Source organism: Mycobacterium bourgelatii (genome assembly GCF_010723575.1).
In the GTDB taxonomy this organism is placed as follows: Bacteria; Actinomycetota; Actinomycetes; order Mycobacteriales; family Mycobacteriaceae; genus Mycobacterium; species Mycobacterium bourgelatii.
This window is the reverse complement of sequence record NZ_BLKZ01000001.1, coordinates 230686-692058: the sequence shown is the minus strand read 5'-3', so window position 1 is coordinate 692058 and position 461373 is coordinate 230686. Positions and strand designations below refer to the sequence as shown.

Here is a 461373-nt window from a genome sequence, read left to right as displayed (position 1 = left end):
CCAGCTCGTCGACACCGACGGTGCCGCCCTCCGGGAACAGCCGGTTGATGTCACCGACGTTGACGACCTCGTACTCGGTGCGGAAGCGGTTACGGAAACCCTTGAGCTTCGGCAGCCGCATGTGGATGGGCATCTGCCCACCCTCGAAGGTCACCGGCACATTCTTGCGGGCCCGGGTCCCCTTGGTACCGCGGCCCGCGGTCTTGCCCTTGGAGCCCTCACCGCGACCGACGCGGGTGCGCGGGGTCTTCGACCCGCGTGCGGGCTTCAGGTCGTGCAGCTTGATAGTCACTTGGCCTCCTCCACCTCGACGAGGTGGCTAACCACCGCGATGAGCCCGCGGGTCTGTGCGTTGTCCTCGCGGATCACCGAGTGCCGGATCTTTCGCAGACCCAGTGTGCGCAGGGTCTCGCGCTGCTTCCAGCGCGCACCGATGGTGCTGCGCACCTGGGTGATCTTCAGGTCTGCCATGGTTATGCCGTACCCTCCCGGGCAGCGCCCGAACTGTGAGCCGCAGCCAGCGCGTCACTTTCCCGTCGCGCCTTCAGCATGCCGGCGGGGGCAACATCCTCGATGGGCAGACCGCGGCGGGCGGCCACCTCCTCGGGACGCTGCAGCATCTTGAGGGCGGCGACGGTGGCGTGCACCACGTTGATGGCATTGTCGCTGCCCAGTGACTTCGCCAGGATGTCGTGCACCCCAGCGCATTCCAGCACCGCACGGGCCGCGCCGCCGGCGATCACACCGGTACCCGGGCTGGCCGGGCGCAGCAGCACCACGCCGGCCGCCGCCTCGCCCTGCACCGGGTGGGTGATGGTGCCGCCGATCAGGGGCACCCGGAAGAAGCCCTTGCGAGCCTCCTCGACGCCCTTGGCGATCGCCGCGGGAACTTCCTTGGCCTTGCCGTAGCCGACACCGACCATCCCCGCGCCGTCACCAACGATGACCAACGCGGTGAAGCTGAACCGTCGACCACCCTTGACCACCTTGGAGACGCGGTTGATGGCGACGACCCGTTCGAGGTAGTTGCTCTTGTCCCCGTCCCGGTCCCGGCCGCCACGGCCACCACCGTCGCGGCGGCCACGGCCGTCCCGCGAGTCGCGGCTGTCACGGCTGTCTTGGCCACGGCTGTCTGTCGGGCCGCCAGCCGATTGCTCCGCCATTATGCGGTCCTTCCGTTCATCAGAAACTCAATCCGTTCTCGCGGGCGGCGTCGGCCAGAGCCGCGATCCGTCCGCCGTAGGTGTACCCGCCGCGGTCGAAGACCACGGTGTCGATGCCGGCGGCCTTGGCGCGCTCGGCGATCAATTGCCCGACCCGCACGCTGCGGGCTTTTTTGTCTCCGTCCAGGCCGCGCACGTCGGCCTCGATCGACGATGCGGCGGCCACGGTGGTGCCGTTCTGGTCGTTCACGAGCTGCACGTGAATGTGCCGCGAAGAGCGGTGCACTACCAACCGGGGGCGTTGCCCGGTGCCGGCGACCTTCTTGCGCAGCCGCGCGTGCCGACGCAGCCGGGAAACCCGTCGTGTTGCCGAAACAGATTGCGCCATAACTACTTACCTGTCTTTCCGACCTTGCGGCGGATCTGCTCGCCTTCGTAGCGCACGCCCTTGCCCTTGTAGGGGTCGGGACGGCGCAGGCGACGGATATTCGCCGAGATCTGACCGACCTTCTGCTTGTCGATCCCCGAGACCGTGAACTTCGTCGGTGCTTGCACCGCGAACGTGATGCCTTCGGGGGCCTCGATCACCACCGGGTGGCTGTATCCGAGCGCGAACTCCAGATTGCTGCCCTTTTGCTGGACGCGGTAGCCGACGCCGTGGATCTCCATCTTGGTGGTGTAACCCTCCGTCACACCGGTGACCAGGTTGGCCAGCAGGGTGCGGGACAGCCCGTGCAGCGAACGGCTGCGCCGGTCGTCGTCGGGACGGGTGACCACGATCGCGCCATCCTCGTTGCGCGCGACCTTGATCGGCTCGGCCACGGTCAGCTCCAGGGTGCCCTTGGGTCCCTTCACCGAGACATTCTGACCATCGATCGTTACGTCGACCCCGGCGGGAACCGGGACCGGTTGCTTACCAATGCGAGACATGGTTATTCCCTCTCACCAAACGTATGCGAGGACTTCGCCGCCCACGCCCTGTCTGGCTGCCTGACGGTCAGTGAGGAGACCCGAGGACGTCGAAATGATTGCGACGCCAAGGCCGCCGAGCACTCGCGGCAGGTTGGTGGATTTCGCGTACACCCGCAGGCCAGGCTTGGACACCCGCTTCAAGCCGGCGATGCTGCGCTCGCGGCTGGGCCCGTACTTGAGCTGCACCACCAGCGACTTGCCCACCCGAGCATCCTCGGTGCGGAAGTCGGTGATGTAGCCCTCGTTCTTCAGGATCTGGGCGATGTTGGCCTTCAGCTTGGAGTGCGGCAAGCGCACCTCGTCGTGGTACGCCGAGTTGGCGTTGCGCAGACGGGTCAAGAAGTCTGCGATTGGATCCGTCATAGTCATCGAGCGCTGCTCCTCTTCATCGCTACGCTCTGCATCGTCGTCATCGCGGTCATGGTTAGTCCCTGTGTCCTGTCACCAGCTGCTCTTCTGCACGCCGGGCAATTCGCCCGCATGCGCCATCTCGCGCAGGCAGATCCGGCACAGCCCGAACTTGCGGAATACCGCGCGCGGGCGACCGCACTTGCTGCAGCGGGTGTAGCCGCGCACCGCAAACTTCGGCTTGCGTTGCGCCTTGTTGACCAGTGCTTTCTTTGCCATCTGCTCAGTTCTCCTTGAAGGGAAAGCCGAGGGCCCGCAACAGCGCTCGTCCTTCGTCGTCGTTCGTCGCCGAGGTGACTACGTTGATGTCCATGCCGCGGACTCGGTCGATCTTGTCCACATCGATCTCGTGGAACACCGATTGCTCGGCCAGCCCGAAGGTGTAGTTGCCGACCCCGTCGAACTGCTTGGGCGACAAGCCGCGGAAGTCGCGGATACGAGGCAGCGCGATCGAGGTCAGTCGGTCGAGGAACTCCCACATCCGGTCGCCGCGCAGCGTCACGCGCACACCCACCGGCATGCCCTCGCGCAACTTGAACTGTGCGATCGACTTGCGCGCGCGGCGAATCTCCGGCCGCTGCCCGGTGATCAGCGCCAGGTCGTTGACCGCGCCGTTGATCAGCTTGGCATCGCGGGCGGCCTCGCCGACGCCCATGTTGACCACAACCTTCGTCACCGTCGGGACCTGCATGACGTTGGCGTAGTTGAACTGCTGTTGCAGCGCGTCCCGGATCTCGTTGCGGTAGCGCAGCTTCAGGCGCGGCTGAACTTTCTCTGCAGTAGTCATCAGATGTCCTTGCCGTTGCGCTTCGAGATGCGAACCCGCTTACCGGTTTCCTCGTCGACGCGGTAACCGATCCGGGTGGGCTTGCCGTCGGAGTCGACGACCATCACGTTCGACACGTGAATCGGCGCCTCCTGGGTGACGATGCCGCCGGACTGCGCGCCGCGCTGGTTGGCCGAAACCGCGGTGTGCTTCTTGATCCGGTTGACACCTTCGACGAGCACCCGGTTGCGGCTTGGGTAAGCCTGCAGCACTTTGCCTTTGGCGCCCTTGTCCTTACCCGCGATGACCAGCACGGTGTCGCCTTTGTGGACCTTCATCTACAACACCTCCGGGGCGAGCGAGATGATCTTCATGAACCGCTTCTCGCGCAGTTCACGCCCGACCGGCCCAAAGATGCGCGTCCCGCGCGGGTCGTTGTCGGGCTTGATGATCACTGCCGCGTTCTCATCGAACTTGATGTAACTGCCATCGGGCCGGCGGCGCTCCTTGACCGTGCGCACCACGACCGCCTTGACGACGTCCCCACGCTTGACGTTGCCGCCGGGGATGGCGTCTTTGACGGTGGCGACGATGACGTCACCGATGCCGGCGTAGCGTCGCGACGAGCCGCCGAGCACACGGATGCACAAGATCTCCTTGGCGCCGGTGTTATCGGCGACCTTCAGCCGCGATTCCTGCTGAATCACTAGATCTCCTGACCTGTTTTCTGACGTGTGCACGGCAGGAAAAACTCACCTGACGTGCGCGGTCTGTTTGTCGTCGAAGGGCACGCAGGGCCAGCGAACCGGCCGAGGTCTGCCCAAGGCAACCCCTAGAGTCTAGGGGAAGGCCAGCCCAGCGCCAAATTCGGCCGATCTTCAATTCGACCGTCGAGACGTTGCCCGCTCCCCGGCGAGGCACAGCTGTGCGACCGAGGCGGCACGGTCCATTATCCGTCAGCGCATTTATGTTTCGCGTCACCGTGTTTCTATGAAATACCGCGGTGCTTTCACGGCGCTTCTTGCGCCTGGAAAATACGCGGCCCGAAACTCGGGACGGGCGCGAAATCCACCGAGTCCAGCATTGCTGTCGGCGCTCTAACCGCAGCTAGAACGCATAAGCAAGCGTTACCGGAATCGTTGCGGCGGGGGCGCGACCGCACCGGTGGTCCGCCCACTTGGTTTTACCCCACAAAACCTCTGGCGTTGCCCGTCAATCGAATTCGGCAACGAAATGCACCGGCCCGACCGTGGCACTGTGACCGCAGCTACGTAGCCAGTCTTTCGACGTCGTGTCCTATGCCGATGAGCGGAGCCCCATGTCGACCTTTGTGACTGCAGTACCCGAGACGTTCGCGACGGCCACCCAGGAGTTGAGCCGAATCGGATCTACGCTCGCTGCAGCCAACGCGGCGGCGGCCGGTTCCACCACCCAAGTGCTGGCTGCGGGGGCCGACGAGGTGTCAGTGGCCATCTCCGCGCTGTTCGGCGGCTTCGCTCACGATTACCAGGCGCTCACCAGGGATGTTGCGCTGTTCCACGATCAGTTTGTGCGGACCTTGGCCTCGGGCGGGTCGGCGTACGGCCTCGCCGAGGCCGCCAACGCCGCGCCCCTGCAGGCACTCGAACGGTCCGTCCTCGGCGTGATCAATGCGCCCACCGAATTCCTGCTCGGGCGTCCACTCATCGGAGACGGCGCCGCCGGCACCGCGGCAAGCCCCAACGGGCAACCCGGCGGCCTGTTGTGGGGTAACGGAGGCAACGGTTACGACGGCCGCGGCGGCCACGGCGGGGCGGCCGGGCTGATCGGAAATGGCGGGACCGGAGGTGCGGGTGCGGTCGGCGCCATCGGCGGAACGGGCGGCACCGGCGGATTGTTGTTCGGCAATGGCGGTGCCGGTGGCGTCGGCGGGGCCGGCGCGGCGGGAGGCGCCGGGGGCTCCGCGGTCCTGTTCGGCAGCGGCGGTGTTGGCGGCACCGGAGCGCCCGGGTTCGCCGGCGGATCCGGCGGCACGGGCGGTCTGCTGGTGGGCAACGGGGGTGCCGGCGGTGCTGGGGGTGCCGGCTTCGGCACCGGCGGGTCCGGCGGCACGGGTGGCGCCGGGGGTGCCAGCGGCTACCTGCTCGGCAACGGTGGCGCGGGCGGTGTCGGCGGTGACGGCGCCGCCGGGGCGCCCGGCCAGACCGGGGGGTCCGGCGGGGTGGGCGGCGCCGGGGGCGTCAGCAGGGCCCTCGCCTTCTCTGCCGGTGGCACCGGCGGGGCCGGCGGCACCGGCGGTGTCGGCGGATTTGGCGCCACGGGGGCCGCTGGTGGTTGGGCCGGTGGTGACGGCTTCGCCGGCGGCGTCGGCGGCGCGGGCGGCGTCGGCGGTGCCGCTCACGGCCTGTTCAGCCGCGGCGGGGTCGGCGGCCTGGGCGGCAACGGCGGTGCCGGCGGTGATGGCGGGACGGGCGGCGTCGGCCTGGGCTACGGCACGGTCGGCGGAAACGGCGGTCACGGAGCCACCGGCGGCGACGCCGGCGTCGGCGGCGCGGGGGGCGCCGGCGGGCTGTTGGGATTTGGCGGCAACGCCGGCAACGCCGGCGTGGGCGGAAACGGCGGGACCGGCGGATCGGGTGGCGCGGGCGATGTCGGCGCTTCGCGCGGGCCGGGCGGCGGCCTCGCGGCCGACGGCTATCGCGGCGGAACCGGCGGCAATGGCGGCGCCGGGGGCAACTCGAGTGCCGGCGGTTTCAACGGCTCCGGTGGCACCGGTGGAGCAGGCGGCGCGGGCGGTACCGGCGGTGTCGGCGGTGCGGACATCGGGACTGGTGCCGGTGGCGGTGGCCAGGGCGGCGCCGGTGGTGACGGAGGTACCGGCGGCGTGGCGGGTACCGGCGGAGGCGGCGGCGCGGTCGGCGCCGGTGGCCGGGCGGGTAGCGGCGGCGACGGCGGAGCGGGCGGCAGCGGATCCGCGGCGGCCTCGGCGGGCGACCTCGGTGGCGACGGCGGCTTCGGCGGTAAGGGCGGCCAGGGCGGCCAGGGTGGCAGCGCCGGGGGCGCAAACGGCATCAACGGATCTGGTGGCGCGGGCGGTTTCGGCGGTCAAGGCGGGGTCGGCGGGGCGGGCTACCACGGCGACGGCGTCAACGACACCACCGCGGGCGGCAGCGGTGGCCGGGGCGGCAGTGGCGGCGCCGGGGGTGCGGCCGGGGCGGTCGGCACCGGCGGCACGGTGGGCGCGGGCGGTCACGGGGGTAACGGGGGTGCAGGTGGAGCGGGTGGCACCGGAGCCGCCGCCGCTGACGCGGGCGACCTGGGCGGCAACGGGGCGGCCGGCGGCAAGGGCGGTCAGGGCGGCCAAGGCGGCAGCGCCGGAGGCACGACCGGCACCAGCGGGTCCGGCGGCGCCGGTGGTCTCGGCGGTCACGGCGGCGACGGTGGGACGGGCTACCACGACGACGGCAAAAACAACGCCACCGCCGGTGGCAACGGTGGCCGCGGCGGCAATGGCGGTACTGGCGGCGAGGCCGGTGGCGTCGGCACCGGCGGCGTGAAGGGACTCGACGGTACGGGCGGCGACGGCGGGCTCGGAGGTACCGGCGGCAGCGGCGCGACCGGAAAGGCCGGCTACGACGGCGGCCTCGGAGCAGCCGGCGGCCGGGGCGGCGACGGAGGTTCCGGCGGCACCACGGGCACCGGCGGCAACGGCGGTGCCGGCGGGCAAGGGGGTCAAGGCGGCAAGGGCGGCACCGACCTGGGCCAAGGCGGGGCCATAGCCCCGGCGGGCAGCCAAGGCGGCGCCGGTGGCCGGGGCGGCGACGGTGGGGACGGCGCCATCTGGGGCAATGGCGGCGCGGGCGAGCGCGGCGGCAACGGTGGCGCGGGCGCCAACGGGGCGGACTCGATCTACGTCGGCGGGCTCCCCGGCGCCGGTGACGCCGGCGGCCGCGGTGGCAACGGGGGCGTCGGCGGCGATGGCGGCAATTCCGGCTACGGCGGAGTCAACGGCGCCAGCGGCGCCGGCGGCGACGGCGGCGCCGGCGGCACCGGCGGTGCCGGTGTGCGAGCCGCGGCGCCCGCCGGTGGCGTCGGCGGGAACGGCGGCGACGGCGGGGCGGGCGGCAAGGCCGGGACAGGCGGCGCGTTCAGCGAAGTGGGCGGTGCCGGCGGCGACGGTGGCAAGGGCGGGACCGGCGGCGCCGCCATGCCGAACTACATCGACAGCGGTACATACGTCGGCGTACAGGGCGGCGCGGGCGGTAAGGGCGGGACCGGCGGCGCCGCCGGTACGGGCGACCTGTATGCGGCGGGCGGCAACGGTGGCCAAGGCGGTGACGGCGGCCGCGGCAGCGACATCACCCAGTCGAGTACCTCGGGCAGCGTGACCGGAGGCTACGGCGGGGTGGGCGGCGTCGGGGGGACCGGAGGTGCCAGCTCTGGCGGCATTCTGCAAAACGTCGCCGGTGCCGGCGGAACGGGCGGCACGGGCGGGGCCGGTGGGTCGGGCTCGCCTGGAAACGGAATCTTCAGCGGCGGGGGCGGCGGCAAGGGCGGCGTCGCCGGGACGGGTGGTGTAGGCGGCGCCGCGACCGGTCCGGGCGCGGTCGGTGGCGCGGGCGGGCAGGGCGGTGTCGGTGGCGTCGGCGGGGTTGGCGGCAACGCAATGCCGAGCACCGGCCTGCGTGGTGGCAACGGCGGTGCCGGTGGCGCCGGCGGCGTCGGCGGGGTGGGCGGCACCGGCACGACAAAAGGTCTGGCCGGCGACGGCGGGTTCGGCGGCTCCGGCGGTCACGGCGGAACCGGGGACGGAACCGTCGGCGCCGTGGGCAAGGTCGGCACGTCCGGCGACCCGGCTACGGGTGCTGCCGGTGGCAACGGCGGCACCGGCGGCACGGGCGGCCTGGGCGGCGGTAGGTAGGTCTTAGGCCGTCGATCCGCCGGGCTATTTCATCGCCCGATCTTTGTCCCGATACCACGCCACGATGTAGATCACCATGGCCGCGGCCAGGCCCAGCAACACCCAGATCACCAGGGCCTGGTCGATCCACGCGCCCGTCGGCGGCGAACCGGGAAGGAAGTTGCGCAACGGCACCACCGCGAACAGCATCGCGGCGTACCAGGTGCCGAAGGGCGGCACGAATGCCCGCCGCTGCGTGACCATCTGGATGGCGACGAACAACGCCAGCGCCGGCAGCGTGAGCAGGACCAGGCAGATTCCGATGTCGAAGAACAAGGGGCCGTTTGCCCGCTTCAAGGTGATGACCACGGCGTCGGGTCGGTGCGAGTTCGGATCGTCCTCGCCGACCCGGTCGAGAAAGATGTCGAATCCGTCTACCACGCCGTCCACTTCGACGCGGGCGTTCTCGTAGTGGGCGCTGTCGCCGGCCCCGGCCAGCCACTCGGCCTGGATGGGGTCGGTGGTGTAGGTATCGAAGGGCCAGTGCAGCGCGTCGCCGCGCGCGTCGATGGTCGCCTCGACCGGGTGCGGCGCTTTCCCCCTCTCGTACTCCAACTCGCCGAGGTCGCTCTGGGACACGAACCGCACGGCGGTATCGGCGGTCAGGCGGTGCAGCCGCGGATCCAAGATCGAGGCATCGGGCTTGAGCAACACCTTGACCCCGAGGCGCTGGTCCTTCGTGTCCAGTTTCTCTACGTGGATGACCACCAGGGTGTCGTCGGTGGTGCCCGCATTCACCTTCGGCAGCGGAGGCTGGGCCAGCCAGGTATAGCTGAGTATCAACACAATCCAGGCGACGGCGACACCGATGATGATGGAGGTATCGAGCACCAGGTGCTGACGCACCGTCATGTGTTTGGGCTCGGGGTGCTGCCCCGGCGTGGCCGGTGCCGGTTCGGGGTCGGCAGTCGACTCGCCGGGCGGCCGCGCATCTACCGACACGAGGTCAGATCGTAGCAACCGGGGGTGTTGCGGACAGCCGTCTCGTCACACCGTCGCTACCGGTGTTCGGCTTCGCTGGGATCCGCCACGCAGCGGAATCCGATGTGGGTGGTCGCGCTGTCTTGCGACTGCGGTGAACGCGCGGCCGGCCGGTAGCGGTGGCAGTACTCCGGCGCGCACAGGTGGGAGCCCCCCTTGAGGGTCTGGTTGATGGTCGGATCGGGCCGTCCCGATGGCGTGCAGCAGCCCTTCGGGGGTTGGTCTAGCCGGTGATGTCCGAAGTACTCGGTCGTCGTCCATTCCCACACGTTTCCGATCATGTCGGTCAGCCCAAAAGCGTTTCGCGGGAACGTGTCGACGGGCGAAGTCCCCACCCAGCCCAGCGCACCGTCATTGCGGTACGGAAACTTGCCCTGCCAAGTGTTGGCCATCAGCCGGCCATTGGGCTGAGGGTCGTCACCCCAGGCGTAAACCGTGGTGCTGCCGGCACGCGCCGCAAACTCCCACTCGGCCTCGGTCGGCAACCGCCTCCCGGCCCACCGGGCATAGGCCGCGGCGTCGGTATACGCCACCTGCACCACGGGGTGGTCGGCTTTGTCGGCAATATCGCTGTCCGGCCCAAAGGGCTGACGCCAGTGAGCACCCGGCACCCACTCCCACCATTGCCGCCAGTTGCGTAGGTCGACCGGCCCCGTCGTCGGCCGGAAGACCAGACCCCCTGGAACCAGGTCGGCGGGATCGGCACCGGGGTAAAGCGCCGGGTCGATCTGTTGCTCCGCGACCGTGACATAGCCTGTGGCAGCGACGAATTCAGCGAATTGTGCGTTGGTCACCGGGTGTCGCTCTATCGCGAAAGGGGCCACCGTCACGGTGTGGATCGGGGCCTCTTCCGGATAAAAGCTCGTCGATCCCATCCGGAACGTTCCGCCCGGGAGGTCAACCAGTTCAGTCAGCACCTAGTCAGATTGCCGGTACCAGCTGAACATGTACAAACCCATCGCCCCGACCAGACCGAGCAGCACCCAGAGCACCAGGGCCTGGTCCACCCACGCGCCCGGCTGCGGTGCGCCGGGCAAGAACGTGCGGATGGGTATGACCGCGAACAGCATCGCGGCGAACCAGGTGACGAACGGCGGCGCGAATTTCCGCTTGCCCAACGCGATCTGGATGGCCACCGCGAGCGCCAAGGTGGGCATTGCGAAAAGGACCAGCAGGAGGCCGAGGTCGAAGATCAGCGGGGCCTTCGACCTGTGCAGGGTGATGATGACGTCGTCGCGGGAGTCCGGGTTCTCGGTATCTGAGGGATCGTGGACGCGGGTGATCGTCGCGTCCCAATTCTCCAATTTTCCGGTCACTTCGACACGCGCCGGGATGTACTTGCGGGCATCGCCTTCCCCCACCAGCACATCGGCGGAGATGGGGTCGGTGCGGTAGGAATCGAACGGCCAGGTGGCGGGATTACCGTGCGCCTCGAGTGTGGTGGGCATTTGCGCCGGCGATTTGCCCGCCGGATACAGCAGGTCGCCCAGGTCGTTCTCCGGGTAGAAGCGGACGGCGGTGTCGGTCTTGAGCACTTGGAGGCGACTGTCGTACATGTCGTCTTCGGGGATCACCAGCACCTTCACCGAAAGACGCGGATTCGGAGTGGGCTTCATCTCCTCCAATCGGACCACCACCACGGTGTCCTCGGTGGTGCCCAAATCCGGCGGCGGAAGCGGGTCCCCGGCCTTGGCCAGGACGTGGAAGCCGAACAACGAAAGGGCGTAGACGGTAAGGAAGCCCAGCACCATCGCCAAGACGATCAGGACGCGACGTGTATCGCGGCGCGGTGGTGAAGATGTGGCGGGCGGAGAAGGAGGAGCACTAGTGGCCATCGGTCAACCAGCCCATCGCTTGTGAAGTCTGTTGGTAGATGAAAATGCCCGATGCGATGGTAGCGGACCCCTACCCACCGCGCGAGGGTGCGATCAATTCCAGCCCGATTCACGCGTTGGAACGATCAGCCCGCCGGCCCGTCAATGTCTCGGCCGAGAAGCGACGAATCTCTGTTTGCGAAAATATATTTCGGGCCTCGGGCCGCAACGCTCAGGTCTTCTTCTTTCGATCCCGGTGCCAGGCGAGGACATAAAGGAACATCGCAACAACGAGCGCGATCAACACCCACAACACCAGCGCCTGGTCGATCCACGAGCCCTGCGGCGGCGAGCCCGGAAGAAAGTTGCGCAGCGGGACGATGGCGAACAGCATCGCGGCGAACCACGTTGCAAACGGCGGCAGGAACGCGGCTCTACCCGACACCATCGGAATGGCCACCCACAACGCAAGTGCGGGCAAGGCGACCAGCACCAGGCATATGCCGGCATCGAAGATCAGCGTGCCCTTGGCCCGGTGCAGGGTGATGACGACGTTGTCCCTGCTGTCTGGGTCCGGATTGTCCGGGTCGTGAACGCGGGTGACGGTGGCGTCCCAACCGTCCAATGCCCCCACCACCTCGACGCGAGCGGTATCGACTCGGCGATCCGCGCCCTGACCGGTGAACACGTCAGCCGAAATGACATCCGTTGCGTAAGAGTCGAATGGCCAATTGGCCGGAGTGCCACGGGCTTCGATGCTTGTTGCAACCTGTCCGGGGACTTTTCCCACCGGGTACTGCAGGTCACCCAGGTCATTGGCCGGGTACAGACGCACCACGGCATCGGTGGTCAGATCGCCAAAGTTCTTGTCGTACAACGATTCCTTGGGATATACGAGAACGCTCACCGACAGGCGGTCGGCGACGGGCTTCAGCTCGCCGAGGCGCAACTGCACGATCGTGTCGTCTGCCGCGTACTTGCTGATGTCGACCGGAGGCAACGGAAGGCCGGATCTGCCCAGCAGGTGGACGCCAACCAGTGACAACGCATAGACCACCAGGAAGGTCAGCAGAAGCCCGGCGGTGACCAGTACGCGGCGTCGGCGCGACTGCGGCTGCGACTGCGGCGTGGGCGCTGATTCCGGTGGCGGGGGTGGCGCCTGGGGCACATCGGTGGTCACGGGGAGTTATCGCCTTTCACGGTATGACGACGCCGAAATCTTGCAGCAGTACCGACTTTGCCGCCCCGAATTCGGCTGTGTCGCCCGGCGCCTCGACGTGGATGGTCACCAGGAAGTAGCTGGTGTTGGTCCGGATATGGGTGATGCGGTCGGCGAAATCGATTCTGGCCGAATCACCACGCAGGGTCCCGCTCAATATCTCGCTGCTGTAGCCGCAGAACTGCGCGCCGGTGACGACGAACTTCAGGCGCTGCATCGCACCGCCCAACGCCGCGGTGTAACGCAGGAACGCGCTTTCCGGCGTCGGGTCAGTCGGTGCAATACGTACCGTCGCAGACATGGAGTGCGGACCCGACATCGCCAGCGCGATATCGCCCGTTCCCTCTTCGGCTGTCCAACCGTCGGGGACCCTGATCGTGATCCTCGGCGCGGTGGGATCGGCGACGGCAGCGACGATCTCCTCCCCGTCATCCCCTGGCGTGACGACGCAGCGGGTCGCATTGGGCGGTATGTGCTGGGAAGTGGTCACCGCGATGCCCGGCGCGGGCTCTATCGGATCAGGACGCGATTGAGTGTCGTCGGACCCCTCGCCGATGTGCCCGCACCCGACAGCCGACAGCCATACCAGGACGGCCGCCCCGAGCGCCGCATGCGTTCGTCTCGCTGACATTCAGTCGCGCGAAAAAGCTAGCGCCAGTTCAGTTTCGACGTCTTCGTAGGGCCGACCGGATAGATCCATGGTGACGTTGGCGATGGTTCCACCGGTGAACACGAACGGCGCCTTGTAGCGGCTGGACACGCTCGAGCCGCCGTTGCGCCCCACGGTGATTCCCGCACCCGCCAATCCGAACGTTCCCGGGTGTGTCGCCACGTCGGCAAGCGTGCCAACCGGGCTGTGATCGAAGTAGAGCGTGAGATCGCCCAGCGGCGTATGACTGTTGGCCACGGTTCCCGTCCGGTTGTAGCGCACGCCGAGCAGGTGCCTGCCCAACGGGACCGGCCCGTCCGACGAGACCAGCTGCTGACGCTCACCGAGGAAGTTGTAAACGTAGTGCAGGCGCCCGTCCTGGATGAACAGCACGTGCCCACCGTGTGCGCCGCCCTGCTTGAACAACACACCTTCGGCGCCGGTGGTGTCGATGGTCACGTCGGCCACGAGGGCGAAGGACCGCCCGCGAATCTCGGGCGCGGCGCCGATACCGACGTCGGCGCAGTTCGGGTAGTAGATGTAGCTGTCTCGTTCGGTGACCAGGTAGGGCCGCGACCGGGTCATCGTCTCGAAGATGTTCAGATCCGACAGCGGCAGACCGTTGTACTTGGCGGCCTCGGAAAACCACAGCGCCTTGAGTTCTTCTAACTTTTCCGGGTTCTCGGCGGCCAGGTCGTGGGATTGGCTGCGGTCGCGCTCGATGTGGAACAGTTCCCAGCGGTCGGCGTCGAAGTGCTTCCAACCGGACGGCGTGGCCGCGTGGACGGTGTTGGCGAACCAGCCCTCGTGCCAGATCCCGCGGGTACCCAGCATGGTGTAGAACTGTGTCGTCTTCCCGGTGTCGGCGGCCGGATCATCAAGGGCCGCTTTGAAACTCACACCATCGAGCGGCTTCTGCGGGATCCCCTTGACGGTCTCTGGCGGGGACATACCGAGCAGGTCGTAGACGGTCGGGGTGATGTCGCTGACGTTGACATAGTTGTCCCGAACTTCGCCCCGGGCCGCTATTCCGTTGGGCCAGGAGATGATGGCGGGATCGGCGATGCCGCCTTCGTGGGAGGCGTAACGCTTGAACAGCTTGTAGGGCGTGTTGAAGGCCATCGCCCACCCGATCGGATAATGGTTGTAGGTCTGTGGTCCGCCCAGGTGATCGAACAGCTTCATGCTTTCTTCGACGGTGTCGATGTAACCGTTGAAGAACTTGCCTTCGTTGACCGACCCGTTGGGCCCACCCTCGCCGCTGGCCCCGTTGTCGGAGATCACGACGATGATGGTGTTGTCGATCTGACCGGATTCCTCGAGGTAGTCCATGATGCGGCCGATCTGCGCGTCGGTGTAGCTCAGGAAGCCGGCGAATACTTCGGCCATCCGGCTGAACAACTTCTTCTCTTCGTCGTTGAGCGAGTCCCAGGGCCGCACCGTGTCTTGCAGCGGCCACGACTCACCGTTGGGCCCCTTCACGTCGAGGTAGGGGTTGATGGGCGAAAGCTTGGTGTCCGGCGGGACGAGCCCGAGTTCCTTCTGCCTTTCCAGCGCGATTTCGCGGTACTTTTCGTAACCCATGTCGAACTTGCCGGCGTACTTGTCGGCCCATTCTTTGAAGACGTGATGAGGGGCGTGCCCCGCGCCGGGGCACACATAGCTGAACCACGGCTTGTCCGGCGCAATCACCTTGGCGTCACGGATGAACTCGATCGTCTTGTCGGCCAAGTCCTTTGACAGGTGGTAGCCGTCCTCGGGCGTGCCGGGCGGATTGACGGGGTGGTTGTCGTACACCAGGTCCGGGTACCACTGGTCGGTCTCCCCACCCAGGAAGCCGTAGAACCGTTCGAATCCGCGGGAGGTCGGCCAGTGCCGCTTCGTCGACGCCATGCTGGACTCCTCCAGCGGCGTCAGGTGCCACTTGCCGATGCAGTAGGTGTTGTAGCCGCGTTCGTTGAGCACTTCGCTCAACAGCGCGGTGTCGGCCGGAATACGGCCGTGGCAGTTGGGGAATCCGTCGGTGAACTCTTCGATGGTGGCCATGCCGACGGTGGTCGCGTTGCGACCGGTCAGCAGCGATGCCCGGGTCGGTGAACACAGGGCGGTGGTGTGGAATTGCGACAGGCGCACGCCGCGTTCGGCGATACGCGTCATCGCGGGCATCTCCACCAGGCCGCCGAAGCAGTCCCAGGTGGCGATTCCGGTGTCGTCCCAGACCAGGTACAGGACGTTGGGCGAATTCTCCGGCGCGGTCGGCGCGGCGTACGGCCCCCAATCGGGTTCCGAGTCGCGAATATCCAGTTCGATCTTGCCGTGAAACTCCGTCGACCCCGACTTCTCAGCCATCTCCCGCCAGCCTCATTCCCGTGATGGACTTACCGAACGTCCGTGCACATTACACGCGCCGAGGCCGAAAAAGCTGAGGATTTCTATAGTGCCCGCTATGCGCTTGGGGCCGGCTATACCGGAACCGCGGGCGCTCGGTGTGGGGTTGGCGTGTATTGCGCTGCGTCGGTCACGAATTCGGGCTTGCCGTACGCCGCCAGACGCAGCTTGAGCAGCCCGATGACATACGCGTCGACCACATCGGCGAGCACGGGGATACGACTGGCGCGGCTCACCGCGGTGAAGCGCCCGATGATGAAGGGCGCTGTGAGAGCGACGCGGATGAGATCCAATGACCCCAGTGATACGCCCATCGCTTCGGCGATCTGGCGGTCGCCGTTGCAGAAGGTGCGGACGAATGTCAGCTTGCTGAAACTCTTCTCGACCGCGTCTGCGCACCGGTCGAACAGCGAGGTGTTGGGCCGCAGATATGCCGCCATCGTGCCCTGCACGAGTTCCCGACAGATGTCGTCGAACCCGTCGCGCAGCAGTGCCGCGCGCGCATGCATGACATGGATGATGTCGTCGGGTTCCGACGGCAACAGCTCCGGGGGCAGACCCAGCAGAAAGCAGCGGTACCTGGCGAACTCGATGACGGCCCGTTCTTCCTTGGTGAACTTCGTCCGGCCCTGCTGGCGTGCCTGGCGGGCCAGCAGGTACTGACCGATCATTCCGGCGGGCATCTGGTCGACCTGTGGCACCGGCATGCCGTAGACGGAGACGTCCCACTTGTCGGATTTCTTCAGCGCGTTGTAGCGCACCATCGAATGCATCAACCGGACCATGGCGGCGGCCTCAAAGCCGGGGCCATAGCGGTCCAGCGCGCCGGGCAGAGTGGTGACGGCGAAGAAACTGGCCGTCTCGTTCACGCGCCGCGCGGCCCGCTTACCGGTGAGCGCGCCGGTAAGGGCCATCGGTAGCGCGGCGTAGGTATTCATGAACGTCGCGATGAAGGCCCCTCGGATAATGAAGGGCGCCAGCAGCGCCGCCGGGATGCGTTCCTGGCGAGCGCCTTCGCGCACCATGTCAAAGTCGATCCACTCGGGGGTGTCTTCCATCGCGGCGATGAATGACCCGAGTTCCGGCGGCGCGTCCGGCACCGCCTCGATTCCCTCGCGGCACGCGGTCTTGAGCATGCCGATCAATTGCGAGACGCTGTACGTACCCATAAGGGCCGCATAGGGATCCGCGACGACATCGCCGAGCATGGTGGCAGTGCTGATCAATTCCAGGACACGCTCGTCCTCCAGGATGGGAGCGCGGTCGGCGACCCAGGCCGGCAACGAGGATTCGACGTCGGGCTCGATGGCCAGTCGTTCCGGCTGCTGATCGAAATCAAAGTCGCCGTAAAGGTCGGGCTGCAACTCGGACTGGCTTCGGACCCGCTTCGCGAGCTCGGGGTAATACGCAACCATTACGGCCTTTCCAGGTAACTAACACTGAGTGAGTTAATACTCACAACGCGTTAGTTATGCTGTCAAGTGTGACTGTGAGCACGGCGCGGCGGCGCATGACGGCCGAAGCACGGCGCGAGCAGATTCTGGACATCACCCACGCCATCGTCGACGCCGAAGGGTTCCACGCGGCGACGCCGGCGCGCATTGCGCAAGAGGCAGGGATCAATCGGTCGTTGATCTATCAGCTGTTCGGCGACGTGCCGGCGTTGTTGGTCGCGCTGATCGACCGTGAGGCGTCCCGCGCCGGTGCGCAGTTCGCCGAGGCGATCGAGGGATTGGGCGAACCGAGCGCGGAAAATCAACCGCTGGTGCGGGCATTCGACGGGGTGCTGGCCGCCATCGAAGCCCACACGGCGACCTGGCGACTGTTCCTGTTCCCACCCCAGGGCGCTCCCCCGCAATTGCACACCCGGCTGGCCCAATCCAAGGACTTGGTGTGTGAGTTCCTGCGGAGCGAACTGCTGCGCATCTACCCTCAACTCCACGACCCCGACTACACCGCGCGGATTCTGTACGCCTCAGGTCTTGAACTACTACAGCTTCGCTTGAGCGATCCTGATACCGCGACGCTGGAACGGTTGCGTAACTTCGTGCACCGCCTCGGCCCAGAGCTCACCGGGCGGCCCAGTAAAGACCAGTAAAGAAGTGAGCAGACGCATAAGCCCCCGATTTCGGTCCGAAACGGGGGCTCAAGCGTCTGTTCGCGAGAGGCTTACTTGGCCTTCTCGAGAATCTCGACCAACCGCCAGCGCTTGGTCGCCGACAACGGCCGGGTCTCCATCAGCGAGACGCGGTCGCCGATACCGGCGATGCTGTTCTCGTCGTGCGCCTTGACCTTCTTGGTGGTGCGGATGATCTTGCCGTACAACGGGTGCCGCATACGGTCTTCCAACTCGACCACGATGGTCTTCTGCATCTTGTCGCTCACGACGTAGCCGATGCGCGTCTTGCGGCGGCCACGCGGCTTCGGGTTGGCCGGAGTGTGCTTGGGGCCCTTTTCCTTTGCGGGTGCGTCCGCGGCCGCCTTGGTCGCCGCCTTCTTCGGAGCGGCCTTCGCGGGAGTCTTAGCCTCTGCCATTACGAATCCTTACCATCGCCATCGGTACCGTCCGGCCCGGAAGCCAGACCCAGCTCTCGTTCGCGCAGCACAGTGTAGATACGCGCGATTTCGTGACGCACCGTACGGAGCCGGCGGTTGTTGGTGAGCTGGCCGGTGGCCATCTGGAAGCGCAGGTTGAACAGCTCTTCCTTGGACTCGCGCAACCGCTCGATCAGCTCTTCGTCGGTAAGCTCACGCAGTTCGCCAGGGGAAATTCCCACTGCCATCAGAACTGCTCCTCTCGGGTGATGATGCGTGCCTTGATCGGCAGCTTGTGGATCGCGCGGGTGAGCGCGGCCCGTGCGATCGCCTCATTGGGGTAGCTCAACTCGAACAGCACCCGGCCGGGCTTGACGTTGACCACCCACCACTCCGGCGAGCCCTTACCCGAACCCATCCGGGTCTCGGCAGGCTTCTTGGTCAGCGGCCGGTCCGGGAAGATGTTGATCCACACCTTGCCGCCACGCTTGATGTGCCGGTTGATGGCGATACGAGCGGACTCGATCTGCCGGTTGGTGACGTACGCGTGCTCGAGCGCCTGGATCCCGTAGTCGCCGAAGTTCACCGAGGTGCCGCCACTGGCGATACCGCGCTGGCGGGGATGGTGCTGCTTGCGGTGTTTAACCTTGCGGGGAATCAACATGATTCAGCTCTCCGTGCTCTGCGCTTCAACGGCCGACCCTGCGGCTTCGGGAGCGGCGGCGGCTTCGTCACCGCCGGCGGCCCGGCCGGCGTCGGTTCCGGTCGCCGTGGTGCCGGACGCACCGCTGCGACGCGGACGGGTGCCCGACGGACGCTCACGACGCGGACGGTCGGCGCCCGCGGGCGCGGCGGCGGCCAGTTCGCGCTTGCCACCGACGATGTCGCCCTTGTAAATCCACACCTTCACGCCGATGCGGCCGAAGGTGGTCTTGGCCTCGTACAGGCCGTAGTCGATGTCCGCCCGCAGGGTGTGCAGCGGAACGCGACCCTCGCGGTAGAACTCCGACCGGCTCATCTCGGCGCCGCCGAGGCGACCCGAGCACTGCACCCGGATGCCCTTGACGTTCGGCTGACGCATCGCCGACTGGATGGCCTTACGCATCGCACGACGGAACGCCACGCGGTTGCTCAGCTGCTCGGCGACGCCCTGGGCCACCAGTTGTGCTTGCGACTCAGGGTTTTTCACCTCGAGGATGTTGAGCTGCACCTGCTTGCCGGTCAGCTTCTCCAGGTCCGCGCGGATCCGGTCGGCCTCGGTGCCGCGGCGACCGATGACGATGCCGGGACGGGCGGTGTGGATGTCAACGCGCACCCGGTCGCGGGTCCGCTCGATCTCCACGTCGGCGATCCCCGCGCGCTCCAGTCCGGACGACAGCAGTCGGCGGATCGCCACGTCTTCCTTGACGTACTCCGCGTACTGCTTGTCCGCGTACCAGCGGGACTTCCAGTCGGTAGTGATGCCCAGCCGGAAACCGTGCGGATTGATCTTCTGGCCCACTAGTCTGAGCCTCCCTTCGCTTCAGAAGTCTCAGAACTCTTCGCGGGTGCTTTCTTGGCGGGTGCTTTCTTGGCGGGAGCCGTGGACGCAGGCGCCTTCTTGGCGGCGGCCTTGCTCCCCTCGGCGCGGCGTGCCCGTGAGGACTTCGCCGACTTCTCGTTCTTCGGCGGACGGCTCTCCACCACCACGGTGATGTGGCTGGTGCGCCGGCGAATCCGGAATGCGCGCCCCTGGGCACGCGGGCGGATGCGCTTGGCAGTGGGGCCCTCGTCGGCGTAGACGGTCGCCACCACCAGGGTCGCCGGGTCCAGGCCGTTGTTGTTCTGCGCGTTGGCCGCGGCGCTGGCAATCACCTTCGCCACCGGTTCACTGGCCGCCTGCGGCGCCCAACGCAGAATGTCGAGCGCGTCCGCCACCGACTTGCCGCGTACCAGGTCGACGACCCGGCGCGCCTTTCTCGGCGACACCCGCACAAAGCGTGCCTTGGCTGTCGCAGAGGGATATTCAGTAGCCGTACTCATCGCCTCTTGCTCTTCCGGTCGTCCTTGATGTGTCCCTTGAAGGTGCGCGTCGGCGCGAACTCACCCAACTTGTGGCCAACCATCGCCTCGGTGACGAACACCGGGACATGCTTGCGCCCGTCGTGCACAGCAAAGGTGTGGCCGATGAAGTCCGGAATGATTGTCGACCGGCGCGACCAGGTCTTGATGACCTGCTTGGTGTTCTTCTCGTTCTGCACGTCGACCTTCTTGAGCAGATGGTCGTCGACGAACGGGCCCTTCTTCAGGCTGCGTGGCATTGTTGGCTACTCCCTCGACTCACATGCCTGGCGCTAGCGCCCGTGCTTCTTGCCGGTGCGACGGCGACGGACGATGAGCTTGTTGCTCGCTTTGTTCGGCTTGCGGGTACGGCCTTCCGGCTTGCCCCACGGGCTGACCGGGTGACGCCCACCGGATGTCTTACCCTCACCACCACCGTGCGGGTGGTCGACCGGGTTCATCACCACACCACGGACGGACGGGCGCTTGCCCTTCCACCGCATACGACCGGCCTTGCCCCAGTTGATGTTCGACTGCTCGGCGTTGCCGACCTCGCCGACCGTCGCGCGGCAGCGCACGTCGACTCGGCGAATCTCGCCGCTGGGCATCCGCAGCGACGCGTAGCTGCCCTCCTTGCCGAGCAACTGAATGCTCGACCCGGCCGAGCGCGCGAGCTTGGCACCACCGCCCGGACGCAGCTCCACGGCGTGCACCAAGGTACCCGCGGGGATGTTGCGCAACGGCAGGTTGTTGCCGGGCTTGATGTCGGCGTTGGCGCCGCTCTCCACCACGTCACCCTGCGAAAGTCCGTTCGGGGCAATGATGTAGCGCTTCTCCCCGTCCAGGAAGTGGAGCAGCGCGATGCGTGCCGTGCGGTTCGGGTCGTACTCGATGTGCGCGACCTTGGCGTTGACACCGTCTTTGTCGTTGCGACGGAAGTCGATCACCCGGTAGGCGCGCTTGTGACCGCCACCCTTGTGCCGGGTGGTGATGCGACCGTGCGCATTCCGGCCGCCATGACCGTGCAGGGGGCGAACCAGCGACTTCTCCGGATGCGAGCGAGTGATCTCGGAGAAATCGGACACGCTCGCGCCGCGACGACCGGGGGTGGTCGGCTTGTACTTGCGAATTGCCATGTCTAATCAGATCTTTCTCTCGCTCGGCGGCTAGGCCGGTGCTCCGAACAGGTCGATCGGCTTGCTGCCCGGCGCCAGGGTGACGATGGCGCGCTTGGTGCTCTTGCGCTGGCCGTAGCCGGTCCTGGTGCGCTTGCGCTTGCCCTGCCGATTCGCGGTGTTCACCGATGCGACCTTGACGGAGAAGATCTTCTCGACAGCGATCTTGATCTGCGTCTTGTTCGAATCGGGGTGCACCACGAAGGTGTACACGTTGTCGTCCAGCAGCCCGTAGGACTTCTCGGAGATGACCGGGGCCAGGATGATGTCACGAGGGTCAGCGATGGTCGCCATCAGGCCGAAACCTCCTCTGCAGTAGCCGTGTTAGCGGCGATGTAGGCGTTGAGCGCCTCGACGCTGAACACCACATCGTCGGCCCGCAACACGTCGTAAGTGTTGAGCTGGTCGGGTGCCAGGACGTGCACGCCGGGCAGGTTCCGCACGCTCTTGATGCCGGTCTCGTCGCTGCGCCCGATAACCACGAGCACCTGCTTGCGATCGGTCAGCGAGGACAGGAATGTCTTGGCGCTCTTCGTCGAAGGCGTCTGGCCCTCCACCACTTCGGTGACCGCGTGAATGCGCCCGTTGCGCGCCCGGTCCGACAGCGCCCCGCGCAAGGCGGCGGCGATCATCTTCTTCGGGGTGCGCTGGCTGTAGTCGCGCGGCTTGGGACCGTGCACGACGCCACCACCGGTGAACTGGGGAGCGCGCGTCGAGCCCTGCCGGGCGCGACCGGTTCCCTTCTGCCGGTACGGCTTGCGGCCACCGCCGCTGACGTCGCCGCGAGTCTTCGTCGAGTGCGTACCCTGCCGGGCCGCCGCCCGCTGGGCGGTGACCACCTGGTGCATCAACGCGATGTTCGCCGGAACGTCGAACAGCTCGGCCGGCAGCTCGATCGAGCCGTCGGTCTTGCCCGCCGGCGTCTTGACGTCAATCTTTACGGCCATTACTTCTCACCTCGCTTGATCGCGGTGCGAACCACGACGAGTCCGCCGGTGCGGCCGGGGACCGCGCCCTTGATCAGCAGGACGCCGTTCTCGGCGTCGACCTTGTGCACCAGCAGGTTCTGGACGGTGACCCGCTCGTTGCCCATCCGGCCCGCCATCCGGGTGCCTTTGAAGACCCGCGCGGGGGTCGAGCAACCGCCGATGGAACCTGGCCGCCGGTGCACCGCCTGGGCGCCGTGGGCGGCGCCCTGACCGCGGAAGCCGTGCCGCTTCATGGTGCCGGCGAAGCCCTTGCCCTTGGAGGTGCCGGTGACATCGACGTAGGTGCCGTCGGCGAAGATCTCCGCCGTCAGCTCCTGGCCGACCTCGTACTCGGCCGCCGCCTCCGGGTCGTCCAGCCGCAACTCGGCCAGGTGCCGGCGCGGGTTGATGCCCGCCGCCGCGTACTGGCCGGTCACCGGCTTGTTGACCTTGCGCGGACTGATTTCGCCGTAGGCCAACTGCACGGCGCTGTACCCGTCACGCTCCGGGGTCCGGACGCGGGTCACCACGTTCGGCCCAGCCTTGACCACCGTCACCGGCACGACTCGGTTGTTCTCGTCGAATACCTGCGTCATGCCCAGCTTGGTACCCAGAATGCCTTTTCTCGCCATCGCTGCCCAAGCTCCTACTGGATGTTGACGTCGACACTGGCCGGAAGATCGATGCGCATCAACGCGTCAACGGTCTTCGGCGTCGGATCGAGGATGTCGATCAGCCGCTTGTGGGTGCGCATCTCGAAGTGCTCCCGCGAGTCCTTGTACTTATGCGGAGAGCGGATGACGCAATACACGTTCTTCTCGGTCGGCAGCGGCACCGGCCCCACGACGCTGGCTCCTGTGCGTACGACGGTCTCGACGATCTTGCGCGCCGACGCGTCAATAGCCTCATGGTCGTAGGCCTTAAGCCTGATGCGGATCTTTTGTCCCGCCACGCTTCTCCTACCTCATCTCCCACACTTGAAGTCCGTAACCGGACCTGGTGCCCCCCGGCACGCATCGCCCGCCCGATTAACGGGCCGGCCGAGCGTCGCGCCGGATACTGCGCCGCTGTTTACCTGTCGTGGTCCACCCGCTCCCCCGCGCTCGGGTGTGTCACCCGCACGCAGCCTTGTAGGCGACCGAAATTGTCGCGCTCCAAGGATGGGACCGGACGCGCCCCTGGTGGGCGCTGGTCGTATGCCCGTCCAGGAGCAACCTGGCGCAGGGCAACCTGAACAGTATGCCCCAGATCAGCGCCTAGGCCAAATCCCGAGTGGTCGGTGCCGCCGCTCCTGGCCGGCGGGCGGAAACGTCGACCTAAACCTAACTTAAGTCCCACACCAAACCCCACACGAGCTGCGCTAATAGACCATCCTGAGCGGGCGCCCGTAGCCGCGGTTACGCTCCTCCCGTGATTGGGCCGAATCCGGGGGAACCCGACCCCGCGCAGCCGATGATCGACTGGATAAACGCCGCGCCGCCGGCCGAGCTTGCCGCCGAGCTGATGTCCGCCTTCGACCCGGCCATGGCCAGACGGGTGCCGGAGCTCGGATTGTCCGACTTCACCAGTTGGATGTTCCGCGGCTATCCGGAAAGGCCCGGCCTGATAAAGCCTGCGCGACCGGTGCGGGAGCCCATTTTGGAAGCCATTCAGCTGCTGGAGCATTCCGAACTGGTGTACGTGCGCTGGATCGTCAACAACGAATTCAGGTGGAGTGCAACCCGCCGGGGCTTGACGACACTGGGCGCCGGCAAGGAAGCCGTCAGGCAACGGATCAAGGACCGTACCGGCGACTGATTCTCAGCGCCTACCCATCGCATCGCCATCGACCCGTCATCGACTCTCCATCGCCGGATGCGCAGTATGGAAGAAGACCCCAAGACAAGCCCGAGGAGGAGCGCAGAGTGAGCGCCCGGATCGTCGATGCAGCAGCCGAAATTTTCGCCGACCCGACCTCCTATGCCGATGAGGCGCGGCTACACGCAGCGATGACACACCTACGCGCCCACGCGCCGGTGTCGTGGGTCGACCGTCCCCCGTTCCGCCCGTTCTGGGCGATCACCAAGCACGCCGACGTGATGGAGATCGAGCGCGCCAACAATCTGTTCCTCAGTGCCCCGCGCCCGCTGCTGGCGACCGCCGAGGCCGACGACCTGTCGCAGTCGCTCTTGGACGCCGGAATGGGGCTGCGCACGCTGGTCCACATGGACGACCCCCATCACCGGGAGGTTCGGGCGATCGGGGCGGACTGGTTTCGGCCCAAAGCCATGCGGGCGCTGAAGGTCCGCATCGACGAGTTGGCCAAAATCCACGTCGACAAGCTGTTGTCGGTCGGGCCGGAATGCGACTTCGTCACCGAGGTCGCCCAGAACTACCCGCTCTACGTCATCCTGTCCTTGCTGGGCCTGCCCGAATCGGACTTCCCGCTGATGCTGCGCCTGACCCACGAATTGTTCGGCGGTGACGACACCGAGTTTCGGCGCGGCACCACGCCGGAAGAACAACTGAACGTTCTGCTGGAATTCCTCGCCTACTTCAACGACCTCACGGCGGCCCGTCGAGCCAATCCGACCGACGACCTGGCTTCTGCGATCGCCAACGCACGCGTCAACGGCGAACCGCTGTCCGATCTCGACACCGCCTCCTACTACGTCATCATCGCCACCGCCGGACACGACACCACCAGCGCGACGATTGCCGGCGGGTTGCAGGCACTGATTGAGAATCCAGACCAGCTCGAACGGCTCACCAACAACCTCGACCTGATGCCGCTGGCCACTGAGGAGATGGTCCGCTGGGTCACGCCGGTGAAGGAATTCATGCGCACCGCCGCCGAAGACACCACGGTGCGCGGAGTGCCCATCGCCAAAGGCGAGTCCGTTTATTTGTCCTATGTCTCCGCCAACCGTGACGAAGAGGTCTTCGACGATCCGTTCCGCTTCGATGTCGGTCGAAACCCCAACAAACACCTGGGGTTCGGCTATGGGATCCACTTCTGTCTGGGCGCGGCACTGGCCCGTATGGAGATCAGCAGCTTCTTCACCGAACTCCTACCAAGGCTTAAATCCATCGAATTGAGCGGAAAGCCCGAACTCGTGTCCACAACTTTTGTGGGTGGGCTCAAGCACTTACCGATCCGGTATTCGCTGCGTTAGGCAAGGTGCTGTCTGGGGAGATTGCGAAATAGCAGCCGTCAGAAGAGCGCAGCGCCGGGAACGCAGGCTATCCCCTACCGCGTCCGCTACGTCGACCGTCCGGGCGACTAAGCATCCGCCCCAACGACCCGATCTGGGCATTAACGGCCGGTTGATTCCCGGTGCCGGCGTCGACGGGCGAGAGGAAACCGAGCGGAAGCTTGTGCTGGCACCGGACCCAGCGCGGGACGGACTTTGCGTTGAGTTGCACACTGCCGCAATATCATTCGACTTAGTTACATCCAGGCTGGCGAATTCAGGCAGTCGCCGATCCGCTACTCGCCGCGCTGATCCCCTGCACATAGAGGAAGCCGTCCACGGCAGCCCGCGCACATTCGCGATAGTCGAAATTCGGCAATGTGGACAGCCGACCCAGTACCAGCGGGCCGATCAGCAGGGCGATCGCCCGTGAGCGGTCCACGTCTGCCGTCTTAAGCCCTAGCTCCGCAGCGGCTGGGCTGTCGAATATCGCATCGAACGGCGCCGCATACTGCTGGGCGATGCGCTCGCGCAGCGTATTGATCGCGCTGTCGCCGCGGGTGTTCTCGGGCTCTGGCATCGCCGCAAGATCGGGACCCAACGCCAACCACGACATGGCCGTCATCACGGCGGGTGCTTCGGCGATGAATTTGCCCTGAGCCAGGACTACGGCGAGCAGCCGATCCCGCAGCGAACCTTCGTCCGGTGGCATCGGCGCCGGCGGGATCAGGCTGTTGAACGTCGCGGCGAGCAGGTCGTTGCCGCTCGGAAAGTGGCGATACAGAGTGGCCCGTGCGACGTTGGCTGCCCGCGTGACCGCGTCGACGGTCACCGCGCTCGGCCCCCCGGTGGTGAGCAGTGTTGCGGCGGCTTCCAGCAAACGCGCCCTGGACCGCGCCGGGCGGGGATCGACGTTGTTCCCCTCGCTGATTGTGACGCACCTCCCTGTTTGGGAACCAGACTACTGGTCTACCTACGAGACTATTAGTCTCGGAAATTAGTCCGCCCCGGGGAGGAGGCGTACCACCCATGGTCCATACCCTTGATCGGCTTGACCAGCGTACTGAGCCAGCAGACGGACCGGTAGACAGCGGTATTCCAGGCGGTTCTGCCGGCGTCGCTTCTCGAGCCAGAACCTGGACCCTCGCAGTGGCGTGCGCGGGTGTCGGCCTCGTCGTCGCATCGATGACGGCGTTGAACACCGCGTTGGGTGATCTGGCGCTGGCAACCGGGGCCACCCAGACGCAACTGACCTGGATGGTCGACGGATACACCCTGGCGCTGGCGTGTCTGTTGTTGCCGGCCGGTGCAATCGGTGATCGATACGGCCGAAAAGGCGCGCTACTGGCCGGCCTGCTGATCTTCGCGCTTGGTTCGATCGCCCCTGCGATACTCCACGACCCGATGCACATCATCGCCGGCCGGGCCGCAGCCGGGGTAGGCGCCGCATTTGTGATGCCGGCGACGCTGTCCCTGCTGACCGTGGCCTATCCGAAAGAGCAGCGCACCAAGGCCGTCGGCATCTGGGCGGCGGTGTCCGGTTCCGGCGGTGTCTTGGGCATGCTGGGTTCCGGGGCAATGCTGCACTTCTGGAATTGGCAGTCGATTTTCTGGTCCCTGGCCGCCTTTGCGCTGATTGTTTTCGCTCTGGCCTGCACCGTTGCGCCCTCGCGTGATTACGATGCCCCGCCGGTCGACTGGCCGGGTGCGGTGCTGATTGGCACCGCGGTGGCGATTTCGGTCTACGCCATCCTCGAAGCACCCCACCGAGGCTGGAGCAACTCACTCGTTTGGGGCGGAATCGTCGCCGGTGCGGTGATCACGGCGGTCTTCATCGTCGTGCAGCTGCGGCGGCCAAAGCCGCTGTTGGATGTGCGCTTGTTCGGTGACCCCGCCTTCACCACCGGGGTGGCGACGATCGTGCTGATGTTCGGCGGCACGTTCGGGTTCTTCTTCCTCGCCATGCAGTACGTCCAGCAGATCATGGGTTACTCGCCGTTGATGACCGCCGTCGCGCTAGGCCCGTTCATGGTGCCGCTGGGCATTCTTTCGGCGTTGTCGCCGTGGTACGTACCCCGGCTCGGATTGCGCCTCGTACTGTTCCTGGGCACCGCGACCATGGCGGTGGGTTTCTGGTGCATGCAGGGTCTCGGGCAGCACTCCAGCTATCTCGAGTTCGCCTGGCCGTGCTTGATCCTGGCCACGGGCATCGGGCTATGCACCGCGCCCCCCACTGCGGCGATCATGGGCGCGGTTCCGGACGAAAAGCAGGGCGTGGCCTCCGCGGTCAACGACACCGCGCGCGAAATGGGGGGTGCGGTGGGCATCGCCGTAGCCGGATCGATACTGGCCGGGCGCTACACGCAGGAACTAGCGCCCCAACTGGCGCAGTATCCTGCGGCCGTCCGCGGCCCCGCGACAGACTCGCTGGCGAAGGCGGTCGAGATCGCCGGCAAGCTGGGGCCAGAGGGACAGCAACTCGCGGATCTGAGCAAGACGGCATTCCTGACCGCGATGCACTCCTCCACGACCGCGATAGCGCTGCTGGCGGGCGTGGCGGCGGTGTTGATCGGAGCTTGGGGACCAGGACGAGACGGGCGCCAACTACGACCGGTCCGAAACCTCATCGCGCCCTTCCGGTAGCCCGAATACGAAGCATCGGCAAAAACGCCTCGCGCTTACCCGGCGGCAAGCTAATATCCGCTGGGGAGGATTCCGTCAGTGGGGGACCGGCGGAAGCCAGACATCCTTAGCTAGGGGCCAAGATGTCTTATGTTCACGCGCAACCGGAATACGTTGCCGCTGCGGCATCGGATCTGGCGCGGATCGCGTCGGCGTTGAGCGACGCCAACCTGACCGCGGCGGTACCGACCTCTGCCGCGCTGCCAGCTGGCGCCGACGAGGTCTCGGCGTACATCGCGGCGCTATTCTCCGCGCACGCCCAGGCCTACCAGGCGCTCAGCGCCCAGGCCGAAGCCTTTCACGCGCAGTTCGTGCACCTGATGACCATGGGTGGGCAGCAATACGCTCTGGCGGAGACGGCGAACAACGTCGCCGTACAAGCCGCGTCCCAAGCCGGGTTGGCGGTCAGCGCACCCATGCAGGCCGCAATGGGGGTGCTGCCGACGGGTGGCGCCCAGGCGGCGCCCGCGGCCGGCGCGACACTGGCAGCAAACGCCACACCCGTCGCGCCCGCTTCGGCGCAGGCGGTCACGCCGGCCGCCGCGCCGACCGGCGGTATGGCCGCGGCAACGGCAGTCGCCCCACTGGGACGGGTTGCCGCCACCGGGGCGACGGCTGCTACCGGCGCCGCAGCCCCCGCGGGGCCGGCCGCGCAGCCGATCCAAGCACTGGCGGCGACCCAGGCGGCCGAGGCCGAAGTCGCCACGGCGGCGCCGGTGACGCCGCTGCCGGCAGCCGTGGCAGCGAGAGCGGCGACACCGGCGGCCGCCGCCGTACCCACAGCGCGAGTTGTCGGCCCGCAGGGCGAGGCGGCCAACTGATCGGTACGGGGCGCCTAGCACCGCCCCAACGCCGCGACCGGATTCTCGACAAGGTCGGCAAACAATCGCAGGAACCCACCCGCCGTGCCCCCGTCGCAAACGCGGTGATCGAAGCTCACGCAGACTTGGGTCACCTTGCGCACCGCGAGTTCGCCGTCGACGACCCATGGCCGGTCGACGACGCGGCCGACACCCAGGATGGCCACCTCGGGGTGATTGATGATCGGCGTGGAACCGTCGACGCCGAACAACCCGTAGTTGTTCAGCGTGAAGGTGCCCCCGGATAGTTGGGCGGGTGGAAGTTTGCCGTCGCGCGCCGCGTGCACGGTCTGGGCCAGCGCGGTCGACAGCGTCGCGGTGTCCATGGTGTCGGCTTCTTTGATGACGGGAACCAGCAGGCCGCGCCGGGTCTGCACGGCGATCCCGAGGTTGACGTGTCGGTACCGGACGATCTCCGATCGGGCGGTGTCCACCGAGGAGTTGAGCTCGGGAAATTCACGCAAGGCCGCAATCGCGAAGCGGCCCAGCAGCGCCAGCAGACTCACGTCCTGTTTCGTCACCGCTGTGATGCGTCTCTTGGCATCGAGCAACGCGGTGGCGTCGACGTCGACCCAGGTCGTGGCGTCTGGAATCTCCCGACGGCTGATCGACAACTTGGCGCCGATAACCTTGCGCAACCCGGTGATCGGGACGCGCTGATCGCCACGGGCATTCTCGACGTCGGCGCGAACGATCACGTCGCCCGGGCCCGTCGCCGAGAGCTCGGCAAGGTCGACACCGTTGTCGCGCGCCAACTTTCGCACCGCCGGCGAGATCACCTTGACCGCGGTTGCCGTCGCGGTTGCCGTCGCCGGGATCGCCGCGGGTCGAACCGCGGCTTGGCGCCGTCGTGACCGGCTGCGCGCGGTTGTCCCGTAGCCGATCAGCACATTGCCCGACCCAGGGCTAGACCCAGGCCCCGCCGGTTCGACGGTGGTGACGGTGATGACAGGAGCGCCGACGGACAACGTCGCGCCCGGGTCGCCGTGCAACGCGAGCACCGTCCCTGCGAAAGGCACCGGAAGCTCGACGACGGCCTTGGCGGTCTCGACCTCGACGATCACCTGGTCGACAACCACCGGGTCGCCGACCTGCACCTTCCATTCGACGATGTGAGCTTCGGTAAGGCCCTCACCGAGGTCAGGCAACAGAAACGTCTGTTCGGTCATGCGCCGACCGCCCAGCGAGTGTCCACCTGGTCGTCCCACTGCATACGGTCGACGGCATCCAGAATGCGGTCGGAGTCCGGCAGGTGCACGCGTTCGAGTCGGGGCGGCGGATAGGGGATGTCATAGCCGCTGACCCGCAGCACCGGCGCGGCCAGGCTGTGGAAGCAGCGCTCCTGGACACGGGCCGCGATCTCGGCCGCCACCCCGCCGAATCCCTGCGCTTCCTGAACGACGACGCAGCGACCGGTCTTACGCACCGACGCCGCGACAGTGTCGTCGTCGAAGGGCACGATGGACCGCAGATCGATGACTTCGAGGCTGCGGCCCTCCGCCGCGGCGACATCCGCGGCATCCAGCGCCGGGTCAACCGACGGACCGTAGGCGACGATCGTGACATCGCTACCCGACCGGGCCACCCGGGCTCGCCCGATCGGTGCGCCGCGTTGCAGTTCGACGTCGGCACGGGCGAAGTAGAGACGCTTGGTTTCCAGGAACACCACCGGGTCGGGATCGTCGATGGCGTCGCGGAGCAACGCGTACGCGTCCGATACCGTGGCCGGCACAACGACTTTCAGCCCGGGCGTGTGGGCGTAGTACGCCTCGCTGGAATCGCTGTGGTGCTCGACTCCGCCGATACCGCCGGCGAACGGGATGCGGATCACCATCGGCACCGACAACGCACCGCGGGTGCGGTTGCGCAGTTTCGCGACGTGCGAAGCGATCTGCTCGAACGCCGGGTACGCGAACGCGTCGAACTGCAGCTCCACCACCGGGCGAAAGCCCGCCATCGCCATGCCGACAGCAAAGCCGACGATGCCCGATTCGGCCAGCGGGGTGTCGAAACAGCGTTCACTGCCGAATGTTTCGGCCAGGCCATCGGTGACCCGGAAGACCCCGCCAAGTTTCCCGACGTCCTCACCGAACACGACCACCGACTCGTCCTGGCTGAGTGCGTCGCGCAGCGCGGCGTTGAGGGCCTGCGCCATGGTCAGCGCGGTCATTGCGACACTACTTGGGCTAGTTCGAAGGCCAACTCCGCACGGGCTTGGGCGTGCTGCTCGCGCAATGCCGGGGTGGGTTCGGCGAACACGAACCGGAAGAGGTCGTCGGGGTCGACCGGCCGGTCGGCGTTCATGCCGTTACGGACCGCCGCCGCAAGCGTTTCGGCCTCGGCCTTGATGGCGGCGATGTCGGCATCGTCAATCAGACCCACGGCCCGCAGGTAGGCGTCGAGGCGTGCGATCGGGTCCCGCGCACACCAGCGCTGCACTTCGTCGGCGGTGCGGTACCGGGTCGGATCGTCGGCGTTGGTGTGTCCGTCGATGCGGTAAGTGTGCGCCTCGACGATGACCGGCCCGTTTCCGTCGAGAACGTAGCGCCGCGCCTCGTCCAGGACGGCCAGCATGGCCACCGGATCATTGCCGTCGACCTGCTCACTGCCTATGCCGTAGCCAACACCCTTGTGCGCCAACGACGGAGCCGCCGACTGGCGCGCCAACGGCACGCTGATCGCAAAGCCGTTGTTCTGCACCAGGAAGATGACCGGCGCCTTGAGCACCGCGGCGAAGTTGAGGGCCTCATGGAAGTCCCCCTCACTGGTGGCACCGTCGCCGCAAAGAGCCAGCACCACAATCTGGTTGCGGTTGCGGGCGTGCCCGTGCGCCAGGCCGACGGCGTGCAGCAGCTGGGTCGCCAACGGAGTGCACTGCGGGGCCGCTCGGTGTGCGACGGGGTTGTAGCAGCAGTGCCAATCACCGGCGAACATGGCGAGGACTTCCACGGGATCGACACCACGGGCGACCAGCGCCATCGAGTCGCGGTAGGTGGGAAAAATCCAGTCGTGCGAGTGCAGGCACATGCCGGCCGCAATCTGGCACGCCTCCTGCCCGTGCGACGACGGATAGACGGCCAATCTTCCCTGCTTGGTCAAAGCGGTGGCTTGTTCGTCAAAACGGCGGCCCAGCAGCATCTTCCGGTGCATCTCGATCAACCGCGCACCGTCCGGTCGGGGGTAGCGAGCCGTGCTGGGGGTCGGGTGACCGGAGGGGTCGAGGTATTGCACCGCGACATCGGCAGGCAAAAACTTCCGATAGCTCTCGACAACACTCACGATCGCCTCCCGAGACAGCTACTTGTCAATCGATACTCGGGCAGTCCAGTACGTATGACAACACTAGCGCCGCAGAAGCGCACATATTTCTTGCCATTAGGCGATTCAGCGGCATATTGTTCACCTTTTCCGGCGACCGATACGAGGCGGTGGACACATGGCCGACACAGCCCCCTCCCGGGTTCAGCTTGACGAGGTGGACCGGCGGCTGATCCGGGAACTGGTCAAGGACGGACGAATCTCGATGCTGGCCCTCGCGCAGCGGGCGCATGTGTCCCGGACTCACGTCTACGCGCGCGTCGAGCGACTCGAACGGGCAGGCGTCATCGAAGGCTTCACCGCGCGAATCAACTTGGAGAAAGCGGGTTTCGCGACCTCTGCGCTCATCGCATTGTCCATCCAGCAGGACTCCTGGCGCGGGCTCTCGCAGAAACTGAAGACACTGCGTTACGTCGAGCGGTTCGCTTTGGTCGGTGGCGACTTCGACGTCCTTGTCGTGGTACGCACGCCCGATAACGCGACCCTGCGTGATGTGGTGCTCGAGCAGATCCACAGCTTGGCCGGCGTCCGGGCCAGCCGTACCTGGCTGATGTTCGAAGAGTGCGACGGAATGCAGTCCGAGTTGTTCTGAACGCTCAGGCGGGGATGGCGCCTCGCGCCGCTTCGGCTCGCTGTCGAGCAAGGATGCGCGCGGCGGAATCGGTGCTGATTCCGTTGGCCTCGCTGATCGAAAAGACCTGAGCCAGCGTGTCCCCGATGCCCTTGGTGCGCCCTGCGACGGTCTCGTCACTCCAACCCAGCACCTCGTGGCCGACAAGGTGAAACGCACCGCCGGCGTTGGCGACGAAGTCCGGTGCGTACGCGATGCCCCGTTCGCGCAATATCGCCCCAGCGCTCTCGTCGGCCAGGATGTTGTTGGCCGCCCCCACGACCGCGGTTGCGGGGAGTTGGGCCGCGATCGTCCTGTCGATGACGCCACCGAGGGCGCACGGCGAGAAGATGTCGCACGGTGTGCTGACGGCGGCTTCGGGGGGCACCACCGACCAGCCGCACTGGCGCGCCCATTCCAGCCGCTCGGTCACGACGTCGCAAACCACAAGCACCGCACCGGCTTCGGCGGCCAGCGTCGCGACGCGACCCCCGACGGCGCCGAGGCCTTGGACCAGGACTGCCCGTCCCGCCAGGTCGCCGAGGCCACAATGGTGTGCGGTTGTCTTCATCGCCTCGAACACCCCCGCGGCGGTGTTGTCGGCGCTCGATCCGGCCCCGCCCCGCTCGATCGACCGTCCGAAGACGAATTCCGTTGTGCGGTTGAGGATGTCCATATCGGCCGAGGTGGTGTTGACATCCGGACCCGTCCAGTAAGTCCCATTCAGTTTGTCGATGTTCTCGGCGTGCAGCGCCAGGATGCGGTGCCAGGTGGTCTCGTCGAGGGACCGCCGTGGGGCGGGCAACGCGATCACCGACTTACCGCCTCCCATCGGTAGATTGCTCACCGCCATCTTCAATGTCATTGCGGCTGCCAGCCTCCCGGCCTCGTCGACAGCGTCGGCAAACGACTCATACTGGGCGGCTCGGGTACCGCCGGCGGCCTGCCCCAGCTGAAGTGAATCCACTCGGATGACAAACGATGTGCCGGTTAGGGAATCGTGTCGGATCAGCGTCAGTTCACCGTCCCAGCGCAGTACGTCATCCATACCCGCGAAACGTAGTTGCGCATAGCGGGATTGACTCCTAGCGCGCACATTCTCCGGACAAATTGCACCCAGACCGCGCATGTTCGTGGAGTTTGTCCACCGGAGCGTGGCTAGACCGCTGCGGCAGCGGATACCAACCGGCCGCGCTGAATCACGGCGCGGACCCGTTTCCCCAGCTCCGTCACCGCGACGTCGGTACCGTCCAGCAGGACCAGGTCCGCCTGCTTACCCGGCGCCAGTTCACCGATGTCGGCACTGCGGTCGAGCAGTTCGGCCGCATGCGTGGTCGCCGACCGCAGTGCGTCGACCGCGGGCAATCCCTGGTTGCTCAACAGTTCGAGTTCGCGCAGGTTGTCCCCGTGCGGCGCGATGCCGGCATCGGTTCCCATCGCGATGCGCACCCCCGCGTCGTGCGCGAGTCGCACCGAGGCTTCGTGCGCGTCCAGGATCTCGGCGACCTTGCTGCGGGCGGCCTCGGTGATACCGGCACCTGCCTGCGCTTGGCGCAGTATGGCGTGTGGCGCGGAAAGCGTTGGAACCAGCCATGTTTTGTTTGCCAGCATCAGGTCGACGGCCTCGTCGTCCAGGTAGACGCCGTGCTCGATGGAGCGAACACCGGCGCGCACCGCGTTCTTGACGCCGTCGGCACCCTGCGCGTGCGCCATGACGTGTGCCCGCGCGGCGCGGGCCTCGGCCATCATGATGGCGAGTTCGTCGGCGGCGAAGTAGGCGCGACGTGGGTCGCTGCGCGGGCTGATCACGCCGCCGGTGGTGGCCACCTTGATTACGTCGGCTCCGGCTCGAATCAGTTCGCGTACCTTCTGGCGCATCGCCTCGACGCCGTCCACAACAGTCGACGGGGAGCCCGGGTGCGGCGGCCACAGGGCGTGGACGCACTCGCCGGACGGCATCCACTCGTCGCCGTGCCCACCCGTCGGACTGAGAACGCCGATGGCGATCTGCATGTCCGGCCCTTCGATCAAGCCGGTGGCGACGGCCTCCTTTACGCCGAGGTCGGCGCCCGCGGCATCGCGGACGGTGGTCACACCGGCATGCAGGGTCAGCCGAAGATTGCGTACGGCCTGAAAGAAGCGGAGCGAGAACGGGGTTTGGATCAGGCGCATCGTGTCGACGTCGTCGAGCGTGACGTGGACGTGGCAGTCGATGAAGCCCGGCACCACTAGGTGGCCGACGGCGTCGAGTTCGGCGTCACCGTCCAGGCCAGGCCCCACATCGACGATGCGCTCCCCGTCGATCACCACGTCGGCGGGCGCCGCGGTTCCCGACCGCGGGTCGAAGACGTGGCCGCCGCGGACCACCAGACGGTGGCTCACCGCCGCGCGGGTGGCGGGCCGTAAAGGGTGTTGACCCACACCGTGATCAGGGCGGTGGTGGCCGCGGTCGGGTCGCCGAACGGAGGCTGCCCGAAGCGGTCCAGCAGATACCGCTCGTTCATCCACGTCAGGGCGCGGGCGACCTCGTCGGCCTCGGTGACCTGGCTGCGTCCGGCGTCGATGTCGGCTTTGATGCGCCGCGCGGTCGCGGCAGCGAGTCGGTCCGCGAGGGCCTGGTAGAGGGCACCGATCTCCGGGTCGTGGCGAGCGGTGTCGGAGATCGCCTGGATCAACCTGCCGTGTTCGACGAATATCGATGTCAGGTTTTCCAGGCTGCGGCGCAGTTCGGCGACCGGATCATCGGATTCGGCCATCCAGTCGTCGGCGACGTGGTCCAACTCCAGACCGACGTCGTCGAGCATCGCCATCAACAGGTGCTGGCGGTCCTCGAAGTGGCGATAAAAGGCCGTGCGTGCCACCTCGGCGGCGGAGGTGATGTCGTCCAGCGAAATCTCCGCCCACGGCCGCTGCTCGAGCAGGCCATGAGCGGCGTCGAGCAACCGGCGGCGAGCGTCACGCCGATTTGCGCGCCGACGCGCCTGCAGATCGCTCTGTCGGTTGGGCAAGTCGGGCGCCTCTTTCAGCAGATCGAGTCGAACAACGCGATGTTCACCCTAGTGTCACACGGTCGCGACGGAAATTGCGACATAATTGTTGACATCGTGTCACACATATAGTTACGTGAGCTACGCAGCCGCTGGTAGTGCCAGCCCACGACACCGAAGAAGCTCAACAGAAAAGGTCTGTCATCGTGCGACTTAGCTTGTCGTTCACTGGTTTTGGCGGGATTCTGGCCAGCCTGCCGACGGTCCGCGCCGCCGACGAGTGCGGGTTCGACGGCCTCTGGTACGCCGAGCACATCTGCGCGCACGACGCAGTGGTGCCGGCGACGGTGTTCCTGCGCGAAACCGAGCGGCTGGAGGTGGTGCTCATGGGCATCAGCGCGGCGGGCCGTCATCCCGGCCTGACGGCCATGGAGCTCGCCTCGCTGGCCGAGATCGCACCCGGCCGGGTGCGCGCCGCGATCGGCACGGGCGTGCCCGACATGATCGCCAAGCTCGGCAAATCGATTGAGAAGCCGGTCAATTCGACGATCGCGCTGCACCGGGCGCTGTCAACCGCACTGGCCGGCGGCGACCTCACCGCCGACTTCCCAGGGTTTCGCTTCGAGCAGTACAAACTCAACCCACTGGCCGCTCCCCCGCCGCTGGACATCATGGCGGTGCGTCCCCGCATGGTCGAGGCGGCCGCCCGCTACGCCGACGGCGTCTGCCTGAGCGCCGGCTCCTCACGGAAGTATCTGGCCGACACGGTGCAGCGGGTCGAGGCGATCCTCGCCGATGCCGGGCGGCCCCGGGAGAGCTTTCGGATCTCTGCCGTGGTTGCCGCTTTCATCACCGACAACATGGCAAAGGCGTGTACGCAGGTTGCCGCGCTGTTGTCCACTTTTGACGCCGCGACCACGGAATACCTTGCCGCGGGCGCAATTCCGGCCGGTGCATTGGTGGAAGCGATCGAGCGGGGCGGTCCGTTCGAAGCGGTCAAGGTGTTCACTCCCGAGGTCGTCGACGGGGTCGCGATGGTCTGCCCGCCTGATGGGCTCGCCGATGCGCTGCAGGCGTACGCCGAGACCGGCATCGACGAGATCGCCATCGCGCCGTTCGCGCCCCCCGACCAGTTGCCGGCGCTGATCCGGCAGCTGTCCGAGTGTCGTCCACTGCTCGCCGCCAAGTCATAGGTAGGCCATAGCGGCCCTGACCCGAAGGACGGAACCTAGATGACCGACACCGATACCGTGCTGGATCACGACGCCCAGGAGGTCCTGCGGCTGCATCGCGAATTCGTCGATGCCAACGGCCCACTCGACTCGAGTTATCTGCGGGACCATGTGACGGCGGTACCCGACGAGTTGGTCTGGTACAACCTCAACGGCTCGGTGTACATCGGCCAGGATCACATCGCCGCGCTGTGGGACATGCTGTCCGCCGCGATGGGCGGGCAGGCCATGAGCGCGGACCTACGCGACGAGCGTGTCGAGGTGGTCGGTGACGCCGCATGGGTTACCTACCTGAGCCGCTATCAGGCCGACTTCGGAAACCTGGGCAGTTTCAACGCCGGCATGCGCGCCACCGAGATCTGGCGCCGCCGTGCGGGCAAGTGGGAACTCGTGCACGCCCACTTCTCCACTCACGTGCCCAACCAGATGGGTGGCCTATGAGACTCGACGCCCGGGAAGTGGCCGCGATGGAACGCTTTTCGGTGCCTGGTCCGGCCGGTACCGTGTCGGGCCTGCGGCAGGTGCAAGACAGCGAAGCCGAGCCGGTCGTGTTCATCCATCACATCAACGGCGCCGCCCACCAGTGGGTGCCGGTGATGAATCACTTCAACGATCGCACCACAGTCGCCGTCGATCTACGCGGACACGGGAACTCCCAACCCGGCGAGTCCTACGGCGTCGCTGACTATGCCGCCGACGTCGAGGCGGCGATGGACGGGTTGGACATCCACTATGCCCACTTGGTCGGGGCGTCGTTCGGCGCGTCGGTGTGCCTTTCGATAGCCGCCCAGGCCCAGTACCGAATCCGGTCGGTGGCGGTCATCGGCGGCGCGTTGACGGTCGCGGACCTGATCGACCCCGACGGGGTGACCGCCGAACTCCGCGAACTCGGAAGCCTGGCATTCTTTCAAAAAATGGCCGCGGTAAGTTTCGCGCCCGGCACCGACGCGATCTTGCTGGACGAAGCCGCGCGACTGGCCGCGCGAAACGACCCAGCTGTCGCGGAATCAATACTGCGCGAAGCATTTTCTGCCGATATCACCGACACCGCGACGCGGGTGCGCGCGCCCGCCTTGGTGCTGGCGGGCGAACACGACCAGACGTGCCCGCCGGAACGCGCTGCGGTGCTGGCGGACTCGCTCGGCACCCGCTGCCAAGTGCTCGCCGGGCGAGGCCACCTCGCCCATCTCGAGGACCCCGCTCTGATCGCACGCCTGGTCGCCGCGCAGTTACCGGATTGACAATGCACCCGGCCTCATTCGACTATCTGGCGGCCAAGTCCGAAGACGAGGCCTGCGCGGCGCTGGCCCAAGACCCGTCGGGGACACGCATTCTCGCCGGTGGCCAGAGCCTGCTGCCGTTGTTGGTTCGGCGGCTTGACCGGCCGCGGCGCCTGGTCTGCGTCACCGGCATCACCGGCCTGCACGGGTTGTACGCAACGCCGACCGGCCTTCAGGTCGGAGCCGCCGTCACCCAGCGTGGCGCCGAACAGTACACCGGGATACGCGAATTCGGAATCTTGGCGCAAGCGCTCCCCCGGGTCGGCAAGGTGACCACCCGCAATCGGGGCACCATCTGCGGCAGCCTCGCCCATGCCAACCCCGCGGCCGAACTCGGTATCTGCCTGCTCGCTCTCGGCGGCGAGATCGTCGCCGCCTCCTCCCTCGGATTCAGGCGGATCCCCGCCGAAGAGTTCTTTGTCGCTCCGCATCAAACGGCATTGCGCTCCGACGAGTTGTTGCACACGGCAATCTTCCACCGGCCCATGGGCATCGGATTCTTCGACGAGGTCACCCTGCGCGGCGCCGGCGACACCCCGCTGCTCAGTGCCGCGGTCAACGCGCGAATCGCTGACGGCGAAGTCGTCGACATTCGCATCGCCACCGGCGGTGCGGGCCAGGTGCCGGTGTTGGCCGGCCCGTCGATCACTGCCGCCCTTCATGGGCGGCTCGATGACGCCGCAGTGGCGGAGGCCAGCCGCGCCTACGCCGGCGATCTCGAATTTCACAGCGACGCGCACTGTTCCGCGCAGCATCGCCGCCGGCTGGCGACTCGGGTCGTCGCCCGACTGCTGGAACGAGTCCGACGGGAGTTGCCGTGACGAGCGACCTGGACATCGAAATGCGGGTGAACGGGCGGACCGTGCGGGCCTGCGTGCCACCCCGGATGTCGCTGGTCGACTTCCTGCGGGACCGACTCGGCCTTACCGGCACCCACGTCGGCTGCGGCCAGGGGCTGTGCGGCAGCTGCAACGTGCTGATTGATTCCCGCTCCGCGCGAGCATGTTTGACGTTGGCGGTGCAGGCCGCGGACTGCGACGTCGTCACGATCGAGGGTCTGAACCGCGCGCCGGGGCCGTCACCCGTGCAGGCATGCCTGGTGCGGCACCGAGCGTTGCAGTGCGGCTTCTGCACGCCGGGGTTCGTCGTGCTGCTGGAAGAACTGCTCGCCGAGGTCGACGCCGGTGCCCGACCGACCCAGGCCGAACTGCGTGATCGGCTGGCCTCGTCGCTGTGTCGCTGTACGGGTTACACGCCCATTCTGGCCGCAGCGCAGGAACTGGTCGCCGCCGCGATCGTCGAGCAGAGCCGATGAACCAGTCACGCCACGTCGGCCGATCAGCACCCGGGGTGCACCTGCCCCGGCTGGCCGCGGGTGGCGGACGTTATCTTGCCGACGAAAGCCTCTCCGGCGAGCTGTATTTGGTGATCGTTCGATCCCGCGAGCCGCATGCGTTCATCTCGGTGGACACCGCGCGAGCCGCCGCCGCGCCCGGCGTGCGCGCCGTCCTCGTCGGAGCGGAGGTGCGCGCGGCAACCGAGCCGATGGGCATGATGTGGAGTGCGCAGGTCCAACGCGAGGCACCGACCTGGTGCCTGGCCACGGATCGGGTCCGTTACGTCGGCGAGCCGATCGCCGCCGTCATCGCCGACGACGCCTATCTCGCCGAGGACGCCGCCGAGCTCGTCGACGTCCGTTACGAAACGCTGCCACCCGTCGTCGAACCGTCCGCCACCAGTCGGCCGTTGCTGTACGACGATTGGACCGACAACGTCTTCGGGCGCACGCGCTTTGAGGCCGGCGATGTCGCGGCGGCACTGGCCGACGCGGCGGTGGTGGTCAGCGGCCGCTATGTCAACGACCGGGTGGCGGGCCTGTCGCTGGAGACCCGCGGGGTGCGCGCGGCCTGGGGTATCACCCGGGAGTCGGTCACGGTGTGGACCTCGACGCAGTCGCCGCATCAGGTGAAAGCGTCGCTGGCGGCGACCCTGCGGGTTCCCGAAAGTCGGGTCCGGGTGCAGTGTCCCGACATCGGCGGTGCATTCGGCAACAAGGCGTGCGCCTACATCGAGGAGACGTTGGTAGCGTTCGCCGCGCGAGCCGTCGGCCGCCCCGTCCGCTGGGTGGAGAGCCGTGCCGAGGCGTTCACCGCCACCGTGCACGGCCGCGGCACGGTGATCGATCTGGAAGTCGGATTCACCTCCGACGCAACGATATCCGGGCTGCGGGCCACCGTGCTGCTGGACTGCGGCGCCACACCGTACATGGTGGGCCTGGGCACCGGCGTCGTCGCCGCGGCCATGGTCCTGGGCCCCTACCGCGTCGCGGACGCGCTGTCCGAACTGGTGGGCGTGGTGACCAACAAGACACCGATCGGGGCGTATCGCGGCTTCGGTATGCCTGAAGCGACTTTCGCGATCGAGCGGGCGATGGATGAGGGTGCGCGGCTGCTGGGGATCGATCCCCTCGATATCCGCCGGCGCAACCTGCTACGTCCCGACGAGTTGCCGTATTGGACGGCGGCGATGATGTGCCTGGACAGCGGACGTTACGGCGAGTTGCTCGACCTTGTCGCCTCCGAGGTTGATTGGCGGCAATTGCAGGATGACCTGGCCAGCGCCCGCGCTGCCGGGCACCTGGTCGGTGCGGGAGTCGCATGTTATCTGGAGGCCAGCAACTTCGGCCCGTCGCTCACGGCGGCAATGATGGGGATCAACAACGCGGGTCACGATCGGGCCGTAGTACGCATGGACGCTTCGGGATCGGTCACCGTGTTGACCGGCCAGGTGCCGATGGGGCAGGGACTCGAGACGGTGCTCGCCCAGATCACCGCCGACGAACTGGGTGTCGACCTGGCCGCGGTGTCGGTGGTCTACGGAGACACCTTGGCCTGTCCGTACACCGGATACGGCAGCGGAGGTAGCCGGGGCGCCGGCGTGGCCGGATCGTCGGTGATGCTGGCCGCGCGCAAGCTTCGCGAACGGCTGCGGGTACTGGCCGCGCACCTGTTGGAGGTCGATCCCGCGGACCTTGAGGAAGCAACCGGCCTGTTCAGCAACGGATCTGGGACCAGCATCTCCCTCCAGGACGTCGCCGCGGCGGCGTATCACGCCAAGGACCTGCCGCCCGACTTCGAGCCGTACCTGGAAGCGTCGTATACGCACGATCCGCGCGCGTTCGCGTTCTCCTACGGTGCCGTGGCCGCGGTCGTCGAGATCGACCGCGACACCGGGACGGTGAGCATTCGGCGACTCGTCTTCGGGCACGACTGCGGCGTACAGCTCAACCCGGACAACGTCGAGGCCCAGATCGTTGGCGGCGTCGCCCAGGGCATCGGCGCGGCCCTCTACGAGCGACTCCCGTACACCGACGACGGCCGGCCGGTGGTGGAGTCGCTGTGGGACTACTTTCCGCCGCTGCCGGCCAACGTGCCCCCGGTCGAGCTGGTGCACCTCGAGACGCCGACGCCGTTCTCCCCGAACGGCGCCAAAGGCGTCGGGGAAAGCGGAATCATCCCGGTACCCGCCGCGCTGGCCAACGCGATCCGCGACGCACTCACCACCGAAATCGGCGAGGCACACGCATCTTCGGTCGTCGACACGCTGCCGATCACCGCAGAGCGCCTACTCGCCGCCCTGGACCAGATCACCCCGTCGAGCGACCAGAGGAAGGGAAACACACGTGAAGTATGTGTCACAGGAATGGCTGAACCGGCAGTGTGAATTGCAGCAGGCGTTCGCCCCGCGCCCCGGCGCGTCGGCCCGCGTGCAATACCGCCTGACCAAGGCCCCAGACGGCGGTGAGATCCGTTATTACGCCGACGTTCAGGACGGTCGCATGGTCGAGCAGTTGTTGGGCGACGACGCTAAGGCCGACGGCACCATGGCGGCCTCCTACGCCGATTCGATCGCGATGCTGCGCGGGGAGCTCGCGCCGACGACGGCCTTCATGGAGGGCCGGGTCAAGGTCACCGGCAACGTCGCCAAGTTGGCCGCGTTGATGCCACTCACCCAGACGGCCGAGTACAAGAAGCACTACGAACAGCTCTGCGCGGAAACCGAATTCTGAAGCGGTGACCTTTTCGCTGCTGGCTCGCGACGCCGCCACGGGACAGCTCGGCATCGCATCGCAGTCGCACTACCTGGGTGTGGGCTCGGTAGTGACGTGGGCCGAGGCCGGCGTCGGGGTGGCGGCCACGCAGGCGTTCGCGCTGCGCTCCTACGGTCCCCGCGGTTTGGCGCTGATGCGGGCGGGCATTGCGCCGGTCGACGCAGTAGACCAGCTGCTCGACGAGGACACCCACCCGGAAATCCGCCAGGTTGCGTTTCTGGATACGGAGGGGCGCATCGGGTTTCACTGCGGACGCCGCTGCGTCGGAGCCCTCGGGGTCGCCGTAGGCGATCAAGCGATCGCCCTGGGCAACATGCTGGACAACGACGACGTGGTGCCCGCCCTGCTGCGCGGCTTCGAGCAGGCCGACGGCGACCTTGCCCATCGCCTGGTAGCGGGTTTGGCAGCCGCCGAGAACGCCGGCGGCGATATTCGGGGTAGCCAGTCCGCGGCGCTGTTGGTGGTCGCCGGCCGTGGCGGCGGCGCCGGTGCTGAAGCGCCGTGGGACGGCATCATCCGCGACTTGCGGGTGGAGGACCACAGCGATCCCGTGAATGAGCTGTCCCGGCTGGTGAGGTTGAGCGACGGCTTCGATCGGATGTCGCGGGTGGTCTTCGACCCGGACGGCGCCGTGGTCGGTGAACGCCGTTGCGGACCAGATTTCGGTGCGGACGCCCACGAGCTCGCCGACGCCGCCAGTGCGCTGGATTCCAACCCGGAGGCAACGTTCTGGTCCGCGGTGCTGCACGCCCGATGGGGACAGGCCGACGAAGCACGACGGTTGTTTTCCGCAGCGTCGCAACAAAACCCACGCCTGGAACGGTTCGTGGGGTACTTGAGCGAGGCGGCCATCCTGACGCCCGACGAGGTGGCTAGCTTACGGGACGCCGGTCGATAACTCGTTTCGCCTTGCCCGTCGAACGGGCGACCGCGCCCGGTGGTACCACTTCCACGGTGATGCTGACGCCGACGCGGTTCTTGATCTGCCGGGTCAGCGAGTCCGCGGCCCGCTCACACTGCTCGGGGGTGGCCCCGCGGCGGCCCTCCACGCGTACGGTGAGCCGATCGAGCCGTTCCGGACGGTCGACTACGCACTGGAACTGCGGCGCGAGGGCGCGCTGGGTCATGATGTGTTCCTCGATCTGACTGGGGAACAGGTTCACGCCGCGCAGGATGATCATGTCGTCGCTGCGGCCGGTGATCCGGCGCATTCGGCGCATCGAGCGCGCCGTGCCGGGTAGCAGCATGGTCAGGTCGTGGGTGCGGTACCGGATGACGGGAAATGCCTCTTTGGTCAGTGAGGTGAACACCAGTTCTCCCTCCGCGCCGTCCGGCAACACCGCCTGGGTCTCGGGGTCGATGATTTCGGGGTAGAAGTGGTCCTCCCAGATGTGCAGGCCGTCTTTGGTTTCCACGCATTCCTGGGCGACACCCGGACCCATGACCTCCGAGAGGCCGTAGATGTCGACGGCGTCGATGTCGCAGGTTCGTTCCAACTCGGCGCGCATTTCTTCGCTCCACGGTTCCGCACCGAAGATTCCGGTCCGCAACGAGGTGGCGCGTGGGTCGAGTCCGGCCTCGTACATGGCGTCGATGATGGTGAGCATGTAGGACGGCGTGACCATGATCGCGTCAGGGGCAAAGTCCGCGATCAACTGGATCTGGCGCTCGGTCATGCCGCCCGATATCGGTATGACGGTGCAGCCGAGCCGCTCGGCGCCGTAGTGCGCGCCCATGCCGCCGGTGAAAAGTCCGTAACCGTACGCGATGTGCACCTTGTCGCCGGGACGCACCCCGGCGGCCCGCAGGGATCTGGCCACCAGCTTGGCCCAGGTTTCCAGGTCGGCGGCGGTGTAGCCGACGACGGTGGGTCGGCCGGTGGTGCCCGACGAGGCGTGCAGCCGCAACACCTGCGACTGCGGCACCGCGAACATCCCGAACGGGTAGTTGGCCCGCAGATCGGCCTTGCCGGTGAACGGGAACAGCGCGAGGTCGCTGAGGTCCCTCAGATCAGCGGGATGCACACCGACGGCGTCGAAAGCCGACCGGTAGTGCGCCACATTGTCGTAGGCGTGCTGCAGGGACCACCGCAGCCTGGTCAGCTGCAGCGCCTGAATCTCGTCGCGCGAGGCCTTTTCGATGGGTTCTACACCGGGGCAGTCGACCAGTTTGGTCATCAGTGATCCTCAGCTCCCGCTCATGCGTCGAAATCGACGGTGACGGCGTCGCTGGTGGGAAGCGACTGACAAGTCAGCACGAAACCCGCTGCCAATTCCGAGTTTTCGAGCGCATAGTTGCGGCGCATGTCCACCTCGCCGACCGTCACCCTGGCCCGGCAGGTGCCGCATACCCCGCCCTTGCAGGCGAACGGCAGGTCATCCCGATAGCGTTGCGCGGCATCGAGGATCGGGGTGTCGCGCGGTAGGTCGAGCGCGCTCGTGTGGCCGTCGAGCACGATGGTGACCTGACTGCACGGCCCGGCGCGGCCGGGCTCAGTTCGGCTCACCGGCGGCGGGGCAACCTCTTCGACAAAGAAGAGTTCCCGGTGGATGCGGTCCCCCGGTACTCCGTACGCGCCCAGGACTTGCTGGGCGTCGAGCACCATGCCGAGCGGGCCACACAGCCAGAAGTGGTCGACATCGGCCACGGGTACGAACGCATCGAGCAGTCGCCGGATCCGTTCGGCGTCGAGCCGTCCGCTGAACAAATCCGCCACCCGGTGTTCGCGGGACAACACATGGATGAGCTCCAGCCGCGGGCCGTAAAGGTCTTTGAGGTCGGCGAGTTCGTCGGCGAACATGACCGAATCCGCTCGCCGGTTGCCGTAGATCAGCACCAGGTGCGAATCCGGTTGACGCAGCAGCGTAGTGGCGATCGACACGATGGGCGTGATCCCCGACCCCGCCGCGATCAGCACATGGCGACCGCCGGTGCCCGGGGGCGCTACGAAGTTGCCGGACGGAGTTTGCACCTCCACCTCGTCGCCGGGGCGGACGTCGCGGACCAACCATCCCGAGAAGACGCCGCCGGGCAGCTCACGCACGCCGATGCGCAGGGCACCGCCTGCCGGTGAGCAGATGGAGTAGCAGCGCCGCTGCTCCCTGCCGTCGACGCTCTTACGCAGAGTGAGCGATTGCCCAGGGCGAAAGGCGAATTCGGACTTCAGTGCCTCGGGAACCGCGAAGGTGACCGCTGCGGCGTCATCGCAGAGCGGTTGCACGGCGGCCACCCGCAGCCGGTGAAAGGACGGCAATTGCCGCAGCGCGGTCACGTCAGATCTCCTTCACCCGCTCGAACGGCTCGAGACACGACCGGCAACGGTGCAGTGACTTGCACGGCGTCGCACCGAATTCCGATACCTGCTTGGTGTCTGCGGACGTGCACCGCGGGCACGGCACGGCGGGTGGGCGTGTCTTGAGGGTCAGCGGTATCGGCCCCTTGCTGCGGGCGGGCGCCCGCCCCGGCGGGGCGATGCCGTGCCGGGCGAGTTTGCGCCGCCCGGTCGCGGTGATCCAGTCGGAGCTCCAGGCTGGGCTGAGTGCCGTGCGGATCTCGATGTCGGGAAATCCTGCCGCCGACAACGTTTTCGCCACATCCGCACGGATGGCGGACATCGCGGGGCAACCGCTGTAGGTGGGCGTGATGGTGACGACGATCCGGCCCTCATGCAAGGACACCTCCCGTAGCACCCCGAGGTCAGCCAGGGTCAGCATGGGCATCTCGGGATCGCGGACCTCGGCGACGGCTCGCCGGGCCAGCTCCAGGGTGTGGTTGTTCATCTACTCACCACCGCGCTAACGGATGTGCGCGGGCGACGCTCTGCATTTCGGCCAGGAGGGCCACCAAGGCGTCGGTGTGCACGCCATCCCGGCCGGCGGTCACGGCATCGCCGATTGTCGGGACCGGCAATGCCGCGGCATCCAACACCTCCCGCAGCACCGCGTCGAATTCGGGCCGAACCGTGGCCGGGTCCACTCCCGCACCGGCGGCCGAAAGGCGTGCTTCCACTGGGTGGGTCGCGAACAGTTCAGCGACGAACGGCCACACCGTACGCAGCGCTACCTCGGTGCGGCGGCGGGATTCGCTGGTCCCGAGCGACAACGTGATAAGCCAGCGTGCGGCGTAATCCCGATGGTAGGTAACCTCTTTCGCGCCCTTGTCGGCCACTGCGGCCAGCACCGGATCGCTGGACGCCCGCAGCCGTTGCAGCACCGCCAGGCGGTAGGTGGTGAACACCAGCAACCTGCATACGGTCACCGCAAAGTCACCGTTGTCCGCCTCGACCAGGCGTACGTTCCGAAACTCTTGTCCGTCGCGAAAAAATGCCAGCGCGTCCTCGGCAGGCACCGACGCACCTGTTGGCAACACCGGAACGACCCGAGGCCCGGCGGCCGCCGCCCGCGCGAGCAGCAGCCGGGCCTGCCCAAGCAGATCCAGCCCGATGTTGGCCAGCGCGACTTCTTCTTCCAGTTCCGGTGCGTGGCAGGTCCATTCGGTGAGTCGCTGCGCCGCGATCAGGGCGTCATCGCCGAGCATCAGGCAGTAGGTGGCCAGGTCAGGCCCGTCGACGCCGACCGGAAAAGTGGTGTCCACCCCGGCCAGTGGGTCGTCGAAGCCCGTCCCGAAAGCCCACTGGTCGTGGGTGTCGACGTCGACGAGGCCCGCGTATGCCGACTCATGGTCATTCATTACCGACTCCACCTCACATGTGCGGGACGGTGTCGGGAATGGAGTAAGCCGTGGGATGGCGATACACCTTGTCGCGAGACGGGGCGAAGAACGACTCCTTCTCCTCGGCCGTGGAGGCGGTGATCGCTGCCGACGGCACTACCCAGATGCTGACGCCCTCGTTGCGGCGGGTGTACACATCCCGCGCGTGCTGCAACGCCATGGCGCCGTCCGAGGCGTGGATCGAGCCGACGTGGACGTGGTTCAGTCCGCGCTTGGCACGCACGAACACCTCGTAGAGCGGCCACGCGGGATCGACGCTGCCAGTCATCGAGTCTCCTCTGCAGTCCTGCGGGCGTAGGCGACGGCGGCGGCACGCACCCAGCCGCCGTCGTCGTGCGCGGCCTTGCGGGTGGCCAGTCGTTCGGCGTTGCAGGGCCCGTCGCCGGCGATGACGGCGAAGAATTCCGACCAGTCGGGAGCACCGAAGTCGTAGTGGCCGCGCCGCTCGTTCCAGGCCAGGTCCGGGTCGGGGATCTGCACCCCAAGTACCTCGGCCTGCGGTACCGTCATGTCGACAAATCGTTGTCGCAGTTCGTCATTGGTGTGGCGTTTGATCCCCCACGCCATCGATCGCTCGGTATTGGGTGATTGGCCGTCGGGCGGGCCGAACATCATCAGCGTGGGCCACCACCATCGGTCGACGGCGTCTTGCACCATCGCGCGTTGCGCGTGGGTGCCCCGCATCATGGTCAGCAGCAGTTCGAAACCCTGGCGCTGATGAAACGACTCTTCCTTGCACACCCGGATCATGGCGCGGGCATAGGGACCGTAGGAACTGCGGCACAGCGGCACCTGGTTGCAGATCGCCGCGCCGTCGACCAGCCAGCCGATCACCCCGACATCGGCGAAGCTCAGCGTCGGGTAGTTGAAGATCGACGAATACTTCTGCCGGCCCGCTATCAGTTTCGCGGTCAGCTCCGCCCGGTCTACCCCAAGCGTCTCGGCCGCGGAGTATAGGTAGATGCCGTGACCGGCCTCGTCCTGGACCTTGGCCAGCAGGATCGCCTTGCGGCGCAACGACGGGGCCCGGGTCAACCAGGCCCCTTCCGGCTGCATCCCGATGATCTCCGAATGCGCATGCTGGCTGATCTGGCGTATCAGAGTGCTGCGATACCCGTCGGGCATCGGGTCTCGCGGCTCGACACGCTCTGCGACTGCGGTGGGCGCCACGGGGGTCAGCTACCCATAAACGTCGGACGTTGTTTGGCCACAAAGGCCTCCACCGCACCGATGTGATCGGTCGAGGCGCCGAGCAGTCGCTGCGCTTCGGCTTCCCGGGCCAGAACCTCGGGCAATTCGGCGTCGGCGTTGGCCGTGAGGAGTCGTTTGACGGCCTTGAACGCGGCGGTCGGGCCCGCTGCTAGACGGCGTGCCACGGCGACGGTCTCGGCGGCGAGATCGGCGTCCGGTACCACGCGATGCACCAGTCCCCACGCCTGAGCGGTGTCGGCGTCGATGGTGTCGCCGAGCAGGAACAAGCCGGTCGCGCGGCCCTGGCCGACCAGCCGCGCCAACGACGCGCTCAGTCCCGAATCGCTGGCGAGCCCGATGCCGCAGAAGGCGGTGCCGAACTTGGCGCCGCACCCGGCCACCCGGATGTCGGCCGCCAGGGCGATCCCGAGACCGGCACCGACGCAGGCGCCGTTGATGCCCACCACAACCGGTACCTCGATCGCATTCAACGCCAACACGATCGGGTTGTAGTGCTCGGCCACGGTGTCCATGGCGTGTGCCGGGTCAGCCCGCAACGCCGCCACATGTTCGGCCAGGTCTTGGCCGACGCAGAAGTTTCTGCCTGAGGCAGTCAGCGCGACCGCGCGCACCGCAGGATCGGAGCCCGCCCGGGTCAGCGCCTCCAGCAGCCCTTCTTTCAGCACACGGTCCAGGGCGTTGGAGGCTCCGGGACGGTCTAACACGATGGCGGCGACGTTCTCGTCGACCGCGTAGCTGATCGCCGCCGTGGGCACCTCGGTGTCTGTGGTCATGCGCGCTAGATTAACCGACCATTCGTTCGGTAATCAAGGTGCCGCGCCCGGACGGTGCCAGATGCGTGCCGCCGCCCCGGGGCCGTGATGCGATGATGGTGTCCATGGCTGCCCCGCCTTCGCGCCCGACCGGTCGAGTCGGTCGTCCCGGCTACGACCTCGACACGCTGCTGGCAGTCGCGGTGTCGGTGTTCAACCAACGGGGCTACGACGGCACCAGCATGGAACACCTGGCCGCCCGACTGGGCATCAGCAAATCCTCGATCTATCACCACGTGCGAGGCAAATCCGAACTGCTGCAGCTAGCGGTCAACCGCGCGCTGGACGCCTTGTTCGCAGCGACCACAGAGCGCGAAGCCACCACCGGACCGGCGATCGATCGGCTGGAATACCTGGTGCGGCGCAGCATTCACGTCCTCGTGGAGCAATTGCCGTACGTCACACTGTTGCTGAGGATCCGAGGGAACACGCCCGTCGAGCGCCGCGCGCTCGCCCGCCGCCGCGAATTCGACCACATCGTCGGCCAGCTGGTCCAGCAAGCCTGTGACGAAGGCAGCGTGCGCCCAGACATCGACCCACTGCTCACCAGTCGGCTCATCTTCGGCACGGTCAACTCGTTGATTGAGTGGTACCGACCAAGCCGTGAACTCGACGCGGCCCAACTCGCCGACGCCGTCGTCAACGTGCTCTTCGACGGTCTTCGCATCGACCCCTCTTGACGCCGACCGACCGCGGCTGCCAAAGTTGCAGCCGTCAATAACCGAACGAATGGACGGTTGGTAATGCTGCAGAGTTTCGTATCCGGACGGTGGACTTCGGCAGACGACGCCGGCATCCCGCTCACCGATGCCAGCACCGGGGTGGAGGTAGCGCGATACTCCACCGAGGGATTGGACTATGCGGCGGCCGTCGACTACGCCCGCCTGGTCGGCGGACCGGCGCTGCGCGCCCTCACCTTCCCCGAACGCGCGAGCTGCCTCAAGCAACTGGGCAAGCTGTTGATGGCAGGCAAGGACGAGTTCTACCCGCTGTCCTCTGCCACCGGCGCCACTCGGCGCGACTCAGCCGTCGACATCGACGGCGGGATCGGAACCCTGCTCAGCTACGCCGGCAAGGCCGCGCGGGAACTTCCCAATGACACCATCTACCTCGACGGTTCGACCGAAAGCATCGGACGTGCAGGAACTTTCGTCGGCCAGCACATCTACAGCTCGCGCCTCGGCGTCGCGGTCCAGATCAACGCCTTCAATTTCCCGGTCTGGGGCATGCTAGAGAAGCTGGCACCCGCGTTTCTCGCAGGGGTGCCCACGATCGTCAAGCCGGCCCACCAAACGGCCTATCTCACCGAACAGTTGGTGCGGCGCATCATCGAATCCGGCCTGTTGCCCGAAGGCGCGCTGCAACTCGCGTGTGCCAACCCGCACGGTCTGCTGGACGAGCTCGACGAGAACGATCTGGTCGCGTTCACCGGCTCGGCTGCCACCGCGGCCCGGCTTCGGGTGCACCCCAACCTTGTCGAAAGCGGGGTGCGGTTCAACGCCGAGGCCGATTCCCTGAACTGCTCCATCCTGGGGCCCGACACCACGCCCGGCACCCCCGAATTCGAGCTCTACATCAAGCAGCTCGTCACGGAGATGACGGTCAAGGCCGGTCAGAAGTGCACGGCCATCCGCCGGGCATTGGTACCGCAAAACCTCGTCGCCGATGTGGTGGATGCAGCGACTGCACGGCTCTCGGCCGTCGTCGTGGGTCACCCCGAAGCCGAGGGCGTGACCATGGGCGCCTTGGCCAGCATCGCGCAACGTGACGAGGTGCTGCGGGCGCTGAAATTCCTCACCGACGCCGCAACTTTGGTCAGTGGCGACCCGGACAACTTCTCGGTGCGCGGCGCGGACGCGGACCGCGGCGCCTTCCTGCCACCACTGCTGCTACGCGTCGACGACAACTCCGTCGCCGCGCCACACGATGTCGAGGCCTTCGGCCCGGTAAGCACCGTCATCGGATACCACGACCTCGACGAAGCGGTGCGCCTGGCCGTGCGGGGCCGGGGCAGCCTGGTCGGATCCGTGGTCACCCACGACCCCGGGATCGCCCGTCGCCTCGTCCTGGATCTGGCGCCCTATCACGGCCGCATCCTCGTGCTGGACCGTGACGACGCCAAGGAGTCCACCGGGCACGGATCCCCGTTGCCCACCTTGGTGCACGGTGGTCCGGGCCGCGCCGGCGGCGGCGAGGAACTCGGCGGGATTCGCGGCGTGCTGCACCACATGCAGCGCAGCGCAGTGCAGGCGTCACCGGACATGCTGACCGCCATCACGGGACGCTGGACGAAGGGGGCAGCCCGTGACACCGACGACGTGCACCCGTTCCGCAAGCATCTCGAGGAGCTTCGCATCGGCGATACCGTCGTCGGCGGACCCCGCACGGTGACCCTCGACGACATATCGCACTTCGCCGAGTTCACCGGGGACACCTTCTATGCGCACACCGATCCCGTTGCCGCAGCGGGCAACCCGCTATTCGGTGGCATCGTGGCACACGGCTACCTCGTGGTGTCGCTAGCCGCCGGACTTTTCGTCGAACCCAACCCGGGTCCCGTGCTGGCCAACTTCGGTGTCGACGGCCTACGCTTCCTCACCCCGGTGAAGGCCGGTGACGCGCTCACCGTCACCCTCACAGTCAAACAACTCACCCCGCGCCTGTCCGCCGACTACGGCGAAGTCCGCTGGGACGCCGTGGTGACCAACCAGGACGACGCCCCGGTGGCCACCTACGACGTGCTGACGCTGGTTGCCAAACTCCCGGCAAAATCTGGGGGCCGCTGATGTTTCGCATCACCGTGCAATACGGTCAGCCCACCGACCCGGCGGCCTTTGACGAGTACTACCAGAGCACCCACATTCCGCTGACGTTGAAAGTGCCTGGCTTGGTTCGCTTCACCACCGGACGGCCACGGCCGCTCGGCCGGGACGTGCCGGCCCCGCCCTACCTGGTGGCCGACCTGTGGTTCGAGACCGCGGAATCCCTCAAGGTCGCGCTCAAATCCGACGAGATGCGTTCGGCCAGTGCAGATGTCGCGAATTTCGCCACCGGCGGTGCCACGTTGCACAGCCAAGAAGAGGTGCTCGTCCGCGGTCACCAGGACGTGGACCGTAATTGACTCTCGCGTAACAGTTTTCGGATTACCGAAGAACGCCCAAAACGCGCGCTAGACCGCTATACGCTCACACTGGGACGCTTACCGTCCGGTGGGAGATTTATCATGGCATTTCTGATCGCGACGCCAGAGTTCATCGCAACAGCAGCAACCGATTTGGCCGGCATCGGCACCGCCCTGCAGGCGGCCAACGGCGCTGCCGTTCACACGACCACCAGCGTGCTGGCAGCGGGCACCGATGAGGTATCGGTGGCAGTCGCCGCATTGTTCGCGTCGTACGGGCAGCAGTACCAGGCCCTGAGCGCGCAGGTGTCGTCGTTTCACACCCAGTTTGTGCAGGCGCTCGCGGCGGGCGCGGGGTCCTACGCCGGCGCCGAAGCGACCGCCGCGACACCTTTGCAGACCGTGCAGCAGCAGTTGCTGGGGCTGATCAACACACCCAGCGTGCAGCTGACCGGCCGCCCGCTGATCGGAAACGGCGCCAACGGCGCGGCGGGCAGTGGCGCAAACGGGGGCGACGCCGGCTGGTTGATCGGTCACGGCGGGGCCGGCGGGTCGGGCTCGGCCGGCCAAAGCGGCGGCAACGGCGGTGCGGGCGGTTTCTTCGGCGGCAGGGGCGGCGCCGGCGGTGCCGGCGGTTCGACCAACGGGCTTGGCGTGGTCGGAGCGGGCGGCAACGGCGGCGCTGGCGGTCTGCTAGGCGGTGTCGGCGGCGCTGGTGGAGCAGGTGGACTGGGCCCCAACACATTTAGCGCCTCCGCTGGTGCTGGAGGCAATGGCGGCGCAGGTGGCTGGTTCGGCGCCGGCGGCGCCGGCGGCGCCGGCGGATCCGCGGGACTGCAGGGCTTTGGCGGTGCGGGCGGCCGCGGCGGCGATGGCGGAGTGTTCGCCAACGGCGGGGCTGGGGGAGCCGGCGGCAGCGCGTCCCCGAATGGCGGCCAAGGCGGCGCAGGTGGAGCCGGTGGCAACAGTGGCCTACTCGGTGGGAACGGCGGGGACGGCGGCGCGGGCGGCAACGGCATCATCGGCGGAGACGGCGGCACCGGCGGCAAGGGCGGAATCTTCGGCGGAACCGGTGGGCACGGCGGCAGCGGCGGCAACGGTGGGGCCGTCGGAGCCGCGATCGGCGGCAGCGGAGGACTAGGCGGCAAAGGCGGTGCCGGTGGGGCCGGCGGCTTCCTCTTCGGCAATGGTGGCGACGGCGGTGACGGAGGAGCCGGGGGCGGCGGCAACGCGAACCAAGGCACCGGCGGCACTGGCGGTGCCGGCGGAAAAGCCGGCCTGATCGGCGACGGAGGCGCGGGCGGCGCCGGTGGCGCCGGGTACACCGTCGCGGCGACCGGCGGAGCGGGAGGAAGAGGCGGCGACGCCCAGCTGATCGGCAACGGCGGCAACGGCGGCAATGCCGGTTTCGGCCCCATCCGCCTCGCGCCGGGAGCCGGCGGACTCGGCGGATTCCTAGGCCTGGACGGGCTGCCCGGGAACTAAGGCGTCAGACGACGAACTCCGCGGCACGGTGCGCGAGCATCACAATGGTCGCGTGCGGCCCGCGGCTGGTGATCGTCGGCAGGATGGATCCGTCGATGACCCAAAGGTTTTCGATGCCGAGGACTCGACAGCGCGGGTCCACAACGGCTCTCGGGTCACCATCGGCGCCCATCGGGGCGCTACCGCACAGGTGCTGCGAGGTCGACCATACCGGGTGGCCGATATGCGTTACCGCTCCGCACAATTCGCGGGCCAGCTCGCTACCCTGGCGTAGCGCCGCGACGTCGGCAGGCTCACTGTCATAACGATGCTCGATGCGGATCGGCACCGCAGGATCATTGGATGTCAACGTGATCCGTCCCCGTGACTGGGGCCGCATCAGCGCCACACCGATGTGCGGCCAGTCCCGGTGCCCAGCGGTGCCGTCACCCGTCATCGCAATGAAACCACCTGTATACGGCCGGATTTCGACGCCGTCGGCGGTGGTCAGCACCGCTTCCAACACCGGCCGCTCCTCGGCGACCGCCCAGTTGGTGGGCATCACCCACTCCGGGTGGTCACTGCAGGACGTCCCGACTGGCAACGCCGCCAACGGTTTCACGTCCGCCGCGGCCAACACGTCCGCATCGCCGACACCCGAGAGCATCAGTAGATGCGCCGACTCAATCGCGCCGGCACACAACACGATTCGATCAGCGGTGTAGGTGATCTGACCGTCAGGGCCGATAGCGTCGACGCCCACCGCGGCATTGGCGGAGAAGCGGATGCGTAACACCCGGGTTTGGGACGCCAACGTCAGGTTGGGCCGTCGCAGCGCGGGCAACAAGAATCCTGCCCCGGCACCGGTGCGCACACCGTCGATGATGTTCAGCGGTACCGCGCCCACCCCGGACGGCAGGTCCGGCCCCACGTCGTTCAGGTCGTCGATCCACGGAAATCCGGCTCGCTCGGTGGCCCGCACAAAGACTTCGGTTGCCCCGACCATGTCATGCGTTCGTTGCACCCGGATCGGGCCGGTATGGCCGTGGGCGGGGGTGTCGAAATCCAGATCGGTCTCGATGGCCCGGAAGTGGTCGATGACGTCCGACCACGCCCAGCCCGGTATCTGGTTTCGGTCGAAGTCCGCGGGCAACCCGCGGCAGAAATAACCGCCGTTGACCGCGCCGGACCCACCGATCGTTGCTCCGCGGACGATGGGCAGCTTGCGCGCCGGTTGATCGGTGAGCGTGGTCAGATATCGCCGGACCAGGGGGCTGCCCACCCCGATCGGCAGCTGCAGCCCGTTTGCGGCCTGCGCCACCAGTTGCGCGTCGTCGAGTCCGGGGCCGGCCTCCAGCACTGTCACCGCACAACGGGAATCAACTGAAAGACGCTCGGCCACAACCGATCCAGCGCTCCCTGCGCCGATGATCAGCACATCACTGTGCCGGGCAGCCATTATCAACCATTGTCAAAATGGGTCAAGGTGCGCGTTACGTCCGAATCCGCGGCTTGAGCGGGCCCACGTTACGCTCGCGCAGGACGCCGTACCACAAGCCGATACCGTAAGCCAGGTCGTCGACGCGCTTGAGCACCAGAAAGGTCAGCAACCCGATGGGCTCGGCATCGTCGTCGCCGGTGTTGCGGCGGCGCAGCCAGTCCGCCACCCCGTCGACGATCGCCGCGATCAAGAACACCCGTCTACAGTGCCGGGACAGTAGCGCCGCGACCAATGCCACCGGCCAATAGTGCCGACAGATGGCCGACGCCAGCTGAAGTGCGGCCGACCACAAGCCGCGCGTGGCGATGATGACCACGTCCCATAACGAAGTGTGCGGACTGTTGATGGTCTTGGCGATCCGGCGGCCCGTCAACACGGCGATGAGCAACGACGCCAATTGGGCAAGGCCGCTGCCGAAGGACATCAAGATCCAAGCGATGAGCGCCCAGCCGGAGATCACCACCGGCGCCGTCTTGTCGGGGTGGCGCGCCGACAGCGGAGCCGCCGATCCGCCGTAGAACGCCTTCCGCGCCAGCCAGTCCCGCAGTTGGGTGCGATGATCGTGCGCGACCAGCGCTATCGGCTCGTATCGCAGCCGGGCCCCGGCCTCGATGAGTCGCCAGCACAGGTCAACGTCTTCTCCGGACTGCAAGGTTTCGTCGAAGCCACCGATGCCCCGGATGGCCGAGCAGCGGCAGACGATGGCGGCGCTGGGAACATAGGACACCGGGCTGTGCGGCAGCACCGGAGCTTCCCGTCGACCGAGATCGAGTGACGAGTGCACCGCCTCATAACGGGCGACCACATTCTCGCTCTGGTCGAGCCCCACGATGCGCGGAGCGACCAACGCAACGGTTGGATCGCAGAAGTGGCCGAGCAGGACCTCGAGCCAGCCGCGCCGGGGCGCCACGTCGGAGTCCAAGAAGGCCACGAAGTCGGTGGTGCAGGCGGCCAGTCCGGTGTTGCGCGCCGCGGCCGGTCCCCTGCTGCGGGGGTGGTGCAGGATTTCCAGGTCGCAATGCGCGCCGTCGAAGTCCTCCAGTTCGACCGGTCGCGCAGACCCGTCGTCGACGATGATCACGCGCAGGCCACGCAGCGAGGACACCAACCTGCGCAAGCCAGATACATTGTCCCGCACCGGTATAACTACAGTGACGTCACGATATGACGGGCCACCCGCCGGACGGGGATGCGCCACGGTCGCGTCCAGTAAGGCGCGGGCCAACTGGGCACTGCGTTCGTCGCAGACCTTGAGACGACCGCCGGACAGCATGTCCTGGGCAGCAGGTGCGAGCCGCAGCAACCGCATCGGCGAACCCCCGAGCAAGGCCGCGCCGTCGCCCAGCACACGTACCCGACGGTCAACCTGCACAGCGAACCCGTCCGGAAGTCGGGTTGCGGTCATAAGAGCTTCCCGTCGGGCCTCGGCGTCCACCGTTCGATGCGACGCCAACAGTCATCGACCATTTCCGCGAAGATCCGCTCCCCCTCCGCCGACGTCGCCGTCGTCGGATCCCCAAGCACCCCGATCTCACTGACCGCCGCGACACCGCCCCGGCGCATCGACGGCAGCAACTCGGCCAGTGGCGCTTCATTGCCGACCAGCAGCCGGTCGGTACGCACCTCGGCGGGCGAAATATGCAGCAAGATCGACGTTTCCGTGTGCCCGGCGTGGGCGTCGCCACCGGCGCAACTGCACGAGCACCATCCGACGTCGCGGCCTTCCGATCGCAGCAGAGTCGTCGCGCGAGTCACTGCGGAGATGTTGCCGCCATGGCCGTTGACGAAGACCAAGCGCTGCGCCCAGCAACAAGCGGAGCGACCGTACTCGACGAGCAATGACGCGAGCGCTTCGGTCCCGATCGAGATCGTTCCGGGAAAGCTCTGGTGCTCACCGCTGGCGCCGTAGGCGACAGCGGGCGCTACCAGCCAGTCGAAGGGGCCGAGACGTTCGGCCAGCGCCCGGGTAACCGCGGACGCAATGCGCGTGTCGGTATCCAGTGGCAGATGCGGACCATGCTGCTCGGTGGATCCCAACGGAACCAAAATTGACGCAGAGGTGGATATTGACACTTGCTTCGACGTAGCACTCCCCAGTTCGCCGCTTACGGGCACTGGCTGATGGTAGGCCGAATTTACCTGGTGTGCAGCAATTGTTTTCTCATCTATCGAAATTTTTTCCGCACCGGGCAATCGCCGCCCGAAACCTTGCTCCTTCACCACGGCGCGACACCCGTACCACTATCCCTCGGATTGCGGTCCAGCTACACACCCAGCGTGCGGGTGAAACCGTCCGGAACCAAGATGTCGTCGGGACCGAGATCGTGAATCGAGGAACGACCCAGACCCATCAACGCCGAGTCGATACCTCCGTAGAGGATGTCGAGCACGTTTTCGACGCCGGCCTGCCCGGCCGCGGCCAGACCCCACAAGTAGGCGCGGCCGATCATCACCGCGCGCGCACCCAGCGCCACCGCCTTCACGACGTCACTCCCCCGCCGGATGCCGCCGTCGAGCAGCACCTCGACCTGGTCACCCACGGCCGCGGCCACCGCCGGAAGGGCACGGATCGCGGCGGGCGTGCCATCCAGGTTGTTGCCGCCGTGGTTGGACACCGAGATGGCCGAAACACCCGCGTCCACCGCCCTTTTGGCGTCGTCCACCCGCATCACGCCCTTGAGCATCAACGGTCCGCCCCACAGCTCGCGCAGCCAGGCGATGTCCTCCCAGGTCGGCGGCGGTGTGCCCATCCACTCGCCGTACGCGCTGAAGAACGGCGGACCCGGCTCGCCGCGCCGGGCCTGATTCGGCACCCGCAGGTCCGGCGGCCGCATTGTCTTGCCGAACTTCCACAGCCACCGCGGCTTGGTGATCACCTCCGGAGACATCCGCAGCATCGTCTTCAGGTTCATCTCTTCGGGGATCTTGGGGCTGCCCCAGTCGCGCCCGTGAGAGAACGTCCAGTCGGTGGTGACGATCAGCCCGACCGCCCCGGCTTGACGCGCACGCTCGGCGCGCTCGGCGATCGCGTCGCGTCCGCCCAACCAGTAGATCTGAAAGAACAGCTTGGGGTTGGCGGCGATGACCTCCTCGATCGGCTTGCTGGCGAACGAAGACAGTCCCATCGCGGTGCCGCGGGCGGCCGCGGCACGGGCCACCGCCACTTCGCCGTCCGGGTCGACCGCCTGTACCCCGGTCGGCGAGATGATCACCGGAAGCGAAATGTCCTGTCCCATGACAGTGGTGGACAGGTCACGCTTTTCGGGAGCGCCGACGACATGCGGCGCGAAGCCGAGTTCGCCGAAGGCCGCGACGTTATCGGCGACCGTGATTCCCTTTTCGCTCGCCGCGATCAGCGACGAATAAACGGACTTGGGTAACCGTCGCTTGGCGCGCTGCTGGGCGATCGCGACCGTTTCAAACCATTGATCAGCCACGCTAGATCGGACTTTCGTTGCAGAGCCTGGCCGGCGCGTGCGCCGGCGGTCGGACGGACAGGGTCAGCGGGACCGGTGTGCTGAGCTTTCGACCACGGGAGTGGTCGACGCGCGGCCGCGGCGTCTCGCGCTCCCGGGCCAGGGCCGGTGCGCCATAACCCTGGACGCATTCAGGATCCGGACCGTCCAGCGGCAGACCGGTAAAGAACTTGGCCGCCATGCAACCGCCCCGGCAGCTGTCGTAGTGTCCGCAGCTGCCGCACGCGCCCGCGGATTGCGGTTCACGAAGCTCACGAAACAGCGGGGCGTTCTGCCACACATTCGCAAAACCGCCGTTGTGCAAGACATTTCCGGCCAGGAAGCGGTCGTGGATGGCGAACGGGCAGGCGTACACGTCGCCCACCGGGTCGATCAGGCAGACCACCCGCCCGGCTCCGCACATGTTCAGCCCGGCCAGGGCACCGGACTGGCCCAGCGGGGCCAGATGGAAGAACGAGTCGCCGGTGAGCACCCGCTCCCCCTTGGCGACCAGCCAGTCGTAGAGCTGCACCTGCTGATCTGCCGTCGGATGCAACTCGTCCCAGACATCGGCGCCGCGCCCGGAAGGACGCAGCCGGGTGATCCGCAGGGTGGCCCCGTAGCGGTCAGCCAGCGCCGCGAATTCGTCGAGCTGGTCGACATTGTGGCGGGTGACGACGACGGAGATCTTGGCGTCTTTGAAGCCGGCGTCGGCGAGGTTCTGCAGGGCGCGCACGGCCATGTCGAACGACCCGGCGCCGCGGACCGCGTCGTTGATCTCAGCGGTAGCGCCGTCCAGCGAGATCTGCACATCGACGTAGTCGCTGGCCGCCAGCTTTGCGGCCACCGCCGGGGTGATCCGCACGCCGTTGGTGGAGAACTTGACGCCGACATGGTGCTCGGTGGCGTAGTCCACCAGCTCCCAAAAGTCTTGGCGCACAGTTGGTTCACCGCCACCGATGTTCACGTAGAACACCTGCATGCGTTCCAGCTCGTCAATGATGTCCTTGCATTGGCGAGTGGACAGCTCACGCGGATCACGCTTGCCCGACGACGACAGGCAGTGCACGCACGCCAGGTTGCAGGCGTAGGTCAGTTCCCAGGTCAGGCAGATCGGCGCGTCCAGCCCACGCTCGAATTGCTCGATCAGCCGGGGCACTCGTCCGGTCTCGGGTCCGGTTTCGAGCACGGTCATTGGGCCTCCTCGGGCACCAGCATGTTGGATTCGGCCAGCACACCCAGGGCGTGCAGATAGGGGCCCTGGTCGCCATCCTCGACCCCCGCCGCGCGGCAGGCGGAGCGGAGATCGGGATGGTCAGCCAGCGTCTGCACCACCGTGAGGATGGTGCGGTTCTTGAGGAACGACAGCTTGCGCGTCCCGAAGTGGTAGAGCAGCGCACCGAACGGTTCCGGTCGTACCGCTACCTGAGGGTGCAACCGCCAACCACGGTCGGGATCGAACGCGTCAGACCCGCCCTGCGACGGCACGGGCCGTGCAGCCGCCCGAGGCGGCGCCGGGGACATGCTCAGTAGACCCCGCACATGCCGTCGATGGAGACTTCCTCAACCAGGGTCTCGGTGACAAGCTCGGTGGTGGTCTCGTTCTCGTTCTCGCGGTCCATGTGGGTTCGCCTCTCCATAGGGTCTCGACAAGAAGGGGTGGTTGTGATCACAATCGACGACAGAATATGGCATCGAGTGCCGAAATGAAAGGGCGGGGTGCGATGGCGCACGAGTCGCGGGTCGGCCGACGCCGCTCGACGACGCCTCACCACATCTCCAACGTGGCCATCGACTTGTTCGCCGCTCGAGGCTTCGACGACGTCAGCGTCGACGATGTCGCCCAGGCGGCGGGCATCGCACGGCGCACGCTCTTTCGTTACTACGCCTCCAAAAGCGCGCTTCCGTGGGGCGATTTCGATACCCACCTCGCGCACCTGCGGGACCTGCTCGACGCGGATGACAGCGTTCCGCTCCGTGAGGCACTGCGGGCTGCCTTGTTGGCGTTCAACACCTTCGACGAGTGCGAGACCATCCGGCACCGCCAGCGCATGCGGGTGATCCTGCAAACCCCAGAGCTGCAGGCATATTCGATGACCATGTACGCCGGCTGGCGAGAAGTGGTTGCCGAGTTCGTCGCCCGCAGGACCGGTACCAAGACAACTGATCTATTGCCGCAGACCATCGCCTGGACGATGCTCGGGGTCGCGTTGAGCGCCTACGAATACTGGCTGGGCGACGAGAACGTCACGCTTTCCGAGGCGTTGGGAAGTGCGTTCGACGTCGTCGGCGCCGGGCTCGACCTGTGAGCGGCGCGGGCAACGAGCACCTGCTGCACACGCTGCGCGCGCAGGGACGATTCTGCGCTGCAGCGGGGTCGCCGATGTACGGCGAGCTGTTCGAGTTGGTGGCCGCCGACGTCGAGGCCGACGGCGTCTTCGCGGGCATCCTGGCCGGCCGCGAACATGCGTCGTCCGGCCAGGCGGTGCCGCTGCGCCTGCTCGGCGGTCTGCACCGGATGGTGCTCGACGGGCGGGCACCGACATTGCGCGCCTGGTATCCCAGCGCCGGAGGCAGCTGGGACGCCGCGGCCGCCTGGCCGGAAATCCTGCGTACCGCCGCGGCGCACACCGAGCAGTTGCGCGCGGCGCTCGACCAACCGCCACAGACCAACGAGGTGGGCCGGTCCGCCGCGCTGATCGGCGGCTTGCTGCGACTCAACCGCCAATTTGGCTTTCCGGTAAGGCTTTTCGAGATCGGCACCAGCGCCGGGTTGAACCTGCGTGCCGACCACTACCACTACCGCTACGACGGCGACGGGTGGGGCACCCCGGATTCGCCGGTCCGCATAGAAGACGCGTGGCACGGTGAGTTGCCGCCGCCCGACGCGGTGCGGATCGTCGAACGCAACGGCTACGACATCGCGCCGATCGATGTCACTGACGGCGACGGGGCCATGACCGTGCTGAGCTACGTCTGGCCCGACCAGACCGCCCGGTTGGAACGGTTGCGTGGCGCAATCGAGGTGGCCCGCGACGTTCCGGCGCTGTTGGAGCGACAGACGGCGGCCGACGCGGTGGCCGGGTTGACCCTGTCCGAGGGCACGCTGACCGTGCTGTGGCATTCGATCACGTGGCAATACCTGTCGCGCGAGGAGCGCACCGCGGTGCGCGAATCAATCGACCGCCTGACTGAACAAGCCACCGGTCGCCGCCCGTTCGCCCATCTCACGATGGAGCCCAATCGGGCCGGGCCCGGCGCGCCGCTCAAGTTCCTGGTACGTGCGGCGAGTTGGCCGGGCGGTGACATGCGAACCCTGGGCGAATGCCACGCGCACGGGCCACCGGTGCACTGGTTTTGAAAATTCTTCCGATCGCCCCGTCGGAGTTTCGGCCGAAACGGCGACGATAAGAGTGTGAGCGCCCGACCGGACCGCGATCGCCGTGCCGCCAGCGAAGCCGCGCACGCGCTGCTGGCGCTGTACGACGACGCGTTGCCGGTGGTGTACGGCTACTTCGTGCGCCGTTGCGCCGATCGCGGCACGGCCGAGGATCTGACCTCCGAGACCTTCCTGGCCGCGATGGACGCCGCCCGAAAGAACGACCCGCCGCAGATCGCCATTCCGTGGCTGCTCGGTGTGGCCCGGCACAAATTGGCCGACCATTACCGGCGCCGCCACGACCGGTTCACCGACCCCGTGGCCGAAGTGCCGGAGCCTCCCGACGCGCTCGACGACTGGGACGCCGAGCTGGACCGCCTGGTCGCCGAAAGCGTGCTGGCCCGGTTGACCGAGGCACACCGCACCGTGCTGGTGTTGCGCTACATGGACGACTGCAGCGTAGGCGAATGCGCCGAATTGATCGGGCGCACCGTGCATGCCACCGAGGCGCTGCTGGTGCGAGCCCGAAGGGCGTTCAGAGAGCAATATCCGGAAGGAGGCACGTCATGAGCGACCCTCTGCGCGTGCTGCACAACGAAGACCTTCCGGTGCAACCCGATCCGGCCTTCGCGGCGCGCTTGCGACAGCGCCTCGAGGCCGCACTTTCCCTACCGGAAGGAGTTGAGATGAGCGGAACCGCAACAGCCGTTTCCGAACTGACCGAACCTAAGACAGAGACCAGCGAGACCACCGCCGCCGCGCCCCCGCGCTCGGCCGCCCTGCCCTACCTCAGCGTTGCCGATGCGCGAGCTGCCCTCGCCTGGTACACCGACGCTTTGGGCGCAACAGTCATCGGTGAGCCAATCGTGATGGACGACGGACGAATTGGGCATGCCGAGATCGAGATCGCCGGCGGCACATTGTATCTGGCTGACGAATTTCCCGAGCTCGGACTGAAAGCCCCTGCCCCGGAATCGGTTTCGGTCAGCTTGATGCTGCACGTCGCGGACACCGATGCCGCCTTGCGACGGGCCCGCGAGCAGGGCGCCGACGTCGTGCGTGACATCTACGAGGCCCACGGATCGCGCAGCGCGACCATCATCGACCCGTTCGGCCACCGCTGGATGCTCACCGGTCCCGTCGGCGAACCGATCCGGCAGGGCGACATCGGCTACATCTCGGTGTGGGTTCCCGACTCCGATCGGGCGGCGGCGTTCTACGGTCACGTGCTGGGCTGGACCTTCGATCCGGTCTCCCATCAGGTCACCAATACCGACCTGCCCACCGGCATTTTCGCCGTTGCGGGACGACCCACGCTGTTCTGCTGTTACGCCGTAGCGGATCTGGCGGCAGCTCGCACGGCGATCACCGAGGCCGGCGGCGTGGTGGGCGAATCACGCGAGTTCGAGTTCGGGACCGTGCTCGACGCGACCGACTCCCAGGGCATGGCCTTCGCCGTGTTCGAGCCGACCGCTGGCCGGAAACGTCCGCAGCTCAACGGGTCTGGCCCGGGTGAACTGTCCTACGTCACCTTCGAAGTGGCCGACCCCGCGGCCTTCCGCGACTTCTACGGCCAGGTGCTGGGGTGGACATTCGAACCCGGGCGCATCGACGACGGCTGGCAGGTGACCAACGTTCATCCGATGGCCGGAGCCGCCGGGGGCAGCGCGCATCCGAGCACGGTGCCGATGTGGACCGTCGCCGACATCGATGCGGCCGTCGCGCGGGTCCGAGAGGCAGGCGGCACGGTGCTGGCCGAACCGTCGCGCCAGCCATACGGGTTGTCCGCCGAGTGCACCGACGACCAGGGTGGCCGGTTCTACTTGGGCGAGTTCTAGGCGAGTTCTAGGCGAGTTCTAGGGCTTCTAGAGCTTTCGCCTATTCCAGCACTTCGCCGATCGGGGTGGCAGCCGCGATCTTGGCCCGGATCTTCATGACCTTGCCGGGGACGCCGCCTCCGACCACTCCGACGAGCACGCCGTCACGTTCGTAGTACGCCAGGAACTTGCGGCCGTCGTCCTCGACGAGGTGGACGGTGTCGGTGGCTTCCGGCTCACCCAGGCACTGGATCTTGACGTCATACTGGTCGCTCCAGAAGTACGGGACGACCACGTTGGTCGGCAGCTCGTTGCCCAGTATCGCCGGCACGATGACCCGGGCCTGGTCGGCGACGTTGCTCCAATGCTCTACGCGCGCTTGGTGTCCCGTCGCGTCTCGCCAGGAGGCGACGTCACCCAGTGCCCATACGTGCGGCGCGCTGGTGCGGCCGGCCTCGTCGCACACCACGCCGTTGTCGACCTCGATGCCACTGCCCTCCAGCCAGTCCGTGGCCGGGTGCGACCCGATGCCCACCACCACCAGGTCGGCGCTCACCTCCGTGCCGTCGGTCAGCACCACGGTGTCCACGTGGCCCTCGCCACGCACTTCCGCCACACCCAGGCCGGTCCGCACGTCGACGCCCTCGTCGCGGTGCAGGCGCGTCACCAGTTCACCGATCTGGGTGCCCAGGACCGAGGCGAGCGGCGTCGGCTGAGGCTCCACCAGGATCACGTCGACCCCGAGACCGCGCAGGCTCGCCGCCACCTCACAGCCGATGAAGCCCGCCCCGATCACCACCGCCTTCTTGGCCGACGATGCGTGGCTGCGCAGCGCCATGCACTCGTCGAGTGACCGCAGCACCCGGATACCCTCCAGGTCGGGGAAGCTCGGAATGCGCCGCGGGACAAGGCCGGTCGCGATGACGAGGTCGTCGTAGCCGAGCGTCGAGCCATCGGCCAGGGCGATGGTCTTGGCCGCGGTGTCCACGCCGGTGGCCGCCGCTCCCAGACGCAGGGTGATGTTCTTCTCGTCGTACCATTCGCGGGGTTTGAGGGCGGTGTCGTCGATCTCGGCGCGCAGCACTTCCTTGGACAGCGGCGGCCGGTCGTACGGTAGGTGCACCTCGTCACTGACGATGGTGATGGGGCCGGCGTACTCTGCGCGTCGCAGCTGCTCGGCGGTGCGGGCGGCGGCCAACCCGCCGCCGACGATCACGATTCCGTTGCTAGTCGTCACGTGGAGTTCATAGCACGCTCGACAATCAGTACTTCAACGCGCCCTTGTCGACATTGATCTGTTGGCCGGACAGGGTGCCGGACCCGTCGCCGGCGAGCCAGACCACCACGTCGGACACCTCGTCGGCCGTCATAAAGCCTTTGTACTGCATGGGCATTGGCGGGAAGCTGTGCACAAACCGCGGATGCTTGGCAAAGATCTCCATCATTGCATCGGGCTCGATCATCGGGGTGTCCACCGAGTACGGGTGGATGGAGTTGACCCGAATGCCGTATTCGCCGAGCTCGATCGCCAGCGTGTTGGTCAAGCCGGTGAGTCCGTATTTGCTGGCCGCGTAATGGCCGTTACCCGGTGTCGCCTTCAGGCCCGCCGAGGAGCTGACCACCACGATCGAACCCCCGTTGCCGGCCTCGATCATCGCCGGAATCGTGGCCCGCAGCGTCTTGAAAGTGCCGGTGAGGTTGACCCCGATGACGGTGTCCCATTGCTCGTCGGTGAGCTCCCACACCCGTCCCCAACCCAGCACCCCGGCGTTGGCCACCACGATGTCGAGGCGGCCGAACTGCTCGACTCCGTCGGTGACCAGTTGCCGCAGCGCCGCGTCGTCACGGATGTCGACCTCGCGGGCCAGCACCTTGCGCCCCTCGGCCTCCACCGCACGCACCGTCTCGTTGAGGTCTTCGGGCGTGGCCGGTGTGTAGGTGATGCTGTCCGACACCCGAGCACAGATGTCCGACGCGATGATGTCGGCGCCTTCGCGGGCGAGCCGAACCGCGTGCGAGCGCCCCTGGGCTCGGGCGGCCCCGGTGATGAAGGCCACCCGTCCTTGTAGAGATCCCATCCGGCAAGGTTAACAGCGGAACTGAAACGTGTTCTAACTCGGTCCGCCATTACGCCGAACAGTCGCAAACGCCCCCATTTTCGGTCGGAAAAGGGGGCGTTTGCGCGCTCGGCGGACGACGGTGACCGCGCGTCCTCGCCGTCAGATCTCGGAGATGATCTGGGCGCGGCGGCTGGCGTATTCCTGGTCGTTGAGCACGCCGCTGGCGCGCAACGAATCCAGCTCCTGCAGCCGCTCACCGATCGATGCCTGCGGGCCGACCGGGGCGGCCTGCCCCGACTGCTGCTGGGCCGCCCGGCGTACCACCGCGTTGATCTGCTGAGTGAGCACCGGATTCGAACGGACGTCGATCATCCGGTTCAGCGGGATGCCGTTCGCCTTCAGAATTTGCAGAATCTCCAGCAACGGACCGGCCTGCCCACGCAGGTCGTAGGTCTGGTTGTCCGAAGCGACGTGGAACTGCGCAGGCACCAAACCGTTGACCAGAGCGCTGCGCTCCCAGTCGATCAGGTATTGGTTGGTGGCGGGATCAACAAGGACGACGAGCTTGCCTGCGGTGAGGTTGCCGAGTCGCGTCACGCTCGCGATCACCCGGTCTTCGGAGTCGAACGGCGTGATCCCCGGTCCGGAGATGTGCAGCTGCACCTTCACCAGCGGCTGCTCGTTGATCCGGGTCCCCGTCTCCTGCAGGCCGGTGATCTGGGCGAGCGCCAGCACCCCGGTCTGTTCGAGCAACGCCGTCTTAGCCGCGGTCTTCTCGCCCCAGTTGGTCAAGGCCAGCGCGGCGAAAACATCCAGCACGGTGATGATAAGGCCCGCCCAGAGCATCCAGCCCGTGTATTCCTTCAGGCCGAGGGTGAAGTAGACGATCAGAAAGATCGGCCCGACCAAACCCCCACACACCAGTACCAGCAACTGCATCTTGATGTAGCGCGCCAGCATGTCGACCTTCCCTTTACATCGCCCGATTGGTCGTGTCAGATTAGCGCCAACCTGGCCACTACCGATCACAACATCGCGGCGGACCGCGCGGAGAACGCAAAAGCCCCCGAATCACTTCGGGGGCTTTGCGTCTGTTCGCGCTACAAAGTTGCGCGCAGCGTAGTTACTTGATGATCTTGGTAACCCGGCCGGCGCCAACGGTGCGGCCACCCTCGCGGATGGCGAACCGCAGGCCCTCGTCCATGGCCACCGGCTGGATCAGCTTCACCGCGATGTTGGTGTTGTCGCCGGGCATCACCATCTCCGTACCCTCCGGCAGGGTCACCACACCGGTCACGTCGGTGGTGCGGAAGTAGAACTGCGGACGGTAGTTGTTGAAGAACGGCGTGTGCCGGCCGCCCTCGTCCTTGGACAGGATGTAGACCTGGCCCTCGAACTCGGTGTGCGGCGTGGTGGTGCCGGGCTTGATGACAACCTGACCGCGCTCGACGTCCTCACGCTTGACACCACGCAGCAGCAGACCGACGTTGTCACCGGCCTGACCCTGGTCGAGCAGCTTGCGGAACATTTCCACGCCGGTCACGGTGGTCTTGGTGGTGGTCGGACGGATGCCGACGATCTCGACTTCCTCGTTCACGTTGACCACGCCACGCTCCACACGACCGGTGACCACCGTGCCACGGCCGGTGATGGTGAAGACGTCCTCCACCGGCATCAGGAACGGCTTGTCGGTCTCGCGAACCGGGTCCGGGATCGACTCGTCGACCGCGTCCATCAGGTCCTCGACGGACTTGACCCACTGCGGGTCGCCCTCGAGCGCCTTGAGCGCCGAGACCCGAACCACCGGGGCGTCCTCGTCGAATTCCTGGGCGGCCAGCAGTTCGCGGACCTCCATTTCGACGAGCTCGAGCAGCTCCTCGTCGTCGACCGCGTCGGCCTTGTTCAGCGCCACCAGGATGTAGGGGACACCGACCTGACGGGCGAGCAGCACGTGCTCGCGGGTCTGCGGCATCGGGCCGTCCGTAGCGGCGACCACCAGGATCGCGCCGTCCATCTGGGCGGCACCGGTGATCATGTTCTTGATGTAGTCAGCGTGACCAGGCGCGTCGACGTGCGCGTAGTGGCGCTTGTCGGTCTGGTACTCCACGTGCGCGATGTTGATCGTGATACCGCGCTGACGCTCCTCAGGCGCGTTGTCGATCTGGTCGAACGCCTTGGACTCGTTTAGGTCCGGGAACTTGTCGTGCAGGACCTTGGTGATGGCCGCGGTCAGGGTGGTCTTGCCGTGGTCAACGTGACCGATGGTCCCGATGTTGACGTGGGGCTTGGTCCGCTGGAACTTCGCCTTCGCCACTTCTGTGTCCTCCTGGACTGTTGGTGCTTAAAAAAGCAGTGTTGATGTTCTGAAATTATTTGCCGCGGGTGCCAACCGCGTCAGCTTACTCGTAGGGCGTTTACCTCTTGCTCGGCGCCTACTCGCCGGTCGCCTTGGCGATGATTTCCTTCGACACCTGCGCCGGCACTTCGGCATAGCTGTCGAACACCATGGAGTAGTTCGCCCGGCCTTGAGTCTTGGACCGAAGGTCGCCGACGTAGCCGAACATCTCCGACAGCGGCACGTGCGCCTTCACGACGCGCGCACCGGCCCGCTCCTCCATGGCCTGAATTTGACCACGGCGGGAGTTCAGGTCCCCAATCACATCACCCATGTAGGCCTCGGGCGTGGTGACCTCGACGGCCATGATGGGTTCCAGGATCACCGGCTGCGCTTGTGCCGCAGCCTTTTTCAGGGCTTGCGAACCGGCGATCTTGAAGGCCATTTCCGACGAGTCGACCTCGTGGAAAGCGCCGTCCAGCAGGGTGACCTTCAGGTTCACCAGCGGGTAGCCGGCCAGGACGCCGTACTGCATGGCGTCTTGCGCCCCCGCATCCACCGACGGAATGTACTCGCGCGGGATACGCCCACCGGTGACCTTGCTCTCGAACTCGTAGGTGGCACCGTCTTCGCTGGTGAACGGTTCGAGCTTGATGATCACCTTGGCGAACTGGCCCGAGCCACCCGTCTGCTTCTTGTGGGTGTACTCGACGCTGTCCACCACCCGGCGGATCGTCTCCTTGTACGCCACCTGCGGCTTGCCGACGTTGGCCTCGACCTTGAACTCCCGGCGCATGCGGTCCACCAGGATGTCCAAGTGCAATTCGCCCATGCCGCCGATCACGGTCTGGCCGGTCTCCGGGTCCTGGTGGACCTTGAAGGTCGGGTCCTCCTCGGCGAGCTTCTGGATCGACAGGCTCAACTTCTCCTGGTCGCTCTTGGTCTTCGGCTCGATGGCCACCTCGATAACCGGGTCCGGGAAGGTCATCGACTCGAGCACGATCTGGTCGTTCGGATCGCACAGCGTGTCGCCGGTGGTGGTGTCCTTCAGACCGATCACCGCGTAGATGTGCCCGGCGCTGGCCGTCTCCACCGGGTTCTCCTTGTTGGAGTGCATCTGGAACAACTTGCCCAGACGCTCCTTCTTGCCCTTGGTGGCGTTGATGACCTGCGAGCCGGAATCGACCTTGCCCGAGTACACCCGGACGTAGGTCAGCTTCCCGAAGAACGGGTGCGCCGCGACCTTGAACGCCAGCGCCGAGAACGGCTCGTCGACCGACGGGTTGCGGCTGATCTCTTCGTCTTCCTTACCCGGAATGTGGCCGATGGCCGGCGGCACGTCCAGCGGGGACGGGAGGTAGTCGACGACGGCGTCCAGCATGGGCTGCACGCCCTTGTTCTTGAACGCACTGCCGCAGAGCACCGGGTAGGCCTCGGAGCTGATGGTCAGCTTGCGCAAGGCGCCCTTGATCTCGTCGACGGTGAGTTCTTCGCCGCCGAAGTACTTCTCCAGCAGTTCCTCGTCCGTCTCGGCGACGGCCTCGAGCAGCTTGGTGCGGTACTCCTCGGCCTTCTCGGCCAGCTCCGCGGGGATCTCGACGGTGTCGTAGGTCTCGCCCAGCTTCGTCTCGCCACGCCACACCTTGGCGTTCATCTCGACCAGGTCGACGACGCCCTCGAACTCGCTCTCCGAGCCGATCGGCAACTGGATCGGGATCACGTTGGCGCCGAGGCGCTCCTCCATGGTCTTGACCGAGAAGTAGAAGTCGGCGCCGATCTTGTCCATCTTGTTGACGAAGCAGATCCGGGGCACGTCGTACTTGTCGGCCTGGCGCCACACCTGCTCGGACTGCGGCTCGACGCCTTCCTTGCCGTCGAACACCGCGACGGCACCGTCGAGCACCCGCAGGCTGCGCTCCACCTCGACGGTGAAGTCCACGTGGCCGGGTGTGTCGATCAGGTTGATCTGGTGGTTCTTCCAGAACGTGGTAGTCGCAGCCGAGGTGATGGTGATACCCCGCTCCTGCTCCTGCTCCATCCAGTCCATGGTGGCGGCACCGTCGTGCACCTCACCGATCTTGTAGCTGATGCCGGTGTAGTACAGGATCCGCTCGGTGGTCGTGGTCTTGCCGGCATCGATGTGCGCCATGATGCCGATATTGCGGACCTTGCTCAGGTCTGTCAGAACGTCCTTCTGTGCCACAGAAGTCTTCCCACTCTTTCGATTGCTTAGTTAGTTTCGCTGTCGGTTATGCCCGGCGTACCAACGCCGGTTGCATCACCAGCGATAGTGCGCGAAGGCGCGGTTTGCCTCGGCCATCTTGTGGGTGTCCTCGCGCCGCTTCACGGAGGCCCCGAGGCCGTTGCTGGCATCCAGAATTTCGTTTGCCAGACGCTCGACCATCGTCTTCTCCCGGCGCTGCCGCGAGTAGCCGACCAGCCAACGCAACGCCAACGTGGTCGACCGGTCGGGCCGCACCTCCACCGGAACCTGGTAGGTCGCACCACCGACGCGGCGGCTGCGGACCTCCAAGGCCGGCTTGACGTTGTCCAGAGCCCGCTTGAGGGTGATGACCGGGTCGGTGCCGGTCTTCTCGCGGGCGTTTTCGAGCGCACCATAAACAATGCGCTCAGCCAGCGATTTCTTCCCCTTGAGCAGAACCTTGTTCACCAACTGCGTGACCAGCTGCGACCCGTAGACGGGGTCGTTGACCAACGGACGCTTGGGTGCGGGCCCCTTGCGCGGCATTAGCTCTTCTCCTTCTTAGCGCCGTAGCGGCTGCGAGCCTGTTTGCGGTTCTTCACGCCCTGGGTGTCGAGCGAACCGCGGATGATCTTGTACCGCACACCGGGCAAGTCCTTCACACGGCCGCCACGGACCAGCACCATCGAGTGCTCCTGCAGGTTGTGACCTTCGCCCGGGATGTAGGCGGTGACCTCGACCTGGCTCGTCAGCTTCACACGCGCAACCTTCCGAAGCGCCGAATTCGGCTTCTTCGGGGTGGTGGTGTACACGCGGGTGCATACGCCACGGCGTTGCGGGCTGCCCTTGAGCGCCGCGGTCTTGACCTTGCCGATCTTGTCGCGACGACCCTTGCGGACCAGCTGCTGAATGGTTGGCATCTACCGGCTTTCTCTGTTGCTGTTATGACGTGCTGTGTTAAAAGTCCTTGTACTGCAGTTATGCCCCGCCCCAGTACCCCGCGGCCGGGTGTGTCGCATGCGCTCGCCCCGAACTTAATCCGTCGTATCCGTTGGCATCGCGGACATGCGAATTGGCCCGGCATCAACGCCCCTACTTCAGGCGTCGCAAGCCGCCAGGCACGAGGAACCACAATACCCGCCAGCGGTCTTGCAGGTCAAAGTGACCTTATTGGGACGAAGCACCCCCCTTGATGGTGCGCCGCTCCATGCCGGCCGCCAGTCGCAGCACCATGTCGGTGAAGACGGCATCGGTGTCGATGTCGTCCATGACGCCGGTCATTTCCAGCAGCACAAATCCGTGCAGCGCCGACCAGAACTCGAGGGCGGCATAGAAGGCCTCCTCGCCGTCCAGGCCGTACGACGACAACACCGAGATGACCGGCGCCGCCGCGGCCCGGGTGGCCTCGGCATATTCCGGGTCTTCGCCGCCCAGCGGCATCCGGGTGAACGCCGAGTACCGGCCGGGATGGTGGTGGGCGTAGCTGCGGTAGGCACCCGCCATGACCAACACCGCGTCGTCGCGGGCGCGACCCTCGCCGACCCGGTTGAGCATCGTGATGATGTCGTCGATGACCCGGATCCGCACCGCACGGCGCAGGTCCTCGAGGCTGTCGACGTGGTTGTAGAGCGAGGGCCCCTTGGTGCCGAGCTGTGTCGCCAACGCATTGATGGTCAGCGAGTCCCAGCCCTCGCGATCCAAGAACGTCAGCGCACCGTCGACGATGCCCTCGCGGCTCAGCTTGGCGGGTCGGGCCGAGGACTTACCGCCGCGCGCGCGACCACCCGCCGGTGCTGGTTCAGGCTGAGCTGCCATGGGTCTCCCCGGTCGTGGACATCGTGTTCAACTAATGACTCTAGTTTCGACTAATGACTCTAGTTGACCGAGGCGGGCCGACGGTGGCGGCGCTCGGTGCCGCGTCGGGCTTGGGCGGACTTGGGCGGAAAAGTTGCCCGCCCTGCATCGGCGCGCATCGCAACGTGTCGGCTGGCACCGTGATTAGCCCCGCCGCAGCGCGTTGCACCGCGCTCTCGCGCCTATCCCCGGGCGGCTTTGCCTCGCAACGTCTTTCACCCACCCCTTCCAGGTTGACACTGCGAAATTGGCGGTACTTTCTCGCGCTTTGCCGCCCTAGATGCAGCGTCAACGCGGCTCAACGCGACTCAACGCGACGATGTGGAGTGGACCCGCTCAACTTGGGGCTGTCCCAGCACCGGCCGGTACACGTAATCTCAAAACCAGATCTGCAGACCACCCGCCCAACGAAGGGGGGACCGCCATGAAATGGACAACCGTTGCCGGGGCGCTGGCCACCTGCGCCGTGACGATCGCCGTCACCCCCGCCGCGTCGCCGCCGGTCGCCCAGGCCAAGAACGGTGACACCCACATCACCGGTCAGGGCCTGCAAACAACAGTCGACTGCAACGACTCCACCCTCATCGTCAACGGCACCAACAACTACGTGACGGCGAAGGGAACGTGCTGGGCGGTGACGATGATGGGTTCGTCCAATACCGTCGTCGCCGACACCGTCCTCAATGACATCACCGTGTACGGCTACGACGGGACGGTGTACTTCCACAACGGCGATCCAGTCATCTGGGACCGTGGCCGCGAACTGGGCATGACCAACCGGATCCAACGAGTAGGTCCCTGAGACGAATCGAGGAATCATGCGCGTTCATGGCATTGTCCCCACGACACGACGGGTCGCGCCGGCTGTGGCAGCGGCCGCGATCGCCGCTGCGTTCGGTCTGGTGGCCTGCAGTGGGACGGCCAGCCCGCCGGGCGGTGGTACCACCAGCAGCACCACGAAAACGACCGCATCCACGTCGACGAGCGGTGCGACGGAGACGACCACTGGCGGCGGCGGGCCTAGCCTGAGCACCTCGGTATCGGTAGGGGACGAGGTGGTTTACGTACAGACGGGGCAGACCGCCACCATTTCGTGCGAAGAGGGCAAGTCCTTGAATGTGACCGGGTGGGACAACACGCTGACCGTCACCGGCACGTGCGAGACGGTGAACGTCGGCGGCAACAACAACAAGATCACCATCGATAAGGTCAACACCCGGATCAGAGTGCTGGGAATGAGCAACACCATCACCTACAAAGAGGGCGATCCGAAGGTCGACGAGCTTGGCCCCGACAACACCGTGACCAAGGGCGGCTGAACGGGCGCGGGCTAACCCCGCCCGGTTGGAGCGCCATGCCGGCCGGCGCCCGCGGCGAACCGTCCGGCGCCCTCCACCGCTTCACCCGCCGAACGGGACAAACTGGCGAACTCGACGTCGAGTGCGGCCGACTCCGACAGGCCCCACTGCTTGAGCACCGACAGCCGATCCGAGCGCATGCACTGCTGCGGAAGTGCCGCCAGTTCGGCCGCCAATTCCTCGGCCGCTTGCCGCGCTTGGCCTTTGGGCACGACCCGATTGGCCAAGCCCATCGCCAGCGCCTCGTCGGCCTTCACTGGCCGGCCGGTGAGGATCATGTCCATTGCCCGGCTGTGGCCGATCAGGCGAGGCAGGCGCACAGTGCCGCCGTCGATCAGCGGGACGCCCCAGCGCCGGCAGAAGACCCCGAAGACGGCATCCTCCTCGGCCACCCGCAGATCGCACCACAGCGCCAGTTCCAGACCGCCCGCGACGGCGTAGCCGCTCACCGCGGCGATCACGGGCTTCGACAGGATCATTCGCGTCGGGCCCATGGGGCCGGGTCCCGTTCGGTGCGTGGCGTTGGTCTCGGGTGTGCCGATGGCCTTCAAATCGGCTCCCGCACAGAACGTTCCGCCTTCGCCGCACAGCACCGCCACCGAAGCCGCTTCGTCACGGTCGAATTCGCTGAATGCCGCGTACAACGCTGTGGCCGTGGGACCGTTCACCGCGTTGCGCGCCGCCGGCCGGTTGATGATCACGGTGGTCACCGGGCCGTTGCGCTGCACACGCACCAGATCACTCATGGCACCTCCTGGAGTTGGATCGTGTCGGACGTTTCCGTTAAGCCACGCCGTTCCGCCAGTTCAGTGGCGAAGTCGTGGTATGCCTCGCGCAGCCGCGCACCCGGCCAGTCAGCGGGCAGCAGCTCGTCCGGCAGCATCGGGTCGGTCAGCAGGTGACGCACCATCGCGGCGGCCACCACGAATCGCGCGGGAATGTCTGCGCCCTGGGCCATCTCGTCCAGCAACCGGGTGCCGACATCGGCCCACGCGGGTAGATCCCACAGCTGCCCGGCCAGCTCGGCGGGAGCATCGTCGCGCGCCTTCAGCAGCCGGGCCCGAGCAGTAATCTCCGGCCCGAGCTCCAGATCAAGATTATCCGGCCGCATCCATACACCCTCGCGAAGCTCACCGAATCGCTTGGCCTGCATGGTAGTTCGTAATGCCGCGCGGGTGCGGGCGTCGGTGCCGACGCTGGTCACGATGAGGATGTGCCAGGACCCGCGCCAGGCCCGAATCGGCGGGTGCATGGCCTCGTCCTGGCGCCGCTGACGAGCCAGCAGCCGATCCGAAAGCCGATACCCGTCGGCCGACCGAATCAGGTCGCCCGCGCTGACCATGCGGGTGAGAGCGACCCGCAGCGTCGTTTCCTTGATGCCGAAATCCGCTGTCAACCTGATCAATTCGCTCGCGGTGGCCCAGGCCGGATGGGCGCCCAGCAGCACGCTGAGCACCACCGAACGGGCCGTCATGTTCGGCATTACGTCAGACCTGGGAAGCTCGACGTCCGTAGTCGCCGAACGGCTCGTCACGATGCTTGACCGCCTCGCGGAAGCCGTGCTCTACCGCGTCGGCGACAAAGGCATGTCCCTCGGGCGTGTGCCTCGCGATGCCGTCGAAGACGGTGCTGACCATCCTGCTGGTGGCCACACCCTGTTGCAGCAGGGCGGAATTCAGCGCCAGCTTGGTCATGATCAGCTGATTGACCGGCAGTGCCGCGATTCGCCGTACGAGTCGCTCGGTACGCTCGTCGAGGTCTTCGGGATCCGGCGCCTCGACCGCGAGTCCCCACTCGGCGGCCTGGGCGCCGGTGATGCAATCACCGGTGAACAGCAGCCTTTTCGCGCGCTGGTCGCCGAGCCGATGCGCCCAAAGACCCGCGGCGGGCACTCCCCACACTCGGGTAGGCGGATAGCCGATCTTGGCGTCCGCGGCGGCGATCACCTGATCGGCGTGCAGGGCGATGTCGGTGCCGCCGGCCACGCAGTACCCGTGGATCTTGACCACCGTCGGCTTGTCGGCGTGCATCAGGCTGGAGAAGCCGCGCACGAACCGGCTCATCATCTGGTAATCGATCATCGGATCCCAGGGCTGGTTGGGCAGATGGTTGATGCCTTGCGTCTTGCCGTCGAGCACCGTGCCCTGATAAGCGCCCGTGCCGCCCGATGATCCGGTGCCGTCGGCGTAGGCGGACAGATCGAAGCCCGCACAGAAGCCCTCGCCGCGACCGGACACCAGAATGACGTGCACGTTGGGGTCGAGGTCGGCCCGCTCCACCAACGCCGAGAGTTCCAGCGGGGTATCGGCGATGATCGCGTTGCCCTTCTCCGGGCGGTTAAAGGTGATGCGCGCGACCCGATCGGTGACCTCGTAGGTCATCGTCTTCAGGTTGTCGAAATCGACCTTCCTGATCGCGTGGGTCATCCGCGCCGCTCCTTTTCATCGCTTCGCTCTGCATCGTCGGCGGCCATTCTGAGGCTCAGCCCTTGACCAGGGCGCGCTCGAGAATGGGCGCGAGGTCCAACCCCGTTGGCAAGGTGCCGAACGCGCCGCCCCACTGCCCGCCGAGCCGGCTGGCCAGGAACGCCTCGGCGACGGCGGGATGACCGTGACGCACCAGCAGCGATCCCTGCAACGCCAGGCAGATGTCCTCGGCGACCTTGCGCGCCCGGTACTGGATGGTTTCCAGGTCCTCCAGTTGCGGCCGCAGTTGCTCGACGTGTCGGTCCAGGCGAGCGTCCTGGCCGGCACTGCCGGCCAGTTCCTCGAACAACACTTCCACACACTCGGGTCGAGTTGCCATGGCACGCAACGTATCCAGCGCGCTGACGTTGCCCGACCCCTCCCAGATTCCCATCAGCGGTGCCTCGCGATACAGCCGCGGCATTCCCGAGTCTTCGACATACCCGTTGCCGCCCAAGCATTCCAGGGCTTCGGCGGCGTGCGGGGTGGACCGCTTGCACACCCAGTACTTGCTGGCCGCCAGGCCGATACGACGCAGCAGCGCCTCTCGTTGGTCGCCACGCACCGCGCGGTCGGTGGCCCCGGCCATCCGCATGGCGACGATGGTCGCGGCCTCCGCCTCCACCGCCAGGTCCGCGAGCACATTGCGCATCAGGGGCTGGTCAATGAGATAGGCGCCGAATGCCTTTCGATGCTGGGCGTGGTGAATGGCCCGGGTCAGGCCGGTGCGCATACTGGTGGCGCTGCCCAGCGTGCAGTCGAGACGCGTCAGGTTGACCATCTCGATGATGGTCGGCACACCACGACCCTCTTCGCCCACCAACCACGCTGTCGCACCGTCGTATTCGACCTCACTGGACGCATTGGCGTGGTTGCCGAGCTTGTCCTTGAGTCGCTGCAGGAACATGCGGTTACGGGTGCCGTCGGGAAGTATCCGCGGCAACATGAAGCAGGACAAACCATTTGGGGCTTGCGCCAGCACCAGGAAGATGTCACACATGGGTGCGGATGTGAACCACTTGTGGCCCGTGAGGCTGTAGGTGCCGTCGGAGTTCGGGGTGGCCTGGGTGGTGCCGGCACGCACGTCGGAACCACCCTGCTTCTCTGTCATCGACATGCCCGCGGTGATCCCCCGCTTGTTCACCGCAAGCTTGAGCTCCGGGTCGTACTGCCGATTGGTCAGCAAGGGCTCGTAAATCGCGGCAAGCTCGGGGTTGTATCGCAACGCCGGCACCACGGCATACGTCATCGAGATCGGACACACGTGGCCCGGTTCGCAGTTCCAGGCCGACATCTTCGCGGCGCGCACCACGTGGCTGCCCAGGCGGTCGTCGGCCCATGGAGCGGCGTGCAGTCCATGGGTGATTGCCGCGTTCATCAACTCGTGGTACGCGGGGTCGTATTCGACCTCGTCGACACGGTGGCCGTAACGGTCGTGGGTGTGCAGGATGGGCCGGTTGCGATCCGCTAGCTCACTCCACCGGATGGCCTGGGCGGACCCCGAGAGCACCCCTACCTCGTTGACCTCGTCCAGACCCCATTGACCGCCCTCCCGAATCAGCGCCTCGGTGAGCACGGGAAACGACGCGGGGTTGTAGTTCTCTAGCGTTGGGACCTGGTTGACGACGACGTGCGTATCTGGCATACGGTCAATGTTACATTTTTTCGACAACCGAACAAAGAGGTGTAATAGTCGCTCGGCGATCAGCTCGCGGTGTGTTCCCGCAGGAAAGCGATGTCGTCCTTGCGGCCTTCGTCGGCGGTCTCGCAGATGACCGGTGCGTCGGCAGCCTTCACCACGGCCACCAGCAGGTCGGGATCGATGTTGCCGGTGCCGAAATTGGCGTGACGGTCGGCGCCGGAGCCGGCGGCGTCCCGCGAGTCGTTGCAGTGCACGAGGTCAATGCGGCCGGTCAGCGCCTTGATCCTTTCGACGGCGTCAACCAGTTCCTCCCCAGCCGCCCATGCGTGGCAGGTGTCGAGGCAGAAACCGATCCCGGTGCCGCCGATGTGGTCCCACAGTCTGCCGATGGTGTCGAAGTAGCGCGCCATCGCGTGATCGCCACCCGCGGTGTTCTCCAGATACACCTGCACGTCGGTCTCGAGGTACTTCAGCGCCTTGACCCAGCGCTCGAAGCCGGCCTCCATGTCGTTGTCGTCGGCGTGGCCACCGTGCACGATCACCGCGGTGGCGTTGATCTCCGCGGCGGCGTCGCAGGTGTCCTGCAGGATCTTTCGTGACGGGATGCGAATGCGGTTGTTGGCCGATGCCACGTTGATCAGGTACGGCGCGTGGACGTACAGCGGCACGGTCGAGGCGCGCAGCGTGTCAGCGTCCTCCCGCGGCTTGGGCTTCTTCCAGCTCTGGGGGTTGCCAAGGAAGAACTGCACCACGTCGGCGCCGTCGGCCTGGGCTGCGGCCAGAGGGTCATCTGAACGGACGTGGGAACCTATCAGCACGCTGGCCAGTGTAGTGAGTCACCGGATCGGTTGCCGCCGGCCGCGGTCCCAACACCAGAAGCCGACGCCGACCCCACCACCGCGAGCGTCACGCCAGCGTGGCCGTCGCACCCCAACGTCGCGCCAGCGTGACGCTCGGCGCACCCGAAGCCCGCACACGAGAAACCTTCGCCGACGGCGGCCCCACCACCGCGAGCGTCACGCCAGCGTGGCCGTCGCACCCCAACGTCGCGCCAACGTGACGCTCGACGCACCCGAAGCCGACACACCAGAAACCTCGCCGACGCCACCACCGCGAGCGTCACGCCAGCGTGGCCGTCGCACCCCAACGTCGCGCCAGCGTGACGCTCGACGCACCCGAAGCCGACACACGAAGCCGCACGAAAAAGCCCCGGGCGGTCGCCCGGGGCTTTTTCGTCGTGAATCGCGAAGTGACTAGCGGTAGTCGCTGTACCCGTAGTCGTCCAGCGGAACGGCAGCACCGGTGGCCTGGCCGAAGTCCGGGCTGTAGTACTGGTCCTCGTAGGACGGGATGGTGTACGCCGCGGCGCGCGCCTCCTCGGTCGGCTGAACCTGGATATTGCGGTACCGGCTGATACCGGTCCCGGCGGGGATCAGCTTTCCGATGATCACGTTCTCCTTCAGACCGTTGAGCTTGTCGCTGCGGCAGTTGATGGCCGCATCGGTCAGCACTCGCGTGGTCTCCTGGAACGATGCCGCCGACAGCCACGAGTCGGTGGCCAGCGACGCCTTCGTGATACCCATCAGCACCGGACGGCCGGCAGCGGGTTCGCCACCCTCGGCCACCACCCGACGGTTCTCCGCCTCGAACTCCGCACGGTCGATCAGCGAACCGGGCAGGAATTCCGTCGAGCCCGAGTCGATGATGGTGACGCGGCGCAGCATCTGGCGAACGATCACCTCGATGTGCTTGTCGTGGATCGACACACCCTGCGCCCGGTAGACCTCCTGGACCTCGCGGACCAGGTGGATCTGCACCTCGCGCGGGCCCTGCACACGCAGCACCTCGTGCGGGTCGGCCGAGCCTTCCATCAGCTGCTGGCCCACCTCGACGTGGTCGCCGTCGGACAGCACACGCTCGGAACCGTCCTCGTGCTTGAACACCCGCAGCCGCTGACGCTTGGACAGCTTGTCGTAAACGACTTCCTCGCTGCCGTCGTCGGGAATGATGGTGATCTTGTAGAACCGGTCGTTGTCCTCGAGCCGAACCCGGCCGGTGACGTCGGCGATGGGCGCCTTGCCACGCGGAACACGGGCCTCGAACAGCTCCTGGACACGCGGCAGACCGCCGGTGATGTCCTCACCCACACCACCCTGGTGGAAGGTACGCATGGTCAGCTGCGTGCCGGGCTCACCGATGGACTGGGCCGCAACGATACCCACGGCCTCGCCGATGTCGACCAGCTTGCCGGTGGCCATCGAACGCCCGTAGCAGGTGGCGCACACGCCGGTGCCGGTGGTGCAGGTAAGCACCGAGCGCACCTTCACCGAGGTGATGCCGGCCGCCAGCAAGGCGTCGATCTCCGGGTCACCCAGGTCCTCGCCGCGCGCGACGACGACGTTGCCGGCCTCGTCGACCGCGTCGGTGCCCAAAGTCCGCGCGTACGCCGAGGTTTCGATGTACGGGTCACGGATCAGGGTGCCGTCCGGCTGACGCTCGGCCAGTTCGACGACGATGCCGCGCTCGGTCTGGCAGTCGTGCTCGCGGACGATGACGTCCTGCGACACGTCCACCAGACGACGGGTCAGGTAACCCGAGTCGGCGGTACGCAACGCGGTGTCCGCCAAGCCCTTTCGAGCACCGTGGGTGTTGATGAAGTACTCCAACACCGTCAGGCCCTCACGGAACGAGGACTTGACCGGACGCGGGATGAACTCACCCTTCGGGTTGGTCACCAGGCCCTTCATGCCGGCCAGCGTTCGCGTCTGGGTGAAGTTACCCGTGGCACCGGAGTCGACGATGGTGATGATCGGGTTGTCGTCGGGGTAGTGCTCCCGCAACGCCTGGCCCACCTCGTCGGTGGCTTCCTTCCAGATCTCCACCAGTGCCTCGTTGCGCTCGTCGTGGTTCAAAGCGCCGCGCTGGAATTGCTTTTCGACCTTGTCGGCCCGCTCCTCGTAACGGTCGAGGATCTCCTTCTTACGCGGAGGCACCAACACGTCGGCCATGGAGACCGTCACACCGCTGCGGGTCGCCCAGTAGAAACCGGCGTCCTTCAGCTTGTCGACGGTCTGCGCGACCACGATCATCGGGTAGCGCTCGGCCAGGTCGTTGATGATCGAAGCCTGCACCTTCTTGTGCATCTGCTTGTTCACAAACGGGTAGCCCAGCGGCAGCAGCTCGTTGAACAGCACCCGACCCAGTGTGGTTTCGGCGGTCCAGGGATCACCCGGCTGCCAGCCGTTGCGGCCGAACAGCTCGGTCTCGATCTCGGCGGGCGGACGCAGCTGCGTCAGTCGCACCTTGATCTTGGCCCGCACCGACAGCACGCCGCGGTCGGAAGCCATGATCGCCTCGGCCGGCGAGGAGTACACACCCACCTCGGGCTGGTCGGCAGCGGCCGGCTGGTATTCGCCCTTGTCGCCCGGGACCTCGGTGGTCAGGTAGTACAACCCGGTCACCATGTCCAGACGGGGCATGGCCAGCGGACGGCCAGAGGCGGGCGACAGGATGTTGTTCGACGACAGCATCAGGATGCGAGCCTCGGCCTGCGCCTCGGCGCTCAGCGGCAGGTGCACGGCCATCTGGTCACCGTCGAAGTCGGCGTTGAACGCCTCACACACCAACGGGTGCAGCTGAATGGCCTTGCCTTCCACCAACATTGGCTCGAAGGCCTGGATGCCCAGCCGGTGCAGGGTGGGTGCGCGGTTCAGCAGCACGGGGTGCTCGGCAATGACCTCTTCGAGCACGTCCCACACCTGCGGACGCTGGCGCTCCACCATGCGCTTGGCACTCTTGATGTTCTGCGCGTGGTTGAGGTCGACAAGACGCTTCATCACGAACGGCTTGAACAGCTCCAGCGCCATCAGCTTGGGCAGACCACACTGGTGCAGCTTGAGCTGCGGGCCGACCACGATGACCGAACGGCCCGAGTAGTCGACACGCTTACCGAGCAGGTTCTGACGGAACCGACCCTGCTTGCCCTTGAGCAGATCGCTCAGCGACTTCAGCGGACGGTTGCCCGGCCCGGTGACGGGCCGGCCGCGACGGCCGTTGTCGAACAGCGCGTCCACCGACTCCTGCAACATCCGCTTCTCGTTGTTGACGATGATCTCGGGTGCACCGAGGTCGATCAGCCTCTTGAGGCGGTTGTTGCGGTTGATCACGCGGCGGTACAGGTCGTTGAGGTCGGACGTGGCGAAACGACCACCGTCCAGCTGCACCATCGGACGCAGTTCCGGCGGGATCACCGGCACGGCGTCGAGCACCATGCCCATCGGCGAGTTGCCGGACTGCTGGAACGCAGCCACCACCTTCAGCCGCTTGAGGGCACGAAGCTTCTTCTGCCCCTTGCCGCTTCGAATGACCTCGCGCAGCGACTCGGCTTCGGCGTCGATGTCGAAGTTCTCGATCAGCTTCTGGATCGACTCCGCGCCCATGGCGCCGGTGAAGTACTCGCCGTAGCGGTCCTGCAGTTCGCGGTAGAGGTTCTCGTCCACGATCAGCTGCTTGGGAGCCAGCTTGGTGAAGGTGTTCCAGATGTCCTCGAGCCGGTCCAGTTCGCGCTGGGCACGGTCACGGATCTGACGCATCTCACGCTCGCCGCCGTCGCGCACCTTGCGCTTGGCGTCGGCCTTGGCGCCTTCGGCCTCCAGCTCGGCCAGGTCGGCCTCGAGCTTCTGCGCCCGCGCCTCCAGGTCTGCGTCGCGCTGGTCCTCAACGGCCTTGCGCTCCACCAACATTTCGGCCTCGAGCGTGGACAGCTCGTTGTGACGCATCTCCTCGTCCACCGCGGTGATCACGTAGGCGGCGAAGTAGATGATCTTTTCCAGGTCCTTCGGAGCCAGGTCCAACAGGTAGCCCAGACGCGACGGGACGCCCTTGAAGTACCAGATGTGGGTGACGGGTGCGGCCAACTCGATGTGGCCCATCCGCTCACGACGCACCTTGGCGCGGGTGACCTCGACGCCGCAGCGCTCACAGATGATGCCCTTGAAGCGCACGCGCTTGTACTTGCCGCAGTAGCACTCCCAGTCGCGAGTCGGTCCGAAGATCTTCTCGCAGAACAGACCGTCCTTCTCGGGCTTGAGCGTGCGGTAGTTGATGGTCTCCGGCTTCTTGACCTCACCGTAGGACCACTGGCGGATGTCCTCCGCGGTGGCCAGGCCGATGCGGAGTTCATCGAAGAAGTTGACGTCTAGCACGTAACTCCCTTTCCCCTTGCGGGTTTAGTAACTGTCCAGCTAGTTCCAAAGAGGATCAAGCAAGATCCTCGACTGACGCAGATTCGTTGCGCGACAAGTTGATTCCCAGGTTGGCTGCGGCACGTTCGAGGTCCTCGTCCTCGCCTTCGCGCAGCTCGATGGCCGCGCCGTCGGACGAGAGCACCTCGACGTTGAGGCAGAGCGACTGCAGCTCCTTGAGCAACACCTTGAAGGACTCGGGAATACCCGGCTCCGGGATGTTCTCGCCCTTGACGATCGCCTCGTACACCTTGACCCGGCCGACGGTGTCGTCGGACTTGATGGTCAACAACTCCTGCAGGGTGTACGCGGCGCCGTAGGCCTGCATGGCCCAGCACTCCATCTCACCGAACCGCTGACCACCGAACTGCGCCTTACCGCCCAGCGGCTGCTGGGTGATCATCGAGTACGGACCGGTGGAGCGAGCGTGAATCTTGTCGTCCACCAAGTGGTGCAGCTTCATGATGTACATGTAGCCAACCGTCACCGGGTACGGGAACGGCTCACCGCTGCGCCCGTCGAACAGCACGGCCTTGCCGTCGCCGTTCACCATCACCTCGTTGTCCCGGTTGGGCAACGTGCACGACAGCAGCCCCTGCAGCTCGGCCTCCTGGGCACCGTCGAACACCGGGGTCGCCACGATGGCGTCCGGCTCGGAGTGGTGCAGGTCCTCGGGCAGGTTGGCGGCCCAGTCCGGAACCCCGTTGGCGACGTCGATCTTCCAGCCGGACTTGGCCACCCACCCGAGGTGGGTCTCCAAGATCTGGCCGATGTTCATCCGTCGCGGCACACCGTGGGTGTTCAGGATGATGTCGACCGGGGTGCCGTCCGGCAGGAACGGCATGTCCTCGACGGGCAGGATCTTGCCGATGACGCCCTTGTTGCCGTGGCGTCCGGCCAGCTTGTCACCGTCGGAGATCTTGCGCTTCTGAGCGACGTAGACGCGGACCAACTCGTTGACACCGGCCGGCAGCTCGTCGTCGTCCTCGCGGGAGAACACGCGGATGCCGATCACCTTGCCGGATTCGCCGTGCGGCACCTTCAGCGAGGTGTCGCGGACTTCGCGGGCCTTCTCACCGAAGATCGCACGCAGCAGCCGCTCCTCCGGGGTCAGCTCGGTCTCACCCTTCGGTGTGACCTTGCCGACCAGGATGTCGCCGTCGCGAACCTCGGCGCCGATGCGCACGATGCCCCGCTCGTCCAAGTCGGCGAGGACCTCGTCGGAGACGTTCGGGATGTCCCGGGTGATCTCCTCAGCGCCCAGCTTGGTGTCGCGGGCGTCGATCTCGTGCTCCTCGATATGAATGGACGTCAACACATCTTCTTCGACCAGCCGGTTCGAGAGGATGATCGCGTCCTCGTAGTTGTGGCCTTCCCACGGCATGATCGCCACCAGCAGGTTCTTGCCCAGCGCCATCTCACCGTTCTGGGTGCAGGGACCGTCGGCGATGACCTGGCCGGCCTCGACGCGGTCGCCGGCGTCCACGATCGGCGACTGGTTGGCGCACGTCCCGTGGTTGGAGCGGGCGAACTTGCGCATCCGGTAGGTGTGCCGGGTGCCGTCGTCGGCCATCACGGTGATGTAGTCGGCGGAGACCTCCTCGATCACGCCAGACTTGTCCGCCACCACGACGTCGCCGGCGTCGATCGCGGCGCGCAGCTCCATGCCGGTGCCCACCAGCGGTGCCTCACTACGCACCAGCGGAACCGCCTGGCGCTGCATGTTGGCACCCATCAGGGCGCGGTTGGCGTCGTCGTGCTCGAGGAACGGAATCATGGCCGTGGCCACCGACACCATCTGGCGCGGCGAGACGTCCATGTAGTCCACCTCGGACGACGGCACGTACTCGACCTCGCCGGCCTTCCGGCGGACCAACACACGCGGCTCGAGGAACCGGCCGTCTTCGGCGATCGGCGAGTTGGCCTGCGCCACGACGTGGCGGTCCTCCTCGTCGGCCGTCAGGTAGTGGATTTCGTCGGTGACCACACCGTCGACGACCTTGCGGTACGGCGTCTCGATGAAGCCGAACGGGTTCACCCGCGCGTACACCGACAGCGAGCCGATCAGACCGATGTTCGGCCCCTCCGGGGTCTCGATCGGGCACATACGGCCGTAGTGCGACGGGTGCACGTCACGGACTTCCAGGCCGGCACGCTCACGCGACAGACCACCCGGACCCAACGCCGACAGGCGGCGCTTGTGGGTCAGGCCCGACAGCGGGTTGTTCTGGTCCATGAACTGCGAGAGCTGGCTGGTGCCGAAGAACTCCTTGATCGCGGCGACCACCGGCCGGATGTTGATCAAGGTCTGCGGCGTGATCGCCTCGACGTCCTGGGTGGTCATCCGCTCGCGGACAACGCGCTCCATGCGGGACATGCCGACCCGGATCTGGTTCTGGATCAGCTCGCCGACGGTACGCAGCCGACGGTTTCCGAAGTGGTCGATGTCGTCGACCTCGACGGGCACCTCGACCCCACCCGGCACGGTCATCGTCTTGTCGCCCTGGTGCAGCCGCACCAGGTACTCGATGGTGGCGACGACGTCCGCTTCGGTCAGCGTGGTGGATGTGGTCTCAGCCGGGTTCTCGGTGATACCCAGCTTCTTGTTGACCTTGTACCGACCCACACGAGCCAGGTCGTAGCGCTTCTCCTTGAAGAACAGGTTCTCCAACAGGGTCTGCGCCGACTCCTTGGTCGGCGGTTCGCCCGGACGCAGCTTGCGGTAGATGTCGAGCAGCGCCTCGTCGGTGCCGACGGTGTTGTCCTTCTCCAGGGTCGACATCATGATCTCGGAGAAGCCGAAGCGCTGGTGGATCTGCTCGTTGGTCCAACCGAGGGCCTTGAGCAGCACGGTGACCGGCTGGCGGCGCTTGCGGTCGATACGCACGCCGACGGTGTCGCGCTTGTCGACGTCGAACTCCAACCACGCGCCGCGGCTGGGGATGACCTTGACGCTGTGCAGCGTCTTCTCCGTGGATTTGTCGATCGTCTCGTCGAAGTAGACGCCCGGCGAGCGGACCAGCTGGCTGACGACCACACGCTCGGTGCCGTTGATGATGAAGGTGCCCTTCTCCGTCATCATCGGGAAGTCACCCATGAACACCGTCTGGCTCTTGATCTCGCCGGTGTTGTTGTTGATGAACTCGGCAGTGACGAACAGCGGGGCCGCGTACGTCATGTCCTTGTCTTTGCACTCGTCGACCGGCGCCTTGACCTCGTCGAAGCGGGGGTCGGAGAAAGACAGCGACATCGACCCGGAGAAGTCCTCGATCGGCGAGAGCTCGTCGAGCACCTCCTCCAGGCCGCCCTTCGGGCTAACCTCGCCGCGCTCCACGGCGCGCTCGCGCCAACGCTCGGAGCCGATCAGCCACTCGAACGAGTCCGTCTGAACGTCAAGCAGCCCCGGAACCTCGAGCGGTTCACGGAGCTTGGCGAAAGAGACCCGGTTGGGGGCTCCCGGTACGGAGCGATTTGAAGAACTTTGAGAGAGATTCGCGTTACTCTGGCGGAAATCAGCCAAGATGCGTCCTTCCAGCACCTCGTGCGACGACGCGAAGCCCAGGAGGAGCCGGGATAGAGCCGGTGTACCGGTGCCTATCGGGCCTGTTCGCCGCAGAATAATTGTGTCGGTTCGGCTGGCGAACGATCTCCCCAGATCTCACGCACGCGACTAACTAGCTGAGCCGGAAACTGGGCTCAGACTAAGACCACGGTGTCAAGTGGCGGGTGAGGTGGGCAGGAAGCAGCCAGCGCAACGTCCAACAATAGCGGAGACGCGCGCATTCCTCAACTGCCCACCACAAGTAGCCGTGTACGGGGACCGACGCTGGCTGGCTTCTCGATCTTCCCGCCTACACATGCTGCCCAACAGATTGACCCGTTTACGGCTCGTCGTCAAGAGGAACAAGCGGCGAGTTACGCCGAGTTTTCTTGAAAGTTCGCCGGTGAGGGCCCTGCAAGAGGCACGGATCTGCGTGAGCGAGACCACCGGCGCACGCTGACAAGACGCGCAAATCACGCGTCTCGAGGGTGGGCGCTGGACGGGTTTTTAGTAGTCGCTCGACGAGTACTTGTGCGTGCCCTCGAGGTCGTCGAGGATCGCCTTCTGCGCCTTCGGGGGCAGGGTGTGCAGCATGGCGCGAACGCGGGCCTGGCGACGGGCGACGGCCTTGCGCTCGGGCATGCCCGGCGTCGCCTGGATCTGCGGTGGCACGCCCACGATGTCCTCGACACCGCCCGCGTGCTGGCCGGCGTCGATCATGGCCTGCTCCTCGGCCATGGTGGCCTCGTCCTTTTCCTCGGACATACCGATCGGCCCGATACGGCGGCCGTTGAGGAACTGACGCACCACCGGCTCGTCGCTGGTCAGCAGCACTTCACGCGGCCCGAACATGACCAGGTGCTTGCGGAACAACATGCCCATGTTGTCCGGCACGGTGCGGGCGATGTTGATGTTGTGCGTGACGATCAGGATGGTCGCGTCGATCTGCGCGTTGATGTCCATGATCAGCTGGCTCAGGTAGGCCGTACGCACCGGGTCCAGACCGGAGTCCGGCTCGTCGCAGAGGATGATCTGCGGGTCCAGCACCAGCGCACGAGCGAGACCGGCACGCTTGCGCATACCACCGGAGATCTCACCCGGGAACTTCTTCTCGTCGCCGCCCAGACCCACCATCTGCAGCTTCTCCATGACGATGTCACGGATTTCGCTTTCCTTCTTCTTGGTGTGCTCGCGCAGCGGGAACGCCGTGTTGTCGTAGAGGTTCATCGAGCCGAACAGCGCGCCGTCCTGGAACAGCACGCCGAACAGCGTGCGGATCTCGTACAGCTCCTTGGCCGAACATTCGATGATGTCGGTGCCGTCGATGATGATCGAGCCGCGCTCCGGCCGCAGCAAACCGATCAACGACTTCAAGAACACCGACTTGCCAGTACCCGACGGGCCCAGCAACACACTGACCTCCCCGGCGGGGATTTCGAGCGTGACGTCTTCCCAAATCCTCGAGGACCCAAAGGACTTCGTGAGTCCGTTCACCTGGATGCTGACGCCCATGGGAAATCCTTCCGTCGCGCGCGAACCGGCCACCTGCCCCTGTGGCTTGAGTCACTGTAGCGCACCCGCGGGGCGGCGCATCAGGTTGGGAAGGTAACAATCTTCGGACCGCGCCTTGTGGAGTTCCTCAGGCAGTCGGAGCCCAGTTCCCGTGGAAGCCCATCGGCACGCGTTGCGGCAAATGCACGGTCGCTACCGATTCGAGCGTCTGGGCGTCCAGGAGCACCAGTTGCCCCTCGTCGCGACCGCGGTGGTAGCCGAAGCCCATCAGGACGCCGTCGTCTTCGGCGGAGCCTGCCGCGTCCCCGTTTGCCGATGCCGACGGGTTGGGCACGAATGACATCTCGCCGATCAGAAGGTCGGGATCTAGCGCGGCCACCTCGCTCGACCCGGTCTGGTAGTCGTGCTTGTACAAAGTCGTGGTCATGAGGGACTCCCCGGCGGTGAGGTAGCCGCCGTCGAAACCCAGCGCATAGCCGTAGCGGTGTTTGGCACCCAGCAGGCTTTCGTTGATCCGGGGGAATTCCTGCGACCGGTCGTCACGCCGTTCGGTCTTCACCACGCCGGTGGTCAGGTTCACCGTCCAGCGGTCCAGCGCGGGCTTGGTGTCGCCCGGCCCGCGCAGGTCGCGCTGGAACATCCGTGAGTAACGAACGACGTCGAGCACCAGCACTTCACCCTCCTCGCGCACCTCCGAATAGGCGTTCAGCGGGTGGAACACGTAGCAAGGGTCGATGTTGAACCACCGGACGTCTTTGTTGCCGCCGTCGCGCGGCATCACCCCGATGCGCGCCGGGTAGTCGTCGTTCCACAGGTAGGGCATGGTCTGAATGGGCTGCGGATTGCGGTTGACCACGGCGCTGATCGGATTGGGAACCCGGACGCGACCGAGGACGGACTGCAGCACCAGTCGGGCCGGCGCATTCAGCCGGCGCGGCACCTTGACCGGCGAAATCTGAATGGGGTCGAAGGTCACCGGAAGGTCGTAGATCACGACGTACTTGTCGGTCAGGGAGAAGTCGTGCATCATCGGCGACCCGCTCACCGCGATGTCTACGGTCCGCCGCGCCCGCCCCTGCGCGTCGATCACCGAGTACTGCACGGTACGACCGCGCAGGAAGGAGTACGACACCGCGTGTAGCTCGCCGGTCTTCGGGTCACGGTGCGGGTGCGCGGTGAAGCCGCCGAACAACGTGCCGTCGAAGTCACACGGCCCGACAGTGTCCAGTTCGTCGGTCAACTCGTAGTTGGCTCCGCCGCCCTCCACCAGCGCCAGTGTCTTGCCGGCGTGGGTCAGCGCGTTGGTGTTGGGGCCTACCGAAAGCATTCCGGCGCGCGGGTCGAGGCCCCGTGGCGCCGCCTCGCCCAAGGCCTTGCACACGGGTGGGGTGCGCACCCAGCGGTTGCGGTACCAGAGGGCCTTTCCGTCGCGCAGTGCGACGCCGTGCACCATCGCATCACCGCTGAACCAGTGGTAGATGGCCGGGTCCACTTCGGCGGCCGGGTTCGGTCCGTTGCGAAGGTAACGCCCATCGAGGCGTTCCGGGATGCGGCCGGTGACCCGCAGGTCCGTCGCGGTGACTTCGGCCTTGACCGGCGCCAGGAAATCCTCGAGGTACGGATTCCGGGATTCGATCGTTCGCATCGCCGTCATGTCTGAACTCCTATAACATCGTTATTACAGCGTTATTGGAACCGTACGCTCCCGATGAGAAGATGGCAAGGATGACTTCCCCGCAGACCCGAAACAGCGTTCGCGACGAGCTGCTGCACGCCGCGGTGAATTTGCTCAATGCGCACGGACCCGACGCGCTGCAGACCCGCAAGGTCGCCAGCGCCGCGGGAACCTCGACGATGGCCGTGTACACCCATTTCGGCGGGATGCGCGAGCTCATTGCCGAGGTCGCCCAAGAGGGGCTACGGCAGTTCGACGCCGCGTTGGCGGTGCCCCCTTCGGACGATCCGGTCGCAGACCTGATGCAGATCGGCGCCGCCTATCGGCGCTTTGCCATCGAGCGGCTCCACATGTATCGGCTGATGTTCGGCAGTACCAGCGCGCATGGCATCAACGTGCCCACCGAGAATGTTCTGACTCAGACCCTCGCGGAAATCGAGCGGCGTGAGCCCAGCTTCGCCCATGTCGTGCGTGCGGTGCACCGGGCGATGCTCGCGGGCCGGATTTCCGCGCGCTCAGCGGACGACGACGCTGCCGTGGTGGCCACGGCAGCCCAGTTCTGGGCGATGATCCACGGCTTCGTGATGCTCGAACTGGCCGGGTTTTACGGCGCCCCGAGCGTCAGCGACGAGGCCGTCCTGCCGGTGCTGGCGGCCATGACCACCAACCTTCTTGTTGCCCTTGGTGATTCACCCGAGCAGGTGCAACTGTCGCAACAGCGCGCCATCGGCCGCTGAGGACGCGCTGAGCAAGCGCAAACGGCCCCCGATGAGCGGGGGCCGTTGCGTCTGCTTGGGCAGTACTACTTGACGGTGACGGTGGCGCCGGCGGCCTCGAGCTTGGCCTTGGCCTCGTCGGCGGCCTCCTTGGCGACCTTCTCGAGCAGCGGCTTGGGCGCGCTGTCGACCAGGTCCTTGGCCTCCTTCAGGCCCAGGCCGGAGACGATCTCGCGGACCACCTTGATGACGCCGATCTTCTTGTCGCCGGCGGCCTCGAGGATGACGTCGAACTCGGACTGCTCCTCGGCGGCCTCGGCGGGCGCACCCGCGGCGGGGCCGGCGGCGGCAACCGCAACCGGAGCGGCCGCGGTGACCTCGAAGGTCTCCTCGAACTTCTTGACGAAGTCGGAGAGCTCCAACAGGGTCATTTCCTTGAAGGCGTCGAGCAGTTCGTCGCTAGAGAGCTTTGCCATGGTGTGGGTCCTTCCTGGTTCCTACGTTTCTTGACGTTTGTTGACGGGGTGGGGGTTATTCGGCTGCTTCAGCCGGAGCGTCGGCCGGTGCCTCGTCGGCCGGGGCGTCGGCGGCGGCCTCAGCGGCCGGGCTTGCCGGGGCCTCGGAGGCCTTCTTCTCCTGCAGGGCGGCGAACAGCCGGGCCGCCTGCGAAGCCGGCGCGTTGAACAGGCCGGCGGCCTTGGCGAGGTTGCCCTTCATGGCGCCGGCCAGCTTGGCCAGCAGCACCTCGCGGGATTCGAGGTCGGCGATGCGCTCGACTTCGGCGACGGTCAGCGGGTGGCCGTCCATGTAGCCGCCCTTGATGACCAGCGCCTTGTGCTCCTTGGCGAAGGTCTTGAGCGCCTTGGCCGCATCCACCGGCTCACCGGTGACGAACGCGATGGCGGTCGGCCCGGCAAACAGTTCGTCGAGCCCCTCGACACCGGCCTCCGACGCCGCCCGCTTGATCAGCGTGTTCTTGGCGACGGCGTAGGTGGCGGAATCCCCCAGCGACCGGCGCAGCTCGGCCAGGTTGGCCACCGATAGGCCGCGGTACTCGGTGATGACGGTGGCCGTCGAGGCCTTGAAATGCTCCGTGATTTCTGCGACGGCGGTGGCCTTGTCAGCCCTGGCCATGCATGCCTCCTGAAATGAAAAGTCTTGCGACTTGGCGTCGGTGATCTGCCGAAAACGCGAAACGCCCCGGCGCAGGAATCGGCCGGGGCGCGGATATGTGCTGGCGTGCGCCAGCGGTTGCCTCGTCCTCCTGCGTGGGCCGCCGGGATGCTTCCCGGACCTTCAACCGATTGCTCGGTGACCGACGGTCTTCGGTGGATCGGCAACAACAATAGCGTGGCGCCGTCCGATCAGCCAAAACGGCGGCGAGGCGGACGCATGCGCGGATCGCTGAGCCGGTAAACCTGCAGGTCTCCACTCGAACTTCTCCTGCATGGTTACAGGCTCGGTGAAGCGGGCGGCATTGCCGCGTCGCTGCCGCGTGGCCTGGCCCGGGGCTGGCCGCGAGCCTGAAATTTGGCAGGTCGTCACTCGAACTTTTCCTGCACGGATACAGGCTCGGTAAAGCGGCCCGGCCGGGTGCGCTCAGTGCGATCAGATGGCTTCCAGCGCAGCGAGCCGGGCGGCACCGACCAATCCGGCGTCGCCACCCAGCGCGGCGGGGACTACGCGCAGGTCGGCGAGGAAGTCCAGCCCCGTGTAATCGGCCAACGCCGCACACAGCGGATCGAAGAGCACCCTGCCGGACTTGGCCACTCCCCCGCCGATGACCACGAGATCCACGTCGCAGACCGCCCCCACCGAGGCGATCATCGCCGCGAGTGCGGTAGTGCCGCGCTGAAACGCCTTAAGCGCCAGTGGATCCCCGGCCGACGCCGCGTCGGCCAGTTCCTTGGCACCGGCGCCCGCTGGCGCGGACCACCCGTTGGCGCGCGCCCACCGCACCATCGAGGGCCCGGATGCGATGGTCTCGACGCAGCCGCGGCCACCGCACGCGCATCGGTCGCCGTCGCGGTCGACGACCACGTGACCGACGTGACCGGCATTACCGGTGCGCCCGTCGTACGGCTCACCGTCGAGCACCAGTCCGCCCCCCACCCCCGTGGACACCACCATGCCCAGCATGAACTGCGCACCGCGTCCGGCGCCGACCCAATGCTCGCCGAGCGCCATGCACACACCGTCTCCACCGAGGCGCACGGGGACCCCGGGAACGACGGCGGCGACCTGGTCCCGCAGCGGAAACCTGCGCCAGGCCGGGATGTTGATCGGACTTACGGTTCCGGCGCGCACATCGACCGGCCCGGCCGACGCGATGCCCACTGCCGCGACGGCGCCGCCCGCCGCACGCAATGCGTCCGTGATCAGCGCGGCCAGTGCCGCAAAAACTTGTTCGGCCCCAACACCGGACGGAGTGGGACAGGTGGCGTTGTGGACCAGCGTCCCGGCCGAGTCGGCCAGCCCGCACGCGATCTTGGTGCCGCCGATGTCCAGGCAGAGGGTGAGCATCAGTGTCGGTGGGTGTTGTCGGGTTGACGGGGGTCGCCGGGATGCTCGTAGCCGGGCGCCAGTTCGACGAGCGCGGCTCGCCGTTGGTCCAGCCACATCCGGAAGGCACGGCGTCGCGCGGCCGCCAGCAGATGCGCGGCGATCGCGGGCCGTGCGCGCTCCAGCGACGGGGCGCCGGCGGCGGGAGCGCGCCAGCCGCGCTCGTCCGCGTGTGATTCGGCGAACCGCAGCGGGTTGCGGGCGTGGTAGTCGGCCACCTCGGCGTCGGACACGTGCACATCGGCTGTGACGACCGCGAACAACGCACGAGCACGCGGGTCCACCAGCGCCGCCGCCGCGATGCTGCCGATTTCCAGCCGGGCCGTCACGTCGGGCAGGAGTTCGACCTCGCTCGGAGCTTCTCGCCCAGTGAGTCCCCGCTCTGCGGCCTCGGCGGCGACGACCCGTTCGGTCACCATCAATTGGGTGAGCCAGCGCCGCAATTGCCGTCCTTCGCTGGTGCCGCCGGCCGGCAGCGCCGCTGCGCGGGGACCGCTGCGCAGCCGGGCTTCCCGCGCATCGACCTCGGCAACCAGAATCGGCGTGCCGTCCACGGTCGCGGCTGAATGTCCGCTCATGTCACCGTCACCTTCACCGCTGGCGTGTACAACAGTTGGCCCGCGCAACCTACGCGGATCAGCGCCCACCACTGGCCCGGGGGTTGCCAGGCCGGCGGCTTCACCTCGAAGACCAACTCGGTCATGCCGCACGCGGGCAGCGAAGCTCCTACAACTCCCGGCCCGATCCACTCCCAAGTGCCCCACGGGCTGATCAGGTGCGCCTCCAACGAGAGCTCGGCACGGGCATGGCTGCCGATCGTCACCGCCAACCGGGCGGCCTCGCCGGCGGCGACCTCGACGTCGACCGGTTCCTGGGCGACATGGACGAGTTCCACCGAGTCCGTTCCGACCGCCACCACGCACACATCCTCGACCACCTGCCGCCACGCCGCCGGGACTTCCGCGTCTGTGACGCACAGCTGTGCCCGCACCGGATACAGCCCCGGCGGGGCCTCGGCCGGGATGCCAAGGGCCACATCGGCTTCCAGATGCGCGCCGCTGGCCAGCTCAACCGGCAGCTCGCCGGGCGTCCCACACCATCCGTCGGGATAGCGAACTTCGACGGCACCACCCAGCACGGAGTCGGTGCAGTCGCTGGCCGCGGTGAGCCGCAGTCTGACGTCGTCGCCTGGATCCGCGTGCACCAGATGCGGGTGCAGGTGGGCGACGGCGGGCAGACCGCCCATCGGGGCCGGACCACGGTTGTGCAGCCAGTACCGCGCGTAGAGCGGCTGGGCTGCCTCCGTCTCGGGGGCCAGCGCTGGCGCCGGACCGGACACCGCCGGCGGAAAGTCGAAGTGAGCCAGAACCGTGGCGACCTGGAAGCCGTGCAGATCAATTACTCGCTTGCGTTGGCGCGGACGCTCCAGTAGGTCGGCCAGTTGCAGCGAGCGGATCTTGCCGAGCTCGGAGCCGACGGCGACGCGAACATTCGCCCCGGTCGTTTCCACCAGCCGCAGCGCCACCGCGCCTGGTTCCACCGGCTCGGCGTTGCCGGCGGTCAGCGGGTTGCCGGCCGCCTTGAGCGCACCCAGCTGCACGGAGCCGGCCGGCTCGACATGCAACAGCGAACCCACGGGAGGCAACGTGCCCCGGCACCGGTCGGGACTCACCGCTAGCAATGGTTGGGCGAACTGCGCGCTGCGGGTCGGGATCTGAGCCTGCCGCAAGTCGCCGTCGGCGCAGACCAGCGCGTAGTCGAAATCGTGTGTCCAGTGCTGGAGTTGGAAGTTCGAGCCATCCGGCGCGGTGCGACGCGGTTCGTCTATCCAGATGCCGGAGGGCCACCCGGTGCAGGACCGCATCAGCGCCGTGTGCAGGGTTCCTTCGGTGTCGACGGCGAAACTGGGCACCCCGCGGTTGAACAGCGCGACGGTGCGCGCCTCGAAGGGCTCCATGCCCGATCGGGCGCGCTGGCTGACCACAACCTCGGCGTCGGCGAGATCGTCCGCCAGCGATGCGATGGCCGACGCGAGTTTCCGTTCGTCGCTGCCATCGATGACCAGCACCGGCAACGCACTCGCCGCACGCAGGTCAGCGTCGGGCACCCACACCGTCGCCAGGGGTGCCGCGGCCGGAACCCAGACTCGCGCCCGGCCGGTGTCGGCCAGCTGCCGCTCGAGTTCGGCGGTGTAGGCCGGGTCGGCCTCGGCCAGCACGGCCTTGGTGAACCCGTTGCGGTCCGGCCCGCCCAGCGCGATGCGGGCGTCGGGCAGATTCGAGTCGACGTCCAGGTGGCCGTAGCGCGGCTTGTCGGCGCCGCTGCAGGTTGCGGTGACGCCGGCGCGGGCCAGCGCGACCATAAGTTCGCGCGCCATGGATCCCGACACCGCCTCCGACGGAGTCACCACCTCGGCCACCGACACGGCTCGCACTGCTTCGTGGGGCCGTGCGCCGTTGACGCGGACGCGCAGCGTCGAGGACAGCCCGAACCAGCTGTAGGCGGGGTTGTCCAGCGTCCAGAGGTGCTGAGCGGTGTCGACCGATTCGGGCCCGTCATGCAACAAGGCGAAGCCGCGGCCGACGACGGCGTCGCCCACCTCGCTGACGGGCATCGCACCCGGCACCGGACAAGGCCAGCGCAGCCGCAGCAGGCGGTCTTCCCCGGTGAAGTCGTCGATGGTGGTGCGGCAGTCCACTCGGGCCACGCCGCGCCACAGCGTCAGGATCTGGGTGTAGCTCAGCAGGGCGCCGATGCGTCCGCGTACCACCAGCCGCTGCCCCAGCGGCCCTTCGTACGCCTGCACCTCCGCCGGTGATTCCGAAGAGCACACCACCGGGCCCTTCGGCAGCAGATGCCACGGGCCCTCGCCCTGCGTCGGGTGCGACGGGTACTCCTCGTAGACGGCGAGTTCGTTGCCCACCCTGCCGTCGGCGATCAGCTGGGCCCCGTCCTGGATCAGCGAATCCACCGCCCCGCCCCGCGCCGGATCCACGGTCAGCCGGTAGTGCTCGTTGGCGATCTCGCGGCCGGGCCGTGGTTGCCAGCCTGATGTGGTGTCCCCCGGCACCAGCCGGTAGGCCCGCCACCCCAGGGACGGGACGTCGCGGGCCAGCCAGGTGACCGATCGTCCGTCGTGCTCGACGAGCGCGGGCACATCTGCGCCGTCGGAGTCGACGACCCGCACGCCCGCACCAAACGGCCGATCACGCCGGACGGTGACGACGTCGGTGCGCTCATGCGTCAGTGGATTCCAGATGACGACCGAATCGTCGGCGCCCGCCACCGCGCTGGACAGCAGCCGCAATGCGTTGTCCCGCACCGTCCCGCCCAGTTCCCACGCGTCGCGCCAGCCGGTCAACAGATCGAGGTACACCTGGTCGGATTCGGAGCCGGTGATCGCGTCGTGGTGTGCCCCGTACGCCAGTTGCACCCACGCCTTGGCCAGCGCGGCCTGCGGGTACTCGGCGCCGGTGAGCAGCCCGGCGAAGACGGCGAACCGCTCGGCGTCGAGCACGGCATGCTCGGCGGCCCGGTTGGCTTGTTTGGTGTCGATGTACGACACGTCCTTGCCCGTATAGATCGGGTTCATGTCGCGGGTTTGCGGCGAAGCCACGCCCCCTTGTTTCGGACCGCGTTCGGCCAGCTCGGCGCGCACCGCGGCGAAGAATTCCTTGGGCAGCGCGCAGATGAAACGCGGCCAGGTGTACCGCGCGGCCCAGTCCCGGTGGATCTCGGTGACCCACTTGTTCGGCGGCGTGTAGTCGGTGCCGACCGGTAGCAGCACGTTGCGGGTCAGCGCCACCCTTTTGAGTTGGTCGAACAACCCGTAGGCGGCCTCCTCTGCCTCGGCCAGCGAGATCGACTCGTCCATCCACCAGCCCGCCGAATAGTGCGCCGGCATGTAGTGGGTGAGCAGACCGGCACCTGATGGCGAGATCCACTCGAACTCGCTGGAGAACTGCATCCGCTCGAATCCACCGCCCTGGCCCGGGCCCCATTGGTGGTGTGGGCCGCGCGCCCAGGAACTCGACGTCAGCCCCGCCTCGGCCGCCATCCCCGGAAACTGCGGGTCGTGGCCGAACACGTCGAGCTGCCACGCGGTCGACGGGTCGGCCCCCAATACGTGGCGTTGGAAACCTATGCCGTGCACCAGATTTCGGATCGTTGTTTCGGGACTCGTCAGGTTGGTGTTGGGTTCGTTGTAGGTGCCGCCCATCACCTCGACCCGGCCCTCGGCGAAGAAGCGGCGTAGGTCCGCGCGGTCCTCGGGGTGGGTGTCCCAGTAGGGCTTGAGGTAGTCGACCTCGGCCAGCACAAACTTGTACTCCGGTTCGCGACGGGCCAGTTCCAGGTGCGCGTGCACCAGCTCGAAGCTGTTGGTTTGCCGGCATCGTCCGGGCGGATCTTCGGTCCACAGGCTGGTATAGGCGCCCTGGGTGTTCCACCAGACCGGGTCGTAATGGAAGTGGCTGATCATGAACATCGTCCAGCCGGGCTCGGCTATCACGAACTCGAACGGCAGGGCGGAACCACCCGCATGCGCACTTGCCTCCCGCGCCTGGCCGATCACCGGCTGCCGCACCGCGATTGGAACCTCGACGAGATCCCTGCCGGCCTCGACGACCGCCTCACCGGCCAACCCGTCGCCCTCGATGCGCACGCGCGTGGGCTCGGCGACCCCAGCGACGACAACGCGCGCCAGCTGCACCGGCGAATCTGGCGGACCTACGAAGAGGTCGGTGGATTGCGCCGAAATCAGCTGCACTCTCGCACCCTACGGCGAACCAGCCCGTCCCATACAGGGCCACGCGGGGGCCGAATAGCGAACGGCAGCGGCGAGAAGGCCCGGAAAATGGAACCCTCGATGTATGACCAACTTGAGTGCATACCTGGCCGACCAGCTCGACTGGCATTGGCAGGGCCAGCTACGCCCTCGACTGGACGGCCTCACCGATGACGAATACTTCTGGCAACCCGTACCCAACTGTTGGACGGTGCATCGCGACGGGACGGTGGACTTCGCCTTTCCCCCACCCGATCCGGCACCCTTCACCACGATCGCGTGGCGCCTGGCGCATGTCATCGTCGGCGTCTTCGCCATGCGCAACCACAGCCATTTCGGCGCACCCCCGGCCGACTATTCCAACTGGGACTATGCGACCGACGCCGACACCGCGCTGCGACAACTCGACGATGTCTACGCGACGTGGATCAGCGGGGTGCGATCGCTGTCGGAGGCCGATCTGGACCGCCCGTGCGGTCCGGCCGAAGGACCGTACGCCGACCGTGCCTTCATCGAGCTGGTCCTGCACATTAATCGGGAGGCCATTCATCACGGGGCCGAAATCGCTTGCCTGCGAGACCTTTACCTGCATCAGGAGGACTGACGGAAATGCCCGCCCTTGCCGCACCCGTGACCGACGAACGCAGCGCCCTGCGCGAGTTCTTGGCCTACCACCAAAGCGCCTACTTCGCGGTGTCCTACGGCCTCACCGATGAACAAGCCCGGTCGACCCCGTCGGTCAGTGCGCTGTCCATCGGCGGGCTGATCAAGCACGCGACGGGAATGCAGCGCAGTTGGATGGCCCGCGTGGCCGCCGCGCCCGGCTCACCACCTACAGACAAGCGTCCGTTCGAGGAGCGGGCCAGGGCCATGGCCGACGAGCACGTGATGCGTCCGGACGAAACACTGGATTCGCTGTTGCGGGCTTTCGAGATCCAAAACGCGGAGTCGCTGAGGCTGGTGGCGACCGCGGATCTGGACGCGCCGGTGCCGGTCCCCAAGGACGCCCCGTGGTTTCCCAAAAATATCGACGCCTGGTCGGTGCGCTGGGTCATCCTGCACGTGATCAACGAGTTGGCTCGGCATGCCGGGCACGCCGACATCATCCGCGAGTCCATCGACGGCGCCACCATGTATGAGTTGATCGCGGGATTGGAGCACTGGGAACCTCGGCCCTGGATCACGCCGTGGACGCCACCAGTGCAAGCCCAGTAACAATGAAGCGTGCTCATCCGTAGCGGCACGGCGTCGCACGACGCGATAGACATCTACTTCGAGGACCTCGGCGACCCAGAGGCCCCACCCGTGCTTCTCATCATGGGTTTGGGCGCCCAGCTGCCCATGTGGCCCGACGGGTTTTGCGTGCGACTTGTCAACGCCGGCTTCCGCGTCATCCGCTTCGACCATCGCGACACCGGCTTGTCGGCCAAGGTGCACGGGCAGCGTGCCCAAGGTTCGCTCTACCGCCGAATCGGCCGATACATGTTGGGCAAGCCGAGCCCGGTGCCCTACACCCTGATCGACATGACTCAGGACGTGGTCGGGCTGCTGGATCACCTGAGCATCGACCGCGCCCACGTCGTCGGCGCTTCGTTGGGCGGCATGATCGCGCAAATCCTGGCCGGCAGCGAACCCGACCGAGTGGCGTCGCTGGGCATCATCATGTCGTCCACCGGCAAGGCGCTGTCCGCACCGCCGTCCTGGCGAGTACTCAAGCTGAGGTTCGACACACCGCCGCCAGACGCGCCGGTCGAGGACAAACTCGCCTACGAAGTACGCAACATAGCGGTGTTCAACGGGCCGAACTTCTTACCGTCCGAGGAGGAGCTGCGGCAGCGGGTCCGCCAGTTGGCCGAGCGCTGCACCTACCCGCCCGGCGTCTTGCGCCAGTTCGACGCCATGCTGGGCACCGGCAGCCTGCTCCGGTACAGCAAGGCGATCACCGCGCCGACGGTGGTGTTGCACGGTTCGCACGATCCGATGGTGCGGCCACGCAACGGACGTGCGGTTGCCGCGACGATCCCCGGCGCCCGGTTCGTCGTCCTCGACGGCATGGGCCACGACCTCCCCCGACCGGTGTGGCGGCCGATCGTGGAGGTCCTCACCGAGAACTTCGCGCTCGCGGAGTAGTTTTGGCCGATTTTCGCCTTTGCGGCGACCGTTAGTTGCAGGTGAGCGGGCTCACGCAAATTGGGAATTGACTGCCTGGGTTTGGCACACTGCTGAAATGAGCTCTACTAAGCACCGCGAGGTGGCCAAGCTCGACCGGGTGCCATTGCCGGTCGAGGCGGCCCGGGTAGCTGCCACCGGTTGGCAGGTCACCCGCACCGCCGCCCGCGTCGTCGCGAAGTTGCCGAGCAAGGGCCCGTGGCAGCAGAAGGTGATCAAACAGGTCCCACAGACATTTGCTGACCTGGGACCCACCTACGTGAAATTCGGGCAGATCATCGCGTCTAGCCCGGGGGCTTTCGGCGAATCGCTGTCGCGTGAATTCCGCGGCCTGCTCGACCGCGTGCCACCCGCCAACACCGACGAAATACACAAGCTATTCATCGAGGAACTCGGTGACGAGCCCAAAAATCTGTTCGCCAGCTTCGACGACGAGCCGTTCGCTTCGGCCTCGATCGCGCAGGTGCATTACGCGACCCTGAAAACGGGCGAGGAGGTCGTGGTCAAAATCCAGCGGCCGGGTATCCGTCGGCGGGTCGCCGCCGATCTGCAGATCTTGCGGCGCTTCGCCCAGGCCGTGGAACTGGCCAAGCTCGGCCGCCGGCTGTCCGCTCAAGACGTTGTCGCCGACTTCGCCGACAACCTGGCCGAGGAGCTGGATTTCCGCCTCGAAGCCCAGTCCATGGATGCGTGGATCTCCCACCTGCAGGCGTCGCCGCTGGGTAAGAACATCCGGGTACCGCAGGTGCACTGGAATTTCACCACCGAGCGGGTGCTGACGATGGAACGGGTGCAGGGCATCCGCATCGACGACGTCGCCGCCATCCGCAAGGCCGGCTTCGACGGCACCGAGCTGGTGAAGGCGCTGTTGTTCAGCGTGTTCGAAGGCGGCCTGCGGCACGGGTTGTTCCACGGCGATCTGCACGCGGGCAATCTGTACGTCGACGACGAGGGCCGCATCGTGTTCTTCGACTTCGGGATCATGGGCCGCATCGATCCCCGAACGCGTTGGCTGTTGCGCGAGCTGGTGTACGCGCTGCTGGTCAAGAAGGATCACGCGGCGGCGGGCAAGATCGTGGTGCTGATGGGCGCGGTAGGAACCGTCAAGCCCGAAGCGCAGGCGGCCAAGGACTTGGAGAAGTTCGCCACTCCGCTCACCATGCAGTCACTGGGTGATATGTCCTATGCCGACATCGGCCGGCAGCTGTCCGCGCTGGCCGACGCCTACGATGTCAAGCTGCCCCGCGAGCTGGTGCTGATCGGCAAGCAGTTCCTCTATGTCGAGCGGTATATGAAGCTGTTGGCACCCAAGTGGCAGATGATGTCGGACCCGCAGCTGACCGGATACTTCGCCAACTTCATGGTCGAGGTCAGCCGCGAACACCAAGCGGATGTCGAGGTCTAGGAACTAGTGGAAGTTCGCAGCGGCACCGCGGTATCGGGTGATGTCAAGCTCTACTACGAGGACATGGGCGACCCCGACGACCCGCCCGTATTGCTGATCATGGGCTTGGGCGCCCAACTGCTGCTGTGGCGGACCGAGTTTTGCGAGAAGCTCGTCAGCCAGGGCCTGCGCGTCATCAGGTACGACAACCGCGACGTCGGGCTGTCCACCAAGACCGACCCGTACCGTGGCGGACAACCGCTGCCCCTGCGACTAAGCCGGTCCTGGCTCGGCCTACCCAGCGAGGCCGCCTACCGGCTGGAAGACATGGCCGACGACGCCGCTGCACTGCTCGAGCATCTCGGCATCGATCGCGCCCACGTTGTCGGTGCCTCGATGGGCGGCATGATCGCCCAGATATTCGCCGCACAGTTCGCCGAGCGGACGAAGAGCCTGGGCATCATCTTCTCGAGCAACAACCGCCCGTTCCTGCCTCCGCCGGCGCCGCGTGCCCTGCTGTCACTCATCAAGGGGCCGTCGCCGAGTTCGCCGCGGGACGTCATCATCGACAACGCCGTGCGGGTCAGCAGAATCATCGGCAGTCCTGGCTTCCGGACCGACGAAGAGCAGCTGCGGGCCGACGCCATCGAGGCCTACGAGCGCAGTTTCCACCCATGGGGCATCGCCCAACAGTTCGGGGCGATCATGGCCAGCGGCAGCCTGTTGCGGTACAACCGGCGCATCACCGCACCGACCGTCGTCATCCATGGTCGTGCCGACAAGCTGATGCGACCCACGGGTGGCCGCGCAATCGCACGCGCGATCGACGGTGCCCGGCTGGTCTTGGTCGACGGCATGGGCCATGACTTGCCCAGACAGCTCTGGGATCGGGTGATCAGCGAGCTGACAGTCAACTTCGCCCAGACCGCATGACGGGGCGCAGGACTGGGAGCTTTGCATCCCCAACACATTCGACATTGCTACGGTTGGCCCGGGAGGTTGCGACACCATGACGGAACTCAGACCCTTTTACGAAGAATCGCAGGCAACCTACGACATCTCTGACGACTTCTTCGCGTTGTTCCTAGACCCCAACATGGTCTACACCTGCGCGTACTTCAAAGACGAAGACATGACGCTGGAAGAGGCGCAACTCGCGAAACTTGATCTCGCGCTGGACAAGCTGAACCTCGAGCCGGGCATGACGCTGCTCGACGTCGGCTGCGGCTGGGGCGGCGCGGTGGTCCGGGCGTTGGAGAAGTACGACGTCAACGTCATCGGCATCACCTTGAGCCGAAACCACTACGAACGCAGCAAGGCCCGGCTCGCCGCGATCCCGACGACGCGGCGCGCCGAGGCGCGACTGCAGGGCTGGGAAGAGTTCAACGAAAAGGTCGACCGCATCGTCAGCTTTGAGGCTTTCGACGCCTTCAAGAAGGAACGTTGGCCGCTGTTCTTCGATCGCGCCTACGAGCTGCTGCCCGACGACGGCAGCATGCTCTTGCACAGCATCTTCACCCGCAAACAGACGTATTGGCGCGAGCACGGCATCACCGTGACCATGAGCGACTTGCGGTTCTTCCGGTTCCTGGCGACGGAGATCTTCCCCGGCGGCGGGATGTGCGGCGAAGAGGACATCATCGACAACGCCAAGAACAGCGGGTTCTCGGTCGGCGAGATCCAGTACCTGCAAGCGCACTACGCGCGGACGCTGGATATGTGGGCGGCCAATCTGGAAGCCAACCGGGAGAAGGCCATCGCCATCCAGTCGCAAGAGGTGTACGACCGCTTCATGCGCTACCTCACCGGCTGTGCGGGTCTCTTCCGCAAGGGCTTGTCCAACGTCGCTCAGTACACGCTGACGAAGTAGCGGCTTAAGCCGCCCGAAAAGTCGTTTGACCTGGGGAAACGGCTTTCTCGCTAACCGCGCAGTCTAGTGATGGCCTGTCGCGTCGGATAGCATGCGACCAGCATGCGCGGGGGAAATGCAGTTCGCATGCAAGCGTGGGGCCTTGGCGGTCTCAGGAAGGCAACACCATCACATGGCTGAAAAGCTGACACCGCACTTCGACGACGTCCAGGCCCATTACGACCTGTCCGACGACTTCTTCCGGCTGTTTCTGGATCCGACCCAGACCTATAGCTGCGCATACTTCGAACGCGATGACATGACCCTGGAAGAGGCTCAGATCGCCAAGATCGACCTGGCGCTGGGCAAACTCGGCCTGCAGCCCGGCATGACCCTGCTCGACGTCGGATGCGGCTGGGGCGCCACCATGCGCCGCGCCGTCGAGAAGTACGACGTCAACGTCGTCGGGCTGACATTGAGCAAGAACCAGGCGGCCCACGTACAGAAGCAGTTCGACGCGATGGACACGTCCCGGACCAGGCGGGTGCTGCTGAACGGCTGGGAGCAGTTCGACGAGCCCGTCGACAGGATCGTGTCGATCGGCGCATTCGAGCATTTCGGCCACGATCGGTACGACGACTTTTTTGCGTTGGCCAACACGATCCTGCCGGCCGACGGCGTGATGCTGCTGCACACCATCACGGGTTTGACCGGTCCCCAGATCGTTGAGCGCGGTATGCCGTTGACCTTTGAGATGGCTCGCTTCATCAAGTTCATCGTCACCGAGATATTCCCCGGCGGCCGGTTGCCGTCGATCGAGAAGGTCGAGGAGCACTCGGCGAAGGCAGGCTTCACGCTGACCCGACGCCAGTCGCTGCAGGCGCACTACGCGAAGACCTTGGACATCTGGGCCGCTGCGCTGGAGTCCCGCAAGGACGACGCCATTCGTATTCAATCGGAAGAGGTCTACGAGCGGTACATGAAGTACCTGACGGGCTGCGCCAACGCCTTCCGCGTCGGCTACATCGACGTCAACCAGTTCACGCTCGCCAAGCAGTAGGGACGTGTCGAGAAAATCCCGTTTACCCGCCTTCAAATGCACGCGATGCGGCCGGGGGCGTGTAGGGTCCGGGGAAATGACCACCTCGCCGGGGGGGCGGGGTCGCCCTGTCGGGAGGACAGATGTCGGAAGTTTCCACGCGCGCAGGTAGCTTGCGGTCCAACACCGATGACGTCAGGGCACATTACGACCTGTCCGACGAGTTCTTCGGCCTGTTCGTAGACCCGACGCGCACCTACAGCTGCGCGTACTTCGAACACGAGGCCATGAGCCTGCACGAAGCCCAACTCGCCAAGATCGACCTGGCTCTGGGCAAGCTTGGGCTGCAGCCGGGCATGACGCTGCTGGACATCGGTTGTGGCTGGGGCCCGGTCTTGAAACGGGCCATGGAAAAGTTCGACGTCAATGTCATCGGGCTAACCCTGTCGGAAAATCAACACGCGTACTGCCAACGGTTGCTCGATGAAGTCGACACCAACCGCTCACACCGCGTGCTGCTCAGCGACTGGGCCGATTTCAATGAGCCGGTGGACCGAATCGTCACCATCGAAGCCCTAGAGCACTTCGGCTTCCACCGTTACGACGACTTCTTCAAATTTGTCTACGACGCCCTGCCCGCTGACGGGGTCATGCTGCTGCATGTGATCACCGGGTTACACCCGAGGCAGATTATGGAACGCGGCATGCCTTTCACCATCGAGTGGGCGAAGTTCATGAAGTTCATCATCACCGAGATCTTCCCGGGCGGCCGATTGCCAATGATCGAGAAGGTTGAGGATCACGCGACAAAGGTCGGGTTCACAGTGACCCAGATCCAGTCGCTACAGCTTGATTTCGCCAAGACCCTGGATTGTTGGAGCGAGGCGCTGCAGGCCCACCGGGAGGAGGCCATCGAGATCCAGTCGGAAGAGGTCTACGACCGGTACATGAAATACCTGACTGGATGCGCCAAGGCGTTCCGCATTGGCTATATCGACTGCAACCACTTCACCCTGGCGAAGTAGACTTCGTGTCAACGACAGGCTTCGGGTGCACATCTACGCGTTTTGTAAACGGCCTCAAGAATTCATACGGTAGGCACTCCGGCCGGGGCCTCGTGCGCGTGCTGAGCCCGGTGACACCACCCATGAGGAAAAAGAAAGACGATAATGGCCGAGAACCCGCCTAGCCCGACGAAGACGCGAACCAGCTTCCAAGATATTCAGGCTCACTACGACGTCTCGGACGAATTTTTCGGCCTATTCCAGGACGCGACACGCACCTACAGCTGTGCGTACTTCGAGCCGCCAGGCATCTCGCTCGAAGAAGCTCAGATAGCCAAGGTCGATCTGAACCTGGACCAGCTGGACCTCAAGCCGGGTATGACGCTGCTCGACATCGGCTGTGGGTGGGGCACCACGATGAAGCGCGCGGTCGAGAAGTACGACGTCAATGTCGTCGGTTTGACGTTGTCCAACAACCAGCACGCCCGTGCTCAGCAGGTGCTGGAATCACTCGACACCAACCGCTCCCGCCGGGTGCTTTTGCATGGCTGGGAAGACTTCCACGAACCGGTCGACCGGATCGTGTCCATCGAGGCGTTCGAGCACTTCGGCCATGAGAACTATGACGACTTCTTCAAGCGATGTTTCGACATCATGCCCGACGACGGCCGGATGACCGTTCAGAGCAGCGTGAGCTACCACCCGTACAACCTGAACGCACGCGGCAAGAAGCTGACGTTCGAAACGATGCGGTTCATCAAATTCATCATCACCGAAATCTTCCCGGGTGGTCGCCTGCCGACCACCGAGATGATGGTCGAACACGGTGAGAAGGCCGGCTTCGTCGTGCCCGAGCCGGTGTCGCTGCGCCCGCACTACATCAAGACGCTGCGGATTTGGGGCGACAATCTGGAAGCCAACAGGGACGAGGCCATCAGCATCACCTCTGAAGAGGTCTACGACCGCTACATGAAGTACCTGCGTGGCTGCGAGCACTACTTCGATGACGAGATGCTCGACGTCAGCCTGGTCACCTACCTCAAGCCTGCTGCGGCTGCCTGACGCGCCAACCTGACCTACGGATTGGTGTCGGATCGGGGCTGCGTCGTTCGTCGGATAGGTAGAGAGTGAAACAGGGGGTTTCGCTCACTACTCGGAGGTGACGACATGCAGTATTTCGCGTTGTTGATCAGCAGGGAGAGCGACCGCACACCCGAGGACGGCCAGGCAGCAATGGCCGCCTTCCAGGACTTCCATGCCAAAGCGGCCTCGGCGATTCGCGCCGGTGATGCGCTGGCGCCCGCGACGGAGGCGGTGCGCGTCACCGGCGGACCCGATGCGCCCATCGCCACCGACGGGCCGTTCGCCGAGTCCGCCGAGTTGGCCTGCGGCTACTACGTTTTCGAGGCGGAGAACCTCGACGAGGCGCTGGCATTGGCGCGCGCCGTCCCCGTTGCCGATTTCGGGGCTGTCGAGGTCTGGCCGATTTACCATGCCGCCGAACCCGATTGGTCGGGCACCGGCCGGTGGCTGGCTCTGCTGCTGGAACCACCGGCAACCGCATTCGAGCCGGGCACGCGAGAATGGCAGGCCATTGCCGCACGGCATGGAGACTTCGCCGCGACCGCGGGCACTGCCATTGCTGGCGGCGCCGCACTCCATGGCCCGACGTCGGCGACGACGGTACGTGTCCGAAACGGCGAGGTGCTGATCACCGACGGGCCCTATGCGGAAGGTGCCGAGGTAGCCAATGGTTTCTATCTCTTAGACGCCCACGATCAAGACGAGGCCGTCAAGCTGGCCTCGATGATCCCCGCCACCGCTGTCGAGTTGCGCCAACTCGCAGGAGTTTCGGGGCTGTAGCGGCACGCATGACCAATCTGGACGGCGTCTTCCGTCGGGAATGGGGACCCGCCGTCGCTGCGCTTGCGCGGTGGTCCGGCGACCTCACCATCGCGGAGGACGCCGTCCAGGAGGCCTGCGCCGAAGCGCTCCGGACCTGGCCCGCCGACGGACCGCCGGACAATCCCGGCGCCTGGCTGGTCACGGTCGCCCGTAATCGCGCACGGGATCGGCTGCGTCGCGAATCCGCCCGTCCGGGAAAGGAATTGGCGGCTGTGATAGACGATATCCGGGCCCGGACCGAACACAGCGACCCGCAGCCCGTCCGCGACGACGAATTGCGGATGATGTTCACGTGCGCGCACCCCGCCTTGGACCGGCAGTCCCAGCTGGCGCTCACATTGCGACTGGTGTCCGGGTTGACCGTCGCCGAGATCGCTCGCGCGCTACTACAGACCGAGGCGGCGGTCGGTCAGCGAATCACTCGCGCCAAGAACAAGATTCGGCACGCCAACATCCCGCTGCGAGTGCCACCCGCAGAACTGTTGCCAGAGCGCACGCCGCATGTGCTGAGCTGCATTTATTCGGTGTTCACCGAGGGCTATTGGTCAACGGCGGGACCCTCGGCGATCCGCGACGAACTATGCGACGAAGGGGTCAGGTTAGCCGGTGAAATCTGCGCGCTGATGCCGCACGAGCTGGACTCGCATGCCTTGGCAGCCCTTGTGCTGCTTCACGATTCGCGACGGCCGACTCGGGTGGACGACAACGGAGCCCTGGTCCCGCTCGAGGAGCAGCCGCGTTCGCGGTGGGACAGCGCACGCATCGCTCGCGGTTTGGAGCAGTTGCGGCGGGCCGAGGGATCGACCGGCCCATACCTGCCGCAGGCGGTGATCGCCGCGGTGCACGCGACCGCTCCGTCTTTCGAGGAGACGGACTGGACGACGATCTGCGCGGCCTACGATCGGCTGCTGAGCGTGACCAATTCTCCGGTGGTGATGACCAATCGAGCGCTCGCGGTGGGCTTTCGCGACGGCCCCGACGCCGGCCTGGCCGCATTGGAAGAAGTCGCCGGCGATCCGCGGCTGGCCCGCTCGAGTTTGGTTGCGTCGGTGCGCGCCGATCTGCTGCGCCGCGCGGGACGCAGTACCGAAGCGCTCACCTGGTACCGAACTGCGTTGGAATACAACGGCTCTGAACCGGCCCGCGACTTTCTACGGCGCCGCATTGCAGAATGCACCGCCTGAAGTCGGCACATCTGGTGTCGCTTGCGGCGACGACGTCAACACAGCGGCAGGCGCCATGAGCAACGGCGGAATGTCCGGATTCTTCAACTCCGCCAGTGGCGCAAACGGTATGTTTGGCATAAATGGCCAAATCTCGGGCTTCTTCAACCGGGGCGTCCCAGTAGCTGAATATGGGCCCGTTTATGCCGGAATAATCTCTGGCCTATTCAATAGCGGCACCGGGGTACCCGGCTTTTTCAACATCGTTTCGATCTTGAAGAACGTGAGCTGACCGCTCGGGCGGGATTTTGGCTCATCGACGGGCGCTGACGGCTCGTCGACGATCGGCCTGGCACCTACACCTCGAATTAGGCTGTGGGACACTGCAGTTCGGATTGGTCGACTGTTGCTGCGGAGTTGTCGTGCCTGGCCGCGTTTGCTGAGCGGTGGAAGTCTGGGCGGTCGGCATCCGGTCAACGATGCAGCCAACTCGTCCGCGCACGCGGCGCGACCTACGCACAACGTCCTCTGCGGGACGCGGATTGCGCCCAGCCATGTATTTCGTCGGCCCTTCCGGCCCGACATCGGGCCACAAGACACGCGCATGGCGTCGCGATGAGTTTTGCCTTCCGGTGCAGTCTGATCTGCATGGGCAAACTCATCTATGGCTTCAACGTGTCGGTGGACGGGTACATCGCCGACGCTCAAGGCAACATCGACTGGTCCGAGCCAAGCGAAGAACTGCACCAGTACTGAGGGGGACCCGTTTGATGGTCCAGTCGCTATGCGGCTTGCGGTTGGTGGGTCGTGGTCCACTGTAGGGCGAACTCGGCTGGGGTGAGCCCATTGTGGGCGGAGTGAGGCCGGTTGGCGTTGTAGTCGATTCTCCAATCTTCGATGATGATTTGGGCTTCTTGCAGGGAGTCGAAGCGCCAGGAGTTGAGTAGCTCGTCGCGCAGTCGGCCGTTGAATGACTCGATCCAGGCGTTCTGCCAGGGGGATCCGGGATCGATGAATAGCGAGCCGGTGCCGTTGAAGCGGCACCAGTCGTTGACAGCATGGGCGATGAACTCGGGTCCGTTGTCGAACCGCACGTAGGCCGGTGCCCCATGCATCAGGGCCAGACGGTCAAGGACGTCGACCACGCCGTCGGCGTTGATGGCCCGGTCGACTTCGATCGCCAGGGCTTCGCGGGTGAACTCATCGATTACGTTGAGCATCTTCAACGTTCGTCCGTCGGCGGTGGTGTCGAACTGAAAGTCCATCGCCCAGATCGCATTCGGGCGGATCGGGCACATCGCCCCGACCTGCGCACCGATGCCGGTCAAGCGTTTCTTCCTGCGGCGCTGCGGAACCCGCAGGCCTTCCTCGCGCCACAGGCGGCGGATGCGCTTGTTGTTGACCTTCCAGCCAGCTCGCCGTGCCGCGATCGCAGCACGGCGCCATCCCCAGCGGGGCCGCTGGGTGGAGAACGCGCGTAGCCAGGCCCGCAATTGGGCCTCCTCATCGCTGATCGGTGGTGGTTGTAGACGCATGGTGGAACGGTGGATGCCGACCACCGCGCACGCCCGCCGTTCGGAGACCCCGAACCGCTCGCGCAGCATCGCCGCGGCGCTGCGCTTGCGGTTCGGGGTCAGAAGTTTCCCGACGAGATCTCCTTGAGCATGTCGATGTCAAGGGCCTGGTTGGCGACCAGCTTCTTGAGCCTGGCGTTCTCGGCCTCAAGTTCCTTGAGGCGTTTGGCGTCGCTGGCCTTCATCCCGCCGTACTGGGCGACCCAGCGATGCCAGGTCGACTCGGTGATCTCGAGGTGGCGACACACTTCGCTGAGTTGCTGCCCGGTTCCAAGGAGCTTGTTGCCCTCGGCGAGCTTGCGGATGATCTGATCCGGCGTGTGCCGCCGGCGCTTGTTCGTTGCCATGTCGTCGTCGATTCTTCCTGCCCGAACACTCGGGCATCAGAGTCCCACAACGACTGGACCACTACGACGGGCTCACCTCAGTACTGGAACGACTTCGAGCGGGAGACCGCCCTTTCGTTCTACGGGCGGCGCCTCTACGAACTGATGGCCGCGTACTGGCCGACCGCCGACGAGGCCCCGGATGCCACCCCGATGATCGTTGACTACGCGCACATCTGGCGCAGCATGCCCAAGGTCGTGTTCTCGCGCTCCTTGGAATCCGTCGACTGGAACTCCCGCCTGGAGCGTGGCGACCCGGTCGCAGTGGTAACCAAGCTGAAAGCCGAAACCGACGGCAATCTGGAAGTGGCCGGCGCGACGCTGGCTGCACCGATCGTCCAGGCCGGACTGGTCGATGAATACCGGATGGTGGTCGCACCCACCGCCGTGGGCGGCGGCACACCGTTCTTCCCGACGCTGCCGTCCTGGATCTCGCTACGACTGCTCGAGAACCGTACCTTCCCGGGCGGCACGGTCCTGCTGCGCTACGAGGCGAAACAGGGCTGACCGGTCAAGCTGGCGCTCCTCGCTACGCCTCCCTACCAAGGGTCGCTGCGCTCACAGCACCTCCGGCGCCGCTCGCTACGCCTCCGACCCAATGGTCGGCTGCGCTCCCAGCACCTCCGGCGCCGCTCGCTACGCCTCCGACCCAATGGTCGGCTGCGCTCCCAGCACCTCCGGCGCCGCTCGTTACGCCTCCGAAGTGAAGTTGCGAGTGATAGACGGGTCGACCGGAATACCCGGACCCGTCGTCGTCGACACGGTGACCTTCTTAAGGTAGCGGCCCTTGGACGAGGACGGCTTGTGGCGCAGCACCTCTTCCAGCGCGGCCCCGTAGTTCTCCGCCAGCTTCTTCTCGTCGAAGGACGCTTTCCCGATGACGAAGTGCAGGTTGGCCTGCTTGTCCACCCGGAAGTTGATCTTGCCGCCCTTGATGTCGGCGATGGCCTTGGCCACGTCGGGGGTGACGGTGCCGGTCTTGGGGTTGGGCATCAGACCACGCGGACCCAGGATCCGGGCGATGCGGCCAACCTTGGCCATCTGGTCGGGCGTCGCGATCGCCGCATCGAAGTCCAGGAACCCACCCTGGATCTTTTCGATCAGGTCGTCGCTGCCGACGATGTCGGCGCCGGCCGCTTCGGCCTGCTCGGCCTTCTCGCCGACGGCGAACACCGCGACGCGGGCCGTCTTACCAGTGCCGTGCGGCAGGTTGACCGTGCCCCGGACCATCTGGTCTGCCTTGCGGGGGTCGACGCCCAGGCGGATCGCCACCTCGACGGTCGCGTCCTGCTTGGTTGACGAGGTCTCTTTGGCGAGCTTGGCCGCCTGCAGTGGGGTGTAGAGGTTGGTGCGGTCAATCTTTGCGGCCGCGGCCCGGTATGCCTTGCTCGTCTTGCTCATGTGCATATCCAATCTGGTGTTGGGGTCGTGGTTAACGGGCCGAAGCTGGCCCTCCCACGCGTTCGGGTACTACTTTGACTTATTCGACAGTGATGCCCATCGACCGGGCGGTCCCGGCGATGATCTTGGCGGCAGCGTCGATGTCGTTGGCGTTGAGGTCGGCCTTCTTGGTCTCGGCGATCTCGCGCACCTGGTCCCAGCTGACCTTGGCGACCTTGTTCTTGTGCGGCTCCGCCGAACCCTTGGCCACGCCAGCGGCCTTGAGCAGCAGCTTGGCCGCGGGGGGCGTCTTCAGCTGGAAGGTGAAGCTGCGGTCCTCGTAGACGGTGATCTCCACGGGGATGACGTTGCCGCGCTGGTTCTCCGTCGCGGCGTTGTACGCCTTGCAGAACTCCATGATGTTGACGCCGTGCTGACCCAGCGCGGGGCCGACGGGCGGTGCGGGGTTGGCCTGACCCGCCACAATCTGCAGCTTGATCAGCCCAGCGACTTTCTTCTTCTTCGGGGCCATGAGGGGTCGATATTCCTTCCTGGGTTTACAAAAGTTTGGCGCTACGAGCCCGGCGGGCTAGATCTTGGAGACCTGGCTGAAGGTCAATTCCACGGGTGTTTCACGGCCGAAGATGGAGACCAACACCTTGAGCTTCTGCTGTTCGCCGTTGACCTCGCTGATCGTGGCCGGCAACGTGGCGAAGGGTCCGTCCATGACCGTCACCGACTCGCCGACCTCGTAGTCGACCTCGACGACCGGACGTTCCAGCCCGCCAACCTCAGCCGCGGCGGCGGTGCTGGCCGCACCCTTGGCCGCCTTCTTCGCCGAACCCGGCGGCAGCAGAAACTTCACCACGTCATCCAGCGACAGCGCCGACGGGCGTGACGTCGCGCCGACGAAGCCGGTGACCCCGGGCGTATTCCGCACGGCGGCCCACGAGTCGTCGGTCAAGTCCATACGCACCAGGATGTAGCCGGGCAGCACCTTGCGGTTGACCTGCTTACGCTGGCCGTTCTTGATCTCGGTGACCTCTTCGGTCGGCACCTCGACCTGGAAGATGTAGTCGCCGACGTCCAGGTTCTGGACGCGGGTTTCCAGGTTGGCCTTCACCTTGTTCTCGTACCCCGCGTAGGAGTGGATGACATACCACTGGCCAGGCTTGCTGCGCAGCTCAGCCTTGAGCGCGGCGGCAGGGTCCAGCTCTTCGGCCGGGGCCTCAGCGTCCGGGGCGCCAGATGTCTCTTGCAAGTCTTCTTGCAGGTCGACCGCCTCATCCGTGGACGTGTCACCGTTAAAGGTAGTCACGGTCTGCAGTCCTCTCTATCACTCTCACGACCCACCGAACACAAGCAAGACGAGCTTGCTCAGACCCAGATCGGCGCCTGCTACCAGCGCCGTCATGAAGGCCAGAAATACAAGCACCACCGAGGTGTAGGTGAGCATCTGTTTGCGGTTCGGCCAGATGACCTTCCGCATCTCGGCTACGACCTGCTTCAGGTAGTTGTAGACGAATGCGATGGGGTTGGCGGGCCGGGAACCTGGTTTGCCGGCCTTCTTCGCTTTCTTGGTCTTCTGAGCTGCCTTGGCTTTCCCGGATTTCGACGACTCCTTGGCTGAGCTCGACTTGGCGTCCTCAGCCTCGACAGTGTCGTCGGCATCCTCGTCGACCTCCGCAGGACGCTGCCGGGATCGCTTGCCGGTGGGTCGCTGCGGACGCGCCACAGTCTTCGTCACCACCGCCGTGCGACCCCCGTCGTCCTGGGTGTCGTCGCTGTCGGTTGCGGCGTCGTCGGCAACGTCGCGCTCGTCGCTCACCGCGTGCTCCTTTGTTCGCTAACTATCTGCGAGTCGTCCCGTCCCGTTAAGGACACATCCTGCTTCTAGTGTCCACCATGGCACAGTCCTTCTATTGTCCGTCAGCAGGGGCGACAGGACTTGAACCTGCAACCTGCGGTTTTGGAGACCGCTGCTCTGCCAGTTGAGCTACGCCCCTTCATGGCGGGGCTTACATAACTACGCGCGCCCCCCGCTGGTTGGACTCACGGAAAAGCGCGCTGATGTTGGGAAAAGCCCGAGGTCCGAGTGTACTCGATGCACCCTGAACACTGGAAATCCAGTGCTAGCTACGCCGTCCTGACGACCTGCCCGGTTTCCTTGTCCCATTTGAGCTGGATGGAGTTGTCACCCTCGTGTCCCATCAGCGTGGTGTACGCGACGAGGATAACCTCGCCGTGCTGATTGGTGCAGGTGTTCTTGGTGACGACGATGTCGGCGCCAAAACGCTCGTTCACGGATTGGATTTCCATCACACCGAAGAGCTTGTCGCCGACACACATCGGTCGGCCATAGACGAACTTCTGGTCGACCTGGACGATTTGCATCGTCTCGAAGCCCACGTCGACGTTGCGGAAGAAATCATCCTGGACGAGTTTCGCAAAAATCGACACGAAGGTAAGCGGTGCAAGTAAGCCGTCATAGCCCAGCTCGGCGGCCGCCTGCTCATCGAAGCTGGCCGGGTCGCTGCACTTGACCGCACGTGCATATTGGCGCACCTGCTCGCGGCCGACCTCGAAATGATCCGGGTACCGCCAGACCATGCCACGGATGTCGACTTTCAGGGCCATCCGCTACGCCAGCTTCGCGGACGCGGTGGCCCGGCCGAAGATCTTCTTGCCACCGGTTGTCGCGGTCAAAGCGATGGTCACGGACTTGTTCTCGGAGTCGACAGACTTGATCCGGCCGTTGAAAACGATCTCGGCACCCTTGCCGTCGTTGGGCACCGGTACCACTGACGTGAACCGCACGTTGTACTCCGTGACGGCGCCGGGATCCCCGACCCACGACGTGACGTAACCGCCACCGATCCCCATGGTCAGCATGCCGTGGGCGATCACGGTGTCCAGCCCGACGATCTTGGCGATCTCGTCGTCCCAGTGAATCGGATTGAGGTCACCCGACACCCCGGCGTAGTTGACCAGGTCCTGGCGGGTTAGCTGATAGGTCCGTTCTGGAAGCTGGTCTCCCACCTGCACCGAACTGAACTCACGCAGAGGCATCAGTAAATCCTTCTTGTCCGTCCTCGCCGGCACGGCCCGCCAGGGTCGTGTAGGTCTCTTGCACAGTGTCACCTTTTTCGTTGGTGATCACGTTCTTGGTCACGATGATCTGCGTGCCATGGGCTTCCCGGACCGAGTCCACCCAAACGTCACAGTAGAGCTTGTCGCCGGCAACGATCGGCTGGTGCAACTTCAGCACCTGGTCGATCTGAACGATCTTCTCGTCCGCGATTGCGACGTTCGCCCACTCGAAGAACGCAGACTGCGCCATGTATCCGAACCGGGAAGTGAACGTCAGCGGGGCCACTAGCCCTTTGTAGCCCAACTCGGCCGAGGCGTCCTCGTCGAAGAAATAGCGCTCGTCGTTCTGCACGGCGTTCGCGTGTTCACGAATCTTTTCCCGTTCCACCAAGTAATAGTCGGGATAGCGGTAGTGCTTGCCGACGATGTCTGGTGACAGCGGCACGACTCTGACACCTGCCTACTCTGTTGGACCCGGTCGGAAACTCACCTGCTGTCTGGTTACCGCGTTTCGCGGTGCCCCTGGTGCTTGCCGCAGTTCGGGCAGAACTTCTTCAGCTCCAGACGATCGGGGTCGTTGCGCCGATTCTTCTTCGTGATGTAGTTACGGTGCTTGCACACCTCGCATGCCAAAGTGATCTTCGGCCGCACGTCGGTACTGGAAGCCATGTCCGTTCTCTCTCAGTTCTCTTTGCTGTTGTGTTGTAGCGATGGCCGGACTCGAACCGGCGACCTAACGATTATGAGTCGTTCGCTCTAACCGACTGAGCTACATCGCCTCGGTACAAATCCGCCTAACCCCGCCTAGCTTCGGTGTCGCCCGACCGCCCGGCGTCCGTCGAGCCCCCTAACGGAATCGAACCGTTGACCTTTTCCTTACCATGGAAACGCTCTACCGACTGAGCTAAGGGGGCCGTTAACCCGTAGCGACCAGTCGTGCCTCGGGCCTAGAAGAGGGTACAACCTGGCGCACGACGTCACCAAACCACTACGAGCATTGCTGCGATAACGGCTCGATCACCCAGAGTTGCGCTGGCGACTCCGATCCCACGCACTTAGGTCGCTGAACTCGTCATACTCCTCTTGCGCCGGCTCAGCCGAGTCGCCACTCGAGTCCGCGAGCAGCGCGTTCAGGGCCAGATGGACGGCTTCGCGCGCGTCGGCCAAGTGGTAGCGCTCGATAACCTCGTCAAGGAGGTGAGAGTCAACCAGGATCTCTAACCGTCTCAGCATGGACCAACAATACTCATGGTGTTCGGGCTTTGTACCTGCGAACTCTCGGCGATTCGGGGCCCGTGACCCGCGACTTCGATGCTTCAGGGTCCACCGCGGGTCTTATTCGAGTCCTATCCCGGTCTTGTTTGGGTCTTATCCGGGTCCTAACTGGGTCCTATCCGCAAACGGAACCAGTCCCACAGGTCATACGCTGTTGGCGTGTCAGACTCAGACCGGCTCTACTTCCGCCAACTGCTTTCAGGCCGCGATTTCGCCGTCGGCGACGGGATCGCCATGCAAATGCGCAACTTCGCCTACCTGATCGGGGACCGCAAGACCGGCGACTGCGTGGTGGTCGATCCCGCCTACGCCGCCGGAGACTTGGTCGACGCGATCGAAGCCGACGGCATGCACCTGTCCGGGGTGCTCGTCACGCACCACCACCCGGACCACGTGGGCGGTTCGATGATGGGTTTCGAGCTCAAGGGACTCGCCGAGCTCATGGAGCGGGTCACCGTGCCGGTGCATGTGAACACCCATGAGGCCCTGTGGGTTTCGCGCATCACCGGCATACCCCTCAGCGATCTGACCGCTCATGAACACGGCGACAAGGTCAGCGTCGGGGACATCGACATCGAGTTGCTGCACACCCCGGGACACACGCCGGGCAGCCAGTGCTTCCTGCTCGACGGGCGACTGGTGGCCGGTGACACCTTGTTCCTCGAGGGCTGTGGACGCACTGATTTCCCGGGCGGCGATTCCGACGAGATTTACCGCAGCCTGCAGCAGCTTGCGGCGCTGCCTGGGGATCCGACGGTTTATCCCGGTCACTGGTACTCGGCCGAACCAAGCGCCGCGCTGTCAGAGGTGAAGCGCACCAACTACGTCTACCGCGCCAGGAATCTTGACCAGTGGCGAATGCTGATGGGTGGTTGAAACGATTCAACGCCGAGCGCAGCCCGGCCATCTAGGATCAGTTCAGCTAAATTTCGGTGCGAGACCACTGGTGACGTAAGCGAGGGGGTTGGCTTCCATGGGGTGGATCCAAGGTAGCTGGCAGAAAGTCACCGGCTGGCAGGGAGTAACCGACGTCGGGTCCACCACCTGGTTGGCATGGGCCGCGTGGGCAGCCCTGGCGATCGGGGTGATCGCGCTGCTTGTCATCACCCGGCAAATGCAACGCAGCCGCCAACTGGCCTTCGAGCAAAACCGCCCCTACGTGTCCATGCTGATGGAGCCGCACGTCGCGGACTGGCACGTTATCGAGCTCGTCGTCAGGAACTTCGGCCGCACGGCGGCCTACGACATCCGGTTCGAGTTTCCCAACCCGCCGACAGTTGCCCAGTACGAGAACGCCTCGGACGGCTACGCCGACGTCGTCGAACTGCAGCTTCCGCGCGAGTTGCCGACGCTGGCGCCCGGCCAAGAGTGGCGCATGGTGTGGGATTCGGCGCTCGACCGCGCCGAGATCGGGCACGGCATCGAGTCGCGGTTCCCGGGCACGGTGACCTACTACGACCGACCCGGGCGGCCACGCGGGTGGCGGTTCTGGGAGCGCGGTCGACGTCAGCTGGAAACCAAAGTCGTGCTGGACTGGGATGCCCTGCCACCCGTTCAGCGCATCGAACTGATGACGACGCACGACCTGGCGAAGCGCGAGAAGCAGAAGCTGGAACTACTGCGCAGCCTGCTCACCTACTTCCACTACGCGAGCAAGGAAACACGTCCCGACGTGTTCCGCAGCGAGATCGAGCGGATCAACCGCGCTGTGGCCGAAACCCAGGATCGGTGGCGCACCCGGCAGCTCGACGAACCCACCGACGTCAGCCTGCGCTGGGGTGATGCGGAACAAGAACTGGGCAAACATCGCAGTCAGCGAGTTTGATTCAATCGACACACCGCCCGCCTCGAAAGCCCTTACAAAGGAGTAACGCGCATGAGCGGTCCTGTCACGTACACGCATGACGAGCACATCGCGGTGATCCGGATGGACGACGGCAAGGTGAATGCCCTCGGACCGACCATGCAGCAAGCACTTAACGAGGCGATCGACAACGCCGACCGCGACAACGTCAAAGCGCTGGTCATCACCGGTAATCAGCGGGTGTTCAGCGGTGGCTTCGACCTGAAGATCCTGACCTCCGGCAACGAGCTGCAGCCAGCTATCGACATGCTGCGTGGCGGATTCGAGTTGGCGTACCGGCTGTTGTCCTACCCCAAGCCGGTGGTCATGGCCTGCACGGGACCAGCCATCGCCATGGGGGCGTTCCTGTTGGCCTCCGGCGACCACCGGATCGCGGCGCACGCGTACAACATCCAGGCCAACGAAGTTGCCATCGGCATGACCATCCCCTACGCGGCCCTGGAAATCATGAAGCTGCGGCTGACCCCGGCGGCATATCAACAGGCCACCGGACTGTCCAAGACGTTTTTCGGCGAAACGGCACTGGCCGCCGGCTTTGTCGACGAGATCGCGTTGCCCGAGGTGGTGGTGAGCCGAGCCGAGGAAGCGGCCCGTGAGTTCGCCGGGCTGAACCAACAGGCCCATGCGGCCACCAAGTTGCGTGCTCGCGCTGATGCGCTCAAAGGCATTCGGGCCGGAATCGACAACATCGAAAAGGAGTTCGGGCTCTAACCCCGTTACAGGGTTTCAGGGGTCCGGTCCCGGGTACGCCACCGTGCATGGTGGCGGCGGACCGCATTGCCGAGCCATGGGGAGCCAGGACTCCGTACGGAGCAGGCGAGCAATGGCCAGAACGTGCTGACGAATTCCTCGCCGACGGCATTGATCCCGAGTCCGTGGACCGCTGGGCACAGTCAGCGGCGGTGCTGCACTCCAACGGCGACGGTCTCGACATCGCCGTCAAGGACGGCCGCATCGTCGGCGTCCGCGGCCGCCGAGTAGACCGGGTAAACCGAGGGCGGCTGGATCCCAAGGACCTTTTCGGTTGGCAGGCAAACGCATCCACCGACCGGCTCACCACTCCCTTGATCCGTGTCGACGGTGAACTCCGACCAACCGACTGGGATACCGCAATGCACCAAGTGGTGGCCCACAGCAAGCAGCTGCTGCGCGATCACGGGCCCGGCTCGATCGGCTTCTACACCTCGGGCCAACTGTTCCTCGAGGAGTACTACACCCAGGCGGTGATCGCGCACGGAGCGATCGGAACCAACCACGTCGACGGCAACACCAGGTTGTGCACTGCAACAGCGGCCGAGGCGCTCAAGGAATCTTTTGGCTGCGACGGCCAGCCGGGCTCCTACACTGACGTCGATCACGCCGACGTCATCGGGCTGTTCGGGCACAACGTCGCGGAAACGCAGACGGTGTTGTGGGCACGGATGCTGGACCGACTGGCCGGAGGAATTGTCAATAGTTGTGGATCCGCGTGTTTCAGGCGACCTCCGATCCGGCTGATGCGGCCTCGACGGCGGATGGTTCTGGCGGGGTGATGTCGGTTGGTCGTTCGAGGAGTTTGCCTTTGTGGAAGACGGCTCCGGCGCGGACCAGAGCCACCAGATGGGGTGCATTGACGGCCCGCCAGCGGGCCTGTGCGGCGTCGATCAGCTTGTAGGCCATGGCGATTCCGGCGGCGCGCGATCCGGGTCCTTTGGTGACTTTGGTCCTCAAACGCACTGTGGCAAAAGTGCTTTCGATCGGGTTAGTAGTGCGCAGGTGGATCCAGTGCTCGGCGGGGTACTTGTAGAACTCCAGGAGTACATCGGCGTCGTCGACGATCTTGGCGACCGCTTTGGGGTACTTGGCACCGTAGCCGACCTCGAAGGCCTTGATCGCGACCTGAGCCTTATCGATATCCTCGGCGTTGTAGATGTCTTTGATTGCAGCCAACGCGCCCGGGTGCGCCGACTTCGGCAGTGCGGCAAGAACATTCGATTGCTTGTGAAACCAGCATCGCTGTTCTCTGGTAGCCGGAAACACCTCGCGCACCGCCTTCCAGAAGCCCAGTGCCCCATCACCGACGGCCAACACTGGGGCGGTCATCCCGCGGCGACGGCAATCGCGCAGCAGATCAGCCCACGACTCAGTGGACTCCCGGTACCCATCGGCCAAAGCGACGAGTTCCTTGCGGCCGTCAGCGCGCACGCCCAACATCACCAGCAAGCAGAGCTTCTCCTGCTCCAGGCGAACCTTGAGGTGGATGCCATCGACCCACAGGTAGACGTAGTCAGTCCCCGACAAATCGCGTTGCCCGAAAGCCTTGGCTTCGTCCTGCCACTGACCGGTAAGCCGGGTGATCGTGGTGGCCGACAAACCGGCACCTGAGCCCAGGAACTGCTCCAACGCCGGAACGAAATCACCGCTGGACAGCCCATGCAGGTACAGCAACGGCAACACCTCGCTCATCTGCGGTGACTTCCGCGCCCACGCCGGCAGGATCGCCGAGGAAAACCGTTGCCGCTGACCCGAATCAACGTCAATACGCTTGTCATTGACCCGCGGCGCAGTTACAGTCACCGCGCCCGCCGCGGTCAGCACCTCGCGCTCGTGGTGATAGCCATTGCGCACCACCAGTCGGCGCCCGTTCTCATCAACCTCACCGACATGGGCGTCGATGTAGGCGGCAACCTCGGCCCGCAACGCCGCCGCCAGCATCTGCCGAGCACCATCGCGGACGATCTCATCCAACAACGAGCGCCGGCCGGCCTCGCTGCCGTTGGCCTCATCGGCATCGTGAACTACCGTGAGCATGGGCGTACCTTCCCAACCAGCGCGCCAACGCCGGTCTTGATCAGAGCTACTGGACTTTCAGATCATCCTCGGGAAGGTGCGCCCTTTCCTACGCCGCCTCGCCGAGGCTCATCCACAAGTTCTGATCATTGCTCGACTGGCCGGCAACACTCCCCCAGCGATTGTGTGCGTCGATCCGCGTACGACGCCGGTGGCTGAGCGGGCCACCGTACATCTGGCGCCCCTGCCGGGAACGAACGTGGCGTTGATGAATGCGCTGCTGCACGAGATCGTCAGGAATGACTGGGTGGACCACGGGTATGTGGCCGCCAACACGGTCGGCTACGACGAGCTGCAACGACGGGTCGCAGAGTTTCCGCCGGAGCGAGCCGCCGCCATCTGCGGTATCGAAGCGACAGACATCCGCACGGCGGCACGGCTTCTCGGCACCGCCGAGCGGTTGTTGTCGACGGTCCTGCAGGGCTTCTACCAGTCGCACCAGGCAACGGCGGCCAGCGTGCAGGTGAACAACATCCACCTAGTCCGCGGCATGCTTGGCAGACCGGGCTGCGGCGTGCTGCAGATGAACGGGCAACCGACCGCGGAGAACACCCGTGAATGCGGCGCCGACGGCGACCTTTCCGGGTTTCGCAACTGGGCCAACGACAGCCACATCGCGGACCTCGCCCAGTTGTGGAACCTTGAGCCGCAACAGATTCCACACTATGCACCGCCGACGCACGCGATGCAGATGTTCCGATTCGCCCAAGAGGGCAGCTTGAAGATGTTGTGGATCACCGCGACCAATCCGGCGGTATCGCTACCCGAATTGCGGCGAATTCGGGACATTCTGACGCAGGCACGGCTGTTCGTCGTGGTCGAGGATATTTTCTTGACCGAGACCGCGGAATTGGCCGACGTAGTGCTGCCGGCGGCGGCATGGGGCGAGAAAACGGGTACTTTCACCAACGCCGACCGCACCGTGCATCTTTCCGAAAAGGCCGTAGAGCCGCCGGGTTCCGCACGCAGTGACCTCGATATCTTTCTCGACTACGCCCGCCGCATGGACTTTCGCGACAAAGACGACCAGCCACTCCCGGCTTGGACGGACGCGGAATCCGCGTTCGAGGCATGGAAGAAGTGCAGCGCCGGCCGGCCCTGCGACTACACCGGACTCAGCTACGACAAGCTCCGCGGGGGTAGCAGCATCCAATGGCCCTGCAACGCGGACAACCCCAGCGGTACCGAACGGCTCTATGTCGATGGAAAGTTCTGGGCGCACCCCGATTACTGCGAGGCATACGGCAAAGACCTGATCACTGGCGCGCCGTTGGAACCCACCGAGTACCGCGCGATGAATCCTTACGGCAAGGCCATCATCAAAGCGGCCGAATACGTGCCGGCGCACGAAACGCCGTCAAACGACTACCCATTCGCGTTGATCACCGGCCGCACCGTCTATCACTTCCATACTCGGACAAAAACCGCTCGCGCACCGCAACTGCAGCGGGCTGCACCGGAAGTCTGGGTCGAGATTTCCCGCGCCGATGCCGTCCGCCTCGGGATCGAGGACGGCGATCACACACAGGTGTGTACCCCGCGCGGCACCATCACCTGTCCCGTGCGAATCAGCGCAATCCGCGACGGAGTGGTGTTCGTCCCCTTCCACTACGGCTACTGGGATGCTCCCGACCCCCGCAACCATCACCGTGCGGGCAACGAACTCACCCTCACCGATTGGGACCCGGTCTCCAAGCAACCGATTTTCAAGACCGCGGCGGCCCGAGTACTGCCGTCCGCGTCGCCGAAACCGTACCCTCGGGAGGCTTGATGAAACTCAAGCTGGCGATCCGCGAACTCTATCGCTCCGAGCGCAAGCTCGGCCGCGCGCTCAACAGCGTCGCAGCGCGGCACCACCACGACCACGACATTTGTCACGTCGCCCACGACTTGGCGTACTGGTCCTACCACCATCTCGAAGAACTGGCAGATCATGGCACCCACTACGACCTTCGGCTGTCCCCCAACCCGCGAATCGGCACGGTCACCGGCCTCGCTCAGTCGCGAGTCAGCGAATTGCTTCGGCGTCGTCCAGAACCCGCACTGTTGCTGCTCGCCGACCTGCGGCACCTGCATCGGTTGGCCGCCGGAGTGTCGTTGGACTGGGAATTACTGGGCCAAGCCGGGCAGGCCGCCAAAGATTGGGAACTCGTCGACCTCGCCGCGCGGTGCCATCCCCAGACGCTGCGTCAGATGCGCTGGGCTAATGCGATGTTGAAGGAACTATCGCCACAGGTACTTACCAGCTGATCCGAGGGTGAGCGGTTGCCGTAACCAAGTCTCGGCAACCGCGTCACACCGGCGCCTCCTCCTGCTGGAGATTTTGACACGAAACCAGTGGTCACTTCAGTGATATTGGCGGAACCGTTCGAGATATTTCACCCAGTTCCACGTTGAGAGGAACGTCTCGGCGGCCTCGTAGCCCTTCTCGAAGAGCGCCACGGCATCTGTTCGGGAGATGTTGAAGTCGAGGAAGTTGACGGCCGTGGAGTCGACCCGGATGGCGCGCGCACTGACCCACGGCTGGTTCAGATAGGTCTGATCACGTCCGACGAACATGGTGGTGATCAGCTGTTCAAGGAGTACCGACGGCGGCCCCAACAGGCGCAGCGCCCCTATCCCGGGGATCACCTGATCGTTGCCTTCGGGCAGATTGGGCAGCACCGTGACGCCGAAAGTGGGCCAGCGGGGCGGCTTCCCGTCGGGACGGTCGAACGAGTCGATCGGGAAGTTCGACAGCACCCCGCCGTCCACCAAGGTGGAGGTCAGCCCGTCGGCGCTGGTGAGGGTGACCGGACGGAAGTAGAAGGGGATGGACATCGAGGCGCGAATCGCGTCGGCGACTATCTGCTCGTCGGGATCCAAACCGTAGACCCTGCGGTAGTCCCAGGGCAGCCGCACCAACTGCCCGGTCGTGATGTCGGTGACCGTCACCGCCAGCCGGTAGCGACGCTCCTCCGGCATCTGCTTGTCGTTGAGGGCCAAATCACCGAACTTTGTCACCCCCAGGTTCTTCAACTCGCTCCTGATCCATTGGTGCGCGAAGTCGCCGCGATAGATGCCGCTGTCTCGCACCAGCCCCCAGGCCTGACCAACGACGGGCAGATGCCCCGCCGGCCCCGCGTCACGGAATTTCGGGTACGGCAGAGTCAGCGCCATTTCCTTGATCTGCGCGTGGTCAGCTGGTCGCCGTTGGAGGCGGCCGCCAGGATGGACCCGACCAGCGAACCGGCCGAAACGCCAGACACCCGCTTGACGGAATAGCCCGCGTCCATGAGGGCCACCACGGCACCCACCAGCCCGACGCCTTTGACACCCCCACCCGACAACACCAGATCCACCGGCTTCGGCTTGGCTGGACTCTCCGTCGCCATCCGTTACTCCGCCTCTTGCGACGAAACCCATTGGTAGGGGAGGAATTTCCCATCGAAGGTCACCACGACACGATCGCCCGAGGGATGCGACTTCTTCTGTAGGTCGATGCTGAAGTTGATGGCACTCATGATGCCGTCGCCGAACTGTTCGTGGATAACTTCCTTGATGGCGCCGCCGTAGACCTGGAGCGCTTCGTAGAAGCGGTAGATGGTGGGGTCGGTAGGAACCTTGGGCAGGTCGCCTCGTATCGGGGGTGTCGCCAGTATCGGTACCACCGACGAGTCGAGACCGAGCAACTCAGCCAGGACGGTGCCAAGCTCGGCCGGAATGGGGTGCTGACCGAGCAACGCCGACGTGGTCCACAACAGGGGCCTGTCGATGGCGTCGGCCAGCTGCTGCCAACTGAGCCCTTTCGCCAGGCGGTTCACCACGATCTGTTCAGTGATCTCGTGTCTGTTCATAACCACCAGCATTGCCGACGGGCTTGTCAGTGCAGAACCAGCATGGACAAGACGAACACGACGACCAGCCCGAGCAGGCCGCCGATCGGCCATCCGGCCACGACCTTGCCCCGGGTCGACTTGACCACCATGACGATCAGCGTCGTCACCAAGACGGTCGCCACTCCGATCCACATCGTGACCATCGCCGGAAACACCCGATAACTGGCGTTGCACGCCGAATCGTGACAGGCGTCGGTCGCCATCGCGAAGAAGAACGAGACCCAGACGCACAAAGCGCCGGCGGCAACCAGCAGTGCATAAAACAGGTAGCCGATGATGTTCCAGATCACGGTGCTTCGGGTCTGGGCATCCATCGGGGGCGGCACGCGAGTCACCATGCGTCCAACGCAGCTGCCATGCAAGTCACCAATGTCCGAAGTGGACGACCTCGTCAAAGGGTCGGCGGTCAGGCTTGCGTATCGGCGTGAGCGGACGATCCGCCGGATATCCCACGCCGAGCATGAACGCGACCAGATGATCGTCGGGGACACCCAGGATGGACCGGGCCTTGTCCTGATCCCCCACCGACGAATGCCCAGTGCCGATACCCAGATCGGTGGCCGCGATCATCATCGCCATCGTCGCCTGTCCGACGTCGTATTGGTCGGTCAGCCTGCGCCGATCGTCCGGCGGCACCGGCACTACCAAGACAATCGCGGCAGCCGCCGAAGCAATGTGACCCGCACCCCGCCAGACCGTCGAAAGTTCCTGCAGCTGGCCATGCTCGGTGACAACGACAAAATCCCACGGCTGACGGTTGCGTGCCGACGGCGCGCGCCAGCCGGCCTCGACGATACGTTTCAGGTCACCTTCGGGGACCGGCTTCGGCAGGTACTGGCGCACATTGCGCCGGGCGCAGATCGCGTCCCAGGTTTCCATCGCGTTCCTCCCCTACGGGCCGGCATCAGCGGGGCACCTCAACCGCCCCGACCATGTTGCCACCGTTGTCGGACCCGGCGTCTATGGTGACGGCCAATGGCGCTTCATCTCCATCGTGCCGAGCGCACCGATGTCCTTGCCGACGGGCTCGGCGCATTGCTGGCCAGCCCCTTGGCTGACCCGTTCGCCGAAGAGCTCGTGCTGGTGCCTGCCCGGGGCGTGGAACGGTGGCTGAGTCAGCGCCTTTCGCACATCCTCGGGGCCGTGCACGGCGACGGCGTGTGCGCGGGCGTGTCATTCCGCAATCCCGCGTCGCTGATCGCCGAGATCACCGGAACGGTCGACGACGATCCCTGGTCGCCGGAGGCCATGACCTGGCCGCTGTTGGAGGTGATCGACGCCAGCCTCGACGAGCCGTGGTGCCAAACGTTGGCGAAACACCTGGGACACTTCGACACCGACGCGGAAGCGGAGTTGCGCAAGGGGCGCCGCTACGCGGTGGCCCGCCGGCTCGCCGGCTTGTTCGCCTCCTACGCCAGACAACGCCCGGAGCTGCTGTCCGGCTGGTTGGAAGGTGGCTCCGGTGATCTCGACAGCGACTTGGCCTGGCAGAAGTCGCTGTGGCAGTTGCTGGTCGCGCGGGTGCCTGCCGATCCGCCTCATGTCCGCCACCGTAAGACCATCGCCGCATTACGCAGGGCACCCACCGACCTACCTGAACGGCTGTCGCTGTTCGGTCACACCCGTTTGGCTTGCACCGACATCGAGTTGCTCGACGCGCTGTCGACCCACCACGAACTGCATCTGTGGCTGCCGCATCCCAGCGATCAGTTGTGGCGCGGGCTCGCCGGCGTGCACGGCAGGACGCCGCGACCCCAGGACACCAGCCATCGCAAGGTCTTTCATCCGTTGCTGGCGACGCTGGGTCGCGATCTCCGCGAGTTGCAGCGCAGCCTTCCTGCGAATACCACGACCGACGAAGCGCTCGGCGATATCGCCCGGCCGGACACCCTGCTCGGCTGGCTGCAGTCCGATCTGGCCGCCAACGCAGTCCGACCGGCAGGCCGCACGGTCGGAGCGCATGACCGGTCGGTACAGGTGCACAGCTGCCACGGACCGGCCAGGCAGATTGACGTGCTACGCGAAGTGCTGCTCGGCCTGCTCGCGGACGACCCGACGCTCGAACCCCGCGACATTCTGGTGATGTGTCCCGACATCGAGACGTACGCGCCGTTGATTGCCGCGGACTTCGGTCTCGGCGATGTGGTGCGCGGGGTGCATCCCGCGCATCGCCTGCGGGTGCGCCTGGCCGACCGGTCATTGTTGCAAACCAATCCGCTGCTCGGCGTGGCGTCGCAACTGCTGATGCTGGCCGGCAGCAGGGCCACCGCGAGTGAGGTACTCAGCCTGGCCCAGGCCGCACCGGTGCGGGCCAGATTCAGCTTCGCCGATGACGATTTAGAGAGCATCACCGCCTGGGTCCGGCAGGCCAACATCCGCTGGGGCTTCGATCAGGACCATCGCAAGCCCTTCGGCGTCGACTTCGTCCACAACACATGGCGATTCGGCATCGATCGGGTGCTGGCCGGGGTCGCATTGTCCGAGGCGTCGCACGCCTGGATCGACTCCACGCTTCCTCTCGACGACGTCGGCAGCAACCGGGTCGAGTTGGCCGGACGCCTCGCCGAATTTATCGATCGGTTGAAGCGGACGGTCGACTCGCTCACCGGGACCCGGCCGCTGAGGGAATGGTTGGCAGCGATCGTCGACGGCATCACCGCGCTGACCCGCACCGACGAGGATGATGCCTGGCAGACCAATCAGATGCAGCGCGAGTTCGGCGAAGTGCTACGCACAGCGGGTCCACGGGCCGACACCGTGCTGCGGTTGCCCGACATCTGCGCGCTGCTGCAAAGGCACCTCGCGGGACGGCCAACGCGTGCCAACTTCCGCACCGGCACGCTGACGGTCTGCACGATGGTGCCGATGCGTTCAGTCCCGCACCGGGTGGTCTGCTTGGTGGGCCTCGACGACGGCGTGTTCCCCCGCATCGGTCACATGGACGGTGACGATGTGCTGGCCAGACAGCCGATGACCGGAGAACGCGACATCCGCTCTGAGGATCGACAACTGCTGCTGGACGCCATCTGTGCGGCCACCGACACCCTGGTCATCACCTACACCGGCGCCAACGAATACTCGGGTCAGCGCAAACCGCCCGCCGTGCCACTGGCCGAGCTACTCGACGCCTTGAACGCCACCGCCACCACCACGACGGGCCAAGTGCTTTCGCGGGTGCTGGTCGAACATCCGTTGCAGCCGTTCGATGTTCGCAACGTCGAGCGCGCAAGGTTGGTGCCCGACGTGCCGTTCAGCTTCGATCCCACCGTGCTGCGGGCTGCGCGGGCGGCCACCGGCCAACGCGCCGAGCGGCCGAAGTTCATCGCCGGACCACTGCCGGCGCCCCCACCGGACGACATCGTCCTCGACGACTTGATCGCATTCTTCAGAGATCCGGTAAAGGGTTTCTTCCGAGCGCTCGAGTACACCTTGCCGTGGGACGTCGACGGCGTCGAAGACTCGATGCCTGTCGACATCGATGCGCTCGAGGAATGGGCAGTCGGCGAACGCATGTTGAACGACATTCTGGGAGGAATGGCACCGGATGAGGCGCGGCAGGCGGAATGGCGCCGCGGAACATTACCGCCGGGTCAGCTCGGGTGGCGCAAGGTCACCGAGATCCGGGATCAGGCAAAGCTACTGGCTGACGCGGCACGGGAATACCGCCGAGCCGACGGGGTGCCGTACGACGTCGACATTGACATCGGTACCCGGCAACTGACCGGCACGGTACCGAAAGTGTTTGGAGATCGGCTGGTTTCGGTCACGTACTCCAAACTCCATGGCAAGCATCTGCTGGCATCGTGGATCCCGTTGTTGGCGTTGTTGACTCATGCTCCGAACCGGGATTGGTCGGCGATCTGCATTGGTCGGCCGCCAAAGGGAACCTCGCCGCGCCAAGGGCGCCTGGCTCGGCCGCAGGATGATCCGCGAGCCTTGCTTCGGGATCTGGTTGCCATCTACGATGCCGGACGATGTGAACCAATTCCACTGCCTATTAAGACTTCCTACGCGTGGGCGCTAGCCCGGCACTGCGGCGATGACCCGGTGCGGGCCGCGACACTCAAGTGGAGAACCGATCGATACCCCGGCGACGACCAGGAGCATGCCCACGTGCGAGCCTGGGGCCGCGACGCGCGCTTGACGGAGCTGATGCAACCGTTGCGGTCCGGCGAAGAATACCCTGGTGAGGACAACCGGCTGGGCGCCTTCGCCGCTCGCCTCTGGTTGCCACTTTTGCGGGCCGAGCAGGGCGCTGAAGGGGACGCCCGATGATGCAACCATTCGATCTACTCGGCCCGCTGCCCGCGGAGCGCTCCACCACCGTGTTGGAAGCCAGCGCGGGGACCGGCAAGACGTTTGCGTTGGCCGGTCTGGTAACCCGCTACATCGCCGAGGGTCGGGCGACCCTGGACAAGATGTTGCTGATCACATTCGGACGTGCGGCTAGCCAGGAGCTTCGCGAGCGGGTTCGTTGCCAAATGGTTGATGCGGCAGCGGCTTTCGATGACGCATCAGCCGTCGGCGACAACAAGTTGGTGGCCCAACTTCTGGACGGCACCGCGGTCGAGCGCGACGAAAGAAAGCAACGATTGCGCGACGCGCTCGCCACCTTCGACACGGCGACCATCGCCACCACCCACCAGTTCTGTCAGCTGGTACTCAGATCGCTGGGCGTTGCCGGCGACACTGATTCCGGCGTCAGCCTCGTAGAAGACCTTGATGACCTGGTCACCGAAATCGTCGACGACCTGTACCTGGCCCGCTTCGGGCGCCAACGGGACGATCCCGCGCTGAATCACGCTGACGCGCTGCGGATTGCCCGGACGGTGGTCAGGAATCCGTCGACACAGTTGCGGCCACTGGATCCAGAGCCGGGATCCCGTGCCGCCGTGTGCGTCGATTTCGCGAAAGAAGTTCTGGCAGAACTGGAGACGCGAAAGCGCCGCCGGGGCATCCTTGGATACGACGACCTGCTCAGCCGTCTGGCCGATGCGCTGGAAACCGACGACTCCCCAGCCCGGGCGCGGATGCAGCGCCGGTGGCCCATCGTCATGGTCGACGAGTTCCAAGACACCGATCCGGTGCAGTGGCAGGTGATCGACCGCGCCTTCAGTGGGCGCTCCACGCTGATTCTCATCGGCGACCCGAAGCAGGCGATTTATGCGTTTCGCGGCGGCGACATCGTCACCTACCTGCGTGCCGCGCAAACGGCGGGAGACAAACGCACGCTGCCTACCAATTGGCGCAGCGACAGCGTCCTAGTCGATCGATTGCAGGCCCTGTTGCGCGGGGCCGAACTTGGTGACCCTGCGATCGTGGTTCATGCCGTCGATGCGTACCACCAAGGCCACCGGCTGGCCGGAGCACGCCACAACGACCCGTTTCGGCTTCGGGTCGTACGCCGAGAGGCACTCGGCCGCAGAGGAACCCAGAATCTACCGATCGACGAATTGCGCGAACACATCAGCGCAGACCTGGCTGCCGACATCGGTGGGTTGCTGTCCTGCGGAGCGACATTCGACGGTAGGCCCCTTCAGGCTGGTGACATCGCAGTGATCGTCGAGAAGCACAAAGACGCCCGGGTGTGCCACCAGGCGCTGACCCAGGCGGGTATCCCGGCGGTCTACACCGGCGACTCGGATGTATTCAGCTCGGTTGCCGCCGACGACTGGCTGTCGTTGTTGGAGGCGTTCGAGCAGCCACACCGTCCGGGCGTGGTGCGTGCTGCGGCCGCAACGATGTTCTTTGGCGAGACTGCGGAAAGCCTCGCCGCAGGAGGCGATCGGCTGACCGACCGCGTTGCCGAGACGCTACGAGAGTGGGCGGGCCACGCCCGCGAACGCGGAGTGGCCGCTATCTTCGAGGCCGCACAATTGAGCGGGATGAGCGACCGGGTGTTGTCCTGGCAGGACGGCGAGCGACACATGACCGATCTGGCGCATGTGACACAGCTCCTGCAAGACGCCGCGCATCGCGAGCGCTATGCGCTCCCGGCGCTGCGGGACTGGCTCCGCAGCCAACGTGAGGAAGGCGCCGGCGCAGTCGAACGCAACCGGCGAATCGACAGCGACGCGGCGGCCGTGCAGATCATGACCGTATGGGTGAGCAAGGGGCTGCAGTGGCCGGTCGTATATTTGCCATTCGCGTTCGCCCGCAACATCCAGCAGCGCGATCTGGTCCTGTTTCACGACCAGGGCGTGCGCTGTCTGCACATCGGCGGGAAGGACAGTCCCGACTTCCACGTTGTCGAGAAGCTGGGCGCCGCAGAGGCCGCCAACGACGACAGCAGGCTGACCTACGTTGCCATGACGCGCGCCCAGTCACAGGTCGTGGCCTGGTGGTCTCCGGCCTACGACGAACCCAACGGTGGGTTGTCGCGGCTATTGCGGGGTCGGCGCCCCGGCGACTCAGTGGTTCCCGACCGCTGCAGCCCGGCCAAGATCACCGATGACGACGCGTGGGCCCGATTTCAGGAGTGGCAAGCCGTCGGCGGACTGGTAGTGGAGGAGTCGGTGATCGCTGCAGCCCCAGCCGCAGCCGGCCAGACTGCACCGTCCGATCTCGGCATCCGCCATTTCCACCGAGCCATCGACACCTCTTGGCGACGAACCTCCTACTCGGGACTGATCAGGGTCACCGAAGCTCCCAACGTCAGCAGTGAGCCGGAAGTCAGCGAACTCGACGACGAAGTAGGCGATATTCCGTTGGCAACTACCGCGGCCGGTTCTGATCTGCCGTCACCGATGGCTGAGCTACCGATGGGCGCGAGGTTCGGCACGCTGGTGCACGCGGTTCTGGAGACGGCCGATCCGTTCGCTGTCGATCTGGCGGGCGAGATCGAGGAGCAGATCCGGGCGCATTCCAAGTGGAATCCGGTGGACATACCCGCCGCCGAACTGGCCTCGGCGCTGATTCCGATGCACGACACGCCGTTGGGGCCCTTGGCCGGCGGGTTGACCTTGCGACAGATAGGACTGGCGGATCGGTTGCGGGAGTTGGATTTCGAGTTCCCACTGGCTGGCGGTGACCGTCGTGATGGCACACCCGATATCCGACTGGCGGACGTTGGTTTGTTGCTGCGGGAGCACCTGCCAGACTCAGACCCGCTGGCTTCCTACGCCGATCGGCTGATCGGAGATGCCCTCGGGAGTCAGTCGTTGCGCGGCTACCTCACTGGTTCGGTCGACGTGGTGCTGCGGATTCCCGACGGGTCAGACCACCGGTATCTGGTAGTCGACTACAAGACCAATTGGCTGGGCGATCCGGATCGGGCGCTCACAGCTGCCGATTATCACCAGGCACGTCTGGCAGAAGCGATGCTGCACTCGGACTATCCTCTACAGGCGCTGCTGTACAACGTTGTGCTGCACCGCTTTCTGCGATGGCGCCAGCCGGACTACGACCCAGACCGGCATTTGGGCGGCGTGCTGTACCTGTTCGTGCGTGGGATGTGCGGTCCCGATACCCCGGTGGTGGACGGGCATCCGGCGGGGGTGTTCAGTTGGGCGCCACCGGCTGCGCTGGTGACCGCGATGTCGGACCTTCTCGATGCGGGTCGGCGGGCCGCATGACGACCGAAAGCGCGGCGCAGCCGGGCGCATCGGGTCGTCATCAAACAACCATGACGACCGAAAGCGCGGCGCAGCCGGGCGCAGCGATCATTGATCCCGTCGGCTGGCGGCAGGCTGTCGGCGCTACCGGTCTACTACGGACCTTCAACGAAGCTGGTGTGATCGAGTCGGCAGATGTCCATGTTGCACAGCGGCTTACGGAGATGTCCGGCGAGACACAACCATCAGTAGCGCTGGCGGTCGCGCTGGCGGTGCGCGCGCTGCGGGCCGGTTCGGTATGCGTCGACCTGCGGGCCGCGCAGGAGCAGGTCGGTATTTCCGACCTCCCGTGGCCGGCGGCGGACGATTGGCTGGCGGCGGTGCACGCCAGCCCGCTCCTCGGATCGCCCCCGGTGCTGCGGGTGTACGACGACAACCTCGTCTATCTAGACCGTTATTGGCGCGAGGAACAGCAGGTCGCAGACGATCTCCGGGTGCTGCTGGCTGCCCCTGCACCCGCCGCAACCCCGGAAATCGGCCGATTGTTCCCCGAGGGCTACGAGGAACAGCGTGACGCCGCGAGTATCGCGCTTTCGCAGGGCTTTACGGTACTCACCGGAGGCCCCGGGACCGGTAAGACGACGACGGTGGCAAGGCTGTTGGCGCTGTTCGCCGAACAGGCGCAGATGGCCGGCAAGGCGCGCATGCGCATCGCGTTGGCGGCCCCGACGGGGAAGGCCGCTGCCAGGCTGCAGGAAGCGGTGCAAAGTGAGGTCGACAAGCTGGATGCCGTTGATCGGCAGCGGGTCACGGGACTGCGTGCGACCACGTTGCACCGGCTATTGGGCCCGAGGCCGGATACATCCTCACGGTTTCGCCAACATCGCGGCAACCGGCTGCCGCACGACGTAATCGTCGTCGACGAGACGTCGATGGTGTCGCTGACAATGATGGCCCGACTGCTCGAGGCAGTGCGTCCGCAATCACGCCTGTTACTCGTCGGCGACCCAGACCAGCTGGCGTCGGTGGAAGCGGGCGCGGTATTGGCCGATTTGGTCGACGGGCTGGGAGCACAAGACAATTCGCGGGTCGCAGCGCTGCAGACCTCGCATCGGTTCGGCGAATCAATTGGGGAGTTGGCGTCAGCGATCCGCGGCGGTGACGCCGACCGCGCTGTCGAGCTGCTGCGAGCGGGTGACGATCACATCGAGTGGGACAATGCCGAAGACCCTACCCCCCATCTGCGTAGCGTTCTTGTGGCCCAGGCGCTCCGACTACGGCAGGCCGCCGTCCTCGGCGACGCGACGGCAGCACTGGCCACGCTCGACGAGCATCGACTGCTGTGCGCGCATCGGCGCGGACGCTATGGGATCCAGCACTGGAACCGCCAGATCGAGAGGTGGCTGACCGAAGCAACCGGAGAGCCGATTTGGTCGGCATGGTATCCCGGGCGACCGGTGCTGGTGACGGCAAACGACTACGGGCTGGGTGTTTACAACGGCGACACCGGGGTGACGGTCCTGCATGACGGCACGCTGAGAGCCGTCATCGCCGGTGCCGCCGAACCGCTGAATCTCGCTACCAGTCGGCTGTCTGACGTCGAGACGGTGCACGCCATGACGATCCACAAGAGCCAGGGCAGCCAGGCCGACGATGTGACAGTCCTGCTGCCCACAGCCGACTCGCGATTGCTGACGCGGGAGCTGTTCTACACAGCGGTGACGCGGGCCAAGCGCAAGGTGCGAGTTGTCGGGCCGGAGGCTTCGGTGCGTACCGCGATCGCACGTCGGGCGGTACGAGCGAGCGGGCTTCGGTTGCGGCTGCGGGACGTGCTCAGGCCAGGGCCAGCGAGACCGGACTATGACCGTGACTGACGTTGCCCTACGGCCAATTCACGCAATCCCTTGCGGCAGCGGCGACTGTCGCCGACTACGAGGCATCCCAGGGCTGGTGAACATTCAGGTCAGGGACCCGGGATCCACTTTCGCGCGCTCCGGTGAGTTTCCTTTCAAAGATTCCCTCGATCACCCTGGACCTGAAGCTGTTTGGACACCGGTGTGCCCGAATTCGTTGCCCTTCCAGAGCAATGGCTCGCGTCGATCGATGGCCAGCGCGTAGGCGAGGCAATCGCCGAAATTCAAGCCTGCGGGATGGCCGCTACCTTTACCGAAATCCGCATAAGCCAGACGAGCCAGGCGAGCCTGGCGCTCGGTTACCGGCTCGACAATGAACTCGCCTTCCTCGAGGAACTCGTCAAGGCTTCTGCTGATGACTGGGTCACCCTGGGAATCTAGAACAATCCCGCATTCGAGGTAGCTCGCCGCAGACAGTCTGCGCGTATCGGCGGCGGCGATGGCTGCGGCGTAGGCCGAGGCGTCGTCCTCTGCCCGCAAGATCGCGATGACCGCCGACGTATCTACGATCACGTCGGCAACCCTCGCTCGTCATACAGCAGAGCAGCATGGTCGATCCGTTTGGTTTCTGGGGTCATCCGACTCGAGGTCTTGTGGCCAATGGCCAACAGGCGGGCGGCGAGATCGTCACTTCGCAGCCTTGCCAGACGTTCATTCACCGCAGTCGCCACCGCCTGAGCTTGCGATTCGCCGGTAATTTTCGCGATCTCCTTGACTGCCTGATGGACCGACGGATCTTTAATGTTCAACGCCATGAATGGTACCTTTCTACCCTCAGAATGGTACCAGCGCTCAACCAGCTGCGAGTCAGGCTGATCGCACATGGGTCTCGCGCACCGAATTACACGCCGCTACGAAACGGGCCCACTCCCCGGAGCGCGGTCGAACCCCACAATCCGGCACAGCCTCGTCGCTGACCTCCAGGTCGGGTCCAAGAGGTGCCAGCAGCTCGGCGAGTTTGAGGATTTGCCCTGCCGGACTATCAGCGTGGGACTGAAACACCCGGTCGCTGATCCATTTCTGGGCGTTGTCAATGCCGGACAGCAAGTTCAGCTCGGGAAGTCGCAGCGTCCCCTCGCATCGGGTCAATTGTTCCTCGAACCGATCGTCCCAGCACTCGGTCTTCCACCCCTTCCAAATGTCAGGAAGGGCCTGGAATATCCCCATGGTGTCGGCGGTTTGCCAGGCCCCCAACGTCTTTCGCGGCACATCGATATGCACGCCGCCTTCAGGTATCTTGCCCAGGGTCAACCTTGCGACGCCACGCCCCGGAAGCCTGTCCAGCAAAGCAGGCCCCAGCCACGCCTTGCTGAGGTGCCACCATAGCGGCCAAAACCGTAGCCGCCCATCGTCACCCACAACAGAAACCAGGTGGCACAACGAGTTTCGATTACGGGCCAATCGCAGTTTGAACTGCCGATCCCAGCTCTCGGGCCGCAGTTCAGCGCCGACGTATCCGGCCAGTTCGGCAGTTCCGTCGTAGGCCCAGACGACCTCGTAGTCCCGCCACACTTCGGCGAGCACCCTCATCACGGCCCGCCGTTCATTCATGTCCACCATCATTCCGTCACCGAAGAACAGCACCCGGCGACGATCGAGGTCGACCACTCCACCACCGTCGGCCCAGAGGGGGCTGACCCATTCGTTCTTGCCACATGGTCGAAGCGACTGCACATAGCGAAGCGCGAGCTCTGGCCCCGCGATCAGCGCATCCAACATGCGACAGCCCGCCCAATGTGAGTAGTAGAGCTGCCAATCCTGATCTTTGACGACGACGAAGTTCGCCCTGTTTCCCATTTTGCCCTCCTGACGTCAGTTGGCCACAGTCTGCGCCGAGGGTCCGACATCGCGGGCTAACCTACCGGGGACAGTTGCAGTCCCACGAGGAGTTCGGATGGACATTCAAGAGTTGCGGATCTCGAACGTCAACGTCTTCGACAGCGCCGCGGCCCGGATCACCGGGCCGATGGACGTCGTCATCGCCAACGGGGTGATCGAAACCGTCGCTGCCGCCGGCACGACGGAAACCTCGGGTGCCACCATCGACGGGACCGGCAAGACGCTGCTACCCGGATTGATCGACGCGCACTGGCACGCCGTGTTCACCACCATCACGCCGTTGGTGGCGCAGACCGCCGAGGTCGGCTACGTGTTCGCGCGCGCGATCGCCAGCGCCGAGGACACCTTGTTGCGCGGCTTCACCACGGTCCGCGATCTGGGTGGGCCCGTGTTCGGCTTGAAGCACGCAATCGATGAGGGAGTGGTTCCCGGGCCGCGCATCTTCCCGGCGGGCGGATTCATCTCCCAGACCGGCGGACACGGCGATTTCCGGCTGCCCAACGAGATACCCCGCGGCATCTGCGGCCACCTGAGTTATGCCGAGATCATCGGGTCCGCGGTCATTGCCGACGGCGAAGCCGAGGTGCTGCGCGGTGCGCGCGAGATGTTGCGTCGGGGCGCCTCGCAAATCAAGCTGATGGCCGGCGGTGGTGTCGCATCGACCTACGACCCACTCGACGTCTCCCAGTTCACCGAAGCCGAAATGCATGCGGCGGTGGAGGCGGCCGAGAATTGGGGCACCTATGTCACGGTGCACGCATACACGCCGCGCGCCATCCGCACCGCCGTTGCGGCCGGGGTCCGATGTGTCGAGCACGGGCAGCTCATCGATGAAGACACCGTGGCGCTGCTCGCCGAAAAGGACGTCTGGTGGTGTCTGCAACCGTTTCTCGACGACGACGACAGGCCGCCGCTGGCACCGGCGAACGTCGCCAAGCTGAAAGAGATGGTCGCCGGCACCGACACCGCTTACCAGTTGGCCATCAAGCATGGAGTCAAGATCGCGTTCGGCACCGACACATTGTTCGACGCCAAGTTAGCCAGCCGGCAAGGTGCGCAGCTCGCCAAACTCACGCGCTGGTTCACACCCGCAGAAGTGTTGCAGCAGGCGACTTTCCATAACGCCCAACTGCTCGAAATGTGCGGACCGCGGTACCCCTACCCTGGGCGGCTGGGGGTGGTGGCCGAAGGGGCGTTGGCCGACCTGATTCTGGTCGACGGCGACCCGGTTGCCGACATCTCCCTGATCACCAGACCCCACGAGGCGTTCACCGCGATCATCAAGGAGGGTCGCCTGGTCAAGGGCGAGGCCACCTAGCGCGAGCAGATACGGCGACTATCCGGCGATGCCCGGTGTTGAAGTCATCATGATCTGACCTCAACACCGGGCGTTCGGCCGAAAGCGTTCTCGTCAGGCCGATTTCGCGTGGTCTTGCCGCACCAGGTTGCAGCCCGCAACGAAGCGTTCCCACTCGGCCTTGCTCGGCCGGACCCCGCAGTCAGCCACGGCATCACTGGACACCACCATGCCCGGCTTGATGGGATTCAACAGTTCGGCGGTCGAGGTGACGCAGCGCGAGGTCCGGCCCGCCGAGTAGCGCATCGAGCATGCGGCAGCCCGCCCAATGCGAGTAGTAGAGTCGCCAATCCCCGTCTTCGACGATGACGATGTTCGCCCTGTTTCCCATGGTTACCCCTTGGACACCTTGACGCGGTCTGGACTCGCGCGTCGACTACCCAGAATCTCTACCGAGGGTCTGACATGGCTCGGAGGGCCAAGAGGACGAGCAAGCTCACAACGCCGTCGCGCCGGCGGCGGAATGGGTCCGGCGGATGGTCGGTTCGTCGTAACCGGCGTCGGCCGAAGCCCCGCGCACCGTCGCCGAGAGACTTTCCACCCGATCGAGGGGTACCAACGCGATCACCACGCCGCCGAATCCGCCGCCGGTCATCCGGGCACCCAGCGCGCCCGCGCGCACGGCGGTCTCGGCGATCAGATCGACCTGCGGAACGGTGATATTGAAGTCGTCCCGCATCGACTCGTGGGACGCGGTCATTATCCCGCCGGCCGTCGAGTAGTCCGAATCCTTTAGGGCGGCAGCGAAATCCAATACCCGTTGGTTCTCGGTCAACACGTGGCGAGCGCGGCGCAAGTCGACCGGATCGGTGACCGCGCTCAGCGCCGCCAGCCCGCGATCCTGCACGTCACGCAGCGTAGCCGCGCCCATCGCCGCGGCCGCGCGCTCACACGATGCTCGCCGGTCCGCGTACTCCCCGCCCGCATGACTGTGCCGGACCCGGGAGTCGATCAGGACCAGCGTGACACCGGCCGCGTCCGGATCGAATGGCACCGGCCGCACCGTGATATCACGGAAGTCGATCAACAGCGCGGTATCCGGTTCTGCAAAGAGCGCGGACAGCTGGTCAAGCAAACCCGTTGGGGCACCGACGTACTCGTTCTCGGCGCGCTGAGCGATCCGGGCCGCCTCGACACGGTCCAAGCGGGAACCCGTCGCGGTCGCCGTAGCGGTCTCCGTGGCGGTCTTCAAGGCACCCAGCACCGCACAGGTGAGGGCCGCCGAGGACGACAGCCCGGACCCGACCTCGACGTCGCTGGTAATCGACATCGTCCCACCGGGTACCTGATGGCCGACGTCGCGCAATGCCCAGACAACCCCGGCCACGTAAGCTGCCCAACCGGTCACATCGCGCGGCGCGGTGTCCAACCCGATCCGCACCGAGCCGTCGGCGCGGTCGCTACTCGCGGTGATCGCGTCGCTGTCGTCGGGCGTGAACGTGACGACCGTGCGCTGCGGCAACCCAATCGGCAGCGCGAAACCCAGGTTGTAGTCAGTATGTTCACCGATCAGGTTCACCCGGCCGGGCGCGGCATAGCGAACCGTGCTCATGTCGCCTGCTCGCACAGTCGCGCGGCCACCGCTTCCGGGTTGACGTCGCTGATGAACGCATCCATCGCGGATTCGGAAGACGCGAGGTATTTCAACTTCGTGGCGCTGCGCCGGATCGACATCAGCTCGACGTGGAAATAGCCCTCCCGCTGGGCCTCGGTGTCGTTGTATTGGTGCAGTGCTGACAGGTACGGCAGCGGCGAGGAATACAGCCGGTCAAACCTTTGCAACACGTCGCGATACATCAGGGTGAACTCGTCTAATTCGTCAGCGGTTAGTTCAGTGATGTTGTGTACCAGCCGATTCGGGTAGATGTGCACCTCCACGGGCCAGCGGGCGGCAAACGGCACGAACGCGGTGAACTTTTCGCTGTGCGCGATGATGCGGCGGCCGTCGGCGATCTCATCCGCGAGCAGATCACCGAAAAGGTTGCTGCCGTGCTGTTTTCGGTACTGATCGGCCTGGCTCAGCATGATCGCGGTGCGCGGGGTCAGATAGGGGTAGGCATAGATCTGCCCGTGCGGGTGCGCCAGTGTCACCCCGATCTCCTCGCCGCGGTTTTCGAAGCAGAACACCTGGTCAATTCCCGGCAGTTGCAGCAAGTCGGCCGTGCGATGCCGCCACGCCTCGACCACCAGCCGCGCGTGCGTGGGGCCCAGCTCCGCGAACGATCCGGAGTGGTCCGCCGAGAAGCAGATCACCTCGCAGCGTCCGTACCCGGGCACGGCCACGAAGCCCTCAGCAGGTGGGTTCGGGACGGTGCCGGCGCCGGCCAGGCTGGGGAACCGGTTCTCGAAGACGACGACGTCGTAATCGGCGGCGGGTATCTCGCTGGTCAGCCCGGTGGGTCCTGGGCACAGCGGGCATTGATCGGGCGGCGGCTTGTAGGTGCGGTCCTGTCGCTGCGCGGCGATGATCACCCACTGGCCGGTCGTCCGGTCATACCGCAGTTGCGACGGGGTTGGATCGCGCTCAGCCAGTGGCCGACGATCCGGCACCGGCGCCGCGACGTGCCCGGGCAACGTGAAAAAAAGCATGTCACGGCCGTCGGCCAGGGTCCACCGCGTCGGCGCCGTCACGTTGTGGAACCTTACTGCCGCGACTCACGGTTGGTGCAGCGTGACTGCCACCAGTGTCTCGAGTAGTCGTACTACATTTTTGTAGTACGGTGTATGTATGGCCGAAGTGCCCGTGCGCGAGTTGAACCAGGACACTGCAGGGGTTCTCGCGCGGGTCAAACGCGGCGAGCACATCGACATCACCGAACGCGGAACCGTCGTGGCCCGACTGGTCCCCGCGCAAGAGAATCCCCTGGCCGAAATGATCAGTGCCGGAAAGCTACATCCCGCCACCGTAGTGGGACCGACACCGCGGCCGACCGGGCCAGTCAACACCGACAACGAAGCCGGCCAGGTGTTGCGCGAGTTGCGGGACGCCGAGCGTTTCTGATGCTCTACCTGGACACCTCCGTACTCGTGAAGCTGATTAGCCTCGATTTTGCATCGAATTGATGATTGAGCCGTTCTGGCGCTGAATGGTGTTGTTGGGTAGGCATTTTCGGTGTGGTGGCGTGGAGAGTTGTCCCGTGTCGCCGGGCGGGGCGGGCTTTCCTGGGGCCGGTGGTCTTTCGTGGTCGGTTGGGTGGTGGTCGCCGGGGTGTTATCCGAAGGCGGTGCGGATGTGTTGCCAGGCGGTCGCGATGGCTGCGGCCCATCGCCAGGTGGCATCGAGGCGTAGCCGTTGTTGGCGTGCGCCGTGGGTGATGCGGGCGGCGATGTGCAGGATCCGGTAGCGGAATGTGGTGATCTCGATGCGGGCCAGGCCGGGGTGGTCGTGAAAGCCGATCAGCCGGGCCCAGGTGACCAGATCGGTGGCGGCCAGGATGATTTCCAGCCAGGCGGCGTTGGACCAAAACGAGTGGCACGGAAAGTTGCGCAGCCCGGTGGCCTTTAGTTCGCGGATGCGGTCCTCGATGCGGGCGTGCTGGCGGTGCCGCAACTCCAATCCGGCGACTTGACCAGGGATGACCCCGGGTGCGGTGTCGGTGATGAACGCGGTCACGCGCATGCCGTCGGCGTCGGTGAACCGCAGCTGGGCCCCGGGTGGGGCGTTCTTTGCGCAGGATCAGCCGGGTTCCGGCCGGCCATGAGGACAGGTTGACCAGACCGGTGGCCTCGGCGACCCAGGCGCCCTCGCGGATACCGCCGTCGGTGTCGATGGCCGGGTCCCAGACATCGGCGAGGGTCAGGGTGTCCACGGCGTCTTGGACCCGCCAATCGACGGGGTAGCCGAAGGAGAACCCCACCCCCAGCCTGCGGCACGCCTGGGCGAAGCGGTGGGTGGACCCGCCGGTGTCGCAGCGCACCAGCAGCTTCGGGTTGTCGGGATCCTCGGGATGGGCGGGGTCGGGCTGGTATCGCCGCGGCAGGGCGGCCAGCGCCTGCTCGAGGACGATGACGTGATCGGAGGCGGTGTTGGAGCCGGCGTTACCGTTGCGCAGCAGCCCGGCCAGGGCCTCCCCGCCGGCGATGTCCGGGCGGTCCAGAAACGCCAGCAGCGGGTGATGACCATAGGTTTTCTTCCAGGTCGCCGCAGCGCCGGTCTTGTTGTCGGAGTGATCGATCACCAGGGTGGCGTCGATGTCGATGTGCAGCCACCCCTGGGTGGGGCGGCTCCGGCCGCCCAGGCCGCCCCGCGCCCGAGCCCGCGCTGTGCGCACCCCGGCAGGTGTGCGGCATCGATGCGCTGATCGATCAACCGCCACATAGTGGTCGTCGACGCCTTCGCGCCGAACACATGCTCACGATCGCCGCACAGTTGACCAACTGCGTCGATGCAGTCCGCGCCGTCGGCGACCGCGGCCGCCAGATCGGCGAACACGTCCCCGGGCGCATACACCCACGGGCCCCGGTACGTGTCGGCCAACGCGGCGGTGACCTGCGCCGACAACCCCGTGCGGTCCGCGAGCTCGCGCAGCATGCCCATCCCGGCGTGCGACACGACACCATGCCCGTCAGCAGACACTTTCACCCGCGATGCTAGCGCGATATTCTTCACTCGCGAAGTGCCTTCCCTTGGGACCGATTGAACCGTAGACAAGTCCAATTATCCCTTGCAGGACAGGCACTTTCGCTTATCTACACCCCGTTTCTCGAGGCATTTCACGAAAAATCTGGGTTAGGCGCGAACCCGAAAGTGATGAATTAGCAGAGTGGCTCGATGCGCAGGCGCCCGCGCCGTGGGTGTCATCGACGCTGATCGAGGTGGAACTGCCCCGGGCTCTGCGGCGGGTTGATCCCTCATTGCTTGCCCGCGTTCCCGGGATAGTGTCGCGAGTCGCCCGTTACGAGATCGACGAAGTCGTTCGGGCTGCTGCAGGGGCCCTGCCCGACCCCACACTCAGATCCCTCGACGCGATTCATCTCGCAACGGGCCAAACGGTGTTTGGTACCAAGCTGACCGCGTTCGTTTCCTACGACGAACGCTTGCTCGCTGCCGCGGCCTCGGCGGGCCTTCCGACAGTCGCTCCCGGCCGCTAGCGCGCGCCGTAGACGAACACGGTGCGCGGCGTGGTGTCTTCGATTCCGTCCGGGATGCCGCGACCATATCCGGACATAAGTTCTTGAGAGGGCGTCGCTTTCACGTCCCAACCGTGCCGGCGCAGCCAGTCGGCGACGTCTTCACGCTCCTCGAAGTACCACAGCTCGTCGGTTCTCGGTATTTCGCGCTGCGGATCGACATCTGCCATCAAGTTGCGCAGCCGCTCCATCCGCTCGCGGCGGCGGGCGCGAACGTCCGGGTCCATCCAGCCGGGTCCGGGGGCTTCCACTGCGACCCGGCTTCCCGCCGCGCTGAGCTCGTCAATACGGTTGAACAGCAAATCCTGGCCAGCCGCCGGCAAATACGGCAGCAGACCCTCGACCGACCAAGCGCTGGGTTGCGAGGGATCAAAACCGGCCTGCCGCAAAGCCGTCGGCCAATCCTGACGCAGGTCTACCGCCACACCGACCCGGTGACACGTCGGTTCGGCGCCATGCTCGGCCAGAGTGGAAGTCTTGAATTCCAGCACCTTGGGCTGATCGAGCTCATAGACCGTAGCGGTGTCGGGCCACGGCAACCGCCAGGCGCGGGAGTCCAATCCGGCGGCCAGGATGATGTGTTGGCGGACGCCGACCTGGGCGGCTTCGATGAAGAAGTTGTCGAAAAACATTGTGCGCGAGGCCATATAGCCCATCATCGACTGCATCTGGACAGGCAACTGGGGTTCGGCCGCGAGGATTTCGTCCGGCAGTTTGGGTGCGGCGAACCAGTTCCACACCCCGTCACCAGCGGCATTCAGGAACACGCGCGCGAACGGGTCGCGCACCAGTGGAGAGTCGCTTTCCGTTTCCGCCGCGCGCGCGGCCGCCACACCCAGGGCCGTGGCGCCCACGCTTTCGGTGATCTCCCAACTGTCGTCATCGGTCCTTACCACGCCCATGTCCTCCCACTTGGCCGGCATGCCAGTGCCGACCCTACGTGAGACTCGGGAACAATTGCGGACAGCATGGTCGACGAAATCTCACCCGATCCCCCGTCACGGCGGCGCGACATCGCGCGACTCGCGGTGTTCGCCGGCTTTCTGGTGCTGCTGTTTTACCTGGTCGCCGTCGTCCGAGTGATCGACGTCGAGGCGGTGCGGCGCTTCATCGCGGCAACGGGTCCGATGGCGCCGGTGACCTACGTCGTCGCCTCATCAATCCTCGGGGCACTGTTCGTGCCAGGGCCACTCCTGGCCGCGGGCAGTGGCCTGCTGTTCGGCCCCATCCTGGGCACGTTCGTGACGCTGGGCGCGACGGTGGGCTCGGCAACGGCCGCCAGCCTCGCCGGCCGCCGGGCCGGCCGAAAAAGCGCGCGCAACCTGCTGGGCCAGCAGCGCGCCGACCGGGTCGACGCCCTGATCGAACGGCGCGGGCTGTGGGCGGTCGTGGGGCAGCGGTTCGTCCCCGGCATATCCGACGCGCTCGCCTCCTATATGTTCGGAGCATTCGGAGTTCCGTTGTGGCAGATGGCCGTCGGTGCGTTCATCGGGTCGGCGCCGCGCGCCTTCGTCTATACGGCGTTGGGCGCTTCGATCGGGGACTTGTCTGCACCGTTGGCGTTCGTCGCCATAGGAGTGTGGTGCGTGACCGCCGTCATCGGGGCCTTCGCCGCACACCGTGGATTCCGGCATTGGCGCGAGCACAGCGGCTGATTTCTAGTTGGACGGCCCCAGCATTTTCTTCCATCCGTCGTCGCCGACATCACCGGAGTTCTGGACGGAATACACCGCACCATCAGGCCCGACGACTACGCCGCTCTGTACGTCGTAGACCGCGGCAGGGCCCGGACTCGGGACGTAGACACACGGATTCGGTTGCTGCCCGTTGCATCTGACCGTGCCTGAGCCAGGACGCTGCAACGGGTCGCTGACCGGTGGCGGGGTGCCCGGCAAGCGATCGGCGGGCACGGGGTTGAGACCGTTGTTGACCGACGGTGCCGGAATCACCTGACCCGGCTTTACCGGTTGGTCACAGCGCGCGGCCGGGGCGGGACAGGTGAGGATCTGATCCGGGTTCCCGTACCAGGGGTTGGTACCCAGCGGCACGTAGGGCTCGTTGCTGCGGCACTCGCGTGGGGTCGCCGCCCGCTTGCCGGGTACGTCCACGCACGGATAATTGCGCGCTCCGCGAACCACATTCTGTGCATCCATCGGAATCTTGCAGTAGGTGCCACTTGGTAGCGGGGCGGGGCTGGTGTCGGCCGGCGCACGCCACTCCGATGCCGACATGAAGCCGGTAAGACACGGCGGCGGGTAATTGAGCGTCAGCGCGCCGACGCCGAGCGACGCCTGGCCAGGAAATGACGAGGTGACCGACTGAGCGATCGCAGCCGACTGAGGCAGGAACACCAGCGCCTGCTCCACGCCGTTGTGGTAGCGCCTCAGCATGTCCAGCACGACCTCGAGATTGGCCAGCGTCTGCGGCAACGCCTCCCGCACGTCGCCGAACGCACCGTTGATCTCGTCGGCGGTCGGCGCCGCATTGGCCAGGATGTGTTGCACCGCAGGATCCTGCTGGGCCAGTTGCGCGGACAACTCCTTGAGGTTCGCGGCCCACCGAGCGATGTCCTGACCGGAGTTGACCTGGCTGTCGACGATCGGTGCGGAACGCACGATGAGTGCGTCGATCTCGTCCATGTTGGCCCTGAAATCACGGGCGATCGCCTGGGTGGCGTCGAACAGGCGCCTTAGCGCGGGCCCAAGGCCGCCCACCGCCTGCGATGTCTCGCTGAGCAGCATCCCGACCTTGTCCCTGGGCAGCACTTCCAGACCACGATTGGCGGCGTCGAGCGCGGGGCCGATCTGGCTGGGGACGGTGCTGTTGGTGATCGTCTGTCCGTCGCGAAGGTAGGGACCGCCTTTGTGGGTCGACACGAGGTCGATGTACTGCTCGCCGACTGCAGATACCGAATGCACATTGGCTGACGCGTCGACCGGGATCTGGTAACCCGAGTCGACACTCAACGTCGCGCGCACCCCGCGATCATGTGGCTCGACATCGGTGACCGTGCCGATCGTGACGCCCCGGTAGGTGACGTTGGCGGTCCGGTACAAGCCGCCCGATTGGCGCAGTTCCACGTACAGCGTGTAGCGGCCGATGCCGACGAGGCTGGGCACCCGCAGGAAGTACCAGCACAAGACGACCACTGCAGCCAGCGCGAGCACGACGAAGATGACCAGTTGGGTCTTGATCAGGCGAGTCAGCATTCCTTACTCAGCCCTCTCCACCAGGGGGCCGCCCGGCGCGTTGTTCGGGTTCGGCGTGTAGCGCACGTCGGGGATCATCGTTTCCGGGTCCCGTCCCCACGCCTGCTCGAGCGCCCGCAGCATCCCCGACCACCCGGTCCCGCTCAGCGTCGTGTTGTCGATGGTGGACAGCGTGAGATCGAACGCCGCCGAGATGTTGATGAAGTCGCCCCGGATCACCTTGTCCACGCCATCGATGTTGAACGGCGCCGTCAGACCTAACCGCAAGCCGTCGACCACATACGGTGCGGCCCGGCCTAGTTCCCTGAGTGGCCGCTGCAGCGACAGCAGGTTCCGGTAGAGATTCGCCCGGGATTGGGCCAGCGCTTGGTTGGCGACATCGCTGAACCGACCCAAGGATTCGGTGGCGTCGGCGAACAAGGTTCGCGTATCGGCGAAATGCTCGATCAACGGCGGGATCTCGGTCAGCACCTTGTCCAGGGTCTCGTTGCGGTCGGCGATCGCGGCCAGCAGCTGGTTGGTCGAATCGATCGCGCGGGTGATGCCGCCACTTTGGCGGTTCAGCTCTGTGACGAAAGTGTCCAGCCGCGTGAGGAATTCGCGTATGTGGTCGACATGGCCGTCCAGCACGGCGAGGATTTCCCGTTGTATCACTTCAAGGTTCGGGATGCCGCCCCCGTTGAGGATCACCGCCACACTGGCCAATGTCCGTTCGACGGTGGGATAGGCCGACGAGTTCTTCAACGTGATGGTGTCGCCACTCTTCAAGTCTCGCTGGGCCCGATCTTTCGGGACGACGAGTTCGACGTGCTGAGTGCCCAGCAGGCTGGTCTGGCCGATCTTTGCGGCGGTGTTCACCGGAAGCTTGACCGTCGGATCGAGGTCGAGCGTCAGGATAGCCATCCACTTTTTCAGGTTGGGATCGCTCTTCAGGGCGATGTTGCGCACTGTGCCGACCCAGACGTCGGCGACCCGGACCCGGCTGTTGGTGTTCAGCGCCAGCGTGTCGGGCATCTGGACGTAGATCGTCATACGGTCCGCTCCTGTGCCGCGGCCGACGGGCAGCGGAACGTTGGCTATGCCACGCCAGTTGCACGACGTCAGCAGCACCGGAACCAACGAAAAGACGAGCACGAACAGCAATGCGCGACGACCCCGGCTCATCGCGCTTCGCAGCACCGCGCTCACCGTCCTGCTCCTGCCGGTACGGCGGGGCCGGGCGGCGGTGCCGGCTGCGGATACCACGGCGGCGGCAGCGGATTCGTCTCGTCATAGGCGTTCGGCGATCCGGGCATAGTGTTGCCCGGGGGCGGCGGCGCGATGTCGGGACCGCCCATCAACTCGTTGAGCGACTCCGGGGTCAGCATGCTCGCCGTTGCCGCCTGAACCTGCACGCCCTGCATCCCGGGTGCGACCACCCACCCAGGTTCGGAGTTTCGGTGCGAAAACGGTGTGTCTCGCGAGAAGATTCCCGGCACCGTTGTGTCTTTGTACCCGGGCGGCGGGCGCAACCGGTCCTCGGAGTACGCCACCTCCTTGGGCAGGGTCGCCGCCGAAGTGACGAAGTTTGCGCCGAAGGGCAGGTAATTGAACTTGATCGCATCCAGCACCGGCGCCAGATATTGCGCGCACAGCTCGGCAGAGTCCTGATAGCCTTGGCGGCTGCCGGCCTGAATTGCGCTGCAGATGAACTGGATTGGGTTGGCGAAGTTCGGGAACTCGAACACGCCCACCAGCGAGCTGTGCAGCGGGTAGTAGATGTTGTTGAAGTTGGCGGCAAAAGTGGGAAGCACGTGCAGGGCGGTTTCCAGGCCGTCACGAGGCTCAGGCTGCAGCAACTCGGTCGTCGCGCCGGCTACGTTGTTGACGCTGCGGGTCAGCGTGGACCTGTTGTCAGTCACGAACTTTCGCGCGGTATCCAACACCCCGTCGACCCGACTGATCAGTTCGGCGACATCGGTGTCGGATTTGGTGAACCAGTCGGTGAATTCGGCCAGGTCGCCGTTCAGCGCGACGAATTGCTGGTCGTTCTGATAGAGGGCATTGACGAACTGAGCCAGGCTGTGCGTGATCGCGAAGAAGTCCCCCCGGCCTTCGTTCAGTGCGGTCAACGCGTCGGACAAGTTGTTCAACGTGTCGTGGATTTGTTTTCCCTTGCGGTCCAGGTTGTCTCCGGCCGCTTCGATGAGGTCGCCGAACGGACCCCGCGGCTGCTGCGGAGTCGGACCCAGTTGCCGCAGAATGTCGTTGATCGACTGCCGCAGCTCATCCCACTCGACGGGCACCCGAGTGCGGCCGAGCGGTATCTCCGCGCCGTTTTTCAAAACGGGTCCGCCGTCGTACGGCGGCGACAGCTGGACGGTGCGCGAGGCCACCAGGCTGGGATTGAGGATCGACGCGGTGGCATTGGCCGGCACCTTGTACTTGCTGCTGTAGTGCATCGTGACGCGCATCTGGTCGCCCGCCGGCTCGATCTTGTCGACCGCGCCGACCCGCACCCCCATGATCTGCACCTTGTCGCCGGGGTAGAGCGCAAGGGTCTGCGAGAAATACGCGACAATCCATGTGTTGGTGAGCTTTCGGTAGAGCTGAACCCCCACAACCAGTGCGGTCATGGACAGCACCAGCACCAGGACCGCGACGAGAATCATCTTGGCGGAGACTTTCGGCAGTCGGAGACTGCGAATGTCGAAGATGGTGCTCACTGGCCACTACCCCCCGTCCCATCCGGCGTGATGAACGGGGCCGGCAGTTGCGGACCGGGTCCCGGCGGTGCCTGGCCGGGCGCCGGACCGGGCGCCGGACCGGGCCGTGGTCCCGGCGCAAGGCCTGCCGCTGGACCCAGCGGTTCGGTTCGCGCACCCGGAGGCGCGTGGGATGGCAGCGGCACCGGCGTACCCGGCGCATCCGGTGGTGCCTCGCCCGGCCGACCCGCACTCGGGACACCCGGCAACGGCGGTGGCCCATCGGGATTGGGCGGCGATGTCTGGACATCGAGCGGCGCTGGAAACGCGCCGAATATCGGGCCGAAGGGGCCTTGGTCAACCATCGCACAGGGCAACGGGTTTCCGGGTCGGGGCAAGGCATCGGCGGCCGGTGTGTACGAACACGGCGATCCCGGCGGGACAGCCGGCAACGGATGATCCGGTGTGCCCTCCAGCACCCTCGGCGGCGGTGGCGGCGCACCGTTGGGGAACCGGGCGCCATTGGGGTCGGGGAACCGGAATTCCGGCAGTCCGGCGCTGCGCCAGAAGTTCTCGGGGTCGATACCCCGTTTCTTGAACGCCGCATCCACCCACGGCTGCATGATCTGGTGCGGCGCCAGATTGACCGCTATCGCCTTGAAGTACGGGCCGGAAGCAACCGCTTCGGTCAACGATGCGGTGTATCTGCTGAACAGCACCAGCACTTCCCCCAGTTCCTTCTTGCGTTTGACCAGCTCGTCGCTGACCGTGCTGAGGTCCTTGAGAAGCTGAGTCAGATTTGGGTTTTCCGAGATGAGAGCCGACACCTGGTTCGACACCTCGGTCACGTTGCTCAGCAAGATCTTCAACGCTTGGCTGCGTTGTTTGAAGGCCACCAACAGGGTCTCGGCGTTGACCAGCACACCATTGACTTGCTCGCTGCGGTCCCCGAGCACGCGTGCGACTTTGTTGGCACTGGCGAGCAGTTGCTTGATCTGGTCACCCCGATGGCCGATGGCTTCGGAGAACTCCTTGACGCCGTCGAGGGCCGCGCTCAGGTGCGGTGCGGTCTGATCGAGGGTCTCCGACAATATTTTCAGCGAACGCTTCACGGCATCGATGTCCCAACCCGTTGCCGCGTCAGTGACGTCGACGAAGGCGTCGTATACCTGGTACGGCGTCGTGGTTTGTGACAACGGCAGGAAGTCGTTGGGCCGCAACGGCTCCGACCCGCGCGGTTCGATCTCGATGTTCTTGCGGCCGAGAATGGTTTCGGTGCGGATCGCCGCACGACTCTGCGATCCGATCGTCCGTCCCGGCAGGGTGAACCCGACCAGCACCGTCTTGCCGTGGATTTCGGTCGAGCGCACCAATCCGACGTTGACCCCGGCGATTTCCACCTTGTCGCCGGCGCTGATGCCGCCCGTGTCGGTGAACTCCGCGTAATAGACGGGAGTGGCAAACAGCATCGGCACGCTGGTGAAGCTTTGGCCCACACCGATAACGAGCAGGGTGACCAACACACCCATCAGTCCGACGCGGCCCCGGTTGAACTCCTGGAGGGTTCTCACTGCGGCGTGCACCTCCCGGTGGGCTGACCGAAGAGCTTGATGGTGCGCACCGGACCACCCGGCTGTAATCCGTTGACTTTCAGGGAAATGTCACAGATGTAGAAGTTGAAGAAGTCGCCGTAGGTGCCCCCGGCACGGCCGATGATCCGGTACGCACCCGGCAGTTTTTCCAATACATCGTCGAGGGTGGGCAGATCGCGAATTATCGACTGCAGGGTGCCGTCGAGGTAGTCAAACGTGCTGTGCAGCGCTGGCCTGTTTTCGGCGAGCAGGTCGGCCAGGGTGCCCGCGGCGTCACTGATGTGCGCCACCGCCGCGGCCAGCGGATCGGCCCGGTTCTTCAGGCCGGTGATCAGCACGTCCAGTTTGTCGACAGTTCGGTCAAAATCCTTCTCATGCTTGACCGCGGTGGCCAGGACCGTGTTCAGGTTCTCGATGACCTCGCCGATCGCCCGGTCCCGACTGGCCAGAGTCGAACTCAATGACGCGGTCTGGTCGAGGATGTCGTTGATCGTCGCCCCTTGGCCCTGGAACACGGTGATGATCGACTGGGCGATGCGATTGACCTTGTCCGAGTCCAGCGTCCTGAACAGCGGCCGGAATCCGCCCAACAGTGCGTCGAGATCCAAGGCGGGCTGAGTGTGTTCGATCGGGATCGTGCCACCCGCAGGCAGCCGCCGGCCGCTGTCGCCGTGCTTGAGCTCCAAGTAGCGGTCACCGATCAGGTTGAGGTAGCGGATCGATGCGGTCGTCCCCTGATCAAGACTCAGTGAGCTTTCCACTTTGAAGTCCACCAAGACGCGCTTGTCGCCGTCGATCAGAGTCACTTTGGAGACCTTGCCGACCTCCACCCCTGCCGCGCGGACGAACTGTCCGGGCCGGAGCCCGCTGGCATGACTGAACACCGCGGAATACCCGGTGGTGCGGTCGAAGCGCACCTGGCCGAACACGACGATGATCACCACGGTGAATACCGCCAACACCAACCACGCGGCGGCGAGTCGTACCGCTGTACCAGTGCTTCTCATGGGTTGATCGTGTTCTCCCCGAATTGGCGTCCCCAGACGTATTCGATGACCAACGGCTGGCCGAGTTCGAGGTGGTTGTACGGCGCGAGGCTGGCGCCGGTATCCATGACCAGATACGGAGCCGGCCACAAATCCCGGGTGATCGTCTGCCAGCAACCCGGCCGCCCGCCGGGGCCGCCGCGCGCGTTTACCCTCGGCAGGTTGTCCGGGTACACATATGGGTTCGGCGCACCGACGATCGATCCGGCCGCTGACAGCGAATAGCCGTTTCCGCCAGCCGCATTCCCGACCTTCGGGGCGGCATCATGGAAGTTGCGCACCAAGCAGAACAGTTCGGGGCTGTACTCATCGAGCAATTCCGACGTGGGTACCAGGTCGGCGGCCCCGCGTACCAGGTACGGCCCGCCTCGGGCGAAAATGTCTTCACCCGTCTTGCCCACGCCGACCGCCGCCAGCAATGCGGCGTCCAGGTCGTGCTGTTGCTTGGTCAATGTGCGCGCCGTGTTCACGGCGTTGGCCAGGAAGTCCCACAGATCCGGCGATGCACGGGTGTAGATGTCGGCGAGGTCGGCGAACCTGCGTGCGTCGTAGCCGATTTGGGAAACTCGCGGATTCAGCTGCGCGAGAATCTGATTCCCGTTGACCAGTGACTCACCGAACTTGGCGCCCAGACCGTCCATCGATTGTGCGAGCGCCGACAGCGTGGCGTTCAGCTCGATCGGATCCACCTTCTCGGCGAGCGAGGTTACGGTCTCGAAGAGCGTGTTGAACTCGGTGGTCACCGACCCCACCACAATGGTGTCCTGCGACGAAATTCGTCGCGCGTCAGGGTGATCCGGTGAGGTCAGGGAAACGTACTTGTTGCCGAACAGGGTGGCCGCCTCGATGTTGGCCAACACGTTGGCGGGAATGTCTTTGATGTATCTCGGGTCCACATGCAACAGCAGCTTCGCCGCCGGCGTGCCGCTGTCATTCATTTCCGAGATGCTGTCGACCCTGCCGATGGCCACCCCGTTGTAGGTGACCTTCGATCCCGTCTCCATCACCAGACCCGCCCGCGGAGCCACCAGGGTCAGTTCGGTCGTCGGCGTCAAGTCGCCGCGGAACTGCAAGTACACCAAGGTCACAACCAGCGCGCTGAGAAGCAGCAGCACGATGCCCTCCACGTAGACCCACACCCGCCGGGACTTACGCGTCAGGATCGTCGTCATCGCGGTTACACCGTGAGATTGAAGTTCGGATCGACACCGTACAGCGCCAGTTCGGACAGCAGCACGACCACCACCACCGAAACCAGCGAGAAGCGCATGGAGCGTCCTACGGCCAGGCCGACCCCGACCGGACCGCCGCTGGCCGTGTACCCGTAGTAGCAGTGGGTGATCATCACCACCACCGCGATGATCACGACCTCGACGACCGACCACGCCACGTCTTCGGAGCGCAGGAAGGTACGGAAGTAGTGCTCATAGGTGCCGTTGGATTGGCCGTACAGCACCGTGGTGACGAGTTGACCGGACGTGAAAGCCATGTCGAGGGCGAGTGCGTAGAGCGGGCCGATCACCACCAGTCCGCCGATGATGCGGGTGGAGACCAGGAATGAGATCGACTTGATGCCCATGACTTCCAGGGCGTCGATCTCCTCGCTGATCCGCATGGCGCCCAGTTGTGCAGTGGCGCCGGCACCGACCGTCGCGGCCAGCGCGACGCCGGAGACGATGGGGGCGGCGACACGCGTATTGGCCAGGGCGGCAAAGAATCCGGTGAAGGCCTCGACGCCGATGTTGCCCAGCGACGCGAACCCTTGGATGGCGATCAGTGAGCTACCGGACAGCGTCACGAACCCGATGATTGCGACCGTGCCGCCGATGACGGCCATGGCGCCGGTGCCCATGCCGATCTCGGCGATAAGCCGTAGCGTCTCTCTGCGGTAGCGATACAGCGCCCACCAGATCTGCAGGATGCTGATCCGGGTGAACTTCGCGAAAGTGCCTATCCGCTCAAGCCTTCGAGCTGGCGCGCCGCCGTAGCGACTGAGATTCATTACGGTCCGCGGATAGCGCGCCCGCAGGACGGCGCCCGTCCCGGCCACGCTAGCGCCCCGTCCCGAATCGGACGCCGATCGTCGTCAGCACCACGTTCACCGCGAACAGCGCAATGACGGACAAGACCAGCGTCTCGTTGACGGCGGTTCCGACCCCCTTGGGCCCGCCCTTGGTGGTAAGTCCCCGGTAGCAGCCGACCAGTCCGGCGATCATGCCGAAGGTGGCCGACTTGACGACGGAGATGACCACCTCCGGCAGGCCGGTGACCAAGGTGAGCGTGCTGACGTAGGCACCGGCCGAAATGTGTTGGATGAAGACACCGAAGAGGAAACCGCCGACGAGTCCGATGGTGATCACCGCGCCGTTGAGCAGGGAGGCCACGATGGTCGCGGCGACGACGCGCGGCACCACCAGTCGATGGATCGGGTCGATGCCGAGCACCTCCATCGCATCGATCTCCTCGCGGATGGTGCGGGCTCCCAGGTCTGCACAGATCGCTGTCGCGCCGGCCCCGGCGATCACCAGCACGGTGGTCAGCGGACCCAACTGTGTGACCGCCCCCAGCGCGGCACCGGCACCGGAGATATCGGCCGCGCCGAATTCGGCGAGCAGGATGTTGAGCGTGAAAATGATGAGCACGGTCAGCGGTATCGCGACGGCAAGCGTGGGCAACAGCGAGACGCTGGTGATGAACCAGCCCTGCTCAATCGTTTCTCGCCACTGGAAGGGACGCCGGAACAGCGCCTTGCCGGTCAGTACGCACGTGCGATAGAACCCGCCGACCGCGTCGATCGCGGGCTGAATCTGGCTGCGCAGATAGGTGGCGATCTCGGTTTGGGTCGTCATGGGCGATCCCCTGGGTTGTCGAGTTCAGCCATCAACCTCGTGTTGGCAGCCTCGAGGAGGTCTTCGGCGGCCTTCCTCGCTTGACAGGGATCGCCCGAGCAGATCGCATCAGCCACCTCTCGGTAGCCGTCGGGTCTCATGTCCTCGGCGGTCATTCCGGCACCGAGAACGGTCACGGCCGGCTCAAAAGCGGCGCGAAATGCGTTGAACATCAACCGAAATACAATCGATCCGGCACCGTCGACCGTATGTTCCCAAAACGTCAGGGCGTGGCGCTGCCACTCCACCGGATCGGTCTCGATTTCCAGCTTGCGCAACGAATCCTTGAGCAGTTCAACCAACTCGGGTTGTCGGCGCTCGGCCGCCAACTCGGCGACCTTGGTTCCGTTGCGCAGTCGAGCCTCGAGCATGCTGCGGAATACCCAGACGTCGAGCTCGCCGTTGCGAAACAGCACCCGGGGCAGTAGATCCAGGCTGGCGTGCCGTCGAAAGTCGCGCACGGTGGTCACGTCCCCGTGGCGCACCTCGACCAGGCCGGCCGCCGAAAGTCGTTTGAGCGCTTCACGGACCGCCGGCCGGGAAACGCCGAACACTTCGGCCAGTTTGCGCTCACTGGGCAACGCCTCGCCGGGCCGCAATTCACCACTGAGCACATCGGTAGCGATCTGCTCGAAGACCTCTTCGGGCACCGATCGGCGGATCACCGGCTGCAGCGCCATGCGCAACAGTATGGACGGCGATAGGCCAGAGGTCGTGTGGTCAGACCTCTACGGCGTGTCGCTTTCCGAGGCGACGCGTTAAGAAGCTGGAGGCAACTATTCGGATGCCGGGGAGGCATCCGGTTAAGTTGTCTGCGGACCGCTAAACACCCACGGCATGCACGCGGTGCTGACCTGATCCGAAGGATCCGAAGGACATGCGAGTTGACGGACGCGAGATCTTGGTGTCCGGCGACTTGCTGCAACCACTGATGCGGCGGACCAACGACCTGATCCGACTCGGGTTGTCCGCCGCTTTTCTCGTTTTGGTCGTCTTCAGTTCGCTCATCACCCGTCCACGGTGGGAAGCGCTGGAGAAGTCCGTCTCGGAGATTGTCGGGGTCCTCACTCCGACTCAGGCCGACCTGGTCTACCTCATTTACGGCCTGGCGATTCTGGCCTTGCCCTTCATGATTCTGATCGGCCTCGTCGTCGGGCGCCAATGGAAGCTGCTCGCCGCCTACGCGGCAGCGGCGTTCATGGCGTTTCTCCCGTTGTCGATCAGTAGCAACCGCATTGCCGCACCCCGGTGGCACTTCGACGTGTCGGACCGGCTCACCACGGTGCCGGCCCAGTTCGTCGACGACCCGCGGTGGATCGCGATGCTTGCGGCGGTGCTCACCGTGTCAGGCCCTTGGCTGCCCGCTCGGTGGCGACGCTGGTGGTGGGGGCTCTTGCTGGCTTTCGTGCCGATCCATCTGGTGGTCAGCGCCATCGTCCCCGCCCGCTCGTTGTTGGGGCTGTCGGTGGGGTGGTTCGTCGGCGCCTTCGTGGTGCTGGTGGTCGGCACTCCCGCCCTCGAGGTGCCGCTGGACGGGGCGGTCCGCGCGATGGGTAAACGCGGATTCATGGTGTCCCGACTCGTGGTGGTACGTCCGGCCGGACCGGGTCCCTTGGTGTTGGCGGCCGAGGAGACGGACTCGGGCTCCAGGGCCGCGATCGAGTTGTACGGCCCGCACCAACGAAGTGGCGGCGCATTGCGCCAGCTGTGGTGGAAGCTGCGGTTGCGGGGATCCGAGACGGCGCCGTTGCAGACGTCGATGCAACGCGCGGTCGAGCACCGCGCGTTGATGGCGATCGCCATCGGCGACCTTGGTGTGGCCAATACCTCGACAATCGCGGTAGCCGCCCTCGACCGGGGCTGGACGATGTATGCGCACAAACCCGTTCGCGGCACACCACTCGACGAGGTGGCGAGCGATACGCCTGTTGGCAACGTGTGGAAATCCTTGCGAGTCCTCAACGAGAACCAGATCTCACACGGCGACCTGCGCAGTCACGAGATCACCGTAAGCGACGGCACCGTGCTGTTCGGCGGTTTCGGTGCTGCCGAATACGGGGCCACGGACGCTCAGCTGCAATCCGACATCGCCCAATTACTGGTCACCACAACGGCTTTGTACGGCGCAGAGGCCGCAGTGGCCGCCGCGATCGAGGTGTTCGGCAAGGACGACATCCTGACGGCATCCCGCCGACTCACCAAATCCGCGGTGCCCAAACGGATCCGGGAATCGGTCCCCAACCCTAAAGACGTCATCGCCAGCGCCCGGGCGGAGGTGAAGCACCAAACGGGTGCGGACGAGATCGAGACCGAGACCATCACCCGGTTCAGCCGCGGCCAGTTCATCCAGCTGGTACTCATCGGCGCGCTGGTCTATGTCGCCTATCCCTTCATCAGTACCGTCCCCACGTTCTTCTCCGAATTGCGAACCGCCAACTGGTGGTGGGCGTTGCTGGGTCTGACGGTGTCGGCGTTGACCTATGTCGGTGCGGCCGCTGCCCTGTGGGCCTGCGCCGACGGACTGGTCAGCTTCTGGAAGCTGTCGATCATGCAGGTGGCCAACACGTTTGCGGCGACGACCACGCCGGCCGGTGTCGGCGGCCTGGCACTCAGCACCCGGTTCCTGCAAAAGGGCGGCCTGAGCGCGTTGCGGGCCACGGCGGCGGTGGCGCTACAACAGTCGGTTCAGGTGATCGTCCACGTCGTGCTGCTCATCATCTTCAGTGCCGCGGCGGGCACCTCTGCCGACCTCTCGCATTTCGTCCCGAGCGCCACCCTGCTGTATCTGATCGGCGGTGTGGCACTGGGCATTGTCGGCACCTTCTTGTTGGTCCCCAACCTGCGGCGCTGGCTGGCGACGGCGGTGCGGCCCAGGCTCAAGGAGGTTTGGGGGGATCTCACCGAACTTGCCCGCGAGCCAAGGCGGCTCGCGCTGATCGTGGCCGGTAGTGGTGGGACGACCCTGGGTGCGGCGTTGGCGTTGTGGGCGAGTGTCGAAGCCTTCGGCGGCGGCACCAACTTCGTCACGGTCACGGTCGTGACGATGGTCGGCGGGACCCTGGCATCTGCGGCCCCCACCCCGGGTGGCGTCGGCGCCGTCGAGGCGGCCCTGATCGGTGGGCTGGCCGCGTTCGGTGTGCCGACCGCCATCGGTGTGCCGTCGGTGCTGTTGTATCGGGTACTCACCTGCTGGCTGCCGGTGTTCGTCGGATGGCCGGTGATGCGCTGGCTCACTCGCAACGACATGATCTGAGGCGCAGTCCGGCTGCGCGGTGGATCAGGCGGCAACCGTGACGAGGACGTACAAGGTCCTACTGCTCTCGCCGACCGTGGCGTTCAGCGCCGTCCAGTAGTACCCCGCGGGCACTGCCGGTGCCACCGAGATGGCGACGTCCGCCGCGGCGGATCCGTCGCCGGCGAACCGCCCCGATGTGGCGGCGACGGTGATCCCGTGGATCGGTGACACGCCGGTGATCGCGTAGTCGCCGGGACCGTCGATCATCCGCTGGATGTCGACTTGCACGTTCTCCGAGGCGCCCGGTGCGATCGTGACGACGGGTTGAGCGATGTTGGCTGTCAGGGCCGAACTGCCCGCACCGAATGACGGCGGCGCTGCGGATTGGTCAGTGGCCCAAGACTTGTCCGGGAAACCCGATAGCGTGAATCTGATCTCGCCCCCGATACGGATGATTGATTCCGGGAGGTACGTCTTGTCGGCTCGCTGGCCGTTGACGTCGAGGCCGCTGATGTACTTCATGCGGCTCGGCGCGGAAGCGCCGGGCGCGGAGATCTGGATGGTGCGGCCCGTCGGGAGGGTGATGACGGCCCGGTCGAACAGCGGTGTGTTGACGGTAAGTATTGGGGTGCCCGGAATGCTCGGGTACAGGCCTAAAGCGGCCCACACGTACCAACTCGACAGCGCGCCCAGGTCATCGTTGCCCGGGGCACCGTTGGGCGTGGGGGCGAACAACCCGCGCACGCGGTCCACCGTTCGTTGCGTCTTCCACGGCTGCCCGATGTAGTTGTACAGCCACGGCACCCCGAAGCCCGGCTCGTTGCCGATCCACAGATAGGGTTCGTTGGGTCCGACGTTGAGGTGCTTGGTGAAGCGATCGAGTCGTTCGGCCACCGCCTTGCGACCGCCGAGTGCCGTCACCAGTCCGGCGACGTTGTGCGGCACCCACCAGACGTACTGCTCGGCATTGCCCTCATCGAATCCGTCCTGGCCGAATCCGCCCGGGATGTCCTCGAACCCGTGGCCGTCCGCGAAGAATCCGGTCGGGCCGCGTGGCGAGATGAAGCGGGTGCTGGGGTTGAACAGGTTCTGCCAGTACTGGGCCCGCTTCTGGAATTCGGCTGCGGTCTCGGTGTCCCCGAGTGACTCGGCGAAACGGGAGATCGTGAAGTCGTCGACCGACCACTCCAGGGTGATCGATGCACCCGCGATGCGACCGTTGGCGAAGAAATCGTGAATCTGAGGTGCGTAGCCGAGTTGCAGATAGGTCGCGATGCCGGGCCGTTGCACGTAGCCGTTGAGCCCGACGCCGCCCTGGGTCGCGCCGTCGACCATGTAGCGTAGGGCTGTTTGGAGGTCAAAGTTGTTGGCCCCAAACGTATATAGGTTCACAATCAGCGGTACCACGCTATCCCCGGTCATCATTCCGGTCGCGTAATTCGCAAGCGCCCAGCGAGGCAGCGATCCGCTCTGCTCGGCATCATTCACCAGCGATTGGGCCATGTCGCCGGCCCGCTCTGGAAACAGCAGTCCCTGCAGCGCAGCCAGACTCCGGTAGGTGTCCCAGTCGGAGAAATTGGCGTACTGAGTGCGGCCGTCGGCCACCGTGTGGATCGCGCTGTCGAATCCGATGTAGCGTCCGTCGACGTCGTTAAAAGCGTTGGGGTGCAACAGCGACCGATACAGACACGTGTAGAAGGTCTTTACGTGATCGGGATCCCGCCCGGCCACGGCGATGCGTGACAGCACAGCATTCCACTCGGTCTTGGCGGCCGCACGAACGTCGTCAAAGCCGGCTGCACCCTCGGCAGCCAAATTGGCGCGGGCACCGTCGATGCCGACGTAAGAGATGGCGGTTCGCACTTCCAACGCCGAGCCGGACGGGAATTCCACATACCCGCCGCTGTATCGCGCATGGGCACTCCGCACACCGGGGTATACGGCCTGTCCGTCCCAGGCGCCGTAGGACGTGAACGGCTGGTTGAACGTCATGGCGAAGTACACGGTGTAAGCACTGCCGGTTCCGCAGAAGTCGCCGCTGGTCGCCCATCCGGTGATCGTGGTGTTGTCCTGGTCAATCTGAATGGTCGACCGTGAGTTACCCCCAAGCGACGCGCCGGAACGCACCCGGAGCAGTGCGGGACGGCCATCCTTGGGATAGGTGAACCGGCCAAAGCCGGTGCGGGTACTCGCGGTGAGTTCCGCGGTCACACCGGTCTCCGGGAACCGGACCGTGTAATAACCGGGCACCCCCACCTCGGTGTCGTCATGCGCAATCCGCTCCCAGGCGCGCCAGGGTTCAGTGGAGATCGCGGTCGTGCTCGGCAGCATCGAGATGTCCCCGAAGGCGGGGCAGCCCACCGACGCGTGGGTCATGCTGAAGCCTGTCGCGTGGGCGTTTTGGTAGTCGTAGCCGGCGTAGTTGTCGGTGGTGTCGGGCGAGTACTGCACCATCCCGAATGGCACCGAGGCGCCGGGGAAATTGTTGATCTCTCCGACGATCGATCCGCCGGTCCCGGTTCCGATGAGCGTGTCGACGTGGTCGACCGGACTGACGACGAAAGACGGCGGCCCGTCGTAAGCGGTCGGCCCGCCCGCCATCAACGGCAGCACGGGTGCGACCACCACGAGGAGTGCGGCAAGTATCCGCCACGCCCTTCGTGATCGCATAGCTGTCTATTACTGCATACGGCCCTATTTCGTGGACTTTCGAGGTGAATCGGCGCCAGTCTGCCGCGCCGACTCCGCTAGTCTCAGTGCGACCCGGCGAATGCCGGCCAAATCTGCGGGAGATGCAATTGACTAGGCACTTGGCGACGGCATGCGCGACAGTGGCGCTGGCACTGACGGTGGTTGCTTGCGGGTCTGAGACCACGACCGAATCCAAAACCGAATCCACGACTTCGACCTCAACGTCTACGGCGACGTCGACATCCACTGCGACGGTGACATCGACGGCGACGAGCCCGACCCCGGGTGCGCACGCCATGACCGTCGCCGAATACATCAGCCAGAACAACATCAAGGAAACGCCCGTCCGCCCCGGCGACCCAGGCTCCCCGACCATCAACCTTCCGGTGCCTCCGAACTGGCATCGACTTCCCGAAACCGCCGCGCCCTATTACGGCATCGCGAGCGACCAGGCCGCCGACCCCAATGACCCGCCGACCGTCTCGGCCATCGTCGCCAAGCTCGAGGGCAACGTCGACCCGGCCAAGATCCTCGAGTACGCCCCGAACGACTTGAAGACCCTGCCGGGGTTCGAGGGCGGCTCTGCAAACGGAAAAGAATCCACCCTGGGTGGGTTCCAGGCGTGGCAGTTCGGCGGTACCTACGACAAGAACGGCAAGCGGCGCATGGCCGCGCAAAAAACGGTGGTCATCAACAGTCCGAACGGACTCTATGTGCTGGAACTCGACGCCGACGCCGTCGAATCCGAAACGGACAAGCTGATGGACGCCACCAGCGCGATCGACGAGCAGACCACCATCACCCCCTAGTCCAGCAATTCGGGTGTGGGCCGATCACGCGATTGGCCTTACGGTGTTGACATGACAGAACAGTCGTATGCGGTAGACATCGGCCATCCACCTGAGCCCCTCCTGCGCGCAATCAATCCGATGCTGCGGTTCCTGCTGGGGACTCCGCTGGCGGGCCCGTTGGGCAAGCAGCTGATGGTATTGAGCTTCAAAGGACGAAAGACGGGGCGGCAGTTCTCGATTCCGGTGAGCGCGCACGTGATTGACAACGATCTCTATGCGTTGGCCAACGCGGGTTGGAAGCACAACTTCAGTGGCGGCGCGCCCGCCGAGGTCGTCTACGCCGGAAAGACCCGGTCCATGCGCGGCGAACTGTTGCGCGACCGCGACCTGGTGTCCGATCTTTACCAGCGCTGTGCGCAGTCCTACGGCGTCAAGCGCGCGCAACGGATGATGGGATTGAAGTTCCGCGACAACCGCATACCAACGCGCGAGGAGTTCGCCGAAGCGATCGACCGGTTGAAGCTGGTAGCCATCAGGTTTACGCCGGCCACGTAAACGTCTTGCGCACAGGCAGGTTCGTTTTCGAGCGTTGTTCCACGGCGACTGCCTGCCTGCTTGCCGCGGCCGCAAGTCTGGACGACCCGCACCTCGGCTGTCCGGAAATTGATGAATTCACCGCCCGCGCAGTTGATTTGGTCCTGCAGACCGGTCCGTCGGCGCAAGGAGAGGCGGTCCCGGGTGTCCGGTCGGTACGGCGTGCGTGAGCGCCGCGAACGCCACCTACCCGATGGGTCGACGCGTCCTCCGACCTGGCTGGCAGACCTCTACCAGCGCGCGCAGATCTGGACGATCGGCTCCGATCCGGGGCTGTTGCGGCTACGCCTAGCCATCCGGACAACAGCCGCGTTGGGGTGTTCCCTGCTGGTGATGTCCCTGGTCACCCGGGCCGAGGGTCAGCCGCTCACCGTGGCACTGCTGGGCGCCCTCATCACGATGATCGCGGCGCGATCGGTGAACGAGCCGGATCCGCGACAACAACGCATCACGATGGCGCTGCTGCCGCTACCCGCGGCGCTGTCGATCGCCGCCGCGGCCCTGCTCACCCCGTATCGCTTGGCCAGCGACTTCGTGTTCGTGGTCATCGTTTTCGCGGCGGTGTATATCCGGCGCTTCGGGCCCCGCGGACGCGCCTTCGGCATGGTCGCGTTCATGGCCTACTTCTTCACCCTGTACCTGCGGGCAGGGGTTCGTGAGCTGCCCTGGATGGTCGCCGCGGTCGTCGTCGGCACGGTCTGCACCTTCGTCATGACCGCATATGTGCTGCCCGACCGACCGGAGCGTGTGCTGCGTGCCACCATCCGCTCGCTGCGGGCGCGGATGGCCATCGTGGTGGACACCACCGCCGAAGCGCTTCGAGCGGGCCGCTTGGACGAGCGGCGGCGGCGACGCATTCGCGCCCGCATCGCCCGCCTCAACGACACCGCGCTCATGGTGCAAAGCCAAATCGAGGACGAAGCGAACCCGGCCAGACTGGGACCCGGGATTGGCGACGAGGCGCTGACTCCGTGGCTGTTCGACGCCGAACTGGCCGTGGAATGGGTCGCGATCGCCGGTCAGCGCGCCACTCTCGTCGCAGCGGAGATACCTGCCGCCACCCGGGCCGAACTAGCCGCCACGTTGACCCAACTGGCCAGGGCGATCCGGCTCCCCCGATCCGGCGCACTGCACGACGTGGCGAGCCACGCCCAGCAGGTGCTGGATGCACAGCCCCCGATTGAGCCCGGGTCCGAGGAATCGGGCGTCAACATGGTGCGGCGGCTCGCTTCGGCGATCATCGCCGCCGCGACAGCGACTTCGGAGGTGCGGGCCCTGCTCGAACACCCCGACAGCCAACCTGCGTCGCCTCCCGAGCGAGATGTCCTAGAGGCACCTCCGGCCGATGTGGACACCGACCATTCCCGCAGGGGTCTGTTGCCCACGACGCGGCAGGCCATTCAGGCCTCCGTCGCGGGGTCTCTGGCGATCGTGCTGGGCGACCGGATCTCGCCGGAGCGCTGGTATTGGGCGGTGATCGCGGCGTTCCTGGTCTTCGCCGGCACCACCACTTGGGCCGAAAGCCTGACCAAGGGCTGGCAACGGTTGCTGGGTACCGTCCTCGGGGTGCCCTGCGGCATGGCAGTCGCCACGTTGGTCGCAGGAAACAGCACCGCGTCGCTCGTCATGATCTTCGTGTGCCTGTTCTGCGCGTTCTATTTCATGCAGGTAGCCCAAAGTCTGATGGCGTTCTGGATCACCACGGTATTGGCACTGCTGTACGGACTGCTCGGACAATTCAGCGTCGAAGTGCTCGTGCTGCGAATCGAAGAGACCGCCGTCGGTGCGGCCATCGGTGTCGCCGTGGCAATACTCCTGCTGCCCACCACACTCAGCACCACCATCCGTAAGGACACCCGAGAGTTCCTGAGCTCGTTGTCTCTGGTGATCGAGACATCCATCGCGCGAATGTTCGGTCAGCAGGGGGCGAACAGTCCTACCGAGGAAGCGCGCGAACTCGACCGGAAGCTGCAACAGTTCCGGATCACCGCCAAGCCGCTGCTGGCCGGTGTGACCGGACTGGCGGGCCGGCACAACATCCAGCACAGCCTAAGGCTGTTCACGATCTGCGACCGCTACGGACGAAACCTGGCACGCAACGGCGAACGCTATGTAGACCCCTCATGTCCAGCGGAGCTCGCCGAGGCCGTCAGAACCGCCGCGCGACAGATCCAACACAACATCGACGCGCTGGTGGCAGCACTGGACGGTAGGCACGCGGCTCCCCTCATCGCCGCATCCGATGCCCTCGAAACCGCTGAAACTCTTGCCGCACAACGGGATGGATCGGGCCGGCAAGAGGAATTGTTGCGCATTCTGCGCTCTCTGCGACGAATCGAACGTGCCGTCGTCGCCACCACCACCCATCTGGACGCGGATGCCGGCCTCAAATTATCGAAGTCCTGAATCTCCCTGTTCTACAACGCAATTAGCCACCGCGACAATGGATGCGTTGACACCTCCCGTCAATGACCATACATTGTGTGAAAGTTGTCCGCCCGCTAGCGGGAAGGCAGGTGAGTGTGAGTCTCATCGTCGTCAACAACCCTGCTCAACTGCCCTGGCAGACCAATCTGTTCGACCTGCTGATGCTGGCCATGTTCGCCACCGCGACCGCCTACAGCGTCGTGCAGTTCCGGCGCGGCAGACGAATCTACGCGGCGGTGTTGGCGACCGCGACCATCTATGGCTTGGTCCTGGAGTTGGCGGGCATGGCCACGCTCAACATGTATGCCCAGGGCGAGTTTCTGCTGATGATCAACTGGACCGCCCTTCCCCTGTGGGAGGGCACCACGATGATGCCCTTCTATGTGGTGATCTTCTATCCCGCCATTCTGTTCACCGGATTCAAGGTGGTCGAGGCGCTGGGGATTCAGAAGCGTTGGCAGGCTGCCACCACCGGTGGGTTGTTCATGATCACCCTGGACGCGCCGTACATCGTCGAGGGAAACCTTCGCCACATCGTCTGGTGGACTTGGGATCCCGATTTCAAGATGTTCCAGTACTGGGTCGGTTGGCCATTGGCCGACCTGTGCTGGCAGGGCCTCTGGGACGCGCTCTTCATCTACCTGATGTTGTGGGCACTGCCGCGCATCGACGGCGCCCAGACAAGCTGGTCCAACGCAAGGAGCTTCGGCGTCTTCGTGCCGCTTAGCGCCCTAGCAGTACTGGTCGGCGGCACGATCCTGTTGTCACCGCTGACCGTCGTCACCCTGCTGGGGGCTCCACAGTGGCCGCTGGTGCTGTTGCTGGTGTCGGCCTACGCCGCGATCGCGGTGTCGGCACTGCGCACGGCACGGCCGGCCCGTCGGATCAGCAAGTGCACCGCGGCGGTCGTGTCGATGTACGTCGTCAGCTTTGCGGCAATGGTGCTGGCGAACGCCGTGTACGAACGAGGTATCACTCAGTACATAGCGGTGCAGGCCGCCGGTCTGCTGCTGATGAGCGCGTTCACCGCGTTCCCCGCCGTCGCCCGTCGCCGGGCTGCTCGGGCGCAACCCGAGGACCAAAGGGACCACATCGCGGCGTAGCGCAACCGGAAGGAGACCGTCATCACGGTCGGTGCCGCCACCATAAGCGTCTTCGACGCCGATCTTCCGACGCTGACGTACGAGGCCACCGAAACTCCCGCCGCCGTGTATCCGCGTATTCAGGCAGCACAACGGCAAGCTCCGATCGCGTTGGGGCCGTTCGGGCCCGAAGTGCTCTCGTACCAACTTGTTCGCTCGGTGCTGCGCGATGCCCGATTCCAGATCCCGCCGGGCCTGAATCTCGTTGTGCAGGGCATCACTTCGGGACCGTTATGGGACAAAGTGATGAACAGCCTGCTGTGCCTGGAAGGCGCCGCGCACCAGCGTTTGCGTAGCCTGACGTCCAAGGCATTCACCCCACGAGCAACCTTCCGCCTGCACGACACGATGACTGCAGTGATGAACGAACTGGTCGACCGTATCGTCGAAACCGGCCCGGGAACCAACACATGTGATGTCGTCACCGACCTGGCGCGCCCGTACCCCGTCCCCATCATCTGCGCGTTGTTGGGCGCGCCTCGCGAGGATTGGCAACAGTTTTCGGTGTGGGCGGACGAAATCTTCAAAGCGTTCAGTTTCATTGCGGGCGTCAGCGAAATCGAGCCCGCCGTCATGCGCGCCTGGGGACAACTCGACGACTATGTGGACGCGATGGTGGAACGGCGGCGGCGCAGCCTGACCGACGACCTGCTTTCCGACCTGATTCGCGCTGAGGACGGCGGCGATCGCCTCGACGCAGCTGAGCTACGCATGCTCGCCGGTGGCTTGTTGTTGGCGGGCACGGACACCACCCGCAATCAGCTGGCGGCGTCGATGCACGTACTGTGCGAGCGCCCCGACCAGTGGGAGTTGCTCACGGAGCGGCCCGAATTGGCGATGCACGCGGTCGAGGAGACCATGCGCCACTCCCCCATCGCCTGCGGGACACTTCGCCTTGTTTCCGAAGATGCCGAGATCGGTGGTTACCTATTCCCGGCCGGCACAATGATTTTGGTGAACACAGCCGCTGCCAATCGGGATCCGACGGTGTACGACGACCCCGCTCGGGTGGACATCACCCGCCAAGGGGTGCCGGCGATACTGACCTTCGGCGGCGGCATTCACTACTGTCTGGGAGCCAACCTGGCCAGACGCGAACTCGCCGAGGCGCTGACCGTGCTCACTCGTCGCATGCGCAATTTGCGAATTGTCGGGCCCGCGCCGTGGAAGCCGATGGTGAGCCTGGGCGGGCCGTTCAGCCTGCCCATCGAATTCGAGACCGTCTAGGCGCTAGCGAAAGTTCCAGTGCCGCAACCTAGTTGCACATCGTGCAACCGAATCTGAGCACGGGCGACTCTCATGCTATCCTGTCACAGGATGCTGTTCGTGCATCCATTCATATGAAAGAAGTTGGAAAAAGTATGACACAGGGAACTGTGAAGTGGTTCAACAGCGACAAGGGCTTCGGTTTTATCGCTCCTGATGGTGACGCTCAAGATGTGTTCGTCCACTACTCAGAAATCCAGGGAACTGGATATCGCTCTCTCGAGGAGAACCAGCGGGTTCAATTCGACATCGGACAGGGCGCCAAGGGGCCTCAGGCAATTGGCGTGACTCTCGTTTAGCAGTCGTTTCGTAGCAGTGAGCTGGCAGGCATGTTCCTGCCAGCTCATTTCCAATTTTCTAGCAGCACAATAGATTTCACGCGGCTATGGCCGCCTGCCAGCGATGAGCGCGCAGTGTGTCGCTGCTGCAAGCTAAATCCGGATTTTGCAGTGCTGTGCACTGCTCAGCTCCAACGGTAGCGGCGCGGCGAGCTAGAGCGGGTTGCTACGGACTGGGGTGATACGAAGCCCAGGGATGGGCAGATTCCAGTTGCGCCGCAACACGGATGAGAACATCCTCCCGCCCATAAGCGGCGGCGAGCTGCACGCCAATGGGTAGGCCGTCAGCGTTGCGGTACAAGGGCAGACTGATCGCGGGTTGTCCGCTCATGTTGAACGGCGGCGTGAACGCAGCGAACTGCCCGCCGCGGCGGTTCAGTGCGTTGGGGTTTTCGGGGTCGCTCTCGAACTCCGACAGCGGCAGCGGCGGTTCGGACACCGTCGGCGTCAGGAGCAAGTCCCACCCGTCCGCCCACCACTGCTGCAGCGCCCGCCTGAACGTGTAGATCGCCGACTGCGCTGCCGCGTAGTCGACCGCGCTGAACCGCTGCGCATGCTGAGCCAGGGTCCAGTTCACAGGTTCGACGTCCGCTGCGGTGACCTCGCGTCCGATCGTCTCGCTGATCGCGCGTATCGCCAGAGCCATCTGCGTACACCACAGCGCCATGAACTTCTTGGTCAATGTGGTGTCGGCAAGGCAGGCCGGCCACGCCGGCGCCACGATGTGCCCGAGACCTTCCAGCATCGAACCGGCGGCCCGCACCGCCGCGACGCAGTCTTGATGCAGGAAGTCACCGCGCGGATGCACATCGAGCACACCGATGCGCAGCCGGCCAGGATCGGCGCCGACCTCCTCGACGTACGGACGCTGTGGCGCGGGGGCGATCACCGAGTCACCGATGCCTGGGCCGCGAACCGCGTCGAGCAACCCCGCCGTGTCCCGCACCGTGCGGCTCACACACAGTTCGACACCCAGACCCACCTCGGCCCGCGCGGGCCCGACCGTGATCCGCCCCTGGCTCGTCTTCAGGCCAACCAGCCCGCAGCACGACGCCGGGATGCGGATGCTGCCGCCTCCGTCCGAGGCGTGGGCAAACGGAACCATCCCGGCGGCCACCGCCGCCGCGGCGCCGCCGCTGGATCCTCCCGGAGTGCGTTCCAATGCCCACGGGTTGCGCGTTGGCCCCCAGGCGATCGGTTGCGTGGTCGGCAGGCTCCCGAATTCGCAGGTATTGGTCCGTCCGGCGATGACGAGCCCGGCTTTTTTGAATCGGGACACCAGCGTGGTGTCGGACGTGTCGATCTGGCCCGCTTCCTTCAGCGCAACATTGCCGTTGGACATCGTCTGACCGGCGAAGTTGGTGTAGAGATCCTTGAGCAAGAACGGCACGCCGCGAAACGGGCCGGCGGGTAGGGCCGGATCAGCGGCGATGGACCGGGCGTGCTCGAACCACTCGATCACCACCGCGTTCAACTGCGGATTGAACCGCTCGATCCGCTCGACCGCCGCTTCCAGCAGCTCGCTCGGACTGATGTCACCCTTGGCCACGAGGGCCGCCTGCTCTGTGGCGTCCATCCACCGCGTCTCGTCGGCAAGCCCAGTCATGGTATGGGTCTACCACGGAGCGTTGTAGCGTTCTTCAAAAGGGGAAGGACGAGATGAGCGAAGAAGTATTGCGCGGCGTGATGGACCAATGGAAGGCCGGGATCGACGCGCACGAACCGCAGCAAGTGGCCGCGCTTTTTACCGAAGACGCCATTTTTCAGGGGCTGCGTCCGTATAGCGTTGGCAGGCAAGCCGTTCACGACTATTACGACTCGCAGCCGCGCGGCATGACGGTCGCCTACCGCATTCTGCAATCGCGCCAAATCGCCGAAGACACAGTGCTCGGTTACCTCAACGCGGACTTCACTTTTCCCGATCCACCCAATCTCAGCGTGCGCATCGGCGTGCTGATGACACGTGACGACGACGGCTGGCAGATCAGGTACTACCAGGCGTCGGTGTTCGGCTGACTCTCTGGCAGTCGCTCAGTCCGACGAAGGGTCGAGGTCCACGACGAAGCCCCGATTATCCTGCAGGCGTTTCGCGACCGCGAACGCAACGCGAACGTCGGCGGGCGGCTTTTCTTTGTCACCCGCCGACGCGGTGAGTCCGAGTGCGATCATCACGTCGGCATAGGTGATGAAGAGTCCAAACCAGTACGCCCACTTCATATTCGGGTCAGGTTGCGACGCGAAGAAGATGATCAGGAAGATCGGCCCGATAATCCCGAAGACGAAGATCATCGCCTGGATGCCCAGGTACCGCTTGAACGTGGACACTTCACACTCTCCCCTCACCCTGCTGGGCGAAAGGCAGCATATCGCGCGTCGGCGCTACTCGTTGACCTCGTCGGCCGTGGTCGACCCCTGGTCGACCCGTCGGGCCCGCGCGCGACGCTTTCCTTCATGCATGGCCGCCACCCGCGCGACCGGGATTGTGCGTCCATGTTCGATGAGGTCGCTCGGCAGGGTCTGCGGTGCGGGCATCGACTCCAACCACGGTTTGCGCTCGGACATGGCCGCCAACGCCGTATGCACCGTGAAATCGGCCGGGCTGACCCGGTCAAGATCCGACCAGTCCAGCGGGAACGAAACCGGGGTGCCCGGGCGCAGACGAGGACTGTAGGCGGCGGCAACCGTGGCGCCCCCGGCGCGGGTCGAGTCGATGAATACCTTGCCGCCGCGGTCCTCGACGATGAAAACCGTTGTCGCCAGTGCGGGATCGATCGCTTCGGCGCGCGCGGCGAGTGCGCGGGTGGCCGCCGCGACGTCGTCGACCTGAGCGCTGTCATCGATCGGCACGAACACGTGTAAGCCCTTTGCACCACTGGTCTTGACCGCACCGGACAACCCGCAATCCGCCAGCGCCTGACGCACCAGGTACGCGGCCTTGACCACCGCGGCGAAGCCATCGTCGACCGGCGGGTCAAGATCGAGCACCAGATGGGTGGGCCGATAGATGTTGTCGGCCATACCTAACGTCGGGTGGTACTCGACCGCACGCTGATTGGCCAGCCATAACAGGGTGCGCCTGTCGTTGCAGAGCGCGTAGTGCACTTCCCGGTGCGACGCCTCCGCCCAAATGGACACGGTTCGCACCCAGTCGGGGGTGTATTTCGGGACGTTCTTCTGCATGAACGGCGCGCGGCCGCGCAGCACCCGCAGCACCGTGAGCGGCCTGTCGACCAGTCCCGGCAACATCCGGTCGGCCACCGCATCCAGGTAATCCACCAAGTCGCGCTTGGTTGCTCCGGCATCGGGCGTCAACGGCTGATCCAGGTTGGTCAGGTCCACCCCCGCGCGCTGTTCCCCGGCGCTCATTTGCTCAGCCTACGTGTTGACCGGGTATTGCCTCAGCCGTCAATCCAGCTCTAGAACTGTGTACGCGCCGTCGACCTTTCCGCCGCGACACGGTAGCGCTACCATCGCGAAAAGCGTTCGAGGGAGCACGCTATGGCCGCGCCGCATCTACCGCCAGACTTCGATTTCACCGACCCGGACATCTACGCGGATCGGTTGCCGGTGAAGGAGTTGGCCGAGTTGCGGCGAGCGGCGCCCATCTGGTGGAACGCGCAGCCTCCCGACAAAGGCGGTTTCGGTGACGGCGGCTTCTGGGTGGTGAGCAAGCACCGCGACGTGCGCGAGGTCTCGCTGCGCAGCGACGTGTTCTCGTCAGCCGCGAAGTCGGTGGTGCCCCGCTATAAGGTGACCGGCGGCGGTGGCCAGATCGAAGCGGGCCGGGCGTCGATGATCATGATGGATGATCCAGAGCACAGTCGGCTGCGAAAGATCGTCTCACGTGGCTTCACGCCCCGCGCCGTGGAGCGGCTGCGTGGCGAACTCGACGAGCGCGCACGAAGGATAGCCGCGCGGGCTGCGGCGGCGAATTGCGGCGATTTCGTGCTCCAAGTGGCTCGCGAGTTGCCCTTGCAGGCAATCGCCGGACTGCTAGGGGTGCCGGAGGAAGACCGCGAGAAGCTTTTCGACTGGTCCAACCGGATGATCGGCGACGACGACCCCGAGTTCGCCGAGTACGATGCGCTGGGCTCTGCGGGTGAAATGATGTGGTATGCAATGCAATTGGCAGCGAGCAAGGCCGGAGGAGAAAGTTGCGGGCCACAGCACGGCGATCAAGATATCGTCACCACGCTGATGGATGCCGACGCGGACGGTCAACTCACCGAGGCCGAATTCGGCATGTTCGTCGTTACCCTTGCCATCGCGGGCAACGAGACCTCGCGCAATTCGATCACCCAGGGCATGATGGCGTTCACCGAATTCCCCGACCAATGGGAACTGTTCAAGGCGCAACGCCCGAAGACTGCCGCAGACGAGATCATTCGCTGGGCCTCGCCGATCACGGCGTTTCAACGCACCGCGCTTGCCGACACTGAGCTCGGCGGCGTGCAGATCAAGAAGGGGCAACGGGTGGTGTTGTTCTACCGCTCGGCGAACTTCGACGAAGATGTCTTTGACGACCCTTTCACCTTCAACATTCTGCGAAGCCCCAATCCGCACTTGGCCTTTGGCGGTACCGGTGCGCATTACTGCATCGGCGCCAACCTCGCTCGGATGACGATCGACCTGATGTTCAACGCGATTGCCGACCACTTACCTGATCTGACGCCCGTCGGGAAACCCGAACGGCTGCGGTCAAGCTTCATCAACGGCATCAAACACTGGCAGGTCGAGTATCACTAGCCTCGTTCGGCGGCAGGCGAAGTGCCCAAGCTCCCAGCGACAACCCCTAGACCTGCAGCAATGCAACATGACTGCCGCCGGAGGGGCGCGCTCTCATTTGCCGTCCTAACCCGGATTTTTCGTGAAACGTTGTGAGTTTCGGGGTGTAGATATGCGAAAGTGCCTGTCCTGCAAGGAATAATTGGACTTCTCTAGGGTTCAGTCGTTCCAGCGGGAAGGCACCTCGCAGGTGAAGAATATCGCGGTCGGGTCGCGGGTGAAAGTTTCCGCCGACGGTTATGGTGTCGTGTCGCATGCCGGGATGGCCATGGTGCGTGAGCTCGCGGACCGCAGCGGGTTATCGGCGCAGGTCACCGCCGCGTTGGCAGATACCTACCGGGGCCCGTGGGTGTATGCGCCCGGGGAGGTGTTCGCTGATCTGGCTGCCGCGGTCGCCGATGGGGCGGACTGCATCGACGCGGTCGGACAACTGTGCGGCGACCGTGAGCATGTCCTGGGTGCCAAAGCCTCCACGACCACGATGTGGCGGCTAATCGATGAGCGCATCGATGCTTCGCACCTACCGCGGGTGCGTGCCGCCCGGGCTGCGGCCCGCGCAGCGGCCTGGGCCGCCGGCGCCGCCCCGCACCGGGTGGCTGGTTGCACATCGACATCGACGCCACCCTGGTCCTCGATCATTCCGATAACAAGGAGAAGGCAGGGGCGACCTGGAAAAAGACCTACGGTCACCACCCGCTGCTGGCCTTCGTGGACCGCCCCGAGATCGCCGGCGGGGAAGCGCTGGCCGGCCTACTGCGCCCCGGTGGCGCGGGCTCCAACACCGCAGCTGACCACGTCAGTGTCCTAGCGCAGGCACTGGCCGGCCTGCCGGCGCGATGGCGGCCGGACCCCGATCATCGCGACGACCCCGACAAGCCGGCGGTGCTGGTGCGCTGCGACACCGCCGGGGCCACCCACGACTTCGCCGACGCCTGCCGCGCCGCGGCGTGGGTTCTCCTTCGGCTACCCGTGGATTGGCGGGTGCAGGACGCTGTGGACACTCTCAACATCGGGCAGTGCTGGTATCCGACGATCGACACCGACGGTGGTATCCGCGAGGGCGCCTGGGTCGCCGAGGCCACCAACCTGGTCAACCTGTCATCGTGGCGGCGGGGACCCGGCTGATCCTGCGCAAGGAAAGGCCCCATCCGGGTGCGCAGTTGCGGTTCACCGACGCCGACGGGATGCGGGTCACCGCGTTCATCACCGACACACCGCCCGGTGTGGTCGCCGGCCAGGTGGCAGGTCTGGAACTACGCCACCGCCAACACGCCCGCGTCGAAGACCGCATCCGCGAACTCAAAGCCACCGGCCTGCGCAACCTGCCGTGTCAGGCATTCGACGCCAACGCCGCCTGGCTGGAAATCGTCTTGGCCGCAGCCGATCTGGTCACCTGGTGCCAGCTCATCGGATTCACCGGCCACCCCGGCCTGACCCGTGCCGAGATCGCTACCTTCCGCTACCGAGTCCTGCACGTCGCAGCCCGCATCACCCGCGGCGCCCGCCGAACCCGACTACGCATCGACGCCACCTGGCGATGGGCCGCAGCCATCGCCACCGCATGGCAACACATCCGCACCGCCTTCGGTTGACCGACAACCCAGCTGACCAACCGAGCACGAAAGACCACCGGCCCTGGGAAAGCCCGCCAACCCGGCGACACGGGACAACCCCAACACGCCCTAAACCACACAAACCCCAGACACCACGCACCCCATCGCCAAGTCCGACCGAAATCACCCTCGACGAAAAATCGAGGCTAACGTGCTACAACGCCGCTGTCGGTAGGAGACGGGCAAAGCCCCTCATCGCCCGGCCGCGGCTTTACCCCCCCGGACCCCTCCGGACCCCACCGGGCCCCGACTCGAAATACTCGCGCCCCCGCTCAGCCCTCTCCCACAGCACGCCGTCGCCACCGATGATGCCCTCCCTGATGAGCGCGCGCTTGAGGATCTTGTTGGTCGCGGTCCGCGGCAGCACGGTATTGATGCGCACATACCTCGGCCACGCCTTGGGCGAGAGGGAGGGCTGGGCGGCCAGGAAGTCCTGAAAACGCTGCGGGGTCAAGGCGGCATCGTCGTTCAATACCACGGCGGCCATCACCTGGTCGCCGACATGCTCGTCGGGAACGGCGTAGACAACGCAGTGGTTGATTTCGGGAAGGCGCTGCAGGATTCGCTCAATCGGCCCGGCCGCCAAGTTCTCGCCGTCGACACGCATCCAGTCAGCGGTGCGGCCCGCGAGGTAGATCCATCCGTCCGCATCGCGGTACGCCAGGTCGCCCGACCAGTACATGCCGTCGCGCATCCGCTCATTGGTTGCCGCGGTGTCGTTGTAGTAGCCGGTGAAACCGCCCGCGCCATAGGTGTTGACCAGTTCACCGACCGCCTCGTCGATGTTGGTCAACGCACCGTGATCGTCGAAAATTGCCGGCGCGCACTCGGTTTTGGTACCAGGATGGTAAACGCTCACACCCGGATAGCCTTTACCGATCGATCCGGGCGGCATTCCGTCTTCCCGCATCACTACCACGGCAAACTCGCTGGATCCGAAGCTGTCGACGACCTGGCATCCGAATCGTCTTGCGAATTCCGCGATATCACGTTCGGTGGCCTCGTTGCCGAACGCCGCGTGCAGCGTGTTGTCGGCATCATCGGGCCTTTCCGGCGTACCCAGCACGAGCGCCAACGGTTTGCCGACATAGTTCATGTACGTGATGCCATACCTGCGGATGTCCGACAGGAACCCCGTCGGCGAAAATCGCGCCGGCACCATGGTGGCGCCGGCGCTGATCGCCACCGTCCAGCCCGCCGCCACGCCGTTGGAATGGAACAGCGGCATCGACAAGTAGCAGACATCGTCGGCGGTGAGCCCGAATCGATCAACCAGGCTCGCACCGCACATCACCCCCATCGCATGGGCAAAGCGCACGGCCTTCGGGTCACCGCTGGTGCCGGAGGTGAAGATCATCATGAATGTGTCGGCGCCGCCGACTTCGCGGTGCGGCACCAGGGCTCCCGCCGAAGCGACAACGTGGCGGTACCGGTCGCCGCCCACGTCGACGACGGACACGCCAGCCAGGTCGAGTCCGTCAAGCAGCGGTAGATACTCGGCGGCAGCCAGCACAATCTGGCAGTCGGACCGTTTGATGTCGGCCGCCAGGCCCGCGCCGCGCCGCGTGGTGTTGATCCCGCACAAGACGTAGCCACCGAGCGCTGCGGCCGCCATGGACCGCAGCATCTCCAGCGAATTCCCCAGCAGTGCACCGACATGTAGCGGCCGACCCGGATCGCCCAGCGCGATCAGCGCAGATGCCTCCGCCGCCGCCTCGGCCAAGTGCTCGCGCCAAGTCCACGTCCGCGAACCGTGCACCAACGCAGTCGTGTCGTCGCTCATCCGCGACCGCAGCAACTGCTGCACCGTCTCAAACATCGGCCGGCCGATACCTCAGCAGCGTGATGTCCGTGTCGGGAACGTCATAGAACACCGGGGTCACCCGCATGCCGATAGCAATATCGTCCGGCACTACATCGACCAACTCCGTACTTACCCGCGGACCCACGTCCCATTGGACGACGGCGAGCAACTGTGGCACCTTGTCGGCCCACGGCGGCCCGGTCGGTCGACGCGCAACCGTATAGGTATAGAGCGATCCGAAGCCGTCGATCTCCCGCCACTCCAGGTCGTCGGCCAATGTCCCGGGAGCCAGCGTGCGTGGGTAGAAGACGTAACGTCCCGAGGACGGCGAGTACTGGATGCGAATCACATGCTGGCGCAGCGCATCCCAGTACGGCTGCGATACCGGCGTCGGTTCGGGCAACGGTTCGGTCATCTCAGTCGCCCGCCAGGATCAGAGCAACTTGTTCGCTCATGATTCCGCCATTGCCGGTGACGAACGCGACATTGCAGTCCGGCACCTGCGCCTCACCCGCCCTGCCCATGACCTGCCGGGCGCCGTCGACGACATGGTGCATGCCACCGGCCATCCCGGCCTGGCCGTAGGACAATTGGCCACCGGCGGTGTTGATCGGAAAATCGCCACGGAACGTCAGGTCGTGCTCGCTCACCCACCGCATGCCCTCCCCCTTGCCGCAGAACCCCGCGTCTTCCAACGTCATGAGCACGGTGATGGTGTAGCAGTCGTAGATCGACGCGACATCGACGTCGGCCCGGGTTGCCCCTGCCATGGTGAACGCCCGCTCGGCAGCCCGCGCTATAGGAGTGTTCAAGAGGTCCTCGGCATAGGTTGGTGTCTTGAAGCGGATGTGCTCGCCGAAACCCTTGATCCACACCGGCCTTCGTCGAGAGCGGCGGGCAACGTCCGCATTGGCGATCAACACGCCCGCACCGCCGTGCACCCCCATCACGGTCTCCAGCATGTGGATCGGGTCGGCGATGACCGGACTATCCAGCACATCCTGGACCGTTATGGGCTGGCCGTGAAAGACGGCACCGGGGTGGGCGCAGGCGTTGACGCGTTGGTGCACCGCGATTCGCGCCAAAGCCTCGGCGTCGTAGCCGAATTCGGCGGCATAGCGCTGTGCGATCTGAGCGTACGGACCGTTCTGCCCGACATTGCCGTACGGGATCTCGAATTCGGCCTGCGGCGAACCGTAGTTGTTGCTCGACGCCCCGTACCACCCAAGGGTCCGTCCGGGTCGTCGTTCTGAGCGAGGCAGATTCGGCGAACCGGGCACCACGGCCAAAACGGCCTCGCAGATACCCAATTCCACTGCGGCCGCGGCACGCCACACCATGCCCGCCGACGTCGCACCGCCCAAGTCCACGCGGTCACCGAAATCCAGTGCAAGACCGAGATACTCGGACAACGTGGCCGGCGCGAACATGTCCGACTCGGCGATGCCGTGACACGACAAACCGTTGACCACCCCCGGATCGACACCGGCGTCCTCGATCACCGACTTAGCCAGCCGCGCATACTGATCCAATGTGAAAGACGGCGGCCCGCTCGGGCGGCGTTCGGCGGGCAGCTCCACGATGCCGATGATCGCCGCCTCACCGCGCAGTCCGGTCATTGCACACTCCGGCGCGGCAACGCGACCGTCGCGGTCCCCGGCATCAGCACGTCGTCGCCGCGTCGGCAGAAGATCTCCAGATCAACCAGGCCGTGCTCGTCGGTCACGCGTTTGCCGGTAATGACACCCCCGAACGTCAAAGCCTGACCGGGATAAGCGATCGCGCGGTTCTGCACGGAAAACGTGACCAGGCGCCCGCTTCCGCCGATCCAGTCGGTCAGTGCGCGTGACAGCAACGCCGCCTGCAGCGGGCCGTGGACCAGCACGTCGTCGTATCCCTCGACGTCCCTGGCCCACTTCTTGTCGTAGTGGATGCGATGTCCGTTGTAAGTCGCGGCACTGAAGAAGAACAGCTGGGCTTCGTCGACGGTGACCGTCAACTCCGGTATCGCATCGCCGTCAGCGACGTCCTCGTAGTACAGCTGCTCGGTCATCGCGGCATCACGGCCTGGCGATCATCGATGTGGTCGCTTCCGCTACCAGGGCACGATTCTGGTTGCGGTACTCGCTGCGCCAGGTCACCAACACGAATTTGCCGCTCCTTCCTTCCTTTTCGACGATCGCATCGACCCGTCGCACCATTTCGATCTCGTCGCGGTGGTAAGCGGGCAGATGAAATGTGGTGCTCTCACCACCGGCCATCCGTCGCGGTGCCCGGGGAAACGCCATGCTGCCGGTCACCGCCCCCGAGGATCCGTCCGGCCGCAGATCGCCCAGAGCCACCACACCGAGCACCGCGTATTGCACATACAACGGTGGACAAATGACATCGCGATAGCCGTGTTCGCGGGCGAAATGTGGGTCGAACCACAGCGGGTTGTGGTCACCGACCGCCGCTGCCCAGCGCTGCCAGTCGCGGCGGTTGACCTCACCGGAGGCGGTGGCGACGACGCTGCCGATCTTCGCCGCGGCTTCCGGGTCTATCAGGCTCTCCCCCACGCTCAATCCTTCCGATCTCGCACGGTGTCAAGCCATTTCGCTGCGATATCGGCACCGCCTCCCCAAGTAGACAGCACGCGGGCGCGTTCGGAGAACAGATGAAGATCCGTGTCGACGACGTATCCCATGCCACCGTGCAGTTGGTGGGCGTCGAGCGTGACCTGCTTGACCGCAGCGGCGCGCATCCGCGCGATCGCGGTCTCCCGGGTGGCAACCCGTCCGCGCCCAATCCAGAACGCCGCTGACTGGGCGGCCAGCCGGGCCGCAGACACGGCGATGTGCATGTCGGCCACCAAGTGTTGGGCCGCCTGGAACGACGCGATCGGCCGGCCGAATTGTTCGCGCACCTTCGTATGGTCCACCGTGCGCTGGATGACCGCCTCGCCCACCCCGACCAGATCGAGGCAGTGCAGCGCCACCGCCGCGTTGGCCACCCGGCGCAGATCCCGCGAACCCGCGGCGAACACGGCGCCCGGGTCCGCGACGGTCACCTCGTCGAAGCGCACGGTGAAGGCCGGGTGTCCGCCCATCAGCTGCAGTGGTTCGATGCTGACTCCCTGCGCGCCCGTCTCGACCACGAACCCGAGCGTGCCGCCGGCCGCGTCGTCGGTCCCGGCCGTGATGACGATCAGGTCGGCCAAGTCTGCATCGGCGACGAAATCCGCGCTGCCGTCCAGACGCCACAAGCCTTCGTCGTTGTGCGCGTGCAACACCGGAGTGACGACGGCCGCGTCGCGGGTGTTGAACAACGCCGACGTCCCGCGTACAGATCCGGACGCCAGCTCCGGCAGCCACCTGGCGCGCGCACCCGGGCCGCCCAGCCAATCGATGGCCAATGCCGCGATCACCGTGCTGTGAACGACGTTGGGACACAAGGCTCGTCCGGCCTCGACACTGAAGACGCCCAGGTCCGACAGGTATCCGCCGGAGCCGCCATGACTTTCGTCGATTGCCAGCCCGAGCAACCCCGCGCCGGCCAGCGCCTTCCACAACCGCTCCGGCATGCGGTCGGCCTGGGGGCCGCGCGCCAACGTCGTCGGACACTCGGCGGCCAGCAGACTGCGGCACATCGCGGCCAAATCGCGTTCGTGCGGCGAGGGAATCAACTTCATGCGTCCGTCACCGCCCGTAGGAAGGCATACCGTGACCGCGCTGCGCGATCACATCCCGCAGCACCTCGTTGGTGCCGCCACCGAAGCGCATCAACGGCGACACCCGATAGAGCCGCTCGAAGAATCCGTCGAACGGCGCACCCCGGGCGTGGTGAGCGAGCAACCCGTCCGGGCCGAGCAGATCGATCGCCAGATCGGCGATGCGTTGGCGCAACTCGCTGGTGAAAATCTTCTCGACACTGACCTCAACGGACGGGATGCTTCCGCCGTCAAGCAGAGAAGCGGCCTCATAGCCCATCAACGTCGCGACTTCGACGTCCGCGTCGGCCTGCGCCAGGCGCCGGCGAAACACCGGATCAGCACCCGGCACGGTGCCGTCGCGCAACGGCACCGACGCCAATGCAACCAGATCGTTGAGCGCCCGACGCAGGTCGCCGGCATTGGTCAGCGCGCCGCGCTCCAGATCGAGAGCTCCGGTGATATAGGTCCAGCCCTTGTTGACCTCGCCGATCAAATTGGTGACGGGCACTCGGACGTCGTTGAAAAAGGTTTCGTTGGTCCGATACCCGGACCACGCGTAGAGGGGCCGGATCTCGATGCCGGGACTGTCGATCGGGACCATGATCACCGAGATCCCCCGGTGCCGACGCGCCTCGGGATCGGTGCGCACGCAAAGCCATTCGTGCGTGCAGCGCTGAGCGCCGCTGTTCCAGATTTTGGATCCGTTGATCACCCACTCGTCGCCGTCACGCACGGCACGGGTACGCAAGCTGGCCAGGTCGGTACCCGCGTTGGGCTCCGAATAGCCCACCGCGCAAACCAATTCGCCCCTGGCGATGGGCGGCAGGAACTCCCTCTTGTTCTGCTCGGTGCCGTGGCGCATGATCATCGGCGCCACCGACGTCACGGTGAGATCGGGGCCAGGCACACCGGCATAGTCGAACTCGCTCATCAGCAGGTGCTGATGCATGGCCGTCAGCCCCAAGCCGCCGTATTCGGTCGGCCAGTTCAGACCGAACCAGCCACGCTCCCCGATCTTGCGCCGGAACGCCGACACCTCGCCGTCCGGGTACTCGAGACCGTGCGCGGCGATCTCAGCCTTGAGCGCAGGGGTCACATTCTGTCGAAGAAACTCCCGCACCTCCGACAGCCACTCCCGCTGCCCGGTGTCGAGTTCAAAGTCCATACCTGCCCCTTTGCAGGTCAGCTGACCGCTCGATTCGCGCTAACCACCTACCGCCTCTAGGCTCAATATTCACAGAACATAGCGGGGGGAATCGCTGATGGGTCTGAACACGGGGGCTAAGGGAAGATCTGCGTCCCGATGCGGAGTCGCAACGCTGGCGACGGCCGCGTCCTTGGGCATTGCCGCATGTTCGTCGACGGTGGCGCCACCTGCGGCCGCCCCGAATTCGTCGGCGAATTCGCCATCTAAAGCAGCCCCGGCCCCCGTTGTGCCGGTGACCCCGACGGCTACCAGGACCAATCCACTGGCAAAAGATTGGAAGGTCTACGGCGAAACCGTCTATTACGGGTGTCCCGGGCGATTCACACTCGGCGGCTCGGCACTCGACACAATTCGCCCCAAAGTATTCGACACCAAGTCGGGCGAATTGGTGTCACCGGCGGTGCCCGTGGCTCCCGCCGGCGTCCAAATCACCGGCGCCGCGTGCGCGCTGACCGGCACCGCTGACAACACCAAGGTGGCGTATCTGGTCACCACGCTCACCCAGGCGCAACCGGACGTCACCAAGACGATCGCGTACGTGTTTGATCTCAACTCGACCCAGCCGCTGGTGACCAAGGAACTCCAACCGCCGAACCCCGACGTCAGACTGGCGGCACCCAAAAACTGGGGTTTCGCCGGAACGGCATCCGGCGTGCTGTGGACGAATGGCTTCGCCGACGCCGCCCCCGGGCACAGCGCGAAACCGCTGAAACCGCCAAGGACCATTGTCCTTTCCAATACCGACTTGGCATCCGTGTGGGACGACCCGCAGGCCGGGCACGCCTGGCAAGACGTCATTTCCTTCCAGCGCAACACCGAAGGGCGGACAGCCGGCGCGGAATTGCGACTGCCGTCGGGCGACGCGATTCATCAGGACAACGACATCTGGACCGTTGACGAGGAACTGTCCGACGGGCCCGACCGACTGGTCAAGATCACCCGCCGGGACGGGTCAAATCCCCCGGTGATCTCCACCGTGTTCTACGACCTCAACTCCAGGTCGATAATCAGGTTCGGCGATGCCGATCGGATTTCCGGCGGGGGTTTGACGGCGACATTGGTTGACGGACAGCTATTCATCGACGGCCACAATTCCGGAACATCCGATTTTGGCTTCGGGGTGTGGAATCTGCGCACGCAGCATTGGGATTTCCAGATGAATCGCGACGAAGCCAAGCAATTGGCTATCACCAAGGTGGCGCATTTCGCTGGGCACCTCTACCTGACCAGCGAGGGCGGCAAGTACTCGACGATCGTGCTGCCGGACACCACGCCGGTCGTAACGTCCTGGGCGGTGCGACCCTTCGGACGGGTTTCCGACTGGACGCTGGTATGCCAAGGCGAGACGGCAGAGCCCGCGAAGGGCGAGTGCCAGCAAATCGTCCTGGTGAAAGACCAGGACGGTCACTACCCAGGTCCGTGGACGTGATCACCGCCCGCGTAGCGGGAGATGGTTTCACGGCGCGTCGAACCCTTTGACCGTTGCACCGTGTCCGATACAAACGTTCTCACTGGTGAGCGGCGGGTCTGGTAGTAGCTTTCGCGTTCCTCTTCGGTCTAGGATGTGATCTAGCTCACGACAAGGGCGTCGAGGAGGCGGTACTGGTGCTCGGCCTCAAGATGCTGATCGCGGCCATGACGGCAGCGGCCGCGGTGACGGTGGCAAACGTACCGGCCGCGCAGGCCAACCCGACGCCTCCTGGCCAGCCGTACGAGGAAGAGACTCCCCAGTTGCCGCAGCAAGCGGCTCCGGCGCCACCTCGCGGCGTCCTGGGATGCGTGCGAGGTGCCTGCATCCCCAGACAGGCGCCTCCTCGTCGCCCCTAGCACTTGCGTCAAAAGCCGTTTACCGCAGCTATTTTCGCAGGTGGGGGCAAGCCGGAAGGCCCAGCAGCCGAGGCTGCTAACGTGACCGTCCATGGGTGCCTTGGATGGACGGGTTGCGTTAATCACTGGCGGAGCCCGCGGGCAGGGGCGCGCACACGCGTTGGCGCTGGCCGCGGAGGGTGCCGACATCGTTGCGGCCGACGCGCCCGGCCCCATGGCGGGCCTCACCTACCCGCTGGCCACCGAGGACGACCTGCATGAGACGGCGAAGCTCGTCGAAGAACTCGGCCGGCGCTGCTTGCCGATATCCGTTGACGTGCGTGACTCGGCGCAGGTTGACGCCGCCGTCCAGCAAACCGTGACCGATCTGGGCAGCCTCGACATCCTGGTGGCCAACGCCGGCATCGTCAGCACCGGGCCCCTGCACGAAGTCAGCGACGAGATGTGGCGACAGCTTCTCGACACGAACCTGACCGGCGTTTTTCACACCCTGCGGGCGGCCATACCGGTGATGCGGCGCCAGCAGTTCGGCCGGATCGTCGTCACCTCGTCCATGGGCGGCCGCATGGGCATCCCGGATCTCGCCGCGTACAACGCCACCAAATGGGGGATCATCGGACTGGCCAAGTCCGTCGCCCTGGAAGTCGCCAAGGAAGGCGTCACCGTCAACGTCGTGTGCCCAACCACCACGCAAACGCCGATGGTGCAGCCCGCTGGAGGTGACGACGTACCCGACGATTTGGTGCGTCGGATGATGAAGGCCAACCCGATACCGCAGCCCTGGCTGCAACCCGAGGACGTCAGTCGTGGGGTGGTGTATCTGGTCACCGATCCCGGGGTCATCACCGGCAGCGTCCTCGAGATCGGCCTTGGCGGCAGCGCCCGAATCCACTGAGGCACTGGTCGACACGCGTCGGACATGGAAGGCTAGCGGCATGCCTGACCTCGCTGAACCTCGCTTTCTCGACGACCGTCTGGCCCACTGGGCTGCCACCACGCCCGATAACGAGGCGGTCGACTACCTTGACCGCAATTGGACCTGGGCACAGTGGCACGACAGGGTGCGCCGACTGGCCGGTGCGTTGACCGAACTCGGTATCAAGCGCGGCGATGCCGTGGCATTCCTGGACAAGAATCATCCGGCGTGTGTCGAGCTGACGTTCGCGGCCGCGTCGCTGGGTGCCGCCAACGCAATCATCAACTTCCGTCTGGCTGCCAACGAACTCGACTACGTGCTCAACGACTCGGGCGCCAAGGTGCTCGTCGTCGGTTCGGAGCTCAAGCCGAACATCGAGAAGATCCGCGACTCGCTCACCAATGTCGAGCACGTCATCGAGGTGACGCCCGACGGCGCCGAGGGCGACGAGTATGAGGCTCTGTTGGCCAAGTCGACACCCGTCGGCCGTTCGCCCAGCGTCGAACCCGACGACGTGTGCATCATCATGTATTCGTCCGGCACCACCGGCCACCCCAAGGGCGTCATGCTGACGCAGGCCAACCTGATCGCGCACACGGTCAACGCCGGCCAGGGCTTCAATGTCCAACCGGGCGACAAGAACATGGTGTCGATGCCGCTGTTCCATGTCGGCGGCTCGTCGTACGCACAGATCGGTATCCACAACGGCGTACCGAGCGTGATGACCCGTGACGTCGATGGGATGACGCTTGCCGGCGCGATCCTGAAGGGCGCCAACAGAACATTCTTGGTCCCAGCGGTGCTCGCGAAAGTGTTGGACTCGGGTGAAGACGCGGTGAAGTTGTTCAGCGCGCTGAAAACGTATGCCTACGGTGCGTCGCCGATGCCGCTGCCGCTGCTGCGCTCGGCCCTGAAGGCTTGGCCGGAAACCGAATTTTTGCAGGTGTACGGCCTGACCGAACTCTGCGGCGCCATCAGTCAACTGCTCCCCGAGGCACACCGCGCCGAGGACCACCCGGAGCGGCTGACAAGTGCGGGCACGGTGGTGCCCAACGCGGAAGTGCGGGTTGTCGATCCGTACACGCTCAAGGACGTGGCACCCGGCGAGCAGGGCGAATTGTGGTTCCGCTCACCGCAATTGATGAAGGGGTACCACAACAAACCCGAGGCGACGGCCGAGGCGATCACCGAAGACGGGTGGTTCCGCACCGGCGACATCGGCCGCGTCGACGACGGTGGCTACATCTTCGTCGAGGACCGACTCAAGGACATGATCATCTCGGGCGGGGAGAACATCTACTCGATCGAGGTTGAGCGGGCGCTTGCCGAACACCCGGCAGTCACCGAGGTCGCCGTCATCGGGGTGCCCCACCCAAAGTGGGGCGAGGTGGTGAAGGCCGTCGTCGCACTGGAAGGCGAGGCCACCGAGGAGGAGCTCATCGCCTTCACCCGTGAGCGCCTGGCGGCCTACAAATGCCCGAAGTCGATCGACATCACCGACGCGCTGCCGCGCAACCCGACCGGGAAGATCCTCAAGAAGGAATTGCGCAAGCCCTATTGGGAAGGCCGCGACCGCGCGACCGTGTAGTTGGGTAGCACCGGCTTGGGTTAGCGAGCCGGTGCGACCTCCGAAGCCATCACGTCGATGGCCCGCTCCCAAACCCGATGCAACCCAACGGCGCTCGCCAGGGCGGTGACGAATTTCTTGTCCGCTTTGGCGGCCACGAGCACACCCGGCGCGTCCAACTCGATGCCGGCGGCGGTGAGCGCCGCGGTACCGTCGCCCCACGCGGCGATCGGCTTGCAGTGGCGAAATGCCTCCTGCAGCAACACAACCAGCTTGAGGTCAGCCGTCGGCTTGGTTCCGGCGGCCACGACCACCGCGTCGAACTCGACGGACCTCGCGGTCAGCAGGGTCCGCTCGATGATCACACTGCGGCGTCCGGCTTTCAGCACTCCGCCGATGGGGGCCGTCACCAACGGCGTGGCGTTAAGGCCCAACACAGCGTCGATCAACTTGTTGACCCCGGCCAGATCGGAATCCGGGCCGGCGATGATGCCGATCTTGCGCCCATCGATCGGGCCGGGGGTTTCCACCACCTGCGACAGTGCCGGTGACAGCAGAACATCCTTGGGCGGCTTGCCCTTGGGTGCGGGCAGACCCAGGCCGATGGCCACCTGCTTGCACAGGTCGGCGTCGACATTGGCCAGTACCTGGAGTTCGCGCTCTTTGATCGCCTGCTCGTAGCATTTGCCGAGTTCGAACGTGAACGCCTCGACGATGTGCGCCTTTTCGACCTCGGTGAGGCTGCGGTAGAACATGGCCGCCTGGGTGAAGTGGTCCTCGAACGACGACGGATTTTCCCGGATGGCGGGTCCCTCGACCTGACGCGGGGTGTGCACATACCCGCCCTCGTCGGCAGCGGCGACCAGCGGCTCACCGTTGTCGATGGAATTCTTCAGGTATGGCGCCTGGCCGGTGTGAATTGCGGTCTGGTGCATGCCGTCCCGGAACATGTCGTTGACCGGGCAGTGCGGCCGGTTGATGGGCAACTGCGTGAAATTGGGCCCGCCCAATCTGGTGAGCTGCGTATCCAGGTAGGAGAAGAGCCGCGCCTGCATCAGCGGGTCGTTGGTCGGTTCGATGCCCGGCACCAGGTGGCCGGTGTGGAAGGCAACCTGCTCGGTTTCGGCGAAGAAGTTGGTGGGATTGCGGTTGAGCGTCAGCTTTCCGATCAGCTTCACCGGGCACAGTTCTTCGGGCACGATCTTGGTCGGGTCGAGCAGGTCTATTCCCTCGAAGGTGTGCGTTCCGTCGTCCGGCATCACCTGGATGCCCAGTTCGTACTCGAAGAAGGCGCCAGCCTCGATGCTGTCGGCCATGTCGCGGCGGTGGAAGTCGGGATCGCAGCCGGCGGTGATCTGCGCTTCTTCCCAGACCTGGGAGTGCACACCGGCGACCGGCTTCCAATGGAATTTGGCCAGCGTGGTCTTGCCCTTCTTGTCCACCAGACGGAACGTGTGAACCCCGAAGCCCTCCATGGTCCGGTACGAGCGGGGGATGCCACGGTCGCTCATGTTCCAGAACACGTGGTGAGTGGCTTCGGTGTGCAATGACACGAAGTCCCAGAAGGTGTCATGGGCGGATTGCGCCTGCGGAATCTCTCGGTCGGGATGCGGCTTGGCGGCGTGGACTACGTCAGGAAACTTGATGCCGTCCTGAATGAAGAACACCGGCATGTTGTTGCCGACCAGGTCGAAATTGCCTTCGTCGGTGTAGAACTTGACCGCAAAACCCCGGGTGTCACGCACCGTGTCGGCCGATCCGCGTGATCCCAACACGGTCGAAAAGCGGCAGAATACCTCGGTTTTCTTACCCTTTCGCGCCAGGAATCCGGCCTTGGTCACCGACGCAGCCGTGCCGTAGGACTCGAAGATGCCGTGTGCGGCCGCCCCCCGTGCGTGGACGACGCGCTCGGGGATGCGCTCATGGTCGAAGTGCGTGATCTTCTCGCGAAGATGGAAGTCTTCGAGAAGCGAGGGGCCACGATTACCGGCCTTCAACGAGTGGTCGGTGTCGGGCAATCGCACGCCCTGTGCGGTGGTCAGGTACCGCCCCGACTGGGCACGCGCATCGAGGCTGCCGGCCTCGCCGTTGGTGTTTCCGGTAGGGCTGGCGGGCCTGGGCGCGCCTTGGTCGCGCTGGCGGCGTGGAGGCATGAGGGTACTCCTGGGTTTCTTCGTTGGCTACGGACGCCCGAGTACCCGAATCCTGTTGCGCTAAGCAACCAGCGCGTCGCCAGACCTCAGCGAGCGCCGACGAAGTCGCGGAAGTCCGGCGGTACCTCCGAGATGTCGACCTTCTTGATGAAGTCAGGTGTCGCCACGGCGTTGTAGGTTTCCTCGCCGAGAATGAAGCCGTCTGCATCGAACGGCCAGACGACCAGCATGCGCAGCGTGACCAGGTAGAACCCCTCCTGATCGTCAACCGGAAAGCCCCGCCGCGCCGCGTCGGTGCCGTGGTAGATCGAACGGATAAAGCCTTCGGTGACAATGGTGTCGTCATCGACGACGATCCGGTCCATCTCCATCTCGAGGCACCACAGGCCGCCTTCGACGATCGTCGTTTCGTAGAAGTCCCGGACCGCTTGCCGTCCGACCGGGCTCAGATCCGGGGGTGCTCCCCAGGCGGTGTAGCGCGGGTCGGGGCTCAGCGTCGACATCACGAGATCAAGGTCCCGAGTCCGCTCACCGATGGTGTGGTCCAACAGTCGCCTGAGCCCGGATTTTTCGTGAAACGTTGTGAGTTTCGGGGTGTAGATATGCGAAAGTGCCTGTCCTGCAAGGAATAATTGGACTTCTCTACGGGTTCAGTCGTTCCAGCGGGAAGGCACCTCGCAGGTGAAGAATATCGCGGTCGGGTCGCGGGTGAAAGTTTCCGCCGACGGTTATGGTGTCGTGTCGCATGCCGGGATGGCCATGGTGCGTGAGCTCGCGGACCGCAGCGGGTTATCGGCGCAGGTCACCGCCGCGTTGGCAGATACCTACCGGGGCCCGTGGGTGTATGCGCCCGGGAGGTGTTCGCTGATCTGGCTGCCGCGGTCGCCGATGGGGCGGACTGCATCGACGCGGTCGGACAACTGTGCGGCGACCGTGAGCATGTCCTGGGTGCCAAAGCCTCCACGACCACGATGTGGCGGCTAATCGATGAGCGCATCGATGCTTCGCACCTACCGCGGGTGCGTGCCGCCCGGGCTGCGGCCCGCGCAGCGGCCTGGGCCGCCGGCGCCGCCCCCGCACCGGGTGGCTGGTTGCACATCGACATCGACGCCACCCTGGTCCTCGATCATTCCGATAACAAGGAGAAGGCAGGGGCGACCTGGAAAAAGACCTACGGTCACCACCCGCTGCTGGCCTTCGTGGACCGCCCCGAGATCGCCGGCGGGGAAGCGCTGGCCGGCCTACTGCGCCCCGGTGGCGCGGGCTCCAACACCGCAGCTGACCACGTCAGTGTCCTAGCGCAGGCACTGGCCGGCCTGCCGGCGCGATGGCGGCCGGACCCCGATCATCGCGACGACCCCGACAAGCCGGCGGTGCTGGTGCGCTGCGACACCGCCGGGGCCACCCACGACTTCGCCGACGCCTGCCGCGCCGCGCGGGGTTCTCCTTCGGCTACCCGTGGATTGGCGGGTGCAGGACGCTGTGGACACTCTCAACATCGGGCAGTGCTGGTATCCGGCGATCGACACCGACGGTGGTATCCGCGAGGGCGCCTGGGTCGCCGAGGCCACCAACCTGGTCAACCTGTCATCGTGGCGGCGGGGACCCGGCTGATCCTGCGCAAGGAAAGGCCCCATCCGGGTGCGCAGTTGCGGTTCACCGACGCCGACGGGATGCGGGTCACCGCGTTCATCACCGACACACCGCCCGGTGTGGTCGCCGGCCAGGTGGCAGGTCTGGAACTACGCCACCGCCAACACGCCCGCGTCGAAGACCGCATCCGCGAACTCAAAGCCACCGGCCTGCGCAACCTGCCGTGTCAGGCATTCGACGCCAACGCCGCCTGGCTGGAAATCGTCTTGGCCGCAGCCGATCTGGTCACCTGGTGCCAGCTCATCGGATTCACCGGCCACCCCGGCCTGACCCGTGCCGAGATCGCTACCTTCCGCTACCGAGTCCTGCACGTCGCAGCCCGCATCACCCGCGGCGCCCGCCGAACCCGACTACGCATCGACGCCACCTGGCGATGGGCCGCAGCCATCGCCACCGCATGGCAACACATCCGCACCGCCTTCGGTTGACCGACAACCCAGCTGACCAACCGAGCACGAAAGACCACCGGCCCTGGGAAAGCCCGCCAACCCGGCGACACGGGACAACCCCAACACGCCCTAAACCACACAAACCCCAGACACCACGCACCCCATCGCCAAGTCCGACCGAAATCACCCTCGACGAAAAATCGAGGTGAGCATGAGCAGATGCCGTGGATTGGTTGTCTTTGCGATCCGCTCTTCGATGAGGCGGGACGTCTTGGTCGGGTCGATGATGGCGGTCATCTAGTTCCTTCCCTTGCAAAGCAGCTGATATCGAACACCCTTCGGAGCCAACGGAATTCGCGATTCAGCAAAAGCAGCCGTCGTATCCGCCGCACGGCGTCACAGCACCTGACGGACCTGTCGGATCAGCGGACACTCACGCAGCATGACATGGCGCGCAACGGGGGTCGAGTGTCTGTTTATTGTCCTTCGGCGCGCCGGTCGCCGTCGCACACGGCAAGGACGGGCCAGGTTTCGGGAACGCCCTTCAGGCGGTGGTGGCCGCGGTCGGCGAACGCGATGCGGGAGCCGAGCACCAGCGGCGGGATCACGCCCGAGACGAGCACCTCGCCAGGTACCGCGAGCGCCATGATGCGCGCGGCGATATGCACGGCGATCCCGTGCACGTCGGTGTCGGCCATCTCCACTTCGCCGGTGTGTAGCCCGGCGCGGATGGTTAGGCCGAGTTCTTCCACTGCGTCGCGGATCGCCTGCGCACAGTTGATCGCGCGTACGGGTCCGTCGAAGGTCGCGAGTGCGCCGTCACCGGTGAATTTGACGACGTTTCCGCGCGCGGCGACCACCTGCCGCTCGACAATCCGGTTGTGGACGGCGAGTTTTGCGGTCCAGGCGTCGTCGCCCAACCGGGAGGCCAGTTCGGTGGAGCCGACGATGTCGGTGAACAACACCGTGGAGAGCACACGGTTCGACAGTGTCGCGCTACGACCGCCGGTGAGGAACGATTCGATCTCGTCGAGCACGCGGTCGGCATCGCCGGTGAACCACACGTTTTCGTCGCCGTCGAGCTCCACGAGCCGCGCGGTCGGGATGCGCTCGGCGAGATCCTGCACGTGCTCGCGACGCACATGATGATCGCCACGCCGCCGCAGCAGCAGCGTCGGCGCTTGGATGCTTTCGACTACGGGACGAATATCAGTGTGCAGGAATAGATTCAAGATCTCTTTGAAGTAGCCGGGGCCGCCGGAAAGGCGTTCGCCGCGCGCCCACCAGCGCCGCTTTGCGCTGTCATTCGACCAGCTCGGCGCCAGGACGTCGACCACCCCACCAGCACCCACAGTCTGCTCGAACACCTCGATGTAGCGCGCCAGCGTCGGCTCCGGCATCCCGAACGGGTGGTCGGGGGCGCGAACGTAACACGCAAAGGGGCTGAAGAGGATGAGCGAATTGACGCGGTGCGGGTGAGTCGCGGTGAGCACCATGGCGGGGAGCCCGGACTCCGACATTGCGAACACCGATGCCCGCTCGCTTCCGGCGGCGTCGAGCACCGCAATGAGGCCGTCCGTCCAGGACTGCATCGCGGGACGGTCGGCGATCGCCACCGCGTCGGAGCTTCCGACGCCGAGCAGGTCGGTCAGGATCAACCGACTGAACGACGCCAGCCTGTGCAGATGTCCGGCGACGACGGGTTCGTCCCACAGCAGGTCGATCGGAAACGTCGCGGTCAGGACGAAAAGGACGTCGGGCCGCCCGTCTCCGCCATCACCGACGACCTGGTAGGCCACGTGATTTTCGCCGTCCCGCGCATACCGCGTTTCGGGAGTCGCCACCATGTGATGAGCATTTCATGATCAGGTTTGTTGCGGGTCATGCGCCGCTGTTCCGAGTGCACGACCCGAACTTCACCCGCGGTTGAGCCGCCACGAATGGGGGTATGACCTGGGCAACCCTTCGGAGGGGCGACAGCTTCGGTGTGAATGAAGTGAGCGGCGATGGTCGGCTGGCTGGACAGGCTGCAACAACGCAATCGCGCCGTGGGACTGACCGTGGCCGTCATCTACAAATACCTCGATGACCAGGGCGGCTACCTCGCCGCGCTGATCACCTACTACGCGTTCGTCTCGCTGTTCCCGCTGCTGTTGCTGTTGACCACCGGCCCGGGAGTGCTGCTCGCCGGCCGTCCTGACCTGCAGGCACAAGTCATGCACGGCACGTTGAGCCAGTTCCCGGTCATCGGTAGCCAACTGCAGCAACCCGAAGGCCTCAGCGGCGGTACCGTGGCCGTCGTCGTCGGAGTCCTGGGCGCGCTGTACGGCGGTCTCGGCGTCGGGCAGGCGGTGCAGAACGCGATGGACTCGGTGTGGGCGGTGCCGCGGAACAAGCGCCGTGATCCGCTCCGGTCACGCACGCGCAGCCTGCTGCTGCTGTTGGTGCTCGGTTCGGCGGCCATCGCGTCGACTCTCATTTCCGGCATCGCCCACGCGACCGGGTCGCTCGGCGTGTTCGGCAGGATCGGCGTCGCTTTCGTGGCGGTGGCGATCAATGCGGTGATCTGCTTGGTCGCGTTCCGCCTCACGACGGCCCGCGAACTCAGCTATCGCCAGGTGTTGCCCGGAGCGATCGCGGCGGCATTCATCTGGCAGATGCTGCAATGGTTCGGCGCCGGCTACGTGGGGCATGTGGTGAAGTCCGCGAGCGCGACCAACAGCGTCTTCGCGCTGGTCCTCGGATTACTGGCTTTCCTGTTTCTGATCTCGTCCACGCTGGTGCTCTGCGCCGAGATCAACGTCGTGGTGGTGGAGCGCCTCTATCCGCGTGCGTTGCTCACCCCGTTCACCGACGACGTGGACCTGACGACTGCTGACCGCAAGACGTACACCAAGAAGGCCAAAGCGGAACGCGTCAAAGGTTTCCAGCGCGTCAGCGTCAAGTTCGACGACCCGAACCGCAAGCCCACCGGCGTGTAATGATCTTGTAGTGCACGCAAATACAGAAGGACCCATCGAGTTTCGTGTTTTTGTCGAGCCGCAACAAGGTGCCACCTACGCTGAGCAGCTCGCCGTCGCTCAGACTGCGGAGCGACTAGGCTTTGGCGCCTTCTTTCGGTCGGATCACTACTTGGCGATGAGCGGCGACGGACTACCCGGGCCGACTGATTCGTGGGTGACACTGGGCGCCATAGCGCGCGAGACGTCGAGCATTCGGCTGGGCACGCTGGTGACCTCCGCAACCTTCCGTCACCCCGGACCGCTGGCCATCACGGTGGCGCAAGTCGATGAAATGAGCGGTGGCCGGGTCGAATTCGGCTTGGGTAGCGGCTGGTTCGAAGCCGAACACCGGGCCTATGGGATTCCGTTTCCCTCGGTGCGGGAGCGCTTCGACCGGCTCAGCGAACAGCTGGCGATTGTCACCGGGTTGTGGACGACCCCGTCGGGCGAGACGTTCGACTACAGCGGCGAGCACTACACGCTCACCGGCTCACCCGCCCTACCCAAGCCGGTGCAATCGCCACATCCGCCGATCGTGATCGGCGGCACCGGCGCCAAACGCACGCCCGAACTGGCCGCGAAGTACGCAGCCGAATTCAACGTCCCCTTCGTGCCGAAGGACGTCGCCGAGAAGCAGTTCCGGCGGGTGGCCGACGCGGTCGAGGCCGCAGGCAGACCCGCGGACTCGATGGTCTACTCGGCCGCCTTCGTGCTCTGCGCAGGTCGCGACGAAGCCGAGGTGGCGCGGCGCGCCGGGGTGATCGGTCGCGAGGTCGACGAGATGCGTTCCAACAGCCCGCTGGTGGGTACACCTGCCGAGATCCTCGAGAAGCTCGGCCCGTGGCGGGAATTGGGTGTGCAACGGATCTATGTCCAGACGCTCGACCTCTCCGATCTGGAACATCTCGAGCTGTTGGCCGAAGAGGTGCTGTCACAACTGCGCTAACGTCCCCTGCGTGGCCTACAAGTTCGATCCGGAAACACTGGCGAGCATTTGCGGTGAGGTCCTCGACGCCCCGTTGGAGACGGGCGAACGCTTTGACGCGCTGATCGAGAAACTCTCCGCGACGTACCCGGACCTCATCGAGAACCGGCGCCGGCGTTGGATTGCCACGAAAGCCGGTGGGATTCTTGGGAAAATCTCGTTCCTCTACATGGGTCTGTCCGAGTATCTCCTGATCTTCGGATCTCCCGCGGCCACGGACGGATACACCGGCCGATACAACTTCGTTGACGTGTACAAGGTGGTCCTCGCCGGGCGGTACCTCACCTACGACCTGGAGACCGACCAGATCGCTCCCACCATCTACGAGCCCGGCGATCTGAGTTGGATGAAGCGGGGTCATGCCCGCGGCTTACAGATCGAGGCAGGTTCCTGGCACTTGGAATACGGCCGAGGCATCACGATCACGGCCATTCCGTTCGGGACGCTCGACACGATCATGTCATTGGCTTTTCGCCCGCTCCTGATGGCCACCGGTGAGTTCGCCGCGTTGATCCGCGGCAACCTGCGCCGACGTCGCGCGAGGCGGGGACTGCGTTGATACGCCACGCGGCTCAGGCCTGAGCGCCGCCCAGAAAGGCCTTCAGCGGTTGCGCATGTCCGCGCAGATTCAGCGCGCGCCGCGGGCTCCCGGCCAGGAGCTCGTCGGCGACTCCGGCGGCGACGAGCAGTTCCCCGCCGGCGGCGTGTTGCTGCATCCGCGCCGCAACGTTGACCGGGTCACCGAGGGCGGTGAAGTCGACCACGCCATGGCCGACGTTCCCGACGTAAGCGATCCCAGCGTTGACGGCGACACCCACCTCGATCCACGGCTCTTTGCCGCTGCCGTACCCGACGGCCCTGAGCAACTCCCGGCCCGCTTCGACCGCGCGGCGCCGGTAGTCGGGCCCACTGATGCCTTTGACGAAAAACGCCATCACCTCGTCGCCGATCAGCTTGTCGATCACGGCGTCGTGGCGCAGCAGCGCCTGCGTGGCGGCACGGTAGAAGCGGTTCAGTAGGTCTGCGAAATCGCTTGCCTCACAGCCCTGTCCGAGCGATGTGGACCCCCGGACGTCGGCGAAGAGCACCGCAATGTCGACCTCGGCCCCGCCGGGCGGAAGGGCATCGCAACATCGACTGCACAGGTTCGGGTTCTTGCGTGACGGACGGAACCCGGCAACAGCGAAAACACGCCCGGCCGGGCCGCCGAAGGGATTGCTGCAAACCTTGCATCGCGGTGCAGAGGGCAGGTAGCGAAACACGTGGCGCGCCTTGACCAAGCTGGCGTGACCGTCCGTCAGCACCGTGTCCCAGAGGGACGGGACCGCCGGAACGATGGGAGGTTCGATGTCGGCGATAACCATGCAGACATCGTTGACCGGATGGGGGCGCCACCGCATGGGGCATCCGCCTCAACAACCGCATCTTCGGCGGCGGACATCACGGGAACGCTGTTGAGCCTGTCCGCCGGTGTCGAGCCGATGACCGAGGTGATGCCGCTCGATCAGGCATCGGCCACCTACGAACGGATGATGGCGGGCGAGTCACGTCTGCGCGAATTGTGCTGACAAACAATTGAAATCGCCATCTATGCGAGTGGCACCCGGGGCACCGCCGCGAACGACCCTCGGGCTAACGCGCCGGCGAGGGTCGCAGCTTGCTGCATCGTCGAACTTCATTGCAACGGATGAAAATTGCTCACATCCCCATCCTGGCTTGTAGCGCGATGATTAATTAGTTCCATTGAACTATCACGCGGTACTTGTTACCTGTAACTTGACGGGAAGGAGCGCGATAACTAGGAGTCCGACGTGCCGATATTCATGATCGAGCGCAACTACGCAGAGGTGCTGGAACCCAGCTTAGAAGCTGTGGACGGTATCAATCGCATCAATGCGGAGGAGAACGTTCGCTGGCTGTACTCGTTTCTGTCGGCGGACAAGCGAAAGACGTACTGCCTCTACGAGGCACCCTCGCCGGAGGCCATCAGCACCGCTGCCGCGCGTGCCGGCCTTCCCGCCGATGCCATCGTCCAGGTAACCGACCGCATCATGCCGGACGGCGCATTCTCCGATATCTGAGTCTCAGCCGAGCAATTCGTGCTCGGTGGCGTACATGGCCGCTTGCGTGCGGTTCGCGGCACCGGTCTTGGTGAGGATGCTGCGCACATGGTTGGCGGCGGTGTTGGTGCTGATGTAGAGGCGCTCGCCGATCGCGCGATTACTCAGCCCCTCGGCCAATAGCTTCAGGACTTCAATCTCCCGTTCGCTCAAGTTATCGAGGCCCTTTGGCGCCCCTGGGCGGGCGGTGAGCAATGGATCCACCAAATCCAGGACGCGGGATTGGCCGATCGGCGCGGCGATCGCGCGAGCTTGGTCGGCAAGGCTCCGCGCCTCGTCGGCGCGACCTACAGACGCCCAAAAGAGCGCGTGCCGGGCCAGCGTTTCGGCGACATGAACCGTCGCGCCCATCCGCCGGTCCATCTCCAGCGCCGCGGCGAAGAGACGCTCGGCGGCGTCGTTTTGTCCGGCAAGTGCCGCGATCCGGGCGAGATATCGGTCGGCACTACCGAACAGTGCAACGAACTGTCCCGCCGCCAGATTCCTGCCGGCAAAGCGCGCCATGAACGGGCGCAGCACGTGCACCGCCTCCCGATTCCCCAGTTCCAGGGCCGCTTCCAGCATGAAAACCAGCTCCATCGGCCACTGCGCCTGATCGGTGTAATCATTGAGATTGCGGTTCATGAGGTGATTGAGTGCGCGGGTCATGCCACGCTCGCAGCCGAGCTCGGTATACAGCGCGAGCAACCCCGGCACCCATCGTCCGGCGAAAGTCTCGCTGCCGTCGACGAACCCAGCGAATCGCTTCAGGTCCCCGGTTTCTCGGCGAATGATGAACATTTGAGCCCCGTACGAGCCTTCGGTCTCGTCTGCGGCGAATTGTTTGCCCGTGCGTAACGCGATGTCCACCCACTGTTCGGCGCCCTCGAAGTCGCCCCGCAAGTACGTCAGTGCCTGCTTGCCACACGCGTTGATGAAGCTGAAGAAGGGCTGCTCGCACGCTTGCACCGCGCGCTGCAATTCGGCCGACGCGGCGGCCAGGTCGTCCGGCCGACCGACCACATAGGTGACCACCGCGCGGAAGTGCGACACCGAGCCAAGGGTGTCGTAGTCGCGAATCGATTGCGCCCCACGCATGAGCTCGGCCGTCCGCTCCAGTTGGATGTCACACAACTCCGGGCTCAGGCTCTGCCACAGGCTGGCGTGCAGAGCATGCACGAGGACCGCCGGATCAGCGATGTCTCGTGCGAGTTGGATGGCGCGACTACCTATTTCGCGAGCACGCACCACCTCGCCGGCAAACGGCAACGCCCGTCCGAAACTGGCGAGTGCCACCACATATCGGGAGTCGCTGATGTCCAAGCCACACGCCTCCAGCGCCGACGCCAGCAGATCGGCTGCTTTCGAACCCGCCAGCCCGGGACGCCAACAAGCGTTCTCATACCCTACGGCCGCCTCTAGCCGGATGAGTGGATCGTCCATTGCGCTGAGCCGCTCGTAGATTTCGCGGGCACGCGCGAAATCGCCTGCGCGAACGTGGTTTTTGGCTGCTCCGAAATTCAGTCGGGCCCGGTCCGTGGGACTCAGTTCGGGAAGCGACGCTGCGCGCTCGTACCATTTCGCCGCGTCCTCGTAAGCCAGGCTCTGCTCCGCTAGTCGAGCCGCTTTCTGTGAAAAGTGATATGCCTGATCGTGGTAGCCCAGCACGTGCGCAAGCAGGTAGTGGTTGGCCACGCGGGGGACAATCGCGGGGTCGGCGCGACCCTGCAGCGCTTCGGCGGCCCGAGCGTGCATGATCCGTTGCCGCGAGGCCACCATCCCGTCGAGCACAGTCTCGCGGGTCAGCGCGTGCACAAACGCGAACTCACCATCGGATCCCGGGACTGCCCGGATCAGCCCCACGGCTTCGGCCGAATCGATCGCGGCCAGCGTCGCCGCAAGATCGGCCTCGCTGGTGGCGATCAAGGCCGCCAGATCAAATCCTTCACCCAATACCGCCGCCTGTTCGATGACGTTGCGGACGCTGGCCCCGAGGCCGCGGACCCGCCGTGCGATCACATCACCGATCGACGCCGGAACGGTCCGCTGTGAACTCAGCGTGCCTAACCCATCCCACCCGCCGCGCATTGCCAGGTGATTGCAAAGTTCGGTCAGAAAGAATGGATTGCCGCCGGTTCGATCCCGCAGCAACGCCGCGGCCGTGCGCGCCGACGGCACGCCCAGTTGCTGAACCTGGCCGACATACTCGGCGATCGCCTCGGTGTCCAGACCCCCGAGATCGATACGCCGAACACCGTCGAAGCGGTGCAGATCGGCCATCCGCGTGGCGAGCTCTTCGGAGCGGTCCGGTTCGGTAGTGCGGAAGGTGGACACCACCAGCATGCGCACATCGGCGCAGCCGATGAGCACGTGCTCGAGCATCGCCAGGGTCGGGACTTGCGCCCAATGCATATCTTCGAGGACCAACGCGATGGGGCGATCGATTGCCAGCCGCCGCAGAAAGCCCGTCACCGCGTCGAAGAGGGCACGCCGCGGCGCATCGACGTCGTCGGCGGGTTCTAGCGGGGCGGGGTCGGGCAGGTGCCGATCCACCTGGGTTGTCAGCCGCCGCAGTTGTGGTCCCGCATCCGCCAACGCTTCCGCCAGCGAACCCGGCGCGTTCGCGAGCAGCAGGCGGTCCAGCGCCTCTGCGAACGGTGCGTAAGGCATGTTGGCATCGGCCGTCGAACTGCCGACGAGCACCGCGACCTCGTGGTCGAACAAACGCCCGGCCACCTCCGCGGACAGGCGTGTCTTACCCGCTCCGGGCTCACCGCCGACGAACACCGCCTGGCGCTTGCCCTGTTCCACTCGATCCCAGGCCTGCTCGAACGCTGCGAGCTCGGCGGCGCGCCCAACGAGGGGGCCACCGCGGCGGGCAGCAAGCTCGGCAGGAAGTGGCGGCGGTACCCACTGCACCATGACCCACAAGGTAGCCGTCGCTCGGCCAGCTGGTCGATAGTCAGATCTGACTATCGCCGAGGGCGGCGAAAGATGCCTAGTTGTGGTCATGACTGGCGACTACCTAGCGCCATAGCGTCGAGGCATGATGACCAACATGGCGATAGATGAGGTGCGGGGCCGGCTCAGCGGAGACGTGATCCTGCCCGATGACCCGGGTTACGACGAAGCCCGGGCTCTGCACAACGCAATGATCGACAAGCGGCCCGCGGTGATCGCGCGTTGCAGCTCCGCCGAAGATGTCGCGAACGCTTTGGAATTCGCACGGAACGCGAACCTCGCGGTGGCCGTGCGCGGAGGTGGCCACAACGGCCCCGGTTTCGGATCGGTCGAGGGCGGCATCGTCATCGATCTGTCGCCGATGAACCGAATTGAGGTGGACCCGGACCGACGTGTTGCCCGCGTCCAAGGCGGTGCGACATGGGGCCAGGTGGACGCCGCCACCCACGCATACGGTCTGGCAACACCCAGCGGGATCATTTCCAGCACCGGTGTCGGTGGCCTCACCCTGGGGGGTGGTCACGGGTACCTGTCCCGCAAGCACGGCCTGACCATCGACAACCTCTTGGAGGCCAGGGTCGTGTTGGCCGACGGCCGCGAGGTGACCGCGTCCGAGTCCGAACATGCCGACCTGTTCTGGGCGTTACGCGGCGGCGGCGGCAACTTCGGTGTGGTCACCTCGTTTACGTTCCGCCTGCATCCCATGCAGAACGTGATCTGTGGCCCCACGGCGTGGCCGATTTCGGCTACCACCGACATACTCAGCTGGTACCGGGATTTCCTCCCGGCACAAGACGAAGATCTGTACGGGTTCTTCGCAACCATGACCGTGCCGCCGGGGCCGCCCTTCCCCGAGGCTTTCCACCTGCACAAGGCGTGCGCGGTGGTCTGGTGCTACACGGGTGATCCCGCACGAGCCGACGAAGCGTTCACACCGGTACGGCAGATGGAGCCGGCCTGGAACGGTATTCATGCGGCCCCTTATCCCGCGCTACAAAGTGTCTTTGACACGCTGTATCCCAAAGGGCTGCAATGGTATTGGCGCGGCGACTTCTTCCGGACCATTGCCGACGACGCGGTGGACGCGCACGCGCGCTTCAGCGAAGAACTGCCGAGCATGCACTCCACGATGCATCTGTATCCGATCGACGGCGCGGTTCACCGGGTCGGGCAGACCGACACCGCGTTCGCCCACCGAGACGTCAACTTCTCCCAGGTCATCGCGGGTGTCGACCCGGACCCGGCCAACGCGGCGACGCTGAAGCGCTGGTCTGGGGATTACTGGAACGCGACCCACCCGTATTCGGCCGGCGCTTCCTACGTCAACTTCATGATGGACGAAGGGCAGGAGCGAGTCCGAGCCAGCTACGGCCCCAACTACGACCGACTCAGCCAAATCAAAGCGGAATACGACCCGCACAACGTATTCCACATCAACCAGAACATTCGGCCGGCTTAGTCAGCTAGTCGGCGTAGTCAAACCCCGAGGCGGTTCACGCCGGAGGGGCCCAACACCCAAATTTCCAAAGCTCACCAGATCGACGGCGGTCTGGCGATGAAGCCATGACTCAGAGAGAGGCCCCCTGACATGTCCTTTTTGACCGCGATGCCGGAGTTAATAGCCACGGCAGCAACAGATTTGGCCAATATCAGCACGACGCTGGAGTCGGCCAATGCTGCGGCGGCGATCCATACGACGGGTGTGCTGGCGGCGGCGCAGGATGAGGTGTCGCTGGCGATCGCGGAACTCTTCGGGACGTTCGGGCAGCAGTACCAGAGCGTGAGTGGGCAGGCGGCGTCATTTCATGCCCAGTTCGTGCAGGCGATGACCGGCAGTGGGAATTCCTATGCGCTGGCCGAATCGGCTGCGGCGCAGCCGCTGCAGAGCCTGCTGGATGTCGTCAATGGTCAGTTTGTGGCCCAGACCGGTCGTCCGCTGATCGGCAACGGCGCCAACGGCGCCCCGGGGACGGGCCAAAACGGCGGTGCCGGTGGATGGTTGATCGGCAACGGTGGGGCCGGCGGGTCGGGCAGCTCGAACGCGGGCGCGGACGGCGGGGCTGGCGGGGCTGGCGGGGCTAGCGGGTTGTTCGGCAGTGGTGGCGCCGGCGGGGCCGGGGGCGTGTCGACCACGGCGGGCAAGGCCGGTGGCGCCGGCGGAGCGGGCGGCAACGCGATGCTGTGGGGCTCCGGCGGTGCCGGTGGCGTGGGCGGCGCCGCGGCGGACGGCGCCGCGCTCGGCGGAGCCGGCGGCCGCGGTGGCAACGCCGGCATGCTGTTCGGCGCTGCCGGGAATGGCGGCGCGGGCGGAATCAGCTTCCTTGGCGGCGGCACCGGCGGGGCCGGCGGCGACGGCGGAACCGGCGGGCTATTCACCGACGGTGGAGTCGGCGGAAACGGCGGGACCGGCTCCAACGGCGGGGCCGGCGGGGCCGGCGGCACCGGTGGGCTATTCGGCACTGGCGGCACGGGCGGCGCCGGCGGCACCGGTGCTTCCACCACGCTGGGCACCACCGGCGGGGCCGGCGGAGCGGGCGGCGCCGGAGGCATGTTCGGCGCCGGCGGCACCGGCGGCAGTGGTGGCGGCAGCCTGGGCAGCGCCGGCGGGGCCGGTGGCGCGGGCGGTAATGCCGGCATGTTCAGCTTCGGCGATGGCGGTGCCGGCGGCTCTGGCGGCGAAGGGTTCAACAACGGCCAGACCGCCGGCGGGGCCGGGGGGGCCGGTGGTAACGCCGGGCTGCTGTTCGGCAACGGCGGCGCCGGCGGGGCCGGCGGCTTGGGCCGCACCACCGGTGGCACTGGCGGGGCCGGCGGCCAAGCCGGCCAGCTGATCGGCTCGGGCGGCACCGGCGGCACCGGTGGGGCAGCACTGACCACCGGCGGCGCCGGTGGGACCGGCGGGGCCTCCGGAGTGTTCGGCAACGGCGGTAACGGCGGCAATGGTGGAGCCGGGATCACCACCGGCGGCGCCGGCGGCACCGGCGGCAATGGGCTACTGATCGGCAACGGCGGCAACGCCGGCAGCGGCGGCACCGGCGCGACCGCCGGCAAGGCCGGCTTGGGTGGGATCAGCGGGCTGCTGTTGGGCGCCGATGGGATCGGGGCTCCGATCAGCACCAACCCGATCCACGTGCTGCAGCAAGACGCGCTCAACATCATCAACCAGCCCGTGCAAGCCCTCACCGGGCGTCCTCTGATCGGCAACGGCATCAACGGAACGCCGGGCACCGGAGGCGCCGGCGGCGACGGCGGCTGGCTGTTTGGTAACGGCGGCAACGGCGCGCACGGGGCGACCAACACCAACGCTAATGGCGCCGGCGGCAATGGCGGGGCCGGCGGGGCCGGTGGTGGCTTGTTCGGCAACGGCGGTACCGGCGGTGCCGGCGGCCTGGCCAACGGCCTCAACGGAGTCGGCGGCGCCGGCGGCGCGGGCGGCTCGGCGTTGCTGAACGGTGCCGGCGGCACCGGCGGTGCCGGGGGGCAAGGCATAGGCACCGGCGGCAAAGGCGGGGCCGGAGGGGGCGGCGGCAACGCCGGGGCGCTGTTTGGGGCCGCCGGCAACGGCGGAAACGGCGCCGCCCAAGGCGCGACGGGCGCCGGCGGGGCCGGCGGCAACGGCGGACTGTTCAGCAACGGCGGGGTCGGCGGCGCCGGCGGGCCCGGGGCCGCGGGCGGGGCCGGCGGCAATGGCGGGTTGTTCGGTGATGGCGGCACCGGCGGGACCGGCGGCAGCGGCGGCAAAGGCGGGGCAGGAGGCAACGGCGGTCTGTTCGGCGCCGGCGGCACTGGCGGAGCGGGCGGGTCCTTTAACGGCGGTAACGGCGGAGCGGGGGGCAACGGCGGTAACGCCGGGGCGCTGTCCTTCGGCGCCGGCGGGGCCGGCGGCTCCGGCGGCGCCAGCAGCGCGACTGGCGGGGCCGGTGGAGCCGGCGGTAATGCCAGCCTGCTGTTCGGCTCCGGCGGGGCGGGCGGCACCGGCGGACACGGCGGCACCGGCGGGAGCACCACCTTCCAGGGCGGCGCCGGCGGGGCCGGGGGCAACGCCGGACTGCTGGCCGGCTCGGGCGGCGCCGGCGGCGCCGGCGGATCCGGTGCCAACGCCAACGGCCAAGGCAACGGCGGCGCCGGCGGCAACGGCGGCAAATCTGGCATCACCGGCAGCGGCGGCGACGGCGGCGCCGGCGGCTTCGGTCCCACCACCGGCGGCAAGGGCGGCAACGGCGGCGACGCTGTCGCCGTCGGCGACGGTGGCAACGGTGGCAACGCCGGCAAAGCCGGGGCCACCGCAGGCACCGGCGGCATTGGCGGAATCCTGTTGGGCAACAACGGAAACAACGGCAAGGCTTGATGCACAGGCCGGCGAACGGCCGGCACCCCGCGAACTGGGCGACGTTCCCCACAACGTCGCCCAGTTCGTGGTTTCGAACGTGGTGGGCATGACGGCCCGATCCCCAATCAGCGGCTGGCAGCGCGGGGCAAGGCAACCGTCAAGAGCGCCCGTCGATTTATATAATTTTTACAAGTGGTTATTGGAGTAATATACGGGTATGACCTATGTAATCGGACAACCCTGCGTCGACATCAAAGACCGAGCCTGCGTGGAAGAATGCCCCGTCGACTGCATCTACGAAGGTGCCCGGATGCTCTACATCCACCCCGACGAATGCGTCGACTGCGGGGCCTGCGAACCGGTGTGCCCGGTCGAAGCGATCTATTACGAAGACGACCTGCCCGCGGAACTGCAGCCCTACGCCGAGGAGAACGCCAAGTTCTTCACCGAGACCCTGCCGGGCCAGGCCAACCCCCTGGGATCGCCCGGAGGTGCGGCGAAACTCGGTGCAATTGACGCGGATACCCCGCTGGTAGCCGATCTGCCCCCGCAGGGACACTGATGCGCACCGCGGCGCCGAAGCGCGCGCCGGGAGTGCCGGGACGGCGGGACGTCATCCTGCAGCTGCTGCGCGATTCGAGCCAACCGCGCAGCATCGCCGAAATCGCCGACGAGTTGGCCGTGCATCCCAACACCGTCCGTTTCCATCTCGACGCCCTGATAAGTGCCCAGCGCGTTGAGCAACTCATCGGCGACACCGCCGGTCCCGGACGACCACCGGTGCTGTTCCGGGCCGCACGCCGGATGGACCCGGCCGGCCCGACCAATTACCGGCTGGTCGCCAACATTCTCACGAATCATTTCGCCAGCAGTACGGATGACCCCGTCGCAGCCGCAGCCGAGCTTGGTCGCTCGTGGGGGCCCTCACTCGTCGAACCAAGTCCCGGCCGCGCACTTTCCAAGACACAGGCCGTCATCCAACTGGTGGATGTTCTCGATGACCTCGGATTCAAACCCGAACCGCCCCCGGCCCGGGGTGCCAAAGCGATCCGGCTGCGCCACTGCCCATTTCACGACTTGGTCGATACACACGGCACCATGATCTGCGCGCTACACCTCGGCCTGATGCAAGGCGCACTGACCGGGATGCGGGGGCCGGTGACGGTCGACCGACTGGACCCGTTGGTTGAACCCGACCTGTGCGTGGCCCACCTCGCGTCGGCAACCAGCGGCTCCGGCAAGCAGACGCCTCGCAACGTTGGGACGGCACGGGACTTGGCTACAACTCACGAAAGGAGTTCCGGACATGAACGATAACCAGGCGGGCATCGAAGCTCTCGGCGATCACGAGTACCTCATCCGCGTCGCCCAGGACGACGACCTCGTCACCATCGAGATGCGAGCCAACCCCGAGGTCGTCGACCGCATTGCGGGACCCGATGCCGACGAAGCACGCGTCGTCGCCACGACGGTGGACTATCTGATCGCGCGCCAGCGACCCGATGAATTGCCCGGACAACTCGACCTCGACGATGTCATGGCCGCCTACGACGACTACCTCAGCGAGCTACAGAACGAATTTGCCAACGCCCGGTGAGCGCGAGTGCAGCGCGGCTACAGCCTGATCACGTCGGCACGCAGCCGAACTGCCCGCGTCCGCGACGTTCATCTGCGCGATCGCGCCACCTGCGGCAACGGCGCTGGGATGAGCGCCGGCCGCTTTCGCGGCCCAGACTCTCGCAGGGGTGGGTACACCTTTGAAGTTTGGTGGCAGGTACAGGATTCGAACCTGTGTAGGCGTTAGCCGACGGATTTACAGTCCGCTCCCATTGGCCGCTCGGGCAACCTGCCGCCTAGCAGGGTACAACGAACGGGTAGACAGTTCACAAACGGCTAGCACCACAGGAGGAAGAGGCATCGAATGGCGGACTCATCGTTCGACATCGTCAGCAAGATCGACCGGCAGGAAGTCGACAACGCGCTCAACCAAGCCGCCAAGGAACTGTCCACCCGATTCGACTTCCGCGGCACCGACACCAAGATCGCCTGGAAGGGCGACGAAGCCATCGAATTGACCTCCTCCACCGAGGAGCGGGTCAAGGCAGCCGTCGACGTGTTCAAGGAAAAGTTGATCCGCCGCGACATCTCCCTGAAGGCCTTTGACGCCGGCGAGCCGCAGGCCTCGGGCAAGACGTACAAAGTCGTCGGCACCCTCAAGCAGGGCATCAGCAGCGAGAACGCCAAGAAGATCACCAAGCTGATCCGCGACGAGGGACCCAAGAGCGTCAAGACCCAGATCCAGGGCGACGAGGTCCGCGTCACCAGCAAGAAGCGTGACGACCTGCAGGCCGTCCAGGCGTTGCTGAAGAACGCCGACCTCGACGTGGCGCTGCAGTTCGTCAATTACCGCTGAGCCCAGCGGCCTCGCGAGCAGACGCAAACTCGCACGTTTTCGCGCGATTTTGTACAAGTTTATGTCTGCTCGCGGGCCGAATTGACGTTCAGTTCGTGCGGTAGAATTGAGTGCACGATCTGAACGTAGGAGATGACCATGGCCCCGACGGTCGCCGAGCTGGATGCCGCGAACCGGCGCCTGCGGGAAAGCGCACAGGCCGTGGGCGCCGCCCTGGCATCGGTCACGGTGTACACCGAACCCGCCGTCGCCCGGGCCGTGCAGGCCGAACAGAACCTGTACGGCCGCATTGAGGCCGAATTCGGGATGCTGACCAGCACCGAAGCGGGCAAGCGGATGGGCTCGCGCTCCAGCGCACCGCGCAACCTGGCCACCACCGCACGGCGCAACAACGCGCTGCTCGCCGTCCGTCAGGGTAGCTACCTCGCCTACCCCGGGTTCCAGTTCGGCCCGGACGGGAAGCCGCTGCCCGTCATCGCCCGGCTGCGTGAGGTTGCCGATTCCAACGGCTGGTCGGAGGCCGGGCTGGTGCAGTGGCTCTGCTCACCTACCACCTACTTCGATGGCGACCGCCCGGTGGACCATCTCGCCACTGACCCGGACCGGGTCGTCGCGGTGGCCTCGGAGGCCATGGCGGTGTCTTGGTAAGAAAGCCTCCGGACCCTTTCGACCCGGCCACCGCGACCCTGCCCGTCGGTCATCTGCTCTACCGCGTGCTGTCGGCCACCCGCACCGCCACCGACTTCAATCCGGGCATCGGCGCGCGCACCAGGTTCGGTTTCTTCGGCGATCCGGTGGTCCCGATCCTCTACGCCGCCGAAACCGAGGACGCCGCCATCGCCGAGACGCTGCTGCACGACATCCCCGTCGAAGGCGGCGTCCTCCCCTATGACCAGTACGCGACCAAAGTGCTCGTCCGTTTGGAGGTGACCAAGAAGGTGCGGGTGGCGGTGCTGCACGGCACTGGACTACGACGCCTCAAGGCGACCGCCGGCGACGTCACGTCCAGTCCGGCATCGAGCTATCGGGACACGGTCAAGTGGGCGGAAGCGGCTCATCACGCGGGCCTGGACGGGCTGGTCTGGATGTCGCGCATGTGCAACGACGCCAAGGCGTACGTGTTCTTCGGCGACCGGTGCGCGGACGCGTTCGCTCAGGACCCCAGCCACGCGCGGATATTCGCCAGCCCCGCCGACCAGCTCTGGCTGATCGACCGATGCGCACCCCTGCACGTCGACGTATTTATGGAGCCTGCCTAATCTGGTGGCGGTTGCCATTTTCAAGCGAGGTTCCGCAATGACATTGACCCCCCAGGCTGGTCCGGAAGCCGATTTCGTCGACGTCGTCATCGTCGGCGCCGGAATTTCCGGCATCGGTGCGGCGTACCGGCTCACCGAGCGCAACCCGAACCTGACCTACACGATCCTTGAGCGGCGGGCGCAGATCGGCGGTACCTGGGACCTGTTCCGCTACCCCGGCGTGCGCTCCGACAGCAGCATCTTCACGCTGTCCTTTCCCTTTGAGCCGTGGACGCGCAAGGAAGGCGTCGCCGACGGCGAACACATCCGCGAGTATCTGACCACCACCGCCCACAAGTACGGCATCGACCGTCACATCCGCTTCAACAGCTACGTGCGCTCGGCGAACTGGGATTCGTCCACCGACACCTGGACGATCACCTGTGAGGAGGACGGCAGCACAAAGCTTTACCGCAGCCGCTTCGTGTTCTTCGGGAGCGGCTACTACAACTACGACGAGGGCTACACCCCCGAGTTTCCCGGCATCGACGAGTTCGGCGGCACCGTCATTCACCCGCAGCACTGGCCGGAGGACCTGGACTACACCGGCAAGAAGGTCGTGGTGATCGGCAGCGGCGCCACGGCGGTCACGCTCATTCCAGCGATGGCCGATCGCGCGGCGAAAGTCACCATGCTGCAGCGGTCGCCGACCTACATGATTTCGGCGTCGAAATACAGCAAGGTCGCCGCCGTTGCCCGAACATTATTGCCCCGCAAGGCTTCTCATCTGGTTATCCGGACCTACAACGCGTTGGGCGAAGCGGTTCTGTGGTTCTTGTCCCGCAAGATCCCACTCTTCATAAAGTGGTTACTGCGACGCGTGGCGATCAAGAACCTGCCCGCGGGCTACGACATCGACACCCACTTCAAACCGCGCTACAACCCTTGGGACCAGCGGATGTGTCTGATCCCCGACGCCGACCTGTACACCGTGGTCGCCGAGGGCCGCGCCGACGTCGTCACCGACCACATCGACCATTTCGACGAAACCGGCATCGCGCTCAAGTCCGGGAAGCACCTCGACGCGGACATCATCGTCACCGCGACCGGCCTGCAATTGCAGGCGCTGGGCGGGGTCAAGGTCAGCCTGGACGGCGTAGAGATCGATACGCGCGATCGCTTCGTCTACAAGGCGCACATGCTCGAAGACGTGCCCAACCTGTTCTGGTGCGTGGGTTACACCAACGCCTCTTGGACGTTGCGGGCCGACATCACCGCGCGCGCGACGGCGAAGTTGTTGGCCCACATGGCCGCTCACGGCTACACCCACGCCTACCCGCACCTCGGCGATGAGCCGATGGCCGAAAAGCCATCCTGGGACATCCAGGCCGGATACGTGTTGCGTAATTTGCACGCGCTGCCCAAGTCGGGCACCAAGAGGCCCTGGAACGTGCGGCAGAACTACTTCGCCGATGCGATCGACTATCGATTCGACCGCGTCGATGAGGCCATGGTGTTTGGTCGCGTCAGCGAACGGGCCGCCCTGGCCGGGTAGTCCGCGGGGTCTCTGGGGTTAGGCTGAACCGCATGGCAGTTGCGAAACGCGAACCCGTGGTCGTTGTGCTTGGCGGCGGTTCCTGGGGCACCACCGTCGCGTCGATTTGCGCTCGCCGAGGACCGACCTTGCAGTGGGTGCGTTCCCAAGAGACGGCCGACGACATCAACAACAACCACCGCAACAGCCGTTACCTCGGCGAGGACGTCGTACTCAGCGAAAGCCTGCGCGCCACTACGGACTTCGCCGAGGCGGCCAACTGCGCCGACGTTGTCGTCATGGGGGTGCCTTCCCACGGCTTTCGGGGAGTGCTCACCGAGTTGAGCGCGGAACTGCGGCCGTGGGTGCCGGTGGTGTCTCTGGTCAAGGGACTCGAGCAGGGCACCAACATGCGGATGTCGCAGATCGTCGAGGAGATCCTGCCCGGGCATCCCGCCGGGATCCTGGCCGGGCCGAACATCGCTCGCGAGGTCGCGGAGGGTTACGCCGCCGCCGCGGTGTTGGCGATGCCCGACCAGCATCTGTCGACCCGGTTGGCGACGCTGTTCCGCACGCGCAGGTTCCGTGTGTACACCACCGACGACGTCATTGGCGTCGAGATGGCTGGCGCTCTAAAGAACGTGTTCGCCATCGCCGTCGGGATGGGCTACTCGTTGGGCATCGGCGAGAACACCCGTGCACTCGTGATCGCGCGGGCGTTGCGCGAGATGACCAAGCTGGGCGTGGCGGTGGGCGGCAAGGCCGAAACCTTCCCCGGCCTGGCGGGCCTGGGCGACCTCATCGTGACCTGCACCAGCCAACGCAGCCGTAACCGCCATGTCGGCGAACAGTTGGGCGCCGGCAAACCGATCGACGAGATCATCGCGTCGATGAACCAGGTTGCCGAGGGCGTGAAGGCCGCCAGCGTGATCATGGAGTTCGCCAACGAGTTCGGCCTGCACATGCCGATCGCGCGCGAGGTCGATGCGGTGGTCAATCACGGCTCGACGGTGGAGGAGGCTTACAAGGGCCTGATCGCCGAGGTGCCCGGACACGAAATCCACGGAGCGGGTTTCTAGGGGCCGGTCTCCCGGGGCGCGGCGTTGGCTGGCTAGTCAAAGGGGAACGCCCTGAAGCCGCCGTCTAACTGACGGGTGGCCAGCTTCTGAACTATCCACTGGTTCATGGAGATTCGCTGCTCTTCGGCTTCAAGAGCCAGGCGGGCGTGCAGTTCGCGTGATGTCCTGACGACGATTTTTCCGCTGAAGTTGCGCTCGCATAGGGACGGGGGGACCTGCTCACCGGTCAGCTGCATACCTTCGACGTTCTCGTCGACCGCTTCGACGAGAGCGGCGATGGCTTCAGGCGCGGTCTTGGCCCGGCGGACCATGTAGGGCATCTCGACACAGCCTGCGATGTATTCCTCGTGCACGTTGCACCACTCGGCGCGATAGGTGTAGCGGTTCACGTCGGCGTTGATAGCGGATGCGACGGCAACTTCGAAAGCCACCCATGGGCTCGGCCTGGGGATCGACCGGCCGGCCGCTCACGAATCCTCGCTCCAGGGATATAGACAGACTCCAGATCCGCTAGCACATGCGCCATCACCAGCGGCTCACACCGGCAGTGATAGCGCATCCGCCATCAAAAGCGAGAGCAACACATGTCCCCCGACAGAAGATCAAACACGGCCCCCCGCTCCGGGGATACAGACAGACTCCAGATCCGCTAGCACATGCGCCATCACCAGCGGCTCACTCCGGCAGTGATAGCGCATGCGCCGTCAAAAACGAGAGCAACCCATATGCTCCGGCTGGGGTCGACCGCTAGTGCCGCCGCTGGCAACCGCCCAGCACTAGCCCCGCGCCATTGCCTCGAGTCGACGGATGCGGTCTTCGATCGGCGGGTGCGTCGAGAACATCGCACCGATGCGTTCTCCCGAGCGGAACGGGTTGGCGATCATCAGATGCGCCTGATTGGCCAACTGCGGCTCGGGCGGCAACGGCGCCATCTCCACGCCACCGGAGATCTTCCGCAACGCCGACGCCAAGGCCAGCGGGTCACCGGTCAACACCGCACCCGACTCGTCAGCCTGGTACTCGCGGGACCGCGACACGGCTAACCGCACCACCGTCGCGGCGATCGGGCCGAGCAGTGAAACAAGCAGCATTGCAAATGGATTCGCGCCGCCTTCACGGTTACCGAACGCGCCGAAGAAAAACGCCATGTTTGCCAGCGCGGTGATCACCGAGGCCAGCGCCCCTGCCACGCATGAGATCAGGATGTCGCGGTTATAGACGTGGGACAACTCGTGCCCCAGCACGGCACGCAGTTCCCGCTCGTTGAGAAGGCGCAGGATGCCCGTGGTGCAACACACCGCGGCGTTGCGCGGGTTACGGCCAGTGGCAAACGCATTGGGCGCGTTCGTGTCGCTGATGTACAGCCGGGGCATGGGTTGGTGCGCGCTGTTAGCCAATTCACGCACGATCCGGTACATGGCCGGCGCCTGCAACTCGATAACCGGCTGGGCGTGCATCGCTCGCAGGGCCAGCTTGTCGCTGTTGAAGTACGTGTAGGCGTTGATTCCGATAGCGAACAAGCACGCCAAGATCAGCGCCGTCTTGCCGAACAAGGCACCGACGAACACGATCATCGCGGACATTCCGACCAACAGCACGAAGGTCTTCAGCCTGTTGGCATGGGGATGCCAGGTCATTTTGCGCTGCTCCTACCAAGCTCCTACGACACGGTTTGCTGACTTTCGCTTACACAACGCCCGTAGTAGCCCCGCAAGTTCCAGGGCGCCCCATACGACGCTTATCCGTGCCGGCTCACCGTGTAGTCGACCAGGGCCCCAAGTGCGTCCCGTCCAGGAACGTCGGGCAGCAAATCCAGCTCGTGACGCGCCTGCGCCGCATACCCGGCCAGCACGTCTTTTGCCTTGGCCATGCCCTCCGAGGCCCGCAACAGCGTCAACGCCTCTCGCACCTCGGCATCGTCGTGGACGGGTCCGGCCAGCAATTCGCGCAGCCGATCACCGTCGGGCCCCGTATCGCGCAATGCGTAGAGCATCGGCAGCGTGCGCACCCCTTCACGGATGTCGGTGCCCGGCAGCTTTCCCGACTTCTCGGATTCGCTGTCGATGTCGATGATGTCGTCGGCGATCTGAAACGCCGTGCCCACGATGGCGCCGAGTCGGCTCAGCCGTTCGATCTGCTCCTCGTCGGCCCCGGAGAACATGGCGCCAAACCGCCCCGCGGCCCCGATCAGGCTGCCCGTCTTCTCGTGGACCACCTTCAGGTACTGCTCGATCGGATCGACACCATCCGGAAGCCCGCGCGTCTCGCGCATTTGTCCCGTCACCAGCTCGGCAAACGTGTCGGCGACGATTCGCACCGCCACCGGGCCCAGCCGCGACACCAGGCGCGACGCCGTCGCCAACAGGTAATCGCCGGCCAGAATCGCGACGTTGTTGCCCCAGCGCGCGTTGGCGCTCGGCGCTCCCCGACGCACCTCCGCCTCGTCCATCACGTCGTCGTGATACAGCGTCGCCAGATGAATCATCTCGACCACCGCGCCGGCGATCACCACGTCACCCGAGTCCGGGTTGGGGCCGATGTGTGCGGACAGCACCGTGAACAACGGGCGAAACCGCTTACCGCCGGCCATGAACAAGTGCAACAACGAGTCGGTCATCACGGCGTCGGCGCTGCGTAGCTCCGTGTCCATCAGGCGCTCGATCTGGGCGACACCGCCGCGCACGGACTCAGCGAACGCAGCGTTGCCGAAGTCAACGCCTGCCACCACGGTCGCCGGAGTTTTCATTCGACCAACATACTGGTGGGCGTGGAGAAACAAGCGCTCAGCGCCGACGTCGTAGTCGTGGGCGCCGGCCCAGCCGGGTCGGCCGCAGCCGCGTGGGCAGCCCGCGCGGGCCGGGACGTGCTGGTCGTCGACTCGGCCGGCTTCCCCCGCGACAAGGCTTGCGGCGACGGGCTGACGCCGCGCGCGATCGCGGAGATGGAACGGTTAGGACTGGGCGACTGGCTGGCCGGCCGCATCCGGCACCGGGGCCTGAGGATGAGCGGGTTCGGCGGCGAGGTCGAGATCGAATGGCCGGGCCCGTCGTTTCCGGCATACAGCAGCGCGGTGGCCCGCCTCGAGTTGGACGACAGGATTCGCAAGGTCGCCGAGGACTCCGGCGCCCGCATGCTACTCGGAACCAAAGCCGTTGGTGTTCATCATGATTCGTCGAGGCGAGTGGTATCGCTGGTGCTGGCCGACGGCACCGAGGTGAGCTTGCGGCAGCTGATCGTCGCCGACGGTGCCCGCTCCTCGCTGGGCCGCAAGCTGGGCCGGCGCTGGCACCAGGAGACGGTGTACGGCGTCGCTGCACGCGGATACCTGACCACCACCCACGGCGACGACCCCTGGCTGACATCACACCTGGAACTGCGTTCTCCCGACGGCGCCGTGCTGCCCGGCTACGGCTGGATTTTCCCGCTGGGCGACGGCGAGGTGAACATCGGTGTCGGCGCGCTGTCGACCACCAAGCGACCTGCCGACCTGGCGCTAAAACCGCTGATCAACTACTACACCGACCTGCGCCGCGACGAATGGGGCTTCACCGGCCAACCGAGGGCGGTGGCGTCGGCATTGCTGCCGATGGGCGGCGCCGTTTCCGGGGTGGCCGGCCCGAACTGGATGCTCATCGGGGACGCGGCGGCCTGCGTCAATCCGCTCAACGGCGAGGGCATCGACTACGGGCTGGAGACGGGGCGGCTGGCCGCGGAGCTGCTCGACGCGGGTGATCTTTCGCACATTTGGCCGTCACTGCTACAGGACCACTACGCCCGCGGGTTCTCGGTTGCGCGCCGACTGGCGCTGCTGCTGACCTTCCAGCGCTTCCTGCCCACTACCGGCCCGATCGCCATGCGCTCGACAAAGCTGATGACGATCGCGGTGCGCGTGATGGCCAACCTGGTGACCGACGAGGACGCCGACTGGGTGGCCCGCGTCTGGCGCAGCGGCGGCCGGGCCTCGCGCCTGATCGACCGGAGGCCGCCCTTCAGCTGACCGCGGCCACCACATATCAAGTTCGTTGACATATATCAGGCTGGTTGATATACCTGAAGGCATGACTTCATCAACAGATTTCGACTTCGAATCCGTGTACCGCGGCGAATCCGAGCTGGGCGAGGGTGTCCGACCTCCGTGGAGCCTCGGCGAACCGCAGCCGGAGCTCGCCGCCCTCATCGAGCAGGGCAAGTTCACCGGCGATGTACTGGACGCCGGCTGCGGCGAGGGCGCCATTTCGCTGGCCCTGGCCGACCGCGGCCACAGCACAGTTGGCCTGGACGCCTCCCCCACCGCCATCAAGCTGGCCCAACGCGAGGCGGCGAAGCGGGGCATCACCAACGCCGGCTTCGCGGTGGCCGACATCAGCGACTTCAACACCTACCCCGACGGATCGGCCGGCCGATTCAACACCATCGTCGACTCGACGCTGTTCCACTCGATGCCCGTCGAGCTGCGCGAGGGCTACCAGCAGTCGATCGTGCGGGCCGCGGCACCGGGCGCCAGCTACTACGTGCTGGTCTTCGACAGGGCGTCGACAACGGGCACTCCGCCCTTCGCGGTCACCGAGGAGGAACTGCGCGAGGTGGTAGCCAAGTACTGGGTGATCGACGAAATCCGGCCCGCCCGCATCCACGCGCAGATCCCGGCGGAATTGGCGGAAATGACTGAGGCGCCGGCCAACATGCCCTTCATTACGCGTGACGAGCCCGGTGGCCGTAAGTCGGTCGGCGCATGGCTGCTCTCGGCCCACCTGGGCTGAACGCCCGCCCCAACCCTCGTTCCCGACGCTGCTACCGAGGTGCGGCTAGGTGTATAGTCTGGCTAATGAAGGGAACTAGGCTGGCTGCGTTCGCCGCTATGGCGGTCGCCGCGATCGGCCTGGCCGCGCCCGCTCAGGCTGACGACTACGACCAGGTCTTCAACAACACGTTGCACGGTTTCGGCATCTACGGCCCACAGGACTACAACGCCTGGCTGGCCAAGATCAGTTGCCAGCGGATCGAAAAGGGCGTGGACACCGACGCGTACAAGTCCGCCACGTTCCTGCAGCGAAACCTCCCACTGGGCACCACCCAGGGACAGGCGTTCCAGTTCCTCGGCGCGGGCATCGATCACTACTGCCCCGAGAACGTCGGCTTCGTACAGCGCGCGGGAGTCTAGCCCCGCGCTGCCCGGGATGCTGCCCGGGTTACCGGCCGCGGCTTGTACCCCGCGTGCAAGGCCACTATGCCGCCGGTGAGGTTGCGCCACCGCACGGCTGACCAGCCGGCACGCGAGATCTGGTGCGCCAGCGCCTCCTGGTCGGGCCAGGCCCTGATCGACTCCGCCAGATACACGTAGGCCTCGGGATTGCTGGACACCGCGCGCGCCACTGCCGGCAGCCCCCGCATCAGGTACTCCTTGTAGACGGTCGCAAACAATCCGTTTGTGGGCGTGGAGAATTCGCACACCACCAGCCGACCGCCGGGACGGGTCACCCGCGCCATTTCGCGCAGCGCCGCGTCGGTGTCGACGACGTTGCGCAGCCCGAAACTGATGGTGACCGCGTCGAAGACCTCGTCGGCAAACGGCAGTCGGGTGGCGTCACCGGCGACCTTGGGCACCTTGCGCGCGCCGCCGGCGGCGAGCATGCCGACCGAGAAATCGGCCGCCACGCACCACGCCCCGGACTTCGCCAGTTCGACCGTCGACACCGCGGTGCCTGCCGCCAAATCCAGCACCTTGTGGCTTGGCGCGAGCTGCAGCGCCGAGCGGGTGGCTCGCCGCCAATAACGGTCCTGGCCCAGCGACAGCACGGTGTTGGTGATGTCATAGCGGCGGGCGACGCCGTCGAACATTGACGCGACGTCTTTGGGGTTCTTGTCCAGTGCCGCGCGATTCACCTCGACGACGCTACCGAACGGGCGCTCCCGAATGGGAATGAGGCGTCGGCCCCTGCGTTGCACCAATGCGTGACTGAAAAAGTTTGGTTTATCACCGGCACATCCCGCGGCTTCGGACGCGAGTGGACGAAAGCGGCGCTCGAACGCGGTGACAAGGTCGCCGCCACCGCACGCAACACCGCCACACTCGATGACCTGGCTGACCGCTACGGCGACAACCTGTTGCCCATCACGTTGGACGTCACCGATCGCGAGGCGGACTTCGCGGCCGTCAAGCAGGCCCATGACCACTTCGGACGGTTGGACATCGTCGTCAACAACGCCGGCTACGGGCAGTTCGGGTTCATCGAGGAACTGTCGGAGCAGGACGCGCGCGACCAGATCGAGACGAACGTCTTTGGGGCGCTGTGGATCACGCAGGCGGCCCTGCCGTATCTGCGCGAGCAGCGCAGCGGACACATCATTCAGGTGTCCTCGATCGGCGGTATCACCGCGTTCCCCGACGTCGGCATCTACCACGCCTCCAAGTGGGCGCTGGAGGGTTTCTCGCAGGCGCTGGCGCAAGAGGTCACGTCATTCGGCGTGCATGTCACGTTGATCGAGCCGGGCGGATTCGACACCGACTGGGGCGGTTCGTCGTCCCGACGCGCCGAGCGCCTGCCCGCGTACGCAGAAGTGCATGCCAATCAGGACGAATGGCGCCGCCAACGGTGGGCCAGCCCAGGCAACCCGGTGGCGTCGGCAGCGGCGCTGCTGAAGGTCGTCGACGCCGAAGAACCGCCGTTGCGGGTCTTCTTCGGCGCTGCTCCACTTGGGATCGCCAAGGCTGACTACGAGAGTCGGTTAGCCACCTGGGAGCAGTGGCAGTCGGTTGCCGAACTAGCGCAGGGGTAGGCGCTTACGCGTATCGCCTGAACATCCCGGCTCGCCCGGGACGCGACAGCACCGCCTCGTAGTGGCCGAGCAGCTCGTCGCAAATGACCGGCCAACCGCGGCCGAGCACGCTCTTGCGCGCGGCCGGCGAGTAGCGGTTGCGCTCGTCGATCAAGTGGTCGACGGCGGCGGGCAGTCTCGCTTCGAATTCGCCAACCGGCAACAGCAGTCCGGTGCGCCGCGGGGTGACCAGATCGCGCGGGCCGCCGGCGTCGGGGGCGATGACCGGCAGCCCCGACGCCAGCGCTTCCTGCACGGCCTGACAGAACGTTTCGTGTTCGCCGGGATGCACGAAAACGTCCATGCTGGCGTACGCCCTGGCGAGCTCGTCGCCATACAGTGCGCCCGCGAAAAGCGCTGTGGGCATTGCCGATTGCAGCTTGCGCCGGTCGACCCCGTCGCCGACGATGACCAGCCGCACCGCGCCGCGGTCCGCCAGCACGGCGAGCCGCTCGACGTGCTTTTCCGGCGCCAGCCGGCCGACGAAACCGACGATCGGTTTGCCGTCCGGGGACCACTGCCGCCGCAGCGCCTCGTCGCGCGCCGAGGGTGCGTACCGCACCAGATCGACGCCACGCGCCCATCGGTACAGCCGTGGAAAGCCCTGTGCGGCTAGCGCTTCCATTGTCGCCGTTGAGGGCACCAGGGTGCGGTCGGCGCGGCTGTGCAAGCGGCGAAACCAGCCCCACGCGGCCCGCGTGGCCATGGGAACGCCGTAGCTGGCCGCGAAACCCGGTACGTCGGTTTGGTACACGGCAACGGTCGGTACGCCGAGACGACGCGCGGCCAGCAACCCGCCGAATCCGAGCAGCGCCGGGGAGGCCAGGTGCACGACGTCGGGATCGAACCCGCGCATCACCCGGACGAGTCCGGGGGTGGGCACGCCCAACGGAAGGGTGGTCACCTTCGGCAACATCCGCGACGGCGTGCGGTGCACGCGACGACCGTCATACAGGTGCTCGGCCCGTGGTTGCCCGGGCGGGTTATCCGGGGCGATGACGAGCGCTTCGTGGCCGGTACGGCGCAGGTGCTCGAGCACCCGAATCACCGAGTTGCTCACACCATTGACGTTCGGCAGGAACGACTCGGCGACGATGACAACGCGCACAAGACCACCGTGTCAGGACGGACTGTCCCTAAGGTTGCCGGTGGACGTACGGGGGCGTACGGGTCGCGAAAATCTAGTGCTCGTGCGGCTGGTCCGCGGTTTTTCCCAGCCGACGATCGAGCAGCGCCAGGCCGATCAGAACGATCCCGCCGATCAGCCAGGCCACCACGGCAATCGAGCCCGCTGGAATGATCGCCAGACCGGCGTTTCGGTGCTGCACCCGGACCAGGTTGGGGTCCCGCTTGTTGTATTCGACGTAGATTCGCATGCCGGTGGCCAGCTCGGACGGGTACAGCACGCCGAGCTCCGGGCGATAGGTCACCCGCTCCGGCGTGACGAACTCGATGGTCGAGCGCCGCGGCCCAGCGCTGAGGACCTCGGCCTGCGCGACGCCCATGTTGCGGCTGATGGCCAGGTCGTTGCGCCACGCTCCGGCCACCAGCAGCACCGACTGCAAGGTGACCACGGTGACCACGACCAGCACGCCGATCCGCACCCAGCGCACCACGGTCCTGGCCCGGGTCTGCGGAAGCTGCTCACTGGTGCCGTGAATCAAGATGCGCAGCAGCCGCTTTGGCCACTTCACCGCGCTGGGAACCCTCACAGGGCAGCCTTGATGGCGGCGTGCAGCTGTCGCAGCGAAGACCGGTCCGCCTTGACCTCCAACACGCGCAGGCCGGCGGCCGGTTCGTCCAGGGCGGCGTGCAGGTCGTCGACTTCGATCTGCCGGCTTTCCACGTGGTAGGCGCGACACAGCGCCCCCACGTCGACGTCGTGTGGGGTGCCGAAGACCCGCGACGATACGTCCGAGAACCGGGGGTCGCCCTGCTCGAGCAGTTCGAAGATGCCACCGCCGTTGTCGTTGGACACCACGATCGTCAAGTCTCGCGGTGTCGGTTCGGTGGGCCCGATCAGCAACCCCGAACTGTCGTGGACGAACGTCAGGTCGCCGATCAGCGCAATGGTGCGGCCACCCTCCTCGCCCGCACGTTCGTGAGCCAGCGCCGCTCCGATCGCGGTCGACACGGTGCCGTCGATACCGGCGACCCCGCGATTCGACCGCACCTTTATGCCGTGCGCGTCGAGGCCGACCAGCGCAGCGTCCCGGACCGGGTTGGAGGCCCCTAGAACCAGCTGGTCACCGGGCCGCAGCGCGGCGGCGACGGCCGCGGCAACGTGCAGCCCCGTGGTCAACGGATGCGCGGCGAGCTGCTCGTGTACGGCAGCCAGCGCGTGGCGATTCACCTCCGCGCATCGGCGCAGCCACGCGGGGCTGGGCGAGCCGGTGGTGACGGCCCGGGTGCCGGTGGCCTGCGAGTTGCCCGAGACGTCCGGCCAGCGCGGCCCGGTCGTCAACGCGTAGACCGGCACGTTGGGATCGGCCAGCAGCGCCGAAACCGGCCGGTGCAGGGTCGGACGGCCCAGCATGATCACCTGTTGGGGACGCAGCAGCGGCAGCGCCAGCGGGTGCAGCGGATTGTTCGAGTAGGCCGGTGCCGTGGGTTCGGCGACGGTGGGCAAGTCCGCCAGGTTGGGGTGCACGCCCGCGCCGTGCCCGGCGATGACGACGGTGTCGGGCGACAGGTCGATCTCCAGCGGCTGGTCAAAGGTCACCGGTGGGGTGTACGTCCAGGGCCTGCCGTCCGGCCGTCCCTGCGGAATGGCGGCACCGAGCGGCTCCGTGTCGGGTACCAGCGGTTCCCGCAACGGGATGTCGAAATGTACCGGACCCGCGTTCGCGGTGCGAGAACCCGTGGCGGCCACCAAGACTCGGCAGGTGGCCGAACGCCAGGTCGCGTTGAAACCGGCCAGCTTCTCGGGCGCGTCCTCGGCCAAGCCCAGGCTGATCGTGGCCCGGACTTGCGACCCGAAATAGCCCAGTTGCTCCATGGTCTGGTTGGCGCCGGTGCCCAGCAATTCGTACGGCCGGTTGGCCGACAACACGATCAGCGGCACCCGCGCGTAGTTGGCCTCCACCACCGCGGGACCCAAGTTGGCCACCGCGGTGCCCGACGTCATCGCCACACACACCGGCGCGTGGGCAGCGATCGCCAGTCCGATGGCCAGATAGCCCGCGGTGCGCTCGTCGATGCGAACGTGCAACCGGATGCGGCCCGCCCGGTCGGCGTCTTGCAGCGCAAACGCGAGCGGCGCGTTACGCGAACCGGGGCACAGCACCACGTCCCGGACGCCACCACGAATCAGTTCGTCAACAACGACGCGGGCCTGTGTCGTCGACGGGTTCACTACTACAGGGTGTCACAATCGCCGGCCAGGCCGGTTAGTGAGTAACCCTGAGCAACACCGGCCCCATGGGCCCCAGCAGTTGAGTCAGACCTTGACGCTGGCAAAGAACTTCAACGCCGCGGCGTTGACGGCGTCGGGCCGCTCGAAGAATCCGAGATGGCCCGCATCGGGGATCTGCAGATAGCGTCCGTGGGGCAACGCGTCGGCGACCTCGCGGCCCAGGTACGGCGGCGTGACGACGTCGTCGGAGAAGCCCAGCACCAGCACCGGCGCCGCGATGTTGCGATAGGCCGGCAAGCGGTTGGTCTGCGGTGCGACATCAAGCTGGCAGCGCAACCCTGGGGTCTGTTTGATCGGCCACATGCTGAACATCGCGATCCAGTCCGCGATGGCCGCGTCGTCGTTCAGGGTCTTGCGCGAAAAGTTCTCCAACAGACGGTTTTTCGCGACATACGAGGCGGGCAGTTCGATCTTCGCGGCATCGAGGTCCGCCTCGGCCTCTTGGAAGAACTGGCGAGCTCGGTCCAGCCGGCCCCGGGTGGCCATCAATACCGCGGAGCTGACCAGCTCGGGCCGCACCACCATGAGTTCCTGGGCGATGAACGACCCCATCGACACCGAGACGATGCGCACCGGCGCGATGCCGAGCGATTCGATCAGCGCGGCGGTGTCGGCCACCATGGTTTGCGTCGTGAAACCCTCGGCGTTCTCGGTCGCGCCGATGCCCCGGTTGTCGAACGTGATGCATCGGTAGCCGGCCGCCAGGAAAGCCGGAACCTGATGGGGGTGCCAGGTGCGTCCGGCGCCGCCACGACCGGCAATGAAAAGGACCGGGTCACCGGTCCCTTTGTCGTCGTAAGCCAGATTGATCACCCGTTCGACGGTACAGCAGCGGGTAGCACGCCTTTACCCGTTCGATCCACCACTGCCTTCGGTCCGCGGGCGCGCTCAGCGTCCGCAATCGCTCCGGATCCGGGGTAATCGGCCGCACCCGAAGGTAGCCGTCGACGGGTGGCGAGGGCTCCGCCACGTCCTCGACGAACAGGCCGCCGGTGCCCAGCCCGCAGGCATGGCGCAGCTCGGGTAGAGCCGCCGCGGCGGCGAGCCCGGTGCCGATCCCGACCGCCGAATCCAGCGCGCTGGACACCACGATCGGGATGTCGATCTGCTCTGCGATCTTGAGCAGGGCCGAAATGCCACCCAGCGGAGCAACTTTGAGCACCGCGATGTCCGCGGCACCGGCACGCACCACGGCCAACGGGTCCTGCGCCTTGCGAATGCTCTCGTCGGCGGCAATCGCAACGCTGGTCCGACGGCGCAGCTCGGCGAGTTCGGCGACGGTGGCGCAGGGCTGTTCGAGGTACTCGAGTGGACCGTCGGCCGTCAGCGCGTCGGCCGCCCGCGTAGCCTCGTCGACGGTCCATCCGCCGTTGGCGTCCACCCGCACGGTGTCGACCAGTTCACGTACGGCGTTGACCCGGTCGACGTCGTCGTCCAGGCTCTGCCCCGACTCGGCGACCTTCACCTTGGCGGTGCGGGCACCGGGAAACCTCGCCAGTACTTCGGGCACGTCGGCGGCGGGGACGGCCGGCACCGTCGCGTTGATGGGGACGCGGTCACGCCGCACCGGCGGCGGCTCACCGTAGGCGGCCTGTATTCCCGAAGCCAGCCAGTGCGCGGCCTCGGGTGGCTCGTACTCGACGAACGCACCGAACTCACCCCAGCCGGCGGGACCCTCGATCAGGGCCAGCTCCCGGATGGTGATGCCGCGGAACCGGACCCGCATGGGCAGCGCCACGACGTGCAGGCTGTCCAGCAGGTCCGCCAGCGTGGGGGCGGTTGCCGACGTCACTGCCTGGTCACCGCCCGTAGACCTGGCGGCCCGCCAGATACGTGGCGCGCACCTCGAGGTCTGCGATCTCCTCCGGCGGGACCGTCCGCGGATCCGCCGAGAGCACCACCAGGTCGGCGTACTTGCCGACCTCCAGCGAGCCGACGATGTCGTCGCTGAACAGCTGCCAGGCGGCGTCGATGGTTTGCGCACGGATGGCCTGTTCGACCGTCAACCGCTCCTCGGGTGCGAGCACCCTGCCGCTCGGTGCCACCCGGGTGGCGGCGACGCTGATATTGCGCAGCGGCTCTTCCGGCGTCACCGGCGGGTCGTTGTGCAGCGAGATGCGCATGCCGGCCGCGACCGCGGAGCCGGCGGGCATCCAGCGTGAGCCGCGCTCCGGGCCGAACAGGCCGTCCACGATGATGTCGCCCCAGTAGTGAATCTGGTCGACGAAGATGCTGCAGGTGACGCCGAGTTCGACGGCTCGCCGCAGTTGCTCGGGACGGATGGCGCCCACGTGTTCCAGCCTGAGCCGGTGGTCGTCACGCGGATGTTGTTGCAGCACTTCGTCATACACGTCGAGGATGGTGTCGACGCCCGCGTCGCCCTGGACGTGGCAGGCGATCGGCCAGCCCTTCGGGAAGTAGGCGCCCACGATTTCGGTCAACTGCTCGCGGGTGTAGTTGGCACAGCCGCAGGAGCCGGGCTGGATGCCGGCGCTGCGGGTGGCGGGTGTGTCCAGGTACGGAAACGACAGCGCGATGTTGCCGATCCACGGCGAACCGTCCACCCAGATCTTGATGCCGACCTGGCGCAGCATGTCGTCGCCCTCGCCCGGGCTGGCGTCGGTGGCCATGCGGGCATTGGAGATCTCGTAGGTGCGCAACCGGACGGTGAGCTCGTCGTGCAATCCCGCTACCAGCGGCTTGAAGTTGGGATCGAACGCCATCTCCGAACAGGTAGTCAGGCCGGCGCGGTTGAGCCGAGCGCATTCGGCGCGCAGCATGTCCGGGTAGTCGGCCGGCGTGATGGCACCGGCCAGCAGCGGGAACACCGCGCCGATCTCTTCGGCGGTTCCGTCGAGTTCGCCGTTGACGTCGCGACCGTACTTGGCACCTTTGGGATCGGGGGTGTCTCGGTTCAGGCCGCCGCGCGCTGCGGCCGCCGAATTGAAGTAGGCCTTGTGTCCGGAGTTGTGGATGATCACCAACGGGCCGTCCGGCGCGATGTCGTCGAGCCAGCTCAGCGTCGGTTCCGGCAGACCGGGCTGCAGCAGCGCGTCCCAGCCGTTGAGGTATGCGCCGGTCGGTCCGCGACGTGCGACCTCGCGGCGGATTGCGTCCACCACGTCGTCCGGGTTGCGCACGGTGACCGGCCGGATATCCACCAGCCGGTCGGACAGCGCGATCGCCTCCATCAGCGGATGTCCGTGTGCCTCAACGAAACCCGGCATGACACAGCCGTCGCCGATGTCGACGGACTCGGTTTTCGGGCCTACATGCTGGGCGATGTCGGACCGGTCGCCGACGGCGATGACCCGGCCGCCGGCGACCGCGAGCGCCTCGGCCGTGGGCCTCGTTTCATCGACGGTCAGGACGGTTCCGGTGATGACGAGGTCCGCGGCGGCCATGTGCAGTAACACTAATCGCGTGGGTGATGCAGGCGGATCGAAACGGGCCCCGTCACTGCGATCAGGTCTAGCGGTGATCGCGCGGGCGGTGAAGCCACACGAGGGGGGTCGCCGCAGTTAGGCGTATTGCCGAGGGCGTACGCAAGGGCGCGGCTGACCAGAATTGCAACACGTTCTAGTCTGACCATATGAGTGTCGATCTGCTGCGCAATCCCACCCACAACGGCCACCTGCTGGCGGGCGCGCTCAAGCGCCACAAGAACCGGCCGGTGCTGCACCTCGGCGACACCACGCTGACCGGCGGACAGCTGGCCGAGCGGATCAGCCAGTACGTGCAGGCCTTCGAGGCATTGAACGCCGGCACCGGCGCCACGGTCGGGCTGTTGTCGTTGAACCGCCCCGAGGTGTTGATGATCTTGGGCGCCAGCCAGACCCAAGGCTATCGGCGTACGGCCCTGCACCCGCTGGGCTCGCTGGACGACCACGCCTACGTGCTCTCCGACGCCGGTGCCAGCGCGCTGATCATCGACCCCAACCCGATGTTCGTCGAGCGGGCGCTGGGGTTGCTGGAGAAGGTGGACTCGCTCAAGCAGATCCTGACCATCGGGCCGGTCCCCGAGGCGTTGCGCGGCGTTGCGGTCGATTTGTCCGCCGAGGCGGCCAAGTACGAGCCGACGCCGCTGGTGGTCGCCGATCTGCCGCCGGACCACATTGGCGGCCTGACGTACACCGGCGGCACGACGGGCAAGCCCAAGGGCGTGATCGGCACCACCGGGAACATCGCCACCATGACCCAGATCCAGCTCGCCGAGTGGGAATGGCCGGAGAACCCGCGGTTCCTGATGATCACGCCGCTGTCCCACGCCGGCGCCGCCTACTTCACGCCCACCCTGGTCAAGGGCGGCGAAATGTATGTGCTGCCCAAGTTCGACCCGGCCGAAGTCCTGAAAACCATTGAGGAGAAGCGCATTACGGCCACTTTTGTGGTGCCGTCGATTCTCTACGCGTTGCTGGACCACCCGGACTCGCACACCCGCGACTTGTCGTCGCTGGAGACCGTCTACTACGGGGCGTCCGCGATAAACCCGGTGCGGCTGGCCGAGGCGATCCGGCGGTTCGGCCCGATCTTCGCCCAGTGCTACGGACAGTCCGAGGCGCCGATGGCGATCACCTACCTTGCCAAGAAGGACCACGACGAGAAGCGGCTGACCTCGTGCGGCCGCCCGACGCTGTTCGCAAAGGTCGCGCTGCTGGGCGAGGACGGTCAACCGGTGCCGTTGGGCGAGCCGGGTGAGATCTGTGTCAGCGGGCCGCTTTTGGCCGGCGGGTATTGGAACCTGCCCGAGGAGACCGCTAAGACGTTCCGGGACGGCTGGCTGCACACCGGCGACATGGCTCGCGAGGACGAGGACGGCTTTTACTACATCGTCGACCGGGTCAAAGACATGATCGTGACCGGCGGCTTCAACGTATTCCCCCGCGAAGTCGAGGACGTCATCGCCGAGCACCCGGCCGTCGCGCAGGTCTGCGTCGTCGGCACACCCGACGACAAATGGGGCGAGGCGGTCACCGCCGTGGTGGTGCTGCGCGCCGACGCGGCCCGTGACGAGGCGGCGATCGCGACCATGACGTCGGAGATCCAGGCGGCGGTCAAGGAACGCAAGGGCTCGGTGCAATCACCCAAGCAGGTGGTGGTGGTTGACTCGCTGCCGCTGACCGGGTTGGGCAAGCCGGACAAGAAGGCCGTGCGCGCCCGCTTCTGGGAGGGCGTCGGCCGCGCGGTCGGCTAGGTTGCGCCGCCGAGCGTCACGCCAGCGTGGCGCTCGCAGCCGACAGCCACTCTGGCGTGACGTTCGGCAGTCACCGGGGCCGCGGCGCGGCCGCGAAGGCCCACTACTGTGGCAAGCATGGCTGAACGCGTCAAACCGCCATGGTGGCTGAAGCCGGCGAACAAGATCTTCATCCAGATGTCGAAGCTGGGTTTGCGCTTCGGCGGCGAGAGCCCGGTCGTGCTGACCGTGCCCGGCCGCAAATCCGGAGTGCCGCGCTCGACCCCGATAACCCCGATGACGGTCGATGGCCAGCGCTACGTGGTGGGCGGCTTCCCCGGCGCGGACTGGGTGAAAAACGTAAGAGCCGCAGGCGAAGTCACGCTGCAGCGGGGGCGTACGCAGGAACGGGTTCGGATGGTGGAGTTGTCGCCCGAAGAGGCCAAGCCACTACTGCGGGCCTTCCCCACCGAGGTACCTACCGGTGTCGGGTTCATGAAACGTTCCGGACTCGTCAAAGAGGGGCGACCCGAGGAATTCGAGGCCCTAGCCGGACGTTGCGCCGTGTTCCGCTTCGACCCGGTGTAATTCAGACAGCCAACGGAGTGTGAGGATCCTTGAGCGACAACCCATTTGACGCAAAGCAGTGGAAGCTCGTCGACGGCTTCGACGACCTTACCGACATCACCTACCACCGGCACGTCACCGACGACACGGTGCGGGTGGCGTTCGACCGCCCCGAGGTGCGTAACGCGTTTCGGCCCCACACCGTGGACGAGTTGTACCGGGTGCTCGATCACGCGCGGATGTCGTCGGACGTGGGTGTGGTCCTGCTGACCGGCAACGGGCCGTCGCCGAAGGACGGCGGGTGGGCGTTCTGCTCCGGCGGCGACCAACGCATCCGTGGGCGCAGCGGGTACCAGTACGCCAGCGGCGAAACGGCGGACACCGTCGACGTTGCCCGCGCCGGGCGACTGCACATCCTCGAGGTGCAGCGGCTGATTCGGTTCATGCCCAAGGTGGTCATCTGCCTGGTCAACGGCTGGGCGGCCGGGGGCGGGCACAGCCTGCACGTGGTGTGCGACCTCACCCTGGCCAGCCGTGAGCACGCCCGGTTCAAGCAGACCGACGCCGACGTCGGCAGCTTCGACGGCGGTTATGGCAGCGCGTACCTGGCCCGCCAGGTCGGCCAGAAGTTCGCCCGCGAGATCTTCTTCCTGGGTCGCCCGTACACCGCCGAACAGATGCACCAGATGGGCGCGGTCAACGAAGTTGTCGACCACGCCGAATTGGAAGCGGTGGGCATCCAGTGGGCGGCCGAAATCAACGCCAAATCACCTCAGGCGCAACGGATGCTGAAGTTCGCCTTCAACCTGCTTGACGACGGGCTGGTGGGCCAGCAGCTGTTCGCCGGCGAGGCCACCCGGCTGGCCTACATGACCGACGAGGCCGTCGAGGGCCGGGACGCCTTCCTGCAGAAGCGCCCCCCGGACTGGAGCCCGTTCCCGCGCTACTTCTAAAGCGGGCCGGGGACAGCGTGACGCCGGGCACAAGACGGCCGCTCCTAGACTCCGGTCGTGAGTAAGAACGCGAGCAAGAGCCCGTTTCGCCGGCTGAGCGAACAGATCACGCTGGCCAGCATGCGGCCCCCGGCTTACCCTCAGCTGCTGATCAACCGGCCCCTGATCAAGCCCATCGACCTCGAGGGAAAGCGCATCCTGCTGACCGGAGCCTCGACCGGTATCGGCGCGGCCGGGGCGGAACTGTTGGCCCGCGAGGGCGCCACGGTGGTCGCGGTCGCCCGTCGCAAGGATCTGCTGGACGAGCTCGCCGACCGCATCACCACCTCGGGCGGCACGGCGATGTCGCTCCCCTGCGACCTCTCGGACATGGACGCCATCGATGCGCTGGTCGCCGACGTCGAGGAACGCATCGGCGGGGTGGACATCCTGATCAACAACGCCGGTCGGTCCATCCGCCGACCCCTGGCCGAGTCGCTGGAACGCTGGCACGACGTCGAGCGGACGATGACGCTGAACTACTACGCGCCGCTGCGGCTGATCCGCGGGCTGGCGCCGGGGATGATCGAACGCGGCGACGGCCACATCATCAACGTGTCGACCTGGGGCGTCTTGTCGGAGGCGTCGCCGTTGTTCTCGGTGTACAACGCCTCGAAGGCCGCCCTGACCGCGGTGAGCCGGATCATCGAAACCGAGTGGGGCCGCAAGGGCGTGCACTCGACGACGCTGTACTACCCATTGGTGGCCACGCCGATGATCGCGCCGACCAAGGCCTACGAGGGATTGCCGGCGCTGACGTCGGAAGAAGCCGGCGAGTGGATGGTGACGGCCGCCCGCACCCGACCGGTTCGGATCGCACCGAGGATCGCGCTGGCGGCCAAGGCGCTGAACACCCTGGGCCCGCGTTGGGTCGACGCACTGATGGGCAGGCGCGGCGACGACACCGGCCAATCGTGATAGACACGTTGGATGGAGATCCTGGCCAGCCGAATGCTCCTTCGGCCGGCGAATTATCAGCGGTCGTTGAGCTTCTACCGCGACGAGATCGGGCTGGCGATCGCCCGGGACTACGGCGCCGGCACCGTGTTCTTCGCCGGCCAGTCGCTGCTTGAACTCGCCGGATACGGCGAACCTGACCATTCTCGAGGGCCCTTCCCCGGCGCGCTGTGGCTGCAGGTGCGCGACATCAACGCCACGGAGGCCGAGTTGCGCAGCCGCGGGGTACCGATCGCCCGCGAGGCACGACGCGAACCGTGGGGTCTGCACGAGATGCACGTCATCGACCCGGACGGCATCACCCTGATTTTCGTCGAGGTTCCCCCCGATCACCCGCTACGCCGCGACACCAGGAATCCGGCCCGACAAACCGAAGGTTAACGGTTAGCTAACATCAGGCGACCACTCGAAATATTCCTGCACTTCCCGTATTTCGTCATTCGACAAGGGAATGCGACGACCGCAAGAATCAGGGCCTGTGAGCATCGAGCTGTTCCTCTTGATCATCGTCGTGATCACGGCGCTCGCTTTTGACTTCACCAACGGTTTCCACGACACCGGTAACGCCATGGCGACCTCCATTGCCAGCGGCGCGCTCGCACCGAAGGCGGCCGTCACTTTGTCCGCGGTCTTGAACCTGATCGGCGCGTTTTTGTCCACCGCCGTGGCCGCCACCATCGCCAAGGGTCTGATCGACGCCGACCTGGTGACGCTGGAGTTGGTGTTCGCCGGGTTGGTCGGCGGCATCGTCTGGAACCTGCTCACCTGGCTGCTGGGAATCCCGTCCAGTTCCTCGCATGCGCTGATCGGTGGCATCGTCGGAGCGACGATCGCCGCCGTCGGTGTGCGCGGGGTGATCTGGCACGGCGTGGTATCCAAGGTGATCATCCCGGCCGTCATCGCCGCATTCCTGGCCGTCCTCGTCGGCGCGGCGGCCACCTGGCTGGTCTATCGGATCACGCGCGGCGTTCCAGAGGGGCGTACCTCGGCCGGCTTCCGGCGCGGCCAAATTGGCTCCGCCTCGCTGGTATCCCTGGCGCACGGGACCAATGACGCCCAGAAGACGATGGGCGTCATTTTTTTGGCGCTCATGTCCTACGGCGCGGTCAGCCGCTCCTCCAGCATGCCGCCGCTCTGGGTCGTCGTGAGCTGCGCCGTCGCCATGGCCGCCGGCACCTATCTGGGCGGCTGGCGCATCATCCGCACCCTGGGCAAAGGGCTGGTGGAGATCCACCCACCCCAGGGCATGGCAGCCGAGTCCTCCTCGGCCGCGGTCATTCTGCTGTCCGCCCATTTCGGTTACGCGCTGTCGACCACACAGGTCTGCACTGGCTCGGTCCTGGGCAGCGGCGTGGGCAAGCCCGGGGCGGAGGTGCGCTGGGGTGTGGCCGGCCGGATGGCCACCGCATGGCTGGTCACGCTTCCGCTGTCCGGGTTGGTCGGCGCCGTCACCTACTGGACCGTGCACCTCATCGGCGGCTACCCGGGAGCGATCGTCGGCTTCTCGTCGCTGATCGCCGTATCCGCAGCCATCTACCTGCGGTCCCGCAAGATCAAGGTCGACCACAACAACGTCAACGCAGCTTGGGAAGGCAACCTGACGGCCGGGCTCGACAGTTCCAACGGCTCGGGACCGCCCCCGTCGGCCCCGCCCCCGCCCCTGCCGCCGCGCCCGCCCATGGTGAGCAACGAAGACCCCATTCTCAGCGCGGGGAACCCCTCATGAGCGACTGGTTCAACTATGCAGCGACGGTCAAGATCCTCATCTTCAGCCTGCTGGCCGGGGCAGCGTTACCGGGACTGTTCGCGCTGGGGGTGCGGTTGCAAGCCGCCGGTGCCGGCGACATCAGGTCCAACGGCGCGGCACCCCAGAAGAACCCCGCGCTCACCGCGCTCGCCTGGCTGATCTATGCGCTGGTGCTCACCGTGATCATCGTCGGCGTGCTCTACATCGCCCGCGACTTCATCGCGCACCACACCGGCTGGGCTTTCCTCGGAGCCAAACCCAAGTAGTGTCGTTGATGTCCGTTGCCTGACGTTCGCCCATGCCTCAGGTTTGCCGACGCCGCCCAAGGGAAGTTGTAGCCGCGTGAACAATTTTCTCTCCGCGATCGTGTCGTGGTTGCGCGCGGGCTACCCCGAAGGTGTGCCCCCGACAGACTCTTTCGCGGTGCTGGCGCTGCTGGCCCGGCGGCTGTCCAACGACGAAGTCGTCGCCGTCGCCAACGAATTGATGCGTCGCGGAGAGTTCGACCAAATCGACATCGGTGTGGCGATCACCCAGCTCACCGACGACCTGCCCAGCCCGCAAGACGTCGAGCGAGTGCGAGAGCGGTTGGCCGCCAAGGGATGGCCGTTCAACGATGTCCGTGACAACGAGGAGCGGGCATAGCCGTCTTGCGCGCGCTGCGCGTTCCCACCGGTGCTGCCACCAGCCTGTTGTTGCCTGCGCTGCAACGGGTTCTAGAAGGCCGCGATCCCGCGCTGGTCGCGGTGCCTGCACGCGACGAGCCGGCAACCACGCTGCGCGACTTGCGAGTTGGCGAGCCGATCGACGACGACGTGGCCCTGGTGGTGACGACATCGGGCACCACCGGCCCGCCCAAGGGCGCCTTGCTGACCGCCGCCGCGCTGACGGCCAGTGCGACGGCCACCCATCGCCGTCTCGGCGGTCCGGGCAGGTGGCTGCTGGCCGTCCCGCCCTACCACATCGCCGGTCTGCAGGTCCTGATACGCAGCCTGATCGCCGGGTCCACACCCGTCGAGCTGGATGTCTCGGCGGGATTCGATGTAAATCAATTGCCCTGTGCGGTAAGTCAATTGGGCTCAGGACGACGGTATACGTCGCTGGTCGCCGCTCAGCTTGCCAAGGCACTCGCCCGGCCCGATGCGGTGGCCGCGCTTGCCGAACTCGATGCCGTCCTCCTCGGCGGCGGCCCGGCACCACGGCCGGTCCTCGAGGCCGCGGAGGCCGCCGGCATCACCGTGGTGCGCACGTACGGGATGAGCGAGACAGCGGGTGGCTGCGTGTACGACGGGGTTCCGCTCGACGGGGTTCGGATGCGCGTGCTGGACGACGGCCGCGTCGCTCTCGGCGGGGCGACACTGGCCAAGGGCTACCGCAACCCGGTGTATCCCGACCCGTTCGCCGAACCGGGCTGGTTCTACACCGACGACCTCGGCGCCATCGATGACGCGGGTGTGCTGAGCGTGCTTGGGCGCGTGGACGATGCGATCAGCACCGGCGGACTGACGGTGCTCCCCCAGCCGGTGGAGGCCGCGTTGTGCACTCATCCGGCAGTCAGCGACTGCGCGGTTTTCGGCCTCGCCGACGACCGACTGGGACAACGGGTGGCCGCCGCCATCGTGGTCAAGGGCGGCTGCCCAACACCGACGCTGGATGCGCTGCGCGCACATGTCGCTACCACCCTGGACGGCACGGCCGCTCCCCGCGAACTGCACATCGTCGACGAGCTGCCGCGTCGTGGTATCGGCAAGGTCGACCGGGCCGCCTTGGTGCGCCAGTACGGAGGCGCAGGCTGATGGGCGACCAACCCGCACTCGCTCGCCGACTTGGCACCGCCGATGCGGTGGTGATCGGGCTGGGGTCGATGATCGGCGCCGGTGTGTTCGCGGCATTCGGGCCGGCGGCGCGCGCCGCGGGTGTCGGCCTGCTAATCGGTCTGGTGCTCGCGGCCGCGATCGCCTACTGCAACGCAACCTCTTCGGCTCAGCTCGCGGCGGTGTACCCGACGTCGGGCGGCACGTACATCTACGGCCGGGAGCGACTCGGCCCGTGGTGGGGTTTCCTGGCCGGCTGGGGATTCGTCATCGGCAAGACCGCCTCGTGCGCGGCGATGGCGTTGACCGTCGCCTCCTACACCGTCGGCAGTCTGGGCGCGCCCGCGTATGCGCAGCGCGCCGTCGCCGTGGCAGTGGTGGTGGCGCTGGCCGCGCTGAATTACCGCGGCGTCACCAAGACCGCGGCGCTCGCCCGAATATTGTTGGCCTGCACGGTAATTGCGCTCGCGATAGTGGTGGTCGGCATCCTGATCGGCACTGCCGGAGCGGATGACACTTCTGAGACGACGCACTCGCTGACCGCCGGCTGGGCCGGTGTCACGGCCTATGGCGTGCTGCAGTCGGCTGGGCTGCTGTTCTTCGCCTTCGCGGGTTATGCACGCATCGCGACGATGGGTGAAGAGGTACGCGACCCCGCCCACACCATTCCCAAAGCGATAACCCTGGCTCTGGCAATCGCCGTGCTGATCTATCTGGTCGTCGGGGTGGCGGCGCTGTTGGCCGCCGGCCCGGACCGCCTTGCCAACGCGGTGGCGCCGCTGGCCGAGGCACTGCGCGCCGCCGGCGTTGGGGGGCTGGTGCCGGTCGCTTCCGTTGGTGCGGCGGTGGCCAGCGCTGGCGCGTTGCTGGCTCTCATCGCCGGGCTGGGGCGCACGTCGTTGGCGATGGCCCGCCATCGCGATCTCCCGCGCTGGCTGGCCGCGGTGCACCCGCGCTACCAGGTGCCCCACCATGCCGAGATTGCGATCGCCGTGGTGGTGTGTGTGCTGGTGGTGACCGCGGATTTGCGCGGCGTCATTGGGTTTTCGTCGTTCGGGGTGCTGATCTACTACGCGATCGCCAATGCTGCCGCCTACACGCTGCCGCGCCGCGCCTGGCGCCGCGCGGTCAACGTCGTCGGATTGCTCGGTTGCGTGGTGCTCGTCGCGACGCTGCCGTGGCAGTCGGTCGCCGTGGGGCTGGTCGTGTTCGCGATCGGGGTGGTTGGCCGCGTCATCGTGCGGCGTGCCAGCCCAGCGGCGGATTAACTCCCGCCACTCCCGCCGGTTGAGCCCCCGGAACGGCCGCTGCCTCCGCTGCTGCCGCCGCCACCGAAGAGCCCCCCACCGGTCCCGCCGCCGGTGCCACCGCCGGTCGGCGGCTTCGGGGCGACGGTCGGGACCTGTACCGGCGGCTTCGGGGCGACGGTCGGGACCTGTACCGGTGGCTGCGGGGCGACGGTCGGCACCTGTGCCGGCGGCTGCGGGGCGACGGTCGGCACTTGGACCGGCGGCGGCGCAACGGTCTGCTGCGTCGGCGGCGGCGCAACGGTCTGCTGCGTCGGCGGCGGCGCCACCGTTGTCGGTGGCGGCGCGACGGTGGTCGGCTCCGGCGCGACCGTCGTCGTCGGCTTCGGCGCCGTAGTCGTCGGCGCCGCCGTTGTGGTCGGCGCCGCTGTCGTGGTCGGCACCGTCGTCGTCGGCGCGGTGGTCGTCGTCGGCGCCGTCGTGGTCGGCTGGGTAGTGGTCGTCGGCGGCGTCGTGGTCGTGGTCGGCGGTGTGGTGGTGGTTGTCGGCGGCGTCGTCACCGTCGTCGTCGTTGTGATCGGCGTCGGCGAAACGGTCGGCATGCCGGGCTGCCAGCCCGGCCACGGAATGAAGACCGGGACCGGAAGCGGCACCGGTGCGGGCACCACGGCGGGCGGTGCCGGCGCCGGCACCGGGGCGGCCGGGGGCGGCGCCACGCCGCCGCCGTACTGCGGAGCGTTCTGGAGGGGCGCGAGGTTGCCGCCCTGGAACCCGAGAGTCGGAGCGTCGGCCGGGGGCGGCGGTATGGGCGCCTGCTGCTCGGTGGGCAACAGCGGCATGAACTTTCCGGGCTGGGCGTTCTGGTGTCCCTCGACCGGCAGCGACGAAGCCGTCGGCCGCACGGTGACCGCCACGGCGACTGCCAGGGACGCGAATCCCAGGACCGCGAAGGCGATGACGCCGTTGGTGATCAGCAGCGACCGCAGGTTGAGCTTGTTCGGTTCGCCCGACTCCGGGTCGTTGACGGCTTCGGCGTCTTCAACGAATTCGTCCTCGTATAAGGGGTTCCCGTATTCGTCGTATTCGTCCACCATTGGGAGCACGTCGTAGTCGCTGGCCTGGGAGTACGCCAGCTGTTCGTCCTGCGCGCTCGGCGCCCCGGCGTCGGGCGAAGGCACGAACGCGGTCGCGTCACCGGGTATCGGGGCGGCCGTCGTCGCGTCCAGCGGCACACCTGTGGGCCCCGAAGATGGCAGAGCCGTTGTCGCTCCGGGAGCCAGTCCCGGGTGCGCCATCGTTGCGCTGGATGCGCTCGCCGGATCGGCCGAAATGGCGGCGCCACGGGCCAACGCGAAGGTGGGGTCCTCCGGGATCTGCACATCCATGGTGGAGGCGGATCGCAGCTGGTCGGCAAACATCGCGGTTTGCTCGGAAGACGAGCCCACCACCAACACCTCGTCAGGGCTGCTGGTCTGATTGGGTATCTGCGACAGCAACGTGTCGAACGTCGATGTGGGGTCGGATTCGACGGGCGCGGCGGCCATCATGGTCGGCGGCGCGTCCGGGGAATCCATCGTCGACAGGCTCGCCGTCTGGTCGCCCACCAGCAGCACGGCTGCACCGGGACCCCGCGTGTTCAGCAGGGCCGTGGCCGCGTCGGTTTCGGACAGCACCTCGACGTTGGCGACGCCGGACTGCAGCAGGGTGTTGCGCAGCCGATCCGCCAGGCCCCAATCGGACCAGCACAAACGGGTGGCGCCAAGCCGGTGACCCTCGTCGGCCAGCAACCGGTTCGTTCCCACGATGGTTTCGGCCAGCACCCCGATCGGGTTCGGGCCGGTGTCGACGGAGTACTGGTCGATGACCGGGTTGCCCTCAGCCGCGGAGCCGACGAGCGCCAAGCGCGCGACCCGGCCCGTGACCGCCACCCCCAACACTAAGTCCACTTCCGGCTCTCCTTCGGCTGGCTACCCCACAACCAGCAGTCCATCGGCACTAGAATGCGTACCGTCGGCAATATTCGTCATCCGCGACGAGGTTCCCCTGTGAGCGCAGCGTAACTGGATTCCCAAACCAGTGGCGACGGTCAAAGCAGATACCGTTCATGTTCATAACCTGCTCACAGCCACTGCCGCAACGTTCGAATGGAGAATATGTTCGCAGTCGAACAACGCAGCGGTGATGGAGGGGGTTCCCCTGTTGCACTATCAACGTTGCGCCAGCAGCAACCGACCTTGATCCCTGGGGGGCATCGTGACCGTGAGCAGTGACGACACTCCGACCGGCCCCGTCTATGCGGCCACCGGCCCCGACTCGGGTGCGCGGGGGCAGCTGGCGGGCCCCCCTCCTGCGGCACCGGACTCGATACGCAAACGGAACCTCATCCGTGACCTGACGGCGGCGACATTATTGATCGCCGCCGCGTTGTTCCCGTGGAACCTTTACTTCGGCCTCGGGGTCCCCGACAGCAAACAGCTGGTGTTTGTGGTGCTGGGTGTGGTCACCCTGCTCTCGCTGATCTCTCTCGCCGTGTCCTACGTGGGGCCCTGGAAACTGTCCGGCGCCGGCGTCAACTCGGCGACCGCGGGCCGCGTCCGGTTGGCGCTCAACGTCCCCTATCTGCTGCTGGTCCTGGGGTTCATCGTCTTCGACGCGTTCGAATCGGTCCGATTCGGCGGCACCGTGCACGTGCCGGGCGGTGTCGGCCCGGGGGCGTGGCTGGGGGTCGCCGGCGCGCTGTTGAGCGCCCAACCACCCATGACCCGTCCCGTCGAAGGCGACGACGGGCACTACGGCAAATGGCTACGGACCGCGCGGCTCATCGGCTACGCGTCGATCTTCGGCGCGGCGCTGAGTTCGGGTTTCAACCTGAGCTGGCGGATCCGGTACGCGTTGCGAGGGTCGGAGTTCGGCACGCAGAACATCACGGTCATCGTCACGGCGGTGGTGTACGGCGCGGTGGCGTTCGTCGCGGTCGTGGTCGCGTCGCGCTGTCTCCTCAAAGGCACCAAGGACGCCCGGCTGACCACCCTGGCATTCGGCGTGTCGTCGCTGGTCGCCGGGATAATCGTGTGGCTGCTGCCCGTCGGCCGGGAGATCGACGCGTTCCACAGCATCGCGCAAAACACCTCGACGGCCGGCGTCGGATACGAGGGCTATCTGGCCTGGGCGGCCGCGGCGGCGATCTTCGCGCCGCTGGCCCTGTTCAGGTCGGGCAAGCGGATCGAGAAGGATGTCTGGCGCGCGGCGCTGCGCAACGGCTTGCTGCTCATCGCGGTATGGGCCCTGGGTTCGATGCTGATGCGGCTCACCAGCCTCATCGTCGACGCGATTCTGAAGTATCCGCGGTCGATCTACGACAGCACCACGCTGGCCGTGTTCGACCTGATCACCGCGGCGCTGGCGCTGTCGCTGTTCCTCAGCCTCAGGGTCAGCGGGCCGCTGCGTCGGCGCCTGGTCACGTTGTTGGCCGGGTTCGTGTTCGGGCTGACCCTCGTTCGGATCATCCTCGGTGTGCTGCTGGCGCCTCGCTTCGACCAATCCAGCGTCGCGGTCAACCCGGTCTACGGAAACAACCTGGCAGTGCAGATCACCAGCACCTTCGACGTGGCGCTGTGCGGGCTGGCCCTGTGCATCTTCCTGGCCATCATCCTTCGGGGTCGTTCGCGTCGAGCGCCGCGTCCACCGCAACACCCGCGTCGGCCACGGGCTAACGCGCCCGCCCCTCGCCCCGCACCCGGGCCGGCGCCCGGATCACCACCCCCGCCCACGCGCGGACCAGTGGGCGCCGCCCTGCCATCGGAGGCCAGGACCACCCAGTTCCAAATCCCGCCGAGGGGCGACGATGCGGCCACGCGCGTGCTGTCCGTGCCCGGTGGGGCACCCCGGATTTTCCGGCCCGGGCCGCCCCGCCAGCAACAGCAGCAACCACAACAACCGCGCCCGAAGATCTTCCGGCCGCCGCCCCCGCCCCCGCCCCCGCGCAACCCGTCCTAACGCCTCACGGCAGTTCGAACGGCAGCGGGACACCCGCGTGGTGCCGGCACAGCTCGCAGCTGCGCTCGCTGTCCACCCGACCGATGGCGGCCCGCACCAGGGCCTTGAGCGCCGCGACATTCTCGCCGAAGCCGGCGAACACGTCGGCGCCCTTCACCCCCTCGCCCACCGCCACACCGGCATCCACGTCGGTGACCAAAGCGACTGCGGCATAACATAATTCAAGCTCACGAGCCAGGATCGCCTCGGGATAACCGGTCATGTTGACCAGACTGAACCCTGCCGCGGCGAACCACTGACTCTCGGCCCGGGTGGAAAACCGCGGCCCCTGGATGACCACCATGGTGCCGCCGTCGACCACATCGTGCGTGGGCACCCCGGTGACGGCGCTGCGCAGCGTCGGGCAGTACGGGTCGGCGAAGCTGGCGTGCACCCCACCGACGTCGAAGTAGGTGTCGGCCCGGCCCCAGGTGCGATCCACCAACTGATCGGGCACCACGAATGCCCCTGGGCCGACTTCGGGGTTCAGACTGCCGACCGCGCAGGGCGCAAACACCCGCCGCACCCCCAGGGCTCGCAACGCCCACATGTTGGCGCGGTAGGGCACGGTGTGCGCCGAGTATTCATGCTTGGCCCCGTGTCGGGGTAGGAATGCGACCTCATGGTCGCCGACGACGCCGATCGTGATCGGGGCACTCGGCTCGCCGTAGGGGGTCTGCGGGTTGACCGTGCGCACCTGGGACTCCAGGAACGTGTAGAAACCGCTACCGCCGATGACTCCGAGCATCCGCCCATTGTTGTGCACGCGCGCCAAGAACTGGTCGCTTGCCTGTCAGTTATTCGCCTGCCCGCCAGGGCAACTCTGCGGATCTCGACAACTCCAGGGAAATCCCTGTATCGGCGGCCCGCCACCCGCTCTAGGCTCTGCGGCAGCACGAGCCGGAACCACAACGGGAGGGGGGTTGTATGTCTTATTTGCTGGTGGCGCCACCCGTGGTCGAGTCCGCAGCAGATCAGCTGGCCCAGATAGAGGTGTCGTTAGGTGAGGCCCGCGCGGCCGCCGCCGCCCCGATCAGCGGAATTCTGGTTGCCGCCGGCGACGAAGTTTCGGCGGCGATCGCGGCGCTGTTTTCCGATCATGGCCGCCAGTTTCAGGCGCTCAGCACGCAGGCGGCGGCGCTTCACGACGACTTTCTGCTGGCGCTACGGAGCGCAGCGGCCGCCTACGGGGCGGCCGAAGCGGCCAACGCCAACCCACTGGCTGTTGTCACCGACGCCGTGCTGGGCGTGATCAACGCACCCACCAATCTGTTGTTGGGCCGCCCATTGCTGGGCAACGGGGTTGACGGGGCACCCGGTAGCGGGCAGGCCGGCGGGGCGGGGGGCCTGTTGTGGGGCAACGGCGGCAACGGCGGGTCGGGGGCGGTCGGCCAACCCGGCGGCCCCGGAGGTGCCGCGGGGCTGTTTGGTTCCGGAGGTGTGGGAGGTGCCGGCGGAGCCGGGGCGCCCGGCGGGGCGGGCGGCGACGGCGGCTGGCTTTTCGGTAACGGTGGCGCGGGAGGAGTCGGCGGTAGGCGGAAGGGCGGAAGGGTGGCAATGTTCGGCGGCACTGGGCGGCACTGGCGGAGGGGGCCGGACACCGGCGGCCGGCACCTCGATGGTCGCGGGCGGTGTGGGCGGCGACGGTCAAGAGGACCGGTGGCCGGCGGCAACGGTGGTTCGGCGGTGCCCGGGCCGGGGTGGGTGGTTCCGGCGGGGCCGGCGGGATGGGCTTTGATGCCACCGCGGCCGGCGGTACAGGCGGCACCGGCGGCGACGGTGGGGGCGGCGGGCAGGGCGGTCAAGGCGGTGGGGCCGGTCGATCGTTGATAGGCCAGGCCGGCGCTCACGGCAACGGCGGTGCCGGCGGGGCGGGCGGTAACAGCGGAGCGGGTGGCCAGGGCGGCACCGGCGGGGCTGGTGTGGGCGGCTCCCCCAATGGCGGGGCCGGTGGTCAAGGTGGGAACTCGAGCAATCATCATCGGTGACGGCAGGGGCCGGGTTCAACGCCTGGCGACACCGGGAAGGAAGGGCCGGCGGGAACGGAAGGGCACGGAAGGAACCACGGCAAGGCAACGGGTGGTGGACGGGCAGCGGCGGCAACAGCGGCACGGCAAAGGCGGCAACGGCGGCGCCGGCGGCAGCATTAACAGCAACGGGATCGGCGACGTCAAAGGCGGCAAAGGCGGCAACGGGGGCGACGCCACTGGCGGAACAGGTGGCACCGGTGGAGTCGGCGGCACCGCGGTCATTATGAACAGCACGTCGGCGGCGACCGCACTCGGCGGTACGGGTGGCGAGGGCGGGGACGGCGCAAGCGGCGGTCGCGGCGGAGACGGCGGCCTGTCTGGCACCTTCGGAACCGGGCAAGCCGTCGGCGGTACTGCCGGAAACGGGGGCACCGCCACCAGCGGCACCGGCGGCAACGGCGGCAACGGCGGTCTCGCAGCTATCACGCTTGAGACATCGACGGCCACCGCGCATGGCGGGGACGGCGGGGCGGGTGGGACCGGCCCCACCGGCGGCAACGGCGGGCACGGCGGCTCGGCTTCCACAGGCGGAACCGGAGATGTCACGCCCGGCGTCGGCGGTCAGGGGGGCACCGGCACAGCAGGTCGCGGCGGCAACGGCGGCGACGGCGGCTCGGCCATTGTCGGCAATGATTCCTCGACGGTGGATGCCGTCGGCGCCAACGGCGCCGCTGGGGGCTTAGGAGTCACCGGCGGTGGAAACGGCGGCAACGGCGGCGCCGCGTTCACCTACGGGGTGGGAACCGCCATCGGCGGAAATGGCGCCGCCGGCACCAGCGGCGGGTCGACCGGCGTCGGCGGAAATGGCGGAAACGGCGGCAACGCGACGATATACAACACCTCCTCGGCTGCTACCCCAATCTCCGGATCCGGCGGGGCCGGCGGGGACGGCACCACCGGCGGAGACGGCGGCAACGGCGGTGAGGCTCGCTCCGACGGAACCGGGAACGTTACGCCCGGCGCCGGCGGACAGGGAGGCACCGGCACAACCGGCCGCGGCGGAAACGGCGGCACGGGAGGTAGCGCCTACATCCACAACGAGTTATCTGCGGTGGACGCCGTCGGCGCCGACGGCGGCGCGGGCGGCGCGGGCGCGACGGGCGGCGGGAACGGCGGAAACGGCGGAGACGCACGCACCAGTGGGATTGGCAACGCCAGCGGCGGAAACGGCGCGGCCGGCACCAGTGGCGGGGCCACCGGCGTCGGTGGAAACGGCGGAAACGGCGGTAACGCATACACCGACAACATCTCGTCGGCCACTTCGTTCGGCGGCACTGGCGGCGTTGGCGGAGACGGCGCCACCGGCGGAAACGGCGGTAACGGCGGCGATGCGTCCACCATCGGACTAACCGGAACTGTTACGCCCGGTACCGGAGGACAGGGCGGCACGGGTACAACAGGTCGCGGCGGCGACGGGGGCGACGGCGGCAGCGCCCACATCGACAACGATTCCGCAACGCTCGAGGCCGTCGGCGCGAACGGCGGAGTCGGTGGCACAGGAGTCACCAGCGGCGGAAACGGCGGCAACGGCGGTGATGCGTACAACAACGGGCTTGGCAACGCCACCGGTGGAGACGGCGCCGTCGGCGGCCAGGGCGGGGCCACCGGCGCCGGCGGAAACGGTGGCAACGGCGGGGCCGCGTACATCGACAACCCCGACTCAATGGCTATTGCCACCGGCGGAATCGGCGGAACAGGTGGTTACGGACTCAGCGGCGGACACGGCGGAAACGGCGGCGACGCGGAAATCCGCGATGCCGCCTCACCGGCCACTGCGCTCGGCGGTCGTGGAGGTGCCGGAGGCATCGGAATCACTGGCGTCGGCGACGGCGGCATTGGGGGCGTGGCGCGCAACTACGGGTTGGGAACCGCGGTCGGCGGAAACGGCGCCGCCGGCACCAGCGGCGGGCCCACCGGCCCAGGTGGAAACGGAGGGTACGGCGGGGCCGCGTACATCGAGAACGCGTTCTCGACTGCCACCGCAGTTGGCGGGGTGGGCGGCACGGGTGGGGACGGCACGACCGGCGGTAACGGCGGTGGCGGGGGCACGGCCGCGACCTTTGGGACCGGGGATGTCATCCCCGGTGCCGGGGGGCAGGGCGGTATCGGCACAGTGGGCCGCGGCGGCGACGGCGGCACGGGGGGCAGCGCGTACATCCAGAACGCGTTATCCGCAGTGGACGCCGTCGGCGCGGATGGCGCCTCAGGCGGCGCGGGAGTCACCGGCGGCGGCAACGGCGGCAACGGCGGCGACGCATCCACCTCCGGGCTAGGAAATGCCGTCGGCGGCAACGGCGCCGCCGGCACCAGCGGCGGGCCCACCGGCACCGGTGGCAACGGCGGCGAAGGCGGCAAAGCAACCACCAGCAACCCCACCTCGACAGCCACTTCGCTCGCAGGGGCGGGCGGTGCCGGTGGGGACGGCGCCATCGGCGGCAACGGCGGAGTCGGCGGCTCTGCTACCACCACCGGACAAACCACGCACGTCACAGCCGGCATCGGTGGGCAGGGCGGCACTGGCACAGCCGGCAACGGCGGCAACGGCGGCGACGGCGGCTGGGCGCGCATCGCCAATAGTTTCTCGACGATCGACGCAGTCGGCGCCGACGGCGGCGCCGGCGGCACGGGAACCACCGGCGGCGGCAACGGCGGCGCTGGCGGCGGGGCCAGCACCTTGGGGCTAGGAAACGCGATCGGCGGCAACGGCGGCGCTGGCGGCGTGGCCACCGGCACCGGCAGCGGCGGCAACGGCGGCAAAGGCGGCGAGGGGCGAATTGCCACGGGAACAGCCTTCGGCGGCAACGGCGGGGACGGCGGGGACGCCACCACCGGCGCTGGCGGTAACGGCGGCGACGGCGGCGACGGTCGCAACTACAGCGATGAGCCTTCCGGCTTTGGCGGTAAGGGTGGATCGGGTGGCGCGGGCACACCCCCCGGCTCACCCGGCGCCAAGGGCACACCGTAGCGAGTTTGATCGCGTGCACCCTGCACCGGCAGGATGCCCTGGTGGCCAGTTTCGCGCAGTGGATCGCCGGCGCCCGCCCACGCACCCTGCCGAACGCGGTCGCGCCCGTGGTCGCCGGCACCGGCGCGGCGGCCTGGCTGCACGCCGCCGTGTGGTGGAAGGCGCTGCTGGCGCTGGTCGTCGCGCTGGCGATGATCATCGGGGTCAACTACGCCAACGACTACTCCGACGGCATCCGCGGCACCGACGATGACCGGGCCGGCCCGGTCAGGTTGGTGGGATCACGGTTGGCGACACCGCGCGCCGTGCTCACCGCCGCGGTGGTGTTTCTCCTCGTAGGCGCGGCGGCCGGGCTGGCGCTGTCGCTGGTCAGCGCGCCGTGGCTGATCGCGGTCGGCGGCATCTGCATCGCCGGGGCCTGGCTGTACACGGGAGGCTCCAAGCCGTACGGCTATTCCGGTTTCGGCGAGGTCGCGGTGTTCGTCTTCTTCGGCCTGGTCGCCGTGCTCGGCACCCAGTACACGCAGGCGTTACGGGTCGACTGGGTGGGTCTGGTGCTCGCGGTGGCGATCGGTGCGCTGTCGTCGTCGGTGTTGGTGGCCAACAATCTGCGCGACATCCCGACCGACGCGGTGTCGGGGAAGATCACCCTGGCGGTACGACTGGGAGACGCCCGCACCCGACTGCTGTACCAGGCGCTGCTGGCTACCGCGGGGGTCTTGACGTTGGTGTTGATGTTGGCGACGCCGTGGTGCGCGGCGGGGCTGATAGCCACGCCGCTTGCCGTGCGGGCGGCGGCACCGGTGCGAGCCGGGCGCGGTGGGCGGGAGTTGATCCCGGTGCTGCGCGACACCGGGCTGGCGATGATCGTGTGGGCCATCGCGGTGGCGATCGCTCTGGCATTAGGAAGCTGAGCTAGCTTCTAATGGGTTTTCGGGCGTAGCCGTCGGCAGGTCGGCGCCAAGGGTGCACACTCGACGGAAAGAGATGGGACGAGGATGACTGAGATCGCGACGACCAGCGGCACCAAGAACGTCGGATTGCTCAGTGTCGGGGCCTACCGTCCCGAGCGGATCGTCACCAACGAAGAGATCTGCGAGAAGATCGACTCGTCCGATGAATGGATCTACACCCGTACCGGCATCAAGACCCGACGCTTCGCCGCCGACGACGAATCCGCCGCTTCGATGGCGACCGAGGCTTGTCGACGCGCGCTGGGCAACGCGGACCTGGATCCGTCCGACATCGACGGCGTGATCCTGACGACCAACACCCATTTCCTGCAAACTCCGCCGGCCGCTCCGATGGTCGCGGCGGCGCTGGGCGCCAACGGCATCTTCGGATTCGATCTCTCGGCGGGCTGCGCCGGGTTCGGCTACGCCCTGGGCGTGGCGGCCGACATGATCCGCGGCGGCGGCGCCCGGAGGATGCTGGTGGTAGGAACCGAAAAGCTTTCTCCCACAATGGATATGTACGACCGCGGCAACTGCTTCATCTTCGCCGACGGTGCGGCCGCCGTGGTGGTGGGCGAGACCCCGTTCCAGGGCATCGGACCCACCGTCGCCGGCAGCGACGGCCAACAGGCGCACGCCATCCGTCAGGACATCGACTGGATCACGTTTGCGCAGAACCCGAGTGGGCCTAGGCCATACGTGCGCCTCGAAGGACCATCGGTATTCCGTTGGGCGGCATTCCAGATGGGTGACGTCGGCCGGCGCGCCTTGGAAGCCGCCGAGGTAAAACCCGACGAAATCGACGTGTTCGTCCCGCATCAGGCCAATACCCGCATCAACGACCTGCTGACCAAAAACCTGCAACTGCGACCCGACACCGTCGTCGCCAACGACATCGAGCACGCCGGCAACACGTCGGCGGCTTCCATCCCGTTGGCGATCGCCCAGTTGATGGACACGGGCGCGGCCAAGCCGGGCGACCTGGCGTTGCTGATCGGCTACGGCGCGGGGCTCACCTATGCGGCGCAGGTCGTCCGGATGCCGCTACACAGTGACAACTAGCGGACTGTTGCCGACGGGATAACGCCTCGCTCACGCCTCTTCGTCGCCGTCGGGGAGCGCCTCACCGCGCAAGCGGGCCCGCAACTTCTCACGCTCCTTGCGCCGGCGTTCACCGGCCACCGCCAATGCCGCCGTCGCCCGTCTCCGCAACGGCGTGAAAACCCAGATCCCCAGCGGCATCGCGATGATCAGACCGAACAACGCGGCGACCACCAGCGGGAATTCGGACACCCCGAGTAATCGCGCCACCCCATAGATAGCGGCACTGACCACGATCGCCAGCAGGAACCGGGCCACCGCGTAAAGCACGACGTAGAGGGTCCCGCGAGTCCCAGTGATGTTGTCCTCGGGCGCTTCCGACACATCTAGAGCCTAGTGGCAGCCCTGTCACGGGTATATTCGCTAGCAGGAGGTGTCGAGTGCTTTACCTGCTCGTCGTCCTGGTGTTGGGGACGCTTATCTATCTAGGCTGGCGCGCTGCGCGAGCGCAGCCGAGCCGGCCGACCACGCGCGTGATCGGCCCCGACGACGATCCAGAGTTCCTGCGCCGGTTGGGTCAGGGCGGACAAGACCCCCGCTAACCCGCACTCGGTCCCCCACTAGGTGAAGTTCGGGTTGGCCCTCCGCTGATCGCCTGGAAACCCGTCGGCCACCACCGCCGCCAATTCGGTGAGGGCCTCGCGGGTGTGCCGCTTCAAACGCTCCAGCGAGATCTCCGCGCCTTCCTCGAGGTGCGGGTCGAAGGGCACCAGGTGCACGGCGCGGGAGCGCCGGGCGAAATGGTCGATCACCTTTTGCATGTCGACCTTGCCCGAACGGGGCCGCACCCCGTTGATCACCGTGATCGAATTGCGCACCAAATCCTCGTGGCCGTGCGCTTCCAGCCAGTCCAGCGTTGCCGACGCACTGCGGGCGCCGTCGATGGACCCCGACGCCACCACGATCAGCACGTCGGACTTCTCCAAGATCGCCGACATCGCCGAATGCAGCAGTCCGGTGCCGCAGTCGGTGAGCACCAGGCCGTAGAAACGCTCCAGGATTTCCAGCGTGCGGGAGTAGTCCTCGGCGCTGAACGCCTCCGACACCGCCGGATCGCTGGCCGAGGCCAACACTTCCAGGCCGCTGGGGCCTTGCGAGGTGTAGCCGCGGACGTCGCTGTAGCGCTCGATGCTGGCGGCGTCGCACAGCAGGTGGCGCACCGTGGCCGGCGTCTCGAGCGGGACCTTCTGGCTCAACGTGCCGCGATCAGGGTTGGCGTCCACCGCGATCACCCGGTCACCGCGCACGTGCGCGAAGGTGGCTCCCAGCGTCGCGGTGATCGTCGTCTTGCCCACGCCGCCCTTCAGCGACAGCAGCGCAATCCGGTAGCAGCCGCGCAAGGGCCGGTTGACCTGCGCGACCAGGTCGTTGTACCGGGTCGCTCGGGGCCCTTCGCCGAGGTTGATCAGCTGACCCGACAACACGTAGACCAGCCGGCGCCAGCCTTCCGACGGCGGCGGTTTGACCGGCCGCAGCAACGTGGTGGTGGCCAGTTCGGGGTACGGCGTGTGCGGCAACGGTTCCGGGCGAAACTGGGGCCGTTCGGCCGGCGTTTCGGGTTCGTCTACCAGCCGGTGGGGCTCGGAGTAGTAGGCCCCGTAGGCGGTCGGATCGACCCGTGGCAGGCCGGTGACGGGAGTGGAGTCCCAGGCGGGTGGGCCGGGCGCGGGCCCAGGGCCGGCAGCGGGACTAGGGCCGGGCGCGGGCCCAGGACCGGGCGCGGGCCCGGCTGCGGTGGGCGGCCCGGACGGTGCGGGCGGCGCCGGCGGCCGCCGTTCGGTGCGGAACCCGGCGAAGGCGCGCGTCGGCGACTCGGCTACGGGATCGTAGCCGGACTCGGTGGGCGGGTCGCCGGCATGCGGTTGGGTAGAAAACTGTCTGGTCGCACCGTCTGGGTCGCCGTTACCGGCTCCGCCGTCTTGGGTGCGGGGCGCCCCCACGCCCGTCGTTGGCTGCTCGGACACGTAGGCCCTCCCCCTGGTTGCAGATCTCGGGTCGGTTGCTTGACCGTCAGCCCACGCCCGCGTAGGAATGCAGGCCAACTGTCACCAGGTTAACGAAGAACAAGTTGAAGACCATGGCGACGAACCCTGCGACGTTGATCCAGGCCGCCTTGCGGTCCCGCCAACCCGCCGTTGACCTGGCATGCAGGTATGCGGCGTAGACCACCCAGGCGATGAACGAAACGGTTTCCTTCGGGTCCCAGCCCCAGTAACGGCCCCATGCTTCCTCGGCCCAGATGGCGCCGAAGATCACGCCGAAACCGAACACGGGAAAGGCGAAGATCGTGGTTCGGTAGGCGATCCGGTCCAGGGTCTGCGCATCCGGGAGTCGCTGCACCACGCGGGCCAACCGGCCCTCGGCCTCCGGGTCGGACAGGGAAGAGGTGCGCAGCAGGAACAGGATGCTGGCGATGCCGGCGACCAGAAAGACCCCGGAGCCGAGGCTGACCACCGAGACGTGGATGGGCAGCCAGTAGGACTGCAGTGCGGGCATCACCGGCGCGGCGTTGGTGTAGAGCCAGCGTCCGGACACCGTGAGCAGCACCAGCACCGGAACCAGCAGGAAAACCCACAGCGGACGGTACTGCGGACGCCGCAGCACTATTGCGCCCGCGACCAGTCCGGACATGCAGGTCAGGTTGATGAACTCGTACATGTTGCCCCACGGGACCCGCATGGTGGCCAGGCCGCGCAGCACGATGCACGCCAGCAGCAGGCCGATGCCGAGGTAGAGCACGGCCAGGCCGGCCCGCCCCACGCGTTCGTCGAGGCGCCGTTGCGGGGCGTCGACCACGATCCCCGGGGTGGCATCGTCCTTAGACACCGTTCCGGCGGACACCAGTTCGCGCTCCTCGACCTTGCGGCCGCGGACATAGGCCAGCTCGATGGCCAACAGCAGCAGGGCGACCACCAACGCGACCACGGCCGAGGTGAACGCCCAGTCCGAGTACCTGGCCAGGCCGATGTCGATGTTCGGGGTATTCACGTGACGTCCACCTCAGAGGTCGTTCTGGTGGCTTTCTCGGGAGCTGAAGCCGATTCGCCGAGCCCCGCCACTATCTGCTCAGTCAGCCGCTCGAACTCGTCGCCCCACCCGGAGTTGTCGGTGCGCGCCAAGCCGCCCAGCTCGATGCTCACCGTACCTGCAGCGTCAGCGGCGGGCATAAGCCGAACCCAGACCCGCCGTCGGCGCACCAGCAGGGATACCAGCAGGCCGGCCATCATTGTGATGGCGAACACCAGCACCCAGCCCTGGCCAGGGTCGTGGGAAACCTGCAGATTCACGAACGGCACGGCGCCGTCGAATCGGACGATGGTGCCCGCGCCCGGGCCCTGGTCGATGCGGACCTGCTCCCCGACGCGCAGGTTGACCCGCTTCTCCTTGACCAACCGGCCCTGCTCGATCAGCCGGTGATCCAGAGTGAACAGCGACTGCGGACGCCCACTGTCCAGGCCGGTGTCACCGCGGTAGATGTCGACGGCCACCGCGGGAGCGTCGAGCGCCGGAAAGCGCGACGACAGCAGGGTGCCCTCGAGCTGTTCGGTCGGTGCCAGCAGGCCCTGGATGGCGATGGTGTGTTTGCGACGTTCGTCGCCGGTCGGGTAGCTGCCCGCCGGCGGGTCGATGCGCGCCACCCCCGAGGACAGCAGGGTCTGCGGGTTGTCGGGTCGCCACTGCACGGTCGAGGTGCGGCTTTGGCCGTTCGGGAACGTGACGGTGAAGGTGGGGGCGTAGCCGTGGCCCTGCAGGTAAACCCGGTCGCCGCCGATGCGCAGCGGGCGGTTGACCTCGAGCCGGTAGGGGCGCCAGGTGTTGGACGCCAGATCGTTTCCGGCCTGGTAGTCGATGTCCGACGCGAAGTAGGTGGCCTGGCCGGATGGCAAGTAGTGCGCCTGAAAGTCGTTGACCCGGATGCAGATCGGATGCAGGGAGGTGCCGTCGACGGTGTTGCCGGCGCGGAACGAGTCGAACGCCGCCGGCGACGCCGAGCAGAACCCGGGGCCGCCGTCGGCGATGACGATCACGTTGCCCTCATAGCCGAACAACTTCCCGACGGCCACCGCGACCAGCAGGCCGAGCAGGGAGAAGTGGAAGACGATATTGCCGAACTCGCGCAGGTAACCCTTTTCCGCGGAGACCTCTACGGTTTCGGGGACGGTTTCGGGGACGGTTTCGGGGCCGGCTTCTGAGCCGTGCTGATGCCGGATCGCCGTGCGCCAGCCACGTAGCCGACGGACGATCTTGTTTGCCAGGGCGTTCAGCTCGTGCGGATCGGCGGGCAGCTCGGCGCGGGCGTGCTTGGGCAGCCGGGACAGATTGCGCGGCGCGGCCACCGGCGTGGCGCGCAGGCTGCGCGCGTGCTCGATCATCCGCGGGGTCAGGCAGCCGACGAGCGAGACGAACAGCAGCACGTAGATGGCGGTGAACCAGAAGCTGGAGAACACGTCGAAGGCCTGCAACTCGTCGAGCCACGGGCCGATGGTCGGATGCGAACTCAGGTATTCGTCGACCTTGCCGGCGTTGAGGCTGCGCTGCGGCAGCAGCGCCCCGGGTATCGCTGCCAGCGCGAGGAGAAACAGCAGCACCAGCGCCGTCCCCATCGAGGTCAACGACCGCCACAGGTTGCGCGCTTTCCCCGCGAGCAGACGCAAACTTGCACGAAAACGCCCGTTTTCGTGCAAGTTTGCGTCTGCTCGCGCCACCTCTTGCCGGGTCAAATCGGGAGCCTCACGTCCGAGACGAAGGCGTCGCGCAGCCAGGAAACGAAGTCGTTCCACACCCCGGTGACCAGAGCCATGCCGACGAGGATCAACAACACGCCACCGAAGATCTGGATGGCCCTGGTGTGTCGGCGCAGCCAACCCAGGCCAGCCACCGCCCACGCCGAACCGAACGCCAGCAGCACGAACGGGATCCCCAGCCCCAGGCAGTAGGCGATCACCAGCAGCACTCCGCGCACCACGTTGGAACCGTCGGTGGCCGAGGCGACCGTTACCACTCCGGCCAACGTCGGCCCCAGACACGGCGTCCAGCCCAGGGCGAACACGGCGCCGAGTAACGGTGCCCCAGCGACCGTCGTCAACTGCCGCGGGCTGAACCGCGCTTGCCGCTGCAGCACGGGAAACAGCCCGACGAACACCAGCCCCATCACGATGGTCAGCACCCCGCCCACCCGTTGCAGCACCATCTGGTTGGTTATCAACGTGTTGGTCATGCCCAACACCACGACGGTGCCCAGCACGAACACCGTGGTGAACCCCGCCACGAACAGCGCCGCCGAGCCGGCCACCCGCCACCGCGCGGCGGGCGGCGCCTTCACGGTGCCAGCGTTACCGGCCGAGCCGGCGTTACCGGCCTGGCCGGCCACAGCCTGCCCGTCTTCGACGCCGACGACGGCGGCCAGATACGACAGGTAGCCCGGCACCAGCGGCACCACACACGGCGAGGCGAACGACACCAACCCCGCCAGCATGCACACCGCGAGCGCCACCAATAGCGGCCCCGCTGCAGCGATTTCAGTGAACCCGGTCATTGTGGTCCGGGTGGGGCCGCGTCCTCGGCGGCTACCCGCTGGACCACTGGCTGCAGGTCCTCGGCCAGCAATTCACGCAGGAACACCGCGGCGACCCGGTGCTGGCGGTCGAGCACCAGCGTCGACGGAATGACGGTGGTGGGGTACTTGCCGCCGAACGCGATGAGGGTACGCATGGCCGGGTCGTAGATGGACGGGAACGTCACGTGCCGGTCGGCGACGAAGTCCTGGGCGGCTGCGCGGTTGTTGTCGCGCACGTCGATCCCCAGGAGGGAGACCCCGGCGTCCCGGGTGGCGTCGTACACGCGCTGCAGTTGGCTGACCTCCGCCCGGCAGGGACCGCACCACTGACCCCACACATTGATGACGACGACGCGCCCTGCGAACTCGTCCAGCGACAGGGTGCGCGCCGGATCCGCCAAGTCGGGCCCGGACAGCGGGGCGGGACGGCCCCGGTTGGCGGGCGGGTCGTAGAAGATGTCGGTTTTGCCGCCCGGTGAGACGAATTCGAACGTGCCGCCCTGGGCGACGGCGTCGCGTCCCGAACAGCCGGTGAGCGATCCCGTGAGCAGGAAAGCCACCACCGCTGTCGCGATCACCAAACGCCGCATGATCAAGCGCCGAAGGGTTCGAAATACTCGACATCTACCAGCCGATCACCGTCGTAGATCAGCGATGTCACCGAAGCCAGGTTGCATTCCCGGCGCCGCGGGTCGTGCCAGAGCCTCCGGCCGGTCAGATGCAGCCGCAGCGTCCAGACCGGCAACTGGTGGCTGACGCACACCACCTCGTGACCGGCGCCGCGGACCCGCGCCTTCTCGGCCGCCGTCGCCATCCGCGCGGCGATTTCGGCGTAGGGCTCACCCCACGACGGGGTGAACGGGTTGCGCAGTTGCCACCAGAACCGCGGGTCGCGCCAAGCCCCGTCGCCCGGGCCAACTCGCCGCCCCTCGAAGAAGTTGGTCGACTCGATCAGGTCGGGGTCGGTGTCCACGGGCAGGTCGTGCTTGGCGGCGATGGGCGCGGCGGTTTCCTGGGCGCGCTGCAGCGGGGAGGCGATAACCGCGACAATGTCGCGTCCGGCCAGCGCGTCGGCGACCGCCGCGGCCTGGGCCTGGCCGCGCTCGGACAGGCGGAAGCCGGGCAGCCGACCGTAGAGGACCCCGGTGGGGTTGTGCACCTCGCCGTGGCGCACCACATGAACTCGGGTTTCTTCGGCCATCAGGGTCTTTCCTCCTGGGCCGCGGCGCGCGCCGCGGCAGGTAGCGCGTCGGCGATCCGCTCGAACGCGTCGTCGTCCAGTGCCGCCGAGACGAACCATGCCTCGAAGGCGCTGCACGGCGGGTAGACGCCGGCGTTGAGCAGGGCGTGGAAGAACGCCGGATAGCGCCAGGTCTCGGTGGCGCGGGCGGAGGCGAAATCGGTCACCGGGGTATCGGTGAAGAACACGCTCAACATGTTGCCGGCCCGCGGAATCTGATGTGGCACACCGGCTTCGGTCAGGGCCTGCGCGAACAGCCCGGCCAGGCGGTCGGCATTGGCGTCCAGCGCGGTGTAGACCGCGGCGTCGGCTGCCCGCAGCGTAGCCAGTCCCGCGGCCATCGCCACCGGGTTACCCGACAGCGTGCCCGCCTGATACACCGGGCCCAGTGGCGCCAGGCGTTCCATCACCTCGACGCGCCCGCCGAACGCGGCCGCCGGCAGCCCACCACTCATTACCTTGCCGAACGTGAACAGGTCGGCGTCCACGGGATCGATTCCGTACCAACCACTTCGGCTGACCCGAAAGCCGGTCATGACCTCGTCCACGATCAACAGGGCGCCGTTTTCCGCCGTGACGGCGCGCAGCGCGGCGTTGTAGCCGGGCGCGGGCGGGACGACGCCCATGTTGCCCGGGCTGGCCTCGGTGATCACCGCGGCGATCTGGTCGCCGAAGCGTTCGAACGTCTCCCGTACCGCGTCGATGTCGTTGTAGGGCAACACGATCGTGTCGGCCGCGGCGGCGCCGGTGACTCCGGGCGACGATGGCAGGCCCTGTGACGATCGCGAGCGCGGCGAAGCCGGGCGCTGCGGGTCGTCACACAAACCCAGCGTGGCCACCCCCGAACCCGCGTCGGCGAGCAACGAATCCACGTGCCCGTGGTAGCAGCCGGAGAACTTGACGATCTTGGCCCGTCCGGTGAACCCGCGGGCCAGCCGCACCGCGCTCATGGTGGCCTCGGTGCCGGAGTTCACCAGCCGTAGCCGCTCGACCGGACCCACCCGCTCGATGATCTCGGCGGCCAGCTCGGACTCGGCCGGCGTCGGGGCCCCGAAGGACAGGCCGTTGGCGGCAGCCTTGGCGACGGCGTCGACCACGGCCGGGTGCGCGTGACCCAGGATCATCGGACCCCACGAGCAGACCAGGTCGACGTAGCGGTTGCCGTCGGCGTCGGTCAGCCAGCAGCCGTGCGCTTCGGTGATGAACCGCGGCGTGCCGCCGACCGCGGAAAACGCGCGCACCGGCGAGTTCACCCCACCGGGGATGCGCGTGCAGGCGTCCTCGAACAGCTGCGCCGATACCGCTACGGCGTTCGCCTGATCAGTCCTGCTCATGCCGACCAGTGTCCCAGCCCGCGCGCCCCGTTCAACTACAGGGTGTAAGAGGGAGGTTGTGGTACCCCGGTCAGCCAGCGAAATCGCGCAGGCCAGGGTGGCCGCGGTGCGCGACGACCCGAACGCGCGACTGGCGCTGATGCGGGCCTCCTACCGCGTCCCGTCCCAACTGGACCGCGGATATCTGCCCTACCGGGGGGCCGCGACGGCGTTCATGAAATGGCAACTGCGCAGGAAGCTGCTCAACCCGAGCGAGTCGTCCAGCCCGGGCAGCCCCTGGTGGCGGGCGATGAACGAACGCATCCTCTACGACGGTTCCGAAGCCCGCGCGCTTGCCTTCGGCAGTCCCGGCGCCCCGAGTACCCCCTCCGTCGCCGCCTGGTGCGAGTACATCAGCAAGCCCTCGGCCGTGAGCTGGTATCGGGCGCACAACATGAGCGTCGCCAGCGCTTACCTGGACCATGAACACCTCGCGACCAAGGAAAGTCGGGTGGAGCGCTTCTTCCTCAACCTGGTGTTGATGCGGGTTCTGTACGCCCACGCGCTGGTGGCCGCACCCCGCCTGGCGCTGGGCCGGCTGGCGCCGGTGGGCCGACCATTAGGCGATCCGCGGCTGGGCATGACCGGCATCTTCATGTCGCTGTCGCGGGTGCTGCCCGACCGCTACCCGTTGGGCGACGACCTGGACCCCTACATCGAGGCCGAACACCGGTTGGCGCATGTGCTCGATGTGGGTGTGATCGTGCCGCGCGTGCAAGCCCTGTACGACTGGTCGGCCGCCGAACTTGCGCTCCCCGGCCTGCGGCGGCTGCTCAGCGATCAAACCCCTTGCTACGCATGGCCGCCCGAAGACACACTGCCATGGCACCCACCGCCGTCGCGCGCCGCTCGGCTCGCGATGAAACTACTGCCCACAGGATAGAAACATGCGACTCCCCCAATGGCTGGCCCGGTTCAACAAGTACGTCACCAACCCCGTGCAGCGCCTGTGGGCGGGGTGGATCCCATTGCACGGCATCCTGTTGCATGTCGGTCGCCGCTCAGGCAAGCCCTACCGCACGCCGCTCATAGTGTTCAACGCCCAAATCGACGGACAACCCGCGCTGGCGATCATGCTGACCTACGGCCCCAACCGCGACTGGCTGAAAAACCTCAAGGCGGCGGGCGGGGCAGACATGCAGCGCCACGGGAAGACCTTCGGCGTCGCCAACCCTCAAGTGATGACCAAGGCGCGGGCGGCGCAGTTCGTGACGGGCCCGGTTCGCCGGGTGTTCTCCGTTCTTCCGTTTGAGGAAGCGGTGCTGCTGACGCGAACCTCCTGAGATGCAAGAGTGAACGCATGCAATTTCCGCAACGACTCGCCAGATTCAACCGTCACGTCACCAACCCCATTCAGCGGATGTGGGCAGGTTGGCTACCGCCGTTTGCGATCGTCGAGCATGTCGGACGGCGTTCGGGCAAGAAGTACCGGACCCCGGTCAATGCCTTCTACACCACCGTGGACGGCCGCGTGGGAATCGCGATCCCGCTGGCCTACGGTCCCGACCGGGACTGGCTGAAGAACATCAAGGCTGCCGGCGGCGGGCAGGTGCAACGCAACACGAAGACCTTCGGCATTGCCGACCCGCGCATAGTCACCAAAACCGAAGCGTCGCAGTACGTGCACGGCATCTGGGGACCCATTTTCAAGAACCTGCCGTTCGAGGAAGTGGTGCTGTTTACCAAGACGTCCTGAGACCGTGCGCATTTCTGCGATCGTCGAGCGCACGGTCGGACTTGATCACGGCGGAAAAGGCCCGGCCAACGCGCTGGTCAACTTCAGCAGCCATACGGTCTCGCTGGTTGCCCTGATCACCGATGAGCACCGAAACGGCAAGCCCGTCGTCGGGGTTGCGTTCGACTCCATCGGTCGGTTCGCCCAAAGCGGGATCCTGCGCGACCGGATGATCCCCCGCGTGCTGAACGCGGCCCCGGACACGCTGCTCGACGAGTCCGGTGGCATTGACCCGGCCGCGGTGCTGGCGTGCGCCCTGCGCGACGAGAAGCCAGGCGGACACGGTGACCGGGCCGCGGCCGCCGCGGCCTTGGAACTGGCCTGCTGGGATCTCGCGGCCAAGCTCGCCGACGAACCCGCGTACGCGACCATCGCTCGTCGTTTCGGACGGGAACCTGCGTCGCGCGTCCCGGTCTATGCCGCCGGTGGCTACTACTACTACGGCGGGAGCGGTGTCAGTGCCGTGGACGCCCTGCGCGACGAGATGCGCGGCTACCTCGACCTCGGCTATGACGCGGTGAAGATGAAGATCGGCGGCGCGCCGATGCGCGATGACTTGGCCCGCGTCGAGGCCGTCATCGATATCGTCGGCGGCGGGCCTCGGGTCGCCGTCGACGCCAACGGCAGGTTCGACCGTGCCGCCGCGACGCAGTGGGCGTCGGCGTTGGCGCCCTATGGGTTGCGTTGGTACGAAGAGCCCGGAGATCCACTGGATTTCGAGTGCAACCGGGCGGTGACGGCGTGCTACGACGGCGCCGTTGCCACCGGTGAAAACCTGTTCTCGGTGCCCGACGTGACCAATCTGGTCAGGTACGGCGGCATGCGGCCGGGACGCGACATCTTCCAGATGGACGCGGGCCTGAGCTATGGACTGAGTGAGTACGTACGGATGCTCGATGTGCTCGAGACACACGGCTTCGATCGACGGTTCGCCTTCCCGCACGGCGGCCATCTGATCAATCTGCACATCGCCGCCGGGCTGGGTCTGGGTGGATGCGAGTCTTATCCGGGCGTTTTCCAGCCGTTCGGCGGCTACTCCGCCGGCTGCGCCCTGCACGAGGGCAGGATCTCCCCGACGGACGCCCCGGGCTTCGGCCTGGAGCAGAAGGCGGGGCTCGCCGAGCTGATCACGGACCTGACGAGCTAGGAGCACAACATGAAGATCGCGATAATCGGTTGTGGCGCAATGGGTTCGGTGTATGCGGCCAAGCTCGCCGCCGCGGGTAACGACGTGCTGGCCATCGACCGCTACCAGCCCAGCATCGACCAGATCGCCGCACACGGGCTACGGGTCACCGGACCCGACTACGACCAGACGGTGTCGTTGCGGGCCAGCACCACCGCCCCCACCGAGGCGATGGACCTGGTGGTGATCGCGGTCAAGGCCGCCGACGTGACAGCCGGTGCGCAACAAGCGCTTCCGCTGTTGGGCGCGGATACGTCGGTGCTGACCATCCAGAACGGCCTGGGGTCGGCCGAGACGGTTGCGAGCATCGTCGGTGACGCACGGCTCGCGGTCGGGATCGCCAGCGGATTCGGCGCCGCCCAGGTCGCTCCGGGGCACGTGCGCCACAACGCCATGCGCGCCATGCGTTTTGGCGCATACTCATCGCTGCCGTACGCGACGGTCGAATCGATCGCGCGGGTGTGGGCCGATGCCGGTTTCGACGCCGCCGCGGTCACCGATATCGCCGCCATGCAGTGGGAGAAGCTGATCTGCAACGTCGCCTACAGCGCGCCATGTGCATTGACGGGGATGACCGTGGGACAGGTGATGGACGACCCGGACGTTGGGCCGGTCAGTCGGGCCGCGGCGACGGAGGCGTGGACGGTGGCCCAGGCGTCCGGAATCGCGGTTGCCGTCACCGATCCCGTCGCGCACGTCCGCGCCTTCGGCGCCGGCATGCCCAAGGCGAAGCCTTCTGCGCTGCTCGACCACGAGGCGCGCCGGGTCAGCGAGATCGACGTGATCAACGGGGCCATTCCACGGCAGGGCGCGCGCGTGGGGGTCGAAGCGCCGGTGAACGCGACCCTGACCGGGCTGGTCAAGGCGGTCGAAAGGCAGTGGCACGACGGCGCATAACTGCCCGCGTCGATTCACCCGGGTCGCAACGACTTACGCTCGGCGGCTTTGGTGACGAAGTACACCACGAGAACCACCAGCCACGACAACAGGCTCAGCCACAACTGGCTGCGCGCCTCGAGGTCGAACGCCATCTGCACCAGTACGGCGACGATGCCCAGCACGGTGGCGATGGACAACATGGGAAAGAACCACATTTTCACCCGAAGCTTTTCCGCTGGCGTCCGGCGACGCAACACGATCTGCGACAGCGCGATGAGCAGATAGACGAACAAGATGACTGCGCCCGACGAATTGAGCAGGAAGAGAAACACGGTGCGGGGTGACAGCCAGGCCATCAGCACGCACAGAAAGCCCACCACCGACGAGAACAGGATCGCGGTTGCCGGCACCCCGCGCCGACTGAGCTTCACCAACCGGCCCGGCGCCTCCTGCCGAGCGGCCAGCACGAACAACATGCGGGACGCGGTATACAGGCCCGAGTTCAAACACGACAACACCGCGGTGAGCACCACCGCGTTCATGATCTGATCCGCGCCAGGCAAACCCAAGCGCTTGAGGGCGGCCACGTAGGGAGATGCCCCGAGTTCCACTGAGTTCCAGGGCATGAGCACGACGAGCAAGAAGACCGATCCGACGAAGAAGATCACGATGCGGACGACCACCGACCTCGTCGCCCGCGCGATGGCACGTTCGGGGTCGCGACTTTCCGCGGCGGCGATGGTGACAACTTCGGCACCGACCATGGAGAAGATCACCACCACGATGGCCGCGAAGACGGCACCGATGCCGTGCGGAAAAAACCCGCCGTGCGAGTACAGGTTGGAGAAATCCCGGCGGTGGCCGGACACCAGCCCAAGTGCGAACGCCGTACCCACGCCCAGAAAGATGATGATGACGGCGACTTTGATTCCGGCGAACCAGAATTCAAACTCGCCGAACGAGGACACCGAAAACAGGTTGGTCGCCGTCATCAACACCATCAGGCACAGCGACAGCAACCATAGCGGCGCATTGAACCAGTAGTTGAGAACTTTCGCGCCGGCGACCGCTTCGAAGCCGACCACGATCACCCAGAAGTACCAATACAACCAACCGACCGAAAACCCGGCCCAGGGTCCCAATGCGTTGGTCGCGTAGTCGGCGAAGGATCCGGTCGACGGATTCGCGGTCGCCATCTCGCCCAGCATCCGCATCACCAACACGATGAGCAGCCCGCAGATCGCGTAGGTGAGGAATGCGGCCGGCCCGGTCGTCTGTATCACCACGCCCGATCCGACGAACAGTCCCGCGCCGATGACCCCGCCGATGGCGATCATGCTCAGTTGCCGTTGCGAAAGTCCCGGGCGCAGTTGGTCGGGGGCACCCAGGTCGTCCGTTTGCCCACCGTCGGTCCGCATGACCGGACGCTAGCAGCTTCAACCGCCCCGCTCGCCGCACCGAACCAGCCGGAAATCACGCGGGCATTACGGGAATCTTCCGATCCGGCGTGGCTCGACGCGAAAATGCCTGTCGGGACGGCAAAATGCTCTTCGTGGCTGAGCTGAATCGCCGTTCTGTGCTGCGCATGGCCGCCGGCGCCAGCGCAGGAGCGGCAGGCGTGTTCGCACTCAGCGCACTGATCGATCCGCTGAAGCCCTTGGCGGCACCGCAGGCACCCGTACCGTTCGAACCGCCGAGCGCTGGCAGCACGCTGCCCACCAAGATGACCGGCTCGTTCGTCTCCGCGGCCCGCGGCGGTGTCAAGACCAACTGGGTAATCGTCATGCCGCCGGGCCAGACCAAGATGCTGCGCCCGGTGATCGCCCTGCACGGCAAGGACGGCGACGCGAACATGATGCTCGACGTCGGCGTCGAAGAGGCGCTTGCCCAACTGGTCCACTCCGGCAAGCCGCCGTTCGCCGTGGTCGGCGTCGACGGCGGCGCCAGCTCGTACTGGCACCGACGCGCGGACGGAACAGATTCCGGCACCATGGTTCTCGAAGAACTGCTGCCGATGCTCGCCTCGATGGGCATGGATACCTCGCGCGTCGGCTTCATGGGCTGGTCGATGGGGGGCTACGGCGCCCTGCTGCTGGGCGCGCGGCTCGGTGTGGAACGCACGGCCGGGATCTGCGCGATCAGCCCGGCGCTCTACATGTCCTACCTCGGCAGCGCGCCCGGTGCGTTCGACAGTGTCGAAGACTGGAGCCGCAACACCGTCTTCGGGTTGCCGGTGCTCAACCAGATCCCCATTCGGGTCGACTGTGGCCTGGCCGACCGCTTCTTCTTCTCCTCATCCCAGTTCGTCAGCCAGCTGAAGAAGAAGCCGGCGGGCAGCTTTGCCCCCGGCGGACACGACGTGGACTACTGGAGACAGCAGCTGCCCGGCGAACTCGCCTGGATGGCGTCTTGACGGACGTGGACACCCCTCGCCAGCCCCGCGCAGCGGAGCGGCGCATCCCTCGCCTTTCGTTTCGGCCCGACATCGAGGGCTTGCGCGCCATCGCCGTCATCGCCGTCGTCGCGTACCACGCGGGCATACCGGGTGTCGGCGGCGGCTACATCGGCGTGGACGTCTTCTTCGTCATCTCGGGCTTCCTCATCACCGGGTTGCTGTGGCGTGAGGTCAGCACCACCAACACCGTTGCCCTGGGCCGCTTTTACGGCGCCCGGGCCCGCCGCCTGTTGCCCGCGGCGGCCACCGTCGCCGTCGTCACCGCGATCGCGGCGGCCGTGGCGCTGCCGCCGCTGCAGGCACGACGGGTGTTCGTCGACGGCATCGCCAGCGCCCTGTACGTCGGCAACTACCGGTTCGCCATGCAGGGCACCGATTACATGGTCTCCGATCTCCCGCCGTCCCCGTTCCAGCACTACTGGTCGCTGGGCGTGGAGGAGCAGTTCTATCTGTTGTGGCCGGCGCTGATCATCGGCACCGCATGGCTGGTGCGACGCGCCGGCAGGGATTCCGGAAGGGCTGCCCCTTACGCCGTCCTGCTGTCGATCGTGACGGCCGCGTCGCTGGGTGCCGCCATGGTGTGGACCCGCACGTCGCCATCCTGGGCGTTCTTCTCGCTACCCACCCGAGCCTGGGAACTGGCCGTCGGCGGCCTGGTGGCCGTCTCGATCCGCCAATGGCGCCGATTGCCGCTCCTGCCCGCGACGATCGTGGGGTGGGGCGGCCTGGCGCTGATCCTGCTGACCTGCACTCAACTGGGACCCCACACGCCGTATCCGGGTACGTCGGCGCTGCTGCCCGTGCTCGGCACGGCCCTGGTGATCGGCGGCGGGTCGGTCACCGGCAGCCTGGGGGTGGGGCGGGTGCTGTGCCAGCCGGTGATGCGCGCGATCGGGCGGGTGTCCTATTCGTGGTACCTCTGGCACTGGCCGGTGCTGCTGCTGATGCCACCGCTCATCGGCGACCCCGACGGTCTGCCGGGACGGTTGGCCGCGACGACGGTGTCCGCGGGACTCGCGGTGATCACCATGTATGTCGTGGAGAACCCGGGTCGGTTCGCCGCCGCCCTGCGGCAGTCAGCCAGGGCCAGCCTGGCCATGGCGGGCGCCGTCACGGGCGTTGCCGCATGCGCATGCGCGGTGTTGCTGACGGCAGTGCCCGCCCCGGTAGGACATGGCGCCGCCGCGCCGGAGGCCAGGATCATCCCGCTGCCACCAACGCCCGACACGGAAGCCGTCAGCCCCCAGGAAGCCGCGGTGCGCCAAGCCTTCGCGCAGGTGCGGGCCGCGCTCGCGGCGGCCGCGACGCTGCGCGCCGTCCCGTCCAATCTGAACCCGCCGCTGGCCAGCGCGCCGGGTGACAAGGCTCCGGTGTTCGTCAACGGCTGCCTGCGGTCCTGGCGTGACGTCGGCCAGAGCGAATGCGCTTCCGTGCCCGGGGACGCGGGCAACGCGTCGACGACCGTGGCCCTGATCGGCGACTCACACGCGGCCATGTGGGACCCGGCCATGCAACAGGTCGCCGAGCAGCGCCACTGGCGGCTGGAGACGATGGCAAAAGTGACCTGCCCCCTGCTCGATCTCCCCATCGTCAGCCCCTACCTGGGGCGTAAGTACACCGAGTGCGAACAGTGGCGCGGGCAGATCGTGGCTCGGCTGGAGGCCGAGCGGCCACGGTTGGTGATCCTGAGCATGAGCCGGCGTTACCAAGCAGACTTCAGCTTCGCCTCCTACGACCCCGCCTGGATCGCCGCGCTGACCAGTGCCGTTTCACTGCTGCGCGGGATGGGTTCGACGGTGCTGGTGCTGGGGCCCGTCCCGGATCCGCAGTCGTCGGTGCCGACCTGCCTGTCGGCGCACCTGGACGATGCCGGCGCCTGCGCACCGTCTCGGTCGGTCGCCGTCAATGGCGACGGGATTGCCGCGGAGCGGGCGGCGACGGAGGCCGGCGGGGGGCAGTATGCGGACCTGACCGACCTGTTCTGCACCCCGGAGCGCTGCCCGGTGATCGTCGGTAACTCGCTGGTGTTCCGCGACGACAACCACGTGACGACGGGATACTCCCGGCTGCTGGCACCCGCCATCGGCGCACTGGTCGACCGTGCCTTACAGAAGGCCTAGCGAAGGCCTAGCGAAGGCCTAGAACGGGCCCAGGGGCCTGAACCGTGCCTGGAAGGGCACGAAGTGGCGTGAAATGGCGCCTCCGACGGGGCTTTAGCCTGGATCCACTGACGAATGAGCTGTCTGTCGGGGTGTCGGTATAAGGAAGTGCCCTCTGAGCTGGGATGATTGGTGTTCTTCAGGCAACAATCGGTCCAGTTCGAGAAAGGCACTTCCAGTGCGAGTGTCCCACACCTTCACCCCGCAGTCCGCCGTATTCGATGAGGACAATCTCGTGTCGTGCGCGGGCCTGGTGCCGGTGATGGTCTTGGCTGAGCAGGCTGGCCTGTCGGAGTTGTTGGCCAACAAGATTCACATCACGGCACCTCGGATCAAGTCCGGGTCGGCCAACCCCGCCCCGAAACTGGCCACCCTGATCGCGAGCATGCGCGGGCGCGGACTACATCGACGATGTCGACCTGGTCCGCGCCGGCGGGATGAAGACCCTTTTTCACCGGGTGTATGCGCCCTCAACGGTGGGAACTCTGTTGCGGGAGTTCACCTTCGGCCATGCCCGCCAGTTGGATTCGGTGCTGGCCGAGCATCTGGCCGGTCTATGCAAACGGACCGATCTGCTGCCCGGCGCGCAGGTGCGTGCCTTCATCGATATCGATTCGTTGGTGCGCCCAGTCTATGGACACGCCAAGCAGGGCGCCTCTTACGGGCACACCAAGATCGCCGGCAAGCAGGTCCTGCGCAAAGGCCTCTCGCCTCTGGTCACCACCGTCAGTACCGACACCGCGCCCCCAGTGGTGACCGGGATCCGGCTCCGCGCCGGCAAAGCCAACTCCGGCAAAGGTGCGGCCCGTATGGTCGCCCAGGCGATCACCACTGCCCGCGCAGCCGGGGTGAGCGGGCTGATCACCGTGCGCGGTGACAGTGCCTACGGCAACCGTGCGGTGATCCGGACCTGCCGCCGCTACGGTGCGGTGTTCTCGCTGGTGCTGACCCGCAACACCGCAGTGCAACGCGCCATCGACGCGATTCCCGAGGGCGCGTGGACCCCGGTGAAATACCCCGGCGCCGTACTCGATCCCGATACCGGAGCATGGATCTCTGACGCCGAAGTCGCCGAGACCACCTACACCATGGCCGAATCCGATACCGAGGCGATCACCGCCCGCCTGATCGTGCGCCGTGTCAAAGACGCCACCCAACCCGACGGACTGTTCCCGATCTGGCGGTATCACCCGTTCTTCACCAACTCCACCGAGCCCGCCACCGACGCTGACATCACTCACCGCCGCCACGCCATCATCGAAACCACCTTCGCAGATCTCATCGACGGACCCCTGGCTCACATACCTTCTGGACGCTTCGGCGCCAATTGCGCATGGGCGATCTGCGCGGCCATCGCACATAACCTGTTGCGTGCGGCCGCGACCCTGGCCGGCACCCGCCACCGCAACACCCGCGGCACCACCCTGCGCCGACACCTGGTCAACATCCCCGCACGCCTGGCCCGACCCCAGCGCAAACCGATCCTGCACCTACCCACCCACTGGCCCTGGGAACCCGCCTGGATCACCCTGTGGCACAACATCATCGGCCACCCACAACGAACCTGAACATCATCACACGACCCGACAACCAGGACCCCACAGGAAAAGCTGGGCAGACCAGCAGCTACCCCGCGTCCACCGTCACCAGAATCAAGATCAAAGGCTCAACCAATCACCACGACGGCCCATCGGTGGTTTGAGGTTTAGGGCTCGCAGAAAACTTATCGATCACAAAGTGAGCGAAATTCGGCCAAATGAACCACGTATACGGACGAAACGTGTTACGAATGAAGAGGTTTTGGAGGTTGGAGAGATGAGTCCGATGGTGTACCTGTTGCTCACGGCAGCTGCGCCGATCGCCGGGCTTGGTCTGCTGCAATTGCAAGCGCGCCTTGAGCGTTGGGACTACGAGCGCCACGCAGAAGACTGAGTCATAAGCCAAACGGCTTGTGCGACAGGCGGTTTCGCGGTAGACCTCGGTACCACCTCCGCTTATCGGTATATCTGTGCGCGAATTAGCGGCGCGATCTTGCTTGCCATGTACTCATGCCCCGCGTCGTTGGGGTGGACACCATCGGAAGCGATCAACTCGGGCTTGTCGAAGAACCAGCGTTCGACGATCGGATCGACGAAGACCGCGCCCGCCATGAGCGCGGCATTCCTGACCGCATCGCGGACCCGCAACACCGATTCGGGCACGTCGGGAGTTGGCCAGGGCGGCCCGATCACCAGAAATTTCGCCGACGGGGCGAAGCGACGCGCCAGCGCATAAGTGTCGTGCGCCCGGGCGAACACGTGCACCGGGTCGACGTCCTGGTCGTTGCGGGAGCCGAAGAACACCACCAGGGCGTCGTCGGGTTTGACCACCCTGGCCGTCAGATCCTCGAACACGCTGCCGTGGTCACCGACCACGCCGTAGCCTGCTCTGCCCTCCGCCGCCACGTCGGCCACAACGCGAACGCCATTCGACGCGAGGGCCTTCCAAGCCAGTCCGGTCCAGGTTTTCGAGCCGAGCCCGCCCAGGTCGGTGCCGGTGGTGTAGGAGTCGCCGATCACGGCCAGCTGGGTCACCCGGAAATCCGTGCTCAGCGGCCGGTAGGACCGGGGCGACGCGGGGGGTGCAACGACCAACACGCCGACCAGGAGCCCAAGACTGAGGACCAGTGTCACCAGCCGACTCACGAACTACCTCCATGGTGGACGGCACCAGGTCAACTGGTCGGTGCCGCAGACGAACTCAACGAAATAGTACGAGGAACCGTCTGAATACGCCGCTAACGCGCGCGGCCTATGCGCGCGGTGCGGACCGGCGAACGTTCCCGCCCACCCTCGATCTGGTGCAGTTTGGGCAGTACCACCTCGCCCGCCTCGACCGTTGCATCCGGAGGTTTGACGTCCACCATCCTGCGCATCCAGCGCCGGGCGGGTTCTTCGACGAAGTGGTACATCAGGGCCGAAAGACCGACCGCGATGGCGAACAGGCCGAGGACGTTCCATTTCCACGGGTTGTCCTGCTCCCATGGCCGCAGCTGGAAGTTGACCACAGCCCATCGCCAGACGGTGTGCACCAGCTCATGCACCATGTAGAGGCAGAACGAGATCTGTCCGGCGTACACCATCACCCGGGTGGACAGCAGCCGCGGCAGGCTGCCCACGCCGACCGCGAGGGTAAGCACCAGCGGGACGAACAAGATGTCGACCACGCCGCTGCTGTCCGTCACCCCCTTGATCGGATGCGCGTCGAACCAGTACAGGATGCCGACGATGGCAGCAATGATGACGACGGACAGGTACCCGGCGACCTGCCTGGTGCGCTCGGTCGGCTGCAGCCGGCGCACGGCCGCCGCAGCCAGCGCCCCGGCGGTGAACTGCGTGACGATCCGCGGCAGCCAACTCCACGGCGTGTAGAACTGGCCCGTGGCCAGCAACATCATCAGCGGCGGCAGTGACGCCGCGAAAGCCAGCCACATCAGTCCGCGCGCACGCGTGGCATGCCTCATCCGGTAAATCACCAGCACCAGCCCGCCGAACATCAGGTAGGCCAACCATTCCGCGCTGATCGACCAGGCCGGTCCGTCCCAACTCGAGTCGTCGAAGAACGGCTGGTACCACAGCTGCACCATGAGGACCTGGCGCACGTAGCTGATCGCGGTGAGCCTGCTCGCCTCGGGCAGCGGGGTGTGGCCGACGTGCAGGCTGAAGATGACCAAGACGGCGGCCAGGTGCAGGGTCACCAGGTACACCGGCCACACCCGGGCCAACCGCAGCCACAGGAAGTGCAGGTGGGCGCGCAACGACCAGGTCGGACCCATCCGCTCGAGGTAATTCCAGGTCAGCACGAAGCCACTGAGGATGAAGAAGAGGTCGACGCCTTGGGCGCCGCAGTCGAGCAACGGTGCGAAGTTCTCCCGGAAGTCCGGCGAGATGTCGCTCAGCATCGGCCGGAAGTGGAACATCACCACCCACACCGCGGCGATGATGCGCAGCCCCGTCAGGGCCTTGATGTCTCCCCTGATTTCTGCAGTGCGCACTCGTGCTCTATTCCGTCCGGAGTCTGCTGGCAGCATGCTCGCCATCTGGTCCGGCTGACCGGGCGACCGCTCCATCCACAAGCCATAATCACCAGCCCCCACTGGCAACCGGCGGCCTTCGGAGCCTAACAGCGATCATCAGGGGTCGTGTATTTGGCGCGCGGCAGCCGGCGATGGGACCTGCCGAATTGCTTCTTAGCAAGAAGTTAGACGCGGCTTTCGGTCCCCTTAGTTTTATCCGGCAGCGTTGACCTCAGACAACGCCACGGGGGAAGTGGGTAGGTACAGCATGACTGTCGCAATCGCAAGCCGACGGGGGAACGGGACGTTCGAGTGTTGCGGCGCCCAAGTGCGCGCCTACAGCCGTCACCTGGCCACGGTGGTGACGGTCCGAGGCGAGATCGACGCCGTGAACGTCGACCCGATCAGCGAGTACGTTCGCCACTTCGTCGTTGCGCAATACCCCGTCGTGCTCGACCTGAGCGGTGTGACCTACTTCTCCACCGCCGGGTTCTCGCTGCTCTGCGCCTTGGACGAGGAATGCTACGCCGCCGGCGTGCAGTGGACATTGGTCACGGGCGCGGCGGTCAGCGAGGTGCTGGGCGAGGGTCGCGACGACGAGGCCGCCTTCCCCACCGCACGCTCGGTGCACGCGGCGCTGGGTGGGCTGGCGGATGCCATCACGAGCCGGCGTGAGCTGGTCTTGCCTCTGCTCAAGAAGACGGCTTAAGACGCCTTCGAGCGGGCGAGCCGGGTCATCCCGACCACGGTGAAGATGCCCGCGATGGTGGCGAACAACAACGTCAGCACCAGCTGCGCAGGGTGAAAAACCACTGACGTCGTGGTGGGCTGTCCTTCGAGTACGGGTGCCACCGCAACCGTTGTACGCGTGTGTACCCAGCTGAGCCCCGCCGCCACCAGCGCGGCGCACGCGCAGGCCAGTTCGACGAAGGCCCGGTACCGGGCGATCACAACTCCGAATCCTTCTCGGTTTCTTCGTCTTCGGCTTCCGGGACGAACGGACCCATCCGCTGCTCAACCAGCGGCGTCAGCGCGTCCCGCAGGTGACGATGCCGACGCGCCCAGGCTTGTGCGGTGCGCCCGCCGGTGAGCTTGAGACCGATGCCTCGCCGACCGCGCGGCACCCCGACCAATTCGCCGAGGGCGCGCGCCGTCTGCCACTTGGCCAACGGCTTGTCGGACTTGACCGAATTCTCGGCTTCGGGGAACACCTTGACGATCTCGGACAGCAGGATTGTCTCGGTGCCCTGGCGCAGCGAATCCTCGTGCAGTTCCACCGAGGTGTGAATGCGTGCGGCCTTGACCTGTATTGACACGAACAAAGACACCAGCACCAGGAAGATCCCTGGCACCAGCAGCGAGACCGGCACGTGGCTGGTCACCTGGATCAGGATCAGCGACGCCGCCGCGGCCGGCCCCGACAGCACCCAGTACCAACTGGCGCCGGGTTCGTAGAACAGCGGCTTGGCGGCGGTTTCGGCCGCGGACCGCTCCCCAGGTCTCATGGATGCCTCCGTCATGAGAGCCAGCTTGCCGCATCGGCGGCCCAATAGGTCAGCACGATATCCGCTCCGGCGCGCCGGATGCTGGTCAGCGATTCCAGCGCGGCGGCTCGCTCGTCGATCCAGTTGTTGGCCGCCGCGGCACATATCATCGCGTACTCCCCCGAGACCTGATACGCCGCCACCGGAACCGGAGACGTCGCGGCCGCAGCTGCCACGATGTCGAGGTATCCAAGCGCGGGTTTGACCATCACGATGTCGGCGCCCTCGTCGAGATCCAGTTCGATCTCGCGCAGTGCCTCCCGGGCGTTGCCCGGCTCCTGCTGGTAGGTGCGCCGGTCCCCGGACAAGCTGGAACTCACCGCCTCGCGGAAAGGGCCGTAGAAGGCCGAAGCGAACTTCGCGGCATACGCCAGGATCACCACGTCGGTGAACCCGGCGGCGTCCAGACCGTCCCGGATCGCGCCCACCTGACCGTCCATCATTCCGCTGGGCCCGACCACGTGTGCGCCGGATTCTGCTTGCGCGACAGCAAGTTTCACATATGCGGCGACGGTGGCGTCGTTGTCGACCCGGCCGCGGTCATCGAGTACGCCGCAGTGCCCGTGGTCGGTGAATTCGTCCAGACAGGTGTCGGCCATCAACACGGTGGCATCGCCGAGGTCTTTGGCCAGGTCCCGTAGCGCGACGTTGAGGATGCCGTCCGGGTGGACACCCGCCGAACCGGAGGCGTCCTTGTCCTGTTCGCGGGGAACGCCGAACAGCATCAATCCGCCCACCCCGGCAGCGACGGCATCCGCCGCCGCGCTGCGCAGCGAATCCCGGGTGTGCTGCAGCACGCCGGGCATCGAGGCGATCGGGCGCGGTTCGTCGATCCCGTCGGCGACGAACATCGGCAACACCAAATGCCTCGGCTCCAAGGATGTTTGCGCCACCAGTCGGCGCAGCGCGGGCGTACCCCGCAACCTCCGCGGTCGCTGCCGGGGGTACTCGCCCATCCTCACTCCTAGCCGCGCGCGGTGACTCTGCGTTGAGGGTGGAAGTTACTCGCACTCCTGCGCCCTGGACGCAGAGTCAACGCACGAAACGTCATCTAGCGCCTGCGGCTCTTCTTGCGCGGCGGCGGCAGCGCGCCCTCGGCACGCAACCGGGCCGCGTGTTCGGCCAGTGCGTCCACCAGCGGACCCACCGCCGCGGTCTCGGGCTGAACATCCACCCGCAGACCGAACTCGGCGGCCGTCTCGGCGGTCTTGGGGCCGATGCACGCGATGATGGTCCGCGCGTGCGGCTTGCCCGCGATGCCGACCAGGTTGCGCACCGTCGAACTCGATGTGAAGCAGACCGCGTCGAAGCCACCTGTCTTGATCATCTCGCGCGTGGACGCCGGCGGCGGGGCGGCCCGGACGGTCCGGTAGGCGGTGACGTCCTCGATCTCCCAGCCGCGCTCGCGCAGCCCCTCGGCCAGCGTTTCGGTGGCAATGTCGGCGCGCGGCAGCAGCACCCGGTTCACCGGGTCGAAAATGCTGTCGTAGGGCGGGAATTCGTCCAGTAGACCCATCGAGGACTGCTCGCCGGACGGCACCAGCTCGGGGCTGATTCCGAAGGCCCGCACCCGGTCCGCCGTCGACTCACCGACGCAGGCGATCTTCACGCCGGAGAACGCGCGGGCGTCCAGGCCGAATTCGCCGAACTTCTCCCATACCGCACGCACCGCGTTGGTGGAGGTGAACACCACCCACTGGAACCGGCCGTCGACCAAGCCCTTGACCGCGCGCTCCATCTGCGCGGGGCTGCGCGGCGGCTCGACGGCGATGGTCGGCACCTCCATGGGCAGCGCGCCGTAGGACGTCAGCCGCTCGCTCATCTCGCCGGCCTGGTCCTTGGTGCGCGGCACCAGCACCGTCCAGCCGTACAGCGCCCGACTCTCCCACCAATTCAGCTTCGCCCGACTGGCCACCGTCTTGCCGATGGTCACCACGAGCGGGCCGGTCAACGGGCTGGCGGCAGGGTCGGTGCCGTTCAGGATGGCGGGGTCCGTCAGTCCGAGCAGCGTGGTCTCGACCGAACGCTGCTGACAGGTGGTGCCCTGCGCGGTCACCACGCACGGCGTCGCGTCCGCCAGCTCGTGCTCGATGAGCGTGCGGGCGGCATCGGCCAGGTGCGAGCCGGTCGCCTGCAGAATCAGCGGCCCGGGCGCGGCGGCCAACGCCTCCCAGTCCACGTCGCCACGGACGTCCGCCACGGTGTGCGACGAGCCAAGCGGCAGCCCGGCATACGTCGGCACCGCGCTGCTGGGGGCCAGGCCCGGCACGATCTCGATGTGCATGTGCGTGCGTGCGACGGCATTCACTTCGGTGATCACGGCGTCCACGGTGAGCGGGTCCCCCGCCACCAGTCGCACCACATCGACGCCCGTTCGGGCCTCGGCGGTCAGCATCTTCGCGACGTCGGCCGGGTCACCGAGCGCCGGGCGAATGTCGGGTCCGCCCGACACCACCGCGGGCGCATTGGAATCCGCGTCGGCGGTGCCGCCCGTGTCGCCGCTGTCGGAGGCAGGAGCGGCGGGCGCTGGGCCGGAGATGGGTGGCAGATCCTTGCCGATCAGCGCCAGCACCGGCTCGGGTACGTCGGGATCGGTGAAAACCAGTGCGGCGTTCGCCAGCACCGTCGCAGCTCGGGTGGTCAGTAGGCCGGGGTCGCCAGGACCAGCCCCCACGAAAATGATGTGGCCGGGCCTCGGCTTACGCCCTCGCGTCATCGTTGTCGCTCCCACGTTTGATACTCAACTTCCTGGCGCGGGGTCATGCCGCGCCCCCCTCATCAACTCCGCGGCGCCCAGTTCGAACAGCTCCGCAGCAACCGAGAGCCCCAGCTCCCGTGCCCGATCGGAAGTGCCGATTCCGGACGCACGGATCACGTCCGATCCGTCGAGTGCCGCCACGCAGCCACGCAGCGACAGCTCTTCGAAGACCCGCCCCTCCTCGTCGATCGACTCGACCACTTCAGCGATCGCGCCCACCGGTGCGGAGCAACCGGCCTCCAGTTCGGCGAGCAGGGCCCGCTCCGCAGTGACCGCCGCCCGAGTGTCGGCATCGTCCAACTCCGCCAGCACCGCCGCCATGCGGCTGTCATCGGCGCGACACTCGACCGCGAGTGCGCCCTGAGCAGGCGCTGGCAACATCTGCACCGGCTCGAGCGTCTCGGTGACATCATCAAGGCGACCCAAGCGGGCTAGACCTGCCCGGGCCACCACGATGGCGTCAAGATCACCACTGCTTACCCTGTTCAACCTGGTATCTAGGTTGCCTCTTAGGGGGCGGATTTCCAAACCGAGACCCAATGCTCTAAGCTGTGCCGCCCGTCGCGGCGATGACGTCCCCACCAGCGAACCGACCGGCAACTCCCCCAAGACCAATCCGTCGCGGGCCACAACCGCGTCACGCGGGTCATTGCGCGGCGGTATGGCCGCCACGAGGAAGCGGGGATCGGGGGCCGTCGGCAAATCTTTGTGGGAGTGCACAGCAATGTCCACGCGGCCGTCGTCCATGGCCTCCCGAAGCGCCGTTGTGAACACACCCACACCCAGCGTGTCGATCGGCGCCGACGACCGGTCCCCCACTGTGCTGATCGTCACCAACTCCGCGGGGTGCCCGTTGGCGATGAGCGCGTCTCTGACCGTCGCAGCCTGAGTGGTGGCCAGCAGGCTGCCCCGGGTGCCTATCCGGATCACATGCACCAATCAGCTACTCGGCGATTGGTTATGCGTGTCGAATCCGCTTGATACAACCGGCAATTCACCCGCGGCGACCGCATCGACAGCGGTCTGGTCCAGTTCGAAGAGCTCGCGCAGTGCCTCCGCGTAGCTGTCGCCGCCTGGGGCACTGGCCAGCTGTTTGATCCGCACGGTAGGCGCGTGCAGCAGCTTGTCCACCACCCGCCGCACGGTGCGCGCCACCTCTTCGCGCTCGGCGCTCTGCAGGCCGGGCAGTCGGTTGTCCAGTCGCAGCAACTCCGCCTCGACCACGTCGGCGGCACGCTGGCGCAGCGCCGTCACGGTCGGGGTCACCTCGGCCATCCGCTGTCCGGCCAGGTAGGTGGCAACTTCGGTGGCGACGATGCGACGGGCGGCGTCGACGTCGGACGCCGCGGCGTGGGCGGACGGTTCGTGTTGCACGCGGTCCACGTCCACCACGAACACGCCGGGCAGGCCGGCCACCGCCGGATCGACATCACGCGGCATGCCGAGGTCGCAGATCACCAACGGTTTCGTCGTTTCGTCACGCTGGCTGGCGGCCAGCGCGTGGTGCACATCGGCGAGCGACACGACCGGACGCACCGCGCCGGTGCAGCTGACGACCACGTCGGCGTCAGCGAGCGCCTCGGCCAGGTCTTCCAGCGGCGCCGCCGAGCTCTGGACGCCGGACTGGCGGATCTTGGCGGCCAGGCGCTGCGCCCGCGACGACGACCGGTTCAGCACGCGGATTTGCCCAATCCCGTTGCGGGTCAGATGCGCCGCCGCCAAGGCCCCCATCGCGCCGGCACCGACCACCACCGCCGTCTTGCCCGCGAGCCCGCCCAATCTGCGATCGGCCAGGTCGAGGGCTACCGAGACCACCGAGGCGCCGGCGGCGTCGATGGCGGTTTCGGAATGCACCCGCTTGCCCACCGACAACGCCCGCTGCGCCAACTCGTGCAGCACGCGGCCCACGGTCCTGTTGGCCTCGGCGGTCGCATACGCGCGGCGCACCTGGCCAAGTACCTGCTGTTCGCCGACAACCGCCGAATCCAGGCCGCTGGCGACGGCGAACAGATGCTCGACGGCGGCCTCGCTGTACCGCACGTACGCGTGCTGGGTCAGCTCCCCCATAGGCATGCCGGAGTGCTCGGACAGCAGCTGTCCGATGACGGCCAAGCCACCGTGAAAGGCCTCGACCACGGCATAGACCTCGACCCGGTTGCACGTCGACAGCACCATCGCCTCGGTGACCAGGGGCGATTGCAGCAAACGATCGACGATCTTGACCTGATCGGACTCGTCGAGGCTGAGCTGTTCCAAGACGGGAACCGGCGCGCTGCGGTGCGAAATCCCGAAGAGCAGAATGCTCACAGCATCACCTGGCCAGCTCCCTTGCGTGAAAAGTGACTGCTCTACGGTAACCGCTAGTCAGCTGGGCTACCAAATATTGGACGGGCCAGATCGGCGCGCAGACGGGGCTCGTCCACCTCCCAATAACTGTGCTCCTCGCCGTCCAAGAGAATGACGGGCAAACGATCGCCGAACTCGGCGCGCAAAGCCGTGTCGCCCGCCGCAGCCGCAACGTCCACGTCCGTCGTTGACAGATCAAAACCCAGCTCGACGGCCAGGTCAGCCAGCTGGGCCTGCACTCGCAGGCAGATGGTGCAGCCGGCGCGGGTCAACAGCTGCACCTGTCGGCGGGTTGGCTCTGCTAGGGACTCAGACATACGCATCAGTGTGGCAGTTCTGACACCGAGCGCCGACGGCCGACCGTCCCTGCCCAAGTAGGGTTATAACGGCCTTACCAACGGCCTAGAAGCGGCCACGAACACCAGCGATTGGGAGGTTTCTCGTGACTTCCTCCGGCCCGGGCAATGCGGACTACACGCGCCGCATCGACCTGCAGTCGCTGGCCGCCAACGCCAGCGCCGAACGTGCGTTGTTCGACCTGCACACCGGTGAAGACGAACTCCGTCCGCAACCGCCCGTCGACCTCACCGCCGCGGCGTTTTTCGACGTGGACAACACCCTGGTCCAGGGGTCTTCGGCGGTGCACTTCGGTCGCGGGTTGGCGGCGCGGGAGTACTTCACCTATCGCGACGTCCTGGGCTTTATCTACGCGCAGGCCAAGTTCCAACTGCTGGGCCGGGAGAACAGCGAAGATGTCGCCGCCGGCCGACGCAAGGCGCTGGCCTTCATCGAAGGCCGCTCGGTGGAGGAACTGGTCCGCCTCGGTGAGGAGATCTACGACGAGTACATCGCCGACAAGATTTGGCCGGGTACCCGCGCGCTGACGCAGATGCACCTCGATGCCGGTCAGCAGGTGTGGTTGATCACCGCCACTCCGTACGAGCTGGCCTGCACCATCGCGCGGCGACTCGGTCTGACGGGCGCTCTGGGCACCGTCGCCGAGTCGGTCGACGGGATATTCACCGGCAGGCTGGTCGGCGAGATCCTGCACGGCTCGGGTAAGGCGCACGCGGTGCGCTCACTGGCCATTCGCGAGGGCCTCAACCTGAAACGCTGCACCGCATATTCCGACAGCTTCAACGACGTTCCCATGTTGTCGCTGGTCGGCACAGCGGTTGCGATCAATCCGGACGCCCGTTTGCGCAGCCTGGCCCGGGAACGGGGATGGGAGATCCGCGATTTCCGCACGGCGCGCAAGGCTGCCCGAATCGGTGTGCCGTCGGCTCTGGCGCTGGGTGCCGCCGGAGGCGCGTTGGCGGCGCTGGCCTCGCGACGCCAACCCCGCTGATAGGCTGCGCCGCTAGCAGCTATTTCGATCGGAGAGCCCTCGCATGTCAGTAGTTCCCGAATCGACCAAAGCAATCATCGGCAGCCACTACCGCGGCGAGGATTACTTCGAGGTCGGACGCGAGAAGATTCGTGAGTTCGCGGAAGCGATTCAGGATGACCACCCCTACCACTTCGACGAGGCGGCGGCCGCTGAGGCCGGCTACTCCGGACTGGTGGCCCCGCTGACGTTCCTGGCGGTCGCGGGCCGCCGGGTGCAGCTAGAGATCTTCACCAAGTTCAACGTCCCGATCAACATCGCTCGGGTGATCCACCGCGATCAGAAGTTCAAGTTTCACCGGCCGATTGTGGCCGACGACAGGCTGCACTTCGACACCTATCTAGACTCGGTGATCGAGTCCCACGGCACGGTACTCGCCGAGATCCGCAGCGAGGTCACTGATGCCGAGGGCAATCCGGTTGCTACCGGCGTCGTCACGATGCTGGGGGAAGCCGCGAAACAGGAAGCGGACGCTGAAGAAACCGTCGCCGCGATTGCATCGATATCTGCTGGAAAGTAGGGTCGCGTTAATGTCAGAAGCTACAAATGGCAGCAGCACCAGGCTGAAGCCGCCGGTCGAAGACGTCCAGTCCCACTACGATCGATCCAACGAATTCTTCAAGCTGTGGCTCGACCCGTCGATGACCTACAGCTGCGCCTACTTCGATGAAAACCCCAATATCGATGAGCCGCAGACTAAAACACTCGAAGAGGCGCAGTTCGCCAAGCGCAAGCTGGCGCTGGACAAGCTCAACCTCGAACCCGGCATGACCCTGCTGGACATCGGCTCCGGTTGGGGCTCCACGATGCGGCACGCCGTTGAGCACTACGACGTCAACGTCATCGGCCTGACACTCAGCGAAAACCAGCTCGCGCACTGCGAGCAAAAGTTTGCTGAGATGGACAGCCCGCGGCGCAAAGAGGTGCGCCTGCAGGGCTGGGAGGAGTTCGACGAGCCCGTCGACCGCATCGTCTCGCTGGGCGCATTCGAGCACTTCGCCGACGGCGCCGGCGACGCCGGATACGAGCGCTACGCCGCCTTCTTCAAGAAGTACTACAGCTTGCTGCCCGACGACGGCCGGTTCCTGCTGCACTCCATCGTGGTTCCCACCGCCGAAGAGGGTAAGGCGATGGGCCTCAAGACCACGATGAGCCTGCTGCGCTTCATCAGCTTCATCCTCAGGGAGATCTACCCCGGCGGTAAGTTGCCCCAGGTCGAGCAGGTCGACCGCTACTCCACCGAGGCGGGCTTCAAGATCGAGCGCCACCACTTCATCGGCAAGAACTACGTCCCCACCTTGAACGCCTGGGCCGACGCCCTGGAAGCCAACAAGGAAAGGGCAGTCGAGCTCAAGGGCGAGCAGGAGTACGAGACGTTCATCAAGTACCTGCGGGGCTGCTCGGACCTGTTCCGCGACGGCTACACCAACGTCTGCCAGTTCACCCTGGTCAAGTAGGACTAAAAGAGACCCACAAAGCTCCCCCGACGCCTTCGCGGCCTCGGGGGAGTTTTGCGTCTCGCGCCGCCCCTAAAAAGGGCCTGGAAGGGCCGGGAAGGGCTAGCCCAGGAAGTTAGCCCAAGAAGATGTTGCGACGCCCGGCCAGCAGCCGGTACAGCGTCTGCTGGATCGTCTCGCGCACCTGATCGGTCAACTCGAAGGTGACCATCGGGTCCTCGGCGTCGGAGGGTGCGTAGTCGGCGGTGTCGATGGGCTCACCGAAGGCGATGCGCCACTTGGACGGCAGCGGCACCACCCCGAGCGGGCCGGCCAACGGGAACAGCGGCGTGACCGGGAAATAGGGCAAGCCGAGAAGTCGTGCCAACAGCTTGACGTCGGTCAACATCGGATAGATCTCTTCGGACCCGATGATCGAGCACGGCACGATGGGCGCCTTGGTGCGCAGCGCGGCCGATACGAAACCGCCCCGACCGAACCGCTGCAACCGGTAGCGGTCCTCGAAGCGCTTGCCCAGACCCTTGTACCCCTCCGGGAACACCGCGGTGACTTCACCCTTGGCGAGCAACCGATGCGCGTCCGCCGTACACGCCATGGTGTGACCGGCCTTGCGGGCTGCGGAACCCACCACCGGCAGGTCGAACACCATGTCGGCGGCGAGGAGCCGCAAATCCCGTTCCGCCGGATGCTCGTCATGAACCGCGACCGACAGCATCAAGCCATCGAACGGCAGCACCCCGGCGTGGTTGGCCACCACCAGCGCGGCGCCCTCGTCAGGAATGTTCTCGACACCGCTGACTTCAACGCGGAACCACGACCTGAAGAAAAATCTCAGCAAAGGCCGAACAATCGCATTATTGAAATGCGGATCGAACCCGAATTCGTCGACGCTGTAGTCGCCGGTCAGTCTTTGCCGCAAGAACTCAGCTACCGCGGCAACGCGCTGCGCCAGATCGTTGAGCGGTTCGTCGGCCGACGAAGCGGCACCCGCCGCACGCCGGTGCTCGTCGATCTCGCGAACGACGGCGGCAATCTGGTCGGCCGATGCGCGGCCGGTGGGATCGGACAACAGCGAGGGATGTTGGCGAGATGCCTCGGCCCGCTGTCCGGCGCGCTTCCGTGCCGCTACTCGACCCCGATTGCTGTGCAGGGGAATGACTTTGGCTCTGGAATCACCCGCCACTGGAACTATCCAAATCTATCTACCCCGCCCCATGGAATTGGATTTCGGCTACCCCAGCGCTGTGCTAACGCTATGACGCGACCCTCCAAGGAGCGTACCCGATTCGGGTCGATTATGGGAGTCAAGCCGCGGCCGCGGACGTAGTCGTCGAACGCCTCCGCCGTCGTCCATTTCGGCTGAAACCCAAGCTCGGTACGCATTCTGGTGGTGTCCATGACGCGGCCGTAACTTAAATAGGCGTATTGGTCCCTGCTGATCTCGGCGTATTTATTAGCTCGCCTCAGCGAATCCAGAGCCCACACTCCAGATCCCGGTACTGGCAACGGAATTCGTCCCGCACGCCGAATCGCTTGCGACAGCATTATGATCCCGTCGGCCCCGATATTGAACGTTCCGGCCTTGCCGGCCATGGCTGCCCGCTCCAGCGCCCCGAGGGCATCCTGCTCGTGCAGCAACTGCAAGCGGGCATCGCGCCCGAGCATCGTCGGCACCAACGGTCCGGCCAGATAGCGAGACAGCAACGTATCCATCGCTGGGCCAATCATGTTGGCCAAGCGCAGGATTGTCACCGCGATATCGGGGCGCCGCCGTGCCAGCGCACGCACATACCCCTCGATGTCGAGGCTGTCCTTGGCGAAGCCCTCGCGGAAGGGGCGTCGACTGCTGCTGTCCTCGGTGAACATCACGGGGTCGTGCGCGCTCGATCCGTAGACCTCCGACGTCGACTTCAGCACGACGCGACGCACCGACGGCGCCTTCTGGCAGGCGGCGAAGAGTTGCATCGCCCCCATCACGTTCAACTCTTTCAGGGCCGCACTGCCGCCGGACCGGGGCGCGTAGGACGCCGCAGCGGCGTGCACCACCGTGTCGACATCGCCGTTTCGAATCACCTTCGCAATGAAGGGATTCCGAATGTCGGCGCGGACGAACTCGGCGCGGCCCATGCGGCGCAGCATGTCCTTGCTGGGCGCGATGGCATCTACCGCGATGACGGTGTCGATCAGCGGGTTCTGCGCCAGGCGCGCCGTCAGATAGCCGCCCAGGAATCGACAAGCGCCAGTGACCAGCACGACTTTCGGGTAGTGAACCTTGTCATCGTTGCCGGTGTTGCCGGTGTTGCCGCCGTCCCGGTCGTTCGATGGAACCACCACGACAGCCTAGCCGGGAGCAGCGACGGACGCGTTACGGCTGGGTGACAGCGGACACAGTGGACGCAGTAAGGGCTTACTTGCCAAGTTTTCTGCGCTGCACCCGGGTGCGGCGCAGCAGTTTGCGGTGCTTCTTCTTCGACATGCGCTTGCGCCGCTTCTTGATTACTGAACCCATAACTCCGCTATCTACCTGTGACCGCTTTCTACAATGACCCGGTCACTTTACCCAACCGGCCGCACCCAATACCAAACCGGCAGCCGCTTCAGCCGCCAGCGGGCTCGCCGCCGCCGGCCTCGGTGCTGAAATAGCCCAGCTAACCGGCGAAGTACGAGGTCTGCAGCATGTCGTTGACGGCCTTGGCGTGCACCCGGAAAGAACGGCCGACCCTAACGGCGGGGAGTTCGCCGTTGTGCACCAGCCGGTACACCGTCATTTTGGAAACCCGCATCAGCGAAGCAACCTCGGCCACGGTCAGAAACTGAGATCCGGCCTGCTGACCTTCACCGGTGTCCCGTCCTTTACCAGCAGAATCGCGTGCCGATGGCCCGTTCGTAGACGTCATCGCAACCCAATCGTGTCAGGCCCGCGCAATGCCAGCGGCTTCCCCTCCGCTGGCCCCACACGTGCTTACACCAAGGAGAATAGCGGGACTGATGGGGTTACTGGTACTGGTGTGGGGGAATCAGTTCAAATTTATCGAATTATTCCGATGTAATTCTCAGCTGCTCAGAGCGGGTTTTTGCGGCCTGTACCGCCGCGTCGACGGTGATGCGGAAACCGCCCCGTTCGAGCTCACGCAACGCCGCGGCGGTGGTGCCGCCTGGGGAGGTCACCGAAGCCCGCAGTTGCGCCGGAGAGGTGTCGACCCGCGTCCCCACCGGCTCCCGATCGGCCGCCGTTCGATCTTCCTCCATGCGCTCCAGCAGCATCGCCGCGGCGCCGCCCATGGTCTGGGCGGCCAGATCGGTGGCCACTTGACGGCTCAGGCCGGCGGCGACACCGGCATCGACCAGCGCTTCCACCAGTAACAAGAAGTACGCAGGCCCCGAGCCCGACAGGGCCGTCACCACGTCCATCTGCTGCTCGGGAACACTCAGCACGCCCCCGACCGCAGCGAATAACGCGGAGACCTCCTCAAGTTGCTCGGCACTGACGAACCGGCCCTTGGCCAATGCGGTGACGCCCGCCCCCACCAGCGCGGCGGCGTTGGGCATGGCCCGGACCACGGGCGTACCGGCCGGCAGCTTGGACTCGAAGTAGGAGATCGTCACGCCCGCTGCGACGGTGACGAACACCTGCTCGGCGCTGTCGTGCTCGGCTGCGGCGGCCGCGGCGGCCAGGTCGCCGATCACCGTTTCGACGTCGGCGGGCTTCACCGCGACGACGATGAAGTGGGCATTTTCCACCGCGTCTTTGACCGACGCGGTCACCAGCACCCCGTACGTGTTGGACAGGTACTTGGCTCGACCTGTCAAGCGTTCGGCCACCACCAGGTTTTTCACCTGGCGCCCCGCCCGCAACAGACCCGACAGCAATGCCTCGCCGATGCTGCCGCCGCCGATGATCGCGATTCTCGCCATGCCGCAAAGCATTGCAGACGGCCGGGCTGACCTGCGCTAGTGGGCTGGCGGCAGTGGGGGCGGCACGAGTGCCAACTGGCGCGACTGCGCCACGATCCGGCCGGTGCGGTCCACCACGAGGTGGTCCTCGTCGAACCAGTCCTGACCGATCTCGATGCAGGTGCAGATCACCCGCAACCATCCATCGGCGGGCACGGCGCGCAGAAACGCGGTGAGCTGCACCGTGGGCGCCCACCCGGTGCGATCCACCGCGAAGGTCACCGGTGCCGACAAATCCCCGCACAGCAGGGCGAACAGCGGGTCCGGTGCGACGCCGCGCGGCCGCACCCACATCTGAAATACCGGCGGCTTTCCGTCGGTAACCCGCCCCTGGGTGGACAGCAGCGGCCGGATATCGCAGCCCTCGCCCAGATGCACCACGTCCGCCGACGGGTGTCCCGGTCCGATCGGCGCGACGTCATCGGGCGGTTCGGGGGCCATGAGATCGACGACGGGATTCGCCGACAGCAGCGGCGCGGCCTCGTGCTCCGGTTCGCCCAGGGTGACGACGGCATGCACCGCGGTCCGGTCGCCCTGGTTGAGTTCGACGTCCACCACGCTGATCCGACGGCCTCGTTTGCGGATCGACGTGACGAGCCGCATCTCACCCGGATCGGGTGCCCACAGGAAGTTCGCCGAGACGGCCACCGGTTGCAGGCCGGATCTCAAGGCCGGTTGCAAGTCAGATTGCGGCCCCTCTAGCAGCTCGCCGCCACCGTGCGCCGTGCGTGCGGCGTTGGCGCACAACGCCACCATCGCCCCGCCGTGCACCTTGTTACCGATGGTCCAGTGCTTGTTCAGTTCGGCGTCAAAGACCGCGCCACCCTGGCCGACGTCGATCTCGTCGACCTGGCGCAGCGTCATCGCCTCGGTGAACGACGCTTCCATCAGCGCAGCAGGTGGGTACGGGCGAACTGCAGCGATTCGGCCAGCATGGCCTCGCGCTCGTTCGCCGAACGGGCGTTGGAAGTGGACACTTCCAGCACGACGTGGCCGGCAAAGCTGCTGGCGGCCAGCATCTGGCACACCTCGGCGGTGGGCTGGGTTCCGCGGCCCGGCACCAGATGCTCGTCCGCGGGCAGCCCGTTGCCGTCGCACAGGTGCAGGTGCACCAACCCGCGGCCCATGCGCCGCGCCATCTCAATCGCGTCGGTGCCCGCGGTGGCGGTGTGCGAGAGGTCGAGCGTGTAGTGCGCGTGGCCGCCGTCCAGCGGGTCGTACGACGGCGCGAAGGCCGAAATCGCCGGGCCCGGGCCCCCACCGCGGCGCCGCATCCGCTCCAGGGACTGACCTGCCCCGAAGAACCGGTCCGCCCGGAACGGAAACATGTTTTCCACCGCCACCATCACGTTGCTCGATGCCTCCAATGACGCAACTTGCTCGCTGAACCCTTCGGCGTAGCGCCGTTGCCACCGGAACGGCGGATGCACGACGACGGTCGGCGCGCCCAGTTGCTCGGCGGCGCGGACGGTGCGGTCCAACTTCAGGATCGGGTTGGCCCCCCACACCCGCTGCGAGATCAGCAGGCAGGGCGCGTGTACCGACAGTACCGGCACCCGATAGCGCTCTGAGAGCTTCTGCACGGCGTCGATGTCCTGGCTGACCGACTCACTCCAGACCATCAGCTCGACGCCGTCGTAGCCGAGTCTGGCCGCATACTCGAATGCGGCCTCGGCCCGCAGCGGGTAGACCGAGGCCGTCGATAGGCCGACTTTGATGGCTGGGCGCACTGTCTGTTGGCGATACCTATCCCGAATGCAACAACGCCAACGGCCCCAGGGTGATCAGCGCCCCCACGGCAACCGCAATCAACGTACTGGCGATGTCCTCGGTCTTGCGGACGACATGCACGCCGACCACCAGACCAAGGATGACCAGGACCGACAGCACCAACGCGACGATGCTGCTCCATCGCCACAGTTGGTCGAAGGCGAGGAACAGGCCGGCGCCGAAAACCACGGCGAGCATCGACTGGAACACCGTCACGACCACGCGCCACAGCGTCGCGAGCTTTCCCTCCGAGGGCCGGACGGCCGTGTCGGCCTCGGCATCGTCGAGGAGCTCCAGTTGCCGCTCCCGGCCACGGCGTCGGGCGACCTCGTCGGCGATGGATTGGCCCCCGAACAAGGTGTGCTCGGACGCGTCGTCCGTCGCGTTTGAGTCCGCGTACTCGGCGTCGTCCAGTGCGACCTCTGGGGGCTCGGGCACCTCGGAATCCATCACATCGACGGAGGTGTCCGTGTAGTGGCCCACCGGATCGGGATTCATGTGCTCGGCGCCGGACTGCACGGCGGCGGCCTCGGACGCCTCGGTGTGGTGCAAGGGCCGCGGGTACTCGCTGCGTTCCGGTCCCTGGGACCGACGAGCCCTCGGATCGGATTTGGGCCAGCGCGGCTCGGGTTCGGACCAGTAGACGGCCTTCGGCTTGGCCTCTTCCGCTTCTTTCGGTGTTGCTTCCGGGGCCGCTTCGGCGGGAGCTTCGGCCGCCAGGCCGTTGCCGGGGCTGGCCTTGGGCTGCGGCGCCGGTGGCGGCGCGGGGGGTGCCGGCGGTGCAGGCGGTGCTTTCGGCGGCTCGCGGTGCTCCTCGCGGTAGTCGGCGTGGTCGTCGCGAATGATCGGAATCTCGCCGGTCAGTTCCGCGACCGTGACCGCATCGCTGTCACCGCGACGCCGACGCCGGCGTTTGGTCGGGGCGGCGACCGTGCCGTTTCTGGCCAGCAACTCCGCCACCGAGATTTGCCGGGTGTCTCCGGTGTCCTCCGCTTCGGAGTGTGGTCCGCTCATGACTTGTTGCCTCTCGATCGGTTAGCTGCATTCCGACCAACTAACTGACCTCCAGCATCCCGCACAGAAGTCTCCACGAGAGCAGTTCCATCGGCTTCGCTGTCAAGTTTGCGCAAGATGAGACCCTCCCGTAGCGCCCACGGGCAGATGTCGACGGTCTCGATTGCCAGCGCTCGCATGCTTGCCTCCGCCACCAGAGCACCCGCCACGATCTGCGGCGCTCGCTCGGCACTCACCCCTTCTAGTTCTGCACGGTCAGCGGTGGTCATCCTAGATATGAAAGATATGAGTTGTCTGAGGCCGTTAGCTGTAAGCGTCCTCTTCACGCGGGGTCCGGCGGCCGACGGCGCCGCACCGGTAAGGCGCGCCAACGACCGAAACGTCTTCGAGGTCGCGACGGCGAGGTCGGCTTCGCCGGCCTCGAGCACATTCGCGGCGGCTTCCGACAATTCAGCGTCCAACCAATCCCGCAGCATCCCGATCCGCCGTCGGCTCGGTGGGTCGTCGGGAAGCCACTCGCGGGTCAGTCGTCCGGCGCCGAGCGGCAGCGACAACGCCACGTCGGGCTCCTCGTCCACGCCGCTGGAGATCTCCAGCGAGCCGCCGCCGATGTCCAGGTTGATGATCCGTCCCGCGCTCCACCCGTACCAACGGCGCACCGCCAGGAAGGTCAGCCGCGACTCGTCGACCCCGCGCAGCACCTCCAACGCAACGCCGGTCTCTTTGCGGACCCGCGCGAGCACTTCCTCGGAATTCTCGGCGTCGCGCACCGCGGATGTGGCGAACGCCATCAGTTCGGCGCAGCCGGAGCTCACCGCGATCTTGGCGAACTCGTCGATGGTGGAAACCAGCTTGTCCGCTCCGCGCTTGGTGATCTTGCCCGAGCTGTCGGTCGCCTCGGACAGCCGAAGGGTGGACTTGGTCGAGCTCATCGGCGTGGGATGACCGCCACGGTGAGCATCCACCACCAGCAGATGCACCGTGTTGCTACCCACGTCCAGCACGCCCAATCGCACAAACACAAGGTAGCCGGGCGAACAAGGTCGCTCGCCAGGACCCGCCTGCGGCGCGCACCGCCGCTAGCCACGGCAAGGCGACAAAACGTGGACTAACGTTGCATCCGTGGCAAACTCGCGCCCAACCCAGGTGAGCCCGGGGCAAGAAGTCGAATTGGATTTTGCCCGTGAATGGGTGGAGTTCTACGACCCGGACAACCCTGAGCACCTGATCGCGGCCGACCTGACCTGGTTGCTGTCGCATTGGACATGTGTGTTCGGCACCCCTGCGTGCCAGGGCACCGTGGCCGGTCGCCCGGACGACGGCTGTTGCTCGCACGGTGCGTTCCTGTCCGATGACGACGACCGGGCACGGCTGGACGACGCGGTGCAGAAATTGACCGCCGAGGACTGGCAGTTCCGCGACAAAGGCTTGGGCCGCAAGGGCTACCTGGAGCTCGACGAGCACGACGGCGAGTCGGCGTACCGCACCCGCAAACACAAGAACGCCTGCATCTTCTTGAACCGGCCTGGGTTCCCCGCCGGGCCCGGCTGTGCGTTGCACAGCAAAGCCCTCAAGCTGGGCGTGCCGCCGCTGACGATGAAGCCCGACGTCTGCTGGCAGTTGCCCATCAGGCGCAGCCAGGAGTGGCTGACCCGCCCCGACGGCACGGAGATCCTCAAAACCACGCTCACCGAATACGATCGCCGCGGCTGGGGCTCCGGCGGAGCCGATCTGCACTGGTATTGCACCGGTGACCCGGCCGCGCACGTGGGTAGGAAACAGGTCTGGGAGAGCCTTGCCGACGAGCTGACCGAGCTGCTCGGCGAAAAGGCTTATGCGGAGTTGGCGGCGATGTGTAAGCGCCGCAGCCAGTTGGGGCTCATTGCCGTGCATCCCGCGACGCGAGCGGCCGAGTAACTCCGCCGAGCAGCCGCAAATTCGTACAAAATCATCGATTTTCGTGCAAGTTTGCGTCTGCTCGCCGTGAGTAGGCCGCCACCATGCGCAGCGCGCTGGCGTGCAGATAGCCCTCGACCGCCGCTGCCGCCCTGGTCGCATCGCGCGCCAGCACGGCCTCGGTGATCGCGCGCAAGTCGGCGACGACGGCGTCGGCGTCGGCGTAGGCGACGGTGAGCTCGTGCTCGCGGCCGCCGAACGCGTGCTCGACCCAGCGATACAGCAAGCCCAGGGCTCGGTTTCGGGTGCTGTGAATGAGCACCCCGAAGAAGGCCAGGTCGGCGGCCTGTCGCGCTGCGGCCGAATCCGCTTCCCACACCGCTGAAAGCGCGGCCTGCAGCGCCTCGGCATCGTCGGGACTGCGGCGTTCGGCCGCCAGACGGCCGATCATCGGTCCCAGCCCAGCCCGGATCTCCAGCAATTCGACCAGAAAATCCGGGCCGAGTTTGCGCACCAACGCTTCGACCACGGCCGGATGGGTCAACCCCTCGGGGTCGCAGACCACGCTGCCGCTGCCGTGCCGGACCTCGATCATGCCCATCTGCTGCAGCCGGGCCAATCCCTGGCGCAACGAGGTGCGATTCACGCCGAGCTGTTCCGCGAGTTCCCGCTCGGGCGGCAGCGTCGAACCGGGCGGAAACACGCCATCGAGGATCGCGTCAGCTATCGACGTGGCGATCTGCTCGTCCACGCGCTGGCGATCCGGCGGCTGGATCGGGGCGGCTCGAAGGTCCCGCTGAGATGATTGGTTCATTGGCTCAACCAATATTGTAGACTAGTTCGCACCGGCTGCACATTCGACACGGAGTCAGGCCGGGAGGAGGTCGCAATGGACGAAGAGACGCGATTGGCGGTGGCCCCGCGCTGGCGCGGTAAAGCCGGGCGACTGGAGGTCTGGTATGCCACCCTGTCGGACCCGGTGACGCGAGCCGGCCTGTGGGTGCACTACGAGACCGTCGCGCCCACCGAAGGCGCTCCCTACGCGCACGGCTGGGCCACCTATTTCCCGGCCGACGGCCCCCCGCGCACCGAGCGATTCGGCCCCGAACCCACCCAACCCGCCACCGGTACCGCCTGGTTCGACAACGCGGGTGGCCGGGTTGGCCAAGAAGAGATGACCGGGCGGGCGCGGTCCCTGGCGTGGAACCTGTCCTGGAAGGACACCGGGGCACCGCTGTGGACGTTCCCCCGCGTGGCATGGGAACGGGAATTGCTGCCGGGCGCCCAGGTGGTGCTGGCCCCCACCGCCGACTTCGCCGGCTCGCTGACCGTCGACGACACCACCCACTCCGTGGACGGCTGGCGCGGCGCCGTCGCGCACATCTACGGGCACGGTAACGCCAAGCGCTGGGGCTGGATTCACGCCGACCTGGGCAACGGCGACGTGGTGGAGGCCGTCACCGCGGTATCCCACAAGCCAGGACTCAACCGGTTGGCCCCACTGGCCTTCGTGCGATTCCGCATCGACGGAAGAGACTGGCCCGCAAGCCCGTTACCGTCGCTGCGGATGCGGACCACCCTCGGCGTCCGGCACTGGCAACTGGAGGGGCGCATCGGCCGGCGCCAGGTGCTGATCCGGGTCGACCAGCCACCCGAGCGATGCGTCAGCCTGCAGTACACCGACCCCGACGGCGGCACCGTGGTGTGCACCAACACCGAACAGGCCGACATCCATGTCGAGATCGACGACCGGCAGTGGTCGGTCCTGGGCACCGGCCATGCCGAGGTCGGTCTGCGCGGCCCCGAGGCACCCCCCGTCAATGAAAGGACTCTCAATGAAGATGTCAAGCCGCCGACTGTGTGATTGGGGGTGAGTCGGGTTGCCAGGTGCGGTTGTCACGGATGAGCGCGTAGAGGACGTTGGTGCGGCGTCGCGCCAGGCAGATGGTGGCCGCGATCGGTCGTTTTCCTTCGTTCCGTTTGCGCTGGTAATAGGCCTTGGAAAGCGGGTCGCAGCGGATGGCGGTGAGCGCGGACATGTACATGACCCGGCGCAGTCGTCGGCTGTAGCGCTTCGGAGTGTGCAGGCGTCCAGTGCGTTTCCCGAGTCGCGAGACCGGGGCCAGCCCGGCCCACGCCGCGAGTTGGTCAGCCGACTCGATCAGGGCGGGTCACCAACAGCGGCCAGGAATTCGGCGCCGAGCCGAAATCCCATGCCGGGCATGCTGGTGATTACTTCAGCAAGTGGATGGCGGCGAAATCGGCCCTCGATGTCGGCGTCGGTGGTCTTGATGCGTTCATCGAGGGAGATCACCTCCTGGGCCAGTTGTGCGACCAGCCCAGCGGCGACTTCTTCGCCCGGCAGGCGCACCGTCTGGTCTTCGCCGCAGCCACGGCCGCCGCTGCGATTGCAGCGGCGTTACGCACCCCGGCATCGGCCAGCACCCGCGTCAGCCGCGAAAGGCCGCTCTGCCGAATGGCTTTCGGACGCTGGTAGCGCGCAGCAGCACCACCCAACCACGATCCTGGGTCAGCTGAGCTGCTCGCTCCAGGGCCGGGCAGACCGCTACCAGCTGTTGACGCAGCCGGTTGATGGTGCGGGTGCGATCAGCCACCAGATCAGTCCGATGGGCGGTCAGCATCCGCAGTTCGGTGATCACGTCATCGCCGGGGTGCAGCACCGGCAGATCGGCACCGCGCATCCGGGATTGATCGGCGATCACCCGCGCGTCCTTGGCGTCGGTCTTGGCCTCCCCGCCGCGGTAGGTCGCCGAGGCCTGCCACACCTGGCGGCCCGCCAGATAGCGCACCGACTTGCCGGCATCGGCGAGCACCGTCAACAACAGGGTGGCGTAGACGGTGGTCAGATCCACTGTCCAAGACACCTGCCCACCGAGCTTGTCCACATCGGAAACAAGTCCACGGATCTGTTGCTCGTCGTTGACGAACTTTCGGGAAAGCACCACCGCACCGTGGTCATCGACCACGCACACCCAGTGATGCTCCTTGCCGACGTCCACACCAGCCCACAACTGGACCGCAGTCATCTCGCCTCTATTCGCTTGTCTGCCAATATGTTCCCCACGGACCACCCCGCCAGCATTTCCTTAAACAAGCGATCACATCGCAGATCTCAATCAGCGGCCAGAGAAGTCCAAGCGGGTCGGGCGGCCAGTCCTCTCAAGCCGCACCATCAAGCCGGCAACACACCAACAACCTCACCCGACCCGCCCGGGTCACAGCACAACGTAACAACACGAAGTAACTGCACCTACGAACTTAAGGACCCCCCAATGAGTTTCGCCCTGGACCCACCACTGCTGGTCATCGCCGGTGCGCTCATCGAACGCCGGGTGCCGCCAGACCGCCGCGAGGTCGCCGAAGCAGCAACCCTTGGTGTCTTCTTCGCCGGCTCGTTCGGGCTCTACAACAACGTGCCCGGGCTGGGGTTCCTGTGGCGCCCGTTCCGCTCCCGCAACGGCCGCGACTTCATGTGGAACAGCGGCGTTTTCAACGTGAACACCGATGAGATCGACTGGCCCGCACACGCTGCGGCCGGGGGCATATTCGCCACCTACCCGTTCTTCCTCAAACTTGGCCGCGCGCTTGGACGGCGAAAATGAGTCGGCTCGCGCACCGAGCCGCGGCGTCGTTCGGTACGGCGCTGCTACCCGAGGAGCACGGCGGCCCCTCCTCCGCCGAACTCGTGCAGTGCGTCGACCGCTACCTCAAGCGGGTGCCGACGACGTCCCGGTTGGCCATCCAAGCGGGGCTGGCCTCGCTGTCGGCGGCGAGCTATCTGACCACCGGCCGGTCACTGACGCGGCTAACCCCGAGCCAGCGCGCGCAGGTGCTGCACCGCGTCGCCGCACTCAACCCGGAGGCCGGGACGGCGTTGGAGAGCCTGAAGGTGGTAATGCTGCTCGCCCACGGCGCCGACACCTTCGCCGACGAACTGCTGACTCGCGCCCAGAACGACGAACTCGCCCGCCCGGACGCGGTATTGGACGTCACGCCGTCGTCCGAGAGCCCATCGGTCGTTACCGCCGACGCGGTGATCGTCGGCTCCGGGGCCGGCGGGGCGATGGCCGCGCGGACCCTGGCCCAGTCCGGCCTGAGCGTGATCGTGCTCGAGGAGGGACGACGCTGGACGGTCGAGGAGTTCCGGACCACCCATCCGATCGAGCGCTACGCCGGCTTGTACCGCGGCGGCGGCACGACCGTCGCGTTGGGTCGTCCACCGGTGGTGTTGCCGATGGGTCGCGCCGTCGGTGGCACCACCGTCGTCAACTCAGGCACCTGCTTCCGGCCGCCGGTCGCCGTGCAAAAACGCTGGCGCGACGAGTTCGGCCTCGACCTGGCCGACCCCGCGGGCTTCGGCGCGCACCTTGACGACGTTGAGCGCACCCTGCAAGTGGCGCCGGTGCCGCTGAACATCATGGGACGCAACGGAAATCTGCTGCTGCAGGCCGCCGACAAGCTGGGCTGGGAGGCGGCGCCCATCCCCCGCAACGCGCCGGGCTGCGGCGCCTGCTGTCAGTGCGCGCTTGGCTGCCCGCGCAACGCGAAGTTCGGCGTGCACCTCAACGCCCTGCCGCAGGCGTGTGCGGCTGGGGCACGGATCATTTCCCAAGCGCGCGCTGAACGGTTGTTGCACCAGCACGGGCGCGCCCGCGGGGTGCGGGCACGTCGTCCCGACGGCACCGCGATCGACATCCTCGCCGCCACCGTCATCGTTGCCGCCGGGGCCACCGAAACGCCGATGTTGCTGCGGCGCAGCGGCCTTGGCGGCCACCCACGGCTCGGCCGCAACCTCGCGCTGCACCCCGCCACGGCCCTGGCCGGGCGCTTCGAGGAAGACGTCTACTCGTGGCGCGGCGTGCTGCAAAGCGCCGCCGTCCACGAATTCCACGAGTCCAACGGGGTGCTCATCGAAGCCACCTCCACGCCTCCGGGCATGGGGTCGATCATCTTCCCCGGGTATGGGGCCGAGTTGCTGGGCTGGCTGGACCGGGCGCACCACATCGCGACGTTCGGCGCGATGGTGGCCGACAAGGGGGTCGGCTCGGTGCTGTCGGTGGGCGGCGAGGCCGTGGTGCGCTACAACATCACGCAGGACGATGTTGCCAAACTACGGGTCGCGCTGGCCGCAATTGGCAAGCTGCTGTTCGCCGCCGGCGCGGTCGAGGTGCTCACCGGGTTGCCCGGTGCGCCGACGGTGAAGTCCGAGACGGAGCTGCGGGAAGTGTTGGCGCGCACCAATCCACGGAGCTTGCACCTGTCCGCTTTCCACCCCACCGGGACGGCAGCGGCGGGTTCGGACACCCAGGTGTGTCCCGTCGACGAGCGCGGCCGGTTGCGGGGCGTCGACGGGGTGTGGGTTGCCGATGCGTCGATTCTGCCCAGCTGCCCCGAGGTCAACCCGCAGGTCTCGATCATGGCGATGGCGCTGGCCGTCGCCGATCAGGTCGTCGGCGATCGGTCCAGGTGACCGCTTCGCAGCAATGGATACTCGACGCGATACGGAATTTTGAGTACGACGTCGCGTCTTGTGTCCCACCGGTTTTCGAGGCCTACGCGCGGATATTTCATCCGGCATACCGCGTGAACACGCCCGAGCCGCAGCAACCAGTCACGTGGCAGGCGGTGGCGCAGGCCAACGGTCGGATTGCGCACCCGGCCATGGAGTGGGGCTCCCTGGTCGGGTCGTGGGACGCACAAAGTCAGCCGGGACTGTGGGCCCGTCGGCCGGATACCGGCCGGCTTCCGGTGCCCACCACCGCTGCGCTCGCCGACGTGTTGAAGCGATGCTCGACGGCCGACCGCGTGATGTATGCGGTGTGGAGCGGTTACGGCGACGTGCAGATCCCGAATGCCGACCTGATCGAACTGCCGAACCGTCCGATGTATCTGGTCGCCGGGTCCATCGATGACGCCAGCGAGCCTTTCGCGATACCCGGCCGCACGGCCAACTTATGGTGGGCAAGCGATCGACAGTGGTGTGTCGCCACCGACATCGACCTGATGAGCACATATGTCGGCGCAAGCCGACACTGCATACAGGCGATCCTCGCCGACGACGCGCTGGAAGCGCTTCCGGTGACTCCCGATCAGCGGATCACCTGGGACGCGGACACCCTGAACCCGCGGCCACAGCCTCCGCACTGATGGCAGACGGTGAGGCCCGCGAGCCGATCAGCCCTCGAGCTTGTAACCCAACCCCCGCACCGTCACCAGGTGCACCGGATTGGCCGGGTCGGCCTCGATCTTGGACCGCAGCCGTTTGACGTGGACGTCGAGAGTCTTGGTGTCGCCGACGTAGTCCGCGCCCCAGACCCGGTCGATCAGCTGGCCGCGGGTCAACACCCGCCCGCTGTTTCGCATCAGGTACTCGAGCAAGTCGAATTCCTTGAGCGGCAACGTTATCGGGTCGCCATTGACCGAGACGACGTGTCGTTCCACATCCATCCGGACCGGTCCGGATTCCAGGATGCCGTCGCTCACTTCGGACTCGTCGTCGCCGCCGCGGCGCAGCACCGCTCGGATTCGCGCGATCAACTCGCGCGCCGAATATGGCTTGGTCACATAGTCGTCGGCGCCTAGCTCCAGGCCGAGCACCTTGTCGATCTCGCTGTCGCGCGCGGTGACCATGATGACCGGCACGCCGGACCGGGCACGCAACTGCTTGCACACGTCGGTTCCCGACATGCCCGGCAGCATCAGGTCGAGCAGCACGATGTCGGCTCCGGACCGGTCGAACTCGGCAAGCGCCGAGGGACCGTCGTTCACCACCGTGGCCTCGAAGCCCTCTTTGCGCAGCAAGAACGCCAGCGGATCGGCCAAGGACTCCTCGTCCTCCACGATCAGCACGTTCGTCATTTGCGCCACTCCTTTTCCTCGCCTAGCTTGACGTCGTTAGCGCGGGTCATCGACTCAGCTCTTCCTCTCGTTGTGACCTGCTTGGCCACGATTCAGGACCCTTCGATTGCTCAGCTTTCTCTGCGCTGTCCGCCTGCAGCGGCGTGGCCGGCCCCGACTCCGCCACCGGAATGGACAACGTGAACGTCGACCCTGTCCCCGGCTTGCTCCACACGCCGATGCTGCCGTTGTGGTTGGCCGCGACGTGTTTGACGATGGCCAGCCCCAACCCGCTCCCGCCGGTTGCCCGAGACCGGGCCTTGTCCCCGCGGAAGAACCGCTCGAACACCCGCTCCTGGTCTTCCAGCGCGATGCCGATGCCGCGGTCGGTGACGGCGATTTCGACGTTGTCGCCCCGCCTGCGCCGGCTGATCGACACCGAGGACCCGGACGGCGAGTAAGCGATCGCGTTGGACACCAGATTGGCCAACGCGGTGACCAACAGGGTTTGGTCGCCCAGCACCCGCAATCCGCTGGGGGCGTCGGTGCGAACGTGGATGTCGGCGTTTTCGGCGGCCACCTTGTGCCGTGAAATCGCTTCGGCCACAACGGTGTCGACGTCCACTTCGACGACGTTGGGTAACCGCTCGGCGCCCTGCAGCCGGGACAGCTCGATGAGTTCGGTGACCATGTCGCCCAGGCGAGTGGCCTCGACGAGCGCCTTCTCGGCGAATCGGCGGACGGTTTCGGGGTCGTCCGCCGAGGCCAGCATTGCCTCGGCCAACAGCGCCATCGCGCCGACCGGGGTCTTGAGTTCGTGGCTGACGTTGGCGACGAAATCCCGCCTGGTCGCTTCCATGCGGGCGTAGTCCGACTGGTCATGGACGAAGACCACCGCGAACCGGCGGTCTTCTTCGCTCAGCAGCCGGGCGTACCCATGCACCTGCAACCCCGACCGGCCACCCGTCCGCTTGGGCGGCAGCAGGTCGAACTCGACGTCCTCACCGCGCAGGGCTTGCTTCGCCGCGTCCCAGGCTTCGTCGTCGAGTTGCCGGTCGCGCACCAGGCCGAGCTCCTTGGCCCGGTCGTTGAGGTAGACGACGTCGCGGTGGATGTCGACCACTGCGGTGCCCAGCGGCATCAGCGCCACGATTTGTTGCAGCATCTGCGCGACGGTGATTCCGGTCCACTCGGTGGCCACCCGTTGCCGGCGCTGATCAGCTCGCCGCGCCAGCCGGACTCCTGCCGCCACTCCGACGGCCAGCGCCAACGCGGACAAGACCCCGGCCAGCAACAGTGCCGAGAACACAGTCACAAGCAAAATCCTACAAATCAGGTGAACACTGCCCTAGCTGAGCGAGGCCAAATCCGGACAAGTCACACACTGAGCGGCAGGTATTCGGCTTTTGTTAACGCGATGTTTAGCCTAGCGCCCTACCAGCGCTTAGTTTTCACGATTTAGCCGCGCCCTGACTGGCCACCGCCGCCGCGCCGGCCTCGGCGGCCTCTGGGTCGAGATACGTGCCACCCGGCACCGTCGGCCGCAGGTCAGCGTCCAGGTCGTAGCGCAGCGGGATGCCCGTCGGGATGTTCAGCCCCACGACATCCTCGTCGGACATGCCGTCGAGGTACTTCACCAGCGCCCGCAGCGAATTACCGTGCGCGGCGATCAACACCGTCTTGCCCAACCGCAGGTCAGGCACGATGACATCGGTGTAGTAGGGCAGGAATCGGGCGACCACGTCGGCCAGGCACTCGGTCAGCGGGCCGCCGTCGATGTTGGCGTACCTGGGGTCGGCGTCCTGGCTGAACTCGCTGCCCTTTTCGATCGGCGGCGGCGGGGTGTCGTAGCTGCGCCGCCAGGCCATGAACTGCTCTTCGCCGTACTTTTCCTTGGTCTTGGCCTTGTCCAGGCCCTGCAACGCGCCGTAGTGGCGCTCGTTGAGCCGCCAGCTGCGATGTACCGGGATCCAGAGCCGGTCGGCTGCGTCGAGCGCCAGATGCGCGGTGGTGATCGCCCGCCGCAGCAGGGAGGTGTAGAGCACGTCGGGCAACAGGTCCTGCTCGGCCAGTAACTCGCCGCCCCGCACCGCTTCCGCGCGGCCCTTCTCGGTCAGGCCGACGTCGACCCAGCCGGTGAAGAGGTTCTTGGCATTCCAGTCGCTCTCGCCATGGCGCAGCAGTACCAGCGTGGCAGTCTCACCCATGCCGGAAAGTCTCTCACGCGCGCTTGGCGTCGTCGCCTGAGTCTTCGTCGTCGATCAAATGAGCGAACGCCTGCAGGTTCTTCAGCGACTCACCGCGCGACACCCGCCACTCCCACTCCTTCTGGATTGACGAGTGAAATCCCAACTCCAGCAACGTATTAAAGTCCGAATCCACGGCCTCGAGCACCTGACCGAGCACCCGGTCGATCTCGTCGGGGGTGACCGAAGCCAACGACATCCGGCCCACCAGGTAGATGTCGCCGACGTTGTCCAGGGTGTAGGCGACCCCGTACAGGCGGCGGTTGCGCTTGAGCAGGAATCGGTAGACCTTTTCGTGGTCCTCGTCGGGCTTGCGACAGACGAACGCCTCGACCCGCACCGAATGCTCGCCGATGCTCAAAATCGTGTTGGTCTTGAGCTTGCGCTCGCCCGGCAATTCCACGATCAGCCCCGGCAGCCCGCCGTGCGCGCCGGCGTGCAGCTGATAGGTCAAACCGCTGGCTTGCAGCGTCTTCTCGATGATTTCTTGCGCGCGCTCGGCAGTGTCCGGTTCGGCGCCCCCCGGTTCACGGCCCGGTTCGGGGGAATTCACGCGCGCACCTCGCGGCGCTGCGCCCAGCGACGCGGCTTACGCACGACCGCCAGGTCCGATACCACGTCATCGCGTCGCAGCGCCCGCTCGGCGGCGAAGTCGGCGATCGCCCGCCGGTAGCTGGCCAGCAGCGCATCGGTGGTGTTGTCCCACGAGAACCCCGCCGCGTGCTCGACCGCCGCGCGGCTCATCGCCCAACCCTGCGGGCCGGCGCGGAGCTGCAGCAGACGGTCAATGGCCGCCGCCCACCGGTCGATGTCGTGCCCGGCCACCAGCGCCCCGGTCACGCCGTCGCGCACCGCCACCGGCAACCCGCCGACCGCGGCCGCGACCACCGGCGTCCCGCAGGCCTGCGCCTCCAGGGCAACGAGGCCGAACGACTCCGAATAGCTCGGCACCGCCACCAGGTCGGCCGCGTGGAACAGCGAGGCCAGCTCGGTGCGGGACTGCGGCGGCAGGAAGGTCACCCGCTGCGCGATGCCGAGCTCCTCGGCCAGCCGCATCAGTCCGTCGGGTGCGGCCAGGCCGCTGCCCGACGGTCCGCCCGCCACGATGATGCGCACCCCCGGCAACTGCGCGGCGGCGCGCAACACGATGTCGGGCGCCTTGAGTGGTTGAATGCGTCCGACAAAAGCCACCACCTGCTCGTCGGGTCCAAGCCCGAGCCGAGCCCGAGCCGCCCGTCGATCCCCCGGCCGGAACACGTCCAGGTCCACGCCGGGATGAACCACGTCGATGCGGTCCGGGTCGGCGTGATGAAGCGAAATCAGTTGCTGCGCTTCGTCTTCGGTGTTGACGATGAGTCGGTCCGCCTCGTCGACGACCTGCTGTTCGCCGACGGTGCGCAGCGGTGGCTCGGGCGAGTCACCGTCGGCCAGCGCCGCGTTCTTCACCGCGGCCAGCGTGTGCGCGGTGTGCACCAGCGGCACCGCCCAGCGGTCTCGAGCCAGCCAGCCGATCTGGCCGGACAGCCAGTAGTGCGAGTGGACGATGTCGTAGTAGCCCGGCTCGTGCGCAGCCTCGGCGCGTAACACCGCCGCCGCGAACGCACACAGCTGCGTGGGCAGGTCGTATTTGTCGAGCCCCTCGAACGGTCCGGCCACGATGTTGCGCACCAGCACGCCGGGAGCCACCGGAACCACCGGCGGATCCGCCGAGGCGGTGGCGCGGGTGAAGATCTCCACCTCGATGCCGCGGCGGGCCAGGTGCAACGCGGTCTGCAGCACGTAGACGTTCATCCCGCCGGCATCCCCGGTTCCCGGCTGGGCCAGTGGGGAGGTGTGCACCGCCAATAGGGCTACCCGTTGCGGGCCATCCACCACTGAATTGTCGAAGTGCACACAGTCATCTTTACAGGATGCCGCGCGACGCCCCGCTGCCGCAGGTCAGGAGCGTGCTAGGCGAGGGCTTCCGGTTCCGGTTCGCGCAACTGGGTCTGCAGCGCGCCCGAGCGACGCATCGCGCCCAGCGGGTCGGCGTAGAGGCCGCCCAGCGACACCAGGCCGGCTCCTGCTTCTTGCACCCGGTTGCCGAAGGCGGTGACCCGGATGTCGCGCGGCGCCAGCACCGAACGGGCGGCGAAGGCTTCCTCCACGTACTGCATGCCCTCGGGGTATTCGGTGAAGGCCTGACCGCCGACGACCAACTCGTCGGGATTGAGCAGGTCCCGCAGCAGCGCGACCGCCTCGCCCAGCACCCGGGCCCGTTCCGCGAGCAGTTCTCTGGCTTGCGTGTTGCCCGCCCGTGCCACCCGCAGCAGGTCGGTGATCGCGGCGGCCGATCCGTTGGTTCGGGTCACCGGGGTGACACCGGGCAGCAGCCGCAGCCGCCGGGCCGCCGCCAAGACCGCCTCGTCGCTGACGGTGGACTCCAATTGTCCACTGCCGCCGAGTAATTCGGAGTGCGCCGGCAGCGACGCGATGGTGCCGGGGCCACTGGCCGGGCAGTGCACCCGCCCGCCGATCACCAGCGCATAGCCCACGGTCTCGCGGGCGTAGACGTACAGAGTGGTCGGCGAGGTGGGCGCGAAACGCCGCATGCCGAGCAGAAGTTCGGCGCCGGCCATGGCGTCGACGTGTGAAGCCACCGACACCGGCAGACCGAGCACGTCGGCCAACACCGGACCCACCGGCGCTTGTCGCCAACCGAGTCGGGGGTGGTCGACGTGCCCCGTACCGCTGTCGACGGCGCCACCGATGGAAACCCCGACCCACAGCGGCCGACGCCGGTGCCAGCGCCGCAAATAACGCGCGGCGCTGTCGGCGAGCGACGCCAGCGCGGCTCCCGCGGAGTTGAGCGGGGTGGGCGTCTCGACGGTGTCCAAGGTGCGTCCGAACAGATCGGTCGCCACGATGCTGGTGGTCCGGGCGCCGATGTGGATGCCCAGGGTCACGAACGGTTCGTGGTTGACCTCCACCGGAACCCGCGGCCGCCCGATCGCGCCGGACACCGCCAGGTCGGCGCGCTCACGCAGCAGGCCGGCCTCCAACAGGGCTATGACCTGGCGATTCACCGTCGCAATGCTCAGCGAGGTGACCTTGGCGATGACGTCCCGGCCCACCGGACCGCGCAGCCGCACGGCCCGGAAGACGGCCGCCGCCGCGGTGTCCGACAGGTGCAGCGCGGGGGGCGCCACGTGGCGGTGCGACCGCGCCGGGTGCGGGCGACGGATGGGGGAATGAGGGGAAAGAGTGTGAGAGTGCACTGTGGTCCTTGTCCTTGTCCTGGTTCTAACTGGCCCTCTGGCCACACCTGCTGGAGATCGACTGGGATCAGGCGCGGCAAAGTGCGCAGCAACAACACGCACACGCCGCGCAAAGACACGCGGTGGTGGTGTTGAACCAGGCGCTGTGGTGCACGCCTGAAATTTAGCACGTTTATTAGAGTTGTTCCTGTGACAGCTCAAATGGCGCAGACGAGGGTGGCGGTCGTCACCGGCGCCAGTTCGGGAATCGGCGAAGCAACTGCGAAAACCCTTGCGGCTCAAGGGTTTCATGTGGTTTCGGTAGGGCGCCGGGCGGACCGGATAGCGGCCCTAGCCCAGGAGACCGGCGGTACCCCGGTTGTGGCCGACGTCACAAACGACGGGCAGGTCCAAGCGCTGGCCGACGGCTTGGACCGGGTTGATGTGCTGGTCAACAACGCCGGTGGCGCCAAGGGATTGGAGACCGTGGCCGACGCCAACCTTGAGCACTGGCGGTGGATGTGGGAGACGAATGTGCTGGGCACCCTGCGGGTCACCCGCGCGCTGTTGCCCAAGCTGATCGCGTCCGGTGACGGCCTGGTGGTCACGGTCACCTCGATAGCCGCGTTGGAGGTGTACGACGGCGGCGCCGGTTACACCGCCGCCAAACACGCGCAGGGCGCGTTGCACCGCACGCTGCGCGGTGAGCTGTTGGGAAAACCGGTGCGGCTCACCGAAATTGCCCCCGGCGCGGTGGAAACCGAGTTCTCCCTGGTGCGCTTCGCCGGTGACCAAGAGCGCGCTGACGCCGTGTACGCGGGGATGACCCCGTTGGTGGCCGCCGACGTCGCCGAAGTGATCGGATTCGTGGCATCCCGGCCGCCGCACGTGAATCTGGACCAGATCATCATCCGGCCGCGCGATCAGGCGTCAGCGACCCGCAGGTTTAACCACCTGGCCCAGAACTAGGACTAGAACTAGGACCAGAACTAGAAGTCGTCGGCGTGCCCGACAGGGTCGGCGCGGTCGAAGGCGTGACCGGGGCGGTGACCGGAATCTGAGTTCCCGGGGCGCGACCCGACGGCCGCGGTAGCGCCGACATCGACAGCCAGGTGTCCCAGTCCACCGCCCAGTCCCAGATGTCGCCGTCGGAGTAGGACAGCTGAATCGAACTGCCCGTCACCTCGACCGGGTCGCCGTATATCGCCGTCGCGTAGTACTCCGCCGCGTTTTCCGTCGAGAGGTTGATGCAACCGTTGGTCACGTTGGAATTGCCTTGTGCGCCAGCGCTCATCGGGTTGGCGTGGATGAACTCGCCGTTGTTGGAGATGCGCACCGCCCAGCGCTCGTGCACGTTGCTGTAGCCCGCGGCCGGGTTGGACATGTAGAAGTCGGCGTACTTCTCGGTGACCACGTGGATGCCGTTGCGGGTGACGTTGCGCGCCAAGTCACCCTCGCCGTAGCTACAGGGGAAGTCCATAATGACGCCGGCATCGGTCACCACCTGCATGCGGTGCGAGGTGACCTCGGCCTTGACGATCTGCCGACGCCCGATCTGGATGTTGAGCGATATGTCCTCCGCGCCGTACGCGTCGTCGCCGAACGGCACGCCGTACAGCTTGGCGTCCACATTCACGGTGGTGCCGGCCGGGTAGTACTCGCGGGGACGCCAGTGCACCCGGGCGCCCTTGGCCTCGTCCGGCAGCCACGCCCAGCTGCCCTCGACGGGCGGGTCGGTGGTGACCGTGAGGGCCCGCTCGACCGCGGCCTTGTCCGAGATGGGCGCATCGAACTGGATGATGATCGGAGCCGCGATGCCCACCGTCTGGCCGTCAGCAAGCTGGAATGCCCCGCTGATCTTCTTGCTGGGCGTCACCGTGATGAACTTGCCCGTCACCGGGATGGCCTTGCCGTCGTGCCCCACCGCCGAACCGCTCCAGCTGTAGGTGGTGTTGTAGCCCAGCGGCTCGGTGATCGTGTACACGGTGCGATCCCGGTTGAACTCGCCCGCGATGACCTTGCCGGCCGAGTTCGTCAGCGCCACCCGCTGGAACCAGCCGTTGTCGATCTGCACGCCGATATGGGCGACGGGCAGCACGTCCTCGGCCGCGTTGGGCGGTGTGTACGTCAGACGGGGCTCCGGCGGCGGCTTCTTCTCGGCCTGCTGAGTGAGCGTCTTGCCGGAGCACGCGGCCAGCACGCCTGGTGCAAACACGCCGATCCCAAGCGCCGCCAATACCCGGCGACGGTTGATCGGCACCCCACCCTGGGGTGTCTCGGATGTGTTCACGAGAACCAAAGATACCGGGCGGAACAGCCTATCCCCCGCCACAGCAACGCGCCAGAGGGGCCCGGGAAGGCTACAAGACGCAACCGACCAGCACAGGTTCGGGTTGCAATGTGATACCAAACACGTCACGAACTCCAGCTCGAACGGTGCGCGCCAACGCAACCACGTCCTCGGCGGTCGCTTCCCCGCGGTTGGTCAGGGCGAGCGCATGTTTGGTGGACAACCTGCACCGGGCGTCGCTACCCGGATACCCCTTGCCGAACCCAGCGTGCTCGACCAGCCATCCGGCGGCGAGCTTGACTCCCTCCGGCGCCGGATAGTGCGGCACCGGACCGTCGACCCGTGCGGCAAGGCGTTCGTAGACGTCCGGCGGGACCACCGGGTTGGTGAAGAACGAGCCGACGCTCCAGGTGTCGTGGTCGGCCTCGTCGAGCACCATGCCCTTGCGGGCACGTAACGCCAGGACCGCGGCGCGGACGGCGCGCGGGTCGGCACGTTCGCCGCTGGACGCGCCCAAGGCAGCGGTCAGCTCGCCGTAGCGCAGCGGAGCACTGCGGCCGGACGGATCGAGTGTGAATTCCACTTCCAGCACGACAGCGGGCGTCTGAAGGCCGTCAGCACGCTTGAGGATGCTGGTGCGGTAACCGAAGCCGAGTTCGCCGGCGGGCACCCACCGCACCTCGCCGTTGCCGCGGTCCAGCATCCGGACACGCGTGATGGTGTCCGACACCTCCGCGCCGTATGCGCCCACGTTCTGTACCGGGGTGGCTCCGGCGGACCCCGGGATGCCGGACAGGCATTCCAGCCCGCCCAGCCCGTGTTCGATGGCGGTGACCACGACGTCGTCCCACACCGCACCGGCCTCTGCGCGCACCAGGTTGCCGTCCACCGTGACACTGCGATTGCACAGCCGCACCACGGTCAGGTCGGCAATCGCGTCGCCGATCACGACATTCGAGCCACCAGCAAACACCAACGGAACGCCGCCGACGCCGGCACGAGCCTCAGCGTCCAGCTCCCCCAGCGTCGCGATCACCTGATCGGTGCTGTCACAGGTAATTACACGACGCGCTACCGGACCCACTCGCAGCGTGGTCAACGGTGCCAACGGCACAGATTCTTCGACGCGCGCACCGGCAAAGTGGGAACCCACCACGCCCGGTAACGGTAGCCTCACCTGATATGCCGCGTTCATTCGACATGTCGGCCGACTACCAGGGCAGCGTTGAAGAGGTACACCACGCTTTCCATGAGGCCGATTACTGGACCGCCAGGCTGGCAGAGACTCCTGTCGACATCGCCACCATCGAGGCGATGCGGCTCGGTGGCGAATCCGGCGAGGATGGCTCCATCGAGGTGGTGACCCTGCAGACGGTGTGCAGCCACAACCTGCCCGGCCTGGTCACCCAGCTGCACCGCGGCGACCTGAGTGTGCGGCGGCAGGAGACCTGGGGTCCGGTCCGGGACGGCATCGCCACCGCGTCCATCACGGGCTCGATCGTGGATGCGCCGGTCAACCTGTGGGGAACCGCCGTGCTGGAACCCGTCGAATCGGGCAGTTCCCGCCTGTCCCGCCTGAAACTGCAGGTCAGCATCCAAGTCCGGATCCCGTTCATCGGCGGGAAGCTGGAACGGCTGATCGGCAATCAGTTGAGCGAGCTGGTGAACATCGAACAGCGCTTCACCACGCAGTGGATCGCCAACAAGGCCTGACCGACAGAGCTCATAAGCTGGCGGCATGCGAATCGCGTTGGCGCAAATCCTCAGCGGCACCGATCCCGCGGCGAATCTGGACCTGGTCCGGGAGTATGCGCAGCGGGCGGCCGACGCGGGCGCCAAGCTGGTCGTGTTCCCGGAGGCGACGATGTGTCGCTTCGGGGTCCCGCTCAAACCGATCGCCGAGCCCGTAACCGGCCCTTGGGCCAACGGCGTGCGTCAGATCGCCGACGACACCGGCGTCACCGTCATCGCGGGCATGTTCACCCCGGCCGATGACGGACGGGTGAAGAACACCGTGATCGCGGCACGTCCCGGCGGAGCAAACGACCGCGAACCGGACGGCACTGGCCTCGTGCACTACGACAAGATCCACCTGTACGACGCCTTCGGCTTCACCGAGTCGCGCACCGTCGCACCCGGCAGCGAACCCGTTCTGGTCACCGTCGACGACGTCACGGTGGGGTTGACGACCTGCTACGACATCCGGTTTCCCGCGCTGTATGTCGAACTCGCGCGGCGGGGAGCGCAGCTGATCGTCGCGTGCGCGTCCTGGGGTTCCGGTCCGGGCAAGCTCGAACAGTGGACGTTGCTGGCCCGGGCCAGGGCGCTGGATTCGATGAGCTACCTGGCCGCGGCCGGACAGGCGTATCCGGGTGACGAGTTAGCCAGCACCGGTGCACCCACCGGCGTGGGCGGCAGCCTGGTGGCGTCCCCGCTGGGTCAAGTGATTGCGGCCGCCGGGAACGACCCGCAGCTGCTGATCGCCGAGATCGACGTCGACAACGTCGCCAAAGCGCGCGACAGCATCGGGGTGCTGCGCAACCGCTCACCCTTCACTCCGCGTTTTAAGGCAGAATCACCAGAGTGACCACCCCGCAAGGACCATCGAACGACCCATGGGCACGTCCTGGCAATCAAGGTCCGCTGGGCCGGCCGCCGACGCCCGGTGAAGCCCCCACCCAGCAACTGCGGCCCGGAGGGGGTCGACCGCAGCCGCCCCCGCCCGGTGCCCATCCACCGCAGGTGAACCTGCCGCCGGCCGCGGCCAACACCGACGCGCAGCGGCCCCCCACCCCGCCCCCGCCGCACGTCCCCGAGGATCGGACGGTCTCGTTTGGCAGGCCGAGCGACGAGCCCGAGAAGCCGGCAAAGAAAAAGAAGCGCGCACTCTCGGCGCTGCCCATCCTGCTGGTCGTCATCATCGTGTTCTCGCTGGTCCTGGCGGGCCTGATCGGCGCCGAGCTCTACGTGCGCAACGAGGCCAACAACAAGATCGCGTCGGCCGTGGCCTGCGAGGTCCGGGACCAGGCCACCGCGTCCTTCGGCGTGACGCCGTTGGTGCTGTGGCAGTACCTGACCGATCACTACACGAACATCTCGATCGAGACGGCGGGCAACAACATCAAGGATGCCAAGGGCATGAAGATGCAGATCGGCATCAAGGACATCGTGCTGAAGGACAGCGGCGACTCCAAGGGCACCATCGGCGCGCTCGATGCGACCATCACGTGGACGTCTGATGGCATCAAAGAGACTGTGCAGAACGCGATTCCGCTGCTGGGCGCGTTCGTCACCAGCAGCGTGACGACGCATCCCAACGACGGCACCGTCGAGCTCAAGGGCATGTTGGACGACATCGTCGCCAAGCCGACCGTGGTCGACGGCGGCCTCGAGCTGCAGATCGTCAGTTTCAACACCCTGGGCTTCTCGCTGCCCAAGGAGACCGTGCAGTCAACGCTCGACGACTACACCGGCAAGCTGACGAAGAACTACCCGCTGGGCATCAAGGTAGACAGCGTGAAAGTCACGTCGGACGGCGTGGAGGCCCACTTTTCCAGCCGCAACGCCACCATCCCCGCCGACAACACGCACCCCTGCTTCGCCGATCTCTGACCGAACGTCAGGTTGAGCAGAGCCCGTCGAGCACCGCCCGGGTGCCGGACAGGCCCAACCGGGTGGCCCCGGCGTCCAGCATCGCGATCGCGGCAGCGGCGGTACGGATGCCGCCGCTGGCCTTGACCCCCAGGCGTCCGCCGACGGTCGCGTTCATCAACTCGACGGCACGCACGGTTGCACCGCCGTCGGGATGAAACCCGGTCGAGGTCTTCACAAAGTCGGCGCCCGCATCCTCGGCGGCGCGACACGCTTGCACCAGCAGGTCTTCGGTGCCGTGGCCTAGCAGCACCGCCGACTCCACGATGACCTTGAGCACCGCCCCGCTCGTGGCGGCGCGCACCGCCGCGATGTCGGCCCGCACGGCGTCGAGGTCCCCCGCCAGCGCCGCTCCGACATCGATGACCATGTCGATTTCGGTTGCGCCGGCGGCGACGGCAAGTTCGGCCTCGTGTGCCTTGACCGCGGAGAGGTGCTTGCCCGACGGAAAGCCGGCCACCGCGGCGACGCGTGCCGCCCCCGCGTCCATCGCCACCGAGACCATCGACGGCGAGACGCAGACCGCATAAACGTTGAGCTCGGCGGCCTCGGCCACCAGGGCGACCACGTCGGCCTCGGTGGACTCGGGTTTGAGCAGGGTGTGGTCGACCAATGCCGCCAGCTGCTCACGCGTCGGGCGCGCCGGACGCGTCGGGGTGTCGGGCACTAGAACGGTTCCTCGGCCCCGCCGGGGTTGCACCCCGACGCCAGCATCTGGGTATCGCCGACGACCGGTCGCCACGGCTCGAGGTTCCAGCTGGTCTTGCCCGGATAGCCGATTTCGGCGAGATGCCAGTGGCATACAAACTGGGCCCGCATCCCAGGCGTGTCGGCGTCCGGCGTCAGCGCCAGCACTTCTGCCCAGGCCTGGTCGGCAGTGATGCCGGGTTGGCGAGACGCCATCCGCCCGGCGGGGGTGGGATAAACCCGCAGGCTGGTCGCGCCTCCCCACTGCACCCACTCGGTGTGGTCGACGTAGGGCGGAGACACGGACACCCCCGCGTCGGGTTCAGCGATCGCCGCCGGGGCACCGAGCAGGGCGACCAGCACCACGGCCGGCCCAGCTATCAGCGCTTTCATCCGTTAACGGGACTTACCCTGAATTTCGAGCAGCTTCGGCCGAACGTCCACCAGATAGACACCTGCCGCACACGCCGCAATCACTATTCCGAGCACACTGAACAAGAGAGCCAAGATGGACGCGGCCCCCAGGATGATCAACCACACCGGCTTGGTCAGCTTGTCGGCGGCGGTGTAGGCATCCGGCCGCTGCAGCGCGGCATGCACAAACGCGTAGACCGCCATGATCAGAACGGCGAATTGCGCGACCCTTATGACGTTAAACGCGATCTCGTTCACCCGACCAGACTATGCGGGCCCCCCGGAAAACGTCGACTCCGAGCCGCCCGACACGTGGGCGACTCGGAGTCGAGTCGTGATTTGTTCGCGCCTCGCGGCCCGAATTACTTCTGGGTGACCTTCTTGGCCGCGGCCTTCTTGGCAGGAGCCTTCTTGGCCGGAGCGGCAGCCTTGGCCGGAGCGGCCTTCTTGGCCGGCGCGGCCTTCTTGGCAGGAGCCTTCTTGGCCGGCTCGTCCTTCTTAGGGAGCTCGATACCGACCAGCTTGGCGGCGCGCTCACCGACGGCGCGGGTCTGCGACGCGACGGTGCCCAGAGCTTCCTGGGTCAGCTCGACGGCCTGGTCCACGTAGCCCTCGGCGCGGGCCGAAGCATCCTCGAACGCCGACTGGCTGCGAATCCGCTCCAGGGCGGCCTCGCCGCGCTCCACCAGCTCGTTGTAGCGGCTGGTAGCGGCCTCCAAATAGCCCTCGGCGGCCTTGCGCAGCTCTTCGCTGGTGAAGCGCTCACGCAGCTCGGCAACCTGGTCGGGCAGGTCCTCCTGCAGCTTGGTCAGGCGCTCGCGGGTCTCCTCGACGCGGGACCGGGTGTCGGTGCGAGTCTCCTCGGCACGCTCGCGAATGTTGCTGCGAGTCTCCTCGGCGCGCTCACGGAGGGTCGCCAGCAGGTCGTTGACGGTGGCCAAAGCCAGGTCGGCCGCGCCGAGCGCAGCAAGCAACGGAGCTTTCAGGTCTTCGATGTTCGTGTTTTCCGCCATTGTTATTTCCTTTCGTTTTGAGTTCTAGCCGTTAGGGAATCATCTGTGGGAAGTCGTGACAAGCTGTCGGCCCCGGTAAGGGGAGTCAAGACCCGCGGATTGACATGACACGCAGCTTGGCGAAAACCTCCTGATTCGTCGGGTCGAATTCGTGTATGGGATAGGCGCCTATGGCGCCACGCGGTGGCTCCTATTACATTCGGGCAAATTGTCTCCTTCGCAATAAGTCGTCAAGAAGTCGATTACACTCCGGTCGCTTGCCTGGCCAGGCCGGCAAGCAGTCGAGGGCAGACTCTTCACTTGGGTATCCCGACGCCCGCTCTCTAGACGTCGTCTAGGTGTCGGGTTTCCCGATTCAGTTGTTCAGTTAGGTGGTCAGGTACGTCACTCGTCCGGTGTCGACTCGCCCGGACAGTCGTCCCGAGCGGCCTCGTTCTGCTGGGTGAACGATGCGTAGATGTCCAGCAAAACCTGCTTCTGACGCTCCGTGATCGCCGTGTCGGTGACAATCGCGTCGCGCACCTGATTGGTTTCGCTGGGTTCGAGAATCCCAGCTCGCACGTAGAGAACCTCCGCGGAAACCCGCAGCGCCTTTGCGATTTGGGCCAGGACATCGGCGGACGGCTTACGCAGCCCTCGCTCAACCTGACTCAAGTACGGGTTACTGACCCCGGAGCGCGCGGCGAGCTGCCGCATGGAAACCTGCGCCGTTTCGCGCTGTGCCCTGATGAAGCTACCGATGTCGGACGCCTTCTTGGAGGACACGGTGGAAACAGCGGACACCGTGGCGCCCAACTTCTCCTCCAGCTTCTCCTCCGACGGGGACATTGGGAACACTCCTAGCGTTAGGGGGTAGTTCGTTATGCCCCATAGGCTACGCACAGGTGCTTGCTATTGCAAGCACTTTGCTAGCACCCCTAGAACAGCAACTGGGCGATGGTGTAGATCGCCAGCCCGGCCAGGGACCCCACCACGGTGCCGTTGATCCGGATAAACTGCAGGTCACGACCCACATGGAGCTCGATTCGGCGACTGGCTTCCTCCGCGTCCCAGCGCTCGATCGTCTCGGTGATGATCGCTGTGATCTCCACCCCATATTGCGAAACCAGGTGTTGGACGCCCCGCACCATCCAGTTTTCGACCTTGTCGCGCAGGTCGGCATCGTCCCGCAGCGACTCGCCGATTTGAATCACAGCGTCGGTAATTCGGGTGCGCAGCGCACTTGACGGATCATCAACACCCTCGAGCACCAACCGTTTGAGTGTCTTCCAGGCCGTCGCGGCCGCATTGGCGATTTCGTCGCGCGCCATCAACTGCTCTTTCACGGCGTCCGCACGCGCAATGGTGGACGGATCGTTCTGCAGGTCATCGGCGAATTCGAACAAGAAACGCGTCGCCGAGCGGCGCAGCTCGTGGTCGGGATTGCGACGCACCTTGTCGGTGAAGTCCATCAATTCGCGGTGTATGCGATCGCCCACAAGATGGTCGATGAATTTGGGAGACCACGTCGGGGAATCACGCTCCACCACTCGCTGGATCACCACGCCGGCGTTCAGAGACCACTGGAACGCCCGGTCGGCCAGCAACTGGATGAGGGCCTCCTGCCGGTTTTCGGCCAACAAGGTGTGCAGCACCCGTCCAATCGGCGGACCCCACTGGGGTTCCGCGATGCGGCGAACGATCATCTTGTCGATCACCTGCTGGACGTCCTCGTCCCGGAGCAGCTCTACCAGCACCCGCAGCACGGTCGCGGTCTCGCTGGCTACGCGCTCGGCATGCACGGGTTCGGACAACCACTTGCCCAGCCGGCCGGGCACCTCGGCGTCCCGCAGCTTGCCCTCAACGACCTCGGCGGACAGGAAGTTCTCCCGCACGAACGTGCCCAGGCCCTCGCCGAGCTGGTCCTTCTTGCGCTTGATGATGGCGGTGTGCGGAATCGGTATGCCCAGCGGATGCTTGAACAGCGCGGTCACGGCGAACCAGTCCGCCAGCGCACCCACCATGCCCGCTTCGGCGGCCGCGCCGACGTAACCGACCCATGTTGGTGCGGTGCCGTCCATCTGCAGCCAGCGGCAGAGCAGGAACACCACGCTGGCGCCGACGAGGAAGCCCAGCGCCACCACCTTCATCCGGCGCAGAGCGTTCCGCCGCTCGTCGTCGGCCGCCGGATCCGCGCCCGCGAAGGACTCGGCGAAGGACTTGTGGGGCTTGTTCGGCACGACCGGCCCGGGACCGTCCGGCTTGCGCCCGTCCGGCCTACGCCCCGAAGAACCGGACGCTCCCCTTGCCGGCAAGGCTCTGTGTGCCACGACACCATCATCCGCTATTACTCGCACCAGTTAGTGTTACCCACACTGGTCGGGGAGCCTTCCTACGTTTTCCGGATCCGTCGGGATGGCACCTATACGCCGTAGTATCGATGCGTCCAGTGTTGTGCAGATGGGACGAAAGAGGCGGAGCATACCCCGGCCGTGGCAATGAAATCGGATGGGCGCAAGCGGCGCTGGCACCAGCACAAGGTGGAGCGCCGCAATGAGTTGGTGGACGGCACCATCGATGCGATCCGCCGACAGGGCCGATTCCTGAGCATGGACGAGATCGCGGCCGAAATCGGGGTCTCCAAGACCGTGCTCTACCGGTACTTCGTCGACAAGAACGACCTGACCACCGCGGTCATGATGCGGTTCACCCAGACCACGTTGATTCCCAACATGGCCAAGGCGCTGTCATCCGACCTGGACGGCTTCGACCTGACCCGCGAGATCATCCGCGTGTACGTCGACACTGTGGCCGACGAACCCGAGCCGTACCGGTTCGTGATGGCGAACAGTTCGGCCAGCAAGAGCAAGGTGATCGCCGACTCGGAGCGCATCATCGCCCGCATGCTCGCGGTGATGCTGCGACGCCGCATGCAAGAGGCCGGGATGGACACCGGCGGGGTCGAGCCGTGGTCGTACCTGATCGTCGGTGGGGTGCAGTTGGCCACCCACTCGTGGATGTCCGACCCGCGGATGAGCCGCGATGAGCTGATCGACTACCTGACCATGCTCAGCTGGAACGCCTTATGGGGGATCGTCGAGGCGGGCGGGTCGTTGGAGAAGTTCCGCGAGCAACCGCATCCATCGCCGGTCGTGCCCGCGTGGAGGCGAGCCTAAGCTCGAAGGATGCCCGACGTTAGCGCGCCCTCGAGGCTGAAGTCGTGGGCCTACGCACTGCGCACCACCAACCCGCCGCCGGACGGGCCGGTCGATTTCGTCACGCGGTGGCTCGTCGTCACCCGCGCGGCAGTGTTACCGATGACCCTGGTTTCCGGCCTGGTCGCCGCGCTGCTCGCCGTCGGCCAACCTGGCCTCGACTGGCGCTGGCTGGTCTTGGCCGTCCTCGGCATCACCCTGGCCCACGTGTCGAACAACCTGATGAACGACCTCTACGACACCCAGGTCGGTACCGACAGCGCCACCTACCCGCGCGCTTTGTACGCCCCGCACCCGGTGCTGTCCGGTCTGATCAGCCGGCGCAAGCTGGGCCTGACCATCCTTGCGGTGAACCTCGCCGACCTGGCGATCTTGATCACCTTGACCTGGGCTCGGGGCTGGCCCGTGGTGGCATTCGCGCTCAGCGGGTTCGTGCTCAGCGTCGCCTACACAGCGCCACCACTTCGGTTGAAGAAGCGCGGCCTCGGCGAGCCGGACGTGTTCGTCGTGTGGGGTCCGCTGATGGTGTGCGGCACGTACTACTCGGCCGTGGGTTCGGTCGGTTGGGACGTGGTGCTGGCGTCGCTTCCGTACGGCCTGCTGTGCACGACGGTGTTGATGGGCAAGCACATCGACAAGATCCCGTACGACGAGCCGCTCGGCGTTCGGACGCTGCCGGTTCTGCTCGGCGAAAAGCGCGCCCGGGTTGTGACTTTGGCCATGATGGTCGGGTTCTACGTGCTGGTCGCTGTCGCCGTGGCGCTAGGGGCAATGCCGTGGCCCGCGCTGCTGGTTGTGCTGGCGCTGCCGCGGTTAGCCAAAGTCTGGCCATACTTCCGCCGTCAGCGGCCTGACCAGCCGCCGCCGAAATTTCCGGTGTGGCCGTTGTGGTACGCGGCGTTGGCTTGGGTGCACGTGCGTCAGGCCGGCGCCCTGCTGGTGGTGGGCCTCGCGATAGGCGCCGTCCTGCGCGTTTTGGGAATGGGCTGACCGCCAACTGACAAAAATGCCAGCTGCAGCGTCAACTTCTGCGGCTAGCATGCATGGGAGTGCATCGAGGCCACGCCGGGTGCGCCGCGGGATTCCCGTGCGAACAGAAAGGCGCTCACCGCCATGTCAGTGCAGCTCACCCCACATTTCGGGAACGTCCAGGCGCATTACGACCTGTCCGACGACTTCTTCCGCCTGTTCCTGGACACCAGCCAGACCTACAGCTGCGCATACTTCGAACGCGACGGCATGACCCTGCAAGAGGCTCAGCTCGCCAAGGTCGACCTGTCCTTGGGCAAGCTGAATCTCGAGCCCGGAATGACCCTGCTGGACATCGGCTGCGGCTGGGGCGCCACGTTGCGCCGCGCAATAGAGAAGTACGACGTCAACGTCATCGGTCTGACCCTGTCTGAGAACCAGGCCGCTCACGTCCAACGGGAATTCGACAGGATGGACACCCCGCGGTCCCGGCGAGTGCTGCTGGAAGGCTGGGAAAAGTTCCACGAACCCGTCGACCGCATCGTGTCGATCGGCGCCTTCGAGCACTTCGGCCGGCAGCGCTACGCGCGCTTCTTCAAGATGGCCAGCGATGTGCTGCCGCCCGACGGCACCATGATGCTGCACACCATCACCCGCCCCACCTTCAAAGAGGCCAGGGCAAAGGGGCTGCCGCTGACCCACGAGGTCGTGCATTTCAGCCAGTTCATCCTGGCCGAGATTTTCCCCGGCGGCTGGCTGCCGACGATTCAGCTGGTCGAGGAGCACGGTAGCGAGTCGGGTTTCAAGCTGGAGCGAATCCAGTCACTGCAGTCGCACTATGCCCGGACGCTGGAGACGTGGGCAACAACCCTGGAATCCAAGAAGGACGAGGCGGTCTCGATCCAGTCGGAGAAGGTCTACAACCGCTACATGAAGTACCTGACCGGCTGCGCGAAGCTTTTCCGCCAGGGCTACACCGACGTCCACCAGTTCACGCTGCAGAAGTAACCCGCAGCGACTCAGTACGTGTAAAAGCCGCGGCCGGATTTCTTGCCCAGCCGCCCGGCCTCCACCATGCGCAGCAGCAGCGGAGGCGGACCGTAGTGCGGCTCCTTGAACTCTTCGTAGAGCTTGTCCGCGATCAGCTTCAGCGTGTCCAGGCCCACGAGGTCCGACAGCCGTAGCGGTCCCATCGGGTGCGACAGGCCGGCGACGACCGCCTTGTCCACGTCTTCCACCGTCGCGAACCCGGACTCGACCATCCGGATCGCGGACAGCAGGTAGGGCACCAGCAGCGCATTCACCACGAATCCGGACCGGTCGGAGCAGCGCACCACCTGCTTGCCCAGCACCGTGCTGGCGAACTCTTCGGTGCGTGCGGCGGCGGCCTCGTCGGTGACCAGCGTGCTCACCAGTTCGACCAGCGGGAGCACCGGGACCGGGTTGAAGAAGTGCAGTCCCAACACCCGCTGCGGATTCTTGGTGGCCGCGGCGATCTTCATGATCGGGATGCTCGACGTGTTCGACGCCAGCACGGCGTCGGGGTCGGTGATGACGCGGTCGAGTTCGGCGAAGATCTCGCGCTTGACCGATTCCTCCTCGATGACGGCTTCGATCACCAGCTGTCGGTCGGCCATGTCGTTGAGATCGGTGGTGAAGGTGAGCTGACTCAATGCGCGGTCCCGCTCGCGCTCGGTGACCTTGCCGGCACTGACGCCACGCTCGAGCGACTTCACCAATCGGTTGCGCCCAGCGGTGACCAGCGCGTCACTGGTCTCGAACACCGTCACCGAAACCCCGGCACGCACCGAGACTTCGGCGATCCCGGATCCCATCTGCCCGGCTCCCACGACGCCAACCCGCTCAATAGCCACTCTTCACTCCTCCTCATACGCGCGAGCAGACGCAAAAGCACCACTTTTGCGGCACAAAAGGGTGCTTTTGCGTCTGCTCGGCAGACTAGCTCAACCTAACTCAGTGGCTCAGGCTTGCTGGTTCCACTTCGTCTTTCGCGGGCAAGCCCGCTCATCCTCAGTGGCTCAGGCTTGCTGGTTCCACTTCGTCTTTCGCGGGCAAGCCCGCTCATCCTCAGTGGAACTGGCCCTCTTCGGTCGAACCGGACAACGCCGTGGTCGACGAGGTCGGGTCCACCGTGGTGGCGATCCGGTCGAAGTAGCCGGCACCGACCTCGCGCTGGTGCTTGGTGGCGGTGTAGCCACGCTTCTCAGCGGCGAACTCGCGCTCCTGCAGCTCGACGTAGGCGCTCATCTGGTTGCGGGCGTAGCCGTGGGCCAGATCGAACATCGAGTAGTTCAGGGCGTGGAAACCGGCCAGCGTGATGAACTGGAACTTGAAGCCCATCGCACCCAGCTCCTTCTGGAACTTCGCGATGGTGGCGTCGTCGAGGTGCTTCTTCCAGTTGAACGACGGCGAGCAGTTGTACGCCAGCATCTGGTCGGGGAACTCGCTCTTGACGCCCTCGGCGAACCGCTTGGCCAGCTCGAGGTCGGGAGTGCCGGTCTCCATCCAGATCAGGTCGGCGTACGGAGCGTAGGCCTTGGCACGCGCGATGCAGGGCTCAAGACCGTTCTTGATGCGGTAGAAGCCCTCGTTGGTGCGCTCGCCGGTGATGAACGGGCGGTCCCGCTCGTCGACGTCGGAGGTGATCAGCGTGGCGGCCTCGGCGTCGGTACGGGCGATGACGACCGTCGGGACGTCGGCGACGTCGGCCGCAAGCCGGGCCGAGGTCAGGGTGCGGATGTGCTGCTGGGTCGGGATCAGCACCTTGCCGCCCAAGTGGCCACACTTCTTCTCCGAGGCCAGCTGGTCCTCCCAGTGCGAACCGGCGACACCGGCGGCGATCATGGCCTTCTGCAGCTCGTAGACGTTGAGCGCACCACCGAAGCCGGCCTCACCGTCGGCGACGATCGGCGCGAGCCAGTTCTGCACCGAGCGGTCGCCCTCCACCTTGGCGATCTCGTCGGCGCGGAGCAGGGCGTTGTTGATGCGACGGACCACGGCCGGCACCGAGTTCGCCGGGTACAGGCTCTGGTCGGGGTAGGTGTGGCCGGACAGGTTGGCGTCGCCGGCGACCTGCCAACCGGACAGGTAGATGGCCTTGAGGCCGGCGCGGACCTGCTGGACGGCCATGTTGCCGGTCAGCGCGCCCAGCGCGTTGACGAAGTCCATTTCGTGCAGCTGCTCCCACAGCACCTCGGCGCCGCGACGGGCCAGGGTGTACTCCTCGACGACGTGGCCCTGCAAGGCGACGACGTCCTGGGGGGTGTAGGTGCGGGTAACGCCCTTCCAGCGGGGGTTGTGGTCCCAATCGTGCTGGATCTGCTCAGCGCTCTTCGGGGTGCCAACGACAGACATGGACTGCTCCTAACGATCTTTCTCAGACGGAAAAGTTGACGGCCCCGGCGACCAGGACAGCCAGCCAAGTGGAAGCTAGGGACTCAACTTCACTAACGTGCTAACACGACCATGGCACACCCGATTCCTGCAGGTCCACCCCTTTAACTTGCAAATTTCGGCTATGACTTGTGGTCATTTTGCGAACTTTGCGAAGTTGCAAATTTACTTAACCGTTTCAGAAGCTACTCGCCGGTAACCAGAATTCGCAGGTCAGCGGGGGATTTAACGTAACGCTTGTCCGGTTAGAGAGCGAACAGCGCGGCGACGGCTTTCGTCTCGTCGCCGACCGCATATGTGAGCGTTGTAACAGTGCGGTCGACGAGTCCGGGACCGAATTTTTCGGTGGATCCGGCCGGGTGGACGTGGGAGATGATCTCCAGTTTGTCGCCGAGCGCCACCGGGGCCTCGTGCTCGATGGTCACTCGCAGCGGGGCGTCCAGCAGCTCGGTGTGGGACGCCAGGTAGTCCTCGATCACACTCCAATACACGGAGTTGTTCATGTGGTTGAAGAGGTCGATATCGGTCACCCGGACCGGGAACTCGTGAATTTCCGCCGCGTCGTCGCGGCTGCCCGGTTTGAGATAGCCCTTCCAGCGCAGCCGGTTCACCGAGGTCGTCTTGTGCAGGCCGGCGAGGAAGTCGTCCGCGATGCGCGCCGGCATCTCGGTTTCCTTGTTGACGTGAATCCAGAAGGCTTCGGACTCGATGAGGCCGCCCTTGCGACCGTCGACGCGAACCCGCATCTCACACCACCGGTTGGAGGTGCCCGAACACCATCGCCGGCAGCGCAGCATGTCCCCGAATTCGATCGGCCGAATGAGGTCCACCATGGTCCGGCGCACGATCCAAAGGGGATGGGTCTCCTCGAAGCCCATCTCGCGCAATTGGTCCTGGCCGATGTCCTGGATGTGCCTGCATGCGGCGTCCAGCCGCAGTCGGCCCGTTCGGTCGATGTCGGCGACCCGCAGTGGCCATTCGCGATCGAAAACGTCGGGGTGACCGTCAGGCACGGGCATCAACACTTTGTCCAGGCTCACGGTGCTACTCCCCATTTCCTCCTACGTACCCCAGGCTTCTTCCGGGACCTTCGAAGCGAATCATGCCAACGCCCTCACTGAATTACCAACTGCCCACCGGGCCGCCAGGCTCTGCCAAGTCTGCTAACCCAACCTTCACAAACCCGCGTACGCTGGCGAAATGTCCAAGACTTACGTTGGTTCGCGGGTTCGCCAACTGCGCAACGAGCGTGGATTCAGCCAGGCCGCCCTGGCGCAGATGTTGGAGATCTCCCCGAGTTACCTCAATCAAATCGAGCATGATGTCCGACCGTTGACGGTGGCCGTGCTGCTGCGCATCACCGAACTGTTCGGCGTGGACGCCACCTTCTTCGCCTCCCAGGACGACACCCGGCTGGTCGCGGAGCTCCGGGAAGTAACCATGGACCGCGACCTGGACATCGACATCGAGCCGCACGAGATCGCCGAGCTGGTCGGCGCCCATCCGAGCATGGCCCGGGCAATGGTGAACCTGCACCGTCGCTACCGGATCACCACCGCCCAGCTGGCCGCGGCCACCGAGGAGCGCTACTCCGACGGCAGCGGCACCGGGTCGATCACCATGCCGCATGAGGAGGTGCGGGACTACTTCTACCAACGCCAGAACTACCTACATGAGCTGGACACCGCCGCCGAGGACCTGACGACAAAGATGCGGATGCATCACGGCGACCTGGCCCGGGAGTTGCCGCGCCGTCTCGCCGAGGTGCATGGCGTCCGGATCAACCGGCGGATCGATCTGGGCGACACCGTCCTGCACCGGTACGACCCCGGGACCAAGACCCTGGAAATCAGCAACCACCTGTCCCTGGGTCAGCAGGTCTTCAAGATGGCCGCCGAGTTGGCCTACCTCGAATTCGGCGATCTGATCGACACCATGGTCGCCGAGGGGAAGTTCACCAGCGAGGAATCGGTCAAACTGGCCCGGCTCGGCTTGGCCAACTACTTCGCCGCGGCCGCGGTGCTGCCCTACCGCCAGTTCCATGACGTGGCGGAGAATTTCCGCTACGACGTCGAGCGCCTGTCGGCGTTCTATTCGGTCAGCTACGAGACGATCGCGCACCGGCTTTCCACCCTGCAGCGGCCGTCGATGCGCGGTGTCCCGTTCTCCTTCATCCGGGTCGACCGGGCCGGAAACATGTCAAAACGTCAGTCGGCCACCGGATTTCATTTTTCGTCCAGTGGCGGCACCTGCCCACTGTGGAACGTCTACGAAACGTTCGCCAACCCCGGGAAGATTTTGGTGCAGATCGCCCAGATGCCCGATGGCCGCAACTACATGTGGGTGGCTCGCACTGTAGAACGGCGCGCCGCCCGGTATGGTCAGCCCGGTAAAACCTTTGCGATCGGGTTGGGCTGCGAACTTCGGCACGCGCACCGGCTCGTCTATTCGGAAGGACTCGACTTGTCCGGCGAGAACCTTGCAGCGACGCCGATCGGAGCAGGTTGCCGGGTCTGCGAGCGTGACAACTGTCCGCAGCGCGCCTTCCCAGCGCTGGGCCGCGCCCTCGATCTCGACGAGCACCGCAGCACCGTCTCCCCTTACCTGGTGAAGCAATCGTGACCGACTCGTTCGAGGTGACCCGAATCCCGTCGGGCAAGTTCCGCCAACTGGGTCCGGTCAACTGGGTGTTGGCCAAGCTGGGCGCGCGCACGGTGCGGGCGCCGGAGATGCATCTGTTCACCACGCTCGGGTACCGGCAGTCGCTGTTCTGGGCGTGGCTGCTTTATGGCGCACGGCTGTTGCGGGGACGGCTGCCCAAGATTGACACCGAGTTGGTGATCCTGCGGGTGGGTCACCTGCGCTCCTGCGAATACGAGTTGCAGCACCATCGGAAGATGGCCCGGAAGGCGGGTCTAGATGCGCAGACGCAGGCCGCGATCTTCGCCTGGCCGGGCGCACCGGATACCGACGGCCCCCGAAAAGTCTTGAGCGCCCGTCAGCAGGCGCTGCTGACCGCTACCGACGAATTGATCAAAGACCGGTCGATCACCCCGGACACCTGGCAGCAGTTGGCGACGCACCTCAACCGTCCCCGGTTGATCGAATTCTGCATGCTGGCAACCCATTACGACTCGTTGGCCGCTACCATCACCGCGTTGCAGATCCCGCTGGACAATCCTCGTTAGCCGCGTCGTCAGCGGTTACAGGTGCAGTTCGGCCAATAACGCCAGCGAGAGCACGACGGGCGGAATCGGCAGCGTGAACGCGAACAGCGACCAGCCGTACTTGCGGCGCCAGCGCATGAGCAGACCCACGAAGACCGCGCCGACGGCCAGCGCCCCGGACAGCAACAGCACCAGCACGCTCCACGTGCTCACCATGGCGAAGTCGTCCGCAATGGTGATCGCGATCAACCAGAGCGAGTAACCGGCGGTCAACCCGCCGATCGCGCCGACAACCTTTCCGGCGGTACTTCCGGTGGCCTGTGGTGCCCGGGTCGGCATGCTCAGAAGTTGATCATGTGGCCGATGAGGCCGTGGAAGCACTCCTGCAGCGCCTCGGACATCGTCGGGTGGGTGTGCACGTTGCGCGCCAGTTCATTCGCCGTGAGGTCCCACTTCTGGGCCAGCGTCAGTTCCGGCAGCAGTTCCGACACGTCGTGACCGACCAGGTGACCGCCGATGAGTTCGCCGTACTTGGCGTCGGCGATCAGCTTGACGAAGCCGCTGGGGTCGCCCACGCCGTGCGCTTTGGCGTTGGCGGTGAACGGGAACTTGGCCACCACGACGTCGTAGCCTTCGTCGCGGGCCTGCTCTTCGGTGAGCCCGAAACTGGCGACGTTGGGCTGGCAGAACGTCGCGCGCGGCATCATGCGGTAGTCGCCGAGCGCCAAAGTCTCGGCGCCCGCGATGGTTTCGGCCGCCACCACGCCCTGGGCCTCGGCCACGTGGGCCAGTTGCAGCTTGGCGGTGACGTCGCCGATCGCGTAGATGTGCGGAACGCTGGTCTGCATGTAGTCGGTGATGCCGATCGCCTTGCGGTCGGTCAGCGCGACACCGGCCTTGTCCAACCCGTAGCCCTCAACGTTGGGCGCAAACCCGATGGCCTGCAACACCTTTTCGGCCTTGAGTTCGTCAGACTTGCCGTCCTTGCTGACGGCGACGGTGACGTCCGATCCGTTGTCCGTGATGGACTCGACCTTGGTGCCGGTGAGGATCTTGACGCCGAGTTTCTTGAACTGCTTCTCGATCTCCTTGGAGGCGTCGGCGTCTTCGTTGGGCAAAGCCCGCGGCAGGAACTCCACGATGGTGACGTCGACGCCGTAGTTCTTCAGCACGTAGCCGAACTCCATGCCGATGGCGCCGGCTCCCGCGATGATGATCGACTTCGGCAGCTCCCGGGTCAGGATCAGCTTTTCGTAGGTGACCACGTTCTCCGACAACGACGTACCGGGCACCAACCGGGTGCTGCTGCCGGTGGCGATGATGGCGTTGTCGAAGGTGACCTCTTGCGTTCCGCCCTCGTTCAGATCGACCGACAACGTGTTGGCGTTGGTGAACTTGCCGTAGCCGTGGATCTCGGTGATCTTGTTCTTCTTCATCAGGAAGTGCACGCCGGCCACCCGGCCCTCGGCCACTTTGCGGCTGCGGTCGAATGCAACGCCGAAGTCGAAGGTGGCCTCACCGCTGATGCCGAATACCTTGGCTTCCTTGGTGAAGATGTGGGCGAGTTCGGCGTTGCGCAACAACGCCTTCGACGGAATGCAGCCGACGTTGAGGCAAACTCCACCCCAGTACTTCGGCTCCACGATTGCGGTGTTCAGACCGAGCTGCGCGGCGCGAATCGCCGCCACATACCCGCCGGGACCTGCTCCGAGAACGACGACGTCATAGTGGGTCACGCGCACTACCCTAGTAAGGAAGCACGCCAATTAAACAGCGGGCCACGTGCTCGCAATAGTAAGAGCCGTAAAGCGGCGCGGCGGCGGCAACCGAAGCGAACGGCCCCGTGAGCACGCCCAGCGACAGCGCGGTCAGCAGTGGCCTGCCGGACACCATCGACAGCAGCGTGGCACCGAGCCAGCACGCGACGACATAGACCAGCACGACGAACACCGGCGCCGTCTTGTCGAGGGTGTTGAACCACCAGTAGAACAGGCCCAGCCCGATCAGCGCCGCAGGTACCCACGCGGCGAAGATCACCAGCAGCAGCTTCCACCACTTCACGTACTGGTACCGGCCGGGCACGCTGACCGGCGCCGCGGGAACCTCGGCCACCGGCACGTCGGACTTGTCCTCGTCGGCCGCGGCGCCGTTGACCGCTGCGGATTTCTCGTCGGGCTTCTCGTCGGGTTTGGCTGGTGCCGGTTCGGCGAGTCCGGGGATCGGTTGCGAACCCGTGTCGTCGTCGAAATCCGGTACGAACGGAGCGGTCCCCGGGCTGGTGTCGTTCTCTTTCTCGTCCGCGTGTCGAACCTGATTGTCAGCCATGGGAAACCACCTGAACTGCGACGAGCACCCCCAACCAGCCCGGCGCCAACGCGAGGATGAACGCACCCAGCATGGTCACCCAGCGCCGCCCGGAGAGCAGGATCGCCGTCAACCCAATCACGGTGGGAATGCCCACCACCAGCGCAATCACCACGTCCGGACGCATCCGGGCGTGCACCAACAAGCTCATGGCCACGCCGGCCAACTGTCCGACCGCAATCCCGACCAGCATGGCGCTGGTCAACAACCGCGGCCGCGGAAGGGGAATCACGCTGTACGACCTTACTGAGTCACGCCTCAGGGATCGGGCACATTTCCGGCGCGTCCCCGGTCACAACATGGCCTCTTACCGACGGCCGCTCGCCGCGCTCGTAGTCCGCTCCGGTAATCACCTTGGCGGCCTGCAATTGCGCCTTCTCCTCGTCGGTGTAGACCCGGCCGCGGCTGAGGAAGCGCATACCCTCCGGCGCCTCCAGGCTGAACCCGCCGCCTCGGCCCGGCACCACGTCGATGATCAGCTGGGTGTGCTTCCACGTCTCGTACTGCGGACCCGAAATCCACACCGGCACGCCGTCATCACCCTGCGGTCCGGGCACGTCGAGTAGGGCCAACAGCACATCGCGATCACCGACCAGGAAGTCGCCGAGTGGGTAACACATCGGCGATGACCCGTCGCAGCAGCCGCCTGACTGGTGGAACATCACCGGACCGTGCGTGTCTTGGAGCCGGGTCAGCAGCGCCGCGGCATCGGCGGTGATGAGCGCACCGGGGATCATCAGAAGAAGCCGAGCGCCTTGTCGGAGTAGGACACCATCAGGTTCTTGGTCTGCTGGTAGTGCTGGAGCGCCATCTTGTGGCCCTCCCGGCCGAAGCCGGACTGCTTGTAGCCGCCGAACGCCGCGTGCGTCGGATAGACGTGGTAGCAGTTGACCCATACCCGGCCGGCCTTGATGTCGCGGCCGGCCCGGTAGGCGGTGTTGCCGTCGCGGCTCCACACACCCGCGCCCAGGCCGTAGAGGGTGTCGTTGGCGATCCCCAACGCGTCGTCGTAGTCGTTAAACGGCGTCACCGCCACGACAGGCCCGAAAATCTCCTCCTGGAAGATCCGCATCTTGTTGTGACCGGTGAAGATCGTCGGCTGCATGTAGAACCCGCCGGACAGGTCGCCGCCCAAGTCCGCGCGCTCGCCGCCGGTGATGATCTTCGCGCCTTCGCCTTTGCCGATCTCGATGTAGGACAAGATCTTTTCCAGCTGGTCGTTGGAGACCTGGGAACCCAGCATCGTCTCGGAGTCCAGCGGGTCGCCCTGCCGGACGGCCTTGGTGCGGATCGCTGCCAGTTCCAGGAACTCGTCGTGGATGTCGGACTGGATCAGGCTGCGCGACGGGCAGGTGCACACCTCGCCCTGGTTGAGGGCGAACAGGGTAAAGCCCTCCAGCGCCTTGTCCTGGAAGTTGTCGTTGGCGGCCATCACGTCGGAGAAGAAGATGTTGGGGCTCTTGCCGCCGAGTTCCAACGTGACCGGGATCAGGTTCTGCGAGGCGTACTGCATGATCAGGCGCCCGGTGGTGGTCTCGCCGGTGAACGCGACCTTGGCGATCCGGTTACTCGAGGCCAACGGTTTGCCGGCCTCCGCGCCGAACCCGTTGACGACGTTCAGCACGCCGGGCGGCAACAGGTCACCGATCAACGAGAGCAGGTACAGGATCGATGCCGGGGTCTGCTCGGCCGGCTTGAGTACCACCGCGTTGCCGGCCGCCAGCGCCGGCGCCAACTTCCACGCCCCCATCAGGATCGGGAAGTTCCACGGGATGATCTGTCCGACCACCCCGAGCGGCTCGTGGAAGTGGTAGGCGACGGTGTCCTCGTCGATCTGCGACAACGATCCTTCCTGCGCGCGGATCGCGGCGGCGAAATACCGGAAATGATCGGCCGCGAGCGGGATGTCGGCGGCCAGCGCCTCCCGGATCGGTTTGCCGTTGTCCCACACCTCGGCCACCGCCAGCGCGGCGGTGTTCTCGTCGATGCGGTCCGCGATCTTGTTCAGAATCGCGGCGCGCTCGGCGGGCGAGGTCTTTCCCCAGGCCGGCGCCGCGGCGTGCGCCGCGTCGAGCGCCTTCTCGATGTCGGTTTCATCCGACCGGGGGATTTCGCAGAACGGCTGGCCGGTAACCGGCGTGATGTTGTCGAAGTAGCGGCCTTTCGCCGGCGCGACCCACTCGCCCCCGATGAAGTTTCCGTACCGGGATTCGTATGACATAAGCGATCCGGCAGCGCCCGGACGGGCAAAGACAGGCATGTGCTCGGCTCCTTTTTCGTTCATGTAATACAACTCACATTACCGCCGGGGCCAGAATGGCTTCCATGACACCCGAGGCAAAACCCGAGGCGATTTCGGCGACTCACGACCCTTACCTGTGGCTTGAAGACGTCGACGGGGAGGAGGCCCTGGATTGGGTGCGCGCACGCAACGAGGCGACCCAGGCAGAATTCTGCGACGCGACCTTCGAAGAGATGCGCACCCAGGCGCTCGAAGTGCTCGACACGGACGCCCGGATCCCGTACGTGCGCCGCCGCGGCGAGTTTCTCTACAACTTCTGGCGCGACGCCGATAACCCACGCGGACTCTGGCGACGCACCACGATGGAGAGCTACCGCACCGAAACACCCGAGTGGGAAGTCCTCATCGATGTTGATGAGTTGGGCCGAACGGACAACACGAAGTGGGTGTGGGCGGGGGCCGACGTCATCGAACCCGAACTCACCCGCGCCCTGGTCAGTCTCTCCCGGGGCGGTTCGGATGCCGTGGTCGTGCGTGAATTCAACATGCTGACGGGCGAATTCGTGTCGGACGGGTTTGAGCTGCCAGAGGCCAAGACGCAGATCTCCTGGGAGGACCTCGACACGGTCCTGGTGGGCACCGATTTCGGCCCCGACTCCATGACTGACTCCGGTTATCCGCGGATCGTCAAGCGGTGGCGCCGCGGCACACCACTGGCCGACGCCGAGACGCTGTACGAGGGCGAGCGCACCGACGTCAGCGTGTCGGGTTACCGGGACCGGACACCAGGTTTCGAACGCACCTTCGTCGGACGTTCCGTCGACTTCTGGAACCGGATTCGGTACGAGCTGCAGGGTTCCGAACTGATTCCGATCGACGTTCCGACCGACGCCAGCAGCGTCTCCACCCACCGCGAATGGTTGTTGATCGAACTGCGCACCGACTGGACGGTCAACTCGACCACGTACCGGGCCGGCACCCTGCTCGCCGCAAATTACGACGAATTCCTCAGCGGCACAAGGGACTTACAGGTTGTCTTCGAACCCGACGAGCACACCTGCCTGTACCACTACGCCTGGACGCGAGACCGGTTGCTGCTGGTCTCACTGGCCGATGTGGCAAGCCAGGTCGAGATCGTCACGCCGGGCAGCTGGCAGCGCGAACCGGTTGCCGGAATCCCGGCCTCAACCAACACCGTCATCGTCGCGGCCGACGACCTCGGGGACGAATTCTTCCTCGATTCCAGCGGATTCGACACACCGTCTCGCCTGCTGCGCGGCGCTGGGGGCAGCGAACTCGAGCCGATCAAGTCCGCTCCGGCCTTTTTCGACGCCGAAAACATCACCGTGTCACAGCATTTCGTGAAGTCAGCGGATGGCACCTCGATTCCGTATTTCGTGGTGCGGCCGAGCGCATCCGACGGGCCGGGTCCGACGCTGCTCTACGGATACGGCGGTTTCGAAACGTCCAATACCCCGAGTTACGGCGGCGTGCTGGGACGGCTGTGGTTGGCCCGCGGCGGCACCTACGTGCTGGCCAACATCCGCGGCGGTGGCGAATACGGACCCAGTTGGCACACCCAGGCGATGCGGGAAGGCCGGCACAAGGTGGCCGAAGACTTCGTCGCGGTGGCCGAGGATCTGGTACGCCGCGGCATCACCACCGTCGAACAGCTTGGCGCGCAAGGCGGCAGCAACGGCGGGCTGCTGATGGGCATCATGTTGACCAAGTATCCGGAGAATTTCGGCGCGCTGGTCTGCAGCGTGCCGCTGCTGGACATGAAGCGCTACCACCTGCTGCTGGCCGGCGCCTCGTGGGTCGCCGAGTACGGCGACCCGGACAATCCGGACGACTGGGCGTTCATCTCCGAATACTCGCCGTACCAGAACATCTCGTCAGATCGGAAGTATCCGCCGGTGCTTATGACCACCTCCACCCGCGACGACCGGGTGCATCCCGGGCATGCCCGCAAGATGACGGCCGCGCTGGAGGCCGCCGGCCACCCGGTCTGGTACTACGAGAACATCGAGGGCGGACACGGGGGCGCGGCCGACAACGAGCAGGCGGCGTTCAAGATGGCGCTGACCTACTCGTTCCTGTGGCGGACCCTGGGGAGTTAGCGGTTTGACGGCAAGCGCCGGCTTGCTCGCCTTGCTCGCCGGCTTGCTCGCCTTGCTCTCGCCGGCTTGCTCGCCGAACGTAAGGCCTATGGCCCTCCCCCCGCGACCGCGGGGACTTCACCCGCACACTCGACGTACACCCCACAGCCAGCGCCCACACCTTCCTCGCCGAACGTGAGGCCTCTGGCCCTCCCACCGCGACCGCGGGGACTTCACCCACACACTCGACGAACACCCCACAACCAGCGCCCACACCCACCCCGCCGAACGTCAGGCCTCTGGCCCTCCCACCGCGACCGCGGGGAATTAACCCACACACTCGGCGAACGAGTCGACTTACGCGCCAACGTCTAGCAATGACGGCAAGTGGGCACCCTGCTTCTCATGTCCGCGCAACTGCCGGGAGTCTTCCAGTCGCTGTCACCGGTCCTCGACCGGTACGGCTACGCCGCGATAGTGGTGCTGGTTGGGTTGGAGGGGCTGGGGATTCCCCTGCCCGGCCAGCTCATCCTGATCGCGGCGGGGGTTTACGCCGGGCTGGGCCAATTCAACATCGTCGTGGTGCTGTTGCTCGGACTGCTGGCGGCCGTCGGCGGCGACAACGCCGGCTACGCCGTCGGGCGGTACGGCGGCCGGGAATTGGTGCAACGCTTCGGGCGGTATGTATTCCTCACCGAGAAGCGACTGGCGGCCACCGAACGATTCTTCGATAGGCGCGGGCCGATGGTCGTGGTCATCGGGCGCTTCGTCGACGGCCTGCGTCAAGCCAGCGGGATCGCCGCCGGCCTGGCGCGGATGGGGTGGCAACGGTACCTGGCCTACAACGCCGCGGGATCGATCGTCTGGGTCGCCGTCTGGGTCTTCGCCGGATATCTCGCGGGCAGCCACGTCGAGGCGCTCTACCGCGGGTTGGTGCGCTATCAGAAGTTCCTGCTGGCGGCACTCGCCGTCGCACTGATCGCCTTGATCGTTCGCTGGGTGCTCAAACGCCGCTCGGCGCAGCGCGCCGCCGCCGAGTGCTGAGCTGCCGCCGCTAGCTTCGGCTTTATGACCACACCCGCGCCAGACTTCCAGACGCTGCTGTACACCACGGCCGGACCCGTCGCCACCATCACCTTCAACCGACCGGAGCAACTGAACACCATCGTGCCGCCCATGCCCGACGAGATCGAGGCAGCCATCGGCCTGGCCGAGCGGGACGAGGACATCAAAGTGATCGTGCTGCGCGGCGCCGGGCGGGCGTTCTCGGCCGGCTACGACTTCGGGGGTGGCTTCCAGCATTGGGGCGAGGACATGATGACCGACGGCAAGTGGGATCCCGGCAAAGACTTCGCCATGGCCACCGCCCGTCATCTCGCGCCCACCCAGAAGTTCATGTCCATCTGGCGAGCCTCCAAACCGGTGATCGCGCAGGTGCACGGCTGGTGTGTCGGCGGGGCCAGCGACTACGCGCTGTGCGCCGACATCGTGATCGCCAGCGAGGACGCCGTGATCGGCACCCCGTACAGCCGCATGTGGGGGGCGTACCTGACCGGGATGTGGCTTTACCGGCTGAGCCTGGCCAAGGTCAAGTGGCATTCGTTGACCGGGCGATCGCTGAACGGCGTCCAGGCCGCCGCGGTCGAACTGATCAACGAGGCGGTGCCGTTCGAACGCCTCGAGGCTCGGGTCGCCGAGATCGCGGCCGAACTCGCCCAGATCCCGTTGTCGCAGTTGCGGGCGCAGAAGCTGATCGTCAACCAGGCCTACGAGAACATGGGCCTGGCATCGACCCAAACGCTCGGCGTCATCCTCGACGGCCTGATGCGTAACACCCCTGACGCGCTTGATTTCATCCGCACCGCCGAGACCGAGGGCGTGCGGGCCGCCGTCGAACGCCGCGATGGGCCCTTCGGCGACTACAGCCAGGCTCCGCCAGAGCTGCGGCCCAACCCGAAAAATGTCATTACCCCTGATGGCGGCGTATAGTGAGATGGTCTATTAACCTCATCGACTCGCCGGCCCACCAGGGCCCAGAAAATGCTACGGTAACGAATATGTCTCGGTTTAGTACCGGCCTGCGTACAGGCGTTTTTGCTCTTGTTCTCGGTATCGGCGCAGCGGTTTTCCCCGCCACCGCCGGCGCCGATTCCACTGAAGATTTCCCCATCCCGCGGCGGATGATCGCCACCACCTGCGACGCCGAGCAGTACCTGGCCGCCGCCCGGGACACCAGCCCGGTCTACTACCAGCGCTACATGATCGACAAGTCCAACCGGCCGGCCGACGTCCAGCAGGCAGCGGTCGACCGCATCCACTGGTTCTTCTCGCTGTCGCCCGCCGACCGCAGGCAGTACTCCGAGGACACCGCGACCAACGTGTACTACGAGCAGGTGGCGACGCGTTGGGGTAACTGGGCGAAGATTTTCTTCCACAACAAGGGCGTGGTGGCCAAGGCCACTGACGTCTGCAACGGCTACCCGCCCGGCGACATGTCGGTCTGGGACTGGGTCTAACCAGACAATTTCGCTGTCAGGTTAACGGCGACGCGCCGCTGGGTCTTGCCAGGGCAGGCAAAAGGTAACAATAATGAAGCCCCGGCCAACCGTGTACCCAGTGGATATGCACGCGTGGGGTGCGACTGTGGTCCGGGAGCCGGAGGTTGTCGCATGAGCCAAACGACAGGCGGGATACCAGACACGCTGGTCGCCCTCGATTGGCACGGGGTCACGTGCCAATCAGAATCCGGCTGCACCAATCAAGCGACGTACATCGTCAGCCTGCACGCCGTCGACCGGTGCAACCACCCGCAGCTCGACCCGTTTGGCAACGTTATCGAAATCCTGTGCATTGCGTGCCTATGGCGCGCCGAGGCCGAGGTCCTCTGCCACGTCAGCCGGATGCGGCGCCATGCCGAGACGTCCTGCTTGACCTGCGGGGCGCCGGTTGCCGAGCTCAGTGACATCATGCGGGACGTCGTCGCCCTCTAAGCAACGTCACCAAGGACCGTTACTGATGCGGTTCAATTGCACACCCAATTGACAATCCAGCCGCCGGCGAGCTGGTGAATGGCATCCGCTTCGGCAGCGCTACGAGTCATGCCCGCTCCGCCTTGGTACCTCGCGCCGTCGTGGGCGACCGCGCCGCAGTAGGTGAACCTGCTGAGCACGGCGCATTCCTTGACGCCGCACTGCCGCAATGCCAGCTGTGCGGCCCGGGCCGGGCTTGGCTGTCGCCACGCTTTCCCCGACTGGCCGGTTGGGGCATACGCGATGGCTCCATAAGAAATGAGCGGAGGCAGGGGCATACCGGCAGCGTGCGTCTGGACCGCAGCCGGCACTGGCCCGCCATGGACATGGGCGTCCCCGGCCGGAAGCAGCAGCAGGCCCAAGCCGAGAGCAACCGCTAGACCGGCGGCCACAAAAATGGTTCGGTGCCGGACCTTGGTGATCAGGTCCCAGCCCCCGGTAGCGGACCGAAACCACCTCCGTAGGGGCGCCATAGAAGAAGGTTAGGAATTCGATGCCGGCCCGGGTAGCGGAAAAGGTCCCTAGCTTCAGTAGTGCGGCTGGGCCACCCGGAACCGATCGGTGTCCGCGGTATCGGACGACTGCTCCGTCGTCGGCGGCTCCAGTAGCGCCCGAACCGCGGGCCGCGGCCCGTATGGCCGGAGCATCTGACTGGCCGGTCGCGTGCGCACCAGGGTCGGCCACCAGAACCAGCGCCCCATCAGCGCCGCCACCGACGGCATCATGAACGACCGCACGATCAGCGTGTCGAACAACAGACCCAGCGCGATGGTGGTGCCGACCTGCCCCATGACCTTGAGGTCACTGAATATGAACGAGGCCATGGTGGCGGCGAATACCAGACCCGCAGACGTCACCACCGCGCCCGTGCCCGCCATCGAGCGAATAATTCCGGTCTTGAGGCCGGCGTGGATTTCCTCTTTGAAACGCGAAACCAGTAGCAGGTTGTAGTCGGATCCCACCGCCAACAGCAGGATGACCGACATCGCCAGCACCATCCAGTGCAGTTCAAAGCCGATGATGTCCTGCCACACCAGCACGGAGAGCCCGAACGACGCACCCAAGGACAGCAGCACGGTGCCCACAATGGTGATCGCCGCAACCAGACTGCGGGTGATGATCAGCATGATGATCAAAATCAGGCTGGCCGCGGATATGCCGGCGATCATCAGGTCATACTTCGATCCGTCGCGCATGTCTTTGTAGACCGCTGCGGTGCCGCCGAGATATATTTTCGCACCCTCTAACGGGGTCCCCTTGATGGCTTCCTTCGCCGCATTCTTGATGGGATCGACGTGCGAAATACCTTCGGGAGTCGCGGGATCACCCTCGTGAGAAATGATGAACCGGACCGCGTGCCCGTCGGGTGACAGGAACATTTTCAATCCCCGCTTGAAGTCGGGGTTATCGAAGACCTCCGGCGGGATATAGAACGAATCGTCGTTCCTGGACGCGTCGAATGCCTGCCCCATCGCCGTTGCATTCTGGCTCATTTCGTCCATCTGGTCATACAGAGACGACATCGAGCTGTGCATTGTCAGCATCATCTGCTTCATCGTCTTCATGGTGTCGATCATGGGCGGCATCTGCGCCAGCATCTGCGGCAGCAGCATGTCGAGCTTGTCGATTTGACCAGCTAACTGATCGATCTTCTCGCTGAGCTGGTCAATGCCGTCGAGGGCGTCGAAGAGCGAGCGCAACGTGTAGCAGACCGGGATGTCGTAGCAGTGCTTGTCCCAGTAGAAATACGCGCGAATCGGCCGGAAGAAGTCGTCGAAGTTGGCGATTTCGTCCCGCAACTTCGCGGTGATGTCGTTCATCTCATTGGTCAGGCCGTCCATGGTGTGGGTGACGGCCGCCATTTGCGAAGTGATGTTGTACATCCGCTGCATGGTGTCGATCGACTGCTGCATCGCATCGGCCTGACGAAGCATGTCGTCCATGCGTTTATGCATGTACTGCTGATTCTCCACCTGGGTGGTGTTCTGCATGCTGATCTGAAATGGAATCGACGTATGTTCGATCGGCCTGCCCAGCGGTCTGGTAATGGCCTGAACACGCGCGATTCCGGGCAGGTGAAAAACGCCCTTGGCGATGCGGTCGATCACCAACATGTCCGCGGGATTGCGCATGTCGTGGTCTGTTTCGACCAACAGCAATTCCGGATTCATCCGGGCCGTGGAGAAGTGCCGCTCGGCCGCGTCGTATCCCACATTCGCCTTGGTATATCCGGGCAGGTACGGACGGCTGTCGTACTTCGTCTTGTAGCCGGGCAGCGCCAGCAGTCCGACCAGCGCAATCCCTACCGCGACCGCCAGAATCGGGCCGGGCCAGCGCACGATGGCCGTGCCGATTCGTCGCCAACCCCGGGTACGCATCGCGCGCTTGGGGTCGAACAGGTGGAAGCGACTGCGGCTGCCCACCGCCAATATCGCCGGACCGAGGGTGAGCGCGGCGGCGACAGCGACCAGCATCCCGACCGCGCAGGGCACGCCCAGGGACTGGAAGTACGGCAACCGGGTGAAGCTAAGGCAGTACATTGCGCCGGCAATCGTCAGGCCAGAGCCCAGCACCACATGCGCGGTCCCGTGGAACATCGTGTAGAAGGCCTGCTCCCGGTCCTCCCCCGCCGAGCGCGCCTCCTGATAGCGGCCGAGGACGAAGATCGCGTAGTCGGTCCCCGCCGCAATTGCCATCAACACCAGCAGATTTACCGCGAACGTCGACAGACCGATGATGTTGTTGTAGGCCAGCAGGGATACGACCTGGCGAGCCGCGAGCAGCTCGAGGATCACCAAGATCAGCGTGATGAACACCGTGACGATGGACCGGTAGACCCACAGCAGCATCACGATGATCACTACGAAGGTGATCATCGTGACCTTGGCGACGCCCTTCTCGCCGGCCGAGGACTGGTCGGCGTTGAGCGCGGCGGCACCCGTCACGTAGACGTGCAGCCCCGCAGGCGGGTGAGTTTCGTCCACGAGCTCACGGACCGCTTTGACGGATTCGTTGGCCTTGGTCTCGCCCTGGTTGCCGACCAGGTAGACCTGCACGTAGGCGGCTTTGCCGTCATTGCTTTGCGAGCCCGCCGCGGTCAGCGGATCGCCCCAGAAGTCCTGGACGTGCTCGACGTGCGCGCGGTCGGCCTCCAGCTTCTTGACCAGCGCGTCGTAGTAGTTGTGGGCGTCGTCACCGAGCGGCGTGTCCCCCTCGAGCACGATCATCACCGCGCTGTCGGACTCGAATTCGTTGAACACCTTGCCGACGCGCATCATCGCCTGCATCGACGCCGCTTCTTTGGGGCTCATCGACACCGTGTGTTGCTTGCCGACGATGTCCAGAGAGGGGACGAAGACACTGAGGACGACGACGAGGACAACCCAGCCGACGAGAATCAGCCCGGCGAACTTGTACACCGCGTGGGCGAACCGCGGACTCGTGGGGAGGTCTGCTGGTGGGTTCGGCGCCGGAGGAGGACCGGCCTGGGTGGTAGTCATGCGGACTTCACAATGCAGAACGTTTGTGCGTTCACTCCGCTGACCGACCTTTCAGCTTTGACTTCGTCGTTCACGATGATTCGGCAACCGACCTGGTCGGCATCCACCTGGGCGATCACGTTGACGCTCACCGAGGGCAACGTCGTGACAACGGACAGCGTCCAGGGCAACGGCACGTTGCTGACCTTCTGCGGTTGCGCGTTGATGTCGAGGTAATTGATGTTCGCGATGCTGCCCGGCGGGCCGTACACCTCGTAAACGACTTTCTTGGGATTGAACGGCTTGATCTCGTCGGCGGCGCCGCTGGTGATCGGGCGGTCGTCGTGCTCGCCGAAGTAGCTTCGTAACCGAAGCACGCAGAACCCCGCGACGGCGATCACCATCACCACGACGACCGCGATCCACAGTCTCTTAAAGGCGCTGGCAACGGGAATTTTCGGCATCCCAATCACCTCCCGCCCGTAGGTACGCGAGACCACCAGTTCGAGTCCGAAATGACGAATCCCGCCCAATGCTTTGCTGCGCTAAGTATCTTAAGCGCACCAGCCCCACGCACCACAACCTCGTTATTGCTCATGGCGATCCATCACCAGGCCGCTGCAGGTAGCGGTGAGCAAACGGGTCAAAGATGAAGCGAAGTCCCGGTTCCAACCCGGCGGCACGACTTCGGGTTCCTCGGCGTAGGCATCGTTCAGCCGCTCCGGAGGGTTGGCGATCTGCCACAGCGTCGCCGCCAGCGAAAAGGCGGCCAGCAGGATGTCGAACGCCCCCGACCGCCCCAACTCGGGCAGAGCGTTCTCGATCGCGTCCGCCAGGGCGATCACCGCGGCGGTACTGGTGCGCTTGACCTCCAGAACCCGGTCGACATCCACCTCGTGCTCGAGGTGCAGATGAAGATTCGCCAGCAGATCGCAGAACAGCGGATCGGCGGCCAGCCCATCGGCCAGCGCCGCGGCCACCCGTCGTTGCGACATCGGGCCGGGTTCGCTCAAGCTCTCGCACACGGTCTTCGACCACCGAACCCAGCCTTCGGCCGCGAGGTGAAGCAGGACCTCTTTGTGCGATGTGAAGTACCGGCGCACCGCCGAATAGTGAATCCCGGCGCGACTCGCGACCGCGGTCAACGTCACCGACGCCACGCCGGTCTCTAGGGCCAGCGACCGCGCCGCTTCCATCAGCGCCGCGGCCCGCTGGCGCTTGTTCTCCTCCGTACGAGCCCGCCGGAAGGTGAGTTGCGCCACCCGGGGAGATTAACGCACATCGTGTGATTTGTATAACGCACATGACGTGATTTGCAGGGGGTTGACGGGTCGAGTAGCGTGCCGTTACGCACGTGATATGCGTTACATAGTCAGTGCGGCGAAAGGAGTGCCGACCCCGCCTATCGCCATGATTTACTTAGGCAAGCCTTGGCTGTGCTAGGACGGCGTAGACGGCTTTACGCGACCCAGGGCGACCCTCGGGTAACGGTTCAGCGCAGCCCGGCGATCTGAAGATGGACATGGCCCATGAGGGCAACTGAAGGGCGGGTATCGTCCGCCCCTAAAAGGGCCTAGCAACGCGAACCGGTAGGGAGCTTGTGTTATTCAAGGTGCTGTCGCGGACGTGGATCCCACTGGTGATCCTGGCGGTAGTAATCGTCGGGGGGTTCACTGTGAACCGGGTCCGTGGCTTCTTCGGTTCGGAGCAGCGCCCGTCGTACGCCGACAGCAACCTTGAAGGCGCGAAGCCCTTCAATCCCAAAGAGCTGACCTACGAAGTCTTCGGCCCGCCCGGCACGGTGGCCGACATCAGCTACTTCGATGTGAACTCCGACCCGGTCCAAATCGAGGATGCCGTGCTGCCTTGGTCGCTGCACGTGACGACGAACTTGGCGGCTGTGATGGGAAACATTGTCGCGCAAGGCAATAGCAACAGCATCGGCTGCCGGATCATCGTGGATGGGGTCGTCAAGGCCGAGCGAATTTCCAACCAGACCAACGCTTATACGTACTGTCTGGTGAAATCCGCGTGACCGTCCATTACGCGAACGACCCCGACACGCGCACCCACACCGAAAGACCCCTCATCGCGAGGATCATCCACGCGCTTGCGGTGCCGATCATTCTGGGTTGGCTCGCGGTCTGCGTTGCACTGAGTGTTTTCGTGCCATCCCTCGAGGTCGTCGGACAGGAACGTTCCGTCTCGCTGAGCCCCTCCGATGCGCCGTCCTTCGAGGCGATAAAGACCATCGGTGAGGAGTTCCGGGAAGGAAACACCGACAGCACGGCGATGCTCATTTTGGAGAGCAAGGAACCGCTGGGCGACGCGGCGCACAAGTATTACGACACTCTGGTTCGCAAGCTGCGGGCCGACACCAAGCACGTACAGAGCGTCCAGGATTTCTGGGGGGACCCACTCACCGCCGCAGGTGCCCAAAGCAACGACGGCAAAGCCGTCTACGTCCAGTTGAATCTTGCCGGTAACCAAGGCGAGCCGCTGGCCAACGAATCCGTCGAAGCGGTCCGCAAGATCGTCGCCGAGACGCAGGCGCCGCCCGGTCTCAAGACTTACGTCACCGGACTGGCCGCGCTCAGTTCAGACATGCACAACAGCGGCGACAAGTCGATGATCAAGATCACCGCAACGACGGTCGTCGTGATCTTCCTGATGTTGATGGCGGTCTACCGGTCGGTCATCACCGTTGTCGTGCTGCTGCTCACCGTCGGCTTCGAATTGACCGCGGCGCGCGGGGTCGTCGCGCTGTTGGGTCATCTCGGGGTTTTCGGGCTCTCCACTTTTGCGGTCAGCCTGCTCACCTCGCTGGCGATCGCGGCCGGAACCGACTACGGGATATTCATCTTCGGGCGCTACCAGGAGGCCCGGCAGGCCGGCGAAGATCGCGAATCGGCCTTCTACACCATGTACCGGGGAACCGCGCACGTCATCCTGGGCTCCGGGTTGACCATCGCCGGCGCGACGTTCTGTCTCAAGTTCGCCCGGATGCCCTACTTCGAGACCTTGGGTATCCCGTGTGCGCTGGGCATGACCGTCGCGGTGCTGGTTGCACTGACGCTGGGGCCGGCGGTTCTGGTGGTCGGCAGCCGGTTCGGGCTTTTCGATCCCAAGCGCCTGCTCAAGGTCCGGGGCTGGCGACGCGTCGGCACGGTGGTGGTTCGCTGGCCGGTGCCGGTGCTGGCGTGCACCCTCGCCGTAGCGCTCGTCGGCCTGCTCGCCCTGCCCGGATACCAGGTCAACTACAACGACCGCGAATACCTGCCCACCGGCATCCCCGCCAACGAAGGGTTTGCGGCCGCGGATCGGCACTTCTCCCAGGCTCGGATGAAGCCCGAGATCTTGATGATCAAGTCCGACCACGACATGCGAAACCCGGCCGACTTCCTGATCTTGGACAGGCTGGCCAAGGGCATCTTCCGGGTGCCCGGCATCTCCCGGGTGCAGGCGATCACCCGGCCCGACGGCATGGCCATGGACCACACGTCCATACCGTTCCAGATCAGCATGCAAAACGCCGGCCAGGTGCAGACGATGAAGTACCAGCGCGACCGGATGAACGACATGCTCAAGCAGGCAGACGAGATGGGCAAGACGATCATCCTCATGAAGCGGATGTACGGCTTGATGACTCAACTCGCCGACAACACCCACCGCATGACCGTCGACACCGAAGAGATGCAGGCGATCACCAACGAACTGCGCGACAACATCGCCAATTTCGACGACCAATGGCGCCCGATTCGCGCCTATTTCTATTGGGAGAGGCACTGTTTCGACATACCGATCTGCTGGTCGATCAGATCGATCTTTGATGCGCTGGATGGCCTGGATCAGGTCGACGAGAAGCTGAACACCCTGGTCGGCGACATCAAGAACCTGGACCGGCTGATGCCGGAGATGCTCGCGACGTTCCCGCCGATGATCGACTCGATGGAAAACATGCAGACCATGATGCTGACGATGCACAGCACCATGTCCGGCATCTACGACCAAATGGACGAGATGAGCGAGAACGCGAACGCCATGGGCAAGGCGTTCGACGCCGCCAAGAACGACGACTCGTTCTACCTGCCGCCGGAAGTGTTCAAGAACAAGGACTTTCAGCGCGCTATGAACTCTTTCCTGTCCCCCGACGGAACCGCGGCGCGCTTCATCATCCTGCATCGGGGGGACCCCCAATCGGCCGAGGGCATCGCGAGTATCGACGCGATCCGCACGGCGGCCGAGGAGTCGCTCAAGGGCACGCCGCTGGAGGCGGCCGAGATCTACGTGGGCGGCACGGCGGCCGTATTCAAAGACATTTCCGACGGCGCCAACTGGGATTTGTTGATCGCTGGAATCTCTTCGCTCTGCCTGATTTTCATCATCATGCTGATCCTCACCCGCGCCTTCGTCGCGGCGGCGGTGATCGTGGGCACGGTCGCGCTGTCGCTGGGCGCGTCGTTCGGGCTGTCCGTACTGCTGTGGCAGCACATCCTGGCGATTCCCTTGCACTACATGGTGTTGGCGATGTCGGTGATCGTCCTCTTGGCGGTCGGTTCTGACTACAACCTGTTGTTGGTTTCGCGGTTCAAGGAAGAAATTCACGCGGGGCTCAACACGGGCATCATTCGCGCCATGGGCGGGACCGGAAAAGTCGTGACCAACGCCGGCCTGGTGTTCGCGTTCACCATGGCATCGATGATCGTCAGCGACCTGCGGGTGATCGGCCAGGTGGGCACCACCATCGGCCTGGGTCTGCTGTTCGACACGTTGATCGTGCGTGCGTTCATGACGCCCGCGATCGCCGCCCTGCTGGGCCGTTGGTTCTGGTGGCCGATGCGGGTACGAAGCCGACCGGCCCGCAACCCCGTGCTGCCCAGGCAGGACCAGTCGGCGGATCGGACGCTGGCGTTCAGCCAAGACCGTTAGCCTCGATTTTTCGTCGAGGGTGATTTCGGTCGGACTTGGCGATGGGGTGCGTGGTGTCTGGGGTTTGTGTGGTTTAGGGCGTGTTGGGGTTGTCCCGTGTCGCCGGGTTGGCGGGCTTTCCCAGGGCCGGTGGTCTTTCGTGCTCGGTTGGTCAGCTGGGTTGTCGGTCAACCGAAGGCGGTGCGGATGTGTTGCCATGCGGTGGCGATGGCTGCGGCCCATCGCCAGGTGGCGTCGATGCGTAGTCGGGTTCGGCGGGCGCCGCGGGTGATGCGGGCTGCGACGTGCAGGACTCGGTAGCGGAAGGTAGCGATCTCGGCACGGGTCAGGCCGGGGTGGCCGGTGAATCCGATGAGCTGGCACCAGGTGACCAGATCGGCTGCGGCCAAGACGATTTCCAGCCAGGCGGCGTTGGCGTCGAATGCCTGACACGGCAGGTTGCGCAGGCCGGTGGCTTTGAGTTCGCGGATGCGGTCTTCGACGCGGGCGTGTTGGCGGTGGCGTAGTTCCAGACCTGCCACCTGGCCGGCGACCACACCGGGCGGTGTGTCGGTGATGAACGCGGTGACCCGCATCCCGTCGGCGTCGGTGAACCGCAACTGCGCACCCGGATGGGGCCTTTCCTTGCGCAGGATCAGCCGGGTCCCCGCCGGCCACGATGACAGGTTGACCAGGTTGGTGGCCTCGGCGACCCAGGCGCCCTCGCGGATACCACCGTCGGTGTCGATCGTCGGATACCAGCACTGCCCGATGTTGAGAGTGTCCACAGCGTCCTGCACCCGCCAATCCACGGGGTAGCCGAAGGAGAACCCCACGCCCGCGGCGCGGCAGGCGTCGGCGAAGTCGTGGGTGGCCCCGGCGGTGTCGCAGCGCACCAGCACCGCCGGCTTGTCGGGGTCGTCGCGATGATCGGGGTCCGGCCGCCATCGCGCCGGCAGGCCGCCAGTGCCTGCGCTAGGGACACTGACGTGGTCAGCTGCGGTGTTGGAGCCCGCGCCACCGGGGCGCAGTAGGCCGCCAGCGCTTCCCCGCCGGCGATCTCGGGGCGGTCCACGAAGGCCAGCAGCGGGTGGTGACCGTAGGTCTTTTTCCAGGTCGCCCCTGCCTTCTCCTTGTTATCGGAATGATCGAGGACCAGGGTGGCGTCGATGTCGATGTGCAACCAGCCACCCGGTGCGGGGGCGGCGCCGGCGGCCCAGGCCGCTGCGCGGGCCGCAGCCCGGGCGGCACGCACCCGCGGTAGGTGCGAAGCATCGATGCGCTCATCGATTAGCCGCCACATCGTGGTCGTGGAGGCTTTGGCACCCAGGACATGCTCACGGTCGCCGCACAGTTGTCCGACCGCGTCGATGCAGTCCGCCCCATCGGCGACCGCGGCAGCCAGATCAGCGAACACCTCCCGGGCGCATACACCCACGGGCCCCGGTAGGTATCTGCCAACGCGGCGGTGACCTGCGCCGATAACCCGCTGCGGTCCGCGAGCTCACGCACCATGGCCATCCCGGCATGCGACACGACACCATAACCGTCGGCGGAAACTTTCACCCGCGACCCGACCGCGATATTCTTCACCTGCGAGGTGCCTTCCCGCTGGAACGACTGAACCCTAGAGAAGTCCAATTATTCCTTGCAGGACAGGCACTTTCGCATATCTACACCCCGAAACTCACAACGTTTCACGAAAAATCCGGGTTAGGCCGGCTGCACCCATCCAGACCTTCGCGCGCTCCGAATACCTGGTGTGCAACAGCCACCCCACTTGCAACGTTCGGTAGTCGCTATCGGCAACGTCACCTCGTACGAGGCCGACGATCGCCACGGCGGACCCGCCCACACGCATTACGTCGACCTCGGCGACTTGGAAGAATTCCTTATCCGCCAACGGTTTTCGCGGTACTTTGTCGACTACTTTGTCACCCCGCTGGTGGCCGCGGTGCGGCGGTGCGCCAGCGGCGGCGCATTGCGCTATCCGGCCCGGGTACCGCTGTTCACGGTGATGGACGTCAGCGGAACCCGGCCGACCGAGAAGCACCTGAGGGGCCGACCGGAGTCCGCCGAATATCAAAGTCGCACACCATATTTCATTCCACGCCCGGTCACATCGGCAGGACGATGAGCACCATGAGCCCACAATGTTGCCAGCTGGGGATAGGCTACCGAACAATGAGCGTTTCGCTGCAGCCGAGCGGCGACCTGGATGCCTTGCTGCGCCGGGTCGCGCGCCGCGACACTGCGGCGTTCGCCGCCTTCTACGACCAGACCAAGACCCGGGTGTACGGAATGGTGGTCAGGGTGTTGCGTGACGCGGGCTACAGCGAGGAAACCACCCAGGAGATCTATCTCGAGGTGTGGCGCAACGCTGCGGAGTTCGAGTCCGCCAAGGGGTCGGCGTTGGCGTGGCTGCTGACCATGGCGCACCGCCGCGCCGTCGACCGGGTACGCAGCGAGCAGGCCGGTAGCCAACGCGAATCCCGCTACGGCACGGCCAACGTAGAGCCGGCGGTCGACGTCGTCGCCGACTCTGCAATCGCCGGCGACGAGCGACGCCGGGTTGCCCAGTGCCTGGAGGGGTTGACCGAGACGCAACGGGAATGCATCGAGATGGCCTACTACGGCGGCCTGACGTACGTCGAAGTGGCGCAGCGCCTGGCCGCCAATCTCTCTACTATCAAGTCGCGCATGCGTGATGCGCTGCGTGGACTGCGCAACTGCCTGGACGTGCCATGACCGATCAACCAAAGGACCTGACCCTGCTCGAGCTGGCGACGCCGTACGCCCTGGATGCCCTGTCCACCGGTGAGCGGGCCGACGTCGAGCGGCGGGTAGCCGCCGCGCCCGCAGCGGTCGCGACGGCCTTCCGCGACGAGGTCCGCGCCGTCCGCGAGACCATGGCCGTCGTCTCGGCGACGACCACCGCCGAACCGCCGGCCGGGCTGCGTAGCGCCATCCTGGCAGCCGTAGAGCCCGAGCAGCAATCCCGGCCGAAGGATCAATCACCTTGGCGGACAAGGTTTTTTGCGCTGGCAGCCGCCGTCGCCATCGGACTGGCGGGATTCGGCCTCGGGGTGCTGTCCCGACCACAAACCACCACCCAAACGGTCGCCGAGCAAGTGCTGAGCGCTCCGGATATGAAGACGGTCTCTCGCCCGTTAGGCGCCGGACAGGCGACGGTGATGTTCTCCCGCGACCGCAATGCCGGTGTGCTGGTGATGAACAATGTGCCGCCACCGTCCTCCGGAACCGTCTACCAAATGTGGCTGATCGGCGCCAACGGCCCCAAGTCGGCGGGAACCATGGACGCCCAACAGGTACGTCCCACCACCACGGCGACGGTTGGCGACCTCGGAACCTGCCGGGCGCTGGCCTTCACCGTGGAACCCGGCACGGGGTCGTCGGAGCCCACCAGCCCGATTCTGGTGGAGTTGCCACTCAAGTAGCCGAGCGCTGGTCCCGCCGGACCAGGCTGCCCAGCACGGCTACGACGACGCCCGCCACCACCAGTGCCGCGCCGGCGACCAGGGTGACGTTGAGCCAGTGGTGCAAACAGCCCTCGGCCTGTCCGACCATGACGTCAGCCATCCGGCGGATGTCCCCGGTGGTCTGGTTGAGCTCGTCGTTGACGTAGTGTCGGCCGACCTCGATGCCGGCCCAGCCGACCGCGCCCACCAGCAGCGCCGAGACGCCAAGGCTGGTCAACGCCTTTCCGCGGCGCCGGGCGGCCACCACCAACAACAGAGCGCAGACGACGCTGGCGGCGGCCGCGCCGGCACTCACCCAAGGGCCCCGCACCGCGAGCCGGTGCAATTGTCCCTGCCGCACTGGGTGCGGACCCTCAACGGTTAGCGGGACCTTCAGCGTGTCGGGCGCCGCCACGTGGTAGCGGTCCAGGATCTGTTGCAACGAGCTGTCTTTGAGCATGGGCGCCACGTCGACCACCCACTGGTCGCCCGTGGGTTGCGGCGCGGCGAACAACCAGCGGTGCGCAGCCCGGTTCACCTCGACAAACAGCGGCGGAAACGACGGACCGGCGGTGAAGGCCGCGGCCGCGTTGTGTACGACGGAACCGTCGACCCGGCTCGATGCGCCGTGTTCTGCGATGAGCGCCATGGCCCGGGAGGTCAGCTCCGACGCCATGGCGGACTGCAGGGCCGGGTCATCCGCCGCTTGCCGAGCCAGCGCGGCGTAGCCGTCCTCGTCGACGATGTTGCGCTGGGCCCACGTCGCCGGGATCGCCACCGCCAGCGCGGCTGTGGCTACCAGCCAGAGGAATACGGTCGCGACGAAGCGCACGAACCAGAACTTACTGTGCGATCCCCCGCAGATAGGCCGCTTGCCCCAGGTGCTGGGCGCAGTCGTCGATGATGCTGACCAGCCGAGCGCTGGCGGTTACCGGCGGATCCCAGTTGGTGTCCACGATGCGGGCGAGCTCGTCGGCGGTGACCCCTTCGACGTACTCGATGGTCAGCAGATGCACCGCGTGGTAGTAGCCGACCAGGTGATCGATGGGTAAGCGGACCTTGGCCACCTCGTCCGGTCCGTGTCCGTAGCCCGTGTCGTTGCGCGGCAGATCGAGACCGAACCGGTCCACCCAGCCGTCACGGAACCACGCCTGCTCGACACCGGCGATGTCGGCGACCTGGAGGTCCTGCACCCGCGCGCTGTGCCAGATCAACCAGGTGATGCTGTTGGCCTTCGCGGTCGGGCGGTACTCGGCGATCTCGTCGGTGAGGCCTTCGGTCAGCTCGCCGACATGCTCGATCAACCGGGTGAACGCGTCGCGAAGTAATTCCCGGGCTGCTTCGTCGCTACCTGACATACCACCGACACTACGGACCGGCGCCGTGCCAGACCGCCTCGACGTTGTTGCCGTCGGGGTCGCGCACGAAGGCGCCGAAGTAGCCGGGGTGATATTCCGGCCAGAGTCGAGGAGCGTGCAGGGACTCGGCCCCGAGGCCCACCGCCGCGTCGTAGAACGCGCGCACGGCAGCCTCGTCGGCCGCTTGGAAGGCGATGTGGACTTCCCGATTCGGCCCCTGCGCGTCGCCGGCGGCGGCATCGGCGATCCAGAAATCCGGTTTGCCGTCGCGGCCGTACCCGATGGCCACCCCGAAATCCAGCTGCCTGGAGTAGCCCAGGACACCCAGCACCGTGTCGTAGAACTCCTGCGATTTCGGGTAATCGGCGCAGTTGATTCCTATGTGATCGATCACGTCGACGATCCTGGCACGACCCACCGACACGGTCGTAGATTATTTAGATGACCTACGACCTCGTCATCCGCAACGGCACCATCGTGGACGGCCTAGGAGGTGAGCCGTACGTCGGAGACGTCGCGGTCAAAGACGGGGTCATCAAGGCCGTCGGCGACGTCAACGGCGCCGCAGCGGCCAAGGAAATCGACGCTACCGGCCTGCTGGTCACCCCGGGCTTCGTCGACCTGCACACCCACTACGACGGCCAGGCCATCTGGTCGGACCGGCTGACGCCATCCTCGGCGCACGGCGTCACCACGGTGGTGATGGGCAACTGCGGGGTCGGTTTCGCCCCGTGCCGTCAGGAAGACCACGAGGTGCTCGTCGACGTGATGGCCGGAGTCGAGGACATACCCGGCGTCGTCATGACCGACGGCCTGCCGTGGTCATGGGAAACCTTCCCCGAATACCTCGACGCTTTGGAGGCCGGCAAGCGCGACATTGATGTCGCCGCGTACCTCCCGCATTCCCCGCTGCGGGTGTATGTGATGGGCCAGCGCGGCGCCGATCGTGAGCCGGCCACCCCCGAGGACCTGGCGAAGATGCGCGCGCTGGCCAAGGAAGCCATTGAGGCGGGGGCGCTGGGTTTTGCGTCGTCACGGCTCACGATCCACAAGACCGAGAGCGGGGCGCCGATCCCCAGCTATGACGCCGCGCGCGAGGAGATCGAGGAGATCGCCCGGGGCGTGGTCGACGGCGGGGGTGGCCTACTGCAGTTCGTGCCCGACATCCCGTCGGCCGGCTACCAACCGGTGCTGCAAATGGTGTTCGACGTCGCCGAAGACCTGCGACTGCCGGTCACCTTCACACTCATCGTCGGCAACTCCGGTGAGCCGTTCTGGCCCGACGCCATCACGATGGTCGAGAAAGCCAACGCCAACGCGGGAGCCAGCACCCCGCAGTTCACCGCGCAGCTGTTGCCGCGGCCGATCGGGCTGATCATCGGCCTGCAAATGACGGCCAACCCGTTCGTGCTCTATCCCAGCTACCGCGAGATCGCCGATCTGCCGCTGGCCGAGCGCGTCGCGGAGATGCGCAAGCCCGAGGTCCGCGCCCGGATCCTGGCCGACAAGCCGGGCACCGGGCACCCGATCCTGTACGTGGCGCAGGCCTGGGACTGGATCTACCCGCTGGGCGACAACCCGAACTATGAGCCGGACCCGGCCGACAGCATCTCCGCGCGCGCCCGGGCTCGCGGGGTCAGCCCGCTCGAGGAGGCCTACGACCGGCTGCTCGACGACGACGGCCACGCCATGTTGATGGTCGCGATGAGCAACCTGGAGAACAACTCGCTGGACACCGTCGGCAAACTCCTGCACCGCGACGACGTGGTGCTGGGCCTGGGTGACGGGGGCGCGCACTACGGGATGATCTGCGACGCCAGCTACTCGACGTACTTCCTGACGCACTGGGCGCGCGACCGGAAGTCCGGGCGCTTCACCATCGCCGAAGCCATCCGCGAACTGACGTCGGTACCGGCTCGCATCGCCGGATTGGCCGACCGGGGGCGCATCGCCGAGGGGTACAAGGCCGACCTCAACGTCATCGACCACGCCGCCCTGCGCCTGCACAAGCCGGTGATCACCCACGATCTGCCGGCCGGCGGGCGCCGCCTCGACCAGACCGCGGACGGCTACTTGGCGACCGTCGTCTCCGGTCAGGTAATCGCCGAAAACGGCGTTCCGACCACCGCCCGACCAGGCAAATTGGTACGCGGACGCCAGCCCTCCCCCGTCGGGGTCTAAGGTTCTTACGGGTTCCTGTACGACTCCTGGGAATTAGCCGTACCAGGATGTCTGAAACGCCCACGGCGAGCGGCGCCGGACGGTAGTTTGAATTGGTGACAACGCCGCATTTCGCGTGGTTGCCGCCAGAGATCAATTCGGCACTAATGTTCGCCGGTCCCGGCGCGGGACCGCTACTTGGCGCGGCCGCTGCCTGGAGCAGCCTCGCCGAGGAGCTGGCGGCTGCGGTTTCGTCATTCAGCTCGGTGACCACCGAGTTGACCAGTGGTTCGTGGTTGGGCCCTTCGTCGGCGGCCATGATGACCGTCGCAACACAGTACATGTCGTGGCTCAGTGCGGCCGCATTACAGGCCGAGCAGGCCGCAGCGCAAGCCACCGCGACGGCCTCGGCCTTCGAGGCGGCGCAGGCGCTCACCGTGCAGCCCGCCGTCGTTGCGGCCAATCGCGCGCTGGTGCAGGCCCTTGCCTCCACGAACTTCTTCGGCATGAACTTCCCGGCGATCATGGACACCGAAGCCGCCTACGAGCAGATGTGGGCGCTGGACGTCGTCGCCATGGCCGGGTACCACTTCGACGCATCCGCGGCCGCCGCACAGCTGGCGCCCTGGCAGAAGGTGTTGCGCAACCTCGGTATCGACATCGGCAAGAACGGCCAGCTCAACCTCGGGTTCGGCAACACCGGCAGTGGCAACATCGGCATCAACAACGTCGGCAACAACAACCTGGGCATCGGCAACACCGGCAGCGGCAACCTGGGCAGCGGCAACACCGGTAGCGGCAACCTGGGCTTGGGCAACCTGGGTAGCGGCAACCTGGGCTTGGGCAACCTGGGTAGCGGCAACATCGGCTTGGGCAACACCGGCAACGACGCGTTGGGCATGGGGCTGACCGGTGACAACCGGTTCGGCTTCGGCGGCCTCAACTCGGGTAGCGGCAACGTCGGGATCGGAAACTCGGGCACCGGCAACAGCGGCTTCTTCAACTCCGGCGACGGCAACACCGGCATCGGCAACTCGGGGTCGCTCAATACTGGCCTCGGCAATTCCGGAAGCATCAATACCGGTATCGGTGCGGCCGGAACGATGACAACGGGCTTGCTGTACCCAGGCATGCACGACGCCTTCCGGGCTGCTGCCGACGCGGGACTGGCCAGCACAGCCAGTTACGCCACCGGCGGTTTGAGCACCGCGGCCGCGAGCTCTGGCCTGTTGAGTTCCGCGCTGGCGAACACCGGTGGGCTGCATCAGGGTATTGCGACGGCGTTGAACTCCGGCTTGACCACCGCACCTGCGGTCGCCCCGGCCGCTGCCACGGCGGGTTTCGACTCCGGCAATCCGAGCGGCGTCAGCGCGAACGCCACCAGCAGTGCCGCCGCCAATGCGGGTCTCAAGACCAGCACCGGCTTCCCGGGCGGCGCTTTCTACAACGGCGCCGGCAACGAATCGGGCATGCGACCCAACGGCGGCCGAGACGCGGGACTGGGCAACGGAATCCCGAAGTCGGGCTTCTACCCGGGTATCGAACGCGAACCCGGCGACGCGACGGTGATCAGGCTGCCGATCCGGTCGGAGTAGTCGCGGCCTATCCTCGGATTCATGGGCGGCAAGCACGCGAAAAAGGTAGACCTGCAGCGATTGGCCGAGGCTTTACCGGGCTTCCCGTTCGCCTATCTGATCACCGTGGACGACGGGTATCGCGCGCACACCGTGACCGTCGAACCGGCCCTGAACGGCGCTCTGTTTGACGTCGGACTCATCGGCGGCCGCACGCGCAGCAACCTCGCCAACCGCCGCGACGTCACCCTGTTGTGGCCACCAACCGAACCCGGCGGCTACTCGCTGATCGTCGATGGCACCGCCGAGATCTCCGAGGCTGGAGCCGGAACCGCGCGCCTACAAGTGGTGCCCACCCGCGCGCTCTTGCACCGTGAGGCCGACTCACCTTCCGCGGCGAAGGGGTGCCTGCACGACTGCGTGGTGTTTTCACTGCCAGCCGACGACGTCGCATGAGTAGGGTGGCGCCCCTGGCTCCGCCGTGGAGCGAGGAAGACGCCGCAGGCATCAATAGTTGGGGTCACCCGGACCGCACATATGAACCACTGCTGCTGGTGCGCTGCCTGCAGCGCCATCCGGTGTTGGCCGCCCGACTGCGCAAGCTGGGTGAGTCGCTCTACGTCGCAGCGCTGCTGCCGCCCCGAACGCGGACCATCGCCATCCTTCGGATCTGCGCCTTGGTGGGCTGCCGGTACGAGTGGGGTGGGCAGGCGGCGTTCTGGGGGCCGATCGCGGGCGTCAGCGACGACGAGTGCGATGCGCTGGTGACGGGTGGACCGGCCGACCCGCGGTGGAGCCCTGCGGAGCGGACGCTGATCGAGGCGGTCGACGAGTTGGAGCACACCGGCTCGTGGTCGGACGCAACCTGGGCTGCGCTGGGTCGTGACCTCGACGACGAGCAACGTATCGAGTTGCTGACCGCCGTCGGCTGGTACCGAACCATCTGCACACTGTGCAATGCGATGGCGCTGCCGGTGGAGGGGTGGATGCGGGCCTGGCCCGCGTCAGCTCAGTGAGCGGAGGTCTCGCTTGAGACCCGGGTGCTGACTTTTCAGCAGCGGAAGCAGCAGCCGTCGCGGCGTGAACTGAAACATGCGCGCGCTGACCCGGCTGGGCAGTCCCGGGATCACCGTGCCCTTGTCGGCGGCTAGTGCGTCGATTCCAGTGCGCGCTACCTCGCGTGAGGGCCTCCACATGAATTTCGGGAAGGCGTCGGCGAACGTCTTCTCGTCCATACCCGCTTTGACCAGAAACTCGGTGCGCACCGGCCCCGGGCATAGCAGCGCGACGGTGACGCCGGTGCCAGCGAGTTCGGCGCGCAGGCCTTCGGTGTAGGAGTGCACGAACGCCTTGCTCGCGGAGTAGCCGATCTGTCCCGGGAAGGGGTGGAAGCCGGCGGTGGAACCGACGTTGAGGATCGCACCGCTTTTCCGAGGCACCATCTGCTGGACCGCTCGGGTGCTCAGGTCGATGACCGCCTCGACGTTGACTCGCACCTGGGCGATCTCATGGTCGACGCTTGTCTTCGTCACCGAGCCGATGGTCCCGATGCCCGCGTTGTTGACCAGGATGTCGACGGACAGCCCCCTCGTATCGAGGTCGTCGAACAACGCAGCGCGCGCTGCGGCGTCGGCGACGTCGCACCCGATGACGTCGACGCGAACCCGGTCGGCGAGTTCGTCGGCGAGTTCGCGCAGACGATCTTCGCGGCGGGCGACGAGCGTCACGCCGTACCCGCGTTCGGCTAGTTCACGGGCGATGTCGGCGCCGATGCCCGACGATGCGCCCGTGACGACGGCGGTACCGGTCGGCGAAGGTGGCGGAAGAGGCACGGCGTCAACCTTACGTTCGGCGAGTGTGTGGCCTACGCCGCCGCCGCGTGCTGGACGCCGCCACGCCGAGTGTGTGGCCTGTGCACCCCCACCCGCCGTCGGAGGGCAACACACCCCACATTCGACGAGCCTGCCACTCGCACCCCGCGCCGAGTGTGTGGTCCACGCACCCCCACCCGCCGTCGCCGGGCAATACGCCGCACGTTCGACGAGTATGCACACTCCGAGACTCGTCCACAGGGCCCACGTCCGACGGTCCCTGGGCACCGCTACGAGTCGGCGGCTCCGCTGAACATGCCGCCATGGACGTATTTCAAGGAAGCGAAGCGGTCCGACGCGGGGTCGTCGCTCGAAAGCAACTCCGCACGCGATACCGAGCGGTGTTTCGCGACGTGTACATCCGCAAGGATGCGGAACTGACAGCGGTCGAAAAAGCGCGCGCGGCATGGTTGTCGACTGGGGCCACACTCGCCGGCCTGTCGGCCGTTGCGGTATTCGGCACGAAATGGCTCGATGACGACGCACCTGCGGAGATCGTCCGCGGCAACCGGGCACAGTCAGCGGGGCATCGTCACTCACAGCTATCAGTTGGCGACGGGCGAGACGCAGTGGTTCCGGGGAGTGCGCCTCACGACCCCGGCGCGAACAGCCTTTGATATCGGATGCGGCATGCCCGCCGCCAGGTCGATACCCGTACTCGACGCATTGCTGAACGCGGCCGGCATCAAACCCGCCGATGTTGCTGCCATCGCGGACGAGCATCCCGGCGCCCGCGGAATCCGCCAATTGCGGGCCGCGCTGGACCTGGTGGACGGCGGTGCGGAATCACCCCAGGAGACAAAAGTGCGATTGCTGCTGGTCGGCGCCGGGTTGCCCCGGCCGGAGACGCAGATCGAGTTTCGCAACCTGCACCCCCGAGTGATCCGCGTCGACATGGGCTGGCGGGAGTGGAAGGTCGCCGTCGAATATGACGGCATTCAGCACTGGGACGACCCCGAGCAGCGAGCGTGGGATATCGAGCGAATTGCCCTGCTGGAAGAGGCTGGCTGGATCGTGATCCGGGTCAGTGCGGCAATGCTCAGACGACCCCACGTGATCGTCGATCGCGTGCGAGCCAGGCTTGCCGAACGCGGCGCCTTTGGCCCCCAACCAGCGAGTTCGGTTGCATAGGCCACACACTCGGCGGCACGAAATCACGGCGCGCGCGGGGGGAGCTCGCCGAACGTGCGGCGTATTGCCCACCGCGGGCGGTTGCGGGTGCAGAGGCCACACAGTCGGCGGCGCCGCGTGCGGGGGGAGCCCGCCGAACGTGCGGCGTATTGCCCGTCGACGGCGATGGCGGGCGCAAGGCCCACACACTCGACGCCGCGAGCCGCAGAGAAAGCAAAGCGAGCACGAAAAAGCCCGGCCTGCGTGTCGCAGGCCGGGCCCTTCGTAACAGGGACTTAGAAGTCCATACCGCCCATGCCACCGGTCGGGTCGCCCGCGGGAGCGGCCGCCTTCTCCGGCTTGTCGGCAACAACGGCCTCGGTGGTGAGGAACAGCCCGGCGATGGACGCCGCGTTCTGCAGCGCCGAGCGGGTCACCTTCACCGGGTCGGCAACGCCCGCAGCGAGCAGGTCCTCGTACTCACCGGTGGCCGCGTTCAGGCCCTGACCAGCCGGCAGGTTGCGGACCTTCTCGGCGACAACGCCGGGCTCCAGCCCGGAGTTGAAGGCGATTTGCTTCAGCGGAGCCTCGAGCGCCACGCGCACGATGTTGGCACCGGTCGCCTCGTCACCGGTCAGGTTGAGCTCGTCCAGGGACGGCGACGCGTGCAGCAGGGCGACGCCACCACCGGCGACGATGCCCTCCTCGACGGCGGCCTTGGCGTTGCGGACCGCGTCCTCGATACGGTGCTTGCGCTCCTTGAGCTCCACCTCGGTGGCAGCCCCGGCCTTGATCACCGCAACACCGCCGGCCAGCTTGGCCAGGCGCTCCTGCAGCTTCTCGCGGTCGTAGTCGGAGTCGCTGTTCTCGATCTCGGCGCGGATCTGGGCCACCCGTCCGGCGATGGCGTCGGTGTCACCGGCACCCTCGACGATGGTGGTCTCGTCCTTGGTGACGACGACCTTGCGGGCCTTACCCAGCAGCGAGACGTCGGCGTTCTCCAGGGAAAGGCCGACCTCTTCGCTGATCACCTGACCACCGGTGAGGATCGCCATGTCCTGCAGCATCGCCTTGCGGCGGTCACCGAAGCCGGGGGCCTTGACCGCCACCGACTTGAAGGTGCCGCGGATCTTGTTGACAACCAGGGTGCTCAGAGCCTCGCCCTCGACGTCCTCGGCGATGATCAGCAGCGGCTTGCCGGCCTGGATGACCTTCTCCAGCAGCGGGAGCAGGTCCTTGACCGTCGAGACCTTGGAGCTGACCAGCAGGATGTACGGGTCCTCGAGGACCGCTTCCTGACGCTCGGCGTCGGTGACGAAGTAGCCCGAGATGTAGCCCTTGTCGAAGCGCATACCCTCGGTGAGCTCAAGCTGCAGGCCGAAGGTGTTGGACTCCTCGACGGTGATGACGCCCTCGTTGCCGACCTTGTCCATCGCCTCGGCGATCAGGTCGCCGATCGACTGGTCACCCGCGGAAATTGCGGCGGTGGCAGCGATCTGGTCCTTGGTCTCGACCTCCTTGGCCGACTTGAGCAGGGTCTCGGTGACCTTCTCGACCGCCTTCTCGATACCGCGCTTCAGGCTCAGCGGGTTGGCGCCGGCAGCGACATTGCGCAGACCCTCGCGCACCAGCGCCTGGGCGAGCACGGTGGCCGTGGTGGTGCCGTCACCAGCGACGTCGTCCGTCTTCTTGGCAACTTCCTTGACCAGCTCGGCGCCGATCTTCTCGTACGGGTCCTCCAGCTCGATCTCCTTGGCGATGGAAACGCCATCGTTGGTGATCGTGGGGGCGCCCCACTTCTTCTCCAGTACGACGTTGCGACCCTTGGGCCCCAGCGTCACCTTTACCGCGTCGGCGAGGCTGTTCAAGCCCCGCTCGAGGCCGCGACGGGCCTCTTCGTCGTACGCAATTGTCTTGGCCATTGCGAAGTGATTCCTCCGGATTGGGGATGACACGTTCTGGCCGGGCAGTGCCCGCGACGGACGGCTGGGGTTGTCTTCCGCTGACGCGGGCCCTGGCCTCACCGTCCCGACCTAGCACTCACCGGTCGCGAGTGCCAACGTCATTATTAGCACTCGCCTATGCCGAGTGCAAGAAACGGCCCCTGGCCATGACGCCGAATTCCGGCAGACTCTAAGGCATGTCGCTGTACGTGCCGCCGTACCCCGAGCCGCGCTACACCAAAGACACCCCGGAGGCCAGCGCTTGGGTCAAGCGGGCGGACGAGGGCCCGGATTACGAATTCGCCGGAGTTCAGTACCGCTACCTGGCCAATCAACAGGCTACCGACGGCGATTACGGGCTATACCGCGTCGACATCGTTCCCGCTGGTGGCGGGCCCGGACCACACTTTCACCGCGCCATGTCCGAGGCGTTTTTCATCCTGTCGGGAACGGTCAACATCTACGACGGTAACGAATGGTCCGACGCTCATCAGGGCGACTTCCTTTACGTTCCCCCGGGCGGCATCCATGGCTTCCGCAACCAGGCCGACGAAGCCGCGTCGATGCTGATGTTGTTCGCTCCTGGCGCACCGCGCGAAGCCTACTTCGAAGGCTTCGCTGCGCTGGCCGACATGACCGACGACGAACGCAAGGAATGGTTCGTCCGCCACGACAACTTCTTCGTAGACGTCGAGTAGCGCCGTGAGCGGACTCCTCGAAGCGGTGCTCGACGCCCACGGCGGACTCGACCGATGGCGCGGGTACACCACGGTCCAAGCCACCATCGTTACCGGCGGCAAGCTGTTTGAGCTGAAAGGTCAGCCGCAAGACGCCACCCCACGCCGCATGACGGCAGCGCTACAGCGCGAATGGGCATCGGTGCAGCCCTTCGGGGCGCCGGACCAACGATCCGATTTCACCCCGCAGCGAATCGCGGTCGAAAAACTGGACGGCGGCGTCGTCACCGAACTCAGCCGGCCGCGGGAATCGTTCGCGGGACACGAACTCACCACCCCGTGGGATCCCCTACAGCGCGGCTACTTCAACGGCTACGCGATGTGGACGTACCTGAACTCGCCCTTCCTGCTGGCTTACCCAGGCGTGACCGTCACCGAGATCGACCCGGTAGACGAGGACGGCCAAACCTGGTCGGGGCTGCAGGCGCACTTTCCGGCCGACATCGCCAGCCACAGCACGGCCCAGGAGTTCTACTTCGACCGCGACTGCTTACTGCGCCGCCACGACTACCGGGTCGACATCGCGGGCGGATTCGCCGCGATCCAGTACATCCGCGACATGGTTCAAGCCGACGGCATCATGATGCCGTCGCAGCGCCGGGCCTACCGCCGCGGCGCAGACGGGCGGCCGATGCCCGATGAGCTCATGGTGTCGATCGATCTGTCCGACTACCAATTCAGCTGACGAGCGGCAGTCAAAGCGCTGGACCCAAGCCGCGGTAGGCGGCTACGGCGTCAGCCCGGTCATCCCGTCCTCGCCGAGCAACTCTCCACCGGTGCCGCCGGTCCCGGCATCGCCAGCGCTCGCACCTCTGCCGCCGTTACCGCCGTTACCGCCGTTACCGATCAGCACGGCATTACCACCAGCGCCACCGGTGCCGCCGGTGCCACCCAGCGCCTCGCTAGCGGCGCCACTTCCACCGTTGCCGCCGTTGCCGATCCACCCGGATTTGCCGCCGTCCCCACCTGCTCCGCCGGCCCCGCCTCCCGCACTACTGTTGCCGCCCGACCCACCCGCACCGCCGGACCCGAAGAGCATGCCGGCATTCCCGCCGACCCCTCCGGCTCCGCCATACTTGCCGCCGTACCCGCCGGCACCGCCCGCACCGCCAGAGCCGAACCATAGCCCTGCACTGCCGCCCGCCCCGCCACTTCCTCCCGTGGACGAGGACGTGCCGCCGCCTTGGCCGCCGGACCCACCGCTGCCGCCAGGACCAGTGGCTAGCAGGCCGGCCGCACCACCAGCGCCTCCGTTCCCAGCGGTCACGCTGCCGGTGTTCCCCCCGCCGGTGCCGCCATCTCCGCCAGCGCCGAACAACCCACCGGCCCCGCCGTTTCCGCCGGCGCCACCGGGGCCATTGATCCCGAACCCGCCGGTGCCGCCTGTCCCACCGGCGGCGAACAGACCCCCGGCCCCGCCGTCTCCGCCAACCCCAGCTAAGGCGCCACTCTTGGCCAACCCACCGGTACCGCCGGTGCCACCGCTGGCAAACAGCCCTCCGGCCCCTCCGGCCCCGCCGGCCCCGCCGGCGGCCTTACCCAGATCCGGTGAGCCCGCGCCGCCAGACCCACCCGTTCCGGCCGCACCTGCTAGCAGTCCGGCATTGCCGCCGGCCCCGCCGTTGCCTCCGGTGCCGCCGAATTGCGTGGTCGCCCCGCCGGCCCCGCCGACACCGCCGGCGCCGATGAGCGATGCGGACCCGCCAGCCCCACCGAGACCGCCATCGCCGGCCGTCGAATATCCGCCGGCGCCGCCGGCCCCGCCGGCGCCAAACAGCCCCCCGCCGGCCCCGCCCGCGCCGCCGTTTCCACCGTTTCCGGTAGTCACGGACGCTCCCGAGCCACCGTTTCCGCCGTTACCGAACAACCATCCGCCCGCCCCACCGTCGGCCCCGGTCCCGGGAGTTCCGTTGGCACCGTTTCCGATCAGCGGGCGCCCGGTCGCGGCCTGGATTGGTGCATTGACTGCGGTGAGCACCTGCTGTTGCAGGGTGTGCAGTGGGTCCGTGCTGGCGGCCGCGTTGAACCCGTCCAGACCCAGGAGCAGACCGCTGATGCCGCCCGTTCCGGTGCCGCCTGCCGTGTTGCCAGTACCGCCATTACCTGCGTTACCGCCGTTTCCGATCAGCACGGCGTTACCGCCGGAGCCACCGGCACCACCAGTCCCGCTGATCGACCCGGCCCCGCCAGAGCCGCCGTTGCCGCCATTGCCGATAACACCGGACTTGCCGCCAGCCCCTCCGGTGCCGCCGGTGGACACACCGAAGCCAGCGGCGCCGGCACCGCCGGCGCCACCAGAACCGCCGGAACCCCAAAGAAGACCGGCGTTTCCACCCGCCCCACCGTCCCCGCCCGCTTTCCCGCCACCGATGCCGACTCCGCCGGCTCCCCCAGCACCGCCGGAGCCGAAGAGCAGACCGCCGTTGCCACCATTGCCCCCGGCCCCGCCAGCCCCCGTCCCACCGGCCGTCCCACCCGCCGTCACCGCCAGCGGCACCAAGGCTGAGCAGACCCGCGTTTCCGCCGGCACCGCCAGCCCCCCCGGCAAAGTTCGAGCCGCCACCGCTGCCGCCGTCGCCGCCGCCGCCGAACAACCCACCGGCGCCGCCGGCCCCCCCGACCCCAGCTGCTCCGTTCCCGTTCGCTTATCCGCCGACCCCCCCAACGCCGCCGTTTGCAAAGAGTCCGCCGACCCCACCCGCCCCGCCAGTTCCCGCGGCGGCAGTGCCCGTCGCTCCCCCGCCAGGTCCGCCGGCCCCGCCGTTGGAGAACAGCCCACCGGCACCGCCGGCACCGCCGGCTCCGCCGCCGAGGTGAATACCGGGACCGAGAGCTAGACCGGCGCCGCCGGCACCGCCGGCCCCAGCCGCACCGGCAAACAGACCTGCGTTGCCGCCCGCCCCGCCTGCTCCACCGGTGGTCCCGTTGACAATGGACGTGTTGACCCCTCCGGCTCCACCCGCACCGCCGGAACCGAACAGCCAGGCGGACCCACCGGCACCCCCGGCCCCGCCAACGCCGACCGTGGAAGACCCACCGGCACCGCCGGCCCCACCGTTCCCTATCAGCCCGGCAGCGCCGCCGGCGCCGCCCGCCCCTCCGGCGCCCGCCGCGCCCGACCCGCCGTTACCGCCGTTGCCGATCAACCACCCGCCGGGTGCGCCGGCAGCACCTGTCCCCGGCGCTCCGTCAGCGCCGTTGCCGATCAGCGGGCGCCCCGTGGCTGCCTGGACCGGTGCATTGATCGCGTCGATCAAGCTCTGCAACGTTGACGCCGCCGCGGCCTCGGACGCCGCATAAGCACCCGCACTGGCCCCTAACGCCTGTACGAACGCATGGTGAAAGCCCGCCGCTCGCGCGGCAAGCGCCTGATAAGCCTGTCCATGACTGGAAAACAGCGCCGCGATCGCAGCAGATACCTCATCCTCGGCCGCGGCAACCATTCCCGTCGTCTGAACGGCGGCGGCCGCGTTGGCCGCCTCGAGGGCCGAACCGAGCTTGGCCACATCGGGAACAACGGCACCCAGAACATCAGGCAGCACGACGACGAAAGACACGGCGAACCTCCCGACCAAACACGACACGGCCGCGTCAAAGGCCTCCCTGGCGGGTCCGGGTAAGCCGTTCGCGACGACTACGAATTGACGGAAGGAACAATAACTGTAAAGAGCCTTCTCTATGTGCCGGTTTTGCGAGATTGGACTGACGGCCTCCTACGCCGATAGCCGGTGCCAGCCTTCGGGCTCTAAGCGGAGGCTCGCGCGCCCGGCCCAGGCTCGGCGCGAACATCGCGCGCCCGCAACCCCTCGTGCCCGGCCTCGCAAGCCAGCCGCACCGAAACCGGCTCACCGCAGTCGGCATGACGCAACACCACCGCCGGCCCGGCGTCGTCGGATTCCCACCGATCGCCCCACTGCATCAGGGCAACGATCGCCGGCAACAGATCGCGCCCCTTGTCCGTCAACCGGTACTCGTCACGCCGCCGGCCCCGGTCGTCGCGATACGCCTGCTTTTCCAGCAGTCCGTTCTCCACCAGGGTCTTCAGCCTGGCCGACAGCAAATTGCGCGCACACCCCAACGCCGCATGGAAGTCGTCGAACCGCCGAACCCCGTAGAACGCCTCGCGCAGCACCAGCAGCGTCCACTTCTCCCCCACCACGCTCAACGTTCGGGCAATAGAGCAATTCGACGAGCTGTAGTGCAGACGATCCGGATGCATCAGACCCACCTTCCTGGGTTGACATCTTAAACCCAGCATAGCTAGGTTTAAGAAATAAACTCAATGTGACGCTCGGAAGGTCAGTGCCATGCCCATGCTCGATGCCTACATCCCCGAAGGCGCTCTCTCGGCCGACGCCGAAAAGGCGCTGATCTCCCAACTGACCGACATCCTGTTGCGCAACGAGGGAGCCAACCCCGAAGACCCGCGCACCCGGGAGATCGCCTGGGTCTTCCTGCACCGCCCCGCCACCGTGTTCGTCGCCGGCGAGCCTGCCACCGCACCGCGCTACCGCATCGTCGCGTCGGTTCCGGAGGGGCAGTTCGACGACGAGCGCCGTGCCGCGATCGTCCGCGAAGTGACCGAAGCCGTGCTGGCCGCCGAAAACGGCGCCTATCCCCCCGACCCGCAACGGGTTTGGGTGTTCCCCACCGAGATCGCCGACGGCACCTGGGGCGCCAATGGCCGCATCAACACGCTGGCCGACATCGTCACCTACGTCACCGGCGACCCCGAGGTGGGCCGCAAGCACGCCGAACGCCGGCTGGCGGCACGGCGCCCCGCCGCCGTCGCCAGCTGACCGGGGCGCCGCGCAACCGGGGGCCGATAATGGCCCAATGCGGTCGGTAACCGAGCACCAGCGTGTCGTAGCGGAGATGATCCGGGCTCGCCCGGCGGTCACGGTTCCGCTGGCAGACGCCCTCGGTTTGGTACTGGCCGACGACGTGATCGCACCGCTGTCGCTACCGGTGTTCGACAACTCCGCGATGGACGGTTATGCCGTGCGCGCCGAGGACACCATGCGGGCGACGCCGGACCAACCCGTCGTGTTGCCGGTCGCCGAGGACATTCCGGCGGGCCGCACCGACGAGTTGACGCTGAAGCCCGGCACCGCACACCGCATCATGACCGGAGCGCCGGTGCCGTCCGGCGCTACCGGCATCGTGCCGGTCGAGGCCACCGACGGCGGCGTGGACGCGGTGGAGATCCGCCAAGAGGCCACGGCCGGCAAGCACATCCGTCGCGCGGGCGAGGACGTCGCAGCCGGCACCACCGTGCTGCACGCGGGCCAGGTGGTGACCCCGGCCGCGCTGGGCCTGGTCGCGGCGCTGGGACTGGCCGAGCTCAAAATCGTTCCGCGACAGCGGGTCCTGGTGATCTCGACGGGATCGGAGCTGGTCGCGCCGGGAAACCCGCTCAAGCCCGGCCAGATCTACGAGTCCAACGCGATCATGCTGGCCGGCGCGGTCCGCGACGCCGGCGCAACCGTCGTTGCCACCGAGACAGCCGGCGACGACGTCGAGCAGTTCGTGGCGATACTCGACCGCTACGCGGCGGACGCCGACCTGATCGTCACCAGCGGCGGCGTGAGCGCCGGCGCCTACGAGGTGGTCAAGGACGCGTTCGGGCGCGACGGCGACAAGGGCGTGGAGTTCGTCAAGGTGGCCATGCAGCCCGGCATGCCCCAGGGCACCGGCGAGGTCGCGGGCACCCCGATCATCACCCTGCCCGGCAACCCGGTCAGCGCGTTGGTCTCGTTCGAGGTGTTCATCCGGCCGGCGTTGCGAACGGCCATGGGATTGCCCGACCCATACCGGGAGCACCGGGCCGCGGTGCTGACCGAAACGGTGACGTCTCCGCGCGGCAAACGGCAGTTCCGACGGGCGGTACTCGACAAGGCCTCCGGCCAGGTGACCAGCTACGGCCCGCCGGCGTCGCATCATTTGCGCTGGCTGGCCTCGGCCAACGGTTTGCTGGACATCCCCGAGGATGTCGTGGAAGTGCCCGCCGGAACTCAGGTACAGGTCTGGGATTTGACCTAACCACTCCCCGTAAGATGACCCCGTGGCCAGACGCCCTAGCCCAGAAGGCCCCCAGCATCTGCTCGAATTGGTGCGGTCCACCGTTCCGCCGATCCACCCCGCCGGGCGCCCCTTCATCTCGGCCGGGCTCGCGGTCGCGGCCCTCGGATACCGCCACCGCTTGCTGCGCAACGCAGGTCTGGTGGCGGCCGGAGCGTGCGCCGGGTTCTTCCGTCACCCCCCACGGGTGCCACCCACCAACCCGCGCGCCATCGTGGCACCCGCCGACGGGATCATCTGCGTCATCGACTCCGCCACTCCACCCGCCGAACTGAGTCTGGGCGACGAGCCGTTGCCCCGGGTCAGCATCTTCCTGTCTGTGTTCGACGCCCACGTCCAGCGCGCGCCGGTCAGTGGCGAGGTGGTTGCGGTGCAGCACCGACCGGGGCGCTTCGGATCCGCGGACCTGGCCGAGGCCAGCGCCGACAACGAGCGCACCAGCGTGGTCATCCGCACCGAAAGCGGCGCGCAGGTCGTCGCCGTACAGATCGCCGGTCTCGTCGCGCGCCGCATCGTCTGCGACGCACACCTCGGCGACAAGCTGTCGATCGGCGACACCTATGGCCTGATCCGGTTCGGCTCCCGACTGGACACCTACCTGCCGGCGGGCGCGGAACCGATCGTCCAGGTAGGCCAGCGGGCGCTGGCCGGCGAGACCATACTGGCCGAGCTGCCATGATCGAGAAACCTCGCGTCCGCCGAACGGTCAACCTGCATCTGCTGCCCAGCGCGATGACGGTGCTGTCCATCTGCGCGGGACTTACTTCCATCAAGCTCGCCCTCGACGGTGAGCCGATCCCGGCGATGGCACTGATCGCCATAGCTGCCATCCTCGACGCGCTCGATGGCCGGGTGGCGCGGATTTTGGACGCCCAGTCGCGGATGGGCGCCGAGATCGACTCCTTGGCCGACACCGTCAACTTCGGGGTGGCGCCCGCGTTGGTGGTCTATGTGACGCTGTTCAATTCGCCGATCGGGTGGATGGTCGTGCTGTTGTACGCCATCTGCGTCGTGCTGCGACTGGCCCGATACAACGCCGCACTGGACGACGGCACCCTGCCGCCCTACGCGAAAGAGTTCTTCGTCGGCATGCCCGCCCCGGCGGGCGCGGTGTCCATGATCGGGACCATCGCGCTCAAGTTGGAGGCCAAGAAGTTGGGCTTCGGCGACGACGGCTGGTGGACCAACCAGTGGGTGCTTGCCGCCTGGATCGCCGGGACATCGCTCCTCATGGTCAGCGCGATCCCGATGAAGAAGGTGCACACCTTCGCGGTGCCGCCGAACCTGGCGGTCCTGGCGTTGGCCGTGGTCGCGATCGTCGCGGCGGCCGCGGTGTGGCAGCCCTACCTTCTGATCTGGGTGATCATCATCTCCTACGTGTGCCACATCCCCTTCGCCGTGCGCAGCAAGCGCTGGCTGGCACAGCACCCCGAGGTGTGGGGAGAAAAACCCAAGCAGTGGCGTGCCGCGCAGCGCGCCACCCGTCGGGCACAGCCGCACCGCCGGTCGATGGCGCGGTTGGGTCTGCGGAAGCCCGGCGGACGGCCGTAGTTGGCTCAGCAACTCACCCTTACCGCCCGCCTGAACACCTCGGCCGTCGACTCGCGCCGAGGCGTCGTCCGGCTACACCCCAGCGCCATTGCGGCGCTCGGCATCCGCGAGTGGGACGCGGTGTCGTTGACGGGCTCCCGCACCACCGCGGCCGTGGCGGGCATGGCTCGCCACGACATTCCGGTGGGCATCGTGCTGCTGGACGATGTGACGCTGTCCAACGCCGGACTGCGTGAGGGCACGGAGGTGATCGTCAGCCCGGTCACCGTCTACGGCGCCCGCTCGGTCACGCTGAGCGGTTCGAAGTTGGCCACCCAGTCGATCTCGCCGGTGACCCTGCGCCAAGCCCTGCTCGGCAAGGTGATGACCGTCGGCGATGCGGTGTCGCTGCTCCCCCGTGACCTGGGCCCGGGCACCTCGACGTCTGCGGCGAGCCAGGCACTGGCGGCCTCGGTCGGCATCAGCTGGACGTCGGAGTTGTTGACCGTCACCGGCGTCGACCCCGCGGGTCCCGTCAGCGTGCAACCGAACACGCTGGTCACCTGGGGCACCGGCGTCCCGTACACACCCCGGACGGCCCCACCCGAACAGGTCGGAATCGCCAGCCCGGAGATCCAGGTAGAGGAGCTCAAGGGCTCCCAACCGCAGGCCGCCAAGCTCACCGAATGGCTGAAACTCGCGCTTGACGAACCACACCTGCTGCAAACGTTGGGCGCCGGCAGCAACCTCGGCGTGCTGGTCTCCGGCCCGGCCGGGGTGGGCAAGGTGACCCTGGTGCGCGCCGTGTGCGCCGGACGCAGACTGGTGGAGCTCGACGGCCCGGAGGTCGGAGCGCTTGCCGCCGAGGACCGGCTCAAGGCGGTCGCGTCGGCGGTGGCGACGGTGCGTGACGGCGGCGGGGTGCTGCTGATCACCGACGTCGACGCGCTGCTGCCGGCCACCCCGGAGCCGGTGGCTTCCCTGATCCTGGCCGAGCTGCGCACCGCGGTGGCCACCGAGGGCGTGGCGTTGATCGCCACCTCCGCCCGACCCGACCAGCTCGACAGCCGGCTGCGCGCGCCCGAGCTCTGCGACCGGGAGCTGGGCCTGCCGCTGCCCGACTCCGGCACCCGCAAGGCGCTGCTGGAAGCATTGCTGAAACCGGTGCCCACCGGGGAGCTCAACATCGACGAGATCGCGAGCCGCACACCGGGATTCGTCGTCGCCGATCTCGCCGCGCTACTGCGCGAGGCGGCGCTGCGGGCCGCATCGCGGGCCAGCGCCGACGGCCAGTCCCCGAAGCTGAGCCAGGAGGACCTCGTCGGCGCGCTGACCGTCATCCGGCCGCTGTCGCGTTCGGCGGGCGAGGAGATCTCCGTCGGAAACGTCACGCTCGACGACGTCGGCGACATGGCGGAGGCAAAGCAGGCCTTGACCGAAGCGGTGCTGTGGCCGCTGCAGCACCCGGACACGTTCGCCCGGTTGGGCGTCGACCCACCGCGCGGCGTGCTGTTGTACGGCCCGCCGGGGTGCGGCAAGACGTTCGTAGTCCGCGCGCTGGCCAGCACCGGACAGCTGAGTGTGCACGCCGTCAAGGGTTCCGAACTGATGGACAAGTGGGTGGGCTCCTCGGAGAAGGCAGTCCGCGAATTATTCCGCCGCGCAAGGGATTCCGCGCCATCGCTGGTGTTTCTCGACGAGGTGGACGCGCTGGCGTCGCGGCGCGGCCAGAGCTTCGATTCCGGCGTGAGCGATCGGGTGGTGGCCGCGTTGCTGACCGAACTCGACGGCATCGACCCGCTGCGCGACGTCGTCGTCCTCGGCGCGACCAACCGCCCCGACCTGATCGACCCGGCCCTGCTGCGCCCGGGTCGGTTGGAACGCCTGGTGTTCGTCGAACCGCCCGATGCCGCGGCCCGTCGTGAAATCCTGCGCACCGCAGGCAAATCCATCCCGCTGAGCGACGATGTCGACCTGGACGAGATCGCGGCCGGGCTCGACGGCTACAGCGCCGCAGACTGTGTGGCCCTGCTACGCGAGGCCGCTTTGACGGCGATGCGTCGTTCCATCGACGCCAACGCCGTCACCGCCGCCGATCTGGCGGCCGCGCGGGAAGCCGTGCGCCCGTCGCTGGACCCCTTGCAGGTGGAGTCGTTACGCGCGTTCGCCAAAGCCCTGTAAAAGCGCCCGGGCCGACGCGGCAACGTCGGACTCCAGCCAGTCGGGCAGCACATCGTCGTACGCATGGCGCCGCACGACGCCATACGGCAGATCGACGACGGCTCTGCTGACCGCGTCGATCGTGCGCGGGTCGGCTCGCCCATACAACTGCTCGGCCAGCTGTCCAACCCGCTCGATCAAAGGTGCGTTCATCGCGGCGACGGTCTCGCGGAACTTCGCATCGGGCTGGCCGTCGAGCAGGTCGGTGGGCCGAATGGTCAGCAGCAGTCGCGCATCGTCGGGCAGTTCACGCGCGAAATCGATGGCCGCTACCGCTATGGCTACCGCGGCGTCTAGTGCGACGTCCGCCCCTGAGACGGAGAGGGAGGCGGCAAGCGCCTTGAATTGAAAGCGCTCGAGCGCCCGCAGCCACGCGGCGATGACGACGCCGTCGCGATTGCCGAAGCGGTGATACAGCGTGCCGGCGGGCGCGCCACTGGCTGCGGCGATCGCTGCGACGCTCGCCGCACGCGGGCCGTGGGTGAGCACCAGCGCCCTCGTTGCGTCCAGGATCACATCGGTTTCATGCTTCCGCGGAGGTGCCACGATCTAGTATGGTCCTTCTATATGGAACGATTACCCTATATCGATGAGCATGCTATCTCGGTTGACGCCTCCGCGTCGGAAACATGGGCGGCGCTGCTGCGGGTGATGTGCAAGGACCCGCAGGATCCGACGACCGTGCCGTTCGGCTTTGTCCTCGACGAGGCGCGGCCGGGCGAGCGACTTGCGCTGAAAGGCCGCCACCCATTCGCGGTCTACCGGTGGGTGTTTGAGCTCGACCACTTGGCGCCTGAGCGCACCCGGGTGCGCGCGGGAACTTGGGCGAAATTCCCCGGCCCGCACGGCAAGATCTACCGTGCGCTGGTCATCGGTTCCGGTGGCCACCGTGTCGCCGTGCGACTGACCCTCAAACGCATTGCGAAACAAGCAAAATCGCGTCGTGCCAGCGCCGCATGATCCCAGGCCTGACGTGGGGAGCCACGCCGTCGGAACGGGCGGCCTGGCTCCCGTGCGACGAGCTGATAGCCGGCCCCGGCGTCCCGGCCGACCGTGCCATCAGCGTGAAAGCCCCACCGGCCGTGGTGTTCTGCTGGCTGTGTCAGCTACGCGTCGCGTACAGCTACGACCTCCTCGACAATTTCGGCCGGCGTAGCCCGCGCAAACGGCACCCCGAACTGGCGAATCTCGAAGTCGGCCAACGGTTCATGACGTTGTGCCGGCTGCAGTCTTTTGTCACCGACGAGCAGATCACCTTGCTCTCCCGAAGCGTGGCCGTAACCTACGCAATCCGAGCCCAGGGCGCGGGTTCCCGACTTCATGTCCGCGTGCGGTTCGGCGGGCCCCGCTTGCTGGCACACGCACTGGCGCTGGGCGACCTGGTGATGATGCGAAGGCAACTGCTGACGTTGAAAGCACTGGCCGAGCGCGAAGCCGGCCTGCCTATCCGCCGCTCACAAAGCCGAGCAAGTGCGGATGTTGCTCGGCCACCGCACGCAGCCGCTGGCCGTCATCCAGGCGGCGCAGGTAATCGGCCGTGGCGGTGTCGGCGGGGAAGAACGACTCCATCGCCAAACTCTCCACGCAGATGTCCAGCGGACTACCGAACGTCGCGATGGTGTTGACGAACCGCAGTTCGACACCGTCGAGGGTGGCTAACCGGAACGGCACGTACAGCTCCTGCGAGGGATGCCCGGCGATGCCGCCAGAACGCGATTCGCGGGGCGCCGGATACGCCGAAACCTCGTCGTAGAGTTGGCGAATGTCGGGTGCCGCAGTCGCTTCCACGTGACGCCGCATCCGCCGCAGTATTGATGAGCGCACTTCGGTGTGGTTGACCAATCGCGGCGCTAATCCGTTGGGGTGCAGACACAGTCGCATCACGTTAATCGGAGTAGCCAGCAGCGTCGGGTCCACGCCCTCGACGAGAACTAGGCAGCCGGTGTTGGCAGCCACCAGATTCCAGCAGGCGTCGGTGACGACGGCCGGATATGGCGAGTGTCCGGCCAACACGGCATCGACCGCGGCCTTCACCGGACGCATCCGTTCGGCGTCCAGGGTGAGTTCGCTGAACGCCGGCGCGTAGCCACCGGCCAGCAGCAGGCGGTTGCGCGCATCCAGCGGAAGGTCCAGCGACTCACCAATGCCGAGCAACAGGTTTCGGCTGGCGTTGGCGCGGCCGGTTTCGACAAAGCTGATGTGCCGCGGCGAAACACCGACTTTGTGCGCCAATTCCATTTGGCTCAGGCGGCGACGAGTGCGCCACTCCCGCACGGCCCTACCTAGTTGCCCCTCCGCCACTCTGGCGAATCTATCCCCGGGACGGGGATGAAACCACTACCTCAGAGGTAATCGACTTGCTTATCTCGACACCCGAGACTGGCCGTCATGAGATTCAACAATTCCTTACGACATGCTTTCACCGCGGCAGCCATCGGCCGGATCGCACTCGGCGCAGCAGCGTTCGCCACACCACAGTCGCAGACGCGGATGAACGCGGTGCCGGACAGCATGATGTCCAGCGAGTTGAGGTACCTCATCCGCATTTTCGGCGCCCGCGCGCTCGCCTTGGGGATTGGTTATCTGACCAGCGACGAGCGCAACCGGCGGCGCTGGCAACGGATCGGGCTGATGGTCGACACCCTGGACAACGTCAACGCCGCCCTGGAACTCAGAAGCCTCGGGCGCGACGACCCACGGTTTCGTACCCTGCTACGTCTGGTCGCGGTGACGGGGCCCTACGCCGCGCTCGGCGCGGTGGGGGCGATCTCAAGCCTTAATTCGACAGCTCAAACTCCACCATCGCCGCCACCGACTCCAGCGCTTCGCTAAGCGCGGCGAACCGGTCGGCGGCCGAGGGAGCGGCCAGCACCGAATAGCGGTCAGAGGGACCCATCGGAACCCGCGATGCCAACGCGTACAGCCGGTCTCCGGCTTCCGCGTCACGCACCAACGGATTGTCGTAGCCGAGTAGGACGTCGCGGTCGGGCAAGCGCACCCCGCGTGCTTCGGCAATCCGCTCGAACAACGCCACGATGCGGTCCTCTACCGCAAGGAACTGGGATTGGGTCACCGGGTCCCCTGGCTCGTCCGCCCAGAGCTGCACCATCGCGCGCGGATAGGGATCGTCCGGCAGCCAGTCGCAGACTCGAATCCGTTCGCCGGTCCGGCAGCGCAGCTGATAGCGTCCAGCGCCTTGGTCGACGCATTGATCGATGTTGGCTATCGTCCCGACGTCACAACGGGCGTCGCCCCCGCCGACCTCGCGACCGCGGGAGATCAGCACCACCCCGAAGCGCGGATCGTCGCTACGCATGCAGTCGCGAACCAACGCCGCGTAGCGGGGCTCGAAGATGCGCAACGGCAGATCCTCGAAGGGCAGTAGCGCCGCCTCCAGCGGAAACATCGGTGACTCAAAGGGATTCGGGCCGTCGGGCGCCACGGTCAGATCACCAGCTCGGAAACCAGAGCGTCGACGACCGCCCGTAGATCGCCGTCGTGCTCCTCGGCCACCCGCCGCTGCCGTTGGTAGGAGGCGCCCAGGCGAGGAATGTCGGCCACCGCGGCCAGTTCGTCAGAACAGTGCAGCGACTTGGCAATCGGCTCCAGCCTGTTCAGCACATCGTCGAGATCCTCGGTCACCAACCGCTCGTTGCTCTCGGCGTCCAGGATGATCACCGCGTCCAGCCCGTAACGGGCCGCGCGCCACTTGTTCTCCTGAACGTGCCAGGGCGGCATGGTCGGCAGCGACTCGTCTGCCTCCAATCGACGGTCCAGGTCGACGATCAGGCAGTGAGTCAACGCTACCAGGGCGCCCAGCTCACGTAGGTTTGACACCCCGTCGCAGATCCGCACTTCGATGGTGCCGAGATGCGGGGAAGGCCTAATGTCCCAACGCACTTCGTCGACGTGGTCGATGATCCCGGTCTTCTTCTGGTCGTAGACGAACCCCTCGAACTCCGACCACTTCTGGAACTGAAAGGGCAGACCGGCGGTGGGTAGCTGCTGGAACATCATCGACCGGTTGCTGGCGTAGCCGGTGTCGACACCGGCCCACCACGGCGACGATGCCGACAACGCCAGCAGGTGCGGGTACTGGTTCAGCAGCGACGACAGGATCGGCATGACCTTGTTCGCCGACGAGATCCCCACATGCACATGTACGCCCCAGATCAGCATCTGCCGCCCCCACCACTGAGTCCGCTTGATGAGCTCGGCGTAACGCGGTGCATCCGTGAGCTTTTGGCTGGACCACTGGGCGAAGGGGTGCGTCCCGGCGCAGAACAGCTCCATGCCGCGATCCCGCACGATCCGGCGCGCCGGGCCTATGGTCTGGCGCAGGTCCTCCATCGCCTCGGCAGAGTTTTCACAGATGCCGCTGACGAATTCGACGGTGTTGCGCAGCAATTCCTTGTGCACGCGCGGGTTTTCGCCGATCTCGGCCATGACCGCGGTGGCCTCGTTACTCAGGTCCCGGGTTTCGGCGTCGACGAGCGCGAACTCCCACTCGACCCCGACGGTAGGCCGCGGTGAGCGGGCGAAGTCGATGCGTGCTTCCGCCCTGGTAAGCGGGGTGCTAGCCGGAACCGATGACGCCACACGCCACCCGCTTGCCGGCGTCGCCAGTGGTCGTGGTGGTCTCGTCGGGGCCCGGTGTCCCGTTGGTCTGGGTGTAGCGATCCGCCGGGATGTTGCCGAAGTTGTCGGCACCGGAGTGGATGATAATCGCCGTCTTGTCGCCGGACACCAGTTCTTCCTTGGTGAAGGCGTCCGTAGTCGTCACCAGCAGGCCCGAACCATCCTTGCGGACCTGAAGAGAGGTCAGATCGCCACCGGCGTGGCTGCCGTGGCCGTCAGAGTGGAAGTGCCCACCGGCGGAAGAGAAGTCACCTTCGCACTTGCCAACCTGGTGCAGGTGCACGCCGTGAAATCCCGGCGAGAGGATGCCGGCGGTGGTGGTCTGCAGCGTGATGGTGGCGTAGCCGTTGGCGAACTCGAACTTCGCCGTCGCGACCTCTACCCCGTCCGGCCCTTTCAGGACGGTCGTCAAGGTCTCCGACGCCGGTCCGGCCGGGGCTTGGGTGTGGCCATCGCCGTGGCCCGTAGTTGACGGCGCGGGCGACGGGGTCCAGATCGGCGGCACGGTGTTCTGCGATTGCTCTGATTGCGGCGCTGCTTTTTGCGGTGAGGAGCACGCGCTCAGCAGCGCGACGGAAGTGGCCGCGGCGAGTACAGACAGGCTGACGGCTGCGGCGTTGCGGTGTCCGGCGGGCTTAGGCATAGCGAGAGCCTATCTTGCTCACCCAGTCACTAGGACAATGACGCCCGCCGGTTGCTCCGCCAATTCGGGGATGCGCTTCTCGACCGGTGCGTTCAGCTTCTTGCCGACTTCCTCGGCGGTAGCCCGCTCAGCCTCATCGCCCCAGTACACAGTGGTGACCGTGACATCGGGTACCTGCAGATCATCGACGTTGACGACGTTGAATCCCGCTGCTACCAGCTCGTCCCTTGTGCGGCCTGCAAGGCCGTCCTGGCCGGAGATGTTGTAGATGTGCACCTCGGCCGGCTTGGCCGGGGGTTTGCTCGTCGTCGTCGGAGACGTCGTCGTCGTGACGGCCGACGGCGGCGGCGCCGACTCGTCGTCAGACTTCCCGGACGAACTCAGGGCCTGCCAGCCAAGCAGCAGAAAGATGGTGCCGAGAAACAAGAGCACCATGACCATCGCTCGCAGTGGAAGCCCCGAAGAGTCGGGTACACGCTCGTTCATCGAGCCCACTGTAGCCAGAACGGAAGCAGAACCGAGGGATCAGGTCAGCTCGAAGCCCAGCCGCCGCGCCGCCCGCGCCTTCTGGCGGCTGGCCCGCAGCCGTCGCAGCCGCTTCACCAGCATCGGGTCGGCGGCAAGCGCCTCGGGTCGATCAACCAAGGCATTGAGCACTTGGTAGTACCTAGTTGCCGACATCGAGAACAACTCCTTGATGGCCTCTTCTTTGACGCCGGCAAATTTCCACCACTGACGTTCAAAGGCCAAGATGTCGTGCTCGCGACGAGTCAACCCGTCGGCGACCTCATCGTCATCCCCCGCACGACTTGCCCGCGCCATGGCGCTGTCCATATTTCTTCCCCTGGACCCTTCCGCCGAATCTCAAAACCGCTCTAATGACTTGACTTAAGTACGGGCGTGGTTTGCGCGAATATTGAACCATGCTGCGAACCCGCGAGCCGTAATCCAGACCCGCGAGTCGGCAGACTTGCCGGGATTGTCCGGCGTGTCGCGCGCGCCGCCGATCCGCCAGGCAACTTTAATCACAGTCCCGCTCATGTCTGGCGGACGGGAGCATGGCGTGTCGCTCAGCAGCCCGTTCCGGGCCGCATCGTCGGCGGGCCCGACCCAATTGCCCACCTCCTCAGCAGCCCGTTCCGGGCCGCATCGTCGGCGGGCTTGACCCAATTGCCCACCTCCTCAGCAGCCCGCTCCGGGCCGCATCGTCGGCGGGCTTAAGCTAGCCGACCATGGCAGTCGTTCCGATCCGGATCGTGGGAGATCCGGTCCTGCACACTCCGACAACGCCTGTCGAGGTAGGCGCCGACGGATCCCTCCCCCCAGAGCTGCCCGAACTGATCAACACGATGTTCGAGACCATGGACGCCGCCAACGGCGTCGGACTGGCCGCCAACCAGATTGGGTACGGACTTCGACTGTTCGTCTACGACTGCGCCGACGACCGGGGAGTGGAACACCGTCGCCGCGGCGTCGTCATCAACCCGGTGCTGGAAACCTCCGAGATTCCCGAGACCATGCCGGCACCCGGCCACGAGGACGACGAGGGGTGCCTCTCGGTCCCCGGGGAGTCGTTCCCCACCGGCCGCGCCAAATGGGCACGGGTCACCGGCCTTGACGCCGACGGCAAGCCCATCACGATCGAGGGCACCGGCTTGTTCGCGCGGATGCTGCAGCACGAGACCGGACACCTCGACGGCTTCCTGTACCTCGACCGACTCATCGGCCGGCACGCCCGCAGCGCCAAACGAGCCATCAAAGCGCACGGCTGGGGCGTTCCCGGGTTGTCCTGGCTGCCGGGCGAGGGGCCCGACCCGTTCGGTCATTGATGCCAGCGTGGCCGGAACTCGGCACCCGGGTCTCGGTTCGATACCGCCGGCCCGCCGGTTCCGTCCCGCCGTTCACCGATGCGGTAGGACACCTGCTCGCGGTCGAGCCGACGATCCGCGTGCAAACCAAGAGTGGCGCAGTCGTCGAGTTCGCCGCCGACGACGTGGTGGCGTTGCGGACGCTGACGGACCGGCCGGTGCGCACCGCTGAGATCCGCAACCTCGAGCGAGTGGCCGCCGCGGGCTGGCCGGCAGACGAACAGGAGTGGCTGGACGGCTGGCTGCTGCGAGCCGGACGATCAGATGCCGCACTGAGCGTCAATTCTGCTGTGCCACTCGATGTTTCCGCGAACGCACGTGCGGTTCCGGCGATCGCCGACTGGTACCGCCAACGTGGCCGCCAACCACGAATCGCCGTTCCCGACCGCTTGCTGCCGATACCGCCCACTCAAGTCAGCGAACACGTCGAACAGGTGCTGGTGTGCGAGTTGACCGACAGGGACGCCACCCGACCGGACAGCGGCGACCCGGACGGCTGCGTGGTGAGCGATGCGCCGGACGGCACCCGATGGGCCGGTTTTGCGACCCCACCGAGCTCCCCCGAGCTCCTATCCTGGGCGGCAAGCTGCGGTGCGACCCGCGGCTACGTCACGGTCGGCGAAGACCGGCCTGCGGCAATCGAGTCGGCCCGCGCGCTGGGTTTCCGACTGCACCATCGCCGTCGCTACCTCGCATTGCCCGATAGCTCGAATTAGGAGAAAGCCTTGCCCGACGGTGTATTGCGCCTGGCCACCTGGAATGTGAACTCGATTCGTAGCCGACTGGACCGCGTCGTGGACTGGCTCGCACGCGCCGACGTCGACGTGCTCGCCATGCAAGAGACCAAGTGCTCGGACAGCCAGTTCCCAACCCTGCCGCTGTTCGAACTCGGCTACGAGGTGGCGCACGTCGGCTTCAACCAGTGGAACGGCGTGGCCATTGCATCCCGCGTCGGACTGGACGACGTGCAGGTCGGCTTCGAAGGTCAGCCCACCTGGACCAGCAAGCCGGACGTGGCGGCCCAGGCCGAGGCACGCGCGCTGGGTGCCACGTGCGGCGGCGTCCGAGTGTGGAGTCTCTATGTGCCCAACGGCCGCACCCTGGTCGATCCGCACTACACCTATAAGCTGGAATGGCTTGCCGCGCTGCGTGATACAGCCGAAGGCTGGCTGCGCGACGATCCCGCTGCGCCGATCGCGCTGGTCGGCGACTGGAACATTGCCCCCACCGACGACGACGTGTGGAGCACCGAGTTCTATCAGGGCTCCACCCACGTCTCCACCCCGGAACGCCAAGCGTTCAACGCCATCGTCGACGCGCAATTCACCGATCTGGTAAGGCCTTTCACCCCTGGCCCCGGTGTCTACACCTACTGGGACTACACCCAGCTGAGGTTCCCGAAGAACAGGGGCATGCGCATCGACTTCATCCTCGGCTCTCCCGCGTTGGCCGCCCGGGTCGCCGACGCCCAGATCGTCCGCGAGGAACGCAAGGGCAAGGCCCCCAGCGATCACGCCCCGGTACTCGTCGATCTGCGCAACGAATAACGCCTGCCGCCGAAATCTCTGCGACAGTTCGTTTGTCTGCGTGTTCGGTTAGTGGCAGGCTTTAACTTGAAGCTTGCTGAGAACAACTCAATTGTTGCTGTCGAGCACGCGTCCACGCGGGTATAGCGGGTATAAAGGCAGTTACAAATAGGGAGTCGTCATGAGTGTCGTGGGCGGAGCGATCCGCAATGTTGGCCGAACGGTGAATCGCGTAGCAGCGGCAACCACGGCGACGGCCGGTGCTGTGGGCGGCGCCGCGGTCAACGGCGTCGTCGGTGGCGTCAAAGGGGCTGCCGAAGGCATTCAGCGCGGACTCAGCACCGGAGCCGATTCGACCCCCGCCGCGGCGTTGGCCATCGGCGCCCTTGGCGCCACCGGCCTCGTCGAATGGCCCATTCTGTTGGCCGTCGGCGGCGGAGCGTTGTTGCTACGCAAGATTAATCGCGGCGGCGAAAACGCTACGACCAAGACGCCTGTGGCTGCACCGGCGGCCAAGTTGGCACCGGTGCCCAGTCAACCTGAACCCGCGAAGTCGGCACCCGCGAAATCCGCACCCGTGAAATCCGCACCCGCGAAAACGGCACGCAAATCGACAACCAAGACAACAGCCAAGAAGACAACGGCTAAGAAGACCACCGGCCGCCGAGCGGGTAGTGCCCATTTGCGCAGTACCAATTAGCGGGCGGTGTTGAGTCCCCGTTGAGCAAAGCCATCTCGCTAGGATTCGCTCTGCCGCTGCACGCCATCGGCGCAGGCATGCAAGTCAGCACGGCCCTCACGACGCTGTCGATCACTTCCGCGGCCGCCCTGGGCAAGTCCGCGGGTGAGCTGGTCAAATCCGTTGCCCGCGACGTCTCGCGCGACCTATCCCGCGAGACGATAACCCGACATTGCACGCGCAATGGGAGCCGGGCGTGGATCGAGGTGCGCGGCCTCGAGAGCCAGCAGGATCTCGGTCGGGCGGTGCTTGACGCGATGCGGGCACACCCCCGCGTGCAATCCGCCAGGCTGAACTACCCGTTGTCTCGCGTCGTGGTCGACTTCGACGATCCGGACATGTCGCTGCGCGATCTGTGCCGTGTGGTCGAAGGAGCCGAAAAGCGTTGCGAATCACCGCAGCAACGAGCGAACGTCCTGCCCGCCGACCGAACCGTACTGATGACGCGAGCGGTTACCGTTGCCGCGACCGCGGCGGGGCTCGGCGTAGCACTGACCGGTCGGGTGTTGCGATGGCCGCGGCTGCCGGTCCCCGTGCTGGCCGGTGTCATGGCGGTGGACTACCAGCCCAGATTGCGGCGACTGTTATCCGAACGCATCGGCGAGGACACCACAGACACCGTGATGACACTGGCCGTAGCCGCCGTGGAAACCTTCACTCAGGCACCGGCGTCGCTGTCCGTTGGTTTGGTCATGCAGTCGTTGAAAGCCATCGAATGCTGGGCCGAGGCGCGCGCCTGGCAACACCACGAACCCACCCTGGCGTTGCACGCCGACCAACCGCCCCCATCCGGGCCGGCGAGCCCCAAGCCCCCGTCCGCCCGAAACTTCGACCGCGCCGCCGACCGGTTCGCACACCTGCAGACGATCAGCGCCGGACTGGTCGGCCTCAGCACACGCAACGTCGCTATGGCGGCTACCGCCGCCCTGGTCGCCACCCCCAAAGCCAGCCGGACGACGCCGGAGGCGTTCGCCGCGACCCTGGGTTACGGGTTGGCCGACCAGCACCGGGTGTTGCCGTTGCGACCGGCTGCACTGCGCCATTTGGACACCATCGACGCGATCGTGATCGACCCGCGGGTGTTGTGTACCGACACGTTGCGGGTAGCACGCATCCGGGATGTCGACCGGCAACTCAGCGAACACCAGCTGCCGAAGGCATGGACAACCGCCCAGCACCTCTTGGAGCAACACGGCCTGCATCCCGGCTGGCACCCGGTACCCGATGCCGATTCCGACGTCCAGGCGCTGGTCCTGCCCGCCCGCGACCCGTTGGCCTCCGCGGTGGTCGGTGAGGCACACCGCACGGGCGCGGAACTGGTGACGGTTGACGTTGACTCTCTTTTCGAATTGCGACCCGCATTCGACGAGATTCGAAGCCGTGAAAACGGCTCCATCGACGATGCACTGGTGCGCGCGGTCACCGAGCTACGGCAGGCAGGCCGCACCGTTGCCGTGCTGTCATCTGTTGGCGCCGAAGCGATCTCGTTAGCCGACATCGGCCTGGGCGTGCTACCGCACACCGGGGCACCGCCCTGGTACGCCGACGTGCTACTGCCCGACCTCGCAACCGCGTGGCGGCTGCTACACGCCATTCCGGCGGCTCGGGCCGCCAGACGGCGGGGTATCGAGTTGTCCGGTGGCGCAACGGCCTTGGGATCGTTGTTGATGCTGCCCGGCGTTCGGGGAGTCGGTTCGGGACCGGTGACCACTGGTGCGGCGGCGGGCATGCTTACCGGTTTCCAGCTGGCACGCCAAGTCCTCGGTGCCCAAACACCGCGTCCCGCCGCGTTTCGTGAATGGCACGCCATGTCGGTCGAGCAAGTCCGCAAGCTGTTGCCCGCGCCGGAGCCCGAACACCAACCCGGAACGCAGCAGGATCGGCGCACGCTGGCAAGACGCGCACTCACCGGAGGCGTCAACACGGCCAAACGCGGCGCAAGAGTCACCGCCCCTCCCCTGCACGCGATCGGACAGCTGTTCGGCGCCGTTCGGGCCGAATTGTCCGACCCGTTGACCCCCGTGCTGGCCTTGGGCGCCACGGCCAGCGCCATCTTGGGGTCACCGGTCGACGCGGTAATGGTCGGTTCGGTGCTGACCGGCAACTCGATCCTCGCCGCCGTCCAGCGGCTACGCGCCGAGAGTCAGCTGAATCGCTTACTGGCCCAACAGGTTCCGCCGGCCAGGAAGGTCTTGGCCGGGCCGGACGGTGAGCAGGCTTATGCCGAGGTGGTGGCGGAGGAGCTGCGTCCCGGCGACGTCATCGAGGTGCGCACCCACGAGGTGGTGCCCGCCGATGCCCGGATCATCGAGGAGGTCGACGTCGAAGTCGACGAATCCACGCTCACCGGCGAATCGCTGTCGGTGACCAAACAGGTCGAGGCCACGCCGGGCACCGACCTGGCCGAGCGGCGCTGCATGCTGTACGCCGGGACTACCGTGGTCGCCGGAACCGCGGTTGCCGTGGTCACCGCCGTCGGTGCCGACACTCAGCAGCGGCGCGCCGCAGACCTGGTGGCGGGTGACGTTTCCTCCGTCGGCCTGCAATATCAGCTGAGCCAGCTCACCAACCGGGCCTTCCCCGTGAGCATGGTCGGCGGCGCCTTGGTGACCGGGCTGGGGTTGCTGCGGCAACAGGGCCTGCGCCAGGCGGTAGCCAGTGGAATCGCCGTGACGGTGGCGGCGGTTCCGGAAGGCATGCCGCTGGTAGCAACGCTGGCCCAGCAGGCCTCGGCTCGACGGCTCACCCAGTTCGGCGCCCTCGTCCGCGTTCCACGCTCGGTCGAGGCCCTCGGACGCGTCGACACGGTCTGCTTCGACAAGACCGGCACGCTCAGCGAGAACCGCCTGCGGGTGGCACAGGTACAGCCCGTCGCCGGGTTCTCCAGCGACGACGTGCTGCACCACGCGGCGCATGCCACGCCCGCGTCCAACGGCAACCCCCAGGTGCATGCGACCGACCTCGCCATCGCGGAAGCCGCGGAGCGGGCCCTTCCCGACGGCCAGGCCGGCAACGAAGTGGAACCTGATGCACACCTGCCCTTCCGGTCCGGCAGGTCGTTCTCCGCTTCGGTGTCTAGCACTGAGCTGTCGGTCAAAGGTGCTCCCGAGGTGGTGCTGGCGGCGTGCGGAAAGGTCGATGGGATAGACGGCGCCGTCGACGAACTAGCTGCCAGCGGGCTGCGGGTGATCGCCGTGGCTCAGCGGCGGCTGAGCAAGCAGCAGGCGCAGTCGGTTTCCGACGACCCGGACGACATCGCCGACTTCTGCGACGACGGGTTGACCCTGGTCGGCTTCCTCGGGCTGTCGGACACCCCCCGTCCCCAAGCCGCCGACCTGCTTGCGGATCTGCGCAAGCGCGATCTGAACGTGCGCCTCATCACCGGTGACCATCCGATCACCGCGGCGGCGATCGCCGAGGAACTGGGGCTGCCGGTGACGCCGGAGCAGATCATCAGCGGCGCCGAGTGGGACGCGCTGTCCCGCAAGGACCAGGAACGTGCGGTCAACGAGCGAATCATCTTCGCCAGGATGACCCCGGAGAACAAGGTGCAGATCGTGCAGACGCTGGAAAACAGCGGGCGGGTGTGCGCGATGGTCGGCGACGGCTCCAACGACGCCGCAGCGATTCGCGCCGCCACGGTGGGCATCGGGGTCCTTGCGCACGGCAGCGATCCGGCGAGCGTCGCGGCGGACGTGGTCTTGGTCGACAGCCGAATCGAATCCCTGCTCCCGTCGATCCTGGAAGGCCGCCAACTTTGGCAGCGGGTGCAGGCTGCGGTTTCGGTACTGCTGGGTGGAAACGCCGGCGAAGTCACGTTCGCGATCATCGGCACCGCGATCAGCGGGGTGTCGCCGCTCAATACCCGGCAGTTACTTCTGGTGAACATGCTGACCGATGCGCTGCCCGCCGCGGCGCTGGCGGTCAGCAAACCCAGCGATCCATTCAACGTCGATGCGCGGGGCCCGGATCAGCGGGCGGTGTGGCGTGCGGTCGGGGTCCGCGGGACGACGACCGCGGCAGCGGCCACGGCGGCATGGGTGATGGCCGGTGTGACGGGGCGGCCGAAGCGCGCGTCCACGGTAGGTCTCGTCGCGCTGGTGGGCGCTCAGTTGGGTCAGACCCTGCTGGAATCCCATGACTGGCTGGTGGTGCTCACCGCGGCGGGTTCGCTGGCCGCAATGGGCACCGTGATCAGCATCCCGATCGTCAGCCAGTTGCTCGGGTGCACTCCGATTGGCCCCCTCGGGTGGGCCCAGGGACTGGGTGCCGCCGCTGCCGCAACCGTGGTGACGGGGGTGCTGAACCGAACGCTGGAAAGTCGGGATCAGCCGGACCCGACCACGACGGAGACGGACGCGCCGGACTCCGCTCCGCAATCTCCACCACCCCCACGCGCCACAGCAGGGCATAAAGCTCCGTCAGCGGCACAGTCAGCAATGCGGCCAACGACGAAACCAGCGGATCGGCCAGGGCATCTGTCGTCGACATACTCTCGACGGTGACCGCGCCGTCCTGCTCAACGGCTAACCCGACATGACCGAAAGGCGAACGATGGCGGAAAAGCAGGCTCCCCGGGATCCCCGTGCCAACCGGGCGGTTTCGCAGCGCGAAGCTGTGAAGAAGATCCGGGAGAGCGAAACCTTCGTGATCAACCTGCCGATAGTGGGCAAGGTGACCGTTCCGCCACCGGAACAACTGGCTTACTACGGTGGCCTGGCCGCCCTGGCCGCCCTCGAACTCATCGACTGGCCGGTCGCCCTGGTCATCGCCACCGGGCACGCGCTGGCCAGCAATCACCACAACAAGCTGCTGGAAGAGTTCGGCGAGGCGCTGGAAGACGCCTAACCGCTCGCGTCGGCGACCGCTTTGTCGAACTGCATGGTGACGCGGGTGCCCGCCGCGGTTCGGTTGGTGTCCACCCGGTCGGCGAAGCCGCTGATCATGGTCAGCCCCCGCCCGCGCCGCTGACTACGCAGGCTGGCGGACGAATCGCCGGCCCAGCTGCCCGAGTCGCTGACCGTGACAGCCACCGTCTCGCGATAGAGAAAGCCTTCGAGGGAAACCGTATTGCAGCCGTTGCCGTTGCTCCCGTGCTCGATCGCGTTGGACACCACCTCGCCCGTCGCCAGCAGGATTTCGTCGGCTCGGGCGGGCGGTACGGCGATGGCGTTCAGCCAGTCACTCACTTGCTGCCGGGCGATCGGAACCTCCGCGGGCACGGCGGGCAATACGGTTGCGAAACTGTGCGGCCCCGCATGACTCGGACGCAACGCGAGCACTACGACGTCGTCGCCGTACCCGCCGGGTGGGCTCATCCGGTGCAGTAGCTCGGCGCAAACGGCTTCGACAGGGAGGTTTGCGCAGTGCGCGGCGGCGGTCTTCAGCCGGGCGAACCCGTCGGCGAGGGTCTCCCCAGGCCGCTCCACCAGTCCGTCGGTGTAGAGCAGGACCAAGCTGCCCGGCGGCAGATCCGCCTCCGCTGCGGGGTCGTAGTCGTGGTAGTCGCGGGTCCCCACCGGCGGTCGTCGCCCCGACGCCAGAAACACCGCCTCCCCATCCGGTCGCACCACCAACGGATAGGGATGCCCGGCGCAGCTGTAGCTGATGACACCGTCGCCGATGGTGGCGTAGGCGACCGTCGCGCAACCCGCACCGGCGATGGTGGCCGCATACGTGTCCAGTGACCGCAGCACCTCGGCCGGATCGGCCAAGGTGAGCACGGAGGCGGCCATGGCCGCGCGCAACCTGCTCATCACTATCGCGGCCGGCAGGCCGTGTCCGACGACGTCACCCACGGATATGCCGATTCGGCCCACGCTGTTCAGCGGCGTCACCGAAAACCAGTCGCCGCCCACCCGCATTGCCTCAGCGGCCGGTTGGTAGACCGCGGCGATGACACCGACCATCGACCCGTGATCCAAGTCGAGGAGCTGCTCTTGGAAGTCCACGGCGATGCGGTGTTCGCGCGCCATGACCCGCACCCGTTCCAACGTGGACTGGGTGAATTCGGCTGTCCGCCTGAATGTTTCGAGTTCGGCCGGCTTGAAGATGCGCGGTTTGGGCCACAGCAGCAGTAGTACCCCGATGACGCGGCCCGCACCGTCCCGCAGCGGGTGGGCGACGCACGCGCGGACGCTGCCCGCGCTGTACTGCACGGAGTGCTGGTAGCGCGGCGGAAGCTCGAACGTGTCGGTGACGATCATCGGTTCACCCGTGCGCGCGACGTCGACGCCTACCAAGGGCGAATCCAGCTGGGCCACGTGGAATCGGTCGCGCAGCTCGACCGGAAATGCGCCGGCGTAACTGAATTTGACCTCGTCCCCGTCGACGACACCGATCGCCACCGCGGCGGAGTCGCTGGAACCCGATGAGGAGTTCAGAACGGCCGCAAGGATTCCTGCGATCGAATCGGTGTGCTGCAGCGCGGCATCGAGTTCGACCAGACCCACCGTCAGCGGTGCGCGGAATTCAGTGGTTTCGGTGGCCGCGCAGAGGACTCCGTAGACGTCACCGCCATCGGCGATCAGCGGGCTGTAGCTGAAGGTGAAATGCCGTTCGCAGGGCTGCCCGCCGTGATCGATCAGCAACACCAATTCGTCGGGCCCCACTGCCACGCCGGTTTCGACCACCCCGGTCAGCGTCGGGCCGACGGATTGCCAGACCTCCGACCAGACGTCGCGGCCCCGTCGTCCCAAGGCGTCCGGATGCTTGTCACCGAGGATCGGGGCGAAAGCATCGTTGTACACCTGGAACAGATCGCCCGCGCGCAGGAACAACGCCATGGGGAGACGCGCGGTCAGCACAACCGACACCGCGGCCCTGACTTCCGGGGCCCAATGGGGTGAGGGACCCATCGGATGGGCCGCCCAGTCGAACTCGGCGAACCGCCGACCCATCTCGCCGCCCAACCTGACCGCAGTGGCCAGGTCGTGCGGCAGTGGGTGCTGGTTCATCGCCGCCGCTCGGAATCCTTCGGTTTATCGCCCCGCAGCGCGTCCGGCACCGTCGGGTAGATGTCGAGAATGCGGTCCAGTTCCGTTACTCGGATGGGTTGCAGCACTTGGCTGTGGCCGGCCACCACGCGCACGGCAGTGCCGACGGCTCGCCCCTGCTCATGGCAGTCGAGCACGGCATTCAGACCGGCGCTGCCGAAGAACGTCACCGCTTGCAAGTCGACGATGAGCAGGCGAGCCGGGTGGTTTTCGGCCAACGCCAACCCCTCCGTCAGATGGGTGGTGAGTTCCGCGGCGGTGCTGGAATCGATCTCCCCCCGCGCGCACACGATGACGGTGTCCTCGCGAGTCTCGTGCGCGACCGCCAACAGCTCCATACTTTTCTCTCCGCCCGAATTACCCTGCGCCGAGCCTAACCCGCGGCTATTCGTCGGGACCCGCTAATCGGCGTCGGCGGGGATGCGCTCGTGCACCGTCAGCAGCAAATGATCGAACTGGCTCTGCACGGACGGCGACGGCGTAGGCAGCGCGCTGATTTCGGCGAGCAGCTGCGTCGCCAAGGCACGCAACTTGGTGTTGGTCTCTTGCGAGCGCCACTGCAGCACCCGGAAGGCTTGCTCGGCGCTCACCCGATAGACGTACATCAGCACGCCCTTGGCCTGCTCGATGGCCGCACGGTTCTCGAATAGGTCCGGTAACGCCTCGTCGAGCACCTCTTGTCGGGTTTCGTCACGGGTCTCGTCGAACGTGCTGGTGAGATCGATGTAGTGCCCTTCGGTGCCCAGCACCACGCCTGCGTCGTCCAGCATCCGGTCCGCGACGACGATCGCCTCGTGCACCTTGCCCGCGGTGTCGACGAACCTGTGGCGACTCGAAAACGACTCACCTGACCGCAGGGCGTAGTCGAGCAGGTCCTGAACGTGGGCGCGGTCTTCGGGATGCTTGTGCGAAAGCAGCAGCTGCGTCGTCGGCACCACCGACCCTGGTTCGTAGCCATACATGCGGGCTACTTCGTCGGACCACTCCCAACGTTGACCCACAAACCAGAAGCGGAAGCTGCCCACATGCAGATAACGATTTGCACCAACAGCCCCGCTGACCACATTGGCCCCACTGGTCCCAGAAAACGCCTGGCCGTTGCCGTCCCGTCCGGGCAGGTCATTGTTGGCAGACCGCTGCACATCTAGAATCATCGCATTGGGCTTGCGCACCGGCCACCGAGGTAGTTGGCAGAAATCCTGTAAAAGCCCTTCATCAGGCGAGCAACAACGATACGCTCAGGGATTACACCCAGCCGACGGGCTGGTGGGAGGTGGCAGATGTCGTTCGTCGTCGCAGGTCCGGCTGCAGTAGCTGCTGCCGCCGCGAACCTTGCCGGCATCGGAACGGCGATTGGATCCGCCAATGCGGCGGCCGCCGCCCCCACGACCGAGTCGCTTGCGCCGTCCGCGGACCAGGTGTCGAACGTCGTGGCGAGCGTGTTCAGCAACCACGCCCAGGAGTACCAGAACTTCAGCGCCCAGATGGCGGCGTTTCACGAGAACCTCGTGCAGGCTCTGAACGCAGGAGCCCAGGCCTATGCCGCCGCCGAGGAACTCAACGCCAAGCAAACCGGCATCAACGCACCCGTCCAATCCTTGTTGGGCGGCCCCTAATCGGCGACGCGCCACTGGGGCCGACGGCGTAGCTAAACCCGGGGTTCCCGCCCGAGCGTCCCGCTAGGGGGAGGCGGGGAGGTACGGGATGTCGTTTGTGGTCACGTCGCCGGCCATAGTGGCCGCGGCAGCAACGGATCTGGCCCGGATCGGGTCGACACTCAACTCAGCGAACATCGCGGTCAGCGCGCCGACGACGTCGGTGCTGGCCTCGGCTGCGGATGAGGTGTCTGCGGCCATCGCAGCGGCCTTGAGCGGCCACGCTCGCGAGTATCAAGCCGTCAGCGCGCAAATGGCGGCGTTCCACGAGCAGTTCGTCCGGGCGCTCAACGTTGGCGCCGGATCGTATGCCGGCGCCGAAGCCGCCGGCGTCCAGCAGCTCGTTCTCAACGTCATCAACGCACCCACTCAACTCCTGTTGGGGCGTCCTTTGATCGGCGACGGCGCCAACGGGGCCACACCTGGCGCGACCGGCGGAGGCGGCGGAATTCTGTACGGCAATGGCGGTAACGGCGCGCCTGGCGCCCCGGGCCAGCCCGGCGGCGCGGGTGGGCCGGCGGGCCTGATCGGTAACGGCGGCGTCGGCGGCACGGGCGGTGCCGGTGTGGCCGGCGGAAACGGCATGGCCGGCGGTAGCGGCGGCACCGGCGGGTGGTTGTTCGGCAATGGCGGCGCCGGCGGCGCCGGCGGTACCGGAGGAACCCAAGTCGCGGTCGGTGGCCACGGCGGGCTCGGCGGCCAAGGCGGCAACGCATTTCTCTTCGGGGCCGGCGGGCTCGGCGGCACCGGCGGTGGCGGCGGGAATGGCGGGGGGCGGGCCGGCGGCAACGGGCGGCGGGGATGGCGAGAGGGATGGCATCAGCGGTGGTGGGGGCCTCGGTGGGGTGCTCTATGGAAATGGGGACCAGGGGGGATGGAGCGGATCACCGGGTGGGCTGGCCCGGCGGCAACAGGTTCGGAAGGAGGACCGGCGGAACCGGCACGGCGGCAGCGGCAACGGCGCGGAAATGGAGATGGAGCGGAATGGGGGCAGGGCCGGCGGCACCGGCGGCGGTGGCGGTGGCGGCGGCATGGGTGGACTGATCGGTAATGCAGGGACCGGCGGCGACGGTGGCTCCGGCGGCCCTGGTTCGATTGCCGGCTCAGGCGGCAACGGGGGCTCCGGCGGCAACGCCAAACTGCTCGGCAGTGGCGGCGCCGGCGGCAACGGCGGGTTCGTTTCCCCTGCAACGATCGGCCCCGGGGGCATCGGTGGTAGCGGCGGAGCTGGGGGGCACGGCGGCGCGCTAGTGGGCAACGGCGGGATCGGCGGCTTGGGCAGGCCCGGCGGCGCTGGCGCGGTGAACTTTCCGGGCGGGCCGGGTGGCAACGGGGGCGCCGGCGGCAACGCCGTCGGATTGATCGGCAACGGCGGCAACGGTGGTGCCGGCGGCTCCGGTGGCCCCGCCGGCTCACTCCCGCACCCCGACGGTAAAGACGGTGCCGGCGGTGCCGGCGGCACGGGCGGGGTGCTGTTCGGGATTCCCGGCGCGCCCGGCCCGAACGGCTGAGCCCTCGCACACGGACGCCGTGCTGCGCTAGCGTGGGAAACGGCAATCTAACCACCCGCGGGAGCGCACGCCCGGTGCGCTGAGAGGACGGCTCGGGGCCGTCGACCGTACGAACCTGACCGGGTAATGCCGGCGTAGGGAGTTGAAATGACCGACGTACTTTCCGAGACCATCGACGCCACGGTGACGACGGGGCCGATCGCGGGTAGCAGCAAGGTCTATCGCGACGTTCCGAGCGTGCCGGGTGCCAGGGTGCCCTTCCGCCGGGTGCACCTGTCCACCGGCGACCACTTCGACCTCTACGACACCTCCGGGCCCTACACCGACACCAACGCCGTGATCGATCTGACCAAGGGGTTGCCGGCGCGGCCCGGGTTGGTACGCGACCGGGGTACTCAGTTGCAGCGTGCCCGCGCCGGTGAGATCACCGCCGAGATGGCGTTCATCGCCGTCCGTGAAGGCATGCCGGCCGAGCTGGTGCGCGACGAGGTCGCCCGCGGCCGCGCGGTGATCCCCGCCAACCACAACCATCCCGAGAGCGAGCCGATGATCATCGGCAAGGCGTTCGCGGTGAAAGTCAATGCCAACATTGGCAATTCGGCGGTGACGTCCTCGATTGCCGAAGAGGTTGACAAGATGGTGTGGGCGACCCGCTGGGGCGCCGACACCATCATGGACCTTTCTACCGGCAAGAACATTCACGAAACCCGCGAGTGGATCCTGCGTAACTCGCCGGTGCCGGTGGGGACCGTGCCCATCTACCAGGCGCTGGAGAAGGTCAAGGGCGACCCGACCGCACTGACGTGGGAGCTGTACCGCGACACCGTAATTGAGCAATGCGAGCAGGGCGTGGACTACATGACCGTGCACGCCGGCGTGCTACTGCGCTACGTGCCCCTGACCGCCAAGCGAGTCACCGGCATCGTGTCCCGCGGCGGCTCGATCATGGCCGCCTGGTGTCTGGCGCATCACCAAGAGTCGTTCCTGTACACCCACTTCGAGGAACTGTGCGAGATCCTGGCGCGTTATGACGTCACCTTCTCCCTCGGCGACGGACTGCGGCCAGGCTCTATCGCCGACGCCAATGACGCCGCGCAGTTCGCCGAGCTGCGCACCCTGGGCGAGCTGACCAAGATCGCGAAATCCCATGGGGTGCAGGTGATGATCGAAGGCCCCGGGCACGTTCCGATGCATAAGATCGTCGAGAACGTGCGCCTGGAAGAGGAGCTGTGCGAGGAGGCCCCGTTCTACACGCTGGGCCCGCTGGCCACCGACATCGCACCGGCTTACGACCACATCACCTCGGCGATCGGTGCGGCCATCATCGCCCAGGCCGGCACCGCGATGCTGTGCTACGTGACTCCCAAGGAGCACCTCGGCCTGCCGGACCGCAAGGACGTCAAGGACGGCGTGATCGCCTACAAGATCGCCGCGCACGCCGGTGACTTGGCCAAGGGCCACCCGCATGCCCAGGATCGCGACAACGCGCTGTCGCAGGCGCGTTTCGAGTTCCGCTGGCACGACCAGTTCGCGCTGTCGCTGGATCCCGACACCGCGCGGGAGTACCACGATGAGACGCTGCCGGCCGAGCCCGCCAAGACCGCACATTTCTGCTCGATGTGCGGCCCGAAGTTCTGCTCGATGCGGATCACGCAAGACGTGCGCGACTACGCCGCGAAGCACGGCCTGGAAACCGAAGAGGACGTCGAGGCGATGCTCGCGGAGGGCATGGCGGAGAAGTCCCGTGAGTTCGCCGAGCACGGCAACCGGGTGTATCTGCCTATCGCCCAACCGTGATCGCGAGCGCGGCGGGTCTGCCGCTGGCGGCGCCGGGGACGACGCCGCTGCGGGTGCTCACCATCGCGGGATCGGACTCGGGGGGCGGCGCCGGCATCCAGGCTGACCTGCGCACCATCGCTTTGCTCGGCCTGCACGCCTGCGTCGCCGTCACCGCAGTAACCGTCCAGAACACTTTGGGCGTCAAGGGCTTTCACGAGGTGCCCGACGATGTCGTGGCCGGTCAGATCGAGGCGGTGGTCACCGATATCGGGATCCAGGCCGCAAAAACCGGGATGCTGGCTTCGTCGTCCATTATCGAGACGGTCGCCGCAACCTGGCGAGAGCTCGCGCTGAGCGTTCCGCTCGTCGTCGACCCGGTTTGCGCATCCATGCACGGTGACGCGCTGCTGGCATCGTCGGCGTTGGACACGCTTCGCACCCAACTGTTTCCGTTGGCCACGCTCGTCACCCCTAATCTTGACGAGGTGAGCCTGCTGGTGAATATCGACGTGGTCGACGCCGAGTCCCAGCGTGCGGCGGCCAAGGCTTTGCACGCGCTGGGACCTCGCTGGGCGTTGGTCAAAGGTGGACACCTGCGTTCGTCGGAGCGCAGTTGCGACCTGCTGTACGACGGCTCGGACTTCTACGAGTTCGACTCGCCACGACTGCCCACCGGAAACGACCACGGCGGCGGCGACACCCTGGCTTCGGCGACCGCCTGCGCCCTGGCCCACGGCTTCACCGTGCCCGAGGCCGTCGACTTCGGCAAGCGGTGGGTGACCGAATCCCTGCGCGCCGCTTATCCGTTGGGGCGCGGCCACGGCCCGGTCTCAGCGCTGTTTCGGCTCTCATGAATCTCGACCAGATCGCGGGCGTCGCGCACCAGCCCGACAACACACCGCAAGGCGTCGTGGTGCTCACCCACGGGGCCGGCGGCAACCGGGACGCCAAACTGCTGCAACAAGTTTGCGACGAGTGGGCACGCCAGGGCTGGCTCGCCGTCCGCTACAACCTGCCATATCGTCGACGCCGCCCCAAGGGCCCGCCGTCGGGCTCGGCAGCCACCGATCGGGAAGGCATCCGCGAGGCAATAACGTTGTGCCGCAGCCTTGCCGACGGTCCACTCATCGCCGGCGGACATTCCTACGGCGGCCGGCAGACCTCCATGGTGGTCGCCGAAGGCGAGACGCCGGTGCACGTGCTGACGCTGTTCTCCTATCCGGTCCATCCGCCCGGCAAACCGGAACGCGCCCGCACCGAACATCTACCGGACATCACGGTGCCGACGGTGTTCACCCATGGAACGTCGGATCCGTTCGGCACCATCGCCGAGCTGCGTGACGCTGCGGCGTTGATCGCCGCGCCTACCGAAGTCGTCGAGATCTCCGGCGCGCGACACGATTTGGGTTCGAAGACTCTTGATGTCCCTGCTCTGGCGGTGACGGCGGCGCTTCGGTTGTTGCCGGGCCGAACAGCGTGACCTCCATCAGCGTCCGCACGCACGCCTGCATGTAAGCCGAGTCGTCTTTGTTGGTCAGCATCCGGCCCAGGTCCACTACCAATGCCATCGCGGCATGCACGAGGAACCGTGCCTGCATCGGCGACAGTGCCGGGCGCGCCGCCGTCAACAGTTGCACCCACGAATCCACTGTCGACAGCTGCACGTTGTGTAGCACCATCTGATCCGCGGGGGTCAGGTTCATTCGCTCGGTGTAGTAGACGGCGAACAACTCCGGGTTGGCGAACGACGTGGCCACGTAGGCGTCGATCAGCAGAGTCAGCGCCTGACGTGGCTCGGTGAGGGCGCTCAGAATCGGTGACAGCTGGGCGGACACTCGGTCGGCAGCCCGGCGCAACCCGGTCGACAGAATCTCGAGCTTGCCCGAGAAGTACCGGTAGATCCCCGATACCGGTATGCCCGCCGCCGCTGCGATCTGGGCCATGCTGGTTTCGGTGTAACCCCGTTCTTTGAACAACGCCATCGCGGCGTGCAGCAGAGCTTCGTAGACGCCCGCGTCCTCGGTGAACAACCGCCACGACACCGGGCGGGGGAAAACGGTCCCTGGCTGCGGAAGTTCCGTGGAGAGAATCGCCGCCGAGGCGTCTTTTAAAAGGGCGCGAATCTCGTCGGCCGGCAGCCGCGAACGGTGGTCGACGATGCTGCCAATCACGCTCAGCACTCCGACCGACAGCGTCCATCGCTGCTCGGACGTCAACGTCGGACGTATTACCAAGAGCGGCTTTTGAATTCGGCGATTCACCGACATCAGCTGAGCGGCCAGCACCGCTTGGTCCTCCACACGCAGATAGCGTGACTGCCAGCGGTACAGCCCACCGGACTCGCGACTGTCCAGCGTGAGGTCGATGAGCGCAACGACTAACCGGTCCAATTCTGCGGCTGGGTCGACCGAGTCGTTCATGTCAACCAGATCGACGGCGTCGACCAGTTGCTGGCTCAAGGACAACACAGCGCCGCGGAAAAGGTCGTACTTGCCCGCGTAGTGGCGGTACAACGCGGCCGCCGAGACGCCGACCTTTGCCGCGATGGTTTCCATACTCACCGCGTGATAGCCCTGCGCACTGAACGCCTCAGCGGACGCGCGGGCAATCTGCGCCTTGCGGTCCTTCGGTCGCCGCCGAACGTTGTCGACGGGTGGGGCGCTTGCGATGGTCACAGGCTCACTCTAGCCCGAGCGTTCGCCCAGGAAACTCCGTGCAAACTGTCTTCGGGAAAGAATGTTTATTAACATAACGCTGACGGGGGAAGGTCGCCGCAAGGCTCTCGAAGGGGATGGTTCATGCTGGAGAAGGTCCGCCAGTTGCTCAATTTTCAGGTCACGATCGGCCAGCTGATCGTCCTAGGACTTGCCATAGGCACGCCGTACCTGCTGGTGGGGACGATCTGGTCAACCACGCATGCTGAGCATCTGCACAACATGCACGGCGCCGATCTCGCCGTCTCATTCCTGGGGCAGATCGTCTCGTGGCCCGTTCTGCTGTTCTCAGACGTCTGCATGACGTGAACACATTGCATCGAATTGGTAATTAACATCATTTGGGGGAATTTGTGAGCCACCGGCAGACATACATCGCGATAGCAGGGGTGGTACTGGCGTTGATGGGGCTGGCGGCCCTTGTGTACCCGGTTTACCTGAATGAACTCGACCCGTACGGCATGAAGGTCGACTGCGGCAGCGGGCTCATCTCGGATTTGGGGCAGGCACGCAATGCCGACAGCGATGAACTCGCGTCCAGTTGCGAAAGCGCATTGTTGGTCCGGCGCGCATGGTCGATCCCGATGGCTGCCGCTGGGCTTGGGCTGATCGCCTGGTTCTCAGTGCTGTGGGTACGTGAGGAACAGCAACGCGAAGCCGAAGAGGCGGAGCACTACGTCCCCCATCCGGAGATAGCGCGTCACCCGTGACCTAGCCGGGATAGCGCGAGTAGCACCCGTCCATTTCGCCCAGCACACCGCTGCGGAACGCGGCGATCCGAGTAAAGCCGGCCGGCACGCTGATGCCGTCGGCGTCACTGGCCACCATGTGGTTGGTAAGCAGACCGGACACGGCCTCATCGACGTCGCCCGCGGTGAGTTGTAGTGAGTTGCCAGACGGCAACTGGATGGGTTCGGCCATCTTGCGGTGGGCAAAACCGGTGAGGCAAGCCGTCCGCAACGCGGTCCACGGGCTTTGCATCGGGAGTCCGCGTTCATGTTGCACGGCCAGCGCGTACCTCGACATCACGATCGACAAGGCCGTGTCATCGCCTTGCGGCAGGCTGTGCTGCTTGGTACCGGCGACCTTGCCCATGGCCGCCAGGCCCGGCAGGTCGATCATGATGGTGTTGGTGGACGGACAGTAGGACGCCGGGGGGCTGGGCTTGGCGTCCGAGCAGCCCACCGTCTTGAACGACAACTTCGGCGGATTCTTGGGCGAGAAGATCTTGCCCATCACTTCCATCAACGTGTTCAACGTGTCTTCGTTGATCGCGACCTCGCCGGTCTCCACATCCCCAGTGGACGAATCGACTCGCAGCGTCGTCGGCAGATCACCACGGCGCCGCTCGATTTCGGACTTGTTGATCGCGGCGCATGCTGCGGCTCCGGTGATAAAACCCATCTGGAAGGCGCTCACCCGGTCCAGCGCCGACCCGTGTTCGTCGTCGTTCTCCTGATCGGATTCGATCACCGGGTCACGGGTGGTGATGACCCCGGCCAGCACGTGGTCGATCCCGTCGGCGGTGCTCAGAGTGAAGCGAGGCGATTTCCCCTCGGCCACCCACCACAGGTAGACACCCGCGAAGCAATCCGCCTGCTGCTCAAAGACGATCGTCGGGTCTCGCCGGGACACCAGCTTCGCCATGTTTTGTATGGCGTGCCCGTATTCGTGCGCCAACACGCCATTTACGGACATGTCGCCGAAATACTGTTGTGCGACCGGCATGAAAACCCCGCGGTCCCAGGCGATTAGGTCGCAACGAGAAGTGAAGAAGGCGTTGACGTTGTCGTAGGTCGGCATACGGCATACGGTCGAGCCGCTGCGGTCATTGGAGTCGTAGGACACCAATTTCGATACCGGCTTGAAGGAGCCCTTCATCGTCTGGCCGTATGCCGCCGTCCAGTACTCCTCGATGTCGTTGATCGAGAGCAACGCCAACTTGTCGATCGGTCCGTTGTCGGTGTTGATCACGGTGCCGGTGGGGGCGGGAGCGTTGGGGCGGGGGCCGCTGGGGCCGTTGGTCGCGGGCAGACCGCCCACACGGAACGGGTCGTTGAGAATCGACACGGCGCGACCCTGCACGACGTTGGTACAGCCGGCCACAACGGCAATCACCGCGAGGCAAACCATCGCCGCTCGCCCCGTGGCTCTCACCCTCCGCCCGCGGTTACTCATGTGATCAACCTCGAATCGACCGGCGTGCACCAAAGGAACCCTAGTTTAGTGGCGTACTCGAGTTTCAGAGCGCAAACTTCGTGACGCTGTGGCCACCGAGCGTGTGGCCTGCGCACCCGCACTCGCGTGGACGGGGCAAAAAGCCACACATTCGGCGGCCCAACCCCGCGCGCCGCCCCCGCGTCGACTGTGTGGCCTACGCACCGAAATTCGCGCGCGCAGGGCAAAAAGCCACACCTTCGACGCCCCAACGCAAGGCCCCCACGACGCGAATCACGACTTGGTGAGCACGTGCCGCGTGCGATCCTCCATGATCGGTACTCCGTTGCGACCCGTCAGGTCCTGCGCGTACAGGCCGACGGCATAGGCGGCGCCGCCGCCTTGAATCCCCAACGAGGTTTGGTCGATGTTCTCGACGGTGTCACCCTTCTGGTGGTAGTTGGGGTCGAACGGCTCATCGGCGGTCCCGCCCCATAGCTTTGCCTCCTCCTCGGACTTCTTGACCTCGGCGCCCGAGAACAGCCCTCCGGACGGAATGCCTGCCAGGGTGAACCCGTCGTAGTCGGAGCGGCCGTCGAAGGAGGTGTCGCGCGGAGTCTTGCCGGCGGCCCGCAGATAGGCGGCCAGCGTGCGCTCAATGCCCGCCGATCCCTCCGGCACCACCGGCTGGCCACGAGCGTCCAACGGCAGCGACTGGTCGCCGTCGTAGGTGAAATAGCCCGGATTGGGCGATCCCAGCATGTCGAAGTTCAGGTAGAGGGCGATGCTCTTGAGCGCGTCGAGATCCAACGACTCGACATAATTCCGGGACCCGATCAGCCCGAGCTCCTCGGCACCCCAGAAACCGAACCGCACCGCGTTACGAATGTCCGGCGAATTACCCAGTTGCACAGCGGTTTCCAGCACGGCGGCCACCCCGGAACCGTTGTCGTTGATGCCCGGCCCCTCCGGGACGCTGTCCAGGTGCGCACCGGCCATCACGACGTCGGTCGGCGAACCGGTCTTAGTTTGCGCAATGACGTTGCGGGCCTTGAAGTTTTTCGTCTGCGCCTTCAGCTTGACCGTTATCGGCCCGGACTTGCCGCGCAGCTGGACCCCGACGGACTTGGTGACGCTGACGACGGGGATCTTGACCTCAGTGTTCACCCCCAAGGTGCCGCCCATGGACTGCTCGTCGACGTTGTCGGCGATGATCAGCGCGACGGCTCCGCGCTGGGCCGCGGCGTCTTCCTTCTGCGCGAATTGGCATTCGCCGCGGTCCACCAAGACCACCGCGCCCTTCACCGGCAGATTGTCGTAGTCCGACGGCGAGCAACCCGGACTTTCCTCGACGGGTGCCAGTACCAGCGGCCCGGTCACCCCTTGTTCCGGCGTGGGCAGACTGTATTCGAGCGCGCGCGCGTCTGACTTGAAGTCACCGATGGCCACCGAGCCCTTCTCGGCCTCGAACACGCTCGCCGAAAACTCCGGTGTCTGTACGTCGAATCCGTTCTTGCGCAACACGTCAACCACGTAGTCGACGCTCTGCTCATAGCCCTGGGTGCCCACCGCGCGGGTCCCGTTGTTGGCGTTGGCGATGTCCTGCAACTTCTGCAAGTGCGCCATCATCGCGTCCGTGTGGACCTTGTTGCGCAACGTGTTGGCGAACTCCGCCGCATTAGGGCTTGCGGCAGGATTTGTAATGGTGCTGGGCGTGGTCTTCTTGGACCAACTGTCGCAGCCAATTACCAAAGAGGCCAGAAATACGGCCACGGCGGCGACCGCCAACGCCGCCCGCATCGTGTTCGGTTTGTTCCCCATCGCGCTCAGATTAGACTGCGGCGCCTGATGTTGCGAAAGGCCGCAGCTGCACAAGCGGATGCGGACCTTGGCATCACAACGATCCAAATCAGACAAATAGGGCGGTGAACGGCGCAAAAGGCAAATTGCGCACCACCAGCCAGACCACCCACAGCACCAAGGCCACCAGGGCCGCCCAACGCGAATGCTGCCAACTTGTGATCCGGCGACCCACCACACGGCCGTAGGTCCAAGCCAGATACGCCCATACCAACAGCACGACCGCGACAACACCCAAAGCGTTGAACCGGACAGCCGCCCACACATTGCCGTGCATCAAGCTGTACAGCATTCGCATGCTGCCGCACCCCGGGCAGTCAATTCCCAACAACGCCTTGATGGGGCAGGGCGGCAGAACGCCGTTCGGGGTTGTCGGATCACCCACCCAGATGGCGGCGCCCAATAAGATCGCGGTGCCGGCCACCAGTAATGGCGCACCCAACCTCATTGGCGCCGCTCTCTGGCGGGTCACCATGAGCGTCGCGGACCTAGAACAGTGTGGAGGTAATCATCGCCGCAGTGTCTGGACTTGCGGCCAAGCTGGCAATGATCGTCAGGATGACCCAAAGGACACCGCCAATAGCACCAGCAATGATCGCTATGATCCCCCACTTCTTCGCTGCATCGGCGGACGCCTGCGCCTCGCCGTACTGACCCTGCGCCCACAACCCGCCGACCTGGCTGGCTTTGATGACAGCGTAAACACCAGGCAGCAAGCAGAACAGCACCCCGATGATCGCGATCACCAGGTTGTTGTTTGGCGGTTGCCCCGCGGGCGGCTGCTGCGGCGGGTATCCCGGGGGTGGCGGCTGAGTCATAAATTCTCCAGATCAAGAGAAGCTAGCTGGCGTGAAGCGGTGCTTACCATACCCGAGCCGATTTGCTCTGGCACCGATAAAAATCACCGTACCAAGGGCGGTGAATTTCCCTGGGCGTTCCGGAATTTGGATCTTCGCCAGGGTCGAGGTCAGGCCGCGCCGGTGCACGCCGCCCTACTATTCGCTGGGGCACACAAATAGACTCCTGAATGTCAGAGCACTCGCACCGTCGGTGCGACGACGTAAGGAGTTTTTGGATGTCTCACCTCACGAACGCGTTGCGGGCCGCTTCCGCCGCAGCGGTAATCGGTGGCTTCGCATGCCTTGGTACAGCTACGGCGAACGCTGACGACCCCAATGTCGACACCCTGGCCTCCACACTGTCGAAGGGCTACTCGCTCAGCAACTGCATCGTCGAAGACCCCGCTCCCGGCGGCACGCTGGCGGCAATTTCCTGCCAGGAGAGCCCGGACCCGAATGGACCGGTGAAAGCCACGTACCTGCTCTACAACAACCCCGAGGATCTGTCCGCTTCGTTCAAGAACAGCATCAAGGACGTGGAAACCACTGCCTGCGGTGACAGCGGCAAGTCACCGACCACCTGGCGCCAGGGCAACGCACAGAGTCCCGCCGGACAGGTCGCTTGCGGGACCTATCAGGGTGCCGCAGAGATCATCTGGACCACGGACGCCAAGAACGTCTTGAGCTACGTCAAGGGCCACAACACCGATGTGCAGGCCCTCTACCAGTGGTGGCGCACCAACGGCTGATTACAGTTGCGCCGCAACGAGTTCCGCCACGGCGCGCATGCCGGCGGCGTTGGGGTGCAGCGGCGCGACCCGGCCCGGTAGCGGCACACCGGGCCTGGTCGTCCACGGGTCCGCTGACCACGCGTGATGGTCGCGGCTGGCCGCAGCGGCGCCAACCAACTCACAGCCGGTCGACGATGCGGCCTCGGCGGTGAGCCGTTCCAGACTCGACGCGACGTGCCGCCCTAGGTCCGCGTCTGTGTTCGAGAGCGGTGGGGCCGGCTCGCCGGAAGGCGGCAGCACCGTCAGGTAATCGACGAAGAGCACCCGCGCCCGCGGGGCACGCCGGCGTACCGTGGCACCCACTTCGCACAGCGCGTCGAAGGTCTGCGCCAGCGCGGCATCTCGCGCGTCGCGGTCCAGCAGTTCACCGATGCGCGCGCCCAGCAGCGGCAAGCGCCGCGCGAAGTTCGGCAGTGACGCCGCCGTGAGCAGCGGTATGTAGCCCACGTCGTTCCCGCCAATGGTGACCGTAACCAGGCTCTCCGAGCCATCCAATGCCTCGATTTGCGGCGGCGCGCCGTGCTGACGGTCGGACAGGACGTGCGCGGTCGTCGCACCGGAGTAGGTGACGTCGACGAGTTCGAGGTTCAGTCGCTCGGCGACCAGGTGCGGGTAATTGCGCGCCGACCGGCCCGCCGGCCAGGGCGCACCCGCCGCCCGCGGCCGAATTCCGGGCCCGGCCGCCATGGAACTGCCCAGCGCGACATACCGTTTCATCGAGGCGGGCTGGATGCTTGGGCCCAGAAGCGCTTCGGGATCCGACCGGCCCGCCGGGCCAGATACCCGGCGTTCACTGCGGCGGCCATCGCGGCCGCCATCGTCGGCGGGTCGGCGGCACGGGTGACGGCGGTGGCCAATAGCACCGCGTCACAACCCAATTCCATGGCCAGCGCCGCATCGCTTGCGGTGCCGATGCCGGCGTCGAGAATTACCGGCACACCCGCCCGCGAGACGATCATCTCGATGTTGTGTGGGTTCGTGATGCCCAGGCCGGTGCCGATCGGCGAGCCGAGCGGCATCACCGCGGCACACCCGGTGTCCTCGAGCCGACGCGCCAGCGCCGGGTCGTCGTTGGTATAGGGCAGGACCACAAACCCGTCGTCCACCAATTGCTCAGCGGCCCTGACCAATTCGACCGCATCGGGCAAAAGGGTACGTTCGTCGGCGATGACCTCGAGCTTGACCCAGTTGGTGTTGAGCGCCTCGCGGGCCAGTTGCGCCGTCAGCACCGCCTCGGCGGCGCCGCGACAACCTGCGGTGTTGGGCAGCGGTGTGATGCCTAGCCGGTTGAGCAGGTCCAGCAGTCCGGTTCCACCCTCGGCATCGACCCGGCGCATTGCGACAGTGGTCAGTTCGGTGCCCGACGCGATCAAGGCCTGCTCCAGCACCGCCAGGTTCGCCGCTCCCCCGGTACCCATGATGAGACGCGAGGCGAAGCTGCGGTCGCCGATTGTCAGTTTCGTGTCATCCACCCTGCACCGCCGTCACCACCTCGAGTCGCGCTCCGTCGGAAAGCCTTGTCGTCCAATGTGATCGCGGCAGCACCGTCGAATCCACCGCCACCGCGATGCCCCGGTCTGGAAAGCCCAGCGAATCCAGCAATGCGGCCACGGTGGTCTGTTCGTCGACCTCGACCTGCTTTTCGTTGACTACCACCATCATGAGTTGGCTCCCACCGGAACGAGTTCGGACATGATCTGTTCGGCCGTCCATGGCGCCAGCAGGAAACCCGACCGACCGTGGCCCGCGGCCACCAGGGTGCGCTCGTCCAAGCGGTGCACCAAGGGCAGGTTGTCGGGGGTCATCGGGCGCAATCCCGCGGCGCACTCGGCCAATTCGTACTCGCCGAGCGCCGGCACCACCGCGCACGCATCGTCGAGCAGGTCGCGCACCCCGGACACGACGGGTGCGGTGTCGCGGCCGTGCTCGTACTGGGTGGCGCCGACGACGACGCCGTCCCCACGTGGCACCACATACACCTGCCGGCCATGCACTCGGGCTCGAATCACCCGCTGCAACAACGGCATACAACCTTTCCGCCAACGCAGGCGGAGCACCTCGCCCTTCACCGGGCGTACCGGCAGCTCGGGCCACAACGCCGGGGCGTCGATTCCGTTGGCGATCACCACGGTAGCGTCCTCGGCCCCAACAAAGCCGTCCGCCAGCTCGCTCACCGGCGCGGCCCACACCACACCGAGGCGTTCACAGTCCCGGGTGAGCGCGTCGACCAGCGCCCGGTTGTCCACCGCCAGTTCGGTGGGTGCCCGGAAGCCGTGCCGGATTCCTTGCGCCAACTGGGGTTCGACGTCGCGAGCGGCCGATTCCCAGCACACCGGGTGGCCCTGCGCGGACAGCCAGTCAGCGACGGTACGCAGGTCGGCGACGTCGGCTTGGTCGACTGCCACGACCAGCGACTCGCGGGCGGTGACCACATGCGGCGGCAGGCCGTCCAGATAGCCGCCTTCGTGCCACAGCCGCAACGACTCCAGACCCAGCCGCAACAACTGTTCCTCGCCCGGCCAGCCTTCACTGTGCGGGGCCAGCATGCCGCCGGCCACCCAGGACGCCCCGCGTTCGTCGGTGCGATGCACCCGCACCCGCCATCCGGCCTGGGCCGCCCGACGCGCTATGGACAAGCCGATGACGCCGCCACCGATTACGGACAAGGACCCCGCGGCGCCGCCAGCGGAGTTCGCCGGTTTCGCTGGGCTGGTCATTTCCTCCTCCCTTCGCCGGCATGACCCGGATCAGGTGTGACGGTCAGGGCAAGTCCACGTCCGTGGCAGTGCCCACTCTCAGCCCCGCTGGTTACCCGGGACTCCCGTGTGTTTCAGCGTCCACGCTAGCGCGCTAACGTCGCGATGTGCACGCAGTAGTTCGTCACCACGCCCGGCTGGCTGCTGCCAGGCTCTACCTGTGCACCGATGCCCGCCGTGAGCGCGGCGATCTGGCCGAGTTCGCCGACGCGGCCCTGGCCGGCGGCGTCGACATCATTCAGCTGCGGGACAAGGGCTCGCCCGGGGAGCAGCGGTTCGGCCCGCTGGAGGCGCGTGACGAGCTGGCCGCGTGCGAGATCCTCGCCGACGCCGCCCGCCGGCACGGCGCGCTGTTCGCGGTGAATGACCGCGCCGACATCGCCCGAGCGGCCGGCGCGGACGTGCTGCACCTGGGCCAACGCGACCTGCCCCCGGCCACAGCGCGGGAGATCGTGGGACCCGACGTCGTCATCGGCGTCTCCACCCATGACGGCGTCCAGGCGGCAGCGGCCCAGGCCGGCGACTGCGACTATTTCTGCGTCGGCCCCTGCTGGCCTACCCCGACCAAGCCCGGCCGCGCGGCCGCCGGGCTCGACCTGGTCCGGACCGCCGCCGGGCTCGGCGGCGACAAGCCGTGGTTCGCCATCGGCGGCATCGACGCGCAGCGGTTGTCGCAGGTGCTGGATGCCGGGGCCCGGCGGATCGTGGTGGTCCGGGCGATCACGGCCGCCGACGACCCCCGTGCGGCGGCCGCGCAACTGAGGGCCGCGCTTACAGCAGCGAGCTGATCAGGAGACTCAACTTCGACGGAGCCTGATCGGCGTCGCCCGGCATGCACCAGACGAACACACCGTCTTCGACCTGCAAGGTGCGTGGCAGGAGTTGGCGGCGCTCGTCGCCGTGGTCGAGCGGCACGGTGGCCAGCGACGTGCGCAGCCGCTGCCAGCTGGCGGCGAACCCAGGATGCAGCGGCAGGTCGGCCACCTCGTCCTCGGCCACCCAGCGCAGCTCGGCGCTTTCCCGGTTGGGCAAGGTATCCAGCAACTCGTTGGCGTCGGCGACGACGGTGGTGTAGGTCCACGCGGTGCCGCTTGCGGTGGCGGTCACCACGGTTCCGCGCACGGCGAGCTGCTCGGCGCGCAGACCCGCCTCTTCCCGGGCTTCACGCACGGCGGTCTGTTCCGGCGTCTCGTGGCTGTCGCGGGCGCCGCCCGGTAGGCCCCAGGTCCCGCCCTGGTGGCTCCAAATCGCCCGGTGTTGCAGCAGCACCGCCGGGGTGCCGTCGGCGCGCGGTGCCCTGAGTAGCAGACCTGCGGCGCCGAACTTGCCCCAATAGTGGACACCGCGGTCGGATATCACCCAGCCGTCGCCGTCGCCCTGCACGCACTCAGGATAGGCACGGTGCGTTCGACAGTTTGCGGGCAATCGGCTCCACCTACCCCCATCTGCAGAAAGCTTCTCTTAGAATTCGCTTATGAAGGCCGGTAAGATCGCCGGAGAGATGAGGTCCGAACAGTCGTGACGGTTGAGCTGGCGCACCCGTCGACCGAACCGTTGGGATCGCGCTCGCCCGCCGAACCGGCGCATCCGCGTTGGTGGTTCATCTCCACCACACCCGGCCGTATTTTGACCATCGGGATCGTGCTGGCGACGCTCGGTGTAACCAGCGCCTTCGCAACGTCGACGACCATCAACCACCGTCAGCAGGTGCTGACGACCGTCTTGAACCACACCGAGCCGTTGTCGTTCGCGGCCGGGCATCTCTACACGACGCTGTCGGTGGCCGACGCCGCCGCGGCGACCGCATTCATCGCCCAGGCCGAACCACGCGCCGTTCGTATTCGTTACGAGCAGGCCATCACCGAGGCCGCGGTCGCCGTCACCCGAGCATCCAGTGGACTCACCGACGAGCTGCAGTGCGGGGGGAAGCCTCCGATTCCGTGCGTGCAGTTGCTGGGCAGGCTCAACGCCGAACTCGCGGTCTACACCGGACTGGTCGAGATCGCCCGTACCAACAATCGCGCGGGTAATCCGGTGGGCTCGTCGTACCTGTCGGAGGCGTCCGGGCTGATGCAGTCGACGATCCTGCCCGACGCGCAGCAGCTCTACCAGGCGACGTCGAACCGGGTGGATAGCGAAACCACTGCGTCGACGCAGATCCCGGCGCCGGTGATCCTCGTCGTCGCGACCACCATTGCCTTCGGCGCGTTCGCACACCGCTGGCTGGCCCGGCGCACCCGCCGACGAATTAACCCAGGCCTGGTGGTGGGCGGGCTCGGTATCCTCGTCATGGTGGTGTGGGTCGGAACCGCGTTGACTATCTCCACGACGGCGAGTCGGAGCGCGAAAGACACTGCCGCCGAATCCCTGAAGACAGTCACCAACCTGGCCATCACGGCCCAGCAAGCACGCGCCGACGAGACGCTGTCGCTGATCCGCCGCGGCGACGAAGAGGTTCGCAAGCAGGCGTTCTATCAGCGCATCGACACGATGCACCGCGAACTCACCGAATACATGTCACGCCACGACGCAGTCGACAAACCCGATCTGCAGGGCGCCGACCAGCTATTGGTCCGGTGGAAGCAGGCCAACGACCGGATCAACGCCTACATCTCCGTCGGTAATTACCGGGCCGCGACCCAAGTCGCACTGGGCAAGGGTGAGGACGACTCCACCCCGGCGTTCGACAAGCTCGACGAAGCACTGACCAAAGCCATGGAGCAAAGCCGCAACCGTCTGCGCAACGACGTTCTCAATGCGCGCCGCGGCTTGGCCGGCGCACAGGTGGGCGGGGTGGTACTCAGCCTGGGCGCCGCGATCGCGGTGGCCCTGGGGTTGTGGCCGAGGCTGAAAGAGTATCGGTGATGAGTCGCGTGGCTATCCCGCGCCGGTTAGCGGGCGTGGCGTTCGCGGCATTCCTGCTGGCCGGCTGCGGGCAGCCGGAGCCGCTGACCGTGGAGGCGCCGCCGACGCTGGCGCAGCCCACGCCGGTCGGAATGCAGGAAATGCCGCTGGAACCCCCGCTGCCGCCGGACAACACCGCCCAGGACTGCAATCCCACCGCGAGCCTGCGCCCCTTCCCCAACAAGGCCGATGCCGACGCCGCGGTGGCCAATATCCGTGCCAGGGGCCGGCTGATCGTCGGGCTCGACATCGGCAGCAACCTGTTCAGCTTCCGCGACCCGATCACCGGCGAAATCACGGGCTTCGACGTCGACATCGCCGGTGAGATCGCCCGCGACATCTTCGGCGGCCCGTCGCATGTCGAGTACCGCATCCTGTCGGCCGACGAGCGGATCACCGCGCTGCAGAAGTCACGCGTCGACGTGGTCGTCAAGACCATGACCATCACCTGCGAGCGGCGCAAGCTGATCAACTTCTCCACCGTCTACCTCGACGCCAACCAGCGAATCCTGGCCCCGCGGGACTCGCCGATCGCGAAGGTGAGCGATCTGTCGGGTAAGCGGGTTTGCGTGGCCCGGGGCACGACGTCGCTGCGACGGGTCCGCGAGATCGCGCCGCCGCCCATCATCGTGTCGGTGGTGAACTGGGCCGACTGCCTGGTCGCGATGCAACAGCGGCAAATCGACGCCGTCAGCACCGACGACACGATCCTGGCCGGCCTGGTCGAGGAAGACCCCTATCTGCACATCGTCGGACCGAACATGGCCAACCAGCCCTACGGCATCGGAATCAACCTGGAGAACACCGGCCTCGTCCGGTTCGTCAACGGCACGCTCGAACGCATTCGCGGGGACGGCACCTGGAACACGCTGTACCGCAAGTGGTTGACCGTTCTCGGGCCGGCGCCCGTACCGCCCCAACCGAGGTACGTGGACTGATGGGCAAGCCAGAATCCGAATCGGTCGAGCACGTCGACCACGAAGACTCGATGCCCGGTACCCAACCGGTGGACCCGGCGGACATGCACACCACCGGGGCGTCGCAACGACCGCAAGCCACCCAGGCCCTATTCCGTCCCGACTTCGACGACGACGATGACGATGACGACGACCTGATCTACCTGGGCGGCTCGTTGGACACCGAGCCGAACGACCGGATGGTGACCACCCGGCTGCAGCAGGTCCGACGGCTCGCCGGCGGGCTGGTGGAGATTCCGCGGGTTCCCGACATCGATCCGCTCGAAGCCCTGATGACCAACCCGGTGGTGCCGGAATCCAAGCGGTTTTGCTGGAACTGCGGACGACCGGTCGGGCGGTCCGGCGCGGAAGGCGAGGGGAGCTCGGAAGGCTGGTGCCCGTACTGCGGCAGTCCGTACTCATTCCTGCCGCAACTGAGCCCCGGCGACGTCATTGCCGGCCAATACGAGGTGAAGGGCTGCATCGCCCACGGTGGCCTGGGCTGGATCTACCTGGCCCTGGACCGCAACGTCAACGACCGCCCGGTGGTGCTCAAAGGCCTGGTCCACTCCGGTGACGCCGAGGCCCAGGCGATCGCCATGGCCGAACGCCAGTTCCTGGCCGAGGTCGTACACCCGTCGATCGTGCAGATCTTCAACTTCGTCGAGCACACCGACCGGCATGGGGACCCCGTCGGCTACATCGTCATGGAGTACGTGGGCGGGCATTCGCTCAAACACAGTGCGAAAAAGGGCGGGAAGCTACCGGTCTCCGAGGCGATCGCCTACATCCTGGAAATCCTGCCCGCGCTCGGCTACCTGCACGCCCTCGGCTTGGTCTACAACGACCTGAAGCCGGAAAACATCATGCTCACCGAGGAGCAGCTCAAGCTGATCGACCTGGGTGCGGTGTCGCGGATCAACTCGTTCGGATATCTCTACGGCACTCCGGGTTTCCAAGCGCCTGAGATCGTGCGGACCGGCCCGACGGTGGCCACCGACATCTACACCGTGGGACGCACCCTGGCGGCGCTGACCTTGAACCTGCGCACCCGCAACGGCCGCTACGTCGACGGCCTCCCCGAAGACGATCCGGTGCTGAAGAAGTACGACTCGTTCGGCCGCATGTTGCGTCGCGCCATCGACCCGGACCCGCGGCGCCGATTCGCCACCACCGAGGAGATGTCCGCGCAGCTGATGGGCGTGCTGCGCGAGGTGGTCGCCCTGGACACGGGGACGCCCAGACCCGGTTTGTCGACGATCTTCAGCCCCAGCCGCGCGACCTTCGGTGTCGAGCTGTCGTTGGCGCACACCGACGTCTATCTGGACGGCCAGGTGCATTCGGAGAAGTTGACCGCAAAGGAGATCGTCACCGCGCTCTCGGTGCCGCTGATCGATCCCAATGACGTCGCGGCTTCCGTTCTGCAGGCCACGCTGCTGTCGCAGCCGGTGCAGACACTGGACTCGCTGCGGGCGGCCCGCCACGGCTCGCTGGAAGCGGACGGCCTGGACGTTTCGGAGTCGGTCGAGCTGCCGCTGATGGAAGTGCGGGCCCTGCTGGACCTGGGTGACGTCGCCAAGGCCACCCGCAAGCTCGACGACCTGGCCGAACGGGTGGGCTGGCGCTGGCGGTTGGTCTGGTATCGGGCGGTCGCCGAACTGCTGACCGGCGACTACGACTCCGCCACAAAACATTTCACCGAGGTGCTGGACACCTTCCCGGGCGAGTTGGCACCCAAGCTCGCGTTGGCCGCAACCGCGGAATTGGCCGGCAGGCCCGACGAGAACGATTTCTACCGGACCGTGTGGAAGACCAACGACGGCGTCATCTCGGCGGCCTTCGGCCTAGCCAGATCCCTTGCAGCCAAAGGGGATCGGGTCGGAGCGGTGGAGGTTCTCGACGAAGTGCCCCCCACCTCACGGCATTTCACGACCGCGCGCCTCACCAGTGCGGTGACCCTGCTGTCGGGCCGCTCGACCAGCGAGGTCACCGAGGAGCAGATTCGCGACGCCGCGCGCCGGGTCGAGGCGCTGCCACCGACGGAACCCCGCGTTCTGCAGATCCGCGCCCTGGTGTTGGGTAGCGCGATGGACTGGTTGCAGGACAACGAGGCCAGCACCAACCACATCCTCGGATTCCCGTTCACCGATCACGGGCTGCGGCTGGGTGTGGAGGCGTCGCTTCGCAGCCTGGCCCGGATCGCGCCCACGCAGCGGCACCGCTACACCCTGGTGGACATGGCCAACAAGGTGCGCCCCATCAGCACGTTCTAGTGGACTAGTCGGTTTACCCGGCTGCAGCCAATCTTGTTCCCGCGGACCATGATTGGTCCCGGTCGGAGTGCCGGACCCTTGCGCTCTCTTGATTTGACTGCTATACCAAATGTATGTCCTAGGCCGTAGTTCCCCCCGCTGAGTGGGTTCTGAATCCCCGATGTTGTTCGTGAGCAGGTGTTTGGCGTTCATGCGGGCGTACTAATGTAGTCATGTATTATGCATGGCATTGCTCGGCGTGTTAACTTGGCATATCGTAGATATAGCGCGGATAAGTTGATATAAAGTAATCATGTACGTGACTCGGGTTCCCAACCGTGGGTCACCGCCAGCGGTGCTGTTGCGGGAGTCCTACCGCGACAACGGCAAAGTCAAAACACGCACCCTGGCCAACTTGTCACACTGGCCCGAGCGCAAGGTGGAAAAGCTACAGCGTGCCCTCAAAGGCCTGCCGCCACGCGGGATCTGGCCGAGTCGTTTGAGGTCTCCCGCAGCCTGCCCCATGGGCACGTGGCCGCAGTGCTGGGCACCGCCCGGACCCTGGGCGTCGAAGATCTCATCGACGCGACACCATCGCGGCGGCGCGACCTGGTCACCGCGATGCTGGTAGCCCAGGTCATCGCCCCGGAATCCAAGCTGGCCACCGCACGCGGTTTGCGCACCCAGACCGCCACCAGCTCACTGGGCGAGGTGCTGGGGGTCAGTGGGGCCGATGAGGACGACCTGTACGCGGCGATGGACTGGGCGCTGGCCCGCAAAGATGCCATCGAAACCGCGCTGGCCGCCCGGCATCTGAACGATGGCACCCTAGTGCTCTACGACGTGTCCTCGGCGGCCTTTGAGGGCCGCACCTGCCCCCTGGGCAAGATCGGACACGCCCGTGACGGGGTCAAAGGACGTTTGCAGATCGTCTACGGGCTGCTGGCCACCACCGCCGGGATACCGGTTGCCATCGAAGTGTTCGACGGCAACACCGCTGACCCGAAAACGTTGACCGCCCAAATCAATAAGCTGAAAAACCGGTTCGGACTGTCGCGGGTGGCCCTTGTCGGCGATCGCGGCATGATCACCAGCGCGCGCATCACCGAGGAACTACGCCCTGCCGGTCTGGACTGGATCACCGCGCTGCGCGCCCCGCAGATCAAGGCCCTTGTGCAAGCCGACGCCCTGCAGCTGAGCTTGTTCGACGAACACGACCTCGCTGAGATCAACTCCCCGGACTATCCCGGCGAACGCCTGGTCTGCTGCCACAACCCCGCTCTAGCTCAAAAGCGCACCCAAAAACGCCAAGACCTGTTGGCCGCCACCGAAAAACAACTCACCGCCATTACCGACGCCACCACCCGAACCCGCCGACCCTTGCGCGGCAAAGACGATATCGCGCTACGGGTAGGCAAGGTGATCAACCACTACAAGATGGCCAAACACTTCCACATCACCATCACCGACAACTCATTCACCTTCACCCGCAACGAAGACGCCATCGCCGCCGAAGCCGCCCTCGACGGCATCTACGTGCTGCGTACCAACCTGCCCAAATCCGCCCTGGGCCGTGACGATGTGGTGTTGCGCTACAAGGGACTCGAAGACGTCGAACGCTTCTTCCGGACCCTCAACAGTGAACTTGACGTGCGACCCATCCGCCACCACCTCGCCGACCGGGTCCGCGCCCACATGTTCCTACGCATGCTGTCCTACTACATCAGCTGGCACATGAAACAAGCCCTGGCCCCCCTGCTGTTTCGCGACCACGACAAACCCGCAGCCGCCGCCAAACGCACCAACCCGTTGCCCCGCTCAACGTTCCGATGCCGCCCTAGCCAAAGCCTCCCGCAAACGCACCACCGACGACACCCCGGTGCACAGCTTCACCAGCCTGCTCGCCGACCTAGCCACCATCTGCGCCAGCCACATCCAGCCCGCCGACGACATGCCCACGTTCACCAAATTCACCACCCCCACCGCACTACAACACCACGCCTTCGAACTACTCGGCCTCACCCACCGCCTGGGCTACAAGTAGTCATGCAGACAACACAAAACCCCAGGTCACGGCACACTCATCACCAAACCAGGGGGAACTACGGCCTAGGACATAGATTTTCTTGCCAATTCAACACTGGAGTGGAGGTGGCGACGATGCTGATGCGTACAGATCCGTTCCGTGACCTCGACCGCTTCGCGCAGCAGGTGTTGGGAACCGCGGCCCGTCCGGCGGCTATGCCGATGGATGCCTGGCGCGATGGTACGGAGGTCGTTGTCGAGTTCGATCTGCCCGGGGTCAACGCGGATTCGCTAGACCTGGAAATCGAGCGCAACGTGGTCACAGTGCGTGCGGAGCGGCCCCAGGTCGCTGCGGACCGGGAAATGCTTGCCCACGAACGCCCACGGGGGGTGTTCAACCGGCAGCTGGTGCTGGGCGACAGCCTAGACGCCGAAAAGATCAAGGCGTCGTACCAAGACGGGGTGCTGCGCCTGCATATCCCGGTGTCGGAGGAAGCCAAGCCACGCAAGATCGAGATCACGCGCAGCGAAGAGCACAGCGAACAGCACAAGGCGATCGCTGCCTGACCCGCTGGCGCGCAATGGCGGGGGTGTCCCATGACTACGGCCCGATGCACGGTATTGCCGGCCAGCGACGCGATCAGCATTCCCGAAGCGGCCGTTCTGCGTCTGTTTCCCGATGCTGCCGCGCTGATCGCCGAGGTCGATGCCGTTCTCGAGGCACTGGCTCCCGCCCCACTGCCGCCAGCGCCGCCAGCGACCGGGTGCGCGCTCATCAAGCCCCGGTCGGCTGGTCGGCCGTGGGAGGCACCCGCCCGCGCGTGGTGTGCGCCTACACACCGCATGCGGCCGGTCCAGCGGAGCCCTCCGGCCTAGCGAACGACCTTTACCCCATCTCGATGAGAGGCAGGTGATGACGTTAGCGGAGACGTAAACCCAGACATTGCACAGCAGCCCGCAATCCCGGCCAAAGGCGGAACGCACGCGATAGCAACGCGTTCATGCCCAGCGGGGCAATGAGGCCGGGGCGGGCCGCGCCCCCCTATAAGATGCTCACGCAATCGCGGGCGATGGCCAGTTCTTCATTCGTCGGGATCACCAACACCTCGACCCGGGAGCCGTCCGCCGAGATCCGACGTGCGGCACCCGCCTGGGCGCAATTCCGCCCGTCGTCAACTTCGATCCCGAGTTCTCCCAGGCCGGCCAGGGCGTCCCGTCGCACCGCCGCGTCGTTTTCACCGATCCCGCCGGTGAAGGTCACCACGTCGGTGTGGCCCAGTACCGCCAGGTACGCGCCGATGTACTTGCGCAACCGGTGGATGAACACGTCATACGCCAATCGCGCTACGTCATCGCCCGATTCGATCATCGCCCGTAGCTTGCGGAAGTCTCGTTCGCCGGCCAGGCCCAGCATCCCGGACCGGGTGTTGAGCATCGCCTCGATCTCGTCGACCTCCATCTTCGTGGTGCGCCACAGATAGCTGTAGACACCGGCGTCGATGTCGCCGCTGCGGGTACCCATGACCAGGCCCTCCAGCGGCGTGAGGCCCATCGATGTATCGACCGGCTGTCCGCCGCGGATCGCGGAGGCCGATGCGCCGTTACCCAGATGCAGCACAATCTGATTCACGCCGTCCCACGGCCGGTCTAGTAAAGCGGCCGCCTGCTCGCTGACATAGCAGTGCGAGGTGCCATGAAACCCGTACCGGCGGATGTGCCACCGCTCGGCCAACTCCCGATCGATCGCGTATGTCGCCGCGGCGGCGGGCAAGTGATGGAAGAAGGCGGTGTCGAACACCGCGATGTGGGCGACATCGGGCAGCAACTTACGCGCCTCCTCGATGCCTGCCAGCGCGGGCGGGTTGTGCAACGGCGCCAGTGGCGAAAGTTGCTCGAGCTTGCTCACCACCGCATCGTCGAGCAGCGTGGGTCGGTAGAAGTCATTGCCGCCGTGCACAACTCGGTGGCCTACCGCCACCAGGCCGCAATGGCCCAGGTCGATCCCGTCCTCGGCCAGCATGTCGAACGCGCGGCGCAGCGCCGCGTCGTGGTCGGGCACCGACGAAGACGGTTCCCCGATGTTCTCGACGTTGCCGCTGGCTCGGGACTTGCCGGCGTCGGGATCGATGAGTTGGAACTTCAGCGACGACGAACCGGAATTGATCACCAACACCGTGCGGCTACTCATGGGGGACACCCTGCGCCTGAATCGCCGTGATGGCAACGGTGTTGACGATGTCTTCGACCAGCGCCCCTCTAGACAGGTCGTTCACCGGTTTACGCAACCCCTGCAACACCGGCCCGATCGCCACCGCGCCGGCCGACCGCTGCACCGCCTTGTAGGTGTTGTTGCCGGTGTTGAGGTCCGGGAAAATCAACACCGTGGCATGGCCGGCCACCGGTGAATCGCGCAGCTTGGTGGCCGCCACCGACGGGTCCACCGCGGCGTCGTACTGTATCGGGCCCTCGACCAGCAGCTCGGGATCCCGGGTCCGCACCAATTCCGTTGCGGTTCTTACCTTGTCGACATCCGCGCCCGAGCCGGAGTCACCGGTGGAGTACGACAGCATGGCCACCCGGGGCTCGATGCCGAACTGCGCGGCGGTGCGCGCCGAACTGATGGCGATGTCGGCGAGTTGTTCGGGCGTGGGGTTCGGGATGATCGCGCAGTCGCCGAAAGCCAGCACCCGGTCCGGCAGACACATGAGGAAGATGCTGGACACGGTGGAGACATCCGGCACGGTTCTGATGATCTGCAATGCCGGGCGAACGGTGTGCGCGGTGGTGTGGGTGGCCCCGGACACCATCCCGTCGACCACGTCGTTGTACACCAGCATGGTGCCGAAATAGGTGGCGTCGTTCATGACGTCGCGAGCCTGGTCGAGCGTGACGCCCTTGGCCTTGCGCAACTCGGCGTACTGGTCGGCGAATTGGTCGCGCAGGTCGCTGGTGCGCGGATTGATCACCTCGGCGTCGTCCAGCTTCACGCCGAGTTCGGCTGCACGGGAACGGACTTGAGTCTCGTCGCCCAGGATGGTCAAGTCCGCGACACCGCGTTGCAGCAGCCGTCCAGCGGATTTGAGGATGCGGTCGTCTTCGCCTTCGGGCAGAACAATGCGTTTGCGGTTCGACCGCGCCCGTTCCTGCAGCAGGTGGGTGAACATCTGCGGCGTGGTGACGGTGGGGATAGGGATGGTGAGCTGCGCCAGCAGGTCGTCGAGGTCGACGTGACGGTCCATCAATTCGAGCGCGGTGTCGATCTTGCGATGCGACGATGCGGTAACCCGGCCCCGCGCTGATGCGGCCGCACTGGCCGTGTCGAAAGTTCCCAGCGGGGTGGTGATGATCGGCAGTTTCAGGTGCAGCCCCGCCACCAGCGCGGCGATCGAGGGGTGCAACTCCAGCCCGCCGTTGAGCACGAGGCACGACAGTGACGGAAACCCCTCGGCCGCATGGGCACTCGACACCGCCAACACCACGTCGGAACGATCACCCGGGGTGATGACGGCAATTCCCTCGCGCAGCCGTTCCAACACGTGGTCGGCCGTCATCCCGGCGACCATCACGCCCATGACCTCTCGGTGGGTCAGCTGTTCGTCGCCGCGGATCAGGGTCCCGCCGACGGCCGGCACCAGCTCGGCAACCGTGGGAGCACCCAGCAGCGGATCTTCGGGCAGCACATAGCTGCGTGGGGCGACGCCCCGAAGTGCCTCGCGGACGGCGTCGATCTCGCCGGGCTCGCACCGGTTGGCCACCACCGCGGCGGTGTGGGCGCGCTGAGCGGAAAGCTCGGCCAGACAGAGCTCTACGACGCCGGCGACCTCGGCGGGGGTGCGCCCCTTGGCGCGTACCGTCAGCAGCACCGCCGCGCTGAGGTTGACGGCTATGCGCGCATTGAACGAGAGCTCGGCGGGGCTCGCCACATCGGTGTAGTCGCTCCCAACGATCACCACCGCATCGCACCGCTCCGCGACGTCGTGATACCTGTCGACGATGGTGGCGATCGCATCGTCCTTGCTCTCATGCAATTGTCGATAAGTGACGCCGAAGCACTGCTCGTAGGACAGGCCGGCGCTGGTCTGCTCCAGCAGCAACTCGAGGATGTAGTCGCGGTCCTCCCCGTTGCTGTGGGCCCGCGTAATCGGCCTGAACACACCAACTTTGGCGACCATCGACTGCAACCGATGCAGCAGCCCCAACGCGACCGTCGACTTACCGGTCTCCGGTTCGGGCGCCGCGACGTAGATGGCCTTCAACGCAGGCCCGTTGTCAGCCAAGTCGGCGCAGCCTGGGTTCCAGGTCCCTCTGGAAGAGCTCGAGGAACCGGCGCTGGTCGTGACCCGGCGCGTGGAATACCAGGTGGTTGAGGCCCCACGTCACGTACTGGCCAACCTTTTCCACCGCCTCGTCGGGATCCGATGCCACGATCCAACGCTTGGCGATCTGTTCGATCGGCAGCGCGTCCGCGGCCTTCTCCATTTCGATCGGATCGTCGATGCTGTGCTTCTGTTCGGCCGACAGCGACAGCGGCGCCCAGAACCTGGTGTTCTCCAGCGCCAGTTCCGGATCGGTGTCGTAGGAGATCTTGATCTCGATCATCCTGTCGATGTCGTCGATGTTGCGGTCGTTGATTGCAGCCCCTTCTTTGACCGCCGGTATCAGCTTTTCGGTATAGAGCTCCTCGCCCTTGCCGGAGGTGCAGATGAACCCGTCGCCGGCGCGGCCGGCGTACTTGGCCACCGCGGGGCCGCCGGCGGCGATGTAGACGGGGACGCCGCCCTCGGGCACGTCGTAAATCGAGGCCCCTTTGGTGTGGTAGTACTCGCCGTCGAAGTCGACGCGGTCGCCGCGCCACAACTCGCGCATCAGCCGCACGGATTCGCGCAACCGGGCGAACCGCTCCTTGAACTCCGGCCAGTCACCCTCGTAGCCGGTCGCGATCTCGTTGAGCGCTTCACCGGTTCCCACGCCGAGGAAGATGCGGCCCGGGTACAGACAGCCCATCGTTGCGAAGGCCTGCGCGATAACCGCGGGGTTGTAGCGGAAAGTCGGCGTGAGCACCGAGGTGCCCAGCTGTAGGCGCTTGGTGCGTTCGCCGACTGCGGTCATCCACGCCAGCGAGAACGGGGCGTGCCCGCCCTTGTGCCGCCACGGCTGGAAGTGGTCGCTGACCGTGGCGCTGTCCATGCCGTGTTCTTCGGCTGCGACAGCCAGTTCGACGAGCTCGCGAGGTGCGAATTGTTCGGCGGATGCTTTGTATCCGAGCTTCAGTTCAGCCACTAGTCTTTTCTACTCCCCTGCTTCTGGTCGCGACCCGCCGCGCCCGGCTTTGCCGCGCTTGCGATCGCTCCCCGTCCAATTGGTCGCGACCCGCGCCGCCCGGCTTCGCCGCGCTTGCGATCGCTCCCCGTCCAATTGGTCGCGACCCGCCGCGCCCGGCTTCGCCGCGCTTGCGATCGCTCCTAACAAACCGAGCCTCCTAGACTCGCGGGCATGCCAGAGCTCGTACAGGTGACCGACCGCGTCCATCTCGCCCACGGCGAAGCCGTCAACTGGACTCTGGTCACCGACGACAAGGGCGTCATGTTGATCGACGCCGGATATCCGGGCGACCGCGACGATGTGCTGGCCACGCTGCGCACGCTCGGCTACGGCCCGGCCGACGTGCGAGCCATCCTGCTGACCCACGCTCACATCGACCACCTGGGCACGGCAATCTGGTTCGCCCGTGAGCACCGCACGCCGGTGTACTGCCACTCCAGGGAAGTCGGTCACGTCAAGCGGGATTACCTGGAACAGGTGAAGATCATTGATCTCGCGCTGCGCCTGTGGCGCCCGCGGTGGGCGAAGTGGAGCGTCCATGTGGTGCGCAATGGCGGCCTGGTTCGAGACGGCATCCCCTCCGCACTGCCGTTGACCGACGAGGTCGCGGCGGGGTTGCCGGGCCATCCGCGGGCCGTCTTCAGCCCCGGGCACACCAACGGGCACTGCTCGTATCTGGTCGACGGTGTGTTGGTCAGTGGCGACGCGCTGATCACCGGCCATCCGCTGCTACGGCACAGCGGGCCGCAGTTGCTGCCGGAAATCTTCAGCTACAGCCAGGACGATTGCATCCGTAGCCTGTCAGCACTGGCCGAGGTGGAAACCGAGGTTCTGGCGCCCGGCCACGGTGCCCTGTGGCGCGGGCCGATCCGCGAAGCCACCGACGCAGCCCTGAAGCTGGCCACGTCGTAGGGCTTGCGGGCGCCCGGGCTAATCCGCCAGGTGCTCCTTCAACGTCTGCCCCGTGTACTCGGTGCGGTACGCCCCCCGCTCCTGCAGTAACGGCACCACCTTGTCGACGAACTCATCCAGGCCATGCGGTGTCAGGTGCGGCACCAGAATGAACCCGTCGCAGGCGTCGGCCTGGATGTAGCGGTCGATCTCGTCGGCGATGTGCGTGGCCGTCCCGACGAACTGTTCACGACTGGTGATGGCGATGATGAGCTCACGAATGGACAGGTTCTGCGCCTCGGCACGCTGTCGCCACTTGCGGGCCACCGCAATCGGGTCCCCATGCCGGACTCGCCCCTGCGTGATGGTGCTCTCGACGATCGGGTCGAAGTCGGGCAGTGGGCCGTCCGGGTCGTAGTCCGAAAGCTCACGGCCCCAAACTTGTTCGACCATCGCTATCGCGGTAGCGGGGCTGACCTGCTGCTGGCGGATGTGCCGCGCCTTATCCCGCGCCTCGTCGGCGGAGTCACCCAGCACAAAGGTTGCCGCCGGAAAAACCTTGAGCTCATTTGGGTCTCGCCCCGACGCACGCGCCCGGCCCTTCACATCGGCGTAATAGCGCTGGCCGTCTTCGAGGGAGCCGTGCAACGTGAACAATGCGTCCGCGTTGCGCGCGCCGAATGACCTTCCTTCGTCGGAGTCCCCGGCCTGCAACAACACCGGGTGGCCTTGCGGCCCGGCCGGCAGGGTCGCGTAGCCGCGCACGTCGAATTGGCTGCTCCGGTATTCGACGCTGTGGATCCGCTCCGGATCGACATAGGCTCCGGCGTCGACGTCGGCCACCACCGCGTCGGGCTCCCAGCTGTCCCAGAACTTGCGTGCCGCAGTGAGGAACTCCTCGGCGCGCACATACCGGTCGGCATGGCTGAGAAAGCCGCCGCGGCGAAAGTTGGCTCCGGTGAAGGCATCTGACGAGGTGACGATATTCCAGCCTGCACGGCCGCCGGACAGATGATCTAGGGTCGCGAATTGCCTTGCCACTTCGAACGGCTCGTTGAAGGTGGTGTTGATGGTGCCGGTCAGGCCGATCCGCTCGGTCACCGCGGCCAACGCCGCGAGCACGGTAAAGGTATCCGGGCGGCCCACCACATCCAGGTCATAGATCTGACCGCGGTGCTCCCGCAGTCGCAGCCCTTCGGCCAGGAAGAAGAAGTCGAACAAGCCGCGTTCGGCGGTGCGGGCCAGGTGCACGAACGAGTCGAACTCGATCTGGCTGCCCGAGCGGGGGTCGGTCCATACCGTGGTGTTGTTGACCCCCGGGAAATGAGCCGCTAGATGGATTGGCTTGCGCTTCATGAGGTTAACCCCCAACGCTTGGCGATGAGCTCGTGCGACCGCAGCCGGTCGGAGTGCCGGTAGGTCACCGAGGTGATGACCAGTTCGTCGGCGTCGGTCACACGTTGCAACGCGTGCAACCGCTCCGCGACTTCGTCTGGACACCCGACGAATTGCGTTGCAGTTCGGTCCTTTACGACCTCGAATTGCTCGTCGGTCAACGGCTCGCAGTCGTCGGGGTTCGGGTAGGGTACGGCCCCGCCGCCGGCTCGGATGGAATAGACCCAATGGCCGTAGCTGGACGCCAGCTTCCGGGCGGTCTCGGTGTCCTCGGCCACCACGATGTCGGCCGACACCACCACGTAGGGGCGTTGCAGCTTCTCCGACGGGACGAAGGCATCCCGGTAGGCCTCGATCGCCTCGATCGCGGTGGCCGGTGTGATGTGATAACTGCCGACGAACGGCAGACCCAACTCACCGGCCAGTCGCGCGCTGGGCCCCTTGGTGCTGCCGAAGATCCAGGGTGTCAGGCCGGCGCCCTCACCGGGCACGGCGTGCAAGTCGACCCCGTCCACTTGGAAGTTGCCGGTGAGCATGGCGATGATTTCGCCCACCTGGTCGGTGAAGTCGGGTGCGACGGCCTCGGGCTGTTGCAGAACCGACTGAACTGCCTGTACTTGACGGAGCCCCAGTATCTTTCGCAGATCGAATGGCGTCGGGATCACCACGCCGTCCACCTCGCGCCACACCCGCGGTGGCTTCGGCTCCCGGGGTTTCGGCTTGTCCTGCTGCTTCTGGCGGCGTTGCCCAGACCGGCCCAGGCCAAGATCGATGCGGCCGGGATAGAAGGCGTCGAGCATTCCGAAGCTTTCCACCACCGACGCGGTCGTGTGGTGCCCAAGCTGCACGGCCGCCGAACCCACCCGAATGGTGTTGGTGGCCGCCGCGATTTGTCCGATAAGCACGGCCGGCGACGAACTGGCGACTCCCACGAAATGGTGTTCGGCGATCCAGAACCGGCGATACCCCCACCGCTCCGCGTACTGAGCCAGTTCGATCGTGTTGCGCAGCGCGGTCGCGGCGTCGCTGCCGGCGCTGATCGGCGAGAGGTCCAGGATCGACAGCGGGACGGATGTCATCGAGTCGCCGCCGCATAACGGTTGGGCGCCACCGGAAGTCCGAGACGCTCGCGCAGCGTCTCACCCGCCCGGTAGGCCTTGCGGAATTGGTTGGCTTTCTGCAAGAGCGGCACCACTTCGTCGACGATCACCGGTAGATCCACGGCGTTGACGGCCGGCCGTAACCGCACGCCGTCGATACCCTGGCGCTGCCAATCCAGCAGAATGTCCACCAGTTCGGCCGCAGCACCTCCCCAGACCAGCGCGTCGGACCGGAAATCGGTGTCACCGTGGAAGGAAACCACCACGTCGGCAAAGACTTTCAACCGATGCCCCGGCGGCAACTCATCGAGAATGGCGCCGAGCGGCGACTCGTCGGTCGGCGTGATGAAGACGAGGTCGGCGCTGGTCGCGGCGAATTCATAGATCGGTCCCGCGTGCGCCAGCGCGGCCACCACCGGTTGGCCCTGCGGAGGACGCGGCGTGATCGATGGACCCTTGACGGAAAAGTACTTCCCGGTGAAGTCGATGTAGTGCAGCTTGCTCCGGTCGATGTAACGCCCGGTGGCCGCGTCTCGGATCACCGCGTCGTCTTCCCAGCTGTCCCACAGTCGGCGCACTACCTCGACGTAGTCGGCGGCCTCGTCGAACAATTCCGCCACGTTGATCGACCTGCGCCCGAACAAGGCCGCCTCGTGTGCGGTGGAACTGACTCGCGCCTGCCACCCGGCTCGTCCATGGGAGACATAGTCAAGGGTGGCAATGGCTTTGGAGATGTGGAACGGCTCGGTGTGCGTCACCGTGGCGACCGGGATCAGCCCGATGTGTTTGGTCGTCGGTGCGATGCGGGCCGCGACCAATACGGCGTCGCCGCGCCCGGCCAGCCGCTCAGGCCGGATGCGCTCACCCCGTCCGATTTGTGGCATCAGGGTGCCGTCGATGGTGAGGAAGTCGAGCAGCCCGCGCTCGGCGGTGGTCGCCAGGTCCGCCCAGTAGTGGCCGCTCAGCACCCACGGGGTGTTCGGGTCGGACTTCAGGGTGGACCGCCACGCTTGTGGGTGCCAGCCGTAACCATCGAGCGCGACGGCCAAATGCAACTGCGTCATGCAAGGTCTTTCACGAAAGCGATGGGAAACACCGGACCGATGGTGGGCAGCGGCTCGGCAAGCGGGGTATACCCTTCTGCCCGGTACAGCTCCTCTGCCTCGGGCTGCCGATTGCCGGTGACTAGGTAAACCTTCCGATAGCCACGTGCCGCGATCTCGGCTTCCAGCGCGGCCAGCAGCGCCCTGGCGTAACCGCGACGGCGGTGCTCGCGGTGTGTCCACACCCTTTTCAGTTCGGCGGTGTCGGCGTCATACCGGCAGAAGGCACCGCCGGTGACGGGATGCCCGTCCAGAACCCCGATCAGCATGCCGCCGTCCGGGGCCTCGAACTCACCGGGCGGACCATCGCGCAGCCAGGCGGCTATCGCGTCCTCCTCCATCTCGTATCGCTGCGCGTACTCGGCGGCCAGTTCGGCCAACAGCGGCTGGGCGAGCGGATCGTCCAGGGCGACGGGCACGAAGTTGACCTGGTCCGCTGCCGCGGCTTGGCCAGACTGACGACTGAAAGAAGACACCACGTAACTGTCTAACGCCGCGAATCCGTCTGCATTCCAGCCCGAAGTCTAGATTCCGGGAGCCGTGTCCTGCGGCGACGACCGCGAGCTTCACGACTATCCTGCAGAAAATCCCATATCAAGCGCGTCGCCGCGGGCAGTTCTACTTCTATTCATTCAGATTGTTCGACACCTAATCGGCGCTGCGGACTACGACCGGACGGCGGTGACGTACCGGGGAGACACCGCCAGGTCGCGCGGCGGAACCGATTTGCGCGTCGAAATTCCCAGGGCTGCCCGCAGCTCGGTGATGTCCCGGTCGACCATCTGCCACCCGTGGTCGGCCAGATATTCGGGTACGTCGCGGTATTCGCCCTGGTAGGTCAGGGCGGCCAAGTCGACGTTCAGGCCGACGCGGCGCCAGCCGTCGACAAATGTCCGCCCCGCCTCCAGCTGCACGGGTGACCACGTCGGCATGTGGTCGGCGGCGAGCCGGCTGCCGGTGGCACTCAGGGCCGTCACCGACTGCAGCAACCGGTTCTGCGCATCGGGCGGCAAGTACCCAACGAACAGGTTCTCCGCGATCCACACCGTCGGTTGCGTGGGATCGAAACCCACCCGCCGCAGCGCCGCAAGCCAAGCCTGGCGCAGGTCGACCCCGATCGCGCGACGGTGAGCGGTCAGCCTGGCGCCCAGTTCGCGCAGCACCGCATTCTTGAAATCGATGACGTCCGGCTGGTCGATCTCGTACACCGTCGTCCCGGCGGGCCACCACAGCCGGTAAGGGCGTGTGTCGAGACCCGACCCCAGCAGCACCACTTGTCGAATGCCCGCGCGCCCGGCGTCGGCGAGATAGTTGTCCAGGAACTGCGCGTGGAGGACGAGGATTTCCATCAGCTTCTTGGTGTCGGGGCTCTCGTCGAAGCCCGGCGTCTTGCCGTCGATCACCTGCGTGAAGTACTCCACCCCCGCAGCGCGAACCATGGGGTCGGCGTAGGGATCGTGCATCAGGCCCCTGCTGGTGGCGACGGCCCGCACAGCGGCACCGAACGTGGCGGTCATCCCCACGCCAGTGGCGGGATCCCAGGTGTCGCCCTCTCTGCGCACGTCAGTCAGCCGAGCGACGCCGTCCCGCCAACCCGACCGCCGCTCGCCACCCGAGCAGCAGCACCGCGGTGACCGTGGATGCGACGATGATGAAAGCCGCCGCCACGCTGGCCGAACTCGCCTTGCGTAACAGCATGCCGACCACCACGGTGCTCACCCAGACAATGACCCCGGTGGGTGCCACCGCCGTGGGGCGCCGCCAGCCGCGAGACACCAGCCACCCGACGAGAGTCCCGGTCAGGAATGGCCACGCCGTAGCTGCGACCCCGCTGATGTTGACGCCTTCATCGTGGCTGCGTCGACCGAGAGCACAAAACACCAGCACAGCGACAATGTCGACACCAAGCCATTTGAGGCTGCGCCGCGGTTGCATGCAGCGAGACTACCGGGGCGGGGCAGGATTGGGTCATGAGCACCGATACACCGCCCGTCTTCGACCCCGACGACCCGCTCGGGATCGACGCGTCGCTATCTGACGACGAGATCGCGGTTCGCGACACCGTCCGAAAGTTCTGCGCCGAGCACGTCACCCCGTACGTGGCCGGCTGGTTCGAAGACGGTGACCTGCCGGTCGCGCGGGAACTGGCCAAGCAGTTCGGCGAACTGGGCCTGTTGGGAATGCACCTGCACGGCTACGGGTGTGGCGGTGCATCCGCAGTCCACTACGGGCTGGCCTGCCAGGAACTCGAAGCCGCCGACTCCGGCATCCGGTCGCTGGTGTCGGTGCAGGGCTCGCTGGCGATGTTCGCGATCTGGAACAACGGCTCCGAAGAGCAGAAGCAGCGGTGGCTGCCCGGCATGGCCGCCGGTGACCTCATCGGCTGTTTCGGGCTGACCGAACCCGACGTCGGATCTGACCCGGCCGCGATGAAGACGAGGGCCCGACGCGATGGTTCGGACTGGGTGCTCAACGGGCGCAAGATGTGGATCACCAACGGCTCGATCGCCGACCTCGCGATCGTGTGGGCAGCCACCGACGAGGGGGTGCGCGGCTTCATCGTGCCCACCGACACCCCGGGCTTCACCGCCAACACCATCCATCACAAGCTGTCCCTGCGGGCATCGATCACCAGCGAGTTGGTGCTCGACGACGTTCGGCTGCCCGATGAAGCCATGCTGCCGAAAGCAATTGGCCTGAAGGGACCGTTGGCGTGCCTCTCGGAGGCGCGTTACGGAATCGTGTGGGGTTCGATTGGCGCGGCGCGGTCGGCCTGGCAGGCCGCACTGGATTACGCCAAGCAGCGCACCCAATTCGACCGCCCGATCGCCGGATTCCAGCTGACCCAGGCAAAGCTCGTCGACATGGCGGTCGAACTGCACAAGGGTCAGCTGCTGGCACTACATCTGGGCCGCCTCAAGGACAGCGTCGGATTGCGGCCGGACCAAGTCAGCTTCGGCAAGCTCAACAACACCCGGGAGGCCATCGAGATCTGTCGTACGGCGCGAACAATATTGGGCGGCAACGGGATATCGCTGGAATATCCAGTGATCAGGCACATGGTCAACCTGGAGTCGGTGCTCACCTATGAGGGCACGCCCGAAATGCACCAGCTGGTGCTGGGCCAGGCCTTCACCGGCTTGCCTGCATTCCGGTAGAACACACGCATGTCCTTCGTGCGGCGCATCGGCTGTCTGGTCCTATGTCTCCTGGTGGTCGCCTGCAGCCCGCCGCGCCTGGTGCCCGAGCTGCCCAATGAGGCGGCGGCCAAAGCCGACGCGGTGATGGATGTGGTCCGTGAGTTCATGGCACAGGCGCATCTGAAGGCCGCGATCGTCCGCGTCACCATGAACCGCCAAGAGGTCGTCACTCAGGCCGTCGGCGACTCAATGACCGGCGTACCCGCCACGCCCACGATGCACTTTCGTAACGGCGCGGTGGCTATTTCCTATGTGGCGACGCTGTTGCTGAAGTTGGTCGACGAGAAGAAGGTGAAGCTCGACGACAAGTTGTCCAAATGGCTGCCCGACTTCCCGCACGCCGACCGCGTCACCCTCGAGCAACTCGCGCAGATGACGTCCGGGTACCCCGACTACGTCCTCGGCAATGACGCGTTTGCCAACGAGCTTTACGCCAATCCGTTCCGGCAGTGGACAACTCAAGAAGTCCTCGGTCAAATCTCTTCGCGGCCACTGCTTTACGAACCCGGCACCAACTGGAACTACGCGCACACCAACTACGTCCTGCTGGGGCTGGCATTGGAAAAGGCGACCGGTCAGGACATGGCGACGATGCTGCAGCGAAAGGTCCTGGCGCCGCTGGGATTGACGGCCACCTTCAACTCCGACACAGCCTCCATCCCCGAGCCAGCCCTGCACGCATTCACCTCAGAACGCCGTGCGTTTTTGAAAATCCCTGCCGGTGTTCCGTTTTATGAAGACTCGACGTACTGGAACCCGTCCTGGACTATCACCCATGGCGCCATCCAGACCACGAACATCTACGACATGACGACCACCGCAGCGGGCATCGGCTCGGGCAAACTGCTGTCGCCGGATTCCTACAAGAAGATGGTGTCGACCGAATTGCGCGGCAAGACCCGCGCTCAGCCGGGCTGCCCTACTTGTTTCGAGCAGAGCGACGGCTACACGTACGGCCTGGGGATCGTCATCACCGGCCACTGGCTGATGCAAAATCCCATGTTCGCCGGGACTTCCGCCGTGGCGGCGTATCTGCCGTCACAACGAGTGGCGATCGCCGTTGCGGTCACTTACGCTCCCGAAGCCTTTGATGCTGAGGGAAACTACAGCAATCAGGCCGAAAAGCTGTTCCGCAAGATCGGCGCCGTGGTAGCACCAGATGATGCCCCACCTATGCCACCGGGGAGGTAGACCATGAGAACCACCGCACGCGTTGTCGCGGCCTTGTTTTCTGGCGCGATAGCTCTAGCCGCGCCGGCAGGCGCTGATCCCGCCTTGCCACCGATGACGTCCACCGGTGCCGGACCCGTAATCGGTGGCGGCGGCCCGGCCGCTCAGATCGGCCAGCAGCTGTACAGCTTCACCAACCCCGACATTCAAGAGGTGAACGGTTCGGACGCGGCCCAATTCATCGCTGCCGCGGCCGGTGTGTCGAATCGCGACGTCGCCAGTGTCTTCCAGCCGTTGCACCGCGCTCTGGGATGCCAGCAGAACAACGCGGGATTCGGGGCGCGCGCCTACCGCCGGTCGGATGGCCAATGGGGCGGTGGCATGTTGGTCATCGCCAAGAGCACCGTGTCCGACGTCGAAGCCCTCAAAGCGTGCGTGAAGGGCAGCTGGCGCAGGGCCGTAGCGGGTAGCCCGACGACGCCGTGCAACAGCGGCTGGAACTACCCGCCCTTCAGCGACACCCGCCGCGGCGCGGAGGGCTACTTCGTGTTGTTGTCCGGAACAAATTCGGACTTCTGCAATGGCCCGAATGCGCACTTCCGTACCAATGCCAGCGGATGGCCCACCTAGAACGGTGGCGGATCGTCACCGGGGTCGGCTTTGGGAGCATCGAAGCCGTATTCGCCCCTGGCCCTAGCGGCTCGGATGGCTTTCGCCTTTTCGCGAGCTTCCCGGTTTCGTTTGCGTTCGGCCGAGCCCATCACGGCGCGCCGAAATTGGCGCCGCGCCGAGCCAACGGAAAACCGTAGTCGGGGGCAATGCGCCAGCGCTGGGCGGCGTGGTCATCGATGCCTCATTGCGCGCTGTCAGCTCCGTCAGATGGGGAATTCGCATTGGACGCCCCGGAGATCGCCGCCTGATTTCATGACAACGGCGGGGCGTCGTGGTGCACCGAGCTGTGGTACCGCGAGCGCGTCATGGGCGCGACTTACGATGCCCGTTAGCGTATGCGGATACGCTATGTGGCGTCGCCGGTTGCGGCGATGCCCTCGGGGGTGACCAGCATCGACGAATTCGCCACATCTAATTCGCTCCCTCTGGTAGCTCCAGCTGGGGTTGATCGTCGGCTTCTGTGGGCAGCCTGTAGGCAGCGTATCGCTGGGAGCGGCCGGGGATCCGCTCAAGTGCTCCGGAAGTGATCATGTTCTTGAAGATCGTCTTTACCTGATTTTCCGAGCCGATTCCCGTCAGTTGTCGCACGATAGTGTTCGTAATCTCATTGTGGCTCTGCAGGTATTCGGTGATCATTTCTGCTGGAGAGGCGAGGCGTTCATGCACGATGCGCACGAGCACCGATGTGCCTTTGTCCTCGATCTCAGGCGACTTCAACTTCAGATCGCGCATGGCATCAAAAGCTGCAGTCAACCCCTCTCCGACATCCTTATTCGGTGGATCGGGGAACTTATTGATCCATCTCACTATGGTGCCGTTTCGCGAAAAACGTTCTTCCAGAATATTTTCGGCAGTGATGTGGGCTGGAAGACCACCTGGGCTTTCAACCTCTATACGGTTATCGAAGATGCGGACGTGAATGTCATCGGCGATGCTGTAATCGCGGTGCAGCACTGCGTTCGTGATGATCTCGTGCAGTGTGACCTCGGGGTACGAAATATCCTCTAGCTTAGTTGGTCCCAGTATGCGGATACCTTGAACAATGTCGACAGCCGTCGATACCCCTTCGCGAATTACGTCGTAGATCGGCCCCTCGATGGTCAAGGGCTGGCCCTGAAGGTTTGAACGGGACCCTACTGCATCGGATGTGGCGTAACGGTAAACCTTGATCGCTGACTGCTTCGGCAGGGCGACTTGGGGTTCATCGGAAAATAGCAGCAGCGCAGCGACGGTTGGCTTTTCGTCGCGGACGAGCAACTGCTTACGTAGCCAAGGGTCAACCGCATCGACCGTCGGAACGACCTCCATGAGGAATTCGGTGATGGTGAATGAATCACTGACAAGGTCTACCGGGACGTCGACAGGGTGAGTCTCGAAACTGCTTACCCCTTTGAGGTATTCGAGACGCCTGAGGGCTTCTGAATCAACGACCGGAAGGTTTTGTGCGCCACGCCGCACATACGCCTTTCCGTCCGATGCGACACGAACAGCAGGTGTCTTCAGCACCGATACCTTAAGGACGACGCCGTCTCCCGGCGCTGCACTTGCCCGGAGGAACTGGTAATCGACGAATTGCCCGAGAGGGAAGGTGGCCTCAAGAGCCTGCACATGACCGTTGGCTTCCTCGATGTTGGCGAATCCGCGCCACGTCCGAACGCCAGTGGATTTGTCTTCATCGATGCCGATGTATAGCTCGCCACCCTCAGCGTTCGCGAAGGCCGAAAGCGACTTGGTCAGCTTGTTTGGTGCGACCTCGATGGCCTTGAGATCGGCGATGTGGGATTCCTCGATATCGAGGACCACGCTTCTGGCGGATTCGTTAACGTCAGCCACTTCGAATGCCACGCCCCTCACTGTGCCATGTGCCGCCGACGCACCCCCTGCGCCAGCGCCGCGCTGACCCAGGGCCAGCGCGCAGCACAAAAGGCTGGTCGTCGCGTTCGTAGCCATCGGCGGCGATGGCGGCACGATTCGATGTCGTCCAGGCCGGGCTGGGCCCAGGTGGCTACCGTAGGGTTCGAGATGAACACGCGCTCCACGAGTGCAGCCGATTGTCACGGTGGCGCGCGATTATCCTTTGAATGAACACCACACCTCTTTGGCTCCCCTGGCTGTCGCCGGGCTCGGCCTCCTTGGCACGGCGGTCGCTGGTCTGGGCGGCGTCTGGCTCACCCAGCGCCGTGCCGACCAACGGGAGGCCGCCAATTGGGCCCGGAAACTCAGCGGGAGCAAGCTCGATGGGCCCGCGAAGACGCGGCGAGGACATTCGAATTCCGTCGCAGCACGTACGTCGACCTCTATCGGGCGGCCTTCGGCGTCCTCATGCTGACGATGAAGTACCTCGGGAAGGTCGCCCGACGCGAGGTGGGATCGGATGACCCCGAGGTGGCTAGTCGCGACGCCGACCTACAGACGGCCATGGAAGCAGCCCAAATCTACGGATCACCGAGGGTGCTCGCCTTTGCCCACAGGGCACAGATCGCTGGCGTCACGTACCGGATGATAGTGAGCCAGATGCACGTCGCAGACATCGCCGATGAACTGCCGAAATCCGCACAAGAGTGGGGCACTGCCCTAAGCGAGTTGCACAATGCGATTCGAGAAGAGCTAGGCATACCCAACGATGATGATGACTCACCGCAAGCATGGCGGTCTCAATGGCCATGGCTGATTCAACGCCCCTCCCCCGCCGACCATCCGAAGTAGCCCGACGACGAGCGAACCATCCCACAGTGTGTCCGGGGGTGATCGGCCCGGCGACCTCGTCGCAGCCATCACGGCAGGAAGGCCTCGATGATGAGCCCGATCATCTGGCCGACCGCGATGAGGCCGGCCGTCGTGCCGGTGTAGATCACGACGAAAGCGGAGAACATCAGCATCAACGCGACGATGAGAACTTCACAACGCGCTGTGAGTTTGTGTGTGACGGCGTGTGTCGGCGGGTAGCATCGCGGCGCGATGAATGCTGAGCGTAGCCGGTCAGACGACTATGAACGAAACCTGACGGCACACCACGAAGCTGGACATGCCGTCGCTGTGGTGCTTCGTGGTGGCACGTTCAGCGGTGTGACTCTGGAGCCGACGCTCACCCGTGACGGCGGTATCTTGATCCATGATGTGGGCGAGCATCACCACTTCGTGACGTACGCAGGGCCGTGGGCAGAAGCGCGGGTGCAATGGCCCGCCGCCCTGTCCATCGACAGTGTCAATGCCAAAGGCCGGTCGTTCATTCAAGAGGTCGAAGATGCGCTGTGGTCGAACGAGTCCGACCTACGGGACTACGCACCCGACCTCGACTTCTTTCCAAGCGACCACCTGATAGCGGCCCTGAGTGGCGAAGAACCGCAACCGGTCATTCCCGGCCCACACGATCAGGCGTGGTTCGGGGAGCTTGAACGCTGTTGGCCTGTAATGCAATTCGTGGCATCAGAGCTGCTCAGCGGGGCGTTGCCGACACGTGAGATCGTTGCAAGGATGCTCGGCACGGCGTAGAGGCGGTTTCGGTGGCGCGGCACACCAGCCCGCGAACCAGGCAGGCTCGGATCTGGGCTTCACGCCCTTGAACCGAGCATTCGCGGGCCGGGTGCCGCCTGAAATCGTAAACACACGCTTCGTGGCCGTCGTCCCCCACGGCCAAGGACGAAGCCGTGACGAGCGCCGAAGGTTGTCCCGCTCGGCCTGTTACGAGCCTTCGATGGACACCAGGACGATGGCTCTTCGTGGGGTAGCCGAACCCACACGGCACGTCGAGCGCAGTCAAGCGAGCTCCGGAGTCCGGCAATCGGATCGAAATGCGTTGGCGCGGCCTTGTTCTGCGCCTGCCCGCCACCTAGCCGATCAACTCCGGTCGCGGCATCACCGTGGGACGCACCCCCGCCCGTTGTGTAGACGTGCTGACGACGCCTTCGCCACGCGGCGGCATACCCGTGACCGGCAAGCCGCTCAACAGGTTTCCCTCACCGGCAAGAAGCGGCGCCACACCGGACGGCGCGGCCTCGGCGGCGGCCCGAGACGCAACAGCACTCGAAGTCCACGTGTGCGGAACAGACAGCGGTCCCAGCGACGTCGCCTTGCCCAACGAAGCCGTCACCGGCGGCGGGGCGCTACCCAAGCCAGCGAAAAGTCCTGCCGGCAAGGCAATCCCGGCGATTTCGCCGCCCGCCACTCCCCCGGCCACGCCGCCGGCCACACCAGTCTCGGCAGCGGCAGCGGCCGTACCCAACGACTTGGCCACCGAACTCATCGACGACAGTGACGACAGCGACGAACTCATGGTCGAGGCACATGCGCTGACCGGCGAGGCCAGCTGCTGCAACGCAGAAGGCACGACCTGGGTGACAGCCAGTGCCTGTTCGGCGAGACCAGCCGGGTCTGCCACCGCGTCGGGCACCGTGAATGCCGTCAATGTCGCCGCTTCCGCCGCGTTAGCGGCATAGCCGTACATCGCGGCGGCGTCCTGTGCCCACATCTCGCCGTACTGAGCCTCCACGGCCGCGATCGCCGGAGCGTTGACACCCAACACGTTTGTTGCCAACAGGGCCAGCAATGTCGCCCGGTTCGCGGCAATAACCGGCGGCGGCACCGTCGCCGCGAACGCCGTTTCGAACGCCGCCGCAGCCGCAGCGGCCTGGGCAGCCGCCTCTTGCGCCTGTCCCGCCGTGAGACTCAGCCAGGCCACATACGGGGCCACGGCGGCCGTCATCGCCACCGCCGCCGGGCTCTGCCAGCTTTCGCTGGTCAGGACCGAAACGACCGCTTCACACGATCGGGCCGCGGCGTACAGCTCCTCGGCGATTCCTTCCCAGAACGCCGCGGCGGCGAGCATCGACCCCGCACCGGGGCCGGAATACATCTTTGCAGAGTTGACCTCGGGCGGTAATGCGCCAAAGTCCATTTCCTTTGACCTCCAACGGTTTTACCCGTAAAGACTTCATGTCTGTGCCGTAAAAAAAGTGATCGCGTCAGGCAGCCGAAGCCGCCACGGCAGCGATCACTGACGGGCTAGACAGAACCTGGTGAGGAGATCTCGTCCGGAAACAGAAAGAACCGACTCAGCGGGCGGACTCCGCCCACCCGGCCGCACAACGAAGGCAGCCCACGCCACGATGACACCGACCACCGCCACCAACCCAAGTGCGGCCAACGCGATCGTCGCGCGCGGCGAAATCGCGGTCGCGAATTTCGCCGGGCATGCCGATGCGCCGTCACCGGCCTGATCATGGTCGACGGTCAGCACCACCGCCTTGGATTGATCGCCCAAGCCGAAGGCCAATTGCGGTATTCCACAATGCAACCCGGCCATTCCCAACACCAGCCATGTCGCGACTATCGCGGCGACGGCGGTGCGGGGTGGGGCTGGTAACACGCGGCCATACTATACCCCCTACCCGTATTCTGTAAACGAACAACCAGGCGCATTGCTATAGTGCCCGGACTAATTTGAGTCATAGGGTGGTACAAGCGCAGCAGCGACCACTTTGAAGGAGGACCATGACGCCCCCATCGACCGAACTCGCGCCCGCCGAAAAGCGCCACCGCGTCGTCATCATCGGTAGCGGGTTCGGCGGCCTGAACGCGGCTCGGAAGCTCAAGCGCGCTGACGTCGACATCACCCTGATCTCCAAGACGACCACCCACCTGTTTCAACCGCTCCTCTACCAGGTGGCCACGGGCATTTTGTCCGAAGGCGATATCGCCCCGACCACCCGCCTGATCCTGCGTCGACAGAAGAACGTGCGCGTCTTGCTGGGCGAGGTCAAGGACATCAACCTGAAAGACCAGACGGTCACGTCGAAGTTGTTGGACATGGAGACCGTGACACCATACGACAGCCTGATCGTGGCGTCCGGCTCCCAGCAGTCCTACTTCGGAAACGATCACTTCGCCACGTTCGCCCCCGGCATGAAGACCATCGACGACGCGCTGGAACTGCGCGGCCGAATCCTCGGCTCGTTCGAGGCCGCCGAGGTGACCACCGACCCCGCCGAGCGTGAACGCCGCCTGACCTTCGTGGTGGTGGGCGCCGGGCCGACCGGCGTCGAGGTGGCCGGGCAGATCGTCGAACTCGCCGAACGCACCCTCGCCGGGGCCTTCCGAACCATCACGCCCAGCGAGTGCCGGGTGGTTTTGGTCGACGCCGCCCCGTTGGTGCTGCCGCCGATGGGCGAGAAGTTGGGTGGCAAAGCGCAACGGCGGCTGGAGAAGATGGACGTAGAAGTCCAGCTCAACGCGATGGTGACGGCCGTGGACTACAAGGGCATCACCATCAAGGAGAAGGAGTCCGGGGAACGCCGCATCGAATGCGCGGTCAAGGTGTGGGCGGCGGGCGTCCAGGCCAGCGAGCTGGGCAAGCTGGTCGCCGAACAGTCCGACGGCACCGAAACGGACCGGGCCGGACGGGTGATCGTCGAACCCGACCTCACCGTCAAGGGCCACCCGAACGTCTTCGTCATCGGCGACCTCGCGTCGGTGCCCGGCGTGCCGGGGATGGCGCAGGGCGCGATCCAGGGTGCGGCGTACGCGACCAAGGTGATCAAGCACGCCGTCAAAGGCAAGGACGACCCCGCCAACCGCGAGCCGTTCAAGTACTTCAACAAGGGCAGCATGGCCACCATCTCCCGGTACAGCGCCGTGGCGCAGATCGGCAAGTTGGAGTTCGGCGGCTTCATCGCCTGGTTGGCATGGCTGGTGCTGCACCTGGCGTACCTGGTCGGTCACCGCAACCGGATCGCCGCGTTGTTCTCCTGGGTGATTTCCTTCCTGGGCCGCACCCGGGGGCAGATGGCGATCACCAGCCAGATGATCTACGCCCGAGTCGTGACCAAGTGGATGGAAGAAAGCCAAGGGATCGGACCCGCCGAAAGCCAGGGCGCCTTGGCCGCCGCCGAACGAGCCGAACGGGCCGAGCAGAAAGCCGGCTAACGGCTAGCGGCTAACTCAGCGCCTGGTCGATATCGGCGATCAGATCGTCGGTGCCTTCCAGGCCAACGGAGATGCGGACCACGCCGTCACCCAGTCCGATGGCGGCGCGGCCCTCCGGCCCCATGGCGCGGTGAGTCGTGGTAGCCGGATGTGTGACAAGCGATTTCGCGTCACCCAGGTTGTTGGAGATGTCCACCAGCCGCAGCTTGTCCAGCACTTCGAACGCCCGCTGCTTGGCGGCACCCTCCGCGGCGTCCAGCTCGAAGGTGACAACCGTTCCGCCGCCGCTCATTTGGCGCTTGGCAAGGTCGTACTGCGGGTGCGACGGCAGGAATGGGTAACGCACCCAGCGCACCGCAGGATGTCCCTCCAGAAACTCGGCGATGCGTTGCGCCGAGGCATTGGCATACTGGACTCGAACCGCCAGTGTCTCAAGGCCTTTCAGCAACACCCAGGCATTGAACGCGCTCAGCGCCGGGCCGGTGTGCCGCATCAGCTTCTGCACCGGCCCGTCGATGTACTCCTTGTCGCCGAGGATCGCGCCGCCCAACACCCGGCCCTGGCCGTCGATGTGTTTGGTGCCCGAATACACCACCACGTCGACCCCGAGTGGAATGCCCTGCTGCAGCAGCGGCGTCGCGAAGACGTTGTCCAACACCACTTTTGCGCCCGCCGCATGCGCCAGCTCGGTCACCGCGGCGATGTCCACCAGGGACTGCATCGGGTTGGACGGCGTCTCGAAGAACACCGCCTGGGTGGGCACCGACAGGGCCTCTTCCCACTGGGAGAGGTCGTCGCCGTCGACGAAAACGGTCTCGACGCCCCAGCGCGGCAGGATCTCGTTGCACACCACGAAGCAGGAGCCGAACAGGCTGCGCGCCGCGACCAACCGGTCGCCAGCACCCAACAACGCACCCAATGAGACGAACACGGCGGCCATGCCGCTAGCGGTGCCGAACGCCGCCGGCGCCCCCTCGATCAGCCGCAACCGTTCCTCGAACATGCTGACGGTCGGGTTGCCGTACCGCGAGTAGACGAAATGGTCGACCTCGCCGGTAAACGACTGCTCGGCGACCCCCGCCGACGGGTAGACATACCCGGACGTCAAGAACATCGACTCGGCGGTCTCGTCGAACCCGGAGCGCAGCAACCCGCCGCGCACGCCGATGGTGGCTTGGCTGACGCCGTCGGGCAGTGCCTTCGGGGTGCGGACCGAACGTTCGTCCGTCACGGCCGCGTCACTTCTGCGTCCAGGGCAATCCAGTCGCCCGCCAACCCGTCTCGCCTCGGTGCCCCTCGGCGTTCAGCTGGCCCTCGAAGCCGTCCAGCACGTTGTAGGCCGGGGTGATACCCGCCTCGGTCGCGGTCTCGGCGGCGCCGATCGAACGGTTGCCCGACCGGCACAGGAACAGCACCGGACGCTCTTCCTCGCCGTCACCGGGCGGGACCTGGTCCTTCAACTCGGCCAGGAAGTTCTCGTTGCGTTTCCCGTCGGAGGTGTTCCACTCGATGTACACCACGTCGCGGCCGAGGCTCGACAAGTCGGGCACTCCCACGAAACGCCATTCGGCGTCGGTGCGCACGTCGACCAGCACGGCCCGGGGGTTGTCGCTCAGGATCTTCCAGGCCTCAAGTGGGGTGATATCTCCTGCATAACTCACGCGCGTGAGTCTCGCATATTTAACCGGGTAGCCGCCTCGCGGGCGCGGTCACGCGCGGTCGCCACGTCGGGCGCGGTGGCCAGTACCACCCCGAGCGGGTAGGGCGCGCCGGCCGGCTGATCGGTATCGGCCCGCGCGAAGATTCGTACGTCGCTTTCCGGCACGCCCAGAGCGGCCGTCAGCGCATCCGCGGTCGGGCCGAAGCCCTGGCCCGGCCGCAGCACCCGAGCGGCACCCGGAGAAACCATCAAGGTGTCCACGGCAACGCCCAGGATGGCCCGCGCTTGCAGCTCGAACGCCGAAAGCCGCTGGCTGCGCAGGGTTGCCCAAGCGGTGTCGGTCGGGTACGGACTGACGTCGGCGAAGTAGACCTCGTCACCGTTGATCATCAACTCGACGCTGAAGACGCCGCGCCCACCGAGCGCCTTGACGATGCGCGCGGCGATCGACCTGGCCGCATCCAGCGCCGCCGGGCTCAGCTTCTGCGGCTGCCAGGATTCCAGCTCAACGGTCTCACCGTGGGTTTCGCGCCGATGACCGATCGGCGAGCAGAACTCGATGACCGGGCCCGTCGGACCTTCGCTGCGCACAACGATCAGCGTGACCAGAAATTCGACCTCGACCACGGCCTCCGCCCAGGCGCGGGGATGTGCACCCTCCGCCTGCTGCGCGAGGGCACGCTGCCAAGCGGATTCCAGCCCGTCGGGGCCCTTGACGAAAGACTGCCCCGCCTCGGCCGAGCCTTCCACCGGCTTCACCAGCAACGGAAAGGCGGCATGGGCCGCGACCGCCTCGAGTTCGGCCAGCGACCCGACGAACCAGAACGGCGCCGTCGGCAGGCCGAGCTGGTCGGCCGCGAGCCGGCGCAAACCCTCCCGATCGGCGGTCAGCCGCACACTGCGAGCGCTCGGCACCAGTTCGGTGAAACCGGTCGGCGAGTCGACCTGTTCGGATTCGAGCGAGCTCAGAGCGTCCAGCGCCTCGACCGAAACGTGCTCGGTGAGTGTCACCACGAAATCCGGTTGCAGGCCGCCGAACGCCGCGGCCAGCGCCTCCGCGTCGGTCGGCGCCACCACCAACGCTTGGTCGGCGATTCGCTGAGCGGGGGCGTCGCCGTGCTCGTCGACGGCGACGACCTCGGCGCCCAGCCGCTGCAGCGCGACCGTCAGCTCTCGGGCCAGCTCGTTGGAACCAAGCAGCAGGACCCGCGGACTGGTGTCCACGTCGATCGGCTCGGGCGGAGTGACCGGGTCTTCTGGTGTTGCCTCGGGCGGGACATCGAACTTCGTCGTCTCGGGCGCGGCGTCGGGCCCGTCCTGTCCTTCGGTCACAACTCCAAGACTAGGGCTGGCCGGGCAGTAGTCGCACCATCAGTCCGTTGCCCTCGGCCAGAACCGCCTCGTCGCCGTCCAGCAATTCTGCGGCGACGAACGCCTTGCGGCCTTCGGTGCTGGTGACACGCCCGCGGACCACCAACGGCACATCGATCGGGGTGATCTTTCGGTAGTCGACATGCAAGAACGCGGTCCGGCTGATCGGCCGTCCGGCGGCGTGGGAGACCATGCCGAACATGTGGTCGAACAGCAGCGGCAGCACCCCGCCGTGTACCGCGGAGTTGCCCCCGACGTGGAACCGGCTGAACGATCCCGTCATCTCGACGCCGTCGGGCTCGTAGCGGGTCAGCGTCCACGGCGGCAGGAGCAGGCTGCCCATCCCGGGCATGTCGGGCGTCCGGCCCGCAGGGGCTTGGCCTTCGGCGGCCAGATACGGCTCCAGCAGCTGCACGAGCGCGGCGGCCCGTTGCGCGGCCTCGTCCCACACTGCGTCGTCAGGGTCGGCGGAAACCGCCAGGTCCTGCAGCCGGCGCATGTTCGCCACGAACTGGCGAAAGCCAGCGCCGGGATTGGCCGGCCCGTACTCGGGAAAGCCACCGTGATGTTCGTAATCGGGGTCGATATCTTCGGGACGTTCGGCAGGATCATCGGAAGACCCCACGGCTCCGTAGTGCGTCAAGAGCGATCCTGCAGGATGTCGCGGCGCACGATCGTCTGGTCCCGTCCCGGACCGACGCCGATGCACGAAACCGGCGCTCCGGCAAGCTCTTCCAACCGAAGCACGTAGTCACGCGCCTTGGCGGGCAGGTCCTCGAACTCCCGCGCCTCCGAGATGTCCTCCCACCAGCCTGGCAACTCTTCGTAGACCGGCTGGGCACGCCAGAGCTCCGATTGGGTCATCGGCATGTCGTGGGTGCGTTTGCCGTCGATCTCGTAGCCGACGCAGACCGGCACCGTTTCCAGGCTGGACAGCACGTCGAGTTTGGTCAGGAAGTAGTCGGTGATGCCGTTGACGCGGCTGGCGTAGCGCGCGATGACGGCGTCGAACCAGCCGCAGCGCCGGCGGCGGCCGGTCGTGACGCCGAACTCGCCGCCCGTCTTGGACAGGTATTCGCCGTTCTCGTCGAACAGCTCGGTGGGGAACGGGCCGGAACCAACCCGGGTCGTATAGGCCTTGAGGATCCCCAGCACCGTGTTGATCCGGGTCGGTCCGATACCGGACCCGACGGCCGCGCCACCCGCCGTCGGGTTCGACGATGTCACGTACGGGTAAGTGCCGTGGTCGACGTCGAGCAGGGTGCCCTGGGAGCCTTCCAGCAAGACCGTCTCGCCGGCCTCCAGCGCGGCGTTGAGCAGCAGCCGGGTGTCGGCGATGCGGTGCTTGAATCCTTCGGCCTGCTCGAGCAGCACCTCGACGACCTGCGCCGGTTCCAGCGCCTTGCGGTTGTAGATCTTGACCAGGACCTGGTTCTTGAATTCGAGCGCGGCCTCGACCTTGTGGGTCAGTTGCTCGGGATCCAGCACGTCGGCCACCCGGATCCCCATCCGCGCGACCTTGTCCTGATAGCACGGGCCGATGCCGCGCCCGGTGGTGCCGATCTTCTTGCTGCCCATGTAGCGCTCGGTGACCTTGTCGATCGCGACGTGGTAGGGCATCAGCAGGTGGGCGTCGGCCGATATCAGCAGCTTGGAGGTGTCGACGCCGCGGTCCTCGAGACCTTTGAGTTCGTCCAGCAACACCCCGGGGTCGATCACCACGCCGTTGCCGATGACGTTGGTGACGCCCGGGGTCAGTACGCCGGACGGGATGAGGTGAAGCGCGAAGTTCTCACCGGTGGGCAGGACGACGGTGTGTCCGGCGTTGTTGCCGCCCTGGTACCGAACCACCCACTGCACACGCCCACCGAGTAGATCAGTGGCTTTACCCTTGCCCTCGTCGCCCCATTGGGCGCCGATGAGGACGACTGCCGGCATGACGTGCTCCTGATCTCGCGGATTGTGCCCGCTTATTGTGGTCCAGCCGGTGACCTACCCTACCGAGCGGTGTGTGAGGAGCCATGGATAACGGGGTGAAAACGTCCAACGCGGCGGTATTGGCCTTTGGCGACCGTCCCCTGCCCCGCGCGTTGACCGGCCTGCCCACGCTGTCCGTCGACGACGTCCCGGGCCCATTTGGGCGGCTGATCGTGGTCGGCACCGACGCCGACCTGGCCGCCGTGCTGTCCCGCCTGTTGCGTGCCGACCGGCTCGACGTCGAGGTGGGTTACGTGCCCCGCCGGCGTACCTTCGCCACCCGCGCCTATCGCGCGCCAGCTGGACGGCGCGCTGCCCGGCGGGCCAGCAGGGGCGTCGCCAGCCGGGTGCCGTTGATCCGCGACGAGACGGGGAAGGTGGTGGTCGGCCGCGCCAGTTGGCTGCCGGCCGACGGACAGGCGATGATCCACGGCGAGGCGGTGGTCGACGACACCGTGTTGTTCGACGGGGACGCCGTCGGCGCTGATATCGAGCCGACGCTGAGCCTGCCCGGGCTGCGGGTCGCCCTGCGCGACGGGCGGCCATGGCGCCGCTGGATGCGCAGTTGGGTCAGCGGACGTGCCGCCCAGTTGGGCACCACCGGCGCCGCCGTGCTGCGCGACGGCGTTCCGGCACCCCGCAAGGTCCGCCGTTCGACGTTCTACCGCAACGTCGAGGGCTGGCTGCTGGTCCGGTAGTTTTCCAGCGGTGAAACCCAGTCCCCTTTTCCTGGGCCTGGTCGCATTGACCGCTGTCGGGGGCGGGCTGGCCTGGGCCGCCGGGTCGACTCGGCAGCCACTGTCCTATGTGGGCGTGTTCGTGCTGGTCATCTCGGGCTGGCTGGTTTCGTTGTGCTTGCACGAGTTCGGGCACGCGTTCACCGCCTGGCGCTTCGGCGACCGCGACGTTGCCGTGCGGGGCTACCTCACGCTGGACCCACGCCGCTACGCCCACCCCATGCTGTCGCTGGGCCTGCCCATGTTGTTCATCGCGCTGGGTGGAATCGGCCTGCCCGGCGGCGCGGTGTATCTGCATACGTTCTTCATGAGTCCCCGACGCCGCACGCTGGTCAGCTTGGCGGGTCCGGCGATGAATCTGGTGCTGGCCGTGCTGCTGCTGGTCGTAACGCGGATCTGGTACGACCCCGCACACGCGGTGCTGTGGGCGGGCGTCGCGTTTCTGGGGTTCCTTCAGCTCACCGCCGTCCTGTTGAACCTGTTGCCCATTCCGGGTCTGGACGGATACGACGCGTTGGAACCCCACCTGAGTCCGGAGACGCAACGGGCGTTGGCACCCGCCAAGCAGTTCGGCCTGGTGTTTCTGCTGGTCTTGTTCCTGACGCCGGCGCTAGCCCAGTGGTTCTTCACGCTCGTGGACTGGTGCTTCGCGCCCTTCGGGGTCGAGCCCTTGCTGGCCCGCGCCGGTAGCGCGCTGACCCGCTTCTGGAGCATCTGGCTCTAGCGGCGGGCGGCCCGCGGCGCGGGCCGCGCGTCGCGCCCTCTCGCCGAGTGTGAGGGGTAAACACCCTCGCCGCGCGAAAACGGGCAATAGCCGCCACGGTCGACGCCGCAGCAGCGGGCGCCAGCAACTGGGCCGCGCCGAACGTGCGCCCTAAACACCCCCACCACGCGAAAACGGGCAACAACCCTCACACTCGACGCCCCAGCAGCCGAGGCGGCAACCCCCCCTATTGCAATATATGCGAAATTACGCATATATTACTGCCCTATGGGCGCCGGCCACAGTCACGCCCCGGGAGACACCGAAAACTCCCGGATGATCCCGCGGATGATCCTCGCCGCCGGGATCTTGGCCACGTTCTTCGTCATCGAACTGACCACCTCCCTGCTGATCAACTCGATCGCGCTGCTGGCCGACGCCGGCCACATGCTCACCGACGTCGTGGCCGTGTTTATGGGGCTGACGGCCGTCCTGCTGGCTCGGCGCGGCAGCTCGTCGCCCAGCCGCACGTTCGGGTGGCATCGCGCCGAGGTTTTCACCGCGGTGGCCAACGCGGTGCTGCTGGTTGGGGTGGCAGTGTTCATCCTCATCGAGGCGATAGACCGGCTCGGCGGGGCACCTGAAGTTCCCGGCGTGCCGATGATCGTGGTGGCACTGACGGGGGTGGCCGCCAACTTCGCGGTCGCGATGCTGTTGCGCTCGCACTCGGAGGAAAGCCTGGCGGTCCGCGGCGCCTACATGGAGGTCGTCGCCGACACCGTCGGCAGCATCGGCGTGTTGATCGCCGGCATCGTGACCGTCACGACGCACTGGCCCTACGCGGACGTGGTGGTCGCGGTACTGGTGGCGCTGTGGGTGTTGCCCAGGGCGATCGCGCTGGCCCGGGCGGCGCTGCGCATCCTCTCCGAATCTTCACCCGCCCACGTCGACGTGGAGGCGCTGCGTTCGGCTCTGGGTGCAGTCGACGGCGTGACCGACGTACACGACCTGCACGTGTGGACGCTGTCGCCCGGGAAGGACATGGCGACGGCACACCTCACCAGCGAACGCGACTCCGCGCTGGTGCTACAGGATGCTCGCGCAGTGCTGTCCGCCCACGGCCTGGACCATGCCACCGTTCAGATCGACTGTCCGGACGGGCACTGCGAGGAAACCTTCTAGAGCCCCAGAGCGGGGCGCGCCTCGGGGTCGCAATCGTCGAGCAAGTCCAGGCACCGCTGGAATTCGTCGGTCTCGCCAATCGCGTCGGCTGCCCGCGCGAGTGCCGCCACACAGCGCAGGAAGCCACGATTGGGCTCGTGTGCATACGGCACCGGGCCAAAGCCCCGCCAGCCGTTGCGACGCAGCTGATCCAGCCCGCGGTGGTAGCCCGTACGGGCGTAAGCGTAGGCGGTGATGGCCTTGTCTTCCGCCAACGCCTCTTCGGCGAGCACCGCCCACGCCACCGATGCGGCCGGATGCGCGGCCGCGACGAGGCCGGGATTCTGGCCGGCGGACAGTTCGGCTTCAGCCTCGGGGTCACCCGGTAGCAGGACTGGATCAGGCCCAAGAAGGTCACGCGTCGGCTTCATGTTTCTATTTTGCGGGTGGTCTGGCTCGGCGATGAGCCAACCCCGCGCAATGGTCGCTAAGCTCCACATCATGCCCACCAACCCATCCGAAGCAGACCGCGGCGGACCGGAACCCAGGGGCGAATCCGCCGGTGAGCAAGCCACTGACCCCGGCGTCGCTGGCCCGCGGAACCAGACTCCGGTGAACCACGAGGCCGAAACCGAGACCCTGGCGCTCGCCAAGCCCGAACCGGAGGCCGAGAAGGACGACTCGAACCTGGACGCACTGCGTGAACGTCGCTTCACCGCACCTGGCTTCGACGAAAAAGAGACGCAGGTCATCGCCACCGCCCCGGAGGCGGCCACCGAAGTCTTCCAAACGCAGACCCCACCGCCCAACGCCTCGCCTCCACCCAGGCAACTTCCGCCGAAAACGGCTGTGCCGCAATCTATTCCGCCTAGGTCAGGCGGGAAGAAGCCGGCGTCGGAGCACCGCAACTGGGGTTGGGTGCTGGCGATCGTGGTGATCGTGTTGGCGCTGGCGGCGATCGCGATCCTGGGCACCTTGCTGTTCACCCGGACTCAGCAGTCACAGCCCTCACAGGAGGACCGGGTCCGCAGCGCCATCCAGGGTTACGACGTCGCGATACAGACCGGCGACCTGAAGACGCTGCGCAGTACGACGTGCGGCGCGGAACGCGACAGCTACGCGGAGTACGACGAGAAGGACTGGGCAGAGACCTACCGACGGGTGTCGACGGCCAGGCAGTACCCGGTGATCGCCAGCATCGACCAGGTCATCGTGCACGGTGAGCAGGCCGAGGCGAACGTCACCGCCTACGTGGCCCACGACCCGCAGGTTCGTTCGACACGCAGCCTGGACCTGCAGTTTCGTGACGACCAATGGAAGGTCTGCCAGTCTCCCAGCAGTTAGGCAGCTAGGTTTGGCGCGCCGTTCGTTGGCGCGCCGCGGCTCTAGCTGCTGAGCGACTTCCCGGCGCAGTGCAGGTCGTTGCACGCCTCGATGACCCGCTCGGTCATGCCGGCTTCCGCCTTCTTCAGGTAGCTGCGCGGGTCGTAGACCTTCTTGTTGCCGACCTCACCGTCGACCTTCAGCACGCCGTCGTAGTTGGTGAACATGTGGGCGGCGATCGGGCGGGTGAACGCGTACTGGGTGTCGGTGTCGACGTTCATCTTCACCACGCCGTAGCGCAGCGCCTCCTCGATTTCGGACTTCTCCGAGCCCGAACCGCCATGGAAGACGAAGTCGAACGGCTGCGCGTCGTCGGCGAGTCCGAGCTTGGATGCGGCCACCTTCTGACCCTGGGCCAGGATGTCGGGGCGCAGCTTGACGTTGCCCGGCTTGTAGACGCCATGCACGTTGCCGAACGTCGCGGCCAGCAGGTAGTGACCGTGCTCGCCCGCACCCAGCGCGTCGATCGTCTTCTCGAAGTCCTCGGGCGTCGTGTACAGCTTGTCGTTGATCTCGTTGGCGACGCCGTCCTCTTCGCCCCCGACCACGCCGATCTCGATCTCCAGGATGATCTTGGCGGCGGCCGCCTCCTTGAGCAGCTCCTTGGCGATCTGCAGGTTCTCATCGATCGGGATGGCCGATCCGTCCCACATGTGCGACTGGAACAACGGGTTCTTGCCGGCGCTTATGCGCTCCGACGAGATCGCCAGCAGCGGCCGGACGTAGGTGTCGAGCTTGTCTTTCGGGCAGTGGTCGGTGTGCAGTGCGACGTTGATCGGGTACTTGGCGGCGACGACGTGCGCGAACTCCGCCAAGGCGACCGCACCGGTAACCATGTCCTTGACCCCGAGGCCGGACCCGAATTCGGCGCCACCGGTCGAGAACTGAATGATGCCGTCGCTGCCGGCTTCGGCGAAGCCCTTCAGCGCTGCATTGATGGTCTCCGAAGAAGTGCAGTTGATGGCCGGAAAGGCGTACGAATTCTCCTTGGCACGTCCCAACATCTCGGCGTAGATCTCGGGCGTTGCGATGGGCATGGCACTTCCTCCTCGAAGACTTTGGTCCACCCAGTATGGCAACGCCGGTATGTTGAAGCATCATGAGCACCTCGGTTGCCGCTTTGGGCGACTTCCTCGACCCCTGGTATTGGTTGGGCCCCGGCGGCGTCTTCGGGTCTGCGGTGCTACCCGGCATATTGATCATCGTCTTCATCGAGACCGGTCTGCTGTTTCCCTTGCTGCCTGGCGAGTCGCTGCTGTTTACCGGGGGCTTGCTGGCAGCAAAGGGGACTATCGACATTTGGATACTGGCGCCCGCCGTCGCCGTCGTTGCCGTGCTGGGCGACCAGACCGGGTACTTCATCGGACGGCGCATCGGACCGGCGCTGTTCAAGAAGGAAGATTCGCGGTTCTTCAAAAAGCACTACGTGACGGAGTCGCATGCGTTCTTCGAAAAGTACGGGCCGTGGGCGATCATCCTGGCCCGCTTCGCGCCGTTCCTGCGGACGTTCACACCGGTGGTCGCCGGGATTTCGTACATGCGTTACCCGGTGTTCCTGGGGTTCGACATCGTCGGCGGCACGCTGTGGGGCGGCGGCGTCACGACATTGGGCTACTTCCTGGGCAACGTGCCCTTCGTCCACGAAAACCTGGAAAAGATCATCCTCGGCATCCTCTTCGTGTCGCTGATGCCGGCATTCATCGCGGCCTGGAAGGGCTACCGCTCGCGGCGCGGGGGCGCCAAAAAGGAAGAGAAAACCGAAGAGGAGACCGACGCCGCCGTCGAGTAGTCGGCACGTCAACTCGCGGCGTACGCGGCCTCCATCAGCATCCAGCCCGACAACTGCACCGACAGGTCCCGCTCGGGAATCTCGGAACTGTTGACGGCCCCGGCGACGAACTGCGCCTGCTGGCCACCGGCCGAAGGCAACTCCGCGTCACGGTCCCAGAACGCTCCGAAGACCGGCAGCCCATCCACGGTCTGTCGGTTGCCCCACGCTGATTTCGCGCTGGCCAGGACGATCGCCCGGGCGGTGTCACGGGCGGCGACGTCCTCCGCCGAATCACCAGGTAGGTCGGTGGCCACCAGCGCCAGGTAGCGCGCGGTGATCCCCGCGAACAGCCCGCCGTCGCCGCCGCCGGCCCCCTTCAGCACTCCCCGCGGTGCCATGTGCTCGTTGACCGCCGCAACCAGACGATGCACGCGCGGCGCGTGGCGGTCGTCGTGGGTGCGCTTTGCCAATTCGGTCTCCAAGCCGAGTACCACTCCCTGGCAGTACGTGTACTGCGCGCGCACCAGGGAGCCGCCCTTGATGCCGTCGAACACCAGGTGCGTCTCGGGGTCTATCAAGGTTTCATCGATCCAGTCGGCCATCTGCTGGGCGCGGCGCATCCGGTCCTCGTAGCGAGCCAGGAAGATGCCTGCCGGACCGTTGGCGGGGGCGTTGAAGAACTGGTCTTGCTTGCGCCACGGGATGCCGCCGCCGTCCTCGGGCACCCATGCCTTGTAGAACTGGTCGTCGAGTTTGGCCAGGGCGCGTCTGCGCTCGATGCCGGCGATCCGCGCGGCGCGCTCCAACGCCAGTGCCAGCCAGGCCATGTCGTCGTAATAGCTGTTGGTCCAGCGGAAGTTGTTGCGCAGCCGGTGCGAGCGGATCTGGCGCTTGATCCGGACGAGCCGTTCCGGCTGCGGGTCGCGGAGCTGGGCGTCGAGCAGGCAGTCCAGCAGGTGTGCCTGCCACCAGTAGTGCCAAGTGCCGTACAACCGGTCCCTGCGCTCCGGCGGCCACGCCACCACGCCGAGTTGGGTTCCGGGCAACCCCCAGACCCGGGCCAGGTGCCGTTGCGTGACGGCGGTTTCAGAGCTGGCGGCCCGGTTCGCCCATACCTGATCCATACTTGCCGATCCTGCCCTAACGTTGGAGCGCTGTGGAAAGCCACCCGGAGCCGTCCGCCTATCTAGCGAAGCGGCAATTGAAGACCGGTAGCGCCGGATGGTTGCTACTGGCGGGACTTGGTGTCAGCTACGTGGTGTCCGGCGATTACTCCGGCTGGAATTTCGGGTTGGCGCAGGGCGGTTTCGGCGGTTTGGTGATCGCCTCCGTCGTGATCGCCGCAATGTATCTCGCGTTGGTGCTGGGCATGGCCGAGTTGTCGTCGGCGCTGCCCGCCGCGGGCGGCGGGTACACGTTCGCCAGACGGGCGCTCGGACCACTGGGCGGGTTCGCGACGGGCACCGCGGTGCTGATCGAGTACTCGATCGCGCCGGCGGCGATCGCGACGTTCATCGGCGCCTACGTGGAGTCGTTGGGGCTCTTCGGGATTCGCGACAGCTGGTATGTGTATTTGGCAATCTACGCGCTGTTCATCGGAATTCATCTGGCCGGGGTCGGCGAGGCTTTGAAGGTGATGTTCGCGATCACCGCCGTAGCGCTGGTGGGGATCGCCATTTTCTGTGTCGCCGCCGTGGGCCGTTTTCATGCGGCGAATCTCACCGACATTGCCGCCACCGATGCCGTGGGTGCATCCGCATTTCTGCCGCACGGCTATCTCGGCGTGTGGTCGGCGTTGCCGTTCGCGATCTGGTTTTTCCTCGCGATCGAGGGCGTTCCGCTGGCCGCCGAAGAGACGGCGGACCCGGCCCGCAACGTGCCGCGCGGCATCACCGCGGCGTTCGCCGTGCTGCTCGCGACGTGCGTGCTGGTGCTGCTGCTGACGACGGGTTCCGGTGGCGCGCACGCGATGTCAACATCGGGAAACCCGCTGGTGGCCGCGCTCGGACCAAGTGGTGCGGCCAAGGCGGTCAACTACATCGGACTGGCCGGCCTGGTGGCCAGCTTTTTCTCGATCATCTACGCGTATTCGCGGCAACTGTTCGCGCTGTCCCGTGCCGGTTACCTGCCAACGGTCCTGTCGGTCACCAACTCGCGAAAAGCGCCCACGCTGGCGCTGATCGTTCCCGGGGTCATCGGTTTCGGATTGTCGTTGACCGGCAAGGGCGACCTGTTGCTGAACATGGCCGTTTTCGGCGCCACCCTGTCCTACGTGCTGATCATGGTCAGCCACATAGTGCTCCGTCGACGCGCACCCGACATGCACCGTCCGTACCGCACTCCGGGAGGCACCGCCACCACCGGCTTCGCCTTGGTGGTGGCCACGCTGGCGCTGATCGCCACGTTCCTGGTCGACACCGTGGCCACCGTGTGCTGTCTCGCGGTATTCGCCGCATTCCTAATGTATTTCGGCGTCTACAGCCGACACCGGTTGGTCGCCAACGCTCCCGACGAAGAATTGGCCGGCTGACTACCGGGTCCGCCCGGCGTCAACCGTGGGCGAACGCGCGGTCGACCAGCGTCCCGATCGCCGGTGCCAGCACTCGGGAGTATTCGATGGTCAGGTGGAACTGGTCCATGTAAACCAGGGTGTCGCCGACGATGACCGGGCATCGATTCCGGGTGCAGAACAATTCGGTGATGTCGGCGTATTGCCCGCCACCGGCTTTGGTGGCGGCGAACTCGGCTCCGATGCCAGATCGGTTGACCGCGACCGACATTGGTGGCGCGCAAGCAGTTGCGTCATCGATGTTCCGCAGCAAGCACTGCGGAACGAGTGTGTTGTTCAGATTCGGGACCGGCCCGAGTACCAGCACTTTGGACCCAAGGTCACGCAACTGCCGCACCAGGCGGGTCAGGCTGTCGAGCCACGCCGTGTCGTACGACGTGAAACTCGTTCGCCAGCCGCCGCGGGCGTTGGCGACATACCCCCGGAACATGTCCAGCACGATCAGCTGCGGTCGCTCGGCGTGCAGCCGGGCCATGATGTTGGCGCGCCATTGCTCACACCGATTGACCAGTTCGACCAGCCGGTTGAAGAAGGGGTTGGTGACAAGCGGCAAATCCAGCAATGGACAGCCCGCCTTGGCCAGGGTTTCGACCCGCCAGGAGCGCTGCTCGGCAATCTGCCGGAAGGCCGGAATCAACATCCCGGCGTGGGAGTCACCGACCAGGACCACCCTCGTCGCCGAGGCGGTATTGCCCGACGCGCACTCGGGCTGCCCACCTTCGGAGGGCAAGCGCAAGCAGCCGTCAAACCTCAACTGCGCATATTCGGCCGCGGCCGCGCCGAGTGACGGCTTGAGGTTGGACGGTACGGCCTCGAGGTCCGCAGATGCCGCGACGGCGGCTTGTACCTGAGCGATGGCGTACTGCACCGCCGCCTCGTGGGCCTCAACGTTGTCGCCGGTCACGACAGGTGCCGCGGTGATCGCGGGTGTCGCACCCGGTGCACCGCGCGCGACGATGGTCGCCCACGACGACGACTGGACAAACATCACCGCGCAGAGACCGGCCGCCACCGACGACGCGAGGCCACCGACCGCCAGACTGGCGAAAGCGGACCGGCGCACGGGAGCCGCGAATCGCACTGGATCCTCGATGAGACGCAGTGCGAGCACTGCCAGCCCGGCAGAAACGAGGACCGCAACCAACCTGTCTACCAACCCAAGCGGGCCGAATAGTGCCGGAGCGAGCACCATTACGGGCCAGTGCCACAGATACCACGAGTACGACAGCCGGCCGATCGACGTCATCGGCGGTGTAGCCAGGACCCTGCTACACCCCTGCGTTGCCGTGGCACAGCCGGCGCCGATCACCAGCACCGCACCCGTTACCGGCAGCAGCGCGGCGGCGCCCGGATATGTTGTGTTCGGACCGATTTCGGTGCATGCCACCACGATCAGGGCCAGCCCACCCCATCCCATGGGCACCGCCGCTCGCACCGGGAGCCGGCCCCACCGCCCGGCCGTGAGCGCCACCAAGCCGCCGACGGCCAACTGCCAAGCTCGCGTCGGTAGCGAGAAGAACGCCATGGCAGGCACTACGTAGGTGATCATGAGCGACAGGGCGAAAGACACCACTGCGACCAGCGCAAGGACGACCAGATGCGGTGTCTTCGACGGGTGGCCATCAGCGGTTGGCCGCCGCCGCATTCGTCGGATGAGTCGTGCCGGCAGGGCGATGCCCACGATCAGCACCGGCCACACCAAATAGAACTGCTCCTCCACGCCCAGCGACCAGTAGTGCTGAAACGGTGAGTGCGACACGTCGCGGCCGAAGTAGTCGACCCCTTGGTAGATGAACCAGTAGTTGCCGACGTACAGCGCAGAAGCGAACCCATCCATAAGAACGCCTTGAAAGTCCAACGCGGGCAACAAGATAGCCGAAGCGATCACGGTGACGACGATTACCGTGGCCGACGCCGGCAGCAACCGGCGTGCCCGCGCCCCATAGAAGCGGCGCAGCGTAACGGTGCCAGTTTTGCTGACCTCACGCCACAGCAGGCCGGTGATCAGGAAACCCGAGACGACGAAGAACACGTCCACGCCGACAAAGCCACCGCCCACACCGGGCACGTCAGCGTGAAAGAGGACAACGGCCAGCACCGCAACGGCGCGCAACCCTTCGATGTCACCCCGAAATCCCGCGCGCTCGCGCCGCTGACCGGCTGCGCGACTTACGCGTTCTTCGCCTCGCGTACGTGTAACCGCTCCCCCCGATACGCGGTGCGCCATGACATCCCCTGTCGTCTGGCCGGCCGCCCACCACGGCCGTCTGTGCCGTAACGAAGCCCGACAGGGCATACATTAATGCTCTAGTTCGTGTTTTGGAACTAAGTTGCACTATTTAGTCTGTAATCTTCCTCACGCGCTATTGATGTCGTAAATGGACGTGTAGGTCAATATACGCACTGCCAGGTCGGCTATTGAGCCACCGAACTGCCCCGGTTTCACCTGCGCTGCGGAATGTGCGGCTGCGCCCGCTCGGCCACGGCCTGCACAACCTCATACAGGGCGTTGAGCGAATGCGCCGGCAGGAACATGTCGCAATACGGCAGGGCCGCCGCCATGGAACCGGCCAGCGGCTGAAAGCCGGGCTGGGCCGCGCGGGGATTGAGCCAAACGAGCGTGTGGACGCGACGACGCAGCCTGGCAAGCGCGTGCTCGAGGACCTCGGGCGGATCGCTGTCCCAACCATCCGACGCCACGATCACCACCGCGCCCCGCAATGCGTTGCCGTGCGGGGGCGCCAACAGGGCGGCGATGCTGCCCCCGATGGATGTACCGCCATAGCGGTCAGTCACTTTGGCGTTGGCCCGTTCCAGCGCCACCTCGGCCGAGCGATGCGACAGCACCGGGGTGAGCCGAGTCAGTGACGTCGAGAAAGCAAATACCTCGGGCCGAATCCGCGCCTGATGCAACATCGCCGCTCGCATCAGGTGCAGATACATCATGGCGTAGGGCTGCATCGACCGACTGACGTCACACACCAGCACTACCCGTCGCGGCCGCAACCTTGGCCGAGTTCTCGCCAGTCGCAACGCTTCCCACCCGGTTGAGCGGGACGCCTTCATGGTGGCGCGCAGGTCGATGCGTTTACCGTGCGGGCTTGACTCGATCCGCATGCTGCGGCGCCGGGGCCAGTGCTGAACCGAGGATTCCAACCAGGAACCGAGCAGACGCAGGTCCTCCGGATCGAATTCGTCGAATGGTTCGTCGGCCAAAGCCACGAGGCGGCTGGGCAGCAGATCGGGCAGTTGAACGCTGGCGCCGCCACCGTCATCGGAGGCGGCGGGCGTCCGCGTCGCCCATGGCACCGTCTCGGTCTCGCCGCCCGATGACCTGACGGCAGGAACGAGGATGCCGGCCGCCGGTGTCTTTGGGCCCGCTATCGGCAGGACCGACTCGGGAGTTCTGGTGTCGCCGGCTTGAACGCTCCCGAAGATCTCACCTACGACCACCTCGAACACGGGCAGATCTTCCATCCGGTTGACCAGGGTCAGCCGGGTCGCCCAGTACAGTTCCGTGCGGGTGTTGGGCACCAAGTGTCGCAGCGCCTGCACGAAACTCGCTTGGCCACTACCGGATACCGACACGCCGGCGCCGCGCAGGCGCGCAACCATCGCGGCCGCGAAAGCCGCCAGGTCGACGCCACGCAACAAGGGCGGGGTCACTGCGATTAACGTCTCCGCCAGAACACCCACAGCAGCACCAGCAGCGCTACCACGGCAAGTCCTGCGGCGCCGTACTTCTTCAGTTGCTCACCCCCGGCGAGCTCCAGCAAATCAATTGGAGCCGGCTCGGAATCGGCCGGAGCGGCGTGGGCTTCGGTGACGGCATCCGGCGATCCCGGCGCCGCGGCGGTGGCTGGACTGGCGGCGGCTTCTGCCGGTGCGCTCTCGGCTTTCAGTTCGGCCTCCAGCGACTCGACGAACTGACCCAGCAGCTTCTCGGACACCTGCTGCAGCATTCCGCTGCCGAATTGGGCCAATTTGCCGACGATCTTCAGGTCGGTGTCCACGGTGACGCGGGTGCGATCGCCGTCCTCGTGCAGCTGGGCGGTGACCGTGGCGGCCGCGTTGCCGGTGCCACGCGCCTCCTTGCCCTTGCCGTCGATCACCGCGCGGTACTGGTCACGGTCCTGCTCGACGAAGCGCACCTTGCCGCTGAATTCACTGGTGACCGGACCGACCTTGACCTTCACCTTGCCGAGGTAGTCGTCCCCCTCGTGGCCGATCAGCTGCGCGCCAGGCATAAGTGGGATCACCCGCTCCAGGTCACACAGCACGTCCCAGGCCTGCTCGATCGGCGCGCTGACGGTGAACTGGTTGGCAATCTTCATCCTTGAGTCCTTTCAGGCACGGCTGTACTCGATGAACGCGTCGCGAATCAATGTACGGTCGTCGGGGGTCTTGGCCAGCGCCCCGAGGGTGGCCAGCGCGGTCTCAACCGACTCGTCGACGAGGTCGGCCACCCGCAGTGACACCAGTGCGGCGAGCCAGTCGATGGTCTCGGCCACCCCGGGCGGCTTGTCCAGGTCGAGATCGCGTGCGCGCCCGACGAATTGGGTGGCGTGTTCGATCAACGGCGCCGATGCTCCGGGCACCGTCCGGCGCACGATCGCGGCAGCCCGCGCCGGTTCCGGGTAGTCGATCCAGTGGTAGAGGCAGCGTCGCCGCAGGGCATCATGCAGGTCGCGGCTGCGATTGGAGGTCAGCACCGCGATCGGCGGGCGCTCGGCGACAAAGGTGCCGAGCTCGGGGACGGTGACGGTGGACTCGCCGAGAAACTCCAGCAGTAGCGCCTCGAATTCGTCGTCAGCCCGGTCGATTTCGTCGATCAACAACACCGGAGACGTCGGACCACGGTGCCGAACACACTGCAGGATGGGACGATCCACCAGATACTTCTCGGTGTACAGATCCGCCTCGTCGATTGCGGCACCCTGCGCCTCGGCCAGCCGGATGGACAACAGTTGGCGCTGATAGTTCCAGTCGTACAGCGCCTCGCTGGCGGTCAGCCCCTCGTAACACTGCAACCGCACCAAGGGTGTATCGAGCACCGCGGCAAGGGTTTTGGCGGCAGTAGTTTTACCAACGCCGGGCTCGCCCTCGAGCAGCAGCGGCCTACCCAGCGAGACGGCGAGGTAGATCGCGGACGCGGTGCCGGTGTCGAGCAGGTAATCGCGCGCGTCGAACTGGCGGGCCAGGTCGTCGGGTCCGGTGAACATCATGCGCGAACTCCACTGCCACTGGCACTACCAGCACCTGACAACAGTCGCTGATAGTCATCCCAGGTGTCGACGTCAGGTGGCACCGGGCCGTCCACGGCGAGTTCATCCACCTGGTGCCGGCCAGACTCGATGAGCTTCCAGACCCCCTTGTCACCGTGCAGAGCGGACAGCTCGGTGAAAACGTTGCGGCTGAACCAGAACGGATGCCCGATGCCGTCCGTGTAGTGACATACCAGGATTCCGGCACCGCGCATGCTGATCACCCGACTAATCGTTACGGGATCAATCCCGGGCTGGTCGCCGAGCATCAGGACGATGCCGTCGGCGCGCGGGTCCACCCGTTGCAGTGCGGCGCGCAGGGACGCCAAGCAGCCGGTGCCGCTGTCCTCAACCGTCACCACTTCGGCTCCGTGCAGCGGCACTTGCTCGCGGATGGTTCGCACCGTTTCCGCGGCGCCGCCGAGGGTGACGATCAGTTGGTCGAACCCGACGGTCCGGGCGACATCGAGGGTCGCGCCGAGCAGGGTCGTATTACCGTATGGCAGTAGCTGTTTAGGCGTACCAAGCCGACGCGACCGTCCAGCCGCCAGCACGACCCCGGTGACGGTCATGCGCCGACGCTGCGGCTGGCAAAAGCCGCGCGACAGCCCGGGCAGCAGAACCAGTAATCCACGCCGCCGAGTTCAAGGTGCTCGGTGTCAGGCGCGATCGTCACCGTCATGCCGCACACGGGGTCGGTGGCTTGTTGCGGGGCTTGCTTCGGGGGTTCGCTCACCGGACGTGAGATGCCGTCGCGGCGCAGGGCGGCGACGAGTTCGGCGGCGATCGCCACGGCGATTTCGGCCGGGGTCTTCGCGCCGATGGGCAATCCGACCGGGGTGTGCACGCGAGCCCGCTCGGCATCGCTGACTTCGAGCTGGTCGAGGATCGCCGCGCCGCGCACCTTGCTTGCCACCAGCCCGATGTACCCGACGCCGTTATCCAGTGCGGCACGGATCATTTCGGCTTCCGGCCCGCCATGGCTGGCGATCACCACCGCCGAGGTGTCGGCGAGGTCGGTTTCGCGCCGTGCGTCGTAGCCGAGGACTTCGCACACCTGGATCAGTGCCTCGGCGATCGGGGTGGCACCCTCGACCCGGATCAGCGGGGCCGGCAACTGCGGCGTCAGGAAAATTTCCAGCGACCCGCCGGACAGGCATGGGTTGACCACCACACAGGCGCCCGGGGCCTCCGGAAAGTGAATGTCGCCGTCGGGCAGTACGCGCAGCAGCACGCTCTCGCCGGCCTGCAAGGCGCCGAGCGCGGCCTTGCGGACGGAGTTCTGCGCACACTGACCGCCGACGAAGCCTTCAATGGTGCCGTCCGGCAGCAGGATTGCCTCGTCCCCGGGCCGCACCGAAGTGGGCTGCTGGGCGCGGACCACCGTCGCGTGCACAAACGGCGTGCGCGCGGCGATCAACTGGGCGGCCCGTTCGCTTATCGTGCTGTGTTGAATTTGCGCCACTCCTCCTCATCGCTCGTTTAGCTCGATCGCGCGTTACTAAATGGGCGGCTTTGCTCTGCCTTGCATGGCCTCCCACACCCGCGACGGGGTCAGCGGCATGTCGGCATGGCGAACCCCGTACGGCGCCAACGCATCAACGATCGCGTTCACCACGGCAGGCGGCGATCCGACGGTCGCCGACTCACCGATGCCCTTCGCGCCGATCGGGTGATGCGGCGACGGTGTCACGGTGAATCCCGTTTCCAGGTGCGGCACTTCGAGCGCGGTCGGGATCAGGTAGTCCATCAATGAACCACCCAGGCAGTTGCCGTCTTCGTCGAAGGCGATCATCTCCATCAACGCCATGCCGATGCCGTCGACGATGCCACCGTGCACCTGGCCCTCGATGATCATCGGGTTGATGCGAGTGCCGCAGTCGTCGACGGCGAGGAACCGCCGCACCTTGACCACCCCGGTGCCCGGATCGACGTCCACCACACAGAAATACGCGCCGTACGGGTAGGTCAGGTTCTCCGGGTTGTAGCAGATCTGCGCGTCCAGGCCACCTTCGATGCCCTCCGGCAGATCCCCCGCGCCGTGTGCGCGCATCGCGATGTCCTGGATGGTCACCGACGCCGACGGGTCGCCCTTGACGTGGAACGAGCCCTTCTCCCATTCCAAGTCGGCTACCGACACCTCGAGCATGCCCGAGGCGATGATCCTGGCCTTGTCCCGCACCTTGCGCGCCACCAGCGCGGCGGCCGCACCCGAGACGGGCGTCGACCGGCTGCCGTAGGTGCCCAGGCCGAACGGCGTCTGGTCGGTGTCGCCGTGCACCACCTCGATATCGTCGGGCGGGATGCCCAGCTCCTCGGCGACGATCTGTGCGAACGTCGTCTCGTGGCCCTGGCCCTGCGTCTGGACCGAAAGGCGCACAACGGCTTTGCCGGTCGGATGCACCCGCAATTCACAACCGTCCGCCATGCCGAGCCCCAGGATGTCCATGTCTTTGCGGGGACCGGCACCCACGGCCTCGGTGAAGAAGGCCATGCCGATGCCCATCAGCTCGCCGCGCTCGCGCCGGGCCTTCTGCTCGGCCCGCAGCGCGTCATAGCCGATCATGTCCATGGCCTTGCGCATGGTGGTCTCGTAATCGCCCGAGTCGTACACCCAGCCCGTCTTGCTCTTGTACGGGAATTGCTCCGGCCGCAACAAGTTTCGCAGCCGCAGCTCGGCGGGGTCCATCTTCAACTCGAAGGCCAGGCAGTCGACTAGTCGCTCGACAAAATAGACGGCCTCGGTGATCCGGAAGGAGCACGCGTAGGCCACGCCGCCGGGTGCTTTGTTGGTGTAGACGGCGGTCATGTGGCAGTAGGCGGCCTCGAGGTCGTAGCTGCCGGTGAACACCCCGAAGAAGCCGGCGGGGTACTTGACCGGCGCCGCGGTGCCGTTGAACGCGCCGTGGTCGGCCAGCACGTTGGACCGAATCGCCAGGATCTTGCCGTCCTTGGTGGCAGCGATCTCGCCCAGCATGATGTAGTCGCGGGCGAACCCGGTGGAGGTCAGGTTCTCGCTGCGGTCCTCCATCCATTTGACCGGCTTGCCGAGCAATAGCGAGCCGACGATCGCGCACACGTATCCGGGATAGATCGGCACCTTGTTGCCGAAGCCGCCGCCGATGTCGGGTGAGATCACTTGGATCTTGTGCTCGGGCAGACCGGCGACCAACGCATACACCGTGCGGTGCGCGTGCGGCGCCTGGCTGGTACACCACAGCGTGAGCTTCCCGCTGACCGGGTCCAAATCGGCTATCGCACCGCAGGTTTCCATCGGCGCCGGGTGCACCCGCGGGTAAACAATCTCCTGCTTGACCACGACGTCGGCCTTCGCGAACGCCGCATCCGTGGCCGCCGCGTCGCCGGTTTCCCAGTCGAAGCAGTGGTTGTCGGTCTTGCCTTCGAGGTCGGTGCGGATCACCTCAGCCGACGGGTCCAGCGCCTTGCGCACATCGACGACCGGATCCAGTGGGTCATACTCGACGTCGATCAGTTCCAGCGCGTCGCGGGCCGAATACCGGTCCTCGGCAACGACGAAGGCCACCTCCTGCCCCTGGAATCGCACCTTGTCGGTGGCCAGCACGGCCTGCACGTCGTTGGACAGCGTCGGCATCCAGGCCAGGCCCTTCTCGGCCAGGGCCGCGCCGGTCACCACCAACTTGACCTTGGGGTGGGCCATGGCCGCGGTCGTATCCACGCTGACGATGCGGGCATGCGCGTACGGCGAGCGCAGGATGGCCATGTGCAGCATGCCCGGCAACACGACGTCGTCGACGTAGCGGCCGCGCCCACGGATGAACCGGGGGTCCTCCTTGCGCAGCATTCGGCCGTAGCCACAGGGCTTTTGGTCGTTGTCCGCGGTGTCTTCGGGGGATGGTGGACGGGACTCGATGGTTGTCATGAGTTGGCCTCCGCTACAGGCTCCGCACTGTGCTGTGCCGCCCATTGAATGGACCGCACGATCGTGGTGTATCCGGTGCATCTGCAAATCTGCCCGGAGATGGCTTCCCGAATGGTTTGTTCGTCGGGATCGGGGTCGCGATCCAGCAGGGCGCGCGCGGTGATCATCATTCCCGGTGTGCAGAAACCGCATTGCAGTCCGTGGCAGCGCATGAATCCCTCCTGCACCGGGTCCAGCGTGCCGTCCGGCCCGGCTAGACCTTCGACGGTCCGCACGCTGTGGCCCGAGGCCATCACAGCGAGCATCGTGCAGGACTTCACCGGTACCCCGTCCACGTCGACGACGCAGGTTCCGCAGTTGCTGGTGTCACACCCCCAGTGGGTTCCGGTGAGTCCCAACTGATCACGCAGGAAATGCACCAGCAGCATCCTCGGTTCGACCTCGGCGCTCACCTGTTCGCCATTGACGGTCATGTTTACCTGCATGGTTAGTTTCCTTCCGGCGCAACTTGTTCGCGCACTCGTTGGGCTGCCGTGCGCAGCGTGCGGATGGTCAGTTCGGAGGCGAGGTGGCGCTTGTATTCGGCGCTACCGCGGACGTCGGAAACCGGTTCGCAGGCTCGCGCGGCCCGGCGGCCGGCCTCGGCGAAGACCTCTTCGGTGACGGGCTGGCCAACCAGCGACTCACCCAACTCAACGAGCGCGGTCCGGTCGGGATTCACGGCGGTCAGGCCCACCCGGGCGGCGGCTATCGAGTCTCCGTCGAGGGTGAGGCTCGCCCCGGCCGCCGCGATGGCCCAGTCACCGACCCGCCGTTCCACCTTGGCGTAGGCGCTGGAGGTGTTGTGGCGGACCGGGATTCGGGCCTCGATCAGGATCTCGTTGGGAGCTACCGCGGTTTCGTACGGACCCACCATGAAGTCGTCGATTCCTATCTCGCGTTCGCCCGACGGCCCGCGCACCAGGCAGACGGCGTTGAGCACCTCGCACACGGTGGACAAATCCTCGGCGGGATCGGCCTGGCACAGCGAGCCACCCAAAGTGCCGCGATTGCGGACCACCGGGTCGGCGATCACCTGCTCGGCGTCTCGGAAGATGGGGCACACAGCGGCCAAGGTGTCCGACTCCAAAATTTCGCGGTGCCTCGTCATCGCACCGATGCGCACCAGGGTGGGATCGGTGATCACGTATCCCAGCTCTGGCACCAGGTCGTTGATGTCGACGAGGTATTCGGGGTTGGCGATGCGCAGCTTCATCATCGGCAGCAGGCTGTGTCCGCCGGCGACTAGGCGAGCGGTGTCGCCCAACCGGTCAAGCAGTCCGATCGCGTGATCGACGCTCGTCGCACGTTCGTATTCGAAGGGCCCTGGTACTTGCATGGTCGGAAGTCTCCGCCCGTGCTGACAGGGCGTCAATATCGAGTTAAGTGATCCTTTAACTCGCCCTCTACCTGCACGTCATGGTGGATTCGGCCGGGGACTTCGGCCAGCGGGCGGCCACCGCCACCCCACCGCCGCGCGATGATGTCGGCGGCGATCGACACCGCGGTCTCTTCCGGGGTGCGGGCTCCCAGGTCCAATCCGATCGGGCTGGCCAGCCGGTTCAACTCCGCGTCGGTCAAGCCCGCCGCACGCAGCCGTAGCATCCGGTCTTCGTGGGTACGCCGCGACCCCATCGCCCCCACGTACGCGACGTCGAGCCGCAGCGCCACCTCGAGCACCGGAACATCGAACTTCGGATCGTGGGTGAGCACGCAGATCACCGTGCGCTCGTCGATGTTGCCCGCTTCGGCTTCGGCGGCCAGGTAGCGGTGTGGCCAGTCGACGACCACCTCGTCGGCGGTCGGGAAGCGGGCCGCCGTGGCGAACACCGATCGGGCGTCGCAGACGGTGACCCGATAACCGAGGAATGATCCCTGGCGCGCCACCGCCGCGGCGAAGTCGATGGCGCCGAACACCAACATGCGCGGCCGCGGGGCGAAGCTGGAAACGAACACCTCCATGCCTTCGCCGCGCCGCTGCCCGTCGGCGCCGTATTCGAGGACCTCGCTGCGGCCCAACGCGAGCAGCCCTCGCGCGTCGTCGGTGACCGCGGAGTCGGCGCGCGCCGTGCCCAACGTTCCCGCTGCGGCTTCCGGGCGGATCACCAGGCGGCGGCCCACCCGCTGCGGGTCCGGATGAGCGATGACCGTCGCGATCGCGACCGGGCGCTGTGCGTCGACGTCCTCGTCCACCTCGCCGAGTTCGGGAAACGTTGCCTTCGATATGGATTCGATGAAGATGTCGATGATGCCGCCGCACGTCAGCCCCACCGCGAAGGCATCGCCGTCACTGATTCCGTAGCGCTCCAGCCGCGGCGCACCGCTGGCCATCACCTCGGTGGCGAGTTCGTAGACCGCGCCCTCCACGCAGCCGCCCGAGACCGACCCGCTGACCGAACCGTCCGGCGCGACCACCATCGAGGCGCCCGGCGGCCGCGGCGCCGAACGCAGCGTGCGCACGACCGTGCCCACGCCGGCCGTGTCGCCGGCACGCCAGATCGACATGAGCTCGGGCAACACGTCACGCACGTCTCTTAAGGTAGGCCACCCCGGCAACCGAAGTAGTGTGGGCGCATGACTCCGGCTCAACTTCGGGCCTATTCGGCGGTGGTGCGGCTGGGCTCGGTACGGGCGGCCGCCGCGGAACTCGGTATGTCCGACGCCGGAATCTCGATGCACGTCGCCGCGCTGCGCAAGGAGCTCGACGATCCGCTGTTCACCCGGACCGGCGCCGGGCTGGCGTTCACGCCCGGCGGGCTGCGGCTGGCCAGCCGCGCGGTGGAAATCCTGGGCCTGCAACAGCAGACGGCGATCGAGGTGACCGAGGCCGCGCACGGGCGCAGGTTGCTCCGCATCGCCGCATCGTCCACCTTCGCCGAGCACGCGGCACCCGGATTGATCGAGCTGTTCTCGTCCCGGGCCGACGACCTCTCGGTCGAACTGAGCGTGCACCCCACCAGCCGATTCCGCGATCTGATCTGCTCGCGCGCCGTCGACATCGCCATCGGTCCAGCCAGCGAAACCTCCTACGGTTCCGACGGTTCGATCTTCGTGCGGCCCTTCCTGAAATATCAGATCATCACCGTCGCGGCGCCCAACGGCCCACTGGCGGCGGGCATTCCGACGCCCGCGCAGCTGCGCCACGAACAGTGGATGCTCGGCCCGTCGGCCGGCATCGCGGACGGCGAGATCGCAACCATGTTGCGTGACTTGGCAATTCCGGAGTCACAGCAGCGCATCTTCCAAAGCGACGCCGCCGCGCTCGAGGAGGTGCAGCGCGTCGGCGGGGCCACCTTGAGCATCGGCTTCGCCGTCGCCAAGGACCTGGCCGCGGGGCGGTTGGTGCACGTGAACGGTCCCGGCCTGGACAAGGCAGGCGAGTGGTGCGCGGCGACACTGCCGCCGTCGGCGCGGCAACCCGCGGTGTCCGAGCTGATCCGCTTCATCACCACGCCGCGATGCATCCAGGCGATGATCCGGGGCAGCGGAGTCGGTGTGACGAGGTTTCGGCCGAAGGTTCACGTCACGCTGTGGAGTTAGCGCGCCGCCTCGGCCCCAAGCCCCGAAAACGCTCGGTCCGTTTTCGCCGCAGAAGCTATACGCTTAGCCCCCATGAGCGTGTACAAGGTGATCGACATCATCGGCACCAGCCCCACCTCGTGGGAGCATGCCGCGACGGAGGCGGTGGAACGCGCGCGGTCCAGTGTCGACGACATCCGGGTTGCCCGGGTCATCGAGCAGGACATGGCCGTGGACTCCTCCGGCAGGATCACCTTCCGCATCAAGCTGGAGGTGTCGTTCAAGATGAGGCCGCCACAACCGCGCTGACTCAAGTCACCACGCGCGGCCGAGGTCCGCGTGTTGCCGGACCCAGGCGTGCATGGCGATCCCGGCGGCGACGCCGGCGTTGATGCTGCGCGTCGAACCGAACTGGGCGATCGACACCGTGACGGCCGCGCCCGTCCGGATGTCGTCGGTAATGCCGGGCCCTTCCTGACCGAAGACCAACAGGCAATCCCGCGGCAGCGGCGTCTCCTCCAAACGCGCCGCCCCTGGAATGTTGTCCACCGCCACCACGGTCAACCCGGCGTCCGCCGCGAAGTCCAGCAACTGAGCGGTGGTGTCGTGATGACACAACCGCTGATAGCGGTCGGTCACCATGGCGCCGCGGCGATTCCAGCGCCGGCGCCCGACGATGTGCACGGTGTCGACGGCAAAGGCGTTGGCGGTGCGCACCACCGAGCCGATGTTGGCGTCGTGACCGAAGTTCTCGATCGCCACGTGCAGGGGATGCCGGCGCGTGTCTATATCGGCGACGATCGCCTCGCGCGTCCAATACCGATACTGGTCGACGACATTGCGAGTGTCGCCGTCGCGCAACAATATTGGGTCATACCGCGGGTCATTCGGCGGTTCACCCTGCCACGGCCCGACGCCCCCGCCGGAGACGCCCCACTCGGTGGGGCCGGGTTCGCCGAGTTCGCTCACTGGGATGTCCACAGCCCGGCATGCGTGCCCACTACCGCGATCGTGGCGTACAAGAGCGCGTCGTTGATCTCGCCCTGGGTGCACAGCGACACGTTGACCTGCACGGAATCCCGCGATGCGTCGGGAAGTATCAGCACCGACGATCCGTACTTCGAACAGGCCGGGTTCAGGCCGCGTCCGGGCAGCGTCGGCGTGGCGAGCAGCATCAAGGGACCGCCGCGGGCCGCCGACTCATCCTTGTAGCGGGCCGCCACACCGCTGGCCTCAAGACCCAGCAACATGTAGCCGTTGCCGGTGAAAGCAGCCGGTTCGCCGAGCTGGGCCTGGGTGACCGGCTTGCCGTCGGCCCGCCACGCCTCCACGCTCGTGCTCTTGACCACCAGGCCGGTGTCGTTCTCGTTCGTCGGCAGCAACCCCACCGGGAATGCGGCCGGGTAGGCGGCCGCCGTGTTCGAAATGCGGTCACTCGGCGAGTACGCGTAGACGCCGCGCACCGCGGCGCGGTCCTTCAGCGGACCCAGGCAGACGGTCCCGGTGAGCCGGTCCGGAGGCGCCGACAGGGGCGCGGTGACGTCAGCGACGCGGTTCAACGCGTCGCCGCAGCTGCCGAGTCCAGTGGCCTCCATCGGGTGCGACAGCGCGCCGTAGAGGCCGAATCGGATCTCTTCGGCCTTGACGTGCCACCCCTTCGGATCGGTCGGGGCCGCGTCGACGTCGATCAGCAAGTAGTCGTCGTCCCAGCGCATATTCGCCACCGACATGTTCCAGCCCAGCACCGCAAGCGATTCGCCGACCCCGGCTTCCTGGGCGCCGTAGACGCGCGGGGGTTGATCAGGACGCGAGCAACCCACCGCGCATGCAATCGCCAGAACGATCACAAGGAATGTGCGCACGGCAGGCGGCCTAGCTCAGCCCCAGATCGGCGAGGCCCAGCACGCTGCGGTACGGCAAACCTTCGGCTTGGATCGCCTCGGCGGCGCCGGTAGCTCGGTCCACCACGGTGGCCACCCCGACCACCTCGCCGCCGGCGTCTTGAACGGCGTGCACCGCCGTCAGCGCCGAATTGCCGGTCGTGCTGGTGTCCTCCACCACCAGCACCCGCTGGCCGGAAACCTCGGAGCCCTCGATAAGTCGTTGCAGGCCATGGGTTTTCGCCGCCTTGCGCACCACGAACGCGTCGATCGGGCGGCCGGGTGCGTGCATGATGGCCGTCGCCACCGGATCCGCACCCAGCGTCAGGCCACCGACCACCGAGTAGTCCCAGTCCTGAGTCAGCTCCCGCATCAACCGTCCGATCAACGCCGACGCGCGGTGGTGCAGGGTGGCGCGACGCAGGTCGACGTAGTAGTCGGCTTCCTTGCCCGACGACAACGTGACGCGGCCATGCACCACCGACAGCCGCCGCACCAAATCCGCCAACTCCTGGCGTTCGGTCATGGGCTCAGGTGCGGCCACTACCACTCCCGAATCTCTTGGTGAGAGCCCGCGTCAGCCGTCGTGGCATCGCCCGCCCAGAGGCGACCAAGTACTTGTACTGCACGCCCGGAATGCTAAGCACCTTCCCGCGCGCCACGTCGGCCAGGCTCTCACTGACCACGTCGTCCACCTCGAGCCACATGAACGACGGCACCGAGGTCATATCGATCCCCGCCCGGCTGTGAAACTCGGTGTGCACGTAGCCCGGACAAATCGCGTGCACGCCAACGCCGGTGCCCTGCAAGCTACTTGAAAGGCCTTCGGTGAACGAGATCACCCACGCCTTGGATGCCGAGTACGTCGAACCGCGTCCGGGCAGCAGGCCCGCGACGCTGGCGATGTTGATGACGGTGCCTGCGCCGGCTTCCAGCATTGGCGGCAACGCGGCCCGGGTGAGGTGCATGACGGCGGTGACGTTGACGTCGAGCTGCTTCTGCAGCTGGGCCGGATCGGACTCCCAGAACTCGCCGGACGTGCCGAAACCGGCGTTGTTGACCAGCACCCGAACGCCTTCGGCGAGTCGATCGCAGACCTTGTCGCGGTCGGCGGCTTGGGCTAAGTCGGCGGACAACACCTCGACGTTGCCCCCGTGAACGGCCAGCTCCCCTGCCAATTCCTCCAACCGCCCGGCGTCGCGGGCCACGAGCACCAGGTCGTAACCGTCGCGCGCGTAGCGTCGCGCGTAGCCGGCGCCGATACCCGAGGTGGGCCCAGTAATCAACGCAACAGGACGAGGCATGGCGCGATCAGTGGCGGTAGTTCGAGGCCTGGTGGCCGTTGTGGCCGTTGCGTCCAGGCGGTGGTTGACGACGCTCACCGGTGGACCGGCCTTCGTCACGACGGACCGGCTCGGCCGGCCGGCGGGCGGGATCGGGCAGTACGCCGGCGGCGGGGTCCGGCTGGGAGCGCCGCGGCGGCAGTTCAGCGCGGCCGGCCGGCGCCAGTGGGCGACCCGGGGCCGCGGCGCGAGGCGCCGGCTCCCCCGCTTCGGCGGGGCTGTCGGCGGGCAACGGCGGCAACACCCGCAGCAGGTCGTTGAACTGGCGTACGGTGCGCAGACCCTCGTCCCACTGGGACCGGGTGCTGGAGATCGGCATGCTGACCAGCGTCCAGTGCGGCTCGTTCCACATGATCTCGGCGCAGTCGGGCGCGGTGTGCGCGAAGGTCACCATGCGCCGGTCGCAGGCCCGCCGGGCCGCGTCCAGGTTGGTGGAGTAGACCATGCGTGGGCCAATCGCGCCCAACAGCCAAATATCGCTTTCCCGAGGCTCTTTGAGCCCCTTGAGACGCAGGTCGACGACGACGTTGGTGCCCACCTTGCGGTGAAGCGCGATCACCGTGGCGACCTCGTCCAGATCGAAGATGTAGACGGCTTCACCGCGGATCTGACCCAGCACGACGTTGTGAGCGGGGACATCGCCCACGGTCGACATGACTCCGCGCGTCCAGCGCTGCAAAATGTCGTTGGATTCGCGCTCGTAATCGAACCCGTGGGAGCGCGCCCAAGACTTCCGTCGTCGGCTGCGCCCCCGGCGTTTGTCGATGTCGACATACAGCAACACCGACGCGCCGACGAAGCACAGCGCGGACAGGGTAAACCAAAGCGGGACCATCGGTGAACAGCCTATCTGTTGCCAGCCGGTAACACAGAATCCGACCAGGTCACAACCAAATTAAGGTTTGCTGGACTCACCTCGCCCACCGCCGCACCGACAATGACGCCCAGGAGAAGGCCGTGCCCTATGAAGACTACGAGCTCATTCGCATCACGGTAGACCACGGCATATGCCGGGCGACGATCGACAACCCGCCGATCAACTTGCTGGACCAGGCGCTGATGTTCGAGATCGACCGCCTCACCCAGGAAATCGCGGCTGACGGCGCGGTGCGGGTGCTGATCGTCGACTCGGCCGACCCGGAGTTCTTCGTGGCGCACGCCGACGTGGCATTGATCTTGGACCTGCCGGTCGACGACATCACACTCCACGACCACCTCTCGCCCTTCCATCAGGTCATGGAGAGGTTCCGGACCTTGCCGAAGCCCACCATCGCCGTGATCGAAGGCATTTGCCGCGGCGGTGGCAGCGAATGGGCGGCGGCGTTCGACCTGCGCTACGCCGCGCTCGGCAAAGCCATATTCGGCCAGCCGGAGGTGATGTTCGGCATCATTCCCGGCGGTGGCGGCACGCAACGGTTACCGCGACTCGTCGGCCGCGGTCGGTCCCTCGAAGCGATCCTCGGCGGCATGGACTTCGACGCCGCGACCGCCGAGGCGTGGGGGTTTGTCGACCGCGCGCTGCCGCCCGACGAGCTACACCGGTTCGTCGACAAGCTCGCGGCCCGGATCGCGTCTGTGCCGCCGAAGACCGTCGCGGCGGCGATCCGAGCGGTCGACGCCTCTCTAGATGCACAAGTCGGCGACATCGTCACCGGACTGCGCGTCGAGGATCAGTTGTTCCGCGAAACCCTCGCCCAACCCGAGGCTCGCCAACGACTACAGGCGGTCATCGACGCGGGCGCCCAGACGCGCGCCTTCGAACTGGGCGATCGCTAGGTTCGTCGGCAGATGCAAAAGCGCCCCAAACCGTCGGTTTGGGGCGCTTTCGCTAGCTGTCGCGGTTAGCCAAGGACCAGCGAGTCGCCGTCCGCGCTGACGTTGACGGGCACCACGTCGCCGTCGTGCACCTGGCCGGCGAGCAGCATCTTGGCCAGCTGGTCGCCGATCGCCTGCTGCACCAGCCGGCGCAGCGGCCGGGCGCCGTACACCGGGTCGAAGCCGCGGTGCGCCAACCACTGCTTGGCCGGCAGCGACACCTCGAGCGTGAGGCGGCGCTGCGCAAGCCGCTTCTGCAGCTGGGCCAGCTGGATGTCGACGATCTGCACCAACTCCCCGGGCTCGAGGCCGTGGAAGATGATCACGTCGTCGAGCCGGTTGATGAACTCCGGCTTGAACGCCGCGCGCACCGCCGCCATCACCATCTCCTCGTCGCCGCCCGACCCGAGGTTGGACGTCAGGATCAGGATGGTGTTGCGGAAGTCGACCGTGCGGCCCTGCCCGTCAGTCAACCGGCCCTCGTCGAGCACCTGCAACAGGACGTCGAACACGTCCGGATGCGCCTTCTCGATCTCGTCGAACAGGATCACCGTGTACGGCCTGCGCCGCACCGCCTCGGTAAGCTGGCCGCCCTGGTCGTACCCGATGTATCCGGGTGGAGCACCGACCAGCCGCGCGACCGAGTGCTTCTCGCCGTATTCGCTCATGTCGATCCGGACCATGGCGCGCTCGTCGTCGAACAAGAAGTCCGCCAACGCCTTTGCCAGCTCGGTCTTGCCGACGCCGGTGGGCCCCAAGAACATGAACGAACCCGTCGGCCGGTTGGGGTCGGCGACCCCGGCCCGCGCACGCCGCACCGCATCTGCCACGGCCTGCACGGCCTTCTTCTGCCCGATGACGCGCTTACCCAGCTCGTCCTCCATGCGCAGCAGCTTGGCGGTCTCGCCTTCCAACAGACGCCCGGCGGGGATGCCGGTCCAGGCCGACACCACTTCGGCGATGTCGTCGGGACCAACCTCTTCCTTGAGCATGAGGTTCTCCCGGGCCTCCGCCTGTGGCAGCGCCGCCTCCAGCTTCTTCTCGACTTCCGGGATGCGCCCGTAGCGCAACTCGGCAGCCTTGGCCAGGTCGCCGTCACGCTCGGCACGCTCGGACTCCCCGCGCAGCACCTCCAGCTGCTCCTTGAGCTCACGCACGATGTCGATGGCGTTCTTCTCGTTCTGCCACCTGGTGGTCAGCTCGGCCAGCTTCTCTTTCTGGTCGGCGAGCTCGGCGCGCAGCTTTTCCAGGCGTTCCTTGGAGGCCTCGTCCTCTTCCTTCGACAGCGCCATCTCTTCGATCTCGAGGCGCCGCACCAGGCGCTCTACCTCGTCGATTTCGACGGGACGGGAGTCGATCTCCATCTTCAGCCGGCTGGCGGCCTCATCGACCAGGTCGATGGCCTTGTCCGGCAGGAAGCGCGCGGTGATGTAGCGGTCGGACAGCGTCGCGGCGGCCACCAACGCGGAGTCGGTGATGCGCACGCCGTGGTGCACCTCGTAGCGGTCCTTGAGCCCGCGCAGAATGCCGACCGTGTCCTCGACCGACGGCTCACCGACGAACACCTGCTGGAAGCGGCGCTCGAGGGCGGCGTCCTTCTCGATGTACTTGCGGTACTCATCGAGCGTGGTGGCGCCCACCAGACGAAGCTCGCCGCGGGCCAGCATCGGCTTGATCATGTTGCCGGCGTCCATCGCCGACTCACCGGTGGCGCCGGCGCCGACGATGGTGTGCAACTCGTCGATGAAGGTGATGATCTGACCGGCCGAGTTCTTGATGTCGTCGAGCACGGCCTTGAGCCGTTCCTCGAACTCACCGCGGTACTTGGCGCCGGCGACCATCGAACCCAGGTCCAGGGCGACGACGGTCTTGTCGCGCAGGCTCTCCGGCACGTCACCGGCCACGATGCGCTGGGCCAGGCCCTCCACGATCGCGGTCTTGCCGACGCCGGGTTCACCGATGAGGACCGGGTTGTTCTTGGTGCGCCGGGACAGCACCTGTACGACGCGGCGGATTTCGTTGTCCCGCCCGATGACCGGGTCCAGTTTCCCTTCGCGGGCGCGGGCGGTCAGGTCGGTCGAGTACTTCTCCAGCGCCTGGTAGGTCGCCTCCGGGTCGGGGCTGGTCACCCGCGCGCTACCGCGCACCTTGACGAATGCCTCGCGTAGCGCCTGCGGCGAAGCACCGTGTCCGGTCAGCAGCTTGGCAACATCGGAGTCACCGGTGGCCAGCCCGACCATCAGGTGCTCGGTGGAGACGTACTCGTCGTCCATCTCGGTGGCCAGGTGCTGTGCCGTGGTGATGGCTGCCAGCGATTCCCGGGACAGCTGCGGCTGTGAGCTGGAGCCGCTGGCCTGGGGTAACCGGTCCAGAAGGCGCTGCGTTTCGCCGCGGACGGTGGCGGGCTCGACACCGACAGCCTCAAGCAGCGGTGCAGCGATCCCGTCGTTCTGCGTCAGCAGCGCCATCAGTAGATGAGCGGGCCTGATCTCGGGATTGCCGGCAGCCGAGGCCGCCTGCAAAGCCGACGTCAGGGCCGCCTGCGTCTTGGTTGTCGGATTGAATGAGTCCACGACACCTCCCGTTCGTGCGCCCGTCGGGCTAAGAAAAATGCTTGTCGGCTAGTCCAACGTCGTCAAGGTTGAGTCTGTTCCGCTCAACTCTAGTTTTTTTCGGCGCGCGGCGGTAGACCGGAAACGAGAGCCGCGCCCGCTCAGCCCGTCGGCCTAGAATCGGCGGCCGTGGGGCTTGAGGATCGCGACGCGTTGCGGGTGCTCCGCGAGGCCTTCCGCCAGGACGATCCCACCGCACCCAACGAACTCGTCCGCCAGTTCTATGACCAATGGTTCGCGCTCGACGTCCCGGTCCGCGACCTGTTCCCACCCGAGATGAACGCCCAGCGGGCCGCCTTCGCGCAGGCGATGCACTGGGTGTACGGCGAGCTGGTCGACCAGCGAGCCGAGGAGCCGGTCGCCTTTCTGGCCCAGTTGGGCCGGGATCACCGCAAGTACGGCGTGCTGCCAGCCCATTACCAAACGTTGCGGCGCGCGCTGTTATCGACGCTGCGCACCCACCTCGGCAGCGCCTGGACCGACTCCGTGCGGGCGGCCGCCGACCAATCGCTCAACCTGATCACCGGCGTGATGAGCGGCGCCGCGGACTCGGACGAGGGTCCTGCATGGTGGGACGCAACCGTCGTCGAGCACTCGCGGGTGTCGCGCGACCTTGCGGTGGTCCGGCTGCGCCTGGACCGTCCGCTCGATTACCACGCGGGGCAGTACGTCAACGTCCAAGTCCCGCAATGCCCGCGCCGTTGGCGATACCTGTCCCCCGCTATCCCGGCCGATCCGGAAGGGCGGATCGAGTTCCATGTCCGGGTTGTCCCCGGCGGCCTGGTCAGCAATGCCATCGTCGGCGAGACTCGGCCCGGGGACCGCTGGCGATTGTCCGGCCCGCACGGTGGCTTACGTGTCGACCGCGACGGCAGCGACGTGCTGATGGTCGCCGGCAGCACCGGGTTGTCCCCGTTGCGGGCGTTGATCATGGATCTCAGCCGGTTCGCCGAGAACCCTCGGGTGCACCTGTTCTACGGCGCGCGTTACCGCTGCGAGCTGTACGACCTGCAAACGCTCTGGCAGGTCGCCGCCCACAATCCGTGGCTCTCGGTTTCTCCGGTCTCCGAGTACCGGCGTGATCCTTCGTGGGCCGCCGACTATCCGGTCGTCTCGCCGCCGCGCGGCCTGCATGTGCACCAGATCGGCCGGTTGGCCGACGTGGTCACCAAGTACGGCGGCTGGGGCGACCGCCAGATCCTGATCTGCGGCGGACCCGCCATGGTCAGCGCAACCAAGGCCGCGTTGATCGCGAAAGGCGCTCCGCCCGAACGGATTCAGCACGACCCGCTCAATCGCTAGGTCAGGCACCTAAGCTGACAGCCGTGCATATCGTCACGTTGAGCGATCCGACCTCGTCGGTGACCGCGCAGTTCGTGCCCGAGGCCGGGATGATCGGCACGTCGCTGAGCGATGACGGCGTCGAACTGCTCGGCCAGCGGCGCGGTCTGGATGCCTATCTCACAGCGGGCAAGACAATGGGCATCCCGATCCTGTACCCGTGGGCGAATCGGTTGGGGGACAACGGCTATACCGCCGAGAACAAAACGGTCACCCTGACACCGGGCAAAAACGGAGTTCGCGCCGACCCCAACGGGCTGCCCATCCACGGCGTACTGGCCGCATACCCGGGTTGGCGAATTACTGCCCAATCGGAAAACGAATTGACCGCCGAACTGGACTTCGGCGCCGAGCCCCAACTGCTCGCCAGTTTTCCGTTCCCCCATGTGGTTTCCCTGACCGTGCGACTGGTCCGGCGAACGCTGAGCGTCCGCACCGCGGTGACGGCGACCGGCGACGTGGCAGTGCCGCTGTGCTTCGGCTTCCATCCGTACCTACGCCTGCCCGATGCACCGCGCAGTCAATGGACCATCGACACGCCCGCGCTGCGTCATCTCTCCCTAGACCCAAGGGGACTTCCCACCGGCGAGTCCATGCACCAAGCGCCGGCTTCCCAAAAGCTTGGAGACTCAACCTTCGACGACGCATTTGACTGCGTCGAAGACGGGGCGGTGTTCGCGCTGTCCGGCGGCGACCACCGCCTGGAGGTGCATTTCGAAAACGGATTCTCGGCGGCGCAGATCTTCGCACCTCCCGGCGAGGACGTGGTGTGCTTCGAACCGATGGCGGCGCCCACCGATGCGTTGCGTCGCGGCGGGTATCGCTGCGCTACGCCGGGCGAGACAGCTGTCGCGGCGTTCTCTATCCGGCTACAGCGAATCCACGAGATTGCCAATACTTTTCCGAACTAAACGGGAACACCGTCGGACATTTGTTCAATAATCATATTGCTGCTAACGAGCGCCCGACGAAATGATTTGACACCGGCGTCACTTCGGTGATGGCCTTGGTTGCAGTGAGGGACGAATAATGAGCTTTGCGGTGCTGCCCCCAGAGATCAATTCGGCGCGATTATTTCTGGGAGCGGGCCTAGGACCGATGCTGACTGCGGCGTCAGCCTGGGAAGGGCTGGCCGCCGAACTGGGCCAAGCCGCGAACTCATTCGCATCAGTGACCTCCGGCCTGGTGGACGGCGTGTGGCAGGGGCCGGCAGCGGCGGCAATGGCCGGGATGGCAGCACCGTACGCGGGTTGGCTGAACACCGTGGCGGCCCAAGCCGACCAAGCGGCCACCCAGGTTCGGCTCGCGGCGGCGGCGTTCGAGGCCGCCCAAGCGGCGACGGTGCACCCGGAAATCATTGCGGCCAACCGCTCCACGTTCGTGCAGTTGGTGTTGTCGAACGTGCTGGGTCAGAATGCCCCGGCGATCGCGGCGGCCGAAGCCCAGTACGAACTGATGTGGGCCCAGGATGTGGCCGCCATGTTCGGCTACCACGCCGGGGCAGCGGATGCCGTCGCGGTGTTGGCGCCGTTCTTCGCGCCGTTCGAGCGGTTGGCCGACATCTTCCTCCCCCGGTTCCTGCACACCTTCCGCAACCTTGGTTTCGCCAACATCGGCTTCGGCAACATCGGCATGGGCAACGTCGGTGACTCGAACTTCGGCTCCGGCAACTTCGGCAGCGGCAACATCGGCAGCGGCAACCGGGGCAACAACAACATCGGGTTCGGCAACTTCGGTCCCGCCTTGACCACCGGGTTCAACAACATCGGCTTCGGCAACACCGGCAGCGGAAACATCGGGTTCGGCAACACCGGCAACAACAACATCGGCTTCGGCAATACCGGTGACGGCAATACCGGCATCGGACTCGTCGGAAATGCGTTGAGCGGCTTCGGCGGCTGGAACTCCGGCACCGGAAACATCGGTTTGTTCAACTCCGGCACAAACAACGTCGGCATCGGGAACTCCGGCACCGGCAACTGGGGCATCGGCAACTCCGGAAACAGCTACAACACCGGCATCGGCAACTCGGGTGACGCCAACACGGGCTTCTTCAACGCCGGTCTGGCCAACACGGGTTGGGGCAACGTCGGCAACTACAACACGGGCAGCTTCAACCCAGGCTCCGCCAACACCGGTGGTTTCAACGAGGGCAGCTTCAACACCGGCTGGCTGAACAGCGGCAACTACAACACCGGCGTCTCCAACTCCGGCAACGTCAACACCGGCTTTTGGAACAGCGGCAACTACAACAACGGTTTTCTGTGGCGCGGTGACGGCCAGGGTTACTTCTTCACCGGCGGCCCGGGCTACTTCAACTCCACCACCACCCCGTCGTCGGGTTTCTTCAACAGCGGCGACGGCGCCGTCTCCGGCTTCTTCGTGTCCGGCACCAACGCGTCCGGCATCTTCAACACTTCCGAGGGCTTCGTATCGGGCTTCGCGACCAGCGGCATGAACTCGTCGGGTCTCATCAACTCCGGCAACACCGTCTCGGGGATCTGGAACACGAGTTTCCTGGCCGTCGGGACACCCGCGTTCATCTCCGGCGTTTTCAACAACGGCGCCAACATTTCCGGGTTCTTCGGGGGTCCCGCGTCACCCGCCAACTACGGCTTCGGGAACATCGGCCGGAACAACTTCGGGTTCGGCAACGTCGGCAACGCGAACTTCGGTAACGGCAACTTTGGCGACGGCAATGTTGGCCTCGGCAACTTCGGTGCGGTCAACCTCGGCTCCGGCAACATCGGCAATTCCAACCTCGGCTCGGGCAACCTGGGCAGCTTCAACTACGGCGGCGGGAACCTCGGCTCGTTCAACTTTGGCTTCGGCAACCTGGGCAGCTACAACATCGGCCGCGGCAACTTCGGCAGCAACAACTTCGGCTTCGCCAACGCCGGCAGTTTCAACCAAGGATTCGCGAACGCCGGCAGCAACAACGTCGGCTTCGCCAATACCGGGAACAACAACTACGGAATCGGCCTCACGGGCGACAATCAGATCGGGTTCGGCGCGCTGAACTCAGGATTGGGCAACAGCGGCCTGTTCAACTCGGGCACCGGCAATGTCGGTTTCTTCAACTCGGGCACCAACAACTTCGGCATCGGCAACTCGGGCACCGGAAACTGGGGCTTCTACAACGCCGGCATCAACAACTGGGGCTTCGACAATCCCGGCACCAGCAACACCGGCTTCCTCAACGCAGGCACCTTCAACACCGGGATCGGCAACACCGGGAGCTTCAACACCGGCTGGTACAACACCGGCGGCTTCAACACCGGCGGCTTCAACGTCGGCGATTTCAACTCCGGCAGCTACAACGTCGGCGACACCAACTCGGGCAACTTCAACCCCGGCAACACCAACACCGGTTTCTTCAACACCGGCAACGTCAACACCGGCTTCTCGAACTCCGGCAATTTCAACAACGGCTTCGGCGAATCGCTCGACAACCAGGGCTGGATCGGCATCGACCTGACCTACCACACCCCGGGAATGGACATCGATCAGTCGATGGTCATTCCGGTGAACATGGTGATGACCTTCCCCACCATGCAGATCCCGGTGACGGAAGCGGGAGCGATCTTCCCCTACACCACCTATCTGGGTGGGCTGTTCTACCTGGGCCCCATCACCCTTTCGACCTCGTACTTGAACACCCCCACGGTCGTGCTCTCCATCGGCGGACCCACGGTCTCCGTGCCGATCAGCATCATCGGCGCGGTGGAAAGCCGCGAGATCGTCTTCCTGCGGGTGCCGGCGGCTCCCGGTTTCGGCAATACGACCACCAACCCCTCGTCCGGGTTCTTCAACTCGGGCGCCGGAGGCGTATCGGGCTTCCAGAACTTCGGCCAGAACATTTCGGGCATGTGGAACAGCGGCCCGGCGAGCATGGGCGCGCTGGGCGTCTCCGGCTTCCAGAACTACGGGGCACAGCTGTCCGGCTTTGCCAACCTGGGCAACAGCATTTCGGGCATCTACAACACCAGCGTGCTGGATCTCGTCACGCCGGCCGACATCTCGGGCTTGTACAACATCGGCCAGAACATGTCCGGCCTGTTCAACACGCCGATGGGACAGATCTTCAACGTCGGCTTCGCGAACCTGGGCGCCTCGAACTTCGGCGATGGCAACCTCGGCGGGTTCAACTTCGGCAGCGGCAACATCGGCAGCTCGAACTTCGGCGACGGCAACATAGGCAGCTTCAACTTCGGCAGTGGCAACATCGGCAGCGGCAACTTCGGCTTCGGCAGCCTGGGCGACTTCAACCAGGGCTTCGGCAACAGCGGCAGCAACAACATCGGTTGGGGCAACACCGGCGACAACAACATCGGTTTCGGCAACACCGGCAACAACAACGTCGGCATCGGCCTGATCGGCAACAGCCAGCAAGGGTTCGGCGGCTGGAACTCTGGCACCGGCAACATCGGCTTCTTCAACTCCGGCACCAACAACATCGGCATCGGCAACTCGGGCACCGGCAACTTCGGCATCGGCAACTCCGGCGAACTCAACACCGGCATCGGCAACGCCGGCCGGGTCAACACCGGCATGTTCAACACCGGCATGTTCAACACCGGCGTCGGCAACCCAGGCAACTACAACACCGGCTGCTACAACACCGGAAACTTCAACACCGGCATCGCCAACCGGGGTGACTACAACACCGGCTGGTACAACGTCGGCGACTACAGCACGGGCTTTGCCAACCAGGGCGACATCGACACCGGCGCCTTCATCACCGGCAACATGGGCAACGGGTTCTTCTGGCGAGGCCCCGAGCAAGGACTGTGGGGTGGCGGCTACCGCATCCACATTCCCGAGATTCCGGCCCACGTGACCGTGGAAGTTCCGATCGACATCCCGATCACCGCCGGCTTTACCAACACCGTTTACGACGGCATCACCGTCTCCAACGTTCCGTTCGGCTTGGCCATCAACATCGGTCTCCCGCTGTTCAACGGCGAAGTCAACTCGCTGACCATCCCGCGGGTCACGATCTCCGGTCCCCAGGTCAACTTCAGGATCGGCAGCGACACCACCATGGTCCGCGTCCCCGCCACGGCCAGCATCGGACCCGCCGACTGGACGCTGCTGGACATCAAGCCGACCACCGGCTTCTTCAACACCAGCGCCCTGCCGTCGTCCGGCTTCTACAACGGCGGGCCGGGCTCGGTGTCGGGTATCTCCAACATCGGCGCCAACATCTCGGGCTTCCAAAACGTCTCGATGAACGGCGCTTCCGGCTTGAACAACTACGGCGAGCTGCTGTCCGGCTTCGCCAACCTGGGCAACTCGGTTTCGGGCTACTACAACACCGGAATCGGGGCACCGGCCAACCTTTCGGGCATCTACAACGTCGGCAGCAACCTCTCGGGCGGCTTCATCAACATGGCTCCCCCGCCCGGCCCGCAGGTGTTCAACATCGGTTTGGGCAACGTCGGCAACAACAACATCGGGTTCGGCAACGTCGGCGACAACAACATCGGGTTCGGCAACACCGGCAGCAACAACATCGGGTTCGGGAACCTTGGCAACTTCAACGTCGGCGCCGGAAACCTCGGCGACTACAACAACGGCCTGGGCAACCTGGGCAACCTCAACGTCGGCTTCGGCAACGCGGGCGACCTCAACCAAGGGCTCGGCAACGCAGGCAACGCCAACCAGGGGTTGGCCAACACCGGCAGCAGCAACATCGGGTTCGCCAACACCGGCAACTTCAACATCGGCATCGGCTTCACCGCCAGCAACCAGCAAGGCTTCGGCGGCTGGAACTCCGGCACCGGCAACGTGGGTCTGTTCAACTCGGGCACGAACAACGCCGGCTTCTTCAACTCCGGCACCGGAAACGTCGGCATCGGCAACTCCGGCACCGGCAACTGGGGTATCGGCAACGCGGGCTTCACCAACACCGGTCTCTTCAACTCCGGCAACATCAACACCGGCTTGTTCAACCCGGGCAACGTCAACACCGGTACGGGCAACACCGGCAACTACAACTCCGGCAGCTTCAACGCGGGCAACTTCAACACCGGCAGCTTCAACGTCGGCTGGTACAACACCGGCTGGTCGAACACGGGTAACTACAACACCGGTTTCGCCAACCAGGGCAACGTCAACACCGGCTCGTACAACAGCGGCAACTACAGCAACGGCATGTTCTGGCGTGGCGACTACCAGGGCCTGTGGGGCACCAACTTCACCGAGAGCATCCCCGACACCCCGATCCCGGTGAACCTGCGGGTGCCGGTCTTCCTCGACATCCCGATCACCGGCACGCTCGGCCTGCTCACCGTCTCGTCCTTCACCATTCCTTCCCTGAGCGTCGACATCAATGTCATCGGCATTGACTTCGACCGGGTTGTCTCGGTGAGTTCGATCACCATCCCGACACTGCGCATCAACTTGCCCAACATAGGGATTCGCATCGGCACCACCTACGCCAACGGCGATCCGCTGATCAACATCACCGGCAACGGCGGCCTGCTGCCCATCGAGCTTCCGTTCATCGACGTACCGGTGGCCCCGGGCTTCTGGAACAGGACCATCCTTGCGTCGTCGGGCTTCTTCAACAACGGCCCCGGGACGGTCTCCGGCTTCGGCAACACCGGCAGCAACACCTCCGGCTTCTTCAACCTCAGCTCGGGCACGTCCGGAATTTCGGGCTACAAGAACTTCGGCGAGTTCCTGTCCGGCGTATCCAACCTCGGCAACACCGTCTCGGGCTTCCTCAACACCGGCACGCTCGGTTTTGCGCTGCCGTCCAACGTCTCCGGTTACGGCAACATCGGCGTGGACCTCTCCGGGTTCCTCGGCAACAACCCGTTGTCCAACATCGGCGTGGCGAACATCGGGTTCAACAACATCGGCTTCGGCAACGTCGGCAACGGCAACATCGGCTTCGGCAACGTAGGTGACGGCAACTTCGGCAGCGGCAACATCGGCAACCTCAACATCTTCTCCGGCAACCGCGGGGACGCCAATTTCGGCTTCGGGAACCTGGGCAGCAACAACTTCGGCCTGGGCAACCTGGGCGACTTCAACCAGGGCTTCGGCAACAACGGCAGCAACAACATCGGGTTCGGCAACACCGGCAACAACAACATCGGCATCGGTCTTTCCGGCGACAACCAGCAAGGGTTCGGCGGCTGGAACTCGGGTTCCGGCAACATCGGCTTGTTCAACTCGGGCACCAACAACGTCGGCTTCTTCAACTCCGGCACCGGAAACGTCGGGATCGGCAACTCGGGCGTGGGCAACCAGGGCCTCGCCAACGCCGGCACCGGCAACTGGGGCCTGTGGAACGCCGGCGAGCTCAACACCGGCATGGGCAATGCGGGCACCGCGAACACCGGCGGGTACAACACCGGCATCGCCAACAGCGGCTTCGCCAACCCGGGCGTCTACAACACCGGCAGCTTCAACACCGGTAGCACCAACACCGGTAGCTTCAACTCCGGCGACTACAACACCGGCAGCTTCAACACCGGCGACCTCAACACCGGCTGGGCGAACGCCGGCGACGTCAACACCGGCGCCTTCAACGCGGGCAGCTTCAACAACGGCTTCCTCTGGCGCGGCGACTACCAGGGTCTGTGGGGCACCCACACCGAGATCAACATCCCGGAGTTCTCGGTGCTGGCCTTCGACCTCAACATTCCGATCAACATTCCGATCAACCTCAACCTCGGCAGCCTGCTGCTCAACGGGTTCACGCTGCCACGCATCACGATCAACGCCATCGGCATCACCAACTTCGGCATCGGGCCCATCTTCATTCCGCCGGTCAGCGGCATCCTGCCCGTCATCAATGTCTCCATCGGCGGCGACAGCATTTCGATCCCCATCTCCATCCGCAGCGGCGCCGGCCCGATCCGGGTTCTGCTACTGGACATTCCGGCGAACCCGGGCTTCGGGAACACGACCAGCACCCCGTCGTCCGGCTTCTTCAACTCGGGCAACGGCAGCGCCTCGGGCTTCGGGAACTTCGGCCCCAACTCGGGTTACTGGAACTCCACCTTGGCGGCCGTCGGCAACTCGGGCATGCAGAACTTCGGTTCGCTGGTGTCCGGCTGGGCGAACCTGGGCAACACCGTCTCGGGTTGGTACAACACCAGCACCGCGGACCTGACGACCGCGGCCAACTTCTCGGGCATGTTCAACATCGGCACCGACCTGGCCGGTCTGTTCCGCGGCGTCGACGGATCGACGATCTTCAACGCGGGCCTGGCCAACGTCGGCGCGTTGAACATCGGCAGCGCGAACTTCGGCGACTTCAACCTCGGCAGCGCCAACTCCGGTAGCAACAACATCGGCTTCGGCAACATCGGCTTCAACAACATCGGCTTCGGCAACATCGGCGACAACAACATCGGGTTCGGCAACATGGGCCCGGGCCTGACCGCCGCGCTCAACAACATCGGCTTCGGCAACATCGGCGACAGCAACTTCGGCTGGGGCAACACCGGCAGCGGCAACATCGGCTTCGGCAACACCGGCGACGGCAACATCGGCATCGGGCTCACCGGCACCGGCCAGGTCGGACTCGGCCCATTGAACTTCGGCCTGGACAACATGGGCCTGTTCAACTTGGGCGACAACAACATTGGCCTTTCCAACGCCGGCGACTTCAACATCGGCATCGGCAACACCGGCACCAACAACATCGGCTTCTTCAACACCGGCTCCAACAACATCGGCATCGGAATCACCGGCGACGGCCTGCAAGGGTTCGAATCGCTGAACTCCGGGATCGCCAACACCGGCTTCTTCAACTCCGGCACCGGCAACTGGGGCTTGTTCAACTCCGGCACCGGCAACATCGGGTTCTTCAACTCCGGCAACGGCAACGTCGGCATCGGCAACATGGGTAACGGCGGCTTCGGTATCGGCCTGTCCGGCGACAACCAGATCGGCATCGGGGGCACCAACTCCGGCAGCTTCAACATCGGCCTGTTCAACTCCGGCACCGGCAACGTCGGATTCGGCAACTCCGGCACCGGAAACTGGGGCATCGGCAACACCGGCACCGGCAACACCGGGATCGGCAACACCGGCACCTGGAACTCGGGCTTCTTCAACACTGGCAACTTCAACACCGGTCTGGTCAACCCGGGCGACTACAACACCGGCCTCTTCAACTTCGGCGCCTTCAACACCGGCTGGGCCAACCTGGGCGACTTCAACACCGGTGCCTACAACCCCGGCAACTACAACACCGGCTGGGCCAACGTCGGCGACTTCAACACCGGCAGCTTCAGCACCGGCAGCCAGAACAACGGCATGCTCTGGCGCGCCGACCGCCAAGGCCTGCTGTGGGCCAACTACACCATGGTCGCGCAGCGGACCACCGGCTTCCTGACGGTCGAGGTTCCGGTCCACATCCCGATCACCGTCAGCATCACCCCGGTGTCCATCCCCGCGATCACGATTCCTTCGTTCGGCGCCTTCGGCACGTTGGACCTGGGCATCCTCAGCGGCACGGTCATCGCCAACGTCAACCCCATCAACCTCCACGGCGGCGACGTCAACGCGCCGCAGAACACGCCGATCACTTTGAGCTTCGGGGACACCAACCCGGCGGTGATCACGATCAACATCGGCAATCCCCCGCCGTACGGACCCGGCAACCCGCAAACCCTCATCAACATCGTCGGCAACTTCGGCGGCGGACCCGCCTACATCCCGCTCATCGACCTGGTGCCCCAGCCGGGCTTCTTCAACCAGACCAGCGGACTGTCGTCGGGCTTCCTCAACTGGGGCCAGGGCAGCGCGTCGGGCCTGCAGAACTTCGGCAACAACTCGGGCATCTTCAACTTCGCCACCGCGCTGGTCGGCAACTCTGGCTTGCAGAACTACGGGACGCTGCAGTCCGGCTTCGCCAACCTCGGCAACACCATCTCCGGTTGGCTCAACACCGGCACCGGCACCCCCGGAAACCCGTCCATCATCTCGGGATTCGACAACATCGGCTCCTTCCTGGCCGGTTGGTTCCAAGACGGTGCCAGCTCAACGACTTTCAACGTGGGCCTGGCCAACCTCGGATTCTGGAACTTCGGCAGCGCTGACATCGGCGTCTACAACGTGGGCAGCGGCAACATCGGCGCCTTCAACATCGGCAACGGCAATGTCGGCGACTACAACCTGGGCGGCGGCAACATCGGCGGCTTCAACATCGGTTGGGGCAACATCGGCAGCGGCAACTGGGGCTTCGGCAACGCCGGCCCGGGGCTCTCGGCGGCCATCCAGAACATCGGCTTCGGCAACACCGGCAGCTTCAACATCGGTTGGGGCAACACCGGCACCAACAACATCGGCTTCGGCAACACCGGCGACGGGAACATCGGCATCGGCCTTACCGGCAACGCGCTCACCGGATTTGGCGGCTGGAACTCGGGCGACGGCAACGTCGGCCTGTTCAACTCCGGCACCAACAACTTCGGTATCGGCAACTCCGGCAACGGCAACTGGGGCCTGTTCAACTCCGGCGAGTACAACACCGGCATCGGCAACACCGGCACCGTCAACACCGGCTTCTTCAACGCCGGCATGGTCAACACCGGTATCGGCAACACCGGCAACTTCAACACCGGTTTCTACAAC

At 66.1% G+C, this 461373-nt stretch carries 431 protein-coding genes, 4 tRNA genes, 18 pseudogenes and 1 riboswitch (2 of these 454 cut by a window edge); of the genes and pseudogenes, 195 read left to right on the top strand and 258 right to left on the bottom strand.

The window, feature by feature from the left end; all coding sequences use genetic code 11:
• The 10 genes from rplO to rplN all read right to left on the bottom strand — a co-directional run.
• On the bottom strand, positions 1-292 hold the 5' portion of the coding sequence (gene rplO, locus G6N68_RS03200) for a 50S ribosomal protein L15 (RefSeq protein ID WP_163707776.1). It extends 149 nt beyond the left edge of the window; 292 of the gene's 441 nt are visible here — the first part of the coding sequence; the start codon lies at positions 290-292; its stop codon lies off the left edge, out of view.
• Positions 289-471, bottom strand: coding sequence for a 50S ribosomal protein L30 (gene rpmD / locus G6N68_RS03195; protein ID WP_163707773.1), 183 nt, complete (start codon positions 469-471; stop codon positions 289-291). The genes rplO and rpmD overlap by 4 nt, the downstream gene beginning before the upstream one ends.
• Before the next feature lie 2 nt (positions 472-473).
• On the bottom strand, positions 474-1163 hold the full coding sequence (gene rpsE / locus G6N68_RS03190; protein WP_163707769.1) for a 30S ribosomal protein S5: 690 nt from the start codon (positions 1161-1163) through the stop codon (positions 474-476).
• A 19-nt stretch (positions 1164-1182) separates the two neighbouring features.
• Entirely contained in the window at positions 1183-1551 is a 369-nt protein-coding gene (rplR, locus tag G6N68_RS03185) for a 50S ribosomal protein L18 (RefSeq protein ID WP_163707766.1), read from the bottom strand.
• Between the two features lie 2 nt (positions 1552-1553).
• Positions 1554-2093, bottom strand: a complete 540-nt coding sequence (rplF, locus tag G6N68_RS03180) for a 50S ribosomal protein L6 (RefSeq protein WP_163707763.1) — start codon at positions 2091-2093, stop codon at positions 1554-1556.
• 12 nt (positions 2094-2105) lie between these two features.
• A complete protein-coding gene (rpsH, locus tag G6N68_RS03175; protein WP_163707759.1) occupies positions 2106-2504 on the bottom strand; it encodes a 30S ribosomal protein S8 in 399 nt (132 codons plus the stop codon).
• 72 nt (positions 2505-2576) lie between these two features.
• On the bottom strand, positions 2577-2762 hold the full coding sequence (locus tag G6N68_RS03170) for a type Z 30S ribosomal protein S14 (RefSeq protein ID WP_069417601.1): 186 nt from the start codon (positions 2760-2762) through the stop codon (positions 2577-2579).
• Between the two features lie 4 nt (positions 2763-2766).
• The gene (gene rplE / locus G6N68_RS03165) at positions 2767-3330 is read right to left on the bottom strand and encodes a 50S ribosomal protein L5 (protein WP_163707755.1); all 564 of its coding nucleotides are present in this window, start codon (positions 3328-3330) and stop codon (positions 2767-2769) included.
• Positions 3330-3647, bottom strand: coding sequence for a 50S ribosomal protein L24 (rplX, locus tag G6N68_RS03160; RefSeq protein WP_069417603.1), 318 nt, complete (start codon positions 3645-3647; stop codon positions 3330-3332). Before rplX ends, rplE begins: the two co-directional genes overlap by 1 nt.
• Positions 3648-4016: a 50S ribosomal protein L14 gene (rplN, locus tag G6N68_RS03155; protein WP_003403649.1), complete on the bottom strand. Its 369-nt coding sequence runs from the start codon at positions 4014-4016 to the stop codon at positions 3648-3650.
• A gap of 611 nt (positions 4017-4627) precedes the next feature.
• Here rplN and G6N68_RS03150 point away from each other — a divergent pair.
• Positions 4628-8209: a PE family protein gene (locus tag G6N68_RS03150; RefSeq protein WP_163707752.1), complete on the top strand. Its 3582-nt coding sequence runs from the start codon at positions 4628-4630 to the stop codon at positions 8207-8209.
• A 24-nt stretch (positions 8210-8233) separates the two neighbouring features.
• Here the strand turns inward: G6N68_RS03150 and G6N68_RS03145 are convergent, their stop codons facing one another.
• The 7 genes from G6N68_RS03145 to G6N68_RS03115 form a co-directional block, all read right to left on the bottom strand.
• Positions 8234-9190: a DUF4436 domain-containing protein gene (locus tag G6N68_RS03145; RefSeq protein WP_240355347.1), complete on the bottom strand. Its 957-nt coding sequence runs from the start codon at positions 9188-9190 to the stop codon at positions 8234-8236.
• A gap of 56 nt (positions 9191-9246) precedes the next feature.
• On the bottom strand, positions 9247-10146 hold the full coding sequence (locus G6N68_RS03140; RefSeq protein WP_163707749.1) for a formylglycine-generating enzyme family protein: 900 nt from the start codon (positions 10144-10146) through the stop codon (positions 9247-9249).
• The gene (locus tag G6N68_RS03135) at positions 10147-11064 is read right to left on the bottom strand and encodes a DUF4436 domain-containing protein (protein WP_163707747.1); all 918 of its coding nucleotides are present in this window, start codon (positions 11062-11064) and stop codon (positions 10147-10149) included. It abuts the gene before it with no gap.
• Between the two features lie 211 nt (positions 11065-11275).
• The gene (locus G6N68_RS03130; protein WP_371871527.1) at positions 11276-12223 is read right to left on the bottom strand and encodes a DUF4436 domain-containing protein; all 948 of its coding nucleotides are present in this window, start codon (positions 12221-12223) and stop codon (positions 11276-11278) included.
• Between the two features lie 16 nt (positions 12224-12239).
• On the bottom strand, positions 12240-12893 hold the full coding sequence (locus G6N68_RS30475; RefSeq protein ID WP_240355346.1) for a hypothetical protein: 654 nt from the start codon (positions 12891-12893) through the stop codon (positions 12240-12242).
• The gene (locus G6N68_RS03120) at positions 12894-15260 is read right to left on the bottom strand and encodes an arylsulfatase (RefSeq protein WP_163707743.1); all 2367 of its coding nucleotides are present in this window, start codon (positions 15258-15260) and stop codon (positions 12894-12896) included.
• 113 nt (positions 15261-15373) lie between these two features.
• Complete coding sequence (locus tag G6N68_RS03115) at positions 15374-16714, bottom strand: oxygenase MpaB family protein (protein WP_163707740.1); 1341 nt, start codon at positions 16712-16714, stop codon at positions 15374-15376.
• A gap of 95 nt (positions 16715-16809) precedes the next feature.
• Here G6N68_RS03115 and G6N68_RS03110 point away from each other — a divergent pair, with 95 nt between their 5' ends.
• Complete coding sequence (locus tag G6N68_RS03110; RefSeq protein ID WP_163718090.1) at positions 16810-17397, top strand: TetR/AcrR family transcriptional regulator; 588 nt, start codon at positions 16810-16812, stop codon at positions 17395-17397.
• Between the two features lie 71 nt (positions 17398-17468).
• Here the strand turns inward: G6N68_RS03110 and rpsQ are convergent, their stop codons facing one another.
• From rpsQ to rpsJ, 11 genes are read right to left on the bottom strand one after another with little or no spacing between them, the layout of a single operon-like run.
• A complete protein-coding gene (rpsQ, locus tag G6N68_RS03105) occupies positions 17469-17834 on the bottom strand; it encodes a 30S ribosomal protein S17 (protein ID WP_163707737.1) in 366 nt (121 codons plus the stop codon).
• Positions 17834-18082, bottom strand: coding sequence for a 50S ribosomal protein L29 (rpmC, locus tag G6N68_RS03100; protein ID WP_163707734.1), 249 nt, complete (start codon positions 18080-18082; stop codon positions 17834-17836). The genes rpsQ and rpmC overlap by 1 nt, the downstream gene beginning before the upstream one ends.
• On the bottom strand, positions 18082-18498 hold the full coding sequence (gene rplP / locus G6N68_RS03095) for a 50S ribosomal protein L16 (RefSeq protein ID WP_069417612.1): 417 nt from the start codon (positions 18496-18498) through the stop codon (positions 18082-18084). The genes rpmC and rplP overlap by 1 nt, the downstream gene beginning before the upstream one ends.
• 3 nt (positions 18499-18501) lie before the next feature.
• Entirely contained in the window at positions 18502-19335 is an 834-nt protein-coding gene (rpsC, locus tag G6N68_RS03090; protein ID WP_163707731.1) for a 30S ribosomal protein S3, read from the bottom strand.
• Positions 19335-19856: a 50S ribosomal protein L22 gene (gene rplV, locus G6N68_RS03085; protein WP_163707727.1), complete on the bottom strand. Its 522-nt coding sequence runs from the start codon at positions 19854-19856 to the stop codon at positions 19335-19337. The genes rpsC and rplV overlap by 1 nt, the downstream gene beginning before the upstream one ends.
• A complete protein-coding gene (rpsS, locus tag G6N68_RS03080; RefSeq protein WP_003892827.1) occupies positions 19853-20134 on the bottom strand; it encodes a 30S ribosomal protein S19 in 282 nt (93 codons plus the stop codon). Before rpsS ends, rplV begins: the two co-directional genes overlap by 4 nt.
• A gap of 33 nt (positions 20135-20167) precedes the next feature.
• A complete protein-coding gene (rplB, locus tag G6N68_RS03075) occupies positions 20168-21010 on the bottom strand; it encodes a 50S ribosomal protein L2 (RefSeq protein WP_069417615.1) in 843 nt (280 codons plus the stop codon).
• Positions 21011-21040: 30 nt separating this feature from the next.
• A complete protein-coding gene (gene rplW, locus G6N68_RS03070) occupies positions 21041-21343 on the bottom strand; it encodes a 50S ribosomal protein L23 (protein ID WP_069417616.1) in 303 nt (100 codons plus the stop codon).
• Positions 21343-21996: a 50S ribosomal protein L4 gene (rplD, locus tag G6N68_RS03065; protein ID WP_163707724.1), complete on the bottom strand. Its 654-nt coding sequence runs from the start codon at positions 21994-21996 to the stop codon at positions 21343-21345. The genes rplW and rplD overlap by 1 nt, the downstream gene beginning before the upstream one ends.
• On the bottom strand, positions 21996-22649 hold the full coding sequence (rplC, locus tag G6N68_RS03060) for a 50S ribosomal protein L3 (protein WP_163707721.1): 654 nt from the start codon (positions 22647-22649) through the stop codon (positions 21996-21998). Before rplC ends, rplD begins: the two co-directional genes overlap by 1 nt.
• 14 nt (positions 22650-22663) lie before the next feature.
• Positions 22664-22969: a 30S ribosomal protein S10 gene (gene rpsJ, locus G6N68_RS03055; protein WP_003873519.1), complete on the bottom strand. Its 306-nt coding sequence runs from the start codon at positions 22967-22969 to the stop codon at positions 22664-22666.
• A 458-nt stretch (positions 22970-23427) separates the two neighbouring features.
• On the opposite strand from rpsJ, the gene G6N68_RS03050 reads away from it, so the two are divergent.
• Both G6N68_RS03050 and G6N68_RS03045 read left to right on the top strand, forming a co-directional pair.
• Entirely contained in the window at positions 23428-23814 is a 387-nt protein-coding gene (locus tag G6N68_RS03050) for a hypothetical protein (protein ID WP_163707719.1), read from the top strand.
• 107 nt (positions 23815-23921) lie between these two features.
• Complete coding sequence (locus tag G6N68_RS03045) at positions 23922-25172, top strand: cytochrome P450 (protein WP_163707717.1); 1251 nt, start codon at positions 23922-23924, stop codon at positions 25170-25172.
• Between the two features lie 295 nt (positions 25173-25467).
• Here G6N68_RS03045 and G6N68_RS03040 read toward each other — a convergent pair whose 3' ends face one another.
• Complete coding sequence (locus G6N68_RS03040; protein ID WP_163718088.1) at positions 25468-26121, bottom strand: TetR/AcrR family transcriptional regulator; 654 nt, start codon at positions 26119-26121, stop codon at positions 25468-25470.
• Between the two features lie 98 nt (positions 26122-26219).
• Between G6N68_RS03040 and G6N68_RS03035 the strand changes: the two genes are divergently transcribed.
• Positions 26220-27833 carry an MFS transporter gene (locus G6N68_RS03035; protein WP_163707714.1) on the top strand — a complete coding sequence of 538 codons (1614 nt, stop codon included), beginning with the start codon at positions 26220-26222 and terminating at the stop codon, positions 27831-27833.
• A 122-nt stretch (positions 27834-27955) separates the two neighbouring features.
• Positions 27956-28693 (top strand): PE family protein, encoded by a 738-nt coding sequence (locus tag G6N68_RS31340; protein WP_163707711.1) that lies wholly within the window; start codon positions 27956-27958, stop codon positions 28691-28693.
• A gap of 14 nt (positions 28694-28707) precedes the next feature.
• On the opposite strand, the gene G6N68_RS03025 is transcribed toward G6N68_RS31340, so the two are convergent.
• The 3 genes from G6N68_RS03025 to G6N68_RS03015 are packed head-to-tail and all read right to left on the bottom strand — an operon-like array spanning position 28708 to position 32014.
• Positions 28708-29901, bottom strand: coding sequence for a dihydrolipoamide acetyltransferase family protein (locus tag G6N68_RS03025; RefSeq protein ID WP_163707707.1), 1194 nt, complete (start codon positions 29899-29901; stop codon positions 28708-28710).
• The gene (locus G6N68_RS03020; protein WP_163707704.1) at positions 29898-30902 is read right to left on the bottom strand and encodes an alpha-ketoacid dehydrogenase subunit beta; all 1005 of its coding nucleotides are present in this window, start codon (positions 30900-30902) and stop codon (positions 29898-29900) included. Before G6N68_RS03020 ends, G6N68_RS03025 begins: the two co-directional genes overlap by 4 nt.
• Entirely contained in the window at positions 30899-32014 is a 1116-nt protein-coding gene (locus tag G6N68_RS03015; protein ID WP_163718086.1) for a thiamine pyrophosphate-dependent dehydrogenase E1 component subunit alpha, read from the bottom strand. The genes G6N68_RS03020 and G6N68_RS03015 overlap by 4 nt, the downstream gene beginning before the upstream one ends.
• A gap of 154 nt (positions 32015-32168) precedes the next feature.
• Here G6N68_RS03015 and G6N68_RS03010 point away from each other — a divergent pair, with 154 nt between their 5' ends.
• Entirely contained in the window at positions 32169-32642 is a 474-nt protein-coding gene (locus tag G6N68_RS03010) for an Lrp/AsnC family transcriptional regulator (protein WP_163707701.1), read from the top strand.
• A gap of 4 nt (positions 32643-32646) precedes the next feature.
• Here the strand turns inward: G6N68_RS03010 and G6N68_RS03005 are convergent, their stop codons facing one another.
• The 3 genes from G6N68_RS03005 to G6N68_RS02995 all read right to left on the bottom strand — a co-directional run bounded on the left by G6N68_RS03005 (position 32647) and on the right by G6N68_RS02995 (position 35668).
• Positions 32647-33708 (bottom strand): Glu/Leu/Phe/Val dehydrogenase family protein, encoded by a 1062-nt coding sequence (locus G6N68_RS03005; RefSeq protein ID WP_163707698.1) that lies wholly within the window; start codon positions 33706-33708, stop codon positions 32647-32649.
• Between the two features lie 110 nt (positions 33709-33818).
• Positions 33819-35042, bottom strand: coding sequence for a metal-dependent hydrolase family protein (locus G6N68_RS03000; protein WP_163707695.1), 1224 nt, complete (start codon positions 35040-35042; stop codon positions 33819-33821).
• Positions 35039-35668, bottom strand: coding sequence for a TetR/AcrR family transcriptional regulator (locus tag G6N68_RS02995; protein ID WP_163707693.1), 630 nt, complete (start codon positions 35666-35668; stop codon positions 35039-35041). Before G6N68_RS02995 ends, G6N68_RS03000 begins: the two co-directional genes overlap by 4 nt.
• Positions 35669-35853: 185 nt before the next feature.
• Between G6N68_RS02995 and G6N68_RS02990 the strand changes: the two genes are divergently transcribed.
• The 8 genes from G6N68_RS02990 to G6N68_RS02955 are packed head-to-tail and all read left to right on the top strand — an operon-like array spanning position 35854 to position 43168.
• The gene (locus tag G6N68_RS02990; protein WP_163707690.1) at positions 35854-36840 is read left to right on the top strand and encodes an LLM class flavin-dependent oxidoreductase; all 987 of its coding nucleotides are present in this window, start codon (positions 35854-35856) and stop codon (positions 36838-36840) included.
• Positions 36841-36879: 39 nt separating this feature from the next.
• Positions 36880-37320 (top strand): YybH family protein, encoded by a 441-nt coding sequence (locus tag G6N68_RS02985; RefSeq protein WP_163707687.1) that lies wholly within the window; start codon positions 36880-36882, stop codon positions 37318-37320.
• Positions 37317-38120, top strand: a complete 804-nt coding sequence (locus tag G6N68_RS02980; protein ID WP_163707682.1) for an alpha/beta fold hydrolase — start codon at positions 37317-37319, stop codon at positions 38118-38120. The genes G6N68_RS02985 and G6N68_RS02980 overlap by 4 nt, the downstream gene beginning before the upstream one ends.
• Before the next feature lie 2 nt (positions 38121-38122).
• Positions 38123-38980, top strand: coding sequence for an FAD binding domain-containing protein (locus tag G6N68_RS02975; RefSeq protein WP_163707678.1), 858 nt, complete (start codon positions 38123-38125; stop codon positions 38978-38980).
• Positions 38977-39474 (top strand): (2Fe-2S)-binding protein, encoded by a 498-nt coding sequence (locus tag G6N68_RS02970; protein WP_240355344.1) that lies wholly within the window; start codon positions 38977-38979, stop codon positions 39472-39474. Before G6N68_RS02975 ends, G6N68_RS02970 begins: the two co-directional genes overlap by 4 nt.
• The gene (locus G6N68_RS02965) at positions 39471-41882 is read left to right on the top strand and encodes a xanthine dehydrogenase family protein molybdopterin-binding subunit (protein ID WP_163707675.1); all 2412 of its coding nucleotides are present in this window, start codon (positions 39471-39473) and stop codon (positions 41880-41882) included. The genes G6N68_RS02970 and G6N68_RS02965 overlap by 4 nt, the downstream gene beginning before the upstream one ends.
• Positions 41842-42228 carry an SCP2 sterol-binding domain-containing protein gene (locus G6N68_RS02960; RefSeq protein ID WP_163707671.1) on the top strand — a complete coding sequence of 129 codons (387 nt, stop codon included), beginning with the start codon at positions 41842-41844 and terminating at the stop codon, positions 42226-42228. Before G6N68_RS02965 ends, G6N68_RS02960 begins: the two co-directional genes overlap by 41 nt.
• Before the next feature lie 4 nt (positions 42229-42232).
• Positions 42233-43168 (top strand): DUF1028 domain-containing protein, encoded by a 936-nt coding sequence (locus G6N68_RS02955; protein WP_163707668.1) that lies wholly within the window; start codon positions 42233-42235, stop codon positions 43166-43168.
• Here G6N68_RS02955 and paaK read toward each other — a convergent pair.
• The 7 genes from paaK to G6N68_RS02920 are packed head-to-tail and all read right to left on the bottom strand — an operon-like array spanning position 43143 to position 48986.
• Positions 43143-44447: a phenylacetate--CoA ligase PaaK gene (gene paaK, locus G6N68_RS02950; protein WP_163707665.1), complete on the bottom strand. Its 1305-nt coding sequence runs from the start codon at positions 44445-44447 to the stop codon at positions 43143-43145. The genes G6N68_RS02955 and paaK overlap by 26 nt on opposite strands.
• 20 nt (positions 44448-44467) lie before the next feature.
• Positions 44468-45541, bottom strand: a complete 1074-nt coding sequence (paaE, locus tag G6N68_RS02945; RefSeq protein WP_163707662.1) for a 1,2-phenylacetyl-CoA epoxidase subunit PaaE — start codon at positions 45539-45541, stop codon at positions 44468-44470.
• Between the two features lies 1 nt (position 45542).
• Positions 45543-46049, bottom strand: a complete 507-nt coding sequence (gene paaD, locus G6N68_RS02940; RefSeq protein WP_163707659.1) for a 1,2-phenylacetyl-CoA epoxidase subunit PaaD — start codon at positions 46047-46049, stop codon at positions 45543-45545.
• Between the two features lie 4 nt (positions 46050-46053).
• Positions 46054-46959 (bottom strand): 1,2-phenylacetyl-CoA epoxidase subunit PaaC, encoded by a 906-nt coding sequence (gene paaC / locus G6N68_RS02935; RefSeq protein WP_163707656.1) that lies wholly within the window; start codon positions 46957-46959, stop codon positions 46054-46056.
• A 13-nt stretch (positions 46960-46972) separates the two neighbouring features.
• Positions 46973-47269, bottom strand: coding sequence for a 1,2-phenylacetyl-CoA epoxidase subunit PaaB (gene paaB / locus G6N68_RS02930; protein ID WP_163707654.1), 297 nt, complete (start codon positions 47267-47269; stop codon positions 46973-46975).
• Positions 47266-48171 (bottom strand): 1,2-phenylacetyl-CoA epoxidase subunit PaaA, encoded by a 906-nt coding sequence (gene paaA, locus G6N68_RS02925; protein WP_240355343.1) that lies wholly within the window; start codon positions 48169-48171, stop codon positions 47266-47268. Before paaA ends, paaB begins: the two co-directional genes overlap by 4 nt.
• Before the next feature lie 5 nt (positions 48172-48176).
• The gene (locus tag G6N68_RS02920; protein ID WP_163707650.1) at positions 48177-48986 is read right to left on the bottom strand and encodes an enoyl-CoA hydratase/isomerase family protein; all 810 of its coding nucleotides are present in this window, start codon (positions 48984-48986) and stop codon (positions 48177-48179) included.
• 104 nt (positions 48987-49090) lie between these two features.
• On the opposite strand from G6N68_RS02920, the gene G6N68_RS02915 reads away from it, so the two are divergent.
• From G6N68_RS02915 to G6N68_RS02900, 5 genes and pseudogenes are all read left to right on the top strand, one after another.
• Positions 49091-49705: a TetR/AcrR family transcriptional regulator gene (locus tag G6N68_RS02915; protein ID WP_163707647.1), complete on the top strand. Its 615-nt coding sequence runs from the start codon at positions 49091-49093 to the stop codon at positions 49703-49705.
• 63 nt (positions 49706-49768) lie between these two features.
• Positions 49769-51811, top strand: coding sequence for a phenylacetic acid degradation bifunctional protein PaaZ (paaZ, locus tag G6N68_RS02910; protein ID WP_163707644.1), 2043 nt, complete (start codon positions 49769-49771; stop codon positions 51809-51811).
• Positions 51811-52146, top strand: a complete 336-nt coding sequence (locus G6N68_RS02905; protein WP_163707642.1) for an EthD family reductase — start codon at positions 51811-51813, stop codon at positions 52144-52146. Before paaZ ends, G6N68_RS02905 begins: the two co-directional genes overlap by 1 nt.
• Positions 52147-52248: 102 nt before the next feature.
• Positions 52249-52467: pseudogene (locus tag G6N68_RS32315) on the top strand (PE family protein); the annotation flags it as partial.
• Positions 52468-52587: 120 nt separating this feature from the next.
• Positions 52588-53631: a hypothetical protein gene (locus G6N68_RS02900; protein WP_443093985.1), complete on the top strand. Its 1044-nt coding sequence runs from the start codon at positions 52588-52590 to the stop codon at positions 53629-53631.
• 4 nt (positions 53632-53635) lie between these two features.
• On the opposite strand, the gene mftG is transcribed toward G6N68_RS02900, so the two are convergent.
• The 7 genes from mftG to mftA form a co-directional block, all read right to left on the bottom strand.
• Positions 53636-55075 (bottom strand): mycofactocin dehydrogenase MftG, encoded by a 1440-nt coding sequence (gene mftG, locus G6N68_RS02895; protein ID WP_163707636.1) that lies wholly within the window; start codon positions 55073-55075, stop codon positions 53636-53638.
• Between the two features lie 28 nt (positions 55076-55103).
• Positions 55104-56516 carry a mycofactocin biosynthesis glycosyltransferase MftF gene (gene mftF / locus G6N68_RS02890; protein WP_163707633.1) on the bottom strand — a complete coding sequence of 471 codons (1413 nt, stop codon included), beginning with the start codon at positions 56514-56516 and terminating at the stop codon, positions 55104-55106.
• Positions 56513-57265: a mycofactocin biosynthesis peptidyl-dipeptidase MftE gene (gene mftE, locus G6N68_RS02885; protein ID WP_163718080.1), complete on the bottom strand. Its 753-nt coding sequence runs from the start codon at positions 57263-57265 to the stop codon at positions 56513-56515. Before mftE ends, mftF begins: the two co-directional genes overlap by 4 nt.
• A 110-nt stretch (positions 57266-57375) precedes the next feature.
• Positions 57376-58548 (bottom strand): pre-mycofactocin synthase MftD, encoded by a 1173-nt coding sequence (mftD, locus tag G6N68_RS02880; protein WP_163707630.1) that lies wholly within the window; start codon positions 58546-58548, stop codon positions 57376-57378.
• A gap of 1 nt (position 58549) precedes the next feature.
• Positions 58550-59761 (bottom strand): mycofactocin radical SAM maturase, encoded by a 1212-nt coding sequence (mftC, locus tag G6N68_RS02875; protein ID WP_163707627.1) that lies wholly within the window; start codon positions 59759-59761, stop codon positions 58550-58552.
• Positions 59758-60108 (bottom strand): mycofactocin biosynthesis chaperone MftB, encoded by a 351-nt coding sequence (gene mftB / locus G6N68_RS02870; RefSeq protein ID WP_205351222.1) that lies wholly within the window; start codon positions 60106-60108, stop codon positions 59758-59760. The genes mftC and mftB overlap by 4 nt, the downstream gene beginning before the upstream one ends.
• On the bottom strand, positions 60093-60188 hold the full coding sequence (gene mftA / locus G6N68_RS02865) for a mycofactocin precursor MftA (RefSeq protein WP_079219683.1): 96 nt from the start codon (positions 60186-60188) through the stop codon (positions 60093-60095). Before mftA ends, mftB begins: the two co-directional genes overlap by 16 nt.
• A gap of 102 nt (positions 60189-60290) precedes the next feature.
• Here mftA and mftR point away from each other — a divergent pair, with 102 nt between their 5' ends.
• The 4 genes from mftR to G6N68_RS02845 are packed head-to-tail and all read left to right on the top strand — an operon-like array spanning position 60291 to position 63783.
• Positions 60291-60875, top strand: a complete 585-nt coding sequence (gene mftR, locus G6N68_RS02860; protein WP_163718078.1) for a mycofactocin system transcriptional regulator MftR — start codon at positions 60291-60293, stop codon at positions 60873-60875.
• Positions 60872-61927, top strand: coding sequence for a DUF2332 domain-containing protein (locus G6N68_RS02855; RefSeq protein ID WP_240355342.1), 1056 nt, complete (start codon positions 60872-60874; stop codon positions 61925-61927). Before mftR ends, G6N68_RS02855 begins: the two co-directional genes overlap by 4 nt.
• 54 nt (positions 61928-61981) lie before the next feature.
• Positions 61982-62515 carry an RNA polymerase sigma factor gene (locus G6N68_RS02850; protein ID WP_163707621.1) on the top strand — a complete coding sequence of 178 codons (534 nt, stop codon included), beginning with the start codon at positions 61982-61984 and terminating at the stop codon, positions 62513-62515.
• Entirely contained in the window at positions 62512-63783 is a 1272-nt protein-coding gene (locus tag G6N68_RS02845; RefSeq protein WP_163707618.1) for a VOC family protein, read from the top strand. The genes G6N68_RS02850 and G6N68_RS02845 overlap by 4 nt, the downstream gene beginning before the upstream one ends.
• Before the next feature lie 40 nt (positions 63784-63823).
• Here the strand turns inward: G6N68_RS02845 and G6N68_RS02840 are convergent, their stop codons facing one another.
• The 8 genes from G6N68_RS02840 to G6N68_RS02805 form a co-directional block, all read right to left on the bottom strand.
• Positions 63824-64999 carry an NAD(P)/FAD-dependent oxidoreductase gene (locus G6N68_RS02840; RefSeq protein ID WP_163707615.1) on the bottom strand — a complete coding sequence of 392 codons (1176 nt, stop codon included), beginning with the start codon at positions 64997-64999 and terminating at the stop codon, positions 63824-63826.
• 25 nt (positions 65000-65024) lie between these two features.
• On the bottom strand, positions 65025-65840 hold the full coding sequence (locus G6N68_RS02835) for a mycofactocin-coupled SDR family oxidoreductase (protein WP_163707612.1): 816 nt from the start codon (positions 65838-65840) through the stop codon (positions 65025-65027).
• A 141-nt stretch (positions 65841-65981) separates the two neighbouring features.
• Positions 65982-66782 (bottom strand): SHOCT domain-containing protein, encoded by an 801-nt coding sequence (locus tag G6N68_RS02830; RefSeq protein WP_163707609.1) that lies wholly within the window; start codon positions 66780-66782, stop codon positions 65982-65984.
• Between the two features lie 163 nt (positions 66783-66945).
• Positions 66946-68136 (bottom strand): elongation factor Tu, encoded by a 1191-nt coding sequence (gene tuf, locus G6N68_RS02825; protein WP_163707606.1) that lies wholly within the window; start codon positions 68134-68136, stop codon positions 66946-66948.
• Positions 68137-68254: 118 nt separating this feature from the next.
• Complete coding sequence (gene fusA, locus G6N68_RS02820) at positions 68255-70360, bottom strand: elongation factor G (protein ID WP_163707578.1); 2106 nt, start codon at positions 70358-70360, stop codon at positions 68255-68257.
• 75 nt (positions 70361-70435) lie between these two features.
• Complete coding sequence (gene rpsG, locus G6N68_RS02815; RefSeq protein ID WP_069420818.1) at positions 70436-70906, bottom strand: 30S ribosomal protein S7; 471 nt, start codon at positions 70904-70906, stop codon at positions 70436-70438.
• Complete coding sequence (gene rpsL / locus G6N68_RS02810; RefSeq protein WP_003879423.1) at positions 70906-71280, bottom strand: 30S ribosomal protein S12; 375 nt, start codon at positions 71278-71280, stop codon at positions 70906-70908. Before rpsL ends, rpsG begins: the two co-directional genes overlap by 1 nt.
• Positions 71281-71527: 247 nt before the next feature.
• Positions 71528-72175, bottom strand: a complete 648-nt coding sequence (locus tag G6N68_RS02805; protein WP_163707575.1) for a TetR/AcrR family transcriptional regulator — start codon at positions 72173-72175, stop codon at positions 71528-71530.
• A 463-nt stretch (positions 72176-72638) separates the two neighbouring features.
• Between G6N68_RS02805 and G6N68_RS02800 the strand changes: the two genes are divergently transcribed.
• Positions 72639-73016, top strand: a complete 378-nt coding sequence (locus G6N68_RS02800; RefSeq protein WP_163707572.1) for a DUF3060 domain-containing protein — start codon at positions 72639-72641, stop codon at positions 73014-73016.
• Between the two features lie 16 nt (positions 73017-73032).
• Positions 73033-73533 (top strand): DUF3060 domain-containing protein, encoded by a 501-nt coding sequence (locus G6N68_RS02795; protein WP_163707570.1) that lies wholly within the window; start codon positions 73033-73035, stop codon positions 73531-73533.
• A gap of 11 nt (positions 73534-73544) precedes the next feature.
• Here the strand turns inward: G6N68_RS02795 and G6N68_RS02790 are convergent, their stop codons facing one another.
• From G6N68_RS02790 to G6N68_RS02750, 9 genes are all read right to left on the bottom strand, one after another.
• On the bottom strand, positions 73545-74318 hold the full coding sequence (locus G6N68_RS02790; protein WP_163707566.1) for a crotonase/enoyl-CoA hydratase family protein: 774 nt from the start codon (positions 74316-74318) through the stop codon (positions 73545-73547).
• Positions 74315-75055 carry a PaaX family transcriptional regulator C-terminal domain-containing protein gene (locus G6N68_RS02785; protein WP_163707563.1) on the bottom strand — a complete coding sequence of 247 codons (741 nt, stop codon included), beginning with the start codon at positions 75053-75055 and terminating at the stop codon, positions 74315-74317. The genes G6N68_RS02790 and G6N68_RS02785 overlap by 4 nt, the downstream gene beginning before the upstream one ends.
• A 4-nt stretch (positions 75056-75059) precedes the next feature.
• Complete coding sequence (locus G6N68_RS02780) at positions 75060-75998, bottom strand: crotonase/enoyl-CoA hydratase family protein (protein WP_163707560.1); 939 nt, start codon at positions 75996-75998, stop codon at positions 75060-75062.
• Positions 75999-76053: 55 nt separating this feature from the next.
• Complete coding sequence (locus G6N68_RS02775; protein WP_163707557.1) at positions 76054-77682, bottom strand: acyl-CoA dehydrogenase family protein; 1629 nt, start codon at positions 77680-77682, stop codon at positions 76054-76056.
• A gap of 59 nt (positions 77683-77741) precedes the next feature.
• On the bottom strand, positions 77742-78497 hold the full coding sequence (locus tag G6N68_RS02770) for a deoxyribonuclease IV (protein ID WP_163707554.1): 756 nt from the start codon (positions 78495-78497) through the stop codon (positions 77742-77744).
• A 435-nt stretch (positions 78498-78932) separates the two neighbouring features.
• On the bottom strand, positions 78933-82883 hold the full coding sequence (locus tag G6N68_RS02765) for a DNA-directed RNA polymerase subunit beta' (protein ID WP_163707549.1): 3951 nt from the start codon (positions 82881-82883) through the stop codon (positions 78933-78935).
• 55 nt (positions 82884-82938) lie between these two features.
• On the bottom strand, positions 82939-86442 hold the full coding sequence (gene rpoB, locus G6N68_RS02760; RefSeq protein WP_276068737.1) for a DNA-directed RNA polymerase subunit beta: 3504 nt from the start codon (positions 86440-86442) through the stop codon (positions 82939-82941).
• 528 nt (positions 86443-86970) lie between these two features.
• Positions 86971-87975 carry an ABC transporter ATP-binding protein gene (locus G6N68_RS02755; protein ID WP_163707542.1) on the bottom strand — a complete coding sequence of 335 codons (1005 nt, stop codon included), beginning with the start codon at positions 87973-87975 and terminating at the stop codon, positions 86971-86973.
• A gap of 127 nt (positions 87976-88102) precedes the next feature.
• Complete coding sequence (locus G6N68_RS02750) at positions 88103-89629, bottom strand: carotenoid oxygenase family protein (RefSeq protein WP_163707539.1); 1527 nt, start codon at positions 89627-89629, stop codon at positions 88103-88105.
• A 71-nt stretch (positions 89630-89700) separates the two neighbouring features.
• Here G6N68_RS02750 and G6N68_RS02745 point away from each other — a divergent pair, with 71 nt between their 5' ends.
• Complete coding sequence (locus tag G6N68_RS02745) at positions 89701-90387, top strand: TetR/AcrR family transcriptional regulator (RefSeq protein ID WP_163707536.1); 687 nt, start codon at positions 89701-89703, stop codon at positions 90385-90387.
• Between the two features lie 65 nt (positions 90388-90452).
• Here the strand turns inward: G6N68_RS02745 and rplL are convergent, their stop codons facing one another.
• The 5 genes from rplL to G6N68_RS02720 form a co-directional block, all read right to left on the bottom strand.
• Complete coding sequence (gene rplL, locus G6N68_RS02740; protein ID WP_163707532.1) at positions 90453-90842, bottom strand: 50S ribosomal protein L7/L12; 390 nt, start codon at positions 90840-90842, stop codon at positions 90453-90455.
• A gap of 55 nt (positions 90843-90897) precedes the next feature.
• The gene (gene rplJ / locus G6N68_RS02735; RefSeq protein WP_163707529.1) at positions 90898-91500 is read right to left on the bottom strand and encodes a 50S ribosomal protein L10; all 603 of its coding nucleotides are present in this window, start codon (positions 91498-91500) and stop codon (positions 90898-90900) included.
• A 474-nt stretch (positions 91501-91974) separates the two neighbouring features.
• A complete protein-coding gene (locus G6N68_RS02730) occupies positions 91975-92889 on the bottom strand; it encodes an ROK family protein (RefSeq protein ID WP_163707526.1) in 915 nt (304 codons plus the stop codon).
• A complete protein-coding gene (locus tag G6N68_RS02725) occupies positions 92889-93506 on the bottom strand; it encodes a DUF7158 domain-containing protein (RefSeq protein WP_163707524.1) in 618 nt (205 codons plus the stop codon). Before G6N68_RS02725 ends, G6N68_RS02730 begins: the two co-directional genes overlap by 1 nt.
• Positions 93503-97696 (bottom strand): glycoside hydrolase family 38 N-terminal domain-containing protein, encoded by a 4194-nt coding sequence (locus tag G6N68_RS02720; protein ID WP_205351221.1) that lies wholly within the window; start codon positions 97694-97696, stop codon positions 93503-93505. The genes G6N68_RS02725 and G6N68_RS02720 overlap by 4 nt, the downstream gene beginning before the upstream one ends.
• Positions 97697-97799: 103 nt before the next feature.
• Between G6N68_RS02720 and G6N68_RS02715 the strand changes: the two genes are divergently transcribed.
• From G6N68_RS02715 to G6N68_RS02660, 12 genes and pseudogenes are all read left to right on the top strand, one after another.
• A complete protein-coding gene (locus G6N68_RS02715) occupies positions 97800-98318 on the top strand; it encodes a DinB family protein (protein ID WP_163707495.1) in 519 nt (172 codons plus the stop codon).
• A 26-nt stretch (positions 98319-98344) separates the two neighbouring features.
• Entirely contained in the window at positions 98345-98929 is a 585-nt protein-coding gene (locus tag G6N68_RS02710) for a DinB family protein (protein ID WP_163718072.1), read from the top strand.
• Positions 98930-98938: 9 nt separating this feature from the next.
• Positions 98939-99844, top strand: coding sequence for an alpha/beta fold hydrolase (locus G6N68_RS02705; protein WP_163707492.1), 906 nt, complete (start codon positions 98939-98941; stop codon positions 99842-99844).
• 97 nt (positions 99845-99941) lie between these two features.
• Positions 99942-101288, top strand: a complete 1347-nt coding sequence (locus G6N68_RS02700; RefSeq protein WP_163707489.1) for an ABC1 kinase family protein — start codon at positions 99942-99944, stop codon at positions 101286-101288.
• Positions 101289-101294: 6 nt separating this feature from the next.
• Entirely contained in the window at positions 101295-102200 is a 906-nt protein-coding gene (locus G6N68_RS02695) for an alpha/beta fold hydrolase (RefSeq protein ID WP_163707486.1), read from the top strand.
• Between the two features lie 76 nt (positions 102201-102276).
• Positions 102277-103137, top strand: coding sequence for a cyclopropane mycolic acid synthase family methyltransferase (locus G6N68_RS02690; protein WP_163707483.1), 861 nt, complete (start codon positions 102277-102279; stop codon positions 103135-103137).
• Between the two features lie 172 nt (positions 103138-103309).
• Complete coding sequence (mmaA2, locus tag G6N68_RS02685) at positions 103310-104176, top strand: cyclopropane mycolic acid synthase MmaA2 (protein ID WP_163707479.1); 867 nt, start codon at positions 103310-103312, stop codon at positions 104174-104176.
• A gap of 122 nt (positions 104177-104298) precedes the next feature.
• Positions 104299-105180, top strand: a complete 882-nt coding sequence (locus G6N68_RS02680; RefSeq protein WP_163707476.1) for a cyclopropane mycolic acid synthase family methyltransferase — start codon at positions 104299-104301, stop codon at positions 105178-105180.
• A 144-nt stretch (positions 105181-105324) separates the two neighbouring features.
• Entirely contained in the window at positions 105325-106221 is an 897-nt protein-coding gene (gene mmaA4, locus G6N68_RS02675) for a hydroxymycolate synthase MmaA4 (RefSeq protein WP_163707473.1), read from the top strand.
• Positions 106222-106326: 105 nt separating this feature from the next.
• Positions 106327-107022: a YciI family protein gene (locus G6N68_RS02670; protein ID WP_163707470.1), complete on the top strand. Its 696-nt coding sequence runs from the start codon at positions 106327-106329 to the stop codon at positions 107020-107022.
• An 8-nt stretch (positions 107023-107030) separates the two neighbouring features.
• Positions 107031-108248 (top strand): RNA polymerase sigma factor, encoded by a 1218-nt coding sequence (locus tag G6N68_RS02665; RefSeq protein WP_163707467.1) that lies wholly within the window; start codon positions 107031-107033, stop codon positions 108246-108248.
• A gap of 627 nt (positions 108249-108875) precedes the next feature.
• Positions 108876-108980: pseudogene (locus G6N68_RS02660) on the top strand (dihydrofolate reductase family protein); the annotation flags it as partial.
• Between the two features lie 29 nt (positions 108981-109009).
• Here G6N68_RS02660 and G6N68_RS02655 read toward each other — a convergent pair.
• Positions 109010-110148 (bottom strand): IS3 family transposase gene (locus tag G6N68_RS02655; RefSeq protein WP_163707463.1). Its coding sequence is split into 2 segments (ribosomal slippage): positions 109010-109878 and positions 109878-110148, totalling 1140 coding nucleotides; the frame shifts between segments, so codons are not numbered across the junction.
• Here G6N68_RS02655 and G6N68_RS02650 point away from each other — a divergent pair.
• Positions 110122-110694: a dihydrofolate reductase family protein gene (locus G6N68_RS02650; protein ID WP_240355341.1), complete on the top strand. Its 573-nt coding sequence runs from the start codon at positions 110122-110124 to the stop codon at positions 110692-110694. The genes G6N68_RS02655 and G6N68_RS02650 overlap by 27 nt on opposite strands.
• A gap of 183 nt (positions 110695-110877) precedes the next feature.
• Here G6N68_RS02650 and rplA read toward each other — a convergent pair whose 3' ends face one another.
• From rplA to G6N68_RS02590, 12 genes are all read right to left on the bottom strand, one after another.
• The gene (rplA, locus tag G6N68_RS02645; protein WP_163707460.1) at positions 110878-111588 is read right to left on the bottom strand and encodes a 50S ribosomal protein L1; all 711 of its coding nucleotides are present in this window, start codon (positions 111586-111588) and stop codon (positions 110878-110880) included.
• Between the two features lie 79 nt (positions 111589-111667).
• Positions 111668-112099 (bottom strand): 50S ribosomal protein L11, encoded by a 432-nt coding sequence (gene rplK, locus G6N68_RS02640; protein WP_163707457.1) that lies wholly within the window; start codon positions 112097-112099, stop codon positions 111668-111670.
• Positions 112100-112156: 57 nt separating this feature from the next.
• Positions 112157-112885, bottom strand: coding sequence for a transcription termination/antitermination protein NusG (gene nusG, locus G6N68_RS02635; RefSeq protein WP_163707454.1), 729 nt, complete (start codon positions 112883-112885; stop codon positions 112157-112159).
• A 24-nt stretch (positions 112886-112909) separates the two neighbouring features.
• Complete coding sequence (gene secE, locus G6N68_RS02630) at positions 112910-113395, bottom strand: preprotein translocase subunit SecE (RefSeq protein ID WP_163707451.1); 486 nt, start codon at positions 113393-113395, stop codon at positions 112910-112912.
• Positions 113396-113500: 105 nt separating this feature from the next.
• Positions 113501-113573: transfer RNA gene (locus G6N68_RS02625), tRNA-Trp, on the bottom strand.
• Between the two features lie 130 nt (positions 113574-113703).
• Positions 113704-114204 (bottom strand): (3R)-hydroxyacyl-ACP dehydratase subunit HadC, encoded by a 501-nt coding sequence (gene hadC, locus G6N68_RS02620; RefSeq protein ID WP_163707448.1) that lies wholly within the window; start codon positions 114202-114204, stop codon positions 113704-113706.
• A gap of 3 nt (positions 114205-114207) precedes the next feature.
• Positions 114208-114636 carry a (3R)-hydroxyacyl-ACP dehydratase subunit HadB gene (hadB, locus tag G6N68_RS02615; protein ID WP_163707445.1) on the bottom strand — a complete coding sequence of 143 codons (429 nt, stop codon included), beginning with the start codon at positions 114634-114636 and terminating at the stop codon, positions 114208-114210.
• A complete protein-coding gene (gene hadA, locus G6N68_RS02610; RefSeq protein WP_163707442.1) occupies positions 114623-115102 on the bottom strand; it encodes a (3R)-hydroxyacyl-ACP dehydratase subunit HadA in 480 nt (159 codons plus the stop codon). The genes hadB and hadA overlap by 14 nt, the downstream gene beginning before the upstream one ends.
• A 56-nt stretch (positions 115103-115158) precedes the next feature.
• The gene (rpmG, locus tag G6N68_RS02605; RefSeq protein WP_036352522.1) at positions 115159-115326 is read right to left on the bottom strand and encodes a 50S ribosomal protein L33; all 168 of its coding nucleotides are present in this window, start codon (positions 115324-115326) and stop codon (positions 115159-115161) included.
• 36 nt (positions 115327-115362) lie between these two features.
• A tRNA-Met gene (locus G6N68_RS02600) sits at positions 115363-115436 on the bottom strand.
• Between the two features lie 62 nt (positions 115437-115498).
• Positions 115499-115571, bottom strand: a tRNA-Thr gene (locus G6N68_RS02595).
• Positions 115572-115674: 103 nt separating this feature from the next.
• Positions 115675-115890: a type II toxin-antitoxin system VapB family antitoxin gene (locus tag G6N68_RS02590; RefSeq protein ID WP_163707440.1), complete on the bottom strand. Its 216-nt coding sequence runs from the start codon at positions 115888-115890 to the stop codon at positions 115675-115677.
• Positions 115891-116091: 201 nt separating this feature from the next.
• Here G6N68_RS02590 and G6N68_RS02585 point away from each other — a divergent pair, with 201 nt between their 5' ends.
• The 4 genes and pseudogenes from G6N68_RS02585 to G6N68_RS02570 all read left to right on the top strand — a co-directional run.
• Positions 116092-116808: an MBL fold metallo-hydrolase gene (locus tag G6N68_RS02585; protein WP_163707438.1), complete on the top strand. Its 717-nt coding sequence runs from the start codon at positions 116092-116094 to the stop codon at positions 116806-116808.
• 97 nt (positions 116809-116905) lie between these two features.
• Complete coding sequence (locus G6N68_RS02580; RefSeq protein WP_163707437.1) at positions 116906-117757, top strand: DUF8453 domain-containing protein; 852 nt, start codon at positions 116906-116908, stop codon at positions 117755-117757.
• 51 nt (positions 117758-117808) lie between these two features.
• Positions 117809-118507, top strand: coding sequence for a crotonase/enoyl-CoA hydratase family protein (locus tag G6N68_RS02575; RefSeq protein ID WP_163707435.1), 699 nt, complete (start codon positions 117809-117811; stop codon positions 118505-118507).
• Between the two features lie 50 nt (positions 118508-118557).
• A pseudogene (locus G6N68_RS02570) lies at positions 118558-119238 on the top strand (molybdopterin-dependent oxidoreductase); the annotation flags it as partial.
• 31 nt (positions 119239-119269) lie between these two features.
• On the opposite strand, the gene G6N68_RS02565 reads toward G6N68_RS02570, so the two are convergent.
• Positions 119270-120586: an IS256 family transposase gene (locus tag G6N68_RS02565; protein WP_163707432.1), complete on the bottom strand. Its 1317-nt coding sequence runs from the start codon at positions 120584-120586 to the stop codon at positions 119270-119272.
• Positions 120587-120710: 124 nt separating this feature from the next.
• Between G6N68_RS02565 and G6N68_RS02560 the strand changes: the two are divergent.
• Both G6N68_RS02560 and G6N68_RS02555 read left to right on the top strand, forming a co-directional pair.
• Positions 120711-122396 (top strand): annotated as a pseudogene (locus tag G6N68_RS02560) (molybdopterin oxidoreductase family protein); the annotation flags it as partial.
• The gene (locus tag G6N68_RS02555; RefSeq protein WP_163707430.1) at positions 122396-122875 is read left to right on the top strand and encodes a hypothetical protein; all 480 of its coding nucleotides are present in this window, start codon (positions 122396-122398) and stop codon (positions 122873-122875) included. The pseudogene G6N68_RS02560 and the gene G6N68_RS02555, both read left to right, overlap by 1 nt.
• A gap of 96 nt (positions 122876-122971) precedes the next feature.
• Here the strand turns inward: G6N68_RS02555 and G6N68_RS02550 are convergent.
• The 4 genes and pseudogenes from G6N68_RS02550 to G6N68_RS02535 form a co-directional block, all read right to left on the bottom strand.
• Positions 122972-123999 (bottom strand): annotated as a pseudogene (locus G6N68_RS02550) (patatin-like phospholipase family protein).
• A gap of 3 nt (positions 124000-124002) precedes the next feature.
• Positions 124003-124461 carry a cyanase gene (gene cynS, locus G6N68_RS02545; protein WP_443093969.1) on the bottom strand — a complete coding sequence of 153 codons (459 nt, stop codon included), beginning with the start codon at positions 124459-124461 and terminating at the stop codon, positions 124003-124005.
• Positions 124462-124487: 26 nt separating this feature from the next.
• Positions 124488-124841 carry a hypothetical protein gene (locus tag G6N68_RS02540; protein WP_240355340.1) on the bottom strand — a complete coding sequence of 118 codons (354 nt, stop codon included), beginning with the start codon at positions 124839-124841 and terminating at the stop codon, positions 124488-124490.
• A 25-nt stretch (positions 124842-124866) separates the two neighbouring features.
• The gene (locus G6N68_RS02535; RefSeq protein ID WP_163707424.1) at positions 124867-125382 is read right to left on the bottom strand and encodes a nitroreductase family protein; all 516 of its coding nucleotides are present in this window, start codon (positions 125380-125382) and stop codon (positions 124867-124869) included.
• A 96-nt stretch (positions 125383-125478) separates the two neighbouring features.
• Between G6N68_RS02535 and recC the strand changes: the two genes are divergently transcribed.
• Genes recC through recD form a run of 3 tightly spaced genes read left to right on the top strand, consistent with a single transcriptional unit; the run spans position 125479 to position 133930 of the window.
• The gene (gene recC, locus G6N68_RS02530) at positions 125479-128778 is read left to right on the top strand and encodes an exodeoxyribonuclease V subunit gamma (RefSeq protein ID WP_163707420.1); all 3300 of its coding nucleotides are present in this window, start codon (positions 125479-125481) and stop codon (positions 128776-128778) included.
• Entirely contained in the window at positions 128778-132077 is a 3300-nt protein-coding gene (recB, locus tag G6N68_RS02525; RefSeq protein WP_163718068.1) for an exodeoxyribonuclease V subunit beta, read from the top strand. Before recC ends, recB begins: the two co-directional genes overlap by 1 nt.
• A 50-nt stretch (positions 132078-132127) precedes the next feature.
• Positions 132128-133930 carry an exodeoxyribonuclease V subunit alpha gene (gene recD, locus G6N68_RS02520; RefSeq protein ID WP_163707418.1) on the top strand — a complete coding sequence of 601 codons (1803 nt, stop codon included), beginning with the start codon at positions 132128-132130 and terminating at the stop codon, positions 133928-133930.
• A 150-nt stretch (positions 133931-134080) separates the two neighbouring features.
• Here the strand turns inward: recD and G6N68_RS02515 are convergent, their stop codons facing one another.
• From G6N68_RS02515 to G6N68_RS30465, 3 genes are read right to left on the bottom strand one after another with little or no spacing between them, the layout of a single operon-like run.
• Positions 134081-134482, bottom strand: a complete 402-nt coding sequence (locus G6N68_RS02515) for a type II toxin-antitoxin system VapC family toxin (protein WP_163707415.1) — start codon at positions 134480-134482, stop codon at positions 134081-134083.
• The gene (locus G6N68_RS02510; RefSeq protein WP_163707412.1) at positions 134479-134724 is read right to left on the bottom strand and encodes a type II toxin-antitoxin system VapB family antitoxin; all 246 of its coding nucleotides are present in this window, start codon (positions 134722-134724) and stop codon (positions 134479-134481) included. Before G6N68_RS02510 ends, G6N68_RS02515 begins: the two co-directional genes overlap by 4 nt.
• A 52-nt stretch (positions 134725-134776) precedes the next feature.
• Positions 134777-135766, bottom strand: a complete 990-nt coding sequence (locus tag G6N68_RS30465) for a hypothetical protein (RefSeq protein WP_240355339.1) — start codon at positions 135764-135766, stop codon at positions 134777-134779.
• Positions 135767-135863: 97 nt separating this feature from the next.
• Between G6N68_RS30465 and G6N68_RS02500 the strand changes: the two genes are divergently transcribed.
• On the top strand, positions 135864-137126 hold the full coding sequence (locus tag G6N68_RS02500) for a metal-dependent hydrolase family protein (RefSeq protein WP_163707409.1): 1263 nt from the start codon (positions 135864-135866) through the stop codon (positions 137124-137126).
• Positions 137127-137319: 193 nt separating this feature from the next.
• Here the strand turns inward: G6N68_RS02500 and G6N68_RS02495 are convergent, their stop codons facing one another.
• The 3 genes from G6N68_RS02495 to galT form a co-directional block, all read right to left on the bottom strand.
• A complete protein-coding gene (locus G6N68_RS02495) occupies positions 137320-137496 on the bottom strand; it encodes a hypothetical protein (protein ID WP_163706399.1) in 177 nt (58 codons plus the stop codon).
• Between the two features lie 105 nt (positions 137497-137601).
• Positions 137602-138717: a galactokinase gene (locus G6N68_RS02490; protein WP_163707406.1), complete on the bottom strand. Its 1116-nt coding sequence runs from the start codon at positions 138715-138717 to the stop codon at positions 137602-137604.
• Positions 138714-139796 carry a galactose-1-phosphate uridylyltransferase gene (gene galT, locus G6N68_RS02485; RefSeq protein ID WP_240355338.1) on the bottom strand — a complete coding sequence of 361 codons (1083 nt, stop codon included), beginning with the start codon at positions 139794-139796 and terminating at the stop codon, positions 138714-138716. Before galT ends, G6N68_RS02490 begins: the two co-directional genes overlap by 4 nt.
• 97 nt (positions 139797-139893) lie before the next feature.
• Here galT and G6N68_RS02480 point away from each other — a divergent pair, with 97 nt between their 5' ends.
• A complete protein-coding gene (locus G6N68_RS02480; RefSeq protein WP_205351219.1) occupies positions 139894-140166 on the top strand; it encodes a type II toxin-antitoxin system Phd/YefM family antitoxin in 273 nt (90 codons plus the stop codon).
• Positions 140167-140376: 210 nt separating this feature from the next.
• Here the strand turns inward: G6N68_RS02480 and G6N68_RS02475 are convergent.
• A pseudogene (locus G6N68_RS02475) lies at positions 140377-141774 on the bottom strand (IS1380 family transposase).
• Between the two features lie 47 nt (positions 141775-141821).
• Between G6N68_RS02475 and G6N68_RS02470 the strand changes: the two are divergent.
• Positions 141822-142256, top strand: coding sequence for a PIN domain-containing protein (locus G6N68_RS02470; protein WP_308494659.1), 435 nt, complete (start codon positions 141822-141824; stop codon positions 142254-142256).
• On the opposite strand, the gene G6N68_RS02465 is transcribed toward G6N68_RS02470, so the two are convergent.
• Positions 142253-143191: a class I SAM-dependent methyltransferase gene (locus tag G6N68_RS02465; protein ID WP_163718058.1), complete on the bottom strand. Its 939-nt coding sequence runs from the start codon at positions 143189-143191 to the stop codon at positions 142253-142255. The genes G6N68_RS02470 and G6N68_RS02465 overlap by 4 nt on opposite strands.
• Positions 143192-143263: 72 nt before the next feature.
• Between G6N68_RS02465 and G6N68_RS02460 the strand changes: the two genes are divergently transcribed.
• Positions 143264-143950: a TVP38/TMEM64 family protein gene (locus tag G6N68_RS02460; RefSeq protein WP_163707403.1), complete on the top strand. Its 687-nt coding sequence runs from the start codon at positions 143264-143266 to the stop codon at positions 143948-143950.
• A gap of 3 nt (positions 143951-143953) precedes the next feature.
• On the opposite strand, the gene G6N68_RS02455 is transcribed toward G6N68_RS02460, so the two are convergent.
• The 9 genes from G6N68_RS02455 to G6N68_RS02415 are packed head-to-tail and all read right to left on the bottom strand — an operon-like array spanning position 143954 to position 154394.
• Entirely contained in the window at positions 143954-145504 is a 1551-nt protein-coding gene (locus G6N68_RS02455; protein WP_163707400.1) for an MCE family protein, read from the bottom strand.
• Between the two features lie 3 nt (positions 145505-145507).
• The gene (locus tag G6N68_RS02450) at positions 145508-146668 is read right to left on the bottom strand and encodes a virulence factor Mce family protein (RefSeq protein WP_163718056.1); all 1161 of its coding nucleotides are present in this window, start codon (positions 146666-146668) and stop codon (positions 145508-145510) included.
• Between the two features lie 20 nt (positions 146669-146688).
• Positions 146689-148209: a virulence factor Mce family protein gene (locus G6N68_RS02445; RefSeq protein WP_163707395.1), complete on the bottom strand. Its 1521-nt coding sequence runs from the start codon at positions 148207-148209 to the stop codon at positions 146689-146691.
• Positions 148206-149759, bottom strand: a complete 1554-nt coding sequence (locus tag G6N68_RS02440) for a virulence factor Mce family protein (protein WP_163707393.1) — start codon at positions 149757-149759, stop codon at positions 148206-148208. The genes G6N68_RS02445 and G6N68_RS02440 overlap by 4 nt, the downstream gene beginning before the upstream one ends.
• Entirely contained in the window at positions 149756-150787 is a 1032-nt protein-coding gene (locus tag G6N68_RS02435) for an MCE family protein (protein WP_163707390.1), read from the bottom strand. Before G6N68_RS02435 ends, G6N68_RS02440 begins: the two co-directional genes overlap by 4 nt.
• Positions 150784-151998: an MCE family protein gene (locus G6N68_RS02430; RefSeq protein ID WP_163707386.1), complete on the bottom strand. Its 1215-nt coding sequence runs from the start codon at positions 151996-151998 to the stop codon at positions 150784-150786. Before G6N68_RS02430 ends, G6N68_RS02435 begins: the two co-directional genes overlap by 4 nt.
• Before the next feature lie 5 nt (positions 151999-152003).
• On the bottom strand, positions 152004-152828 hold the full coding sequence (locus G6N68_RS02425; RefSeq protein ID WP_240355648.1) for an ABC transporter permease: 825 nt from the start codon (positions 152826-152828) through the stop codon (positions 152004-152006).
• Between the two features lie 49 nt (positions 152829-152877).
• On the bottom strand, positions 152878-153675 hold the full coding sequence (locus tag G6N68_RS02420; RefSeq protein WP_163707379.1) for an MlaE family ABC transporter permease: 798 nt from the start codon (positions 153673-153675) through the stop codon (positions 152878-152880).
• Positions 153672-154394 (bottom strand): FadR/GntR family transcriptional regulator, encoded by a 723-nt coding sequence (locus G6N68_RS02415; protein ID WP_163707376.1) that lies wholly within the window; start codon positions 154392-154394, stop codon positions 153672-153674. The genes G6N68_RS02420 and G6N68_RS02415 overlap by 4 nt, the downstream gene beginning before the upstream one ends.
• Positions 154395-154591: 197 nt before the next feature.
• On the opposite strand from G6N68_RS02415, the gene G6N68_RS02410 reads away from it, so the two are divergent.
• Complete coding sequence (locus G6N68_RS02410; RefSeq protein ID WP_163707373.1) at positions 154592-156967, top strand: lysylphosphatidylglycerol synthase transmembrane domain-containing protein; 2376 nt, start codon at positions 154592-154594, stop codon at positions 156965-156967.
• A gap of 24 nt (positions 156968-156991) precedes the next feature.
• Here G6N68_RS02410 and G6N68_RS02405 read toward each other — a convergent pair whose 3' ends face one another.
• Positions 156992-159619, bottom strand: a complete 2628-nt coding sequence (locus G6N68_RS02405) for a GH92 family glycosyl hydrolase (RefSeq protein WP_163707370.1) — start codon at positions 159617-159619, stop codon at positions 156992-156994.
• Between the two features lie 122 nt (positions 159620-159741).
• Between G6N68_RS02405 and lpqN the strand changes: the two genes are divergently transcribed.
• From lpqN to G6N68_RS02375, 6 genes are all read left to right on the top strand, one after another.
• Complete coding sequence (gene lpqN / locus G6N68_RS02400; RefSeq protein ID WP_163707367.1) at positions 159742-160449, top strand: envelope biogenesis lipoprotein LpqN; 708 nt, start codon at positions 159742-159744, stop codon at positions 160447-160449.
• A gap of 51 nt (positions 160450-160500) precedes the next feature.
• Positions 160501-160986 carry a hypothetical protein gene (locus G6N68_RS02395; protein WP_163707363.1) on the top strand — a complete coding sequence of 162 codons (486 nt, stop codon included), beginning with the start codon at positions 160501-160503 and terminating at the stop codon, positions 160984-160986.
• Between the two features lie 111 nt (positions 160987-161097).
• Positions 161098-163431 (top strand): FUSC family protein, encoded by a 2334-nt coding sequence (locus tag G6N68_RS02390; RefSeq protein ID WP_163707360.1) that lies wholly within the window; start codon positions 161098-161100, stop codon positions 163429-163431.
• A gap of 116 nt (positions 163432-163547) precedes the next feature.
• The gene (locus tag G6N68_RS02385; protein WP_163707357.1) at positions 163548-164555 is read left to right on the top strand and encodes a hypothetical protein; all 1008 of its coding nucleotides are present in this window, start codon (positions 163548-163550) and stop codon (positions 164553-164555) included.
• A 21-nt stretch (positions 164556-164576) separates the two neighbouring features.
• Positions 164577-165821 carry a cytochrome P450 gene (locus G6N68_RS02380; protein WP_163718054.1) on the top strand — a complete coding sequence of 415 codons (1245 nt, stop codon included), beginning with the start codon at positions 164577-164579 and terminating at the stop codon, positions 165819-165821.
• Between the two features lie 134 nt (positions 165822-165955).
• Positions 165956-166159, top strand: coding sequence for a cold-shock protein (locus tag G6N68_RS02375; RefSeq protein ID WP_163718052.1), 204 nt, complete (start codon positions 165956-165958; stop codon positions 166157-166159).
• Positions 166160-166364: 205 nt separating this feature from the next.
• Here the strand turns inward: G6N68_RS02375 and G6N68_RS02370 are convergent, their stop codons facing one another.
• Complete coding sequence (locus G6N68_RS02370) at positions 166365-167804, bottom strand: amidase (RefSeq protein WP_163707354.1); 1440 nt, start codon at positions 167802-167804, stop codon at positions 166365-166367.
• A 53-nt stretch (positions 167805-167857) separates the two neighbouring features.
• Between G6N68_RS02370 and G6N68_RS02365 the strand changes: the two genes are divergently transcribed.
• On the top strand, positions 167858-168214 hold the full coding sequence (locus tag G6N68_RS02365) for an SgcJ/EcaC family oxidoreductase (RefSeq protein ID WP_163707351.1): 357 nt from the start codon (positions 167858-167860) through the stop codon (positions 168212-168214).
• Positions 168215-168229: 15 nt separating this feature from the next.
• Here G6N68_RS02365 and G6N68_RS02360 read toward each other — a convergent pair whose 3' ends face one another.
• Positions 168230-168523, bottom strand: a complete 294-nt coding sequence (locus G6N68_RS02360; protein ID WP_163707348.1) for a hypothetical protein — start codon at positions 168521-168523, stop codon at positions 168230-168232.
• Positions 168524-168577: 54 nt separating this feature from the next.
• Positions 168578-169564 (bottom strand): non-homologous end-joining DNA ligase, encoded by a 987-nt coding sequence (gene ligD / locus G6N68_RS02355; RefSeq protein WP_163707345.1) that lies wholly within the window; start codon positions 169562-169564, stop codon positions 168578-168580.
• 132 nt (positions 169565-169696) lie between these two features.
• Between ligD and G6N68_RS02350 the strand changes: the two genes are divergently transcribed.
• Both G6N68_RS02350 and G6N68_RS02345 read left to right on the top strand, forming a co-directional pair.
• Positions 169697-170944 carry a cytochrome P450 gene (locus tag G6N68_RS02350; RefSeq protein WP_163707341.1) on the top strand — a complete coding sequence of 416 codons (1248 nt, stop codon included), beginning with the start codon at positions 169697-169699 and terminating at the stop codon, positions 170942-170944.
• Positions 170945-171173: 229 nt separating this feature from the next.
• Positions 171174-172575, top strand: a pseudogene (locus G6N68_RS02345) (IS1380 family transposase).
• A gap of 232 nt (positions 172576-172807) precedes the next feature.
• Here the strand turns inward: G6N68_RS02345 and fadD1 are convergent.
• The 7 genes from fadD1 to G6N68_RS02310 are packed head-to-tail and all read right to left on the bottom strand — an operon-like array spanning position 172808 to position 179256.
• The gene (fadD1, locus tag G6N68_RS02340; RefSeq protein WP_163707338.1) at positions 172808-174415 is read right to left on the bottom strand and encodes a fatty-acid--CoA ligase FadD1; all 1608 of its coding nucleotides are present in this window, start codon (positions 174413-174415) and stop codon (positions 172808-172810) included.
• Positions 174408-174815, bottom strand: coding sequence for a Zn-ribbon domain-containing OB-fold protein (locus G6N68_RS02335; RefSeq protein ID WP_163707335.1), 408 nt, complete (start codon positions 174813-174815; stop codon positions 174408-174410). The genes fadD1 and G6N68_RS02335 overlap by 8 nt, the downstream gene beginning before the upstream one ends.
• Position 174816: 1 nt before the next feature.
• Complete coding sequence (locus tag G6N68_RS02330; protein WP_163707332.1) at positions 174817-176019, bottom strand: thiolase family protein; 1203 nt, start codon at positions 176017-176019, stop codon at positions 174817-174819.
• A complete protein-coding gene (locus tag G6N68_RS02325; RefSeq protein WP_163707329.1) occupies positions 176016-176453 on the bottom strand; it encodes a MaoC family dehydratase in 438 nt (145 codons plus the stop codon). Before G6N68_RS02325 ends, G6N68_RS02330 begins: the two co-directional genes overlap by 4 nt.
• 7 nt (positions 176454-176460) lie before the next feature.
• Complete coding sequence (locus G6N68_RS02320) at positions 176461-176958, bottom strand: MaoC family dehydratase (protein WP_240355337.1); 498 nt, start codon at positions 176956-176958, stop codon at positions 176461-176463.
• 2 nt (positions 176959-176960) lie between these two features.
• Positions 176961-178070: an acyl-CoA dehydrogenase family protein gene (locus G6N68_RS02315; protein WP_163707326.1), complete on the bottom strand. Its 1110-nt coding sequence runs from the start codon at positions 178068-178070 to the stop codon at positions 176961-176963.
• A 7-nt stretch (positions 178071-178077) separates the two neighbouring features.
• Positions 178078-179256, bottom strand: a complete 1179-nt coding sequence (locus G6N68_RS02310; protein ID WP_163707322.1) for an acyl-CoA dehydrogenase family protein — start codon at positions 179254-179256, stop codon at positions 178078-178080.
• 97 nt (positions 179257-179353) lie between these two features.
• On the opposite strand from G6N68_RS02310, the gene G6N68_RS02305 reads away from it, so the two are divergent.
• The 4 genes from G6N68_RS02305 to G6N68_RS02290 all read left to right on the top strand — a co-directional run bounded on the left by G6N68_RS02305 (position 179354) and on the right by G6N68_RS02290 (position 183629).
• Positions 179354-180727, top strand: coding sequence for a hypothetical protein (locus G6N68_RS02305; RefSeq protein ID WP_240355336.1), 1374 nt, complete (start codon positions 179354-179356; stop codon positions 180725-180727).
• Between the two features lie 176 nt (positions 180728-180903).
• Positions 180904-181125, top strand: a complete 222-nt coding sequence (locus G6N68_RS02300) for a hypothetical protein (RefSeq protein ID WP_163707319.1) — start codon at positions 180904-180906, stop codon at positions 181123-181125.
• 91 nt (positions 181126-181216) lie between these two features.
• Positions 181217-182020, top strand: coding sequence for a mycofactocin-coupled SDR family oxidoreductase (locus G6N68_RS02295; RefSeq protein WP_163707316.1), 804 nt, complete (start codon positions 181217-181219; stop codon positions 182018-182020).
• Between the two features lie 40 nt (positions 182021-182060).
• A complete protein-coding gene (locus tag G6N68_RS02290; protein WP_163707313.1) occupies positions 182061-183629 on the top strand; it encodes a long-chain-fatty-acid--CoA ligase in 1569 nt (522 codons plus the stop codon).
• Between the two features lie 20 nt (positions 183630-183649).
• Here G6N68_RS02290 and G6N68_RS02285 read toward each other — a convergent pair whose 3' ends face one another.
• Positions 183650-185761: a catalase gene (locus G6N68_RS02285; protein ID WP_163707311.1), complete on the bottom strand. Its 2112-nt coding sequence runs from the start codon at positions 185759-185761 to the stop codon at positions 183650-183652.
• 86 nt (positions 185762-185847) lie between these two features.
• Entirely contained in the window at positions 185848-186309 is a 462-nt protein-coding gene (locus tag G6N68_RS02280) for a nuclear transport factor 2 family protein (RefSeq protein WP_163707308.1), read from the bottom strand.
• A 309-nt stretch (positions 186310-186618) separates the two neighbouring features.
• Here G6N68_RS02280 and G6N68_RS02275 point away from each other — a divergent pair, with 309 nt between their 5' ends.
• Positions 186619-187842, top strand: coding sequence for an IS1380 family transposase (locus G6N68_RS02275; RefSeq protein WP_163707306.1), 1224 nt, complete (start codon positions 186619-186621; stop codon positions 187840-187842).
• A gap of 437 nt (positions 187843-188279) precedes the next feature.
• Here the strand turns inward: G6N68_RS02275 and G6N68_RS02270 are convergent, their stop codons facing one another.
• A complete protein-coding gene (locus tag G6N68_RS02270; protein WP_163707303.1) occupies positions 188280-189650 on the bottom strand; it encodes an adenylate/guanylate cyclase domain-containing protein in 1371 nt (456 codons plus the stop codon).
• Positions 189651-189809: 159 nt separating this feature from the next.
• On the opposite strand from G6N68_RS02270, the gene G6N68_RS02265 reads away from it, so the two are divergent.
• The 3 genes from G6N68_RS02265 to G6N68_RS02255 are packed head-to-tail and all read left to right on the top strand — an operon-like array spanning position 189810 to position 192349.
• The gene (locus G6N68_RS02265) at positions 189810-190784 is read left to right on the top strand and encodes a YihY/virulence factor BrkB family protein (protein WP_163707300.1); all 975 of its coding nucleotides are present in this window, start codon (positions 189810-189812) and stop codon (positions 190782-190784) included.
• A gap of 34 nt (positions 190785-190818) precedes the next feature.
• Positions 190819-191751 carry an LLM class F420-dependent oxidoreductase gene (locus G6N68_RS02260; protein ID WP_163718046.1) on the top strand — a complete coding sequence of 311 codons (933 nt, stop codon included), beginning with the start codon at positions 190819-190821 and terminating at the stop codon, positions 191749-191751.
• Between the two features lie 10 nt (positions 191752-191761).
• The gene (locus tag G6N68_RS02255; RefSeq protein ID WP_240355335.1) at positions 191762-192349 is read left to right on the top strand and encodes an ERG2 family protein; all 588 of its coding nucleotides are present in this window, start codon (positions 191762-191764) and stop codon (positions 192347-192349) included.
• 13 nt (positions 192350-192362) lie between these two features.
• Here the strand turns inward: G6N68_RS02255 and G6N68_RS02250 are convergent, their stop codons facing one another.
• Positions 192363-193154, bottom strand: a complete 792-nt coding sequence (locus G6N68_RS02250; protein ID WP_163707295.1) for an adenylate/guanylate cyclase domain-containing protein — start codon at positions 193152-193154, stop codon at positions 192363-192365.
• Between the two features lie 18 nt (positions 193155-193172).
• On the opposite strand from G6N68_RS02250, the gene G6N68_RS02245 reads away from it, so the two are divergent.
• Both G6N68_RS02245 and G6N68_RS02240 read left to right on the top strand, forming a co-directional pair.
• On the top strand, positions 193173-193358 hold the full coding sequence (locus tag G6N68_RS02245; protein ID WP_163707292.1) for a hypothetical protein: 186 nt from the start codon (positions 193173-193175) through the stop codon (positions 193356-193358).
• Between the two features lie 243 nt (positions 193359-193601).
• Positions 193602-193871, top strand: a complete 270-nt coding sequence (locus tag G6N68_RS02240; RefSeq protein ID WP_163707289.1) for a DUF4242 domain-containing protein — start codon at positions 193602-193604, stop codon at positions 193869-193871.
• Between the two features lie 3 nt (positions 193872-193874).
• Here G6N68_RS02240 and G6N68_RS02235 read toward each other — a convergent pair whose 3' ends face one another.
• Entirely contained in the window at positions 193875-196811 is a 2937-nt protein-coding gene (locus tag G6N68_RS02235) for a helix-turn-helix transcriptional regulator (RefSeq protein ID WP_163707286.1), read from the bottom strand.
• 124 nt (positions 196812-196935) lie between these two features.
• Between G6N68_RS02235 and G6N68_RS02230 the strand changes: the two genes are divergently transcribed.
• The 5 genes from G6N68_RS02230 to G6N68_RS02210 all read left to right on the top strand — a co-directional run bounded on the left by G6N68_RS02230 (position 196936) and on the right by G6N68_RS02210 (position 202777).
• Positions 196936-198309 carry an FAD-binding oxidoreductase gene (locus G6N68_RS02230; protein WP_240355334.1) on the top strand — a complete coding sequence of 458 codons (1374 nt, stop codon included), beginning with the start codon at positions 196936-196938 and terminating at the stop codon, positions 198307-198309.
• Positions 198310-198438: 129 nt separating this feature from the next.
• Complete coding sequence (locus tag G6N68_RS02225) at positions 198439-201198, top strand: PE family protein (protein ID WP_163707284.1); 2760 nt, start codon at positions 198439-198441, stop codon at positions 201196-201198.
• A gap of 199 nt (positions 201199-201397) precedes the next feature.
• Positions 201398-201742, top strand: a complete 345-nt coding sequence (fdxA, locus tag G6N68_RS02220; RefSeq protein WP_163707282.1) for a ferredoxin — start codon at positions 201398-201400, stop codon at positions 201740-201742.
• On the top strand, positions 201742-202497 hold the full coding sequence (locus tag G6N68_RS02215; protein ID WP_163707280.1) for a helix-turn-helix transcriptional regulator: 756 nt from the start codon (positions 201742-201744) through the stop codon (positions 202495-202497). Before fdxA ends, G6N68_RS02215 begins: the two co-directional genes overlap by 1 nt.
• Positions 202487-202777: a hypothetical protein gene (locus G6N68_RS02210; protein ID WP_163707278.1), complete on the top strand. Its 291-nt coding sequence runs from the start codon at positions 202487-202489 to the stop codon at positions 202775-202777. The genes G6N68_RS02215 and G6N68_RS02210 overlap by 11 nt, the downstream gene beginning before the upstream one ends.
• Positions 202778-202945: 168 nt before the next feature.
• Here the strand turns inward: G6N68_RS02210 and G6N68_RS02205 are convergent.
• Positions 202946-203031 (bottom strand) — tRNA-Tyr (locus tag G6N68_RS02205).
• A gap of 70 nt (positions 203032-203101) precedes the next feature.
• Here G6N68_RS02205 and G6N68_RS02200 point away from each other — a divergent pair.
• From G6N68_RS02200 to G6N68_RS02180, 5 genes are all read left to right on the top strand, one after another.
• Positions 203102-203593 carry a YajQ family cyclic di-GMP-binding protein gene (locus G6N68_RS02200; RefSeq protein ID WP_163707275.1) on the top strand — a complete coding sequence of 164 codons (492 nt, stop codon included), beginning with the start codon at positions 203102-203104 and terminating at the stop codon, positions 203591-203593.
• Between the two features lie 138 nt (positions 203594-203731).
• Entirely contained in the window at positions 203732-204241 is a 510-nt protein-coding gene (locus G6N68_RS02195) for a hypothetical protein (protein ID WP_163707272.1), read from the top strand.
• Positions 204235-204852 carry an RES family NAD+ phosphorylase gene (locus G6N68_RS02190; RefSeq protein ID WP_163707269.1) on the top strand — a complete coding sequence of 206 codons (618 nt, stop codon included), beginning with the start codon at positions 204235-204237 and terminating at the stop codon, positions 204850-204852. Before G6N68_RS02195 ends, G6N68_RS02190 begins: the two co-directional genes overlap by 7 nt.
• A 37-nt stretch (positions 204853-204889) precedes the next feature.
• On the top strand, positions 204890-206386 hold the full coding sequence (locus G6N68_RS02185; protein WP_163707266.1) for a flavin-containing monooxygenase: 1497 nt from the start codon (positions 204890-204892) through the stop codon (positions 206384-206386).
• A 32-nt stretch (positions 206387-206418) separates the two neighbouring features.
• The gene (locus G6N68_RS02180; protein WP_163707263.1) at positions 206419-207444 is read left to right on the top strand and encodes an NAD(P)H-dependent glycerol-3-phosphate dehydrogenase; all 1026 of its coding nucleotides are present in this window, start codon (positions 206419-206421) and stop codon (positions 207442-207444) included.
• Between the two features lie 32 nt (positions 207445-207476).
• Here G6N68_RS02180 and G6N68_RS02175 read toward each other — a convergent pair whose 3' ends face one another.
• The 3 genes from G6N68_RS02175 to grcC1 form a co-directional block, all read right to left on the bottom strand.
• Positions 207477-207875 (bottom strand): type II toxin-antitoxin system HicB family antitoxin, encoded by a 399-nt coding sequence (locus G6N68_RS02175; protein ID WP_240355333.1) that lies wholly within the window; start codon positions 207873-207875, stop codon positions 207477-207479.
• Between the two features lie 345 nt (positions 207876-208220).
• Positions 208221-209081 (bottom strand): zinc metalloprotease HtpX, encoded by an 861-nt coding sequence (gene htpX, locus G6N68_RS02170; RefSeq protein WP_163707259.1) that lies wholly within the window; start codon positions 209079-209081, stop codon positions 208221-208223.
• 101 nt (positions 209082-209182) lie between these two features.
• Complete coding sequence (gene grcC1 / locus G6N68_RS02165; protein ID WP_163707256.1) at positions 209183-210190, bottom strand: nonaprenyl/(2E,6E)-farnesyl/geranylgeranyl diphosphat synthase; 1008 nt, start codon at positions 210188-210190, stop codon at positions 209183-209185.
• 21 nt (positions 210191-210211) lie between these two features.
• Between grcC1 and menJ the strand changes: the two genes are divergently transcribed.
• From menJ to G6N68_RS02150, 3 genes are all read left to right on the top strand, one after another.
• A complete protein-coding gene (menJ, locus tag G6N68_RS02160; protein ID WP_240355332.1) occupies positions 210212-211441 on the top strand; it encodes a menaquinone reductase MenJ in 1230 nt (409 codons plus the stop codon).
• A 61-nt stretch (positions 211442-211502) separates the two neighbouring features.
• Positions 211503-212204 (top strand): class I SAM-dependent methyltransferase, encoded by a 702-nt coding sequence (locus tag G6N68_RS02155; RefSeq protein ID WP_163707254.1) that lies wholly within the window; start codon positions 211503-211505, stop codon positions 212202-212204.
• Between the two features lie 65 nt (positions 212205-212269).
• Positions 212270-212605, top strand: a complete 336-nt coding sequence (locus G6N68_RS02150; RefSeq protein WP_163707251.1) for a DUF732 domain-containing protein — start codon at positions 212270-212272, stop codon at positions 212603-212605.
• Here G6N68_RS02150 and G6N68_RS02145 read toward each other — a convergent pair.
• Positions 212602-213327 (bottom strand): demethylmenaquinone methyltransferase, encoded by a 726-nt coding sequence (locus tag G6N68_RS02145; protein ID WP_163707247.1) that lies wholly within the window; start codon positions 213325-213327, stop codon positions 212602-212604. The genes G6N68_RS02150 and G6N68_RS02145 overlap by 4 nt on opposite strands.
• A 69-nt stretch (positions 213328-213396) precedes the next feature.
• Here G6N68_RS02145 and G6N68_RS02140 point away from each other — a divergent pair, with 69 nt between their 5' ends.
• Positions 213397-214221, top strand: coding sequence for an SDR family oxidoreductase (locus G6N68_RS02140; protein WP_163707244.1), 825 nt, complete (start codon positions 213397-213399; stop codon positions 214219-214221).
• A 4-nt stretch (positions 214222-214225) separates the two neighbouring features.
• Here the strand turns inward: G6N68_RS02140 and G6N68_RS02135 are convergent, their stop codons facing one another.
• The 6 genes from G6N68_RS02135 to G6N68_RS02110 form a co-directional block, all read right to left on the bottom strand.
• Entirely contained in the window at positions 214226-215368 is a 1143-nt protein-coding gene (locus tag G6N68_RS02135) for a glycosyltransferase family 4 protein (RefSeq protein ID WP_163707239.1), read from the bottom strand.
• 73 nt (positions 215369-215441) lie between these two features.
• Positions 215442-215954 carry a DUF3592 domain-containing protein gene (locus G6N68_RS02130; protein WP_163718039.1) on the bottom strand — a complete coding sequence of 171 codons (513 nt, stop codon included), beginning with the start codon at positions 215952-215954 and terminating at the stop codon, positions 215442-215444.
• A 14-nt stretch (positions 215955-215968) separates the two neighbouring features.
• Positions 215969-217615, bottom strand: coding sequence for a 2-succinyl-5-enolpyruvyl-6-hydroxy-3-cyclohexene-1-carboxylic-acid synthase (gene menD / locus G6N68_RS02125; protein WP_163707236.1), 1647 nt, complete (start codon positions 217613-217615; stop codon positions 215969-215971).
• Positions 217616-217699: 84 nt separating this feature from the next.
• On the bottom strand, positions 217700-218488 hold the full coding sequence (locus G6N68_RS02120) for an alpha/beta fold hydrolase (RefSeq protein WP_163707233.1): 789 nt from the start codon (positions 218486-218488) through the stop codon (positions 217700-217702).
• Entirely contained in the window at positions 218451-219467 is a 1017-nt protein-coding gene (locus G6N68_RS02115) for an o-succinylbenzoate synthase (RefSeq protein WP_263992118.1), read from the bottom strand. The genes G6N68_RS02120 and G6N68_RS02115 overlap by 38 nt, the downstream gene beginning before the upstream one ends.
• Before the next feature lie 7 nt (positions 219468-219474).
• Positions 219475-221079, bottom strand: coding sequence for an amidohydrolase (locus G6N68_RS02110; protein WP_163707232.1), 1605 nt, complete (start codon positions 221077-221079; stop codon positions 219475-219477).
• Positions 221080-221267: 188 nt separating this feature from the next.
• Between G6N68_RS02110 and fadD8 the strand changes: the two genes are divergently transcribed.
• The 10 genes from fadD8 (at position 221268) to G6N68_RS02060 (ending at position 230193) form a co-directional block, all read left to right on the top strand.
• The gene (gene fadD8 / locus G6N68_RS02105; RefSeq protein WP_163707229.1) at positions 221268-222869 is read left to right on the top strand and encodes a fatty-acid--CoA ligase FadD8; all 1602 of its coding nucleotides are present in this window, start codon (positions 221268-221270) and stop codon (positions 222867-222869) included.
• A gap of 117 nt (positions 222870-222986) precedes the next feature.
• Positions 222987-223436, top strand: coding sequence for a nitroreductase family deazaflavin-dependent oxidoreductase (locus tag G6N68_RS02100; protein ID WP_163707226.1), 450 nt, complete (start codon positions 222987-222989; stop codon positions 223434-223436).
• A gap of 29 nt (positions 223437-223465) precedes the next feature.
• Positions 223466-224368: a 1,4-dihydroxy-2-naphthoyl-CoA synthase gene (locus tag G6N68_RS02095; protein ID WP_163707223.1), complete on the top strand. Its 903-nt coding sequence runs from the start codon at positions 223466-223468 to the stop codon at positions 224366-224368.
• Between the two features lie 57 nt (positions 224369-224425).
• Positions 224426-225325, top strand: a complete 900-nt coding sequence (locus tag G6N68_RS02090) for an SDR family oxidoreductase (RefSeq protein WP_163707220.1) — start codon at positions 224426-224428, stop codon at positions 225323-225325.
• Between the two features lie 12 nt (positions 225326-225337).
• Positions 225338-225745 (top strand): VOC family protein, encoded by a 408-nt coding sequence (locus G6N68_RS02085; protein ID WP_163707217.1) that lies wholly within the window; start codon positions 225338-225340, stop codon positions 225743-225745.
• Positions 225746-225842: 97 nt separating this feature from the next.
• Positions 225843-227090 (top strand): inorganic phosphate transporter, encoded by a 1248-nt coding sequence (locus G6N68_RS02080; protein ID WP_163707214.1) that lies wholly within the window; start codon positions 225843-225845, stop codon positions 227088-227090.
• Entirely contained in the window at positions 227087-227377 is a 291-nt protein-coding gene (locus tag G6N68_RS02075) for a hypothetical protein (RefSeq protein ID WP_163707212.1), read from the top strand. The genes G6N68_RS02080 and G6N68_RS02075 overlap by 4 nt, the downstream gene beginning before the upstream one ends.
• A gap of 76 nt (positions 227378-227453) precedes the next feature.
• Positions 227454-227756 (top strand): DUF3349 domain-containing protein, encoded by a 303-nt coding sequence (locus tag G6N68_RS02070; protein ID WP_163707209.1) that lies wholly within the window; start codon positions 227454-227456, stop codon positions 227754-227756.
• Between the two features lie 44 nt (positions 227757-227800).
• Positions 227801-228907 (top strand): o-succinylbenzoate--CoA ligase, encoded by a 1107-nt coding sequence (menE, locus tag G6N68_RS02065; RefSeq protein WP_240355640.1) that lies wholly within the window; start codon positions 227801-227803, stop codon positions 228905-228907.
• A complete protein-coding gene (locus G6N68_RS02060) occupies positions 228907-230193 on the top strand; it encodes an APC family permease (RefSeq protein WP_163707207.1) in 1287 nt (428 codons plus the stop codon). The genes menE and G6N68_RS02060 overlap by 1 nt, the downstream gene beginning before the upstream one ends.
• On the opposite strand, the gene G6N68_RS02055 is transcribed toward G6N68_RS02060, so the two are convergent.
• Positions 230190-232118, bottom strand: a complete 1929-nt coding sequence (locus G6N68_RS02055; protein ID WP_240355331.1) for a DUF7159 family protein — start codon at positions 232116-232118, stop codon at positions 230190-230192. The two genes, G6N68_RS02060 and G6N68_RS02055, sit on opposite strands and share 4 nt — an antisense overlap.
• Before the next feature lie 385 nt (positions 232119-232503).
• On the opposite strand from G6N68_RS02055, the gene G6N68_RS02050 reads away from it, so the two are divergent.
• Positions 232504-234168: a DUF7937 domain-containing protein gene (locus G6N68_RS02050; RefSeq protein ID WP_276069208.1), complete on the top strand. Its 1665-nt coding sequence runs from the start codon at positions 232504-232506 to the stop codon at positions 234166-234168.
• A 4-nt stretch (positions 234169-234172) separates the two neighbouring features.
• Here G6N68_RS02050 and G6N68_RS02045 read toward each other — a convergent pair whose 3' ends face one another.
• Positions 234173-234973, bottom strand: coding sequence for an S-methyl-5'-thioadenosine phosphorylase (locus tag G6N68_RS02045; protein WP_163718031.1), 801 nt, complete (start codon positions 234971-234973; stop codon positions 234173-234175).
• A gap of 161 nt (positions 234974-235134) precedes the next feature.
• Here G6N68_RS02045 and G6N68_RS31335 point away from each other — a divergent pair, with 161 nt between their 5' ends.
• From G6N68_RS31335 to fabH, 5 genes are all read left to right on the top strand, one after another.
• A complete protein-coding gene (locus tag G6N68_RS31335; protein ID WP_275899929.1) occupies positions 235135-236037 on the top strand; it encodes a PE family protein in 903 nt (300 codons plus the stop codon).
• Complete coding sequence (locus G6N68_RS30455) at positions 236034-236195, top strand: hypothetical protein (RefSeq protein ID WP_240355840.1); 162 nt, start codon at positions 236034-236036, stop codon at positions 236193-236195. The genes G6N68_RS31335 and G6N68_RS30455 overlap by 4 nt, the downstream gene beginning before the upstream one ends.
• A complete protein-coding gene (locus G6N68_RS31330) occupies positions 236167-239202 on the top strand; it encodes a PE family protein (RefSeq protein ID WP_275899928.1) in 3036 nt (1011 codons plus the stop codon). The genes G6N68_RS30455 and G6N68_RS31330 overlap by 29 nt, the downstream gene beginning before the upstream one ends.
• Positions 239203-239243: 41 nt before the next feature.
• Entirely contained in the window at positions 239244-240116 is an 873-nt protein-coding gene (locus G6N68_RS02035; protein WP_163718030.1) for a 1,4-dihydroxy-2-naphthoate polyprenyltransferase, read from the top strand.
• An 84-nt stretch (positions 240117-240200) separates the two neighbouring features.
• Positions 240201-241217, top strand: coding sequence for a beta-ketoacyl-ACP synthase III (gene fabH / locus G6N68_RS02030; protein WP_069421147.1), 1017 nt, complete (start codon positions 240201-240203; stop codon positions 241215-241217).
• A 30-nt stretch (positions 241218-241247) separates the two neighbouring features.
• Here fabH and G6N68_RS02025 read toward each other — a convergent pair whose 3' ends face one another.
• A complete protein-coding gene (locus tag G6N68_RS02025; RefSeq protein WP_069421148.1) occupies positions 241248-241580 on the bottom strand; it encodes a DUF4229 domain-containing protein in 333 nt (110 codons plus the stop codon).
• 56 nt (positions 241581-241636) lie between these two features.
• On the opposite strand from G6N68_RS02025, the gene G6N68_RS02020 reads away from it, so the two are divergent.
• Positions 241637-241798 carry a hypothetical protein gene (locus tag G6N68_RS02020; RefSeq protein WP_139805254.1) on the top strand — a complete coding sequence of 54 codons (162 nt, stop codon included), beginning with the start codon at positions 241637-241639 and terminating at the stop codon, positions 241796-241798.
• An 18-nt stretch (positions 241799-241816) separates the two neighbouring features.
• Here the strand turns inward: G6N68_RS02020 and G6N68_RS02015 are convergent, their stop codons facing one another.
• The 7 genes from G6N68_RS02015 to hemL all read right to left on the bottom strand — a co-directional run bounded on the left by G6N68_RS02015 (position 241817) and on the right by hemL (position 249387).
• Positions 241817-243220, bottom strand: a complete 1404-nt coding sequence (locus tag G6N68_RS02015; protein WP_240355330.1) for a MinD/ParA family ATP-binding protein — start codon at positions 243218-243220, stop codon at positions 241817-241819.
• A gap of 46 nt (positions 243221-243266) precedes the next feature.
• Positions 243267-244244: a c-type cytochrome biogenesis protein CcsB gene (ccsB, locus tag G6N68_RS02010; protein ID WP_163707203.1), complete on the bottom strand. Its 978-nt coding sequence runs from the start codon at positions 244242-244244 to the stop codon at positions 243267-243269.
• A complete protein-coding gene (locus tag G6N68_RS02005) occupies positions 244241-245881 on the bottom strand; it encodes a cytochrome c biogenesis protein ResB (RefSeq protein ID WP_163718027.1) in 1641 nt (546 codons plus the stop codon). The genes ccsB and G6N68_RS02005 overlap by 4 nt, the downstream gene beginning before the upstream one ends.
• A gap of 92 nt (positions 245882-245973) precedes the next feature.
• Positions 245974-246792 (bottom strand): cytochrome c biogenesis CcdA family protein, encoded by an 819-nt coding sequence (locus G6N68_RS02000; protein WP_163707200.1) that lies wholly within the window; start codon positions 246790-246792, stop codon positions 245974-245976.
• Positions 246789-247403 (bottom strand): TlpA disulfide reductase family protein, encoded by a 615-nt coding sequence (locus G6N68_RS01995; protein ID WP_163707197.1) that lies wholly within the window; start codon positions 247401-247403, stop codon positions 246789-246791. Before G6N68_RS01995 ends, G6N68_RS02000 begins: the two co-directional genes overlap by 4 nt.
• 2 nt (positions 247404-247405) lie before the next feature.
• Entirely contained in the window at positions 247406-248014 is a 609-nt protein-coding gene (locus G6N68_RS01990; RefSeq protein WP_163707195.1) for a histidine phosphatase family protein, read from the bottom strand.
• Positions 248014-249387, bottom strand: a complete 1374-nt coding sequence (gene hemL, locus G6N68_RS01985) for a glutamate-1-semialdehyde 2,1-aminomutase (RefSeq protein ID WP_163707191.1) — start codon at positions 249385-249387, stop codon at positions 248014-248016. Before hemL ends, G6N68_RS01990 begins: the two co-directional genes overlap by 1 nt.
• A 58-nt stretch (positions 249388-249445) precedes the next feature.
• Here hemL and G6N68_RS01980 point away from each other — a divergent pair, with 58 nt between their 5' ends.
• The 5 genes from G6N68_RS01980 to G6N68_RS01960 are packed head-to-tail and all read left to right on the top strand — an operon-like array spanning position 249446 to position 253244.
• Positions 249446-250309: a hypothetical protein gene (locus tag G6N68_RS01980; protein ID WP_163707188.1), complete on the top strand. Its 864-nt coding sequence runs from the start codon at positions 249446-249448 to the stop codon at positions 250307-250309.
• A gap of 4 nt (positions 250310-250313) precedes the next feature.
• Positions 250314-250709: a nitroreductase family deazaflavin-dependent oxidoreductase gene (locus tag G6N68_RS01975; protein WP_163707185.1), complete on the top strand. Its 396-nt coding sequence runs from the start codon at positions 250314-250316 to the stop codon at positions 250707-250709.
• 17 nt (positions 250710-250726) lie between these two features.
• Positions 250727-251122 carry a nitroreductase family deazaflavin-dependent oxidoreductase gene (locus G6N68_RS01970; RefSeq protein WP_163707182.1) on the top strand — a complete coding sequence of 132 codons (396 nt, stop codon included), beginning with the start codon at positions 250727-250729 and terminating at the stop codon, positions 251120-251122.
• 4 nt (positions 251123-251126) lie between these two features.
• A complete protein-coding gene (locus tag G6N68_RS01965; RefSeq protein WP_163707180.1) occupies positions 251127-252308 on the top strand; it encodes an enolase C-terminal domain-like protein in 1182 nt (393 codons plus the stop codon).
• Between the two features lie 9 nt (positions 252309-252317).
• Positions 252318-253244 carry a ketopantoate reductase family protein gene (locus tag G6N68_RS01960; protein ID WP_163707175.1) on the top strand — a complete coding sequence of 309 codons (927 nt, stop codon included), beginning with the start codon at positions 252318-252320 and terminating at the stop codon, positions 253242-253244.
• A gap of 14 nt (positions 253245-253258) precedes the next feature.
• Here G6N68_RS01960 and G6N68_RS01955 read toward each other — a convergent pair whose 3' ends face one another.
• Entirely contained in the window at positions 253259-254644 is a 1386-nt protein-coding gene (locus G6N68_RS01955; protein WP_163707173.1) for an amino acid permease, read from the bottom strand.
• A 125-nt stretch (positions 254645-254769) separates the two neighbouring features.
• Here G6N68_RS01955 and G6N68_RS01950 point away from each other — a divergent pair, with 125 nt between their 5' ends.
• The 3 genes and pseudogenes from G6N68_RS01950 to G6N68_RS01940 all read left to right on the top strand — a co-directional run bounded on the left by G6N68_RS01950 (position 254770) and on the right by G6N68_RS01940 (position 259408).
• Entirely contained in the window at positions 254770-255639 is an 870-nt protein-coding gene (locus G6N68_RS01950; protein ID WP_163707170.1) for an alpha/beta hydrolase, read from the top strand.
• Entirely contained in the window at positions 255636-257801 is a 2166-nt protein-coding gene (locus G6N68_RS01945) for an acyltransferase family protein (RefSeq protein WP_163707167.1), read from the top strand. The genes G6N68_RS01950 and G6N68_RS01945 overlap by 4 nt, the downstream gene beginning before the upstream one ends.
• Before the next feature lie 217 nt (positions 257802-258018).
• Positions 258019-259408: pseudogene (locus G6N68_RS01940) on the top strand (IS1380 family transposase).
• Positions 259409-259834: 426 nt separating this feature from the next.
• Here the strand turns inward: G6N68_RS01940 and G6N68_RS01935 are convergent.
• Both G6N68_RS01935 and G6N68_RS01930 read right to left on the bottom strand, forming a co-directional pair.
• Complete coding sequence (locus G6N68_RS01935; RefSeq protein WP_163707164.1) at positions 259835-260524, bottom strand: Rv0518 family GDSL lipase; 690 nt, start codon at positions 260522-260524, stop codon at positions 259835-259837.
• Between the two features lie 92 nt (positions 260525-260616).
• Entirely contained in the window at positions 260617-261873 is a 1257-nt protein-coding gene (locus tag G6N68_RS01930; RefSeq protein ID WP_205351216.1) for an acyltransferase family protein, read from the bottom strand.
• 289 nt (positions 261874-262162) lie between these two features.
• On the opposite strand from G6N68_RS01930, the gene G6N68_RS01925 reads away from it, so the two are divergent.
• Positions 262163-262603, top strand: coding sequence for an STAS domain-containing protein (locus G6N68_RS01925; protein WP_163707158.1), 441 nt, complete (start codon positions 262163-262165; stop codon positions 262601-262603).
• On the opposite strand, the gene G6N68_RS01920 is transcribed toward G6N68_RS01925, so the two are convergent.
• The 7 genes from G6N68_RS01920 to G6N68_RS01890 all read right to left on the bottom strand — a co-directional run bounded on the left by G6N68_RS01920 (position 262600) and on the right by G6N68_RS01890 (position 268859).
• Positions 262600-262845, bottom strand: a complete 246-nt coding sequence (locus G6N68_RS01920; protein WP_163707155.1) for a hypothetical protein — start codon at positions 262843-262845, stop codon at positions 262600-262602. The two genes, G6N68_RS01925 and G6N68_RS01920, sit on opposite strands and share 4 nt — an antisense overlap.
• Complete coding sequence (gene mce1N, locus G6N68_RS01915; protein ID WP_240355329.1) at positions 262842-263414, bottom strand: transport-regulating membrane protein Mce1N; 573 nt, start codon at positions 263412-263414, stop codon at positions 262842-262844. The genes G6N68_RS01920 and mce1N overlap by 4 nt, the downstream gene beginning before the upstream one ends.
• Positions 263411-264400, bottom strand: coding sequence for a porphobilinogen synthase (gene hemB, locus G6N68_RS01910; protein ID WP_163707152.1), 990 nt, complete (start codon positions 264398-264400; stop codon positions 263411-263413). Before hemB ends, mce1N begins: the two co-directional genes overlap by 4 nt.
• An 89-nt stretch (positions 264401-264489) precedes the next feature.
• The gene (locus G6N68_RS01905; protein ID WP_163707148.1) at positions 264490-266154 is read right to left on the bottom strand and encodes a bifunctional uroporphyrinogen-III C-methyltransferase/uroporphyrinogen-III synthase; all 1665 of its coding nucleotides are present in this window, start codon (positions 266152-266154) and stop codon (positions 264490-264492) included.
• Between the two features lie 24 nt (positions 266155-266178).
• Complete coding sequence (gene hemC / locus G6N68_RS01900) at positions 266179-267126, bottom strand: hydroxymethylbilane synthase (RefSeq protein ID WP_163718023.1); 948 nt, start codon at positions 267124-267126, stop codon at positions 266179-266181.
• 9 nt (positions 267127-267135) lie between these two features.
• Positions 267136-268503, bottom strand: coding sequence for a glutamyl-tRNA reductase (locus G6N68_RS01895; RefSeq protein WP_163707145.1), 1368 nt, complete (start codon positions 268501-268503; stop codon positions 267136-267138).
• Between the two features lie 53 nt (positions 268504-268556).
• Entirely contained in the window at positions 268557-268859 is a 303-nt protein-coding gene (locus G6N68_RS01890; RefSeq protein WP_163707141.1) for a glutaredoxin family protein, read from the bottom strand.
• A gap of 125 nt (positions 268860-268984) precedes the next feature.
• On the opposite strand from G6N68_RS01890, the gene G6N68_RS01885 reads away from it, so the two are divergent.
• The 3 genes from G6N68_RS01885 to G6N68_RS01875 are packed head-to-tail and all read left to right on the top strand — an operon-like array spanning position 268985 to position 271386.
• Positions 268985-269890, top strand: coding sequence for an HAD family hydrolase (locus G6N68_RS01885; protein ID WP_163707139.1), 906 nt, complete (start codon positions 268985-268987; stop codon positions 269888-269890).
• A 43-nt stretch (positions 269891-269933) separates the two neighbouring features.
• Positions 269934-270449 (top strand): FAS1-like dehydratase domain-containing protein, encoded by a 516-nt coding sequence (locus G6N68_RS01880; protein WP_163707136.1) that lies wholly within the window; start codon positions 269934-269936, stop codon positions 270447-270449.
• A gap of 10 nt (positions 270450-270459) precedes the next feature.
• Complete coding sequence (locus tag G6N68_RS01875; protein WP_163707133.1) at positions 270460-271386, top strand: cyclopropane mycolic acid synthase family methyltransferase; 927 nt, start codon at positions 270460-270462, stop codon at positions 271384-271386.
• A 115-nt stretch (positions 271387-271501) separates the two neighbouring features.
• Here G6N68_RS01875 and G6N68_RS01870 read toward each other — a convergent pair whose 3' ends face one another.
• The 9 genes from G6N68_RS01870 to G6N68_RS01830 form a co-directional block, all read right to left on the bottom strand.
• Positions 271502-272578 (bottom strand): lysophospholipid acyltransferase family protein, encoded by a 1077-nt coding sequence (locus G6N68_RS01870; protein ID WP_163718021.1) that lies wholly within the window; start codon positions 272576-272578, stop codon positions 271502-271504.
• A complete protein-coding gene (locus tag G6N68_RS01865; protein WP_163707129.1) occupies positions 272575-273717 on the bottom strand; it encodes an SDR family oxidoreductase in 1143 nt (380 codons plus the stop codon). Before G6N68_RS01865 ends, G6N68_RS01870 begins: the two co-directional genes overlap by 4 nt.
• 76 nt (positions 273718-273793) lie before the next feature.
• The gene (locus G6N68_RS01860) at positions 273794-273895 is read right to left on the bottom strand and encodes a 30S ribosomal protein bS22 (protein WP_003402602.1); all 102 of its coding nucleotides are present in this window, start codon (positions 273893-273895) and stop codon (positions 273794-273796) included.
• A gap of 139 nt (positions 273896-274034) precedes the next feature.
• Complete coding sequence (locus G6N68_RS01855; RefSeq protein ID WP_163707126.1) at positions 274035-274283, bottom strand: cell division/environmental response transcriptional regulator; 249 nt, start codon at positions 274281-274283, stop codon at positions 274035-274037.
• A 139-nt stretch (positions 274284-274422) separates the two neighbouring features.
• Positions 274423-275301 (bottom strand): pyrroline-5-carboxylate reductase, encoded by an 879-nt coding sequence (proC, locus tag G6N68_RS01850; protein WP_205351215.1) that lies wholly within the window; start codon positions 275299-275301, stop codon positions 274423-274425.
• A 36-nt stretch (positions 275302-275337) separates the two neighbouring features.
• The gene (locus G6N68_RS01845) at positions 275338-276228 is read right to left on the bottom strand and encodes a thioesterase family protein (RefSeq protein WP_163707120.1); all 891 of its coding nucleotides are present in this window, start codon (positions 276226-276228) and stop codon (positions 275338-275340) included.
• On the bottom strand, positions 276228-277070 hold the full coding sequence (locus G6N68_RS01840) for a sugar phosphate isomerase/epimerase family protein (protein WP_163707117.1): 843 nt from the start codon (positions 277068-277070) through the stop codon (positions 276228-276230). Before G6N68_RS01840 ends, G6N68_RS01845 begins: the two co-directional genes overlap by 1 nt.
• Positions 277071-277086: 16 nt before the next feature.
• Complete coding sequence (locus G6N68_RS01835; protein WP_163707114.1) at positions 277087-278124, bottom strand: Rv0497 family membrane protein; 1038 nt, start codon at positions 278122-278124, stop codon at positions 277087-277089.
• Entirely contained in the window at positions 278121-279140 is a 1020-nt protein-coding gene (locus tag G6N68_RS01830; protein ID WP_205351214.1) for a Ppx/GppA family phosphatase, read from the bottom strand. Before G6N68_RS01830 ends, G6N68_RS01835 begins: the two co-directional genes overlap by 4 nt.
• Positions 279141-279246: 106 nt before the next feature.
• On the opposite strand from G6N68_RS01830, the gene G6N68_RS01825 reads away from it, so the two are divergent.
• On the top strand, positions 279247-280041 hold the full coding sequence (locus G6N68_RS01825) for a DUF3109 family protein (RefSeq protein WP_163707111.1): 795 nt from the start codon (positions 279247-279249) through the stop codon (positions 280039-280041).
• Positions 280042-280072: 31 nt separating this feature from the next.
• On the opposite strand, the gene G6N68_RS01820 is transcribed toward G6N68_RS01825, so the two are convergent.
• Positions 280073-280834, bottom strand: coding sequence for a FadR/GntR family transcriptional regulator (locus G6N68_RS01820; RefSeq protein WP_205351213.1), 762 nt, complete (start codon positions 280832-280834; stop codon positions 280073-280075).
• Positions 280835-280909: 75 nt separating this feature from the next.
• On the opposite strand from G6N68_RS01820, the gene G6N68_RS01815 reads away from it, so the two are divergent.
• A complete protein-coding gene (locus tag G6N68_RS01815; protein ID WP_163707106.1) occupies positions 280910-281884 on the top strand; it encodes a tocopherol cyclase family protein in 975 nt (324 codons plus the stop codon).
• Here the strand turns inward: G6N68_RS01815 and G6N68_RS01810 are convergent.
• Positions 281865-283067, bottom strand: a pseudogene (locus G6N68_RS01810) (IS110 family RNA-guided transposase). The gene G6N68_RS01815 and the pseudogene G6N68_RS01810 sit on opposite strands and share 20 nt — an antisense overlap.
• 246 nt (positions 283068-283313) lie before the next feature.
• Here G6N68_RS01810 and G6N68_RS01805 point away from each other — a divergent pair.
• From G6N68_RS01805 to G6N68_RS30440, 3 genes are read left to right on the top strand one after another with little or no spacing between them, the layout of a single operon-like run.
• Positions 283314-283643: a hypothetical protein gene (locus tag G6N68_RS01805; protein WP_163707103.1), complete on the top strand. Its 330-nt coding sequence runs from the start codon at positions 283314-283316 to the stop codon at positions 283641-283643.
• On the top strand, positions 283640-285511 hold the full coding sequence (locus tag G6N68_RS01800; RefSeq protein WP_163707101.1) for a GMC family oxidoreductase N-terminal domain-containing protein: 1872 nt from the start codon (positions 283640-283642) through the stop codon (positions 285509-285511). The genes G6N68_RS01805 and G6N68_RS01800 overlap by 4 nt, the downstream gene beginning before the upstream one ends.
• Positions 285508-286188 carry a hypothetical protein gene (locus G6N68_RS30440; RefSeq protein ID WP_240355328.1) on the top strand — a complete coding sequence of 227 codons (681 nt, stop codon included), beginning with the start codon at positions 285508-285510 and terminating at the stop codon, positions 286186-286188. The genes G6N68_RS01800 and G6N68_RS30440 overlap by 4 nt, the downstream gene beginning before the upstream one ends.
• Before the next feature lie 27 nt (positions 286189-286215).
• Here the strand turns inward: G6N68_RS30440 and regX are convergent, their stop codons facing one another.
• The 6 genes from regX to G6N68_RS01765 all read right to left on the bottom strand — a co-directional run bounded on the left by regX (position 286216) and on the right by G6N68_RS01765 (position 292381).
• Positions 286216-286899 (bottom strand): two-component sensory transduction protein RegX, encoded by a 684-nt coding sequence (regX, locus tag G6N68_RS01790; protein ID WP_163707099.1) that lies wholly within the window; start codon positions 286897-286899, stop codon positions 286216-286218.
• A 46-nt stretch (positions 286900-286945) separates the two neighbouring features.
• Positions 286946-288193 carry a sensor histidine kinase gene (locus G6N68_RS01785; RefSeq protein ID WP_163707096.1) on the bottom strand — a complete coding sequence of 416 codons (1248 nt, stop codon included), beginning with the start codon at positions 288191-288193 and terminating at the stop codon, positions 286946-286948.
• Positions 288194-288329: 136 nt separating this feature from the next.
• Positions 288330-289085 (bottom strand): phosphoglyceromutase, encoded by a 756-nt coding sequence (locus G6N68_RS01780; RefSeq protein ID WP_163707094.1) that lies wholly within the window; start codon positions 289083-289085, stop codon positions 288330-288332.
• Positions 289086-289098: 13 nt separating this feature from the next.
• Positions 289099-289608 carry a type III secretion system chaperone family protein gene (locus G6N68_RS01775; RefSeq protein WP_163718016.1) on the bottom strand — a complete coding sequence of 170 codons (510 nt, stop codon included), beginning with the start codon at positions 289606-289608 and terminating at the stop codon, positions 289099-289101.
• Between the two features lie 65 nt (positions 289609-289673).
• Entirely contained in the window at positions 289674-291017 is a 1344-nt protein-coding gene (mshA, locus tag G6N68_RS01770) for a D-inositol-3-phosphate glycosyltransferase (RefSeq protein ID WP_163707091.1), read from the bottom strand.
• 56 nt (positions 291018-291073) lie between these two features.
• Entirely contained in the window at positions 291074-292381 is a 1308-nt protein-coding gene (locus G6N68_RS01765; protein ID WP_163707088.1) for an ROK family protein, read from the bottom strand.
• A 201-nt stretch (positions 292382-292582) separates the two neighbouring features.
• Here G6N68_RS01765 and G6N68_RS01760 point away from each other — a divergent pair, with 201 nt between their 5' ends.
• The gene (locus G6N68_RS01760) at positions 292583-293329 is read left to right on the top strand and encodes an SDR family NAD(P)-dependent oxidoreductase (protein ID WP_163718014.1); all 747 of its coding nucleotides are present in this window, start codon (positions 292583-292585) and stop codon (positions 293327-293329) included.
• On the opposite strand, the gene G6N68_RS01755 is transcribed toward G6N68_RS01760, so the two are convergent.
• Positions 293307-294692, bottom strand: a complete 1386-nt coding sequence (locus tag G6N68_RS01755; protein WP_205351212.1) for a L,D-transpeptidase — start codon at positions 294690-294692, stop codon at positions 293307-293309. The genes G6N68_RS01760 and G6N68_RS01755 overlap by 23 nt on opposite strands.
• Positions 294693-294720: 28 nt before the next feature.
• On the bottom strand, positions 294721-295845 hold the full coding sequence (locus tag G6N68_RS01750; RefSeq protein ID WP_163707082.1) for a UDP-N-acetylmuramate dehydrogenase: 1125 nt from the start codon (positions 295843-295845) through the stop codon (positions 294721-294723).
• Here G6N68_RS01750 and G6N68_RS01745 point away from each other — a divergent pair.
• The 3 genes from G6N68_RS01745 to G6N68_RS01735 are packed head-to-tail and all read left to right on the top strand — an operon-like array spanning position 295833 to position 298262.
• A complete protein-coding gene (locus tag G6N68_RS01745; protein WP_163707079.1) occupies positions 295833-296363 on the top strand; it encodes a DUF2505 domain-containing protein in 531 nt (176 codons plus the stop codon). The genes G6N68_RS01750 and G6N68_RS01745 overlap by 13 nt on opposite strands.
• A gap of 25 nt (positions 296364-296388) precedes the next feature.
• A complete protein-coding gene (locus G6N68_RS01740) occupies positions 296389-297237 on the top strand; it encodes a carbon-nitrogen hydrolase family protein (protein ID WP_163707076.1) in 849 nt (282 codons plus the stop codon).
• Complete coding sequence (locus tag G6N68_RS01735; RefSeq protein WP_163707073.1) at positions 297234-298262, top strand: LmeA family phospholipid-binding protein; 1029 nt, start codon at positions 297234-297236, stop codon at positions 298260-298262. Before G6N68_RS01740 ends, G6N68_RS01735 begins: the two co-directional genes overlap by 4 nt.
• A 7-nt stretch (positions 298263-298269) precedes the next feature.
• On the opposite strand, the gene deoC is transcribed toward G6N68_RS01735, so the two are convergent.
• The 6 genes from deoC to G6N68_RS01705 form a co-directional block, all read right to left on the bottom strand.
• On the bottom strand, positions 298270-298968 hold the full coding sequence (deoC, locus tag G6N68_RS01730) for a deoxyribose-phosphate aldolase (protein ID WP_163707070.1): 699 nt from the start codon (positions 298966-298968) through the stop codon (positions 298270-298272).
• Positions 298968-299381, bottom strand: a complete 414-nt coding sequence (locus G6N68_RS01725; RefSeq protein WP_163707066.1) for a DUF2599 domain-containing protein — start codon at positions 299379-299381, stop codon at positions 298968-298970. Before G6N68_RS01725 ends, deoC begins: the two co-directional genes overlap by 1 nt.
• A gap of 3 nt (positions 299382-299384) precedes the next feature.
• Positions 299385-299660: a DUF2516 family protein gene (locus G6N68_RS01720; RefSeq protein ID WP_163707063.1), complete on the bottom strand. Its 276-nt coding sequence runs from the start codon at positions 299658-299660 to the stop codon at positions 299385-299387.
• A gap of 104 nt (positions 299661-299764) precedes the next feature.
• The gene (locus G6N68_RS01715; RefSeq protein ID WP_163707059.1) at positions 299765-300415 is read right to left on the bottom strand and encodes a heparin-binding hemagglutinin; all 651 of its coding nucleotides are present in this window, start codon (positions 300413-300415) and stop codon (positions 299765-299767) included.
• A gap of 384 nt (positions 300416-300799) precedes the next feature.
• Entirely contained in the window at positions 300800-301243 is a 444-nt protein-coding gene (locus G6N68_RS01710) for a helix-turn-helix domain-containing protein (RefSeq protein WP_163707056.1), read from the bottom strand.
• Positions 301244-301332: 89 nt separating this feature from the next.
• Positions 301333-302751: a DUF445 domain-containing protein gene (locus tag G6N68_RS01705; RefSeq protein WP_371871526.1), complete on the bottom strand. Its 1419-nt coding sequence runs from the start codon at positions 302749-302751 to the stop codon at positions 301333-301335.
• Between the two features lie 141 nt (positions 302752-302892).
• On the opposite strand from G6N68_RS01705, the gene G6N68_RS01700 reads away from it, so the two are divergent.
• The 3 genes from G6N68_RS01700 (at position 302893) to G6N68_RS01690 (ending at position 305586) form a co-directional block, all read left to right on the top strand.
• Positions 302893-303570: a TetR/AcrR family transcriptional regulator gene (locus G6N68_RS01700; protein ID WP_163718010.1), complete on the top strand. Its 678-nt coding sequence runs from the start codon at positions 302893-302895 to the stop codon at positions 303568-303570.
• A 9-nt stretch (positions 303571-303579) separates the two neighbouring features.
• Positions 303580-304599, top strand: a complete 1020-nt coding sequence (locus tag G6N68_RS01695) for a prenyltransferase (RefSeq protein WP_163707053.1) — start codon at positions 303580-303582, stop codon at positions 304597-304599.
• Positions 304600-304722: 123 nt separating this feature from the next.
• The gene (locus tag G6N68_RS01690) at positions 304723-305586 is read left to right on the top strand and encodes a cyclopropane mycolic acid synthase family methyltransferase (RefSeq protein ID WP_163707049.1); all 864 of its coding nucleotides are present in this window, start codon (positions 304723-304725) and stop codon (positions 305584-305586) included.
• 11 nt (positions 305587-305597) lie between these two features.
• Here the strand turns inward: G6N68_RS01690 and G6N68_RS01685 are convergent, their stop codons facing one another.
• The 3 genes from G6N68_RS01685 to G6N68_RS01675 form a co-directional block, all read right to left on the bottom strand.
• Positions 305598-306452, bottom strand: coding sequence for a 3-hydroxybutyryl-CoA dehydrogenase (locus G6N68_RS01685; protein ID WP_163707046.1), 855 nt, complete (start codon positions 306450-306452; stop codon positions 305598-305600).
• A gap of 214 nt (positions 306453-306666) precedes the next feature.
• Entirely contained in the window at positions 306667-307953 is a 1287-nt protein-coding gene (gene aceA, locus G6N68_RS01680; RefSeq protein WP_163707043.1) for an isocitrate lyase, read from the bottom strand.
• Positions 307954-308237: 284 nt separating this feature from the next.
• Positions 308238-309032 (bottom strand): acyl-[acyl-carrier-protein] thioesterase, encoded by a 795-nt coding sequence (locus G6N68_RS01675; RefSeq protein ID WP_163707038.1) that lies wholly within the window; start codon positions 309030-309032, stop codon positions 308238-308240.
• Positions 309033-309192: 160 nt separating this feature from the next.
• Between G6N68_RS01675 and ramB the strand changes: the two genes are divergently transcribed.
• Together ramB and G6N68_RS01665 are read left to right on the top strand one after the other, a co-directional pair.
• Positions 309193-310614, top strand: a complete 1422-nt coding sequence (ramB, locus tag G6N68_RS01670; RefSeq protein WP_163707035.1) for an acetate metabolism transcriptional regulator RamB — start codon at positions 309193-309195, stop codon at positions 310612-310614.
• A complete protein-coding gene (locus G6N68_RS01665; protein ID WP_163718009.1) occupies positions 310608-311180 on the top strand; it encodes a carboxymuconolactone decarboxylase family protein in 573 nt (190 codons plus the stop codon). Before ramB ends, G6N68_RS01665 begins: the two co-directional genes overlap by 7 nt.
• A gap of 15 nt (positions 311181-311195) precedes the next feature.
• On the opposite strand, the gene G6N68_RS01660 is transcribed toward G6N68_RS01665, so the two are convergent.
• The 6 genes from G6N68_RS01660 to exaC are packed head-to-tail and all read right to left on the bottom strand — an operon-like array spanning position 311196 to position 315783.
• Positions 311196-311498 carry a hypothetical protein gene (locus tag G6N68_RS01660; protein ID WP_163707032.1) on the bottom strand — a complete coding sequence of 101 codons (303 nt, stop codon included), beginning with the start codon at positions 311496-311498 and terminating at the stop codon, positions 311196-311198.
• 2 nt (positions 311499-311500) lie between these two features.
• Positions 311501-312895, bottom strand: a complete 1395-nt coding sequence (gene lpdA / locus G6N68_RS01655; protein ID WP_163707029.1) for a dihydrolipoyl dehydrogenase — start codon at positions 312893-312895, stop codon at positions 311501-311503.
• Between the two features lie 10 nt (positions 312896-312905).
• Positions 312906-313484, bottom strand: a complete 579-nt coding sequence (locus G6N68_RS01650) for a hypothetical protein (RefSeq protein WP_163707024.1) — start codon at positions 313482-313484, stop codon at positions 312906-312908.
• Positions 313477-313755 carry a putative holin gene (locus G6N68_RS01645; RefSeq protein WP_205351211.1) on the bottom strand — a complete coding sequence of 93 codons (279 nt, stop codon included), beginning with the start codon at positions 313753-313755 and terminating at the stop codon, positions 313477-313479. The genes G6N68_RS01650 and G6N68_RS01645 overlap by 8 nt, the downstream gene beginning before the upstream one ends.
• A gap of 19 nt (positions 313756-313774) precedes the next feature.
• Positions 313775-314260, bottom strand: a complete 486-nt coding sequence (locus tag G6N68_RS01640) for a DUF779 domain-containing protein (protein ID WP_163707021.1) — start codon at positions 314258-314260, stop codon at positions 313775-313777.
• Positions 314260-315783: an acetaldehyde dehydrogenase ExaC gene (gene exaC, locus G6N68_RS01635; RefSeq protein WP_163707018.1), complete on the bottom strand. Its 1524-nt coding sequence runs from the start codon at positions 315781-315783 to the stop codon at positions 314260-314262. Before exaC ends, G6N68_RS01640 begins: the two co-directional genes overlap by 1 nt.
• A gap of 65 nt (positions 315784-315848) precedes the next feature.
• On the opposite strand from exaC, the gene G6N68_RS01630 reads away from it, so the two are divergent.
• From G6N68_RS01630 to G6N68_RS01610, 5 genes are all read left to right on the top strand, one after another.
• The gene (locus G6N68_RS01630; protein WP_205351210.1) at positions 315849-317885 is read left to right on the top strand and encodes a prolyl oligopeptidase family serine peptidase; all 2037 of its coding nucleotides are present in this window, start codon (positions 315849-315851) and stop codon (positions 317883-317885) included.
• A 384-nt stretch (positions 317886-318269) separates the two neighbouring features.
• The gene (locus tag G6N68_RS01625; protein ID WP_163707012.1) at positions 318270-318908 is read left to right on the top strand and encodes a DedA family protein; all 639 of its coding nucleotides are present in this window, start codon (positions 318270-318272) and stop codon (positions 318906-318908) included.
• Between the two features lie 24 nt (positions 318909-318932).
• Positions 318933-319853, top strand: a complete 921-nt coding sequence (locus tag G6N68_RS01620) for a crotonase/enoyl-CoA hydratase family protein (protein ID WP_163707010.1) — start codon at positions 318933-318935, stop codon at positions 319851-319853.
• Positions 319854-319921: 68 nt separating this feature from the next.
• On the top strand, positions 319922-320380 hold the full coding sequence (locus G6N68_RS01615) for a DUF5078 domain-containing protein (protein ID WP_163707007.1): 459 nt from the start codon (positions 319922-319924) through the stop codon (positions 320378-320380).
• A 153-nt stretch (positions 320381-320533) separates the two neighbouring features.
• Entirely contained in the window at positions 320534-320854 is a 321-nt protein-coding gene (locus G6N68_RS01610) for a hypothetical protein (protein ID WP_069422299.1), read from the top strand.
• A 32-nt stretch (positions 320855-320886) separates the two neighbouring features.
• On the opposite strand, the gene G6N68_RS01605 is transcribed toward G6N68_RS01610, so the two are convergent.
• From G6N68_RS01605 to G6N68_RS01590, 4 genes are all read right to left on the bottom strand, one after another.
• Positions 320887-321366, bottom strand: a complete 480-nt coding sequence (locus tag G6N68_RS01605) for a DUF4189 domain-containing protein (protein WP_240355327.1) — start codon at positions 321364-321366, stop codon at positions 320887-320889.
• Between the two features lie 54 nt (positions 321367-321420).
• Positions 321421-324393 (bottom strand): MMPL/RND family transporter, encoded by a 2973-nt coding sequence (locus tag G6N68_RS01600; RefSeq protein ID WP_163707004.1) that lies wholly within the window; start codon positions 324391-324393, stop codon positions 321421-321423.
• Positions 324390-324836, bottom strand: a complete 447-nt coding sequence (locus G6N68_RS01595; RefSeq protein ID WP_163707002.1) for an MmpS family transport accessory protein — start codon at positions 324834-324836, stop codon at positions 324390-324392. The genes G6N68_RS01600 and G6N68_RS01595 overlap by 4 nt, the downstream gene beginning before the upstream one ends.
• A 123-nt stretch (positions 324837-324959) precedes the next feature.
• Entirely contained in the window at positions 324960-325634 is a 675-nt protein-coding gene (locus G6N68_RS01590) for a TetR/AcrR family transcriptional regulator (RefSeq protein WP_163706999.1), read from the bottom strand.
• A 350-nt stretch (positions 325635-325984) separates the two neighbouring features.
• Here G6N68_RS01590 and G6N68_RS01585 point away from each other — a divergent pair, with 350 nt between their 5' ends.
• Positions 325985-326407, top strand: coding sequence for an MmpS family transport accessory protein (locus tag G6N68_RS01585; RefSeq protein WP_163718003.1), 423 nt, complete (start codon positions 325985-325987; stop codon positions 326405-326407).
• Entirely contained in the window at positions 326404-329301 is a 2898-nt protein-coding gene (locus G6N68_RS01580) for an MMPL/RND family transporter (protein ID WP_163706996.1), read from the top strand. Before G6N68_RS01585 ends, G6N68_RS01580 begins: the two co-directional genes overlap by 4 nt.
• Before the next feature lie 167 nt (positions 329302-329468).
• Here G6N68_RS01580 and G6N68_RS01575 read toward each other — a convergent pair.
• Positions 329469-330873 (bottom strand): annotated as a pseudogene (locus G6N68_RS01575) (IS1380 family transposase).
• Between the two features lie 286 nt (positions 330874-331159).
• Between G6N68_RS01575 and G6N68_RS30435 the strand changes: the two are divergent.
• The 3 genes and pseudogenes from G6N68_RS30435 to G6N68_RS01560 form a co-directional block, all read left to right on the top strand.
• Positions 331160-331312 (top strand): annotated as a pseudogene (locus G6N68_RS30435) (amine oxidase); the annotation flags it as partial.
• A gap of 152 nt (positions 331313-331464) precedes the next feature.
• Complete coding sequence (locus tag G6N68_RS01565) at positions 331465-332028, top strand: sigma-70 family RNA polymerase sigma factor (RefSeq protein ID WP_163706993.1); 564 nt, start codon at positions 331465-331467, stop codon at positions 332026-332028.
• Positions 332025-332738, top strand: a complete 714-nt coding sequence (locus G6N68_RS01560) for an anti-sigma factor (protein ID WP_163706990.1) — start codon at positions 332025-332027, stop codon at positions 332736-332738. The genes G6N68_RS01565 and G6N68_RS01560 overlap by 4 nt, the downstream gene beginning before the upstream one ends.
• Here the strand turns inward: G6N68_RS01560 and G6N68_RS01555 are convergent.
• The 3 genes from G6N68_RS01555 to G6N68_RS01545 are packed head-to-tail and all read right to left on the bottom strand — an operon-like array spanning position 332731 to position 334511.
• Positions 332731-333591, bottom strand: coding sequence for a hypothetical protein (locus G6N68_RS01555; protein WP_163706987.1), 861 nt, complete (start codon positions 333589-333591; stop codon positions 332731-332733). The genes G6N68_RS01560 and G6N68_RS01555 overlap by 8 nt on opposite strands.
• 10 nt (positions 333592-333601) lie before the next feature.
• Positions 333602-334117: a mycothiol transferase gene (locus tag G6N68_RS01550; RefSeq protein WP_163706985.1), complete on the bottom strand. Its 516-nt coding sequence runs from the start codon at positions 334115-334117 to the stop codon at positions 333602-333604.
• Between the two features lie 10 nt (positions 334118-334127).
• On the bottom strand, positions 334128-334511 hold the full coding sequence (locus G6N68_RS01545) for a VOC family protein (protein ID WP_163718000.1): 384 nt from the start codon (positions 334509-334511) through the stop codon (positions 334128-334130).
• A gap of 47 nt (positions 334512-334558) precedes the next feature.
• Here G6N68_RS01545 and G6N68_RS01540 point away from each other — a divergent pair, with 47 nt between their 5' ends.
• From G6N68_RS01540 to G6N68_RS01525, 4 genes are all read left to right on the top strand, one after another.
• Positions 334559-336298, top strand: a complete 1740-nt coding sequence (locus tag G6N68_RS01540; protein ID WP_163706982.1) for an N-acyl-D-amino-acid deacylase family protein — start codon at positions 334559-334561, stop codon at positions 336296-336298.
• A gap of 95 nt (positions 336299-336393) precedes the next feature.
• On the top strand, positions 336394-337872 hold the full coding sequence (locus tag G6N68_RS01535) for a PPE family protein (RefSeq protein ID WP_163706980.1): 1479 nt from the start codon (positions 336394-336396) through the stop codon (positions 337870-337872).
• A 21-nt stretch (positions 337873-337893) separates the two neighbouring features.
• A complete protein-coding gene (locus G6N68_RS01530) occupies positions 337894-338307 on the top strand; it encodes a pyridoxamine 5'-phosphate oxidase family protein (protein WP_163706978.1) in 414 nt (137 codons plus the stop codon).
• Positions 338304-338867 (top strand): carboxymuconolactone decarboxylase family protein, encoded by a 564-nt coding sequence (locus G6N68_RS01525; RefSeq protein ID WP_163706976.1) that lies wholly within the window; start codon positions 338304-338306, stop codon positions 338865-338867. Before G6N68_RS01530 ends, G6N68_RS01525 begins: the two co-directional genes overlap by 4 nt.
• Here the strand turns inward: G6N68_RS01525 and G6N68_RS01520 are convergent.
• A complete protein-coding gene (locus G6N68_RS01520; protein WP_163706974.1) occupies positions 338856-339683 on the bottom strand; it encodes an SDR family NAD(P)-dependent oxidoreductase in 828 nt (275 codons plus the stop codon). The genes G6N68_RS01525 and G6N68_RS01520 overlap by 12 nt on opposite strands.
• Positions 339684-339985: 302 nt before the next feature.
• On the opposite strand from G6N68_RS01520, the pseudogene G6N68_RS01515 reads away from it, so the two are divergent.
• Positions 339986-340853 (top strand): annotated as a pseudogene (locus tag G6N68_RS01515) (endonuclease domain-containing protein).
• A gap of 275 nt (positions 340854-341128) precedes the next feature.
• Here the strand turns inward: G6N68_RS01515 and groL are convergent.
• Positions 341129-342754, bottom strand: a complete 1626-nt coding sequence (groL, locus tag G6N68_RS01510) for a chaperonin GroEL (protein ID WP_163706972.1) — start codon at positions 342752-342754, stop codon at positions 341129-341131.
• Between the two features lie 218 nt (positions 342755-342972).
• Between groL and G6N68_RS01505 the strand changes: the two genes are divergently transcribed.
• Both G6N68_RS01505 and G6N68_RS01500 read left to right on the top strand, forming a co-directional pair.
• Entirely contained in the window at positions 342973-343473 is a 501-nt protein-coding gene (locus tag G6N68_RS01505; protein ID WP_163706970.1) for a cupin domain-containing protein, read from the top strand.
• Positions 343474-343477: 4 nt separating this feature from the next.
• Entirely contained in the window at positions 343478-344197 is a 720-nt protein-coding gene (locus G6N68_RS01500) for a hypothetical protein (RefSeq protein WP_163706967.1), read from the top strand.
• Positions 344198-344239: 42 nt separating this feature from the next.
• On the opposite strand, the gene G6N68_RS32310 is transcribed toward G6N68_RS01500, so the two are convergent.
• From G6N68_RS32310 to G6N68_RS01485, 4 genes and pseudogenes are all read right to left on the bottom strand, one after another.
• Complete coding sequence (locus G6N68_RS32310; RefSeq protein WP_443093984.1) at positions 344240-345340, bottom strand: hypothetical protein; 1101 nt, start codon at positions 345338-345340, stop codon at positions 344240-344242.
• A gap of 42 nt (positions 345341-345382) precedes the next feature.
• A pseudogene (locus tag G6N68_RS31935) lies at positions 345383-345478 on the bottom strand (PGRS repeat-containing protein); the annotation flags it as partial.
• A 273-nt stretch (positions 345479-345751) separates the two neighbouring features.
• Positions 345752-347069 (bottom strand): annotated as a pseudogene (locus tag G6N68_RS31760) (PE family protein); the annotation flags it as partial.
• Positions 347070-347257: 188 nt separating this feature from the next.
• On the bottom strand, positions 347258-347731 hold the full coding sequence (locus G6N68_RS01485; protein ID WP_163706965.1) for a winged helix-turn-helix transcriptional regulator: 474 nt from the start codon (positions 347729-347731) through the stop codon (positions 347258-347260).
• 88 nt (positions 347732-347819) lie between these two features.
• Between G6N68_RS01485 and G6N68_RS01480 the strand changes: the two genes are divergently transcribed.
• Genes G6N68_RS01480 through G6N68_RS01460 form a run of 5 tightly spaced genes read left to right on the top strand, consistent with a single transcriptional unit; the run spans position 347820 to position 353304 of the window.
• Positions 347820-348311 carry a tautomerase family protein gene (locus tag G6N68_RS01480; RefSeq protein ID WP_163706962.1) on the top strand — a complete coding sequence of 164 codons (492 nt, stop codon included), beginning with the start codon at positions 347820-347822 and terminating at the stop codon, positions 348309-348311.
• A 37-nt stretch (positions 348312-348348) separates the two neighbouring features.
• Entirely contained in the window at positions 348349-349554 is a 1206-nt protein-coding gene (gene moeA, locus G6N68_RS01475) for a molybdopterin molybdotransferase MoeA (protein WP_163706959.1), read from the top strand.
• A 22-nt stretch (positions 349555-349576) separates the two neighbouring features.
• Positions 349577-350272, top strand: coding sequence for a phosphatidylserine decarboxylase (locus G6N68_RS01470; RefSeq protein WP_163706957.1), 696 nt, complete (start codon positions 349577-349579; stop codon positions 350270-350272).
• Complete coding sequence (gene pssA / locus G6N68_RS01465) at positions 350269-351144, top strand: CDP-diacylglycerol--serine O-phosphatidyltransferase (protein WP_163706955.1); 876 nt, start codon at positions 350269-350271, stop codon at positions 351142-351144. The genes G6N68_RS01470 and pssA overlap by 4 nt, the downstream gene beginning before the upstream one ends.
• Complete coding sequence (locus tag G6N68_RS01460; RefSeq protein ID WP_163706952.1) at positions 351145-353304, top strand: AAA family ATPase; 2160 nt, start codon at positions 351145-351147, stop codon at positions 353302-353304.
• On the opposite strand, the gene G6N68_RS01455 is transcribed toward G6N68_RS01460, so the two are convergent.
• Complete coding sequence (locus G6N68_RS01455) at positions 353278-353889, bottom strand: TetR family transcriptional regulator (protein ID WP_163706949.1); 612 nt, start codon at positions 353887-353889, stop codon at positions 353278-353280. The genes G6N68_RS01460 and G6N68_RS01455 overlap by 27 nt on opposite strands.
• A 21-nt stretch (positions 353890-353910) precedes the next feature.
• Between G6N68_RS01455 and G6N68_RS01450 the strand changes: the two genes are divergently transcribed.
• On the top strand, positions 353911-354303 hold the full coding sequence (locus tag G6N68_RS01450) for a hypothetical protein (protein WP_163706946.1): 393 nt from the start codon (positions 353911-353913) through the stop codon (positions 354301-354303).
• A 483-nt stretch (positions 354304-354786) separates the two neighbouring features.
• On the opposite strand, the gene G6N68_RS01445 is transcribed toward G6N68_RS01450, so the two are convergent.
• Positions 354787-355644: a helix-turn-helix transcriptional regulator gene (locus G6N68_RS01445; protein ID WP_240355326.1), complete on the bottom strand. Its 858-nt coding sequence runs from the start codon at positions 355642-355644 to the stop codon at positions 354787-354789.
• A gap of 87 nt (positions 355645-355731) precedes the next feature.
• On the opposite strand from G6N68_RS01445, the gene G6N68_RS01440 reads away from it, so the two are divergent.
• Positions 355732-356175 carry a hypothetical protein gene (locus G6N68_RS01440; RefSeq protein WP_163706943.1) on the top strand — a complete coding sequence of 148 codons (444 nt, stop codon included), beginning with the start codon at positions 355732-355734 and terminating at the stop codon, positions 356173-356175.
• Here the strand turns inward: G6N68_RS01440 and G6N68_RS01435 are convergent.
• Genes G6N68_RS01435 through napA form a run of 5 tightly spaced genes read right to left on the bottom strand, consistent with a single transcriptional unit; the run spans position 356120 to position 359458 of the window.
• Positions 356120-356749, bottom strand: coding sequence for an LON peptidase substrate-binding domain-containing protein (locus tag G6N68_RS01435; RefSeq protein WP_163706941.1), 630 nt, complete (start codon positions 356747-356749; stop codon positions 356120-356122). The genes G6N68_RS01440 and G6N68_RS01435 overlap by 56 nt on opposite strands.
• Positions 356750-356787: 38 nt before the next feature.
• Entirely contained in the window at positions 356788-357942 is a 1155-nt protein-coding gene (locus G6N68_RS01430; RefSeq protein ID WP_163706939.1) for a glutamate--cysteine ligase, read from the bottom strand.
• On the bottom strand, positions 357920-358624 hold the full coding sequence (sodC, locus tag G6N68_RS01425) for a superoxide dismutase[Cu-Zn] (protein ID WP_163706936.1): 705 nt from the start codon (positions 358622-358624) through the stop codon (positions 357920-357922). The genes G6N68_RS01430 and sodC overlap by 23 nt, the downstream gene beginning before the upstream one ends.
• 18 nt (positions 358625-358642) lie before the next feature.
• Positions 358643-359110 (bottom strand): LytR C-terminal domain-containing protein, encoded by a 468-nt coding sequence (locus G6N68_RS01420; RefSeq protein ID WP_163706935.1) that lies wholly within the window; start codon positions 359108-359110, stop codon positions 358643-358645.
• 39 nt (positions 359111-359149) lie between these two features.
• Positions 359150-359458, bottom strand: a complete 309-nt coding sequence (napA, locus tag G6N68_RS01415; protein ID WP_069421984.1) for a nucleoid-associated protein NapA — start codon at positions 359456-359458, stop codon at positions 359150-359152.
• 398 nt (positions 359459-359856) lie between these two features.
• On the opposite strand from napA, the gene G6N68_RS01410 reads away from it, so the two are divergent.
• The 5 genes and pseudogenes from G6N68_RS01410 to G6N68_RS31755 form a co-directional block, all read left to right on the top strand.
• Complete coding sequence (locus G6N68_RS01410; protein ID WP_163706933.1) at positions 359857-360453, top strand: peptide deformylase; 597 nt, start codon at positions 359857-359859, stop codon at positions 360451-360453.
• Entirely contained in the window at positions 360453-361208 is a 756-nt protein-coding gene (locus G6N68_RS01405) for a GNAT family N-acetyltransferase, cg3035/Rv0428c family (RefSeq protein ID WP_163706932.1), read from the top strand. Before G6N68_RS01410 ends, G6N68_RS01405 begins: the two co-directional genes overlap by 1 nt.
• Positions 361209-361232: 24 nt before the next feature.
• A complete protein-coding gene (locus tag G6N68_RS01400; protein ID WP_205351444.1) occupies positions 361233-362039 on the top strand; it encodes an exodeoxyribonuclease III in 807 nt (268 codons plus the stop codon).
• Positions 362040-362199: 160 nt separating this feature from the next.
• Entirely contained in the window at positions 362200-362718 is a 519-nt protein-coding gene (locus tag G6N68_RS32305; protein ID WP_240355325.1) for a hypothetical protein, read from the top strand.
• A gap of 77 nt (positions 362719-362795) precedes the next feature.
• Positions 362796-366995: pseudogene (locus tag G6N68_RS31755) on the top strand (cation-translocating P-type ATPase); the annotation flags it as partial.
• Here the strand turns inward: G6N68_RS31755 and G6N68_RS30415 are convergent.
• Positions 366967-367248 carry an Rv1535 domain-containing protein gene (locus G6N68_RS30415; RefSeq protein ID WP_240355630.1) on the bottom strand — a complete coding sequence of 94 codons (282 nt, stop codon included), beginning with the start codon at positions 367246-367248 and terminating at the stop codon, positions 366967-366969. The pseudogene G6N68_RS31755 and the gene G6N68_RS30415 sit on opposite strands and share 29 nt — an antisense overlap.
• Positions 367249-367311: 63 nt before the next feature.
• Between G6N68_RS30415 and G6N68_RS01385 the strand changes: the two genes are divergently transcribed.
• Positions 367312-367605 carry a hypothetical protein gene (locus tag G6N68_RS01385; RefSeq protein WP_163706926.1) on the top strand — a complete coding sequence of 98 codons (294 nt, stop codon included), beginning with the start codon at positions 367312-367314 and terminating at the stop codon, positions 367603-367605.
• On the opposite strand, the gene G6N68_RS01380 is transcribed toward G6N68_RS01385, so the two are convergent.
• The 3 genes from G6N68_RS01380 to G6N68_RS01370 all read right to left on the bottom strand — a co-directional run bounded on the left by G6N68_RS01380 (position 367602) and on the right by G6N68_RS01370 (position 370906).
• Positions 367602-369713: a SpoIIE family protein phosphatase gene (locus tag G6N68_RS01380; protein WP_240355324.1), complete on the bottom strand. Its 2112-nt coding sequence runs from the start codon at positions 369711-369713 to the stop codon at positions 367602-367604. The genes G6N68_RS01385 and G6N68_RS01380 overlap by 4 nt on opposite strands.
• A complete protein-coding gene (locus G6N68_RS01375; RefSeq protein ID WP_163706922.1) occupies positions 369710-370090 on the bottom strand; it encodes an STAS domain-containing protein in 381 nt (126 codons plus the stop codon). Before G6N68_RS01375 ends, G6N68_RS01380 begins: the two co-directional genes overlap by 4 nt.
• A gap of 63 nt (positions 370091-370153) precedes the next feature.
• On the bottom strand, positions 370154-370906 hold the full coding sequence (locus tag G6N68_RS01370; RefSeq protein ID WP_163706918.1) for a PAS and ANTAR domain-containing protein: 753 nt from the start codon (positions 370904-370906) through the stop codon (positions 370154-370156).
• 126 nt (positions 370907-371032) lie between these two features.
• On the opposite strand from G6N68_RS01370, the gene G6N68_RS01365 reads away from it, so the two are divergent.
• From G6N68_RS01365 to G6N68_RS01340, 6 genes and pseudogenes are all read left to right on the top strand, one after another.
• Complete coding sequence (locus G6N68_RS01365; RefSeq protein ID WP_163706915.1) at positions 371033-371368, top strand: PE family protein; 336 nt, start codon at positions 371033-371035, stop codon at positions 371366-371368.
• An 88-nt stretch (positions 371369-371456) separates the two neighbouring features.
• Positions 371457-372300 (top strand): annotated as a pseudogene (locus G6N68_RS32300) (PE family protein); the annotation flags it as partial.
• Positions 372301-372381: 81 nt separating this feature from the next.
• Positions 372382-372918 carry a hypothetical protein gene (locus G6N68_RS32295; protein WP_163706909.1) on the top strand — a complete coding sequence of 179 codons (537 nt, stop codon included), beginning with the start codon at positions 372382-372384 and terminating at the stop codon, positions 372916-372918.
• Positions 372919-372965: 47 nt separating this feature from the next.
• Positions 372966-373075: riboswitch (TPP riboswitch) on the top strand.
• Positions 373066-374715 (top strand): phosphomethylpyrimidine synthase ThiC, encoded by a 1650-nt coding sequence (gene thiC / locus G6N68_RS01350; RefSeq protein WP_163706906.1) that lies wholly within the window; start codon positions 373066-373068, stop codon positions 374713-374715. It overlaps the preceding riboswitch by 10 nt.
• Complete coding sequence (thiD, locus tag G6N68_RS01345) at positions 374715-375551, top strand: bifunctional hydroxymethylpyrimidine kinase/phosphomethylpyrimidine kinase (RefSeq protein ID WP_371871671.1); 837 nt, start codon at positions 374715-374717, stop codon at positions 375549-375551. Before thiC ends, thiD begins: the two co-directional genes overlap by 1 nt.
• Complete coding sequence (locus G6N68_RS01340) at positions 375548-376177, top strand: alpha/beta hydrolase family protein (protein WP_163706903.1); 630 nt, start codon at positions 375548-375550, stop codon at positions 376175-376177. Before thiD ends, G6N68_RS01340 begins: the two co-directional genes overlap by 4 nt.
• Here the strand turns inward: G6N68_RS01340 and G6N68_RS01335 are convergent.
• Complete coding sequence (locus G6N68_RS01335) at positions 376062-377372, bottom strand: TetR/AcrR family transcriptional regulator (RefSeq protein ID WP_240355323.1); 1311 nt, start codon at positions 377370-377372, stop codon at positions 376062-376064. The two genes, G6N68_RS01340 and G6N68_RS01335, sit on opposite strands and share 116 nt — an antisense overlap.
• 123 nt (positions 377373-377495) lie before the next feature.
• On the opposite strand from G6N68_RS01335, the gene G6N68_RS01330 reads away from it, so the two are divergent.
• Positions 377496-377720, top strand: a complete 225-nt coding sequence (locus G6N68_RS01330) for a hypothetical protein (RefSeq protein ID WP_163706900.1) — start codon at positions 377496-377498, stop codon at positions 377718-377720.
• Positions 377721-377764: 44 nt separating this feature from the next.
• On the top strand, positions 377765-378121 hold the full coding sequence (locus G6N68_RS01325) for a hypothetical protein (protein WP_205351207.1): 357 nt from the start codon (positions 377765-377767) through the stop codon (positions 378119-378121).
• 1 nt (position 378122) lies between these two features.
• Here G6N68_RS01325 and G6N68_RS01320 read toward each other — a convergent pair whose 3' ends face one another.
• The 4 genes from G6N68_RS01320 to G6N68_RS01305 form a co-directional block, all read right to left on the bottom strand.
• On the bottom strand, positions 378123-379589 hold the full coding sequence (locus G6N68_RS01320) for a neutral zinc metallopeptidase (protein WP_163706897.1): 1467 nt from the start codon (positions 379587-379589) through the stop codon (positions 378123-378125).
• Between the two features lie 273 nt (positions 379590-379862).
• Positions 379863-381389: a M28 family metallopeptidase gene (locus G6N68_RS01315; RefSeq protein WP_163706894.1), complete on the bottom strand. Its 1527-nt coding sequence runs from the start codon at positions 381387-381389 to the stop codon at positions 379863-379865.
• Between the two features lie 88 nt (positions 381390-381477).
• Positions 381478-381903, bottom strand: coding sequence for a DUF2752 domain-containing protein (locus tag G6N68_RS01310; protein WP_163706892.1), 426 nt, complete (start codon positions 381901-381903; stop codon positions 381478-381480).
• A 13-nt stretch (positions 381904-381916) separates the two neighbouring features.
• A complete protein-coding gene (locus tag G6N68_RS01305; protein WP_163706890.1) occupies positions 381917-382246 on the bottom strand; it encodes a CD225/dispanin family protein in 330 nt (109 codons plus the stop codon).
• Between the two features lie 257 nt (positions 382247-382503).
• Here G6N68_RS01305 and G6N68_RS01300 point away from each other — a divergent pair, with 257 nt between their 5' ends.
• Positions 382504-383016, top strand: a complete 513-nt coding sequence (locus tag G6N68_RS01300; RefSeq protein WP_163706888.1) for a serine/threonine protein kinase — start codon at positions 382504-382506, stop codon at positions 383014-383016.
• On the opposite strand, the gene G6N68_RS01295 is transcribed toward G6N68_RS01300, so the two are convergent.
• Genes G6N68_RS01295 through thiO form a run of 4 tightly spaced genes read right to left on the bottom strand, consistent with a single transcriptional unit; the run spans position 383017 to position 385775 of the window.
• Positions 383017-383775 carry an SGNH/GDSL hydrolase family protein gene (locus G6N68_RS01295; RefSeq protein WP_163706887.1) on the bottom strand — a complete coding sequence of 253 codons (759 nt, stop codon included), beginning with the start codon at positions 383773-383775 and terminating at the stop codon, positions 383017-383019.
• Entirely contained in the window at positions 383772-384476 is a 705-nt protein-coding gene (locus G6N68_RS01290) for a thiazole synthase (RefSeq protein WP_276014789.1), read from the bottom strand. The genes G6N68_RS01295 and G6N68_RS01290 overlap by 4 nt, the downstream gene beginning before the upstream one ends.
• 46 nt (positions 384477-384522) lie before the next feature.
• Complete coding sequence (thiS, locus tag G6N68_RS01285; protein ID WP_163706883.1) at positions 384523-384720, bottom strand: sulfur carrier protein ThiS; 198 nt, start codon at positions 384718-384720, stop codon at positions 384523-384525.
• Positions 384717-385775: a glycine oxidase ThiO gene (gene thiO / locus G6N68_RS01280; RefSeq protein ID WP_163706881.1), complete on the bottom strand. Its 1059-nt coding sequence runs from the start codon at positions 385773-385775 to the stop codon at positions 384717-384719. The genes thiS and thiO overlap by 4 nt, the downstream gene beginning before the upstream one ends.
• A gap of 146 nt (positions 385776-385921) precedes the next feature.
• Here thiO and thiE point away from each other — a divergent pair, with 146 nt between their 5' ends.
• Positions 385922-386602 (top strand): thiamine phosphate synthase, encoded by a 681-nt coding sequence (thiE, locus tag G6N68_RS01275; protein WP_163706879.1) that lies wholly within the window; start codon positions 385922-385924, stop codon positions 386600-386602.
• Here thiE and G6N68_RS01270 read toward each other — a convergent pair.
• The gene (locus G6N68_RS01270; RefSeq protein WP_163706877.1) at positions 386586-387197 is read right to left on the bottom strand and encodes an NUDIX hydrolase; all 612 of its coding nucleotides are present in this window, start codon (positions 387195-387197) and stop codon (positions 386586-386588) included. The genes thiE and G6N68_RS01270 overlap by 17 nt on opposite strands.
• A 135-nt stretch (positions 387198-387332) precedes the next feature.
• Here G6N68_RS01270 and glnX point away from each other — a divergent pair, with 135 nt between their 5' ends.
• The 6 genes and pseudogenes from glnX to G6N68_RS01240 all read left to right on the top strand — a co-directional run bounded on the left by glnX (position 387333) and on the right by G6N68_RS01240 (position 394827).
• Positions 387333-388679, top strand: coding sequence for a protein kinase G-activating protein GlnX (gene glnX, locus G6N68_RS01265; RefSeq protein ID WP_163706876.1), 1347 nt, complete (start codon positions 387333-387335; stop codon positions 388677-388679).
• Complete coding sequence (locus G6N68_RS01260; protein ID WP_163706874.1) at positions 388679-389656, top strand: glutamate ABC transporter substrate-binding protein; 978 nt, start codon at positions 388679-388681, stop codon at positions 389654-389656. The genes glnX and G6N68_RS01260 overlap by 1 nt, the downstream gene beginning before the upstream one ends.
• A complete protein-coding gene (locus G6N68_RS01255; protein WP_163706873.1) occupies positions 389656-391947 on the top strand; it encodes a serine/threonine-protein kinase PknG in 2292 nt (763 codons plus the stop codon). Before G6N68_RS01260 ends, G6N68_RS01255 begins: the two co-directional genes overlap by 1 nt.
• A gap of 292 nt (positions 391948-392239) precedes the next feature.
• Positions 392240-393970: pseudogene (locus tag G6N68_RS01250) on the top strand (IS1634 family transposase).
• Positions 393971-394086: 116 nt separating this feature from the next.
• On the top strand, positions 394087-394518 hold the full coding sequence (locus G6N68_RS01245) for an Hsp20/alpha crystallin family protein (protein ID WP_163717992.1): 432 nt from the start codon (positions 394087-394089) through the stop codon (positions 394516-394518).
• Positions 394519-394548: 30 nt separating this feature from the next.
• Positions 394549-394827, top strand: a complete 279-nt coding sequence (locus tag G6N68_RS01240) for a hypothetical protein (RefSeq protein ID WP_163706865.1) — start codon at positions 394549-394551, stop codon at positions 394825-394827.
• 166 nt (positions 394828-394993) lie between these two features.
• Here G6N68_RS01240 and G6N68_RS01235 read toward each other — a convergent pair whose 3' ends face one another.
• From G6N68_RS01235 to fgd, 3 genes are read right to left on the bottom strand one after another with little or no spacing between them, the layout of a single operon-like run.
• A complete protein-coding gene (locus tag G6N68_RS01235; RefSeq protein ID WP_163706863.1) occupies positions 394994-396139 on the bottom strand; it encodes an acetate kinase in 1146 nt (381 codons plus the stop codon).
• A complete protein-coding gene (gene pta / locus G6N68_RS01230) occupies positions 396132-398207 on the bottom strand; it encodes a phosphate acetyltransferase (protein ID WP_163717990.1) in 2076 nt (691 codons plus the stop codon). Before pta ends, G6N68_RS01235 begins: the two co-directional genes overlap by 8 nt.
• A gap of 13 nt (positions 398208-398220) precedes the next feature.
• Positions 398221-399231 (bottom strand): glucose-6-phosphate dehydrogenase (coenzyme-F420), encoded by a 1011-nt coding sequence (fgd, locus tag G6N68_RS01225; RefSeq protein ID WP_163706861.1) that lies wholly within the window; start codon positions 399229-399231, stop codon positions 398221-398223.
• Positions 399232-399444: 213 nt separating this feature from the next.
• Between fgd and G6N68_RS01220 the strand changes: the two genes are divergently transcribed.
• Positions 399445-400185 carry an MBL fold metallo-hydrolase gene (locus G6N68_RS01220; RefSeq protein ID WP_163706859.1) on the top strand — a complete coding sequence of 247 codons (741 nt, stop codon included), beginning with the start codon at positions 399445-399447 and terminating at the stop codon, positions 400183-400185.
• An 18-nt stretch (positions 400186-400203) separates the two neighbouring features.
• Here G6N68_RS01220 and G6N68_RS01215 read toward each other — a convergent pair whose 3' ends face one another.
• From G6N68_RS01215 to G6N68_RS01190, 6 genes are all read right to left on the bottom strand, one after another.
• On the bottom strand, positions 400204-401520 hold the full coding sequence (locus tag G6N68_RS01215) for an NtaA/DmoA family FMN-dependent monooxygenase (RefSeq protein WP_163706857.1): 1317 nt from the start codon (positions 401518-401520) through the stop codon (positions 400204-400206).
• On the bottom strand, positions 401517-402638 hold the full coding sequence (locus G6N68_RS01210; RefSeq protein WP_163706855.1) for an LLM class flavin-dependent oxidoreductase: 1122 nt from the start codon (positions 402636-402638) through the stop codon (positions 401517-401519). The genes G6N68_RS01215 and G6N68_RS01210 overlap by 4 nt, the downstream gene beginning before the upstream one ends.
• Positions 402635-403723 (bottom strand): LLM class flavin-dependent oxidoreductase, encoded by a 1089-nt coding sequence (locus tag G6N68_RS01205; RefSeq protein WP_163706852.1) that lies wholly within the window; start codon positions 403721-403723, stop codon positions 402635-402637. The genes G6N68_RS01210 and G6N68_RS01205 overlap by 4 nt, the downstream gene beginning before the upstream one ends.
• Positions 403720-404238: a GNAT family N-acetyltransferase gene (locus G6N68_RS01200; protein ID WP_163706850.1), complete on the bottom strand. Its 519-nt coding sequence runs from the start codon at positions 404236-404238 to the stop codon at positions 403720-403722. Before G6N68_RS01200 ends, G6N68_RS01205 begins: the two co-directional genes overlap by 4 nt.
• A 189-nt stretch (positions 404239-404427) precedes the next feature.
• Positions 404428-405279 carry an SAM-dependent methyltransferase gene (locus G6N68_RS01195; RefSeq protein ID WP_163717988.1) on the bottom strand — a complete coding sequence of 284 codons (852 nt, stop codon included), beginning with the start codon at positions 405277-405279 and terminating at the stop codon, positions 404428-404430.
• Between the two features lie 46 nt (positions 405280-405325).
• Positions 405326-405697, bottom strand: coding sequence for a DUF3054 domain-containing protein (locus tag G6N68_RS01190; RefSeq protein WP_163706848.1), 372 nt, complete (start codon positions 405695-405697; stop codon positions 405326-405328).
• Positions 405698-405732: 35 nt separating this feature from the next.
• Between G6N68_RS01190 and G6N68_RS01185 the strand changes: the two genes are divergently transcribed.
• The 3 genes from G6N68_RS01185 to G6N68_RS01175 are packed head-to-tail and all read left to right on the top strand — an operon-like array spanning position 405733 to position 408762.
• Positions 405733-406920 (top strand): acyl-CoA dehydrogenase, encoded by a 1188-nt coding sequence (locus tag G6N68_RS01185; RefSeq protein WP_163706846.1) that lies wholly within the window; start codon positions 405733-405735, stop codon positions 406918-406920.
• A gap of 9 nt (positions 406921-406929) precedes the next feature.
• Positions 406930-408153 (top strand): serine hydrolase domain-containing protein, encoded by a 1224-nt coding sequence (locus tag G6N68_RS01180; RefSeq protein WP_163706844.1) that lies wholly within the window; start codon positions 406930-406932, stop codon positions 408151-408153.
• A gap of 3 nt (positions 408154-408156) precedes the next feature.
• The gene (locus G6N68_RS01175; protein WP_163706843.1) at positions 408157-408762 is read left to right on the top strand and encodes a hypothetical protein; all 606 of its coding nucleotides are present in this window, start codon (positions 408157-408159) and stop codon (positions 408760-408762) included.
• 453 nt (positions 408763-409215) lie between these two features.
• Here the strand turns inward: G6N68_RS01175 and G6N68_RS01170 are convergent, their stop codons facing one another.
• Positions 409216-410649 (bottom strand): RNA/DNA-binding domain-containing protein, encoded by a 1434-nt coding sequence (locus G6N68_RS01170; RefSeq protein WP_205351206.1) that lies wholly within the window; start codon positions 410647-410649, stop codon positions 409216-409218.
• A 360-nt stretch (positions 410650-411009) separates the two neighbouring features.
• On the opposite strand from G6N68_RS01170, the gene G6N68_RS01165 reads away from it, so the two are divergent.
• Together G6N68_RS01165 and G6N68_RS01160 are read left to right on the top strand one after the other, a co-directional pair.
• Positions 411010-411510, top strand: a complete 501-nt coding sequence (locus G6N68_RS01165; RefSeq protein WP_163706839.1) for a hypothetical protein — start codon at positions 411010-411012, stop codon at positions 411508-411510.
• Between the two features lie 252 nt (positions 411511-411762).
• Entirely contained in the window at positions 411763-412296 is a 534-nt protein-coding gene (locus G6N68_RS01160) for a hypothetical protein (protein ID WP_163706837.1), read from the top strand.
• A gap of 337 nt (positions 412297-412633) precedes the next feature.
• On the opposite strand, the gene G6N68_RS01155 is transcribed toward G6N68_RS01160, so the two are convergent.
• Both G6N68_RS01155 and lpqS read right to left on the bottom strand, forming a co-directional pair.
• Positions 412634-413698, bottom strand: coding sequence for a PPE family protein (locus tag G6N68_RS01155; RefSeq protein WP_163706835.1), 1065 nt, complete (start codon positions 413696-413698; stop codon positions 412634-412636).
• A gap of 96 nt (positions 413699-413794) precedes the next feature.
• Complete coding sequence (gene lpqS, locus G6N68_RS01150; RefSeq protein ID WP_163706833.1) at positions 413795-414169, bottom strand: putative copper homeostasis (lipo)protein LpqS; 375 nt, start codon at positions 414167-414169, stop codon at positions 413795-413797.
• Between the two features lie 125 nt (positions 414170-414294).
• Here lpqS and G6N68_RS01145 point away from each other — a divergent pair, with 125 nt between their 5' ends.
• Positions 414295-415725, top strand: coding sequence for an NAD(P)/FAD-dependent oxidoreductase (locus G6N68_RS01145; RefSeq protein WP_163706831.1), 1431 nt, complete (start codon positions 414295-414297; stop codon positions 415723-415725).
• A 10-nt stretch (positions 415726-415735) separates the two neighbouring features.
• On the opposite strand, the gene G6N68_RS01140 is transcribed toward G6N68_RS01145, so the two are convergent.
• From G6N68_RS01140 to G6N68_RS01120, 5 genes are all read right to left on the bottom strand, one after another.
• Positions 415736-416956: an O-succinylhomoserine sulfhydrylase gene (locus G6N68_RS01140; protein WP_163706829.1), complete on the bottom strand. Its 1221-nt coding sequence runs from the start codon at positions 416954-416956 to the stop codon at positions 415736-415738.
• 7 nt (positions 416957-416963) lie between these two features.
• Positions 416964-417386: a rhodanese-like domain-containing protein gene (locus G6N68_RS01135; protein WP_163706827.1), complete on the bottom strand. Its 423-nt coding sequence runs from the start codon at positions 417384-417386 to the stop codon at positions 416964-416966.
• Positions 417383-418588, bottom strand: coding sequence for a formate-dependent phosphoribosylglycinamide formyltransferase (purT, locus tag G6N68_RS01130; RefSeq protein ID WP_371871670.1), 1206 nt, complete (start codon positions 418586-418588; stop codon positions 417383-417385). Before purT ends, G6N68_RS01135 begins: the two co-directional genes overlap by 4 nt.
• A gap of 139 nt (positions 418589-418727) precedes the next feature.
• Positions 418728-419381, bottom strand: a complete 654-nt coding sequence (locus tag G6N68_RS01125) for a PaaI family thioesterase (protein WP_205351441.1) — start codon at positions 419379-419381, stop codon at positions 418728-418730.
• Between the two features lie 14 nt (positions 419382-419395).
• Positions 419396-420694, bottom strand: coding sequence for an adenylosuccinate synthase (locus G6N68_RS01120; protein ID WP_163706821.1), 1299 nt, complete (start codon positions 420692-420694; stop codon positions 419396-419398).
• Between the two features lie 83 nt (positions 420695-420777).
• On the opposite strand from G6N68_RS01120, the gene G6N68_RS01115 reads away from it, so the two are divergent.
• The 3 genes from G6N68_RS01115 to G6N68_RS01105 all read left to right on the top strand — a co-directional run bounded on the left by G6N68_RS01115 (position 420778) and on the right by G6N68_RS01105 (position 423355).
• The gene (locus G6N68_RS01115; RefSeq protein ID WP_163706819.1) at positions 420778-421431 is read left to right on the top strand and encodes a peptidase M50; all 654 of its coding nucleotides are present in this window, start codon (positions 420778-420780) and stop codon (positions 421429-421431) included.
• A 10-nt stretch (positions 421432-421441) separates the two neighbouring features.
• Positions 421442-422194: a site-2 protease family protein gene (locus tag G6N68_RS01110; RefSeq protein WP_163706817.1), complete on the top strand. Its 753-nt coding sequence runs from the start codon at positions 421442-421444 to the stop codon at positions 422192-422194.
• A gap of 267 nt (positions 422195-422461) precedes the next feature.
• Positions 422462-423355, top strand: a complete 894-nt coding sequence (locus G6N68_RS01105) for a cation diffusion facilitator family transporter (RefSeq protein ID WP_163706815.1) — start codon at positions 422462-422464, stop codon at positions 423353-423355.
• On the opposite strand, the gene G6N68_RS01100 is transcribed toward G6N68_RS01105, so the two are convergent.
• Positions 423352-423765, bottom strand: coding sequence for a DUF3151 domain-containing protein (locus G6N68_RS01100; RefSeq protein WP_163706813.1), 414 nt, complete (start codon positions 423763-423765; stop codon positions 423352-423354). The genes G6N68_RS01105 and G6N68_RS01100 overlap by 4 nt on opposite strands.
• Before the next feature lie 70 nt (positions 423766-423835).
• Between G6N68_RS01100 and G6N68_RS01095 the strand changes: the two genes are divergently transcribed.
• The gene (locus G6N68_RS01095; protein WP_163706811.1) at positions 423836-424678 is read left to right on the top strand and encodes an Rv0361 family membrane protein; all 843 of its coding nucleotides are present in this window, start codon (positions 423836-423838) and stop codon (positions 424676-424678) included.
• A 41-nt stretch (positions 424679-424719) separates the two neighbouring features.
• Here the strand turns inward: G6N68_RS01095 and fbaA are convergent, their stop codons facing one another.
• Positions 424720-425754 carry a class II fructose-bisphosphate aldolase gene (gene fbaA / locus G6N68_RS01090; RefSeq protein ID WP_163706809.1) on the bottom strand — a complete coding sequence of 345 codons (1035 nt, stop codon included), beginning with the start codon at positions 425752-425754 and terminating at the stop codon, positions 424720-424722.
• Positions 425755-425816: 62 nt separating this feature from the next.
• On the opposite strand from fbaA, the gene G6N68_RS01085 reads away from it, so the two are divergent.
• A complete protein-coding gene (locus G6N68_RS01085) occupies positions 425817-426506 on the top strand; it encodes a DedA family protein (RefSeq protein WP_163706808.1) in 690 nt (229 codons plus the stop codon).
• 8 nt (positions 426507-426514) lie between these two features.
• Here G6N68_RS01085 and G6N68_RS01080 read toward each other — a convergent pair whose 3' ends face one another.
• Positions 426515-427612 (bottom strand): glycoside hydrolase family 76 protein, encoded by a 1098-nt coding sequence (locus tag G6N68_RS01080; RefSeq protein WP_163706806.1) that lies wholly within the window; start codon positions 427610-427612, stop codon positions 426515-426517.
• Positions 427613-427644: 32 nt separating this feature from the next.
• Between G6N68_RS01080 and eat the strand changes: the two genes are divergently transcribed.
• The gene (gene eat, locus G6N68_RS01075; RefSeq protein WP_163706804.1) at positions 427645-429018 is read left to right on the top strand and encodes an ethanolamine permease; all 1374 of its coding nucleotides are present in this window, start codon (positions 427645-427647) and stop codon (positions 429016-429018) included.
• Positions 429019-429037: 19 nt separating this feature from the next.
• Here the strand turns inward: eat and G6N68_RS01070 are convergent, their stop codons facing one another.
• The 10 genes and pseudogenes from G6N68_RS01070 to G6N68_RS01025 form a co-directional block, all read right to left on the bottom strand.
• On the bottom strand, positions 429038-431284 hold the full coding sequence (locus G6N68_RS01070; RefSeq protein WP_163706802.1) for an acyltransferase family protein: 2247 nt from the start codon (positions 431282-431284) through the stop codon (positions 429038-429040).
• Between the two features lie 215 nt (positions 431285-431499).
• Complete coding sequence (locus G6N68_RS01065; protein ID WP_163717986.1) at positions 431500-432672, bottom strand: vWA domain-containing protein; 1173 nt, start codon at positions 432670-432672, stop codon at positions 431500-431502.
• A 56-nt stretch (positions 432673-432728) separates the two neighbouring features.
• Positions 432729-433391, bottom strand: coding sequence for an SRPBCC family protein (locus tag G6N68_RS01060; protein ID WP_163706800.1), 663 nt, complete (start codon positions 433389-433391; stop codon positions 432729-432731).
• Between the two features lie 12 nt (positions 433392-433403).
• Positions 433404-434282: an AAA family ATPase gene (locus G6N68_RS01055; RefSeq protein WP_163706798.1), complete on the bottom strand. Its 879-nt coding sequence runs from the start codon at positions 434280-434282 to the stop codon at positions 433404-433406.
• The gene (locus tag G6N68_RS01050) at positions 434279-434893 is read right to left on the bottom strand and encodes a nucleotidyltransferase family protein (RefSeq protein ID WP_163706797.1); all 615 of its coding nucleotides are present in this window, start codon (positions 434891-434893) and stop codon (positions 434279-434281) included. The genes G6N68_RS01055 and G6N68_RS01050 overlap by 4 nt, the downstream gene beginning before the upstream one ends.
• Before the next feature lie 176 nt (positions 434894-435069).
• Positions 435070-435777, bottom strand: a pseudogene (locus G6N68_RS01045) (XdhC family protein); the annotation flags it as partial.
• A gap of 45 nt (positions 435778-435822) precedes the next feature.
• Positions 435823-438222 (bottom strand): aerobic carbon-monoxide dehydrogenase large subunit, encoded by a 2400-nt coding sequence (locus G6N68_RS01040; protein WP_163706795.1) that lies wholly within the window; start codon positions 438220-438222, stop codon positions 435823-435825.
• Complete coding sequence (locus G6N68_RS01035) at positions 438219-438707, bottom strand: (2Fe-2S)-binding protein (protein WP_163706793.1); 489 nt, start codon at positions 438705-438707, stop codon at positions 438219-438221. The genes G6N68_RS01040 and G6N68_RS01035 overlap by 4 nt, the downstream gene beginning before the upstream one ends.
• 2 nt (positions 438708-438709) lie before the next feature.
• A complete protein-coding gene (locus G6N68_RS01030; RefSeq protein WP_163706791.1) occupies positions 438710-439600 on the bottom strand; it encodes an FAD binding domain-containing protein in 891 nt (296 codons plus the stop codon).
• A 32-nt stretch (positions 439601-439632) separates the two neighbouring features.
• Positions 439633-440790, bottom strand: a complete 1158-nt coding sequence (locus G6N68_RS01025; RefSeq protein WP_205351205.1) for an XdhC family protein — start codon at positions 440788-440790, stop codon at positions 439633-439635.
• Positions 440791-440835: 45 nt separating this feature from the next.
• Between G6N68_RS01025 and G6N68_RS01020 the strand changes: the two genes are divergently transcribed.
• Together G6N68_RS01020 and G6N68_RS01015 are read left to right on the top strand one after the other, a co-directional pair.
• Positions 440836-441801 (top strand): LysR family transcriptional regulator, encoded by a 966-nt coding sequence (locus G6N68_RS01020; protein ID WP_163706789.1) that lies wholly within the window; start codon positions 440836-440838, stop codon positions 441799-441801.
• Positions 441802-441873: 72 nt separating this feature from the next.
• Positions 441874-442089 (top strand): dodecin family protein, encoded by a 216-nt coding sequence (locus tag G6N68_RS01015; protein ID WP_163706787.1) that lies wholly within the window; start codon positions 441874-441876, stop codon positions 442087-442089.
• A gap of 6 nt (positions 442090-442095) precedes the next feature.
• Here the strand turns inward: G6N68_RS01015 and G6N68_RS01010 are convergent, their stop codons facing one another.
• From G6N68_RS01010 to ttfA, 5 genes are read right to left on the bottom strand one after another with little or no spacing between them, the layout of a single operon-like run.
• Complete coding sequence (locus G6N68_RS01010) at positions 442096-442749, bottom strand: TrmH family RNA methyltransferase (RefSeq protein WP_205351204.1); 654 nt, start codon at positions 442747-442749, stop codon at positions 442096-442098.
• Positions 442746-443627 (bottom strand): hypothetical protein, encoded by an 882-nt coding sequence (locus tag G6N68_RS01005; RefSeq protein ID WP_371871669.1) that lies wholly within the window; start codon positions 443625-443627, stop codon positions 442746-442748. Before G6N68_RS01005 ends, G6N68_RS01010 begins: the two co-directional genes overlap by 4 nt.
• 25 nt (positions 443628-443652) lie before the next feature.
• A complete protein-coding gene (gene pyrE / locus G6N68_RS01000) occupies positions 443653-444186 on the bottom strand; it encodes an orotate phosphoribosyltransferase (protein ID WP_163717977.1) in 534 nt (177 codons plus the stop codon).
• Positions 444187-444190: 4 nt separating this feature from the next.
• Positions 444191-444964 carry an SDR family NAD(P)-dependent oxidoreductase gene (locus tag G6N68_RS00995; RefSeq protein ID WP_163706785.1) on the bottom strand — a complete coding sequence of 258 codons (774 nt, stop codon included), beginning with the start codon at positions 444962-444964 and terminating at the stop codon, positions 444191-444193.
• A 7-nt stretch (positions 444965-444971) separates the two neighbouring features.
• Positions 444972-445838 carry a trehalose monomycolate transport factor TtfA gene (gene ttfA / locus G6N68_RS00990; RefSeq protein ID WP_163706783.1) on the bottom strand — a complete coding sequence of 289 codons (867 nt, stop codon included), beginning with the start codon at positions 445836-445838 and terminating at the stop codon, positions 444972-444974.
• A 122-nt stretch (positions 445839-445960) separates the two neighbouring features.
• Between ttfA and G6N68_RS00985 the strand changes: the two genes are divergently transcribed.
• Positions 445961-446779: an enoyl-CoA hydratase/isomerase family protein gene (locus tag G6N68_RS00985; protein WP_163706781.1), complete on the top strand. Its 819-nt coding sequence runs from the start codon at positions 445961-445963 to the stop codon at positions 446777-446779.
• A gap of 65 nt (positions 446780-446844) precedes the next feature.
• Here the strand turns inward: G6N68_RS00985 and clpB are convergent, their stop codons facing one another.
• Entirely contained in the window at positions 446845-449391 is a 2547-nt protein-coding gene (gene clpB / locus G6N68_RS00980) for an ATP-dependent chaperone ClpB (protein WP_163706779.1), read from the bottom strand.
• Positions 449392-449559: 168 nt separating this feature from the next.
• Here clpB and G6N68_RS00975 point away from each other — a divergent pair, with 168 nt between their 5' ends.
• The 3 genes from G6N68_RS00975 to G6N68_RS00965 form a co-directional block, all read left to right on the top strand.
• Positions 449560-450732 carry an FAD-binding oxidoreductase gene (locus G6N68_RS00975; protein ID WP_163706777.1) on the top strand — a complete coding sequence of 391 codons (1173 nt, stop codon included), beginning with the start codon at positions 449560-449562 and terminating at the stop codon, positions 450730-450732.
• Between the two features lie 23 nt (positions 450733-450755).
• Entirely contained in the window at positions 450756-451682 is a 927-nt protein-coding gene (locus G6N68_RS00970; protein WP_163706776.1) for an aldose 1-epimerase, read from the top strand.
• A 118-nt stretch (positions 451683-451800) separates the two neighbouring features.
• Positions 451801-461373, top strand: the 5' portion of a protein-coding gene (locus G6N68_RS00965) for a PPE family protein (protein ID WP_163706774.1). Its footprint extends 909 nt past the window's final position; 9573 of the gene's 10482 nt are visible here — the first part of the coding sequence; it begins with the start codon at positions 451801-451803; its stop codon lies beyond the right edge, outside the window.

Bases quoted from the DNA above. Each gene is read 5' to 3' on its own strand.
- paaD (WP_163707659.1), bottom strand. From the start codon at position 46,049: ATGAACAACCACACCCTGGAGCTGGCCCGGCGAGCCGTCGCCGAGGTC.
- G6N68_RS02405 (WP_163707370.1), bottom strand. From the start codon at position 159,619: ATGCGATCACGAAGGGCGTGGCGGATACTTGCCGCACTCCTCGTGGTG.
- G6N68_RS02665 (WP_163707467.1), top strand. From the start codon at position 107,031: ATGACCAATCTGGACGGCGTCTTCCGTCGGGAATGGGGACCCGCCGTC.
- G6N68_RS01845 (WP_163707120.1), bottom strand. From the start codon at position 276,228: ATGGAAGCGTCGTTCACCGAGGCGATGACGCTGCGCCAGGTCGACGAG.
- G6N68_RS01560 (WP_163706990.1), top strand. From the start codon at position 332,025: ATGACCGATCAACCAAAGGACCTGACCCTGCTCGAGCTGGCGACGCCG.
- G6N68_RS01030 (WP_163706791.1), bottom strand. From the start codon at position 439,600: ATGCAAGTACCAGGGCCCTTCGAATACGAACGTGCGACGAGCGTCGAT.
- G6N68_RS01605 (WP_240355327.1), bottom strand. From the start codon at position 321,366: ATGGCGCCCCTACGGAGGTGGTTTCGGTCCGCTACCGGGGGCTGGGAC.
- G6N68_RS02725 (WP_163707524.1), bottom strand. From the start codon at position 93,506: ATGAGCGGACATTCAGCCGCGACCGTGGACGGCACGCCGATTCTGGTT.
- G6N68_RS01160 (WP_163706837.1), top strand. From the start codon at position 411,763: ATGAATGCTGAGCGTAGCCGGTCAGACGACTATGAACGAAACCTGACG.
- G6N68_RS02540 (WP_240355340.1), bottom strand. From the start codon at position 124,841: ATGGTGACTCGCGTGCCGCCCCCGATGGATGCCCAGACCCGAAGCACC.
- groL (WP_163706972.1), bottom strand. From the start codon at position 342,754: ATGGCCAAGACAATTGCGTACGACGAAGAGGCCCGTCGCGGCCTCGAG.
- rplC (WP_163707721.1), bottom strand. From the start codon at position 22,649: ATGGCGAGAAAAGGCATTCTGGGTACCAAGCTGGGCATGACGCAGGTA.
- rplV (WP_163707727.1), bottom strand. From the start codon at position 19,856: ATGAGTACGGCTACTGAATATCCCTCTGCGACAGCCAAGGCACGCTTT.
- G6N68_RS01210 (WP_163706855.1), bottom strand. From the start codon at position 402,638: ATGACATCCGTCCCGCTGTCGATCCTGGACCTCTCGCCGATCAGCGCC.
- G6N68_RS02670 (WP_163707470.1), top strand. From the start codon at position 106,327: ATGCAGTATTTCGCGTTGTTGATCAGCAGGGAGAGCGACCGCACACCC.
- G6N68_RS02565 (WP_163707432.1), bottom strand. From the start codon at position 120,586: ATGCTCACGGTAGTTCACGATGCCGATGAGGCCAACGGCAGCGAGGCC.
- G6N68_RS02150 (WP_163707251.1), top strand. From the start codon at position 212,270: ATGAAGGGAACTAGGCTGGCTGCGTTCGCCGCTATGGCGGTCGCCGCG.
- recB (WP_163718068.1), top strand. From the start codon at position 128,778: ATGCAACCATTCGATCTACTCGGCCCGCTGCCCGCGGAGCGCTCCACC.
- G6N68_RS02535 (WP_163707424.1), bottom strand. From the start codon at position 125,382: ATGGAAACCTGGGACGCGATCTGCGCCCGGCGCAATGTGCGCCAGTAC.
- G6N68_RS01450 (WP_163706946.1), top strand. From the start codon at position 353,911: ATGGAACGATTACCCTATATCGATGAGCATGCTATCTCGGTTGACGCC.
- G6N68_RS01155 (WP_163706835.1), bottom strand. From the start codon at position 413,698: ATGGACTTTGGCGCATTACCGCCCGAGGTCAACTCTGCAAAGATGTAT.
- G6N68_RS02225 (WP_163707284.1), top strand. From the start codon at position 198,439: ATGTCCTTTTTGACCGCGATGCCGGAGTTAATAGCCACGGCAGCAACA.
- G6N68_RS01505 (WP_163706970.1), top strand. From the start codon at position 342,973: ATGTCGCTGTACGTGCCGCCGTACCCCGAGCCGCGCTACACCAAAGAC.
- G6N68_RS02450 (WP_163718056.1), bottom strand. From the start codon at position 146,668: ATGAGCCGGGGTCGTCGCGCATTGCTGTTCGTGCTCGTCTTTTCGTTG.
- G6N68_RS01525 (WP_163706976.1), top strand. From the start codon at position 338,304: ATGAGTAGGGTGGCGCCCCTGGCTCCGCCGTGGAGCGAGGAAGACGCC.
- G6N68_RS02245 (WP_163707292.1), top strand. From the start codon at position 193,173: ATGGGGGCGCCACCGCATGGGGCATCCGCCTCAACAACCGCATCTTCG.
- G6N68_RS02305 (WP_240355336.1), top strand. From the start codon at position 179,354: ATGGGTCTGAACACGGGGGCTAAGGGAAGATCTGCGTCCCGATGCGGA.
- G6N68_RS01205 (WP_163706852.1), bottom strand. From the start codon at position 403,723: ATGACGCAGTTGCATTTGGCCGTCGCGCTCGATGGTTACGGCTGGCAC.
- G6N68_RS02490 (WP_163707406.1), bottom strand. From the start codon at position 138,717: ATGAGCACGGTTCGCTATGCCGCGCCCGGCCGGGTGAACCTGATCGGT.
- G6N68_RS02075 (WP_163707212.1), top strand. From the start codon at position 227,087: ATGAGCGACTGGTTCAACTATGCAGCGACGGTCAAGATCCTCATCTTC.
- G6N68_RS01040 (WP_163706795.1), bottom strand. From the start codon at position 438,222: ATGACAACCATCGAGTCCCGTCCACCATCCCCCGAAGACACCGCGGAC.
- G6N68_RS02155 (WP_163707254.1), top strand. From the start codon at position 211,503: ATGACTTCATCAACAGATTTCGACTTCGAATCCGTGTACCGCGGCGAA.
- G6N68_RS01800 (WP_163707101.1), top strand. From the start codon at position 283,640: ATGAGTCGGCTCGCGCACCGAGCCGCGGCGTCGTTCGGTACGGCGCTG.
- G6N68_RS02580 (WP_163707437.1), top strand. From the start codon at position 116,906: ATGGGGTGGATCCAAGGTAGCTGGCAGAAAGTCACCGGCTGGCAGGGA.
- mce1N (WP_240355329.1), bottom strand. From the start codon at position 263,414: ATGACGGAGGCATCCATGAGACCTGGGGAGCGGTCCGCGGCCGAAACC.
- G6N68_RS01480 (WP_163706962.1), top strand. From the start codon at position 347,820: ATGCCCATGCTCGATGCCTACATCCCCGAAGGCGCTCTCTCGGCCGAC.
- G6N68_RS32295 (WP_163706909.1), top strand. From the start codon at position 372,382: ATGGAGCGGAATGGGGGCAGGGCCGGCGGCACCGGCGGCGGTGGCGGT.
- G6N68_RS01855 (WP_163707126.1), bottom strand. From the start codon at position 274,283: ATGACGTCTACGAACGGGCCATCGGCACGCGATTCTGCTGGTAAAGGA.
- G6N68_RS01650 (WP_163707024.1), bottom strand. From the start codon at position 313,484: ATGGCTGACAATCAGGTTCGACACGCGGACGAGAAAGAGAACGACACC.
- G6N68_RS02835 (WP_163707612.1), bottom strand. From the start codon at position 65,840: ATGGGATCTCTACAAGGACGGGTGGCCTTCATCACCGGGGCCGCCCGA.
- mmaA2 (WP_163707479.1), top strand. From the start codon at position 103,310: ATGGCTGAAAAGCTGACACCGCACTTCGACGACGTCCAGGCCCATTAC.
- G6N68_RS02985 (WP_163707687.1), top strand. From the start codon at position 36,880: ATGACCGACACCGATACCGTGCTGGATCACGACGCCCAGGAGGTCCTG.
- G6N68_RS31340 (WP_163707711.1), top strand. From the start codon at position 27,956: ATGTCTTATGTTCACGCGCAACCGGAATACGTTGCCGCTGCGGCATCG.
- G6N68_RS01975 (WP_163707185.1), top strand. From the start codon at position 250,314: ATGCGACTCCCCCAATGGCTGGCCCGGTTCAACAAGTACGTCACCAAC.
- rplD (WP_163707724.1), bottom strand. From the start codon at position 21,996: ATGGCCGTAAAGATTGACGTCAAGACGCCGGCGGGCAAGACCGACGGC.
- G6N68_RS02730 (WP_163707526.1), bottom strand. From the start codon at position 92,889: ATGCTCACCCTCTGCCTGGACATCGGCGGCACCAAGATCGCGTGCGGG.
- G6N68_RS02230 (WP_240355334.1), top strand. From the start codon at position 196,936: ATGATGACCAACATGGCGATAGATGAGGTGCGGGGCCGGCTCAGCGGA.
- G6N68_RS02235 (WP_163707286.1), bottom strand. From the start codon at position 196,811: ATGGTGCAGTGGGTACCGCCGCCACTTCCTGCCGAGCTTGCTGCCCGC.
- G6N68_RS01890 (WP_163707141.1), bottom strand. From the start codon at position 268,859: ATGTCTGAGTCCCTAGCAGAGCCAACCCGCCGACAGGTGCAGCTGTTG.
- G6N68_RS02365 (WP_163707351.1), top strand. From the start codon at position 167,858: ATGAGCGAAGAAGTATTGCGCGGCGTGATGGACCAATGGAAGGCCGGG.
- G6N68_RS01070 (WP_163706802.1), bottom strand. From the start codon at position 431,284: ATGGCGCACCGCGTATCGGGGGGAGCGGTTACACGTACGCGAGGCGAA.
- rplP (WP_069417612.1), bottom strand. From the start codon at position 18,498: ATGTTGATTCCCCGCAAGGTTAAACACCGCAAGCAGCACCATCCCCGC.
- G6N68_RS01300 (WP_163706888.1), top strand. From the start codon at position 382,504: ATGTCTCACCTCACGAACGCGTTGCGGGCCGCTTCCGCCGCAGCGGTA.
- G6N68_RS02265 (WP_163707300.1), top strand. From the start codon at position 189,810: ATGGTCGGCTGGCTGGACAGGCTGCAACAACGCAATCGCGCCGTGGGA.
- G6N68_RS02100 (WP_163707226.1), top strand. From the start codon at position 222,987: ATGGCTGAACGCGTCAAACCGCCATGGTGGCTGAAGCCGGCGAACAAG.
- paaC (WP_163707656.1), bottom strand. From the start codon at position 46,959: ATGAATGACCATGAGTCGGCATACGCGGGCCTCGTCGACGTCGACACC.
- G6N68_RS02575 (WP_163707435.1), top strand. From the start codon at position 117,809: ATGAGCGGTCCTGTCACGTACACGCATGACGAGCACATCGCGGTGATC.
- ligD (WP_163707345.1), bottom strand. From the start codon at position 169,564: ATGAGCGCCGGGGAACAGCGCGCGGGGGTGGACCTGACCAACCTGGAT.
- G6N68_RS01060 (WP_163706800.1), bottom strand. From the start codon at position 433,391: ATGAAGATTGCCAACCAGTTCACCGTCAGCGCGCCGATCGAGCAGGCC.
- mftA (WP_079219683.1), bottom strand. From the start codon at position 60,188: ATGGACCGCGAGAACGAGAACGAGACCACCACCGAGCTTGTCACCGAG.
- G6N68_RS02510 (WP_163707412.1), bottom strand. From the start codon at position 134,724: ATGGCGTTGAACATTAAAGATCCGTCGGTCCATCAGGCAGTCAAGGAG.
- G6N68_RS01955 (WP_163707173.1), bottom strand. From the start codon at position 254,644: ATGCGGACCGACGGTGGGCAAACGGACGACCTGGGTGCCCCCGACCAA.
- G6N68_RS01540 (WP_163706982.1), top strand. From the start codon at position 334,559: ATGACCTACGACCTCGTCATCCGCAACGGCACCATCGTGGACGGCCTA.
- G6N68_RS02745 (WP_163707536.1), top strand. From the start codon at position 89,701: ATGACTTCCCCGCAGACCCGAAACAGCGTTCGCGACGAGCTGCTGCAC.
- hadB (WP_163707445.1), bottom strand. From the start codon at position 114,636: ATGCCTCTGCGTGAGTTCAGTTCGGTGCAGGTGGGAGACCAGCTTCCA.
- G6N68_RS02415 (WP_163707376.1), bottom strand. From the start codon at position 154,394: ATGGCGCTGCAGCCGGTGATCCGCCGATCGGTGCCCGAAGAGGTCTTC.
- G6N68_RS01440 (WP_163706943.1), top strand. From the start codon at position 355,732: ATGAGATTCAACAATTCCTTACGACATGCTTTCACCGCGGCAGCCATC.
- aceA (WP_163707043.1), bottom strand. From the start codon at position 307,953: ATGTCTGTCGTTGGCACCCCGAAGAGCGCTGAGCAGATCCAGCACGAT.
- G6N68_RS02715 (WP_163707495.1), top strand. From the start codon at position 97,800: ATGACCAACTTGAGTGCATACCTGGCCGACCAGCTCGACTGGCATTGG.
- G6N68_RS01235 (WP_163706863.1), bottom strand. From the start codon at position 396,139: ATGAGTAGCCGCACGGTGTTGGTGATCAATTCCGGTTCGTCGTCGCTG.
- G6N68_RS02000 (WP_163707200.1), bottom strand. From the start codon at position 246,792: ATGACCGGGTTCACTGAAATCGCTGCAGCGGGGCCGCTATTGGTGGCG.
- fadD8 (WP_163707229.1), top strand. From the start codon at position 221,268: ATGAGTGTCGATCTGCTGCGCAATCCCACCCACAACGGCCACCTGCTG.
- hadC (WP_163707448.1), bottom strand. From the start codon at position 114,204: ATGGCCCTGAAAGTCGACATCCGTGGCATGGTCTGGCGGTACCCGGAT.
- cynS (WP_443093969.1), bottom strand. From the start codon at position 124,461: ATGAACAGACACGAGATCACTGAACAGATCGTGGTGAACCGCCTGGCG.
- G6N68_RS01625 (WP_163707012.1), top strand. From the start codon at position 318,270: ATGTCCGCGCAACTGCCGGGAGTCTTCCAGTCGCTGTCACCGGTCCTC.
- G6N68_RS01190 (WP_163706848.1), bottom strand. From the start codon at position 405,697: ATGCAACCGCGGCGCAGCCTCAAATGGCTTGGTGTCGACATTGTCGCT.
- G6N68_RS01095 (WP_163706811.1), top strand. From the start codon at position 423,836: ATGCCCACCAACCCATCCGAAGCAGACCGCGGCGGACCGGAACCCAGG.
- G6N68_RS01695 (WP_163707053.1), top strand. From the start codon at position 303,580: ATGCCCGACGTTAGCGCGCCCTCGAGGCTGAAGTCGTGGGCCTACGCA.
- G6N68_RS02455 (WP_163707400.1), bottom strand. From the start codon at position 145,504: ATGCTGACTCGCCTGATCAAGACCCAACTGGTCATCTTCGTCGTGCTC.
- G6N68_RS02830 (WP_163707609.1), bottom strand. From the start codon at position 66,782: ATGCTGGCGCGCTACATCAAGATGCAGTTGCTGGTACTGGTGTGTGGG.
- rplR (WP_163707766.1), bottom strand. From the start codon at position 1,551: ATGGCGCAATCTGTTTCGGCAACACGACGGGTTTCCCGGCTGCGTCGG.
- G6N68_RS01245 (WP_163717992.1), top strand. From the start codon at position 394,087: ATGCTGATGCGTACAGATCCGTTCCGTGACCTCGACCGCTTCGCGCAG.
- G6N68_RS01630 (WP_205351210.1), top strand. From the start codon at position 315,849: ATGACACCCGAGGCAAAACCCGAGGCGATTTCGGCGACTCACGACCCT.
- G6N68_RS01710 (WP_163707056.1), bottom strand. From the start codon at position 301,243: ATGTCCCCGTCGGAGGAGAAGCTGGAGGAGAAGTTGGGCGCCACGGTG.
- thiO (WP_163706881.1), bottom strand. From the start codon at position 385,775: ATGACCAGCCCAGCGAAACCGGCGAACTCCGCTGGCGGCGCCGCGGGG.
- G6N68_RS02785 (WP_163707563.1), bottom strand. From the start codon at position 75,055: ATGCCGAACATGACGGCCCGTTCGGTGGTGCTCAGCGTGCTGCTGGGC.
- G6N68_RS01320 (WP_163706897.1), bottom strand. From the start codon at position 379,589: ATGAGTAACCGCGGGCGGAGGGTGAGAGCCACGGGGCGAGCGGCGATG.
- G6N68_RS02270 (WP_163707303.1), bottom strand. From the start codon at position 189,650: ATGGTGGCGACTCCCGAAACGCGGTATGCGCGGGACGGCGAAAATCAC.
- G6N68_RS01215 (WP_163706857.1), bottom strand. From the start codon at position 401,520: ATGAAGCGCAAGCCAATCCATCTAGCGGCTCATTTCCCGGGGGTCAAC.
- G6N68_RS02325 (WP_163707329.1), bottom strand. From the start codon at position 176,453: ATGACCGAGCAGCTGTACTACGAGGACGTCGCTGACGGCGATGCGATA.
- mmaA4 (WP_163707473.1), top strand. From the start codon at position 105,325: ATGGCCGAGAACCCGCCTAGCCCGACGAAGACGCGAACCAGCTTCCAA.
- G6N68_RS01050 (WP_163706797.1), bottom strand. From the start codon at position 434,893: ATGACCGTCACCGGGGTCGTGCTGGCGGCTGGACGGTCGCGTCGGCTT.
- rpmD (WP_163707773.1), bottom strand. From the start codon at position 471: ATGGCAGACCTGAAGATCACCCAGGTGCGCAGCACCATCGGTGCGCGC.
- G6N68_RS01960 (WP_163707175.1), top strand. From the start codon at position 252,318: ATGAAGATCGCGATAATCGGTTGTGGCGCAATGGGTTCGGTGTATGCG.
- G6N68_RS02690 (WP_163707483.1), top strand. From the start codon at position 102,277: ATGACGGAACTCAGACCCTTTTACGAAGAATCGCAGGCAACCTACGAC.
- G6N68_RS02845 (WP_163707618.1), top strand. From the start codon at position 62,512: ATGAGCGACCCTCTGCGCGTGCTGCACAACGAAGACCTTCCGGTGCAA.
- rpsL (WP_003879423.1), bottom strand. From the start codon at position 71,280: ATGCCAACCATTCAGCAGCTGGTCCGCAAGGGTCGTCGCGACAAGATC.
- G6N68_RS01550 (WP_163706985.1), bottom strand. From the start codon at position 334,117: ATGTCAGGTAGCGACGAAGCAGCCCGGGAATTACTTCGCGACGCGTTC.
- G6N68_RS02085 (WP_163707217.1), top strand. From the start codon at position 225,338: ATGGAGATCCTGGCCAGCCGAATGCTCCTTCGGCCGGCGAATTATCAG.
- G6N68_RS03010 (WP_163707701.1), top strand. From the start codon at position 32,169: ATGGCCGACACAGCCCCCTCCCGGGTTCAGCTTGACGAGGTGGACCGG.
- G6N68_RS02290 (WP_163707313.1), top strand. From the start codon at position 182,061: ATGCCTGACCTCGCTGAACCTCGCTTTCTCGACGACCGTCTGGCCCAC.
- recD (WP_163707418.1), top strand. From the start codon at position 132,128: ATGACGACCGAAAGCGCGGCGCAGCCGGGCGCAGCGATCATTGATCCC.
- rplW (WP_069417616.1), bottom strand. From the start codon at position 21,343: ATGGCGACCATCGCTGACCCTCGTGACATCATCCTGGCCCCGGTCATC.
- rplL (WP_163707532.1), bottom strand. From the start codon at position 90,842: ATGGCAAAGCTCTCTAGCGACGAACTGCTCGACGCCTTCAAGGAAATG.
- fabH (WP_069421147.1), top strand. From the start codon at position 240,201: ATGACTGAGATCGCGACGACCAGCGGCACCAAGAACGTCGGATTGCTC.
- G6N68_RS02395 (WP_163707363.1), top strand. From the start codon at position 160,501: ATGACAGAACAGTCGTATGCGGTAGACATCGGCCATCCACCTGAGCCC.
- rplE (WP_163707755.1), bottom strand. From the start codon at position 3,330: ATGACTACTGCAGAGAAAGTTCAGCCGCGCCTGAAGCTGCGCTACCGC.
- G6N68_RS01815 (WP_163707106.1), top strand. From the start codon at position 280,910: ATGGACGAAGAGACGCGATTGGCGGTGGCCCCGCGCTGGCGCGGTAAA.
- rplK (WP_163707457.1), bottom strand. From the start codon at position 112,099: ATGGCCCCGAAGAAGAAGAAAGTCGCTGGGCTGATCAAGCTGCAGATT.
- grcC1 (WP_163707256.1), bottom strand. From the start codon at position 210,190: ATGAAAACTCCGGCGACCGTGGTGGCAGGCGTTGACTTCGGCAACGCT.
- G6N68_RS01610 (WP_069422299.1), top strand. From the start codon at position 320,534: ATGAGCCAAACGACAGGCGGGATACCAGACACGCTGGTCGCCCTCGAT.
- G6N68_RS02375 (WP_163718052.1), top strand. From the start codon at position 165,956: ATGACACAGGGAACTGTGAAGTGGTTCAACAGCGACAAGGGCTTCGGT.
- G6N68_RS01310 (WP_163706892.1), bottom strand. From the start codon at position 381,903: ATGGTGACCCGCCAGAGAGCGGCGCCAATGAGGTTGGGTGCGCCATTA.
- G6N68_RS02425 (WP_240355648.1), bottom strand. From the start codon at position 152,828: ATGAATCTCAGTCGCTACGGCGGCGCGCCAGCTCGAAGGCTTGAGCGG.
- G6N68_RS30465 (WP_240355339.1), bottom strand. From the start codon at position 135,766: ATGGGAAACAGGGCGAACTTCGTCGTCGTCAAAGATCAGGATTGGCAG.
- htpX (WP_163707259.1), bottom strand. From the start codon at position 209,081: ATGACCTGGCATCCCCATGCCAACAGGCTGAAGACCTTCGTGCTGTTG.
- G6N68_RS01340 (WP_163706903.1), top strand. From the start codon at position 375,548: ATGAATCTCGACCAGATCGCGGGCGTCGCGCACCAGCCCGACAACACA.
- G6N68_RS01370 (WP_163706918.1), bottom strand. From the start codon at position 370,906: ATGATTCTAGATGTGCAGCGGTCTGCCAACAATGACCTGCCCGGACGG.
- sodC (WP_163706936.1), bottom strand. From the start codon at position 358,624: ATGCCTAAGCCCGCCGGACACCGCAACGCCGCAGCCGTCAGCCTGTCT.
- G6N68_RS01725 (WP_163707066.1), bottom strand. From the start codon at position 299,381: ATGAAAGCGCTGATAGCTGGGCCGGCCGTGGTGCTGGTCGCCCTGCTC.
- G6N68_RS01115 (WP_163706819.1), top strand. From the start codon at position 420,778: ATGGATAACGGGGTGAAAACGTCCAACGCGGCGGTATTGGCCTTTGGC.
- paaK (WP_163707665.1), bottom strand. From the start codon at position 44,447: ATGACCAAACTGGTCGACTGCCCCGGTGTAGAACCCATCGAAAAGGCC.
- G6N68_RS02195 (WP_163707272.1), top strand. From the start codon at position 203,732: ATGGCCCCGACGGTCGCCGAGCTGGATGCCGCGAACCGGCGCCTGCGG.
- thiS (WP_163706883.1), bottom strand. From the start codon at position 384,720: ATGATGGTGGTAGTCAACGAAAAGCAGGTCGAGGTCGACGAACAGACC.
- G6N68_RS03120 (WP_163707743.1), bottom strand. From the start codon at position 15,260: ATGGCTGAGAAGTCGGGGTCGACGGAGTTTCACGGCAAGATCGAACTG.
- G6N68_RS01715 (WP_163707059.1), bottom strand. From the start codon at position 300,415: ATGGCGGAAAACACGAACATCGAAGACCTGAAAGCTCCGTTGCTTGCT.
- G6N68_RS01175 (WP_163706843.1), top strand. From the start codon at position 408,157: ATGAGAACCACCGCACGCGTTGTCGCGGCCTTGTTTTCTGGCGCGATA.
- G6N68_RS30475 (WP_240355346.1), bottom strand. From the start codon at position 12,893: ATGTCAGCGAGACGAACGCATGCGGCGCTCGGGGCGGCCGTCCTGGTA.
- G6N68_RS01410 (WP_163706933.1), top strand. From the start codon at position 359,857: ATGGCAGTCGTTCCGATCCGGATCGTGGGAGATCCGGTCCTGCACACT.
- G6N68_RS01565 (WP_163706993.1), top strand. From the start codon at position 331,465: ATGAGCGTTTCGCTGCAGCCGAGCGGCGACCTGGATGCCTTGCTGCGC.
- G6N68_RS02800 (WP_163707572.1), top strand. From the start codon at position 72,639: ATGAAATGGACAACCGTTGCCGGGGCGCTGGCCACCTGCGCCGTGACG.
- G6N68_RS01185 (WP_163706846.1), top strand. From the start codon at position 405,733: ATGAGCACCGATACACCGCCCGTCTTCGACCCCGACGACCCGCTCGGG.
- G6N68_RS02420 (WP_163707379.1), bottom strand. From the start codon at position 153,675: ATGACGACCCAAACCGAGATCGCCACCTATCTGCGCAGCCAGATTCAG.
- G6N68_RS02350 (WP_163707341.1), top strand. From the start codon at position 169,697: ATGGCCGCGCCGCATCTACCGCCAGACTTCGATTTCACCGACCCGGAC.
- G6N68_RS01405 (WP_163706932.1), top strand. From the start codon at position 360,453: ATGCCAGCGTGGCCGGAACTCGGCACCCGGGTCTCGGTTCGATACCGC.
- G6N68_RS02915 (WP_163707647.1), top strand. From the start codon at position 49,091: ATGGCTGCCCCGCCTTCGCGCCCGACCGGTCGAGTCGGTCGTCCCGGC.
- G6N68_RS01145 (WP_163706831.1), top strand. From the start codon at position 414,295: ATGACGCCCCCATCGACCGAACTCGCGCCCGCCGAAAAGCGCCACCGC.
- rpsH (WP_163707759.1), bottom strand. From the start codon at position 2,504: ATGACTATGACGGATCCAATCGCAGACTTCTTGACCCGTCTGCGCAAC.
- rplB (WP_069417615.1), bottom strand. From the start codon at position 21,010: ATGGCAATTCGCAAGTACAAGCCGACCACCCCCGGTCGTCGCGGCGCG.
- G6N68_RS01035 (WP_163706793.1), bottom strand. From the start codon at position 438,707: ATGCAGGTAAACATGACCGTCAATGGCGAACAGGTGAGCGCCGAGGTC.
- rpmG (WP_036352522.1), bottom strand. From the start codon at position 115,326: ATGGCTTCCAGTACCGACGTGCGGCCGAAGATCACTTTGGCATGCGAG.
- G6N68_RS02775 (WP_163707557.1), bottom strand. From the start codon at position 77,682: ATGCCAGATACGCACGTCGTCGTCAACCAGGTCCCAACGCTAGAGAAC.
- G6N68_RS02795 (WP_163707570.1), top strand. From the start codon at position 73,033: ATGCGCGTTCATGGCATTGTCCCCACGACACGACGGGTCGCGCCGGCT.
- G6N68_RS01305 (WP_163706890.1), bottom strand. From the start codon at position 382,246: ATGACTCAGCCGCCACCCCCGGGATACCCGCCGCAGCAGCCGCCCGCG.
- G6N68_RS02430 (WP_163707386.1), bottom strand. From the start codon at position 151,998: ATGACGACGATCCTGACGCGTAAGTCCCGGCGGGTGTGGGTCTACGTG.
- G6N68_RS02210 (WP_163707278.1), top strand. From the start codon at position 202,487: ATGAACGATAACCAGGCGGGCATCGAAGCTCTCGGCGATCACGAGTAC.
- G6N68_RS01530 (WP_163706978.1), top strand. From the start codon at position 337,894: ATGGGCGGCAAGCACGCGAAAAAGGTAGACCTGCAGCGATTGGCCGAG.
- G6N68_RS02295 (WP_163707316.1), top strand. From the start codon at position 181,217: ATGGGTGCCTTGGATGGACGGGTTGCGTTAATCACTGGCGGAGCCCGC.
- paaZ (WP_163707644.1), top strand. From the start codon at position 49,769: ATGCTGCAGAGTTTCGTATCCGGACGGTGGACTTCGGCAGACGACGCC.
- G6N68_RS02060 (WP_163707207.1), top strand. From the start codon at position 228,907: ATGGGCGACCAACCCGCACTCGCTCGCCGACTTGGCACCGCCGATGCG.
- G6N68_RS03020 (WP_163707704.1), bottom strand. From the start codon at position 30,902: ATGACCGCGCTGACCATGGCGCAGGCCCTCAACGCCGCGCTGCGCGAC.
- G6N68_RS01290 (WP_276014789.1), bottom strand. From the start codon at position 384,476: ATGGGTACCGGGGGAGCGGCGAACCTGGCGGTGCTGGAGCAGGCCTTG.
- rpmC (WP_163707734.1), bottom strand. From the start codon at position 18,082: ATGGCAGTGGGAATTTCCCCTGGCGAACTGCGTGAGCTTACCGACGAA.
- mftR (WP_163718078.1), top strand. From the start codon at position 60,291: ATGGCGCACGAGTCGCGGGTCGGCCGACGCCGCTCGACGACGCCTCAC.
- G6N68_RS03025 (WP_163707707.1), bottom strand. From the start codon at position 29,901: ATGACCGAACAGACGTTTCTGTTGCCTGACCTCGGTGAGGGCCTTACC.
- G6N68_RS01380 (WP_240355324.1), bottom strand. From the start codon at position 369,713: ATGAACCAGCACCCACTGCCGCACGACCTGGCCACTGCGGTCAGGTTG.
- G6N68_RS02435 (WP_163707390.1), bottom strand. From the start codon at position 150,787: ATGAGAAGCACTGGTACAGCGGTACGACTCGCCGCCGCGTGGTTGGTG.
- G6N68_RS03005 (WP_163707698.1), bottom strand. From the start codon at position 33,708: ATGGATGACGTACTGCGCTGGGACGGTGAACTGACGCTGATCCGACAC.
- G6N68_RS02790 (WP_163707566.1), bottom strand. From the start codon at position 74,318: ATGAGTGATCTGGTGCGTGTGCAGCGCAACGGCCCGGTGACCACCGTG.
- G6N68_RS02335 (WP_163707335.1), bottom strand. From the start codon at position 174,815: ATGACCGAACCGTTGCCCGAACCGACGCCGGTATCGCAGCCGTACTGG.
- G6N68_RS01365 (WP_163706915.1), top strand. From the start codon at position 371,033: ATGTCGTTCGTCGTCGCAGGTCCGGCTGCAGTAGCTGCTGCCGCCGCG.
- G6N68_RS01255 (WP_163706873.1), top strand. From the start codon at position 389,656: ATGGGCAAGCCAGAATCCGAATCGGTCGAGCACGTCGACCACGAAGAC.
- G6N68_RS02285 (WP_163707311.1), bottom strand. From the start codon at position 185,761: ATGCCTCCACGCCGCCAGCGCGACCAAGGCGCGCCCAGGCCCGCCAGC.
- G6N68_RS02755 (WP_163707542.1), bottom strand. From the start codon at position 87,975: ATGGGCGTCAGCATCCAGGTGAACGGACTCACGAAGTCCTTTGGGTCC.
- moeA (WP_163706959.1), top strand. From the start codon at position 348,349: ATGCGGTCGGTAACCGAGCACCAGCGTGTCGTAGCGGAGATGATCCGG.
- G6N68_RS01860 (WP_003402602.1), bottom strand. From the start codon at position 273,895: ATGGGTTCAGTAATCAAGAAGCGGCGCAAGCGCATGTCGAAGAAGAAG.
- G6N68_RS02460 (WP_163707403.1), top strand. From the start codon at position 143,264: ATGGTCGACGAAATCTCACCCGATCCCCCGTCACGGCGGCGCGACATC.
- G6N68_RS01875 (WP_163707133.1), top strand. From the start codon at position 270,460: ATGTCAGAAGCTACAAATGGCAGCAGCACCAGGCTGAAGCCGCCGGTC.
- fdxA (WP_163707282.1), top strand. From the start codon at position 201,398: ATGACCTATGTAATCGGACAACCCTGCGTCGACATCAAAGACCGAGCC.
- rplF (WP_163707763.1), bottom strand. From the start codon at position 2,093: ATGTCTCGCATTGGTAAGCAACCGGTCCCGGTTCCCGCCGGGGTCGAC.
- rpsS (WP_003892827.1), bottom strand. From the start codon at position 20,134: ATGCCACGCAGCCTGAAGAAGGGCCCGTTCGTCGACGACCATCTGCTC.
- ttfA (WP_163706783.1), bottom strand. From the start codon at position 445,838: ATGGTCCCGCTTTGGTTTACCCTGTCCGCGCTGTGCTTCGTCGGCGCG.
- G6N68_RS01485 (WP_163706965.1), bottom strand. From the start codon at position 347,731: ATGCATCCGGATCGTCTGCACTACAGCTCGTCGAATTGCTCTATTGCC.
- G6N68_RS01435 (WP_163706941.1), bottom strand. From the start codon at position 356,749: ATGTTTCCGCTGGAGGCGGCGCTACTGCCCTTCGAGGATCTGCCGTTG.
- G6N68_RS02185 (WP_163707266.1), top strand. From the start codon at position 204,890: ATGACATTGACCCCCCAGGCTGGTCCGGAAGCCGATTTCGTCGACGTC.
- G6N68_RS01760 (WP_163718014.1), top strand. From the start codon at position 292,583: ATGGCGCAGACGAGGGTGGCGGTCGTCACCGGCGCCAGTTCGGGAATC.
- G6N68_RS01660 (WP_163707032.1), bottom strand. From the start codon at position 311,498: ATGCCGACCCGGGCACCACAGGCCACCGGAAGTACCGCCGGAAAGGTT.
- G6N68_RS01105 (WP_163706815.1), top strand. From the start codon at position 422,462: ATGGGCGCCGGCCACAGTCACGCCCCGGGAGACACCGAAAACTCCCGG.
- G6N68_RS03150 (WP_163707752.1), top strand. From the start codon at position 4,628: ATGTCGACCTTTGTGACTGCAGTACCCGAGACGTTCGCGACGGCCACC.
- G6N68_RS01700 (WP_163718010.1), top strand. From the start codon at position 302,893: ATGAAATCGGATGGGCGCAAGCGGCGCTGGCACCAGCACAAGGTGGAG.
- G6N68_RS01065 (WP_163717986.1), bottom strand. From the start codon at position 432,672: ATGGTTGCGCGCCTGCGCGGCGCCGGCGTGTCGGTATCCGGTAGTGGC.
- rpsE (WP_163707769.1), bottom strand. From the start codon at position 1,163: ATGGCGGAGCAATCGGCTGGCGGCCCGACAGACAGCCGTGGCCAAGAC.
- G6N68_RS31335 (WP_275899929.1), top strand. From the start codon at position 235,135: ATGTCTTATTTGCTGGTGGCGCCACCCGTGGTCGAGTCCGCAGCAGAT.
- G6N68_RS02965 (WP_163707675.1), top strand. From the start codon at position 39,471: ATGAACCAGTCACGCCACGTCGGCCGATCAGCACCCGGGGTGCACCTG.
- pyrE (WP_163717977.1), bottom strand. From the start codon at position 444,186: ATGACCGAACGCCAGGAGTTGGCGGATTTGGTGCGGCGGCTGTCGGTG.
- G6N68_RS01100 (WP_163706813.1), bottom strand. From the start codon at position 423,765: ATGAAGCCGACGCGTGACCTTCTTGGGCCTGATCCAGTCCTGCTACCG.
- G6N68_RS01600 (WP_163707004.1), bottom strand. From the start codon at position 324,393: ATGACTACCACCCAGGCCGGTCCTCCTCCGGCGCCGAACCCACCAGCA.
- G6N68_RS01835 (WP_163707114.1), bottom strand. From the start codon at position 278,124: ATGAGCGGACCACACTCCGAAGCGGAGGACACCGGAGACACCCGGCAA.
- G6N68_RS00995 (WP_163706785.1), bottom strand. From the start codon at position 444,964: ATGCCTCGTCCTGTTGCGTTGATTACTGGGCCCACCTCGGGTATCGGC.
- pssA (WP_163706955.1), top strand. From the start codon at position 350,269: ATGATCGAGAAACCTCGCGTCCGCCGAACGGTCAACCTGCATCTGCTG.
- G6N68_RS02480 (WP_205351219.1), top strand. From the start codon at position 139,894: ATGGCCGAAGTGCCCGTGCGCGAGTTGAACCAGGACACTGCAGGGGTT.
- G6N68_RS01740 (WP_163707076.1), top strand. From the start codon at position 296,389: ATGCGAATCGCGTTGGCGCAAATCCTCAGCGGCACCGATCCCGCGGCG.
- G6N68_RS01780 (WP_163707094.1), bottom strand. From the start codon at position 289,085: ATGGGTGAGACTGCCACGCTGGTACTGCTGCGCCATGGCGAGAGCGAC.
- G6N68_RS01905 (WP_163707148.1), bottom strand. From the start codon at position 266,154: ATGACGCGAGGGCGTAAGCCGAGGCCCGGCCACATCATTTTCGTGGGG.
- G6N68_RS01595 (WP_163707002.1), bottom strand. From the start codon at position 324,836: ATGCCGAAAATTCCCGTTGCCAGCGCCTTTAAGAGACTGTGGATCGCG.
- G6N68_RS03170 (WP_069417601.1), bottom strand. From the start codon at position 2,762: ATGGCAAAGAAAGCACTGGTCAACAAGGCGCAACGCAAGCCGAAGTTT.
- G6N68_RS02180 (WP_163707263.1), top strand. From the start codon at position 206,419: ATGGCAGTTGCGAAACGCGAACCCGTGGTCGTTGTGCTTGGCGGCGGT.
- regX (WP_163707099.1), bottom strand. From the start codon at position 286,899: ATGACGAACGTGCTGATCGTGGAGGACGAGGAGTCCTTGGCCGATCCG.
- G6N68_RS01820 (WP_205351213.1), bottom strand. From the start codon at position 280,834: ATGAACCAATCATCTCAGCGGGACCTTCGAGCCGCCCCGATCCAGCCG.
- G6N68_RS01015 (WP_163706787.1), top strand. From the start codon at position 441,874: ATGAGCGTGTACAAGGTGATCGACATCATCGGCACCAGCCCCACCTCG.
- ramB (WP_163707035.1), top strand. From the start codon at position 309,193: ATGTCCAAGACTTACGTTGGTTCGCGGGTTCGCCAACTGCGCAACGAG.
- mftF (WP_163707633.1), bottom strand. From the start codon at position 56,516: ATGACCGCAACCCGACTTCCGGACGGGTTCGCTGTGCAGGTTGACCGT.
- G6N68_RS02390 (WP_163707360.1), top strand. From the start codon at position 161,098: ATGAATTCACCGCCCGCGCAGTTGATTTGGTCCTGCAGACCGGTCCGT.
- G6N68_RS02370 (WP_163707354.1), bottom strand. From the start codon at position 167,804: ATGACTGGGCTTGCCGACGAGACGCGGTGGATGGACGCCACAGAGCAG.
- G6N68_RS01970 (WP_163707182.1), top strand. From the start codon at position 250,727: ATGCAATTTCCGCAACGACTCGCCAGATTCAACCGTCACGTCACCAAC.
- G6N68_RS01640 (WP_163707021.1), bottom strand. From the start codon at position 314,260: ATGATCCCCGGTGCGCTCATCACCGCCGATGCCGCGGCGCTGCTGACC.
- G6N68_RS01195 (WP_163717988.1), bottom strand. From the start codon at position 405,279: ATGACCGCCACGTTCGGTGCCGCTGTGCGGGCCGTCGCCACCAGCAGG.
- G6N68_RS01950 (WP_163707170.1), top strand. From the start codon at position 254,770: ATGCTCTTCGTGGCTGAGCTGAATCGCCGTTCTGTGCTGCGCATGGCC.
- G6N68_RS02315 (WP_163707326.1), bottom strand. From the start codon at position 178,070: ATGAAGTTGATTCCCTCGCCGCACGAACGCGATTTGGCCGCGATGTGC.
- rpsG (WP_069420818.1), bottom strand. From the start codon at position 70,906: ATGCCGCGCAAGGGGCCCGCACCCAAGCGTCCGTTGGTCAACGACCCC.
- G6N68_RS01745 (WP_163707079.1), top strand. From the start codon at position 295,833: ATGCCGCGTTCATTCGACATGTCGGCCGACTACCAGGGCAGCGTTGAA.
- G6N68_RS01220 (WP_163706859.1), top strand. From the start codon at position 399,445: ATGCCAGAGCTCGTACAGGTGACCGACCGCGTCCATCTCGCCCACGGC.
- paaB (WP_163707654.1), bottom strand. From the start codon at position 47,269: ATGACTGGCAGCGTCGATCCCGCGTGGCCGCTCTACGAGGTGTTCGTG.
- rpsQ (WP_163707737.1), bottom strand. From the start codon at position 17,834: ATGGCAGAGGCTAAGACTCCCGCGAAGGCCGCTCCGAAGAAGGCGGCG.
- G6N68_RS01385 (WP_163706926.1), top strand. From the start codon at position 367,312: ATGGCGGAAAAGCAGGCTCCCCGGGATCCCCGTGCCAACCGGGCGGTT.
- G6N68_RS02980 (WP_163707682.1), top strand. From the start codon at position 37,317: ATGAGACTCGACGCCCGGGAAGTGGCCGCGATGGAACGCTTTTCGGTG.
- G6N68_RS01020 (WP_163706789.1), top strand. From the start codon at position 440,836: ATGACTCCGGCTCAACTTCGGGCCTATTCGGCGGTGGTGCGGCTGGGC.
- G6N68_RS30415 (WP_240355630.1), bottom strand. From the start codon at position 367,248: ATGTCGACGACAGATGCCCTGGCCGATCCGCTGGTTTCGTCGTTGGCC.
- G6N68_RS01055 (WP_163706798.1), bottom strand. From the start codon at position 434,282: ATGATGTTCACCGGACCCGACGACCTGGCCCGCCAGTTCGACGCGCGC.
- G6N68_RS02680 (WP_163707476.1), top strand. From the start codon at position 104,299: ATGTCGGAAGTTTCCACGCGCGCAGGTAGCTTGCGGTCCAACACCGAT.
- G6N68_RS01085 (WP_163706808.1), top strand. From the start codon at position 425,817: ATGAGCACCTCGGTTGCCGCTTTGGGCGACTTCCTCGACCCCTGGTAT.
- recC (WP_163707420.1), top strand. From the start codon at position 125,479: ATGGCGCTTCATCTCCATCGTGCCGAGCGCACCGATGTCCTTGCCGAC.
- G6N68_RS01805 (WP_163707103.1), top strand. From the start codon at position 283,314: ATGAGTTTCGCCCTGGACCCACCACTGCTGGTCATCGCCGGTGCGCTC.
- G6N68_RS02310 (WP_163707322.1), bottom strand. From the start codon at position 179,256: ATGGACTTTGAACTCGACACCGGGCAGCGGGAGTGGCTGTCGGAGGTG.
- G6N68_RS01375 (WP_163706922.1), bottom strand. From the start codon at position 370,090: ATGGAGCTGTTGGCGGTCGCGCACGAGACTCGCGAGGACACCGTCATC.
- G6N68_RS01315 (WP_163706894.1), bottom strand. From the start codon at position 381,389: ATGGGGAACAAACCGAACACGATGCGGGCGGCGTTGGCGGTCGCCGCC.
- G6N68_RS02200 (WP_163707275.1), top strand. From the start codon at position 203,102: ATGGCGGACTCATCGTTCGACATCGTCAGCAAGATCGACCGGCAGGAA.
- G6N68_RS02905 (WP_163707642.1), top strand. From the start codon at position 51,811: ATGTTTCGCATCACCGTGCAATACGGTCAGCCCACCGACCCGGCGGCC.
- G6N68_RS03035 (WP_163707714.1), top strand. From the start codon at position 26,220: ATGGTCCATACCCTTGATCGGCTTGACCAGCGTACTGAGCCAGCAGAC.
- G6N68_RS02110 (WP_163707232.1), bottom strand. From the start codon at position 221,079: ATGGCCGCCGCGGACCTCGTCATCACCGGAACCGTCCTGACCGTCGAT.
- G6N68_RS02250 (WP_163707295.1), bottom strand. From the start codon at position 193,154: ATGGTTATCGCCGACATCGAACCTCCCATCGTTCCGGCGGTCCCGTCC.
- G6N68_RS02330 (WP_163707332.1), bottom strand. From the start codon at position 176,019: ATGACCGGACTGCGCGGTGAGGCGGCGATCATCGGCATCGTGGAGCTG.
- fadD1 (WP_163707338.1), bottom strand. From the start codon at position 174,415: ATGTTTGAGACGGTGCAGCAGTTGCTGCGGTCGCGGATGAGCGACGAC.
- G6N68_RS03115 (WP_163707740.1), bottom strand. From the start codon at position 16,714: ATGGTTGCGTATTACCCCGAGCTCGCGAAGCGGGTCCGAAGCCAGTCC.
- G6N68_RS02750 (WP_163707539.1), bottom strand. From the start codon at position 89,629: ATGACGGCGATGCGAACGATCGAATCCCGGAATCCGTACCTCGAGGAT.
- G6N68_RS01240 (WP_163706865.1), top strand. From the start codon at position 394,549: ATGACTACGGCCCGATGCACGGTATTGCCGGCCAGCGACGCGATCAGC.
- G6N68_RS03135 (WP_163707747.1), bottom strand. From the start codon at position 11,064: ATGGCCACTAGTGCTCCTCCTTCTCCGCCCGCCACATCTTCACCACCG.
- G6N68_RS01690 (WP_163707049.1), top strand. From the start codon at position 304,723: ATGTCAGTGCAGCTCACCCCACATTTCGGGAACGTCCAGGCGCATTAC.
- G6N68_RS01420 (WP_163706935.1), bottom strand. From the start codon at position 359,110: ATGAACGAGCGTGTACCCGACTCTTCGGGGCTTCCACTGCGAGCGATG.
- G6N68_RS02410 (WP_163707373.1), top strand. From the start codon at position 154,592: ATGCGAGTTGACGGACGCGAGATCTTGGTGTCCGGCGACTTGCTGCAA.
- G6N68_RS02495 (WP_163706399.1), bottom strand. From the start codon at position 137,496: ATGGGAAACAGGGCGAACATCGTCATCGTCGAAGACGGGGATTGGCGA.
- G6N68_RS01260 (WP_163706874.1), top strand. From the start codon at position 388,679: ATGAGTCGCGTGGCTATCCCGCGCCGGTTAGCGGGCGTGGCGTTCGCG.
- napA (WP_069421984.1), bottom strand. From the start codon at position 359,458: ATGGACAGCGCCATGGCGCGGGCAAGTCGTGCGGGGGATGACGATGAG.
- G6N68_RS01990 (WP_163707195.1), bottom strand. From the start codon at position 248,014: ATGGCCGAAGAAACCCGAGTTCATGTGGTGCGCCACGGCGAGGTGCAC.
- rplJ (WP_163707529.1), bottom strand. From the start codon at position 91,500: ATGGCCAGGGCTGACAAGGCCACCGCCGTCGCAGAAATCACGGAGCAT.
- G6N68_RS01615 (WP_163707007.1), top strand. From the start codon at position 319,922: ATGTCTCGGTTTAGTACCGGCCTGCGTACAGGCGTTTTTGCTCTTGTT.
- G6N68_RS01120 (WP_163706821.1), bottom strand. From the start codon at position 420,694: ATGCCGGCAGTCGTCCTCATCGGCGCCCAATGGGGCGACGAGGGCAAG.
- G6N68_RS02500 (WP_163707409.1), top strand. From the start codon at position 135,864: ATGGACATTCAAGAGTTGCGGATCTCGAACGTCAACGTCTTCGACAGC.
- G6N68_RS02555 (WP_163707430.1), top strand. From the start codon at position 122,396: ATGAAACTCAAGCTGGCGATCCGCGAACTCTATCGCTCCGAGCGCAAG.
- G6N68_RS01330 (WP_163706900.1), top strand. From the start codon at position 377,496: ATGCTGGAGAAGGTCCGCCAGTTGCTCAATTTTCAGGTCACGATCGGC.
- G6N68_RS01995 (WP_163707197.1), bottom strand. From the start codon at position 247,403: ATGCGGCGTTTGGTGATCGCGACAGCGGTGGTGGCTTTCCTGCTCACG.
- G6N68_RS02920 (WP_163707650.1), bottom strand. From the start codon at position 48,986: ATGACCACAGACACCGAGGTGCCCACGGCGGCGATCAGCTACGCGGTC.
- G6N68_RS01925 (WP_163707158.1), top strand. From the start codon at position 262,163: ATGACTGTCGCAATCGCAAGCCGACGGGGGAACGGGACGTTCGAGTGT.
- G6N68_RS32305 (WP_240355325.1), top strand. From the start codon at position 362,200: ATGAGTGTCGTGGGCGGAGCGATCCGCAATGTTGGCCGAACGGTGAAT.
- rplX (WP_069417603.1), bottom strand. From the start codon at position 3,647: ATGAAGGTCCACAAAGGCGACACCGTGCTGGTCATCGCGGGTAAGGAC.
- G6N68_RS01295 (WP_163706887.1), bottom strand. From the start codon at position 383,775: ATGAAACGGTATGTCGCGCTGGGCAGTTCCATGGCGGCCGGGCCCGGA.
- G6N68_RS02590 (WP_163707440.1), bottom strand. From the start codon at position 115,890: ATGCTGAGACGGTTAGAGATCCTGGTTGACTCTCACCTCCTTGACGAG.
- thiC (WP_163706906.1), top strand. From the start codon at position 373,066: ATGACCGACGTACTTTCCGAGACCATCGACGCCACGGTGACGACGGGG.
- mftC (WP_163707627.1), bottom strand. From the start codon at position 59,761: ATGACCGTGCTCGAAACCGGACCCGAGACCGGACGAGTGCCCCGGCTG.
- lpqN (WP_163707367.1), top strand. From the start codon at position 159,742: ATGCAATTGACTAGGCACTTGGCGACGGCATGCGCGACAGTGGCGCTG.
- proC (WP_205351215.1), bottom strand. From the start codon at position 275,301: ATGGCGAGAATCGCGATCATCGGCGGCGGCAGCATCGGCGAGGCATTG.
- G6N68_RS03110 (WP_163718090.1), top strand. From the start codon at position 16,810: ATGACGGCCGAAGCACGGCGCGAGCAGATTCTGGACATCACCCACGCC.
- G6N68_RS02805 (WP_163707575.1), bottom strand. From the start codon at position 72,175: ATGGCAGCTCAGCCTGAACCAGCACCGGCGGGTGGTCGCGCGCGCGGC.
- G6N68_RS02975 (WP_163707678.1), top strand. From the start codon at position 38,123: ATGCACCCGGCCTCATTCGACTATCTGGCGGCCAAGTCCGAAGACGAG.
- rplA (WP_163707460.1), bottom strand. From the start codon at position 111,588: ATGAGCAAGACGAGCAAGGCATACCGGGCCGCGGCCGCAAAGATTGAC.
- G6N68_RS02780 (WP_163707560.1), bottom strand. From the start codon at position 75,998: ATGACCCACGCGATCAGGAAGGTCGATTTCGACAACCTGAAGACGATG.
- G6N68_RS02700 (WP_163707489.1), top strand. From the start codon at position 99,942: ATGAGCTCTACTAAGCACCGCGAGGTGGCCAAGCTCGACCGGGTGCCA.
- fbaA (WP_163706809.1), bottom strand. From the start codon at position 425,754: ATGCCCATCGCAACGCCCGAGATCTACGCCGAGATGTTGGGACGTGCC.
- G6N68_RS01880 (WP_163707136.1), top strand. From the start codon at position 269,934: ATGTCAGTAGTTCCCGAATCGACCAAAGCAATCATCGGCAGCCACTAC.
- G6N68_RS02215 (WP_163707280.1), top strand. From the start codon at position 201,742: ATGCGCACCGCGGCGCCGAAGCGCGCGCCGGGAGTGCCGGGACGGCGG.
- G6N68_RS01180 (WP_163706844.1), top strand. From the start codon at position 406,930: ATGTCCTTCGTGCGGCGCATCGGCTGTCTGGTCCTATGTCTCCTGGTG.
- G6N68_RS01080 (WP_163706806.1), bottom strand. From the start codon at position 427,612: ATGGATCAGGTATGGGCGAACCGGGCCGCCAGCTCTGAAACCGCCGTC.
- hemL (WP_163707191.1), bottom strand. From the start codon at position 249,387: ATGAGCAGGACTGATCAGGCGAACGCCGTAGCGGTATCGGCGCAGCTG.
- G6N68_RS01750 (WP_163707082.1), bottom strand. From the start codon at position 295,845: ATGAACGCGGCATATCAGGTGAGGCTACCGTTACCGGGCGTGGTGGGT.
- exaC (WP_163707018.1), bottom strand. From the start codon at position 315,783: ATGCCTGTCTTTGCCCGTCCGGGCGCTGCCGGATCGCTTATGTCATAC.
- G6N68_RS01620 (WP_163707010.1), top strand. From the start codon at position 318,933: ATGACCACACCCGCGCCAGACTTCCAGACGCTGCTGTACACCACGGCC.